Raw genomic sequence first — 430,545 nt, 5'->3', positions numbered from 1 at the left:
GAGCTCAACGCGTACCCGGATGCCTTCAAGCAGTCGTGGCTGTACACGGAGCTGTACCGCGCGCGCAACTTCAAGCAGTGGATGGCGAAGGGCCTGTACCTGGGCACGCTGATGGTCGGGCTCGAACAGAAGATGATGGGCGGCAATGTGCCGTGGACGCTGCACCACAAGCATGCGGACCACGAGATGCTGAAGCCGGCGTCGCAATGCCAACCGATCGAATACCCGAAGCCGGACGGCAAGCTGACGTTCGACCGGCTGTCGTCGGTGTTCATCTCGAACACGAACCATGAAGAGAACCAGCCGGCGCACCTGACGCTGAAGGATGCGAACGTGCCGGTGAACGTGAACCTGCGCACGTACGCGGGGCCGGAGGGGCGCTTCTGCCCGGCGGCGGTGTACGAGTTCGTGAAGAACGACGACGGCAGCGACCGGCTGGTGATCAACGCGCAGAACTGTGTGCACTGCAAGACCTGCGACATCAAGGACCCGACGCAGAACATCGTGTGGGTCACGCCGGAAGGCGGCGGCGGGCCGAACTACCCGAACATGTAATCCGCCACAGCGCGCCGCCACGAGCGGCGCGCTTTTGTGGGCCGCCACAAACGAAACGGGGCGCTGCTTGAAGCAGCGCCCCGTTTTGCATTCCCGGCACGTCTGTCAGGCGACACGAGGCTCGAAGCACCCCGCCCGCTTGCGTCAGGTCGCGCTGCCGGCAATCTTCGGCGTCGACGTCTCGACGTCGCCGCACTGTGCGCGATGGCGCAGCGCGTGGTCGATCAGCACCAGTGCCAGCATCGACTCTGCGATCGGCGTCGCACGAATGCCGACGCACGGATCGTGGCGGCCGAACGTCTCGACCGTCGCTTCGTCGCCTGCCTTCGTGATCGAGCGGCGCGGCGTGCGGATACTCGACGTCGGCTTGATCGCGATCGACACGGTGATGTCCTGCCCCGTCGAAATCCCGCCAAGCACACCGCCCGCATGGTTGCCGACGAAACCGCCCGGCGTCAACTCGTCGCCGTGCACCGAGCCGCGCTGCGCGACGCTGTCGAAGCCCGCGCCGATCTCGACGCCCTTCACCGCGTTGATGCTCATCATCGCCTTCGCGATATCGGCATCGAGACGATCGAACACGGGTTCGCCCCAGCCGACCGGCACGCCCGATGCGACGACGTCGATGCGCGCACCGATCGAATCGCCTTCCTTGCGCAGCGCATCCATGTACGCCTCGAGTTCCGGCACGACCGCCGCATTCGGCGAGAAGAACGGGTTCTCGTGCACGTGCGCCCAATCGACGAACGGCACGTCGATCTCGCCGAGGCCGCTCATGTAGCCGCGCACCTCGACGCCGAAGCGCTCGCGCAGCCACTTCTTCGCAACCGCACCTGCGCCGACGATCGGCGCGGTCAGGCGCGCGGACGAGCGACCGCCGCCGCGGTAGTCGCGGATGCCGTATTTCTGCCAGTACGTGTAATCGGCATGGCCGGGACGGAACGTCTCGACGATGTTGCCGTAGTCCTTGCTGCGCTGGTCGGTGTTGCGGATCAGCAGCGCGATCGGCGTGCCGGTCGTCACGCCTTCGAACACGCCCGACAGGATCTCGACCTCGTCGGCCTCCTGCCGTTGCGTCACGTGCCGCGACGTGCCGGGCTTGCGGCGATCGAGCTCGACCTGGATGTCAGCTTCGGTCAGCCCCATCCCCGGCGGGCAGCCGTCGATCACGCAACCGATCGCGGGACCGTGCGATTCGCCGAAGGTCGTGACAGTGAAAAGCGTGCCGAGGGTATTGCCGGACATGATGGAACCGCCCAAAGAAAATTAGACAAGCCAATACATGGCCTGTCGAAATATCGACAGACCTATATTTCGGAAGTCGTGGAATATAGACAAGCCTATATTATGCCAGCCGTCCCGACGGTTCGCGACGTGCGGCGCGCTCCGGGCCGCACTCAGCGGTCGGAGCGGCATAGACGAGCCGTCCTTCAGGCGACAAAAGCGGCACGATCATACCGCCTTGCCATCGAGATTGCGCCAGCCCGCCCGACTACTTGCGCGCGCCGCGCAGCTCCGTCACTGCGGCCTGCAGCGACTCGGGCGTCGCGACCGACGCGGGGATCGGCTCGCCGACTGCCAGCGTCAGCCGGCTCATCACGCCGCGTTTGATGGGGCGCGGCATCCGCGCATCGGAATGCCGCGAGAAATAGCTGCCCCACAGCCCGCGCAGCGCCATCGGAATCACCGGCGCCGGCGTGCGGCCCAGGATCTCGGTGATGCCGTGGTGGAACGTGTTGATGTCGCCCGTCTTCGTCAGCTTGCCCTCGGGGAAGATGCACACGAGTTCGCCGTCCTTCAGCGCGGCCTCGCACAGGTCGTACGCCCGCGCGAGCATCGCGGGATCCTCATGGCGCGGCGCGATCGGGATCGCCTTCGCATGCCGGAACACCCAGCTCGCGAAGCGCGTCTTGAAGATCCGGTGATCCATCACGAAACGGATCGGGCGCGGGCTCGCGGCGGCCAGCACGAGCGCATCGACGTAGCTGACGTGGTTGCACACGAGCACGGCCGCCCCTTCCGCCGGGATCCGCTCCGCGTGCACGAGGCGGATCCGGTAGAAGGTGTGCACGAGCACCCACGCGACGAAGCGCAGCAGGAATTCGGGCACGAGCAGGTAGATATACGTCGCGACGATCACGTTCAAGAGCGCGGTGGCGAGGAACAGCCCCGGGATGTCGACGCCTGCCTTGGTCAGCCCCATCGCCATCACGGCCGACAGGATCATGAACAGCGCGTTCAGGATGTTGTTCGCGGCGATGATCCGCGCGCGGTGCGTCGGCGCGCTGCGGCTCTGGATCAGCGCGTACAGCGGCACGCTGTAGAAGCCGCCGAACATCGCGAGCAGGAACAGGTCGGCCAGGATGCGCCAGTGGCGCGCGCCGGCCAGGAATTCGCCGACCGACAGCAGATGGCCGGGCGACGGCAGCGCGTGGCTCGCGAAATACAGCTCGATCGCGAACACGCTGATGCCGATCGAGCCGAGCGGCACGAGGCCGATCTCGACGCGACGCTGCGACAGCCGCTCGCACAGCAGCGAGCCGAGGCCGATGCCGACCGAGAAGGTCGCGAGCAGGATCGTGACGACGTCGGGGCTCGCGGACAGCACGTCCTTCGCGAAATTGAAGAACGACGTGAGGAACGTCGCGCCGACGAACCACAGCCACGAGATGCCGAGCAGGCTGAGGAAGACGGTGCGGTTCTGGCGCGCGAGCCCGAGGTTGCGCCACGTTTCGCTGAACGGATTCCAGTTGATCACGAGATCGGGCTGCGGCGCCGGCGTCGACGGCACGCGCTGCGCGACGAGCCGCCCCGCGAGCGCGATCACGACGACGCTCACCGCGAGCACGCGCTCGCCGGCGCCTTCGATGCCCGCGGCCGCGCCGCCGATGATCGTGCCGATCAGGATCGCGATGAACGTGCCCATTTCGACGAGGCCATTGCCGCCGACCAGCTCGTGCTCGCCCAGATGCTGCGGCAGGTACGAATACTTGACGGGCCCGAACAGCGTCGAGTGCATCCCCATCATGAACGTGCACAGATACAGCAGCGTCGCGCTATGCGTGACGAAGCCGGCCGCGCCGACGAGCATCAGCGCGATCTCGAAGGTCTTCACGAAGCGCGTGAGAGTCGCCTTGTCGTATTTGTCGGCGATCTGGCCGGACGTCGCCGAAAACAGCACGAACGGCAGAATGAAGATCGCGGAGATCAGGAACGCGGCCGTCTTGGCGTCGACGCCGGAGAACCGCGCGGTGTGATAGGTGACGAGCGACGTGAAGCCGATCTTGAAGACGTTGTCGTTCAGCGCACCGAGGAACTGGGTGGTGAAGAACGGGGCGAAGCGGCGCTCGCGCAGCAGGTCGAACTGCGATGCGTGGGCGCGCCGCTCGTCGCGCCGCTCCGAAGTGGCTTGCGTGTGATCGCTCATGCGGAATACGCGCGCGTCGTCTCGGCGAAGCTGCGCGGGCCTCGTGTTGTCGTTGAAAAAACGGCGGCGCAGGACAAGCCTGCGCCGCCGCATGCCGGATGGCGGCGCCCATGCATCAAGGTGCCGGGCGCGGCGTGGTTCACGGCTTGTGCGCTTCGGCTTCCGATTCCGGCCAGTCGCGGATGTACGCCTTCAGCATCCGGTTCTCGAAGCTCTGCGCCTCGACGACCGTCTTCGCGACGTCGTAGAACGAAATGACGCCCATCAGCACCTTCTTGTCGAGCACCGGCATGTAGCGCGCGTGACGCTCGAGCATCATCCGGCGCACTTCGTTGACGTCGGTTTCCGGCGTACACGTGAGCGGCTCGTCCATCACCTTGCGCACCTGGACGTCGCCGATCGCACCGCCGTTCACGTGCAGGCGCAGGATGATCTCGCGGAACGTCAGCATCCCGACGAGATCGCCGTACTCCATCACGACGAGCGAACCGATATCGTGTTCGGCCATCGTGTCGACCGCTTCGCGCAGCGGTTTATCGGGCGTCACCGTAAACAGCGTGTTGCCCTTCACTTTCAGAATATCGCTGACGCGCATCGTAGTCCCCTCATGCTTGAATGCAAAATCTCTTTCGATCCTATCGGAAAGCCTGTCAAAAGGAAAGCGCGGCCCGGCGCGGCGGCCCGCCCCCGCTTGCGGACACGGACCAGCCGCCGCACAATGACCCCATCGATGGCGGCCCGAGGAGACGGCCATGGCGCATACGCATTCGGAGCAATTCGCCAGCTTCGCGGATTTCTACCCGTATTACCTGAACGAACACCAGAACCTGACGTCGCGGCGGCTGCACTTCATCGGCTCGCTCGGCGTGATCGGCTGCGTCGCGATGGCGATCGCGACCGGCAACTGGCTGTGGCTGCCGGCGGCGATCGTCTGCGGCTACGGTTTCGCGTGGGTCGGACACTTCTTCTTCGAGAAGAACCGCCCGGCCACGTTCCGGCACCCGATCTACAGCCTGATGGGCGACTGGGTGATGTTCAAGGACATCTGCACCGGCAAGATTCCGCTGTAACCGCCGGGCTCCGCCTTCACGCAGGCCGCGGCGGCCGCGCGTGCGGGTCGGGCACGCCGTCGGGCGCCTGCCCGGGGATGTCTGCCGTCTGCGCGCCTGCGAGCCGGTGCGCGGCGATCAACGACGCGAGCGTCACGTCGAACCGGTCGCTCGACAGCACCGCGAGCAGCGCCGCGCCTTCGACGTGGCTGCGGCGGCGCTGCAGCTGGTAGGTCAGCTCCGTGCGGTCGATCACCAGCACGTCGAACAGTTGCGCGAGCGTCAGCTGCTCCGGGTTCGCGAGCAGGATGTAGCGCGGCGTGGTTTCGCCGCCGCCGTCGAGCCGCGCAATCCATTCCCGCTCCTCCATCGTCGTCAGCAAGCGCTGCGCGGTTTCCATGTCGCAGCGCAACATGGTCGCGAGCCGCATCGCCGTATGGCCGCGCTTGCCGGCCGCGCGCGCTTCGGCCAGCCGCGCGAGCAGCTCGAGCGCGTCGAGCAGGTCGCTGCCCGGATAGTGGATGCGGTGGAACTGGCCGACGCGGATCGCGGGCAGCGCCGAGGCCACCATCGCGCCGAGCAGCGCGATGAACCAGCTCAGATACACCCACAGCAGGAACACCGGCAGCGCCGCAAACGCGCCATAGACGGCCGTATAGGTCGGAATGCGCCGCACGTAGTAGCCAAAGCCGCGCTTCGCGAGCTCGAACGCGACGGCCGCGAACAGCCCGCCGATCACCGCGTCGCGCCACGCGACCGCGCAGTTCGGCAGGTACACGTACAGCAGCGTGAACGCGAGCACCGTCAGCGGCAGCGACGCGAGCGCGAGCAGCCACTCGACGATCGACGTGGACGGCCCGGCGCCGGTGAACGCGAGCGACTGCGTGAACAGGTACGACGAGATCGACAGGCTCACGCCGAACAGCAAGGGCCCAAGCGTGATCAACGCCCAGTACGCGAGCACGCGCTGCGCGAACGGCCGCGGCTTGCGCACGCGCCAGATCAGGTTGAACGCCGATTCGATCGTCATCATCGTCATCACCGACGTGACGACCAGCACGATCAGGCCTGCCGTCGTCAGCCCCTTCGCCTTCGACGCAAACTGGTTCAGGTACTTGAAGATCTGGATGTTGAACTGCGCGGGCATCAGGTGATCCGCGAGAAACCCCTGCAGCGAGATCTGGAACGACGCGAACATCGGGAACGCGGTGAACAGCGCGAACGCGACCGTCACGAGCGGCACGAGCGCCAGCATCGTCGTGAAGGTCAGGCTGCCCGCCACTTGCGGGATGCGATCCTCGGCGCTGCGCCGGGCCGCGAACTGCGCGAGGCGCTTGAGGGTGTCGAGATCGACGCTCAACTTCGGCAAACGACTTCTCCTTCTTGATGCCGCGCGCCTCACGGCGCGCCGCCGCCGCGCTGCGCGACGGCTTCAGCCCCTATAATAGCCGCTCGATTCCAGCAGGGGCCGACTGCACCGGGCACGCGCGCGGCCGCACGCGGCTCCGTAGCCCATGAAAGACATTCTCGTCCTCTATTACAGCCGTCACGGCGCCACGCGCGATCTCGCGCTCGCGATCGCGAACGGCATCGACAGCGTGCCGGGCATGCAGGCGCGCATCCGCACCGTGCCGCCCGTGTCGACCGTCTGCGAAACCACTGCCCCCGACATCCCCGCCGACGGCCCGCCGTACGCGGAACTGCGCGATCTCGAGGAATGCGCGGGCCTCGCGCTCGGCTCGCCGACCCGCTTCGGCAACATGGCCGCCTCGCTCAAGTATTTCCTCGACGGCACGACACCGCAATGGCTGTCGGGCGCGCTGACCGGCAAGCCGGCGAGCGTGTTCACGTCGACGGGCAGCCTGCATGGCGGCCAGGAATCGACGTTGCTGTCGATGATGCTGCCGCTGCTGCATCACGGGATGATGATCGTCGGAATCCCGTACACCGAATCGGCACTCAGCACGACGCGCACCGGCGGCACGCCGTACGGCGCGTCGCATGTCGCGCAGCACGATCGCACGGCGCCCGGCGGGCTGTCCGCGGACGAGAAAACGCTCGCGGCCGCGCTCGGCGTGCGGCTCGCGCGCGCGGCCGCGGCGCTGTCGGCCGCCCAAGCCGCCGAGGCCGCATGAACGCCCCCGCCCGCCCCGCCGTCGCAGCCCGGCCGCATTATGCGCTGGCCGCCGCCGCGTGCCTCGTCGCGCTGATCGCGCTGTCGCTCGCGTGGGAGCTGTGGCTCGCGCCGCTGCGCCCGGGCGGCTCGGCGCTGATGCTGAAGGCCGTGCCGCTCGCGCTCGCACTGCCCGGCGTCTGGCGGCGTAACATCTATACGATGCAGTGGGCGAGCATGCTGATTCTCGTCTATTTTGCCGAAGGCATCGTGCGCGGCATGTCCGATCGCGGGCTGTCCGCGACGCTCGGCTGGTGCGAGACCGCGCTTGCCGTCGGCTTCTTCGTGGCGGCGCTGGCGTACGTCGCGCCGTACAAGCGCGCGGCGAAAAAGTCGCGCGCTGCGTCCTGACCCTTACGCGACAAGGTGATGATGTCCTCCGAAGCTTTCGTTTCCGCGTGCCGCGACGCGCTCGGCGCCGACTACGTGCTGACCGATCCGCACGATACCGAACCGTTCCTGACCGACTGGCGCCGCCGCTACAAGGGCACCGCGTGCGCGGTGCTGAAGCCCGCGAACACGGCCGAAGTCGCCGCACTCGTGAAGCTGGCCAACACGCACGGCGTCGCACTCGTGCCGCAAGGCGGCAACACGGGCCTCGCCGGTGGCGCCACGCCCGATGCGACCGGCAGCCAGGCCGTGCTGAGCGTCGCGCGCCTGAACCGCGTGCGTGCGCTCGATCCGCACAACAACACGATCACCGTCGAAGCCGGCGTGATTCTCGCCGACGTGCAGGCGCGCGCCCGCGAAGGCGGCCGGCTGTTCGCGCTGAGCCTCGCGGCGGAAGGCAGCTGCACGATCGGCGGCAACCTGTCGACCAATGCAGGCGGCACCGCGGTGCTGCGCTACGGCAACGCGCGCGAGCTGTGCCTCGGGCTCGAGGTCGTGACGCCGCAAGGTGAAATCTGGGACGGCCTGCGCGGACTGCGCAAGGACAACACGGGCTACGACCTGCGCGACCTGTTCATCGGCGCGGAAGGCACGCTCGGGATCATCACGGCGGCCGTGATGAAGCTGCATCCGCTGCCGGCCGCGCAGGTCACGGCACTCGCCGCACTCGAATCGCCGCACGCGGCGCTCGACTTCCTGTCGCTCGCGCAGCGCGCGGCCGGGCCGCTCCTGACCGGCTTCGAGCTGATGTCGGATTTCTGCATGCAGCTGGTCGGCAAGCACTATCCGCAACTGCGCTATCCGTTCGCGCAGACGCATGCGCAGACGGTGCTGCTCGAACTGTCCGACAACGAAAGCGAAGCGCATGCGCGCGCGCTGTTCGAGAAACTGATGGAAGAAGCGTTCGAGGCCGGGCTCGTGGTCGACGCCGTGGTCGCGGAGAATCTCGCGCAGTCGCGCGCGTTCTGGGACCTGCGCGAGCACATCCCGCTCGCGCAGGCCGACGAGGGGCTCAACATCAAGCACGACATCGCGGTGCCGATCTCGTCGGTCGCGCGCTTCATCGACGAGACCGACTCAGCGATCCAGCAGGCCGCGCCGGGCGCGCGGATGGTCACGTTCGGCCACCTCGGCGACGGCAACCTCCACTACAACGTGCAGATGCCCGAAGGCGGCGATGCGAAGGCGTTCCTCACGGCGTTCCAGGCGCCGATCAACCGGATCGTCTACGACAACGTGCACCGCCATCACGGCACGATCAGCGCGGAACACGGAATCGGACAGCTGAAAATCGACGACGCACAGCGCTACAAGTCGCCGGTCGAAACGACGCTGATGCGCACGCTGAAGTCCGCGCTCGACCCGCGCGGCCTGATGAATCCCGGCAAGGTCCTGCGCTGAAGCCGCCCACTCCGGAGCCCCGCCCGTGAAAGTCCGCGTCCTGTCCGACCTGCATCTCGAAAGCAACCAGCCCGACGTGATCGCGCATGCCGATGCGGATCTCGTCGTGCTGGCCGGCGACATCCACAATCACGCGGAAGGCCTGCGCTGGGCCGCCGAAACGTTCGACCCGGCCGTACCGGTGGTCTACGTGCCGGGCAACCACGAGTACTACGACGGGGAATTCGGCGCGCTGGAGACGGCGATGCGCGACGCGGCGCATACGCTCGACAACGTGCATTACCTGAACAACGGCGTCTACGTCGATCCCGAGCAGCATTTCCGCGTGCTCGGCACGACGCTCTGGGCCGATTTTGCACTGTTCGGCAACGACGAAGCCAGCATGGCCGGCGCAATCGACGCCGCGCTGCGCGTAATGCTCGATTTCAAGGGATTGATCCAGGTGACCTGGCCGCACGACGCGGCGCTGCATGCGGCGCCGGGTACGCCCGGTGCTGCTGAACGCGATTTCTCGCCGGCCGACGCGATCGCGCTGCACCGGCAAAGCCGCAAGTGGCTGGAAACGCAACTCGCGACGCCGTTCGCGGGCAAGACGATCGTCGTCACCCATCATGCGCCGCACCGGCGCTCGCTGGCGGAACGCTATGCGGAAGATCTCGCTTCGGCGGGGTTCGTGACGGACATGGCGGAACTGGTGCAGCCGCCCGTGGATCTGTGGCTCCACGGCCACACGCATACGTCATTCGACTATGTTGCGGACGGCGGCACGCGCGTGGTGTGCAACCCGCGCGGCTACATCCACCGGCGTACCGGCGAACGGGAAAACACCGCATTCGCTTGGGACAAGGTCGTCGAGCTCGGCTGAACACCGGCCCGCCAGGCCGCATTGCGCGGCCCTGCCCGCCTCCTCGCGTGACGGCAGGATCAGCGGCCGGGGCGACGCGGCTCGCGCACGCGAACCGGAACCGGCTTCATCTGCGCCTTCGCCTTCATCGCGCGCAGCAGGTCGCGCGTCGCCGCGGCGGCAGCGGCCGCGCCCAGCAGGACGCCAAGGCCGATCATCAGGTGCGTATCCATTGCTACTCCGGGGTTGCTTATCTCGTTAATTCCCACAGTATCAAACTGTCTGACACGCGTTCGTAAAAAAATGTTGCGTGAAGGACAAATCTCGTCAGATTGCGATCAACCGCGCTCTCATGTCGCACGCGTGTACTGCTCGAGCGCGGCCTCGTCGGCCTGGAGCGTGACCGGCAGCTCGTCGCGCAGGAAATCGACCCAGGTGCGAATTTTCGCATCGAGGTACTGGCGCGACGGATACAGCGCGTAGATGTTCATCACGTGCGACCGGTACTCCGGCATCACGCGCACGATGTGTCCGCTGCGCAACCAGCCGATCGCCGAATAGAGCGGCAACCCGCCGACCCCCATCCCTTCCCGCACGGCCACCGCGAGCGCCTCGGCGACGTTCACGCGGAACGGCGGCGCCGTGATCGGGACGACCTCGTCGCCGTTTGGCCCTGCCAGCGCCCATTCGTCGAAGTGAAAACCCGGCGCGACCATCCCGAGGCACACGTGCTGGGCGAGATCGGCCGGCCGCTGCGGCACGCCATGCGCCTCGACGTAGCCGGGCGATGCACAGACGACGCTGTAGCTCTCGCCGAGCCGCTGCGACACGAGCCCCGAATCGGGCAGGTCGCGGCCGACGACGATCGCGACGTCGTACCCCTCGTCGAGCAGGTCGGGCATCCGCTGCGCGAGCGTCAGCTCGACGTGCACGTCCGGATAGCGCTCGCGGTAGCGCGCGATCGCCGGCACCAGGTAGTGCTGGCCGAGGCTCGTGAAGCAATGGACCTTCAGCTTGCCCGACGGGCGCGCATGCGCGTCGCCGGCCTCGGCTTCGGCCTGGTCGACATACGCCAGGATCTGCTCGCAGCGCTGCAGGTAGCGCTCGCCGGCTTCGGTCAGCGCGATCCGGCGCGTCGTGCGGTTCAGGAGACGCGTGCGCAGGTGCGCCTCGAGATCCGAGACCGCGCGCGACGCATAGGCGGTGGTCGAATTCATCTGCTGGGCGGCCGCGGTAAAGCTTCCCGCGTCGACCACGCGGACGAATACCCGCATGTTTTGTAACGTATCCATCCCATTACCCGTGTGAATCCGGAGGGATTGTTGCACAGGCGCCAACAAATATTATCTCAGGATTCGTAAAAATGACTTGCACCGTTGTCCATTTATTCAGGAATCACTGAAAAATATAATCGCATCCGACTCATCTATATCCGAAAGGGAGAAAATCGTGCAGTCTCCGGCGACAAAAGGGACGCTCGCACTGGCGGTTCTTGCAGTCTCATTAATAATGGCCGGATGCGCGAGCATGGGCGACAACAAGCCCCAATCGGCCCGCACCGAGGCGAACGCGCTCGACGCCGGCGCCGCGATCCGCGGGGCGGCCATCCGCGCGGCCGACCGTGACGCGGGCTGGCCCGCGGCCGACTGGTGGCGTGCCTATCGCGATCCTCAGCTCGACACGTGGATCGCCGCCGCCCAGGCCGGCAACCCGACCCTCGCGGCGGCCGAGGCCCGCGTGCGCGAAGCGCAGGCGATGGCGCGCGTGGCCCGTTCGGCCGAATTGCCGCAGATCAACGGCAACCTCTCGCTGATGCGCCAGCACTGGCCGGACAACGTGTACTACGGCCCCGGCCCGCTCGCGAACACCGACACCTGGAACAACACCGGCACGCTCGGGCTGTCGTACCACCTCGACCTGTGGGGCAAGGACAAGAACGCGACCGAACGCGCGCTCGACACCGCGCATGCGACCGCCGCCGACGCGCGTGCAGCGAAGCTCGAACTCGAAGTCAACGTCGTGCGCGCCTATATCGGCATGTCGATGAACTACGCGCTGCTCGACCTCGCGCACGAAACGTTCGAACGCCAGCGTTCGCTCGCCGATCTCGCGCGCAAGCGGCTGCAGGCCGGCCTCGGCACGCAGCTCGAAGTGAGCCAGGCGGAATCGACGCTGCCCGACTACGAACGCCAGATCGACAGCTACGAAGAAGCGATCCAGCTCGCGCGCCACCAGCTCGCCGCACTGGCCGGCAAGGGCCCGGGCGCCGGCGACGCGATCAAGCGGCCGCAGCTGTCGCTCGACGCGCCGGCCGGGTTGCCGTCGGCGCTGCCGGCCGACCTGCTCGGCCGCCGCCCCGACGTCGTCGCGGCGCGCTGGACGGTCGACGCGCAGGCGCGCGGCATCGACGTCGCGAAGGCGTCGTTCTACCCGAACATCGACCTGCTCGCGACGGTCGGCGGCTTCGGCGTGACCGCGCCGTTCACCGACTTCCTGCGCGCGATGAACGGCGGCTGGACGGCCGGCCCCGCGCTGTCGCTGCCGATCTTCGAAGGCGGCCGGCTGCGTGCGCAGCTTGGCGCGGCGAACGCCGGCTACGACCAGGCGGTCGAGCGCTACAACCAGACGATCGTCGGCGCGCTCAAGGACATCGCCGACCAGGTCGTGCGGATCCGCTCGCTCGATACGCAGAAGAAGGACGCCGCGCGCTCGGTGGCCGCCAACGACCGCAGCTACCAGCTGTCGCGCGAAGGCTTCCGTCGCGGGCTGACCGATTACGTGAACGTGCTGATCGCGCAACAGCAGCTGCTGCGCGCGCAGGAGACGGCCGCCCGCATCGATGCGGAACGCCTCGCCGTGCATGCGCAGCTGATGGCCGCGCTCGGCGGCGGTGTCGAGACGGGCACGGACGTGCGGGGCGGCCATCCGTCAAAGAACGAGACGGCGATCGGCGCCGCCGCGCCGGCCGCCGCGTCGGGCACCAAGCCCGTGGCGGCAGCCAATCGGCCCGCGCGGGTCGCGAGCACCGGCTCGTCCGGCGTGACGGCCGCACGGTAACGCGGAGCGCCTGCCATGTCCGCCTCTTCCCCCGCTTCCACACCCGCCGGCGGCCCGTTCGCGGCCTGGACCGCCGCGTTCGGCGACTGGGCCCGCACCGACGGCGCCGCGTGGCTCTACCTGTTCAAGGCGCTGCTCGCCGCGTTCATCGCGACCGGCGTGTCGATGCGGCTCGACCTGCCCGCGCCGAAAACGGCGATGACGACGGTGTTCATCGTGATGCAGCCGCAAAGCGGCGCGGTGCTCGCGAAGAGCTTCTACCGCGTCGCCGGCACGATCTTCGGGCTCATCGCGACGCTCACGTTCGTCGGGCTGTTCCCGCAGCAGCCGCAGCTTTTCCTGCTGGCCGTCGCGCTGTGGGTCGCGCTGTGCACGGCCGGCGCCGCGCGCAACCGCAACTTCCGCAGCTACGGGTTCCTGCTGGCCGGCTACACGACCGCGCTGATCGGGCTGCCCGCTTCGCAGCACCCGGACGGCGCGTTCATGAGCGCGATGACGCGCGTGGCCGAAATCATGGTCGGGATCGTGTCGGCCGGCGTGGTCAGCGCGCTCGTGTTTCCGCAGACCACCGGCGAGCAGATGCGCACGACGGTGCGCAAGCGCTTCGGCAGCTTCGTCGACTACGTCGCATCGGCGCTGTCGGGCACGCTCGACCGCGCGCATATCGAAACCATCCATACGCGCTTCGTCGCCGATGTGGTCGGGTTCGAAGCCGCGCGCAGCATGGCCGTGTTCGAGGATCCCGACACGCGGATGCGCAGCGGCCGCCTCGCGCGGCTGAACAGCGAGTTCATGAGCGCATCGAGCCGCTTCCACGCGCTGCACCAGTTGATGAACCGGCTGCATGCGGCCGGCGCGCAGGCCGCGATCGACGCGATCGAGCCGTACTTCCGCGAAATCGCGCCGCTGCTGCTGACGCACGCCGGCGAACCCGTGCGCACGTCGGCCGACGCGGGCCACGCGGCCGAGCAACTGCTCGCGTGGCGCGACGCGCTGCCGCGCCGCATCCGTGCGACGCGCGCGGCGCTCGAAACGCAGCCGGACTTTCCGCTGCTCGACTTCGATACGGCCGCCGAGCTGCTGTACCGCTTCATCACCGACCTGCACGAGTACGCGGCGACCTATGCGTCGCTGTCAACCGCGACGCACGAGCGCGAACGCTGGATCGAACGCTACGAGCCGCGCACCAACGTGACCGCGATGGTGATCGCGGCGATCCGCACCGCGACCGTGATCCTCGTGCTCGGCTGGTTCTGGATCGAGACCGCGTGGCCGAGCGGCGTGACGCTCACGCTGACGGCCGCGGCCACCTGCGCGCTCGCGTCGTCGACGCCGCGTCCGACCGCGATGTCCGCGCAGATGGGCATGGGCACGGCGCTCGCCGTCTGCACGGGCTTCCTGCTGACGTTCGGCATCTATCCGCACATCGACGGCTTCCCGCTGCTGTGCGTGGCACTCGCGCCGCTGCTCGCGATCGGCATCTACATGACGCTGAAACCGAAGCTCGCCGGCTACGGGATGGGCTACCTGATCTTCTTCTGCTTCCTCGCGGGCCCGGACAGCATCACGCACTACGACCCGACCAGCTTCATGAACGATGCGCTCGCACTCGTGCTGTCGATGCTGGTGTCGGCGATCGCGTTCGCGGTGCTGTTCCCGCCGACCGCGCCATGGCTCAAGAAGCGGCTGTTCGCCGACCTCCGCCACCAGGCCGTCGCGGCCGGCCATGCACGGCTCGCCGGCTTGCGCACGCGCTTCGAGAGCGGCGCGCGCGACCTGATGTACCAGGCGCACACGCTGTCGGCCGACCAGCCCGACGTGCAGCGCGACGCATTGCGCTGGATGTTCGCGGTGCTCGAAGCCGGCAACGCGACGATCGACCTGCGCCACGAACTGGCGACGCTGCCGCTCGACCCGCGCTATGCGCCGGCGATGCCGTGGCGTCGCGCGATCGAGACGATGCGCGCCGCGCTGGCCGCGCTGTTCACGAAACCGAACGCCGCGCGTTTCGACGCGACGCTCGCCGCGACCAATGCGGCGATCGACGCGACGCGGCAGACGCTCGACGCGTTCGAGCCGTCGCGCGAGGAGCGCCACCGGCTGCAGCGCATCCTCAGCCACCTGCATTTCGTGCGTACCGCGCTGCTCGATCCGGAATCGCCGCTCGAGCCGCTCAACCGCAACCGCCCCGTGCGTCCCCAACCAGGAGCCTCGTCATGATGCCGCGTGAAATCGCCATTCTCGATGCCTACATGCCGACGGTGGTGCTGATGTTCGTCCTGGGCGCGCTCGCGACCTGGGCCGTCGACCGCCTGCTCGCCTATACGGGCCTCTACCGTCTCGTCTGGCACCCGTCGCTGTTCCGGGCCTGCCTTCTCGTCTGCATTTGCGGCGGACTGAGTCTCGCCGTTTACCGTTGATTCCGAACCATCATGATTCTCAGAAAACTCTTCGGCTTCGTCGCGACCGCCGTCATCCTTCTCGTCGCGATCCTGATCGGGCGCTCGCTGTGGGTGCACTACATGGACGATCCATGGACGCGCGACGGGCGCGTGCGCGCCGAGATCGTCAACGTCGCGCCGGACGTGTCGGGCGCGATCGTCGAGCTGCCCGTGCATGACAACCAGCTCGTGAAGAAAGGCGACCTGATCATGCAGATCGATCCGTCGCACTACCAGATCGCGGTCGAGCAGGCTCAGGCGGCCGTCGCCGCCCGCCGCGCGGAACTGCAGATGCGCCGCGACGACGCGGCCCGCCGCGCGGATCTCGATGCGCTCGTCGTGTCGAAGGAAAACCGCGAGAACGCCGCGCACAGCGCGTCGAGCGCCGACGCGCAGTACCAGCAGGCCATCGCTGCGCTGGACGCCGCGAAGCTCAACCTCGAGCGCACGCGCGTCGTCGCGCCGGTCGACGGCTACGTCACGAACCTGCAGACGTTCAAGGGCAACTACGCGGTGGCCGGCCAGGCGAAGCTCGCGATCGTCGACAGCCACTCGTTCTGGGTGTACGGCTACTTCGAGGAAACCAAGCTGCCGCGCGTGAAGATCGGCGCGCCGGCCGAGATGCGGCTGATGAGCGGCGGCGTGATGAAGGGCCACGTCGAGAGCATCTCGCGCGGCATCTACGATCGCGACAACCCGCAAAGCCGCGACCTCGTCGCCGACGTGAACCCGACGTTCAACTGGGTACGCCTCGCGCAGCGCGTGCCGGTGCGCATCAAGATCGACGAAGTGCCGGCCGACGTGGTGCTGTCGGCGGGCACGACCTGCACGGTCATCATCGATCCGGACAAGCAGAAGAAGTCGTAACGGCCGGACGGCCCGGCACGCTCAGGCCGCGATGCGGAAACGCCCGACCAGCGACTTCAGCGCCTGAGCCTGCTCGTCGAGCGCGTTGGCGGCCGCGGCCGCCTGCTCGACGAGCGCCGCGTTCTGCTGCGTGCCGGCGTCCATCTGCGTGACCGCGCGGCCGATCTCGTCGATCCCGGCGCTCTGCTCGTCCGACGCCGCCGAAATCTCGCCGATGATATCGGTCACGCGCTTGACGGCGCGCACGACGTCGCCCATCGTGCGGCCGGCATCGTGCGCGAGCGCCGCGCCGTTCGCGACGCGCTCGACCGACGCGCCGATCAGCGCGCGGATCTCCTTCGCAGCCGTTGCCGCACGCTGCGCAAGCAGGCGCACCTCGCCCGCGACCACCGAGAAGCCGCGCCCCTGTTCGCCGGCGCGTGCAGCCTCGACCGCCGCGTTCAACGCCAGGATGTTGGTCTGGAACGCGATACCCTCGATCGTGCCGATGATGTCGCGAATGTTCTTCGCGCTGTCGTCGATCTCGCTCATCGTCGCGACCACACGCCCGACGACTTCACCGCCCGTCTCCGCCACCACCGACGCATTGGCCGCGAGCGCGCTCGCCTGCCGCGCATTCTCGGCGTTTTGCCGCACGGTCGACGTGAGCTGCTCCATGCTGGCCGCGGTGCGCTCGAGCGCGACGGCCTGCTGCTCGGTGCGCCGCGACAGGTCGAGGTTGCCGGTCGAAATCTCGCCGGACGCGGCCGCGATGGCCTCGGCGCTGACGGCGATCTCGCCGACGGTCGCCGCCAGCCCCGTCTGCATCTCGGCCAGCGCGCGCACCATGCTGTCGCGATCGTGCCGGCCGAGCGTGATCGGCCGCGTCAGGTCGCCGCGCGCGATGTCCGCGGCGATCGCCTTCGCATGGGCAGGCTCGCCGCCGAGTTGCGACGCGAGACGCCGCACGACCCGCTCGGCGATCACGATTGCGAGCACGATCAGCGCGGCCGTCATCGCCGCGATCATCGCGAACGAGGACGAGAAGATGGTGGCCGACGCATCGAGCGTCGCCTTCGACTTTTCGCCGCGCGTCTTCACGAGTTCGGCGACGAGTTTCTCGAGCTTGCCGGTCTCGACCAGCAGCGACACGTCCTGCGTGCCGACCTGCCAGTTCATCTGCGACAGGTCGAGGGGCTGCGCGCGCACGAGCGTGACGAAATCGCGCAGATGCGCGCTCCACGTGCCGACGGCCGTCGAGAATGCGCGCAGCCGCGCCGAATCGTCGGCATCGGCCGGATCCGCGTAACGCTGCAGCGTGCCGAGCGCCTGGCCGATCGACGCGAGCCCCGCGCCGACCTCGGCGCCGAGCTCGTCGCGCTCCTTGGCGGTGGTCGCGGTCAGCAGCATCTTCTGCGCGCGGCTCGCGCGCAGGACCTCGGCCCGGACCTCCTGCGCCGCACGGCTCGCGACGTGGCCCTGCTCGTAGACCGACGCGATCGACGCGTTCAGCCGGCTGATCTGCCACAGCGAAAACACGCCGATCGCGAGTGTGCCGGCCAGCAGGATCGCGAATGCGGCGCGCAACGTCGCCTTGACGGTCCACGGCCGGCGCGCTCGGCGCGCCGCGCGCGTGCGCCGTGCGGCGCGACCGCCGGCAACGTCGGGTGCGGCGGCCGCCGCACCGGGCTGTGGATGCAAAGATGCTGCTTTCATCGAACTATCCCCGTATGGATCACGCTGCCGGAAAGGTGGGTCCCGGCATTCCCGCGATGGCTGGCCATGCCGCGCGTCCTTCGCCCGCCCGGCGGGTAGCCGGTGCCGGGCGCGGCGCGCCTGTTGTCATTGGGTCGTTCTACGGCCGCCACCGCCGTTTCTTGAGTCCGGTAAAACACGCACCGGGCCCCGGCGCGGCCGCCGCTGAAGGCCGGACGCGCCGCCAGCGTTATACCCGTCCAAAAAAATACGCATCGTCCGACCTGTCCGACGAATGTCCGATTCGCGATAAAACTTGGCCTGACATTCTCGATACGCCACATTACACTTCTTTGACGCATCAACGAATCAACAACGCGCCGATCCCCATCAGAGCGCGCCCGCCACCTCAACTCGTTCAGCTCACATGGAAACCAGCCTCGACTCCGGAGCCGGCGCAGCCGCCGCCCAGCCGTCCGCGCCACCCGCGCCCCGCACCGTCTACCCGGTGCTCGGCGCAATCAGCTTCTCGCACATGCTCAACGACATGATCCAGTCGTTGATCCTCGCGATCTATCCGATGCTCAAGAGCCAGTTCGCGCTGTCGTTCGCGCAGATCGGCCTGATCACGCTCACGTACCAGATCACCGCGTCGCTGCTGCAGCCGCTCGTCGGCCTCTATACCGACAAGCGTCCGAAGCCGTATTCGCTGCCGGTCGGCATGGGCTTCACGCTCGCGGGGCTGCTGCTGATGTCGGTCGCGTCGAGTTTCCCGATGCTGCTGGGGGCCGCGGCGCTCGTCGGCTGCGGCTCGTCGGTGTTCCATCCGGAGTCGTCGCGCGTCGCGCGGATGGCATCGGGCGGCCAGCACGGGCTCGCGCAATCGGTGTTCCAGGTCGGCGGCAACGCGGGCTCCGCGCTCGGGCCGCTGCTCGCCGCGCTCGTGATCATTCCGCACGGCCAGCACAGCATCGCGTGGTTCTCGGCGGCCGCGCTCGTCGCGATGATCGTGCTCACGCAGATCGGCCACTGGTACAAGAAGCATCCGTCGATGAAGAAGAAGGCGGTGCCGGCCGGCCATCCGACGCTGTCGCGCGGCCGCGTGATGGGCGCGATCGGCGTGCTGGTGCTGCTCGTGTTCTCGAAGTACTTCTACCTCGCGAGCATCAACAGCTATTTCACGTTCTACCTGATCGACAAGTTCCACCTGTCGGTGCAGGCCGCGCAGATCCACCTGTTCGTGTTCCTCGCGGCCGTGGCGGCCGGCACGCTGATCGGCGGGCCGGTGGGCGACCGGATCGGCCGCAAGTACGTGATCTGGGTATCGATCCTCGGCGTCGCGCCGTTCACGCTGCTGCTGCCGTACGCGAACCTGTTCTGGACGAGCGTGCTGACCGTGATCATCGGCATCGTGCTGGCGTCGGCGTTCGCCGCGATCCTCGTCTATGCGACGGAACTGATGCCCGGCAAGGTCGGGATGGTCGCGGGCCTGTTCTTCGGCTTCGCGTTCGGGCTCGGCGGGGTCGGCGCGGCCGTGCTCGGCCAGCTCGCCGATGCGACGAGCATCACGTTCGTCTACAAGGTGTGCTCGTTCCTGCCGCTGATCGGCGTGCTGACGATCTTCCTGCCGAACCTCGAAAGCAGCCGGCGCAAGAAGGCGTGACGAGCCGGCCGCGGTGTGTGCGCCGCGGCCAGTCGATCGGCTCGAAGGGAGAATACGGCGGCGGCTTCAGGCCGCCGTCGTTGCATGCAGCGTCAGGAAACGCTTGAGGATGCCGGACGAGTAGCTGCTCGCGATCGCCGACAGGAAGTGCGAGAACGACTGCGTCGCGTGGTCGTCGGCCGTATCGGAAATCGTGCGCACGAGTGCGAACGGCACGTCGTGCTCCGCGCACACCTGCGCGATCGCGGCGCCTTCCATTTCGACCGCGAGCGCGTCCGGCAGCGCGTCGCGCAGCGCGACGACCTCGCGCTCGCTCGACACGAAGCGGTCGCCGCTGATGATGAGCCCCGCATGCAGCGTCGCGCCGGCAAGCCCGAAGCGTTCGGCGAACTGCGCGCCCTCTTCCGCGACGAACAGCGTGCAGGCAGCCCGCAGGCGCGCCGTCAGCGCCGCGTCGGTCGCGAAGCGCGTGATGCCGAGCAGCGGCACTTCGTAGCGCGGAAAGAGTGGCGATGCGTCGAGATCGTGCTGCAGCAGCGTATCGGCCACGACGACGTCACCGACCCGCACCGTGCGCGACACGCCGCCCGCGACACCGGTGAACACGACGCCCGACACGCCGAACACGTGGATCAGCGCGCTGACCGTCGCGGCGGCCGCGACCTTGCCGACCCGCGCGAGCGTGACGACGCAGGCCGCGCCGTGCACGGTGCCGACGTGATAATCGCGGCGGCCGAGCGTGACCGTCTTCATCGCGCCGTCGGCGCGCATCGCGGCGATCAGGTCGCCGAGCTCCTCGGGCAGCGCGGCCAGAATGCCGAGCGGACGGGCCGAAGCCGTCCCCACCATGTCGATGCCCATCATTCCACCGCCTGCAGTTTCGCGACCGCGAGCGCGAGCCACTTCTCGCCGTGCCGCTTGAATTTCACCTGCGCCTTCGCATCGGTGCCGTTGCCTTCGAGCGCGGTGACCGTGCCTTCGCCGAACTTGGTATGGAACACCTGCTGGCCGACCCGGAACCCGGTATCGGCGGCGCGCTGCTTGTTCGCGAACGCGGGCAGCGGCGCGGACACGGCCGCGTCGACGATCTGCTCGCGACTGCCGCCGCCCGGCCGCGCGAACCAGTCGCGCCCGTACCCGGCGTTGTCCGAACGCCCGCCCCACCGCGAACCGGCCTCGACCTTCGGCGTCAGCCATTTCAGCACGTGCTCGGGCAGCTCGTCGAAGAATCGCGAGCGCACGTTGTAGCGCGTCTGGCCATGCAGCATCCGGCTCTGCGCGAACGACAGGTAGAGCCGCTCCTTCGCGCGCGTGATCGCGACGTACATCAGCCGGCGCTCTTCCTCGAGGCCGTCGGATTCGAGCACGCTGTTCTCGTGCGGGAACAGCCCTTCCTCGAGGCCCGTGATGAACACAGCCGAGAATTCGAGCCCCTTCGCCGCGTGCACCGTCATCAGCTGCACGGCGTCCTGGCCGGCCTGCGCCTGGTTGTCGCCGGCCTCCAGCGACGCGTGCGACAGGAAACCGGCAAGCGGCGTCATCGTGTCGGGGTTTTGTGCCGGGTCGGCGGGTGACGCCGGATCGAGCACGTCGACCGCCGGATCGTCGGTCGCGGTGCCGAGCTCGGGCGCCGCGATCGCGCCCGCACGCAACGGGATCGAGCGGGCCGGCGTGTCGAGCCCGTAGCCTTCCTCGGCGATGAACGCGGTGGCCGCGTTCACGAGTTCCTGCAAGTTCTCGAGGCGGTCCTGGCCTTCGCGCTCGCCCTGGTAGAAATCGGAGAGACCGCTGGCGCGCACGATGTGCTCGACGGTGTCGGGCAGGTTCATGTGCTGCGTATCGGCGCGCATCTTCGCGACCAGGTTCGCGAACCCGCCGAGGCTCGTGCCGGCCTTGCCCGTCACGTACGGAATCGCGGCGGCCATCGAGCAGCCGTACAGGCGCGCGGCGTCGGCCAGCTGCTCGATCGAGCGCGCGCCGATCCCGCGGGTCGGGAAGTTCACGACGCGCACGAACGCCGTGTCGTCGTTCGGGTTGTCGATCAGGCGCAGGTACGCGAGCGCGTGCTTCACTTCCTGGCGCTCGAAGAAGCGCAGGCCGCCGTACACGCGGTACGGGATGCCCGACGACATCAGCGTGTGCTCGATCGAGCGCGACTGCGCGTTGCTGCGGTACAGGACGGCCACTTCGCTACGCGCCATCCCGGTGTTGATCAGCGAGCGGATCTCCTCGACGATCCAGCCGGCTTCCTGCGAATCGGTGCTCGCCTCGTACACGCGCACGGGCTCGCCGTGGCCGGCGTCGGTGCGCAGGTTCTTGCCGAGGCGGTGCGCGTTGTTCGAGATCAGCTGGTTGGCCGCGTCGAGGATGTTGCCGTGCGACCGGTAGTTCTGCTCGAGCTTGATCAGGTTGCGCACGCGGAATTCGTCTTCGAAGTCGCGCATGTTGCCGACGTTCGCGCCGCGGAACGCATAGATCGACTGGTCGTCGTCGCCGACCGCGAAGATCGCGTTCTCGCCGCCCGCGAGCATCTTGAGCCACGCGTACTGCAGCTTGTTGGTGTCCTGGAACTCGTCGACGAGGATGTGCCGGAAGCGCGCCTGGTAATGCGCGCGCAGCGGCGCGTTGTACGCGAGCAGCTCGTAGCAGCGCAGCAGCAGCTCGGGGAAATCGACGACGCCCTCGCGCTGGCACTGCTGGTCGTATGCCTGGTACAGCTCGACGAACTTGCGGTTGAAGTTGTCGGTCGCGTCGACCTTGTCGGGGCGCAGCCCCTGCTCCTTCGCGTTGTTGATGAAGTACTGGACGTTCTTCGGCGGGTACTTTTCATCGTCGACGTTCGCGGCCTTCATCAGCCGCTTGATCGCGGACAGCTGGTCGGCCGTGTCGAGGATCTGGAAGGTCTGCGGCAGGCCGGCGTCGCGCCAGTGCGTACGCAGCATCCGGTTGCACAGGCCGTGGAACGTGCCGATCCACATCCCGCGCGTGTCGATCGGCATCATCGCGGACAGGCGCGCCATCATCTCGCGCGCGGCCTTGTTCGTGAAGGTCACGGCGAGGACGGTGGGCGGCGATGCGTAGCCCTGCTGGATCAGCCACGCGATGCGCGTGATCAGCACGCGGGTCTTGCCGCTGCCCGCCCCTGCAAGGATCAGCGCCGGTTCGTTCGGCAACGTGACGGCGGCGAGTTGTTCGGGGTTCAGATTGGCGAGCAGATCGGGCATGGAGCGGCAGCGGACGGGCGAGAAAAATGCGGACCCGACATTATAAGTCGGCCGCGCGATGCCGTTCCCGATCCGTTCGGCCGCACGCTGCGGACGCGCTGCCGGCGCGTTGCGGCCCCGTCGCGACAAGCCCGTGGCGGCAAGGCGATGGCTGGCCGATGGGCATCCATTTATAATTGTCAGATTCGGCATCCAATTCACGCATTTTTCGGCAGATTTCCAACATGAGCGACAACACGCTTGCGAAGAGCTTCGAGCCCCACACCATCGAGTCCCAATGGGGGCCGGAGTGGGAAAAACGCGGCTATGCCGCCCCGGCATTCGATCCGTCCCGCCCCGATTTCGCGATCCAGTTGCCGCCGCCGAACGTCACGGGCACGCTGCACATGGGCCATGCGTTCAACCAGACGATCATGGACGGCCTCACCCGCTACCACCGGATGCTCGGCGAGAACACGCTGTGGGTGCCCGGCACCGACCACGCGGGGATCGCCACCCAGATCGTCGTCGAGCGCCAGCTCGACGCGCAGGGCGTGTCGCGCCACGACCTCGGCCGCGAGCAGTTCGTCGAGCGCGTGTGGGAATGGAAGGAAAAATCGGGTTCGACGATCACCGGCCAGGTGCGCCGCCTCGGCGCGTCGCCGGACTGGTCGCGCGAATACTTCACGATGGACGACAAGATGTCGGCCGCCGTGCGCGACGTGTTCGTCACGCTCTATGAACAAGGCCTGATCTACCGCGGCAAGCGCCTCGTCAACTGGGATCCGGTGCTGCTCACGGCCGTGTCGGATCTCGAAGTCGCGAGCGAAGAGGAAAACGGCCACCTGTGGCACATCCGCTACCCGCTCGTCGACGGCTCGGGCTCGCTGACCGTCGCCACCACGCGCCCCGAGACGATGCTCGGCGACGTCGCGCTGATGGTTCACCCGGAAGACGAGCGCTACGCGCACCTGATCGGCAAGCTCGTCACGCTGCCGCTGACGGGCCGCGAGATCCCGGTGATCGCCGACGACTACGTCGACCGCGAGTTCGGCACGGGCGTCGTGAAGGTCACGCCCGCGCACGATTTCAACGACTATCAGGTCGGCCTGCGCCACAACCTCGCGCCGATCGAGATCCTGACGCTCGACGCCAAGATCAACGACAACGGCCCCGAGCAGTATCGCGGCCTCGACCGCTTCGACGCGCGCAAGGCGATCGTCGCCGACCTCGACGCGCAGGGCTTCCTCGACTCCGTCAAACCGCACAAGCTGATGGTGCCGCGCGGCGACCGTACGGGCGTCGTGATCGAGCCGATGCTGACCGACCAGTGGTTCGTCGCGATGACGAAGCCCGCGCCGGAAGGCACGTTCACCCCGGGCAAGTCGATCACCGAAACGTCGCTCGACGTCGTGCGCAACGGCCAGATCAAGTTCGTGCCGGAAAACTGGACGACCACCTACTACCAGTGGCTCGAGAACATCCAGGACTGGTGCATCTCGCGCCAGCTGTGGTGGGGCCACCAGATTCCCGCGTGGTACGGCGAGAACGGCGAGGTGTTCGTCGCGCGCAACGAGGAAGAAGCGCGCGCGCAGGCCGCTGCCAAGGGTTACGCGGGTGCGCTGAAGCGCGACGAGGACGTGCTCGACACGTGGTTCTCGTCGGCGCTCGTGCCGTTCTCGTCGCTCGGCTGGCCGAACGAAACGCCTGAACTGCAGCACTTCCTGCCGTCGTCGGTGCTCGTCACGGGCTTCGACATCATCTTCTTCTGGGTCGCCCGGATGGTGATGATGACCACGCACTTCACCGGCAAGGTGCCGTTCCACACCGTCTACGTGCACGGCCTCGTGCGCGACGCGGAAGGCCAGAAGATGTCGAAGAGCAAGGGCAACACACTCGACCCGATCGACATCGTCGACGGCATCGACCTCGAGACGCTGGTCGCGAAACGCACGACGGGCCTGATGAACCCGAAGCAGGCCGCGACGATCGAGAAGAAGACGCGCAAGGAATTCCCGGACGGCATCGCCGCGTTCGGCACCGACGCGCTGCGCTTCACGATGGCGTCGATGGCGACGCTCGGCCGCAACGTGAACTTCGACCTCGCGCGCTGCGAAGGCTACCGCAACTTCTGCAACAAGCTGTGGAACGCGACGCGCTTCGTGCTGATGAACTGCGAAGGCCACGACTGCGGCAGCGACAAGCCGGAAGTGTGCGGCGCGGGCGATTGCGGCCCCGGCGGCTACCTCGACTTCTCGGCGGCCGACCGCTGGATCGTGTCGCTGCTGCAGCGCACCGAGGCCGACATCGCGAAGGGCTTCGCCGATTACCGCTTCGACAACATCGCCAGCGGCATCTACAAGTTTGTGTGGGACGAGTACTGCGACTGGTATCTCGAACTCGCGAAGGTGCAGATCCAGAACGGCACGCCGGAACAGCAGCGCGCGACGCGCCGCACGCTGCTGCGCGTGCTCGAAACGGTGCTGCGCCTCGCGCACCCGGTCATCCCTTTCATCACCGAAGCGCTCTGGCAGAAGGTCGCGCCGCTCGCCGGCCGCTATCCGCAAGGCAAGGCCGAGGGCGAAGCGTCGCTGATGACGCAGGCGTATCCGCTCGCGAACCTGCAGAAGATCGACGAGGCGTCCGAGCAGTGGGCGGCCGACCTGAAGGCGATCGTCGACGCATGCCGCAACCTGCGCGGCGAGATGAACCTGTCGCCGGCGACCAAGGTGCCGCTGCTGGCTGCCGGCGATGCCGACCGCCTGCGCTCGTTCGCGCCGTACGTCCAGGCGCTCGCGCGCCTGTCGGAAGTGCAGATCCTCGCGGATGAAGCGACGCTCGACAAGGAAGCGCACGGCGCGCCGATCGCGATCGTCGGCCCGAACAAGCTGGTGCTGAAAGTGGAAATCGACGTCGCGGCCGAACGCGAGCGCCTGTCGAAGGAAATCGCGCGCCTGACGGGCGAGATCGTGAAGTGCAACGCGAAGCTCGGCAACGAGGCCTTCGTCGCGAAAGCGCCGCCGGCCGTGGTCGAACAGGAGCAGAAACGCGTCGCGGAATTCCAGAGCACGCTCGAAAAACTGCGCGCGCAGCTCGATCGGTTGCCTGCGTAACAAAGGGTAAGGCCGTTTGCGTTCACTATAATGCGAACGTGAACATAGACTGTCTGACAAGTCGATTACAGGAATAAAGGTTCGATCATGCTGAAAGTTTCCAAGGCGGTATTTCCCGTGGCCGGTCTCGGCACGCGGTTCCTCCCGGCAACGAAGGCGAGCCCGAAGGAAATGCTGCCGGTCGTCGACAAGCCGCTGATCCAGTATGCGGTCGAGGAAGCGATCGCCGCGGGCATCACCGAGATGATCTTCGTCACCGGGCGCAGCAAGCGCGCGATCGAGGATCATTTCGACAAGTCGTACGAGGTCGAGGCCGAACTTGAGGCGCGCGGCAAGGAAAAGCTGCTCGAACTCGTGCGCAGCATCAAGCCGAGCCATGTCGACTGCTTCTACGTGCGCCAGCCGGAAGCGCTCGGCCTCGGCCATGCAGTGCTGTGCGCGGAAAAACTCGTGGCGGACAACCCGTTCGCCGTAATCCTCGCCGACGACCTGCTCGACGGCAATCCGCCCGTGATGAAGCAGATGGTCGACGTGTTCGACCACTATCACAGCTCGGTGATCGGCGTCGAAGAGATCCCGCCGTCGGACACGAAGTCGTACGGCATCGTCGACGGCAAGGAATGGGAAGAATCGATCGTCAAGATGTCGGCGATCGTCGAGAAGCCGGCGCCCGAAGTCGCACCGTCGAACCTCGGCGTGGTCGGCCGCTACATCCTGAAGCCGCGGATCTTCGAACACCTGCGCGCGCTGAAGCCCGGCGCGGGCGGCGAACTGCAGCTCACCGATGCGATCCAGGCGCTGCTCGCCGATGAACAAGTGCTGGCCTACAAGTACCAGGGCACGCGCTACGACTGCGGCAGCAAGCTCGGCTACCTGAAGGCGACGGTGGAATTCGCGCTGCGCCACCCGGAAGTCAGCGCCGATTTCGACGCGTACCTGCGTACGCGCGGCGGCACGCATCCGGCCGCCTGAAGCGGCCAAGGGCTCGCCGCGGCGAGCCCGCCCTCACCTCGCCGGCCGGCGCTCAGCGCGCTTCGGCCGGCTTCACCGAGACGACGCCCGGCATCCCGCCCGCGTCGTCTTTTTTCGTCTTGACGAGCCAGCCGCTGCCGTCGCCGAACGGCACCTTCGCCAGTGCGCTCTTCACGAGCGCGGGCGCGGCCAGCTGCGTGCCGGGGTCGCGATCGCGCAGCGCGGCCGATACGCGATACACGTCGGCACCCGATTGCGCGTCGACGAAACGCAGCGTAAGCACGTGGCGATACACGGTGCCCATGAACGGCAGCGCGAACGGCGCCGGCCCGTCGACCGTCACGCAGGCGCTGCTCGCGGCGCCGCACTGGTCGGCGATCGCCGCGACCGACGCCGGCTGCGTCGCATACGCGATCGACAAGCGGTAGCGCGCGTCCTTGAGCGGCTGCGCATCGAAGCCGCGGCGCGCGAGTTCGTCGCGCACGAGCGTCTCGATCTGCCGGTATTCGGTGTCGCCCGCCTGCGCGGCCGTTCGCACGAAGTCATAGCCGTGCGCGCCGGATGCAAACGCATTCGGCTGCCCGACCGTACTCACGCCGCTCGTCACGCCGGCGCAACCCGCCAACAGCGACGCCGCCAGCGCGGCCGCTGCCCATTCCTTTCTCATGGCTTTCCCCAGATACCTGCCGTCGTGCCCGGCCCTGTCAGGCGGACGGCTCGTCGATCGCGGGCAGCGACACCGTCACCGCGGTGCCGACACCCACTTCGCTATCGACCGACACGCTGCCCCCATGGCGCGTGACGACCGTCTTCACGAACGCCATGCCGAGCCCGGAACCCGAGATCTCGGGCCGCTCGCCGGCATGGAATCGCTTGAAACGCTCGAACAGATGCCGCTGATCTTCCGGCGCAATGCCGTACCCCTGATCGCGAATCGTACAGAACATCCGCTTCGATGCGTGCTCGACCGTCAGCGTACACGTGATCACGGTGTCGGACGGACTGTATTTGACCGCGTTGTTCAGCAGGTTCACGAACGCGCGCGTGATCAGCGAGCGGTCCGCGCGCACCCAGCACATGTCGGTGCCAACTTCGGTGTCGACGCGGATATGTTTCGCCTGCGCCTGCGGCCACACCTCGTCGCTCGCATCGATCAGCACGTCGACGAGGCTCGTGACCTCGAGCTGGTACGCCTGCGACTCGGCGCGCGCCAACTGCACGAACTCGTCGGCCAGCGACAGCGCGCGATGCGCATAGCGCTCGATCCGCGCGAGCAGCCCGCGCATCGCGTCGGTGTCGACGCGGTCGCGCTCGATCTCGACGAGCGCGAGGATCGACGCCTGCGGCGAGCGCATGTCGTGCGACAGCAGGTGCAGCGCTTCCTCGCGCTGCCGCTCGGCCGCGTGCAGCTCGGTCACGTCGACGAGGCCGGCGATCCAGCCCGTCACGCGACCCTGCGCGTTCGTACAGGCCGCGTAGCGTAACAGATGGTCGAGCCCGTCGCGATCGCGCACCTCGATGCCGCGCGCCATCGCGTCGTGTTCGGCCTCGAGGGTCGGGTCGAGCACGGCCGGCCAGTGCTCGCGGATCGCCGCGTCGTGTTCGGCATTGCCGTCGACGGTCTTCATGAAGGTCAGCTCGCCGAGCGCATTGCGTAGCGGCCGCCCTTCCGGCAGCGGCAGCGACAGCCGCGACCCGTAGCGCTTCGCCGCATGGTTCGCGATCAGCACGGTGCCGGCCAGGTCGGTCACGAAGATCGGCTCGGGCATGCTGTCGAGGCTGTCCCACACGAAGCGCTTCATGTCCTGCACGCGCTGCGCCGCTTGCGCCATCAGCGCCATCTGCCGCTCGAGCACGTCGCCGCCGACGCTGCGCGTGCGCGGCGCCTCGGGCAGCAGGTGCGGCTCGTCGGCGAGCCGCTGCAGCTCGCGGCGCAGGTACGACATCGTCATTTCCAGGCGCCGCCAGTTCCAGATCGGGTAGACGGCGATCAGCCCGAAGATCGCCGGTGCCGGCGTCAGCCAGATGCGCGCCTCGAACAGCAGCGCCAGGCTCGCGAGCACGGCGAGCACGGCGAGACTCATCGTCAGCAGCAGCGCACGCCACGGCGACAGCATCAGGAAACCGCCGAGCAGCGCGGCGAGCGGCAGCAGCGACGCGGCGAACAACCCCAGGCGCGACGCGGGCGAGATCGCGCTGCCGGTCGCCAGCATGTCGAGCACGTTCGCATGGATATACACGCCGGCCAGCGGGCCGAACTCGCCGGACACGGGCGTCGCGAAGCGGTCGTACAGCCCGGACGCCGTCACGCCGACGACGACGATCTTGCCACGCAGCGCATCGGGATTCACGCGCCCTTCGAGCACGTCGTCGAACGACAGCGTCGGATAGGCCGGCGTGTTGCGGCTGAACGGGATCAGGTAGCGGCCCTCCCCGGCCGCATCGCGCGACAGGTCGTGCGCGTTCGCGCCCGGCGCGCCGCCGACCGGATGCAGCCGGCCGGCCTGGATCGCGCGGTACACGGGCACCATCAGTTGCGGCCAGCGCACGCGGCCGTCGCTTTCGAACAGCGCGACGCTGCGCACGATGCCGTCGCGATCGACTTCGAGATTGATGTGGCCGAGCCCCGTCGCGCGCGCCGCGAGCGCGGCGACCGGCGGGTCGACGCTGCGCGTGCCGTCCGCTTGCTCCGGGCTCAGCAGCACGGGCAGGAAGGTCGGCACGTGGCTCATCGCGTCCGCGAACGCGCGATCCTCCGGCGATGGTTCGGTGAACAGCACGTCGTAGACGACGGCGGCCGGCTGAGCGCGCGCCAGCGTGTCGAGCAACCGCGCATGCACGTCGCGCGACCACGGCCAGCGGCCGAGCGCCGACACGCTCTGGTTGTCAATGTCGACGACGACGACGTCGGGCGACAGCGGCAGGCTGCGCAGCATCAGCAGCCGGTCGTAGATCAGCCCGTCGACGCTCGACGACAGGCGGCCGAGCGCGCACGCGAGGATCACCGCGATCCCGAGGCAGCCGATCGCGATCCATTCGATGAGGAAGCGGCGGCCGAGGTGCCGCCGTGGGGACGCTGAGTCGGGTTTCATGCGCCGCGGATCAGCGCGACAGCGTGAACGCGCTGACCGGACTGGTCTTCTCGTAGAACTTGCCGCCTTCGAATTCCTCGACGGTCACGGCCCAGTAGTAGTCGCCGGGCGGCAGGCGCGCGATCGTGATCTTGCGCGCCTGCAGGCCGACCTGGTCGACGACCGGCACGCTCAGGTCTTTCGAGCGCGACAGCACGAACCGGTAGCGTGCATCCTTGCCCGAACCGTTCGGCGACCAGCGGAACTCGTAGCCGTCCGCGCCGGGCGACGCGCTCGCGTCGAGCCCCATCAGGCGCCGCTCGAACGCATAGATGCGTGGCACGCCTTCGAGACCGCTCGCGTCGATCGCGGCCACCCGCACGAAATACGTGCCGTTCGGCACGTCGCGGAATACCGCACGAGACGAAACGGTGCGCGTTTCGCGGAACGGGTCGAGCATCCCCGCATCATGCGCGATCTGCAGGTGGTAAGCATGCGCCTGCGCGAGCGGCGCGACGTCGAATGCGACGTCGGGTTCGTCCTGCACCTTGTCGGGATGCGCGAGCGCCGGTGCCGGCAGCAGTTCGACGGGCGCACCGACTGCGCCGGACGATGTCGCGACGCTGCCGAAGTTCGCATGCACGAGCGTCGGGTCGGCCGGCTGCCGGTTGCCGGCGACGCCGACGGTGCCGTCGAGCACTTCGACGCGCGTCGACGCATTACCGGCCGCGTCGTAGTTCACGCGAAAGCGCGTGCCGCGCACGCCGGCGACGACCGACGGCGAGCGGATCTGGAAGCGGTCGTCGCGTTTCTTCAGATGGGTGACTTCGCTTTCGACCGAGCCGCGCGTGAGTTCGAACTCACGATCGAGCGTGCCGGTCAGCACGGTGCGGCGCAGCGACTTCAGGTCGAGCTGGCTGTCGGGCGGCAGGCTCATGTGCGTGCCGTCGGTCAGCTCGAGCGTGACGAAGCCGTTCGGGCCGGTGCGCACGCGGTCGCCCTCGGCGAGCGTCGCATCGTTCGCGAGCGGCGCGTAAGCGGCGCCGGACGCGCGTTCGGCCGTGCCCTGCACCGCGACGACGCGCGCGGTCAGCTTTTCCTTGCGCAGCCGCGCGACCGGCAGCTTCAGCGCGACGCCGGGCTGCAGGTGCTTCGGCGCAGGCACGCCATTGATCCGCTGGAGCAGTTGCCAGTCGTCCGCGCCCTGCAGGTAGCGCGCGGCGACGTCGTACAGCGTGTCGCCCGCCTGCGTGCGGTAGACCACCGTCCTGCCGGCGTCGGCAGGCGGCTGCGCAACCGCATGTTGCGCGGCGAACGCAAACGCGACCGCGCAGGCCGCGCGCAGCGCCGCCGTGCGCAGGTTCGCCGTGCGCTGCGTGATTCCCGTGGTCACTCCGGTTCTCCCTGGCCGACCCGCTCGAGCCGGTAGCCGTAGCCGTAGATCGGCGCGAGGCGATAGCCGTTCTCGGGCCGCAGGCCGAGCTTGGTGCGCAGCATCGAGATGTGCGTGTCCATCGTGCGCGACGGGATGTCGGTCGCCTGTTTCCACACGAGATCGAGAATGTGCGCGCGCGACAACGGCCGGTCGAGGTGCTGGAACAGCAGCAGCGCGAGCTCGAATTCCTTTTGCGTGAGGCTCACGGCCTTGTCGCCGACGTAGGCCTGCTTCAGGTTCACGTCGAAACGGAACTGGTCGAACTCGCGGACGGTGGCCTCGGCGTTGACCGGATACGCGCGGCGCAGCAGCGAGCCGATGCGTGCGCGCAGGATCGGGCCCGAGACGGGCTTGACCACGTAGTCGTCGGCGCCGGCGTTGAGGATCTGCGTGATCCCCGCCTCGTCGTCGCGGCTCGTCATGAAGATGATCGGCAGGCTGTGCTCGGTCTGGTTCGCACGCACCCACTTGAGCACTTCCTCGCCGGACATGTCGGGCACGTTCCAGTCGAGCACCAGCAGATCGAATGTCTCGCGCTGCAGGCGCTTCTTCAGGGCCTTGCCTTCCTTGAACGCATAGCACGTATGGCCAACGGCCGTCAGCGTTTGACTGACGAAATCCGTCTGGGCCGGATCGTCATCCAGTACAGCAATTCTCATAGCACCCCGCAAATCGAAATCGATTCGTCCATTCAACTCCCGCGCCTACCCCCGGCCGCGCAGCACGTGCGCGGCGTCCGGATATCGGCCGGTGAGCCGTCGTTCGCCGTTCGCGCCACCTGCGCAAACCGGCGACCCCGGTTAAATATCTCAAAAACGGGGCACGGACGAACCGGCGATTTCATCATAGTAGTATGAAATTCGCCAAGAAATTGCGCGGACTAGCGTCCTTTCTTCGAATAATCCTTCTTGCCGCGCAATCGGACGCCTAATCGGCGCCCGCGATGCCGGCCACCGGCTCGGCAAAATCGTCGGCCGGCGCGCGTGGCGACGGCAGCTCCGACAGCGCCGGTCGAACAAGCATCCGCTGCAGCTGGCCACGCACGCGCTCCCACGCAGTCGCCGCGTAGTCGGGCTGGCCCGCCGCCCATGCCTGCGCCAGATCGAACACACGCTCGATCGTCGCACCGCAGTAGGTCGGGCCCGAGCCGTCGTCCTGCGCGGCATCGCGCAGCCGTTCGTCAAGCCACTCGGCCAGCCACGGCATCTCGGCCGCGGCCGAATCCGCGTAGGCCTCCAGCGCGGCACGCGCATGGCGATCCTGTTGCGGATCGAGCTCGATCCGGCTCAATTCCGACGCGCGCGCGGGCGCAATGCATTCCGCTCCGGACGGACTTCGAAGGGTCCTTGGTCTGAAGGACATGTCCTCTCCCCGTTGTTACGACGGTAGCGTCAGGCATGGCCCCCGTGCCCGCCTTGCGACGTACCGTGGCCGGCGCGTCCGCTGGGAGCGGACGACCGGCCGGGTCAGTATACGCAGCCCGTCACGCAGTGAGGTTTAAGAATTGTCAGAGAGGCCCGGCCGGCGCGCAGCGCGACGCGGCAGGCGATGCGGGCCGTCAGCGGCGGCGCATCAGGAACACGAAGGTTTTGTCCTGCGTCGTCGATTCGACAATCTCGTTACCCGTCTGCTTCGCGAACGCGGCGAAATCGCGCTGCGAACCCGGATCGGTCGCAAGCACCTTGAGGATCTGCCCGCTTTCCATATCGGCGAGCGCTTTCTTGGCACGCAGGATCGGCAACGGGCAATTGAGCCCGCGCGCATCCACTTCCTTGTGAATCTGCATCGGCTTTCGACCTTCGAATGACGCGCCACATGCGGCGCGGGAGGAAGCTGCGATTTTACCGCAGCGCCGCCGCCGCTGCCCGGGCAGTCCGTGGCGCGGTGCGCGCGGGTGCCGGGCTCACGCGTCGGAGAAGCCGCCCGCGAGCCGCTCGCGCAGGTGCCGCACGAGCGCGCGCACCGCGCTCGGCACGACCGGGCTGTACGGGCGAATCGCGAATATGTGGTCGCCGAACGCGCCCGACGGCCGCCAGCCGTCGAGCAATGCGACGAGCCGGCCGGCGTCGAGATCGCGCCGCGCGCTGAAATCCGGCAGCAGCGCGATGCCGAGCCCGCCGAGCGCGGCCTCGCGCATCGCCTCGCTGTTGTTCGCCGCGAAACTGCCGCGCACGGGCACGCTCACGCGCTCGCGCCGCCGGCCGTGCGGCTCGAAGCTCCATGCGGCCGGCTCGTTGTCGCGCAGGTAGCACAGGCAGCTGTGATCGACGAGTTCATTCGGATGGCGCGGCGCGCCGCGTGCGTCGAGGTAGTCGCGGCTCGCGACCAGCAGCGAGCGCGTGTCGCACAGCTTCCATGCGACGTGGGTCTGCGGCGCGGTAGTCGTATGACGAATCGCGAGGTCGAAACCCTCCTGCGTCAGCGAATGCAGCCGGTCGGACAGGTCCAGCTCGATCTGCACGCCCGGGTGCTGCCGCAGGAAATCGGGCAGGTGCGGCACGACCTGCTGACGCCCGAGCGCGACCGGCGCCGTCAGGCGCAGCAGCCCGCGCGGCTCGCCGGCCAGATCCTTCACGCGCGCGAAGTGCTGCCCGATCGACTCGAACGCGTCGCGCGTGCTGTCGACGAGCGTCTGGCCCGCATCGGTGAGCCGCACGCTGCGCGTCGTGCGGCGCACGAGCGGCACGCCGGCCGCCTTTTCGAGATCGGCGATGCGCTGGCTCATCGCGGCCTTGCTGATGCCGAGCCGCTGCGCGGCAGCCGTGAAACTGCCGGCCGCGGCCAGCACCGTCAGCGAATGGATATGCGGCCAGAGCGCCTGGACATTTTGCTGATTCATCCATCGATTATTCAGAATTCTGAACAGTGAATCAAGTTTCGCGGTCTTCTCCCGCTTTGCCGGTGTGCATAGACTAGCCCCTGTCCACCCTCACCTCATCCCCAGGAGACACGATGAATCCGGTTCCCGCTTACACGTCCGACGCCGACGTCGGCCACTATGTCGACGGCGCGCCCGTTGCCGGCCGCAGCGGCCGCTTCCAGGACGTCCTCAATCCGGCGCTCGGCCGCGCGGTGCGCCGCGTCGCGCTCGCCGACGACAGCGAAGTGCAGCAGGCCGTCGCCTCCGCCCACGCCGCGTTCCCGGCCTGGGCCGCGACGCCGCCGATCCGCCGCGCGCGCGTGCTGCACCGCTTCCTGCAGCTGATGAACGAACACCGCGACACGCTCGCGGCGATCATCACGGCCGAGCACGGCAAGGTGTTCTCCGACGCGCAAGGCGAAGTCGCGCGCGGCATCGACATCATCGAATTCGCATGCGGCGTGCCGCAGCTCCTGAAGGGCGATTTCACCGACCAGGTCAGCACCGGCATCGACAACTGGACGATGCGCCAGCCGCTCGGCGTCGTCGCGGGCATCACGCCGTTCAACTTCCCGTGCATGGTGCCGTGCTGGATGTTCCCGGTCGCGATCGCGACGGGCAATACGTTCGTGCTGAAGCCGAGCGAGCGCGACCCGTCGGCCGCGCTGTTCATCGCCGACCTGCTCACGCAGGCCGGGCTGCCGGCCGGCGTGTTCAACGTCGTGCAGGGCGACAAGGGCGCGGTCGACGCGCTGCTCGACCACCCCGACGTGCAGGCCGTCAGCTTCGTCGGCTCGACGCCGATCGCGGCCTACGTGCAGCAGCGCGCGGTGCAGTCCGGCAAGCGCGTGCAGGCGCTCGGCGGCGCGAAGAACCATCTGGTCGTGATGCCCGATGCGAACCTCGAGCAGGCCGTCGACGCGCTGATCGGCGCCGCGTACGGCTCGGCCGGCGAGCGCTGCATGGCGATCAGCGTCGCGGTGCTGGTCGGCGACGTCGCGGACCAGATCGTGCCGCTGGTGGCCGAGCGCGCCCGCAAGCTGGTGATCGGCGACGGGATGTCGCCGGAAGTCGAGATGGGCCCGATCGTCACCGGCGAAGCGCTGAAGCGCATCGAAGGCTATATCGAGCAAGGCGTGAACGAAGGCGCACAACTGGTGGTCGACGGCCGCGGGCTGCGCGTACCGGACCGCGAGGCTGGCTTCTTCACGGGCGGCACGCTGTTCGATCACGTGACGCCCGACATGCGGATCTACCAGGAAGAAATCTTCGGGCCCGTGCTCGGCTGCGTGCGCGTGAAGGATTTCGGCGAAGCGGTCGACCTGATCAACGCACACGAGTTCGGCAACGGCGTGTCGTGTTTCACGAGCGACGGCGGCATCGCGCGCGAATTCGCGCGGCGCATCCAGGTCGGCATGGTCGGCATCAACGTGCCGATCCCGGTGCCGATGGCATGGCACGGCTTCGGCGGCTGGAAGAAGAGCCTGTTCGGCGACATGCACGCGTACGGCGAGGAAGGCGTGCGCTTCTACACGCGCCAGAAGTCGGTGATGCAGCGCTGGTCGTCGAGCATCGGCAAGGGCGCCGAATTCGCGATGCCGACCGCGAAGTAAGCCAACCGGCGTGCCGCCCGCCGATCGAGGTCGCGGGCGGCATGCCGGCGGAATACGTCAACCGGCCTTCGTGCCGTGCGCGCCGTCGGCGGTCGGCAGGTACGACAGCTCGAGCCGGTACGCGAGCGCGACGAACAGGCTCTGCGCGAGGCCCATCGTGGCCGTCAGCGCGCGAAAACCGAACGTCTCGCTGTCCTGCACCATCAGCGTCACCTCGGCCTCCCGCGCAAGCGGGCTCATCCGGCTGTCGGTGATCGCGATCACGCGCGCGCCGCGCTGCACGGCCTGCTGCGCGACCTGCACGGTTTCCTCCGCATACGGCATGAACGAGATCACGATCATCACGTCGCCTTCGCGCACCGAGCGGATCTGCCCGAGATGCATGCTGCCGAGCGCGCTGAACAGCCCGATGCGCTTGTCGGTGTGCTGCAGCGCATAGTCGAGATACACGGCGATCGGAAACGCGCGCCGCGAGCCGGCGATCCAGATCGCCTGCGTGTCGGCGAGCAGGTCGACGGCCTGCGCGAGCGCCTGCGAATCGAGCGTCTGCCGCAGCTGCTGCATGCCGGCAATGCTGCCCTTGATGAACTCGTCGGCGATCTGTTCGGGCTGCAGGCTCGACGAGCCCGCTTCGATCACGTCGCGCAGCCGCAAATTGTATGCACGCCCCGGCGCGATCTGCTGCGCGAGCCCTTCGCGGAACAGCCGCTGCATCTCGGAGAAACCGGAGAAGCCGAAGTGCTTCGCAAAGCGCACGACGGCCGACGGCTGGACGCCGCATGCCTCCGCGAGCGACTGGATGCCTTCCAGGCCAAGCTGGTCCCGATGCGTTTCCACGTGGCGCGCGATCACCTTCAGGCGATTGCTGAGGCCGTCGTATTCCTGCGTCAGATGCTGCAGGAACTGCTCGACGGTGGCGGGAGGTTTCTCGGATGAACTCATCGGATAGCGCGAAGTTGACGGCCCCGATGCGCGCGCGGTGCTGGCGGACGCGGCCCGGGACTCACCTGGATACATGCATGAAGGGCGAATTTAATCACGTTTGCGGCACGGCCCGCGCCGCACGCTCGCTCCCACGCGCTCGATCATCACTTGCACTCGCTCCACGGCAAGACTGGAAGCGATTGTCCAACGCTCTCGCGGCGTCGTAAAGATTAGGGCGTGTACCGAGGCCGGCTGTCGGTGCGCAACATGACGTTCCGCGCGCAGCCGGCCTGCCCTGCTCAGCGATAGTCGACCCAGACGCTGCCCGCGTCGGCAGAGCGCACGCAGTTCTCCACCCAGCGCACGCCCTCGACGCCCGCGTGAACGTCCGGATAACGGATCTGCTTCAATGCGCCGGCGTCGCCGCGATCGGCCGCGTCCATCGCGAGCGCGAAGCGCGCGTAGAGATTCGACCAGGCCTCGAACAACCCTTCCGGATGCCCGGCGCCGATGCGGTCCTCGCGCAGCGCCTGCGGATGCAGGTAGCCCATCCCGCGATCGAGCACCTGTGCCGGCTGCCCCTGCACTTCGTAGCGCAACTGGTTCGGATGCTCGTCCCACCATTCGATGCTCGCCTTCGAGCCGATCACGCGCACCTTCTGGCTGTGCATCGAGCCGGCGTTCACCGCGCTCGACCACACATAGCCGACCGCACCGGTGTCGTATTCCATGATCGTGAACGCGTTGTCCTCGAGCGGTGCGCGGCTCTTCACGAAGCTCTGCCGCGAACACATCAGCCGCTTGATCTTCAGCTCGGGCACCATCACCTCGGAGAGGTACAGCGGATGCGTGCCGATGTCGCCGAGCACGTAGCTCGGGCCCGCGAATTTCGGGTCGACGCGCCAGCGCGCGGCCGCGCTCGCGGCCTCGACGCCCTCGCTGTGGAAGCCGTGCGCGAACTGCATCTGCACGATGCGGATCTCGCCGAGATCGCCGCGCGCGATCATCTCGCGCGCCTGCTCGATCATCTGGTGTCCGGAATAGCCGTACGCGACGCCGACGATCCGGTTCTTCTCGACCGACAGGCGCTGCAGCGCCTCGGCCTCCTCGGTCGTGAAGCACAGCGGCTTCTCGCAGATTACGTGCAGCCCCGCGCTCAACGCGGCGCGGCAGATCTCGAAGTGCGTGTTGTTCGGCGTCGCGATCGACACCGCGCGGATCCCGTCCGGGCGGCGCGCCTCGGCGTCGAACATCGTCGAGTAGTCGGGATAGCAGCGCTCGGCCGCGACGCCGAGCTTCACGCCGAACTGGCGGCCGCGTTCGGGATCGATGTCGAATGCGCCGGCGACGAGCTGGAAGCTGCCGTCGCGCATCGCGGCCGACCGATGGCTGTAGCCGATCTGGCTGCCGAGCCCGCCGCCGACCATGCCCCAGCGAATCGAATGTCCAAGCAGAATCTGTCCGTCAATCATGATGATGGTGTTCCTGGTGCGGGTTCGGGGGTCATGCAAAGCCGGCCGACGCGAGAAACGCGCGGCTCGCGGCAACGTCGCGCAGGCTCGTGCCGGCATTGCGCGGGTCGCGCTCCTGTTCGATCGTGATGTACCCGGCGTAGCCGATGTCGTCGAGCGCGTGGCGGATCGACCGGTAGTCGAGCACGCCGGTGCCGATCGGGCACATCACGCCGCGCGCGCAGGCGGCGAAGAACGCGATGTGCTCGCCCATCACCGCGTCGTACACAGCTGCGTCGATATCCTTGAAGTGCACGTAGTCGAGACGCGCCGCATGGCGGCGCAGCCAGGTTTCCGGGTCCATGCCCGAGTAATGCAGGTGGCCGGTGTCGAGACAGAGGCCGGCCGTGTCGGCCGGCATATCGGCAACGATCCGGTCGATCTCGTCCGCGAACTCGACGTAGCCGCCCGCATGCGGATGGATCACCGCGCGCACGCCGAATTCGTCGCGTGCGATCGTCGCGATCTGCCGGATGTGATCGACCATCCGGGCCCAGCATTCATCGGACAGCCGCGGCGCGCGATCGGCATGGCCGGCCGCGTAGTCGCGCTCCTCGTGCCCCCAGTCCATCACGACCAGGTACGGCGCCGCGTAGCGCTGGCCGGGCTGCGTCGGCAGCTTCGGCAGCCGCGTGATCAGCGCGCAGATGTCGCGCGTCTGGCGCAGCAGGTTCGGCAGGTTCTCCGGCGATACGAGATCGTCGAAGATCGTGCCGGCGGTGATGCTCAGGCGCTGCCGCTCGAGTTCCGCGCTCACCACGTCGAGTTCGAGCGGGATGTAGCCGTACGGCCCGAGCTCGATGCCCGAGTAGCCGGCCTGCGCGGCCTCGGCAAGCACGTGCCGCCACGGCGGCAGGTGCGGGTTGTTCACGTCGTCGACGCCCCAGCAGCACGGGGCGCAACCAATCTTCATCGTCATGTCGGTCAGTCCGGCAAGCGGCGCGTGGCCATGGATCAGCCGCGATAGAACGCGGGACGGTCGGCCATCGCAATCGGCTCGACCGCGCCGCTCTTCTGCGCCTTCACGCAGGCGTCGGCCGCGACCGCCGCCGCGTAGCCGTCCCACGCGGACGGCCCGGTCAGCGCACCCTGCCGCACGCCGTCGATGAACGCCTGCAGCTCGACGTCGTACGATGCGATGAAACGCTCCTTCCAGTCGGTCATGATCTCGACCGACTGGCGCGCCGCATGCTTGAGCCCGACGGCCGGCGGATCGGGCAGCTTCGCGATGCCCTGCTCGCCGACGACCTCGCACTGGATGTCATAGCCGTACTGGCAGTTCACGAAGATCTCGACGTCGATGCGCACGCCGCTCGCGGTTTCCAGCAGCACGATCTGCGGATCGGCGAGATGCGTGGATGCGTGGCGCGTCTTCTTCGGATAGACGACCTGCGTGCTCGTGTAGTCCTCGCCGAGCAGCCAGCGCAGCACGTCGAGTTCGTGGATCAGCGTATCGGTGATCGCCATGTCGGTCGTGTAGCGCTCGCCGACCGACTGGTTGCGGTGCGCGCAATGCAGCATCAGCGGCGCGCCGATCTCGCCGCTGTCGATCACGCGCTTCAGCGCGCGATAACCCTCGTCGTACGGCCGCATGAAGCCGACCTGCACGAGCCGCTTGCCGTGCGCGACTTCCGCTTCGACGATCCGCATGCAGCCGTCGGCCGTCACCGCGAGCGGCTTCTCGCAGAACACGGGTTTGCCGTGCGCGATCGCGTCGAGCACGAACGCTTCGTGCGTCGGCCCCCACGACGTGACGAGCACGGCCTGCACGTCGGCGGCCGCGACCACTTCATGGCCGTCGGCGTAGATTTCCGCGTCGAGCCCGTATTTCGTCACCGCGTCACGCGCCTGCTGCGGATCGATGTCGTTGACGGCCACGACGCGTGCGCCGGACAGCGTGCGGGTCAGTCTGCGGATATGGTCCTGGCCGATCGCGCCGCAGCCGATCACGCCGATTTGCAAGGTCATCTACAAGTCTCCAGTCGTTCATCAGCGGCGCGGCCCGTGCCGCGCCGGTCAGCATTCGGTCAGCGCGCGGTGCGATCGAAATGACGATCGACGTAGCGCTGGATCGTCTCGCGCATGTAGCGCGACGACGCTTCCGCACGGTCCTCCCACGCGAACACGCACGACGACATCACACCGTCGAAGCCTGCCGCGACGAGCGCACGGAAAAACATGTCCCAGTCGATCTCGCCCTGCCCGATGTCGAGATGCTGGTGCACGCGGATCTGGGCGGAGCCGGGCGGGTTCACGATGTAGCGCAGCTGGCTGCTCTTGCGGTGGTCGAAGGTGTCGGCCACGCGCACGTGCGCGAGGATCGGCGCGGCCTGCGCGATCATCGCGGCCATGTCGTCGCCGTAGTAGAACGTGTGCGGCGCGATATACGACAGCTTCAGCGACGGCGAAGCGACGTTCGTGACGATGTCGATCGCCGGCTGCAGCTGCTCGATCCAGTCCTCCGGATGCGGCTCGACCGACAGCACGATGCGTTCGCGCTCGAGGATCGGCAGCAGCTCGTCCATCGACCGGAACCACGCGGCCTCGCACAGCTCCTTCGGGTTCGCGCCCGGCCGCTCGCCGACCGAACGCTCGGGCGACGCGCCGCGCCCGAACTCCGATACCATCAGCGCGCACTCCATCTCGAGCGCCACCTCGATCGCCTTCTTCCAGCAACGCACGGCCCATTGACGCTCGTCCTCGAACGGGCTCGCCCAGCGGTACATCGGCTGCAGCGACGCGAGACCGACGCCGCTCGCGCGCATCGCCTGCCGGAATGCGGCCATGCGCTCGCGCGTCGCGCGCGGCATCACCCACCAGTCGAGAAAATCGCTGCGCGGCGACAGCTCGATCTGGTCGTAGCCGAGTTCCGCCACCGCGTGCGGCAGCCGGTCGAGCGGCAGGTGGCGAATCATGTAGGGGTCCAGCGCGATCTTCATCAGGCTTCCTTCGCGAATGCGGTTACCGGCACGACGCGGGCGTTCAGCGACGCGTCTTCTTGTTGCGGTACTGGTCGGCGATCACGGCCGCGACGATGATCGCGCCCTTCACCATCTCCTGGTAGTACGCGTCGATGCGGATGAACGTGAAGCCCGACGTCATCACGCCGAGGATCAGCACGCCGATCACGGTGCCCGTCACGCGGCCGAGGCCGCCCGACAGCGACGTGCCGCCGATCACGACGGCCGCGATCGCATCGAGCTCGTACATCACGCCCATGCCCGACTGGCCGGAGATCGCACGCGCGGCCGTCACGGTGCCTGCGATCCCGCTCAGCAGCCCAGCGATCGCATAGACGAAGATCAGGTGGCGCGTGACGTTGATGCCCGACACGACGGCCGCGTGGCGGTTCGCACCGATCGCATAGGTGTACTTGCCGAAGCGGGTGTAGCGCAGCACGACGTGGAAGATCGCGGCGATCACGAGGAAGATGATCACCGGATTCGCGCCCGCGCCGATGGCCGCGAACGGGTCGGTCAGCATCGACACCGGCATCCCGTTGGTGAACCACTTCGCGAAGCCGCGCGCGGCGACCATCGTGCCGAGCGTCGCGATGAACGGCGGGATGCCCGTCATTGCGATCAGCGTGCCGTTCAGCAGGCCGACCAGCAGCCCGACGCACACGCCGGCCAGCACGGGCCAGATGATCGGCAGGTCGGTCAGGTGCGGAAACACCGCGCGCGGGAAGTCCGACACCTGCGCGAGACTCGCCGATACGACGGCCGCGGCCGCGACGACCGACCCCGACGACAGGTCGATCCCGCTGGTGATGATCACGAGGTTCACGCCCACCGCGATGATGCCGATCACGGCCATCTGCAGCACGATGATCTCGAGCCGCTCGGCATTGAACAGGAAGCTCTGGCCGACGACGATCCAGCCGACGATCTCGAAGAACAGGCTGATGCCGACCAGCACGAGGAAGATGCTCAGCTCGGGCGGCCACTTCGTGTGCCGCGACTTGAGGGTCATGGTCTGCGCATCCGCAGCCGGGTTCAGGTTGCCCATTTGTTTGTCTCCAATCTTGGTTCGGCTCAGCGCGACGCGAGATCCATGATGCGGACCTGGTCGGCGTCCTTGCGATCGACGATGCCGGTCATGCGCCCTTCGTGCATCACCATCACGCGATCGCTCATCCCCAGCACTTCCGGCATTTCCGACGAGATCATCAGCACCGCGACGCCCTTGCCGGCCAGCGCGCTGACGAGCCGGTGAATCTCGGCCTTCGCGCCGACGTCGATGCCGCGCGTCGGTTCGTCGAGGATCAGGATGCGCGGCTGCGTGAGGAGCCACCGGCCGATCAGCACCTTCTGCTGGTTGCCGCCCGACAGGTTCTGGATTTCCTCGTGCAGCCCCGGCGACTTCACGCGCAGCGTCCGGCTCATTTCCTCGCAGTCGCGTTTGAGCTGCGCCTGCTGCACGAAGTTGAACTTCACGTAGCGGTTGCGGAGCACCGCCGCTTCCATGTTCGCGAGCAGGTCGAGATTCAGGAAGCAGCCGGTGTCCTTGCGATCCTCGGTGAGGAAGGCCATCCCGTGCTTCATCGCCTGCGCCGGCGTCGCGATCCGCACCGGCTTGCCGTCGATGCGGATCTCGCCCGACGTGGCCGGCACGACGCCGAACAGCGCCTCCGCGACGTTCGAGCGCCCCGAGCCGACGAGGCCCGCGACACCGAGGATTTCTCCGGCGCGCAGCTCGAAACTCACGTCGCGGAACACGCCGTCGACGCCGAGGTTCTTCACCGACAGCACGACGTCGCCGATCGGCACCTCTTCCTTCGGAAACATCTGCGTGATCTCGCGCCCGACCATCATGCGGATGATGTCGTCGCGCGTGACGTCGCTCGATGCATGCGTGCCGATGTACTTGCCGTCGCGAAACACCGAGAACTCGTCGGCGATCTCGAACAGCTCGTTCATCTTGTGCGTGATGTAGACGATGCCCTTGCCCTGCTCGCGCAGCTGGCGAATGATCCGGAACAGGTGCGTGACTTCCTTGTCGGTCAGCGCGGAGGTCGGCTCGTCCATGATCAGCACGTCGGAGTCGAACGACACGGCCTTCGCGATCTCGACCATCTGGCGGCTCGCGACCGTCAGCGTGCGCACATCGGTTTCCGGATCGATGTCGATCGACAGCCGCTCGAACAGCGCGGCCGTCTGGCGGCGCAGCGCCGCGTGATCGATCAGGCCGAAGCGGTTCTTCGGTTCGCGGCGGATCCAGATGTTCTCCGCGACCGTCATGTACGGCATCAGGTTGAGTTCCTGGTGGATCATCGCGATGCCGCGGTCGAGCGCATCGAGCGGACCGTTCAGCACGACCGGTTCGCCGTTGATCAGGATTTCGCCCTGGTCGGGCGTGTAGACGCCCGCGATGATCTTCATCAGCGTCGACTTGCCGGCGCCGTTCTCGCCCATCAGCGCATGAACGGTGCCGCGGCGCACGCGGAACTGCACGCCGTCGAGCGCGACGACGCCGGGAAAGGACTTGCCGACGCCGCGCACCTCGAGCACGCAGTCGGCGGCGGGAGAAGCCGGCGCGGCGGACGATCCGCCGGATGAAGCGGCCGGTGCGTCGCCGCCGGCCATCGGGCGCGCGACCCTGGCTGTAAACATGGACGTTCCTCGACAAAGCGCGCGCGAACCCGGCGCTGCCGGGCCCGCGCAGTTCAACGGACCGCCGGTCAGTGCTTGGCGTACTGGTTCATGTTCTCGGGCGTCACGAGCTCGAACGGCACGTTCACGTAGCGGTCGACCGGCTGCTTCTTCGCGAGCTTCAGCGCGGCGGCCACCGACTGCGCACCCTGCCCGACCGCATTCTGGTAGACCGACACCTTCAGCTCGCCGGCCTTCATCGCCGCGAGACCGTCCGGCGTCGCGTCGATACCCGCGACGACGGTTTTCGGCGTCAACTTGCGGGCGGCCTTCAGCGCGTTGATCGCGCCGATCGCCATCTCGTCGTTGTTGGAGATGATCGCGTCGAACTTCGTCCCAGAGCTCAGCCAGTTCATCGTGATGTCCTGGCCCTGCGTGCGGCTCCACTTGCCTTCGCGCTTGTCGACGATCTTCATGCCCGAGCAGTCCTTCGTCGCGATCACGTCCTCGATGTCCTTGGTGCGGGCGCGCGCCGATTCGTTGGACAGCTCGCCCATCAGCACGAGGAGGTCGCCCTTGCCGCCGAGCAGCTTGCACACCTGGCGCGCCTGCAGCGTGCCCGACTGCTTTTCGTCGGACGCGACGACCGCGACGCCGGCCGGCAGCTTGTCGAAATCGACCGGCTTGCGGTTCACGTAGACGAGCGGGATCCTGGCGGCCGTCACCATCTTCGTGATCTTCGGCGTCGCGTCGGTATCGACCGCGTTCACGATGATCGCGTCGACCTTCTGCGCGATCATGTTCTGGACCTGGCTCAACTGCTTGCCGACGTCGTTGCCGCCGTCCTCGATCTGCACCGTCGCACCGTCCTTCTTCGCTGCGTCGGTGATGCTGTTGCGCAGGATGGTCAGGAACGTGTCGTCGAACGACGCCATCGTCACGCCGATCTTCTCGGCATGCGCGAGCGGCGCAGCCAGGATCGCGGCGGCCGCGACGGCCATCAGCTTGGTCTTCATGATCAATCTGTCTCCTCATCTCCGGGGGGCGGAAGACGGCGCGTTGCGCGCCGCCGGGCCGAGTCCGATACGGACTGAAGCATCCGGATGAAACTGTAGATCAGTTCCTCTACGATTTGGAAATTTATTTCTACGTGATTTCACCTAGGGAACTGGATTTCCAAAAAGTCTAGACTGCGTCCGTAGCCCGATTCCCTGCGGCAGGCAGTCTCGCGTCGTGCAGCGCACGCCGCGGCGTGCGTCCAAAGGATCGGTCCCCTAATCTGCCGGCAACGCCGACCGCCGGCCGCGAGCGTGACACGTGATATGAGCCAGCTGAACTTTCCGAGTGACCGCCCCATCGATCTCGCCTGCCTCGGCCGCGTGGCCGTGGATCTCTATGCGCAGCAGTACGGCAGCCGCCTCGAAGACGCGCGCAGCTTCCAGATGTATCTCGGCGGCTCGTCGGGCAACGTCGCGTTCGGCGTCGCGCGGCTCGGGCTGAAGACCGCGATGATTTCGCGCGTCGGCGACGAGCAGATGGGCCGCTTCCTGCGCGAGACGCTCGAACGCGAAGGCTGCGACACGAGCCAGCTGCAGACCGACAGCGAGCGCCTCACCGCGCTGGTGCTGCTCGGGCTGAAGGATCGAGACACGTTCCCGCTGCTGTTCGTGCGCGAGAACTGCGCGGACATGGCCGTGCGCGCCGACGAGATCCGCGAGGACTTCATCGCCGGCTGCCGGGCGCTCGCGATCACCGGCACGCATCTTTCGACACCGGGCACACGCGAGGCGTCGCTGACCGCGCTCGGCTATGCGCGCCGCCACGGCGTCGTGCGGATCCTCGACATCGACTACCGCCCCGTGCTGTGGGGGCTGACCGCGCGCGGCGCGGGCGAGAACCGCTACGTGCCGGACGCGCAGGTGACGCGGCAGCTGCAGCAGGCGCTCGGTGAATTCGACCTGCTGGTCGGCACCGAAGAGGAATTCCTGATCGCGGGCGGCGTGCCGCACGACCTGACCGGATCGTTGCAGGCGGTACGCAAGATCACGAACGCAACGCTGGTCGTCAAGCGCGGCGCGCTCGGCTGCTGCGTGATCGAAGGCGACCTTCCGGCCAGCATCGACGCCGCGCCGAACTTCCTCGGCGAACGCGTCGAGGTGCTCAACGTGCTCGGCGCGGGCGACGCATTCCTGTCGGGCCTGCTGTCGGGGCTGCTGCGCGGGAGCGACTGGGCCGAAGCGACGCGCATCGCGAACGCGTGCGGCGCGATCGTCGTGTCGCGCCACGCGTGCTCGGCCGCGATGCCGACGCCGGCCGAACTCGCGCACTGGTTCGACGGCAGCCGCAATCCGGCGGTCGACGCCGACCGCACGCTCGCGCACCTGCACCGCGTGACGGTGCCGCGCCGCGACTGGGACGACCTGTGCGTGATGGCGTTCGACCACCGCAGCCAGTTCTACGAACTCGCGGTGCAGGCCGGCGCGGACGAAGCGCGGATCAAGACGCTCAAGCGCCTGCTCGTGCGCGCGGTCGAACAGGTCGAGCGCGATCGTCATATCGAAGGCCACGTCGGCGTGCTGATCGACGGCGGCGCCTACGGCAGCGACGCGCTCGCGTCGGCCACCGGGCGCGGCTGGTGGGTCGGCCGCCCGGTCGAGCTGCCGGGCTCGCGGCCGCTGCGTTTCGACGAAACGCGCTCGGTCGGCTCGTCGCTCACGCACTGGCCGACCGAACAGGTCGTGAAATGCCTCGTTCACTACCACCCCGACGACGACGTCGACCTGCGCGTCGAGCAGGAGCAGCGTGTACTGGAACTGTGGGAAGCCACGCGGGCCAGCGGCAACGAGCTGCTGCTCGAAATGATTCCGCCGCGCGCGGTCACGCCGGCCGGCACCGAGGACGATGCAGTGCTGCGCACGGTCGCGCGCTTCTACAACCTCGGTGTGAAACCCGAATGGTGGAAGCTCACGCCGCTGAGCGCGGACGGCTGGACGCGGCTCGCCGCGCTGATCGCCGAGCGCGACCCGCACTGCCGCGGCGCGGTGATCCTCGGCCTGAACCAGCCGCTGCAATACCTCGTCGACAGCTTCCGCTCGGCGACCAACCCGATCGTCAAGGGCTTCATGGTCGGGCGCACGCTGTGGGCCGATGCATCGCTGAACTGGTTCGCCGGCCGCATCGACGACCAGGCGCTGATCGACGAAGTCGCCGGCAACTTCACGCAACTGGTCGACGCGTGGCTCGGCCGCCGTGCCGCCGCGCGCGCCGCCGCAGCAGCCTGATGCATGTGCCCGTGACGACCACCCGACTCCTCTCTATCGACCGACGATGACCACCACCGTGAGACTGACCGTCAGCCAGGCGCTCGTGCGCTACCTGGCCGCCCTGCGCGCCGAAGTCGTCCAGCCCGACGGCCGCACCGAAATCCTGCCGTACTGCGGCGGCGTGTTCGCGATCTTCGGCCACGGCAACGTGGCCGGGCTCGGCGAAGCGCTGCATGCCGAGAAGGACCGGCTGCCGACGTTCCGCGCGCACAACGAGCAAGGGATGGCGAATGCGGCCGTCGCGTTCGCGAAAGCGAATTTCCGCCAGCGGATGATGGCCGCGACGTCGAGCATCGGCCCCGGCGCGACCAACATGCTGACGTCGGCGGCGCTGGCGCACGTCGGCCGGCTGCCGCTGCTGCTGCTGCCCGGCGACGTGTTCGTGTCGCGGCTGCCCGACCCCGTGCTGCAGCAGGTCGAGGATTTCGAACAGGGCGACGTCAGCGCGAACGACTGCTTCCGGCCCGTGACGCGCTACTTCGACCGCATCACGTCGCCCGAGCAACTGCTCGTCGCGCTGCCGCGCGCGATCCAGGTGATGACCGACCCCGCGCAGTGCGGCCCCGTGTGTCTCGCGCTGCCGCAGGACGTGCAGACCTTCGCGTACGACTGGCCCGAGGATTTCTTCGCGCCGCCGGTGATCCGGATGCGCCGGCCGCCGGCCGACGCGCTCGAACTGGCCGATGCGCTCGACGTGCTGAAGGCCGCGAAGAAGCCGCTGATCGTCGCCGGCGGCGGCGTGCTGTACAGCCAGGCGTGGGACGCGCTGCGCGCGTTCGCCGACGCGCATGGGGTGCCGGTCGCCGAATCGCAGGCCGGCAAGGGCAGCCTCGCGTGGGATCACCCGCTGAACCTCGGATCGATCGGCGTGACGGGCTCGCCCGCCGCGAACCGCGCGGCCGCGCAGGCCGATGTCGTGTTCGCGGTCGGCACGCGGCTGCAGGATTTCACGACCGGCTCGCATGCGCTGTTCGGCAACGCGACGCTGTTGAGCCTGAACGTGCAGCCGTTCGACGCCGGCAAGAAACGCGGGCGGCAATTGATCGCCGACGCACGCACGGGCCTCGGCCAGTTGTCGGCCGCGCTGGCCGGCTGGCACGCCGATCCGGCCTGGGCGGCGGCGAACCGCGACCAGGCCGCCGCGTGGAATGCACGCGTGACCGAACTGACGACGCGCATCCCGACGGACACGCTGCCGTACGACGCGGAAGTGATCGGCGCGGTGCGCGACTCCGCGGCCGACGCGGGACGCGACAGCGCGCGCGACGACCTCGTCGTCTGCGCGGCCGGCACGCTGCCGGCCGAACTGCACAAGCTGTGGCGCAGCGGCGTGCCGGGCAACTATCACATGGACTATGCGTACTCGTGCATGGGCTATGAAGTGGCGGGCGGCCTCGGCGCGAAGCTCGCGCGCCCCGAACGCGAAGTGATCGTGATCGTCGGCGACGGCTCGTACATGATGCTCAACGCGGAGCTCGCCACCTCCGTGATGCTCGGCCGCAAGATCATCGTCGTGATCCTCGACAACCGCGGCTACGGCTGCATCGAGCGGCTGCAGCTGAACTGCGGCGGCGCAAGCTTCAACAACATGCTCGACGATTGCGTGCTCGAAGGCGGTGAACGCTCGACGATCGACTTCGCGATGCATGCGCGTGCGATGGGCGCCGAAGCCGTGCACGTGCGCGACATCGCCGAACTGCGCCGCGAAATGACGCGCGCCCGCGCGGCGAAGACGAGCCAGGTGCTCGTGATCGACACCACGCACCAGCGCACGACCGACGACGGCGGCGCGTGGTGGGAAGTCGCAGTGCCGCAGGTATCCGAACGCACCGGCGTCGAAGGCGCGCACCGCGCGTATCTCGACGCGAAAACCCGGCAGCGGCGCTGATGGCGCGCGCTGCCCACGAACCCGCCCCGCGAAAAAACACATCCGAACCAAGGAAGCCCGTCATGAGCTGGAACGTCCGCATCGGCATCAATCCCCTGTCGTGGATGAACGACGACCTGCCGTCGCTCGGCGGCGAGACGCCGCTCGAAACGGCACTGAAGGAAGGCGCCGAAATCGGCTACGCGGGCTTCGAGCTCGGCAACAAGTTTCCGAAGACGGGCCCCGAGCTGAAGGCGAAGCTCGCCGAATTCGGCCTCGTGTGCGTGTCCGGCTGGTATTCGGGCTTCCTCGCGGAAGTCGCGCCGGGCATGAGCGACGCCGATGCGGTCGCCGCGGAAATCGAGCGCTGCCGCGCGCACATGACAAAGCTGCAGTTCAACGACGTGAAGGTCGTGGTCTACGGCGAATGCGCGGGCACGATCCAGGGCAGCATCGACACGCCGGTCGCGAAACGGCCGCGCTTCGTCGACGACGACGCCTGGCAGCGCTATGCGGCGCGCCTCGACGCGTTCGGTGCGCACCTGCTCGCGACCTACGGGATCAAGCTCGCCTACCATCACCACATGGGCGCGTACGTCGAGTCGCCCGACGACGTCGACCGCCTGATGGCGCTGACCGATCCGGCGAAGGTGTTCCTGCTGTTCGACACGGGCCATGCGTATTTCGGCGGCGCGGCCGATCCGGTGACGCTGCTGACGAAGCACGTGTCACGCGTCGCGCACGTGCACTGCAAGGACGTGCGGCCGCAGGTCGTCACGCAGGCGCGCAACGACGGCTGGAGCTTCCTGAACGGCGTGATCAACGGCACGTTCACGGTGCCGGGCGACGGCGCGCTCGATTACGACGCGACGCTGCGCACGCTGAAGGACGCCGGCTACGAAGGCTGGCTCGTCGTCGAGGCCGAGCAGGATCCGGCCGTCGCGCCGAGCTATGCCTATGCGAAGAAGGGCTACGAGTCGCTGCGCACGATCGTCGACCGGTTGAGTGCGTGAGCGCTTGAGCCCTACCCTATTGCGGAGCCCCACCCCATGACGATTTCTCCCCTGCTGGTCAAAGCGTCGCCTGAGCGCGAAATCTGCAACGTCACGCCGGAATCGGCCGGCTGGAAGCATGTCGGCTTTCGCGCGCTGCGCCTGAAGGCCGGCGATACCGAAATGCTCGACACCGGCGCGCGCGAGCTGTGCGTGGTCGTGCTGACGGGCACCGTGCGTGCCGAAGTCGATGGCGCAACCTACGACGCGCTCGGCAAGCGCGACAGCGTGTTCGAGGCGTTGTCGCCGGACGCGCTGTACGTGCCGGGCGGCAAGACCGTCACGCTGGTCGCGACGCGCGACGCGGAAATCGCGCTGTGCACCGCGCCGTACGCGAGCGGCGACAAGCCCGTGCGGCGTCTCGACGGCGAACGGATGCGCCGGTCGGTGCGCGGGCAAGGCACCAATACGCGCTACGTGTGCGACATCCTGATGGGCGACAACCCGGCGGCCGAGCGCCTCCTCGTCGTCGAAGTCGTCACGCCGGCGAGCCACTCGAGCAGCTATCCGCCACACAAGCACGATCGCGACGCGGCGCCCGACGAGACGTCGCTCGAGGAAACCTACTATCACCGGATCGATCCGCCGCAGGGCTTCGCGTTCCAGCGCGTGTACACGGACGACCGCAGCCTCGACGAAGCGTGCGCGGTCGAGAACCACGACGTCGTGATGGTGCCGCGCGGCTATCACCCGGTCGTCGCGCCGCACGGCTACAACCTGTACTACCTGAACGTGATGGCCGGGCCGAGCCGCGCGTGGGCGTTCAAGAACGATCCCGCGCACGAGTGGATGATCGACGCGGCGCCGAAAAGCTGAAGAACGCCGAAGCATTGAACGGAAGACGGGCCCGCGCGCGGCCCGTGACGACGCGACGCCCGGCACGCGCACACTGAGCCGGCGACGCCACGGAGCCGCCATGGTGACGACCCATTTTCGCCTTGAACCCCACGCCTTCGACGACGACGCGTCGAATCCGGCGCTGCCGCGCTTCAATGCGGCCGTCGCCCGGCGGATGGGGGAAATCGCGGTCAACCTCGCGTCGCGGCGCGGGCTGCCGATCGCGGTGAGCATCGTCGGCGAGCAAGCGCCGCTGTTCTACTGCGCGCTCGACGGCAGCGGCGCAAACGACAGCGACGCGATCCGCCGCCGGCAGAACACCGTGTTGCGTTTCGGCCTGAGTTCGCTCGCGGTCGGCGCGCGCTTTCGCCGCGCCGGCTGGTCGCTGCAGTCGCAGGGATTGTCCGCCGACGACTATGCGCTCGACGGTGGCGGCGTGCCGTTGCGGATCGCCGGGGCCGGCATCGTCGGCGCGATGACGATCGCGGGACTCGATTCCGAAGACAATCACGCGCTCGTCGTCGAGTGCCTGCAATGGCACGTCGGCGCGAACGCGCTGGCGATGCTCGCGTAACGACGCAATCGGCGCATGCGCGCCGATTGCGCCGTCCCGCAGGATCAGTTCAACCCGCCGCTCACGACGAGGTGCTCGCCGGTCATCCAGCGGGCATCGTCCGACGCGAGGAACACGGCCACCGACGCGATGTCGTCCGGCTCGCCGAGGCGGCCGAGCGGCGTCTCGCTGCGCACCTGCTTGTCGAGATCGGAGCCGATGATGCCCGCGCTGTGCGTGCCTTCGGTCACGATCATGCCGGGGTTGATCGCGTTCACGCGGATCTTGCGCGGGCCGAGTTCGAGCGCGAGCACGCCGGTGATCGCGTCGACCGCACCCTTCGTGCCGCTGTACACGGCGCTGGCCGGCGGCGTGATGCTGGTCACCACCGAGCTGATGTTGACGATGCTCGCGCCTTCGCCGAGATGCTTGACGGCTGCCTGCGTCATCAGCAGCACGCCGAACACGTTCGTGTCGAACTGCCGGCGGTAGTGCTCCTCGGTGATCGCTTCGATCGCCCCGAATTCGTACACGCCGGAATTGTTGACGAGCACGTCGAGACGGCCGTACGTGTCGATCGCCGTATCGACGATGCGCTGCGCGTCGGCTGCCTTCGACACGTCGCCGCCGACCGCGACCGCCCGGCCGCCCGCTTCGACGATCGCGCTCACGACCGCGTCGGCGCCTGCCTTGCTGCTCGCGTAGTTGACGACGACCGCCGCGCCCTCGACGGCCAGTGCCTTCGCGATGGCCGCGCCGATGCCCTTCGATGCGCCCGTGACGATCGCTACCTTGCCTGCCAGCTTGCTCATGATTTCATTCCTCAGTCAGAAGACGTTCGATGGTTGGCGCCGTTTGCCGTGTGGATGCGTTGCTGCGGCAACCGGCATGACTGGAAATTTACTGTGCACCGCAGCGACGATAAAGCGGCTCGCAACGAATTGACTGGCGGAGTTTGCCGAACAATCGATCGCGCGCCGTCAGCCGGCGCTCAGCCATGCATTGGCGACTTCGCCGCCCAGGCCGTCGAGCGCGCCGTCGAAGACGATCTGGCCGCGCCCCATCACCGCGACGCGCCGTGCGAGCCGCGGCGCGAACTGCAGCCGCTGCTCGATCAGCAGGATCGCGACGCCGTCGGCCTGCAGCGCGGCGAGGCAGGCGCCGACCTCGTCGACCGCGAGCGGCGCGAGCCCTTCGGCCGGCTCGTCGACGATCAGCACGCGCGGGCTGCCGGCCAGCGCGCGCACCAGCGCGAGCACCTGCTGCTCGCCGCCCGACAACCGCCCGGCTTTCACGTCCGCGCGCGCGGCCAGCAGCGGAAAACGGTCGAACAGGCGGTCGAGCGCCGCGCGTTCAGCCGCACCGCCTGCACCGCGCAGCCCGAGCCGCAGGTTGTCGCGTACCGTCAGCAGCGGGAACACGTCGCGGCTTTCGGCAACGTAAGCGACACCGTGCCGCGCGATCTCGAACGTCCGCGCGCCCACGCATTCGGCGCCGGCGATGCGCACCGAGCCAGTCGTGCGCACGAGCCCCATCACGGCCTTCGCGAGCGTCGAGCGGCCCGAGCCGTTGCGGCCGAGCAGCGCGAGCGTCTCGCCCGGCGCCAGCGTGAGATCGACGCCGTCGAGCACGGGCTGCAACCCGTACCACGCGCGCAGGCCGCGAATGTCGAGCAGTGCGCTCATGCGCGCCCCTCGCCCAGATACGCGGCGCGCACGCGCGGATCGGCACGGATGGCATCGGGCGCGCCGGTCGCGACCACCGTGCCGCGCACGAGCACCGTGATGCGTTCGGCGAAACCGAACACCGCGTCCATGTCGTGCTCGATCATCAGCACCGTACGGCCCTGCGTCGTCGCGCGGATCAGCGCGATCATCCGCGCCGCCTGCGCGCGGCTCATGCCGGCCGTCGGCTCGTCGAGCAGCAGCGTGCGCGCGCCGCTCGCGAGCGCGATCCCGAGATCGAGCGCGCGCTGTTCCGCATAGCTCAGTTCCGCGGCCAGCGTGTTGCGCCGCGCATCGAGCCCGATGTCGTGCAGCACACGCTCGGCCGCGAGATCGACGGACGCCGATTCGCGCAGCCGGTTCCACCAGCGCCGCCGTTCGGCCGGCGCATGCAGCGCCGCGCAGCGCAGGTTGTCGAATACGGTCAGCCTCGCAAATGCACTCGTCTGCTGGAAACTGCGGCCGATGCCGAGGCGGCTCGCGACGACGGGCCCGCGCCCGCGCAGGTCGACGCCGTGCAGCACGACCCGCCCGCGCGTCGGCCGTGTCGCACCGGCGATCACGCCGAACAGCGTCGACTTGCCCGCGCCGTTCGGCCCGATCAGCGCATGGCGCTCGCCGGCCGCGATACTCAGTTCGACGCCGTCGAGCACGGTCTGCGCCCCGAAGCGCTGCACGACGCCATGAAGCGCAATCGCGTTGCCGTTCATCGCGCGTCCTCCCGCTTGCCGGCCTGGCTGCCCTGCACGAACCGCGCGCGCCAGCCCCACAGCAGCGTGCCGATGCCGGCCGCCGAGCACGCGACGGCCCAGCCGGCCGGCGTATCGGCATCGATGCCCCACGCGCCGAATGCGAGACCCGAGCCGTCGTCCTGCGCGAAGCGCCACGCGTAGCCGAGTTCGGCCGCGCAGACGATCGCGACACCCCAGAACAGGCACGCGCCGATTGCGCACAGCATCCGCCACCGCTCGGCCACCGGCGCATCGCGGCGCATCGCGTGCGCGAGCGCCTGCGCAAGGCCCGCGATCCCGCGCGGTGCGGCCACGACGATCGCGACGAACAGCACGCCGAGGTACAGCGCCCACGCGCGCGACACGCCCGCGACGCCGATGCTCAGCGCGGTCAGCACCGCGGCGCCGGCCGCCGGCCCGAAGAACGCGCCGGTGCCGCCGATCACCGCGGCGATCAGCACGGTTGCCGAGCGCGCCATCGACACGCTGTCGGGCGTCGCGATCTCGATGTCGATCAGCGTCAGCGTACCGGCGATACCCGCGAAGAACGACGCGCAGGTGACCATCGCGAGCCGCACGCGGCGCGGATCGGTGCCGAGCGCGGCGACGCGCGCCGGGTTGTCGCGCACCGCGTTCGCGAGCCGCGCGAGCGGCGTGCGCGTCAGCGCGTGCATGGCCCACGCCGACACGACGCACCACGCGGCGATCACCGTGTACGCGTGTGCCGGTGCGCCGAAATGCCAGTTGCCCCACGGCGTGCCGCTCGCGCGGTCGATCGGCACGCCGCCGAGACCGCCGAACCACGCCGGCACGCTCCACGCGGCGGCCGCGACGCATTCGCCGAGCCCGAGCGTGATCATCGCGAATGCGGTGCCGGAACGGCGTGTCGCGAGCAACCCGGCGACGCATCCGAATCCCGCGCCGGCCACGCCGCCGACGAGCGGCAACAGCGGCAGCGGGCCGCCCATATGGTTGAACCAGTGCGCGGCCGCGAACGCGCCGAGGCCCGCGAATGCCGCATGCCCGAACGACAGCAGCCCGGTCGTGCCGAGCTGCAGGTTGTACGACAGCGCGAGCACGACAAGCGCGGCCGTCTGCGCGAGATAACCGAGCACCGCCCCATGCGGCCACAGCCACGCGGGCAGCACGAAGCACGCGGCGAACAGCGCCCAGCGCGCGCATCCGGCGAACACGCGGCTACGCATCGGCACGTTCTCCGAACAACCCGCGCGGCCGCGCGACCAGCACCGCGACGAGCAGCAGATAGGGCACGAGCGGCGCGAGTTGCGCGATCGACACCGCGGCCACGCGGTCGGGCAGCGCGATGCCGGCCCATGACGCGAGGTCGCGCAGCGACGTGTCGCTCGCGGCCGCGAAGGTCTGCGAGAAACCGACCGCGAGCGACGCGACGAACGCGCCGCCGAGCGAGCCGAGCCCGCCGATCACGACGACCGCGAACACGACCGACCCGACGGTCTCGGCCAGCGCGGGTTCGATCACCGCGAGCGGCGCGCCGATCACGCCGGCGAGCGCCGCGAGCGCGGTGCCGGCGCCGAACAGGCCCGTCATCACGCGCGGCACGTCGTAGCCGAGCGCCTCGACCGCCGCGCGATGCGTGAGCGCCGCACGCACGACGAGCCCGATGCGCGACGCGCGCAGCAGCGCGCCGAGCGCGACCAGCATCGTCGCGGACATCGCCATCATGAACAGCCGGTAGCGCGGCAATGCGAGGCCGAAGACGCTCACGGGCGCACCGTCGAACAGCGGCGGCACGGGCGCCGGCAGCGGCGCGAGGCCCCAGACGAGTTTCGCGCCCTCGCCGATCAGGTACGCGAGACCGAAAGTCAGCAGCAGTTCGCTCGTATGGCCGCGCGCCTGCACGCGGCGCAGCAGCGTGCGTTCGCAGCCGGCACCGAGCAGCCCGACCGCAAGCGGCGCGAGCACGAGCGCCGGCCAGAAGCCCGCATGGGCCGCGATGCTGTAGCCGACATACGCGCCGAGCATGTAGAAGCTCGCATGGGCGAAGTTGAGCACGCCCTGCACGCTGAAGATCAGCGTGAGGCCGGCCGACAGCATGAACAGCAGCAAGCCGTAGCTGAGGCCGTTGAAGGCCTGGAGCGCGAACGCGTGCACCGCGAGCCGTCAGGCCGTGAGCGGCTCGAGCGCGGCGCGCAACGCGTCGGGCAGCGGCACGGGGCGGCGTGTCCCGCGATCGACGTACACGTGCACGAAATGCCCCTGTGCGGCCGGTGACGCGTCGCCCTGCGCGAACAGACCGACCTCGTAGCGCACGCTCGACGTGCCGAGCTTCACGACGCGCAGCCCCGCATCGACCGACTGCGGGAACACGAGCGGCGCGAAGTAGTTGCACTGCGTCTCGACGACCAGCCCGATCGTCTTCCCGTGCTCGACGTCGAGCACGCCCGCGCGGATCAGGTACTCGTTCACGACGGTGTCGAAGTAGCTGTAGTAGACGACGTTGTTCACGTGCCCGTAGACGTCGTTGTCCATCCAGCGGGTCGTGATCGGCAGGAAGTGGCGATAGGCGTCGCGGGGACGCGGCTGCGGCTTGTCGGACATGGCGATGGCGGTCAGGACGATGGGAACGACGAGGACGACGCGCGGCGGCCGTGCGGCACGGCACGCCGGCGAAAAGCGGAACGCCGCGTCGCGATCGCTCGCGGCGCGGCGGACGACACCCTGCGGGCAGGCCGGCCCGTCACTGCCCCGGCCGGTCGACGAACTCGAAATCGAGGCCGCGCGCGCGCATCCAGTCGGCGAGCGCGACGCCCGTGCCGGCGCGCCACGGGCGCAGCAGCGGCGGATCGACGAGTTTGTATTCGAGCAGTTCCGGCGACAGCGCGACCGTGCCCGACGCACGCACGTGGTACGCGATGATCAGTTCGTTCTTGCGGATGAATTCGTACACGCCGACGAGCGACACGTGCTCGGCCTTCAGCGCGGTTTCCTCGAACACCTCGCGCGCGATGCCGTCCTCGGGCGTCTCGCCGTTTTCGAGGAAACCGGTGATCAGCGCGAACATCCCTTCGGGCCAGGCCGCGTTGCGCGCGAGCAGGATCTTGCCGTCGAGTTCGACGATCGCGGCGACGACGGGCAGCGGGTTGTTCCAGTGCACGTAGCCGCAGGTGTCGTCGGGGCAGGCCTGGCGGATGCGGCCGCCTTCGTGGTCGGGATCGGCACGCTCGGTGAGCGGGCTGGCGCAGCGCGGGCAAAAGCGGTAATCGGCGGTGGTCATCGATGGAGATGGGGCGACCGGGGCCGCCTGCAGCGGCGGCGCCGGTCGCGTTCGGCGCGGGAAAGTCTCGATTCTAGCGAGTTTGCGCGGCGCCGAGGATTTCTGCGACGGCCGGACGAACCGGCCGGAGCCGCGCGGGCGATGCTATCCGCCGGCGCCCGGCCTGCGGTCGTGCCCGGCCGGTTTGCGCACCGGGCATGCGCGTGCATGCCCGGCGAGGTGCGCCCGGCCTGCTGGCGACGGCCCGTTCCCCTGCGCGGGCCGCTGCATGCGGCGGGGTTGCCGGCGATCCGGTCAGGTCAGGTCGGGCCGGGCCGCCGGCATGGGCGGCACCGGTCAGTCGCGGATCTGGCCGTAGTTGAGGTTGGCGAGCGGCATCCCCGCTGCAGCGCCGGTTGCGCTGCTGCCCTTGAAGAGGCCGAAGTTCAGGGCCGCGAACGCGCCGGCTTGCTGGCCGTAACCCGGCGTCTGCGCAACGCGGGTCGTCGTCGTCGAGTTGTCGAAGGTGCCGAAGTTCGCGCCGGCCAGGCCGCCGAGCCGCGCATGGTAGCCGCCGGAAACCGTGCCGGCCGCCGACGACGATGCGACCATGCCGCTGTTGAAGCCGACCAGGCCGCCGACGTAGCTGTCGTGGCTGCCGGCCGCCGAACCGGTCGCGCTCGAGTGCTCGACCGACGCGCCCATGTAGTTTTCGCCGATCAGGCCGCCGACCGAGCTGCGCCGGTCGGCCAGCACGTCGCCGCTTGCGCTCGACGACGACACGCGGCCGGCATTGAAGCCGACCAGCCCACCGGCCTTGCCCGTCCCCATCACGGCAACAGCGCCCTTCGCGCCGGCGTCGCGCACCGTACCCGTGTTGCGGCCGACGAGCCCGCCGGCGATGCTGCCGAACTCGGCCCGGACGTCGCCCGACGCGGACGATCCGTCGATCACGCCGCTGTTGGACGCCACGAGGCCACCGACGACGCTCTCGAAATCGCTGACGACCGAACCCGTCGATGCGGACGCCTGCACGGTGCCCGCATTGACGCCGACCAGACCGCCGGCCTGCGCCATCATGCCGGCCATCACGGCCCCCTTCGACGACGCACCGCGGATCGCGCCGTCGTTCACGCCGGCCAGTCCGCCGGCCGTTGCGAAGTCGCCCGCGATCACGTCACCAGCGGCCGACGACGCGAGCACTTCGCCGGTCGCCGCATTGCGGCCGACCAGCCCGCCCGCGATGCCGCTCGCTCCTGCCGTAACGTAGCTGTCGGTACTCGACGCGTCGATCCTGCCCGCGTTGTGGCCGACCAGCCCGCCCGCCACGCCTGCCATGCCGGCGTCGACGTTGACGCTGGCCGTCGAGTCGCGCACGCTCGCGAAGTTGGCGCCGACGAGGCCGCCGACGTTCGACGCGCCGCCCATTACCCTGCCGACTGCCGTCGACGCGTTCACGGCGCCACGGTTTTCGCCGACCAGGCCACCCACGCGCGCGCCGTCGGTCGCCGCCACGATGCCCTTGAACGTCGATGCGTTCACCCGGCCCGTATTGTGGCCGACGAGGCCGCCCACGGATGCGTTGCGGGCGCCGCGCACATCGCCGACGGCCGTCGACGCGTTGATCACGCCGCCATTGTTGACACCGACCAGCCCGCCGACGCGCGCGCCGCTGCCGCGCGCGTTGACGATGCCGGTCGCCGTCGAGCCGTCGACGACCCCGCGGTTGTCCCCGACGAGCCCGCCTGCGCTGCCGTTCGACGCACTGACGACCTGGACGTCGGCGCGGCTGTCGCGAATCAGCGCGTCGTCGGCACCGGGCGAGATGAACGAGATGTTTTCACCGGCGAGTCCGCCGACGTGCAGCGCATCGTTGCCGCCGTTGACGAAACCCAGCACGGTTGCACGCTCGATCGATCCGCCGTAGTTGCTGCCGACGAGCCCGCCGAAAATCGCCATGCCTTCGCCGCTCACCGCGATGTTCGTCGCCTTCACGTCCGAGATCGTGCCGAAGTTGTAGCCCGCCAGCGTGCCGACGCTGGCCGGCGCGCGGCCGTACGGCACGACCGCGCGCGTCGAGATCCGGTCGAGCCCGAGGTTCGCGATGCGCCCGCCGTTGGCCTCGAAAAGGCCGACGGCGTTGCTGCCCGGATTGGAGATCGACAGATCGCCGATGGTATTGCCGAGGCCGTCGAACACGCCTTCGAACGCGCGTCTCGCGCCGATGCTCCGGAACGCCGCGCCCTTGCCGTCGATCGCGTTGCCCAGCACGTAACGGCCCTTCAGGTCTCGGTCCACGTTGCGCAGGCCTGCCACGTCGTGAATCACCTGATACCCTTCGCCGTTCGACGAGAACGATGCATTGCGGCCCGACAGCGTCACCGATGCGTTGTCTTGCGTGAACCGGTGGCCCTTCTTCGAGTTCAGTTCCAGATGCGCCTGATCGCCCGTCAGCGCAAGCTGGTCGTCCACACGGATTTCACCTGCGGCATTTGCCTTCACGCTTGCCTTCGCGCCGCTCGCCGTCACCGCCTGCTTCAACGCCACGTCGCCCTTTTGCGACGTCAGCGCCAGCGTGTGGTCGCTCGCCCAGTTCACCGTGCCATTCACCGTCAGGTCGCCCGACGTGTTCGTCAATGCCACGTTCGTCGTGCCCAGCGCGCGTGACAGCGTTGCAGCGTCCAGTGCGGCGTCCGCGCTCGCTACGTTCGAATTCGCGCCGTCGATCGACAAGTCGCGCTGCGCGCCGTTCGTATTCTCGATGTTCGCGTTCGCCGATTCGATCGTCCACGTGCCCGTGCGGCCCGACGCGCTGCGCGTGTCAACCTGTGCGTCGCTCGACACCTTCACCTGTTCGCCGCGCGTCGTCACTTCACCGCCTGCAGCATTCAGCTTGCCCGCGACCTGCACCAGGCCGCCATCCAGCACGATCTTCCCGTTGCGCTCTTTCAAACCCTGCGCCTCGATCGTTCCGCTGTTGTTCACCACTGCGTTCAGCAGGCCGTTCGCTGCGCGCGCCGTCATCAGCACCTCGCCGCCTTCCGCTTTCAGCAGGCCGCCGTTGTTTGCCTGCGCGTCCATCGCACCGCCTTCCACCTGCAGGTTCAGCAGGCCATTGCCGTCGAAGTTCACGGTGAACGCGTCGCCCGCGCCCAGCGCCACGCGACCTGCCTTTGCACTGATCACGCCAGTGTTCGACACTCGCGCACCCAGCAGCGCTACGCTGCCGCCTTCGGCCGCCGTGATCGTCCCCGCGTTCTCCACCGACTGCCCCGAGGCACCTGAGAACCGGAAATTGCCCGCGAGGAAATCCCTGTCCGACACGTCCTTCGTCGACGCCACCAGTCCACCGACGTTCACCTGTGCACCCGCGCCGAACACCACCCCGTTCGGGTTCACCACGAACACCTTCCCGTTCGCATCGATCTGACCGTGGATCTGACTACCATTCGTGCCGATCACACGGTTCAGCGCAATCGACTTGACGTCCGGCTGCTGGAACGACACGCGCTCGCCGCCGGCCACGCTGAAGTCCTGCCAGTTCGTGATCAACTTGTCCGTGTGCTGGTTGATCGACATCGTCTTGCCGTCCGCCGACGTCGCAATGTCAGCCTTCCCGGAGGCCACCGCACCGCCCGTCGGCAACGCATACGCGCTCGTCGCCGCCAGACCCAGCAACGACACCCCAGTTGCCAGCAGACGTTTGCCGCCACCCGTCTTTCCGCGACGACGCGCGGTTTCGCTCACCGCGCACCAGCCGCCCTGCGCTTCGTTCCATACCAGCGAGTAGGCTTTATTCATTTGGAATCCTCTTTATTTGACTCTTGAATGCTCGCGTAAAGCGAGCGACCGTTCACGCCTGCCCGGAAACGCCGAACCGGCCTGAACGCATGCATGCGACCGACCAACCGCTGACCATGCGCGGCGCCGGGCAATCGTGCCCTCGAGTCGACTGGACGTTGCCGGCACCTTGCATACCGCGTGACGGAGAGGTCGCATGACGAACGGGAACGGGGGACGGCGCCGCGACGGCGCGAATGCGTCGGCGCCATACGCTGCCCCCTCCCCCGCCCCGACACGAATTACCGCTTGGTTTCGATCATGCCGAGGTTGAAGCCGACGAACCGATTACCCGCTGCGGCGCCCATCGTCTCGCTCGACACGATGCTTCCCGCATTCAGCCCGACGAAATCGCCGTAAAGCACCTGCCGTCCGGCCGGGTATTCGAACTTCGAGCTCGTGCGCGACGAGCGAATCACGCCGGTGTTACCGCCCGCGAAGCCGCCGCCCTTCGTGTCGATACCCGTCACCGTTCCCGACGATTCCGAATTGACGATCGACGCCTCGTTCCAGCCGACGAACCCGCCGACGCTCACCCCTTCGACAGCCCTGACGTTGCCGAAGGCCTTCGAGCCGCTCACCTCGGCACTGACCTTCTTGTTGTGACCGACCAGGCCGCCCACGTAGCTGACGCGCCCCGCGGAAACGTTCGACGTCGAGCTCGACGATGCGATCGAGCCGTTGTTCTCGCCGACCAACCCGCCGATCGAGTTGTTCTGCCCGCCGCGCACGGTGCCGCTCGAGCGCGAATCCTCGATCTTCCCGTCGTTGACGGCCACGAGCCCGCCGACCTTGCTCGCGTTGCCGGCGCTCACGTCGCCGGCCGCCACCGCCAGACGGATCGTTCCGGTGTTCACGCCCACGAGGCCGCCGACGAACTGGCTCGCGGCATCGGTCACGCGCCCCTTCGCCGATACGTCCGCGAGGACGCCGCCAGTGTTTTTACCCGCGAAGCCACCCACCGCGGCCGCGCCGTTTCCGCTGACGTTGTCGGACGCATGCGACCCGCTGATCGCGCCGTTGTCGTTGCTGCCGACGAACCCGCCGATCGTGCTGCCGGTTGCCGCGGTGACGGTGCCGTTTGCCGATGCATCGCGAATGGTGCCTTCGTTGCCGCCGACCAGACCGCCAATCGTGGCCCCGGACTTCGCGCTGACGTTGCCGCTCGCCGATGCGTCGCGAATGGCACCGCTGTTCCAGCCGACCAGGCCGCCAATCTTGGCCCCGGACGTCGCGCTGACGTTACCGCTCGCCGACACGTTCGACAGATCCGAACCGGCGTTCCAGCCGACCGCGCCGCCGACAAAGGCGTCTTTACCGACCGACACGGTCATCGACGACGTCGAGTGGTCGATCGCGCCGGCGGCCGAGAAACCGGCCAGGCCGCCCGCGATCGCGTTGTCGCCCATCGAAAGCTTGCCGCTGCTCGACGAATTCGACACGGTCGAATCCCAGTTCGAGCCGACGATGCCGCCCAACGTATACACGCCGAGCGCCCATGCCCCCTTGCTCGTGATCTCGGTGTCGACGCGGCTGTTCGCGATACGCGCGCCGTCCATGTTCCGACCGGCGATCCCGCCGATCGAAATCGCCTTGTCGTTGCCGTTGATACGGCCGTGGAAGCGCGCGCCGTCGATCGTGCCCCCCTCATTCAAGCCGACGAGGCCCCCAACCACGCTGTTGCCCCGGACGGAGGACGTGGACGCGACCGTCATCCCCGTCGCGCGGACGTTCGAGATCGTCCCGCGGTTGGTGCCGGCCAGACCGCCGACCTGCGAATTGACGGCGTTCGCCGGGTTGTTCACGGTCAGCGAATCGAGCGCGAGATTGGCAATGCGTCCGTTGTTCTCGGAAAACAGGCCAACGGAAGGACCGAACCCGGTCACGTTCAGCCGGGAAGCCGTGTTGCCGAGGCCGTCGAACACGCCTTCGAACGCGTAGTAGCCGCCGATGCTCTGGAATGTCGCGCCCTTGCCGTCGATCGCGTTGCCCAGCACGTAGCGGCCCTTCAGGTCACGGTCCACGTTGCGCAGGCCCGCCACGTCGTGGATCACCTGATACCCTTCGCCGTTCGACGAGAACGATGCGTTGCGGCCCGACAGCGTGGCCGTTGCCTTGTCTTGCGTGAACCGGTGGCCCTTCGTCGAGTTCAGTTCCAGATGCGCCAGATCGCCCGTCAGCGCGACCTTGTCGTCGATCCGGATTTCGCCTGCGGCGTTCGCCGTCACGCCAGCCTTCGCGCCGCTCGCCGTCACCGCCTGCTTCAGCGCGACGTTGCCTTTCTTCGACGTCAGTGTCAGATCGTGGTCGCTCGCCCAGTTCACCGCGCCGTCCACCGTCAGGTCGCTCGACGTATTCGTCAACGCGACGTTCGTCGTGCCCAGCGCGCGCGACAACGTTGCCGCGCCGATCGCTGCGTCCGTGCCATCGACGTTCGCGTTCGCCGATTCGATCGTCCACGTGCCCGTGCGGCCCGACGCACTGCGCGTATCGACCTGTGCATCGCCCGCCACCTTCACCTGTTCGCCGCGCGTCGTCACTTCACCGCCCGCCGCGTTCAGCTTGCCCGCGACCTGCACCAGACCGCCGTCCAGCACGATCTTCCCGTCGCGCTCTTTCAGGCCCTGCGCCTCGATCGTTCCGCTGTTGTTCACCACTGCGTTCAGCAGGCCGTTCGCCGCGCGCGCCGTCATCAGCACCTCGCCGCCTTCCGCTTTCAGCAGACCACCGTTGTGTGCCTGCGCGTCCATCGCGCCGCCTTCCACCTGCAGGTTCAGCAGGCCGTTACCGTCGAAGTTCACGGTGAATGCGTTACCCGCGCCCAGCGCCACGCGACCTGCCTTCGCGCTGATCACGCCCGTGTTCGACACTCGCGCACCCAGCAACGCCACACTGCCGCCTTCGGCCGCCGCGATCGTCCCCGCGTTCTCCACCGACTGGCCCGATGCGCCCGAGAACCGGTAGGTGCCTGCGAGGAAATCCTTGTCCGATATGTCCTTCGTCGACGCCACCAGTCCACCGACGTTCACCTGCGCACCCGCACCGAACACCACCCCGTTCGGGTTCACCACGAACACCTTCCCGTTCGCATCGATCTGACCGTGGATCTGGCTGCCGTTCGTGCCGATCACACGGTTCAGCGCAATCGACTTGACGTCCGGCTGCTGGAACGACACGCGCTCGCCGCCCGCCACGCTGAAGTCCTGCCAGTTCGTGATCAACTTGTCCGTGTGCTGGTTGATCGACATCGTCTTGCCGTCCGCCGACGTCGCAATGTCAGCCTTCCCGGAGGCCACCGCACCGCCCGTCGGCAACGCATACGCGCTCGTCGCCGCCAGACCCAGCAACGACACCCCGGCCGCCAGCAGGCGCTTGCCGCTACCCGTCTTGCCGCGACGACGCGCGGTTTCGCTCACCGCACACCAGCCGCCGTGCGCTTCGTTCCATACCAATGAATAGGCCTTGTTCATTTGGAATCCTCTTTATGTGGTTTTTGAATGCTCGTGAAACAACCGAGCAGCCGATCACGCCAACTCAGAAATACTGAGCAGCCTGAACCCATACGCTCGGCGCACGGGTCGGCGAATCGCCACCCCGGCCAAGCGGCAATGCGGCCGTCAGCGACACCTGGCGCTTCGCGCCGAACCAGCTCGCGCCGATACCTGCCGCCTGCATGTGTTGCGTGTTCCGTTCGCCTGTCCACGGATGCCGGTTGAGCTGCACGGCGCCCGCATCGACGAACATGCTGACCTGCCACCCCGGCGCGGCGAGATAACGCAGTTCCGCGCTGGCCTGCCAGCCCTGGTCGCCGCTACCTTCGCCGAGCGCGTACGCGCGCACGCCGTACGGGCCGCCGAGGCTGAATTTCTCGGATGAATCAAGATTGCGTGACGCGAACTGCGCGCTGACCTGCCCGTACAACTGGAAACGGCCGCCCAGCGCCTGGATCCGCTGCGCGTCCACGTTGAGCTTCTTGAAACTGCCGATCGACTGCGTCAGCGGATTCGACTCGAACGCATCGCTGCTGCGCAGCCGCCCGACGCCGAACATCACCGAGAAGCCGTTGCGGCCGCCGCCCAGCCAGCCGTCCTGGCTGTTGCCGCTGAGCCCGAAGGTCCACAGGCCGACGTTCTTGTCGTTCTGGCGCGAGAAAGTGCCGTAGGTGTCGTGCAGGTTCTTGTTCTCGTATTGCACCTGCGCGGTGACGCTCAAATCGCGTGCGCGCACGAGCGGTTGCGCGACGTAGACGGTCTGGACGCTGGCGCGCCCGCTCATCTCGAGATCGGAAAACCGCCCCGCGACGCGGTAGCGCAGCGACGAATACGCGACGCCGACCCGCGTGGATGCCGGCCCGACCGGCACCTGATAGGCGGCGCGGTAATAGCGTTGCCGTTCGTCGCTGACGAGCCCGCGCAGGCTCAGGCGATCGCCGAGCCGCAGCGGCGCATTGACGTCGACGCCGCCGCCGACGCGGTAGCGCCCCGTCGACGCCCCGCCGAAATTGTCGAATTCGAGCGACCCGGATGCGGGCGGCCCGCGTTCGGCATCGACGACGAGATCGGTGGTGCCCGGCGCTTCGCCGGGGCGCAGCGTGCCGCGCGCGCCGACGCCCGCCAGATCGTCGAGCAGCAGCAGGCTGCGCTCGAGGCTGGAACCGCGGACAACGTCGCCCGGATGCAGCGCGGCAAGCGGCTGCCGCAGCACGGCGTCGAATGCGCGGGAATGATTCTGGATCTGGATCTTGCCGTAGCGTCCTTCGGCGACTTCGATGCGCACGACACCGTCTTCGATGTCCTGCTTCGGCAAATAGGCACGCGCGAGCACGTAACCGCGCTCGCGATAGTAGGCGGTGATCCGCTCTGCCGCGCTTTGCAGGTCGGCAAACGTCAGCGAGTCGCCTGCCAGCCCGGCGACGAGCGCCTGCAGCATTGCGGTGTCGAATACGGTGTTGCCGCCGACTTCGAACACGCGCACGGCGATGCGCGGCCCGGCGTCCGGTTGCGGCTGCGCGGCGCCTTCGGAGGGAACGATCTCGAGATCGGGCGCGGCTTGCGGCGGCAGCGCGGGCCGCGACGTTTCGACGTCGCGCATCGTCGCTCCGGCGTTCGGCACCTGTGCGTGTGCCTGCCCGGACACACCCGCCACGCCCGCGCCCCACAGCAACGACAGGCACAGCATGCTGCCGGCGCCCCGAAACACGCGCGGCATACCGCCGCCGGCGACAGCCACGGGCGGCGAACCGGCTGCACGCGCCCCCGCGATGACGAAACGGCCGCTGTCGTTACGGCAGCGGACGACGATTCTTCGTTGATCTACCCACATGCGCCACTGCATCCGAAGTGCAATCGCCGGACCCCTCCGGCGATCAATTTATTCGGCGGATGCTACAGACAGGCATTCCGGATGTATGTAGATCAGGTACGAAATTTGCGCAGCTATCGTCGTTAAAATGCAGTCGCGTACTAAGCCGCTTCCGGGAAAAATAGTAATCCTATTAATTTGCCTCGATCGAAACGGCATCGTCCCTCGGCAATCGGCACGTTGCCAGCGCGCGCCGGTGCCGCCTTCTACGCGGCACGCACGCCGACAACATCGGGCGCCGGTGTCACGCGCGCCGCCGATGCGCGACGGCAACCGCCGCCATCGCCACGAACCCTGCCGCGCCGGCCAGCAGCGCTGCGGCCGCGACCCACAACGCGGGCGTAAACGACCCGTATCGCGCCACCAGCGGCGCGGCGACGAGCGGCCCCGCGATCTGGCCGACGCCGTACGACGCGGTCGCATAACCCATCAGCCCGGCCGCGCGTTCGCCATGCAGGCGCCGTGCCTCGCGCATCGCGAACAGCGTGATCGCGGTGAACGGCAGGCCAAGCAACATGCTGCCGACCGAGAAACCGGCCGCGTTCGGCCACACGATCCCGGCCGCGATGCCGAGCGCCTGCGTCGCGCAGCCGGCCGCCAGCAGCACCCGGTTGTCCCAGTGGCCGGGCAGCCGCGAAGCGGAGATCGCGCCGACGATCAGCGCCGCGCCGAACATCGGCCAGAACAGGTCGGGCCACGGCGACCCGGCCGGCAGCGCGGCGCGCGCGATCACGGGCAGGAACGTCGCGGTGATGATGTAGCCGAAGCCCGGCATGCCGTACAGCACGACGAGCCATGCGGCGTCCGCGCGATGGCGCCGGGCATCGGCCGGCGCCGTGGAAGCTGCGGCGGTGGCGACGGCCGCATGCGAGGCGGCGCCGACCGCCGGCACGACCGCGAAGGTCCGCCAGATCGCGACCGACAGCACGGCCGACAGCGCCGCGAAACCCAGCCAGCCCGTCGCCGCGCGATGGCCGGCCAGCACGCTGCCGATCAGCCCCGTCACCACGATGCCGACGCCCGGCCCCGCGTAGATCACCCCGCTCCACTCGGGCGCGTGCAGCTCAGCCAGCCGCTTCAGCCCCCATTGCGACATGAACACGAACGTCCACGCGCTGACGACACCCGCGACGAAGCGCACCGAGAGCCACACGGGCAGCAGATGGCCGACGCCCATCGCGGCGGTGAGCAGCACGGTGGCCGCGAGCCCGATGCGGACCATCCGCGCGGGCGCGACGCGCAGCGCCGCGCAACTGACCGCGCCGGCGAAGTAGCCCGCGTAGTTCGCCGACGCTAGCCAGCTGCCGGCCTTCAGGCCGATCGAGCCGTCGGCCAGCATCAGCGGCAGCAGCGGCGTGAACGCGAAGCGGCCGACGCCGAGCACGATCGCGAGGCCGATCATGCAGGCCAGCGCGGCCGCACGGGCACGGCGGTCTGCTTCGTCTGACGAAAGCGCGTGGACGGCGAGCGGTGCATCGGGACGTGACATGGCGGCAGCATGGGCCGCCGCATGCGATGCGCCGGCCCCAACGAGAATCGGGACAGCTCGATCGTAGCTTGACCAATCATTCTCGAAAAATGAATAATTGAGAATCGACTCATCCCTTGGAGAGAATCATGGATCTGGCCGCGCTGGCGATATTCCGGGCGGTCGTGCGCGAGAACGGCGTGACGCGTGCGGCGGCCAAGCTCAATCGCGTGCAGTCGAACGTCACGACGCGTATCAAGCAGCTCGAGGAAGAACTCGGCGCGGCGCTGTTCGTGCGCGACGGCCGCCGGCTGGTGCTGACGCCCGCCGGGCACACGCTGCTGCCGTATGCGGAGCGCCTGCTCGCGCTCGCCGACGAGGCGCGCGACGCCGTGCGCGAGGACACGCCGCGCGGCCGGCTGCGGCTCGGCACGATGGAAAGCACGGCCGCGAGCCGGCTGCCGACCATACTCGCGCACTATCACCACGCATGGCCCGATGTGTCGCTCGAACTGCAGACGGGCACGACGGGCTGGCTGATCGACCGGGTGCGCGACTTCGAGATCGATGCCGCGCTGTTCGCCCGCCCGCCCGAGCCGGGCACGCTGCCCGACACGTTCGAGACGGTGCCGATCTTCCGCGAGGATCTCGTGCTGCTGACGCCGCGCGGCCATCCGCCGGTACGCACGCCGCGTGACGTGATCCTGCCGACGCTGATCGCGTTCGAGCGCGGCTGCACGTATCGCAAGTACGTCGAGCGGTGGTATGCGGCGCATGGCGTGAAGCCGGCGCGCGTGCTCGAACTCGGCTCGTATCACGCGATCGTCGCGTGTGTCGCGGCCGGCGCGGGCGTCGCGGTCGCGCCGCGTTCGGTGCTCGACCTGCAGCCCGAGACCGGCAACATTGCCGCGCACACGATCCCCGAACTCGAAGGCATCGACACGCTGCTCGCGTGGCGGCAAGGTTACGCGTCGGCTGCCCTCGCCGCGCTGCGCGATGCGCTCACGCAAGCCACGCAGCAGCCCGCCAGCGACACGAAGCCAGCGGTGACCGTCACGGCTTGACCCGTGTTCACGCGTCGTCGCATCGATCGACGCACACAAACGAAACGACCCGACCGGCATCTGCCGATCGGGTCGTTTTTCGACTCATGCGATGCCGCCAGTGAAACGGCACCGCATCGATGACGTGACGATCAGAGCCGCTCTTCGACCCAGCCCTTCACGCCTGCCAGCGCGCCCGGCAGGTTGGCCGGCTCGGTGCCGCCTGCCTGCGCCATGTCCGGACGGCCGCCGCCCTTGCCGCCGACCTGCTGCGCGACGAAGTTCACGAGCTCGCCGGCCTTGACCTTCTTGCTCGCGTCCGGCGTGACGCCTGCGATCAGGCTGACCTTGCCGCCTTCGACGGCCGCCAGCACGATCGCCGCGCTCTTCAGCTTGTCCTTCAGCTTGTCGACCGTTTCGCGCAGCGTCTTCGCGTCCGCGCCGTCGAGCGTCGCCGCCAGCACATACACGCCGGCCACTTCGACAGCCTGCTGCGCAAGCTCGTCGCCCTGGCTCGAGGCGAGCTTCGACTTCAGCGCACCCAGTTCCTTCTCGAGCGACTTCACCTGGTCCTGCACCTGCGCGATACGCTGCGTGAGTTCCGACGGCTGCGCCTTCAGCGCGGCCGCCGCTTCGTTCACGCGGGCGTCGAGTTCCTGCACGTAGCGCACCGCGTTGTCGCCGGTGATGGCCTCGACACGGCGGATGCCGGCCGCGACGCCGCCTTCGACGACGATCTTGAAGAAACCGATGTCGCCGCTGCGGCTCACGTGCGTACCGCCGCACAGTTCGCGCGAGAAGCCGAGGTCGAGCACGCGCACTTCATCGCCGTACTTCTCGCCGAACAGCGCCATCGCGCCGCCCTTCACCGCTTCGTCGTACGGCATCACGCGCACGATGCCCGGCGCGTTGGCCAGGATCTCGTTGTTGACGATCTGCTCGACGCGACGGATTTCGTCGTCGGTCATCGGCGCGTTGTGCGCGAAGTCGAAGCGGGTCTTCTCCGCGTCGACCAGCGAACCCTTCTGCTGCACGTGCGCGCCGAGTACTTCGCGCAGCGCCTTGTGCATCAGGTGGGTGGCCGAGTGGTTGCGCTGCGTGCGGGCGCGGCGGTGCGCGTCGATTTCCGCGCGCAGCACGTCGCCGACCTTCAGCGTGCCTTGCTCCAGCGTGCCGTGATGGCCGATCACGTCGGCCTGCACCTTCAGCGTGTCGGCCACCGCAAAGCGCGTCGCGGCGTTCGCGAGCACGCCCTGGTCGCCGACCTGGCCGCCCGATTCCGCGTAGAACGGCGTGTGGTCGAGCACGACGACTGCGTCCTGGCCGGTCTTCACTTCGTTGACCGACGAGCCGTCGACGTACAGCGCGACGATCTTGGCGTCGTCGAACGCGATTTCCTCGTAGCCGTGGAAGGTGGTCTTCGCGCCCGTGTATTCGAGGCCCTGCGCGGCCTTGAACTTGCCGGCCGCGCGCGCCTGCTCGCGCTGGCGCGCCATCGCGTCGTCGAATGCCGGCTCGTCGACCGTCATCCCGCGCTCGCGGCACACGTCGGCCGTGAGGTCGAGCGGGAAGCCGTACGTATCGTGCAGCTTGAACGCGAGTTCGCCGTCGAGCACCTTGCCGCCCTTCGCGTCGACGTCGGCCAGCGCGGCTTCGAGGATCGACATGCCGTGCTCGATCGTCTCGAAGAAGCGCTCTTCTTCCTGGCGCAGCACGTCGGTCACGCGCTGTTCGGCTTCCTTCAGTTCCGGATACGCAACGCCCATCTCGGCGACGAGGTCGGCCACCAGCTTGTGGAAGAACGAACCCTTGCGACCGAGCTTGTAGCCGTGGCGGATCGCGCGGCGCACGATCCGGCGCAGCACGTAGCCGCGGCCTTCGTTGCCGGGAATCACGCCGTCGACGATCAGGAACGAGCACGCGCGGATGTGATCGGCGATCACCTTCAGCGAGTTGTTCGTGAGGTCGCTGATCTCGGTCACGCGCGCGGCGGCCTTGATCAGGTTCTGGAACAGGTCGATCTCGTAGTTGCTGTGCACGTGCTGCAGCACCGCGGCCAGGCGCTCGAGGCCCATGCCGGTGTCGACCGACTGCTTCGGCAGGCGCGTCATGTTGCCCTGCGCGTCGCGGTTGAACTGCATGAACACGAGGTTCCAGATCTCGATGTAGCGGTCGCCGTCTTCTTCAGGCGACCCCGGCGGGCCGCCCCACACGTCCGGGCCGTGGTCGTAGAAGATTTCGGTACACGGGCCGCACGGGCCCGTATCGCCCATCGTCCAGAAGTTGTCCGACGCGTAGCGCGCGCCCTTGTTGTCGCCGATGCGGATGATGCGCTCGGTCGGCACGCCGACTTCCTTCGCCCAGATGTCGTACGCCTCGTCGTCTTCCTGGTAGACCGTGACCCACAGCTTGTCCTTCGGCAGCTGGTAGACCGTGGTCAGCAGCTCCCACGCGAACTTGATCGCGTCGTGCTTGAAGTAATCGCCGAACGAGAAGTTGCCGAGCATCTCGAAGAACGTGTGGTGACGCGCCGTGTAGCCGACGTTCTCGAGGTCGTTGTGCTTGCCGCCCGCGCGCACGCTGCGCTGCGCCGTCGTGGCGCGCGAGTACGGGCGCGGATCCGTGCCGAGGAACACGTCCTTGAACTGGACCATGCCCGAGTTCGTGAACATCAGCGTGGGGTCGTTACCGGGCACGAGGCTCGACGACCGGACGATCGTGTGGCCCTTCGATTCGAAGAATTTGAGGAATTTCTCGCGGATTTCGGCAGCTTTCATGGCGTGCGGGGACAGTCTGGCAAAGACGGCTTCAAACGCCGGCGCCCTTGACGGGCGCGCGACGGCATGGATTCGGAAACGATCGATTATACGGGATCGGGGCCGGCTTCCGGGCAAAGCGCCGGCAAAGCGGCTCGGCCCTCCGGCCGGGCCGGGTGGGCCACCCGGACGGCCGATTCGCCTTAAGATGCTCGGCATGCCAATTCGCCTTGCCCGCCAAGGCCAGCCATGAAAGGAGACGATTCGACGATGGGTGCCCTGAGCCATATCCGCGTGCTGGACCTCACCCGCGTGCTCGCGGGCCCGTGGTGCGCGCAGACGCTCGCCGATTTCGGCGCGGACGTGATCAAGGTCGAGCGCCCGGGCGCCGGCGACGACACGCGCCACTGGGGGCCGCCGTACCTGAAGGACGCGGACGGCGCGGACACCGCCGAGGCGGCGTACTACCTCGCGGCAAACCGCAACAAGCGCTCGGTGACGATCGACATCGCGACGCCCGAAGGCCAGCAGATCGTGCGGGAACTCGCCGCGCAAAGCGACGTCGTGCTCGAGAACTACAAGGTCGGCCAGCTGAAGAAATACGGGCTCGATTACGACTCGCTGCGCGCGGTGAAGCCCGATCTCGTCTACTGCTCAGTCACCGGCTTCGGCCAGACGGGCCCGTACGCGCACCGCGCGGGCTACGACTTCATCGTGCAGGGGATCGGCGGCTTCATGAGCATCACCGGCGAGCGCGACGGCGAGCCGGGCGGCGGCCCGCAGAAGGCCGGCGTCGCGATCGCCGATCTCGCGACGGGCCTCTATTCGACGATTGCCGTGCTTGCCGCGCTCGCGCACCGCGACCGGACCGGCGAAGGCCAGTACATCGACATGGCGCTGCTCGACGTGCAGGTCGCGCTGCTCGCGAACATGAACACCAACTTCCTCGCGAGCGGCAAGCCGCCGGTGCGCTGGGGCAACGCGCATCCGAACATCGTGCCGTACCAGACGTTCCAGACGAGCGACGGCTGGATCATCGTCGCGGTCGGCAACGACGGGCAGTTCCGCAAGTTCGTCGAGGCCGGCGGCCGGCCCGAGCTGGCCGACGACGAGCGTTTCGCGACGAACCCGTCGCGCGTGCGCCATCGCGACACGCTGGTGCCGATCCTCGCGGAGATGGTGAAGGCGCGCGGCAAGGCCGACTGGATCGCCGTGCTCGAAGCGGCCGGCGTGCCGTGCGGGCCGATCAACGATCTCGACGAAGTGTTCGACAACGAGCAGGTGGTCGCGCGCGGGATGCAGGTGTCGCTGCCGCACCCGTGCGGCGCGGACGTGAAGCTCGTGCGCAACCCGATCCGGATGAGCGCGACGCCGCCCGACGCACGCACGGCCCCGCCGCTGCTCGGCGCGCAGACCGACGACGTGCTGCGCGACATGCTCGGTTACGACGATGCGCGGATTGCCGCGCTGAAGGCGAAACAGGCGATCTGACGCGTCAGGCTCGCGTGGTGGCGCTCGCCCGTCTACTGCGCGAGCGCGTCGAGCCAGCCGCGTGCGGCCGGCCAGTCGCCGAGCCCGCTGTCCGCGTTGATGTGGCCGCGCGGGCCGATCTCGCGGAGTTCACTGCCCCACGCGTGCGCGCAGCCGCGCGCGAACGCGAGCGAACCGTACGGGTCGTCGCTGCTCGCGACAACGCAAGTAGGAAATGGCAGCCGCTCACGCGGCACCGGGCCGAAGCCGTGCGCGTCGGCCGGAAACGCCGGCCCGGCCGGATCGGGCAACGCGACGAGCAGCGCACCGCGCACTTTCGCGAGCGCGGCCGGGCGCGCATAGCGCGTCGCCCACCATGCGGTGGTCAGCGTGCCGAGGCTGTGACCGGCAATCAGTACGGGCCCGCGCGCGGCTTCGACCGCACGGTCGAGCGCGAGACACCAGCCGTTGCGGAACGCGCGGTCCCAGTCGGGCATCGCGATTCGCGAAAAGCGCGCATCGGCGCGCTCCCAGCGGCTCTGCCAGTGAAGCGGGCCGGAATTGCCGTAGCCCGGCAGGACGAAAACGAAGGGGTCGCTCATGGAGGATTCGTCGACGATTGGAATCGTGATGTGGCGTCGACGAAGTGTCGCACACCCTCCTCTCCCTGATGCTGCCTGTCAAAAACCGGGGATGTGCGTGACATTCATGCGGGTCGTGACGCGTTCGGATCGGCGTCACGACCGGCCGGCGTTCAGCGGCACCCGCGTCGCGGGCGCCCGCCGGCGTCGATCAGCGTACGCCGGCGCCGACCAGGCCGCCTGCCGCCGCACCGGCGACGGTGCCGACCGGGCCACCCGTGATCAGGTAGCCGAGCGCGCCGCCTGCGGCCGCGCCGATACCGGCATTACGTTGCGTATGCGTCATCGCGCATGCGCCGAGTTGCGACAGGGCCGCGACGATCACCGCGGTGCGAACGAGAAAAGTGGTCTTCTTCATCATGGTTATTGGCTTCCTTCCGCCCGGAAAAAAATACGAATGGCGGCGTTGTATCGGTAAAGCCATCATAGGAAAACCCGAACGGCGCGGGCAATCCGATTTACGTCGTGTTACAGCCGACACACACTCGATATATTGCGGTACGCATCGCGTACGCACGGCGCCGGACCCGCAAGCCGCGCGGGACGGACCCCGGTCAGGTAGAATTACGGGATTAAACCGGCGCGACGCGCCGACACAACCTGACGCCAACCGCATGAGCACCGAACGCAACGACGCCCCCGCGGCTTCCAATTTCATCCGCAACATCATCGACGACGACAACCGCACCGGCAAATGGAGCGGCCGCGTCGAGACGCGCTTCCCGCCCGAGCCGAACGGCTATCTGCACATCGGCCATGCGAAGAGCATCTGCCTGAACTTCAGCGTCGCGCGCGACTACGGCGGCGTGTGCCACCTGCGCTTCGACGACACGAACCCGGAAAAGGAAAGCGTCGAGTACGTCGACTCGATCGTCGACGCGGTGCGCTGGCTCGGTTTCGACTGGCGCAAGGACGCGGTCGATCATCAGTATTTCGCGAGCGACTACTACGACAAGCTGTACGAGTTCGCCGAGCTGCTGATCAAGCGCGGCAAGGCGTATGTCGACAGCCAGAGCGCCGATGAAATGCGCGCGAACCGCGGCTCGCTGACGGAAGGCGGCAAGCCGTCGCCGTTCCGCGAGCGCACGCCGGAAGAAAACCTCGACCTGTTCCGCCGCATGAAGGCCGGCGAGTTCAAGGAAGGCGAGCACGTGCTGCGCGCGAAGATCGACATGGCTTCGCCGAACATGAACATGCGCGACCCGGTGATCTACCGGATCCGCTACGCGCACCACTACCGCACCGGCGACGCGTGGTGCGTGTATCCGATGTACGACTACACGCACTGCATCTCGGATGCGCTCGAAGGCATCACGCATTCGCTGTGCACGCTCGAATTCGAAGATCACCGCCCGCTGTACGACTGGGTGCTGAACGAACTCGCGGAAGCCGGCATGTTCACGCGCCCGCTGCCGCAACAGATCGAATTCTCGCGCCTGAACCTCACGTACGCGATCACCAGCAAGCGCAAGCTGCTGCAGCTCGTCACCGAAGGTCACGTCGACGGCTGGGACGACCCGCGGATGCCGACGATCGTCGGCGTGCGCCGTCGCGGCTTCACGCCGGAGAGCATCCACCTGTTCTGCGAACGGATCGGCGTAACCAAGATCGATTCGTGGATCGACATGAGCATCTTCGAAGGCGCGCTGCGCGACGACCTCGACGACAAGGCCGCGCGCACGGTCGCGGTGCTCGATCCGCTGAAGCTCGTGATCGACAACTATCCGGAAGACCTCGAGGAAGCGTGCACGGCACCCGTGCACCCGCACCACCCGGATCGCGGCGTGCGCACGTTCCCGATCTCGCGCGAGCTGTGGATCGAGCGCGAGGATTTCGTCGAGAACCCGCCGAAGGGCTATTTCCGCCTGTTCCCGGGCAACAAGGTGCGCCTGCGCTACGGCTACGTGATCGAATGCACGGGCTTCGACAAGGACGCCGACGGCAACGTGACGGCCGTGCACTGCAACTATTTCCCGGACAGCAAGTCGGGCACGGAAGGCGCGAACACGTACAAGGTCAAGGGCAACATCCACTGGGTCAGCGCGAAGCATGCGCAGCCGGCCGAAGTGCGGATCTACGACCGCCTGTTCAAGGAGCCGCACCCGGACGCCGGCGGCGCGAACTTCCTCGAAGCGCTGAATCCCGATTCGAAGAAGATCGTGCAGGCTTATCTGGAGCCGGGTAACGGCGACATCGCGCCGGAAACGCGCCTGCAGTTCGAGCGCCACGGCTACTTTGTTGCCGACCGTGTCGATTCGAAGCCGGGCAAGCCGGTGTTCAACCGGATCGTCGGCCTGCGCGACAGCTGGGGCAAGCCGGCCTGACGGCCCGCTCCGCATGCGGCGGGCGGCTTCGACAGCCGCCGTCGCATGACCATGAAAAAACCGGCCCTCGGGCCGGTTTTTTTATTGCGTGCATCGAAGCGGAACACGGCCACGCACGCGGCCACGCCTGTTCACCCGCCCGACAACCGCCGATGCAGTTCCGCCAGCGACAGCTTCGTGCGAAACAGCCGCGCGAGGCTGCGGCTCGCATACACGTCGATGTCGCCCGGCACGGTCCAGCGGTACGCGTCCATCTCGGGAATCATCGAGCCGTCGCGACGGCTCGGGAACAGCGACGTACACGTGCAGTGCGCGGGATCGATCTCGCCTTCGGCCACCCGCACCGCGAACAGGTGCAGGTCCTTGTCGTGCCGGTACGCAAAGCGGCCGAGATCGAGCAGCCTGGCCGGCGCGAATTCGATGCCGGTTTCCTCCAGCAGCTCGCGCAGCGCGGCGTCGACCGGCGTCTCGCCAGGCTCGCCCTGCCCCTTCGGGATGTCCCAGTGCGTGGTATCCGTCGCATGCGCGAGGAACACGCGGCCGGCCGCATCGAGGATCACGACGCCGCACGACACCGTGCGCGGCGCGCCGCCCCGCTTCATCACACGCGTGCTCAGCGCTTCTGCAGTTGCCACTTGCCCGCGGCCGTCTTGCAGTAGACGGGCTTGAGCGTCATCGACTGGCCCTTCGCGGTGATGTCGGTCGTGATTTCGCGGCAGGTCTTGCCGTCCGTCTCGGTCGTGGTCGGCGTGAGCTTCGCATCGATCTGCGTGCCCCGGCCGCTGCTCTGCCACGTCGTCGTCTCGCCGTCCTTGCCTTCGTCGCGCACCTTCTCGGCGGCCTTCGACAGCGACGCCGTGTCGGCCTTGCTGAAATAGCTGAGCGGCGTGTTGGTCAGGAAGTTCAGGTTGTTCTGCGCATGGGCGGGCAGCATCGCGGCTGCGCACGCGGCACCGGCCAGCACACGCGTGACGACGGAAAGGGATGCACGCATCGACATGTTGTTCTCCTTGGATGTTCGATCGAACGGCGTGGCGCATGCCGGCGAACCGGCTCGCGCCACGCCCGTCAACGAGCGAGCATAGCATGCGTGCAACCGGCGATGCCTTCTAGTGCCCGGCCGGCGCGGCCGTTTGCTGATATCCGTCAGTCAGCGTGCCGAGGAATGCGATCACGTCCTTGATCTCGGCCGCGTTCAGCGCCGGCTGCTCGCCGCGCTTGCGGTCGAACGGCGCTTCGCGGTTGATGTTCGGCCAGTAGCGCTTCGGCAGGTCGTCGTAAATCTGGACCTTGCCGTGCACGACCGGGTAGAACTTCTCCGGATGGATGTCGCGCTCGACGTAGAAGCGCATCACGTCCTCGAGCGTGTGATACACGCCGTTGTGGAAGAAGGTCTTGCGCAGCGTGACGTTGCGCAGCGACGGCGTGCGGAACAGCCCGCAGAATTCGTCGCGGCCCTTCAGGTCGGTGCGCTCGGGGCCGCATGCGCCGAGATCGTAAAAGCGCGGGTCGCGGTTGACGGGCAGCGCGCGGTTGCGCGGCACCGCGATCGCGATCAGCCCGAAATCGCTGAACTGCGGCGGCGTGCCGTCGAGCGCACGCTGGCTGATGTGGCAGCTCGCGCAATTGCCCTTCTTCTCGTCGTTGAACAATTGCAGCCCGCGCAGTTCGGCCGGCGTGAGCTGTGCACGACCCGCGAGATACGCGTCGTACTTGCTCGTGTACGGCGAGAACAGTTCGGGCGTCTGCTCGAAGGTTTCAAGCGCGCGCAGCACGGCCTTGAACGTGGCCGCATCGTCGTCGAGCACCTTCACGCCGAACACCGCGCGGAACTCGTCCGCATACGGCGCGGCCTTCACGGCCTGCGCGACCTTCGCGGGCGAGCTGTTCATCTCGAACGGCGAAGTCAGCGGAATGCGCGCCTGCTCGGCACCCGTATCGACGCGGCCGTCCCACGTGAGGCCGCCCGTCGGGCCTGCATCGACGCTCTCGTCGCCTTCGTCGTCGGAATCGTGGAAGTGCTCGGTGAACTGCGGCACGCCCTGCAGGTACTTCAGCGACGGCACCGCGCGAAAGCCCGGATGCTTCATGTCGTCGCCGCCCAACTGCACGGCCAGCGCATTGGGCGGCCCGAACGCGTGATCGGGGCTGTGACACGACGCGCACGCGAGCTTGCCGGAACCTGACAGCGTAGGGTCGAAGAAAAGTTGCTTGCCGAGCGCCGTCATCCGGCGCACGCCTTCGTAAACTTGCGCGCGCGTCTGCGGCTGGTTCGTCGCGACCACGGCACCGCTCGCGGCAACCGTTGCGGACGCAACCAGATTCGCGGCGCCCGACGCACTCGCCGCGCTCGCGGCCGGTGCGGCCGGCGTACCGGCACCGGGCTGTCCGTCACAGCCGGCAAGGGTGACGAGCGTGGCGGCCAGCGCGAATGCGCCGGTGAGATGCAGCCACGAACGCGCGAACGCGCCGGCTGTCGGTTGGCGAGGCTTCATCGATTCGTCGGAAAGTAGGTTCAGGAGCGGCCGGAGTTTATGTCAGTCGCATGACCGTTACATGACGACTCGCCGACAGCTAATCGAAAGGACGCCTACACCCGCCTGTCAAATCGCACCCTCAAAATGCGTGCAGCCGGACATGCCACGGTCACCTCGCGAACCGGCGGTACACGAATGCGCCGGTTCCCCACGCGACAAGAGAGAGATAGAGAGTACAACGGATGAAAAACCACGCCTGGATTCGCTTTACACCGATCGCCGTAGCGGCGGCGGCCGCCCTCACCGCCTGCGGCGGCGACGACGTGCAGCAGCAAGGTCTGTCGACGGTGAAGAACGTCGTCGTGATCTATGCGGAAAACCGCAGCTTCGACAACCTGTACGGCAACTTCCCGGGCGCGAACGGCCTGCAGAACGTGACCGCGGCCAGCGCACAGCAGAAGGACCGCAACGGCCAGCCGCTCGCGACGCTGCCGAAGGTCTGGGGCGGCCTGACCGCGAAGGGCGTGACGCCTGCCGTGACGGAAGCGATGACGGCGAACCTGCCGAACGCGCCCTTCGCGATCGACGACCCGAACGGTTTCAACACGCCGATGAGCGTGACGACACGCGACCTGTATCACCGCTTCTACGAGAACCAGATGCAGATCAACGGCGGCAAGAACGACATGTTCGCCGCATGGGCCGACTCCGGCGGCCTCGTGATGGGCCACTACACGCCCGACGCGACGAAGCTGCCGCTGTGGAAGATCGCGCAGCAGTTCACGCTGGCCGACAACTTCTTCATGGGCGCGTTCGGCGGCTCGTTCCTGAATCACCAGTACCTGATCTGCGCATGCGCGCCGTTCTATGCGAACGCGGACAAGAGCCCGGCCGCCGGCTCGATCTCGGCCGTCGCCGCCGACGGCAAGTCGCTGCAACTCGCGACCAACTCGCCGGCATCCGCGCTCGACGGCATTCCGAAGTTCGTGAACTCGGGCAACCTGACGCCGGACTTCTACGCGATCAACACGATGCAGCCGCCGTATCAGCCGAGCGGCAACAAGGCCGCGTCGGGCGGCGATCCGAACCTCGCCGACCCGTCGGCGGCGTCGACGATGCCGCCGCAGTCGCAGCAGAACATCGGCGACCTGATGACCAGCGCCGGCGTGTCGTGGGCGTGGTACGGCGGCGCGTGGAACCAGGCGCTGCAGGCTGCGCAGAGCGGCACGGCGAACGTGATCTACGGCCCGAACATGACGGCGCCGAACTTCCAGCCGCACCACCAGCCGTTCAACTACTACGCGAACCAGGCACCGGGCAGCACGAGCCGCGCGCAGCACTTGCTCGACGGCGGCACCGACGGCAGCGAGTTCATCAAGGCGATCGACGCGGGCACGCTGCCGCAAGTCGCGTTCTACAAGCCGCAGGGCAACCTGAACGAACATGCGGGCTACACGGACGTGTCGAGCGGCGACCAGCACATCGCGAACGTGATCGCGCACCTGCAGGCGAGCCCGCAGTGGAAGAACATGGTCGTGGTCGTCACGTACGACGAAAACGGCGGCTTCTGGGATCACGTGTCGCCGCCGAAGGGCGATCGCTGGGGCCCGGGCACGCGGATTCCGGCGCTGATCGTGTCGCCGTTCTCGAAGAAGGGTTTCGTCGACCACACGCAGTACGACACCGCGTCGATCCTGCGTTTCATCACGCGCCGCTTCTCGCTGCCGCGCCTCGCGGGCCTGCAACAGCGCGACGACGCGCTGAAGGCGAACGGCGGCCAGCCGATGGGCGACCTGACGAACGCACTCGCGCTGTCGCCGAACCTGTAACGGCATCGCGACGAGCGGGCCGGTGTCATCGCCGGCCGCGAACGCACGAAGGGCGGCCTCCTGGCCGCCCTTTTTTCATCGGTACGCGCGTGTGTTACCAGCCGTACTTCAGCTCGACGCCGACGTAATCGGCGTTGTGCCCGCCCGCCTGCCGGATCGCATCGCCGACCTGGAAATGCACGGCCTCGACCGCACCGATCAGGTTCGCGGCGATCGTCCAGTCCGCACGCAGCTGCACGTACATCCCCGTCCACAACCCGCCCTTGCCTGCCGTGCCCGGTACGACCGCGTTGCCCTGCTGGTAGACCGCGTCGCCGGTCGTCTCGCGCCACTGGAAACCGAGCGCGCCGAGCAGCGACAGGTTCGGCGACGGCTTCAGCGTCACGGACGGCTTCACGTGGATCAGGTTCGAGTAGCCCGTGAAGCCCGCCAGCGTGAAGTAATAGCCGTTCGGAAACAGCGGATTGAAGGTGCCGACGCGGCCGTCGTGCGGATGCCGGTCGCCCGACGCCGCATCGACCTGCAGTGCGACGCGCGGCGACCACGGCGCGTCGAGCCGGTAGCCGGCGATCGAGCCCACCGCCCATGCCCGGATCGAGCTGCTGCCGACCGTGCCCGTCTGCAACATCGTTTCGAGGTCCCAGTCGAAGCGGCCCTGCGTACCGGTATAACGCAGGTCCCATACGTCGCGCCGCTCGGCGCCGCTCGCATCGAGAAAGCGCGCGTTGCTGCGGTTGTAGCGCGACCAGTAGCCCGACAGGTCGCCGGGCCCGACCGACTGCCGCTCGACGCGCACGCCGCTGAACGTGAGATCGCGGTTCGACACGTCGTCGAACGCGGACACGGTGCGGTTCTGCACCGGCTGCGTCGCGTATCCGATGAAGCGCCACTTCTGGTACTCGTAGTCGGCCCACACCGCATCGAACGCCTGCCGCACGTTCGGGCCGTCGCGCGCGGCGATGAAGCGCTGCAAGTCGAATGCCATCTCCTGGCGGCCGACGCGGAACTTGAACGTGCCGCCGCCGAGCGCACCCGTGTAGGTCGCGAACGCCTGTTCGAGATCGAGCGGGTTCTTGTCGACCGGCGTGATCGTGTTCTTGCCGAATGCGCGGTCGTCCTGCAACTGCACGAAGAATTGCCAGTGCTGGCCGAGATGCGCGTCGGCATGCACTTCGACGCGCTGGATCAGGTAGGTATCCGATTGCGCGGAGCCGATGCCGAACAGCGGCGCGTCGTTGGTCTCGAGGCGCTCGCGCAGGTTCACGCCGAGCGACAGATAGGAGGCCGGATCGTTGCCGAGCGGGATGTATTTCAACCCGTCGAGCGGCGCGCGCGGCACGCATGGATTCGCGAGTACCGACCAGTCTTCCTGCCAGCGGTTGAACAGCACGGTCGGCCGCTTGGCCGTGCAGGTCGCGGCAGGCGCGCCGTCGGCGGCCGCCGGTGGCGCCGCGGTTTCCGCATATGCCGCATCGGCGCCCGCGAGCAGCAGTCCCGCGAAGACCGACACACGAGCCGCACGATCGAAGCTGCGCACGCGATGTCTTCGTTCCCGCCACTGGCTCATGCGTGCTCCTGCTTGACGGTGTCGGCCGCTTGCGACGCGCACAGCGCGAGCGCCGCCAACGCGCAGACGGGCGCGAGCAGCGCCAGGAACCCGACGTGGCGGAACCCGAGCGCACCGCCCGCCGCGCCGAGCGCGAATGCGACGATCGCCGGCAGCATCTTCGCGAAGCGCGCGCGTGCGGCCGCGCGCACGCTGTCGGCCGTGCCGGGAGACAACATGTCGACGACGTCGAGGATCGCCTGCGTGACGTTGCCGGTCATCACTGTGTTCGGCACACCGGCGCGCGGGATCACGCGCGGATGCGCGTTCTGCACGCCCATCGCGAACGTGCCGACGATGCCGGCCACGAGCGCCGGCAGGCTGTCGGGCTGCGTGACGGGCGTCGCCCACACGCCGGCCGCGCAAAAGCCGAGCAGCAGCACGGCCTGCACCGCATGCAGCGCCCGCGTACCCTGCCACGCGGGCCGCGCGGACATCGACCGCGCGATCAGGCTGCTCGCGATCACACCGCACACGAACGCGGGAAACACGCTGAGCTTCAGCACGACACCCTGGCCGAAACCCGCGATGCCCGCGCCGATCAGCACGAAGTTGCCCGTCACGTGCGCGGTGAACAGCCCGAACAGCGCGACGAAGCTCAGCGTGTCGACGAAGCCGGCCACCGCGGCTAGGATCGTGTCCTCGTGCTTCATCGCGCCGCGCCCGCGTGGATCTCGGCGACGTAGCCGCCCGGGAACTGCACGAGCGCCGCGTCGCGGCCGTCCGACGTGAACGCCGGCACGAGCACCGTCACGCCCGCGGCCTGCGCCTTCTTCAACGTCCCGGCGAGATCGGCCACTTCGTAGCCGGTCATCTCGCGGCCGAACGGGTAAGGCAGATGGCCGTCGGTGGCGAGTACCGTCATCTTGCCGAAGCCCGATTCGATTCGGATGCGGCGGTACGTGTCGTTCGGCCGGCCAATCTCGACACCCGGGGCGTTGCGCACGTCGGACACGACCTTGCCGTGCGAGAACGCGACGAAGTCGCGTACGAGCTTGTCGGCGCTTTCCGGCGACACGTACACGCGGTTCTCGGGCACCGTCTCCAGCGCGTCATAGCGCGGCGCTTCGGTATGCCAGTACAGCTGCATGTTCACGCCGCCCGACCAGCGGATGATCGCGTCGCGGCCGATCGGATCGGGGAACGTGTCGACGACCACGTCCGCACCGTGCGCGCGTGCCGACTTCATCGCGACGTCGAGATCGGTGACGAGATAACCGGTGCGCTCCGCGCAGAACGGATACGGGATCGGCGTCTTGAAGCCGAACACCGAGATCGTCCCGACCGGCGTGAGCACGAGCTGCGACATCGTCTGGCTCGGCGTGGGCGTGACCTGGAACACGCCCTGCTTCGACTTCTTGCCGCCGAACGTCGCGACGAAGCTGTCGGTGAAGCGGTCGAAATCGTCGGGCGGCACGCACACGTGCGTCGTGTCGTACTGCGGGCCGACCGCCACGGCCGGCGTCGCGACGGCCTTCGTGACCGGCGTCTTCGCGAACGCGACAGGCGCGATGGCGAGACCGCCCGCGATTATTGCGGCGAGCAACACGGAACGAATGGTTTTCATGAAGGGTTTTCCTGGTTGTTTCATCGTCATCGAGTGGTGCGGCCGTCACCGGCCGCGTGCTTCGTATCGGCGAGCAGCGTCGCGAGCACGAGTGCCGCGATCAGTCCGAGATGCTCGAAAAAGCTGTTGAGCGCCATGAAATGCTCGGCGCCCGTGCGGTTCCAGAAATCGTTCGCGACCGCCATCGCGACCAGCGTCAGCATGCCGAGGCTGCCGGCACCGAGCCACGTGAAACGGTTGAACGCCACGCACAGCGAGCCGGCGATCTCGACCACGATCGCGAGCGCCGCCCACAGCGCGGCCGGCTGCAAGCCGAAATGCGCCTGCTCCGCGACCGCGCCGCCGAAGTCCAGCGCCTTCGCGATGCCGCCGATCAGGTACGCGGACACCAGCGCCAAGCGCACGAACGGCAGGACCCACGGCTGCGCGAGCAGCGCGCGGACCCATGCCGGATTGCCGACGCCGCCGGGGTTGGTCGGGGCCGCCACGTCAGACCGCCCAGCACGAACAGCCGAACGCGCCCCAGAAGCCCTTCGCATCCGACGTCGGCAACGCACGGCTCCACGCACCCGCATGCGCATGCCCGTGCACGTTGCACGCGCTCGAACAGCCGCATGCAGCGGCGGCTGCACGCTGCAGCGGCGCGCCGTTGCGTTGCGTCGCACCCCAGCCGCCATAACCGCCGTATTCGCGCACCGGCGACCAGTCAGGCATCGCGGGCGGAATCGGCGCGTCGTGCGACGCGAACGGCCCCGCGCCCCATACGATCCTTCCACCGACCACCGTCAGCAACGCGGACGTGTCCACGATATCGTCCTCAGCGCATGTGAAGAAATCGCGATCCGGGACCATCAGGTCGGCAAGCTGCCCGACCGCGATCCGCCCTTTCTTGCCCTCCTCGTTCGAGAACCACGTCACGTACTCGGTCCACATGCGCAGCGCGGTCTCGCGATCGAGCAGGTTGCGCTGCGGATACATCCGCAAGCCGCCGACCGTCTTGCCCGTCACGAGCCACGCGAGCGACACCCATGGGTTGTACGACGCGACGCGCGTCGCGTCCGTACCAGCCGACACCTTGAGCCCCTTGTCGAGCATCTTCGCGACGGGCGGCGTCGCCTCGGCCGCCTTCGCGCCGTAACGCTCGACGAAGTACTCGCCCTGGTACGCCATCCGGTGCTGCACCGCAATGCCGCCGCCGAGTGCGGCGATCCGGTCCATCGATTGTTCGGAGACCGTTTCTGCATGATCGAAGAACCAGTTCAGCCCGTCGAGCGGAATATCGCGGTTCACCTTCTCGAACACGTCGAGCGCGCGGCTGATCGTTTCGTCGTAGGTCGCATGCATGCGCCACGGCCAGCGGTTCTGCGCGAGCACGCGCACGACACCTTCGAGATCGTCTTCCATCTGTGCGGGCAAGTCCGGCCGCGCGACGCGAAAGTCCTCGAAGTCGGCCGCCGAAAACACCAGCATCTCGCCCGCGCCGTTGTGGCGGAAGTAGTCGGTGCCGTCGTGATACGTGACGCTCTTCGTCCAGTTCACGAAGTCTTCCTTCTCCGCGTTCGGCTTCTGCGTGAACAGGTTGTATGCGATCCGCACAGTCATCTCGCCTGCATCGTGCAGCTTGCGGATCACCTCGTAGTCGTCGGGATAGTTCTGCGAGCCACCGCCCGCATCGATCACCCCGGTCACGCCGAGCCGGTTCAGCTCGCGCATGAAGTGGCGCGTCGAGTTGTACTGGTAGTCGAACGGCAGTTTCGGCCCTTTCGCGAGCGTCGCATAGAGGATCGTCGCGTTCGGATTCGCGAGCAGCAGCCCGGTCGGGTTGCCTGCCGCGTCGCGCAGGATCGTGCCGCCCGGCGGCTCGGGCGTGTCCTTCGTGTAGCCGACCACGCGCAGCGCGGCCGCGTTCAACAGCGCGCGGTCGTACAGGTGCAGGATGAACACGGGCGTGTCTGGCGCCGCCGCGTTGAGTTCGTCGATCGTCGGCAGGCGCTTCTCGGCGAACTGGTGTTCGGTGAAGCCGCCGACCACGCGCACCCATTGCGGCGCGGGCGTGATGGCGACCTGGCGTTTCAGCATCTCCATCGCGACCGCGAGCGAACGCACGCCGTCCCAGCGCAGTTCGAGGTTGTAGTTCAGGCCGCCGCGAATCACGTGCGTGTGGTTGTCGATCAGGCCCGGCAGCACGGTGCGGCCGTCGAGATCGACGACCTTCGTCGCGCGGCCCGCGAGCGGCACGATGTCCGCGTTGCCGCCGACCGCGACGAAGCGGCCGTCCTTGATCGCGACGGCGGTCGCGACCGGGTTCGCACGATCGAGCGTCGTGATGCGCCCGTTGTGCAGGATGAGATCGGGTTGAGTATCGGTTGCGCTCATGAAGTGTCCTCGATGCGGTCAGAAGCCGAGCCAGTGACGGACCGGCGCGATCGCCTGTGCGCCGATCAGCATGCCGGCCAGGCCGACGAGCGCGATCAGCGGCGGTGCCGGCGAGCGCACCTTGATCACGCTGTATACGACGCCGATCAGCACGCCGGCGCCCAACGAAAGTAGATAAGATTCCATAACGATTTTTCTCCCGGCCGGATTAGAATCACCTGCATCGCGCACGCGCCCTCGCGGCACGTCGCATCCGTTTCGCTTCCCTGCCATCCATTCCGACCATGCAACACCTTCCTGATCTCGAAGCCTGGGCCATCTTTGCGCGCGTCGCGGAGACCGGTTCGTTCGCGAAAGCCGCCGACCTGCTCGGCGTGTCGCAACCGACCGTGTCGAAAGCGATCGCGCGCCTCGAAAAACGTCTCGGTGCGATGCTGCTGTACCGCACGTCGCGCAAGCTGTCCCTCACACCGACCGGCGAACTGCTGCGCGACCGCGCGATCCGCCTGCTCGCCGACGCCGAGCTGATCGAGAACGAGGCGTCCGCACAGGCGCTCGAACCGCACGGCCTCGTGCGCGTGAATGCGCCGATGTCGTTCGGGCTGCGCCACCTTTCGCCGGTGCTGCCCGCGTTTCTCGAGCGCTATCCGCGCGTCGACATCGACCTCGTGCTCACCGATCACATCGTCGACATCGTGTCCGGCGGCTTCGACGTCGCGATCCGCATCGCCGAACTCAACGATTCGTCGCTGCGCTCGCGTCGCCTCTGCGCAGTGCGCCGGCCGCTCGTCGCGGCACCGGCTTACCTCGACCGGCGCGGCCGTCCTGCGCACCCGCGCGACATCGAACAGCACGTGTGCCTCACCTACACGAACCTGCCGACGCCTGAGCACTGGCGCTTCCGCCACCCGGCCTCGGGCGACGAAGTCGGTGTGTCCGTGCACGGACGCATCCGCACCAACAACGCGGACGTGATCCTTCCCGCGCTCGTCGCCGGTCACGGCCTTGCACTGCAGCCCGAATTCCTCGTGTGGGAAGCGATGCAACGCGGCGAGCTCGAGGAAGTGATGAACGACTGGAAGATCGCGGACATCAACGTGAACCTCGTCACGCCGCCCGGCATGCTGCGCGCCGCGCGCGTGACGGTGTTGCTCGACTTCCTCGCTGAGCACTTCGCGCACGCACCGTGGGCGCTGCCCATCACCTGACCGCGCGATGGCCGATGGCAGGCGATCGCCGCATCCCGCGCGACGATCGCAGCCGGCGGCCCGTTACTTCGCCGGGACTGCCGCGACCGACTCGTGCGGCGTCGCGGTGCGCTGCGCAGCCTTGTGGACCATCGTGTAGGCGTAGTCGACACCCATCCCGTACGCACCCGAGTGCTCGCGCACGAGCGACATCACCGCGTCGTACGTATCGCGGCGCGCCCAGTCGCGCTGCCACTCGAGCACGACCTGCTGCCACGTAACGGGCACGACACCGGCCTGCACCATCCGCTGCATCGCAAAGTCGTGCGCGGCCTGCGACGTGCCGCCCGATGCGTCGGCCACCATGTAGATCTCGTAGTCGCCCTCGAGCATCGCGCACAGCGCGAACGTCGTATTGCAAACCTCCGTCCACAGGCCCGAGACGATCACCTTCTTGCGGCCGTTCGCGGCGAGCGCATCACGTACCTTCTGGTCGTCCCACGAGTTCATCGACGTGCGTTCGAGCAGCTTCTGGTTCGGGAACACGTCGAGCAGCTCGGGGAACGTATGGCCGGAGAAGCTCTCGGTCTCGACCGTCGTGATCGTGGTCGGAATGTTGAACGCCTTCGCGGCCTTCGCGAGCCCGACGACGTTGTTCTTCAGCGTCTGGCGATCGATCGACTGCACGCCGAATGCCATCTGCGGCTGCTGGTCGATGAAGATCAGCTGGCTGTTCTGCGGCGTCAGTACTTCAAGTTTCGGATTGCTCATGGCGCAAGGTGTCCTGTGAACGAAAAAAGGGGGGCCTGCCTCGACCGTGAAAACGGGAGGAGCCGGAGGTACGTCGGTGCCGGATCGTCATCCGGCTCGAAATATTTAAGCCGCAAACGCGCGGCGCGAACATCCAAGAAATGGAATCGATCCGATTCCGGAATCGATGCCCGATCGGGGCTACCCGCCCTTTTTTTCTTCACGCAAACCCGATACGCTTTCAAGACCTTGACGACACGCACCGCGTCGCTCGTCGGCCATCACCGGATGCTCACCATGAAACCGTATTTCCTGTCGCTGCTCGCCGGCATCCTCGCCGGTGTCATCTATGGCGCGCTCGGCGTGAATTCGCCGGCGCCGCCGATCATCGCGCTCGTCGGCCTGCTCGGCATGCTGGCCGGCGAGCAGATCCTGCCGCTCGCGCGCCGGATGCTGGCCGGCTACCGGCTGAACACCGCATGGCGCGACGCGCAGTGCAGCCAGCACATGTTCGGCACGCTGCCGGGCGGTGCCGCAAACGACCGCAAGCCGTCGTGACGCAAGGCTCATGAGCAACGTCGAACTGTTTCATTACCTGCTGCTGTTGATCTGCGGCGCAGGCGCGCTCACGTGGCTCGCGGAACGCATCTCGATTCCGCCGGCCGTCGTGCTGCTGCTCGGCGGCTGCGTGGTCGCGATCGCCGGCAAGCGCGTGCCCGACATGGACCCGGCGCTGCTGCTCGCGGCCGTGCTGCCGCCGCTGCTGATGTCGAGCGGGTTCTACACCGCGTGGAAGGAATTCCGCCAGGAGCTCGCATCGATCGCGTCGCTCGCGCTCGGCGCGGTGGCGTTCACGACCGTCGCGGTCGCGGTGGCCGTGCATGCGGCCAACCCGTCGCTGCCGTGGGCCGCGTGCTTCACGCTCGGCGCGATCGTGTCGCCGCCCGACGCGGTCGCCGCGAAGGCGATCCTGCAACGCCATCCGCTGCCCGCGCGGCTCGTCGCGGTGCTCGAAGGCGAAAGCCTCGTCAACGACGCATCGGGCCTGCTGCTGTACCAGATGGCCGTGTCGGCCGCGCTCGCCGTGTCGATCACGACCGCGAGCGCCACCGGCCTGTTCTTCTCGCTCACGCTGATCGGCATCGCGGTCGGCCTCGCCTGCGGCCATGCGATGTGCTGGGTGCTGCCGCGCCTGCGCGATCCGATGCTCGGCATCGTCGTGACCTTCGCGATGGCGTGGGGCAGCTACGGGATCGCAGAAGCCGTCGACGGTTCGGGCGTGCTGTCGGTCGTCACCTGCGGCCTGGTGCTCGGCGTGCGCCAGCATCGCGTGTTCGACGCCGACATGCGGATCAAGGCGAAGGCGACGTGGGAGGCGATCGTGTTCGTGCTCGACGCGCTCGTGTTCATCCTGATCGGTCTCGCGCTGCACGCGATCCTCGCACGCGTGAACCACGAAGGCGCGGTGCTGATGGCCGGCCTGCGCGTCGCGCTGCCCGCGACGGCCGCCGCGATCGGCGCGCGCGTCGTGTGGGTGTTCGTCGCGATGTGGCTGCCGGGCCGCCTGCGCGCGCCGCGCGCGGGCCACGCGCCGTGGTCGTGGCGCGAGGCCGTCGTGCTCGGCTGGTCGGGCATGCGCGGCGTCGTGAGCCTCGCGGCCGCGATCGCGCTGCCGAGCAACTTCCCCGGCCGCGACCTGATCCTGTTCAGCACGTTCCTGCTAATCATCGCGACACTGGTCGTGCAGGGCGGCACGCTCGCGCCGCTGATCCGCGTGCTGAAGCTGCGGCCGGCCGCGCGTCACACGATGTCCGAGCACGCGGTGCGCGCGCAGACGTTCGGTGCGGCGCTCGCCGAACTCGATGCGCGCGAGCAGCGCGGATCGGATCTCGAACGCCAGTCGCTCGACCGCCTGCTCGCCGAATACCGCAACCGCGTCACGTTCAACGAACGCGCGCACCGGCAAGGCGCCGAACCGGCCCGCGTGCGTGCGCGCATGCTGCGCGTCGAGCTCGAACTCGTCGGCGTGTCGCGCCAGGCGCTGCTCGACCTGCATCGCGACGGCAAGGTCGACGACACGGTGCTGCACCGGATCGAATCGGAGCTCGATTTCGAGGAACTGCGGCTGCAGCGCCTGCTCGAACCGTAATGCCCGGCCACGCCGCCGGCCCTCCCCCTTTTTCCATGGATCTGCAATGAGCGAACTGTCCGTCGAAGCGAGCATCGGCTCGGTCGATTACCTCGTCCACTTCACCGACGGCGTCCACCAGTGGCGTGCCGACGAACCGGCGTCGCTCGGCGGCGGCGATGCGGCACCGACGCCCGTCGCACTGCTGCTGTCGAGCCTCGGCGCGTGCACCGCGATCACGCTGAAGATGTATGCGCAACGCAAGGGCTGGCCGCTCGCCGAAGTGCACGTGAAGCTCGCGCACGAATCGGGCAGCGCGGGCAGCACGATCGTGCGCCGCATCACGCTCGACGGCGACCTGACCGGCGAGCAGCGCGAGCGCCTGCTGCAGATCGCGAATGCGTGCCCGGTTCACAAGATCCTCACGCATCCGATCACGATCGACACGGCGATCGCCTGACGCTTTCCGCATCGACCACGAGAATCCCCACCATGTCCGCATCGATCAAGACCCTGCTCACGCCGCGCGAAAGCGACATCGGCAACCTCGTCGTGCGCCGCGTGCTCCCCGCGCGCGCCGCGCGCCTCGTCGGCCCGTTCATCTTCTTCGACGAGATGGGCCCGGCCGTGCTGCCGGCCGGCCGCGGTATCGACGTGCTGCCGCATCCGCACATCGGGCTCGCGACCGTCACCTACCTGTTCGACGGCTCGCTGATGCATCACGACAGCCTCGGCTTCCGGCAGAAGATCGTGCCGGGCGACGTGAACTGGATGACGGCCGGCCGCGGCATCGTGCATTCGGAACGCTCGCCCGACGAAGACCGCCCGCACGATCAGCCGGTCCACGGGATCCAGACCTGGGTCGCGCTGCCGGTCGAGCATGAAGACACCACGCCCGCGTTCGTTCACCACGCGGCCGACACGCTGCCGTCGTTCACACGCGACGGCGCGAACGTGCGCGTGATCGCAGGCACCGCGTTCGGGCTGACGTCGCCGGTCGCCGTGTTCTCGCCGACGCTCTACGCGTACGCGGAATTCACGCCGGGCGGACAACTCGCGCTCGATGCAGAACACGACGAGCGCGGCGTGTATCTCGTCGACGGCGATCTCACCGTCGACGGCACGCCACTCGCCCCCGCGACGATGGCCGTGCTTGAACCGGGCGCGACCGTGGCGCTCGCCAGCGCGAACGGCGCGCGCGTGATGCTGCTCGGCGGCGCACACCTGCCGGGCGAGCGGTTCATCGAATGGAATTTCGTGTCGAGCGCGCGCGCGAAGATCGACGCAGCGCGGGCCGCGTGGGCCGATCAGACGTTCGGCAAGGTGCCGGGCGAAGAAAACGAATGGACGCGCCAGCCGGAGCGCAAGGCGCACTAGGCAATAGGCAATAGGCAGATCGCCCGCAACGACGCGACGGCCGGCATGCATGCCGGCCGTCGTGCGTTTACGGCTTCAATCCCATCAACTTCGCGAGCGTCGGCCAGCGGTCGAGCGACTCGATGAACGCGCGGCGCGCCTGTTCGTCGACGTAACGTTCGGGATCGAGCGCGGGCAGATGCCGCGCGAGACCGCGCACGTCGTTCGGCTGCGACAGGCGATCGCCGTCGCCATCGCTCGGGAGAATTACTGTTCGTCGATCCATACGCCGTCCGGAGTTTTCACCGCGTAGCCCGCGGCCGTCTGCATCATCACCGTGCCTTCGTTCTCGCCGACCATCCGCGTGCGCGGCAGGTCCGCCGCGTATTGCGCGAGCGTCGTGCCCGGCTTGAACGGGCTGTTCGACACCAGGTTCGACATCAACTGCGACAGCGCGAGGAAGCTGGCCGGCTGGTCGATCACGGTCGTCGCGCCGTGGTTGCCCGCGAAGCCGACGAGCCGCACGCCGACCGGCCCGTGCACGACGCGCGGCGTCGGGATTTCGCGCAGGCCCGCGACCTGGTTCTTGTCGCCGCGCAGCGCGGCGCCGTGCTCGGGCACGAACACGATCACCGCGCGGCGGCCCGACTGCGCGATCAGGTCGGCGAGCCGGTCGAAATCGTTCATCAGCTTCGTCGCGCGCTGCGGATACGAGTCGATGCTCGTCAGCGAACTGCCGACGACCCGGTTGCCGTCATGCAGGCTGATCGTGTTGTAGTACAGCGCGACCGGCCCCGGCACCGACGCGCGCTGCGCGTACCAGTTCGCGAGCGTCGAATAGTCGTCCTTGATCGCCGAGCCGTCGAACGCATGCATCGCGACGGGTGCGGCCGCGTTCGAGATCATCGGCGCATCGGCCACGCCGATGTTGTCGTGGATCACCTGCAGGAAGTTGTCGAAATGGCCGTCGTGGTTCAGCAGCGACTGCACCGAGTAGCCGGCGCGCGCCAGTTGCGAGAACAGGTAGCACTGCTGCTGCGCGGGCTTGTACAGGTCGGCATGCGCCTCCTGTCCGCAGCTCGCGCGCAGCACGCGGATCGCCGCCGGGCCGCTGTAGCTCGCGGCCGTGCTGAAGTTCGTGAACAGGTAGTCGAAGTGGTTCAGCATCGGATGGTTGCGCACCTTCGCCGCATCGAGGTCGTCCCACGACAGCGAGCAGACGTGCAGCACGATCACGTCGAACTGCGCGGCCGGATCGTTGCCGAGATGGCCGAACGCGACCTGCCGCTGCGACTCCTGGGTGCGGAACGTCGCGAGCGCCGCGTTGTGGTCCTCGGGCTGGCCGGCGCGCGTGGCGTCCGTGACGTTCGCCTGCTGCTGGGCCGGCGCGACGACGCACGCCATCAACCCGCTGCCGGCCTGCCACAACGGCATCACGATCAGCACGGCCATCACGAACGTCGCGACGCGCAGCCAGCGGTTGACGATGAAATAGACGATCAGCGCGCCGACGACCGTCAATACCAGCAACGGCGGCAGCAGGCGCGGCAGCAGCTCCATCCAGTAGTCGAGGCGGAACGTGCTCACTTCGCGCGCGGCGTCGACGAGCCGCGCGAGCGGCGGCGCATGCATCTCGCGCGCGAGCAGCGGCACCGCGATCGCGATCGCCACGACCTGCCGGACGATGCGCCACGCGCGCTGCCGGACCGGCGCGCTCGCCACGAGCGCCACCGCGAACGCGAGGTTCGCGAGCCAGAACGGCTGCAGGTGCCCGGTCGCGAACAGCGCGAACTTCAGGATGAAATACAGATTCCAGAACGTCATCTAACCCACTCCATGATGAGCGCCGCGTCAGTCGCGCGCCCGATCGAGTTTCGGCGCCAGCATGGCCTGCAGGCCGCGCGCCGCACTCTTCCACATTCGGACATTGCCGTCCAGGCCGATGCGCAACACTTCCTTCAGCCCGCCGAGCGGCGTGTCGAGGCGTTCGCCCTCGTGCCAGTCGAGCCACGCATCCGCGCGGCCGAACGTGCACTGCACGAGCTGGCGCTCCTGTTCGAGCGTCAGTTCCTCGAAGCTCACGCCGACATGCATCGGCGTCACGCGGGTCACGCGCACCGGGAACGGGAACGCGCGATCGCCGCGCGTCACGCACACCGTCAGCGTGTCGCCGACGGCGAGCGGAAGCCCCGGCACCGCTTCGAGGCCGAGGCCGCCGGTCGAGTAGTCGCTCGTGAAGCATGCGGCCGTCGACCCGTCGGCCAGCAGCAGCATGGCCGGCACGCGCATCGCGATCCGGTGCGTGACGCGCACCTGCTTGGTCTCGCGCGCGACGGCCAGCGCCGCGCCGAGCATCGCGAGGTTGTACACGGTCCAGCCGAGCGTGATCAGGATCGTCGACGCCTCGTCGCCCTGGTCGGCCACCAGCCGCCACAGGCCGGCGGCGATCGCGAGCACGTTCAGCCCGAACAGCACGAGATACGGCTTCGACGTCGACCAGTCGACGTAGCCTTCGTCGATCTTGCCGCCCTTGTCGGTCACGTTGAACTTGCCGTGCTTCGGGCTGAAGAACGCGACCGTGGTCGGCAGTGCGATGTACCACGCGAGCACCGATTCGTAGACCTCGGCCCAGAACGAATGACGGTAGCGCCCCTGCATCCGCGAGTTCGCGACGTTCGCGAGCACGAGGTACGGGATCACGTAGCTCGCGAGCGCGAGCGACGACGCGTTGATGAAGTACAGGTGGAAGAACAGGTACGCGAGCGGGATCGTCAGGAACACCAGCCGTGGAATCCCGTAGAAGAAGTGCAGCATCGCGTTGCCGTAGCAGATCCGCTGGATCAAGCCGAGCCCGCGCCCGAGGAACGGATTGTCGATGCGGAAGATCTGCGCCATCCCGCGCGCCCAGCGCGTGCGCTGCTTCACGTGGCCGGCGAGGCTTTCGGTCGCGAGGCCGGCCGCCTGCACGGTCGGCAGGTACGCCGACGTATAACCGCGCCGGTGCAGCTTGAGCGCCGTGTGCGCATCCTCGGTCACGGTTTCCACCGCGACGCCGCCGACCTCTTCCAGCGCGCTGCGCTTGAGCACCGCGCACGATCCGCAGAAGAACGTCGCATTCCACAGGTCGTTGCCCGACTGCACGAGCCCGTAGAACAGGTTGCCCTCGTTCGGGATCTCGCGGAACGTGCCGAGGTTGCGCTCGAACGGATCGGGCGAGAAGAAATGGTGCGGGGTCTGCACGAGCGCGCACTTCGGATCGCGCAGGAACACGCCCATCGTCGTCTGCAGGAACGAGCGCGTCGGCACGTGATCGCAGTCGAAGATCGCGATGTATTCGCCGTGCGTCTTCGGCAGCGCGCGGTTGATGTTGCCGGCCTTCGCGTGGCGGTTGTCGTCGCGCGTCACGTAGTCGATGCCGGCCTCGCGCGCGAACGCCTCGAATTCGGGGCGCTTGCCGTCGTCGAGCAGGTACACGCGCAGCTTCGCGCTCGGCCAGTCGATGCTCTGCGCGGCGAATACCGTCGGCTTCACGACCGACAGCGGCTCGTTGTAGGTCGGGATGTAGATGTCGACGGTCGGCCAGGTGTCGGGATCGTCGGGCAGCGGCACGATCGGCCGGTCGAGCGGCCATGCGGTCTGCACGAAGCCGAGCAGCAGGATCATCCACGTATAGGCTTCGGCGCCGTACAGCAGGTAGCCGGCGATCGCCTCGACCGGGCTGCGGAAATCGAGCGTCTGCGTCGTGCGCCACCACACGTAGCGCACCGTCGCGAGCAGCGCCAGCGACGCGAGCGCGAGCGTCGGCAGATGGCCCGGCAGGCGGCGCAGCGCGAGTGCCAGCACCGCGACGATCGCGAAGAACGCGAACTGCGCGCCGGGCATCAGCGGCGACATCCCGGCCGCGGCCCAGAGCAGCGCGCCGGCCACGAGCAGCAGCGGCGCGAGCCAGCGGTGCCGGCCGACGCCATTCGCGCGTGCATCGAGCCAGCCGCCCCAGCGCACCCACGGCAGGCGTTCGAGCAGCGCGTCGATGCGCCGGCCAACCGCGCGCACGGCCACGTAAACGGGCACGACGGTCTTGTCGAACCACGCGAGCGGATCGCGCGCGGGCCGGCCATCGGCAGCGCGCGGCGCGCGCACGATTGCGCGCCACAGCCATTCGCGCGGACTGAGCGGCTGCAGCACGCCCCAGTCGTGCGCGAGCCGCAGGAACGCGACGCGCACCCAACGGCGCACGTGATCGGGCCGGCCGGGCCGCGGCGCGTGGAAGAACAGCCGCACGAGCCAGTCGACCAGCGTGCGCTCGGCCGGCAGCCCGATGCCGCGTGCGCACCAGTCGGCCACACGGCGGCCGAGCGTGCGCAGCCGCGGCGCGAACGCGGGCTTCATCGCGCCGCTCCGGTGCGGCCCGCGGCAACGGCCGTCAGCCATGCATGGACCCAGTTGGCGATGCCGTTCAGGTCGTGCGACACCTGCGAATACGGCGCGTCGTCGAAGATCCAGCTGCCGCGCGCGAGCGCTTCGGGCACCGCCGCGTCGACGTGGATCCGCTGTTCGAGCATCGATGCCGGCCCCGCGACCGCGCGCAGCATCGCGAGCGCGTCGCGCTGCATGTCGCGTGCCGGGTTCAGCCGGTTCACGACGATCTGCAGTTCGCCGGCGCCGGCCCGGAGCGCACCGAGCCGCGCGGCCGTCGTCGCGCAGGCGGTCGGCTCCGGCGGCACGACGACGAGCGTCAGGTCCGCGCGGCGAATCGCCTGCTCGGCCTGCGGCGACGGATAGCGTGCGGTGTCGACCAGCACGACGCCCTCGGCCGGCAGCGCAATCTCGTCCAGCGCGCGCGACAACCATGCGGGATCGGCCACGAGCCGCGCATCGCATGCGGCGGCATCGGCGGCATCGACTTGCCCGTACGGCACGAACAGCACGCCGTCGGCATTGCGCCACGTATGCGCATGCCACGGCTCGGCGCCGCCGAGCACGCTTTGCGCGAGACCGTGTTCGGCCAGCGTGTCGAGGCCGAGCGTCGCGCCCATCAGGTTCTGCGCATCGAATTCGACGGCGACGACCGGCCGTCCGCGGCGCGCAAGCAACACCGCGAGCGCGGCGGCAAGCGTCGTGCGGCCCGCGCCGCCGGTCGTCGACGTAATCGCGATCGTCTTCATCGCGCCGCCTTGTCGACGGCAACGGCGCCGGGCAGCAACCGGCCGCGCAACGCGACCGGCACGAGTTCGCACGGCACGGCGTCGTGCCGGTCGATCCCGCGCGGCGCATGGAAGCCGCGGCCGATGCCGAGGTGCTGCGCGATGATCCACACCGGCACCGCGATCACGATGCCGCCAAGGAAACCGATGACGAGTGCGGCAATCATGCGCGCTCCTGCTTGCGCAGCGGCATCGCGCTGCGGGTAGCGCCGCGCGCACGCGCGGCGGGAATGACGGGATGCGGCGCCGGTGCGTCGACGGCATCGGGCGCCGGCGTCGCACCGATCGCCTCGAGCGCGACGATCGCATCGATTTCATCGATCGCCTCGCTTGCTTCGGCCGGCGTCACGCCGGGATCGGCGCCCGCGGGCGGCGTGCGCACGCCGCCGGCCGGGCGCGTCGCCGCGAACAGGTCACTGTAGTCGGCGATCGGCGTGCGGCGGTTCTCGGCCTTCAGCGCGTCGAGCTCGGTGTCGATGCTGCCCTGCCCGAGGCACACGACGCGATCGGACAGCGTGTCGACCGGCACGTCGAAGATCCGCGCGAGCGCATCGTCGGCATCGACCGGTTCGCACGCGAACAGGAACACGAACAGATGTCCAGGGTCGGCCGTCACGACGTCGCCCGCGCGGCGCGGGTGGCATTGCCGCAATGCGTCGACATGCGACACGCCAGGCAGCAGCGTGATCTTCGCGAGCGTGTGCGGCAGCGCGAGCACGGCGCCGCGATCGAGCACCGCGCGAATACGCAGGCAGAACGCGCCGACCGGCAGATAGCCGAGCACCGAATCGCCGAGCGCGGCCGCGAGCGCCGCGCGATAGTCGGGCGCGACGGGCCGCGCGTAGAGCTGGCCGCGCAGCGCATGCACGGCCGCCTGCATCCGCGAGACCGGCAAATCGCGCGCGACGACACGGTTCGCGCCGACGCTCAGCACGAGCACCTCGAACTGCTGGCGCAGCACTTCGCCGCGCTCGACGACCGCGATCTTCAGCGCGCCGCCGCATTGGCGACGCAACGCATGCACGTCCGCGCACAACCCTTCGAGCTGCGCATGCGAACGGAACGCGAGCACGGCGGTCGCGGCCTGGGCATGGGCGCACGCCGCGACGACGGCCGCGTTGTCGTCGACGATTTCCCAGTCGGCAGGCACGCGATTCGTGCCGTCGAGCACCGCACGGCTGACGACGACACGATCCTCGTCGCTCGCGAGCTTCATCCGGTGCGCCGGTTCGGTCGCGCCGCCATCGACGCTCGCGGACAGCCGCCCCCCCGGCGCGAAGCGCAGCGGCCGCACTTCACCGGCCGCGAGCGTGTCGCCCGCACGCCAGAAATCGACGATCCACAGCAGTTCGCCGTGCGTGCGCTGCAACTGCGCGACGCCCGAACAGATACCGTGGAAGCCGCTGCGCGGCGTGCGGTCCGCATCGCGCACGAGCGGCGCATCGTCGGTGCGCACGTCGTCGCCCGCCCGTGCGGACTCGGGATCGAGCAGCAGCACGAGCGCGATCCGGCGCGTACGGCACCAGTCGGCCAGTGCGTGCGCTTCATCCGCGAGCGCGACCGGGTCGTCCCAGCTGAACCAGCGCTGGGCGCCTTCGACGAAATACAGCGAACGCGCGCGAAAACCGTAACGCTTCATCGCGCGCAGGCCGCCGGTCAGCCGCGCGAACGGGCCCGGCGCCGCGCGGCGCGGCGCGTCGGCGGTTGCGCGCGCGCCATCACCGTCGGCCGGCTCGGCCGCCGGCGGCATCGCCAGCACGTTCAGGTTGCGCGGCCAGCCGGCCGGCTGTGCGCCGCCTGCGAAACCGAGCGATTCCATCTGGCCGGCGACGCGTGCCGCATCGCGCGCGAGCACGACCGTCACGTCGCGCGTGCGTGCCTGTCGCGCGCTTTCCCAGACGAGCGCGTCGCACGCCGGCGTGCCGCCGGCCGCGTAGATCGCGTACAGGCCGCCCGCTTCCAGTTGCGTCCATGTGTCGGGCAGGCCGTCGATCGCGAGCCGGCTCAGCGGGCCGACGCGGCCGCCGGCCGGCCCCATGCGCAGCAGCGCGCGCAGGCGGCCCGGCAAGCCGGCGGCGCCGAGCACGGGACGGGTGGCATCGAATTCCGTATTCACGACGTTCCCCTAGGGTCTGCTTGCATATGGAACGCACATGCGTTGCCACGAGAACGGCCGCTCGCGAGGCGCGCGCCGCCGCGAATACTGAAGTATTCGCAAGGAGTGCAACGCGGCGAGCGGCCGTTCTCGTGGCAACCCCAAATTAAAAAATCCATTCCAGGGGAATGCCCGAAATCGCCCGTATGGCGGCGTCGCTCGTCGCTTGTTTGGCTCGGCCAAACGGCGCTCCTCACTTCTTGCCCTACGCCCCGAAGGAAGTCCCCTTGGGGGGCGAGCGATTTCGGGCATTCGCATGTCCGTTCCATATGCAAGCAGACCCTAGTAATCCGAATAAAGCCGTACCGGCGTCGGCGTGACGAGCCAGCTGCGCTGCGCGCGTGCATCGAACGCATAGCGCAGGTACACAAGCGCCGAACTCGGCGCATAGTCGTGCGACCGGTCGATATGCAGTTGCGCGCCGACGCTCAGGTGCGGATTCATGCGGTACTCGACGATGCCGTTGAAGCCGTACGAGAACGACACGCCGCGCGTCGAGCTGCCCGCGTACACGAATCCGGCCGCGACCTGCTCGGCCCGCTGGCCCGAGAACGTCGGGTAGTACAGCGAATCCTTCTCGTAGCTGTTCGAGATCCCGCCCGTGAAGGTCAGGTCCCACGACAGCGCGTCGCGCCGCCCCGCCCACTCGATCGGCACGCCGAGCGACAGGTAGCGCTGCGGGCTGTAGTACCCGCCCTGCCCGTACGTGTAGTAGCGCAGGTTCTGCGCGTAGTGCCATGCACTGCCGACGAGACCGGTGCTGACCTTCATCGTCGCGCGTTCGTACACGGGCACCGTGAAGCCGGTGCGCAGCGTGACTTCCGCGTTGCGTTCGACATTGCGGCCGGACAGCACGCCCGCGCCGAGTTCCGCGAACAGGTTCGTGCGGCCGACGTCGACCGACGCGCGCAGGTTCACGCCGTCGCGGCGCACGCCGCCCCAGACCGCGCCCGTCCACGGGTCGCGCATCCCCGCGTACGACAGTACGCTGCTCGTTTCCGGCCGCCGCGACGCATTCACCGTGAAGCTCGCCGGGCCCGCGTCGAAGCGGTAGCGTACGCCGCCGACCAGGTAATGCACGGGGAAGCCGAGCGGCGACGTGCCGAGATCGAAGCGCCATGCGTCCGTGCGATAGCCGGCGCCGAGCGCGACGCCCGTCGTCGACTGGTGCAGCGAGCCCGGCGGGTTCGCGATCAGTGCGGCGGCCGGCTGATTCGACTGGAACGGAGGGGGCAGCCCGTTCTGGGCCCTGAGCGCCGCGTAGGTCCCGAACGTCTGCAGCGAATAGGCGTTCGGGTCGCTCGTGTCGAGCGTGCCCGGATCCAGATGGACGGTGTCGATCTGCGCGAACACATGCCCGTCGTAGCGGATCGGCATCTGCACGTAGATCGGCACCTGCTGCGCGCGATACGACGAAATGCCTTCGTCGCCCGACTTGTACGAGGGCATCCAGCCGGTCTCGATCTCGGGGTCACGCCGCTGTTCGAGATCCGCGAACGCGGCCTGCGCGGGCGTCAGGCCGTCGCGGCCCGGGCTCACGCCCGCCGTGCGCTCCTGCGACCGCGACAGCCGGTACAGCGACGCTGCGTCGTCATAGCGGCCCTGCGCCTCGGCCACGCGCCCGGCCGCGACCGTCACGTCGGCGCGCTCCGGATACGCGGCATGCAGCCGTCCGGTCAGCTGTGCGGCCTCGTCGGAGCGGCGCAGCGCGTTCAGGCGGCGCACGGCCGACAGTTGCGTGTCGACGTCGTCGTCCGGCGTGCGCGCGAGCACGGCCTGCACACGTGCGAGCGCCGCCGCGCGGTTGCCGCTGTCCTCGTCGATGCGCGCGAGCGCGAGCTGCGTATCGGCATCGTCCGGTGTACGTGCGACGAGCGGCGCGAGCGCGTCGCGCGCCGCACCGTAATGGCCCTGCGCGCGTTCGAGATCGGCCAGTTCGAGCGCGTAGCGCTTGTCCGCGCGGCCGGCCGGGCTCGCGCGATCGAGCAGTTGGCGCGCCCGTGCATAGTCCTGCTGCGCGATCGCATCGTCCGTCTGCCGCAACACGAGCCGCAGCGACTGGTCGTTGAGCCGCGCCGTCTGTGCGGGTGTCAGCGACGGTTCGCGGCGCAACGTGTCGAGCCACGCGGCGAGCGCGTCGTCGCGCCCCGCGCTGCCGAGCAGGTCGCCATAGCGCAGCCGCACGTCGGCATCGGCTTCGCGCGGATGCGCGACGATCCAGTCGTGCAGCGGTGCGAGGCCGCGCTCGGGTTCGCCCGCATCGATCCACTGCGCGCCGATCGCGGCGAGCAGGTCGGGATCGTCCGGCGCGCTCGCCTGGGCATGCGCGAGCGACGCCGCGAACGCCGCGCGGTCGCCGCGCCCGAGCGCGCCGCGCGCGTCGGCCAGCGTGCCTTCGGCGTCGAGCTTGCGCGCCAGCGCGCGCATCCCGTCCGAACGGTGCGCGTCGTCGACGGGTGCCAGCGCAGCCTGCGCGCCCGCGATATCGTCGAGCGAATTGCGGTACAGCGCAGTCGCGTAACGCATCTCGGGCGTATCGCTTTGCGCGAGCCCGTCGTCCATCACCGTGCGGCCGAGCTGCGGCAGCCCCATGTCGCGATAGAGGCGCGCGAGCGCGAAGCGCGTCCACGGCGCGTCGGGCGCCGCGCGCACGGCCGCCTCGTAGCGCTGCGCGGCGGGCCCGCGTTCGCCCTTGTCCGCAAGCGCGCGCGCCTGGCTCGCGAGCAGGTCGGCGCGCAGGCCGTCGAGTGTGCGGCGATCGTCGCGGCCCGTCACGCGCCCTTGCAGCGCGTCGAGCAGCGGACCGATCCGGTCCGCGCGGCCGGTGTTTTCATACAGCGTCGCCGCGCCACGCACGGCCGACGGGCTCGGCGAACGCGCGGCCAGCAACTCGCGCAGCAACGGCTCCGCGCGCGCCCAGTCGCGCTGCGCGAGCAGCGCATCGGCAAGCTGCAGCTTCGCGTCCGGGCTGTTCGGCTGCATGGCAAGCGCCGCCCGCGCCGCGCGCTCGGCATCCTGCGGCCGACCCGCGGCAGCCGCCGTTCTGCCTTGCGCGAGCAGCCCCCAGAATTGCGCGGTGCGCGCCAGGCTCTGCCACTTGCCGCGCTGGTCAGTCGCGAGCGTTGCCGCCCGCGCGAACAGCGCGCGCGCTTCGTCGTGCCGCCCTTCGCGCAGGCGCAACAGGCCGAGCCCGCCGACCGCGTCGGCGTCGTCGGCCCGCGCACTCGCGGCGCGGGCAAGCAACGGATCGGCGGCGGCCAGGTCGCCGCGCGCGAGCGCCTGCAGGCCGCGCTGCTGCGCGATGTAGTCGGGATTGCGTTCGAGCCGGCGCTGCGCATCGCGCTGACTGTCCAGTTCGGCCACGCGGCCGCTGAATTCGGTGTCGTCCGGCACGAGCGCGAGATACGCCTGCAGCGCATCGAGATACGCGGGATCGTTGCCGGTCGATTGCAGCACGCGCCGCCACAGCGACATCGCCTCGGTATGGTCGGCGTCGTCCCGCTTCGCGAGCGACCAGGCGATCCGGTTGGCCTCCGGGCGCGTATCGGCATGCTGGTTCAGCAACCGCGCCAGCGCCATGGCCGCGCTGGTGTCCTGCGGATCGGCCGCGATCGCGCGGCGCAGCGCGGCGATCGCCGACTCGCGCCCGCCCGGCGCATTCGCGCGGATCTCGTAATACTCGGCGCCGAGCGCGCCCGACGGCGCGCCGTTCGGAAACAGCGCGACGATCCGCCGTGCCGCCTCGTCGGACCGGCCGCTGCGCGCGAGCAAGCGGATCTGCGCCATCTCGCCGCGCCCGCTCGTTGCGACGCGGTACTCGTCGGCCACCCGCCGCGTGGCGGGCGCATTCGGCGACTGCACCTGCAAACGCGCGAGCGACGCCTGCGCGCCTTTCGCATCGCCCAGCCGCAGCAGCACGCGGACCTGTTCCGCCAGCAGTTCGGGATCGCCCGGTGCAATCAGCAGCCCCTTGCGCACGGCATCGCGCGCGAGATCGTCGCGATGCTTGACGCCCCACATCCGCGCGGTGTCGAGCTGGCGCCGGGCATCGGCGGAAGCAGAAGTCGCCGGCGTGACGGGGCTCGCCATCGCCGTGCCGGATGCGGCGCCGGGCGCCGCCGCGCATACCGACGACGCGAGCCACGCGAATCCCGCGACGTGCGGCGCGGCGCGTTTCAGCGAGCGGCGCACGAGCGGCCTCCCCAGCGCGTGTCGAGCGTGCCGTCCGCGCCGAACGTGTAGCGCCCGTCGCGCCAGCCGAGGCCGAACAGCGTCAGCACGCTCGTGTAATAGCCGGGCGGCGACTGGCGCGCGAGCGTATCGACGCGGGCCGCCTGCGCATCCGCGAGCGCACGCTGGCCGCGCGCGTCGAGGAACGGCACGGCCGCCGCCGAAAACCCGCCGTTGCCGTCGTTCGCCCCCGCGACGCCCGTCGTCGTATCGACCTTCTCCGGCGGCGCGCCATGCGCGGCAATGTAGTCGGCGAACGGCGCGAAGCGCGCGAGCAGCGGTGCGGCGAGCGGATCGGCACGGTCGAGCATGCCGGCCCACAAATACACGCGGATCGCGTTGTACGCGCTCTCCGCGTGCGTCTCCGGGTCGGGGCCAAAGCCCGTGCCCGCGCGATACAGCGCCCAGTCCGGCGAAAAGCCTTTCGGCGCGGTGTCGAGCAGCACGCGCCCGGTGCTGGAAACCAGCGCGGCCCAGCGCCGGTCGTCGGGCAGGCGCGCGCCGAGCGCGCGGATCACCTGCGGCGGCGAATAGCTCGGATTCACGCGGAACTGGCCATTGGCGAGCTTGAACCCGGTCGGCCCCGGCAGCAGCGTGAGGCCGAGGCCCGGCACGCTCGCCGTCTCGTCGTCGAGCACGCGCTTCGCGAGCAGCGCGCCGCGTGCCGTATAGCTGCGCTCGCGCCACAGCCGCCCGGCCTCGACGAGCGCATACGCGATCCACAGATCGGCGTCCGATGCGGCGTTGGCGTCGAGCACGCGCCACGCGCCGTCGGGCGCCCGGCCCCACAGCCACGCGGGCAGATGCGCGCTCAGGTCGCCCTGCGCGAGGTTGTTCTCGGTCCATGCGAGGATCGTGTCGAACATGCGCCGGTCGTTCGCGACCAGCGCGAAGAAAAGTCCATACGCCTGCCCCTCCGAGACCGTACGCGAATCGGCCGAGCCGACGTCGATCACGCGGCCGTCGGCCGAAATGAAATCGCGCTTGAACGCGTCCCAGCGCGGCCACGCCGCGCTGCATGCCGCATCGGGCGCGGTAGCGCCCGCGGCCTGCGCGCGCGTGGCCAGTCCGGCCGCCGCGCACGTCACCGCAAGCGCCAGCGCGAGTGTCGCGCCGACACGCCGCGCCGGCCGCGCTGCCCGTCGCTTCGTCATAACCCGCGCCATCCGTTACATCCCCCGTCGACGCGCGGCGATTCTCTGCAGCACGCTGAACACGCCGAGCGCGAGCAGCAGCCCCGCGACGACGCCGACCGCGCCGAGCGCGACCGGATGGCGTGCCGCATGCGTCCACACGCGTGCATACCACGGCACGAAACCGACCACGTAGGGCTCGCCGACACGCAGGCTGTCGACCTGCCCCGGCCGCACCACGGCGAGGTCGCCCTGCAGTTGCGACACGAGGCCCGGGTTCTCGAACACGTTGAGCAGATCGCCGAGGCGCGGCTGATCGGTCGCCGTCAGCGCGACGACGCTGCGCCCGTGGCTGCCCGGCAGTTCGAATCCGGCGAGCGCCGCGAGCGGGCCCGTCTGTTCGATATGCGCGCCGCCGTCGGCGAGACCGACGCCGTTGCGCCAGCGTTCCTTCACCGTGAACGCGACGCGCGTGGCGCCGTCGCCGCCCGCGCCGCCCGGCTCGCCGAACGCGAGCGGCAGCGCCGAGCGCCAGTGCGCGAGCAGCGGCGACGCGGGCGAGCCGTCGATCACGAGCAGATCCTTGCTGCCCGCCAACGCGGCCACGTCGCCCGGTCGCGCGACCTGCACGCGCAGCGCCGGAAAGCCGGTCCATTCGCCCATGTGGCCAAGCATCGTCAGGTAAGCCTCGAGCTCCTGCGGCGACGGCCGGTCGGGCATCACGACGGCCGTCTGCGACAAATCGGCGAAGCGCGTGAACGGGAAGCCGCTGTTCGCGAAGAACGCGAGGTTCGGCAATTGCGCGTAGTGGACGAAGTGCGAGAAGTCGATCGTCGAATCGGGATCGATCGCCGCGCGCTGCGGCTCGCTCGCCGTGCTCGAACAGAGCCCCGTCTTCTGCGAATCGAGCGTGAAGCGGAACTGCAGCTGGTTGCCGCTGCCGACGCGGAACGCCGGGATGTCGACATCGCTCGTCACACGCCCTTCCGGTACCGACAGCAGCGGCAGCTGCATGCGGCCGCGCGCGTCCTCGGCGTGGGCCGGCCCGAGCCGGTACGACTTCACGAGCTGGTCGTTGATCTCGACGGCGAGCGTCGAATTGTCCTGCACGGTCGGCGCCGTATAGCGATAGCGCAGCGTGATCGGCACGCCCGCGCCGTTCCACGAATGGAGATCGGCCGGCACGCGCAGGTTCAGGCGGATCGCGTCGGGCGTCGTGCCGCGCGCTTCCAGCTGGCGCGGATCGCCGACGAGCTCGCGGAACGTGATCGGCCGGTTCACCGGCAGCCAGCGCGGCGCGTCGTAAGGCTTGCGCGGCGCGCCGAGATCGACGTGCGCGACCGTGGCCGCCGGCCCCGACAGCGCCGCGCGGCCGAGCACGAGCGTCGCGACCGCATCGTCGACCTCGGCCGCCGTGCGGCCCGTGACGACCAGCACCTTGCGTCCCGGCGCGGCCGGGTTGTCGGCAACCGCGAGCAGCGGGCCGTTGACCGACGGCAGCGCGAGGCCGGCCGGCAGCGTCGCGGCCGTCCCGACCACCACGGCCTGATCGTCGGCAGGCAGCCCGGACGACACCGGGAAGCGCGCATGCCGGTAGTCGGCCAGCGCACCGAACCACGACGCGAGCACGCCCGCGCTGCGCAGCGTCGCCGAATCGGGCGTGGCCGGCAGCACGAACGGCAGCCGCACGCGACCGTTGTCGCGCCGGTCGAAGAACGGCGCAGGCAGCAGCGCGAGGTCGTTCGGCAGGCGGACCGGCGATTCGTCGAGGATCAGCTCGCTCGTCGGGCTCACGTCGGCCCACAGCGCCGAGTTCGACGGATCCTCGCAATGGTCGAGCGTGTAGTGCGCGATCAGGCGCAGGCCGATCTGGTTGAAATCGGAGAAGTAACGCGGATCGATCGGGATGTCCTGCGTGACCGTGCGGCCCGCGCGCGCGGCGTCGAACGGGACGGTCGCGATCACCTCGCCGTTCACCGACACCTTCAGGTGCGACATCGGGAACACCAGCGACGGCGAATACGCGTAGGTCAGGCGCAACCGCGCGCCCGTCACCACGCGGTCGAGCCGCACGCCCGCATTGATCGTGCGCGCGTCGTCGGCGCCGCGCAGGCGCAGCGGATCGAACGCGCCGAGCGACGCGAACGGCAGATGCACGGTCGTCGCCGGCAGGCCGGCAGACGATGCGCCGGCCGCGCCCGGCGCAGCCGCGAGCGCCGGTGCCGACGCTTCGGCGAGCCCGGCGGCCGACGCGGCGGCCGGCACCGCCGGCATCGGCGCGGCCGACAGCGCGGCCGCGTGGAAGGCGCCAACCATGGCGGCCGACAGGACGAGCAGCGACACGGCCGGCTTCATGCGCCCCTCCGTTTCGTCTGGTTGATCCGGTCATCAAGCACGTCGGAACCGACGCGCGCTAAGCAGCTATGCCCGTGAGTGCACATCCCCACTGCTTCCCCTCATATGGCGAACTGACCTGATGCATTTATCGAAACAACGCGGCGAATTCTTTAATGGCCGTCGTCGTGCTGCGCGCGCCTGGCACGGGCGCGCACCCATTCGTCACACTATCTCAAAAACAAGACAAAACTTACGCGAATTCGTGACGGTGAGGCGAAAAAAACCTCAATCCAGTCGGAAATGCTGCACGAGAGGGACGAATGGTAAGAATTGCGCCGTTGTCGCCGGACCGACCGAACGGCATACTGCCGGCGCGGTGCGGCTGGCCGGCGGCGGTCCGTTGCGGACCGCCCGGGACGCGCTGCCGCGAGGCGGCGCGTATGCTACCGCAATCCCGCGACGCCGGATGCGCTTTCTTTCACGGAAAACTGACTTGAATCAAATCGTCGACACCGCCACCCCGTCCCCCGACACGCTGCTGCGCGTCATCGCCGTCCAGACCGAAATCGCGAAGCTCGGCCTCGACCTCGGCAGCGTGATGACCTATGTGGCCGAGCAGGTGCCGCTGCTCACCGGCGCGAGCGCGGCCGCGGTCGAATTCGCGGAGGGCGACGACATGGTGTACCGCGCCGCGTCGGGCACCGCCGCGGGGATGCTCGGGCTGCGGCTGCGCCGCTCGGGCAGCCTGTCGGGCCTGTGCGTGCAGCAAGGTGAATTGCTGCACTGCGTCGATTCGGAAACCGACCCGCGCGTCGATCGCGACGCGTGCCGCCGGGTCGGCCTGCGCTCGATGCTCGTGATGCCGCTCACGCATGCCGACACGACGGTCGGCGTGCTGAAGGTGATGTCGCCGGAGGTCGACGGTTTCTCGCCAGCCGACGCCGGCACGCTGCGGCTGACGGCCGAGCTGATCGCCGCCGCGATGTTCCACGCGGCGCGCAACGAGGCGAACGAGCTGTACCTGCGTGCGACGCACGACGCGCTCACGGGCCTGCCGAACCGCGCGCTGTTCTACGACCGCCTGCGGCAGTCGATGCACACGGCGCTGCGCGCGAACGGCCGGCTCGGCATCCTCAACATCGACATGGACGGGCTGAAGCCGATCAACGACGGGTTCGGCCACCGCGCGGGCGACGCCGCGCTGCGCGAGATCGCCACGCGCATGCAGGGCGCGGTGCGGCGCTCGGATACGGTCGCACGCGTCGGCGGCGACGAATTCGCGGTGATCCTGCCGAACATCGGCACCCGCGACGACGCGCACGCGCAATGCACGCGGCTCGCGCAACAGGTCGGCGAACCGTTCGAATTCGAGGGACGCGCGTTGCGGCTCGGCGTCAGCGTCGGGATCGCGATGATGCCCGACGACGGCACCGACATGACCGCGCTGATCGAGCATGCCGACCAGGCGATGTACGAGGCCAAGCGGACGCGATCGCAGCGTGCGATACGCGCGTAACGCGCGCCCGGAGGAAATCCACCTGGAAAGCGGGGCAAAGGCCCGCCCGTGATTGGCGTGTCGTGGCGCTAGCCGATACGTGGAACGGCGAGCGCGAGCCCGACCGCGAGCCACTGCACGATCGCGATCAGCACGCCGGCGCGGCACAGCCCGACCGCGCCGCGCACCCGCGCATCGAGCGCGCGCCCAGCCTTCGCCGCGTCGATCCAGCCGAGATCGGCGAGCGCGCGGTCGAGCGCCGCGAGCCCGTCGTCGACCGCCCCGTCGCCCGCCGACCGCGCGAGCGCGGCGAACAGCCGGCGGTCGATCTCGATGCGCACCGCGTACCACAGCGCCGCGATCCCCGAGCCCGTGCTGACGACCGCCAGCAGTACACGCGCGATCGTCGCCGGCGCCCAGCCCGATGCAATCCACCAGCCCGCGCCGGCCGCGGCCAGCGCGGCCGCGATCGCCCACGCGCCCGCATCGAGCGCGCCGCGCGCGGCGGCAATCCGGAACGGTGCGGACGGATCGCGCATCACACGCTGCCTGCCGCGCCGCGATGGCGATCGATCCAGTGCTGCAGCACGGCCACGCCATCGTCCGACCACACCGCGTGCGGCCGCACCGCGCGCACCGCGGCCAGCGCGTCGCGCGCATCGCCGAGCCCGCGCCGCGCGGCGAGCCACGCGGCCGCGCACAACACGCTGCGCCCGTAGCCGAGCGCGCAGCAGACCAGCACGTCGCGCCCTTCGCCGTGCAGGCGCTCGAGCGCCGCGACGGCCTGTGCGAGCTGCGCCGCGGTCGGTGCGACGAGGTCGAGTTGCGGCACCGCCGCATACGCAAGCGACGCATCGGCCGCCGTCCAGCGCGGCATCTCGGCGGTCAGATCGACCAGCGCCGTGAAGCCGTGGCGCCGTACTTCACGCGTGGTCGGCGTGCGGCCGATCGACACGCGTTCGTCGATCCGCACCGGGGCCGGCTGCCGGAACGTCCACAGCCGTGAATTCGCGAATGCACCGGCGATCGTCGGCGCGAGCAGCCAGCGGATGAATACCGGGAAACGCCCGTGCGCATCCTTCTGGAACGCGCCGGGTGCGCCGCGCCGGTAGACCCACGCGACGCACGCGAGCGCCAGCACGACCCACCCGGCCGCCAGCGCCCAGCCCGGTGCGCGCGGCACGCACCACAGCGCCACGAGCGCGACCAGCGCCGCACCGAACGCATAACGGCGTGCGAGCGCACGGCCGGCCGCGCCCGGCGACCCATCGGCGCCCGGCAGCCGGCCCGCGACATCGCGCAGCGGAAACAGGAACAGCGCGAGACAGCCGACGGCCGCGCCGGTCGGCACGTCGATCGCGTGATGCTGGTAGGTCGTCAGCACCGACACGCCGATCGCCGCGAACCACAGATGCAGCACGATGCGCGCGACCGTGCCGCGCACATGCTTCGCATAGACGGCCCACAGCACGACGAGCAGGCCGATGTGCAGCGACGGCGCCTGGTTGAACGGCTTGTCGAACCCCATCAGCAGCGTGAACAGCGCGCCGGCCGCGCCGCCCGCGTCGGGCCGCTCGAAACCGAAGCGCAGCGGCCACGCGATGAAGCACGCGACCGACACAAGCTGCACGGTCAGCAAGCGCTTCACGTGATCGAGCAGATCGTCGCGGCGCGTCCAGAAAAAGAACGACAGCGCGTACAGAAGATCGATCGACCAGTACGGCACGATCGTCCACGGCACGAACGGAATCGCGTGCTCCCAGCCGAACGCAAAGGTCGGCACCGCCGCACGGCGCGCGGCGAGCCAGTTCGCGAAGCCGTAGGTGGAGAAGAACACCGCGCCCATCGCCACGAGCCAGCCGAAGCGCAGCGCGAGCGACGCATCGCGTGCGCCGGCCGCCGACGCCTGCGCCGCCAGGCCGCGCGCGTCGCCGCCGAATTCGCTCATGACGCGTCGACCCGCTGCGCGAGGCTGACCGTGAAAATGCCCATCTCGTCGATCCGCTGATCGAGCTTGCGGAAGCCCGCTCGCGCGACGAGTTCGTCCATCTCGGCCTGCGAACGGCGCCGCATCACCCAGGTCGCCTCGCCGCGATGGTTGTTCAGCGCACGCGCGATGAATTCGAGCTGCGGATGCCACGGCTGCCCCGTATAGACGAGATAACCGCCCGGCGGCACGGCCTGCGCGAGCCCGCGCAGCGAGCGTTCGATCAGTGCGTTCTCGCCGAACAGCTCATACAGCCCCGACACGATCGCGAGCGTCGGGCGCGGCTCCAGCGTCGCGAGCGACGTCTCGTCGAATGCGTCGCCGCGCTCGAAGCGCGCGATCGGCTCGAGCCCGCGCTGTGCGATCAGCACGCGCCCGGCCTCCACGTTCGGCGGACTGTAATCGCGCAGCGTGATGTCGTCGGGCGCCGCGCCGTCGCGCTCGGCGGCCGTGGCGATCGCATCCAGCACGTAGCGCCCGTGGCCGGCCGCGATGTCGACGATCCGCACCGGCGTGCCGTGGCCGCGCAGGCGGCCAATCGCCGAGCCAATCAGCTCCTGCAGGTGCACCTTGCGCTGGCGGATGCCGATCCAGCCCGGCGAATCGAGATACGTGCGGTCGATCAGCGCGCCGACGCCGAGCCGCCCCTGCGCGCGGTTGCGGTACACGTAGTCGAGCGTCGAGCCCGAATCGAAGCCGAGCCGCAGCCCGAGCGCGATGCCGTCCGACAGCGCGCCGCCTGCTTTCAGGCCGGCGCGCGTGAGCGCCCAGTACGCACGCGCGAACGCGTTCGCGGGCGGGCGGCCGAGCGCCGCGTATTCGTCGTGGAACGCGCCGCGCCGGTCGGCGTCGGCGAGCGACACGCGCGGGCTCGGCGCATCGAACTCGCGCAGCACGAACGCGCGCAGCGGCGCGAGCGCCTGTGCGCGGTCGCGCTCGCCGAGCGTGTCGTGATAGAAGCCCGGCAGCACGATGCGCTCCTTGCGCGCCGAGCCGAGCCGTTCGAAGAAGCGGTCCTGCGGGCCGCGATGCACGACCCAGTCGGCGCCCGAGATCAGCAGTTGCGTCGGCACGGTGATCGCGGCCGCATCGGCGACGATCCGCTGCGCGGTGTCGTGCAGGTCGAGCAGCATGTTGACCGCGATCGGCCGCGTGATCAGCGGATCGGACGCGTAGCTCGCGATCCGCTCGGGATCGTGCGTGAGGAATTTCGGCTTCACGTAGCTGTTCACGTAGAACAGCCCGCGCAGCTTGTGCATCAGCCGCAGGCCCGGCCGCGCGAACGGTACGTAGAGCTTGATGTGGAACGCCGGCGATGCGACGACGAGCGCGCGGATCGGCGGCGCGTAGTCGTGCGCCCAGGTCGCCGCGAGCACGGCGCCGACGCTCTGGCCGACCACGGCCATGTCCTCGATCGCGATGCCGTGCGCATCGCGAATATGTTCGACGAAGGTCTGCAGGTCGCGCACCGACGCGGCCGCGCTCGGGCTGTAGCCGCGCGCGCCGGGCGAACGGCCGTGGCCGCGCGCGTCCCAGGCGAAGAATGCGAAATCGGGCAGGTCGAGCTCGTCGACGAGGTGCGCGACGCGCGCAGAATGCTCGTGGCCACGATGCAGCAGCACGATGGCGCCGCGGCAATGCGGGCCCGTCGCGGGCCAGTGACGATAGAACAGCGTTTCGCCGTCGTGCGTGATGAAGTCGGCCTCACGTGCCGCGCGTGCGCTCATGTGTTTTTCTCTCGTTTCGTTATTCGTATCTTGGTGCGCCGCCCTCCGGCGCCCGGACCCGCCACTGCCTTTGACTGCCTTGACTGCCCTTTCAACCCTTTTCCGCGATGCCGACCTGCACGCGCCGCACCACGGTCACGATCGACAGCACGATCAGCAGCCGCCACAGCCATGCGGCGACAGCGCCGACCGGAAACCCGAGCCCGATCCACAGCGCGAACGCGCCGAGCGCGAGCGCGCGGTCGCTCTTGCCGAACGGGCCGTCGTAGCGGCGGCTCACGCCGACCAGCGGGCCGATCAGCCCCGCGCATTCGACGATCACCGCCGTCAGCGCGAACAGCCAGACGTCTGCCGGAGCGAACGCCGGAATCGCGAGAAACGGCAACACGAGCGCGACATCGGACACGACGTCGCCCAGTTCGTTCAGGTACGCGCCGAGCGTGCTCTTCTGGTTGTGCTCACGCGCGAGCATCCCGTCGATCGCATTGAGCGCCATCCGCACGAACAGCCACAGCGGGATCAGCAGGAACAGCGCGCGGGCGAACACGCCGAGCCCGGCGAGCGCGCCGACGACGATCGAGCCACCGGCCGCGAACAGCGTGACCTGGTTGGCGGTGACGCCGCGCTCGGCGAGCGAATTCGCGAACGGGCGCAGACGGTCCTGGAATTTGGGTTTGAGTGCGTAGAGGCTCATCGTTTCGTATTCGTATTGTTTGTTCGCGCGGCACGGTCGGGCACGTTTCCCGCCGCCATGCCCCGGGCGGCAAGACGGCCTGGGGCGGCCCTCAATGGACGGCCCTCATCGTCGCCGAGCCGCCCCGACGCGTCAAGCATGCGCATGGCCCGCCCGCGCGGCGCCAATCTGGCGTTTTTGACGGAAACTCGCGATAATCCGCTGGCCCGATCGCAGCGACGATCCATTCGAACTGCAAACGGGCGCTCGTGCAACAGCCGATCATCACGCCGCCGACCGGCGCATTCGCCGCTACGCAACGTGGCGTGACGATGGCGAACCGTCCGATTATCGCGGACCTGCGACAGGCAGCCACGAACTTGAAAAAATTTAAACAACGACCGTCCGGCGCGCATCCTGCCGCGCCGGCATTCCGGGGTCCCGCCCGCCGCGCATGCGCAGCGGGCCATGCAGGCAGGCAGGAGGCACCGCGCCGATGAACATCGTCAACGTCTGGCAGCGCGATTTCCTGCTGTCCATCGTGCGGCTCGTCGCCGGCGCGTATCCGGTCTGGCATCAGGCGCCGCCGCCCCCGACGCAGAAGATCTATTTCTCGAACCACACGAGCCACATCGACACGCTCGCGATCCTCGCCGCGCTGCCGCGCGACGTACGCGCGGTCGTCCGGCCGGTCGCCGCGCGCGACTACTGGGACAGCAGCGACATGAAGCGGCACATCGCGCAGAAGCTGCTGAACGTCGTGCTGATCGACCGTCACCGCGAATCCGGCGGTGACCCGCTCGACCCCGTGCGCGACGCGCTGCGGCAGGGCCACTCGATCATCATCTTCCCGGAAGGCACGCGCGGCGCCGACGTGCTGCCGCAGCCGTTCAAGAGCGGGCTGTTCCATCTCGCGACCGAGTTCCCGGACGTCGCGCTCGCGCCCGTCTACCTCGAGAACCTGCAGCGCATCATGCCGAAGGGCGCGATCTGGCCCGTGCCGCTGATCTGCAAGGTGCATTTCGGCGCGAACGACGCACTCGGCGCCCAGGAAGAAAAACCGACGTTCCTCGCCCGCATGCGCGACGCCGTGGTGGCGCTCGCGCCGCCGCAGCGGCCCGCGGGCTGAGCGCGGCGCCCTCTTCTCCCTTTTCCGGATATCAACAATGCGAACAATCTTCTGGGAACTGGTCGCGGGCGTCACGGCCGTGCTCGTCGTCGCGACCGTGATCGGCACGATCCTCGGCGCGCGCAGCGGCGGCCAGAGCGCGACCATCGTCAACCTGAACCAGCGCATCCGCGCGTGGTGGGCGATGATCGCGATCATGGCCATCGCGATCGGCCTCGGCAACAATGTCACGTACCTCGTGTTCGCGCTGCTGTCGTACCTGACGCTGCGCGAGTTCATCACGCTCACGCCAACTACCGCGAGCGACCATACGACGCTGTTCATCGCGTTCTTCGTCGCGATCCCCGTGCAGTACCTGCTGCTCGGAATCAACTGGTACGGGATGTATTCGATCTTCGTGCCCGTGCACCTGTTCTTCGCGATGTCGCTCGTCTCGGCGCTCACGCAGGACACGCGCGAGTTCCTGAGCCGCAATGCAAAGATCAACTGGGCGCTGATGGTATGCGTGTACGGGCTGAGCCATGCGCCGGCCGTGCTGATCCTCGACATCCCGCACTACGCGGGGCAGAACGCGCTGCTGCTGTTCTTCTTCCTGTTCGTCGTGCAGATCAGCGACGTGCTGCAATACGTCGTCGGCAAGCTGTTCGGGAAGCGCAAGATCGCGCCGCAGCTGTCGCCGTCGAAGACGATCGAAGGCTTCGTCGGCGGCGGTTTGCTGGCCACGCTGTGCGGCGCGTCGCTGTATCGCGTGACACCGTTCGGCTTCTGGTCGGCGTTCGGCATCTCGCTCGCGATCGTGATCGCGGGCTTCGTCGGCGGCCTCGTGCTGTCGGCCGTCAAGCGCTCGCTCGGCACGAAGGACTGGGGCTCGATGATCGCCGGCCACGGCGGGATGCTCGATCGCGTCGACTCGATCTGCTTCGCCGCTCCGGTGTTCTTCCACCTCGTACGCTACCTGTACGTGTGATGCGCGGGCGGCGCAATGCCGCCCGTGCCTGCGCGACGGATCAGTACCCTTCGCGCAATGCCTTCGGCACGACGTAGCGGCCGCGGGCCGCGTCGAACGTCACCGTATGGCGCGCGTGGATGGCCTTGTCGCCGCGCGTGCCCGTTTCCGTGACCGTCAGCGGATAAACGTCGCCGGTGCCGGTCAGGTCCGGCGCAATCTCGAAACGCCGGTCCTCGCAGCGTGCCCGCGCGTTCGCACATTCGCTCGACTCCGCATTGTCGAGCGCCTCGTCGATGCGCGCCGCCGCCTGCACCAGCGCATTGCCGTACGGTAGCCAGATCGACCGGAAGGTTTGCGTATAGCCTTGCCGCATGTCCCCTTCGCCGATGACGAACCCGAACAGGTGCGGCCCGAGGCGCTCGATGCGCACCGTGCCCGGCTCGCCGCGCCTGCCCGACGCGATCTCCGTTTTCTTCACGATCGGCTCGAGCGTCTTGCCGTCCGCCGCGGGCTTCAGCACGTACAGGTCGATCGTGCCGGACGACGCGTCCGAATCCATGCCCGGCATCCCGTTCTGCACCGCGGCCTCGGTCTCGCCACACATCGCGAGCAGCGTGCGCGGGCCGTCCGCGGTCGCGACGCGCAGCGTGCCGCATGGCGCATAGATGAAATCGTCGCCGTCCGCCTGCCAGCCCTTGCGGTCGGCTCGCCACTTGCCGTAGGTGTCGTGGACGAAGGTCTTCAACGGAGGGGCAAGCTGAACCGGCTCGGCGGCATGAACAGGCGACAGCGCGGCAGGCGCCGTGAGTACCGCGAGCGCGCCAAGTGCGGCGAGCGACGCCGCGAGCGGCTTGAAACGTTGGTTCCTGGGCGGGACTGTCATGACGAGGTTCGTTCTGGTCGAGAAGAGTTGTTGCGAAGGGTTGCCGCGTGCACGATCACGGTTGCCGTGGCGCGATGCCGGTGCCCTGCTCCGGCGCGGCCGATGCGGCCGGTCCGGCACAGGTCGACACGAAGCGTGACAGCGCGCGCCGGTCGACCTTGAGCACGTCCGGCCGGTCGGGATCGCGCGTGACGTCGAGCGCGCGCATCGCCCGCGTATCGAGCGACACCCAGCCGATCGTCGCTTCGCGATTGGGCGTCCCCGAGTGGTCGGGTATCGTGAACAGCCTGATGCGGTAGATGTCGCCGTCGCGCTCGTCCACGTCGGCACGGATGTCGTGCCGGTTCATCGCGGCCTGCCGCAGCGCCGGCACGATCAGCTGCGTCAGCTGGTCGTTGCACGACGCCGGCGGCGCGGCGGTGGCCGTCTGCACGGCCATCGCGCCCACGCTTGCCAGTGCAACAGGCATGAACACAGCCGCCAACCGGCGACGGCGCATGGCCTCGCCATTCGCGCCGGCCGGCGGTACGATCTCGTTCTTCATTCCAGGATCCGTTCGATGTGCGCGGGAAGCTGCCCGCGAGCCCGTAGCGTACACGCACGGCACGGCGCCGCAAGCGCGCATCGACCGGCCCGACACGGACATACGCATGAACCTGACCTTGCAGGACGTCGCCTGGCACCGCTCGGTCGGGCGGCTCATCGACACGCTCGACCAGTCGGGCTTCTGGCTGTCGCTGATCCGGCTGATCGAGGAATACGTCGCGGTCGACAGCTGGGTCGCGCTGATGTTCGACGACGGCCGCCCGCAGGTGTTCGCCGAATGCGCGTACGAAGGCGACGGCCCCGATCCGCTGTTCCGCGACTACGTGCAGGGGCTGTACCTGCTGGACCCGTTCTACATCGCGAACCGCGACGCGCCGACGAGCGGACTGTTCCGGCTGTCCGACGTCGCGCCCGAGTGCTTTCGCGACACCGAGTACTACACGCGCTATTTCACGCACAACGTCGTCGAGGACGAAGTGCAGTTCAACGTCGTGCTCGACGATGCGCGCACGCTGTGCCTGTCGCTCGGCAGCAAGCGTCGTTTCGGCCCCGAGCAGGTCGCGTTGCTCGATCTCGTCCGGCCGTGGGTCGCCGCGCTGATGCGCCAGCGCCTCGCGTACGAGCACACGCTTACCGAACCGGCTGCGTCGCGCCGGCCCGGCGCCGAGGCAGGGAACGGCTTCGAGCACGCGATGGCGCGGCTCGGCACGCCGCTCACCGCGCGCGAGCTCGACGTGATCCGGCTGATCCTGAGCGGCCGCTCGAACAAGGAAGTCGCGAACAAGCTGGAAATCTCGGCGGAAACGGTCAAGGTGCACCGCCGCAACATCTACGGGAAGCTCGCGATCAATTCGCAATCGGAGCTGTTTTCACTGTTCCTGAAGGCGCAGACCGACGCGTGACGCGGACTGCCACCGCGAGCCGGTACGGGCACCGGACACGGGCAATCCCCGGCTGACGCCCGCATGGCGCTCGCGTATGGTCTGCGTATCGTTCATCCTCCCGGGCGCCCGTCATGCTCACCCCTCCATCCGCCCTGCCCGGCCCCGGCGGCCCCGTCATCGGCGTGCGGCCGCAGACACTCGGCAACGCGATCCGGGCGGCCGGCACCGCCGGGTTCGCCGACGCCGTCGCCGGCTTCGTCAACGAGAGCATCGTCACCGACGCGATCCACCTCGAACGCTGGCGGCCCGATCCGGGTGCTGCGTCCGGCTACCTGATCGAATGGTTCGGAAGCTGGGGCGACCGCCATCACGAGCTGTGCGTGCTGATGGACGCGTACTACCGCGATTTCTGGCAGACCGATCCGCTCGTCGCGCCGGTGCGCGGCACGAACGGCACGCTGCTGTTGCAGCGGCACGTCGGCGGCCTCCCCGACGGCGATTTTCGTCGGCGCTTCTTCGACGAACAGCGTGTCACCCAGGAATGCATGCTCGTGCACGGCAACGCGAACGTGCAGTACGCGCTGTCGGTCACGCGCTCGACCGATCACACCGCGTTCAGTCGCGACGAGCTGTTTCACCTGCGGCAGATGGCCGACCTGCTGTTCCCGCTGCTCGACGTGCATGCGCGTTCGTGCGCCGCGCGGCGCATCGCGCCGGCCGCCGGCCACGCACCGTCGCATCACGGCTTCGACACGCGCGTCGCGCGGCAGGACGTGCGGCTGTCGCGCCGCGAGCAGGAAATCTGCAAGCTGCTGCTGAGCGGCCGCTCGGTACCGGAAGCGGCCGCGCTGCTCGACATCCGCCATTCCACCGCCGAAACCTACGTGAAGCGCGCGTTCGCGAAGCTCGGCGTGCGCACGCGCGGCGAACTGTTCGACTGGGCGCTGCTCGACGGTTAGCGGCGGCGCGCACCACCGCTATCGGCTATCCGCTATCGGCCGCGCGTTCCGCGCAAACGGGGGCCCGTCACGACCCTCGCCGGACCGGATCGTCTGCGCCCGCGTGCAACACGCGCCGGTCGCGGCAGCACGGGCGATGACGGCACGATCGTCGTGGTCGGAACCTGTTCGCCTCCCTTTGCCGGTACGGCGGCTTCCTTGCGTCTTCACGGGTCACGGCAACGGATCGCGAAATCAATACCCCCGGCGGGTTAACGCATCGGCGGGATGGGAAAGCGCGGGGTTCGGCGCATACTGGAGCCTCGTTCCAACCGCTCCGCCGCACGCCGCGACGGGTCATTGCCCCCGAAACCGCCCATGAAACTGAAGCTCGACATCGTCCAGCTCGCCGGTCGCGACGGCGACACGCACTACAACCTGCAGCGCACGCTCGAAGCGATCGCAACCTGCGCGCCCGGCACCGATATCGTGATGTTTCCCGAAGCGCAGCTCACCGGCTTCCTCGATCCGTCGAATCTCGCGGCCGTCGCCGAGCCGCTCGACGGGCCGAGCATCGGCGCGGTGATCGCCGCCGCGCGCGCACGCGACGTCGCGGTCGTGATCGGGTTGATCGAGAACGATGGCGGCCGCTTCTACAACACGACCGCGTTCGTGACGCCCGACGGCATCGCGCTGCGCTATCGCAAGACGCATCTGTGGGTGAGCGAGCACGGCGTCGTGCTGCCCGGCGACCGCTACGCGACCGTCGAATGGCGCGGCGTACGGATCGGCCTGCTGATCTGCTACGACAGCGAATTTCCCGAAACCGGCCGCGCGCTCGCCACGCTCGGCGCGCAGCTGATCCTCGTGACCGACGGCAATATGGAGCCGTACCGCAACGTCCACCGCACGTCGGTGTCGGCGCGCGCGATGGAGAACCAGGTGTTCGCGGCGGTCGCGAACCGCGTCGGCGACAGCGCGCACGACGTCGTGTTCGCCGGCGGCAGCCTGGCGGTCGATCCGTACGGCAACGTGATCTTCGAAGCCGGCAACACCGAATCGCGTCATGCTGTCGAACTCGATTTCGACCAGCTCGCCGCATCGCGCGCGGTCTACGACTATCGCAACGATCAGCGGCTGCATATCGCCGGCGAGCGCATCGAGCATGCGGACGGACGTCGCGAGTTGCTGATTCCGTAACATGCATCCGCCCGCCCCGCGTTACGCCGGGTCGGGCACCTCGATCGCCAGCAACGCCGAACTGACCGACTTGCCGTGCGCATCGAGCGCGAGCGAGCGCGTCACGCCGCCGCCGAGCGCATCGCGCAGCACGAAGTTGAATGCGCCGAGCGCCGGCAATTCGTAACGCACGACGTCACCGCGCACGATGCCGGCGAGCCACGCCTTCACCGCATCCGCATCCAGATGCGTGCGCAGATGATCGTAATGACGCGGATCGCGGCAGATGACCGATACGTTCAGCGTATTGCCCTTGTCGCCGGTGCGCGCATGCGCGAGTTCACGCAGTTGCATCATGCCTCCACGAATGAAAACGACGGCGTCACGGCCGCACGCGGCAGCAGCACCGACTGCACGGCGATCACCTCGCGCGTCGACTTGAACGCGCCGCCGCCGCCGGCCGGCCCGTTCGTATAGAGCGTCTCGACTTCGTTGCCGATCCGCGCGGCTTCATCGGCGCTCGCCGCACGGCCGGCCACCCGCACGCGCACCTCGGCCGGTTCGCCGCGCACGGGCGGCGTCGCGTCGCCATACAGCGAATCGACGCCGATCAGGTCGAAGCGCCACTCGGTCGCCGCGACGCCGGTCAGCGCCAGCCGCTCGCGGACGATGTCGAGCGCAAGGCGCGCGCGTTCGAGCGCACCCGGGCCGCCGTACGAGATCTGGCCTTCGCCGATGTAGCCGTCGACATAGGCCACCGACACCTTCAGCGTATCGGGCCGCGCGGTGCCGCGCCCGCCTGTCACGCGCACGCGGTCCAGCGCCTCCTCGGCGACCGCGACGCGCGTGAAATCCGCGACGACGTCGGGCTGCAAATACCGCGCCGGATCGTGAATCTCGTAGAGCAGTTGTTCCTTGCAGGTCGCCGCGCTCACGCGGCCGCCCGCGTGCGGCACCTTCGTGATCACGACCGAGCCGTCGGCCGTGACTTCGCCGATCGGGAAGCCGAGCCGCGCCAGGTTCGGCACGTCCTTGTAGCCGGGATCCGCGAAATAGCCGCCCGTCACCTGCCCCGCGCATTCGAGCAGATGGCCGACGACGGTCGCGGCCCCAAGCGTGTCCCAGTCGTCCATCCGCCAGCCGAACGCGTGGATCAGCGGCGCAGCGAACAGCGACGGATCGGCGACGCGCCCGGTCAGCACGACGTCCGCACCGGCCGCGAGCGCGTCGACGATCGGCGCGGCGCCGAGGTACGCATTCGCGGACACGATGCGGTCGCGATAGGCGGCGACTTCGTCGCCCGATTCCTCGAAGCGGAACGCCCCGCGCAACACGACATCGAGCACGTCGTCGCCCTCGACCGCCGCGACTTTCAGCCCCGCGATGCCGAGCGACTGCGCGATCTGTGCGGTGCGCCGCGCAGCCGCGCGCGGGTTCGCGGCGCCCATGTTCGACACGATGCGCACGCGTTTCGCCGCCGCGACCGGCAGCACCGCATGCATCCGTGCGTCGAGCAGCGGATCGTAGCCGAGCGCCGGGTCCTTGCGGCGCGCCTGCTGCGCGATCGCGATCGTGCGCTCGGCCAGGCATTCGAAGACGAGATAGTCGAGCTGCCCGTGTTCGGCAAGCTCGACCGCGGGCTCGATCCGGTCGCCCGAGTAGCCGGCGCCCGCGCCGATGCGCACGCGCGGTTCAGGTTGTTTTGCTGTCATGTCCGTACCGTCGTCCGGCGGATCGCGCCGCCGGGAATGATCAAAAGATGCCCAGCACGACGCACGCGATCGTCATCACGATCGAGGCGCCGAACAGCAGCGGGAACGTGAATTTCTGGTGCTCGGCCAGCTCGATGCCGCACAGGCCGACGACGAGGAACGTCGCGGGTGTCAGCGGGCTGACCGGGAACCCCGTCGTCATCTGGCCGAGCAGTGCGGCCTGCCCGACCTGTACCGCCGGCACCCCCAACTGGCCGGCCACTTCCGCGATCACGGGCAGCACGCCGAAGTAGAACGAATCGGGATCGAACAGCATGCTGAGCGGCATCGACGCAATCCCCAGCACGACCGGAATGTGGCCGGCCATCGACGGCGGCACGAAGCCGACCGCCGCCTGCGCCATCGCCTTCAGCATCCCGCTGCCCTGCATGATCCCCGTGAACACGCCGGCCGCGAGCAGGATGCCGGCCATCATCAGCGCGGCGCGCGCATGCGCGTCGATGCGCTTGCGCTGCATGTCGACGTCGGGGTAGTTCACCATCAGCGCGATGCACAGCCCGACCATGAACATGATCGCGGGCGGGATCTTCTCGCCCATCACGACCATCGTGCCGAGCACGACGAGCGTCAGCACGAGGTTGAACCAGAACAGGTGCGGCCGGCGCAGCGCCTGCTCGTCGGGCGTCAGTTCGCGCTTCGGCAGCGGAACCGACGCATCGTCGCGCGACAGGCCGAGCCGCTTCTCCTCGCGCCGCCCGAGCCAGTACGCGACGCCGAACACGAACGCCAGGCCGATCGCCTGCACCGGGATCAGCGGATTGAACAGCGCCGACACCGGCAGGTGCAGCGAAGCGGACGCGCGGATCATCGGCCCCGTCCACGGCAGGAAGTTGATGCCCGCGGCCATCGATACGGCCGCGGCCAGCACGCGCCGGTCCATCTTCAGCCGGTCGTACAGCGGCAGCACGGCCGGAATCGTCACGAGAAAGCAGACGGCGCCCGAGCCGTCGAGATGGATCAGCAGCGCGAGCAGCGTCGTGCCCATCACGATCCGCGTCGGCCGCGTGCCGACCGCGCGCAGGATGCGATCGATGATCGGGTCGAGTGTGCCGGCATCGGTGATCGTGCCGAAATACAGGATCGCGAATACGAACATCCCGACCACGGGCGCGAGGCCCTTCAGCCCGTCGATGACGAACTTGCTGGTATGCAGCCCGAAGCCGCCGATCAGCGAGGCCGCGATCGGCACGATGATCAGCGCGACGAGCGGCGACATCCGCTTCGACAGAATCGCGGCCAGCAGCACGACGATCGTGCCAAGCCCGAGTAACGGCAGCATCCGTGTCTCCTACCTTGTCTTTTGTTGGAGACGAGCGTAAGGTCGGCGCAGCGATAGCACAATTGAAATGATTTGATCGCAGCAATCACGAACCATTATGGATCTGAATCTTCGCGACATCCGCGCGTTCGTCACCGTCGCGCACACCGGCAACTTCACGCGCGCCGCCGCGCGCCTACACCTGTCGCAGCCGGCGCTGACCGTGCAGATCCGCCGGCTCGAGGACATCGTCGGCGCGCGGCTGTTCGACCGCAACAGCCGCAGCGTCGCGCTCACGCAGACCGGGCGCGAGCTGCTGCCGCTGCTGCAGCGCTCGCTCGACGACATGGAGCGCGTGCTGCGCGATGCGCGCGCGCTCGGCGAAGGCGCGAGCGGCACGGTGCGGCTCGCGTGCCTGCCGACCTTCGCGTCCAGCGTGCTGCCGGAGCTGATCCAGTCGTTCCGGCGCGACGTGCCGCGCGCGGGCTTCGAGATCCGCGACGGCGTCGCGAGCCTCGTCACCGCGCTCGTGCGCAACGAGGAAGCCGATCTCGGATTGACGGGCGGCGACGCGTTCGATGCGTCGCTGGAAGTGCTGTATGCGGGCGCCGACCGGCTCGTCGCCGTGTGCCCGAAGGATCATCCGCTCGCGCGCAAGCGCCGCGTGAGCACGGCCGACGTCGCCGGCGTGCCGCTCGTGCTGACCGCGCAAGGTACGAGCGTGCGCAGCGTCGTCGATGCCGCGCTGGAAGCGGCCGGCTGCGCGCCCGAGATCGCGTGCGAGCCGACCTACATGATGACGGCCGTCGCGATGGTGCGCGGCGGCCTCGGCGTGACGATCCTGCCCGCGACCGCGCGCGAGGTGCGCGCCGAGCCCGAACTGGTCGCGAAGCCGATCGACGATCCCGCGTTCGTGCGGCCGATCGCGCTCGTCACGAAACGCGGGCGCACGCTGCCGCGCGTCGCGCAGGCGTTCGCCGAAGCGATGCTGGCGGAATTGAAAAAGCGCGCGTGAACCGCGCGCCCTGACGAGAAATGGCCGGTCGACAGACGCTTATTGCGCGTCCGGATCGACGTGCAGCGATTCGCCGATCGCATAGAAATTGCCGCCCGCGATGTAGTGCAGGCTGCGCAGCGCCGGATCGGCCGATTCGAAATACCAGTGACCGTCACGGAACACGCGCGTGTCGGACCACGCACCGACCACTTCGCCGATGAACAGGTCGTAGGTCTGCTGGTTGTGCGGCTCGGGAATCAGCTTGCACGCGAGCCAGCCCGAGCAGCCGGCGACGAACGGCAGGTCGTGCCCGTCGACGTCGAACAGCGTGACGCCCGCTTCGCGCAGCTTGTCCGGCCGCTCCGCGAGACTGTGGCTGCCGACCGCGTGCGTGAGCTGCAGCTGCGCGGCCGTCGGCACCTGGATCACGAACGTGCCGCTGCGCTCGACGAGCTCGCGCGTCTTCGCGGACTTGTCGAGCACGACCGTCAGCTTCGGCGGCAGGAAGTCCAGCGCGCACGCCCACGCGGCCGCCATCACGTTGTCGACGCCGTCGTGGCGGGCCGACACGAGCACGGTCGGGCCGTGGTTGAGGAGACGGTAGGCTTTCTTCAGCTCCACCGGAGCGATGTGACTGTCCATACGGGTTCCTTGGAGAACGGCGCGCACGGACGGATGCCGTGCGGCGCGGCGCCGGCCGGCGCACTGCGCGCTCATGCCGGAGGCCGCATTCTCGCACCCAAATTCAATCGGCGCTGGCGCCGCGGGTCACTTCGCGAACAGCTGCCCGATGTCGCGGAACGCCTTGAATTCGAGCGCATTGCCGCACGGGTCGAACAGGAACATCGTCGCCTGTTCGCCGACCTGCCCCTTGAACCGCACATACGGTTCGATCGCGAAGGTCACGCCGAACGATTTCAACCGCTCGGCCAGCGCCTCCCAGCTCGCCCAGTCGAGCACGATCCCGAAATGCGGCACCGGCACGTCGTGGCCGTCGACGGCATTCGTGTGCGCGCCTTCCTGCGTTGCGGTCTTCGGATGCTCGTGGATCACGAGCTGGTGCCCGTAGAAGTCGAAGTCGACCCACTGCGCGCTCGAGCGCCCCTCTTCCAGCCCGAACACGCGGCCATAGAAATCGCGCGCGGCCGGCAGGTCGTAGACCGGAATCGCCAGGTGAAACGGGGAAAGACTCATGGTTGCCTCGTGAAGGAACGCTCGCGTGGCGCGAGGATCGCATCATGGTAGACAACGCCGGGCAAAAATTAAATCAATATATAGTTTTGCGATTCACAAACGGAATTGATCAATGATCCGCGAACTGAAAACCCTCGTCGCCGTCGCCCGGGAAGGCACCTTCGCCGCCGCGGGCAACCGAATCGGACTGACGCAGGCGGCCGTCAGCGCGCAGATGCAGCGTCTCGAAGCCGAACTCGGCTTCGCGCTGTTCGACCGGCAAGGCCGCTCGGCCCGCCTCAACGAGCGGGGGCATCACGTGCTCGACCAGGCGCAGGCGCTGATCGGCCTGTACGAGAACCTGAGCTCGACCGCGCCCGGCTCGCCGGCCGCCGTGCGCGTGACGATCGGCGCGATCGCGTCGGTGCAGAGCGCGCTGCTGCCAGCCGCGCTGGCCGACTTCCATCGCCGGCAGCCCGCGTGCCGCACGCGCGTGATCCCGGGGCTGTCGATCGAGCTGGTCAACCGGGTCGATGCGGGCGAGATCGACATGGCCGCGATCATCCGTCCGCCGTTTTCGCTGCAGAGCGACCTGCACTGGACGACGCTCGCGCAGGAACCGTTCCGGCTGATCGTGCCGCGCGGCGTGAAAGGCAAGGACTGGGCCGAACTGCTCGCGAGCGAACCGTTCGTGCGCTATGACCGTGCGTCGTTCGGCGGCCGTCAGGTCGACCGCTTTCTGCGCAAGATGCACATCGCGGTGCGCGACACCTGCGAACTCGACGAGCTCGATGCGATCGTCAAGCTGGTCGAGAACGGCGTCGGCATCGCGATCGTGCCGCAGACGGCCGTATATCGCCGCTGGCCGGCCGGCGTGCGCGCGATCGACCTCGGGCATCACACGTTCCACCGCGACATCGGGCTCGTGCATCGCGCGCGGCGCACGATGTCGGAACCGGCGCAGCAACTGGCGCAACTGATCGAAGCGGCGTCGCGGCCTGCCTGACCGGCGCGTGGCCGCTCAACGCCGCCCGGCTGCCCAGTCGACGGCCGCGTCGAACAGCGCGACGCCGGCCGGCGACAGGTTCGTGAACGTGTCGTTGTCGAGGAAGAACATCACGCGGCGCGCCGGCGCGAGCGCTTCGTAGTCCATCGTCGCGCCCTTCTCGTACGCGAAGATCGCGGCCTTGTCGGGTTGCCCGTACACGGTCGCGATCGTGATCGCGCCGAGCCCCGGCTTGCCCCAGCTCATCGGCGCCTGCTTGCCGTACACGTTGGTCGCGCCGGCCGGCAAGCCAGCCGAGATCGGATGCGGCGCGTTGACGAGCCACAGGTAGCGTTCCTTGCCCGTTTCGCCGAAGTCGGCGTCGTGCCGCTTGCCCGTCATCGCGAGATCGTCGAGCAGGTCGTTTTCCCACGTCACGAGCGGCTTGTCGAGCGTGCGCCAGCCGGGCCGCACGTTCTTCGACGACACCGTCGACGAGATCATGACGAGGTCGGCGTCGTGCGCCGCATCGGGCGTGGCCGACTCGTCGATCAGGCGCACCGCGTAGCCGCGTTCGCCGAGATGCTGGCTGATCCGTTCGTCGACCTTCAGGTTCGGGCCGCGCAACTGCACGAGCATCGCGACGCGCGTGACGGCAGCCGGTGCATCGGCTGCCGCTGCGGGTGCCGATACGCCAAGGCCCAGGCCCGCGCCCAACGCGAGCACCGAGCCCGCGATCGCGCGCAATGCGCGGCGTCGGGCGCCGCCGGCAACGGCGCGCATGGCGCCGGTCTTCATCTTCGGGTTCATCGACATCTTCTCCATGATCGCGCGCCGTCACACCGGCCGCGCGGCGATTGCGTGGTCAGAACTGCAGCGTGGTCAGCAGCGACACCTGTCGCGCGTCACCGATCGCGACGAAATAGCGGTTGGCGCTCGACGGGTAGTACGTGCGGTTGAACAGGTTCTTCACGTTGAGCTGGAACGACAGCTTCTGCTTGCCGATCCGCGTGTCGTAGGTCGCGAACGCGTCGGCGAGCACGTACGACGGCAGCGTGAAGCTGTTCGCCGAATCGCCGGGCCGTGCGCCGACGTAGCGCGCGGCCGCGCCGACGCGCAGGTCGTCGCCGCCGAGCACCGTGCCGAAGTCGTAGACGGCCGCGAGCGACGCGGTATGGCGCGCGACGTTCCACAGCTGGTTGCCCGCATACAGCGGATCCTCGGTCGTCTTCGCATCGATGTACGCATAGCTCGCGATCACGTTCACGCGTTCGCCGATCGTGCCCGACACGTCGAGTTCGACCCCGCGCGAACGTGCCTTTCCCGATGTGCGCCAGTCGGTCAGCTTCGTCGTGTCGTTGTACTGCGACACGAGCACGTTCTTCTTGTCGATGTTGAACAGCGCGAGCGTGCCCGTCATCCCGCCCGGCAGGTCGAGCTTGCCGCCCACTTCCCACGCGGTCGCCTCCTCGGGCGGCGTCGAGCCGTCGATCATGTAGCCCGATGCCATCGGCGCGATCGACGACGACGGCTTCAGCGACTGCGAATAGCTGCCGTACAGCGAGAACGTATCGGTCCACTTGTAGACGACACCCGCGCGCGGCAGCCACTTCGAGCCGCTCAGGTCGGTGTTCGCCTTGAACGGCCGGCCGCGCCCCGCGACCTGGTTGTACGTGATGTAGCGAAGGCCGCCCGAGACGATCCACTTGTCGGTCAGGTGAACGGTGTCCTGGAAAAACGCGGACGCATCGTGCAGCGTGTCGGTCTGGTCGCTGTCGCTCGCGGACACGGTGCTCGACGGCGGCAGCAGGCCGTACACCGGATCGATGTAGCTGAACGGCGTCTTCACGGCCTGGCGCAGCATGTCCTTGCGATAGATACGGCGGTATTCGGTATCGAAACCGACCTGCACGTCGTGACGCATCCCGCCGAGCGTCAGCTTGCCGTTCACGTAGCCGACCCCGTAGCTGTCGGTGCTGAGCGAGCCGTGCGTCGCATCGTTGCTGCGCGTCATCGTGCCCTTCACCGGATCGACGCCGGTCGTGCGCAACTGGTTCGCGTCGTAGGTCTCGCGGTTGTAGCTGTAGCCGAAATGCGCGCTCCAGTCCGCATTGAACTGGTGATCGACGGTCAGTTGCGCGAGATGCGACTCGCCGTCCATGTTGTTGAACGGCTCGTCGATCCGCCGCCGCGCGGGGATGTCGAGCGGCGCATTGGTGCGCGGATCGAGCGCGGTGCCGCGATCGAACGGCGAATGAAACTTGCGGTACTGGTAGGACACCGCGACCTGCGTATCGCGGCCGTACCACGCGAGCGACGGTGCGACGAAGGTCTGCCGGTTCTCGCCGAAGTTGCGCCAGTACTGCTCGTTCGACTGGTCGACGATCAGCCGGTACGCGAGCCGCGAATCGCCGATCGGCCCCGTCGAATCGAACGTCGCGCCGCCGCCGTTCTTGCCGTGCCCGAACGTCGATGCGCCGAGCGAAATCGCGTTGTAACGCTTGAGCTGCGGCTGCTTGGTGACGACGTTGATCATGCCGCCCGGATCCATCAACCCGTACAGCAGCGACGTCGGCCCCTTCAGCACCTCGACGCTGTCGACCGCCGCGTTGAACGCACGGCCCTGCACGAGCGGCATGCCGTTCTGCATGATCGAGCCGTCGCGGTTGCCGCCGAAGCCGCGCTTCATGATCGTGTCCTGCGTACCCGCGAGCGTGTTGCCCTGCGTGATGCCGCTCACATTGCCGAGCGCATCGTCGAGATTGCGCGGACGCTGGTCGCGCAACACCTGCGCGGGCACGATGTTGACGGCCTGCGCGGTGTCGAGCAGCGGAATCTCCGAGCGCAGTACGCCGGCCTCTTTCGGCGCGCGATAGCTTTCGGCGCGCAGCGCGCTGGTGCGCACGTTGATCGTCGGCAGCTCGGCGGCCGGTGCGACGCCGGCCGCCACGGGCCGGGCCGCCGACCCGTCCGCGCGCATCAGCGTGTAGCCGCCGCCCGGCTGGCGCAGCGCGACGAGCCCCGTGCCGGCCAGCAGGCGGTCGAACGCGCCATCGATGTCGTAACGGCCCTGCACGCCGCCGCTCGTCAGGCCGGCCGTCATCTCGGCCGGAAACGCGAGCAGGATGCCCGCGTCGCGCCCGAACCGGTTCAGCGCGGCCTCGAGCGGGCCGGCCGGAATGTCGAACGCGCGACGCGGCGTGCGCTGTGCGGCGGGTGCCGCATCGGTGTCGGTGTCGGCCAGCGCGGGCAGCGGCAGCAGCGCCGACAGCAGGACCGCGCCGGCCAGCCGGCGTGCGAGACGGCCCGGTGCGGCCGCACGCGGCAGATGACGGGCAGGCGCCGGACGGCGCCGATACGTGAGACGGATGGAAACCATGATCGGGGAGTCGGTGGACGATGGGCTAGTGCTGCTTTCATTACCCATGTCACGCGAACATTGAAAAACAGCTCAGGTCGGCGGAATTTTTTTGCGGACTCACGACCGGGCCGGCACGACCGTCGCCCAGTAGCGCGTCAGGTAGTGGACGTCGATCGGCAGCGTCGCCTTCAGCGTGTCGAGCACGCGCGCGGGATCGTCGAGCGGATAGGTGCCCGACACGCGCAGGTCGGCCACGGCTGCATCGCAGCGCAGGCTGCCGCGCCGATAGCGGTCGAGCTCGGCGACGAGGTCGGCCAGCCGCATGCGCGACGCGACGAGCATGCCGCCCGTCCACGCGGACGCATGCGGATCGAGCGGCGCCGGCGCGCCGATCGCATCGCGCGTGAAATCCGCGCCCTCTCCCGCCGCGATCACGCGCGTGCCGGCCGTCGCCTCGGCCGGCTGCACGCGTACCGCGCCGGCGAACACCTCGACGCGCGTCGCGCCGTCGCGCTGCCGTACCGCGAAGCGCGTGCCGAGCGGCTGCAACTCGCCTTGCGCGGTCGCGACGACGAGCGGTCGCGCGGGCACGCGATCGTCATGGCCGCTCGTCACCATGATCGTGCCGCGCAGCAGGCGCAGGCGGCGCGCCGCGTCGTCGAAATGGACGTCGAGTGCGGTGTCGGTATCGAGCACGACGCTCGTGCGATCCGCGAGCGTCACCGTGCGTCGCTCGCCGACCGCCGTGCGCAGGTCGGCCGGCCAGATTGCCGCGCGCCGCGCGGGCTCCGCCATCCATGCGGCACCGCCCGCGAACAGCAGCACGGCCAGCGTCTTCACGGCCGCGCGGCGGCGGCCCGCACGCGGCGGCAACAGCGCCGCATGCGCGGCCTGCGGGTCGAGCCCGGCCGCGAGCCGGCCGAAGCGGCCCTGCATCGTTTCGATATGCCGCCATGCCGCGTCATGCGCCGGATCCTCGGCGCGCCAGCGCGCGAGCGCGGCGGCAAACGCGTCGTCGGTGCGGCCGGACTGCCGGTCGACCCACCATTCGACGGCGCGACGCGCGACGTGCGGCGGCACCGCCGGTGCGCCTGGAACGGCCATCGGTCAGGCCGCCATCGCGAAGAAGCACTGCGTGCCGGCCTTCACGAGATAGCGCTTCACCGTCGCGAGCGACACGCCGAGTTCGCGCGCGATCTCGGCCTGCGTGAGCCCGTCGAGTTGCGCGAGCAGGAACGCACGCTTCGCCGCGAGCGGCAGGCCGTCGAGCAGCTGGTCGATTTCGAGCAGCGTCTCGAGCACGACGGCCCGCTCTTCCGGCGACGGCGCATACGCTTCGGGGCGCTGCGCGAGCACGTCGAGATACGCACGCTCGATCTGCTCGCGCCGCCAGTGATTGCTCAGCACGCGCTGTGCGACCGTCGTCAGGAACGCGCGCGGCTCGTCGGCGCCGATCGGCTCGTCGCGTGCGAGCAGGCGCATGAACGTGTCGTGCGCGAGATCGGCCGCGCGATGCGCGCAACCGAGCTTCCGGCTCAGCCAGCCGCGCAGCCACGCATGGTGGCCGGCATAGAGGGCGTCGATTTCTCGATGGAGAGACAGCTTGTCAGCGGACATGGCCGGGTTCCGGGGTGCGCAGGCGTCAACGATTCTGTAAATGAGAATGATTATTATATACAAAAGTAAGCTTGCGGCCTCGGTTTCGATGCGCGCCGGTGCGCGCGGCGACGATCGGGTCGCGCCGGGGGCGAAGCCGCGATGTCGTCGCCGGCCGCGGGTGATACGTCCCTAACACACCCATTACAGTCCGGCCAATTCAATTCATTCAATAATTATTTGACGGATCAATAACAATATCCGGATCACCGCCATTCCCCGGTCGATTGCGCGGAATTGTCACGGGATATGCAAGGCGCAATGGAGAAATCGCGAAATGACAACCAATTGATACGCGATTCTCAATAATTCAAATCCCTCAATTTGGCATATCGAAGGACGTCTCTGTCTGCGTCAGGCCACAAAAGAGAATTTCATTTTTGTCGTTTTATTACGGCTCTGTAGTCTCCTGCCATTCCGGATCACGAACACGAGCGCAATGCGCAAGGAGATGAGATGAAACGCACGACCCTCTCGCTGATTTCGATCGCGTCATTCGCGGCGATACCGGCCGCCCATGCGCAGTCGAGCGTCACGCTGTACGGCGTGATCGACACGTCGATCACCTACGTGAACCATGCGCAGGGCAAGGACAACGCGTGGATGCTCGGCAACAGCAGCGCGGGCAACCTGGCCGGCAGCCGCTTTGGCGTGAAAGGCACCGAGGATCTCGGCGGCGGGCTGAAGGCGCTGTTCCAGCTCGAGAATGGCTTCGACCCGAGCAACGGCCGGCAGGGCCAGGGTGGCCGCATGTTCGGCCGTCAGGCCTTCGTCGGCCTCACGAGCGACCGCTACGGCACGCTCACGTTCGGCCGCCAGTACGATCCGCTCGTCGATCTCGTGCAGGGCATCACCGCCGACAACTATCTGGGCAGCGTGTTCGCGACGCCGGGCGACGTCGACAACTACGACAACAGCTTCCGCGTCGACAACGCGGTGAAGTACACGTCGGCCGTCTATTCGGGCCTGCAGTTCTCGACGATGTACTCGTTCGGCGGCATCGCCGGCAGCACGGGCGCCGCGCAATCGTATTCGGCCGCCGTGTCGTACAACAACGGGCCGTTCAGCGTCGCGGGCGGCTACTTCCACGCGACCAACAGCCCCGCATCGAACGGCCTGCGCAACGGCTGGACCAGTTCGTCGGACGGCACGTTCGACGGCCCGATCAACAACGGCTATGCGAGCGCCCACTCGATCGGCATCGCGCGCATCGCGGGCCAGTACGTCGCCGGCCCGTTCACGTTCGGCCTCGGCTACAGCAACGCGCAGTACCGCCGCGATGCGAGCTCGGCATTCAATTCGAACGAGCACTACAACACCGGGCAAGGCTTCGTGAACTACCAGGCGACGAATGCGCTGCTCGTCGGCCTCGGCTACAGCTATACGCGCTCGGGCGGCGATACGTCGGCGACCTATCACCAGGTATCGGCCGGCGCGGACTACAACCTGTCGAAGCGCACCGACGTCTACCTGACCGCCGCGTACCAGCATGCGAGCGGCCAGACCGGCGACGGCAACGGCGGGTCGATGGCCGCGCAGGCGTCGATCGGTTCGTACGGCTACGCGGGCACGAGCTCGCAGACGATGGTCAACCTCGGCCTGCGTCACCGCTTCTGATGTCAAACGACCGGTTGCGCGCGGCGCGGCTGGTCGAATCAGCATGGCGTACACGGCGGCTTCGGCCGCCGTTGTTTTTTGCCGCTTTCATTCGAGCCGGACAAGGATTGCCCGGTGAAATCCTTTCCCCGCAATTCAATACGGTGCTCACGCTACGACTGACGTAGTGCGTCAGGTTTCAATCGCCGCCGTCGCACCGGCATTCACCGAAAATCCGGCCATTTTTACCGATCAGGCACCGTCACACCTCGTGATCCGACGCGATAAAAATGCGTGGCGAACGCGTGGACAAATGCAAAGGAAAGTTTGACGCGAGCCATTTGTCTGCACGCTATGGCACACTTCGCGTCTCTCGTCATTTCCTTGCACCGGGCGGCCGGATTCCGCCCCATCCTGCCATGCCGCGTCATACAACCCGTTCGCTCAGCCGCGAAACGCTGAAAATCGCCTCGACGATCGCGATGTCGTGCGCGCTGCACGGCGTCGCGCGGGCCGATTGCCTCGACGACGCGGCCGCGTTCCAGCACGTGAGCGTCAGCCTGATGCGCGGCATCGCGCAGGTCGAATCGGGGATGAATCCGAACGCCGTCAACACCAACACGAACGGCACGGTCGACATCGGGCTGATGCAGATCAACAGCACATGGCTGCCGACGCTCGCGCGCGAGGGCATCACGCGGGAGAGCCTGTTCGATGCATGCACGAACGCGTATGTCGGTGCGTGGATCCTGTCGCAGAACATCCGCCAGCTCGGCCCCAACTGGAACGCAATCGGCGCGTACAACTCCGCCTCGCCAGACAAGCGCCTCGCGTATGCGCGCAAGGTCTATGATGCAATCCGGACCATGCCGGATTCGCCGGATACTCCCATGCCTATCCTGCCCCCCTCTTTTACGCCGCCGCAACAGGCACAGGCGTACAACCCGTTCGCGAGCCTGAGCGTGTCCGCGTCGCAGCCGGTCACGCGTCCGCGCACGATCTCGTCGGCCCCGCCGCCTCCGCCACCGCAGGGCGGGCCCGCGGGCCCGGCCGGCACGTACAACTTCGGCTGGACGGTCACCGGTGCCGACCAGGCGAAGCCGACCCAGGTATTCGACGACGGTTCGCGAATCTACGTGCAGTTCAGCGACATGAAGCACTTGCCGGCGATCTTCACCGAAACGTCGTCGGGCCGCGTCCTGATGTCGTGGGAGCTGCAGTTTCCGTATGCCGTCCTGACGCGTCCCGCGCAAACGTTAATCTTCCAGCTCGGGCCGTTCGAGGCGCGCGCGCAGCGCGGTGGAGCCGGGAGCGCGGGCATGACCGCGCAGGCCGGTACGACAGGCACGGCAGCGGCCGCCGCTGCGAAGAAGTCCGCCGGTACCGCACCGAATCCGGCAGCCGGTACGGCGTCAAAACGCACGGCGTCGGCCGATGCGCTGTGGTATCTGAATACGCCGTCGACGTCGGGATCGGCGGCAGCCTCGCCATCGACGGCGAATATTCCCGCCACGCTGCCGACGGCCATCACGTCGAACACGCCGCCGCCCGCGCCGGCTCAAGCACCGGCTGCGGCCCCTCAGCCTTCGCGCGTCAGTACGGATGCGCTGTGGTACATCTCGAAGTGACGCGCCTTCGCTCGCGCGTTTAGCGCGTCTAGCGCGTCACGTCGGGCTGTCGCCTCACCCGCGCCGCACCCAGATCACCTTCCCGTCGCGAATGCCGAGATTCCGGCGCTCCTCGCGGTAGTCCATCGTGCCCGGCAGCGATTGGCCGTCGCGCTCGAGCACGCGCCACAGGCAGCCGTCGAGCAGCGTGGCCGCGTCGGCCTCGGATTTGCCGACCAGCGCGTCGTCCGGCGCGGCGTCCGCCTTGCACGCGCTCACGGCGCCCGACGGCGCGGGGTTCATCACCGCGCCGCCGGCGGTGGCGTTGGGGTGCTTCGTGTTCATATCCACACATCCTGCAAAGGTTGCACTCGCAACGAGTGCAACGAGCATCGCGATCGTGTTCTTCATCGGTTTCTCCCAGTCTCGGCCCGGTGTGCCGTGTACGGCCTTCGTGCACGGCCGGGCATCGCATGAATGATCGGTGCCGCGCGACGCCGGCCGCTTCCTGACGAAGGCCGGCCAGCGAACGTCGGCGGCGACGCGACACGGTCCGGCCGTATCGGCGAACCGGGTCGCAAATCCGGTATCGCACCGGACCCGCTGCATGTTACCGCACGCAATTCGCCGCGACGGCTGCAACGTCGGCACCGACGCATCCCGTGCGGCATGCGCGCGCCGGCACCCCGCTCAGAACTTGTAGGTCACGCCCGCGATCCCGTAGTAGTTGCTGCGCGACTGAACGATCGGACTGTCGCCGTAGCGACCGAGCAACCGCGTCACGCCGCCGGTCGCGAGCACCGACCAATGCCGCGACAGCGTCCAGTTCCACGCGACCGCCATCGACGCACTGTCGATCCCGCCGCTCGTCGAATACGGCCGGAACCGGCTCGTCATCGACTGTGCATCGGTCACGCCGTAGAACGTCTGCGTGTAGCGCCCCGAGCCCGCGTGCACGGTACCCGTCACGACGATCTCGTGCTGCGCGGTCTTGAGCACCGGCACCGCGAGATCCATGTGCCCCGACACGCCGCGCGACGTGTGCGTCACCGGTGTGTCGATCGTGACGCTCAGTTCGGCCGCATTGAAGAGCGTCACGCCCGCGCGCACGCCGACCAGCACCGAACCCGGAATCCGGCCCATGCCCTTCAGGTAGTCGGAGCCCGGCAAGTCGAAGCGGTTCTCGTCCGCGCGGCCGGCGTCGTAGCTCACGGCCGCCGATACGAACGCGCCATGCGGCAGGTCCAGCCGGTAACCGGCGCCCTGCGTGCCGTCGATGAAGAAGCCGTTGCCGAACGTCGCGGAGAACGACGGCGCGACGACCCCGCGATACTGGTTGCTGCCCGGGTAGCGCGGTGCGACACCGCCGCCGAGCGACAGCGAATACTGGTTTTCCGCGTGGGCGGCGGCGGCAAGGGTCAGGCCGGCGAGCGGCATGCAATAGCGGTAGCGGCGGAGTAGTGGGCGCACAATATTGAGATAGGAGTGACGGAGCCCGCAGTCTAGGTGCCGCCCTGCGCCGAGACTGTCCTGAATCTGCGGAGAATCTGTGCTCAATTGTGTTCGATTGTTCGAGATTGTCGTCCCGCTCCCCCGCCCTCCGGTACGCCGGATAGAATTCGCGTGCCGCGCCGCCCCTCAGCCTGCCGGGTGCGAGATGGCGCGTGCATCCTGAGGAGACCATGAACGAAGACCTGCTCAAATACCGTGTGCTGCTGATCGAGGACGACGACCGTCTCGCGCAGCTCGTCCGCGAATACCTCGACGGCTACGAATTCGCGGTGACGGTCGTGCGACGCGGCGACCTCGCCGTCGCGGCCGTGCGCGAGCACCAGCCGGCCCTCGTGATCCTCGACCTGATGCTGCCGAACCTCGACGGGATGGAAGTCTGCCGGCGCATCCGTGCGTTCACCAACGTCCCCGTGCTGATCCTGACCGCGCGCGCGGACGTCTACGACCAGGTTGCCGGCCTCGAGACCGGCGCCGACGACTACGTGACGAAGCCGCTCGAGCCGCGCGTGCTCGTTGCGCGCGCCCGTGCGCTGTTGCGCCGCGCGCAGCCGGCCGCCGCCGAAGCGCCCGTTGCCGCGCCGGAGGCCCTCGTATTCGGCGAACTGACGATCTCGCCGCCGAACCGCACCGTCACGTGGCGCGGCGAGCCTGTCGACCTGAAGACGGCCGAATTCAACCTGCTGCTGATCCTCGCGCGCGCGGCCGGCACCGTACTGAGCCGCGACGACATCCTGAAGCAGTTGCGCGGGATCGAATTCGACGGACTCGACCGCTCGGTCGATTCGGGCATCTCGAAGCTGCGCCGCCGGTTCGAAGATGCGTCATCGGAACCGCACAAGATCAAGACGATCTGGGGTCGCGGCTATCTGTTCAGCCCTTCCGCGTGGGACGAATAAATGCTGCGCCCGTTGATCAGGCTGTACCTCATCGTGATCGTGTGCGTCGCCGCCTCGATCATGTTCATCCAGCTGGCGTTCGACCGGATCTTCTACGAGCGCGTCGCACAGGCGCAGCGCGACTCGCTGACGACCTATTCGTTCGTACTGAACGACTACCTCGAGCGCCATCCGGGCACGCAGCGCGAGCTTGCGCTGCGCGAACTCGCACTGCACGGCAACGAAGGGTTCAGCTTCATGTCGATGGCCGACGCACGCGCACAACTGAGCGGCGTGCCGCTGCGCGATCTCGATGCCGGCAGGATCGCGATCAGCTACAACGGCAAGGATTACTACATGCCGCTCGCGGACGGCTCCGTGCTGCACGCGCGCCCGATCGAGCCGCCCGACCTCGACATCCGGATCTATGCGTACCTGTTGCTCGCGCTCGCGACGCTGTTTGCGGTCGTGCTGTGGATTCACTATCACTGGCGCGACATTCGCAGGCTGCAGGACGCCGCACGCGCATTCGGCGCCGGCACGCTGTCGACACGCGTGAAACTGTCGGGCAAGTCGAACATCTACGATCTGTCGCAGCAGTTCAACGACATGGCCGCGCGCATCGAGGCGTCGATCAAGCAGCAGCGCGAAATGATGCACGGCATCTCGCATGAACTGAAGACGCCGCTGGCCCGGCTCGAATTCGGGCTCGCGCTGCTTGCCGAGCCCGACGAAACCGGACGGATGCGCGAACGCCGCGATGCCCTGCGACGCGACGTGCGCGAACTCGACGAACTCGTCACCGAGCTGCTGACGATCGGCCGCCTGGAACAGGGTGCGAGCGAGCTTTCGCCGATGGAGATCGTCGTCGACGCGCTGATCGACAGCGTCGCCGGCAACGTCGCGAACGACGTCGCCGATCGCGGGATCACGCTCGACGTATCGACGCTCGGTGCGCCTGCGACCCACGTGTGCGATCCGAAGCTCGTCGCCCGCGCGCTGCTGAACCTGATCCGCAACGGCGCACGCTATGCGTCGCACAAGGTCCTGCTGGCTGCTACCAGCGACGCGACCGGCGCGCTCGTGCTCAGCGTCGACGACGACGGCCCCGGCATTCCGGCCGCCGAACGCGCGCGCGTGTTCGAACCGTTCCAGCGGCTCGACTCCAGCCGCGACCGGCAGACCGGCGGTTTCGGGCTCGGGCTCGCGATCGTGCGGCGCGTCGCGCAGGTGCACGGCGGCGACGTGCAGCTCGTGGATTCGCCGCTCGGCGGCGCACGCTTCGTCGTCACGCTGCCCGCGCTGACACTGCCGGACAGCCTCTTCGACGTGCCCGGCACCGATTCACGCGCCGACACGTCCGGCGCCGGCAAGCGCACGGCCAAGCCGTCGCGATGACAGGCACGGCGAGCCGCCGCCCCACCCTTGCCTGAGCGGATCCGACCGGATTGCGCCGCTCAGCGGCGGCGCAGCAACGCGACGAAGAACAGGCTGCCGAACAGCGCGGTGACGATACCGATCGGCAAATCTTCCGGCGCGGCAAGCGTGCGCGCCGCGACATCGGCCCACACGAGCAGGATCGCGCCCGTCAGCGCGGCGACCGGCAACAGCCGGCCGTGCTCGGCGCCGACGACGCGCCGGCACAGATGCGGCGTCACGAGCCCGACGAAGCCGATCGCACCGCTCACCGCGACCATCGCGCCCGTCGCGAACGACGCGATGACGAACACCTCGCGCCGCATCCGCGCGCTCGGCACACCGAGCGACGCGGCGGCAACGTCGCCCGACATCAGCGCATTCAGTTCGCGCCGTCGCGCGTAGAGCGCGCCGCCGGCGAGCACCGCGCACACGGCCGGCACCGGCAGCAAATCCCAGCGCGCGAGCCCAACGCCACCGAGCATCCAGAACAGCACCGACGACGCGGCGCGCTGGTCGCCGAGATACAGCAACAGGTTGCCGAATGCGGCCATCATGAACGACACCGACACGCCCGCGAGCAACAGCCGGTCCGATTCGAGCCGGCCGCCGCGGTGAGCGAGCGCGACGACGCAGGCGGTTGCCGCGAGCGCGCCCGCGAACGCGGCGGCCGACAACGTGAACGGGCCGAACGCCGCGCCGACCACCACCGTGACCGCGATGGCGCCGAGCATCGCGCCCGCGCTGACGCCGAGCAGGTGCGGATCGGCCAGGCGATTTGCGGTGGCCGCCTGCAACGCGACGCCGACCGCCGCCAGCGTCGCGCCGACGATCGCGGCCAGCAGCGCGCGCGGCATCCGGATCAGCCACACGATGCTGTCATCGCCCGCGCCCGCCGCGAATGCGCCAGCCCCGCCGACCGCCGACGCGATATGCGTGGCGACGATCCGCACCGCCGCCGGCATCGCGATCGGCGCCGGACCGAACGCGGCCGACACGACGATCGACACGATCAGCAGCACGGCCAGCGCCGGCAGCACGACGCGCATGCCGGGCCGCGATGCACGCACGTGCCCGCTCATCGCGCCGGCCCGGCGAACGCGGCCGGGTACAGCGCGCGCGCCAGCGTCTCGACCGCCGCGACGTTCTCGGGGCCCGGTGTCGCCGCATCGTACGGAATCACGACGAAGCGCCGGTCGCGGATCGCGGCCACGCGCGCGAGCGCCGGCTGGCGCAGCAGGAACTGCTGCTTCTGCGCGGCCGTCACCGCCGAATAGTCGACGATCACGATCACCTGCGGATCGCGCGCGACCACGCTTTCCCAGCTCACCTGCGTCCAGCTGCGCGGCAGGTCGGCCATCACGTTGCGCGCCCCGGCCGCCGTCAGCAACGCGGTCGGCATCGCGAGCCCGCCCGCGGTCATCGGCTTGTCGGTGCCGCTGTCGTAGACGAACACGCGCAGCGGCGTCGGCTGCCCGATCGTGCGCGACACCGTCGCGAGGCGCGCGCGCATCGCGGCGACGACCTGCACGGCACGTGCGTCGACGCCGAAGATCCGGCCGAGATTGTTCAGGTCGCGAAACACGTCGTCGAACGACGCGGCCGATTGCTTCATCACATGCGAACACGATTCGGTCAGTTCATAGGTACGAATGCCGAACGGCGCGAGCGTCGCGGGCGTCACGGGGCCGCCGACATGCATCCCGTAGTTCCAGCCCGCGAGATAAAAGTCGGCACGCGCGGCGGCCAGCACCTCGAGCGACGGATACTGGCCCGCCAGTTCGGGCACGCCACGCAATGCGTCGCGCACGCGCGCGGTGCCCGTCTTCCAGCCACCGATGCCCGTATAGCCGACGAGCCGGTCCTTCAGGCCGAGCACGAGCATCATCTCGGTCAGGTTCACGTCGTTGCTCACCGCACGCGCCGGCGCACGCTCGAACGTCACGTCGCGATCGCAACTGCGCACGGTGACGGGATAAGCGCCCGCGCGAGCGGCGGCGCAGCCGAGCACGGCGGCGGCAACCAGCCGGCGTGCAACAGAGGACAAAGGCAACGGCATGGCGGTCATTCCGGATGAAGCGGCGTGATGCGCGGCCGGCCCGAGAGGGGATGCCGATCGACGAGCACGGTGACGCCGAACACGTCGCGCAGCAGCGCTTCGGTCAGCACGTCGCCCGGCGCGCCGGACGCGACGACCCGGCCGTGCGCGAGCACATGGAGCCGGTCGCAGTACGCGGCCGCAAGATTGAGGTCGTGAATCGTCGCGAGCGTCGCGATGCCGAGGCGGCGCACGCGTGCGAGCAGTTCGAGCTGGTGACGCAGGTCGAGATGGTTGGTCGGTTCGTCGAGCAGCAGCAGTTCGGGCTGCTGCGCAAGCGCGCGGGCCAGCAGCGCGCGCTGCTTCTCGCCGCCCGACAGCGACGCGAAACGTTGCGCGCGGCGCTCGACGAGACCGACGTCGTGCAGCGCGGATTCGACGATGCGGCGGTCGTCGGCCGACTCGGCATCGAACGGCCGCTTGTGCGGCGTACGCCCCATACCGACCAGTTCGTCGACCGTCAGCCCGAAATCGTCCGGCGTCTCCTGCTGCAGCACCGCGACGCGCTGCGCGACCGCACGCGGCCGCATGCGCCATACGTCCTGCGCATCGAGCGCGACGCGGCCCGCGTCGGGCCGCGCGTAACGGAATATGCAGCGCAGCAGGCTCGTCTTGCCACTGCCGTTCGGGCCGACCAGTCCGACGAACTCGCCTTCGGCGACGGTCAGCGTCACCGAATCGAGCACGTCGATCGCGCCGCCGGGAGACCAGCTCACGCGTTCGATGTCGAGCATGTGGGTGACGGGATGCACGTCGCGCCGCACTAGAAGCGCATCGTCGCGACGAGCTCCGCCGAGCGCGACGGGCCGAGCAGCCATTGCTCGCCGCCATTCGACGTCGTCACCGCGTACGTGCGGTTCGCGAGATTGCGCAGATACAGCGCGAGCTCGGTGCGCGACGTCGGCTGCCAGCGCAGCGACGCATCGAACACCGTGTACGACGGCACCTGCAGGCGGTTCGCATCGTCGCCGTAGGTCGCGCCGACGTAGCGCACGCCCGCGTTCGCCTGCCAGCGTTCGGCGAACGCCCAGCCGAGCCACAGGTTCGCGGTCTGCTGCGGCACGTTGGACGGCACGTTGCCGGCCCGCGACACCGTCGCGCCGCCGGCCGTCTGGTTGAATTCGTCGTAGCGTGCGCGCAGCAGCGCGACGTTCGCGTCGATCGCCCAGCCGTGCGGCAGCCGCGCGCCCCCCATCAACTCGATGCCGCGCGACGATTGCCGGCCGACCTGCTGGCGCAGCGCGGGATTGACCGGATCGGTACTGAGCAGATTGCGCTTCGTGATGTCGTACACCGCGAAGGTCCAGTACGCGCGGCCGTCGAGCAGCGTCTGCTTGAGCCCGGCCTCCCACTGTTCGCCGGTCGCGAGCCGGTAGTTCGCCTGCGACGCGGACAGCGTCACGAGCGAGCCCAGCCCTTCCGCGCCCGTCGTGTATTGCGCATACGCGCTGAGCGTCGGTGCGACTTCGAACACGAAACCGGTACGCCAGCCGACGTTCGCGATTCGCTTGTCGAAGCCCGCGCCGGTGGCCGCCTGCTCGCGGCTGAATGCAATGTGGTCGTAGCGCAGGCCGCTCACCCACGCGAGCCGCGGCAGCACTTCGAGCCGGTTCTCCGCGAAGACCGCGGCCTGCCGCGCCCGTGTGCTGAATTGCGGCACCGTCGGATCAGGGCTCGTGAATGCGCCTGGATCGAAGCCGTGCGCGGGCACCGTCGATTCGCCGCCGTACGGCGAGTTGTTGGTGCCGCTGAACGTGATCTGGCTGAATTCCGTGCCGACGACGAAGCGGTTCGCACGGCCGAACAGCGTGCCGTCGAAACGCGCGCTCAGCCGGTCGCCGATCTGCCGCTGGTGGTGACCGATGTCGAGATAATCGCTGCGCGTGACATGCCCCGTCGCCGGGTCGAGCGCATACGCCTCGGCATTGCGCCAGTGACGGTTCGACGTCAGGTAGTAGAGCTGATTGTCGATCGTCACGCCGGCCGTGGGCCGGTAGCTGGCGGACAGACGCGTCCACTGGTCGTAGTACGCGATCGTCGCGTCGCCGACGTTGTAGTTGAGCTTGCGCAGCGACGGGTCGAGCACGCCGTTCGGCGCCGGCACGCCGTAGTAGGTCGCCGGCATCTGGCGGCCGTAGTCGTAGTCGAGCGTCAGCGTGAGCTGCGGGCTCACGTCGAACTTCAGCGCGCCGCCGACGGCCGTCGTATGCGTATCGGCCCGCTCCGCGAGGCCGTTTGCGCGCGCATCGCTCGCATAAAAACGATAAGACAGCCGCGGGCCGAGCGCGCCCGTCGTATCGAACGCAAAGCGATTCGCGCCGTCGGCGCCGACACCGGCCTGCAGCGTCGTCTCGCGCATGCGTTGCGGCCGCTTCGGCACCACGTTCACGACGCCGCCGATCGCACCTTCGCCGTACAGCACCGATGCCGGGCCGCGCAGCACCTCGATGCGCTCGACCGACCATGTGTCGAACGGGAACGTGATCGTGCCGGCCGCCGGCATCAGCCGCACGCCGTCGAGCAGCGTCAGCACCGATTCCTGCCCGCTGAAGCCGCGCACGCTCAATGCCGTGCCGCCGGTACCGGGCGCGATCGCGCTCGAAAAACCGGCGGTGCGTGTGACCGCGTCGAGCACCGTGCGATCGCCGCGTGCTTCGATCGTGTCGGCCGTGACGATTTCGACGCTCGCGGGGGTATCGAGGCTCGCGAGCCCGAGCCGCGAACCCGTTGCGAGCGGCTGCGTCAGCGGGTCGGCCGGCGCGGATGGCGCGCTGACCTTGATCGCCGGCAGCGCGTGCCGGTCGTCCGGCGCGGGCGCGGCTGCTTCGGCGGCCAGCGCGCCAGACGTGGCCATCGCGCAGCCCAGCAGCGTCGTGCAGCTGCGCGCCGCGCGTGCGCGCCAGGCGCCCGTGTTCCGGCGCGCCGCGGCATGGCGCCGCTCCCCGCGCGCCGGGTGGTTTCCGGATTTCGTCACGTCGTATCGATCTTTGTTGGGTGTCGTCGCCGGCCCCCGGCGACGAAAACGTCAGATGATACAATATATCAACTTGATTCGTCAGGAATTTGTCAGCCTTCCTCCCCGTCCCTGCGCGTCTACAGCGGAAAACTGAACTGCACCCACAGCTTGTCGCCCTGCGGCCGGTTGCGCACCGCGAACTCGTGCTGGTACTTCACGACCACGCCCGACGCCGGCCCCCACATGTAGCGCAACTGCGGGCCGATCGCGACCGTTTGCCCGCGAAAGCCGTCCGGGCCGACCTTCACGCCGTCCTGCGTATCGTCGGTGAACTGCTTCAGGAACGTGCCCTGCACGCCGATCTGCACGCGCCGGTCGATCGAATAGCCGATCAGGTAGTCGAGCACGGCGACCGCGCCCGAGTGGTAGCGCGTCGCGTGGTTCGGCGAATTCAGCTCCAGCAGCGTGGTCGTCGAAATTTCCCAGTCGCGGCCCGGAAACCACGTCGTACTGAGATATGGCAGGAACGCATACGTGTTCAGCCCCGTGTTCGCGATCCGGTTCACCGAATACGCGCCGCTCGGCACCGCGAACGACGGCGAGAAGAACGCAAAGAAGCTCTTCGTCGCATTCGCGTAGTTGACCATGAACGGCTCGAGAATCACGTCACCGAGCGACGTGCGGTTGCCGGTGCCGCCCGGCGTCGACAGATGCAGGTGCACGATCGGCACAATCGCGCTGCTCGACAGCGAGAACGGCCCGAACGTCGCGCCCCAGGTATGGACGACGCGCGGCGTTTCCGCAACGACGCTCAGGTGAAACCCCGGCACCGCGTTGCCGCCGTCCGGCCCGGCAAAGCGGTTTGCCGAGTAGTACAGCGAATAGTTGAAGTACTGCGTGTTGCCGGGCGGCGGCAGCATCCCGTTCAGCACGGTGTTGACACCGAACGGATAGCTGATCTGCCCGCCCTCCGTGGCCGACGCCGGAACGTGAATGGCTCCGGCGATCAGGAGTGCCAACGGCACCCGTCGCAATGCATGTTTCATGTCGTCTCCAGACCGGATTGTTATCGTGTAATCGCGAACCGGGCTCTGCCGGCCCGGGGAAACGCAATGTAAAACGCACGACAGCGGCGAAAAAGACGACGATCGGGAGAACAGTTCTCCGTCACACGGAGAAATGCGCGACAGCGCCGCGCCGGCCTGCGATCAGCGGCCGACTTCCTTCCATTTGCGCGCGAGCCCGAGGCGTTCGAAACGCTCGATCAGGAACTCGGTGAAGACGCGGATCTTCGCCGGCTGGTGCCGGCGGCTCTGGTACGCGATGTTGACGGTGAGCGCCGGCAGTTGCCAGCCGGTGAGCACCGGCACCAGTTTCCCCGCGACGATATCGTCATGGATGATGTAAAGCGGCTGGATCAGGATGCCGAGCCCGGCAAGCGCCGCCGCGCGGATCACCTGCCCTTCGTTCGCATCGAGCACGCTCTTGATCGTGACCGACTGCGTCTTCGCGCCATGGCGGAAATGCAGCACGTACGGATCGTTCGCGAGGTTGTAGACCAGCAGCCGGTGGTCGCACAGCGCATCGGGCGTCGCCGGTGCGCCGTGCTTCGCCAGATACCCGGGCGACGCGGCCAGCACACGCCGTGTCTCGGCGAGCTTGCGTACGGTGATGCCCGAATCGGCTTCGTGCTCGCGCGTACGGATCGCCACGTCGATGCCGGCCTCGATGAAATCCGGGTAGCGGTTCGCCGCGATGATCTGCACGTTCAGGTTCGGGTAGCGCCGGTGAAACTCAGGCAGCGCGGGCGCGATATAGATCGATGCGAACGACACCGACGCGGTCACGCGCAGCGTGCCGGCCGGATTGACGCTCGCCTCGTTGACCGCGGCATCGGCCTCGGACAGCTCCGTCAGGATCGCGACGCAACGCCGGTGGTACTCGTGCCCCGCGTCGGTCAGCCACAGGCGGCGCGTGGTGCGCTCGACGAGCCGCGCGCCCAGGCGCTCTTCCAGCGCATTCAGGCAGCGGCTCGCCGCCGCGCTCGACATGCCGAGCCGTTCGGCGGCCTTCGACAGGCTGCCCAGCTCGGCCACCTGCACGAAAAATTCGATCTGCGTCCACTTGTCCATGCGTTCGATTCTTCCACTTGGCGGAGAACAAAACTCCTCCAAACCATCTTTTTTACGATTCAAGGAGGAATTAATGTTACGTCAACGCGCCATCGAACGACATCAGGAGACAACCCCTATGCGCAATCTCAACGAAGACACCATCACGCAGGCCGTGATCGCATCGCTCTCCGGCTGTCGCGACGAGCGGCTGCGCACGGTGATGACGAGCCTCGTCCAGCACCTGCATTCGTTCGCCCGCGAGACGAAGCTCACCGAGGCCGAATGGCAAGCCGCGATCGGTTTCCTGACGGCCGTCGGCCACATCACCGATGACAAGCGCCAGGAGTTCATCCTGCTGTCCGACGTGCTTGGGCTGTCGACGCTCGTCACCGCGCAGAATCATGCGAAACCGGCCGGCTGCACGGAGGCGACCGTATTCGGCCCGTTCTATGTCGACGGCAGCCCGGAATTCGCGATGTTCGACGACATCGCGAACGGCGCTTGCGGCGAGCCCTGCTTCGTGTCCGGCCACGTCCGCGGCATCGACGGCACGCCCGTCGCGAACGCGTCGCTGGAAGTCTGGCAGGCCGACGAAGACGGCCACTACGACGTGCAGCAGCCGGCCGACGACGGGTCCGTCACGCATCGTGCGCGCGGGCGGCTGCGCAGCGGCGCCGACGGCCGTTACGCGTTTCGCTCGATCCTCGCCGAGCCGTATCCGATTCCGCACGACGGGCCCGTCGGCGCGATGCTCGATGCGCTCGGCCGCCATCCGTGGCGCCCCGCGCACCTGCACTTCATGATCGACGCGCGCGGCTACGAAACGCTGATCACGCACGTGTTCCGCGACGGCGACCGCTATCTCGACTCCGACGCGGTCTTCGGCGTGCGCTCGACGCTCGTCGCCGACTGGGTGCGACATGCGCCGGGCCTCGCACCCGACGGAACGCGGATGGACACGCCGTTCTACACGCTCGACTACGACTTCGTGCTGAATCACGCGGAGCGTGCCGCATGGTCCGGCACGTCGTGATGTGGAACGTTGCAGGCGCAACCGACCACGAGCGCGCGGCAGCACGCGCCAGTGTCAAGACGGCCTTCGAAAGCCTGCGCGGCCGGATTCCCGGCATGACGCACCTCGAGGTCGGGGCGGATTTCAGCGCGGCCGATTACGCGTGCGACCTGATTCTCGTCGCCGAATTCGAATCGCGCGAAGCGCTCGACGGCTATGCGGCGCATCCCGAACACGCACGCGTACGCGACGCACTGACGGGCCTGCGCATCGCGCGCCATCAGGTCGACTACGCCACGGAGTGACCACGACATGGACTTCATCTATCAGGCGCGTCCGGCACGCGTCGTCTTCGGCGCAGGCAGCCTGCAACATCTCGAACGCGAGGTGCTGGAACTCGGCGCGCAGCGCGCGATCGTCCTCTGCACGCCGGAGCAACGCGGCCTCGCGCAACGCATCGTCGAGCGGCTCGGCGCACGTGCCGCCGGGCTGTACGACCGCGCGACGATGCACGTGCCGATCGAGATCGCCCGCGATGCGCAGGCGTTCGCCCGGTCGTGCGACGCGGATTGCGCGATCGCAATCGGTGGCGGCTCGACGATCGGCCTCGGCAAGGCGATCGCGCTCGAAAGCAGCCTGCCGATCCTCGCGATACCGACGACGTACGCCGGCAGCGAAATGACGCCGATCTACGGCCTGACCGAAGGCGGCCTCAAGCGCACGGGCTCCGACGCACGCGTGTTGCCGAAAACAGTGATCTACGATCCCGAGCTCACCGTGACGCTGCCGGTCGAGCTGTCGGTGACGAGCGGCCTCAATGCGATCGCGCACGCGGCCGAAGGCCTGTACGCGAACAATGCGAATCCGGTCATGAGCCTCGTCGCCGAGGAAGGCATTCGTGCGCTGGCGCGCGGCCTGCCCGGCGTGCGCCGCAACGCGGCCGATCTCGCTGCGCGCGGCGACGCGCTCTACGGTGCGTGGCTGTGCGGGATGGTCCTCGGCAACGTCGGCATGGCGCTGCACCACAAGCTCTGTCACACGCTGGGCGGCAGCTTCAATCTGCCGCACGCGCCGACCCACACGGTCGTGCTGCCGCATGCGCTCGCGTACAACGCAGCGCATGCACCCGAGGCGATGCAGCGGATCGCTCGCGCGATCGGGACGAACGACGCCGCGCGCGGCCTCTACGCACTGGCGCTCGACAACGGCGCACCGGTCTCGTTGAAGGCAATCGGCATGCAGGAGGCCGATCTCGACCGCGCCGCCGATCTCGCGGCCGCCAATCCGTACTGGAACCCGCGCCCGATCGAACGCGACGGCTTGCGCGCGCTGCTGCAGGATGCCTTCGACGGCAACCTGCCCGGCTCGACCGCGCACTGAGCCGACCACACGACAAACCAACAAACGAACCCGTCAAGGAGACACCCCGCATGAATACCGAACCGAGCGAACAGGGTCACGGCACCGTCGAACAGTGCGACGTCGCGATCGTCGGCTACGGCCCGACCGGCCTCGTCGCCGCGTCGATGCTCGGCCGCGCCGGCCATCGCGTGATCGTCCTCGAACGCTGGCCGACGCCTTACGGGCTGCCGCGCCTCACGCACATCGACGGCGAAACCGCGCGCATCGTGCAGGCCAGCGCCGACGTCGATCACGCGCTGCGCAACGCGAAGGCCGTCGACACCTACCACTACTGCGACGCGAACGGCGACCTGCTGCTCGAACTGAACTGGACCGGCCGCGCGTGCGGCTATCCCGCGCACATCTCGATCTACCAGCCCGATATCGAGGATGCGATCGACGCACGCGCAAGCACGTTCCGGAACGTGACGATCCTGCGCGGCTGGGAAGTCGACACGCTGCAGCAGGACGACGACGGCGTGACGCTGGCCGCCCATCCGTGGCGCGGCGGCCAGGACGCGCAATGGACCGGCCAGCCGCGCACCATTCGCGCGCGCTACGTGATCGGCGCGGACGGCGCGAACAGCCTCGTGCGCCGCACGCTCGGCATCGAACGCTCCGACTTCGGCTACAACGAGCGCTGGCTCAATCTCGATTCGGAGAACAAGCGCGATCTCGGCGACGGCTGCGCGCGCACGACGATCTACTGCGATCCGGCGCGTGCGTACATGCACATGCCGATCGGCACGAAGCGCACGCGCTTCGAGCTGCGCGTGCTGCCGGACGAATCGACGGCTGAATGGGAAACCGAAGCGGCCGGCTGGAAGTGGCTCGAGGATCACTACGGCTACGGCCCCGACGACCTGAAGCTGCTGCGTCACGTCGTCTACACGTTCGAGACGCGCATGGCCGAGCGCTGGCGCACCGGCCGCGTGCTGCTCGCGGGCGATGCCGCGCACACGATGATGCCGTACATGGGGCAAGGCGCGTGCTCCGGCATGCGCGACGGCATCAACCTCGCGTGGAAGCTCGATCTCGTACTGACCGGGCGCGCGTCCGCCGACCTGCTCGACACCTACGAAGCCGAGCGTCGCCCGCACGTGACCGCGATCACGCAGATGTCGCTGTTTCTCGGGCAAGTCGTCAACGAGGACGATCCGCGCAAGGTCGCCGAGCGCGACGCGGCGTTCCGCTCCGGCAACATGCCGCCGATGCCGCCGTTCCCGAAGCTCGGCCACGGTATCGTGCATGCCGATGCCGACGGGACGCTGCTGCCGACGACGGGCGCGCCGGCACCGCAAGGCCGCGCACGTCGCGGCGCGGCCGAAGGCCGCTTCGACGACGTGGTCGGCCAGGGCTTCCAGCTCGTCACGCGCGAGCACCCTGCCCGCCATCTCGACGATGCGCAACGCGCGTTCCTCGCGCAACTCGGCTGTCACGTGGCCGTGCTGGCCGACGACGTGTGCGCGCCGGATGCGGTGGTCGATCTCGATGGCGACCAGCACGCGTTCATGCATGCGCATGGCATCGCGGCGTACATCAAGCGGCCCGATTTCATCGTATTCGGTTCGGTGGCCGACCTGCGCGACCTCGGCGCGCTCGTCGATGCGCTGCGCGACAAGCTGCATTGGTCCGCCGTTTCGAGCGAGCTGTCCACGGCTTCGGCGGCCGTCACCCACGCATCGTGAAGGAGGCTGACGCATGACGACCGAACTGTCACCGTTCGCGCTGTCGCTGCAACGCGCGATGCCCGTCACGCGCCTGCTCGATTGCGGGATGGACTACGCGGACGCAACCACGCTGCACGGCCGCACGTCCGCGGGCGAACCGTGGGACGTCGCGGCCGAAGCGCTGGCCGACGCGCAGCTCGCGCGCGCCGCGCAGGCGGCGGATGCCGGCCACCTCGTCACGGCCGCCGACGCGCAGGCGATGGCTATTGCGAATCTTCTGTTTGCGCAGATGGCGTTCAACCACGACGTGCCGCGCAAGCGCGCGCTCTATGCGCGGCTCGTCGACGCGTCGCATGGCCTCGCGCGCTGGTCCGACAAGCGCATCGAGCGCGTCGAAGTGCCGTTCGACGATGCGCGCCTGATCGGCTGGCTGGTCCGCCCACCGGTGGAGCAGCTGCGCGGCACCGTGATCGTGTTCGGCGGCCAGAGCGGCTGGGGCTTCGCGTACTGGCCGATCGCACGCGCGCTCGCGGCACGCGGCGTCGCGACGCTGCTCGCCGAGGGGCCGGGCCAGGGCGAGACGCGGCTCGAACAGCGGATCTTCGTCGACGTCGACATGCGCGCCGCGTACCGGCGCTTCGTCGACCATGTCGCCGATCGCGTGCCCGGGCCGATCGGTATCTGGGGGAACAGCATCGGCGGGTTGTGGGCGGCTTCGACCGCCGCCAGCGACCCGCGGATCGCGGCCTGTTGCGTGAACGGCGCACTCGCGGCGCCGACGCTGCTGCCGTTCCGCACGTTCGTCGAACAGGCCGCGGCGATGCTCGGCAACGACGATCCCGATGCGGTCGCCGCGAACTTCGCGCGCATGAGCTTCTCGTCCGGGCGCGAGCGCATCGCGTGCCCGCTGCTGGTGCTGCACGGCGGAGCAGATCCGCTGATCCGGCTCGACGACCAGCAGCCGTTTCTCGATGCGGCGACGTCTGGCGATGCGACGCTCAAGGTCTGGCCGGACGGCGAACACACGATCTACAACCACGCGTCCGAGCGCACCGCGCTCGTGTGCGACTGGTTCGTCGAGCGGCTGGCGCGGGCGGCGGCTGCGTGACCACGCGTGCGGTGCCGGCCGTGCTGACGGTCGACACCGCGCGCGGCATCAGGCATTACGACGTCGCGCCGCCACGCTCCACCACGCCGTCGATTTCTGCGCGCGTGAAGCCGTACTTCGCCATCCGCTCACGATGATCGGCCGAGCCGAGATACGCGCGCAATTGCGCATTCACGGCCTGCACGAGGGCATCGTTGGCCTGGCTGAACGAAAAGCCGCCAACCGGCACGGCCGACCCCACGCCACGCTCGTGCGCAACGGCCTCCAGCCGCTCGTCCGTGCCGGCGAGCGCACGGTTCCCGATCGTGGTGCCCGCAAACGCGTCGACCTGCCCCGCGAGCAATGCAGCCACTGCGTCCGGCTGATCCTTGAAGATGACGATCTGGCCGCCGCTCACGCCGGCCGCCTTCGCCGAATCGATCTGCACCTGGCCGGTCACGCACCCGAGCCGCGCATCGCCGCGTGCCGCGACGTCCGCATAACTCGTCAGCTGCTTCGGATTGCCGGCCCGCAACACGAAGCCGTCGCCGATCGCCCACACCGGAACGCTGAACGCCACGTGCCGCGCGCGTTCGGCCGTCACGAAGATCGGCACGTTCATGTCCCAGCGCCCGGCCTGCACGCCAGGCAGCAGCGCATCGAACGACGTCGGGTGATATTCGATTTCCGTCACGCCGATCGCGCGCAACACCACCTCGGCCAGATCGATATCCGCGCCGGTCACGGTGCCGTCCTCTGCCGTCCAGTAGAACGGCGGTTCCTCGATGTACGCAATCCTTACCTTCATGGTGTCACTCCTGAGGTTCAATGATGTTCGCCGCGCCCGGACGCCGGGCGCCCGGTTCATGCAACCGCTGCATCCATCGCCTGCGACAGCGCCGTCAATGCGGGCGGCAGGCGCTCCAGCGGAAGATAGCCGAACCCGAGCCTGAACACGCGGCTGCTTTCGCCGAACCAGGTGCCCGCCGCGAGTTGCACGTCGTGATCCGGCAAGCGCTGCCAGAAGCGCGACACGGCATGCTCGTCGAACGCATCCTGACGCAGCCGCACGCAGCACAATGCACCCGCATCGGGCCGCACCCACTCGACCCGCGCGCGTTCACGTTCGCACCAGCCCGACACGATATCGAGCGCGCCCGCCAGCAGCCGGCGCCGGGGCGCGAGCACGTGCTCGCGGTGGCGCAGCACGGTCGCGGCCAGCGTTTCGTCGAGCACCGAACCCGAGATCACCGTATTCAGCTTCGCGACGAGCAGGCGCGCCCGCAACCCCGCGTCGGGCACCGTGAGCCAGCCGGTCCGCAGACCGGGCGCACCCAGCGCCTTCGACACCGACGATCCCGTGACGATGCGCGGATCGACCGCCGCGAAACTGGCCGCCACGGCTGCATCGCCATAGGTCGCTTCGCGATAGGTCTCGTCGATGAACAGTATCGCGTCCGGGCACCGTTGCGCCATCAACGCGAGCAACGCGTCGATCTCCGCGCGCGAGGCCTGCACGCCGCCGGGATTCTGCGGGGACGCGATGCTGACCAGCCGCGTCTTCGACGACAGGCTCGCATCGAATTGCGCGAGGTCCAGCCGATAGCCGTGCTCGAACGACAGCCGCACTTCCCGCACGGTCGCGCCAGCGCCGACCAGGGAGTCGCGACTCGGCGGAAAGCACGGCGTCGCAAGCACGGCCTCGTCGCCGGGCCGGCACACTTCGTAGGCGAGCAGGAACAACCCGAGCGCGGTGCCTTGCGTCGTCACGATCTGCTCGGCACGCACATTGCAGGCATCCGCGATCGCGTCGCGCAGCACGGCAGCGCCCGCCGACTGGCTGTAACCGAGCTTCAGGTTGCGGACCGCGTCGACGCCGGCCAGATCCAGCAGTTCGCCGACCGTCAGGTCTTGCGACGTGCTCTCCGCCAGGTTGAAGGTACGGTTCACGTCAAGCAGCGAGATGATTTCGTTGTACGGAAATCGTCCGCGCCACTCGCCGGAATGCGCTTGTGTCGTCTGCATGTGCAAGCCTCGCATTGGCCGATCGATGGATCGAAACACCGCCATCGTAGCGCCCACACAAAAACCATAACAGCCACAATTTTCCGCCACTCCGACCAACACAATTATGCGTGGCGGGATCTCGTCGAACGGTCGATAATCGGGCACTCCCCCGCCGCTGGTGCTACATGGAAACGCAGACGTCATTCCGCTACAGGCAGCTGGCCGACCTCATCGTCGGCATGATCGAGAACGGTACGCTCGCGCCCGGCACCCGGCTGCCGTCCGTGCGCACCGTCAGCGAACAGCAGCGCATCAGCGTCTCCACCGCGCTGCAGGCATACCGCCTGCTCGAAGATCGCGGCGTGCTCGAATCGCGCCCGCAGTCGGGCTTCTATGTCACGGCCGCACGCGGCGGCACGCTGGCATTGCCGACAGCATCGCGCTCGCGCGCAAAGGCCTCGACGGTGTCGATCAGCGGCGCGGTCGCCGCGATGCTCGAACATGCGGCCAATTCGGCACTCGTGCCGCTCGGGTGTGCGGTGCCCGATCCGGCGCTGCTGCAATCGAAGCGGCTCGACCTCGCCCTCGCCCGTGCGGCGCGCCAGCACGGCATGCGCTACAACGTCTATTGCGCCCCCTACGGCGAGCCGGCGCTGCGCCGCGAAATCGCGCGACGCGCCATGCGCTTCGGCCATCCGCTGTCGGCCGACGACATCCTCGTCACCAATGGCTGCACCGAGGCGTTGACGCTCGCGCTGAATGCCGTGGCAACGCGCGGCGACACGATTGCGGTGGAATCGCCGACCTACTTCGGTCTGCTTCACACGCTGGAGGCACTGGGACTGAAGGCGCTGGAATTGCCGACCGACCCGCTGCGCGGCGTCGACGTCGGCCAGCTCGCGCAGCGGCTCGAATCGGAATCGATCGCCGCCTGCGTGCTGTCGTCGAGCTTCGGCAACCCGCTCGGCTCCGCGATGACCGAGGACGACAAACGGGCGCTGCTTGCGCTGCTCGCGCGCCATCGGGTGCCGCTGATCGAAGACGACGTCTACGGCGACATCCACTTCGGGCGAGACCGGCCGAGGCCGTTCAGCGCGCTCGACAGCAGCGCCGATACGATCTACTGCAGCTCGTTCTCGAAGAGCCTCGCCCCCGGATACCGGATCGGCTGGATCGCGGCGGGCGCCCGCACCCAGCAGGTGATGGAACGCAAGCTTGCGCTCAGCCTGTGCGGCCCCGTGTTGCTGCAGGTCGCGCTGGCCGATTTCCTCGCAAGCGGCGCATACGATACGCATCTGCGCCGCATCCGCCGCGTGTTCGAGGCAAACCTGGCGCGGATGACGCGCACGATCGAGGCGAGCTTTCCGGCCGACACGAAAGTGAGCCGGCCCGCCGGCGGTTTCGTGCTCTGGCTCGAACTGCCGAAGCGATTCGATTCACGCGCGCTGTTCGACGCCGCCCTCGAACAGGGTGTCTGCTTCGCGCCGGGCGACATCTTCTCAGCCAGCCGGCGCTTTCGCCATTGCCTGCGCCTGAGCGCGGGACATGTCTGGAACGCACACATCGAGGACGGTGTCCGGCGCCTCGGCCGGCTCGCGCGGGCACAACTCGCGCGCTGAGCGCGCGGCGCCTGCCGCCGGCGATCGCCCGGCTCAGCCGCCAACCTTGAACGCCGGCAACTGCTGCCCGAGCCGCGCGCCCATTTCCGCGCCGAGCGCCTGCAGCGCATTGAACGGCCGGATCATGACTTCGAATTCCACGATCCGCCCTTCGTCGTCGAAGCGGATCATGTCGATCCCCTTCAGCGCCTTGTCGCCGACGCTCGCGCTGAATTCCAGCACCACGCTCAGGCCGTCGTCGGTGACGAACTGGCGGTGATAGGTGAAGTTCTCGAGGATCGTGATCACCGTGCGCAGCGCCATCAACAGCGCAGGCGCCGGCCCGTAGGGCTTGAACGCCATCGGCGAACGGAATACCGCATCCGGGTGAACGATCGAATCGAGCGCGCCGAAATCCTTGTTGTCGATCATCACGTGCCACGCGGCGAGCGATTTCGCGACGGCGGGATGTGCATGCAGCGGTGAGTGTGTCATCGAAGTCTCCTGTATCGTCGGACCGAAAAAACGAGCCGCCCTCAAAGCGTCGCGGCCAGCGTCGTGCCCTGGTGAATCGCGCGCTTCGCATCGAGTTCGGCGGCCTCGCATGCGCCGCCGATCAGGTGCACGCGGCATCCGGCGGCCTGCAGTTGCTCCGCCAGGTCGCGCGACGGTTCCTGCCCAGCGCAAATCACCACGTTGTCCACCGGCAGCGTCTGTTCGACGCCGTCGATCGTCACGTGCAATCCTTCGTCGTCGATGCGCCGGTACGTCACCGCCGACGACATTCCGACACCGCGCGCCTTCAGCGCCGTGCGGTGGATCCATCCGGTGGTCTTGCCGAGCCCGTCACCGATCTTCGACGCCTTGCGCTGCAGCAGATGCACCTGCCGTGCGGCCGGCTCCGGTTGCGCGCGGCCCAGGCCGCCCGCATTCGCATACGATCGATCGACGCCCCATTCGGTGAAGAACCGGTCCGCGTCGACCCGCTCACCGCCATCGCGATGCACGAGATATTCCGCGACATCGAAACCGATGCCGCCGGCGCCGACGATCGCGACGCTGCGGCCCACCGCCTTGTCGTCGCGCAGCACGTCGAGATAGCCGAGCGTCTTCGGATGCCCGACGCCGTCGATCGGCGGCGTGCGCGGCACGATGCCCGTCGCGATCACCACCTCGTCGAATTCGCCCTGCAGCAGCATCTCGGCGCTCGCACGCGTGTTGACGTGCAGCGTCACGCCGCGCAGTGCGATCTGCCGGCGGAAGTAGCGCAGCGTTTCGTTGAACTCTTCCTTGCCGGGCACCTTCTTCGCGATGTTGAACTGGCCGCCGATCTCGGCGCCGGCTTCGTACAGCGTCACCGCGTGACCGCGTTCGGCTGCCGTAACCGCGAAGCCGAGGCCCGCCGGACCGGCGCCGACCACCGCGATGCGCTTGCGCTGCTGCGCGGGGCGGATCACGAGTTCGGTTTCATGGCAGGCGCGCGGATTCACGAGACAGGACGTGATCCTGCCGCTGAACGTATGGTCGAGGCACGCCTGGTTGCAGCCGATGCACGTGTTGATTTCGTCCGCGCGCCCTTCCCGCGCCTTGCGGACGAACTCGGCATCGGCGAGGAACGGCCGCGCCATCGACACCATGTCGCAATAGCCGTCGGCGAGCAGTTGCTCGGCGACTTCCGGCGTGTTGATCCGGTTGGTCGCCACAAGCGGGATGCCGACCTTGCCCATCAATTGCCGCGTGACCCATGCATACGCGGCGCGCGGCACCTTGGTCGCGATGGTCGGAATGCGCGCCTCGTGCCAGCCGATGCCCGTATTGAGGATCGTCGCACCGGCCGCCTCGATCGCCTGCGCGAGCCGGATCACCTCGTCGAGCGTCGACCCGCCTTCGACGAGATCGAGCATCGACAGCCGGTAGATGACGATGAAGTTCGTGCCCACCCGCTCGCGCACGCGACGCACGATGTCGACCGCGAAACGGATGCGGTTCTCGTAGGCGCCGCCCCACGCGTCGTCGCGATGGTTCGTGCGCGCGGCAATGAATTCGTTGATCAGGTAGCCTTCGGACCCCATGATCTCGACGCCGTCGTAGCCCGCATGCTGCGCAAGCGCCGCGCATCGCACGAAGTCGGCGATCGTCTCGTCGACTTCGTCGCTGCTCAACGCATGCGGCGTGAACGGGTTGATCGGCGCCTTCAGTGCGCTGGGCGCGGCCAGCGCCGGGTGATACGCGTAGCGCCCGAAATGCAGGATCTGCAGCGCGATCTTGCCGCCCTCCGCATGCACCGCACGCGTCACGACACGATGGCGTTCGGCTTCCGCCTCGGTCGTCAGCATCGCGCCGCCCGGCGCCGGACGGCCGCGCTCGTTCGGCGCGAATCCCCCCGTGACGATCAGGCCGGCCTCGCCTCGCGCGCGCTCCGCATAGAACGCCGCCATCCGCTCGAAGCCGTGCGGCGCTTCCTCGAGACCGACGTGCATCGACCCCATCAGTACGCGGTTCCTGAGCGACGTGAAGCCCAGCTCGAGCGGGGTCGTCAAATGCGGATAACGGGGTGTCATCGGGGGTCTCCATTTTTATGCAACAAGTTGCACAGATGGTAGTTCACCGCCTTCGTTTATGCAACATGTTGCATAAACGTGATCCTCGGCTTGTACTGTGGCCCCGATATGGCAAGATGCGGTTCATTCCGCAGCCTCCTCCGATCCGACATGTCCCTGCCTCACGCACTCCTCACCGCGCTCGCCGAACGCCCCGGTTCGGGGTCCGAGCTCGCCGACCGCTTCGATCGCTCGATCGGCTATTTCTGGCAGGCGACGCACCAGCAGATCTATCGCGAACTGGGGCGCATCGAGGAAGCTGGCTGGATCGAATCGTTGCCCGCCGAATCGGGGCGCGGCCGCAAGCGCGCGTACCGGATCCTGCCGGCCGGTAAAAAAGAGTTGCGCCGCTGGATCGCCGAACAGGAAGATCCGACGCCGCTGCGCGAAGCGTTGATGGTGCGCCTGCGCGCGGAAGCGGTGCTCGGCCCGGCCGGGCTCGAGGAGGAAATCAGGCGGCGCATCGCGCTTCACCAGGAAAAGCTCGACCTGTACCTGCAGATCGAGGCGCGCGATTTTTCGGCGCCTGACGATTCACGTACGAAGCGCCTGCAGCATCTGGTGCTGCAGGCCGGCATCGCGAACGAGCGGTTCTGGGTCGAGTTTTCGCAGGATGCGCTCGACACGCTGCGCCTGCCGAAGGATTGAACCGGGTTCGTGCCTGCTGCGCGGGGCCGCCGACGTGCGACCGGACAGCGCGTTCGCGCTGCGCGCGATCGGTGCGCGTCGATGACGCGCACCGGCCGGCCCGGCTCACACCGCCGGGGCGATACGCAGCGCGGTGCGTGCGTTCCGCGCATCGAGGCTGAATGCGCCCGCGCCGAAGTACGCGATCTGCAGCAGGCCGCCGGCCATCATCACGTTCTTCAGGAAGTGAATCATCTGGTTCTGGTCGGCAAAGTTGTGGTGGAAGAACACGGCAGTCACGAGGCTGAACAGCGCCATCGCCAGCGCGACGGGGCGTGCCCGGTAACCCGACATCAGCAGCAACCCGCCGCCCGCCTCGACGAGCACCGCGACGATGAAGGCGAGCGATGGCGCCGGCAGGCCGACGGATGCGATGTAGCCGACGGTGGTCGCGTGCGCGGCCAGCTTGCTCAAGCCGCTCATCAGAAACGGCGCGCCGATCAGAATGCGGCCAAGAAGCGGAAGATACTTGTAACGATCCATGATGTACTCCTGAAATGAAATGATTCGGTGGACTGAAAAATAAAGGCATTCAGCCGGCGTCCACCATCACCAGCTCGGAATCTTCAACCGCGACGATGTCGAGCGCGGCTTCGTTCGTGATCGCGACGCCGTCGAGCGGCCCCACGCGTTCTCCGTTCACTTCGATGCGCCCCGAAGCCGCGACGAGATAGGCGCGGCGCGTGGCACCCAGTGCCTGCCTGACCTGCTCGCCCGCCTTCAGCGTGGCGCCGAGCACGCGCGCATCGGCACGGATCGGCAGCGCGCCGTCGTCGTCGTCGTCGGCATGGCCACTCGCCAGCACGACGAAACGCCCGGACCGCTCGCCCTTCGGAAACTGCTTCGTGCCCCACCCGGGCGCGCCGCCATTTGCGCGGGGCAGCAACCAGATCTGGTAGAGCTTGAGCGGCATGTCGCCGCGGTTGAACTCCGCATGCCGGATGCCCGTGCCTGCGCTCATGACCTGCACGTCGCCCGCGTCGATCGTGCCTTCCGACCCGAGCGTGTCGCGGTGGCCGAGCACGCCCTGCCGCACGTACGTGATGATCTCCACGTCGCGGTGCCCGTGCATCGGGAACCCGCTGCCGACGGCAATCTCGTCGTCGTTCCAGACGATCAGCGGGCCCAGCGGCCCATGCTCGGGCGTGCCGTCGGCCGTCACCGCAAAGTGGTACTTCGCGCGCAGCCAGCCGTGATTTGCGTTGTCCAGCGAGGTCCAGCGCCGATGCGTCAACATGTCCGCCTCCTTTTCCTGCGGCCCGAACGACGGGCGGTTGCCTGGCGGTGCCTTGCGGGTTTCTGCACGGCACCGAACATGGGATGAATGCTAATTTCGCAAAGATCGATCGCATATCTCCTGAACGGCAACGTATCATTGCTCCCAGTAGAACGATCTAGCCGAACGGAGCCGCCGCCATGAACCCCATCGCCGACCTGAACGATCTCCGGCTGTTCGCGGAAGTGGTTGAACACGGCAGCTTCACGGCCGCCGCCCGCAGCCTCGGCGTGCAAACGTCGAAGCTCAGCCGGCGCATCCGCGCGCTCGAGGAGGAACTCGGCGTGCGGCTGCTCAATCGCACGAGCCGCAGCCTGTCGCTGACGGAAACCGGGCGGCAGTTCCATCAGCATTGCGTCGCGCTGGTCGCCGAATCCCAAGCCGCGAAGGACATCGTCGACCGCACGCGCACCCAGCCGCAGGGCACCGTGCGCATCAGTTGCCCGGTCGGTTTGCTGAGTTCGGGTGTCGCCGCGATCGTCGCGCGCTATATCGAGCACAATCCGCAGGTTCAGGTGCGGCTCGATGCGACCAACCGGCGGGTCGACGTGGTCGAGGAAGGGCTGGATTTCGCGATCCGTGTGCGGGTGCCGCCGCTGGAGAACACCGATCTTGCGGTTCGGCAGCTCGGGCTGTCGTACCGGATTCTCGTGGCGAGCCCGGCGCTGGCCGCCCGCTTTCCGGCGCCCGGGTCGATCGACAGCCTGAAGGACTGGCCGACGGTGTCGACGGCCAGCAACGGCGACCGGTTCGTGTGGAACCTGACGGACGCCGACGGGCGCGCCATCTCGTTCTCACATCGACCGCGACTGGCGACCGACGATCTGGCAAGCCTGCGGCTTGCCGCGCTCGACGGAATCGGCGTGGCCGAATTGCCGCGAGATCTGGTCAGCGCCGACCTGCAGGCCGGCCGGCTGCTCCACCTGCTGCCCGCGCTGTCGGCACCGACGGCGCTCGTTCACGCGATCTTCCCGACGCGGCGCGGGATGGTGCCCGCGGTGCGCCATCTGCTCGACGCGCTCGTTGCGGGCTTCGAGGAGCTGAACCGCGTCGCATAGCGGCCGCTGGCGCGCCGTGCAAGCGTCGCAACGGCACACGCGGCACGCATCGCGCCGCCGTGCGCCGGGCGGCGATCACGCGCCCGGCAGGATCACCACCTTGCCCATTACCTGCCGGTTCGCCATCCGCGCGATCGCATCGGCCGCGCCGGCCAGCGACACGCGCTCGGTGATCGCCGGTCGCACCTTGCCGGCCGCGAACCATTCGGCGAGCAGCCGCATGTTCGCGACATGCTGCGCCGGGTCGCGGCGCACCGCATCGCCCCAGAACACGCCGAGGATGTCGCGCTCCTTGAGCAGCGCGAGGTTCAGCGCGATCTTCGGAATCTCGCCGGCCGCGAACCCGACGACGAGGAACCGGCCGCGCCACGCGGTCGCACGCAGCGCCGCCTCGGTGTATGCGCCGCCCACCGGATCGTAGACGACGTCGGCACCGCGCCCGCCGGTCAGTTCGTCCACGCGGCGGCGCAGGTCTTCGGTCGCATAGTCGATCGTCTCGTCCGCACCGGCTTCACGACACAGCGCGAGCTTGTCCGCGCTCGACGCCGCGGCAATCACGCGCGCGCCGAGCGCCTTCGCGATCTCGATCGCGGCGATCCCGACCCCGCCCGCCGCACCCAGCACGAGCAGCGTCTCGCCCGCCTGCAATCGCGCGCGCTGCTGCAACGCGTGCAGCGACGTACCGTAGGCGAGCACGAGCGCCGCGCCCTGCTCGAACGACATCCCCGGCGGCAGCGCGGCGATCTGGTGCACGTCGGCCACGCACTGCTCCGCGAACCCGCCGTGCCCGGTGAACGCGACCACGGCATCGCCCGGCCGCCAGGCGGTCACGCCCTCACCGACCGCGTCGATCACGCCGGCGAACTCGGCGCCCGGCGAGAACGGCAGCGCCGGCTTCACCTGATACAACCCCTGGACGATCAGCGCGTCGGGAAAATTGAGCGACGCCGCCTTCACCTGGATCCGCACCTGGCCGGCAGCCGGTTCGGGAATCGCGACGTCCTCGATACGCAAACTGTCGATCGGGCCGAATGCGGTACACAACAGGGCTTTCATGCGTTTCTCTCTCCTTGCACGGCGCGGCCGCGCATCGGTTCGGCCGGCGGGAGGCCCCCGCCCGGCAGGTTCACGACGAGTACGCGATGCCGGCAGAGCCGGCACCCGCGATATCGTCTGCATTCCGGAATGTCGGTGACATAACGTTCAGAACCACGCATCCTGCATGTCGAGCGTCGTCGTGTCGACGCTCGACAGCAGGTCGAGCTGCGCATCCACCTTCGGCAGCTCCCAGTGGTAAAAATACCGGGCCGCCGCACGCTTGCCGTCGTGGAAATCGCCGCCGCGCCCGTGCGCCGCAAGCGTCACGTCGAGCCACAGCCATGCGACGACGAGATGGCCGAACGCTTCGAGATAGACGCTCGCGTTCGCCAGCCGCGTCTGCGGATCGCCGATCGCGCTCAGCTGCTGCGTGACGTCGCACAGTCGTGCCCAGCGCCCTGCCAGCGCATCGGCCTGGTCGCGGGTGCCGGGATCCAGCGCCCGCGCCCGTTCGACCGTCGCGCCGATCCGTGCGTCGAGCGCACGCAGCAGCGCACCGTCGTCCTGCACGGCCTTGCGGCCCAGCAGGTCGAGCGCCTGGATTCCGTGCGTGCCTTCGTGAATCGGATTCAACCGGTTGTCGCGGTAGAGCCGCTCGACCGCGTAGTCGCGCGTGTAGCCGTAGCCGCCGTGCACCTGGATCGCGAGGTCGTTCGCGGCGAGACACCACTGCGACGGCCAGCTTTTCGCAATCGGCGTGAGGATGTCGAGCAGGCGCGTGGCATGCGCGCGCGCCGCTTCATCGTCATGCGCGCGGGCTTCGTCGACCAGCTTCGCGCAGTACAGGATCAGCGCGAGACCGCCTTCGACATAGGCCTTCTGCGCGAGCAGCATGCGCCGCACGTCCGGATGTTCGACGATCGGCGCCTGCGGCGCGGCCGCATCCTTGCCGGCCGGCCCGAGCGGACGCCCCTGCGGCCGGTTGCGCGCATAGTCGAGCGCGTGCAGATAACCGGTATAGCCGAGCGCCACCGCGCCCGCGCCGACCCCGATGCGCGCCTCGTTCATCATGTGGAACATGTATGCGAGGCCGTGGTTCGGCTTGCCGATCAGATAGCCGATCGCGCCCGCGCGCCCGTCGGGACGATAGCGCGTGCCTTCGCCGAAGTTCAGCAGGCAGTTGGTGGTGCCGCGATAGCCCATCTTGTGGTTCAGCCCCGCGAGCACCACGTCGTTGTGCTCGCCCCGCGCGGCGCCGCCGGCGCCCGGCAGGTACTTGGGCACGATGAACAGCGAAATGCCGCGCGTGCCGGACTGCAGCCGGCCGTGTTCGTCGGGAATCTTCGCGAGCACGAGGTGGACGATGTTCTCCGCCAGCTCGTGTTCGCCGCCGGAAATCCACATCTTGTTGCCGGTCAGCCGGTAGCGCGGGCCGAGCGGCGAGTCGCCCTCGAAATCGGCGCGCGTCGCGATGTCGGACAGCGACGAGCCGGCTTGCGGCTCGGACAGACACATCGTGCCGAGGAAGCGCCCTTCCAGTTCCGGGCGCGCGAACGCGTCGATCTGCGCGGGGCTGCCGTGCGCGACGAGCAGGTTCGCGTTGGCGACGGTCAGGAACGGATAGGCGGCCGTTGCGATGTTCGCGGCCTGGAAGAACAGGAACGACGCGGCTTCGACCAGTTTCGGCAACCGCATGCCACCGAGCGCTTCGTCATGGCCCGCGGCGATCAGCCCGGCATCCGCGAACGCGCGCACGGCCGGTTCGACTTCAGGAATCAGCGTCACGCGCTCGCCGTCGAAATGCGGCTCCTCGCGATCGCCGCGCGCCGCATGCGGCGCGAACAGATCCTCGGCAATCCGCTCGCTGGTGTCGAGCACCGCATCGAAGGTCTCGCGACTGTGCTCCGCGAAGCGCGGCAGCGCGACGAGCGCTTCGGCGTCGAGCCAGTCATACAGCAGGAACGCGAGATCGCGTCGCGACATCAACAGGCTCATCGTGCTGCCTCCCGGGGTGCCGGCTTTGTCAGCCGAATGAAGGGTTTCATGACCGCAAGTGCTGGCGGCAAATTTAGCACGACCGTTCGCAAACGACAACGACGAGCGGGTTAGTCCGCGTACCCCGGATTGCGTCGATCGAGCCGGCGCAGCAGGCCGGGCCAGACGAGCGCCCCGGCCCCCATTCCGCGCGTGACCGCGGCGATCTGCTGCCTGATGCCGTCGAGAATCGGTTGCGCGATCGGCAGCAGCGCCGAGCCGCCGGCCTGCGCGCGGACCTGGATCATGCAGGCTGCCTCGAAGAAGTACATCGCGACGAACGCGTCGGCCGGCGTCGCGCCGACCGTCAACAATCCGTGATTGCGCAGCATCAGGTTCGTGTTGCCGCCGAGGTCGCGCACGAGGCGCGCCTTCTCGCCCTCGTTGAGCGCGATGCCTTCGTAGTCGTGATACCCGAGCGACGCCAGCACACCGAGCGACTGTTGCGACAGCGGCAACAAGCCGGCTTCCTGCGCCGACACGGCGACGCCGTTGATCGAATGCGTATGCATCACGCACCGCGCGTCGTCGCGGGCCGCATGCACCGCGCTGTGAATCGTGAAGCCGGCCGGGTTGATCTCGTATGGCGATTCGGACACCTTGCGACCGTCGAGATCGATCTTGACCAGCGACGACGCCGTGATCTCGTCGAACATCATCCCGTACGGATTGATCAGGAAATGGTGTTCCGGGCCGGGCACGCGCGCCGAAATATGGGTGAACACGAGATCGTCCCAGCCGAACAGCGCGGTCAGGCGATAGGCCGCCGCCAGGTTGACTCGCGCATCCCATTCGGCGGGAGAAACCGCCTGCTGCACACTGATATCGGATGAGGCCACGTCACACTCCTTGTCGACAGGTTGGTGCGAAGCGGGCCGCATGATGCGGCCCGGTGCGGGGGTATTGTGCGTCAACTCGCCTGCGGCTTCGCAAGCTGATCGGCAACCGGCAGGCTGCGGATGCGTGTGCCGGTCGCCGCGAAGATCGCGTTGGTCAGCGCCGGCGCCACGGGCGGCAGGCCCGGCTCGCCGACGCCGCCGAGCGGCGCCGTGAAGTCGTCCGGTGCAACGAGATGCACGCGGATCTCGCGCGGCGCCTCGTTCATTCTCAGCACCTGGAAGCCGTTGAAGTTGCTCTGCTCCGGATGACCGTCCTTGAACGTGATCTCGCCATGCAGCGCGATGCCGAGCCCCATCACCACCGCGCCCTCGAGCTGCGAGCGCACGCGCTCCGGATTGACCTGCGGCCCGCAGTCGATCGCAATGTCGACGCGCGGCACCGTGATCTTGCCGTCCGCGTCGACCTGCACCTCGCAAACGGCCGCCGTGTACGACACGAAGCTGCGATGCGCGGCGATCCCGAGCCCGTGCCCCTTCGGCAGCTTGCGCCCCCAGCCGGCCTCGCGCGCGACCGTCTCGACCACGCGCCTCAGCCGCCCCGTATCGACCGGGTACAGCGCGGGATCCTCGCCGTAGTTCACGTTCTTCACCGTGATGTGCGGCTCGAAGCGCCGCGCGGGCCCGATCAGCTCGAGCAGGAAATCCTTCGGATCGCGGCCGGCCGCATGCGCGAGCTCCGACACGAAGCTCTGGATGCCGAACGCATGCGGGATGTTGTAGACCGAACGGAACCAGCCGATCCGCGTGTGCCCAACGGCCGCCGGATTTTCGATCCGGACGTTCGGAATCGCGAACGGCAGATCCGCGATCCCTTGCGCGAGTTCGCCCGGCTGCTCGTGCACGATGCCCGTCTTGAAGGTCGACTGGATCGACGGCGCGACCGTGCGATGCTGCCACGCGACCACGTTCCCCGACGCATCGATCCCGCCGTCGAACGCTTCGAGCGACACCGCGTGGAAATAATCGTGCGCGATGTCGTCCTCGCGCGTAAACGTCAGCTTCACGGGCGCGCCGATCGCCTTCGACAGCAGCGCGGCCTCCACCACGTAGTCGGGTTTCGACTTGCGGCCGAACCCGCCGCCGAGCAGCGTCACGTTGACGGTCACGCGCTCGGCCGGCAACGCGAGCGCCTTCGCGATCTCGTCGCGCGTGGTCTGCGGCGCCTGCGTACAGGTCCATACTTCGCAGCCGCCGTCGGCGACGCGCGCGACGGCAGCGGGCGGCTCCATCGTCGCGTGTGCGAGATGCGGGATGTAGTACGTCGCGCGCACGCGTTTCGCGGCGCCGGCGAGCGCCGCGGCCGCATCGCCGTCGTTGCGGATCACGTCGCCCGGCTGCGCGGCGGCCGCCTCGAGTGCCTTGCGATATTCGGCCGAGTCGTAGCCCGCGTTGGGTCCGCGCTTCCAGTCGATCTTCAACAGCGCGCGCGCCTGGATGGCCGTCCACGTGTCGCGCGCGACGACGGCCACACCGCCGAGCGGCTGGAAGCCGGAAGGCAGCGGCGCCGACGCGAGCTGCACGACCTTGACGACGCCCGGCAGCTTCCCGGCCGCCGCTGCGTCGAATGACGCGACCGTGTCGCCGTAGGCCGGCGGTCGCGCAACGACCGCATACAGCATGCCGTCGAGCCGCGTGTCGATCCCGTAATGCGCACGACCGCCGACGATGTCGCGCCCATCGATCAGCGCGGTCTTGCCCTTGCCGATATAGCGGAATTCGGCCGGCGCCTTCAACGCGAGTGTCTTCATGTCGGGCGCCGGCAACGCGGCCGCTTTCGCCGCGAGCTCGCCGAAGCCGAGCTTGCGCCCGCTCTTCGTGTCGACGACCTCGTGTACCGTCGCCTTGACCTGCCCCGCATCGACGCCCCACGCGGCCGCGGCCGCCTGCTCGAGCATCGTGCGCGCGGCCGCACCGGCCCGGCGCAGCGCGGCGAAGCTCTGGCGCAAACTGCGCGACCCGTCGGTGTTCTGGTTGCCGTAGCGCGGCTCGTCGCCGACGGCCTGCGCGACCTTCACGCGCGCCCAGTCGGCGCCCAGCTCGTCGGCGACCACGAGTGCGACGCTCGTGCGCACACCCTGCCCCATCTCCGAGCGGATGCAGGTCACGGTAACGGTGCCGTCCGGTGCGATCGCGACGAACAGGTGCGGATCGTCGCGCAACCCGTGCGGCATCCCGGCGCCGCCGTATTGCGGATTCGCGCTGACGGGCGGCTGCACCGGCGCGGCCGCGTGCGCGAGCGACGGCACGCCGAATGCGAGCAGCAGCCCGCCGGACGCGAAGCCGAGCAGCAGCGCGCGACGGCTTTCGTTGTGGACGGAGGGTTCGCGCGCGCTCATGCGGCACCTCCGCGGCGCACGGCCAGCCGGATCGCCGCGCGAATGCGCGTGTAGGTGCCGCAGCGGCAGATGTTGCCGGACATCGCATCGTCGATGTCGGCGTCGCTCGGATGGGGATTCGTCTTCAGCAGCGACGCGGCCTGCATGATCTGCCCGGACTGGCAGTAGCCGCATTGCGCGACGTTCAGTTCCTGCCACGCCTGCTGCAGCGGATGGGTCAGGTCCGTCGACAGTCCCTCGATCGTCGTCACGCGCTTTCCGGAAGCCGCCGCAACGGGCGTGATGCAGGACCGGATCGCGACGCCGTCGAGATGCACGGTACACGCGCCGCACAGCGCCATCCCGCAGCCGAACTTGGTGCCGGTATGGCCGAGGACGTCGCGCAGATACCAGAGCAACGGCATCTCGGGATTGCCGTCGAAGTGCTGCTCGCTACCGTTGACGGTCAGCGTGATCATCGTTCACCTCCTGGTCGAGGCGCCCGCGTCGCACCACGGGTGCCGTGTGGGGATTCGAACGGTGCCGACCCGGCACCGCCTGGTGGACTGCTTCGCCGGAAGAACCGGCGGTTGATGCGCTATCGGCGCCGATGACTGCCGGGCGCATGACTCCGGTCGAAAGCGGGCGCCCGCGGGTCCCGATTCTGCCCCACGCGAACCGTCGCTCAGGCAACGCGATCCTGTCGGGGCTGCCAGAAACCGCAGCCCGGATCATCGTCACCCGCGCACGACGTCCCGCCCGCGCAACTTCGACATCGCCCGGGCGGGCGGATTCGTATGGGGATTGAGCTGGGATCCAACTTTAACTGATGTGCGGCGGTTGTGCGCTGGCCCGCCGGATGCGGCGCTTCACGCGCGTGGGTCGCTTCCGTTACCCGACGAACACCACTGGCTTGCCGGAAAACTGCCGCTGCCGGAGTCCTTCCAGTTGCTCGGACAGCTGGGCTTCAAAGTGAATGCCGGTCGATGCGGGGCGGGTATCCGCCGAAGTATCCGTGCCCGGCGCTGTACCGGGAAAGAGACATTCGACGAAAGCACTTTTGAACCCGGCGGGGAAATTCGTTCCTGGTCGCACAAATGCAACGATCCGGCCGGCCTGACGACCGAACCGGATCCTTGTGTGACGGCAACGAACGATACGGAAGACGCTATCGCGCAGCCCGGCTCACGGCGACCGCAACGCCTGCAACCCCAGCGTGAGCGCGTTGAACGGCATCTCCGCGGCCCCCATCGAGAAGCTGGTCGTCTTCGTCGTCACGCCCGGCGTGCGCATCAGCGCGTGAACGATTCGCTCGCTCGCGTGACCGTCGCCGTACGGATTGCTCGCTCGCGACATTTCCTCGTAAGCGCTCTCGCTGTCGAACAGGCGCGATGCCTCCCACACGATCCGCTCCTGGTCCGTGCCGACGAGCCGCGCGGTGCCGGCCTGGATCGCCTCGGGCCGCTCGGTCGTCTCGCGCGTGACGAGCACGGGCTTGCCGAGCGCCGGTCCTTCTTCCTGAATGCCGCCCGAATCGGTGATGATGAAATGCGCGCGGGACATCAGGAATACGAACGAAAGGTATTCCTGCGGCTCGATCAGGTAGATGTTCGGCACGCCGCCGAGCCGCGCGCGCGCCGGCTCCCGCACGTTCGGATTCATGTGCAGCGGATAGACGAACTGCGCGTCGCGATAGCGGCCCGCGAGCGTACAGAGCGCCTCGCAGAAGTGCTGGAACGGTTCACCGAAACTCTCGCGGCGATGGCCGGTGATCAGCACGACGCGCCGCGACGGCTCGAGAAACGGAAAATACGCGGCGACCTTGTCCGACAGCGTGGACGTGCGGTCCAGCATGCGTTTGACCTCGTGCAACGCATCGATCACGGTATTGCCGGTCAGCGAGACGCCGCTGCCCGGCACGCCCTCGCTGAGCAGGTTGTCGCGCGCCTGCCCTGTCGGCGCGAAATGCCACGACGACACCGCATCGGTCACGCGGCGATTCAGCTCCTCCGGCCACGGCGACCAGATGTCGCCGCTGCGCAGCCCGGCCTCCACGTGCCCGACCGGCAGATAACGGTAGAACGCCGCAAGGCTGACCGCGAGCGTGGTTGTCGTATCGCCGTGCACCAGCACGACGTCCGGGCGCAGATCGTCGAAGACCATGCCGATCGCCTGAAGAATGCCGGTGGTCACGTCGGTCAGCGTCTGGCTTTGCCGCATCAGGTTGAGATCGTAGTCAGGCTTGATGTCGAACAGCGTCAGTACCTGGTCGAGCATTTCCCGATGCTGCGCGGTCACGCACACCCGGGCGTCGACATCCGCTTGCGCCTTCAACGCGCGCACCAGCGGTGCCATCTTGATGGCCTCCGGCCGAGTCCCGAACACAAGCAAGATCTTCTTCATCGTTATCCTCGTTTAGCCACTTCGCGCGGATCACCCTGCACGTGGCGCGAAGCATGTATTCAGGCGGCGCTTCCCGTACTCGCACGCGGTCAACACGTAGCGGTGTCGCGGGGCGAGCGCGCCGTCTTGTCCGCGCGGTCCCGGCCGCGCGAATCGTCGTACTACCGGCGTCCCGTTGCGCTGATCAGTCACGTCATGAGTCGTTCCTCGCTGTGTCGAGCGTCACGTCGGTTCGTCACGTTTGCTTCCACACCAGCAATATTCAAACCAGCCGCACTGCAGGCGGGTCCGGTTCGCACGGCGTGCACCGCACACGCGCGGTGCGTTACGGAATGTTTCACAACTGCTACGGGGCGTCGCATCGACGGATCGGCACGACAACGATAAACAGCCGGCCGACCGCGCGATCCGTCTGACGACGTCGTCCGACGAATCGCGCATGCATGTCGGGCGTCGATGGCCCATCGAACTGCCTTCATCTTTCGAAACGCTTTGCGTCGTCTCGATTCGGCACTTTTGTCTGTGCAGCGTGCGGCGCGCACACGGCCGGCGGCCACGATCATGCGCGCACGATTTCCCCGCCACGCGGCGTCGCTTGCGTCGCACGAATCGATGCGCGGGAAATGTTGCGAATGTGTAACGCAGCGCCGGAGCGCGCAGATACATCGGAGTCCGGTGTATTCGGCGCGGACGACGGCAATCGCCGTTTCGGCCTCCGGGGCGACGCGCGCGCAGCGAACGACGCACGGTCGCGCGTCTCGCCAGGCGCATCGGACAAGGCGGCAACGACTCGTTAGACAAACCGCCTGCCGTGCGACGCACGCGAGACAGGTCGCGGACTGTCCGGGGTCGAATGTCGTGCGCCTACGCTGATTCGTCAGTGAATCAAAACACGTCGCCGCGGCCCCGACTACGCGCGTACCTCGCGCCCGGCCCCTTGCAGCACGGGGCATCGCGGCGCATGGCTCACGCCTTGCTTAATGTCAGACAGGTGCGTCCCGAAGCACTCGCACGGCAACAGCAGACCGACGGGGACGCCAAAGCAACGAAGCCGGGAGGCGACGCGACGCGTCCGCCGGGGCGAACCACATCCGCCCTTGCGCGACGAACGAGCGGCCGCGTCCCATTGACATCCGCGCGATCCACGAGCGCCTTCAGCGCTCATCGGCCATCGTCGCGGACACCGGGGACCAGGACATGAAGAAAGCGCGGATGGCGTCACTCTGCGAGCAAGGCATCCTGCTGCTGATCGTGCTTGCCTTCTCGCTGACCGTGCGCGACACCGCTTCGCAGGCGATCGCCGAACCGGTGCGGATCGCCATGCCCGCCGCAAACGCCGCGGTCGCGGTCGAACGCACGGCCCTCGACGGCGCCCCGCTCGCGATCGCCGCACCGGCCTCGCCCGCGGCTGACGCGTCGCTCGAGCCGCCGCCGGCCAGCGCTCCGGGTATCACGTTCGACCCCGACCTGCTGCTGATGCCCTGCGTCGCGTACCTGTGGCTGTTCACGGTGTTGACGTGCGTCTACGCCGGACGGCACTACGTATTCAGCCTCGACCGCCTGTTCAAGCCGCAATGCGCGCCCTACCGGACGATTACCCACGGCGAATGGCCGCGGCTCACGGTGTTCGTCGCCGCCCACAACGAAGAAGCCGTCGTCGTCGATTGCCTGATGGCGCTGCTGGCGACGACCTACCCGCGCGACAGGCTGACGATCATTCCGGTCAACGACCGCTCGACCGACAACACCCGCGCGCTGATCGACGAGGTCCGGGCGCTCGAGCCCGACCTCATCCAGCCGTTTCACCGCGAGACCGGCAAGCCGGGCAAGGCGGCCGCGCTGAAGGATGCGCTGCGCTTCATCCGCGGCGACATCATGGTGGTGTTCGACGCCGATTACCTGCCGCGCCCGGGGCTGCTGAAGGAACTCGTCGCACCCTTCTTCGATCCGGAAGTCGGCGCGGTGATGGGCCGCGTCGTGCCGCAGAACGCCGACAGCAACCTGCTCGCGCGGCTGCTCGACCTCGAGCGCGCGGGCGGCTACCAGGTCAACCAGCAAGCCCGCAACAACCTCAACCTGGTGCCGCAGTACGGCGGCACGGTCGGCGGGATCCGCAAGGGCGCGCTCGACGCGGTGGGCGGCTGGCGCGACGACACGCTCGCCGAGGACACCGACATGACCTATCGCCTGCTGCTGAGCGACTGGCGCACGGTCTACCTGAATCACGCCGAATGTTATGAGGAAGTGCCCGAGCGCTGGGCCGTGCGCGCCCGCCAATTGACGCGCTGGGCAAAAGGCCACAACCAGACGCTGCTGCGCTATCTGGTTCCGGTGCTGCGCAATCCGCTGATCTCGCGGCGCTGCCGGATGGACGGCGCGCTGCTGCTCGGCGTGTTCGTGATGCCCGCGCTCCTCGCGGTCGCCTGGAGCGCCGCGCTCGCGCTCTACCTGTTCAACGGCGTCAACTCGACCGCGCTCGGCCTGATCGTGTCGCTGTTCGCGCTGTTTTCGTTCAGCACCTTCGGCAACTTCGGCGTGTTCTTCGAGATCGTCGTCGCGGCCCGGCTCGACGGCCGCGCGACGCGGCTGCGGCTCGTGCCGATCAACGTCGTCGGCTTCTGCGTGACGATCGCGGCCGTCGTCTCCGCGCTATGGGGACTCACGCTCGACGCCGCGTTCCGCCGCGAACTGAAATGGGACAAGACCGAGCGTTTTCGCCGGCAACTGAAACCGGAGCGATGATCGATGACGACCTTCAATGTGATGGTGCCGGTAGCCGGCGTGCTCAGCCTGCCGTTCCTGCCGATGCTGCATGAACTGATCCGGCGCAGCGACGTCGCGGCGCTGCCGATCGGCGACGGTCCGTTCGTCGATCAGGCGTTGCTCGCCACGCGCTGGCACGACGCGCTGCGGGCACATGCGGCCGGCGAACCGCCGGCCGATCCGTCCGCCGCACCGCCCTGGCAAGCACTCGGGCTGGCCGTACAGCACGCCGACACGATCCACGTCGCCCACGACGAGCATCGCGACGACGTGCTCCATGCGGATCGCGCGATCACGCTCGACGGCGGCGCCCGCGCGGCGTACGCGTTCGCCGGCGAACGCATCGACATTCAGGCCGGCGCGACGATCGGCGCGCTTGCGCACGCGCCGCGGATCGACGTCGACGGCGCGGTGCTGCGCGGCGTCGTGGTCGGCGGCACGGTGCACCTGCACGGCGCCGGCGGTTTCTCGTGCCTGTACGGCGAACCGATCGTCTTCGGTGCCGCGCCGAGTGCGCGCCCCGCCGGCGCGCCAGCCGCGCCGCGCCGCGCGATCTCGCTCACCCGCCACTTCGCATCGCTGCCGCACCGCTTTCTGCACGGCCGCTACCTGGTGCATTGCGACGTTCGCCTGCCCGCGCACACGGTCGTGCAAGGCAACCTCATCGTCGACGGCACGCTCACGCTCGGCGAAGGCTGCGTGCTGCGCGGCAGCGTCAAGGCGCATCGCGTCGAACTCGAACGCCATGCGTTGCTGCACGGCGCCGTGTTCGCGCGCGACGACGTGCTGCTCGCGAACGCGAGCTGCATCGACGGCGTCGTGTCGGCCGGCGGCCTGCTGCGGCTGACCGGTGCGCGCATCGGTGTCGCCGGCCATCCCGTCAGCGCGTGCGCGCGCGATGTCTCGGTCGTCGGTCACGCATGCGTGCATGGCGACCTCGTCGCGTGGCGCAGCGGCTGGTTCCACGCATCCCGTTAAGGAGCGCCTTCATGTCCGATCGCCCCTGCCATCGCGGCCCGCGCGTGCCGGTTGCCACCCTCGCGGTGCTGTGCGGCGTCGCCTTCGGTACGCCACCGGTACTGGCGGCACTGCCGGATGACGCCGCCGCCGCGCCGCCCGTGCAGTCGCCCGACGTTCCCACCGTCATCATGCCGCGGCCGCGCGACGAATCCACGTTCGTCCGCGTCAGCGCCGACGGCCTGCCGGACGGCGTGCCGCTCGCCGAGTTCACGCCTGACGATACGAACCGGCCGCCGCTGCCCGACGCAATCGTCACACATGTCCAGGCGCCGCAAGAAAAGCACACCGAACTGTCGCTCGGCTATTCGAGCGCACACCTGACGCACGGCTACGGCGACTGGTACGGCGTGCATCTGCGCGGCGTCTATCAGGACGGCGGGCGCACCGTGCTCGGCGAACTCGCGCAACTGCACCGCTTCGGCGAGAACACGCAGCTCGGCGCACTGACCTACGTGCAGGATTTCAACCCCGACTGGTTCGGCGGCATCGGGTTCGCCGGCACCACGTCGGGGACGATCCTGCCGAGCGCACGCGTCGACCTGTCGATCAATCGCAAGCTGTTGTCGAATCGTTCGCTCGTCGTGTCGCTGGGCGCCGGCTACGCGTGGAACCGCAGCGGCCATCGCGACCAGCTCTATCACGCCGGCCTGATCTGGTACGCGCTGCCGAAATGGATCTTCGAGGCAGGCACCAACTACACGGTCGATTCGCCCGGATCGGTGAAGGCGCCGGCCTATTACGGCGCCGTCACCTACGGCGAAGTCGGCAAGAGCGTGATCGTGCTGCGCGGCGGGTTCGGCCGCGAGGCCTACCAGGTCACCGGCTCCGGCTCGCAGATCGCCGATTTCCGCAGCCACGAGATCGACGCGAAATGGCGCTACTGGTTCACGCGCAAGTGGGGAACGCAGCTCGAGTTCGACTACTACCACAACCCGTACTACTCACGGATCGGCGGCGAGCTGAGCGTGTTCTATCGTTGGTAGCCGGGCGGGCGCCATGCAGACGCACCCCGTCCGACCTCCCGCCGACCGTTCGCTGCGGATCCACGCCTATCCGCAGCGCTGGCTGTCGTCGATCGCGCTGCTGACGCCTGCGCTGTACGCGTTGCTGTGGGCCGACCTGCCGATCGCGTGGCGCTACTGGCGCGCGGTGATGACCTGGGGCGCGCACCAGATCGACCCGGCGCTCCACGTGATCGTGATCGGCTATCCGCCCGACGCGCCGCGCGTGCCGCTGCTGTCGATCGACGTCGCCGCGCGCATGCCCGGCGGCGTGCTGCTGGCGGCCACCGCGGCGCTCTGCGCCATCGGCTTCGCCGCGTCCTTCATGCGGCATCGGAACTGGCTGCCCGTTGCATATCTGTTACGTATCGCGAGCTTCACCCAGTTGCTGATTTGCGTCTATTTCTGGCTCGCGCCCGGCACGTTTCCTTATGTACCGTTGCTGCATCTACGCGACATGTTCGTGCTGCACGGCGCGGCGATCGCGATGATCCCGCTGGTGATGGCGGCGTTGTACTACCCGCTCGATTTCTCGCTGCTGCAGAAGGCCCTCGCATCGGTGCTGGTGCTCGGCTACTTCGTCTTCGCGCTGCCGTTCGTGATGCTGCTGCACGCGATGATCATCCATCACGGCTCGCTGCTGTTTCTGCCGTTCTGCTATTTCCTGCTCGGCGGACCGCTGCTGATCGGCCTCCTGGTCACGCTCTACACCTACTGCGCGAGCTGGCCCGGCGCGCTGACGAACGGCCCGGATTCCGTCTGCTGATTTCGCACGCAAACGCACCGTATCAGCGATGAAACGAATCCATTGCGTTTGCTGCCGTGCCGCGCGACTCGCGTCACATGAAGCCAGCAGGACCGGGCCTCCGGGGCAAATGGCACGTTGTTCGCTTCACTCAATGTGTCGCATCGAGTCCGCTCGTCGACGACGGCAGCGCGGCGTACCGACATGTCCTGTTGGTCCGGCTGCCGTCGACAGGTGCCGCTCGATGTCCGACGCACCGGACAGCCGCACACACCTACGGGGCAGGATTGGTCGACCTGGCGGCACGCGTATCACGGCTGCCGCGCGCCCCCATTCCTTGAGCGAGGAGCACACCATGTTGGCAAAGTCAGGCAAGTTCTTGCGGATCCTGTTCGCGTTGTTCGCGCTCGCGTTCGCATTCAGTCCGGGCGGCGTTCAGGCGGCCACCAACCAGCTCATCCTGCTGGTGCCGAATACGCTGACGTTGCCCGATCCGCGCGTGTCCGCATGGCTCGACACCGCACAGGAGGAAGGGCTGCAGATCACGGTGATGACCGACAGCCAGTTCATGGCGGCCGGCGCGTCGCTGTCGCAGTATCCCGGCCTGATCCTGCCCGATCAGGTGCATACGACGGCCGACGACACGCTCGTCACGGCGATCCAGAACTATGCGCTGAACGGCGGCAAGGTGATGCTGGTCTACGATTTCGGCGTGCTGAATTCGGCCGGCTTCTACGTGAGCCCGAAATCTCGTTTCAGCAACATGGTCGGTGTGGACTACGTACTGTATGACCAATTGGGCGGCAACATGATCGGCCTCGGCAACGTGACCGGCATGAGCAGCTGGCTGCGCACGCTCCAGGTGCCTCCCGGCAAGTCGATGACGTGGACCACGACGGCTTCGACCACGACGACCGCCAGCGTCATGGCCGCGGCGACCACCAGCAACTCGAAGACGAACAATTCGTCGAAGCAGACGACCGGTACCGCGCTGTATCTGTCCGGCAGCCCGTCGAACCCCGGAGGCCTCGCCAACTACAACCACGGCGCATGGTTCCAGTACGACACGTCGCCCGCAGGCAGCGGCGTGCTGAACCAGACGGCCCCGAAGCTGACCGGCGTCGCGAACGGCAAGCAGGTGAAGTCCGGCACGTATAGCGCCAACTCGCTCGTCAGCACGGCGACCGGCGCGACAGCCACCACGCTCGCGTCGACCATGGCAACGACCACCGACACGCTCGAGGGTATCTCCGGCTACGTGTACGGCTTCCTCACCTATCCGAGCTTCGTCACGCAGGGGACGTACACCGGCACGACGATCCTGACCTCGCCGACGTTCGGGCTGGTGTCCGGCTACAACACGTACGGCAACGGCGGCGTGCTGTTCGTCAACCTGCCGCTCGCCTACCTCGACGGCCAGACCGACGGGATGCTGATCCACGGCTACCTGCATTATTTCGGCACACAGATGCTGAACCTGCCGTCGCTGTCGCCGCTGCCGAAGGCGATGGCCGGGCTGGTGTTCAACTGGCACTTCTGCGCGGGCGACCAGATCCAGCCGGCGCTCCAGCTGAAGAACCTCGGCGTGTGGAACAACGGACCGTTCTCGCTCGTGATCACGGCAGGCCCTGACGAAGCGGCCTTCGGCGACGGCGACGGCGTGAACCTCGCCAACAACCCTACCGCGCAGAATCTCGTGAAGTATTTCCTGAGCAAGGGCCATCACGTCGGCAGCCACGGCGGCTGGATTCACGACTACTGGGGGGCAAATGCCAGCGAAACGAACGCGAGCACGTTCACGCAGTACCTGGTGATGAACCATCAGGCCGTCCAGGCCGCGACGGGCCAGCCGGACGTCGAATATGCGGCGCCGGAAGGCAACACGCCGACCTGGTCGGTCAACTGGCTCGAAGCCAACGGCTTCAACGGGTACTACTTCACCGGCCACACCGGCTCGGCGCCGACCCGCGCATATCGCAACGGCGCGCTGCTGAACCCGGGCCTGTGGGCTTACCCGGTGATGCCGTTCGGCAAGTACGCGACGTTCGAGGAGTTCCAGCAGTATGCAGTGCCGACGAGCGACGTGAACAACTGGTACGCAGCCCTGATGAACTTCGTCGTCGCGAACCGCACGAGCCGGCTGATCTATGCGCACCCGCTTGGCGCGTCGTCCTATACGTCGACACTGTCGGCCATCTTCTCGCAGGCGAATACGCTGAAGCTGCTCGGTCAGTTCAAGTGGTACACGATGAGTGACATCACGATCTTCGATCGTGCGCGCCTGAACGTCACGTGGTCGGCTACCGACACGGGCAGCGGCTGGGCATTCGCCGCCAGCCATCCGACCAGCCTCGCGAACATGACCTGGCTGCTGCCGAAGAAGGGCTTCGCCCTGCCGGTCATCACGCAAGGCATCGGCAGTGTCGTCATTACCGATTCGACGTACTGGCTCGTGACCGCGAACAGCGGCACCAGCTTCAAGTTCACCAGCGCCAAGGTGCACTGAGCCGCAACGTCGACACCCCCGCCGGCGCGCGACGCGGCCAACGCCGCGCCCGGCGGACATTGCGCAGGACCACCGCGCAGGAGCCCCCGATCATGAACCGGCCCGCGCTTTTCCCGGCCGCACGCGCACGCGCGGCGGCCGCCGCCCGCCTATGCCGCCTGTGGTGCGTTGCCTGCTGTGTCTCGGCATTCGGCTTCGCGCTGCACGCGAGCGCCGCCGAACTCCAGCTCAACGGACTGTACCAGCGCCCCGACGGCGCGATCACCGTGCGCCTGAATGGCGCCGGTATCGATCCGTATTTCGCGGCGAAGGCGCTGCTCGCCGCCGCCGATGCCGGGCTTGACGCCCATCAGGCCGCACTCGCGTGGATCGCGTGGCTGTTGCCGCGTCAGCGCCCCGACGGCGGCTTCGATCGCTACTGCGTGAAGAGCGGCCAGTACAGCGCATGCGCGGAAGCCGACGCCGACGACTCGATGATGGCGACGTGGATCGAACTGCTCTCCCGCTTCGCGCCGCCCGACGGCATGCCCGCCGCGTGGGAACTCAGCCTGAACCGCGCGGGTGCGCATCTGGACACCCTGCTCAGCAAGCCCGCCGGCGTCTATCAGATCTCGTCGACGCTGCACGTCGCGCTGCTGATGGACAACGTCGAGGTACACAGCGCGTTCCAGGCGCTCGCCGCGTACTACGTCCGGCATGCCGACTACACGCACGCGGGCCCGTGGAGCCAGCGCGCCGACCGGCTCTCGTCCGCGATCCTGAAGGTGTTCTGGCGCGGCACGCAATCCGGCTTTCGCGCGAGCACGCAGCGCATCAGCGACACGAGCTTCTATCCGGCGAAAGTCGCGCAGATCTTCCCGCTCCTGTCGGGGATTCAGGTCCCCGACCAATCGAACGAGACGCTCTATGCGCAGTGGATGCAGAAATACGGCAAGACCTGGCTGCAACTGGCCGGCAGCGATTATCCATGGGGCTTGATTGCGCTGGTCGCATTCAAGATGAACGACTGGAGCACGGTCGCCTGCTGGCATGCGCGATCGGGCCCATACCGGCATGGCGCGCACTGGAACGTACTGGAGGAATCGCTTTATCTCGCATTCGAAAGCAGGATGGCCGACCCCGTCGCGCCCGCTCAGTGCGGTTTCACGACGGCGGAGGCAACGGAGACTGCGGCGCGCTGATACAGCGTGCATGCGGCCCAAGAAAATCCACAGGGAAGGAGACGTGTCATGTGTGGCATCGTCGGCGCGGTCGCGCAACGGGACATCGTCCCGATTCTGATTGAAGGTTTGCGTCGCCTCGAGTACCGCGGCTACGATTCATGCGGCGTGGCGACGGTCGTCGACGGCCAGGCGCGACGGGAGCGCAGCATGTCGCGCGTCGCCGATCTCGACGCGCACGTGCGCAGCGCCGGCCTGACCGGTAGCACCGGCATCGCCCACACGCGCTGGGCAACCCATGGCGCGCCCGCGACCTGCAACGCACACCCGATCTTCTCTCGCGACGAGATCGCGCTCGTGCACAACGGCATCATCGAAAACCATGAAACGTTGCGCAAGCAACTGTCCGACGAGCACTATGAGTTCGACGGCCAGACCGACACCGAAGTCGTCGCCCACCTGATCCACAGCAAGTATCGCGGCGACCTGCTCGCGGCCGTACGCGATGCGACGTCGCAGCTTCACGGCGCCTACGCGATCGCGGTGTTCAGCAAACACGAGCCGCAGCGACTGATCGGCGCGCGGGCCGGCTCGCCGCTCGTCGTCGGCGTGAAGGACGGCGAATGCTTTCTCGCGTCCGATGCGCTCGCGCTCGCCGGCATCACCGACCGCTTCATCTTTCTCGAGGAAGGCGACATCGTCGAGCTGACGCCGGGTGGCGTACGCGTGCTCGATCGCACCGGCGCACCGATCGAGCGCGCGATACAAACCGTTTCGTCCGCACAGGGTGTGGTCGAACTCGGGCCGTACCGGCACTTCATGCAGAAGGAAATATTCGAGCAACCGCAGGCCGTGGCCGCGACCATCCCGGACGCGGGGCTGTTCGATCCGGCCGTATTCGGCCCGGATGCCGCGCGGGCGTTCGAGCAGATCGACAACGTGCTGATTCTCGCGTGCGGCACGAGCCACTATTCCGGTCTGACCGCGCGCCGCTGGCTCGAAACGATCGCACGCATACCCGCGCAGGTCGAGATCGCGAGCGAGTACCGTTACAGCGATGCGCTTGCGATGCCCAACACGCTGGTGGTCAGCGTGTCGCAATCCGGCGAAACCGCCGACACGCTCGCCGCGCTCAAGTACGCGCAGGCGCTCGGCCATATCGACACGCTGGCGATCTGCAACGTGCCGACCAGCGCGATGATGCGTCAGACCGGCCTGCGGTTCCTGACGCGGGCCGGCCCGGAAATCGGCGTCGCGTCGACCAAGGCATTCACGACGCAGCTCGTCGCGCTGTTCATTCTTGCCGTCACGCTCGGACGGCTGCGCGGCTACGTCGACGACGCGCAGCTCGCGCGCTACACGACCCAGCTGCGGCGGCTGCCCGGTGCGCTCGAAGACGTGCTCGGGCTGGAGCCGCAGATCGAACGCTGGGCGGCGGAATTCTCGCAGCATGAAAACGCGCTGTTTCTCGGGCGCGGGCTGCACTACCCGATCGCGCTCGAAGGTGCGCTGAAGCTGAAGGAGATTTCGTATATCCACGCGGAAGCGTACCCGGCGGGCGAGCTGAAGCACGGGCCGCTCGCGCTCGTGACGCATACGATGCCCGTCGCGACGATCGCGCCGAACGATGCGCTGCTCGAAAAGCTCAAGTCGAACATGCAGGAAGTGCGGGCGCGAGGCGGGCAGCTTTATGTGTTTGCCGATGCGGATACGCGGATCGACAACAGCGAAGGCGTGTCGGTGCTGCGGATGCCGGATTACTACGGGCTGTTGTCGCCGATCCTGCACGTCGTGCCGTTGCAATTGCTCGCGTATCACGCGGCATGCTTGCGCGGTGCAGATATCGACAAGCCGAGGAATCTGGCGAAATCGGTGACGGTGGAGTGAGGGGTTTGCGTCTGCCCGGGCGGGCTCGCGACGATCATCAATTGATCAAACTGGCCCGCCCTACACGACTCGAACGTGTGACCTACGGCTTAGAAGGCCGTTGCTCTATCCAGCTGAGCTAAGGGCGGTCGGGGAGAAAAGACACGGCCTGACGCGGACCGCATTCGGTACCGGGCTGTCGGGCAGCAGCGACAGCACCGCCAGACTCAAAGCCCCGAAACAAAACGGGCCCGGTACGAAACCGAGCCCGAAATTATACCCGATCATCACGTCACATCACGCGAATCGGGCCGCCACAGCCTCAAACCGGCTGCGGATGCAGCATGAACCAGCCGAGACAGAACACGCCGGCGATCACGCAATACACGCCGAACGACGCGAGCCGGCCGCGCCCTTCGAAATAGCGCATCAGGAACCGCACGCTCAGGTACGCGGCAATCGCCGTCAGCACGCCGCCGAGCAGCGCATCGGCAAGCTGGTCGCGAGCATGGAACAGCTTCGGCAGCTCGAGCACGCCCGCCGCGAAGATGATCGGCGTGCCGAGCAGGAACGAGAACTCCGCCGCCTTCTCGGCCGTCAGCCCGGCCGCGTTGCCCGCGATCATCGTCAGCCCGCTGCGCGAGAAACCCGGAATCAGTGCGCCGATCTGCGCGAGACCCACGAAGAACGCCTGCTTGAACGTCATCTTCTCGGGCGCCTGGTGCACGCGGCTGCGCTGGATGCGATCGCCGAGCCACAGCAGCACGCCGTTCACGATCAGCGCGATCGCGACGATCCGCAGATCGTGGAACACGCGCTCGATGCGCTTCTCGAGCAACAGCCCGACGATGCCGGTCGGAATCGTACCGATGATGAGCGCCCACATCAGGTGGCCGTCGTCGTTCTTGCGGCCGCCGAGCTGCGCGAAGAAACCGCTGATCAGCGCGATCCAGCGCGCGCGGAAGTACCACAGCAGCGCCAGCGCGGTGCCGAGGTGCAGCGCGACGAGGAACGGCAGCAGTTGCGGCGCGTGCTTGTCGATATGCATGCCGAACAGCGCCGGCACGAGCAGCGTATGGCCGAGGCTGCTGACGGGGAAGAGTTCGGTGACGCCCTGCAGGACGCTCAGGAATACCAGAAACCAGAGACTCACGCGTCGGTCCTTTTAGTCGAGATTAAGCGGGAAGAAAGACGGACGACGCGATGCGCGTCCGAAAAAACGCGCCCCGATTATGCCGAGCCAGGATTACTGCGCCAAGGCATTTGGCAGGTTATTGCGGCAATGCACACAAACGCTTGCAATTTGTAAGCGCATAGAAAGCAAAAAGCCCGCCATTTGCATGGCGGGCCTGTCGACTTCGGCAGGAATTGCCGTCAGCGGCCGAGCTGATAGAAAAATAATACCGTGCTGCCGGTGAACATGCCGAACAGTGCGATACCCATTGCCATTGCCAGATCCATGGCCCCCTCCTCGAAGTGTCATGACCCGGCAACATCACCGGTTTAGATGCATTATCCAGACCGTTGAGAATGTTAAAAACTCGCAATTTCCCGAGAAGGGTTTTCCCCGAGCCGCTGCGGCCCGATAATGGAACGCGCGTTGCTCCGTCCACCCGCCCAATCCGATTCGCCATGCCGATCTTCCAGCAACACGACATCCACGAACTTCACGCCGGCCCGTCGCTCGTCCGGGTCGCTCCGCAATTCGGCGGCCGCCTGCTGTCCTGGCACGTCGACGGCGAACCGGTCATCTTCTGGCCGGAAACGGCCGACTGGAGCAACCTCGCCCGCGTGCGCGGCGGCAATCCGCTGCTGTTCCCGTTCCTCGGCCGCCACCGCGTCGACGGCGAACTCGGCCGCTGGCGCGATGCCGCCGGCGTGGTCCGCGACCTGCCGATGCACGGCTTCGCGCGCGACCTGCCGTTCGACGCGCATCCGTCGGCCGACGGGTGCGCGCTGTCGATGACGCTCGACGCGAACGACGCGCTGCGCGCGAGCTACCCGTTCGATTTCCGGTTCGAGACGACCTACCGGCTGGCCGACGCGCACACGCTCGACGTCGCGCTGACGACGACCAATCGCGGCGACACACCGCTGCCCTACTACGCCGGCCACCACTTCTATTTCGCGCTGCCGCATGGCGAACGCGCCGAAACCACGCTCGAACTGCCGCCGACCCGCAATTGCCGGCAGCGCCCGGACGGCTCGATCAGCCCGCTCGAACCCGGCGAAGCGCACTACCGCCTCGACGATCCGGACATCGTCGACCGCTTCCACTGCCTCGACGGCGAACCGTCCGCGCCGGTGCGCATCGTGATGCCGGGCCGCCGCCGCACGATCGAGATTGCGCTCGACGTGCCGGGCTCGATCCCGTGGTACGCGGTCACGACCTGGACCGAAAAGCCGGATTCCGACTTCTACTGCGTCGAGCCGTGGCTCGGCCTGCCCGATGCGATCCACAACGGCCTCGGGCTGCGCATGCTCGCGCCGGGCGCGACGGAAACGGCCACGCTGCGCATTCGCGTACGCCCGCTCGCAGGCTGATACGCGGCGCGCCAAACCGGCGCGCGACGGCCCCGGCAACGGCCTAAACTGCGGTGCGCGGGTCGAACCCGTTAAAATCGGACGTTTTGTGTTGCCTGCCGCGTCACCCGCGGCAGGGTTTTGCGAGGTTCAATGTTCGGAACAACAACGAAGCGACTCTTCGCAGCCGCCTGCGCCGCCCTGCTCGTCGCGTGCGGCTCCGCACCCGTCGGCCCCGGGTTCTATCGCGTCGAGCGTGGCGACACGCTCTACAAGATCGCGCGCGACAACCGCACGTCTGTGCAGAACGTCGTGCGCTGGAACCAGATGACGAACCCCGATGCGATCGAAGTCGGCCAGGTGCTGCGCGTCGCGCCGCCGCCCGGCACGACGACCGCATCGACGCCGTCGACCACCGGCACCGGCAGCGCCGGCCGCGCGCGCCCCGCCCCTTCCGCGCCGGTCGAATCGGCCGTCAAGCCGGCCACGAGCATTTCGCTGATCTGGCCGGCGGCCGGCAATGTGGTCCGCACGTTCGACGGCTCGAAATCGAAGGGGATCGACATCGCGAACGCACCGGGCACGCCGGTGGTCGCAGCCGCGCCGGGTGTCGTGGTCTATGCCGGTAACGGGCTGCGCGGCTACGGCAACCTGATCATCCTGAAGCACAACGCCGACTACCTGACCGCCTACGCGCATAACCGCGCGCTGCTGGTGAAGGAAGGTCAGTCGGTTACGCAGGGGCAGTCGATCGCGGAAATGGGCAACAGCGACAGCGATCGCGTCGCGTTGCATTTCGAGCTGCGCTACGGCGGCCGGTCGATCGACCCGTCACGCTACCTGCCGTCGCGCTGAGCGCACGACGGACGACACGCGATGCCGGCACGCATCGCGTGCCGTCGCGGCGAAACACGAAAATGATTGAGTCAGCGCTTGCGCAGACGTCCGGTGAAACGGCCGGACAGCGGATCGACGTGACGAGCAAACGCCACCAGCACACCGATTCCGATCAGGCTGAACCCCGCAGCTATCAGAAGCAAATCCATGGTCACATCACTGTTTTGACTTGATCTTATGCGTCATTGTGGAATCGTGCACTGAGCCGAGGCTATTGGACGAGTCCGAACATTCCCTATCAGCAGACACCATTGTGGATTCGTCTGCGTGAAAACCTGATGTAAGCCGCGCGCCCGACGCCACGATCGACACCCAGGAGACAATGCGATGCTGCCCGCCGCCGACCGCTACGACGACCTGCTCACCCGCTTCCGCTGGGACATTCCGGCCCGCTACAACATCGGCATGGACGTCTGCGACAAATGGGCCGACGGCAGCGGTCGCCTCGCGTTGATCTACGAAACGGCGCAGGGCGACGTGTTCCGCCTCACGTTCGACGACTTGAAGAATGCTTCTAACCGGCTCGCGAACAGCTTTGCGCGCGCCGGCCTGCGACGCGGCGACCGGATCGGCATCTTTCTCGCGCAAGGGCCCGAAACGGCCATTGCACACCTCGCCGCGTACAAGCTCGGTGCAATCGCGGTGCCGCTCTTCACGCTGTTCGGCGTCGATGCGCTCGAATACCGGCTCGCGAACAGCGAGGCGGCCGCGCTCGTCACCGACGCGGCCGGCTACGCGAAAATCGCGCCGCTGCGCGCGCAGCTGCCGGCGCTGCATACCGTCTACTGCGTCGGCGACGATGCCCCCGACGCGCCGGGCGTGCTGCGTTACGACGCGGCGCTCGCCGCGGAATCACCGGATTTCGTGGCGGCCGACACGGCCGCCGAGGATCCGGCGGTGATCATCTACACGTCCGGCACGACGGGCAAACCGAAAGGCGCGCTGCACGCCCATCGCGTGCTGCTCGGCCACCTGCCGGGCGTCGAGATGTCGCAGCAATGCTTCCCGCGCGACGCGCGCCTGTTCTGGACGCCGGCCGACTGGGCGTGGATCGGCGGCCTGCTCGACGTGCTGCTGCCGTCATGGCATCACGGCGTGCCGGTGCTCGCGCGCCGTTTCGAGAAGTTCGACGGCGATGCGGCGTTCGCGCTGATGGCCCGGCACGGCGTCACGCATGCGTTCCTGCCGCCCACCGCGTTGAAGCTGATGCGCGCCGTGGAGCGGCCGCGCGAACGCTACGCGCTGTCGCTGAAATCGGTCGCGAGCGGCGGCGAGTCGCTCGGCACCGAGCTGACGGCCTGGGGACGCGACGCGCTTGGCGTGACGATCAACGAGTTCTACGGGCAAACCGAGTGCAACATGGTGCTGTCATCGTGCGCGGCACTGTTCGACGCGCAGCCCGGTGCGATCGGCAAGGCTGTGCCCGGTCATGCGGTCGCGATCGTCGACGCGGACGGCACGCCGCTGCCGCCGGGCGTCGAAGGTCGCATCGCGGTGCGCCGTCCCGACCCGGTGATGTTCATCGAATACTGGCGCAACGCGGATGCGACGCGCGACAAGTTCGCGGGCGACTACCTGCTCACCGGCGATACGGGCACGATCGACGCCGACGGCTTCGTGCGCTTCGTCGGCCGCGACGACGACGTGATCACGAGCGCCAGCTACCGGATCGGCCCGGGCCCGATCGAGGACTGCCTGCTCACGCATCCGGCGGTGCGGATGGCGGCCGTCGTCGGCGTGCCCGACGCGACGCGCACCGAGATCGTCAAGGCGTTCGTCGTGCTGAATCCCGGCCACATCGGCGACGACGCGCTCGTGCTCGCGCTGCAGGCGCACGTGCGCACGCGGCTCGCCGCACACGAGTATCCGCGCGCGATCGCGTTCGTCGACAGCTTGCCGATGACCGCGACCGGCAAGATCGTGCGTCGCGCACTGCGCGACGCGTGACCCGCCCGCCGGCGGCTCGGCCCGTGCGGCCGGATGGTTTATAGTGGCGCCACGCAGTTTTTCCAAGAAACCGATGTCCTCTGATCACCAATCCGCCGCGGGCGCGTCGCACAGCCCGCTCTACGCCAAACTCCTCGGCGAGACCGCCAAGATCGACTGGTGCGATCTCGAACGCTTCTTCGCGCAGGGCAAGCTGCTGTCCGTCGCGCGCGACCTCGATCTCGTCAGCGTCGCGGAAGCGGTCGCCAGCGACGACGCCGAGCAGGTCACGCGCTGGCTGTCGGCCGGCCTCGTCGCACGCATGCCGGCCGAAACGGCCGCCGACTACGCGGCGCGCAACCCGGAGCTGTGGGCGGTCGTCATCTCGCCGTGGGTCTGCGTGCAGGAACGCGCCTGACGCGTCCGCCATGTCCGAATCCGCGTTACCGCACGGGGCCGGCGCCGGCTCGGCCACCGTCACGCACCGGCGCGTCCTCGCGCTCGCCTTCCCGATCGTCCTTGCGAACCTGACCCAGCCGATCCTCGGCGCCGTCGACACGGCCGTAGCCGGTCACCTCGACGGCGCGCAGTATCTGGGCGGCGTCGCGCTCGGCGGGCTGTTCTTCAATTTCGTGTTCTGGGGTTTCGGCTTCCTGCGGATGGGAACGACCGGTCTCGTCGCACAGGCGCATGGCGCCGGCGACACCGCCGGGATTCGCCTGAACCTGCTGCGCGCGCTGATCGTCGCGTTCGCGCTCGGCACAGCCGTGCTCGCGCTGCAGGTGCCGCTGCTGTCGTTCGCGCTGTCCGCGCTCGGCGGCAGCGATGCCGTCCGCGCAACGGCGCTCGCGTACAGCCATGCGCGGATCTGGAGCGCGCCCTTCGCGCTCGCGAACTACGTCGTGCTCGGCTATCTGCTCGGCATGCAGCGCGTGCGGCTCGCACTCGTCGCGCAGGTGTTCATCAACGCGGTGAACATCGGCGCCGTCCTGCTCTATGTGTACGGCTTCGACTGGGGCATCGCCGGCATCGGCGCCGCAACCGCCACCGCGGATGCCTGCGGTTTCGCGCTCGGCGCGTGGATCCTGTGGCGGCTGCGCCCGCGCGGCCTGGCGCCGATCGCGGTACGCACGCTCGCCGACCGCGTCGCGCTCAAACGGCTGATCGCGCTCAATCGCGACATCTTCCTGCGCACGCTGTGCCTGCTCGGTGCGTTCGGCTGGTTCGCGCACCTCGGCGCGAAACAGGGCGACGCAACGCTCGCGGCAAACGCGCTGCTGCTGAATTTCCAGACCTTCATGGCCTATGGCCTCGACGGCTTCGCGCATGCGGCCGAGGCGCTCGTCGGCGCGGCGGCCGGCGCGCGCGACCGCCGCGCATTTCGGCAGGCGGTACGCGTCACGCTGCTCTGGTCGGCCCTCGGCGCGCTGCTGTTCGCGCTCGTCTACTGGGCGGCGGGCGGCTGGATCGTCGCGCGCCTGACCGATCAGGCCGAGATCCGCGCCGTCGCGCTGCGCTACCTGCCGTGGGCTGCGATCTCGCCGATCGTGTCGGTCTGGGGCTTCCTGCTCGACGGCGTCTTCATCGGCGCCACGCAGACGCAATCGCTGATGCGCGCGATGGTCGTGTCGTTCTCGATCTTCATTGCGGCCACGCTCACCGCCGTCGGCACGTTCGGCAATCACGGCCTCTGGTTCGCGCTGCTGCTGTTCATGGCCGCGCGCGGCGCGACGCTCGCGCGCTACCTGCCTGGACTGCTGACGCGCATCGGCGCCGACGCGCACGTCACACCCGCCGCACGCGCGTAACGGCGGGCCCGGCTGACCGTTACTGCGTCGGCTTCGGCGGCGGCGCGTCGAGCATCGACGGCGGCGTCATGTCGGTCGGCACGCCGTGATAGTCGGCCGGATCTTCCGGCGGGTGGCCGCGGCGCGCCTGACGAGGGTCGCTGCCGCAGCCGGCGAGAAAGGACGCGGCCAGCACGGCCAGCATGAAACGGGTCATCGGGTATGGCTCCGGAAAACGGTGCGCCCATCGCGCGCCGGGACCGCGCCGAGTCTAGCTGAAATCAGGTTTCAGAGTCGCGCCGCGCATGTCCTACTATGTACGCATGGCGCTGTGCCGTGGAAAGGAGGCTGCCATGTCGTCTGAAGAAATTGCGGGCCTGATCGGCCTGTTCATTGGCCTGATGGTGCTGGTCGCGCTGTCGTACTTCGAGTCGCGCGAATACAAGCGTAGCCATGACGGCGAAGGAATGATCCACCACTGGATGGCGGAACATCACCTGCTCGACTGGCGGCGCAAGCACTGAGCAAGTCGTCCTGCAGTCCGGCCCGTACCGAACCCGGGCCGCCCGGAAACGTGCCGTGCCGCGGCACGCCGGAAACCGCGCACTCCGGAAATTATCAGGGCCGAATGCACAAACGCCGTCGCATGGCCATGGCCGTGCGACGGCGTTCGTTTGCGCGCGCCCGCAACGGGCGCGACGTGGTTCAGACGGCTCAGCCCAGGAAGTGGCGGGCGTAGCGCGCGTTGATGTCGGACAGGCGGAACAGCGTCAGGAAATCCGCGCAGTTGAAGTCGGGATCCCAGGCCGGTGCGCCGCAGATCTTCGCACCGAGGCGCAGGTAGCCCTTGATCAGCGGCGGCGGCGCGACGACGGTACCCGTTTGCAGTTCGTCGACCGGCAGTGCCGTGTGCGGGAACGCGCGATATTCGGGCGCCGTCAGCGAGCCGGCCGACAGCGACTGGTACAGGTTCGCCGCATAGTGGCCACCATCGGCCATCGACACGCTCGCGCAGCCGAGCATCGTCTCGTAGCCGTTCTGCATCATGTATGCGCCGAGGCCGCCCCACAGCGCCATGATGACGGCGCCGCTGCGGTAGTCGCTGTGCACGCACGAGCGGCCAACCTCGACCATCTTGCCGCGCAGGTGCGTGAGGCGCGACAGATCGAATTCGCCTTCGGCGTACAGGCGGCCGACGCGCGCCGCCTGGTGCGGCGGCAGCACGCGGTACGTGCCGACGACTTTCAACGTGTCGAGATCGCGAACCAGCAGGTGGTCGCAGTATGCGTCGAACGGATCGACGTCGAGACCGGACGGGCCGCTGACCTGCGCGCCCATCTCTTCGGCGAACACGCTGTAGCGCAGGCGCTGGGCTTCGCGCAATTCGTCTTCCGTGCGCGCCCATGCGGCGCGCAGGCGATACTCCGATGTGACGGTTTCACTGGCGCGCGGCAGGTGGCGCCGCGACGTGTCGAGGGGCAGCGAGGCAAAAGGGAGCGTAGGCGTCGGCAGTTCTCGCATCAGGCTTTCCTGGTCGTAAGGAATAAGGCGACATGCCCGCCAATGTAGTAATCGGCCGTGACCGTTATGTGGCACGACCGTGTCCTTTCAATGACGTGTCGCCGAATTGACTTTAGCAGAAAGCTTGCGAAACCGTATGATGAATCCCTTCAAACCCATTCAGCCGGGCTTCACACCAGTTCCGGCGTCAATACCGCGCGCAATACGGCCTGCCGGCTACCGTCACGCGTGCGGCTCGCCAACCACACGATTCCCCCCTTCTTGACGCTCCAGCTGTCGTCGCTGCCGGCGATCAATTGCGCGGCGACGCTGCCGAGCGTCGGCTGGTGTCCGACGATCACGACCGTCGGCGCGATGCCTTCCGGCCAGCCTGCCGCTTCGAGCACGTCGTCGACGCTGCCGCCCGGTGCGAGCGCATCGACGGTACGGTACTGATCGGTCAGCGCCTCGACCGTCTGCACGGTACGGGCCGCCGGGCTCGCGAGGATCACGCTATTCGTCTCGAGCCTGCTGCGCAGCCATTTGGCCATCGCCTGCGCGTCCTTGCGGCCACGAACGGTCAGCTGGCGCGCGAGATCGCTCGCCGCGTAGTCTTCGGCTTCGGCGTGACGCCACAGGATCAGGTTCATCATGATGTTCTCCTTGCTTCGGCGAGCGTCCGCGCGCACATGCACACGGGTACGGCCGATTACCGCGCAAATTGTCGCAAATCGCGGCGGTTCACCGCCGCGGCATTTACCCGCATATTGCGATTGACCTAATCTGGCACGTACCGATATAATCTTTGGCTCGTCGGAGCGTAGCGCAGCCTGGTAGCGCATCTGATTTGGGATCAGAGGGTCGTAGGTTCGAATCCTATCGCTCCGACCAAGGAATCAAGGGGTTAGCTGATGCTAACCCCTTTTTCTTTTGTCGCATCCAGCCGCATCGCTACTCCATTGCTACCATCTGGAGCGATTTCCATAAGGAATCGCACCCGATGGCACGCCGTCCTATCCCGATCCAGCGCCGCCTTTTCATCGTCCGTGCCGACTGGTACGACGTGATCGATTGTCGCGCAGAGATGCCAAAATGCCTGGTGGGTCTCGGATACCTTCCAGTTCAAATGATATGGGATTGCGTCGGGCATCTCGAGCGCCAGCAGACGCATCGAAATCGATACTTCGCCATTCTCCCGTCATAGATGGTCGACAGGCATTCTCCGCCACGCCCTTGCGCACGATCCTGTATCGGTTTCAGTCCACCTTGATATCGACGACGCTCAGCTCGTCGTTCCGTCGAGCACTTTGCACACCAGTGCCCCGTCAGAACTGATCCGGCTGTGGCTTCGAATTTGTGACGTGCGGCACAGACAAAGCGGTAGTGCGCATTTTTTCCACGATACCGCTTGCTCAGGCACTGACCTCCTGCTTGAAGGGCGATATCGTGAAGGCAAGCCAGCGTCTGCTTGACCCGGCACTGATGGCAGATTAATGACCCACCCTGCCCGCGCACCCTGAGCATAAAACTCGCACCAGACATCGTGGAAACGTGCTTGTCTACGCAGCGGAACCGGTACTGATGATGCACGCTATGCCACTTGCGCTCGAGCAACACGAAGCCCGCGTCCGTGAGGTAATCCTGAAGCATTGCGAATCGCTCGTCACGGGTTGTCACGGAAACGGGGCTTCGCTACCAATGGAGTAGAAAAGGAGAAGGCGTCTAGCACCACGATATCGGCCCAGTGCCGGGAACGGAGAGATAGGGGACGTCGTTCAATATTCCGTTCGAATCACCAACCGTTCAGACCTCGACGTACGATACCGACTGCGACGCCACTAGTTTCGGAGGTGTCGGACATGCGCAGCGACAGAGATCGTCGCTCAACGCCGACTGCCGACCATCCGGCCCGGTGCTCGAATGGCGTGGTCCGTCACACACTATCACGCCGACGATCTTGCACACCGGGCACCACACCGGATCGTGTTCATATGCCTGCTCGCGGCCGAGCAGCATGTCCTGTCCATCGCCGCCCTGTACGATGCCTCCGACTGTCGTCGTGTCACCCTTCACAATGTCATAGCGTCGCATCACACCCTCGCTCAAACCGCGCCCGGCCGCAGCCGAAGGCTGTTCAGCAGCGTATCCCATGTTTGCAGTGCACCGGCCTCGTCCACCGGCGAGCTTGCCTGGTCGGGCGACAGGTCGGGACTGGGTGCACCCAACAGCAATTGAATAGCGGTATGCGGTTTCGCCAGCGTGCTCGGATCGCCCGGCGCAAGCAGGTAGAAGCGGTAGGATGTGATCTCACCTTCCTTCAGTGCAAACAGGACTTCCTCGGCATCCATCCCGGCCACCGTGTGCTTGCCTTGCCGCAGAATCCGGTAGCTCCCGCTCGACACGCGATCCATCTGCGCACGCAGGGCGGGCAGTGTCTTGGTCAGCGGTTCTTTCTGGTCGACGTCGACTGAATCCCGCATCTGAATCACCAGCAGAGCAGGCCGTCCCGGCATCAGTGCGAACGACTGGCTGACTTCCTCGGTGTAGGTTGACGACCCCGTGGCAATTCCGCCGTCGAAGCAGAATCCCGACTCCGTCGGCACCGACCAGTTATCGCGTGCTTTGATGCGACGGTAGAGATCGGTGTAAACAGGCTCGAACTTGTCTAAACCACCTGAGCCAACTGACCCGGTCGTATGGAACAAGGTGTTGTTCTCGTAAATATAACCATCCGTATCAAAAGGCAACTTCGCAGCTTTTGCGATTCCTTCTTGATAAGCGAAAACCTTTGAAGTCTTTGTCGGAGAAAATACTTTCTCAAGCCAAACAGGCCCCGATTGATTTCTTGGATTTGCAGGATCAAAGCGTCTTTCAGTGCGATATTTCTTTTCCGCTGCGTCAACTTTAGCTTGATATTCGCCCGGAGATGCGTTGTGCTGCGTCTCTAGTTTGTCCCCCCAAAATGCATATCGTTGATTCGTGATTTTACTTGCCACTGGCCGGTCGAACACGAAGCGGCCGATGCACCACGGGCGCGACTTGGAAAACAAAGGATTCGTCATAGTCGGTTCACCCGAAAACGTTATCGAACAGGCGCACACGCCCGCCACCAAAAACAGGAGTCGCCCAAAACGCCTCAGCATGACTGTGCATCCTGCGCGATTTGCACGATGCTGTAGAGAAGCGCCCAGCGCGCCCATGGATGGTTATAGCTTTCTTGGTGCACATAGCCTCCTTGGTCAAACACCATTTGTACGCCGTGGGCCGCGCCTCCCTCCGCACTGTGTGCGGGAGCTTCAGCAGACCAGACCGGCACCGTTCCGTCACCTGGTACGATGCCATTTTTTTTGGGATCGGGGGCGTCGCTGCCAGGCGGCAGCTTCGCTACTTTCTGCACCTCAAATTCGACCGTAACGTTGCGTGAGTCCAGGTGCACGCGCAGCGTGCCGGTGTGGGAATCGTCGTGTTTCTCACCCAGGAACCGCGCGGCGCGCAGTTCTTCCTCCGTTACGCCGGGCGGTATATTCCCCTTCCAGATCACCGTGCCCCATGCCAACAAATCGTCAAGCTTCTCGCTTTTCTCGATCTTAGGTTTGTCGTGCCCATCGCTCGATGCGGTTGATGCCTTGGGCGTCAGCGCGCCATCCCCATATGCTACGTATGTTTTGTCATGGTATTTATCTTTTATTTTCTCCTGATTGCGCACAACAAAAAGCATTGTTTTTGCAAAGTTCTCAGACACGGTCGTTTTCACCGGCTGCTTGTCGAGCCGCTTTTGGACAATGCCAGCCGGATCGAGGAGCGAAATAGATTGCTCGGGTACTAATCCGTACCACTTCGGATTAATATAAATCTCGTTGTACACATCGCCCTGCTGCGGCAGCTTCATTACCGGATCACCGTTGAGCGGCGAAAAAATCCACCATGCCTCACCGTTGTGGTAATCCGGCATCGGCAACAGCTCAAGTGGCCCCGGCGCATTCGCGGCCACCGCCACAAACTCGTCTGCATTGCTCCCGAGCAAGGCGCCGTTGATAAAACCGTTCACCCCGCCCTCGCTGCCGCCACCAGTGCGGAACCGCTTCGCCGCGATTGGCGCCCCGGTCGCTGGTAGCACGTTGTGGAACACGCCGTGCATTAGGCCCGCTCCGCCGTGCATGGCGATCGCCATCCGTGCAACTAGCCCACCCATCGAGTGCGTGAGTATGATCGCCTTGCCGCTATGATTCTCGTCGATGATCTCCTTGATGCCCATCAGGCGCGTGACCTTGCCGGTCTTCTTGTCCGTGAAATTCGAACCATTAATCACCTCTTGCGCCGATTTTTCATTCGATTGCAGCCAGTTGTAGCCGATCGCGTACACTCGGTACTGGTATTTCATGAAGTGCTTGAATACTTCCGAATCTTTCGTGATCGCCTGCCCACGGTGTTGCGCGCCGGCGTCGATCGCTCCATAGTCGGAAGGCTCGGTGTCCAGCAGTGGCTTGAGCGCCCACTTCTCGCCGTCAGGGTCGCCTTGAATCCACGGCCCTTTATGCTTCCCCAGATGCATCGGCTCGTTCAGTTGCTCCTGTAGCCACGCCAACATCGGCTGATAGCTCGACCGATACACCGAGCCCCAACCCCGCCGAATGGCCTCCTTCTCGTCCACGTACTGGTTCGGGTCGTCATCCTTTTCGTGCTTGCCAGCACTGACCGGCCCGAACGGTGTCACGGCGGCCTTAGTCGGGTCGAACCGCGTTTCTCGCGTGGACGCGCCCTTGAACCACAGGCCGATCAGTGCGGGCAATGCGCCCGCCTTCCCCAATAGGCCGTCCGTCTCCGGCGCAAAGAACATCTCGTCACCGGTGTCGGTGTTCATCAACGGCGATCCCATCACGCCTGGCAGGAAGATCACCGGAATGATTGGCCGCACGTCGCACAGCAGTTCTTTGGAGCGCGTGTCACTCGCCGGAGTCAATGTAAAATGCCCGACCGACGCCCCGTCCTTGTCCGTGCGACCAGCCTGCTGGACGACTTCGTTCTCGGCATCGTCACTGAACGGCGATCCGCCGCCGGATTGTTCTGTGTTTTCACTCATCGTCGTTCTTCAGATTCGACCATCGGTTATCGGATTCATGCCGCAGGACCGGTCGGCTTCGGCCGCAATGCGCGCACCGCAAGCTTCTCGATATCCTCGCTCTTCTGCTCGGCCACGTGCCCCAGTTCGTTCGTCATCCCGGTTAGGCGTGTGCCGTCCCCGCGGATAAGTTCGTACGGATGGTTTTTCAGCACCTCGCCCGTGATGCGATCGCGCAGCACATATGGATCGTTGAATTTGGCCTGCGGCAGGTTGTTCATATGCTGCGCAATCGAACTCGGCCCCTGACGACTGAGCGACGCCGATTTGATCGTGCGCGGCCCTTGCGTACCATCCTCGATGCCAGCAGCCACCCACCTCGTGTACGAACCGCCAGCCTTGATGATGATTTCATCTGCGTCGAGCACAATGCGCTTGGCCTTTACGGTCACGTCTTTGCCTGCATTGATGTTCACGTCGTCCGTGTTGGCCGACAATTTGATCGGACCTTTCGCCGTGACAAAGAACGCGCCGAGTTTCTGAGCGAAGAAGCTGACCTTTTCCGCAGCAGCCACGACTAGCGACTTGCCCGTTGCGACGTACGTGTTTTCGTTGCTGACAACGTTGACCTCTTTCTCGGCCACGATATGCGTCGAGTTGTCCGCGACCAGTGCAATGTCTTTCGGCGTCGATACCAGAATGTTCGGCTGCGCAAATCCGTTGGCGCTGCCCGTACCGCCGCCCGCCGTCACCCCGCCTGACGTATCACCCGATACCGGGTGCTGGATGTCCTTCGACAGGGCCTTGAGCGCATCCTGCCCGGTTTGCAACGATTCCGCCTGAGCGGTCGTGCTTGCGCTGGACAGCGATTCGACCAGCATTCCGGCCTGCTGCAACTGTGATCGCGCCTCGTCGACGCTCATTTGTTCATCGTCGTAGGATTTCGAGTGCGAACTGATGGACAGCCCCTTGCTGGCGCGAACCGCACCGAACTCGTCGGCATGCAGAACGAAACCGGCCCCCAGATACTGGCCGCGTGTGTTGTCGTCATGCTTGATCAGGTAGCCCTGCGTCAGCGCCGCATAGCTCTTGCCGGTATAGCTGACCAGCCGTGTCCCGCTTTGATTCGTAGAGTCGTCGTGAACGAACGAGTTGTAGGCACCCGTCTTGCCGAACCCTTCCGACTTGAACCCGGACAGCAAAGCATTCGAATGCCATTGGGACGGCGTCGTACCGCCGTTGATTCGCCCCAGCACGAACGGCTTGTCACAGTCACCGTTCCAGTAACCGACGATGACCCATTCACGCGCCCTCGGAACGTGAACCGCTCCATAACCGTTCCCGGTATCGGATTGAAGCGACGACAGCAACGGAGAGGAGTTGAAGGCATCCGGTGGGTTCTTGCGATCCCATGCGAAATGCACCCTGATCTGGTTCCGGTCGTTCGTCCATGCCTCAGCGCCGTCCGGCGTGACGACGAGCGCATGCTCAATCGACATGACCGGCTTCGTATGATCCAGCGGGCTTCGGAATTCGACCGTCGTGGGCTGCGCTTCAACTTCGAGCACGAAAAATCCGGCCGAACCATCTGCCTCATGGTCAGGCGTCTTGAACCGTTCGCGATGAATCGCCTGCTGCTCGGCCAATGTGGCACGCAGACTTTGGGGAAATTCGGCCATCTGCTGACCGATCGGCACGTTGTTCTCAATGAACCATCGCGCCTCGACCACCAGAAATTCCCGCTTCTTGGAGTCACCGTCTCCGTGACGTGGATGGTTGTTCAACACGAACCGTAGACCGGCATCGAGCCATCGCACGCCACCTACACCGAAATATCGGCTTGCCCGCGCATCCCACACCTGCACGCGACGCTGTGCGCGCACTTCGCCGTTGTCCGAACTGGAATACCCATAGGCCGTCGACTCATACACGGTCATCGGCACATCGGGAACGTTATGCTCAGCTTTCTCGTTGCGCTCATCCGTTGAATAACTTGTCGCCGCGAGTGCGCTCTCAGCCTCAAAATTGGACGCCGGGCGCTTGTAGTCGAATGCGCGCGACATATAGCGCGTGCTCTGCATCGTCTGCACCGAGGCCCAATGGGCAAATCCATCAGACTCGTTGCTGTCGTTCGCGCGGATAAATTCAACCGACTTCGCGTCGGGAAGCGACGACACGCGATCAACGATGACGAGCGTCGTCTTGGGAGCGTCGCCTTCGCTAACGTTTTCGTGGACCCAGTAGAAATACCAACCCTCGACCTCAGCCAAGCGGTTCACAAAGTGAAGATCGGATTCGCTCTGTCTGCACCACGACCGCTTGGCAGGATCGGACGACAGCGCGAAACGATACTGCCCGCGTAATTGCGGATACCGATCGAGTATGTCGGAAATGATTTCGCGCGCGTCTTTCTCGAGCCAGCCTTCTTCGTTGTGGGTTTTGTCGAGGAAGACCAGTGCCGATGAAAATTCGATCTGGTACGTAGAAAGATCGCCATTTCCACCAAGATAGGCAACCCGATGCACGAAACCGTGGACCGGACGATAGACGGGAACCGCAAAGGGAGCCGTCATCTGTTGAATCCGCAGGGTGACAGGCTGGTGCATCAGCGACAGCAGCGCTGTATCATCGCGCGTCGATGCAACGTCGATCGTGTACGAGTAGTCACGCCCGATTCTGGCCGATCCTCGTACACGCAACGGCACCAGCGCATTCTTACCAAGCGGGGTGTCCAGCATCAACAGCCGGCCCTGCTGCAAAATGCCCTTGCCGATCGCATCATGCAAATCGCGAAACTTCAGGTCCCCGAGTGTGGACGGTCTGATTACCATTTTTCGTTATCCTTCTCTCTCAGGTTCAACCGTCAAGAAAATGACACAAAGACGGTCAGCCGTTGCGACGGTAGGTCGCTCGCGCGATTTTATCTAAAGTCTGAAAAATATGACGCAGCTTGACAAAAATTAACGCCAAGTTGTCAATTGACGCCGGGGATACATTCAGGCGCGATTGGTGACAACGAATCGTTGGACAGAAATGCGGCGAGCCGTGCTTGGCCATCCGCAATGACATAGGACGGGGAGTTCAGCAATTGCTCGTCACGGAGCACAAGCACCTCGCGGATCACGACCATGCCATCGTCTGTGACCGTGAATTTGCCCTCAGCCTTGCCGCGTACGGCGCAATCGTGAAGCACGGCTTCAACTGCGCGAAACAAGTCCAGGTCAGATCGCCCCCTCAGTCGCTTCGTGGACAAAGTACGCGTTATAGACGGTATTGAATAACTGAGCGATAACCGAACGGCTACCCTCACCAGATGCGAGGGTATGGCACGCCATATGATGTTCGATCGATTTCTTGCGGGCGGTCGCGGCCGGAAGAGGCAACAGCATCTCCTTGGACAAAGGGCGCTTACTTTTCCGCGAAGGGGACCGTTTCTTGGTCACGAGATTAATCGACGGAATTTGAGAGACGGCATCTTACGCCGATGCAGATCAGCCAATCAGCTGCATTATCCTAAGCATTATTTACGTCGGGTGCGCCACCTTCAGGATAGTCGGATGCGAGACGGCATATTCCTTCGCCAGTCCCCGTGCAGTAGCACCTTCCGCTAGTTTCTGCCGAATTTCGGTCTTTTGTTCCGCCGTCGGCGTGTCTTGGCGACCGAGTTTCCTCCCTTCGGCTTTGGCACGCGCCAACCCGGCATGCGTGCGCTCGATGAGTAGGTCTCTCTTCCGCCCGGGATTGATTACCATCACCGGGGCTTCCCTCCGCGCGGTAAGAAACTGGTCGATTGATTACCGAATCGAGGATACCGCCACGTTCCGGAATTCGTTGGTGAGTGTGTGCTACTGGGAAACATCGGTCGCAACTACGATCGCGGCCGAGAGACAACAAACAAATGGGAAAGCGGCCGTTAGCGAGACAACTTCAGGCCAGTTTGGAACAGCAGCGATTCTTGATCAGGGTCAGAGCTTGCATCCTCGCCTTACCGACCGTCAGATCAGGATAGCGCCCAATCTTGATCCGCCATTTCCTTCGATTTGCTTTCAGATAGAGAGTGAGCGTCTTGACGCCGTCCGGGCCGATGCCGATCGCAAGACCGCCCACCTTCGCGTCGTAGTAATACTTCCAACCCTTCTCTGGCATCGCCAACGCTTCGATCGCCGCTTTCGTGAAATTCAGGGCGTCCTTGCCCGCACGCTGCGCTTTCTCGCTATCGCTCATCGTTGCTACTACGTGTAGCGTTGTGGGTCGGAACACAAAATCGCAATGAGCTTGAATATTACATAAAATCAATGGCTTATGATTTTAATCGATCGCCAACGACGTTAAAAATGGCAGGAGCGCCCGATTTGGGATCAGAGGGTCGTAGGTTCGAATCCTATCGCTCCGACCAAGGAATCAAGGGGTTACGGTTAAACACCGTAGCCCCTTTTCCGTTTCCGGGCCGCTGAATCGCACGTGCGGTCACCCGGCTCGCGCACTTCAATTCATTGTAGGGATTCATTGGGGCAGCGACGCGACAACGCTCAGGCCCCTGCCCGCAACCCGCGCACGGCACTTCCGGGAACACGCGATAATGCGCGTGAACAACCCGCACCCGCGCATGAAAAACAACATTCTCAAGACCACGCTCTGCGCGTCGCTGCTCGCACTCGCGACCGCCGGCACCGCTTCGGCCAAGGCGCTCGACAATGCGCTCGACTGCCATTCGACCGGCCACAAGTTCGTCGCGCCGCTGCTCGCCGCCGGCGACATCCAGTCGGAGCCCATGCATGTCGAATCGAACTCGGTCAACGCGTTCCGCACGAGCCACCCGCTGACCGCATACGGCTTCGGCGTCTATGTCGTGCTGGGCTATCAGGCGAACGACCCGATCTTCCGTCCGGGCGACGGTACGCCGATCGGCGACTGGGCCTACGGCGTCGTGGTACGCGGCACGAAGAGTTCGGTGGAGGAAGCCGTGCGCAAGGCCGGCAGCGACGCGACCGTCAAGCAGGCGTTCCCGTTCCTGACCGCGATCGTCTGCTCGTCGGATTGAGCGAGCCGTCAGGACGATCGTGCGGCACGCCTGAGGGCGCCGCAACCACGCTCCCGTCCAACGCCTCCAGGCCCCGCTATCGGCCCGTTACGCGCCGGTGTACACCACGCGATACGGGATACCGACCTTCTCCCACTCGGCAGCCTCCTGGCTGAGGCTGTAGTCGGTCAACGGGTTCTGCTCGACCCATGCGCTCGGCAAGCGCACTTCATACCCGCCCTTCTTCATCTGCGAAACGGAAATGTCGGGCAGCCCCGCATCGGTCCGGCGCCGGCACAGCAGCGCCGCGAGCCGCAGGCAGAACAACAGCGGCCACTCGACCTCGCGCGCCTGCGACAGCTTGCCGAGCTTGCCCGCGTGACCGAGCACGAGCGCGGCGAGCCGCGCCTGGTCGGTGCGCGAAAAGCCCGGCATGTCCGCGTTGCTCGCGATATAGGCGGAATGCTTGTGATACGCGCTGTGCGAGATCGACAGGCCGATCTCGTGCAACGCAGCCGCCCAGCCGAGGAACATCCGTCCTTCCTCGCGCGCCTCTTCGTCGTCTTCCTCGAGTTCGTCGTAGAAACGCCCGGCGAGCGCACCGATCCGCTCGGCCTGCGCGCGATCGACGCCGTAGCGACGCGTGAAGCCCTCGACGGTCACCGCGCGCATGTCCTCGTGCTGCGTCCGGCCGAGCAGGTCGTACAGCACGCCGAGACGCAGCGCGCCGTCGGTCGTATCGACGTAATCGACGCCGAGCTCCTCGAACACCGCGAGCATGATCGCGAGGCCGCCCGCGAGCACGGGCACGCGATCGGGCTTCAGCGCGACCAGCTTCAGCCGGTTGACGTTCTCCGACTTGATCAGCGCGCGCTTCAGGCGCTCGAGGCCGCCACGCGAAATGCCGTGCGTGATGCCCGGATCGTTGAAGCCGTTCGCCTCGACGAGTTCCGCAAGCGCACGCGCGGTGCCGGACGAACCGATCGCCTGGTCCCAGCCGGCCTTCTTGTACTCGCTCGAAATGATCTGGATCTCGCGCTTGGCCGCGAGTTCGGCCTGCCGCATCGTGTATTCGTCGACGTTGCCGGCCGGAAAGAACGTGCGGCTGTGGCTCACGCAGCCGATATACAGACTCTCCATCACGATCGGCGTGTAGTGCGAGCCGATGATGAATTCGGTCGAGCCGCCGCCGATGTCGACGACGAGCCGCTTGCCGGCGCTCGCCGGCACCGAGTGCGCGGCGCCCGCATAGATCAGCCGCGCTTCTTCGCGGCCCGCGATCACTTCGATCGGAAAACCGAGCGCCGCTTCAGCCTCGCCGAGAAACTCGCCCGCGTTCTTCGCGACGCGCAGCGTGTTGGTCGCCACCGCCCGCACATGATCGGGATGGAAATCGCGCAGGCGCTCGCCGAACCGCTTGAGCGCCTCCCAGCCACGCTCCTGCGACGCACGATCGAGCATCTTGTCGCTCGACAGGCCCGCGGCCAGCCGAACGGGCTCGCGCAGCGCGTCGACGGGATAGATCTGGCTGCCCGCCGGCGTTTCCTCGACGCGACCGACGATCAGCCGGAAGCTGTTCGAGCCGAGATCCACGGCAGCCAGCAAGTGGGGAGTTGTAACCATCAGAAGGGGGCTCCGTGCGCGTTCACCCGCGGCAGCCGGACCGGCAGCCCTGGGCGATCAATCAAAGGCGACATTTTAAGCGTGGAACGCTTGCCATTGCCACGCTTCACGGGCATGCACACTGCTCGATCACACTGCTTGATTCCATATAGCCGAAACATTTATGAGACGAAATGGTTCCAGCGTAGAATTTGCCGATATAAATACAGTATTGTCATCAGCACGTCATCGTACCGTGAGAGTTTCCGAGCGTCCTTTCGAATCATCGCCTGAATCACCCCCTACCCTGCCGATGTCCGTCCGTTATCCGCTTCTCAATCGTGAACTCGGCATCCTCGGTTTCAACGAGCGCGTGCTGGCCCAGGCGGCCGATCCTCAAGTCCCGTTGCTCGAGCGCCTCCGTTTCATCTGCATCACCAGCAGCAACCTCGACGAATTCTTCGAAGTCCGCATGGCCGGCCTTCAGGAACAGATCCGCGACAACCCCGGCGCACTGACACCCGACGGCATGTCGTTACAGCATGCTTACGATCTCGTCGTCGAACGCGCGCAGCGGCTCGTCCATCGACAGTACACGATGCTGCACGAAACCGTGCTGCCCGCGCTCGAACAGGAAGGCATCTACTTCCACGCGAGCGACACGTGGAACGACGAGCAGCTCGAATGGGCGCGGCGTTACTTCCTCGATGAACTGCTGCCCGTGCTGACGCCGATCGGCCTCGATCCGGCGCACCCGTTCCCGCGCGTGTTGAACAAGAGCCTGAACTTCGTCGTCGAGCTCGAAGGCCGCGACGCGTTCGGCCGCCAGGCCGTGATGGGTATCGTGCAGGCGCCGCGCGCGCTGCCGCGCGTCGTGCGCATGCCGCACGCGCTATCGGGTTTCGAGCACGGCTTCGTGCTGCTGAGCTCGTTCATGCAGCGCTTCGTCGGCGAACTCTTCCCGCAGCTCGTCGTGAAGAGCTGCAACCAGTTTCGCATCACGCGCAACAGCGAGCTGTTCGTCGACGAAGACGAAATCACGAACCTGCGCGTCGCGCTGCAGGGCGAACTGCCCGCGCGCCACCTCGGCAATGCCGTACGCCTCGAAGTGTCGGCCGACACGCCGCTGCACATCGTGCGGCGCCTGCTCGAGGAAAGCGAGCTCGGCGAAAAGGACTGCTATCGCGTGGCCGGGTCCGTGAACCTCGTGCGCCTGATGCAGATTCCCGATCTCGTCGACCGCCCCGACCTGAAGTTCACGCCGTTCACCGCGTCGATTCCGGATGCGATCACGAACGCGCCGACGATGTTCGACGCGATCGACAACGGCGACATCCTGCTGCACCACCCGTACGAGAGCTTCCAGCCCGTGCTCGAACTGCTGCAGCAGGCCGCGAAGGACCCGAGCGTCGTCGCGATCAAGCAGACGATCTACCGCACCGGCACCGATTCGCCGCTGATGGATGCGCTGATGGAAGCCGCGCGCAACGGCAAGGAAGTGACCGTCGTCGTCGAGCTGCTCGCGCGCTTCGACGAGGAAACCAACATCAACTGGGCGTCGCAGCTCGAAGCCGTCGGCGCGCATGTCGTGTACGGCGTGGTCGGCCACAAGTGCCACGCGAAGATGATGCTGATCGTGCGGCGTGTCGTGCAGGCCGGCAAGGCGTCGCTGCGCCGCTACGTGCACCTCGGCACCGGCAACTACCACCCGCGCACGGCACGCCTCTACACCGACTTCGGGCTGATGACGGCCGACCAGAAGATCTGCGAGGACGTCCATCACGTGTTCCAGCAACTGACCGGGATCGGCGGCGAACTCTCGCTGCACGAGCTGTGGCAGTCGCCGTTCACGCTGCATCCGCGCATCATCGACGCGATCCGCGCGGAAATCGACAACGCGCGCGCCGGCAAGCGTGCGCGCGTCGTCGCGAAGATGAACGCGCTGCTGGAGCCGTCGGTGATCGCCGCGCTGTACGAAGCGTCGCAGGCCGGCGTCAAGGTCGACCTGATCGTGCGCGGCGTCTGCGCACTGAAGCCCGGCGTGCCGGGGCTGTCGGAAAACATCACGGTGCGCTCGATCGTCGGCCGCTTCCTCGAACACCACCGGATCTACTACTTCCACGCGGGCGGTGCGGAGGACGTCTATCTGTCGAGCGCCGACTGGATGGACCGCAACCTGTTCCGCCGCGTCGAAGTCGCGTTCCCGATCCGCGAGCGCAAGCTCAAGCGGCGCGTGATCGCCGAGGGCCTGTCGGTGTGTCTCGGCGACAACCAGTCGGCGTGGCAGATGCACAGCGACGGCCACTACCGCCGCCGCCGCTCCGGCAAGACGATCCGCAACGCGCAACTCGGGCTGCTCGCGAAGTTCTGCTCGTAAAGCGGACGCGGCGCGCCAGACGCACGCCGCCCCGCCAATAAAAAAGCGCAGCCCGCGGGCTGCGCTTTTTTATTGACCGAACAGACGACCGCTACGCGATCACGCCTCGTACGCGGCCGGCCGGATCGCGATGATGCGCGAGCCCGGGAATCGCGCGGTGAACGTGCTGCCGCGCCCTTCCTCGCTCTGCACGTACAGGTGCGCGTCGTGCCGCTGCAGCACGTGCTTGACGATCGCCAGCCCGAGCCCGGTCCCCCCCGTATCGCGCGAACGGCTGCGGTCGACGCGATAGAAGCGCTCGGTGAGCCGCGGCAGATCGGCGGCCGGAATGCCGAAGCCGCTGTCCGTGACGGAAAACACGCCCTGCGCACCCTCGCGCCGCCACGTGACGACGATCTTGCCGCCTTCCGGCGTATAGCGGATCGCGTTCGTGACGAGATTCGCGAATGCGCTGAACAGCTCCGTCTGCGCCCCCGTGACGCCCAGCGTCTCGTCGATCGTGAACGCGATGTCGTGATGCCCGTTCGACAGCGTCTGCGCGTCCTCCTTCAGATGATCGAACACCGCGCGCATGTCGATCGCGCGATCGAGCGGCGGCTTGCTCTCGCCTTCCAGCTTCGCGAGCACCAGCAGATCGGTCACGATGTGCCGCATCCGCGAGGCCTGCTGCTCCATCATCTCGAGATAGCGCCCGCGGTCTTCCTCGTTCAGCGGCAGTTCGCGCATCGTCTCGAGGAAGCCCGACAGCACGGTGAGCGGTGTCTTCAACTCGTGCGACACGTTCGCGACGAAGTCGCGCCGCATCGCGTCGGTGCGCTCGAGCTCGGTGATGTCCTGCGTGAGCAGCAGCTTGCGGTTCTCGCCGTACGGAAACACCTGCACGGCCAGCACGTTCTGCCGCGAGTCGCCCATGCCGCGCATCACGAGCGTCTCGTCGTAATGCTGCGCATTCAGATAGCGGACGAAGTCGGGATGGCGCACCAGGTTCGTGATGTGCTGGCGCAGGTCGCGCTTCGCATCGAGGCCGAAATGAACCTCGGCGATCGCGTTGCACCACTCGATCTGGTCGTGGTCGTCGAGCATCGCGACGCCGTTCGGCGACGCCTGGATCGCCTGGATGAAGCGCGAATGCTGCTGCTCGACCTGCCGCACCTGCGCATGCCATTGCTTCGCGAGCTTGTGCAGACGATAGTAGATCTCGCCCCAGATGCCCGGCGCGCTCGGCACTTCGCCGTAGACCGGCGCGTCGAGCAGGCGCCACAGACGCTGCGTATGGAAGGTGCTGAAAAAGCCCTGCGCGATCAGCATCACGACCACGAACACGAGGCCCGCGGTCGGGCCGGCGAAGACGCCGACCAATACGCCGATCAGCACGAGCAGCACGAGCGACACCAGAAAGCGCGCCCAGATGATGTTCATGATTCAGCGTCCGAAAGAATGAACGGCATGCCGCGGCACACGGCATGCCCGAATACGTTACGCGTGCTTGGCGAGCCGGTAGCCGCTGCCGCGCACGGTCTCGATCATCGCATCGCAACCGGCCGGTTTCAAGGCCGCGCGCAATCGTTTGATGTGCACGTCGACGGTACGCTCCTCGACGAACACATGGTCGCCCCACACCTGGTCGAGCAGTTGCGTTCGGCTGTGCACGCGTTCCGGATGCGTCATGAAGAAATGCAGCAGGCGGAACTCGGTCGGGCCGAGATCGAGCTTGATCTCGCTGCCGTCGCCGTGCGCGGCGACGCGATGCGTGGCCGGGTCGAGGCGCAGCCCGTTGATCGACACGACGTCCTCGGTCAGCTGCGGCGCACGGCGGCGCAGCACGGCCTTGATCCGCGCCATCAGTTCCTTCGGCGAGAACGGCTTCGTCACGTAGTCGTCCGCGCCGATTTCGAGGCCGAGCACCTTGTCCTGCTCGTCGCCGCGAGCAGTCAGCATGATGATCGGGATGTGTTTGGTCCGTTCGTTGTTGCGCAGGTCGCGCGCGAACGCGATACCGGATTTGCCCGGCAGCATCCAGTCGAGCAGCACGAGATCGGGCAGCACGTCGCTGATCAGGTTCTGCGCCTGTTCGGCGTTGTACGCACGGATCGGGCAGTGACCGGCGTGCTGGAGATTCACCGAGATCAGTTCGGAAATCGCGGGCTCATCTTCAACGACGAGAATGTTGCTGGGCATCGGCACCTCTTTTTTTCCTGTGCTGGGTCGTGTTAACTGTTGGCTTCACGGTCGAGCGTGTCGCGCGGCTGGTGCCGCACGTCCGTGCCCTTCACGATGTAGATGATGAACTCGGCGATGTTCTTCGCGTGGTCGCCGATCCGCTCGATCGCCTTCGCGATGAACAGATACTCGAGACCAACCGAGATCGTGCGCGGATCTTCCTGCATGTACGACACGAGCTTGCGCACGAACGCGCGGAATTCCAGGTCGATCTCCTTGTCGTCCTTGACGATCTGCGCGGCCGCGACCGTGTCGAGGCGTGCAAACGCGTCGAGCGCGCGGCGCAGGATCGTCACGGCCATCTCGCCCGACACCTTGATCTCGGCGATGTTGACCGTGCGCGCGGCCGGCTCGTCGACCAGGCGACGCACGCGCTTGGCGATCTTCTCGGCCTCGTCGCCGGCGCGCTCGAGGTTCGTAATCGTTTTCGAAATCGACATCAAAAGACGCAGGTCACGTGCGGCAGGCTGCCTCCGCGCGATGATGTTGCCGCACTCCTGGTCGATGTCGACTTCCATCGCGTTCAGCGTTTCCTCGGCCGCGATCACCTTCTCGGCCGTCTCGCGATCGAATTCGTTCAGCGCGTACATCGCGCCGACGATCTGCGACTCGACGAGCCCGCCCATTTCCAGCACTTTCGACGACACGGCATTCAGGTCCGCGTCGAACTGGCTCGACAGATGTTTATCCGACATGGCTGTTGTTCTCCGTCATCAGCCGAAACGGCCGGTGATGTAGTCTTCCGTTTCCTTGCGCACCGGCTTGATGAAGATCTTTTCGGTTTCGCCGAATTCGATCAGCTCGCCCAGGTACATGTAGGCCGTGTAATCCGAGCAGCGTGCGGCCTGCTGCATGTTGTGCGTGACGATCACGACCGTGTAGTCGCTCTTCAGCTCCGCGATCAGCTCTTCGATGCGGCCCGTCGAGATCGGGTCGAGCGCCGAGCACGGCTCGTCGAGCAGCAGCACTTCCGGACGGATTGCAATGCCGCGCGCGATGCACAGACGCTGCTGCTGGCCACCCGACAGGCCGTAGCCGCTCTGGCCCAGCTTGTCCTTCACTTCGTTCCACAGCGCGGCCTTCGTGAGCGCCCACTCGACGCGGTCGTCCATCTCCGAACGCGTGAGCTTCTCGAACATCTTCACGCCGAACGCGATGTTGTCGTAGATCGACATCGGGAACGGGGTCGGCTTCTGGAACACCATGCCGATCCGCGCGCGCAGCAGCGAGATGTCGCGCTTCGTCGTCAGCAGGTTCTCGCCGTCCATCAGGATTTCGCCTTCGGCGCGCTGCTCCGGATAGAGCGCGAACATCTTGTTGAACGTACGCAGCAGCGTCGACTTGCCGCAACCCGACGGGCCGATGAACGCGGTCACCTTGCCGTCCGGAATGCGCAGGTTGATGTTCTTCAGCGCATGGAACTTGTTGTAGAAGAAGTTGAGGTTGTTGACCTCGATCTTCGCGTTCAGCGGCGCGAGCGGGCGATCGTTCGCCGCGTCATGCGTGCCGGCCGGCGCAGCGGTGCGCTCGACAGGATTCAGGTGGCTCTCTGCCATATTCATCGGATTGCTCCGCCGTTACTTTTTCGAGAAGATCGAGCGCGCCAGGACATTGAGTCCGAGCACCCCGAGCGTAATCAGGAACACGCCCGCCCATGCGAGCGACTGCCATTCCGCGAACGGGCTCATCGCGAACTTGTAGATCGTGACGGGCAGGTTCGCCATCGGCTGGCTCATGTCCCACGAGAAGAACTGGTTCGACAGTGCCGTGAAGAGCAGCGGCGCCGTTTCGCCGGCAATCCGCGCGACCGCGAGCAGCACGCCCGTCACGATCCCGCCGACCGACGCACGCAGCGTGATCTTCAGCACCATGCGCCACTTCGGCGTACCCAGCGCGAAGGCCGCTTCACGCAGCGCGTTCGGCACGAGCTTCAGCATGTTCTCGGTCGTGCGGATCACGATCGGAATCTGCAGCAGGGCGAGCGCGATGACGCCGGCCCAACCCGAGAAGCGCCCCGACTTCGCCACGACGATCGCGTACACGAACAGGCCGATGACGATCGACGGCGCCGACAGCAGGATGTCGTTGATGAAGCGGATCGTGCTCGCCAGCAGGTTCTTCTGGCCGTATTCGGCGAGATAGACGCCCGCGAGGATGCCGATCGGCGTGCCCACCAGCGTGCCGAAACCGCACAGCAGCAGGCTGCCGACGATCGCGTTCGCGAGACCGCCGCCTTCCGTGTTCGGCGCCGGCGTCGATTCGGTGAACAGTTGCAGCGACAGGCCGCCGATACCGAGGTGAATCGTCGTGTAGAGAATCCACACGAGCCACAGCAGGCCGAATGCCATCGCGCCGAGCGCCGCGGCGAGCGCGATCGCGTTGATGGCCTTGCGCTTGCGCTGCAGGCGGTTGCGCATCGCTTCGAGCGCGGCACCGCTCGGCCCCGGGAAATTCATGATGGGCTCGCTCATTTCTTGCCCTCTCCCTTCTCGAGACGAAGCAGCAGCAGTTTGGAGATGGACAGCACGATGAACGTGATCACGAACAGGATCAGGCCCAGTTCCATCAGCGCGGACGTATGCAGGCCCGGCTGCGCCTCGGCGAATTCATTCGCGAGCGCCGACGTGATGCTGTTGCCCGGCGCGAACAGCGACACGCTGTCGAGCAGGTTGGTGTTGCCGATCACGAAGGTCACGGCCATCGTCTCGCCGAGCGCGCGGCCGAGGCCGAGCATCACGCCGCCGATCACGCCGGTCTTCGTATAGGGCAGCACGACCTTCCACATCACTTCCCAGGTCGTGCAGCCGATCCCGTACGCCGATTCCTTCAGCAGCACGGGCGTGACTTCGAACACGTCGCGCATCACCGATGCGATGTAAGGGATGATCATGATTGCGAGGATCACGCCGGCCGCGAGGATGCCGATGCCGATCGGCGGGCCCGCCGTCAGCGGACCGAGCACCCAGACGTCCTTGAACAGGCGGCCGATCGGCTTCTGGAAGTATTCGGCGAAGATCGGCGCGAACACGAGCAGGCCCCACATGCCGTACACGATCGACGGAATCGCGGCGAGCAGCTCGATCGCGATGCCGAGCGGGCGGCGCAGCCAGACGGGCGACAATTCGGTGAGGAACAGTGCGATGCCGAAACTGACGGGCACCGCGATGGCGAGCGCGATGATCGACGTCACGATCGTGCCGTAGATCGGCACGAGTGCGCCGTAGATGTCCGAGTTGGGATCCCACTCGGATTGAAACAGGAAGCCGAGGCCGAACTTCTGGATGGTCGGCATCGACGCAATGATCAGGGAAACGATGATCCCGCCCAGCAGCAGCAGGGTCACGATCGCGGCGAGCCGAGCGAGGCCGCCGAACAGAACATCCCCGAGACGGCTCGGCGCGTGCTGCGCACCGTCGGGCGATCGGGAGGACGTGTAGGAAATATCAGACATGGGTGCCTGCTTTTGATTGCCGGGCGCCATAACGCCCGGCTTTACCGCACACACTGCCCGGCCGGCACGGCCGGGCAGCGAACCGCTGCATTGCTTACTCGGCGGCGACTGCCTTGCCCGAAGCGTCCGTCACCTTCGCCTTCCACTGCTTGCGGATTTCCACTTCGACTGCCGACGGCAGCGAGATGTAGTCGAGGCTGTCAGCAGCCTTCTCGCCATTCTTGAACGCCCAGCTGAAGAACTTCAGCGTTTCGGCGCCCTGCTCCGGCTTGTCCTGCTTTGCGTGCAGCAGCACGAACGTCGCGCCGACGACCGGCCATGCTTCCTTGCCCGGCTGGTTCGTCAGGATCTGGTAGAACGACTTCGACCAGTTCGCGCCGGCAGCAGCGGCCTTGAACGTTTCCGTCTTCGGCTCGACCACGGTGCCCGTCGAGTTCTTCAGGGCCGTGTAGACCATGTTGTTCTTCTTCGCGTACGCCCATTCGACGTAGCCGATCGCGCCCGGCAGGCGCTGCACGAAGGCTGCGACGCCGTCGTTGCCCTTGCCGCCCGTGCCCGTCGGCCAGTTGACCGTCGTGCCTTCGCCGATCTTCGACTTCCACTCGTCGTTGACCTTCGACAGGTAGTTCGTCCAGATGAAGCTGGTGCCCGAACCGTCAGCGCGGCGAACCACGGCGATGTCCGTATCCGGCAGCTTGACCTTCGGGTTCAGCGCGGCGATCGCCGGGTCGTTCCACTTCTTGATCTTGCCGAGATAGATGTCGCCGAGCAGCGGGCCCGACAGCGTCAGTTCACCGGCCTTCACGCCCGGCACGTTGACGACCGGCACCACGCCGCCGACCACCGTCGGGAACTGGAACAGGCCTTCCTTCGCGAGCTCTTCATCCTTCAGCGGAGCGTCCGAACCGGCAAAATCGACCGTCTTCGCGACGATCTGCTTCAGGCCGCCCGACGAGCCGATACCTTGGTAGTTGACCTTCGAACCGCCGGACTGCTGGTAGTCGGCAGCCCATTTCGTATAGATCGGCATCGCGAACGTGCTGCCTGCGCCCGTGATGTCGGCAGCGTGGGCGGCGACGGCGAAAAGCGCGCCAGCCAGGCCGGCAATCGCGGTTTGCATCAATTTCATGAGACCTCCAGTGTGTGAGCGGATGACTACGGCACCGCGAAGGTTAGGGGCTCCTCATGACGGTAATGTGACAATCGATGAAACTGGCGTGACAGTAACATGACTGGTTGAAAGGGAATAGCGAGGGCGGCGCGAGTGGCGCCCGGGCGGCACCGGAACGGCGATGGCGGCAAGAATTGCCTGCCTGGCAAGGACGTGGCGGACACCCGTTTCGCGGGTGTGCGAGCGGATCGTAGCGCAGCGTCGGCGGGACGTGAAGCCCTGTCGACAGCAGGCCGAATATCCGGGGTCGGAGGATTTATTTGGCAGGAAGAATGCGTGTGCGAAAACGCGCTTCCATCGATATCGCAAACCTTTGCGTCTGACGAAATGACGGCGCCCCGAAGGCGCCGCCTGTCCATATATCGGAACGCCGGCGCGCGGGCGAAAGGACCGCGCCGCGCCGCCATCCTGCGTCAGGTTGTCGCAGCGCGCACCGCGTCGGCGATCGTCTCCGCATGGCGCACCGCATCGGCCGCCTGCTGCGCCTCGACCATCACGCGCAGCACGGGCTCGGTGCCCGATGCGCGGATCAGTACGCGGCCGCTGCCGGCGAGCGCGGCTTCCGCCGCGTCGATCGCCGCGCGAATCGATGCGCTTCCCTTCCAGTCGGCGCCGGGCTTCATCCGCACGTTGATCAGCTTCTGCGGGAACAGCGTGACGCCATCGAGCATCTGCGCGAGCGTACGGCCGCTGCGCTTCAGCGCGGCCAGCACGAGCAGCGCCGACACGATGCCGTCGCCGGTCGAATGCCGGTCGAGCGACAGGATGTGACCCGACCCTTCTGCGCCGAGCTGCCAGCCGTTTTCACGCAACTGCTCGAGCACGTAGCGGTCGCCGACTGCCGCACGGACGAACTTCACGCCCTCGCGCTGCAACGCGACTTCGACCGCGAGGTTCGTCATCAGCGTGCCGACCGCGCCGTCGACCTTGCCGTCGGTCGCGATCCGGTCCTTCACGAGCACGTAGAGGAGTTCGTCGCCGTTGTACAGGCGCCCGGTCGAATCGACGACCTGCAGGCGGTCCGCGTCGCCGTCGAGCGCAATGCCGAGATCGGCGTGGTTGGCGCGCACCGCGCGCACCAGCGCGTCCGGCGCGGTCGCACCGACGCCGTCGTTGATGTTGAAGCCGTTCGGCGCGACGCCGATCGGGATCACGTCGGCGCCGAGCTCGTGAAATACGTGCGGTGCGATCTGGTACGCGGCACCGTGCGCGCAATCGATCACGAGCTTCAGCCCGCGCAGGTCGAACGCGGCCGGGAACGTGCTCTTGCAGAACTCGATGTAGCGGCCTGCCGCGTCGTCGAGGCGGCGCGCCTTGCCGAGGCCGTCGGACGATGCGCATTCGAGCGGCTTGTCGAGCCACGCTTCGATCGCGGCTTCGGTGTCGTCGGGCAGCTTGTTGCCGTCAGCCGAGAAAAACTTGATCCCGTTGTCGTGATACGGGTTGTGCGACGCACTGATCACGACGCCGGCAGACAAGCGCAGTGCGCGCGTCAGGTACGCGACGCCCGGCGTGGGCATCGGGCCGGCCAGCATCACGTCGACGCCCGCCGCCGAGAAGCCGGCCTCGAGCGCGGCTTCGAGCATGTAGCCCGACACGCGCGTGTCCTTGCCGATCAGCACGGTCGGACGCGAGCCCGCCGCGACGTCGGCCGAACCTGCCAGCACCTTGCCGGCCGCATAGCCGAGACGCAATACGAAATCCGGTGTGATGGGCGCCTCGCCCACCGTACCGCGAATGCCGTCCGTGCCGAAATATCGACGTCCCATAGCGGATCTTCCTCCTTCGTCTTCTGACTTATCGTTGCCGTGCGGCTTCGCGCACGGCATTCCATATTTTCAGCGCATCGACCGTCGCGGCGACGTCGTGCACGCGCACGATCGCGGCACCGCGCTCGACCGCGCACAACGCGGCCGCCACGCTCGCCGCGACGCGCTCCATCGGCGGCTTGCCGCCGATCACCGCGCCGAGCATCGACTTGCGCGACATGCCCGCGAGAATCGGATACGCACGCCCGCCGGGCCGCGCAGGCGCCGTGTCCGGCAACGCGGCCAGCAGCGCGTAGTTGTCGTCGACGACCGCCTTGCCGAACCCGAAACCGGGATCGACGCAAATCCGTTCCGGCGCAATGCCCGCGTCGCGCAGCGCCTGCGCGCGCGCGGCGAGAAAGTCGCGCACGTCGGTCACGACGTCGCCGTAATCCGGCTCGCCAACCTGCATCGTCTGCGGCTCGCCGAGCATGTGCATCGCGCACAGCCCGCTGTTGCCTTCGCGCACCGCGTCGATCGCACCCGGCTGGCGGAACCCCCAGATGTCGTTGATCAGGTCCGCGCCGGCGGCCAGCGCCGCGCGCATCACGGCCGGCTTGTAGGTGTCGATCGACAGCGGCACGTTCAGCGGCCGCAGCGCCTCGACAAGCGGGATCACGCGCGCGAGTTCCTCGTCGAGCGGCACGGGCGGCGCGCCGGGACGCGTCGATTCGCCGCCGATATCGAGGAGGTCCGCGCCTTCAGCAATCATCCGTTCGGCCTGGCGCAGTGCATCGTCGCGCGCGAGGAAGCGGCCGCCATCGGAGAACGAATCGGGCGTCGCGTTGAGGATGCCCATCACGAGCGGGCGTTCGAACGTCAGCTCGAAGCGGCCGCACTGAAGTGGCGCGGGAATGGACGGGGAAACTGCGGAATCGGACACGAGCGACTGGCGTGAATGAATGCAAAACGGGCCGGTGTGAAGCCACACCAGCCCGTGAACGGTGCTAAAGCGGAGAGATTACGCCGCCGGCGAAGCCGGCGCCGGTGCGTTGCCGGGCTTGACCTCGGCGCTGCTGCCACCGCCCGACGAATCGCCGCCGACAGCCGGCGAGCTCTTCGGCGAACGCGGCGGACGACCTTCCATGATGTCGTTGATCTGATCGGCGTCGATCGTCTCCCACTCCATCAGTGCAGCCGTCATCGCTTCGACCTTGTCGCGGTTCTCGTCGAGCAGGCGGCGCGCAAGGCCGTACTGTTCGTCGAGCACGCGGCGGATTTCCGAGTCGACCTTCTGCTGCGTCGCTTCCGAAATCGTACGCGTGAAGCCACGGCCGAACGGCGATGCGTCGTTCTCGTCGTCGACGTAGACCATCGGCCCGAGTGCGTCGGTCATGCCGAACCGGGCGACCATCGCACGCGCCGTCTGCGTTGCCTTGTTGAAGTCGTCCGACGCGCCGGTGCTGACGAGGTTCATGAACAACTCTTCCGCCACCCGACCACCGAACAGGATCGCGAGGCGGTCCATCAGGTAGTCCTTCGAGTACGTCTCGTTGTCATGCTCCGGCAGCTGCCACGTGACACCCAGCGCACGGCCGCGCGGAATGATCGTGACCTTGTGCACCGGGTCGGCCTTCGGCAGCAGCTTCGCGATCACCGCGTGCCCCGACTCGTGGTAAGCGGTTGCGCGTTTCGCCTCTTCGCGGATCACGGCCGACTTGCGTTCCGGACCCATGAAGATCTTGTCCTTCGCATCCTCGAAATCCTGCATCTCGACGATACGTTTGCCACGACGTGCGGCGAACAGTGCAGCTTCGTTCACGAGGTTCGCGAGATCGGCGCCCGAGAAGCCCGGCGTGCCGCGCGCGATGACTGCCGCATCGACGTCGTTCGAGATCGGTACCTTGCGCAGGTGTACGCGCATGATCTGTTCGCGGCCGCGGATGTCCGGCAGACCGACGTAGACCTGGCGGTCGAAACGGCCCGGACGCAGCAGCGCCTTGTCGAGCACGTCGGAACGGTTGGTCGCGGCGATCACGATCACGCCCGAGTTCGCCTCGAAGCCGTCCATCTCGACGAGCATCTGGTTCAGCGTCTGTTCGCGCTCGTCGTTGCCGCCGCCCATGCCGGCGCCGCGATGACGGCCGACCGCGTCGATTTCGTCGATGAACACGATACACGGTGCGTGCTTCTTCGCCTGCTCGAACATGTCGCGCACACGGGCCGCGCCGACGCCGACGAACATTTCGACGAAGTCCGAACCCGAGATGCTGAAGAACGGCACCTTCGCTTCACCCGCGATCGCGCGGGCCAGCAGCGTCTTGCCGGTACCCGGCGGGCCGACGAGCAGCACGCCGCGCGGAATGCGACCGCCCAGCTTCTGGAATTTCTGCGGATCACGCAGGAAGTCGACGAGCTCGGACACTTCTTCCTTCGCTTCGTCGCAGCCCGCGACGTCGGAGAAGTTCACCGCGTTGTTGTTCTCGTCGATCAGCCGCGCACGCGATTTTCCGAACGAGAACGCGCCGCCTTTGCCGCCCCCCTGCATCTGCCTCATCATGTAGAACCAGAACACGATGATCAGGATCGTCGGCCCGAGGTAGTACAGCGCAGACATCAGCGCGTTCGGCTCGTCGTCGGCCTTGCCGCTGACTTGCACGCCGTACTTCATCAGATCGCCGACCATCCAGATGTCGCCGGGCGACACGATCTGGTATTTCTGGCCATCAGCCGGAGTGACGGTGAGGTTGCGCCCCTGAACGATGACGTTCTTGACCTTGCCGTTCTTGGCGTCGTCCATGAACTGCGAATAGGACACGCCTTCCTGGACGCGGGGCTTGTCGAACTGCTTGAACACCGTAAACAGCACCAGTGCGATCACCAGCCACACCGCTGCCTTCGAAAACATATTGTTGTTCAAAGCACCACTCCTTCACTCGTAGACGAGCGCCTACATTTTCCTTGCGGCGCCCCTCGGTCATTCTAATCCAGTCCGACCACCCTCGCCATAAGCATTGACAACCGCCGCGATAGCGCTTCGCTTGTCTGGCAAGGGCCGGAGCCCGTTTGCGGTATCCCGCTCCGCGTCACCGCGGATGCTTCAGATGCCGACCCAAAATGAACGTTTCGGACGATTTGTCGCGGGACGCCTTCGGCTTGCGCGGCGCGACAGTCTTAAACTGCTGCTTGAATTTCTCGACGATCTGGCTGTAGCCGCTGCCGTGAAAGCACTTCACGAGCAGCGCACCATCCGGCTTCAGATGATTCTGCGCGAATTCGAGCGCCAGATCGCACAGATGCTCGATGCGCGCCGCGTCCGCCGAGGCCACGCCGGAGAGGTTGGGGGCCATGTCGGAAATAACAAGGTCCACCGAGCGCCCTTCGAGCACTTCTTCGAGTTGGTGAAGGACGGCGTCCTCGCGGAAGTCGCCCTGGAGGAAGTGGACGTCGGCGATCGGCTCCATCGGCAGGATGTCGAGCGCCACGATCGTGCCGTCGATGCCGCCTTCGCGCTCCGCGTCACGCTTCTTGCCCAGCGCGAGCTTGTTGCGGGCATACTGGCTCCAGCTGCCCGGCGTCGCGCCGAGATCGACGATCACCTGGCCCGGACGGATCAGCTTGTCCTGCTCGTCGATTTCCTTCAGCTTGTACGCGGCACGCGCGCGATAGCCCTCCCGCTGCGCCATTTTGACGTACGGGTCGTTGATGTGGTCGTGCAGCCAGTGCTGGTTGAAGCGGTTTTTTGCCATTCGAGAGAGAGATTGCTGCCAATTGCTTCGTGAAGCCGCGCTTTTAGCGGATAATACGCGTCTTCTTCGCGCGGCTGCGGCCCCTTTTGAGGCCCAAGCCGCGATTTTACGTGGTTTCGGCGCACGACTGACGCGGTAACTTCCCGCGATCGCTATTCAGTCAGCGCGCCCTTATTAAGATTCCGACATTTCCATGCCCGCCCTTTCGCTTTCTCCCGCCGAGCGCTCCGCGCTGCGCTCCCAGGCCCATGCGCTCAAGCCCGTCGTGCTGATCGGCGCCGAAGGGCTGACCGACGCCGTGCTGAAAGAAATCAAGGTGCACCTCGACGCGCACCAGTTGATCAAGATCCGCGTGTTCGGCGACGAACGCGACGAACGCATCGCGATCTACGACAAGATCTGCGACCGCCTGAGCGCGGCGCCGATCCAGCACATCGGCAAGCTGCTGGTGATCTGGAAGCCCGAAGCCGCCGTAGCGGCCCCGGCCCGCGGCCGTCGTGCCGGCACGCTGCCGAGCGCGGCCGAAGCCGCCGACGACAAGAAAGGCCGTGCACCGCGCACCGTCAAGGTCGTCAAGGTGTCGCCGAACGCGAGCCCCGTGCGTCGCCCGAAGCCGACGAAGGTCACCGTGCGCGGCAACGAGCGCGTGACGGCAGGCGGTAACGTGAAGCGCGCCAAGAAGCGCCAGGCCAGCACGAAGCGTCCGTTCCAGGACAAGTAAGCATCGGGGCGGCACGGCCACGCCGTACCGCCTCCCTGCCCGCGGGCCCGGCATCGACCGGGCCGGCGCGGCACGCGCGTCAGGCGTCGCGGGCCGGCAGACGCCAGATCAGCATCAGCCCCAGCACGCTCTCGACGAGATAGAACACGCTCGAGACGCCGTGCAGCATCCCGAAGCGGCTTGCATACGGCGAGTTTGCGATATCGGTGCCCGCATCCATCGCGGCCACCCGCAGCGCGTTCATGAACGGCTGCAGCGCAAAATACCCGACCAGCACACACACGACCATCGCGGCGACGACCCAGCGCACGCGGCGATATTCGCTGCTGCCGCGCCGAACCTGCTGGTTCGACAACGCGAGCAGCAGCACACCGCACACGACGCCGAGGATCGCCTCGATACGGAACAGCTGGGCGGCGACCGAACCGGCCGTCATCCGCTCCAGCGTCTTGAACAATACGGGCGCGACCGCATACCCGATCGTCAGCAGGCTGCCGACCCACACGGCCGACAGCAGACGGAACACGCGATGCGGCATCACGTCGCCCCGCTTCAGACGTAGCTGACCGAGATGATTTCGTACTCGCGCACGCCGCTCGGCGCCTGCACGGCCGCGACGTCGCCTTCGGTCTTGCCGATCAGTGCGCGCGCGATCGGCGAGCTGACCGAGATCAGGCCGTGATCGATATCGGCTTCGTCGTCGCCAACGATCTGGTACTTGACGGTGTCGCCCGATTCGAGATCCTCGAGTTCGACCGTCGCGGCAAACACCACGCGGCCATCGGCGTCGAGCACCGTGGGATCGATGACTTGCGCGGCGGACAGCTTCGATTCGAGTTCCGCGATGCGACCCTCGATGAAGCCCTGCTTTTCCTTCGCGGCATCGTATTCGGCGTTTTCGGACAGATCACCCTGTGCGCGGGCCTCCGCGATCGCGTTGATCACGGCCGGCCGCTCGACGGACTTGAGGCGCTGCAATTCATCGCGCAGTTGCCCTGCGCCACGCTTTGTCAACGGAATGGTGCTCATAAACGGCTCAATCGCTAAAAACGGCTTTAAAAAAAATCACCGCGATTAAGCGCGCTTCCGATGCACTGGAAACACCGCCTAATCGCGGCACGTGTTGCTTCGACAGGTAACTGACTGCTTAGTTTAGGCGAGCGTGAAGACCTTGTAAATCATAGACTTCCAGATCCTTCAGGTAGCGCAAGCCTTCGACAGCCGCGCGCGCACCCGACATCGTCGTGTAGTACGTGACCTTGTGCGCCTGCGCGCTCATGCGGATCGAACGCGAATCGGCGATCGCCTGGCGCGTCTCGTCGACCGTCGTGAACACGAGCGCAATCTCGCCGTTCTTGATCATGTCGACGATGTGCGGACGGCCATCCTTCACCTTGTTCACGACCTTCACCGGCACGCCGGCCGCTTCGATCGCGGCAGCCGTGCCCTTCGTCGCGACGATCGGGTAACCGAGGTCGTGCAGCATGCGCGCGACTTCGACGGCCTTCGGCTTGTCGGCATCCATCACGGTCAGCAGCACCGTGCCCGACTCCGGCAGGCGCGAACCGGCCGCGAGCTGCGACTTGAACAGCGCTTCGCCGAACGTCTGGCCGACGCCCATCACTTCGCCGGTCGAACGCATTTCAGGCCCGAGGACCGGATCGACGGTCGGGAACTTGACGAACGGGAACACCGCTTCCTTCACGCTGAAGTACGGCGGCTCGACTTCCTTCGTCACGCCCTGCTGCGCGAGCTTCTGGCCGACCATCGCGCGCGCCGCGATCTTCGCGAGCGGCAGGCTGGTCGCCTTCGACACGTACGGCACCGTGCGCGACGCGCGCGGGTTCACTTCCAGCACGTAGATGATGTCCAGCTTCGAACCGTCCGCCTGCGGCACCTGCTGGATCGCGAACTGCACGTTCATCAGGCCGACCACGTTCAGCGCCTTCGCCATCGCGCCCGTCTGGCGCTTCAGCTCGGCGACGGTTTCCTTCGACAGCGAGTACGGCGGCAGCGAGCATGCCGAGTCGCCCGAGTGGACGCCCGCCTGCTCGATGTGCTCCATCACGCCGCCGATGAACACGGCTTCGCCGTCGCAGATGCAGTCGACGTCGCATTCGATCGCGTCGTTCAGGAAGCGGTCGAGCAGCACCGGCGAATCGTTCGACACCTTCACGGCCTCGCGCATGTAGCGCTCGAGGTCACGCGGCTCGTGGACGATTTCCATCGCGCGGCCGCCCAGCACGTACGACGGACGCACGACCAGCGGATAGCCGATTTCCTCGGCGAGCTTGAGCGCTTCGTCTTCGGCGCGTGCGGTGCGGTTCGGCGGCTGGCGCAGGCCGAGGTCCTGCAGCAGCTTCTGGAAGCGTTCGCGGTCTTCGGCCGCGTCGATCATGTCCGGCGACGTGCCGACGATCGGCACACCGTGCGCTTCGAGATCGAGCGCGAGCTTCAGCGGCGTCTGGCCGCCGTACTGGACGATCACGCCGACCGGCTTTTCCTTGTCGACGATTTCGAGCACGTCTTCGAGCGTCAGCGGCTCGAAGTACAGGCGGTCGGACGTGTCATAGTCGGTCGACACCGTTTCCGGGTTGCAGTTGACCATGATCGTTTCGTAACCGTCCTCGCGCATCGCGAGCGCCGCGTGCACGCAGCAGTAGTCGAACTCGATGCCCTGGCCGATCCGGTTCGGGCCGCCGCCCAGCACCATGATCTTCTTGTTCGTGGTCGGCTGCGCCTCGCACTCTTCCTCGTAGGTCGAGTACATGTACGCCGTTTTCGTCGCGAACTCGGCCGCGCAGGTGTCGACGCGCTTGTAGACCGGGCGCACGTTGAGTTCGACGCGGCGCTTGCGGACGTCTTCCGGCGTCGCGCCGAGCAGCTTCGCGAGGCGGCGGTCGGAGAAGCCGCTCTGCTTCACGTAGCGCAGCTCGTCGAACGACAGCGACGCGAGCGTGCGGCCCGACAGCGCCTTTTCCTTCAGGATGATCTGCTCGATCTGCTCGAGGAACCACGGATCGATCGCGGTTTCCGCGAAGATTTCCGCGGCCGTCATGCCGATGCGGAATGCATCGCCGACATACCAGATGCGGTCCGGGCCCGGCTCGTGGATCTCGATCGCGATTTCGTCGCGGTTGGTCGACTTCTCGTCGAGACCGTCGACGCCCACTTCGAGGCCGCGCAGCGCCTTCTGGAACGATTCCTGGAACGTGCGGCCGATCGCCATCACTTCGCCGACCGACTTCATCTGCGTCGTCAGGCGCGAATCGGCTTCACGGAATTTCTCGAACGCGAAGCGCGGGATCTTCGTGACGACGTAGTCGATCGTCGGCTCGAACGATGCCGGCGTCTGGCCGCCGGTGATTTCGTTCTTCAGCTCGTCGAGCGTGTAGCCGACCGCCAGCTTCGCGGCAACCTTCGCGATCGGGAAGCCCGTCGCCTTCGAGGCGAGCGCCGACGAACGCGACACGCGCGGGTTCATTTCGATGACGACCATGCGGCCGTCCTTCGGGTTGATCGAGAACTGCACGTTCGAGCCGCCCGTGTCGACGCCGATCTCGCGCAGCACCGCGAGCGATGCGTTACGCAGGATCTGGTATTCCTTGTCGGTGAGCGTCTGCGCCGGCGCGACCGTGATCGAGTCGCCGGTGTGCACGCCCATCGGGTCGAGGTTTTCGATCGAGCAGACGATGATGCAGTTGTCGGCGCGGTCGCGCACGACTTCCATCTCGTATTCCTTCCAGCCGAGCAGCGACTCTTCGATCAGCAGCTCGCGCGTCGGCGAGAGATCGAGGCCGCGCTTGCAGATCTCCTCGAACTCTTCACGGTTGTACGCAATGCCGCCGCCCGAGCCGCCGAGCGTGAACGACGGACGGATCACGACCGGGTAGCCGCTGCCGCCGGTGAGCGCCATGATCTCGGCGTGCACCTGGGTCGCTTCTTCCAGCGAGTGCGCGATGCCCGACTTCGCGGAACCGAGACCGATCTTGGTCATCGCTTCCTTGAACTTCTGGCGGTCTTCCGCCTTGTCGATCGCTTCCGGCGACGCGCCGATCAGCTCGACGCCGAACTTCTCGAGCACGCCGTGGTGGTGCAGGTCGAGCGCGCAGTTCAGCGCGGTCTGGCCGCCCATCGTCGGCAGGATCGCGTCCGGGCGCTCCTTCTCGATGATGCGTGCGACGACTTCCCACGTGATCGGCTCGATGTAGGTCACGTCGGCCGTGTTCGGGTCGGTCATGATCGTCGCCGGGTTGCTGTTGACGAGAACGACCTTGTAGCCCTCCTCACGCAACGCCTTGCAAGCCTGCGCGCCCGAATAGTCGAACTCGCACGCCTGGCCGATGATGATCGGGCCGGCGCCGATGATGAGGATGCTCTTGATGTCTGTGCGTTTTGGCATGGCTTGTGAATTCAATAAGTAATCGTTGTCGTGGGTCGGCCGGCAGCGCTCAGCTCATGGTCGCGAGCGCAAGCTTCACCGAGAAACCGATGAACAGGCCGCCCACGCTGCTCGCCGCGCCTGCCGCAAGCTTGCGGCGGCGGCGGAAATGCTCGGCGAGCCGCGCGCCCGCGAAGATCAGCGTGCTCAGGTACAGGAAGCTCGCGCATTGCGCGATCGCCCCGAGCACGACGAACGACAGCGCGGGATGCGGAAATGCCGGGTCGACGAACTGGATGAAGAACGAGATGAAGAACAGGATCGCCTTCGGATTCAGCAGGCTCACGATCAGCGCCTTGCGGAACGGCCGCTCGCCGTCCACCGCGGGCGTTGCCTCGGCCGGCGCATTCGCCGGCGCGCGCAGCTTCTGCCACGCGCTGCGCAGCATGCCGGTGCCGATGTAGAGCAGGTACGCGGCGCCGCCGTACTTGACGACGGAGAACAGCAGCGGGTTCGCCTTCAGCAGCGACGCGACGCCCGCGGCGGACAGCACCATCAGCACCGTATCGCCGACGAATACGCCGCAGGCCGCGCGATAGCCGGCCTTCACGCCCCGCTGCGCCGCGAGCGACAGCACGTACATCGAGTTCGGCCCCGGCAGCAGGATGATGAAGATCACGCCGAACACGTAGGTCCAGATATCCGTGATGCCGAGTGCGTGGCCGAACATGATGTGAATCTCCCGTCCTTCGGTTGCGTCAGTAACTTAAGCGTTGCGCTGCTTCGCCGCGTCCATCAGCGCGGTGAAACGGTCGAACAGATAGCCGATGTCGTGCGGGCCGGGCGACGCTTCCGGGTGACCCTGGAAGCAGAAGGCCGGCTTGTCGGTCAGCTCGAAGCCCTGCAGCGTGCCGTCGAACAGCGACACGTGCGTCACGCGCGCGTTGGCCGGCAGCGAATCGGCGTCGACCGCGAAGCCGTGGTTCTGCGACGTGATCACGACCCGACCGTCGCCCAGATCCTTCACCGGATGGTTCGCACCGTGGTGGCCCGTCTTCATCTTCAGCGTCTTCGCGCCGACCGCGAGGCCCATGATCTGGTGGCCGAGGCAGATGCCGAAGGTCGGCACGCCGCGCGCGATGAATTCCTTCGTGGCCGCGATCGCGTAATCGCACGGCTCCGGATCGCCGGGGCCGTTCGACAGGAAGATGCCGTCCGGATTCAGCGCGAGCGCATCTTCCGCGCTCGCCTGTGCCGGCAGCACCGTCACGTGGCAGCCGCGCTCCGCGAGCATGCGCAGGATGTTGTACTTGACGCCGAAATCATAGGCGACGACACGGTACTTCGGCGCTTCCTGCATGCCGTAGCCGCCCTCAAGGCGCCATTCGGTCTGCTTCCATTCGAACGGCTTCGTGGTCGACACGACCTTCGCGAGGTCCATGCCGGCGAGACCCGGGAACGAGCGCGCGAGCTCGATCGCCTTCGCTTCGTCGTCCGAGCCCGTCAGGATGCAGCCGTTCTGCGCGCCCTTGTCGCGCAGGATGCGGGTCAGCTTGCGGGTATCGATGCCGGCGATCGCAACGACGCCTTCGTCGCGCAGGTAGTCGCCGAGCGTGCGGTCCATGCGGAAATTCGATGCGAGCGTGGGCAGATCACGGATGATCAGGCCGGCGGCATGGACTTTCGTGGCTTCGACGTCTTCGGCGTTGACGCCGACGTTGCCGATATGCGGATAGGTGAGCGTGACGATCTGGCGCGAGTAGCTCGGGTCAGTCAGGATTTCCTGATAGCCGGTAATCGCGGTATTGAACACGACTTCGCCGATCGTGTGGCCTTCGGCCCCGATCGAATAACCACGAAAGACCGTGCCGTCGGCGAGTGCAAGCAAGGCGGGAGTAAAAGACGGCAACACGGGAGGCTCCTTGGGGAACACCCTGCTGCCGACCTGTTTACCCTGCCGCGCGAGCGCCGCGCTGCGTGGGCGCGCGTGGTCGCTTGCTGGACGCGGTCTGCGTTGTCGAGTCGCGAACCCGGCGCGTGGCGCACGAGGCTTCGCGGCATCGCCCGGCAGGCGGCGTGCGGCGGATGAACGGGATGAATGAGGTAGGCGCTAGGGTGCGAGGTTGATCAGCACAAACTTTCAAATTATAGCCTGAAAATGGCCCTATCTTCAATCGATACGGCCGTCCGACCATGCACGCGCCACGCGGCGCAACGTGCTGCGGCCCCGTTTCCGCAGCCGCCCTACCCGTCAGCGTACCGCCGGATCAGTGCGCTTGACCAGCACCGCGCGCGGGCCACACGTACCAGACCGCGCTCGCGAGCTGCAGCGCGAGCAGCACGCCCCATGCGGTGAAGTGCGCGGCAGCAGGATAACGTCCGTCGACCGCCGGCCAGTGCGACAGTACCGCGCCGACACCGATCTGGAACGCGAAGATCAGCAGGAAGATCACGAGCGTGAGCGTCGTGTTCGCGCGGCCGATCAGATGGGCGGGAAAGTGTCCGGCCATCACCGCGTAGGTCAGGATGCCGACGCCGCCGAATATCCCGTAAGCCGCCCACAACAAAGCCGGCGGCAGCGGCACGCCCGCGACGATCGCGACCTGCGTCGCGACGAACAGCGCCATCCCGACGCCGCAGAACGCGTAGACCGACACGCCGCGCCGCTCGAGCATGCGCGCCGCCGCGCCGAAGCCGACGCAGCCGGCCATCATGGCGAAGCCGAGCACCGACACGAGACGCGCGGCATGCGCCGCATCGAACCCCGCGACATCGCGCAGGTACGGCCCGACCCACAGCGACTGCATCGCGTAGAACACGCCCTGCGTGACGACGGAGAACGACGAGATCTTCCAGAACGCGCGACTGCTCAGGATGTGCCAGGTGCCCTTGAACTGGCTGACGATCCCGCCCTGGTGGCGCGCCTGTGTCGCTTCGGGCGCGCCGAAGCCGATCGACGCCGCGACCACCACCGTCAGCACCGCGAGGCCGAAACAAATCGCGCGCCAACTCGTCCAGCCGAGCAGCCAGGTCAGCGGCGAGCCGACCATCACGCCGCCGAGGCCGCCGACGGCCATCACGAGACCGTTGACGAGCGGCAGCCGGCCGACCGGGAAATGCTGCGCGAGCGCCTTGAACGCCGCACCGAGGCACACCGATACGCCGACACCGATCAGCAGCCGGCCGACCATCATCGTGCCGAGGCTGTGCGCGGCGCCGAACACGGCCGCGCCGGCCGCCGCGAACAACAGCATGCCGGCCGTCACGCGGCGCGGGCCGAAGTGGTCGAGCATCACACCGGCCGGGATCTGCGCGCCCGCGAAACCGAGGAAATAGAGGCTGGTCAGCAGGCCGAGATCTGCGGCCGACAGACCGAGCTCGTGCGTGACGAACGGCGCGAAGCCCAGATTGACGCCGCGGAACACATACGACACGAAATACCCGACCGAAAACAGCGCGAGCACCCTCACCTGCACCGACGACATCGCTTCCCCTTGTTCGTTGAAGACTCCCGAAGCAGCGCCCCGCGCCGCGCACAAACGAAAACGCCGTCACCTAAGTGACGGCGTTTCGTCGCATTTCGTCGGATGATAACGCAATCGCGCGGACCGGACCGGCCGCCCGCTGCGCGGAGCAGCCGCGTTACTTCTTCTTGCCCTTGTGCGTAGCGGCCTTGGCCGGCGCAGCCTTCGCGGGCGCCGCCTTCGCCGACTTGGCGGCCGGCTTCGCCGCGCCGCGCTTCGCGCCGTGCGACTTGCCGCCCACCGCGAGGCTGGCGCGCTCGATGTGCGCACCGCCAGCCGACGTCGAGATCCGTTCCGGACCGGGCTCCGCCGGCACCGAACGGCCGACCGGCACGTGCAGCACGAGCGCCTGGCCCGGCATCGCGAGATCGCGGTGCGTGCGGTTCCACGCCTTGAGCTGGCCGACCGACACGCCGTAGCGGCCGGCGATCGCCGCCATCGACTGCTTGCGGCGCACGCGGATCAGCATCTTGCGGGTGTCGGGTACATCCGGTTCCATCGCGAGCGCGCCGTTTTCGGCGACGTCGGCGCTGATGTCCTCGTCGTCGTCATCGCCGCGCGGCACGACGATCGTCGAGCCCGGCTTCAGGCGCATGCCGGCCGGAATCTTGTTGACCGACATCAGCGTATCGGCGTCGACGCCGATCTTCTCGGCGATCGCGGCCGGGCGCGCACGTTCGCTCACCGTATAGGTGGTCCACGTCGACAGCTGGCCGTTGTAGGCCTTCAGGTTCTTCTCGAACGCCGACGCGTTGTCGAACGGCAGCAGGATCTGCGGCTCGGTCGCGCCGAGGATCACCGGCTTCGAGAACGACGGGTTCAGCGAGCGGAATTCATCGAGCGGCAGGTTCGCGAGCTTTGCCGCCACCGCGACGTCGATGTCGCGCGACGTCGTGACCGTCACGAAATACGGGTGGTTCGGGATCTCCGGCAGCGTCAGGCCATACTGCTGCGGGCTCGCGATGATGTTCTTCACCGCCTGCAGCTTCGGCACGTAGTTGCGCGTCTCGTTCGGCATCCGCAGGCTCTGGTAGTCGGTCGGCAGACCGGCCGCCTGGTTGCGCGCGATCGCGCGCTGCACGTTGCCCTCGCCCCAGTTGTACGCGGCCAGCGCCAGATACCAGTCGCCGAACATGTCATGCAGGCGCGACAGGTAGTCGAGCGCGGCGCTCGTCGACGCGAGCACGTCGCGGCGCTCGTCCTGCCACATGTTGCGCTTCAGGTTGTACGTGCGGCCGGTGCCCGGCATGAACTGCCACATGCCGGCCGCCTTCGCGACCGACAGCGCCTGCGGGTTGTACGCGGACTCGATGAACGGCAGCAGCGCGAGCTCGGTCGGCATGTGACGCGCCTCGAGCTCCTCGACGATGTGATACAGGTACTTCTGCGAGCGCTCGGTCATGCGCTGCACGTAATCGGGACGCTGCGTGTACCAGGTCGTCTGCATGTCGACGAGGTCGCTCTGCAGGTCGGGCATCTGGAAGCCGCGGCGAATGCGCCCCCACAGATCGGAGTCGGCACTGGTCAGGTCGCCGACGGATTGCTTGTCGACATCGACAGTTTCTTTGGCGGTGGCTGATTTACGGAGGTAGTTGGACGTCGCCTGCGAATCGGCGGCGTTGTTGGCGACAGGGGCCTGGCTCGCACAAGCGGCGAGTAGCAGGACCACCATCGCACTCAATATAAGTCGCATGAAAATCTCGGCTTCCGACGGCTGGAAATTGCAGGCGATACTACGGAAGTGCGTGCTTCACGTCAATAAAAACACCGAAAACTCAGCGAAATCCTACATTTGGAGCAATTTTTACAGACACCGCTTGAGCTTTGGAGTCCTCCGGAAATCATCATCGGAACCGGTTTTTCCACTCGCGCATCAGCGTGAATGCCGCCAGACGATCCGGCACTGTTTCGTGCAGCTCGGCCTCGAGCGTGGCATGAATCGCCGCGCTGTCGGCCCGCATGAACGGGTTAACGGCACGCTCGTGAGCAATCGTAGTGGGCAGCGTCGGCACGCCCCGCGCGCGCAGCGCCTGCGCTTCGTCGCGCCACGCCGCGAGCGCCGCATTGCCGGGCTCGCATGCGAGCGCGAAACGAATATTGGACAGCGTGTATTCATGTGCACAATGCACGCGCGTGTCGCCCGGCAGCGCCGCGAGCGCGTCGAGCGACGCGAGCATCTGCGCGGGGGTGCCTTCGAACAGGCGGCCGCAGCCGCACGAGAACAGCGTGTCGCCACAGAACACGTGCGGCGCCGCGTTGCGCGGCCCGGCCGCCTGGAAATAGGCGATGTGGCCGCGCGTGTGACCGGGCACGTCGAGCACGTCGAATGCGACGGCCGGTGCGTCGAGCGTCACGCGATCGCCGCCCGTCAGCGGCCGCGTGACCACGCCGATCGCTTCGGCCGCGGGGCCGTAAACGGTGAGCGGCACATCGGCCGGTTGGCTATTGCGCAGCGCATCGACACCGCCGACGTGGTCGGCATGGTGGTGCGTGAGTAAAATAGCGGTCAACCGCCAGCCTCGTTCGGCAAGAACCCGGCGTACGGGCGCGGCTTCACCCGGATCGACGGCGATTGCATCGCGGCCGTCCGAGACGAGCCAGATATAGTTGTCTTCGAATGCCGGAACCGGCACGTATTCCAGCTCGTTCATGGGCGCGCAATCATCGTTATGTCTGACCGTCAAATTATAGACTGGCCCGCCTGGACCGACTCGCCTCCCGGCCGCTACGTGCTGGGCTGGGAGCAGGCGCAGCTCGACCGGATCGTGTCCGACGTCTTCGGGTTCCACGCGTTGCAGCTCGGCCTGCCCCAGCTCGACACGCTGCGCGAGAACCGCATGCCGTATCGCGGCCTCGTGCTCGACCCGGCGAGCGGCGCAAGCGCGCCGTACCAGTACCCGTGGGCACGCGAAGCGCACGCGCCGGAGCACGCGCCCGCCGATCGCAGCACGACCTGGTGCGACCTGCTCGACCTGCCGTTCGAGTCGCAGAGCGTCGACCTGATCGTGATGCCGCACACGCTCGAATTCACGTCCGACCCGCACCGCCTGCTGCGCGAGGCCGAGCGCGTGCTGATGCCGGAAGGCCAGCTCGTGATCACCGGCTTCAATTCGCTCAGCCTGTGGGGCATGCGGCAGTCGTTCGGGCGCATGGCCAACCACCCTTTCGTGCCGGCCACGCGCGACCAGATCGCGTTCATCCGGCTCAAGGACTGGATCAAGCTGCTCGGCTTCGATCTCGAACGCGGCCGCTTCGGCTGCTACCGGCCGCCGCTTGTCACCGACAAGTGGCTCGCCCGCTACGGCTTCATGGAGGCCGCCGGCGACCGCTGGTGGCCGATCTTCGGCGCCGTCTACATGGTGACGGCCGTCAAGCGCGTGCGCGGCATGCGTCTCGTCGGCCAGATCAAGATGAAGAAGCCCGTGCTCGCACCGGGCCTGACGCCGGCGGCCTCCCCGACCACCCATCAAGAACATTCATGACTACCGATACCATCGACATCTATACCGACGGCGCCTGCAAGGGCAACCCCGGCCCCGGCGGCTGGGGCGCACTGATGCGCTACGGCGACCAGGAGAAGGAACTGTTCGGCGGCGAGCCGAACACGACCAACAACCGCATGGAGCTGATGGGCGTGATCGCCGCGCTCGAAGCGCTGAAGCGGCCGTGCCAGGTGGTCGTGCATACCGACTCGCAATACGTGCAGAAAGGCATCAGCGAGTGGATCCACGGCTGGAAGAAGAAAGGCTGGATCACCGCGGCGAAGACGCCCGTGAAGAACGCCGACCTGTGGAAGCGGCTCGACGCGCTCGTCGCGCAGCATGAAGTCGAGTGGCGCTGGGTCAAGGGTCACGCGGGCCATCCCGAAAACGAGCGCGCGGACGCGCTCGCGAATCGCGGCGTCGAATCGCTCACGGCCTGAACGCCGGCCGTTCCCCTGTTTTCCTTGTTTTCCCCGACATGCGCCAGATCATTCTCGATACCGAAACCACCGGCCTGAACGCCCGCACGGGCGACCGCCTCATCGAAATCGGCTGCGTCGAGCTGCTGAACCGGCGGCTCACCGGCAACAACCTGCACTTCTACGTGAACCCCGAGCGCGACAGCGACCCGGGCGCACTGGCGGTGCACGGCCTCACGACCGAATTCCTCAGCGACAAGCCGAAATTTGCGGAAGTCGCCAACCAGATCCGCGACTTCGTGAAGGACGCGGAGCTGATCATCCACAACGCACCGTTCGACCTCGGCTTCCTCGACGCCGAATTCGCGCGGCTCGACCAGCCGCCGTTCACCGAACAATGCGGCGGCGTGATCGACACGCTCGTGCAGGCCAAGCAGATGTTCCCCGGCAAGCGCAACTCGCTCGACGCGCTGTGCGACCGCTTCGGCATCAGCAACGCACACCGGACGCTGCACGGCGCACTGCTCGACTCGGAGCTGCTCGCCGAGGTGTATCTCGCGATGACGCGCGGCCAGGACAGCCTCGTGATCGACATGCTCGACGACGGGGGCGCCGACGGCGGCGCGGCGAACGGTCAGCGCGTGTCGCTCGCCGCGCTCGATCTGGCCGTGGTAACCGCGAGCGACGACGAACTCGCCGCGCACCAGGCGCAGCTCGACGAGCTCGACAAGTCGGTCAAGGGCACCTGCGTGTGGCGCACGTCGGCCGAAGCGGGCGCCGCCGACACGAACTGACGCCCACGGCTCGCACTGCGGCCGCGCCTATCCGCGCGGCTGCAGCGCGATGACCGCCATTCCGCCGAGCGCGAGCGCCGCGCCGGCCACATCCCAGCGGGTCAGCGCGACGCCGTCGACCACCCGCAACCAGACCAGCGCCACCGCGATATAGACGCCGCCGTACGCGGCATACGTGCGCCCGGCCGCACTCGGGTGCAGCGTCAGCAGCCACGCGAACAGCGCGAGCGACAGCGCGGCCGGCACCAGCAGCCAGACCGGGCGCCCGTCCTTCAGCACGAGCCACGGCAGGTAGCAGCCGACGATTTCGGCCAGCGCGGTAGCGGCGAACAGCGCCGCGATCCTGATCAGTTCGGTCATCCGGTTCCTCGTGTATTCGCCCCCGTCGCCGGGCGCGGCACGGCCCCGCCGCGCGCCGCCGATCATACCCGAGCACGCCTTGCCGAACGCCCCGCCAGACGGGCGTCTCCCGGCAATTTGCACGATCATCCGTCATCGTGCTATCATGTCGCCTGTTTCGACATTCAATCTCTGTCTTTTCAATTTCGAAGGAAGTCTGTCCACGCGTTGCGGGCCGGCCTTTCGACCGAAATACACCCACAGGAAAGCCCGCCCGACAGGCCCGCTTTTCTCGTTTCGTTGCCCCTCCGGGGCGTTGCCGGAACGCCGGACACACCGTCCGCACCGGCATCTGCCGCCTGCATCACGCGGCCCATTCTTCATGAGCGCACTGTCGCGACGGCCCATCGGGCCCGCGTCGAAGCAGCCCCTTATCGCCTTTTACCGCCCTTTGTGCAGTAAGTGCTTAATGGTTTGCCTCGACGCGCCGCATCCGACACCGCGCTCGCCGGCAAACCGTGTCGGACGGCCCGCCCGTTCCGGCGCAGTCAAAGGAGTGCATGACCTTGACCGCAACACACGTCAGCCCGACCGCTGCTTCTTCCTCCGCTTCGCCGTCCGGCGAGGCCCCGCTCGCTGCGGACGACATTACCGTCGTCGACCAGAGCCTGCTCAAGCGCGCCGTCAGCGCAATGGCCATCGGCAATGCGATGGAATGGTTCGACTTCGGCGTCTACAGCTACATCGCCGTCACGCTCGGCAAGGTGTTCTTCCCGTCCAGCAGCCCGTCCGCGCAGTTGCTCGCGACCTTCGGCACGTTCGCGGCCGCGTTCCTCGTGCGCCCGCTCGGCGGCATGGTGTTCGGCCCGCTCGGCGATCGCATCGGCCGTCAGCGCGTGCTCGCCGCGACGATGATCATGATGGCCGTCGGCACCTTCGCGATCGGCCTGATTCCCAGCTACGCGTCGATCGGCATCATGGCGCCCGTGCTGCTGCTCGTCGCCCGCCTCGTGCAGGGCTTCTCGACCGGCGGCGAATACGGCGGCGCCGCCACCTTCATCGCCGAATTCTCGACCGACAAGCGCCGCGGCTTCATGGGCAGCTTCCTCGAATTCGGCACGCTGATCGGATACGTGATGGGCGCCGGCGTCGTCGCGCTGCTCACCGCGTCGCTGTCGCAGGAAGCGCTGCTGTCGTGGGGCTGGCGCGTGCCGTTCCTGATCGCCGGCCCGCTCGGCCTGATCGGTCTCTACATCCGGATGAAGCTCGAGGAAACGCCCGCGTTCAAGCGCCAGGCCGAAGCGCGCGAAGCGCAGGACAAGGCCGTGCCGACGACGCGTTTCCGCGAAACGCTGATGCGCAACTGGCGTGCGCTGCTGCTGTGCGTCGGCCTCGTGCTGATCTTCAACGTGACCGACTACATGGTGCTGTCGTACCTGCCGAGCTTCATGTCGTCGACGCTGCACTTCGACGAATCGCACAGCCTCGTGCTCGTGCTGATCGTGATGGTGCTGATGATGCCGATGACGCTGTATGCCGGCCGCCTGTCGGACAAGGTCGGCCGCAAGCCCGTGATGCTCGCCGGCTGTGTCGGCCTGCTGGTGTTGTCGATCCCGTCGATGATGCTGATTCACGCCGGCACCACGGCGTCGGTGTTCGGCGGCCTGCTGATCCTCGGCGTGCTGCTGTCGTGCTTCACCGGCGTGATGCCGTCGGCGCTGCCGGCGCTGTTCCCGACCGAGATCCGCTACGGCGCGCTCGCGATCGGCTTCAACGTGTCGGTATCGCTGTTCGGCGGCACGACGCCGCTGGTGACCGCGTGGCTCGTCGACGTGACGCACAACCTGATGATGCCCGCGTACTATATGATGGGCGCCGCCGTGATCGGCATCGTGTCGGTGGTCGCACTCGCCGAAACCGCGCGCCAGCCGCTGAAGGGCTCGCCGCCGGCCGTCGCGACGCGCCGCGAGGCGCACCAGCTCGCGCGCAAGCTGCGCGAAGAGGACGATGCGCCGGACCTGTACGGCGTCGCGACGCCGGCACGCGCGTGAGCGTCGCCCCATGAAAAAGGCCCCGGCCGAAGCCGGGGCCCGATCGAACCCGATCCGCCCGACCGGCTTGCGCCGGCCGGGCTTTTTTTCATCCATTCGATGCGGACGCCTTCACGCGCGCGCTTCGCAATGACGGCAGAAGATCCGCGCCCGCGAGCGCGACACGGCTGCCTGGGCGCCGCGCGTGGCCATGATCAACCCGACCTGGCCGAGATTGAAATCGCGCTCGACCATCAACTGCGTCAGCGCGGCAAGCGGCAACACGACGGACGGGTGGTACAGGCTCGATTCGATCAGGGCTCTCATCATCGGCTCCATCTGGCAATGCGTTGTTCGATGGAGTGGATTCTAGGGATCGGCGCCTCCCGGATAAACCGCGCGAATACGAAGTCACTTGTCAGCCCCCGAGAACAATCGGCAAACGCTTGCCGGGCAAGGCCCGGCGAGCAGCCGACAGCGGCTCGCGGCGGCCTGACGCCCCGCCGCCCGGCCTACGCGAGCGGCGTTTCGACGAATGCCGGCAGCGCTTCAGCCCGTGTCGAATGGGCGGCCAGCGCCGGATAACGGGCCGGATCGATCCGCGCGAGCACCGGGTAATCGGCCGCCATGAATTGCGTGAACCGCCATGCGACCGCGACCGTCACGTCCGACTGCAGCAGCCGCGCGCCGCCGAACCAGCCATTGGCTGCCGCGACGAGCGGCTCCAGTGCGCCGTACGCGCCTTCGAGCTGGCTCAGCACGCGTTCGATCCACGGCGCGTGCTGCTTGTCGGCCGGGCGCAGCGCCTGCTCGTAGACGATCTGGACGGTCTTTTCGGCCGCCGCCAGCGCGAACCCGACGGGCACGAGCACGCGCAGCCGCGCGTCGGCGGCGTCGGGCAGCAGGCGCCGCTCGGGCGCAACGCGATGATCGAGATAGTCGACGATCAGCGACGAATCGATCAGCGTCGAGCCGTCGTCGGTCACAAGCGTCGGCGCCTTGACGACCGGGTTGAACGTGCTGAACTGCTCGAAATGACGAAACACCGAGATCGACTCGTGTTCGAACGGCAGGTCGAGCAGCTTCGCCGAAATGGCGACGCGGCGTACGAACGGGGAATCCAGCATGCCGATCAGCTTCATCGCAAACGCTCCGCTTCTGGGGAATGGGACCGACGACTGTAGCAGCGTCGCGCGGCGTCGGCTAGCGTGCCCGCGCGGTTGATGCGCAGCAGACGGTCGCGCGTTCCGTCTCCCGCTGCGCGGCCACAGTGACCATAATGCAGATTCACGCCCCTTCCGCCCCAAGGTTCGCCATGTGGTATGCCCTCGTCGAGCAGCAGCGGGAATGGATGCGCGCCTGGCGCGCGGCGACGCGGCACGCGTTCGATGCGTGGCCCGCGGCCACGCTGCCGCACGCCGCGTCGTCGTGCTACGACGACCTGTTCGAACCGCTGCTCGGGCCGTCGGCCGGGCCGCCGTGCTTCGACATCGGGCGGCCGGGCGTCGTCGAGCGGATCGCCGCCCGCACGCCGTTCTGCAACCTGCGGCGCTTCGCGCGTGCCGACGCGCGGCGCACGGTGCTGCTGTGCGCGCCGCTCGCCGGGCACGCGGCCGTGATGATGCGGGAAACCGTCGAGACGCTGCTCGCCGACGGCGACGTCTGCGTGACCGACTGGTGCAATGCGCGCGACGTGCCGCTCGCAGCGGGACGCTTCGGGCTCGACGAGTACGTCGCGATGCTCGACGGCTTCGTCGACGGGCTCGCGCACGACGACCGGCCGCTGCACGTCGTCGCCGTGTGCCAGGCGACCGTACCGGCGCTCGGCGCGCTTGCGCTGCGCGCCGCTCGCGGCCTTGCGCCGCCTGCAAGCGTCACGCTGATCGGCGGCCCGCTCGACGCGCGCCTGAACCCGAGCGCACTCGGCACGGCCGCCGCCGCCCGCTCGCTCGACTGGTGCCGCCGCCACCTGATCGACATCGTGCCGCCCCGCTTCGCGGGGCACGGGCGCCACGTGTTCCCGACCTATCTGCAGCAGGGCGAAATCGCGCTGCTGTATCCACAGCGCTTCCTGACACTGATCGAGGCCTACGCGCTCGCCGCGTCGCGCTTCGACATGGCCGGGCTCGCCGGTGCGCGCCGCGCGCTGCTCGAATACACGGCGCTGCTCGACATGCCGGCCGATTATTTCCTCGACACGGTCGACATCGTGTTCCAGCGCATGAGCCTCGCGACCGGCACGTGGAACGTTGGCGGCACACGCGTCGAGCCGGCCGCGCTGCGCGGCGTCGCGCTGCTGACCGTCGAAGGCGCATGCGACGCGGTCACGGGCGCCGGCCAGACGCATGCGGCGCTGGACCTCTGTCGCGGCCTCGCGGCCGGCGAGCGCCATCGCGTCGACATCGACGATTGCGATCACTACGGGCTGTTTACGGGGCCACGCTGGCGCGGCGAGGTCCATCCGGCGCTGCAGCGCGTGTTCGCGCTGGCGGAAGCGGCCCGCCCGCGCCCGCGCCGCACCAGGCGGCCGTGAGGCGGCGTCAGGGCCGCGCGGCTTCGAGCAGCGTGCGCACCTCGTCGTCGCTCGTCTGCTCGAAGCGCGCGTAGAACTGGCTGATCCCGAAGAACCGCAGCGGCTGCGACACCGTGACGAATGCGTCGGCCAGATCGTCGAACGCGTGCCGCGCGCTCGCCGGCGCGACCGGCGCCGCCGCGACGATACGTGCGGGGCGGCGCTCGCGCAGCGCCTGCAGCGCGACGCGCATCGACGCGCCGGTCGCGACGCCGTCGTCGACGACGATCGCGGTGCGACCGTCGACCGGCAGCATGGCGCCGCGATACAGCGCTTCGCGACGATGCAGCTCGGCCGTCTCGCGCACGATCACGTCGGCAAGCTGCGCGTCCGACACGCCCATCGAACGGATCACCGAACGCTGCAGATGCATCGCGCCGCCGGTGGCGATCGCACCCATCGCGAGTTCGGGATCGAACGGCACGCCGAGCTTGCGCACGACCAGCACGTCGAGCGGCGCGCGCAGTGCGCAGGCGACCGGATACGCGACGGGCACGCCGCCGCGCGGCAACGCGAGCACGACGACATCGCTGCGCCCCGCGTAATCGCACAACGCGTCGGCCAGCTGGCGGCCGGCATCGGCGCGATCGGCAAAACACTCGGTCAAGATCGGCTCCCTGCCGTTGCGCCGGATGCGCGAACCCCGCGCTGGCGCCTGTCAACGAGCATGGTTCATCGGCCGCGCCGATGCAAGCAGGGTCACACCGGCGTACGCGACGCCGAAGGAAAGGGTCAGAGGCCGCCGGCCTGCCGGTACAGCCGCCAGAACGATTGCGCGTAGGATTGCGCGAGTTCGGGCGCGCGCTGGAACACGTTCACCGTTTCCGCGTGCGCGGCCGCACCGTCGGACAGCGTCGTCAGCGCGACGCTGTCGTCGACGATCACGAAGCGCGGTGCCGGATCGCCATGCCGCGAATCGATCGCGACGTCGATGCCTGCGGATTTCAGATAGCCGGCGCCGCTGTAGCGGCCCGCGCGCGGCGAGCGCACGAGCACGACACGGACCTCGACTCCGCGCGTGCGGGCCGCGCGCAACGCGCTCGCGACCGCCGGCGGCACATGCGTATAGCCGGCCAGCAGCACACGACGCTGTGCCTGTTCGATCAGATCGACGGTCGCGTCGGCCGCCGCATTGTCATACGAAAAGTATGTGCCGACCGATGCGGCGTCGGACGGAATCTGGCTGGCGTGGGCGCTCGTCGCGCAGCAAAGCGCGGCGAGAAGGATGGCGGCTGGTCTCATGGCGGGCGCCATTGTAGCGATGCCAAATCGCGTGGCAAGCACCGGCTGCGACGCTGCTGCGCCGGCGCAACACACAGTGTGGAACGAGGGCCCGACGACTGTGTTTCAGCCTGTTTTTTCGGCCGGTCGGTCAGCCGGCCGCGACGCGCGCGAGCCAGCTCGTCACGCCGTCGACGGAACGGAAATCCGCGAGGCTGCGCGCCGGCAACGCCGGGTATGCGCCGCCGGCCATCTCGGCCAGCGCGCGGCCGGGGCCGAGTTCGAGAAACGCCGTCGCACCGGCCTCCACGCAGGCAGCGAGACAGGCCGCCCACTCGACCGGCTCCGCCATCTGCCGCGCGAGCTTGTCGAGGCCGGCGTCGACGTCGAGCACCGATGCGCCGTCGATCCCCGAAAACAGCCGCGTGCCGGGCAGCGGCCGCCGCACATGCGTCGCGGCGAGCGCCGTGCGAAACACCGGCACGGCCGCCGCGAGCCGGCGCGTATGCGACGCGATCCGCACGCACACGGGCGCGACGCGCAGTGCACCGGCTCGGGCCGCGTCGTCGGCCACCGCATCGACATCGGCCTGCCGCCCCGCGACGACGAACGCATCGCCGGGATTCACGATCGCGATGGCCGCATCGCGACCGTCGCACAGCTGCGCAAGCTGCGCGCGCGTCAGGCCGCGCACGAACACCATCCGCTCGTCGCCGCCGCTCGCCGCATCCATCGCGCGGGCACGCGCGTCGGCCAGGTCGAGCGCGTCATGCGGCTCGATCATCCCCGCGACGCTCCACGAGCCGACTTCGCCGACGCTGTAGCCGGCGATACAGCGCCGGCGCGGCCACGCCGCGTCGAGCAGCGCGGCGGCCGCGAGCGCCTGGACCGTACAGAGGATCTGCGCGGCGCGGTTCTCGCGCAGCGCGTCCGGTCCGGCCTGCCGGACCCAGGTGCGCGGATCGTCGCCAAGAAGCCGGCCTGCGTGCGCGAACAGGGCCTCGGCCTGCGGCGTCGTGCCCGTCAGGTCGAACATGTCGGCGCGCTGCGCGCCCTGTCCCGAACAGAGGATGGCCAGCGTCATTGCGGGTTCCCGTCGGCGTCGAGCACATCGACGAATACGCTCATCGCAAGCAGGTCGGCCGCGCCGCCGGGGCTCAGCCGGCGCGCGACGAACGCGCGGTGCGCGGCGGCCGCGCGCAGCCGCCAGTCGCGCGCCCGCACGCCGCCGCGTGCGACGAACGCACGGGCGGTCGCCCGCGCGAAATCGAGGCCTCCCTGCCCGCCCCGGTGCAACAGATTCGTGTCGTCGAGCGCGGCGATCAGCGCAAAGCACGCTTCGACGCGCGCGGCTTCCGGATCGCCGGGCAGATCGCGCCGCGCGCGGCGCAGCGCAGGCAACCCGACCGCGTACACGGTCGCGAAACCGTCGGCCGCTTCGCGACGCGCACCGCCGACACCGTAGCGGCGGCTCGCACGCTCGCCGTGGCTGTCGGGCAAACGCGGGCCGCCAAGGATATCGGCGCCCCAGCGGGCGGAGACGAACGCGCCGAGCGTCGTCCCGTCCGGCACCGCGCCCGGCATCGTGCGCCGGCCCGCGGCCGCGCACAACAGCCCGAGCCCGAAGATCGCGCCGCGATGCGTATTGACGCCGCCGGTCGCGGCGAGCATCGCGTGTTCGGCACGCAGGCCGATCTTGCGCAGCACGGCCATGTCCGCATCGCGCGCGCCAGCGTCGGCCAGTTCGGCGAAGTAAGGCCGCAGCGCGGCGGCGCTGCGCGCGAACGTCGCGGCATCCATGTCGGTGTGACTGCCGGTGTCGACGTGACTGACGAGCCCCGGCTTCGGATAGGTGTCGATCTCGAGCACGAGGCTGCGCTCGGCCAGCGCGGCAATACGCTCGGCATCGGACGGCGCCGGTACGCGGCAGGCGGCCCATGCGCTCATTGCGCGCCTCCGGTGAATGCGTCGGCCGCCATCAATTCGACGGCAATCGCGGTCTTGACCGCGACTTCGGGCAACCGCGCGTGCAGTTCACGCCAGTTGACGCCCGCGCCGTCGGCGCGCAGCAATTCACCGTCGATGCGCATCGGCGCACGCGCGTCGATCGCCGCGAGGCCATCGAGCAGCGGCGCGAGCGACGCGGCTTGCGGCAACGGGAACACGATATCGAGATCGGACGATGGGCCCAGGTACGGCTCGCCCGTCAGCGCCTGCCATGCGAGGCTGCCGAACACGCGGCCCTGCACGCCGCAGCGCGCGCCGAGCGCGTCGAGCTCGCGCAACGGCGCGTGCCATGCGCCGGGTGCGGCGGCGAGCGCGTCGGCCAGCGCGGGCAGCGGGCCGACCGTCGCGAGCGCGTCGGTGGCGACGTTCAGTGCAATGCGCCGCTTGCCTGCCGCAGGTGGCAGCGGCAGGCCGAGCGGCACGCGGCCGGCATCGGCTTCATCCGGCGACGCACGGCGCACGATCAGCGGCCAGCCGCGTTCGGCCCATGCGCGCACGAGTGGATCGCCCGCGAGCGCAGGGTCGCGCGCGAAGGCCGCGCCCCACCCGGCCGCCGTCAGCGTGACGAGCGTGTGGCGGCGCAGCGGCAGCTCAGCGTGCGGCACGCGCGAGTGCCTCGACGCGCTGCGCGACGTCGGTCGCAACCGGCCGGCCGCGTGCCGCACGCCGGTCGATACGGTCGGCCGGCTTGCCGAGCCATTCGCCGACCTGCGCGTCGAGCGCGCGGGTTGGATCGAGCACGGCGTCGACGGCGCCCATCTTCACGAGATTGTCGAGCCCCGGCGCGAACACCGGCGTCGAACGCGCCATCTCCGTCAACACGTCGATCGGCAGCTTGGTCACGCGCGACATCGACGGCAGGTCCATCACCTCCGGCTCGGCGCCCGGCACCGCGAGCAGCGTGCGCGTCGCGAGCGCGGTCGCGATGAACGCGCCTGCTGCCGTGTGGCCGTACAGCACGCCGATCGTCCGGTGCCCGGCGAGATCCGCGTGCATCAGGCACTTCGCGAGATGCGACAGCCCTTCGTTCAGGCCGAGCAGTTCGTCGCGCTTGCTCATCCGCTGGCTGTCGCTGTCGACGAGCACGACGATCGGCGTGTCGCCGCCGCGCGCGATCGTGTCGAGCACGCGCGACGCGAGCGTCAGCGCTTCGTCGATGCCGAACGGCAAGCGGCCGGTGACGCCGATCACGTCGACGCGCGTACCGGCCAGTTCCGCATGGCCCGTCAACAGCCCGCCACTACGCGCGATCGCATGGCCCTTGGGAAACAGCGAATTCAGTACTTCATCGAGCGTCATGCTGCGGCTCCTGTAACTGGTCGGCGAGCTTCGCGAATTCGTCGTCGGGCATGCCCGGAATCGCTTCCGGCTTGTCGGCCCCAAGCGTGCGCCACACGTCGAGCGCATCCTTGCATTCGCCGAATCGGGCGACACGCGCTTCAAGGCGCGCCTGCTCCGCGCGCAGCATCGCCGCGTCGAACGTCGGCGCGCGGCCGATCAGCTCGAGCGCCGCCGCACGGAACGCATCGGGCGTATCGGCCACGTAACGATCCGCGCCGCCGATCAGGCGCCGGTGCTTGCCGCCCATCGTGCGCCAGATCAGCGCACGATCCTTCGAATCGAATTCCTCGACGCCGCGATTGGTCTCGATCACTTCGGGGCCCGACACGCTGATACGCCCCTGCTCCGACACGGCGAGCGCCGAGCAGCACGCGGCGAGCAACCCGCCGCCGCCGTAGCAGCCCGCGCGCCCGCCGATCAGCCCGATCACCGGCACGCCGGCCGCACGCGCGTCGACGAGCGCACGCATGATCTCGGCAATCGCGAGCTCGCCCGCGTTCGCTTCCTGCAGCCGCACGCCGCCCGTATCGAACAGGATCAGCACCGGCTTGCCGACTTCGCGCGCGGCGCGCAGCAGCCCGGCGAGCTTCGCGCCGTGCACTTCGCCGAACGCGCCGCCCATGAAGCGGCCCTCCTGCGCGGCGACGAACACCGGCCGGCCGTCGAGCCGGCCGTGGCCGACCACCATCCCGTCGTCGAACTGCTGCGGCAGGTCGAACAGCGGCAGGTGCGGGCTCGTCACGCGTTCGGCCGGCCCGAGGAATTCATCGAAGCTGCCCGTGTCGAGCAGCCCGTCGATGCGCTGCCGCGCCGATGCTTCGTACCAGCTCGCGCCGTTCGCGACGAACGCCGGTGCGTCGTGGATCACGTCGCTCATCATGCGTCCCCCTCGATCGCGCGCACGGCCTGGGCAAGCCGCAACGACACCATGTCGGGCCGAGCGCCGCCATCGTTGATCGACAGTTTCAGGCCGCCCGGCGTGCGCCGTTCGACGAAATCCGTGACGACCGCCTGCCACACCGCACCGAAACCGACCGCCGCGGTGCGGATGTCGATCTCGCATTCGTTGCCCGGCAGCACGCGCTCGACGAGCACTTCGAGATTGCCGGATGCCACCACGCCGACGAGCGCCGCGGCCAGTTCGCCCTTCGCGCGTTCGCGCGCGGTGAAGCGATAGTTCAACTGTTCCATGCCCTCTTCCTCACCAGTTGCGGAACCGGGCCGGCGGCGCATAGAGGCCGCCCGACCAGTGCACGAGATCCTTGATCGAACGCGCGGCGAGCCAGCGGCGGTCGGCGTCGAGCGGATCGATGCCGAGATCCTCCGGACGGCGGATCACGCCGCGCTCGCGCAGCCGCTCGACCATCTTCCGGTCGCGGCCGCGGCCGATCTCCGTATAGCCGGCGACGCCGCGGATCGCGTGCTCGCGTTCGTCCTTGTCGCGGCACATCAGCAGGTTCGCGATGCCTTCCTCGGTGACGATGTGCGTGACGTCGTCGCCGTAGACCATGATCGGCGCGAGGTCGAGCTGCAGCTTGTCGGCGAGCTTCAGCGCGTCGAGCTTCTCGACGAACATCGGCACGTTCTTGTCGCCGAACGTCTCGCCGATCTGCACGACAAGCTTGCGGCCGCGCCTGAGCGCCGCCGGTGTATCGGGGTCGGCTTCCGCACCGGCCTTCAGCCACGGCTCGCTCGGATGGCGCCGGCCGCGTGCGTCGCTGCCCATGTTCGGCGCGCCGCCGAAGCCGGCGATCCGCTCGGCCGTGACCGTCGACGAATGGCCGGACAGGTCGATCTGCAGCGTCGAGCCGATGAACATGTCGCATGCATAAAGGCCGGCCGTCTGGCAGAACGCGCGGTTCGAGCGCAGCGACCCGTCGGGGCCCGTGAACCACACGTCGGAACGTTCGCGGATGTAATCGTCCATCCCGACCTCGGAGCCGAAGCAGTGGATCTGCTCGACCCAGCCCGACTCGATCGCGGGAATCAGCGTCGGGTGCGGATTGAGCGCCCAGTGCGTGCAGACCTTGCCCTTCAGCCCGAGCTTCTCGCCATAGGTCGGCAGCAGCAGCTCGATCGCGGCCGTGTTGAAGCCGATCCCGTGGTTCAGGCGCTTGATGCCGTACGGCTCGTAGATGCCCTTGATCGCGAGCATCGCGGTGAGGATCTGCGTTTCGGTGATCGCGGCCGGATCGCGCGTGAACAACGGCTCGACGTAGAACGGCCGGCCGGCCTCGACGACGAAATGCACGCGGTCGCCCGGGATGTCGACGCGCGGCACCTTGTCGACGATGCGGTCGACCTGCGCGATCACGACGCCATCCTTGAACGCGGTGGCTTCGACGACGGTCGGCGTGTCTTCGGTGTTCGGGCCCGTGTACAGGTTGCCGTCGCGATCGGCGCTGACCGCGGCGATCAGCGCGACCTGCGGCGTGAGGTCGATGAAGTAGCGCGCGAACAGCTCGAGATAGGTGTGCACCGCGCCGAGCGCGATCTTGCCGCCGAACAGCAGCTTCGCGATGCGCTGCGACTGCGGGCCCGAATAGGCGAAATCGAGACGCTTCGCGATGCCGCGCTCGAACACGTCGAGATGCTCGGGCAGCACGACACCCGACTGCACCATGTGCAGGTCGTGGACCTTCGCGCTGTCGACGTCGGCGAGCGCCGTCGCGAGCAGGTCGGCCTGCTTCTGGTTGTCGCCTTCGAGGCAGACGCGGTCGCCGGGCCGCAGCACCGCTTCGAGCAACGCGACGGTGTCGCGCGCATCGACCCGCTTGCCCTGCGCGTAAGCCGCGCCGGCCGCGAGCCGTGCATCGCGCGCCTGCCGCGCGTGATTCCATCCCGTCATGAACAGTTCTCCCGCTTCGATGGTTCAGCGGCATTCTAAGCCTGGCGCCGCCGCCGATTGATGATGTTGACGAATGCGACTCAGAGGACGCCGCGATGGATGCGGCCCGTATGCGCGGGCCCCCTCGCAGCGCGCTACGCGCCGACCAGCGCGCGCGTCGCGAAGTACAGCACCGACGGCCCGAGCAGGCAGCCGACGCCCGTGTGGAAGGTCGCGACCAGCGCGCCGTACGGGACGAGCCGGCGGTCGGTCGCGGCAAGCCCCGCGCTCACGCCGCTGACGGTGCCCGCGAGGCCGCCGAAGATCATCGCGGAACGCGGCGTCTTCAGGCCCATGAAGTTCGCCGCGACGGGCGTGCCGACCATCACGATGATCGCCTTCACGAGCCCCGTCGCGATGCTCAGCGCGATCACGTCGGAGCTCGCGCCGATCGCCGCGCCGGTGACGGGCCCGACGATGTAGGTGACGGCGCCCGCGCCGATCGTCGTCATGCTGACCGCATCGGTGTAGCCGAATGCGCGCGCGATGCACGCACCGACGATGAACGGCAGCACGGTGCCGAGCAGCAGCGACACGACGCCGACGAGCCCGGCCTTGCGCGCCTCGGTCGGCTGCACTTCGAACGCGGTCGCGACGATCGCGAAATCGCGCAGCATCGCGCCGCCCATCAGGCCGACGCCCGCGAACAGCGGCACGTCGGCGATCCCCTTCTCGCCGCCGGTGAACGCGCCGCCGACGTACGCGAGCGCGAGACCGATCACGATCGCGATCGCGGAGCCGTGCACGCGGCCGAACGTGAGCTTGCGGGACGCGATCGACGACAGCCACATGATCAGGCCGACCAGGGCGAACGACGCGACGAGCCCGTTGTGGGCGACGGTTTTTTCGAGCATCTGCAGCATGGCGGCCTCCGTCACTGTTCTTCGAATTGCGGCACGCCCGCGAAGGCCGTTTCGTCGCGCCCGGTGCGCACGAGTACCGCAATGCAGCATGCGCAGATCGCAACCGCGCCGACGGCGGCCAGCAGCGCGACGGGGCCGCCCTTCAGCGCGGCGACGACGTTCTGGTTCGCGGCCATCGCGACGACGACGGGAATGTACATCGCGCCCCAGAAACCGACGCCGGCCTCGGTTTCCTTCGGCATCCAGCCGCGCCGGTGCAGCCACAGGCGCAGGCAGATCAGCAGCAGCATCGCGATGCCGACGCCGCCGACGTTGGTCTTCACGCCGATGGCGCTGCCCAGCAGGTCGCCGAGAAACAGTCCGGCCAGGTGGCAGAACGCCAGCAGCGCGGTTCCGTAGATGATCATGAGTCGTCTCCAGTCTCTTCGTGACGGGCGCCGGACGCGTGCAGGAGCCGGCCCCGCACGCCGATCCCGTGCGCGGACTTGTCTCCTGCGGCGGTGCGCCGCGGCCCGGCGGCCCGTCTGGCGGGCCTGTTCTCGGGCGGTCGATGGGATGATGCGGTTTCGGGCCGGACGCCGGATGCCGTAGACTGAACGATGCAGCCGCCGGCACGACGCGGGCTACGCGTCCGGTGCGCCCCGTTGCGGGCACGCACCGGCGCGTGATCCGATACTAGCGCCGCACCATCCGGCCATTTATGAAGTTGTCGAAACCGATTCAGTGGATTTAGCAATGCGTCCGTTACCGCCCGAGCTGCTGCGCAGCTTCGTCGCCGTCGCCCAGTCCGGCAGCTTCACCGCCGCGTCCGAGCGCGTGAACCTGTCGCAGTCGACCGTCAGCCAGCATATCCGCCGCCTCGAGGAGCTGCTCGACCGGCCGCTGTTCGAGCGCGACACGCGCAACGTGCACCTGTCGCAGCACGGCGACGCGCTGTTCCGCTACGCAGTGCGCATCCTCGAACTGATGGACGAAGCCGTCACGTCGGTGTGCGGGCCGCCGCTGTCGGGCAAGGTGCGGCTCGCGATGTCGGAGGATTTCGCGTCGGCGCACCTGACGGCCGCGCTCGCAAGCTTCGTGCAGCGCAATCCGGAGGTCGAGCTCGCGATCTCGACCGGGCTGTCGGGCGACCTGTTCGATGCGCTCGACGAAGGCCGGCACGATCTCGTGTTCGCGAAGCGCATCGCGGGCAGCCGGCGCGGCCGCGTGATCCGCAGTGAACCGCTGTACTGGTGCACCGGCCCCGAATCGCGGATCACCGGCCATGAAACCGTGCTGCCGCTCGCGATGCATCCGGAGCCGAGCGTGTCGCGCCGCCGCGTGCTCGAATCGCTCGAGGCCGTCGGGCGGCCATACCGGATCGCGGTGGTCAGCAGCAGCGTCGCGGTGTTGCGTGCGGCCGCGAGCGCGGGGCTCGGCGTCAGCGCGTTCGCCGGCTACGTGATCCCGGCAGGGCTCGCGCGGCTCGACGCGGGACTGCCCGAACTCGGCGAACTCGAATACGTGATCGACCGGCCGGCGGCCGCGTCGCGTTCGACGCTCGCGCTCGAAGCGACGCTGATCACGGCGGCGGCCGAGTTGTAACCGCACCGGGCGCGCCCGCACGCATGCACGGCCGTGCCCGCACCTGACAGCTTTGCCCGGAACGCGTCATCGTCCGCGCAGCACCCGCTCGCGACAATGGGACCCATCGGAACGCTCGGCAGATCGCCGCGCGCATCCGGTTCCCCGTCCCCTTGATCGGAGCCCGCCATGAACGTTTTGCGATTCGTCGTCGCGACCGCTGCAGCCGCCCTGCTGTCCCCCGCCTTTGCGCAGACCGATACCGCTGCGCCTGAACAGGGCCTGACGCGCGCGGAAGTCATCGCCCAGCTCAAGCAGGCCTATCTCGACGGCGAACTGCCGACGAACGACGGCAACTACCCGCCGAATGCCGCCACGCGCGCGCGCAACCGCGAACTCGTGCAGGCCGCGAGCCCCTCGTGGCTCGCGCAAACGCCGCCCGCACCGCAGGCGACGTCGCAGCAATAGCCTGCGCGCTCAGGGCAGGAAGCTGCGCCGCCGCGCGTCGATCAGCTCGACGAGCAAACGGTCGCGCTCGGCCGCCAGCTCCTGCATCGAGTGCTCGCCCTGGATTGCGCGCAATTCTTCGTTCAGCTTGCGATCGACGTCCGGATCGAACGAAGGCGTGCCGAGGTCGTCCCACCAGCTCGTGATCGGCCCCGACAGGTGTTCGAGGAAGTGCTCGATCCCGCCCGCGCCGCCGCCGAGGTGATAGGTCAGGCACTGCCCCATCAGCCCCCAGCGCAGGCCGGGCCCCCATGCGACGGCCTTGTCCGCATCGGCGACACTCACGACGCCTTCGCCGACGAGGTGATACACCTCGCGGAACAGCGCGGCCGCGAGCCGGTTCGCGACGTGGCCGGTCATCTCCTTGTTGAGGACGATCGTCTGCTTGCCGAGCGCGTCGTAGAACGCCTTCACGCGCGCGATCACGTCCTGGCCGGTCGCGTCGCCGCCAACCAGTTCGACGAGCGGAATCAGGTGCGGCGGATTGAACGGATGCGCGATCAGGCAGCGCTCCGGATGCTTCGCGCACGCGGTCTGGATGTCGGACATCTTCAGGCCCGACGAGCTCGATGCGATCGGGACGTGCGCGGGCAGCACGTCGTCCATCTGGCGGTACAGCGCACGCTTCAGGTCCAGCCGTTCGGGGCCGTTCTCCTGCACGAAGTCGACGCCGTCGAGCGCGCGCACGAGATCGGCGTCGAACGACAGTCGCGCGGTTAGTTCGGCGGCCCGCTCGCCGAGAAACGCGGCCAGCGCGTCGCGCAGTCGCGCGTCGGCTTGCGGCGCCGGATCGGTCGCGACGACGTCGAAACCCTGCGTCAGATAGAAAGCCGCCCAGCTCGCGCCGATCACGCCGGCGCCGACGATCGCGATACGTCGAATGTCCATGGTTGTCCCGTGTGGTTGGTCTGCAGATAGCTCTGCGGCGATTGTCGCATCGAATCCTGTGCGCATGCGTTGACGCAGATTGCGGATTCCCTCTTGAAATGCGTGATGACGGCCACTAATTACTCGTCGTCGGGCCGTGCTTCATCCGTTGCACTGCCCCCGTTTCGATCCCGTGGAGCCACCCGTCGCGCCCGCCGCAGGCGTCGCGCCGTCACGTCTCCCGCGTTCCCTGTTCAGGAGGACCAACATGAGCGGTATCCATTTCGGCAACGACCTGTTCGACGATTTCGCCCGCGTGCAGCGGCAAGTGGCCACTCTGCTCGGCGAACGCCCGACCGGCATCCGTGCGGTGCGGCATGGCGCGTTCCCGGCACTCAACGTCGGCGCCACCGACGAAGCCATCGAGATCGTTGCGTTCGCACCCGGCATGGCCGCGGGCGACTTCGACGTGTCGATCGACAAGGACTTGCTGACGATCAGCGGTGAGCGCAAACCGGCGCCGCGTGCCGAAGGCGAAGACGAAAACGTACGCACCTACGCGCAGGAGCGCTTTCACGGCGCATTCCGCCGCGTCGTCGAACTGCCGCGCGACGCGGATCCCGACCAGGTCAGCGCGCGCTACGAAAACGGCTGCCTGCTGATACGCGTCGGCCGGCGCGAAGCCTCGAAGCCGCGTGCGATCACCGTTCAGTAATCTTCAGGATACCGACATGAATACGAACCCGACCCTGGCCGAACGCCAAACGAATACCGTTCACCCTGCCGCCGCCGAGGCCGCGCGCCGGCCCGCGATCACGCCGAGCGTCGACATCGTCGAGAACAATCGCGGCGTCACGCTGCGGGCCGACTTGCCCGGCGTGCCGCGCGAGAGCCTCGACGTGAAGGTGCACGACAACACGCTGACGATCGAAGCCGACACGCACATCGACACGCCGTCCGACCTGCGCGTGCGGCATGCCGAAGTACGCGCGACACGCTATGCACGCACATTCGTGCTGAGTCCCGACCTCGACACGTCGCGGATCGACGCGAACCTGCGCGACGGCGTGCTGACGCTGACGATTCCGCGCCGTGAAGAAACGCGCCCGCGCCGTATCGACGTCACGGCCGGCAACGCGTAAGCGTTGGCGCGTACCGTCATTCCGCACGCATGAAAAAGCCCCGCCGGGCGTATACCCGGCGGGGCTTTTTTACGATGTGCTGCGCAATCAGTCGAAGTCGAACAGGTCGAACACCGATTTCTTGCGACGCTGGCCGTCGTGCTTGTAGCGATCGTCGTGCGAGCGGCCGTCGTGTCTGTCGCGGTCGTCGTAAGCGCGAGCGTCGCGCCCCCACCCGCCGTCGTGGCCGCGCGGCGCTTGCGCATCGTGCCGCACGGGTGTCTCATCGCGACGTACCGGCGCATCACCGGTTTCGCGGGCGATCAGCTTGTCGAGCTCGCCGCGATCGAGCCACACGCCGCGGCACGTCGGGCAGTAGTCGATCTCGATCGACTGGCGCTCGGCCATCAGCAGGTCGGGTGTCTTGCAGACAGGGCATTTCATCGCGTTTCTCCTTTCCGGGCGAATTTCGTCTGGATTCCGTATGAGGCGCGCGCGCCGGCCGCCGCGGCAGCCGGCGTCACGCGCGGTGGGTCAGTCGCCTTCCACGTGTGCCGCGCGCTTCGCCTTCGCACGCCGCGCCAGCATGTTCATGCCCTCGACGAACGCCGAGAACGCCATTGCCGCGTAGATGTAACCCTTCGGCACGTGCGAACCGAAACCTTCGGCGATCAGCGTCATGCCGATCACGACCAGGAACGACAGCGCCAGCATCACGATCGTCGGGTTGCGGTCGATGAAGCGTGCAAGCGGCTGTGCAGCGAACAGCATCACGGCCACGGCGACGATCACGGCGACGAACATGATCGGAATGTGCTCGGTCATGCCGATCGCGGTCACGATGCTGTCGATCGAGAACACGATGTCGAGCATCACGATCTGGCCGATCGCGGCCCACACCGTCAGGCCGGCCGCACCGCCCGACCCGCCCGCGCCGTCGCCGTCGTGCGACACGTGGTGATGGATCTCGGTGGTCGCCTTCCACACGAGGAACAGGCCACCGGACAGCAGGATCATGTCGCGCCACGAGAACGCATGGTCGAACAGCGTGAACACGGGTTCGGTGAGGCTCGCGATCCACGCGACGCTGCCGAGCAGCGCCAGGCGCATCACCAGCGCGAGCGCGATGCCGAGGCGCTGCGTGCGGGCGCGCTGCGCTTCGGGCAGCTTGTTGCTGAGGATCGAGATGAAGATCAGGTTGTCGATGCCGAGCACGACTTCCATCACGACGAGCGTCAGGAGCGCGGCCCAGACGGCGGGGTCGGCGGCAAGCGTCAGCAGGTAGTCCATGAAATGGGCCGATACGAAAGTGGAAAGCCAGATGATATGCCGCCCCGAACTTCGGAAAAATCAGAGAGAATCTGACTTTAGGTTCGGTTTTTACGATATATCGATCCGATGCTCAATTTCCGACATCTGTACTACTTCTGGGTCGTCGTGAAGGAAGGCGGCTTCGCGCGCGCGGCCGGCCGGCTCGACATGGCCGTGCAGACGATCAGCGCGCAGGTGCGCGAGCTCGAGAAGTCGCTCGGGCACCAATTACTGCGCCCGGCGGGACGCGGCGTCACGATGACCGACGCGGGCCAGGCCGCGTTTGCGCGGGCGGAGGTCATCTTCGAGATGGGGCGGCTGATTCCCGACGAAGTGCGCGCGGCGGCCAGCCAGCCGACCGTGAGGCTCGCGGTCGGGCTCGCCGACGGCATTTCGAAGCTCGCCGCGCACGCGATCCTTGCCCCCGTGCTCGACACGCCCACGCTGCGACTGCTGTGCCACGAGGGCGAGCACGATGCGCTGCTGGCGGAACTCGCGCTGCATCACCTCGATCTCGTGCTGGCCGGCCAGGGGGCGCCGTCGGGGTCGAACCTGCGCGTGACGAGCGAGCGGCTCGTCGCGTCGCCGGTCGACTGGTACGGGCCCGCGGCGCTCGTCACGCCGGCCGCACGGCAGCGCTTTCCGCATTGCCTGGCCGACCTGCCCGTGCTGCTGCCGACCGCGCATTCGGCGCTGCGCGCACGCCTGGATCTGTGGCTGGAGGGCGAGCGGATCGTGCCGCGCGTGGCCGGCGAATTCGAGGACAGCGCGCTGATGGCCGTGTTCGCGGCGCGCGGCCTCGGCGTGTTTCCGCTGAGCGAACTTGGCGCGAACGATGCGTCGCTGCTGCGCGGGCTGCGGCGGCTCGGGCGCGCGGGCGACGTGACCGAAGAGATCCACGCGATCCGCTCGCGGCGCGGCGAACATCATCCGCTGACGTCGCAATTGCTGGCCGCGGCGCGCGTTGCGCCGGCCGACTGAAGCGAGCGCGACATCAAACGAAACTATAATGACGCCCCGGCCTTACGAGATTGCCGCACGCCTCGTCCAGGCGCCGCCGTTGCGCGGCCTCTCGCCAAGCCTTCTGAAAGACGCCATGCACAACCGATTTCGCCTGTTTTCCGTTTCGTGCGCGCTCGCGGCCGCGACCGTGCTGGCGGCGTGCTCGTCGCCGCCCAAGCCGATCTATCAGCAGGAACAGTTCGACGCGACCAGCAGCCCGTATGCGCATACGTTCCACTCGAAATCCGACGCGGCCTGCGAGGCCGCACGGCGCGCGCTGCTGAGCCAGGGTTATGTGGTGTCGTCATCGCGCAATGACGCGGTCGACGGCAGCAAGAACTTCCAGCCGAACAACGACATGCACGTCGTGATCGAATTTCACGTCGTGTGCGCGGATGCGAATGCCGACGGCACGTCGAGCATCGCGTACGTGAACGCCGTGCAGGACCGCTACACGCTGAAGAAGTCGAATACGTCGGCCAGCGTGGGCTTGAGCGTGTTCGGCTCGCTGTCGCTGCCGATCGGATCGAGCGACGATGCGCTCGTCAAGACCGCGAGCGAGACCATTCCGGCCGGCGTGTTCTATGAACGCTTCTTCAATCTCGTCGACCATTTCCTGAAGATCGACCCGGCACGCCGCGATCGTGCGACCGTGAAGGCAGCCGAGAAGGAAGCCGTCACGCCGCTGCCCGAACCCGCGCCGACGCCGCAAGGCGAACCGATGAAGATGACGACGCCGGTCGTGCCGACGCCGCCTGCGGCACCAGTACCGCTGTCGGTGCCGGGTGTCGCGCCCGAGTCGGGTGCGAATGCCGTGCCTGGCGCGGCGTCGGCTGTCGCCGTACCGGCTGCGATGCGTGCTGCCGCGCCGGCGGCGGCGTCCGGTTCGCAGTCGGCTGCCGCACCGGCGGCGGCTTCCGGTTCCGTGCCCGCACCGGCTTCGGCTGCCGCATCGGCTTCCGCGCCTGCATCGGCTCCCAGCCCGGCGGCAACGCCTGCCGCCACGGCATCGGCCCCCGCCGTTTCGGTTCCGGCCGCTGCCAAACCGGCATCGGCCGTGCCCGCGCCTGCATCCGCCACCTCCGCACCCGCATCGGCATCCGCACCGTCGAGCGCAGCGCCCGCGCCGGCCACGGCCAACCCTGTCGCATCGTCGGCGCCGTCCGGCGCAAGCGCACCGGCCGCGAACTGACCGAACATCGGTATCGTCGCGGCCGGCCACACACGGCCCGGCGCGACGAAACGCACACCCTCCACGTCGTTCACCGCAGCAGTTTCCGCCATCCGAGGGCGTGACCGCCCTGCCCGCTGGCTCCCCCGCCTTACCGCAATGTCGCGCGCAGCGTCTGCAGATGCTCGATGGACGCCGTCACGCCGCCGCAAACGATCACCGCAATGTCCGACGCCGCCTCGAGCACCGGCACGGGCCGCTCGAGCGCTGCCAGCGCCGCACCGCACGCGGGTTCGACGACGATCCGGTGTTCATCGACAAACCGCAGTGACGCCGCCACCGCCTCCGCATCGGACACGACGACGGGATGGATCTCGTGCCGCGTCGCCCATTCGACCGCTGCATCGCAAGGCCGCTTCGCGCCGAGCGACGTCGCGATGCTCGCGATCGCGGCCAATTCCACAGGGCGCCCCTGCGCGACCGACTGCGCATAACAGTCGGCGCCTTCCGTTTCGGCCGCGACGACCGGCACGTCGTGCCAGCCGTTGCGCGTCAACCCTTCGAGCACGCCGCACAGCAGCCCGCCGCCGCCAACCGCGAGCACGACCGCCCCGGGCTTCGGGCCGGTCGCTGCCATCTCGTCGATCATCGTCGCGTGGCCCTGCCACAGCACGGGATCGTCGAACGGGTGAACGAACGCGTCGTGCTCGCCGAGCGCCGACTGTGCAAACGCGTTCGCCTCGGCCCAGCTCGCGCCGTGCACGACCACCTCGGCGCCTTCGACACGAATCAGTTCGCGCGCGCGGGCCGACGCGCTTTCCGGCACGACGACGAGCACCGGCACGCCGAGTTCGCGACCGCAATACGCGACCGCGATACCCGCGTTACCGCCCGACGACGACACGAATCGCCGCGCGCCGGCCGCGTGCCGCGCTTCGCAGACGGCGCCGATGCCGCGCAGCTTGAACGAGCCCGACGGCTGCAGCGCATCGAGCTTCAGCCGGATGGTCCTGCCGAGCCGGCGGGACGCGATTTGCGAGCGGATATAAGGGGTCGGGATATGAAGCGGCATGAGACGGGGCGCAGTGGAAACGGAGGAAACGCACGCGACTCGCGAGCAAGCGCATGCGGTAATGACGGTCATCGTACGGCAGGCAGGCCATGCTTTCCAATACCATCTGATGGCATTTGCTATGCTTTACAGGTATATCAACGACCCCGGACGAACACCGCATGCGCCAGATCGAACTGCGTCACCTGCGCTACTTCGTGGCCGTCGCGCAAGCCGGCAGCGTGATGGCCGGCGCGCGTGCGGCCGGCATCGTCCAGCCCGCATTGTCGCGGCAGATCCGCGAACTCGAGGACGCGATCGGCACGCCGCTGCTGATCCGCCGCGCGACGGGCGTCACGCTCACGGCGGCCGGCGCGAGCTTCCTGAAGGATGCGATCAGCCTGCTCGCGACGCTGCAGGACAGCCGCGAACGCGCGTTGCGCAGCGCGGCCGGCCAGCTCGGCGAACTGCGGCTCGGCGCGCTGCCGAACTGCCTGCCGCTGCCGATCGTCGCGAACGTGCTCAAGGCGTTTCGCGACGCGTGCCCGGACGTGAAGCTGTCGATCGCGCCGATGCTGTCGGCCGAACAGGCGAGCGCGCTGATGCGCGGCCAGCTCGACGCCGGGATCATGGCATGGCGTCGCGACGAGGCGCCGCACTTGTCGGGCGTGCGGCTGCTGAGCGACCGCTTCGTGCTCGCGATGCCCGCGCCGCCGGGCGGTCGCTTCAACGCGCCGCGCATGCTGGCCGACGTCGCGGACGAACCGTTCGTCTGGTTTGACGCGCAGCGCTCGGCCGCGCACCACCGGTTCCTGATGGCGCAGTGCCAGCAGGCCGGCTTCACGCCGCGCATCGCGCAGGTCGGCAGCGACATCCCGACGCTGATCGGCCTCGTCGCGGCCGGGATGGGCTGCGCGTTCGTGCCGGAAAGCGCATCGCCGACCTGCCCGCGCACGGTCAGGCTCGTCGCGCTCGACGAGCTCGCGAGCCGCTTCGACATCGAATTCGTGTTCGACGGCGCGGCAGCGGCACAGTCGCCGATCGTCGCGCAATTTCTCGCGGCGGTGCGCGATGCGGCCGGCGACGCGGGCTGATCGAGTACCGGGCGACGGGGCGTCCGGCATCCGGTCAGGCAATGCAATCCGCACCACCGGCTGATGAACGGAATCCACTCTCTGCCGACTCGTCGTTTTGGCTGTTCCAGCGCACTAAACAAGACTGACGGTCCAGCGAAAAATCTTTCAAAAGCCCGACGACTCATGCCGCGGCGCCGGAATCTTTAAATTGGCACCAAAAACGGTCGTTTAACGCCGATTCGAATTGTCGCGGGTCGAAATATACTGCGCCCGCATCCAACCCTCGTGCCAAAGAGAGGATGCGTTTCCGCCCCGGTCACGGTCCCCCTGTGGTCGGGGCTTTTTTGCGCTTGCGCCTTGCCGGAAAAGGGTTTCCAGTCGTCGCGCGATATCTGTTCACGTGATGGGAGGCGCCCGGGCAGCGGGCCCGAACCACCCGGCTGCATGTCTCCGCACGGTCGCCGGACAACGTCCGGCGTGCCATCCCGGACACGCCTCCCCATCCTCCGCAGGCCGCCACCGAATCGCGGCTCGCGGCCTGCGAATCCGGTTTCCGCATTACCAATACCTTTCGCAAAAGGCGCCGTCGGTCGCCCGCCGTGGCGGTACAACGCCCACGGGCCCCGCAGGCACACGGCCCGCGCTCCGCATTGTTGACATGAAATCAAGATAATTTCGTCCGCATGCGGCTTTTTCGGCAAAAGTAATGCAGGCACACTTCGCCCTGTCCTCAACGGTCCCGTGCCGTTGCCACTCGACTACCGGAGCCCATCGCGTGAACGCCACGACTTCTTCTCCTTCCCGCCCGGGCGGCAGCGCCGCACTGCCGCTGCTGGCGCTCGCCGCCGGTGCGTTCGGCATCGGCACGACCGAGTTCTCGCCGATGGGCCTGCTGCCCGTGATCGCCGACGGCGTGCACGTGTCGATTCCGCAGGCCGGCATGCTGATCAGCGCGTATGCGATCGGCGTGATGGTCGGCGCGCCGCTGATGACGCTGCTGCTCGCGCGCTGGTCGCGCCGCTCGGCGCTGATCGCGCTGATGTCGATCTTCACGATCGGCAACCTGCTGTCGGCTATCGCACCCGGCTACACGACGCTGCTGCTCGCCCGCCTCGTAACGAGCCTCAACCACGGCGCGTTCTTCGGGCTCGGCTCGGTGGTCGCGGCCAGCCTCGTGCCGCGCGAAAAGCAGGCGAGCGCAGTCGCGACGATGTTCATGGGCCTCACGATCGCGAACGTCGGCGGCGTGCCGGCCGCGACCTGGCTCGGCCAGATCATCGGCTGGCGGATGTCGTTCGCGGCAACCGCGGGCCTCGGCCTGATCGCGATCGCCGGCCTGTTCGCCGCGCTGCCGAAGGGCGACGCCGGCAAGATGCCCAACCTGCGCGCCGAACTCTCGGTGCTGACGCGCCCCGTCGTGCTCGGCGCACTCGGGACGACGGTGCTCGGCGCCGGCGCGATGTTCACGCTCTATACGTATGTCGCACCGACGCTCGAACACCTGACGGGCGCGACGCCCGGCTTCGTGACCGCGATGCTCGTGCTGATCGGCGTCGGCTTCTCGATCGGCAACATCGCGGGCGGCCGCCTCGCCGACCGTTCGCTCGACGGCACGCTGATCGGCTTCCTGCTGCTGTTGATCGCGACGATGGCTGCGTTCCCGCTGCTCGCCAGCACGCAGGTTGGCGCCGCCGTCACGCTGCTCGTGTGGGGTGTCGCCACGTTCGCGGTCGTGCCGCCGCTGCAAATGCGCGTGATGCGTGCCGCCCATGAAGCGCCAGGGCTCGCGTCGGCCGTCAACATCGGTGCGTTCAACCTCGGCAATGCGGTTGGCGCGGCTGCCGGCGGTGCAGCGATCTCCGCAGGCTTCGGTTACGCAGCCGTGCCACTCGTCGGCGGACTGATCGCCGCGGCCGGACTTGCGCTCGTCATGCTGCAGATCGTGCAACGCCGCCGCGCACCGGCTACCGCGAATTCGTAATCGCTGGCCACGCAACACGCAGTACCGACTCCCACGGCCGCGCCATGCGGCCGTTTTCTTTTTCAGCCGCCAATCCGGATTCGCCGATTCTTCAATCGGGAAAAATCCAGAATATCGCCCTTCTCATTCAGCATTCGAATTGAGTCCCTTAACGGATTACCGGAATCGATTCAGTCTTCCGAAATGATTCATCTTTCGTCACTCTCATTTCACCACGCGCGCTAATTATCCATTCCGTATCAGCCGATTCAATCCGTCACGCCAATCGGAAAAATCGATTCACACCCTGCATCGGGCGCGCAGCAATTTCCGCTGCGCAGGAAAATCTTTCGCCTGGCGCACACAAGACAAAATCGAAAAGCGTAATGTTTTCCGGCTTTGTTCAATCATTATTCGACCAAACTGTAACAAGATGAAACAGCCTAAACTTTAAGATTGAAAGACTCATCGATTCGTATCAGCATTTACCATGCCGCGGCAGGCGGAGCGCGGCATAAATCCAATGAAATACCGACCGATGAGGGATCAGGGTGAAAGTCGCCATCGCTTCAACGACATTGTCGCTCGCGCTGTCAATCGGCCTTTCGACGCCGGCCGCCGACGCCGCTACCTATTCGAACGGCACTGCGACCGCCACCTTCAACGTCACGCTGACGCTGCAGCCGAACTGCACGATCGGCGCGAACCCGCTGGCCTTCGGGACCAACGGCGTGCTGGCCACCGCGATCAACCAGCAGACGACCGTCAGCGTCACCTGCACCAACACGACGCCGTACAACGTCGGCCTCGATGCCGGTACGGTCACGGGGTCGAGCGTCGCGAGCCGCCTGATGGCCGGCACCTCGACCGGCAACACGACGACGACCGTCGGCTTCCAGCTGTACCAGGATGCCGGGCGCACGACGATCTGGGGCAACACGCAAGGCACCAACACCGTGGCCGGCACCGGCACGGGCGCCGCGCAGGCGCTGACCGTCTACGGCCAGGTGCCCGCGCAAGCCACGCCGAAGCCGGACACCTATCAGACGACCGTCACCGCAACCGTCTACTTCTGACCGGCGCCGCATCGCATGACCGTATTACGTCGAACGCTCGCCGCGCTGCTGTGCGCGGCCGGCGCCGCGCACGCCGCGTCGCTGCAGATTTCCCCCGTCACGATCGAATTCGGCACCGACGACACGGCCACCGGCATCACGCTGCGCAATCCGGGCGAGCGGCCCGTCTACGGACAGGTACGCGTGTTCCGGTGGGACCAGGCCGACGGCCAGGACACGCTGACGCCCACGCAGGATCTCGTCGCGAGCCCGCCGCTGATCGAGGTCGGCACGCAGTCCGAACAGCTGATCCGCGTCGTGCGCGCATCGCGCACGCCGTCCGGCGTCGAGCAGAGCTACCGGCTGCTGATCGACGAACTGCCGCAGCCCGGCGAGGCGCCGACCAACGGCGTGTCGATCCGGCTGCGCTATTCGATTCCGGTATTCGTCGAACCGCCGACCAACGGCGCGCCGCAACTCGACTGGGCGCTCGCGCGCAGCAACGGCGGCTGGGTGCTGCGCGTGCGCAACGGCGGTGCGCGGCGCGCGCAACTGGCATCGGTCGAGCTCGTGACCGGCGACGGCCATGCGTACCCGCTCACGCACGGGCTGCTCGGCTATGCGCTCGCCGGCCGCACGGGCCAGTGGAGCGTGCCGCTGCCGGCCGGCGTCACGCTCGGCGGCAAGGTCACGGTGCGAGCGGCCGTCAATTCGCAGCCGGCCAGCGCGGTCGTCGCGGTGGAGCCGCCGGGCTAGCCCGCCGGTGCGCCGCCCGGCCTCTTCCCCCTCGCCACGCGCCGGCGCGCTCCCGGCCAACGGACGCGGAACGTCGCGACGCACCCGGCGCATCGTGCTCGCGGCCGTCGTGGCTGGCCGCCTGCTCGTGCCCTGCGGTGCTCGCGCGGACGAACCGGCGGCGCTCGTGATGACCGACAGCACACACGACGTGATCCTCGAAGTCAGCGTCAACGGCGAAAACACGGCGCTGCTCGCGCATTTCCGCGAACGCGACGGCCACCTGTCCGCGAGCGGCGCCGACCTGCGCACGATCGGCTTCGCGACCGACCGGCTCGGCATCGCCGACGCGGCGACGGTCGAGCTCGACACGATTCCCGGCCTGCACTATCGCTACGACGCCGCACGCCAGAGCGTCGACCTGCAGATGACCGACACGCTGCGCCGCCCGTACGCGGTCGACAGCCGCGCATTGCCGGCCACGCAGGCGGCCACCGCGTCGCGCGGGCTCGCGATCAACTACGAGGCGTATGCCCAGACGATCGGCGACCGGCAGTTCTCGCTCTACACCGACGTGCGCTACTTCGATCCGAACGGCGTGTTCAACACCACCGGCACCGCGTATTTCTACAACGGCCAGCAGCGCTACACACGCTTCGATACGTCGTGGAGCCGCTCGGACCCGGCGCGGCCGAGCACGACGCAGATCGGCGACGCGATCTCGGGATCGCTCGCGTGGACGCGCTCGGTGCGCTTCGGCGGCTTCCAGTGGCGCAGCAACTTCGCGCTGCGGCCGGACCTCGTGACGTTCCCGATTCCGTCGCTCGCAGGCTCCGCCGCGGTGCCGTCGGCGGTCGACCTGTACATCAACAACGTGCGGCAGTACACCGGCAACGTGCCGAGCGGCCCGTTCATCATCCACGACGTGCCGGGCATCACCGGCGCCGGCCAGGCGACCGTCATCACGCGCGACGCGCTCGGGCGCACGGTCGCGACGTCGGTGCCGCTCTACGTCGATACACGCATGCTGTCGGCCGGGCTGTCGAGCTATTCGTTCGAAGCCGGCTTCCTGCGCCGCAACTATGCGCTGCAGTCGTTCGACTACGACGCGCGGCCGGCCGTCAGCGGCTCGATGCGGCGCGGCGTGAGCGACGCGCTGACCGTCGAGGGGCATGCGGAAGCGACCGGCGGCGTGCTCAATGCCGGCGTCGGCGCGTTGATGCGGCTCGGCTACGCGGGCGTCGTGAGCGGCGCGGTCGCGGGCAGCGCCGGCCGCTATCCGGGCACGCAGGTGAGCGTCGGCTACCAGCTGATCGAACCGCGCTTCTCGATCAACGCGCAGACGATCCGCGCATTCGGCCGCTACGGCGATCTGGCATCGCGCGACGGCGCGCCGGTGCCGTCGGCGACCGACCAGGCGACGCTCGCGCTGCCGTTCATGCACCGTCAGACCCTGTCGCTCAGCTATATCGGCTACCGGCTGCCGCAAGGCCCGAGTGCGCGGATCGGCACCGTGTCGTACACGCTGAGCTTCGGCGATCTCGCGTCGCTGAGCGTCAGCGCATACCGCGATTTCGCGCAGCAGGGCGCGAGTGGCGCCTTCGTGTCGCTGAACATCGGGCTCGGCCGCAACACGTCGATCAACGCGACCGTCGGCCGCCAGCGCGGCCAGTCGAACTACAGCGTCGACGCGAGCCGCCCGCCCGACTACGACGGCGGCTGGGGCTGGGGCGTGCAGACCGGCGGCACGGGCGCGGTGCCCTACCGGCAGGCGCAGTTGCGCTATCTCGGCCGTGCCGGCGAGGTCATCGCCGCCGCGCAGAACATCGACCGGCAGACCGGTGCGTCGCTCGACGTCAGCGGCGCACTCGTGTTGATGGACAGCAGCCTGCAGTTGTCGCGCCGCATCGACGACGGCTTCGCACTGGTGTCGACCGACGGCGTCGCGGGCATCCCGGTGCTGCACGAGAACCGCGTGATCGGCACGACCGATCGCGCGGGCCATCTGCTCGTGCCCGACCTGAACGCGTACCAGAACAACCAGGTCGCGATCGATTCGATGAAACTGCCGGCCGATGCGCGGATCGCCCGCACGTCGATGACGATCGTGCCGCAGGCGCAATCGGGCGTCGTCGCGCATTTCGGCGTGTCGCGCTACCGCGCTGCATCGGTGATCCTGCGCGATGCTGCCGGGAATCCGCTGCCGGCCGGCGCACGCGTGCATCACGCCGAAAGCGGCGCGGACACGATCGTCGGCTACGACGGGCTCACGTTCATCGACGGGCTGAAGGACGACAACCATCTCGTGATCGACTACGGCACGCAACGCTGCGCCGCGGAATTCGCGTTCGCCGCACCCGGCAACGGCACGCTGCCGACCATCGGCCCGCTCACCTGCCGGGCGGCGCCATGAGGGTCGTGCTGCTGCTCGTCCTGGCGCTCGCCGTGTGGTGCGGCGTGCCGCGTCACGCACAGGCCGAGTCGTGCACGGCCACCGCGTCGACGGTGAGCTTCGGCTCGGTCAGCCCGATCTCGCGCGCATCGGTCGCCGCGACCGGCACCGTCAGCATCACGTGCACGTGGTCGGCCATCACGCTGACGCCGAACGTGCTCGTGTGCCTGAATCTCGGCGGCACGAGCCCGCGCAGCCTCGTCAACGGCACCAACTCGATGCAGTACGACCTGTACCTGGACGCCGCCCATTCGGTCGCATGGGGCTCCGTGTATTCCGGCACGACGCCCGCGTCCGTCACGCTCGTCAAGCCCGCGCTCGGAACGAGCGCGAGCGCGACGGTCACGATCTACGGACAGATCACGTCGAACCAGCCGACCGTGCCGACGACGGGCAACAACACGACGACCTATTCGCAGACGTTCGGCGGCAACACGACATCGATCAACGCGGGGTTCTACCTGCTCGGTGCGCCGACCTGCCCGTCGTTGACGGCGTCGAACGGCACCTTCCCGTTCAGCGCAACGGCGAACGTGATCAACAACTGCAACATCAGTGCGACCAACGTCAGCTTCGGCACCGCGAGCGTGCTGTCCGGCGCGCTCACGGCGACCGGCTCGATCACCGCGCAGTGTACGAACGGCGACGCGTGGAAAATCGCGCTGAACGGCGGCGGCGCCGGCAGCGTGACCGCGCGCCAGATGCAGCGCAGCGGCGGGGGCGGCACGATCAATTACGGGCTTTATACGGATGCCGCACGCTCGATCGCGTGGGGCGACGGCACGAGCGGCAGCTCGACCGTCACGGGTGTCGGCACGGGTACGTCGCAGGTCGTGACCGTGTACGGCGCGGTGCCGGCGCAGACCACCCCCGCGCCCGGCAACTACAGCGACACGATCACCGCGACGATCAGTTTCTAGCGGAAATCGCGGGCCCGCGCGGGCCTGCCGTTCAGAACGTGACGGTCCATGCGGGCGGCGCACCCGCGCCGACGCTACGCGGCGCCGATCGCAGATCGGGCAGCGGCGCGTGGCTCAGCACGAACGGCGTGCCGTGCGCGCAGCTGACGCTCGGCATGTCGGCGTCGGCGGCCTGTCGAACGTCGGTACCGATCGTGCAGGTTTCCGGAATGGTGAGACTGACGCGCAGCGGAATCGAGGGTTCCGCTGCACCCGCGAGCGACCCTGCGCTCAGCATGGCGAGCGCGATCGCACCGCGTCTGATTTGGCCGGCTGTCATCGTGCGGCCCTCCTTCGTGCATCCATCCAGCATATGCACGAATTATCGGCATGCACACGGAAAACTTGAACCCGCGCACGCGCGATCCGGCCCCGCCGAATCGGTCAGCGTGCGGCGGCAAACCCGCCGAAGAACGCACGAGCGTTGGCGTCAAGGCTTTCAAGGTGATAGCCGCCCTCCTGCACGATCACCGTCGGCAACCCGAGCGCACCGATCGCCCCGCCGAGCCGCCCGAACCCGTCGGTCGTGACGGCAACCTGCGATTGCGGATCGTCCTTGTAGATGTCGAAGCCGAGCGCGAGCACGAGCGCATCGGGCTGGAATCGCGCGACAGCGCGCAGCGCGTCGTCGAGCCGCTCGAAGAATGCCGATTCCGGCGAACCGTGCGGCATCGGCAGGTTGAGGTTGAAGCCGGCGCCGGCGCCCGCGCCCGTCTCTTCCTCGTAGCCCGCGACGACCGGATAGAAGTTGGTCGGATCGCCGTGGATCGAGACGTACAACACATCGTCCCGGCCGTAGAAGATCTCCTGCACGCCCTGCCCGTGATGCATGTCGGTGTCGAGAATGGCGACGCGACGATGGCGGCCGAGCAGCGTTTGCGCGGCGATCGCCGCATTGTTCAGGTAGCAGAAGCCGCCGGCCGCATCGCGACGCGCGTGATGGCCGGGTGGCCGGCACAGCGCGTAGGCCTCGCGCGCGCCGTCGTTGACGTCGGCCGCGGCCGCGAGCGCGCCCTGCGCGGACCAGTACGCAGCGCGCCACGTGTTCGCGCCGACCGGGCAACTGCCGTCGGCGAGGTAGCGCGCGGCTTTCGCGAGCACGCCGCGCAACGGGTTCGGGTCGCGCACGAACACGTTCGACATCACTTCGTCGCCCCAGTCGTCGGGCATCTGTTTCCAGTCGCGATGCGCGTCCTCGAGAAAGCGCAGGTAGTTCATGTCGTGCACGGCCGCGATCGGCGCGGCGCCGCGGTCGGCCGGTTCGCGCACGTCGAAATCGAGCGCGCGCACGGCCGCGACGAGCCGCGCCGCGCGTTCGGGTACTTCCTGCGGTTCGCGCATCTGGCCACGCGACAGGTAGCTGCGCGGATGGTGCAGCAGTTGTTCCGGATGGAAATAGGTTCTCATCGTTCGTCCTCGTCGATTCGTCACGTCACGCATCGTGCGCGGCGGCCGCCGCTTCGACGCGCGCCGCCATGCCGGCGCGCGCCAGCACCGCATGAAGCAGCACGTTCGTGCCGTGCGTCACGTCGTCGGGCAGCGCGTCCTCGGCCTCGTTGTGCGACAGGCCGTCGACGCACGGGATGAACACCATCGCGGTCGGGAAACGGCGCGCGAGCAGGATCGCGTCGTGGCCGGCGCCGCTGACGATCCGCTCGTTCGTGTAGCCGAACGCGGCTGCCGCCTGCGCGACCAGTTCGACGCAGTCGCGGTCGAACGGCGTCGCCGGGCTGCGCCAGCAGGGTTCGATCGCGACCTGCACGCCACGCGCGGCGGCGATGCGTGCGCACGCGTCGCGCAAGTCGCGCTCCATCGCATCGACTTCGGCATCGTCGTGATGGCGCAGGTCGACCGTGAACGTCAGGTCGCCGGCAATCGTGTTGCGCGACGCATTGCGGATCCCGACCTGCCCGATCGTCGCGAGCCCGCGCGGCGCATAGCCGGCGACGATCCGTTCGAGTTCGAGCGCGATCTGCGCGCTCGCGAAATACGCGTCCTTGCGATACGGCATCGGCGTCGTGCCCGCATGCGCGGCCACGCCCGTCACCGTCACGTCGAGCCAGCGGATCGCCTGCCCGCCCGTGACGATGCCGATCGTGGTGCCGTTCGCCTCGAGTACGGGCCCCTGTTCGATATGCGCTTCGAAATACGCATCGACCGCGCCGCCCGTCGCACGCGTGCCGCGATAGCCGCACGCGTCGAGTGCGGCGCCGAGCGTGACGCCGTCGGCATCCTGCTTCGCGAGCGCATCGTCGAGCGGCAACGCGCCCGTGAACACGGCCGAACCGAGCATCGCCGGCGCGAAACGCGCGCCTTCCTCGTTGGTCCAGGACACGATCTCGAGCGGCTTGCCGGTCGCGACGCCGGCGTCGTTCAGCGTGCGCACGAGTTCGAGCGCGGCGAGCACGCCGTAGACGCCGTCGAAGCGGCCGCCTTCCGGCTGCGTGTCGAGGTGGCTGCCGATCAGCACCGGCGCGGCCTGCGCGTCGGTGCCGTCGCGCCGCGCGAACAGGTTGCCGGCCGTATCGACACTCACCGTCATCCCCGCGTCGCGGCACCACTGCGCGAACAGGTCGCGCCCGCGCCGGTCGTCATCGGTGAGCGCGAGGCGCCGCACGCCGCCGCGCGGCGTCGCGCCGACGCGCGCCATGTCGGCCAGGCTCTGCCACAGGCGGGCGCCGTTGATTTCCAGCAGGTCTTTCATGTGCACTCCGGATGAATTCGTTCGTTGAGGTTCAGTGCGAGCCGAGCGCTTCGGCGGCGGCCGGTTGCGCCGCGCGGCGCGCGTCGAGCGCGACGATGCAGAGCAGCGAAATGCCGGCAAGACACGTGTAGAACACCGCGAGCGGCCACCACTGACCGGCGAAGCGATGCGCGAGCCATGTGCCGACGAGCGGCGTCAGGCCACCTGCGATCGCGCCGCAGATCTGATACGCAAGCGAGATCGCCGAATAGCGCACGTGCGCGGGAAACACGTCGCTGACGAAGCCCGCGATCACCGAATAGAAGCCGGCCATGCAGACGACCGCGAGCGCGATGCCCGCAATCAGCGATGCGGACGTGCCGCCCTGCACGAGCATGAACATCGGATACGGCGACAGCATCGCGAGCAGCGCCGCGAGCTTCAGGAAGCGCGCGCCGCCGATCCGTTCGGCGGTCCAGGCCGCGATCGGCTGCGCGATGAACTGGATGATCGCGACCGCGAACAGGCTGTCGAGAATCAGCGAACGCGACACGCCGACGTACTGCGTCGTGTACGCGATCATGAACGTGTTCGTGAAATAGACGCCCGCGATGCCGATCGTGTTCGCGCCGATGCAAAGCGCCACGAGCCCCGATGCGGAGCGGAACACTTCCGCGACCGGCAGCTTCACCGTGCGGTTCGTCTCCTTCACCCGCGCGAACTCCGGCGATTCGTTCACGCCGAGCCGGATCAGGATCCCGACCACGAGCAGCACCGAACTCGCAAGAAACGGCAGGCGCCAGCCCCATGCGAGGAAGTCGGCCTTGTCCATCGACGTGACCGCGCGAAACGCGATCAGCGACAGGATCAGCCCGGCCGGGCTGCCGAGCTGCGCGAACGACGCGAAGAACGTGCGGCGCCCCTGCGGCGCATGCTCGCCCGCCATCAGCACCGCGCCTCCCCATTCGCCGCCGACCGCGATGCCCTGCACCACGCGCAGCGCGACGAGCAGCACCGGTGCGAGCATGCCGACCTTCGAATAATCGGGCAGCAGCCCGACGCACACGGTCGCGACACCCATCATCATCAGCGTCGTCATCAGCGCCTTCTTGCGGCCGATGCGATCGCCGAGGTGGCCGAAGATCACGCCGCCGAGCGGCCGCGCGAAGAAGCCGACCGCGAACGTCGCGAACGACGCCATCGTGCTGACGAAGCGGTCATGCGACGGGAAATAGAGTTCGCCGAACACGAGCGCGGCGGCCGTCGCGTAGATGTAGAAGTCATACCACTCGATCATCGTGCCGATGAACGCGGCCGTCGCGGCGCGTCCCGGCTGGCGGGCGGAAGGAAGGGACTGGGTCATGCGGGCTCCTGACGCGCGCCGCCGCGGAGCGACGCGCAATATCGTGACGACGGCCGTCTGTCGCGGCCTCGCGCCGCACGCTGCGGCACCCCTCCTTTATCGGCGACCGCAAATCATTAGTCAAATTTCAAGTTATTATTCGCCGTATAAATTCAGCTAATGACCACCTGACGCCTCGCCCGGAGACCCGATGCGCCCCGACCTCGCCCCGTTCCTGAACGACCGCCTCGACTGGAACCTGTTGCGCACCTACCTGGTGATCATGCAGGAGCGCAGCGTGAGCCGTGCGGCCGCGCGCCTGCACGTGACGCAGCCGGCCGTGAGCCAGGCGCTGCGTCGGCTCGAGGAGACGCTCGAACGCCGGCTGATCGAGCGGCGCGGCGCGCACTTCGCGCCGACGCCGGCCGGCGAAGCCGTGTACCGGATCGCGAGCGACATCTATGGCGGCATCTCGCGCCTCGAAACCGAAATCGACGACAGCACGGCCGACCTGACCGGCTCGATCCGGCTGCTGACGGTGAGCCGCATCGAATCGCCCGTCTACGACGAGTTCCTCGCGGAATTCCATCGCGCGTATCCGCGCATCGACCTGCAGATCGAGGTGATGCGCTCGTCGGACATCCTGTCGTCGCTGCTGCAGAAGACGGCGACGGCCGGGCTCGGCCTGTGCCGCACGCCGCACGACAAGCTGGAGATGCGCTGCTTCCTGCGTCAGCGCTATGCGATCTACTGCGGCCGCCACCACCGGCTGTTCGGGCAGACGCAACTGCGCATGGACGATCTGCTCGCGGAGAATTTCGTCTCGTTCACGAGCGACCAGATCGGCGACAGCCTGTCGCCGCTCACCGTGTTTCGCGACCAGAAGGGTTTCACGGGCCGCATCGTCGCGTCGTCGCCGAGCCTCGAGGAGGTGCGGCGGCTGATCTTCGCAGGCTACGGAATCGGCTGCCTGCCCGAGCACATCGTGCGCGACGACATCGCGCAGCAGCGGCTGTGGCGGCTGCCGCCCGACGACGGGCTCGTCGACGTCGACGTGTTCCTGCTGTGGCATCGCGACCGCAAGATGAACGCGGCCGAGCATGCGTTTCTCGACGCGATGGAGCGCTGCATGCAGCGCTATTCCCTCGCGGAGCGGCTGGGGAAGTGACGGCGCGCATGCGCCGGCGGAAGGCGCCGGGCACACGCGGCCCGGCGCGGCGCGCTCGTCAGAAGCGATGCACGATGCCGAGCTGCACGCCGCGCGCATTCGCGCCCGGATACGCGAGCGGCAGGCCGGGGTTCGCCGCGCCAGCGAGCGTGTAGCCGGCCTGGTTGCGGTTGCGCAGGTACGACAGCGCGCCGTAGAAGCTCGTGCGCTTCGACAGGTCGTACTCGTACATCAGCCCGAGCTGGTCCGCGTTGTTGCCCTGCGACGACTGGTCGTGCAGATACGCGTAGCCGAGCGCGACGTAATTCGCCGGATTGAACTGGTATTTGACCGACAGCCCGTACACGCGCGAATCGATCCCGAAGTCGGCCCACTTCACCGCGGAGAAACCGCCGTACACGGTGGCCTTGCCGATCTCGTACGATGCGCCGGCCATGATCGTGCGATCGGTCGTGGTCGCCGTCGCGTTCTTCAGCCACTGCCCCGCGACGAACGCGCCGAACGGCCCATGTTCGTAGGTCAGGTCGAACTGCTGGCTGGAACCGGCCGAGCGCACGCCGCCCGCATCGCCGAACCCGAAGTACAGCCCGCCCTGGAAACCCGCGATCTCCGGGCTCTGGTACGACAGCGTGTTGCTCGTGCGGAACGCGAACACGGTCAGGTTGTCCATGCCGGACGCCTGCGTGACGCCGCCGAACGCATCCTGCCCGCCCTGGTCGTTGAACAGCGGCGAATTCTGGCGGCCTGCACGCACCTTGCCCCACTGCCCTGCGATGCCGACCCACGCCTGCCGGTTGAACATGCTGCCCGAACTCGCGAGCGAACCGTCGTTCGGATTGAAGCCGTTTTCCAGCGCGAACTCGATCTTCTGCCCGCCGCCGATATCCTCGCCGCCCTTCAAGCCGAACCGGCTACCCCACTGGCCGCCCGAGTTGATCGCCGCCGTATAGCCGTTACCCGTATTCACGTACTGCGCGAATTCGTCGATCACGCCGTACAACGTGACGCCGTCCTGCGCGAGCACGGTGCCCGATGCGGCGAGGCACGCAACTGCGACCGTCGTGCGAAGACCGGTGTGCGCCGGCCGCGCCCGGCCATCGCCGCCGCGCGCTTTCATATATTTAGTCATACTATTCAATAGGCAGAGAATGAAACGACACCGGGCGCGGCAATCGCGCCGCACCGGTATCGCGGGAATGGGAATCGGTCGGGTCAGCCTGGCGCAGACGGCGCCCGGCTCGGCGCTCGGGCCGGCAACGAGCCGGCCCGATGCGCGAGAGGCACCGTCAGTGGTGAACTTCGCCGCGTTCGATCGGCAGGATCAGGCGTTCAGGGATGCTGCGACGCGACGCGCGTGCGCCGATGTAATACAGCACGGCCGGCACGATCAGCCCGAGGATCCACGAGATGTCGGTGCCGCCGAGCGCATCGACGAGTGGCCCCGTGTAGATGTGCGTCGACATGAAGGGCAACTGCACGAGGATGCCGACCACGTAGATCGTGATCGCCATCACGTTCCAGCGGCCGTAGCGGCCGTCCGGATCGGACAGCGCCGGCACGTCGTAGCGCGAGCGCGTGAAGCAGTAGTAGTCGACCAGGTTGATCGCGCTCCACGGCGTGAAGAACGCGAGCAGGAACAGGATGAACGCGGTGAATTCCTTCAGGAACGAATGACGGCCCGCGAGCGCGATCAGCGTCGACACGCAGATCATCCCGAAGATGTACACGAGGCGGCTCTTCGACGACACGGCGCCCTTGCCGCGGAAGCCGCTGACGATCGTCGCCATCGACATGAAGCTGCCGTACGCGTTGAGCGCCGTCACCGTCACCTTGCCGAACGCAATGCTGAAGTACAGCAGCGCAGCCACGGCACCCGTCGAGCCGAGGCCGACGATATACGACACTTCATGGTGCGCGAACTGGCTGCCGGCCAGCGCGGCCGCGAACACGCCGAACACCATCGCCGCCTGTGCGCCGATCACCGAGCCGAGGCCGACTGCGAGGAACGTCGCGACCGACGACGTCGAGCGCGGCAGGTAGCGCGAATAGTCGGCGACGTACGGACCGAACGCGATCTGCCACGACGCGGACAACGACATCGACAGCAGGAAGCTCGCGAGCGAGAAATGCCGGTTGGCGAGCAGCGCGCCGACGTCGTGGTTCGCGAACAGCTGCGTGAACATGTAGACGAACGCGGCGATGCCGACCACGCTCGCGATCCGGCCGACGGCATGGATCGCACGATAGCCGAACACGGTCAGCACGACGATCACGGCCGCGAACAGCAGGATGCCGGCTGCGTCATCGACGTGCAGCAGCTGCGCCACGGCCTGCCCGGCCAGCACCGAGCCGCTTGCGGAAAAGCCGATATACATCAGGCACACAAGCACGATCGGAATCATCGCGCCGTACACGCCGAACTGCACGCGGCTCGAGATCATCTGCGGCAGCCCGAGCTGCGGCCCCTGCGCGCCATGCAGCGCCATCACGGCGCCGCCGACGAACTGGCCGAGCAACAGCGCGACCAGCGACCAGAACACGTCGCCGCCGAGCACGACCGCGAGCGCGCCCGTGACGATGGCCGTGATCTGCATGTTCGCCGACAGCCACAGCGTGAACTGGCTCAGCAGGCCGCCGTGGCGCTCGGCGTCGGGAATGAAGTCGATCGAGCGTACCTCGATCAGTCCGCCGGCTTTTCCACTGGAATTCGTTGACACGGGTCAATCTCCAAAATACTCAGGACCACACATGGTTTGAACGGGACAGGATGCAGCGAGCCGCCCTTTCGGCTCTGCGGGTGCGGGGCGCCGTGGATCGCCGGCATGCGCCACGCACGCACGGTTTGCACGCTGGCGCGCAAGCGGCACGACGTGTGCCGACATTGCCAGCGGATGATCTTGTATATACAACTTGCGAGATATCGGTGATTACCCGGTATCGATCGATTTTCGAAATCGTCCGAATAATCGGTGCACGGCCGGGCAATTTCGCCGCAAGTCACGCGTCGGAAAAATGAAAGGTCACGCGCCGGCCGGCGGTGCCTGGTCGGGCTCGGCCGTCATGCCATCGGCGGGGAACAGGGTCAGCATGCGCCGCGCGGTCTCGATGTCGCGCGTATGCAGCCATTCGTCGTAATCGTCGCGGCGCAGGATCACGACGCCGCGCTTCTCGTCACCCGGCCGATGCATCCGCGCGAACAGCGGATGATCGTCGGCGTTCACCGTGAGCATCGCCATGCCGATGCAGACGCGCCCGTCGGTGTCTCCGTAGCGGCGCCAGATACCGGCGACGCAGTACGGCTGCCAGCCGTCGACGCCGATCCGGTGCCATACGTTGCGCCCGGTCTCGTAGCACGGCTCGCAGATCCAGCGCACCGGGATCAGGCAGCGCTGGCCGTTGCGCCAGGCGTTCGCGTAGAGACGCGACGCGCCGACCGTTTCCGTACGCGCGTTCACCGTATCGAGCTTCTTCTTTTTCCGGCCATGCTCGTCGAGCCGCTCGGGCTGCATGAATTTCGGCCAGAAGCCGAACACGGCCGCCGCGACTGCAAGGCCGTCGCCGTCGGCGCATGCGACCGGCGCCGCATAGTCCGGATACACGTCGGGCGCCCACGGGTCGCGGCGATACAGATCGCCGATGCCGATCTTCAGTTCGCTGATGCCCGGGTCTTCGCCGGGGGCGCGGTAGTGAGTGCACACGATTCGTGCCGACGATGGAAGCAATGCTTCCATCGTAGATCAGCGCGCGTGCCGCAATTGCATCGTTGTTTTGTATGACGAAACAGTTTTACGGATCGCGAAGCGTCGCGATCCGCGGCAACGCATGCGGTCACGCGTGCTGCCCGACGTGAAGCGTGAGAATTTCATCGCCCGCTTCATCCAGCTTGCCGGTCGGTATCCAGCCGAGGTGCCGGTAGAACCCATACGAGCGCGACGCGGGATCGGTCGAGCAGCCGAGAAACAGCGACGTGAAACCGTTCGCCGCGAAATCGTCGATTACGTGCCGCAGCAGCCGTTTGCCGATCCCCGCGCCTTCGTACTCGGGCAGCATCGCGAGCACGACGATCTCGCCCGAAGCCGTATCGCCGAAGCAGTAGCCGACCATGCGTCCGTTCGCGCAGCACACATGGCCCGAGAACAGGCCGTCGCGAATCCCGTCGTCCCAGCTTCCGACGGTGATGCCGAGATCGCGCAACTGCGCTTCGGTGAACGCGTTCTCGCGGGTCTTTCCGCGCAGTGCGATGCACGCGGCCGCGTCACCGGGCACGGCCTTGCGCCAGCCGAGTTCATCCATCGATCGATTTTTCCTTTGCCTGCCGCCGGCGCGATGCATGCAGGCAGATCAGTTCCAGCGCGATCGTCGCACCGGCCAGCGACGTGATTTCCGCATGATCATACGGCGGCGACACCTCCACCACGTCCATGCCGACCAGGTTGATGCCGTCCAGATGACGCAGGATCTCGAACGCCTGGTGGCTCGACAATCCGCCCGACACCGGCGTACCCGTGCCCGGCGCAAACGCCGGATCGAGACAGTCGATGTCGAACGTGAGGTACACCGGATGATCGCCGACGCGCTCGCGAATCCGTGCGGCAATCGCGGCCGGCGTCGAAGCATGCACGCGGCGCGCATCCTGGATGTCGAATCCCATCGGCTCGTCGTTGGTCGTCCGGATGCCGATCTGCGCCGACCGTTCGGGCACGACCCACCCTTCCCGCGCCGCGTGATAGAACATCGTCCCGTGATCGATGCGCTTCACGTCGCGGTCGGGCCACGTGTCGGTGTGCGCATCGAAATGCACGAGCGACAGCGGCCCGTGCACCTTCGCATGCGCCTTCAGCAGCGGATACGTGATGAAGTGATCGCCACCGAGCGTCAGCATCGCGCAGCCGCGCGCGAGGATCGCATCGGCATGCCGCTCGATCGCGCCCGGCACGGATTCGGGCTGCCCGAGATCGAACGCGCAATCGCCGTAATCGACGGCAGCCAGCACGTCGAACGGATCGAACGACCACGGCCACGGGCGCGCCCACGCGATGCCCGTCGACGCGATCCGCAATCCGCGCGGGCCGAAACGCGTGCCGGGCCGGTGCGATGCGGCGGAATCGAACGGCACGCCGGTGATCGCAAGGTCGACACCGTCGAGATCACGGCTGAAGCGCCGCCGCATGAAACTCGTCGCGCCTGCGAAGGTTGGTTCGGCCTGCGTGCCGTAGAGGCTGTCGCGCGTGAACGCGAAATCGTTCTGGCTCATCGTCGGAGTCCTGTCTGAAGGGGAACACGGCCGCGCGGGGGGCGACCTCGTGCCCGATTCTGCCGGCACGGCATCCAACGAAAAATATGAACTAACATAAGCCGACTTCACGAAACGCGATGTATCGCCATGCTGACCCGACTCCGAGACATGGATTTGCAATTGCTGCGGCTCTTTCTGACGATCGTCGAAAGCGGCGGCTTCAGCGCCGCGCAGGGCACGCTCGGGATGGCGCCGTCCACCATCAGCACGCAAATGGCCAAGCTCGAGACGCGGCTCGGGTTCCGGCTGTGCGATCGCGGCAAAAGCGGCTTCCGGCTGACGCCGAAAGGCGAACGCGTGCTGCAGTCGACGCGGCGGCTCCTGCAGGCGATGGACGTGTTCACGCGCGACACGCAGCACGTGTCGGGCACGTTGCTCGGCGAGTTGCGCATCGGCTTGTCCGAGCGGCTCGCGCCCGACGTCGTCGAATCGATCGCGGCGGCCGTCGGCCGTTTTCGCGAACAGGCGCCGGACGTGCTGATCGAGATGATCGCGATACCGCCCGACGAACTGGAGCGCAGGCTGCTGAAAGGCGAACTGCAGCTCGCGATCGGCTATTTCTCCGGTCACCAGGCCGGCCTGCACCATGCGCCGCTGTTCGTCGAACACCAGTCGCTGCATTGCGGCGCGCGACATCCGCTGTTTGCGAAGAAAAACGTGTCGGTGAACGACATCGCGCGCACGAGCAACGTCGCGCGGCTCTACAAGACGAATACGTCGGGCGCCGCGCCGCGCAACGCGCAGCCGACCGCATTCTCCGAGAACGTCGATGCCGACGTGATCTTCATCCTGTCCGGCGCGCATGTCGGCTTCCTGCCCGACCACGTCGCGGCGCCGTGGATCGCCGCCGGAAAGATGCGCCGGCTGCTCGCGAGCAAGCTGAGCCATACGGTCGAATTCCAGCTCGCGACGCCGCGGAACTGCGACGGCAGCGAAGCGCTGGATGCGTTCACCGCGGCGCTCGCCGAACAGTTCGGCGGGCTCGACGGATTGTCGGGCGGATAACCGGGTACGCGGGCAGCCCGCTGCGCGTCAGACGAGCCGGTCCGATGCGACGACGTGCACGCCCGGCCGCGCGTCGATCGCGGCATCGACCAGCGCACGCGCGATCCGCGATGCCGGATTCACGCGCCACTTCGCCGGCAGCACCGGCCCGACAGCGTTCAACGCGAACACGAACAGCCGCTCGCCGAGCCTGAATTCGTCACGGCTGCCGCCGATCAGGCCCGGCCGCACATAGGTGAGCGACGCAAACCCGACGCCGGCCAGCGCCTGCTCGACCTCGCCCTTCACGCGGTTGTAGAAGATGCGCGATGCAGCATCCGCGCCGAGTGCGGAATTCAGCGCGTAGGCCGGCGTGCCGTGCCGGTGCGCGAGCCGCGCAACCGCCAGCGGATAGTCGTGATCGACGCGCCGGAAGGCCGCCTGCGAGCCGGCGGCCCGCATCGTCGTGCCGAGCGTGCAAATGACCGCATCGGCCTGCCACCAGTCGGCCGCGTCGGGCAGTTGATCGAAATCGACCTCCAGCGCGCGCATCTTCGGATGCGGCGACAACGGCCGGCGCGCGAGGACGACCACCTGATCGACCCGCGAATCGGCGAGCGCGACTTCGAGGACGTGGCGCCCGACGAGTCCCGTCGCGCCGACGAGCAGCAGTTTCATGTCCGGTTCTTCCGTGTGAAGCCTGCGTTGGCGGGTCCGATGCGGCCCGGTTTCCGGCTTTCGACATGATCGTCGGCCGACCTCGCGCCGACAACCTTCCTGCATCTCGAAAAATTACAGACGGCGCTCATTACATATCTCGAATTTGCAGAAACCGGCTTCTGCCCGGACACGCACGCATGCAGCATTTCGCCGCACCTTTTCACGCATTTTTGTCATTTTCATCGCACCCTATCTCTCAAAATGTCGATTTTCTAGACATTTGTACGACTTTTAATGTCAAACAATGCAAGAAAGTGCATTCATTTTTCGTTGTTTTACATTACAAACACATTTCAATCTGTAAGATTCGTCTCATTCGTTATCTCTTAATTCACCCGGGAACGCCCATCCAGCTGCCTTAATTCCTCAAGTCATCGTATCGCGGTGCGGCGTCCTCTTTTTTCCGAGACAGACTATGAACCGCACTTTCCGTACGATCTGGAACGACGCACTGGGCGCCTGGGTCGCCACCTCCGAAACCACCCGCGCCAACGGCAAGAAAACGTCGAGCAAGGTATCGGCTTCCGCACGCGTTGCTGCCACCCTCTCCGCCGCCGCCGCGACCCTGATTCCCCTCGACAGCCTCGCCTACGTGTCCGTCGGCGGCGATACCGGCTACCAGTGCTCCGGCACGTGGGCCGCCTGCGCCGACTACTGGTCCGTCGCGATCGGCGATGAAGCCACGGCGACGCAAACCGGCAACCGCGCCGGTGCGACGACGGCCAGCTTCCTGACGTCGGTCGGCTCGCGCTCGAAGGCGACGGGCGGCACCTATGCGGCGGCCTTTGCAGCCGAAGCCAACGCGACCGGCGAAGGCTCGCTCGCGATGGGCGGGAAATCCACCGCAACCGGTACAAGCGGCGTGGCCGTCGGCTACCGCTCGAACGCGAGCGTCGCCAATGCAGTCGCGCTCGGCCAGGGCTCGGTCGCCGACCGCACCGGTTCGGGCACGGAGCGCTTCTCCAATGCAGCCGTCGCATCGAACGGCGTCGTGTCCGTCGGCAGCGCCGGCGCGGAACGCCAGATCACCCGCGTCGCCGGCGGCACGCAGGACACCGATGCCGTGAACGTCCGGCAGCTGGCCGCCGTCGACACCGCCGCATCGAACGGTCTCGCGTCGCTGTCGACCGCCACGTCGGCCGCGATCGATGCCGCGACCACGCGTTATTACAGCGTCAACGACGGCGGCACCGCCGGCGCGAACTACAACAACGACGGCGCCACCGGCAACAACGCACTCGCGGCAGGCGTGAACGCATCGGCGACCGGCCATGGCGACGTTGCGATCGGTGCGGGTGCGGCCAGCAGCAGCGGCTCGACCGGCGCCGGCAACGTCGCGATCGGCCAGGACGCCCGCGCGATCACCACCGGCGGCGGCTTCGGCGCGATCGCGCTCGGCGCGGGCGCGAAGGCCGGCACGGGTGGCTACACGGGCGCCGCCGCGATCGGCTACAACAGCTCGGCCACGGAAAACAGCACGGCGATCGGCGCGAACGCGTCGTCGAGCCATACCGGCACGGCGCTCGGCCGCGCGGCGGAAGCGACCGCTCGCGGCGCGCTGGGCGCAGGCTCGTCCGCCGCCGCCACTGCAACGAGCGCGATCGCACTGGGCGACCGCGCGACGAGTTCGGCCGCCACCAGCGTGTCGATCGGCGCACAGGCCAACGCCAGCGCACAGGCCGCTAGCGCGATCGGGCCGCGTGCGGTCGCGTCGGGCGCGGGTGCGGTCGCGATCGGTGCGAGCGCAACGGCTGCCGACGCGAACTCGGTCGCGCTGGGCGGCGGCGCGGTCACCGCGGCTGCCACCGGCACGAGCGGCGCGACGATCAACGGCCGCGCATACGACTTCAAAGGCACCGCGCCCGTCGGGACGGTGAGCGTCGGCAACCAGAATCGCGAACGGACGATCACCAACGTCGCGGCCGGTCAGCTCAACGCGAACAGCACCGACGCCGTCAACGGCTCGCAGCTGAACGCGACCAACGTCGAACTCGGCACGGTAGGCTCCAACCTCACGAGCCTGTCGACCTCGACGTCGACCGGCCTCTCCACGACGAACGACACGCTCACGTCATTGTCGACGTCGACCGCCGACAGCCTGCGCATCGTCGACAGCAACATGGCCTCGCTGTCGACCGGCCTGAGCACGACCGACAACGCCGTCGCATCGCTGTCGACCGCGACGTCCACCGGCCTGTCGACCACCCACAACACGCTGGTTTCGCTGTCCACGTCCACATCGACCGGCATCGATACGCTCGGCAAGAACCTGACGTCGCTGTCGACCGCCACGTCGACGACCGTCGGTTCCTTGTCCACCACGATCAGTACAACGAATGACAATCTGGTCTCGTTGTCGACCTCGACGTCGACCGGCTTCGTGTCGCTGTCGACCGGCCTGAGCACGACCAACGACACGGTCACGTCGTTGTCGACCTCCACGTCGACCGGGCTGTCGACGACCAACAGCACGCTCGCGTCGTTGTCCACGTCGGCCTCGACGGGCATCCATTCGCTGTCGACCGGCCTCAGCGCGACCGACAGCACGATGACGTCGCTGTCCACGTCGACGTCGTCGGGCCTCAGCTCGCTGTCGACGAGCATCAGCTCGGTCACCGTCAACACGACGAACCTCGGCAACAGCACGGCCGACGCGCTCGGCGGCGGCGCCACATACGATCCGGTAACCGGGAAGATCACCGCGCCGTCGTACGTGACGTACAACAACGACGGCACGACGACGACCCACGCCAACGTAGGCGACGCGATCGACAACCTCAACGCGAAGGGCGCGAAGTACTTCCACGCGAACTCGACCGAGGCCGACAGCCAGGCCACCGGCGCGAACAGCGTCGCGATCGGCCCGAACGCGGTCGCGAACCTCGACAACTCGGTGGCGATCGGCAACCGCTCGGTCACCGGCGCCGCGGTCGGCGTGTCGTCGTCGAGCATCGGCGACCTGCATTTCGGCGGATATGCGGGGGCGAACCCGTTCGGCGTGTTCAGCGTCGGCTCGCCGGGCCAGGAACGCCAGATCCAGAACGTCGCGGCTGGCCGCGTCAGTGCCGACAGCACCGATGCGATCAACGGCAGCCAGCTGCACGCGACCAACCTGAACGTCGCATCGCTGTCGACCGGGTTGAGCTCGACGAACAGCAATCTCGCCTCGCTGTCCACGTCGACGTCGACCAGCATCGGTTCGCTGTCGACCGGCCTGTCGTCGACCAACGAAGCGCTGGGCTCGCTGTCGACCTCTACGTCGACGAGCGTGACGTCGTTGTCCACCGGCCTGTCGACGACCAACGACCGCGTGTCGTCGCTGTCGACCAGCGTGACGAACATCAACACGCAGATCAACAACCTGTCGACGTCGGCGTCGCGCAACACGGGCATCACCGCGGACATGAACGGTTCGGGCACCGATGCGCCGACCGTCACGGCCGGCTCCAACTCGGTCGCGATCGGCGCGAACTCGAACGACGGCGGCCGCTCGAACGTGGTCTCGGTCGGCACCGCGGAGCAGCAGCGCCAGATCGTCAACGTCGCACCGGGCACGCAGGGCACCGACGCGGTCAACCTGAATCAGCTGACGATGGCGACCGAATCGGCGAACCGCTACACCGACCAGCGGGTCGGCGCGATTCAGCAAGGCGTGAACGATCTCGCACGCAACGCCTATTCGGGGATCGCGATCGCCGGCGCGCTCGCGGGGATGCCGCAGGTCGATCCGGGCAAGGTCGTCTCGGTCGGCGCCGGGTTCGGCAACTACGGCGGCTATACGGCAATCGCGGTCGGCGGCAGCGCGCGGATCACGCAGAACACCGTGATCAAGCTCGGTGTCGGCACGGTGAACGGCTCGCGCATGATGGTCAACGGCGGCATCGGGCATTCGTGGTGATGCCGCGCAGGCCGGCGCGGATCGTGCCGGCCCGCCCCGCTGTGGAAACGGAAAAGCCCGTGAGCGTCAGGTCGCCCACGGGCTTTTTTATCGGCGAAGTCGTGGCGGTTCACATGCTATGAAGCGGTCGCTTCCTGTCGCGACACGCTCGGCGCAACACCCGTCCAGCGCTTGTATGCCTGCGAGAACGACGACATGTCGCTGAAGCCCAGCTCCTCCGCGATCTCCTTGATCGACAAGCTTCCCTCGGCGATCAGCGCCTGCGCACGCGCCTTGCGTACCGCGTTCGAGATGTCGCGGAAGCACGCACCCTCTTCTTGCAGGCGGCGCTTCAACGTGCGCTCGCTCGTGTTGAGCAGCGTCGCGATGTCTTTCAGTTGCGGCGGCCGGTCGAACGGGCGCGTGGCGAGGTACTCGTTCAGGAACGACACGAGATCGACGCGCGTGCGCCGGCGTGTCATCAGCTCCGCACACATGCGCTCGCACATCGCCGCGGTCGCGGCATTCGCCTGCGGCAACGGCCGCTCGAGATGCGCATGTTCGAACGTGAGCGTACTGGCAGGCTGGCCATGCCGGATCTTCGCGCCGAGCACCGTCTGTTTCGCTTCGGAACCGGATCCGGCGTCGCACGCCAGGTCGAACGTCGCGAGTTCGAACGCGCTGCCGATCACGTCGCGCAGCACGCGGCACGTCGCGCCCATCGCGCGTTCGACGAAGAAACGCTGCACGTTCGCGGCAAGCTCCGGCGACGCGTCGAACTGAATCGCGTCGTGCGGCCCGATTCGGCGGAACGTCATCCCGACGAACGTGTAGGTCAGCGCCAGGTAGCGGCCGGCGAGCGCGACCGCGTCCATGCCCGTCGCGCTGCTCAGCAGCCCGTAACCGAGCAGCCCGTATGCAGACAGCTGGTACGACAGGCCGACTTTCAGGCCGATGCCGGCCTCGCCGGACGTCAGATCCAGCAGGTTCGACGCAACAGCCAGCTCCTGCGCGGCCAGCACCGTGAAATCGGGGTCGGCAAGCTGCTTCAGCGTGAGCTGCGAGCCCTTGAGCAATGCCGATGACGCGATCTTCCGGTCACGCCCGAACTCGATCATCAGCAGGACGGAAGCCGGGCTGCGGGCAAAGTTCCAGACATTCATCAGACGCCTCGCGACGTGGGGTTGGCCTAGATTCTAAAGCGGTTGGCCTGCCGCAGCATGGATCGTGCGAGCCGGGGCGCCGATGATGGACGACATCGCAACCCGCACGGCGTCGATCACCATGAAGCTCTCCTCGCTCTTTCGTCCGGCCCGCACGCTACTGCTGGCCGCCGGCCTGTCGGGCGCACCGCTCGCACCGGCGCTGGCCGACGATGCCGTTTCGCCCACCCCACCGGAGCCCGCCACCATGCCCAGGACCTACGCAGACCAGCCCGTCTGGCGCGACATGCAGAAATTCCTTCCGGCCGACTTCCAGTGGAAGAACGGCCGGCAACCGACGGAAGAATGGTGGTCCTGGCACGGCCATCGCATGCATCTCGACACGTACCGCAACCCGCAGGCGCGGGTGAAGGTGATCCTGTTCCATGGCGTGGGCACCAACGGCCGGCAGATGTCGATGATCCTCGGCGAGCAGCTGGCGCGCCGCGGCTACGAAACGATCGCGGTCGACATGCCCGAATACGGGATGACCGAGGTGGCCAACGGCGCACTGGTTCGCTACGACGACTGGGTGCGCGCCGGCAGCGACCTGATCGACGCGGAGCGCGCGAAGGACGACCGGCCGATCGTGCTGTACGGGCTGAGCGCGGGCGGCATGCTCACGTATCACGTGGCCGCGCTGAACGGCAAGGTCAAGGGCATCGTCGGCATGACCTTCCTCGACCAGCGCCTTCAGCAGGTGCGCGACGAAACCGCGCGCAACGTGTTCATGAGCCGCGTCGGCGGGCCGATGATGCATCTCACCGCGATGACCCCGCTTAAATCGATGCGCGTGCCGATGACGCTCGCCAGCAAGATGTCCGCGCTCGTCAACGACCCGGATGCGCTGAAGGTGTGGCTGTCCGATCGCACCTCCGCCGGCAACGCGATGACGATCGCGTTTCTCGATTCCTACATGTCGTACCGGCCCGCGGTCGAGCCGGAGGATTTCGCGGTATGTCCGGTCCTGCTCACGCAACCGGCCGCGGACCGCTGGACGCCGCTGCACCTGAGCGAACCGTTCCTTGCGCGCATTCGCCGCGTGCCGGTCAAGGTGACGATGCTGGAGAACGCGGGCCACTATCCGCTCGAACAGCCGGGGCTGTCGCAGATGGTCGATGCGATCGACGCGTTCTATCGCGAGGTGACGGCGGAATACGTCGACCACCGCGCGCCGTCTTGACGAGCAGCGCACGCGCCGGCACGGAAACCGGTGCCGCAAACGGAAAACCGCCGATGCGTGCGTTGCGCATCGGCGGCTCCGTGTCACAAGCGCCCGTCAGACATGCAACGCATGCCCGAGCGCACGCAACGCCGCTTCCTGCAGCGCCTCGCCGAGCGTCGGGTGCGCATGGATCGTGCCGCCGATATCCTCCAGCCGCGCGCCCATCTCCAGCGACTGCGAGAACGCGGCAGCCAGCTCCGACACGCCGCGCCCGACGGCCTGCCAGCCGACGATCAGGTGGTTGTCGCGCCGCGCGACGACCCGCACGAACCCGTCGGTCGCCTGCAGCGTCATCGCGCGCCCGTTCGCCGCGAACGGGAACGATGCGCTCAGGCAATCGACGCCGGCCGCGTGCGCGTCGTCCGGCGACCAGCCGGCCGTCACGATCTCGGGATCCGTGAAGCACACGGCCGGAATCGACGCCGGCACGAACTGGCGGCGCCGGCCGGCAATCAGCTCGGCGACCATCTCGCCTTGCGCCATCGCACGATGCGCGAGCATCGGCTCGCCGGCGACGTCGCCGATCGCCCACACGTTGCGCATCGACGTCCGGCATTCGTCGTCGATCCGCAGCGCACGGCCGTTGCGATCGAGCTGCAGCGTCTCCAGCCCGAATCCGTCGACGCGCGGCCGGCGGCCGACGGCCACCAGCACGCGATCGGCCGGCAGCGTCTGCTCGGCGCCGTCGGCGGCCTGCACGCGCACCGCGCCCTTCTCCGCCAGCCCGAGCACCTTGTGGCCGAGCCGCAGATGGACACCGAGCCGCGCGAGCGAGTCGGCCACCGGCCGCGAGAGTTCGGCATCGTACGCGGGCAGCACGCGCTCGGCCGCTTCGACGACGCTGACGTCGACACCGAGCTTGCGATAGACGATCCCGAGTTCGAGCCCGATATACCCGGCGCCGACGACGACCAGCCGCTTCGGCAACGTCGCGGGCGACAGCGCTTCGGTCGACGACACGACGTGCCCGCCGAACGGCATCGTCGGCAGCTCGACCGGCTCGGAGCCCGTCGCGAGCAACAGGTGTTCGCAACTGATCCGCACCGAGTGGCCGCCGGTGACGACATCGACGGTCTTGCCGTCGACTACGTGTGCGTCGCCATGCAGCACGCGCACGCCGTTCTTCTTGAGCAGCGCGCCGACGCCGCGCGTGAGCCGGTCGACGATGCCGTCCTTCCACGCGACGCTTTTCGCAATGTCGATCTCGGGCGTGCGCACGCGGATCCCGAGCGCGCCTTCGCCCGCGTGACCGCACGCCTGTTCGAACGCATCGGCCACGTGGATCAGCGCCTTCGACGGAATACAGCCGATATTCAGGCAGGTGCCGCCGAGCCGGTCGCGTTCGACGAGCACGGTCGGGATGCCGAGCTGGCCGGCGCGAATCGCGGCGACGTAGCCGCCCGGGCCGCCGCCGACGACGAGCAGTGTGGTGTGTTCGTTCTTCATCGTGCTCACTCCACGAACAGCATGGCCGGGCGTTCGAGCACCGCGCGCACGGCCTGGATGAATTCGGCCGCATCCGCGCCATCGACGACGCGATGGTCGAACGACGACGACAGGTTCATCATCTTGCGCGCGACGACCGCGCCGTCGCGGATCATCGGCCGCTCGACGATCCGGTTCACGCCGACGATGCCGACTTCCGGATGATTGATCACCGGTGTCGACACGATGCCGCCGAGCGCGCCGAGGCTCGAAATCGTGATCGTCGAACCGCTCAGCTCGTCGCGCTGCGCGCGGTTCGCGCGTACCGCATCGGCGAGCCGGGCGATCTCGGCGGAAATCGACCACACGTCCTTCGCTTCCGCATGACGCAGCACAGGCACCGTGAGGCCGCCGTCCGTCTGCGTCGCGACGCCCATGTGCACCGCGCCGTAGCGCGTGACGACACCCGCTTCGTCGTCGAAGCGCGCGTTGATCTGCGGAAAATCGCGCAGCGCGATCACCATCGCGCGGATCAGCAGCGGCAGCGGCGTGAGCTTTCCACGCGTGTCGCCGTAGCGGCGGTTCAGTTCCGCGCGCAACGATTCGAGTTCGGTGACGTCGATTTCCTCGACGTAGCTGAAGTGCGGAATGCGGCGCTTCGCTTCCTGCATCTTGCGCGCGATCGCACGCCGCAAGCCGATCACCGGCACTTCGGTTTCGTCGTGGCGTTCGTCGTAACCGTGCGCGTGCGACGGGCGCGCAGCACCGCCACCGGCGCCCGCATACGCATCGAGGTCCGCATGCAGGATCCGCCCCGCTTCACCGGTGCCGCGCACATAGCGCAGCTCGACGCCTATGTCCCACGCGCGCTGACGCACAGCCGGCGACGCGAGCGGCCGTTCGCCCGGCGCGAGCGCCGCACGCGGCCGGGTCGCAGGTTCCTCGCGACGCGGCTTCGCCGGCGCGTGACTCGCCGCCGGCCGTGCAGGCGGCTCGGCCGGCAGGTCGGCCGCCGGCTTCGACGGCGCCACCGCGACCGGTGCGGTTTCTACCTTAGATTCCCGCACCGGTGCGCCGGCCTTCAGATTGCCGGCGCCTTCGACCTCGAGGCGAATCAGCTCGCTGCCGACCGCCATCATCTCGCCGATGCGGCCGCCGAGCTCGATCACCTTGCCCGTCACCGGCGACGGAATCTCGACCGCCGCCTTGTCGGTCATCACGTCGGCGAGCGGCTGGTCTTCCTTGATCACCTGCCCGACTTCCACATGCCAGGCCACCAGCTCGACCTCGGCGATCCCTTCGCCGATATCCGGCATCTTGATGACATGAATCCCCATCTCAGGCCTCCATCACGCGTCGCAACGCTTCACCGACCCGGGTCGGGCCCGGAAAGTACGCCCATTCCTGCGCATGCGGATACGGCGTGTCCCAGCCCGTCGTGCGCTCGACCGGCGCTTCGAGGTGGTAGAAGCAGTGTTCCTGAACCAGCGACACGAGTTCCGCGCCATAGCCGCAGGTGCGCGTCGCCTCGTGCACCACGACGCAGCGCCCGGTCTTGCGGACCGACGCGACGATCGTGTCGAGATCGAGCGGCCACAGCGTGCGCAGGTCGATCACCTCCGCGTCGATGCCCGTCTCCTCGGCCGCGGCGAGCGACACGTGCACGGTCGTACCGTACGTCAGCACCGTCACATCGTTGCCGGGCCGCACGATGGCGGCCGTATCGAGCGGCACCGTGTAATAGCCCTCGGGTACCGCGCTCGCCGGATGCTTGAGCCACGACGTGACCGGCCGTTCGTGATGGCCGTCGAACGGCCCGTTGTACAGCCGCTTCGGCTCGAGGAAGATCACCGGGTCGTCGTTCTCGATCGATGCGATCAGCAGCCCTTTCGCGTCGTACGGATTCGACGGCATCACCGTGCGCAACCCGCACACCTGCGTGAACATCGCCTCCGGGCTCTGGCTGTGCGTCTGGCCGCCGTAGATGCCGCCGCCGCACGGCATCCGGATCGTCATCGGCGCGATGAACTGGCCGGCCGAGCGATAGCGCAGCCGCGCGCCTTCCGACACGATCTGGTCGGACGCCGGGTAGAAATAGTCGGCGAACTGGATCTCGCACACGGGGCGCAGCCCGTACGCCCCCATCCCGACCGCCGCGCCGACGATCCCGCCTTCGGAGATCGGCGCATCGAACACGCGCGACTTGCCGTATTTGTTCTGCAGTCCTTCGGTACAGCGGAACACGCCGCCGAAATAACCGACGTCCTGCCCGAACACGACCACGTCGCTGTCGCGCCCGAGCATCACGTCCATCGCGGAGCGCAACGCCTGGATCATCGTCATCGGCTGCGTCGCCGTGCCTGTCTCTTGTTGCGCCATGATCATGCTCCCAGTTCCTGGCGCTGACGGCGCAGGTGCGCAGGCAGCTCCTTGTACACGTCGTCGAACATCGATGCGGGCGACGGAATCCGGTCGTCGGCCAGCGTCCCGTATTTCTCCGCTTCCTTCTGCGCGGCGATCACCTCGGCTTCGAGTTCGGCAGTCAGCGCGTCGTGCGCGCTGTCCGACCAGATGCCCTTCGCGATCAGGTGGCGCTTGAAACGCTCGATCGGGTCGCCCAGCGGGAAATGGGACCAGTCGTCGCTCGGCCGGTACTTGGTCGGATCGTCCGACGTCGAATGCGCACCCGCGCGATAGGTCACCCACTCGATCAGCGTCGGGCCGAGATTGCGGCGCGCGCGTTCGGCCGCCCAGCTCGACGCCGCGTAGATCGCGAGGAAATCGTTGCCGTCGACGCGCAGCGACGCGATCCCGCAACCGACGCCGCGCCCGGCGAAGGTCGTGCCTTCGCCGCCCGCGATCGCCTGGAACGTCGAGATCGCCCACTGGTTGTTGACGACGTTCAGCACGACCGGTGCGCGGTATACGTGCGCGAACGTGAGCGCGGTATGGAAGTCGGCTTCGGCCGTCGCGCCGTCGCCGATCCACGCGGACGCGATCTTCGTGTCGCCCTTGATCGCCGACGCCATCGCCCAGCCGACCGCCTGGATGAACTGCGTCGCGAGGTTGCCCGAAATGGAGAAGAAGCCGGCTTCGCGATCCGAATACATCACCGGAAGCTGGCGCCCCTTCAGCGGGTCGCCTTCGTTCGACATCAGCTGGCAGATCATTCGCTCGAGCGACACGTCGCGCGCGATCAGGATGCTCTGCTGGCGGTAGGTCGGGAAGCACATGTCGCCGTCACGCAGCGCCATCGCGTGCGCGGTGCCGATCGCCTCTTCGCCGAGGCTCAACATGTAGAAGGAGATTTTCTTCTGGCGCTGCGCGATCATCATGCGCGCGTCGAAAATGCGGGTCTTGAGCATCGCGCGCAGCCCGGCGATCAGGTGCGCATCGTCGAGATCCGGCGCCCACGGGCCGACGGCCTTGCCGCTGTCGTCGAGCACGCGCACGAGGCTGCGGGCGAGATCGGCGGTGTCCGCCGCGGCTACGTCGATCGGCGGGCGGCGGACTGCGCCGGCCGGCGATAGATGCAGATAGGAAAAATCCGTCTTGCAGCCCGGACGCCCGGTGGGCTCCGGCACATGCAGACGCAATGGCTCTGACAGGCTCATCGTGTCGTCTCCACGCTCGATTGTGTCTCACGCTGTTTGGGGACGCGCGGCCGGTTGCCGGCCTGCGCGCGGGCTGACGTGCGGATAAGCACGTCAACCTTGGAAATTTATGCCTTGCGGCGACTGGCGTCGATGACCAACCCGCTCGACCACGGTGAGCAGATTTGCCATGTCTGGCGAGGAGAGAGGAAAGGTGTGTCGTGACCAGCGCGGTTCAGGCACACGCGCCGGTCCGGCGCGCGGCCGCAGTCATTTTTCGCTGATCTGCAGCGCGATATACAGCAGGAGTCGATCGTCCATCACCGACAGATCGAGACGGGTCGCGTCGCAAACCTGTTGCAGCCGATAGTCGAGCGTATTGCGGTGGATGCCGAGCAGCGCGGCGGTCGCCCCAAGGTGTCCGTCCGACGCGTACCATGCCCGCAAGGTATCGAGCAACGGGCCGGAACGCCGGCCCAACGCAAGCAGCCGCTTGAGCGGCAACTGCAATTGCTGAGCCTGCCAGCTCTGCGACATACCCGACAGCAGGACCGGCAGACTGAATTCGTAATACGAGAACGTCGTCCGCTGCGGCATGCGCTCGATGCCGACGCGGAGCGTCGTCAGTGCGCACTGGTAGGAACGCTCGAAGCCGGCGACGCCGTCCATTGCGATGCCGAGTGCCAGCTTGAACGGCTGCGTCGCCTTCTGGCCCAGGATCGTCTCGAGCGCGTCCAGCGCCTTGCGGGCGGCATCGGCCACCGCGTCGAGTTCGACCGCACGCGCGTCGATCGGATCGAAGATCACGAGTTCGCGGAACGATGTCTTCGCGGTCAGCTGGTGTGGCCGCTCGTCGGCGAGCTGCGACTGCATCCGCTCGATCTGCGCCACCCCGGCCTCGGGATTCGCATCGACATGAGTGAGACGGCAGACGATCGCGACCCGCGGGAGCCCGCAGTCGATGCCGAGCCGCTGCGCCCACGCATCCAGTTCGGCGGCCGCGCCCCGGCGCTCGATCAGCTGCAGCACGAACGCCTCGCGGTGGCGCGCGTTCTGGCGCAGCTCGTGCGTCAGTTGTTCGCGTTCGAGGAGCATTTCCGCGGTAATTCTCAGCAGCTCGCCGAACCGGCGAACCTCGGCCGGATCGCCGGTTACGCCGATCACCCCGCACAGCTGCCCGCGCACGCTGAGTGGCAGATTGACGCCCGGCCGCACGCCGTGCAGGCGTTGTGCCATGTCCGCATCGATCTCGACCGTGCGCGCGCCGGCCAGCGCGAGCTGCGCCCCCGCGTGCAGTTCGCCGACGCGCTTCGCGTCGCTGCTCGCGAGGATCGAGCCGTGCGCGTCCATGACATTGACATCGAATGGAATCACGTCGAGCGTGCGTTCCACGATCGCTGTCGCGAGGCGGGAATCGATCATCACGGCTGGCGAGTCTATCAGGAAATAACCGCCCCGACGGCAGGCCGGCGCACGGACGCGCTCAGGCCGGCGAGCCGCCCTGAACGATTTCCGTCGGCCAGACGATGCGCATCAGGTTGGTCGAGCCGGGATGGCCGAACGGCACGCCGGCCGCGACGACGACGGGCCGTTCTCCCGTCGACAATCCTTCCTCGCGCGCCGCCGCGATTGCGATCTCGACGACGTTTTCAATTCCGACCGCCTCGGCGCCGACGCGCGAATGCACGCCCCACGCCAGCGTGAGCCGTCGCGCGACGTCGACGTGTGGCGTCAGGCTCAGGATCGCGGCCCGCGGCCGAAGGCGCGACAGCCGGAGCGCCGTGGCGCCCGACGTCGTATAGGTCACCGCTGCGTCCAGCGTCAGCGTATCCGACACCGCCTCGATCGCCGCGCCGATCGCGTCGGTCGCATTCGGCGCATGCGCGGTCGCGTTCGCCTTCATGAGCTCACGCCGCAGCGGATCGGCCTCGACGGTCGACACGATCTTCCGCATGAAAGTCACCGCGTCGATCGGATATTCGCCCGACGCCGATTCGGCCGACAGCATCACCGCATCGGCGCCTTCGTAGACGGCCGCGGCGACGTCGGAAGCCTCGGCGCGCGTCGGCGTCGGGGACGACGTCATCGATTCGAGCATTTGCGTGGCGACGATGACCGGCTTGCCGGCCGCGCGAGCGAGGCGCACGAGCCGCTTCTGCACGCCCGGCACGTCTTCGATCGACATTTCCACGCCAAGATCCCCGCGCGCCACCATCAACGCATCGGCCGCGTCGATGATGCCCGCGATGTTCGCGACGGCCTGCGGTTTCTCGATCTTGGCGACGATGTTCGCCCGCGAACCGATCAGGCTGCGCGCGTCGCGCACGTCAGCTTCGGTCTGCACGAACGAGAGCGCGACCCAATCGATGCCGAGCGACAGCCCGAACGCGAGATCGTCGCGATCCTTGCGTGACATGGCCCGTATCGCGAGTGGCGCGTCCGGCACGCTCACGCCCTTGCGATCGGAGATCGCACCGTCGACGAGCGCTTCCGTTTCGATGCGTCCCGGCGTGGCACTCCGCACCTTGAAACGGAGCTTGCCGTCGTCGACCAGCAGTTGATGGCCGGGCTGTACGGCCGCGAAAATCTCCGGATGCGGCAAGTGCACACGGTGCGCATCGCCCGGCGCTTCGTCGGCGTCGAAGACGAAAGTCTGCCCCTTGACCACGCGCTCTCGCCCCTGGGCGAATTTGCCGACCCTGAGCTTGGGGCCCTGGAGGTCGATCAGAATGCCGATCGGCCGGCCCAGGCGAGCCTCGACCGTCCGGATTGCCGTATGCCGCGCCGCATGGTCGTCGTGCGTGCCATGACTGAAATTGAGGCGAAACACGTCGGCGCCGGCACGCGCCATCGCCTCGATGGCCGCTTCGCTCGAACTCGACGGCCCGAGCGTTGCGATGATCTTCGTCGAACGGCGCTGGCCGCCGTTTGCCCTGTTCTCGATGGACATGATTAACTCCGTTGCGCGATGCGATGACCGAGCCGAATGGCTGCGGCGATGTTGCGTGCGGCGAAGCGCACGTTGGATGCGGCCTCCTCGAATGCCTCGCCAAGCGAGCACGCGCGTCTGACCGACGCGAACATCGCGTCGACACCATGCTGGTAGATCGCGCCCGCGGTTCCGGACACGGCGCCGCCGATTGCGATGACCGGCACGCCGTGCTCGGCCGCGATCCGCGCGACGCCGATCGGCGCCTTGCCGTGCACGGTCTGGCCGTCGAGGCATCCCTCCCCCGTCACCACGAGTTGCGCGTCGCGAATCGCTTCATGCAAGCCCACGGCTTCCGTCACGATCTGCACGCCGGGACGCAGCGTCGCGTTCAGGCAGGCCAGCATCGCCGCCCCCATGCCGCCCGCGGCCCCGCCACCCGGCAGCGCCGCGACCGGACGGTTCAGATCGCGCGCGATCACGTCGGCGAAATGCCGCAGGTTGTCGTCGAGACAGGCAACCGTCGCCGGCGTCGCCCCCTTTTGCGGGCCGAAAACCGCGGATGCGCCGTTCGGGCCGACGAGCGGGTTGTCCACATCGCACGCGATTTCGAAGCGGCATGATGCGAGCCTCGCATCGAGCGTGGCTGTGTCGATGTGCGCGAGCGCCGCCAGTGCACCGCCGCCGCGGCCGATCTCCCGCCCGTCGGCGTCGGTCAGTTTCGCGCCGAGCGCCTGCAGCATGCCGGCGCCGCCGTCGTTGGTCGCACTCCCGCCAATGCCGACGATGAATCGCCGCGCGCCGTCGTCGAGCGCCGCACGAATCAGTTCCCCGGTACCGCGGCTCGACGTGACGAGCGGGTTGCGCTCCATCGGCGCGACGAGATGCAGGCCGCTCGCGGCCGCCATTTCGATGACGGCCGTGCCGTCGCTCAGCAAGCCGTAAGCGGCGGCGACCGGCCGGCCGAGCGGGTCCTCGACCGTGGCGCTGCGCCGGTCCCCGCCGACGGCGGCGATCAATGCGTCCACCGTGCCCTCGCCGCCATCGGCGATCGGCAGGCACAGATACGCCGCGTCGGCGAATATCTCGCGGAAGCCGGCCTCGATCTGCCGCGCAACGTCGATGGCGCTCAGGCTTTCCTTGAAGGAATCGGGTGCGATAACGATTTTCATTTAGGTATCCTCATGCCTTTGCCGGCACGTCGGGCAGTGTCGCGCGCCGTGCGCGCGACGTGGCCCTGTGTCAACGGTTGACCTGACGGGCCGGCGTTCGCATGACGAGCACGAAACCGACCACCATCGCGCTCGACAGCAGATAGAGCGCGATATCGGTACGATGCGTGGCGTCCTTGATCCAGCCGACGATGTAGGGGCTCACGAAACCCGCGATCTGCCCGAGCGAATTGATGAGTGCGACGCCACCCGCCGCGGCCGTACCGGCGAGTACCGCGGTCGGCAGCGGCCAGAACATCGCGAGCGCGGTCAGCGCGCCGGAGGTCGCGAGCGTCAGGCCGATCATCGCGGGAGCGATCTGGTTGTCGAACCGGGCCGCGATCAGCAGGCCGGCGACGCCGATTGCCATCGGCACGCTCAGATGCCAGCGGCGTTCCCGGCGCGCATCCGCCGATCGTCCCACGACGATCATCGCGATCGCCGCGAACAGGTACGGAACCGCGCTCAGCCATCCGACCATGCCGTCGTTGCCGATCCCGAGCGATTTGATGATGGTCGGCAGCCAGAAGTTGATCGCGTACACCCCCATCTGAATGCTGAAGTACACGAGGCCGAACTTCCATACCGCGAGGTTGCACACGATGTCGCGCACCGGCGTGGCGCTTTGCGGCTTGCCGGCGGCAGACCCGTGCGCCGCGGCGTCATCTGCCAGCGCCTGCGCGAGCGCGGCTTTCTCGCTTTCGTTCAGCCACGTGGCGTCGGCAATCCGGTCCTGCAGCAGAAAGAACACGGCGACACCGAGCAGGACGGTCGGCACACCCTGCAGCAGAAAGAGCCATTGCCAGGCGGCGAGCCCGCTCTGCCCGGCCGCGAAATGCGTCAGCATCCAGCCCGACAGCGGGCCGCCGAGCACGCCGGAAACCGGAATCGCCGACATGAAGAGTGCAATCGCACGGCCGCGACGCGCCGACGGATACCACTGCGTCAGAAACAGCACCATGCCGGGAAAGAACCCGGCCTCGGCGATACCCGTCAGAAATCGCAGCGCGTAGAACGATTCGGGGGTTCTCACGAGCAGCAGCGACGCGGAAAGCGCGCCCCACAGGCACATGATGATCGCGATCCAGATACGCGCGCCGACGCGCCTGAGCATCAGGTTGCTCGGCACACCGGCCAGCACGTAGCCGATGAAGAACACGCCCGCGCCCAGTCCGTAGACGGTCTCGCTCATCTTGAGATCGCTGAGCATCTGCAGCTTCGCGAACCCGACGTTGACGCGGTCGAGGTAATTGAACAGGTAACAGATAAAGATCAGCGGAATCACGCGTGACGTGACCTTCCGATAACCGCTGCTCAATGCGTCGGTCGCGAGGGGCGCGGTGGCGGGGGCGATGCCCATACTTGTCTCCGGATATTCGGTATTTTGATCTGCGCATGGTACGCAGTCCGGCCGGCCGACTCATCGTCAAGATGCACGATTTTTCACGAGATCGGCGGCTGTTTTATGGGCAAATATCCAAAACTTGGCAGACCGACGCCGAGTCCCGCGGACGGTCGACGCATCCGCTCGAACGCCACGAAAACAACAGGCCCCGCGAAATCCCGGATTTCCGCGGGGCCTGTTGCTGTCCGTTCGGGCGCGTCAGCGCCCGCTTGCCGGTTGTCCCGGCGCACGTTGAATCATGCGTCGGGGCGAAAGAGGTCGAAACGGCTGTCGGGCGTGACATGCACATAGGCCGACGGGCCGCCCGCGCGAAGAATGATGCCCGCACCGAACGTGTCGAAGATGCCGTCCTTCAGCAGATCCTTCCGGATATGAACGGCGACGACCTCGCCCAGTACGAGCGACGCCGGCGTTTCCACGCCATGGTGATCGCGCAGGCGAATCACGTCGGTCACCTTGCACTCGAAGTTGACGCCGCTTTCCGCGACACGCGGCACGTCGACCAGGCGCGACGGCACGGCGGTCAGGCCGCCGAGTTCGAACTCGTCCACGTCGTACGGCACCGCGGCACACGTCTGGTTCATCCGCTCGGCGAGCTCGCGCGTCGCGAGGTTCCAGACGAACTCGCCGGTCTCCTGCACGTTGCGCAGGCTGTCCTTGGCGGCGGTGCTCGAAAAGCCGATGATCGGCGGCCGGTAGTTGAATGCGTTGAAGAAGCTGTAGGGCGCGAGGTTGACCGTGCCGTCACTGCCGCGGGATGAGATCCAGCCGATCGGACGCGGGCCGACGATTGCATTCAAGGGATCGTGCGGCAAGCCGTGGCCTTGCGACGGTTCGTAATAGTGATAGGTCGAGTCGGTCATGACAGTGGGTCTGGCGAGAGGCAAATTGCGTTGAAGTCTATCGGCGGGAGCGCGTGTGCGGATCGCGGCGAGGCGTCCGGTACGACGTGCGCGCCAGTATCACATGGCGTTGATTTCGTCGCAGCGACGTGGCAAGGGCACGGTGGGCGCGTCATGCCCCGTCATCCGCGTTGCACGGGCGAACCCGGCATCGCGTTTCAGGTACCCGATCCGCCAAGGCGGGTCAGATAGTCGATCAGCCATTGCGTCGCGGGTCCGCAGGCACGGTCGGCTCGTCGAATCAACGACACGCCGTAGCGAAACACGTCACGATCGGACAACCGCACGACGGCCAGCCTGCCTTGCCGCAAATCATCGTCGATCAGGTGTGTCGGCATGGATCCCCACCCTAGCCCTTCGAGCAACAGACGGTGCTTCGCGCCGAGGTCCGCGGTCTTCCATGTGCGGGTCGCGTAGATGCCGTACGACTGCCCTTCGGTCAGTTTGCTTCTGTCGGTCAGCACAAGCTGCGTATATTCGCGCGCGTCGGACAGCGGCACGGTTCCCCTACGCTGCGCGAGAGGATGCGTGGGCGCGGCGACCGTGACCAGTTCGATCGAGCCCATGGACGTCGCATCGATCACGTCCGGCCAGCTTTGAGCAGGCCCGCTGATGCCGAGCGAGCACCCTCCGTCGAGCACCAGCTTCATCACGCCGCCGAGCGCTTCGATCGTCAGGTTGAGCGCGACCGTGGGGAATGCTTCGGCGAACGCGCTCAATCCCTCGACGAGCTTCGTCAACGGAAACATCACGTCCACCGCCAGCGACAGCTCCGCTTCCACTCCGCCACGCAACCCGGCGGTCTTTGCCTGAAGCTGGCCCACCAGCATGTCGAGCCGACGCGCATCCGCCAGGACGATTTCGCCCGCAGCCGTCAACGTCGGCCGCCGCTTGCCACGTTCAAACAGCGGCACGCCAAGCAACGATTCCAGATTGGCAACCGCGTAACTGACGACGGACTGGGCACGCTCGAGCCGCCGGGCCGCGCCGGAAAAGCTGCCGGCTTCGACCACCGCGATGAACGCGCGCAGTTGATCCAGATTGGGGCTTCGATCCATGAACAATCAAGAAAGTTGATTTTAACGATCAATTCTAGACGATTGTTTAGATCACGACATTCTCCTAAATTCCTGCTCAGCAGCGTTCGAAGCCTGCACTCCCGGCCTTCCGGCACGCGCTTCGACGCCCACTGAACGCAACCAGGAAGATGGAATCATGACGACTCACCACTCCCCTCCGCCGCGGCCGGAAACGACCGGCTCCGCGCTGTTCGAACCGCTCGATTTCGGTCGGATCACGCTCGACAACCGCATCGTGATGGCCCCGATGACGCGCAGCCGCGCCGGCGCCGGCGACGCGCCCGGCGCGGTCAATGCCCGCTATTACGCGCAACGAGCGTCGGCAGGTCTGATCGTCACGGAAGGCACGCAGATCTCGCCGCAGGGCAAGGGCTATCCGTTCACGCCGGGAATTTACAGCGACGCGCAAATTGCGGGCTGGAAGCAGGTAACCGACGCAGTGCATCGTGAAGGCGGCCGCATTTTCGTCCAGTTCGCGCACGTCGGCCGCATCGGCCATCCGGATCTGCAGAGCGACGGCGCGCTGCCCGTCGCACCATCGGCGATTCAGCCGGACGGGAACGCATTCACGCCGACCGGACCGAAACCGCATCCGGTACCACGTGCGCTCGACACGAATGAAATGCCCGGCATCGTCGAGCAATACGTGCATGCGGCGCACGCCGCGCTGGAGGCAGGTTTCGATGGTGTCGAGATCCACGCGGGGAACGGCTATCTGCTCGATCAGTTCCTGCGCGACGGGACGAACCGGCGCACGGACGAGTACGGCGGCACGATCGACCACCGTATTCGATTGCCGCTGGATGTCGTCCGGGCGGTCGGGCGTGTCGTGGGCCCCGATCGCCTGGGTGTTCGCATTTCTCCGGTCACCCCCCATTTCGGCGGCATCTCGGACAGCAATCCGCAGGCACTGTTCGAACGGTTCGCCGACCGGCTGACCGGTCTCGCGATCTACCTGCATGTCGTCGAAGGCATTCCGCAGGTGGCGTCCGATCAAGCAGCGCCATTCGACTACCGGGCATTGCGCCGTGCGTTCGGCGGGTTCTACGTCGCGAACAGCGGCTACACGAAAGCACGCGCGGAACAGGCACTGCACGACGGAAATGCCGATCTCGTTTCATTCGGCTACCCGTTCATCGCGAACCCCGACTTCGTGACGCGCACCCGACAAGACCGCCCGCTCGCGCATGCGGACATGTCGACGGCTTACGGCGGCGGCGAAGCCGGTTACACCGACTATCCGACGTTCGACGCGTAAGCAGGCATTCACCCGACAGATTGCAAGACACGAAACCGTATCGGCAATCCACCCAACCTTTTATTTTGGAATCCAAATGATTACGTCAATCAACCGTGCACTTTACCGAACGGCCGTCCGCGTTCCCGCCGTCAACATCGTGCTATCGGTCCTCGTACGGCTCCTCATCGCCGGCGTGTATCTCGGCGCAGGCATCAGCAAGCTATTCAACTACGCGGGAACCCAGCAATATATGGCGCACATGGGCGTATCGGGCGCGCTGCTTCCGCTCGTGATCGTCGTCGAGGTCGCCGGAGGTCTCGCGCTGATCGCCGGATTCATGACGCGTCTCGCGGCGCTCGGGCTCGCGATCTTTTCGGTCGTCGCCGCGGTGATCTTCCACAGCGGTGGCGATCAGACGCAGCAGACATTCTTCATGATGAATCTGTCGATGGCAGGCGGCCTGCTTGCGCTCGTCCTGAATGGCGCCGGCCGCGTCGCGTTCGATCGCACGCAGGCGGACTGATCCATCAGGCAGCACCCAATTGCCGCGCGGCCGATCCAGGCCCGCGCGCCATTCATTCCGGGGGCGAACACCCCGTTTCAAGCGAGATGCTTCCATGAGCACCATGCATGCCATCCAGATCGCGCGTGTCGGCGATCCTTCCGTCCTTCGTCCAGTCGTGATCGAGCGTCCGACACCTGCCGCCGACGAGGTCCTGGTGCGCGTCACGCGCGTCGGACTGAACTTCCCGGAAACGCTGCAACGGGCCGGCACCTATCCGGGCCCGGCCCTGGCGTTACCGGCGGTGCCCGGCTCCGAAGTCGTCGGCACCGTTGCCGCCGTGGGCGCGAATGTCCGCGACATTCGAATCGGCGAGCGTGTCGCGGCGCCACTGTTCGGCGCAATGCGTTCGACCGGTGGCTACGCCGAATACGTGACGCTCGGCGCAGCACTGATCACCGCGATTCCCGACGCGGTGTCCGACGACGATGCAGTCGCCGTGATGCTGCAAGGACTGGTGGCCAGGATGCTGCTTCGCGAAACGCGCGTGGCCGGAAGTACGGTCGCCATTACCGCCGCGGCCGGCGGCGTCGGCTCGATGCTGATCCAGTTGGCAAGACTCGACGGCGCTCGCGCCATCGTGGGCCTCGCAGGCGCGCCGGACAAACTGCATACCGTGACGACACTCGGCGCCGATCACGCCATCAGCTATCGCGACGAGGACTGGGCCGGTCAGTTGAGCACGGTCACGCGCGGCGCCGGCCCCGACGTCGTCTTTGATTCGATCGGCGGGACGGCGGCCCGCACGCTTGCCGCCGGCCTCGCGACATTCGGACGTTTCGTCAGCTACGGCGCGGCGAGCGGCCAACTACTCACGGTCGACGAATACCTGATGAACGCGCTCATCTTCGGCTGTCGCTCGCTGTCCGGCTTCGCACTGTACGCGTTCCTCACCGACGAGGTCGTGCGCCGGACGCTGGGCGAACTGTTCGGCCTGCTGGCGACCGGCGCACTGAAGCCGCTGATCGGCGGCAGCTATGCGTTCGATGCGATTGCGGACGCGCATCGAGCGCTCGAATCAGGTCGAACGACGGGCAAGCTGATACTGCGCGTCGAATGATCGGGCTCGGGCCAAGCGACATAGGCAACCTTCCGCACCTGCGCGGGCCCAGGCGCCGTACAAACAAAAAACCCGCGAGCGCTTTATTTCTCGCGGGTTTTCGAACCGTCGTCGCATCGCCATGAAAGCGATCGTGGTGCCGGGGACCGGACTTGAACCGGCAAGCCAGTTAAGGCGGCGGATTTTCGTCACACTGCTTCTTTCAAAGCCGGCGTCGCGTGGGCGACGCCGTTCGTGCGCTGGACTATGCCTTCACCGTCGCGCGCGGGCGTGACCGCTGCCCGTGCGCCTTAGGCGCCCCCCGTCTAGTCTCTACACCTTCCTCGCGAAAACCGCGAGGCTTGGCTCGGCGTTGCCTCGATGCGCGCATCAGGGGTTTCACCGAATTTGAAGGGTTCTGCACCGACCGTTTCCGGCCGGGCACTCAATCGTTTAAGTCCGCTATGTTTACCAATTTCATCACCCCGGCAAGAGGGCGGACCGCATTCTACCACCGGTCCGGCCCCGTACGACGGCGTCATGCGTCACGACGATACAGCGTCACGACGCAGGCGCCCCCCAGTCCGATGTTGTGCTGCAACGCCAGGCGCGCGCCCTCGACCTGTCTTGCGCCCGCCTCCCCCCGCAGTTGCCAGACCAGCTCCGCGCATTGCGCCAGCCCGGTCGCACCGAGCGGATGGCCTTTCGACAGCAGGCCGCCCGATGGATTGGTGACGACCTTGCCGCCGTACGTGTTGTCGCGATCGCGAACGAACCGCTCGGCACCGCCTTCGGGACACAGCCCGAGCGCTTCATAACTGAGCAACTCGTTGCTCGTGAAGCAGTCGTGCAATTCGACGACATCGAGATCCTCGGGCCCGATCCCGGCCTGCTCGTACACCTGGCGCGCGGCCTCGGCCGACATGTCGTAGCCGACCATCCGGATCATCGACGCCGGCTCGAAGCTGCCCGGGTAGTCGGTGGTCATCGCCTGCGCGGCGATGTGCACCCGCCGCGCCAGACCGTGACGTTTCGCGAAGTCATCCGAGCACAGCACCGCGCAACCGGCGCCGCAGGTCGGCGGACAGCACTGGAAGCGCGTGAGCGGATCGAACACCTCGCTCGACCCCATCACCTGCGCGAGGTCCAGCGGCTCGCGAAACAGCGCGTACGGATTACGCGCGGCGTGCTCGCGCGCCTTGACGGCGATCATGCCGAATGTCTCCCGCTCGGCACCGTAGCGTTCCATATACTCGCGCCCGGCGCCGCCGAACATCCGCACGGCCAGCGGCGCGTCCGTCTCGCCCTGCACGGCATCGGCGACGTCGAGATGCAGCTCGAGCGGCGATGCGCGGTCGTTGAACCAGGTCGTCAACGCGCCCTTCGCCATCTGCTCGAACCCGAGTGCCAGCACGCATTCGGCCGCGCCGCTTTCGATCGCCTGGCGCGCGAGCCACAGCGCGGTCGAACCGGTGGAGCAGTTGTTGTTCACGTTGACGACCGGCACGCCCGTCATGCCGACCTCGTAGATCGCCCGCTGCCCGCAGGTGGAATCACCGTACACATACCCGGCGTACACCTGTTCGATCGCGTCGTACGGGATGCCGGCATCCGCGAGTGCAATACGCGCGGCTTCCGCGGCCATCTCGTGGTACTGCGGGCTCGCGCCCGGCTTCATGAACGGGATCATCCCGACACCGATGACGTTGACTCGACGACTCATGCTGGTCTCCTTCGTGGATTCAGAATATCTTCATCACGCGCAACTGGACGCTGTAGCTGTTCTTGAAGCCGCCCTCGGCCGAGAGCGCCTTGCCCAGCATCCCCGATACCTGCCAGGTCGGGGTCAGCATGTGACTCGCGAACAATCGCAACTGGTTCGTGTCCGTCTTCTGGCCAGTATAGGCGTCGTCGACGTACTGCTTGCCGCCGAAGGTGCCCGCATAGCCGAATGAAACCGACGTGGCCGGCGTGAACTGATAGCGCAGGTACGTTTGCAGCTCGACGGACGGCCGCACCGAGATGTGGTGCCCCGCGTCGTCGTGCCCCGGCTGGGCTGCCACGTCCAGCGCGGCGTCGAGGAACAGGTTGCGCCCCAGCCCCTGGATCACGCCGAGTTGCGGCGTAAACACGACGGTGCCGGCACCGGCGCCGACCCGGCCGTAATCGTATTTCCCGGTCGGCACGGAGATGTACGCGGTCAACCCGACGACCGTGCCGTACTGCGGATCGGGACGGTTCACGAAAAACGCGGTCGCACCGAGCGTGAGGTCGCCGAGCCCGTTGTTGGTCGGCAGCGGGCTTCCGCCGACCTTGACGTCGGTCAGCTTCGCGAACGGCAGGAATGCCTGGAACGCCACCGGCATTCCGCCGATCTGCGTGTAGTGCAGCACCCGCGCAATGCCGACGGTCTGGTCGAGGCTCGAATCCGGCACCTTGCCCACGCCGTCGAGCCGGAAGTCGCTACTTGGCGTATAGCCGAGATAGCCGAGCGCAAGCGTCGTACCGGGGGGCACGACCGTGTAGTCCCCCGGGTAGATGTCGATCGCCGACGCCGAGGTCGAGAGTGCCAGCAAAACACCCGCCAGCGCGGCAGGCTGCAACGTCTTTGCCTTCATGTCTCCATCCTTATTGTTCAGTACACCTATTTTTAATGCGCGAGACGACCGAATCCCGGATCGCCCGGTACGTCCGCCCTACCCGGCCGACGCGCCGTCGCGCAACCTGCTCTTCACCTCCGGCTTCGACACCTTGCCGACCTTCGAGCGCGGCAGGTCGCTCCACACCTCGATCTGCTTCGGCGCCTTGACGCTGCCGATCCGCTCCTTCACGAACGCGGCAAGCGCCGCGGTATCGATGCGCTTGCCGTCGCGCGGCTGCACGACGGCTACCACCCGCTCGCCCCACTTGTCGTCGGGCAGACCGATCACGGCGCAGTCGCGCACGTCGGGGTGCGCAAGCAGCGCCTGCTCGACTTCGATCGAGTAGACGTTGAATCCGCCGGTGATGATCATGTCCTTCGCTCGATCGACGATGTACAGGAAGTTCTCGGCGTCGAGGTAGCCGATGTCGCCCGTGTGGTGCCAGCCGAATGCCGATGCCTCGGCCGTCGCTTCGGGATTCCCGTAATAGCCTTTCATGACCAGCGACCCGCGCACGACGATCTCGCCGCGCTCGCCCGTCGGCAGCAGGCGTCCCTGTTCGTCCATGATGCCGACCTCGACGAGCGGTGTCGGCCGGCCGGCGGACGACAGCCGCTCGATCGCGATGGAACCGTCCGGGCGATAGTGATCGGCCGGCGCCAGCGTCGACACCATCATCGGGGCCTCGGTCTGGCCGAACAACTGCGCCATCGGGCCGAGGCGCACGAGCGCCTCGGCAAGACGCTCGACCGAAATCGGCGCGGCGCCATACCAGAAGCACTGCAACGAATCGAGGCGGGTCGCCGGCAGCGCCGGATGGTCGAGCAGCATGTAGATCACCGTCGGCGGCAGGAACGTATGCGTGACACGCTCCCGTTCGATCGACGCGAGAAACGCGCCGACCTCGGGGTGACGCATCACGACGATCCTGCCGCCCAGCGTCATCACCGGCAGGCACAACACGCCCGCCGCATGCGTGAGCGGCGCGAACGCCAGGTACACCGGCCGACCGTCGAACGGATAGCTCATCAGCGTGAGCGCCGTCATCGTCTCCAGGTTGCGCTCCGACAGCATCACGCCCTTCGGCACGCCCGTGGTGCCGCCGGTGCCCGGCAGCATCGCGACGTCGTTCACCGGCTCGCGTTCGTACGGCGCGTCCGGCAAACCGTCCAGCCAGTCGTCGAGACTCGGCGCAAACGGCAGCGTCGCATCCAGGCACACCGCCACGCTCAACGCCGGCAGCCCGGGCAGCATCTTTTCGACCATCGCGGCATACGCGCTGTGAAACAGCAGCGCGCGGCAGTCGAAGGTCGCGAGCACGAAGCGATTCTCCGCGACTTCATTGCGCGGATTGACCGGGCACCAGACGTTGCCCGCCCGCGCGATACCGAACACGCACGCGAACGCGACCGGATCGTTGCCCGACAGGATCGCCACCTTGTCGCCGGCGGCCACGCCCGAGCGGGCCAGCCCGCGCGCGACGCGGTAGGTGAGGCGCTGCACCTGCGCGTAGGTCAGCGTCTCGTCGTCGGCGACGAGGCACGGCCGGTCGGCGCCGAGCGACGCGCCCTTGTCGAGATAGCGAGTCAAGCGCATGAAGATTCTCCTGAAAGAGTGCGACCCGTCAGTCCTGTACCGTCAGCACGGGCTTCATCACGAGGCCGAAGCTGCGCAACTGGCCGAGCAGCGCGTGATGGCCGAACGCCTGGCAGCCGGACGCGAAGCCGACCCGCTTCGGCGGTGTCTGCAGCAGCGAGAACGCGGCATACGCCTGCAGAAGGCCGGTCTGCTTGTAGTTGCAGACGCCATGGATCACGCAGTGCGCGCGGCCGAGCGGGCCCGACGCATGCACCGAGTCGATCGTCGTGTTCACGCGCGGGTTCTCGCGCGGCGGCATGCTCGCCTGCATGCTGCTCGCGATCTCGGCGAGCGCGGCCTCCTGTTCGGCCGGCGGCAGCGGGCGGATCTTCTCGTCGAACATCCGCGTCGTCTTCTGTACGCCCTCCATCACGGCGCGCGCCATCACGCCGCCGATCGCACGGCAGTTCGACACGCGCGGATCGTCCTTGAACCACACCGGGTGCGCCGTTCCGCCCCACGGCATCGCGATCGCCGTTTCATGCTGCCCCGGCACCACCACCTCCGCATGCGCGGTCGGCTCCCAGGCGACGTACTTGTTCTGTTCGAGGTAGTACCAGGTGGCTTTCAGGATCGTGAAGATCGTCTGCGTCGACGCATAGGTCGGGAAGCCTTTCCACAACACCAGGATATCGAGCGTGTCGAGCCCCGGCGTCTCGAGACACAGGTTCGCCGCGATCTCCCCCGTCGTGTACATCTGCGCGAGGTTCGGCGCGAGCAGCAACGCCTTCTTCGCGAACGCGTCGCCCCAACGCTCCTTCGCGAGCAGCACCCAGTCCTGCTCGCCCGTCGTGTCCGAGTAGTGACAGCCGGCCGCCAGACACGCCTCGACGACTTCCGGCCCGTACTTGATGAACGGCCCGACCATGTTGCTGACGAATTTCGCTCCCCTGAACAGCTCGGTCAGCGCGTCCACCGAATGCTCGACCTCGACGATTTCGTAGTCTGCGGTCTCGATGCCGGGAATGCGCTCGACGACTTCCGCAATGCGCTTGCGGTCGCGCCCCGCCGCGATGAACGGGATGTTGTACTCGCGCAGGTATTCGCATACCAGGCGGCCGGTGTACCCCGACACGCCGTAGACGACCACGGGCTTCTTGTCGCTCATGTCTCCTCCTTGATCAAAGAAAAATCCGGCTCCCGCCGCTCGTTACATGCCCATGCCGCCGTCGACCGGCATGCCGGCGCCGGTGATGAAGCGGGCATCGTCGGAACACAGGAAAACGATCGCGTCGGCGATCTCGTCGACCGTCGCGAGGCGCCCGAGCGGCGTCTGCTCGACGACGGCGGACACAGCCCCCTGGACGTCTGGCGCGAGCCCGTTGGCGACGATGTCGGTGGCGAGCTTCATCCCCATCTCGGTCGGCGTGAGGCCCGGGTACACGCAATTGACGCGGATGCCGTAGCCGAGCTTGCCGGCTTCCATCGCCGCGACGCGCGTCAGGCGATCCACCGCTGACTTGGTGGCCGAATAGCCGGCGATGGCCGGGAAGGCGATCGTGGCCGCCACCGACGACACGTTGACGACGGCACCGCCGCGCCCCGCCGCACCGCCCGGGCGCATCGCGCGAAACGCATGCTTCAGGCCGAGACCGACCCCGACGATGTTGATGTCGCACATACGGCGCAGATCGGCCGCCTGCAGATCCGCGACGAGCGACGTGATCTCGATCCCCGCGTTGTTGATCAGGATGTCGAAGCCACCCAGCTCGTCGAGCATGGCGCCGGCGGCATGCGCCCACTGCTCGTCGTTGCCGACATCGAGCACCACCGCCCCCGTGCGCCCGCCCTTCTGCGCGATGTCGCGCGCGGTCTGTGCGGCGAGGTCGGCAAGCACGTCGCCGATCATCACGTCCGCCCCCGCCTGCGCGAGCGCGTGCGCCACCGCGGCGCCGATCCCGCGGGCGCCGCCCGTTACCAATGCCTTGCGTCCTGCCAGCCTGCCGTTCTCCATGTCTCCCTCCACGCTTCAACGTTGCGCCGGGCGACAGCCGGAACGGCCGTCGGGCCCGACAGCATCTAACCAACTGGAAAGATAATTTTTTACGAATGGTTAGATATGTCTTTCCGACTGTCAAGATTTATTTTTACAACCGTCCGGTTTTTTCTTGACAGTCGTTTCGCTGCTTCGCACAATGCAATGGCCGGCTCACGACGGCGCCACGCAAGCCGCGCGGCGTCGTGCGGCGCAACCGATCGACAGGAGACGACAGCAGGATGACGAAGCAGCACGACACCGCGCCCACTGCCACGCGGCAACGTTCCGCGCGCTCGAGGCGCGATCCTGTGGACAAATACGAAGCGCGTCGCGTCGAACTCGCGGAAGCCGCGCTGAACACGCTCGCGGAGCTCGGGTACGCCAAGACGAGCCTGCGCGAAATCGCGCAGAAGTCGGAGTACACGCATGCGGTCCTGCATTACTACTTCGAGGACAAGCTCGACCTGATCCGCTGCAGCATCCGGCAATTCAAGGCGCAGTGCGCGACGCGCTACGACGTCGTGACGGCCGCCGCGCAGTCGCAGGAGGAACTGACGAACGGCTTCCTCGACAAGCTCGCGGAAACGATCCGCGACGAACCGCAGATGCACTGCCTCTGGTACGACCTGCGCGCGCAGGCGCTGTTCGAGGACGCGTTCCGCGACGTGGTGAACGAGATCGACAAGAGCCTCGAGGAAATGGTCTGGCGCGTCGTCACGCGCTATGCCGAACTCGGCGGCCGGCAGCCGTCGATCACGCCGGGCGCAGCCTATGCGCTGCTCGACGGGCTGTTCCAGAAACACCTGCTGCTGCACGTGTCGAACCAGCCCGACGCGATTGCCCACCTGCTCGACGAAGTCCGCACGCTGCTGCCTCGGCTCGTCTGACACGCCGGCGGGCGGCACACGCGCGACACGCCGCCCACCAATTTCCTCCCGCGCCGCAACATCCCCGATACAATCGAGCCCGCGTCGTCCGACGGCACCAACCGTCTGACGTTTGTATCGTGCTTTTTGCGAAACAAGCGTCGCTTGCGTCATCGCGAAGTCACAAACGTTTTCGATAATTTCCTCGCCGAAAACGTTTACATCGCGCTACTTCATGACCTCGACCATCAAGGATGTCGCTGCCCTCGCGGGCTTCTCGATCGCCACCGTCTCGCGCGCGATCAACGCCCCGCATACCGTCAGCCCCGCCACGCTGCAGACGATCCGCACCGCGATCGATACGCTGCAGTTCCGCCCGAGCCCGCTCGGCCGGCAACTGCGCGGCGAGCGCACGCGGCTCGTCGGCGTCGTCGTGCCGACGCTGTCGAACCCCGTGTTCGCCGACTGCCTGCAAGGCATCGACGAACTCGCGACCGCGGCCGGCTTCAAGCTGATCCTGATGACGACCGAGTACGACGCGGCGCGCGAGCGCCACGCGATCGAGACGCTGCGCGAGCAGCGCGTCGAAGGGCTGATCCTCACCGTCGCCGATGCGGACACGCACCCGCTGCTCGACATGCTCGACCGCGACGGCCCGCACTACGTGCTGATGCACAACGACACGCAGCGCCGCCCGTCGGTGTCGGTCGACAACCGCAGTGCCGCGTATGACGGCGTGCGGCTGCTGACCGCGCGCGGTCACCGCCGCGTGCTGATGCTGGCCGGCTCGCTCGCCGCGTCGGATCGCGCGCGTCAGCGCCACCTCGGTTATGCGCAGGCCCTCGAGGAAAACGGCGTCGCCACGTTGCCGCCCGTCGAAGTCGACTTCAACGCCCCCGAGCTGCCCGATGCCGTGCTCGCGCACCTGACCGCGCACGCGACGCGCCCGACCGCCCTCTTCTGCAGCAACGACCTGCTCGCGATGGTCGTGATGCGCGGCCTGCGCCGCGCCGGCTTCTCGATCCCGGACGACCTGTCGGTGCTCGGCTTCGACGGGATCGCGATCGGTGAACTGCTTGCGCCGCCGCTCGCGAGCGTCGCGACGCCGAACCGCGACATCGGCCGCCACGCGTGGCAGCGTCTCGTCGAATGCATCGGCGGCGCGGCGATCGAACGCACGTCGCTGATCCTGCCGCATGCGGTGCGCGAAGGGGCGACGGTCGCACCGCCGGCCACCGACCTGCAATTGCGCGAGGCCTGAACGCAGGCCGCGCCACCGCGCCCCCCGACCACCACACCATCCCAGCGCTACCCCCACTCGCCCGGAGACCCGCCGTGTCCTTTCGCCTGACCTCGCTGCTGCGCGCGCTCGCAGCTCCCGTAGCCTGCGCCGCGCTCATCGCCGGCGCGCCCGCCGCCCACGCCGACGAAACGGCGATCTGCTACAACTGCCCGCCCGAATGGGCCGACTGGGCCGCGCAGATCGCGGCGATCAAGCAGAAGACGGGCATCCGCGTGCCGTTCGACAACAAGAACTCGGGCCAGTCGATCGCGCAGCTGATCGCCGAGCAGAAGAGCCCGGTGGCCGACATCGTCTACCTCGGCGTGTCGTCGGCATTCCAGGCGAAGGACAAGGGCGTGATCGCGCCGTACAAGCCCGCGCACTGGAACGACATTCCCGCGAACCTGAAGGATCCGCAAGGCTACTGGTTCGCGATTCACTCGGGCACGCTCGGCTTCTTCGTGAACAAGGACGCGCTCGACGGCAAGCCGGTGCCGCGTTCGTGGGCCGATCTGCTGAAGCCCGAATACAAGGGCATGGTCGGTTATCTCGATCCGTCGAGCGCATTCGTCGGCTACGCCGGTGCGGTCGCCGTCAACCAGGCGCTCGGCGGCAGCCTCGACAACTTCAAGCCGGCACTCGACTGGTTCCGCAAGCTGAAGGCGAACGCGCCGATCGTGCCGAAGCAGACCGCCTATGCACGCGTGCTGTCCGGCGAGATTCCGATCCTGCTCGACTACGACTTCGATGCGTATCGCGCGAAGTACAAGGACAGCGCGAACGTCGAGTTCGTGATTCCGAAGGAAGGCACGATCGCCGTGCCGTACGTGATGAGCCTCGTGAAGGGTGCGCCGCACGATGCGAACGGCAAGAAGGTGCTCGACTTCGTGCTGTCGGACGAAGGCCAGAAGCTGTGGGCCAACGCCTACCTGCGCCCGGTGCGCGCGCAGGCGCTCGGCGCCGACATCGCCGCGAAGTTCCTGCCGGCGAGCGAGTACGCACGGGCGAAATCGGTCGACTTCGGCAAGATGGCGGCCGGCCAGCAGGCGTTCGGCCAGCAGTACCTGCAGGTGATGCAGTAAGCGGCAGGATACGACCGATGCTCGACCTGACTTTCCCGCTGCGCTGGCGCGTCGCGCTCGTCGCGCCGGCGCTCGCGGTGTTCGCCGCGTTCTGGCTGCTGCCGATGGCGGCGCTCGTGCAGGTGTCCGCCGACGGCGCGTTCTTCTCGCGGTACGCGGCGCTGCTCGGCAACGCGCGCTACATGAAGAGCCTCGGCGGGACCATCACGCTGTCCGCGGGCGTGACGCTCGCAACGCTCGCCCTGTCGACGATCTCGGGTCTCTTGCTCGCGCGCCGCGAATTCGCCGGCAAGCGCGTGCTGCTCGCGCTGCTCACGTTTCCGCTCGCGTTCCCGGGCGTCGTGGTCGGCTTCATGGTGATCATGCTCGCCGGCCGTCAGGGGCTGATCGGGATGCTGTCGGCGAAACTCACCGGCGACAAGTGGGTATTCGCGTACTCGGTTGCGGGCCTGTTTATCGGCTACCTGTATTTCTCGATTCCGCGTGTGATCGTCACCGTGATCGCGGCCGCGTCGAAGCTCGACGCGTCGCTCGAGGAAGCCGCCCGTTCGCTCGGCGCGTCGCCGTGGCGCATCTTCGTCGACATCGTGCTGCCCGCGCTCGCGCCGGGCCTGATCGCGGCCGGCGCGATCTGCTTCGCGACCGCGATGGGCGCATTCGGCACCGCGTTCACGCTCGCCACCGACCTGAACGTGCTGCCGATGACGATCTATACCGAGTTCACGCTGAACGCGAACATCGCGACGGCGGCCGGCCTGTCGATCGTGCTCGGCATCGTCACCTGGGCCGTGCTCGCGCTCGCGCGTCGTTTCACCGGCCACACTGCTGCCGCCGCGGCCTGAGGATTCCTGCATGCAATCGCTTTCCGGCTCTTCCGCGCCGTCGCCGTCTCCTTCGCCGGCACCCGCTCCCGCGCAGGCGAACGGTGTCGCGCGCCGCGCGCCGCGCGTCACCGGCGCGCGCGCGATCGCCGCGCTGCAATGGGGCGTCACGCTGTTGCTGTGCGCGTTCCTGATCGTGCCCGTCGTGATGTCCGTGCTCGCGGGCGTGACCGTCAACTATTTCCGTGGCCTGTCGAGCGGCCTCACGCTGCGCTGGCTCGAACAGGTGTGGCAGCAGTATCACGGCTCGGTCGCGCTGTCGCTCTATGTGGCATTCGCGACGCTCGCGATCGTGCTCGTCACCGGCGTGCCGGCCGGCTATGCGCTCGCGCGCAGCAAGAGCCGCGCCGCACGCGCGATCGAGGAAGCGCTCGTACTGCCGGTCGCGCTGCCCGGCCTCGCGTCGGCGCTCGCGCTGCTGATCGTGTACGGCGGCTTCACCTCGTTCCGGATGAGCCTGTGGTTCATCGTCGTCGGCCACGTCGTGTTCACGCTGCCGTTCATGGTACGTGCGGTGGCCGCCGTCGCGGCCGGCGCCGACCTGCGCACGCTCGAGGAAGGCGCGGCGAGCCTCGGTGCGCCGTTCGTCACGCGCTTCGTCACGATCGTGCTGCCGAACCTGCGCCCCGGCATCGTCGCGGGCGCGCTCGCGGTACTCACGCTGTCGATCGGCGAATTCAACCTCACGTGGATGCTGCATACGCCCGACACCAAGACACTGCCGGTCGGGCTCGCCGATACCTATGCGTCGCTGCGCCTCGAAGTCGGCAGCGCGTACACGATCCTGTTCCTGCTGATGACGCTGCCGCTGCTCGTCGCGATGCAATGGCTCGGCGTCGATCCGTCCGGCACGCGTGCGCTCAAGAAGCGTCCGCGCTGAATTTCTCGCAGACATGAAACTCGATTCCACTCCCATCACGCTGACCCGCTGCGCGAAGACGTTCCGCGGCACGCGCGTACTCGAACCGCTCGACCTGTCGATCGGCGCGGGCGAAACACTCGTGCTGCTCGGCCCGTCGGGCTGCGGCAAGACGACGACGCTGCGCCTGATCGCGGGGCTCGACACGCCGGACGCCGGCGGCACGATCGCATTCGGCAACGACGACGTCACCGCGCTGCCGATCGAGCGCCGGCAAGTCGGCATGGTGTTCCAGAACTACGCGCTGTTTCCGAACCTGACGGTGCGCGGCAACGTCGGCTACGGGCTGAAGATCCGCAAGACCGAGCCGCGCGCGCTGCATGAACGCGTCGACGAGCTGCTCGCGATGATGCGGCTCGACGCACATGCGGACAAGCCGGTCGATCAGCTGTCGGGCGGCCAGCGCCAGCGCGTCGCGCTGGCGCGTGCGCTCGCGGTGCGCCCGCGCGTGCTGCTGCTCGACGAACCGCTGACCGCGCTCGATGCGAAGCTGCGCGACGTGCTGCGCCGCGAGATGAACGCACTGCTGCGCGAGCTCGGCGTGACGACCGTCTACGTGACGCACGACCAGGCCGAAGCGATGGAACTCGGCGACCGGATCGTCGTGATGGGCGCGGGCCGCATCGAGCAGATCGGCACGCCGCGCGACATTTACTACCACCCGGCGAACCGCACGGTCGCGCAGTTCATCGGCACGCTGAACCGGCTCGCCGGGCAATGGCGCGATGGCGCGCTGGTGACGACGGGCGGCGCGATCGCGACGCCGCACGCCGCCGACGAATGGTTCTTCCGCCCCGAGGACGCGCAGCTCGCCGATCCCGCGCATGCGCCGCTGCGTGGCGCGGTCGGCGCGTGTGCGTTTCTCGGCGAACGCACGCGGCTCACGATCGAGCACGCGGCGCCCGATGCGCTCGTGATCGACGTGCCGGGCCGCATCGCGCTCGCACGCGGCACGGCGGTCGGCCTCACGATCGCCCCGGAAGGCCTGATCGCGCTCGGCGCGTAATCCGTCGTTCGGGCATCATTCATGCAGCACCCCATCGCGGCGCACGACGCCGCCCCCACAACAAACAGACGATTCCGAGAAACGACGATGCTGCTTGCTCAAATCAGCGATCTCCACATCAAGCGTCCGGGCCAGCTCGCGTACCGGCGCGTCGACACGGCTGCCGCGCTCGCGCGCTGCATCGCGAAGCTGAACGCGCTCGAGCCGCGCCCCGACGCCGTGCTCGTCACCGGCGACCTGACCGACTTCGGCCACGATGAGGAGTACGGCAACCTGCGCGCGCTGCTCGCGACGCTCGAGATTCCGTACTACCTGATGATCGGCAATCACGACGACCGCGCCGGGCTGCGCCGCGCGTTTGCGGAGCGCGCCGAGCTGCAGGACGGCGAATTCGTGCAATACGCGCTCGACGTCGGCGCGGTGCGCGTGCTGGCGCTCGATTCGCAGGTGCCCGGCGCGAGCCACGGCGACCTGTGCGACGCGCGGCTCGCGTGGCTCGCCGCGCAGCTCGACGCCGCCCGCGACCGGCCGGTGATCGTCGCGCTGCATCACCCGCCGTTCGTGGCGGGCATCGGCCACATGGACAAGCTGCGCCTCGCGCCTGCGGCTGCCGCGAAACTCGACACGTTGCTGCGCGGTCATCCGAACGTCGAGCGCGTGCTGTGCGGTCACGTGCACCGCACGATGTTCACGCGCTTCGGCGGCACGCTCGCGTCGGCGGTGCCGTCGCCCGCGCATCAGGTCGCGTTCGACCTGCGGACCGATGCGCCGTCCGCGTTCCGGCTCGAACCGCCGGCGTTCGCGGTCCATCGTTATGCGCCCGATACGGGGATGACGTCGCATCACGTGTACGTCGACGAAGGCGCCGGGCCTTATCCGTTCTACGAACCGACGGGCGAACTGGTCGACTGACGGCTTGCGGCGCGCGCGATGACGGGCGGCGGCCGGTTCGCCGCGCGCCCGGCAGGATTCACGTCGCTCCGGTATGATCGGCAGCCTCGACCGGCGCCCGGCCCGCCTGCGCACCCGACGCGTGCGCCGCTTGCCGCGCCGCCCAACTTCGTCCGCGCAGCCATGTCCACCGCCTCCACCGACCGTCCGACCGACGCCGCCTCGCCCCACTACTCGCGCAGCCTGCTGTTGCTGCTCGCGACGATCGCGGGCGTGTCGGTCGCGAACATCTACTACAACCAGCCGCTGCTCGACAGCTTCCGCTCGGCCTTCCCCGACGGCGCGTCATGGATCGGCGCGGTGCCGACCGCGACGCAGCTCGGCTATGCCGCCGGCATGTTCCTGCTCGCACCGCTCGGCGACCGGTTCGATCGCCGCGGGCTGATCCTGATGCAGATCGCCGGCCTGTCCGTCGCGCTGATCGTGGCGGCCACCGCACCGTCGCTGGCCGTACTCGCCGTCGCGAGCCTCGCGATCGGCATTCTCGCGACCATCGCGCAGCAGGCCGTGCCGTTCGCCGCCGAAATCGCGCCGCCCGCCGAACGCGGGCATGCGGTCGGCACCGTGATGAGCGGCCTGCTGCTCGGCATCCTGCTCGCGCGTACGGCGGCCGGCTTCGTCGCCGAATATTTCGGCTGGCGCGCGGTATTCGCCGCATCGGTCGCGGCGCTCGTCGCGCTCGCCGCCGTGATCGTGATGCGGCTGCCGCGCAGTTCGCCGACGTCGACGCTGTCGTACGGCAAGCTGCTCGGCTCGATGTGGCATCTGGCGGTCGAATTGCGCGGGCTGCGCGAGGCGTCGCTGACGGGCGCCGCGCTGTTCGCGGCGTTCAGCGCGTTCTGGCCCGTGCTGACGCTGCTGCTCGCCGGCGCGCCGTTCCATCTCGGCCCGCAGGCAGCCGGCCTGTTCGGGATCGTCGGGGCAGCAGGCGCACTCGCCGCACCGTACGCGGGCCGCTTCGCGGACAAGCGCGGCCCGCGCGCGATCATCTCGCTCGCGATCGCGCTGCTCGCGCTGTCGTTCGTGATCTTCGCGCTGTCGGGTTCGAGCCTCGTCGGGCTCGTGATCGGCGTGATCGTGCTGGATGTCGGCGTACAGGCCGCGCAGATCTCGAACCAGTCGCGCATCTACGCGCTGAAGCCCGAAGCGCGCAGCCGTGTGAACACGGTGTACATGGTGTGTTACTTCATCGGCGGCGCGCTCGGCTCGTCGGCCGGGGTTGCCGCGTGGCATGCATTCGGCTGGACCGGCATGTGCGCGACGGGGCTGCTGTTTGCCGCGCTCGCGGGCTGGTCCCACCATCGCGGCGGCCGGCGCGGCTGAGCGCGACCGGCCACGGCGGCGTCACGCGTCGGCGCGCGGCGCGGCCGGTTCGTCGACGGGCGGCGGCGCGAACGCCGGTGCCGGATCGATCACCGCGGCGGGATCCATCACGGCCGCCGGCATCGGCACCGCAAGCGGGACGGCGGAAGGCGCGAGGATCGGCGCCGCTTCGGGAATCGCGATCTGCTCCGGGGAGGTCGCGGCGTCCGCCATCGGCGCCTGCTCGGCCGCCACGGCCGCCGCGCGCGCCGCGGGGCGGCGGGCCGGATCGAACACGAACGACAGCCCGACACTGCCGAGGATCGCGACGGTCGCGACCACGGTCGCCATCGTCACCGGTTCGCCGAGCAGCAGCGCACCGAGCGCGACCGCGACGATCGGGTTCACGTACATGCAGCTGCTCGCGATGATCGGGCTCGTGTGCCGGATCAGGTAGCCGTACGCGACGTACGCGGCCATCGTGCAGAACACCATCAGGTACAGGAACGCGAACACCGGCCCCACCATCACGTGCTCGATGCGTTCGCCGATCAGCCAGGCGACGAGCGTCGAGATCAGGCCGCCGAGGCCGATCTGCAGCGACGTCGACAGGAACAGGTCGGACGGCAGCTTGAGCCGCGTCGCGAGGTGCGCGCCGCCTGCCCAGAACAACGCGCCGGCCAGCACGCAGATCGTGCCGAGCGCCGAATTCTGGGCGGCCGCGCCGCCCGAATTCAGCACGACGATACCGACCATGCCGAGCCCGACGGCCGCCCATTCGCCCTTCGTCACCGGCCGGCCGGCCACCGCCGCGATCACGGTCGCGAACAGCGGCACCGTGGCCACCATCACCGCGGCCGAGCCGCTGCTGACCGAGCTGATCCCGAGCGCGATCGTGCCGGACGACAGCGCGACGAGCATCGTGCCGACGATCCCCGCGTTGCGAATCTCCAGCAGCGTCGGCCACTCGGGCTTGCGCCGCAGCGCAAAGATGAACAGCCCGATCCCGCCGAGCAGGTTGCGCAACCCCGACAGCAGCAGCGGCGGGAACGACTGCAGCGCGAAATGCAGCCCGCTGTAGGTCGAACCCCAGACGAAATAGATGAACACGAGCGCCAGCGCGACGCGGCCGCCGCGGCTTTGCGGCAGGCGGATCCGGAACGAAAAGCGGGCGAAGAAATCGAGGAGGCGGTCGAGCGGCGTCATCGTGCAGCCCGCCCGCACGTCACGCCGCGTGCTCCGCTGAAAGACGCCGGCAATGCCGGCAAACGGTCCTGGCGGGACCGGGAAGGCAGAGCGAACGTGCGGAACGACATGGCAGTGCGAACGGCGACGAAAGAGAACCGGCAAGCGGCGGCAGAGGGACAAAAAAAACGTGCGCAGCCACTTCGGCTGCACACGCTCGGCATTATGGCATCAAGGATTCGAAAGCATCGTCAGACCTGTCTGAAAGGATAACGACTGACGTTTCGGCGCGACATTTTTCGGCCGGCGGGCAGGTGAAATCCGGGGCCGGATGCGCAGGACGCACGCGTGGCCGGCGCCGGTTCCTTCCGCGCACGCGCCGTCGCCATCCGCAGCAGTTGAACGCAGCATCGGCCGAACGGCCGGTTATGCACACCGGGGCGCCCCGTCACCCCTATCGCAACGGACGACGCGCCCTTCCCTTGCCGTCCGGCGCTGCGCTTCGCAACCCACACCTTGATACAAAATTTTGTATAATTCGACCGTACTTCCGCCGAAGCCCGTCGTTTTCGTCGACAGCGCACTGGGCGATCTCCGCGGCTTTCCGCTGCCTGCCCGGCGCGAAGCCGGCCACCAGATCGACCAGGTCCAGCGCGGCCTCGCGCCCGACGACTGGAAACCGATGCGCACGATCGGCGCCGGCGTTCGGGAAATCCGCGTGCGCGATGCGAGCGGCGCGTTCCGGATCGTCTACGTCGCGACGTTCGCCGAAGCGATCTACGTGCCGCATTGCTTCCGGAAGCAATCGGCGCGCACGAACAAAGCCGATATCGACCTGGCCGCCCGGCGCTATCGCGCCCTGCCGATGGAGTTGAAGAAACCATGACCGACGAACGCTACACGAGCGTCTGGGACGCAATCGAAGGCCAGCCGGCCGAAGCCGAAAACATGAAGCTGCGCTCCGAACTGATGATCGCGCTCAAGCAGCGCATCGCGCAGCTCGAACTCAGTCAGGCCCAGGCCGCGAAGCAGCTGGGCGTCACGCAGCCGCGCGTGTCCGACCTGATGCGCGGCAAGATCAACCTGTTCGGGCTCGACGCGCTCGTGAACATGGCCGCGGCAGTCGGCCTGCGCGTCGATCTCCAGGTGCGCGAATCCGCATGACGGATGAGCGCACCTCGCGCGCCGCTCACGATCCGCCGAACCAGTTGTACCCCTGATCGACCCAGTAGCCGCCCGGGAACGTATCGGTCACGAAGATTTCCATGATGTGCTTCGGGTTCTTGTAGCCGAGCTTGGTCGGCATCCGCAGCTTCATCGGGAAGCCGTATTCCGGCGGCAACTGGCGGCCGTCGTACTCGAGCGCGAGCAGCGTCTGCGGATGCAGCGCGGTCGGCATGTCGATGCTTTCGTAGTAATCGTCCGCGCATTTGAAGCCGACGTATTTCGCCCGCGTGTCGGCACCGGCACGCGCGAGGAACGCGCCGAACGGCGTACCGCCCCAGCGGCCGATCGCACTCCACCCTTCCACGCAGATGTGCCGCGTGATCTGTTCCGCGTGCGGCAGCGCGCGAAGCTCGTCGAGCGTCCACACACGCTTGCCCGTCACGCGGCCGGACAGCACGAGGCGGTACGTCGACTCGTCCACATGCCGCACTTCGTCGATCCCGTAGTACGCGTTGAACGGGAACGGTCGCGTGATGTCGGCCTCGGTGTAGGTCGGCGCGAGCCGGTCGGGGTTGAACAGCCACGCCTGCACGCGATCGTTCATGCGCGACACTTTCTCGAGAAACGTGTTGACCGACGCGTCGTCCTGCAGCGTGCAGCCGGTCAGCATCGCGAGGCCGCCGAGCGTCAGCACGCGCCGGTTGAAGAGCCGCCGCGACGGCATCTCGAGCTCGCGGCGGACGTCGAGTTCGAGCGACTTCCGGTCGAGTGTCCAGCGCGGCTCGCCACGGTTTTTTTCGGATTCCGACATGATGATTTCCTTCGCCCGCGATGAGCAGGTCAGCGGCCGCGCAACATCGCGAGCAACGAGCGCGGCACCAGCAGCGCCATCGCGACGTGGACGACAAAGAAGGCGACGAGCAGCGACATCGCCCAGAAATGCACGACGCGCGCGTTGTCGTAACCGCCGAACAGTTCGCGCAGCAGCGGAAACTGCACGGATTTCCAGATCGTGAGCCCCGACAGCACCAGCACGACGAGATCGACGATCGCGGTCAGGTACGCGGCTCGCTGCACCGCGTTGTAGACGCTCAGGTCGTTGTGCGACAGCCGCCCGCCGAGCGCGGCGCGGACGTCGCGCCATATGGACGCCGGCGTGACGGGCAACAGCTTGCGCGCGAAGCGCCCCGTCGCGATCGACATCGCGAGATAGAACAGCCCGTTGCCGACCAGCAGCCACATCGCCGCGAAATGCCATTGCAGCGCGCCGCCGAGCCAGCCGCCGAGCGTGATGCCGTGTGCGAACGTGAACGATGGATAGATCGGCGACGCGTCGTAGATACGCCATCCGGACAGCGCCATCAGGATCGCCGCGAGCGCGTTGAGCCAGTGGCTCACGCGCACCCACGGTGGATGGATCGTCGGCGCGGGCGGCGTCGAGCTCGCGCGATCCGTGACAGGAACCGTTTGCATGATGAAGACTCCCGCAATGATGCGACGGGACGCGATGCGCCCACAGCCGGCCGGCCGCGCCCCGCGCACGTCGATCAGTTCGACGGGCTCATGGTGTCCTTCTTCATCGCGTCGCCCTTGGACATCGCGTCGTGGCCCATCGCGTCCTTCGACATCGCGTCCTTTTTCATCGCATGCTTCTTCATGCCGTCCTTCTTCATCGCGCCATCCTTCGCCATCGCGTCGTGACCCATCGCGTCCTTCGACATCGACATGCCGTCCTTCGACATCGCATCGTTCTGCGCGTAGGCGCCCGTTGCGATCGTGGCAAGTGCGGCGACACAGGCAACCAGGAATACGTTTTTCATGACATCTCTCCACTACATGGGTTTAGGAGCCGAATAGACGGAGCACACCGCCGGAAATGACAGCGATGTCAAAAAAAATTCTAGGCGCCTGAAATGAAGATGCGAATGCTGCACCGCTCGGTGCTTTCCCGCGCTGCCGGAACGCCGTTCGGCAGGCGCACTTGCTGCGGCGCACCCTGCCCGGTTCGCCGGCGGAGATCAGACGATTGCCCGGCGGCATCCGATCGGTTCCCGGTTGAAACCGCCGCCAAGCCGGTGTATTGTGTGCGCTGCTAACGCGGGGGTCCTGCAATGCGTTCGGTCAAACAACCGGCATTGCGGGTGAGAAATACCCTTTGAACCTGATCTGGATAATGCCAGCGCAGGGAAGCGTACGGATTTCGCCGCCATCCTTCTGACGAAATCCGCCGCCTCACCAAGCCTCGTCTCCTGCTTAGCTCGAGCCCCACATACGTCAAGGGCTCCGGGCAAGCGCCGAAGCGCCTGTCCGGCGCTCACACAGGAGATTGCATGAACGCCAATCCGAAGTTTCTGTCCGCCGACGCTCATGTCGATGCCGCGGCCGTCGCCCCGCTGCCGAATTCCCGCAAGGTTTATGTAACCGGCTCTCAGCCCGACATCCGCGTGCCGATGCGCGAAATCACGCAGGCCGACACGCCGACCGGCTTCGGCGGCGAAAAGAACCCGCCGATCTACGTGTACGACACGTCGGGCCCCTACACCGATCCGGAAGCGAAGATCGACATCCGCGCGGGCCTGGCCGCGCTGCGCCAGGGCTGGATCGAGGCACGCGGCGACACCGAAATGCTCGGCGGCCTGTCGAGCCAGTACGGCCTCGAGCGCGCGGCCGACCCGGCCACCGCCGACCTGCGGTTCCCGGGCCTGCACCGCAACCCGCGCCGTGCCCAGGCCGGCAAGAACGTCACGCAGATGCACTACGCGCGCCAGGGCATCATCACGCCGGAAATGGAATACATCGCGATCCGCGAGAACCAGCGCCGCGCCGAGTACCTCGAGAGCCTGAAGTCGAGCGGCCCGAACGGCGCGAAGCTCGCCGCGATGATGGGCCGCCAGCACCCGGGCCAGGCGTTCGGCGCCGCGGCCTTCGGCGCGAACGCGCCGGCCGAGATCACGCCGGAGTTCGTGCGCTCGGAAGTGGCGTGCGGCCGCGCGATCATCCCCGCGAACATCAACCACCCGGAATCCGAGCCGATGATCATCGGCCGCAACTTCCTCGTGAAGATCAACGCGAACATCGGCAACTCGGCCGTCACGTCGTCGATCGGCGAGGAAGTCGACAAGATGACGTGGGCGATCCGCTGGGGCGGCGACACTGTGATGGACCTGTCGACCGGCAAGCACATCCATGAAACGCGCGAGTGGATCATCCGCAACAGCCCGGTGCCGATCGGCACGGTGCCGATCTACCAGGCACTCGAAAAGGTCAACGGCAAGGCCGAGGACCTGACCTGGGAAATCTTCCGCGACACGCTGATCGAGCAGGCCGAGCAAGGCGTCGACTACTTCACGATCCACGCGGGCGTGCGCCTGCAGTACGTGCCGCTCACCGCCAACCGGATGACGGGCATCGTGTCGCGCGGCGGCTCGATCATGGCGAAGTGGTGTCTCGCGCACCACAAGGAAAGCTTCCTGTACGAACACTTCGAAGAGATCTGCGAGATCATGAAGGCGTACGACGTGAGCTTCTCGCTCGGCGACGGCCTGCGCCCCGGCTCGATCTACGACGCGAACGACGAAGCCCAGCTCGGCGAACTGAAGACGCTCGGCGAGCTCACGCAGATCGCGTGGAAGCACGACGTGCAGGTGATGATCGAAGGCCCGGGCCACGTGCCGATGCAGTTGATCAAGGAGAACATGGATCTCCAGCTCGACTGGTGCAAGGAAGCGCCGTTCTACACGCTCGGGCCGCTCACCACCGACATCGCACCGGGCTACGACCACATCACGTCGGGCATCGGCGCCGCGATGATCGGCTGGTTCGGCACCGCGATGCTCTGCTACGTGACGCCGAAGGAACACCTTGGCCTGCCGAACAAGGACGACGTGAAGGAAGGCATCATCACGTACAAGCTCGCCGCGCACGCCGCCGATCTCGCCAAGGGCCACCCCGGCGCGCAGGTTCGCGACAACGCACTGTCGAAGGCACGCTTCGAGTTCCGCTGGGAAGACCAGTTCAACATCGGTCTCGATCCGGACAAGGCGCGCGAATTCCACGACGAGACGCTGCCGAAGGATTCGGCGAAGGTCGCGCACTTCTGCTCGATGTGCGGCCCGCACTTCTGCTCGATGAAGATCACGCAGGACGTGCGCGAGTTCGCGGCGCAGCAGGGCGTGTCGGAAACCGAAGCGCTGAAGAAAGGGATGGAAGTGAAGGCGGTCGAGTTCGTCAAGACCGGCGCCGAGATCTATCACCGTCAGTAAACGCAAGCGGCGATCCACGCCGGAATCGCATCGCGATGCACGAAGCCCGCTTTCGAGCGGGCTTTTTTGCGCATGTCGTGTACCCGCCGGCGCACGGGACACAATTGATTACGAAACCGCGCGAGCCTTAACAAGTCCTTACAGCAGCCCCGTGGAGCGGCGCGTAGATTGGGGACATGCGTGGCCGCCAGCCGGTCGCGCGTCCTCCGTTCACTACCACAAGGACAACGATCATGATTTCGATCCGACGTATTGGGGTATGCGCGCTCCTCGTCGCAACGGTGACCAGCCTGTCGGCCTGCGATTCGATGACGAGGCGGCAGCGCGACACGGCAATCGGCGCGGGTGTCGGTGGCGTCGCCGGCGCGGCGATCGGCGGCAGCGCACTGTCGACGCTCGGCGGCGCGGCAGCCGGCGGCATCATCGGTAACCAGGTCGGCAAGTAAGCAGCCGGCCGGACCCGGCGCAACATTCGTCCAGACGGCGCTTCCGCGATGCGGAAGCGCCGTTTTCGCATGCGGCGCCGCAATATGCGCGGCAGCCGCCGGAAATGATCGGTTACCGTTTTGCACACCGTGTCATCGGCGCACGGCCTAAGCTTAAGCATCTGCCGATTGCCGGCTCCGCCGGAGAGACATCATGAACAGGACCCTCGTCGCCGCGGCGCTCGCCTGCACGACGCTCGCCGGCTGCTACTACCCGTACGGCTACTATCCCGGCGGCTATTACACGGCCGCGCCGGTGCAGCCGGCGCCCGTGTACGTCGATCCCGGCCCCGCCTACTACTATCCGGCACCCGCCTATGCACCCGCATGGGGCGGCTATTGGGGACCGGCGCTGTCGCTCAATTTCGGCTTCGGCGGACGCGGCGGCTGGCGCCATCACTGACCGGGCACGGCCGCCGACGGAAGGCCGCCGCTCCCCCGCAACCGGCGACCTTCCCGTTTCTTGTCGTTTCATCCAATCGTGAAACGACGGCGCGGTAACGCGGTGTAAGATTCATCGCATCCCGTCCCCGCCCTCACGATCGATGTCGCCCAAGAACGCTTTCCTGCTGACCGTGCTCGCTGCCCTGTGGGGCGCGTCGTTCCTGTTCATCCGGATCGGCGTGGTCGATCTCGGCGTCGCGCCGCTGATGGCGTTGCGCGTGGGCATCGGCGCGCTGTTTCTCACGGGCTTCGCGCTGACGCGCTTCAAACCCGCCGACCTCGGCGCGCGGCTGCGCCATCATGCGTGGCCGCTGTTCGTCGTCGGCGCGCTGAACTCGGGCATCCCGTTCTGCCTGTTCGCGTTCGCCGAACTGACGCTGTCGGCCGGCCTGACGTCGGTGATCAATGCAACGACGCCGCTGTGGGGCGCGCTCGTCGCGTACCTGTGGCTGAAGGACAAGCTGTCGCTGCCGCGCGCGCTCGGCCTCGTGATCGGCTTTGCCGGCGTGCTCACGCTCGTGTGGAACCAGATCGCGAACGCGCACGGCGACACGGGCGCCAGCGCGACCGCGCTCGCCGCCGCTGCGGCGCTCGGCGCGACGCTGCTTTACGGCATCGCGGCCAATTACACGAAGCGCAAGCTCAGCGGCGTCGACCCGCTCGTCAACGCGGCCGGCAGCATGATCGGCTCGTCCGTGCTGCTGCTGCCGTTCGCGATCGCCACCTGGCCGGCCGCGCCGGTCAGCGCGCACGCATGGGGCTCGGTGCTTGCCCTCGGCATCGCATGCACGGGCGTCGCGTACTTCATCTTCTTCTACCTGATCGCGCATATCGGCCCCGCCCGCGCGATTACCGTCACGTTCGTGATCCCCGTGTTCGGGCTGTTGTGGGGAGCGCTGTTCCTCGGCGAACACGTGTCGGCCGTGATGATCGAAGGCTGCGCGATCGTGCTCGTCGGCACCGCGCTCGCGACCGGCGTGATCAAGCGGATTCCCGGCTTCGGGCCGCGCGGCGGCGAGGCGACCTGACGAACCGGGCGCAGGCGCCGTAGTGAGTCGCGCGGCCATCGTCAGCCGCCGGTGACGCGCAATGCCCGCCTGCCAACGCGCCGCGAATGGTGTCGCGGCACGCCCACATTCCTCTGACGGCCAATCCCGGCTGCGCCCGTGTCGGCCGCCGGGATTTCCCGTACCCCACTCCCCACCATTCGCCATGCGGCCGGGTTGTCATGTCCCGCGGTGGCGCACTTCTTTGTGTGACGGTCATGCGCGGCGCGCACTCGCCCGGCGCCTGATCCCCCTGCGCGCCAGCCACGGCCGGGCCGTGTACCGTTTGCGTCTGGAGTTACCCTGATACGCGCGCCGCTGCAATCCCGTTACACTCGAAACACTTACCCGCAGAAGGCGGCATCGATGCTCCACGTTCTTTCGCGTCCGCCTGCGCGTGCGACTGCATCGGCGTGGCGGCTCGCTCCCGCCCCATCGCTCGCCCCCGGGCACCGTTGACATGAAGCCCGCCCGCGACCTATCGCTCGACTCCCTGCTCGAACGCCTCACGCCGACGCCCGGCGGCTGGCTCGCCACTTATCGCACCACGAAGCTGCGCAGCGTGTTCCAGCCCGTGCTGTCGATCACGCACAAGCGTGTCGTCGGCTACGAAGCGCTGCTGCGCGTCGTCGACGCGAACGGCGCGCTGGTGTCGCCCACCGCGCTGTTCGACCGGACGCGCGGCGACGCCGACGCGCTGCTGCTCGACCGGCTCGCGCGCTGCCTGCACACGGCCAACTTTGTCGCACAAGGAATCGGCGACGGCTGGCTGTTCCTGAACGTGACGCCGCGCGTGCTCGATACGGGCCTCGTGCAGCGCGAGTTCGTCGAGGCGCTGTGCCGGCATTTCTCGTTGCCGCCGAATCGCATCGTGCTGGAAGTCGTCGAGCAACCGGCGCGCGACGAAGCCGCGCTCGCCCGCACGATCGACATGATCCAGCATCGCGATTTCCTGATCGCGATCGACGATTTCGGCACCGGCTTCTCGAACTTCGACCGCGTTTGGCGCGCGCGGCCCGACATCGTCAAACTCGACCGCTCGCTCGTCGAACGCTCGACCGGGTCGACCGAGGATCGACGCATCATGCATCACCTCGTGTCGATGCTGCACCAGGCCGGCGCAATGGTGCTGGCCGAAGGCGTCGAAAGCGACGACGCGCTGCAGGCGCTGATGGAAGCCGATATCGATTTCGTGCAGGGTTTCCGGTTCGGCCAGCCCGACGCCTCGATCGCCAACGCTAGCGCGGCCGCGCCCGCGATGATCGACGCCGCATGGCAACGCTTCATCGCCGGCCGGCACACGCCGGTCATCGCCGAGCAACCAGGCTTCGACGCAATCGAGCGGCTCGTGCTCACCGGCGCGGCCGCGTTTTCCGCGAGCGGCAACCTGCAGGACGCCGCGCAACGCGTGTTTGCGGTGCCGGCCGCGCGCCGCGTGTTCGTCACCGACGAGATCGGCGAGCAGTTCCTGCCGTCGATCGGCGCCCGCGCCGACGACGGCCAGGCGGGCGCCACCCGCCTCGCGCCGCTGTTCCCGGAAACCCACAGCAACTGGTCGCGACGCCCGTATTTCCAGCGCGCAATCGCCGCACCGGGACGCGTCGCGCTGATGGGCCCGCACTTCTCGCTGACGGAAGGTCGCGACTGCTATACGGCCGCCGTCGCGATCCGTGCACAGAGCCGGCTCGTCGTGTTCTGCGTCGACTTCGTGCTCGACAGCGCGGGAACGGTGATGCGCTAGCCGCGCGGGCAGCGGACGTTGGCCTGCGCGGGCCGCCGGCCGTTCATTCGTCAGTCGGTCACCTTCCCTCTTCCGGACTTCACCACGCTGCGGCGCGACTTGTGCTCGAGCCGACGTTCCTTCGACGCGCGCGTCGGCCGCGTCGCAACGCGTGCGCGCGGCGTGAACGCGACGCTGCCGATCAGCGTATCGAGCCGCGCCAGCGCGGCCTCGCGATTCTTCTCCTGCGTGCGGTATTCCTGCGACTTGATCACGACGATGCCGTCGCGCGTGATGCGCTGGTCGGACAGTGCGAGGAGCCGCTCCTTGATGACCGCCGGCAGCGACGACGCGCGGATGTCGAAGCGCAGGTGAATCGCACTCGACACCTTGTTCACGTTTTGCCCGCCCGCGCCCTGTGCGCGCACGGCCGTCCATTCCACGTCGGCCGGATCGAGCGTATAGCGGATCATCATCGCGAAGCCTCCGTGCGGCGCCGCGCAAGCGCTTCGTCGACGCGCGCCGCGAGCCCCGAATCGCGCTGCGTGCGCGTCGCGACCGCCTGCGCCAGCACGCGCCGCGGCCCGATCACCTGGACACGCGTGCGGGCACGCGTGACGGCCGTATAGACCAGCTCGCGCGTGAGCACCCGGCTGAACGATGCCGGCAGCACAAGCGCGGCTTCGTCGAATTCCGAGCCCTGCGATTTGTGAACGGTCAGCGCGAACGCCGTTTCGTGCGGCGGCAGCGCAGCCGGCGACACCGCACGCGCGGTGCCGTCCGCGCGCCTGAACCACACGCGCAGCACGCCATGCGCATCGGGCAACGCGATGCCGATGTCGCCGTTGAACAGCCCGAGCGCATAGTCGTTGCGCGTCACCATGATCGGTCGCCCGGTGAACCAGTGCGCGCCGACCGCGAGCGGCACGCGAGCGGCGTGCCGCACATGCGCGGCCACGAGCGCGTTGACGTGCTCCGCCCCGCGCGAGCCGTTGCGGGTCGCGCACAGGATCCGAAACCGGTTGAGCACGTCGAACAGCGGCAGCGGATCGGGCACGGGCGCGGTCAGTGCGTCGCGCAACGCGTCGAGGTACGCGCCGAACCGTCTTGCGAGCCGCTCGACCGTCGACGGTGCGAGCGCGTCGCCCGCATCGTCGTGGAACGACGCGGCGGCCGCGTCGTCGGCGGGCAGCGCATCGAGCGCGGCCTGCACGTCGCCGCTGCGGATCGCGAGCGACAGCCGCCCGATCGGTGAATCGAGACCGAAACGGTAATTGCGTTCGAGCCAGACGACGCAATCCGCGAGTGGTGCCGGCCCGGGCATGGCGGACGCTGCGGCGGCTTCGCCGGTCGATGGCGATGTGGTCGCCGTCATCGACGCAAGCGCCACGTCGCCGGCGTCGAACGGCGGCAGTTCGACGGCGTCGAGCCATGCAAGTTCGTCGGCTTCGATCCATGCGGGCGTGTCACCCGCTGTAACGGTGCCGCCGATCTCGGCCGGCGCCGGGACGGCGGGCGGTGGCGACACGATCCCGGCCGACGAAACTTCGTCATCCTGCGGTTCGTCGTCGAAGAGCGATGCCTGTCGCGGATCGGCCTTCGCCCGGGACGCCGGTTTGCGTGAAACGGAAGCCGATGTCGAAGGTGACGCCGGGGCTTGCGCCGAAGCGAAAGCCGGACTCGTAGCCGGAACCCCTGCGGCTGCAGCTTCGTCCGGCACCGGCAACGCCGCGACGAACGCCGCCTCGTCGATGCCGAGCGCCTGTGCGATGCGCGTGCGCGCCGCGGCCGTAAAGGCAGGCCGCGCGCTCAGCTCCGCGAACACGGCACCCGCTTCAACCGCGGCCAGTTGATCCTTGTCACCGAGCAGCACGAGCCGCGCGCCCGGCGCAAGCGCGTCGAGCAGATGCGCGGCGAGCGCGACGTCGATCATCGACGCTTCGTCGACGACGATCAGGTCGTACGGCAGCGGACTGTCGCGATGATGGCGAAAGCCGGCCGCCCCGCCGCCGCCCAGCAGCCGATGCAGCGTATACGACGTATCGGGCAAACGCGCCGCCAGCTCGGGCGGCAAGTCGCCGGCCCGTGCATGCAGCGCTTCCTGCATCCGCTGTGCGGCCTTGCCGGTCGGTGCGGCCAGCGCGATGCGCAGCCCCGGGTGCGCGTCGAGCAGACAGGCCAGCACGCCGACGACGGTCGTCGTCTTGCCCGTGCCGGGGCCGCCGCTGACGATCGTCACGCGGCCCGTCAGCGCGACGATCGCCGCCACGCGCTGCCAGTCGACTTCGCCGGTCGCCGGCCCGAAGTAACGCGCGAGACTGTCGCGCAGCCGGTCGGGCGACAGCCCTTCATCCGGTGCTGCGGCACCGGCCTGCGCGACGAGCGCATCGGCAAGCCGCCGTTCGTAATCGAAATAGCGCGACAGATACAGGTGGTCGTGCCGGTCGACGATCAGCGGCCGCTCGTCGCCACGCGCAAGCGTGCCGAACGCGACCACGCCGCTCGCGGCGAGCGCCGCGCGAACCTCGTCGAGCGGTGCTTCGTAGCGCTGCGCGAGCGCGCCGAGCGCGACGCATACGTGACCGCCGGCCGTCGCACGGCTCGTCGCGAACGCGGCGCGTGCCGCCCAGCGCGCCGCTGCGGACGGCGCGCCGGCGCGCCGCGCGAGATCGCCGATCCGACGCGCGAAGCCTTCCGCGAGCGCAATGCCGAAATCGGCCGGCTCGGGCAGCCGCGCGACGAGGCCGCCGGTAAATTCGAGCGTGTCGTCCGACGCGTTCATGCGCGGCCCCCTTCCATCATCCGGTCGAGGGCATCGACGAGCGCACGCGCGGGCCGGCGCGCATGCACGCCGGACGGCTCGCCGCCGCTGCGCCAGTCAGGCCGCACGCCGCGCACGAACAGGTACAGGTAGCCCGCGATGTGCGTGTCGTAGTCGTAGTCGCGTAGCCGCCCGCGCAGGTAGCGATGCAGCGCGACCGTGTAGAGCAGCGCCTGCAGGTGATACGCGTGATCGGCCATCGCGACGTCGAGCGCGCGCGGGCCGTAGGCATCCGGCGTCGTGCCGAGATGGTTCGACTTCCAGTCGACGATCCAGAAGCGGCCGTCGTGTTCGACGATCATGTCGATGAAACCCTTGATGAAACCGGCGAGCATGCCCGCCTCCAGTGCAACGTCCGGATAGCCGTGCGCGACCAGCAAGCGGCGCAGCGCCATCAGGTCGAGCGACGGCGCCGGGAACAGGAAACCCATTTCGTCGAGCCGCTTCGCCGGATCGAGATTGGCGAGCCGCATGCCCGGCACGAGCTCGGTGTGCACGACATCGTCGACCAGCTGGGCCATCATCGCCGGCAACCGCGTAGCGAGCCCGGGCTCCGCCTCGACCGGCCGGTCGTGCAGCGCGCCGAGCGCGGCCTTGTGCCACGACTCGCGCTCCGTGAAGCGGCTGAGTTCGAACAGGCGGTGCAGGCATTCGCCGGCTGCCGCCCCACGCGGGAACACGAGGATGTCGTCGTCCGGCGGAACGGCTGCGACCGGCTCGTCGAAGATCCATTCGCCGTCCGGCGTCACCTCGGCAAGCGCGTCGTGATCGGGCCGCAACTCTTCGTCGGGGACGGCCGCGACGCCCGCTTCCTCGCGCGCCATCGACGCAGTCAGCGAGCTGAAGCTCGCCATCCGCCACGCGTCGCGCAGCACACGCGTCGCATGACGCGCCGCGAGCGTCTGCGACGCATCGTGCCCGGCCGCGAGACGCTCGCGGCGCGCCGGCGCCGGCAGCGGCGCGACGCTCACGGGGCCGCCCGCGAGCGCCTGCCACGCCGTATCGAGCGCCGCTTCGTCGGGCGGTTCGTCGAGCCACGCATCGAACGACTGGCCGGCGCCAGCGACGAGCCAGTTGAGCACGCTGCGCCGCGCTTCACGCGTCGAGCGCGACGACAGGTACGGCCCGGCAACGACATAGCAACGATAGACCGCGCGCGTGAGCGCCACATAGACGAGCCGCGCGCGCTCCGCGGCCTGCTCGCGCAACGCCTGCCGCGCCGCGTGCGCAGCCGCCTCGTCGTCGCATCCGTAATGCAGCACGGCGTCGCCCGCTTCGTCGTGATATTCGCGCGCATCGGGCAGCGCGGACGAAGGCGGCTCGCGCAATCCGCCGTCGTTCAGGAACGGACAGAACACGATTGCGTATTCCAGCCCCTTCGACTTGTGCACGGTCACGATCTGCACGAGGTTGCGATCGGATTCGAGCCGCAACTGCGCTTCCTCGCCGCCGCCGTCAAGCCGTTGCGCGGCGAGCCAGCGCAGCGTCGGTGCGATGCCCGGCTGCGCGGATGCGCGCGCCTGCGTCAGTTCGGCCAGATGGTTGATGTCGGTCACGCGACGCTCGCCATCCGCACCGGCCATCAACCGCTCGGCGATCCGCAGCTCGCGCGTGAACGTGCGCCACATCACCGCGAAACCGCGTTCGCGCCACAGCAGCCGATAGCGCGAGAAGCGCTCGACCCAGCTCATCGCGTCGGTGCTGTCGGATGCTTCGTTTCGCGCATCGCCGTCACCCTGCTCCATCCGCCACAGCGCACCGGCATCGAGGCCGAACCAGTCGGACGCGAGCGCCGCGCGCAGACGCCGCAAGTCGCCCGGCGCATCGATCGCCGCCAGCACGCGTTCGAGCTGCTCGGCGTCGCCGGTCGAGAACACCGACGCCTGCGCCAGCTCGACGCTGCCGATGCCCCACGTGGCGAGCACGCGCTTCACGAGACTGCCCTGCCGGTGCGTCTGCACGAGCACCGCGATGTCGCCCGGCGACAGCGGCGACTTGCCGAGCCGCACGTGCCCTTCGCGCGCGCCACGCATCAGCCGCGCGATCTCGGCGGCACAGGCCTGCGCGGCCTGTGCCTGTGCATCGCGCTTGAGCAACGTGCCTTCGCCGCCCGGCAACGCCCAGACCCGGAAGTCGCCGGCCGGGCCCGGATCGGTTTCGTCGACGAACGGCGCGCGCACGCGCGTGCCGGCGCGCACCGCGTAATAGTCGAGCCCGTCGAGCACGAAGGCGCGCGGATTCGACATGAAGAAGCGGTTGCACGCATCGACGATCGCGGGCGTCGAACGCTGGTTGACCGCGAGCGTGTAGCACGCGCTCGCCCGCGCGCGCGCCGCCAGATAGGTATGCAGATCGGCCGCGCGGAAGCTGTAGATCGCCTGCTTCGGATCGCCGACGAGGAACAGCGGGCCGCCCGGCGCGAAGATCCGGTCGAAGATCGCGAACTGCAGCGGGTCGGTGTCCTGGAACTCGTCGATCAGTGCGGCCGGATAGCGCGCGCGCAGCGTCTCGGCGAGCCACGGATGCGCATGCAGCGCGTGGTACAGGTTCGCCAGCAGATCGTCGAACGACACGACGCGCCGCGTGCGCTTGCGCTCGGCCAGCTCGCCCGGCGCCACGTCGAGCCAGTCGGCGATCAGTGCGAGCCAGCGCGCGCGCTGTGCGGCCTCGGCGGCCGCCACCGCGGCTTCGAGCGCGTCGGCGACATCGAAGAACGCATGCGCGGGCGTCACGCCGCCTTTTTTGGTCGCCTTCACCAGTGCGGATTGCGTGAGCTTCAACGCGGCCTTCGGCAGCGCGGCCGTCGCGTCGCCCTGCGCGAAATGCGCAGTCCATGCGGCCAGCGCATCGGCGACCGCATCGGGCTTGTGCGAGCGCTGGTTGAGCACCGGCTGCGCCGTGCGAAGCAACGCATCGATTGCATCGCGCTCGGCCGCCCACATCCGCGACGCCTCGGCGAAACATTCGGCCGCTGCGGCTTCGGCCGACTCGTCCGGTTCGGTCACGCCGTCCCAGCGCAGCGCGGCGAGCGGCTTCTTCAGCCGGCGCGCGAGCTGCGCATCGAGCGCCGCCGGACCGGCGCCCGATTCGACGAGCCAGGTCGCAAATCCCGGCCAGCGTGCGGCCGCCGGTTCGACGCGCGTGCGCCAGAAATCCGCCGCGAGTTCGAAGCGCAGCGACGCGTCGTCGGCCTCCATGTCGAACGCGAACGGCATCGCCGCCGCGAACGGCGCTTCCTGCAGTGCGCGCTGGCAGAACGCGTGGATCGTGTGGATCGCGGCCTGGTCGAACGCACGCAGCGCGCGCCGGATCCGCTTTGCGGCCGTCTCCGGATCGAGCGCGCCGTCTTCGCCGAGCGTGGTCTCGAGCAGGCGTGCGACGAACGGATCGCCGCCGTCGTCGCCCGTGTCGAGCGCATGCGCAAGCTGCGCGAGCCGGCTGCGAATCCGCTCGTGCAGTTCGGCCGTCGCCGCCTTCGTGAAGGTCACGACGAGAATCTCGTCAGCGCCGAGATCCTTCTCGAGCAACAGGCGCACATACAGCGCGCAGATGTTCCAGGTCTTGCCGGTGCCGGCCGATGCCTCGATCTGGTTGACGCCGTCGAGCGGGCACGCGAACACGTCGAGTTCGACCGCCTGCTGCGGCTGCGACACGGCGCTCATGCGACCTCCTTCAGATGCTCGATGAGCGGCTCGAACACGAGCTTCGCGAGTGTGCCGAACGGCTCGTCGAGCGACGGGTGTGCGCCGCGCCACGCGATCGCGATGGCCGGATCGTCGGCTTCGCTCACGACGCGTTCGTTGATCCACACGCTGGCGGCCTTGGCTTCGCCGTCGGATACCCTCGCCCACGCGCTGCGCGGAAAGAACCGCAGCGGCATGCGCCGCCCCGCGCGAAACAGTGCGGCAAGCGGCGCGAGCCGCTCCAGCGGCGCTGCGACGGGCGTCAGCTCGAACGCGCCGCCGCTGCCGAACCACAGCGTGCGGCGCGGGCCGTCGGGCTCGACCGCACAGTAGACGAGATGCGCGAGCCACGCGGAAAGATAGTCGCGCGCACTCGACCGTGCGTAGCGGTAGATGATCTGGCCGGCCGGCGTCAACCGGTTCAGCGTGCCATGCAGTTCGAGCGGCGCGCTCACCGCGTCGGCCAACAGCATCGCGTCGTCGGTGCCGAACAACGCCTGCTCCGTATCGGGCCACGCCGGCACGACCGTGAGCGAGAACGGCCGCCGCTCGATGCCGTCGGCCAGCGCTCGGCGCACGCTCGACGCCAGTTGCGTCATCGAGCCGAGCGCCTGGTCGCGCCATACCGCGCCCGTCGCACCGCCCGGCAGTTCGGGGCTCGCGTCGGCAATGCGCAGCGCGTGGTCGTGCACGCCGCCCTCGTCCGATTCGATCAACAGCGGCAACACGCGCTCGGCGAGCGCATCGCTGCCGGCGAAGTCGAGCGAGAACGGTTCGGTATCGAGCAGTTCGGCTTGCGCGTCGGCAAGCACGATGCCGAGCCGGCCGCGCAGCAACGCACGCGCCGGATGACGCCAGAAGCGTTCGAATTCGCTGAACGCGACGGGCTCGACCGGTTCGGCCGGCAGCGGCTGCGCGAAGAACGGCAACTCGCGCGGGCCGTCGCGCGACACTTCCGCGGCAAGCAGCGACGCAAGCGTCGCACGCTCGGCGTCATAGGACACGAGCGTGCTGCCAGGCTGGAAATACGCGGCCGCGAACGGTTGCAGTGGATGCTCGACGATGAACGCGCGCCGCGCGGCATCGACTTCATCCGGTGCGGCGTCGGGCCCGGCCGTGACGATCGCCAGATGATCGAGCAACTCGTCGACGAGTGCCGCGGGCGGCAACGGCGCGTTGTCGCGAATGCTGCGGCCCGTGTAGGCAATCAGCAGCCGGTCGCGTGCGGCGAGCAGCAGGTCGAGAAACAGGTTGCGCTCGTCGTCGCGGCGCTGCCGGTCGCCGAGCTTCGGCAACACGGCCATCAGGTCAAACTCGTCCGCGCGAGCGAGGCTCGGCAGCACGCCGTCGTCCATCCCGAGCAGGCAGACGACGCGATACGGCAGCCCGCGCAGGCTCGTCAGCGACGAGAACGTGACACCGCCCCACGGCACCCCGCCGCGCGCCGGATCGTCGAGTGCCGCGGCCAATCCCGCGCGGACGACGGCCGCCGGCAATGCTTCGTCGGGCGCGCCCTCCGTCATCGCGGCCAGCATCGCGTCGAGCGCATCGCGCACGCCGGCCAGCGCGTCCGCATACGCGGCGCCCGAATCGAAGAAGCGTGCGAGCGTGTCGGCGAACAGTTCGCTCCAGCCGCCCGGCGTGTGCGATTCGGCCAGGCGCCGCGCGAAGCCGTCGAGATCGTCGGTGAAGCGCGCAAGCCGGCCGAGCAGTTCGGCCTCGCTGCCCGTGGCCGCCTCGATCGGCAGCCACGCTCCGATCGGCGCCGCACCCTCCGGCATCGCATAACCGAGAAAGAGCCGCGCGAGCGCGTCGGAGAACGTGTGGCGCGGTGCGGGCACGGCCGCGTCGTCGCTGGCGAGCGGCGACAACCCGCGCCGCGCGCCGGCGGCCGCGAGCCAGGTCTGCACCGTCTCGAGCGCAGCCGCGTCGATGTCGTAGCGCGCGGCCACTGCATCGACGCGCAGCCATTCGACCAGCTCCGGCGCGCCGACCTGCCGTTCCGGCAATGCGAGCCAGTCGAGCAGCACGCGGGCGACCGGGTTCGCCTGCGACGGCGGCAGGCCGGTGATCCGGTACGGCACGCGCGCGCCGCCGGCGCCGGCCGTGCCGAACACGGCATCGATCAGCGGCCCGGCCGCCGCGAGGTCGGCCACCGCGACCAGCACGTCGGACGGCTGCAGGCTCGCGTCGGCGTCGAACCACGCGAGCAGGCGGTCGTGCAGCACTTCGAGCTGGCGCGCGAGGCTGTGGCACACGTGCACCTCGATGCCGCGCTCGGCCGGCGTGTCGCCGGTTTCGGCCTCCGGCTGCAGTTCGAGGATCGCGTTCTGCACGCGCGCGAGCCACGTGGACTCGGGATTCGCGACGAAGCGCGACGCATCGCCTGACGCGGCGCTTTCGGTGAGTTCGTGCAGCATGTGCAACTGTGCCTGCGTCTGCCTGCCCCACTCGGCGAGCAGCGGATGGCCGACTTCCTGGTAGTCGAGCCGCCCGGCCGCGTCGAGCGCCTCGGCATGCGCGGCCGTGACGATGTCGAACCAGAATTCGCGGCACGGGTTCAGCGCATAGACACGCACGTCGATCCAGCGCGACAGCTCGCGCAGCAGCGCGACGTGCAGCGGCGGCATCGTCGGCAGCGCGAACACGCTGACCGATTCCGGCCAGTGCGCACGCGCGCGCGCGACCGTTTCCGGATCGAGATGGCGCGCCTCGACGAGGAAGCGATGCGCGGGCGGCGTGACGCTGTCGCTCAGCTCGGCGAGCAGCGCGCGCCACAGCGCGGCCTGCCAGTGCTCGTCGTCGCGCGCGGCGTCGCTGATCCCCCGTGGCGCGCCGTCGCCCGCGAGCACGGATTCTCCCGCCTGCCACGCGGCCAGCCATTCGGGACGGTAGGTCAGGTAATGATCGAGCACGGCCGCGACGCGGTGCGCAAGCTCGTAGCGCATCGCATCGTCGGACGCGGACAGATAGGCGGCCAGCCGCGGCGACGCGAGCCACGGCGCGCCGCCGGCCGCCTGCGCGAACAGCCGGTAGCAGCGCCACACGAGGCGGTCGGGCGCGAACGGCGAGCGCTTGGGCACGTCCATCACGCGGCCGATCTGCGCCCACAGCCATTGCGCGAGATACGTGAACTCGACGTTCGCGCACACGCCGTTGCGCGCGGCGATGTCGAGCTCGAGGCGACGGCGCAGCGCCGCACTCGGCACGATGACCTGTTGCGGCGCCCACGGGCCGTTGCGGGCCGGGAACGCGGCCAGATCCTCGAGCAGCGCGTCGGCCAGCGTTTCGTGACGGTTCGAATAGAAGAGATGGAGCATGAAGCGGGCGTCGGAACCTCGCACCGGCCGGGCCGGGCGAACAGGATCACCAAGGATAGCAAATGGACCGCCGCCGCGAACCTCGGCCGGAAAGCCAGGTTTTGCGGACCGCGAAATACGATAGACTCGTCGCCAGTCAATACGCCGCCCCCGGGCGTCTTCGTCTGCCATTCAGCCCATCGATGCGCTATTCGGTCGAAATCAGAAAGTTTTTCTACAGCCAGTACTTTTTCGGCGGCCTGCGGATCGCGGTCGGCGTTTCGCTGCCGGCCGTGCTGTGCCTGATCGTGTTTCACAACCGCGAACTCGGCTTCACGATCTCGACGGGCGCGCTCGGCGCCTGCGTCGTCGACATGCCGGGCCCGCTCAAGTACAAGCACAACGAAATGCTCGCGTGCAGCGTGATCGGCTTCCTGGCCGCGCTCGCCACCGGCCTCGCGACACCGAACATCTTCGCGCTGTGGCTCACGATCGTGCCGCTCACGTTCGTGCTGTCGCTGATCGTCGTCTACGGCAACCGCTGGCCGCAGATCAGCTTCGCGACGCTGTTCATGATGGTGATGACGCTCGAGGAGAAGTTCACGCCGCTGCAGGCGTTCATCAACGCCGGCTGGATTCTCGCGGGCGGCCTCTGGTACACGTACTGGGCCACGCTCGTGTCGCAATGGCAGGCACGCCGGATCGAGCAGCAGGCGCTCGCCGAAAGCTTGTTCGCCTGCGCCGACTACCTGCTCGCCCGCGCGCAGTTCTACGATCTCGACGCCGACCTCGACGAGTGCTACCGCAATCTGGTCGCCCGGCAGATCACCGCGGTCGAAACGCAGGAAACCGCGCGCGACATCGTGCTGCGCAACCTGCCGAAGCTGCGGCGCGGCAAGCTCGATCCCGGCCGCACGACGATGTACAACCTGTTCATCAACAGCGTCGACCTGCACGAGCTGTTCGTCGGCGCGCACACCGATTACCCGCTGGTGCGCAACACGTTCGGCGGCTCGGACCTGATCATCTTCTATCGCGACCTGATCCGCAAGGCGGCCCGCGATCTCGAGGAGATCGGCCTCGCGGTGCTCGAAAACCGCGCACCGCATTCGCGGATCAGCGTGAAGGCCGAGCTGCGCGCGATCGAGTACGAGATCGAGCTGATGCGCAAGAAGAACTTCCCGGCCACCAACGCGGAGGCGTATGCGGCCGTGCTCGCGACGTTCCGGCGCATCTGGAGCGCGACGCGCCTGATCGACCGGATGCGCCGCAACCTGTCGGGCCACGCCGATCCGCAGCAAACCGAACTGAAGATCGACAAGGCGCTCACGCGCTTCCTGCAGCGCCGCCGGATGTCGCCGCTCCTGATCTTCTCGAACCTGAACATGCGCTCGCCGAGCTTCCGCCACGCGCTGCGCGTGACGATCGCGGTCGCGGTCGGGTTCTGGCTCGGCCGGCTGCTGCCGCTCACGAACGCGTACTGGATCGTGATGACGACCATCATCATCCTGAAGCCCGGCTACTCGCTCACCAAGCAGCGCAACGCCCAGCGGATCATCGGCACGCTGATCGGCTGCGCGGCCAGCATCGCGCTGATCTACACGGTGAAGGAGCCGCACCTGCTGATCGCGATCATGTTCGGGTCGATGGTAATGAGCTACAGCCTGCTGCTGTTCAACTACGCGGCGAGCGTCGTGTTCACGTCGTCGTACGTGCTGCTGATGTTCCACCTGCTCGCGCCGGGCAGCATGCGGATCATCGGCGAACGTGCGATCGACACGGTGGTCGGCTGCATGATCGCGATCGCCGCGAGCCGGCTGTTCCCGTACTGGGAATACCGGCTGATGGGCAAGCTCGTCACCGACATGCTGACGTCCACCCGCAAGTATTTCGAGGCCGTGTGGCGCGCCGGGCGCGGCATGTCGCCGCCGCCGGTCCCGGCCGCCGACGGCGCGGCCGTCGTCCCGGGCGTGGCGGCAGTGGTCGAGTCGCCCGCCGCGAGCCTCGACGACGACTATCGCTACCGCCTTGCACGCAAGGACGTGCACATCGCATTCGCGAACCTCGGGCAGGCATTCCAGCGCATGATGATCGAGCCGAAGGCGCACCAGCGCTTCGTACCCGAGCTGAACGACCTGCTCGTGCAGACGCACGTGCTCGGCGCGCAGATAACGGCCGCCGCGCCGCTGATCCGCAGCGCATGCGCGGCCGACGGCGGCATCCTGCACGACGACGCGCTGCAGCGCGGCCTCACCGCCGTGCTGGACAATCTCGAGAAAGCCGAAGCCGGCGAGCCGCCGCCTGCCGACCAGATCGACGCCTCGAAGCAGATCACGCGGGATCTCGACGCGATGGTCGTGTCCGCGGAGAAATCCGATGCGGTCGGCGCCGAGCTCACGCACGACCTGAAAGTGCTCGCGCACCAGTGCAAGCAGATGCTCGCGTCGTCGCAGCTGATCCGCAAGGATGCGAGCGTGATCCGCCTGCCCGCCTGACCCCGAATCACTGGCCGGCAAGCCGGCCCGCGCACACCGCGGGTCGGCCACCGGCGCTCCCCGCTTCAACGATCTCCCCCAAGCATGTCGCGTCCGCCTCACGTGGCCCGCCCGCACGCCGCGCGCTCGCCCCACGCCCTATTCCGCTCATCGCGCCAGTCAGGGAATACCCGATTCCGGTCACCCGGCCCGGCTTGTTATCATTCGTTCACATTCAAGTTGTATAGACAACTTGAGCCAATCGGACCGGCCACGCTCGCCCGGTCCGTCGCATAACGATATCGGAGACTCGATGAAAAACTTGCAGCGCCACCTGAGCGCGCGGCACATCCGCTTTCTCGCGCTCGGCTCGGCGATCGGCACGGGCCTGTTCTACGGTTCGGCGTCCGCGATCCAGCTCGCGGGCCCGGCCGTGATCCTGGCGTACATCCTGGGCGGCGCGGCCGTCTACATGGTGATGCGCGCGCTCGGCGAGATGGCCGTGCGCGAACCCGTCGCCGGCTCGTTCGGCCATTACGCGACCGAGAACCTCGGCCCGTTCGCGGGATTCGTCACCGGCTGGACCTACACGCTCGAAATGGTGATCGTCGCGATCGCCGACATCACCGCGTTCGGCATCTACATGGGCTTCTGGTTTCCGGACGTCCCGCAATGGATCTGGGTGCTCGGCGTCGTCGCGATCATCTGCGGGCTGAACCTGTGCCACGTCAAGGTGTTCGGCGAACTCGAATTCTGGCTGTCGATCATCAAGGTCGGCGCGATCGTCGCGATGATCGGCGGCGGCGTCGCGATCCTGCTGACCGGCATGCACTTCGGCCATTCGGCCGACGTGCCGACGTTCGCGAACCTGTGGAACCACGGCGGCTTCTTGCCGAACGGCATGGGCGGGCTGATCGCGTCGCTGTCGGTCGTGATCTTCGCGTACGGCGGCATCGAGGTGATCGGGATGAGCGCCGGCGAAGCGAAGGACCCGGAACGCGTGATTCCGCGTGCGATCAACGCGGTGCCCGCGCGTATCCTGTTGTTCTACGTGCTGACGATGGTCGTGCTGATGTCGATCAGCCCATGGACGGGCGTCGGCGGCGACGGCAGCCCGTTCGTGCAGATCTTCTCGGCGCTCGGCGTGAAGTCGGCTGCGACGATCCTCAACCTGGTCGTGATCAGCGCGGCGATCTCGGCGATCAACAGCGATATCTTCGGCGCGGGCCGGATGATGTTCGGGATGGCGCGACAGGGCCAGGCGCCGCGCGTGCTGATGACGACGTCGCGGCACGGTGTGCCGTGGGTCACGGTGCTCGTGATGGCCGGCGCGCTGCTCGTCGGCGTGGTGCTGAACTACCTGATGCCGAAGGACGTGTTCCTGGTGGTCGCCGCGATCGCGACGTTCGCGACCGTGTGGGTCTGGCTGATGATCCTGCTGTCGCAGGTCGCGATGCGTCGCCGCCTGTCGAGCGCCGAAGTCGCCGCGCTGAAGTTCAAGGTGCCGCTGTGGCCGGTCGCGCCCGCGCTGACGATCGCGTTCATGGGTTTCGTGATCGTGATGCTCGGCTGGTTCGAGGATACGCGCGTCGCGCTGTATGTCGGCGCGGCCTGGCTCGCGCTGCTCGCGGCCGTGTTCTATGCACGGATCCGCCCGAAATTCGCCCCTGCGTCACGTTGACGCACGGCTGACCTGAATGCGCGGCGCGCCTCGTTCGGCGCCCGCTGCTGCCCCGGCTCCGCGCGACGTCAGTCGCGCCGGAAGCCGCGGATTGCTCCCCTTCGCATGCCCCGCGCACGCGGCCCGGCCGGGCCGCGCACCGGCACGTCAGTGCGATGCCGCGCTCGCGGCCTCGGCCGGATGGGCCTCGTCGTACGCACGCTTCTGCGAAATCGCGTTGTACAGGATCGTCCCGATCACGAGCAGCACGGCCACGACGATCAGGATGCTCACGTTGCGGACAGGGTTCTTCTTGCGCTGATCGTTCATGGTCGGTGCGTCTCCGTCAAATTCATCGAAGCGGGCATTCTACGCGCTTGCGCCCGAGCTGCGACGCCCCGTTTCCGATCGCCGCTCCTCCCGTCCCCACCGCTTTCCGCAAGCTTTCAGTTGATAATCGTTCCCATTTCGATCTAGAATCCGGAGTCTTTCATTTTGTAATATTCCCTTCGTCCACCTGTTCCACCGGAGTCTCCATGTCGAATCCGCGCACCCGCCTGCTGCCGCTCGCCGGCGCCCTCGCCCTGGCTGCGGCCGCTTTCGCGCCGCTTGCCCAGGCGGCGGAGGAAGTCAGCCTGTACACCACTCGCGAGCCCAAGCTGATCCAGCCGCTCATCGACGCCTTCACGAAGCAGAGCGGCGTCAAGGTCAACACGGTGTTCGTGAAGGACGGCCTGCTCGAGCGCGTGAAGGCGGAAGGCACGCAGTCGCCGGCCGACGTGCTGATGACGGTCGACGTCGGCAACCTGCTAGATCTCGTCGACGGCGGCATCACGCAGCCGGTGCGCTCGAAGGTGCTCGACGATGCGATCCCCGCGAACCTGCGCGGCGCGAACGGCGATTGGTACGCACTGTCGCTGCGCGACCGCGTGTTGTACGTCGAAAAAGACCTGAAGGTCGACGCATTCCGCTACGAGGATCTCGCCGATCCGAAATGGAAGGGCAAGGTCTGCATCCGCTCGGGCCAGCATCCGTACAACACGGCGCTCGTCGCGGCGATGATCGCGCACGACGGCGAAGCCGCGACCGAGAAGTGGCTGCGCGGCGTGAAGGCGAACCTCGCGCGCAAGGCGACGGGCGGCGACCGCGATGTCGCACGCGACATCCTTGGCGGCATCTGCGACGTCGGCCTCGCGAACGCGTACTACGTCGGCCACATGAAGAATGCGGAACCGGGCAGCGATGCGCGCAAGTGGGGCGATGCCATCAAGGTCGTGCGGCCGACGTTCGCGAACGCGAAAAGCGGCGGCACGCACGTGAACATCAGCGGCGCGACGGTCGCGAAGCACGCGCCGCACAAGGCCAACGCGGTGAAACTGCTCGAATACCTCGTGTCGCCGGAAGCGCAGGCGCTGTATGCGCAGGCGAACTACGAATACCCGGTGCGCGCGAACGTGAAGCTCGATCCGGTGATCGCGAGCTTCGGTGCGCTGAAGGTCGATCCGCTGCCGCTGGCCGACATCGCGAAGCATCGCAAGCAGGCAAGCCAGCTCGTCGACAAGGTCGGCTTTGACAACTGACGCTTCGTCGGCCGGCGCGTACCGCCGGCCATCCCGGCCGCGCCTTCGGCCGCGCGCGGGCAGCCTGTGGCTGCTCGCGGCGCTGGCGATCGCCGCGGCGGTCGCAGCGCCGCTCGCGGTGCTCGTCGCCGCCGCGTTCGACGCCGATCTCGCGCACTGGCGACATCTCGCCGAATTCGTGCTGCCGCAGGCACTCGTCAATACGTTGCTGCTGCTGGCAGGCGTCGGTGCGATCGTGTCGATCGTCGGCACCGGGTGCGCGTGGCTCGTCACCGCATACGATTTTCCCGGCCGCCGGATGCTGACGTGGGCGCTGCTGCTGCCGCTCGCGGTGCCCACCTACATCGTCGCGTTCGCGTATCTCGACCTGCTGCACCCGATCGGCCCCGTCCAGGGCGCGATCCGCTGGCTGCTCGGCTTCGACAGCCCGCGCCAGTTCCGCCTGCCCGACCTGCGCTCGCTGCCCGGTGCGATCTTCGTGCTCGGCTTCGTGCTGTATCCGTACGTGTACCTGAGCACGCGCGCGATGTTCGTCACGCAATCCGCGAGCCTGCTCGAAGCCGCGCGCACGCTCGGCGCGGGACGCATCGCGACGTTCTGGCGCGTCGTCGTGCCGCTCGCACGGCCCGCGATCGCGGTCGGCGTGAGCCTTGCGCTGCTCGAAACGCTGAACGACATCGGCGCGTCGGAATTCCTCGGCGTGCAGACGCTGACCGTCTCCGTCTATACGACCTGGATCACGCGCTCCGACCTCGCCGGCGCCGCGCAGATCGCGCTTGCGATGCTCGCGATCGTCGTCGGCATGATCGTGCTCGAACGCTACGGGCGCCGCCGCCAGCGCTACGCGCATGGCCGGCGCATGCGGCCGATCACGCCGCGTCGTCTCACCGGCGCGGCCGCGCTCGGCGCCGCCGTGTTCGGCTGGCTGCCCGTGCTGCTCGGGTTCGGCGCGCCCGCTGCGTACCTCGCGGTCGAGACCGGCAAGCGGCTGCATCTCGTCGGCGGCGTGTCCGACCAGTTGATGACGGGGCTCGCGAACACGCTGACGATCGCCACCGCCGCCACCGCCGCGACGCTCGCGTGCGGGCTCGTCGTCGCGTGGGCCGCGCGCGCGCAGCGCGACAGCGCCCGCGCGGACCCTGCCCGCCTGTGTGCGCGAATCGCGAGCCTCGGCTATGCGGTGCCGGGCACCGTGCTCGCGATCGGCCTGCTGATCCCGTTCGCGGCGGCCGACCGGCTGTTCGGCGCGGCGCTCGGACGCGACGGGCTGCTGCTGATGGGCTCGGTCACCGCGCTCGTGATCGCGTACACCGTGCGCTTCCTCGCGATCCCGGCCGGCAGCATCGAGGCCGGCCTCGCACGCATTCCGCCCTCGCTCGAACACGCGGCGCGCTCGCTCGGCGAAACAGCCGGCGGCACGCTGCGCCGCGTCCATCTGCCGCTGCTGCGGCCCGCGCTCACGACGAGCGCGCTGCTGGTGTTCGTCGACGCGATGAAGGAATTGCCGGCCACGCTGCTGCTGCGTCCGTTGAATTTCGACACACTCGCGACCTGGCTGTATGCGGAAGCCGCACGCGGCACCTACGAAGAAGGCGCGGTCGCCGCGCTCGCGATCGTGCTGGCCGGGCTCGTGCCCGTGATCCTGCTCGCGCGCACCCGCCACAAGATCGGAGCCTGAACCCGTGAACCTGCTCGAACTCGATGACCTCTGCGTCGCCTACGACACGCCGCACGGCCGCCGCACGGTGGTCGACGGGCTGAGCCTCGCGCTGCCGCGCGGCGACATCGGCTGCCTGCTCGGCGCGTCGGGCTGCGGCAAGACGACCGTACTGCGTGCGATCGCCGGCTTCGAACCCGTGCGCATGGGACGCATCATGCTGGACGGCGCGCCCGTCGCGGCGCCATCGCTCGACGTGCCGCCGGAGCGGCGGCGCATCGGCATGATGTTCCAGGACTACGCGCTGTTCCCGCACCTCAGCGCGGCCGACAACGTCGCGTTCGGCTTGCGGCGCATGCCGAAGACCGAACGGCGCATGCGTGTTGCCGAAATGCTCGATCTCGTCGGCCTCGCCGATTCCGGCGGCGCCTATCCGCACGAGTTGTCGGGCGGCCAGCAGCAACGCGTCGCGCTCGCCCGCGCGCTCGCGCCGTCACCGGAGTTGCTGCTGCTCGACGAACCGTTCTCGAATCTCGACGTCGATACGCGCGAGCGGCTCGCGTTCGAGCTGCGCGACATCCTGAAACGCACGGGCCACACCGCAATCCTCGTCACGCACAACCAGGCCGAAGCGTTCGCGATCGCCGACCGGATCGGCGTGATGAAGGACGGCCAGCTCGCGCAATGGGACACGCCGTACGCGCTGCACCATCATCCGGCAAGCGCATTCGTCGCGGATTTCGTGCGCCGCGACGCGCTGGCCGACGAACGCGCGCGCGCACTGGCGCGCGGCCGCTGAAGCGGCGCCGCGGCCTCGTCACGCGGCGCCGTCGGCACCCGTGCCGCTTCATCGGCGCGCTACGCAGGCTCCGCTAGATCGCGTACGGGCAGCGCGGTCGAATACTTGATCTGCTCCATCGCGAATGACGAACTGACGTCGAACAGCGGCACCGTGCGAATCAGCTGCTTGTAGACACGGTCGTAGTCGTCGATGCCGGCCACCACGACGCGCAGCAGGTAATCGGTCTCGCCGCTCATCCGGTAGACCTCGACCACTTCCGGCATGTCGCGCACGGCCTGCGTGAAACGCTGCGCCCACTCCTCGGTGTGCTGGTTCGTGCGGATCGCGACGAACACGGTCGTGCCGACGCCAAGCTTGCGCGGATCGCACAGCGCAACCTGTGCGCGAATCGCGCCGGTTTCCTTGAGCCGCTGCACGCGCTTCCAGCATGGCGTCTGCGACAGGTTCACGCGCTGCGCCAGCTCCGCGATCGGCAGTGTGGCATCCGCCTGCAGCAGTTCCAGCAGCTTGCGATCGATGGCGTCCATTTCTCCAGTCCCTCGTAGATAGAAATTTATTCTATTCATCTTGCACAACGGGGAACAATATGAAAACGGCAACACCGCGTCGACCGGTATAAATACCAATCCTGAACAATTCCGCCGGCTATCCCGCGTCTCCAAACGAAACAGGCGACTCCGCCCGTCGAGGTGGAATCGCCTGATGCAACTGCGCGCCGCAGCTTGCGGGCCGCGGCCGGGCCGGCGCGCATGCGCCGCCGGCCATCATGCCGCTCAATACGCGACCGTCGCGATCTCGTGCACGAAGCTGTCCTGCTCGAGCGCGTCGACGAACGCGACTGCGTAGTCTTCCGCCGAGATCTTGCTGTTGCCCTGCGCATCCACGATCAGCTTGCCGACGCCCGTGCGGAACGTGCCCGTGCGCTCGCCCGGGGCGATCATCGCGGCCGGCGCGAAGAACGTCCAGTCGAGATCGGCGACCGTCTTCAGGTAGCCGAGCGCGTCGCGGTGCGCGAGCGCCTGCCCCTTGTACGCTTCAGGAAAGCCTTCGCTGTCGACCAGTTGCTTGCCCGGCGCGATTTCGAGCGAACCGGCGCCGCCCACCACCACGAGACGCTTCAGGCCCGCCTGACGCGCGCCGGCGACCAGCGCCTTCGCGGCCGCGACGACCTTCGCCGCATCGTCCTGCTTCGGACCGTAAGCGCTCGCGACCGCGTCATGACCCGGCAGCGCGGCAGCGATGCTGGCCGCGTCGAACAGGTCGGCCGCTTGCGCGGTGATGCCGTCGCCCGATGCGCCGGGATGGCGCGACAGCGCGGTCACGCGATGGCCGCGTCGCACGGCTTCCGCTGCGATGCGCGAGCCGATCATGCCGGTGGCGCCGAACAGCGCGATATTCAAGGAACGTTGCGTCATGGCGATTCTCCAGTAAGAAAAATATGTAACTCAGTTAATTACACATAAGATCGAAAAAAACGGGGCGAAGCCCCCGTTGCACCGGACACCGCACCTGCGCGCCGTCCGGTTTCCTGCCCTGTCTGCTGCCGGCTATCCGCCGGCGCGTACTGCCTGTTGCGTGCGTCGCTCGAGATCCAGCATGTCGGCCGTCACGTCGACGAGCGTGCGCGTGGCGAGCGATGCTTCCATCGCGCGCTGCGCATCGCCGATATAGCCGGTCAGCACGCCCTGGATGTGCCGCCCGACGAGACACGCGGGATTCGGTGCCTCGCGATGCAACGCAAACAGTTGCGCATCGTCGACCGCGCGATACACGTCGAGCAGCGTGATCTCGCCGGGCTCGCGCGCCAGCAGCGCGCCGCCGCCGGCACCGAGCTGCGACGTGGTCAGCCCCGCGGCTGCCAGCATCGACAGCAACCGGCGTATCAGCGCCGGATTCGTATTCACGCTGCCCGCGATGATGTCGGACGACAGCGGCACGCCTTCCTGCATCGACAGCAAGGCGAGCACGTGGACGGCAAACGCGAACCGGCTGCTGGTATTCATTCCTCACTCACTCGGCGACGCCGGCCCGACCCGCAACCGGCGACATGTGTAACCATCATAATTACATTTTGCGGATCATGCAAGCCCGCGTCATTCACCGCTCGCGGGCTTGGCGCCCGATGCGTTCTGCTGGCTCCATTGCTGGAGCTTCTTGCCGGCTTCCGCGATCTTCGCGCCCGCTTCGGAAGCCGCATGCGCGACGACCGCGGAGGCAGCCGCGTCGATCTGCGCCTGCGCCGCCGACGCGAGACCGCTCGCGGACAGCGGCGGCACGGCCGACGCCGCGGACGCGATGCCAGCCTTCGCAGCGTTGATCTGCTGGTTGACAGTGCTCGCCACCTGGTCGAGCGCCTTGGCCGCATTGTTCGCGGCATCGGCGGCCGCGCTCGCGGCCGTATCGGGTTGGGCGACCGGCGTACCGGACTTCTCGCAGCCCGCGAGCAACAGCAGCGCACCGGCGGCCACCGCCGCCAGCACGGACCCGGGCACGCGACGCGCCCGCGATGTCTTCGTGTTCATCAGCAATCTCCGGCCGCGCGTCGCACGGCCTCAGGGTTGGAACGGTGTCGATGATACCGCCTGTGGAACAGGCCAAATAACGACCGGCCATTAAAAATGCCTTTCAATTTCGGATTCGTCTGATTCAATCGCAGGCGCTACGCCACTAAAGTGGGCACGCTTCAATCCGTTTCGTACGTGACCCCTTTTGCTTATGGCTTTCCTTGTCGACTGGCTCATCGCCCTGGCCGCGCTGCTCGCCGCCACCCTGTTCCTGTGCTTGCGCGCGCCGTCGGCGCGCCGCCTAGCCGAATCCGGACGTCCGCGCCGCGTCGCATCCGCGCGCCTGCTCACGCAGGCCGTGATCGGTTTCTGGACGGCCACGCTGATCGTCGTGGAAGGCATCCTCGGCCCCGACGGCGACGGCCAGTCGCTCACGGGCTTCGCGGCGCTCGCGTTCGCCGCGCTCGGACTGTCGACCGTCGCCGCCTACTGGTCGGCGTGCGCGCTGCGGCTGCGCCGGCCACCCGTACTGTTCGCCCGCCACTGACGCGCCAGATCGGTGCGTCACGGCGCACCAGCGCGCACCACGCCGCATCACTACACCCGCAGCACGCACCAGTTCAGTACGCATCGCACCACGTGCGTGCACCCCGTACGGGAGTCGATCGCCATCGGCCGCGCCCTCATCCCGTGCACGATTCACCGGAATGCCACACCGCGCAGTGCCCAAGCACCAACTCCACGCGCGCGTTCACCAAGTTGGCTCGATACTTGCGTTCCTTGCCCGTTTTTTGCGCAAGGAAGCCACGGCATGGATGGTCTGAAATCCGGCGTCGACACACTGTTCCTGTTGATCGGCGCCGTCATGGTGCTCGCGATGCACGCGGGCTTCGCATTTCTCGAACTCGGCACGGTCCGCAAGAAGAATCAGGTCAACGCGCTCGTGAAGATCCTGGTCGACTTCTCGGTGTCGACGCTCGCGTATTTCTTCATCGGCTACACGATCGCGTACGGGGTCGAGTTCTTCGACGACATCGGCACGCTGTCGCAGCACAACGGCTACGCGCTCGTGCGCTTCTTCTTCCTGCTGACCTTCGCGGCGGCGATTCCCGCGATCGTGTCCGGCGGCATCGCCGAGCGCGCGAAGTTCAACCCGCAGCTCGTCGCGACGCTGATCATCGTCGGTTTCATTTATCCGTTCTTCGAAGGAATGGCGTGGAACGAGCGCTTCGGCGTGCAGGCCTGGCTCACGCACGCGTTCGGCGCGCCGTTCCACGATTTCGCCGGCTCGGTCGTCGTGCATGCGTTCGGCGGCTGGGTCGCGCTGCCGGCCGTGCTGCTGCTCGGCGCGCGTCACGGCCGTTATGCGAAGGATGGCCGCATCGCCGCCCACCCGCCGTCGAACATTCCGTTCCTCGCGCTCGGCGCATGGGTGCTCGCGGTCGGCTGGTTCGGCTTCAACGTGATGAGCGCGCAGACGCTCGACAAGATCAGCGGCCTCGTCGCCGTGAACTCGCTGATGGCGATGGTCGGCGGCACGCTCGCCGCGTGGATGGCCGGCCGCAACGACCCGGGCTTCACGTACAACGGGCCGCTCGCCGGCCTCGTCGCGGTATGCGCGGGCTCCGACGTGATGCATCCGATCGGCGCACTCGTCACGGGCGCGGCCGCCGGCGCACTGTTCGTCGCGATGTTCACCTGCGTGCAGAACAAGTGGCGCATCGACGACGTGCTCGGCGTGTGGCCGCTGCACGGCATGTGCGGTGCGCTCGGCGGCCTCGCGGCCGGCGTGTTCGGCCTGCCCGCGCTCGGCGGTCTCGGCGGCGTGTCGTTCCTGTCGCAGCTCGTCGGCACGCTCGGCGGCATCGTGATCGCAAGCGCGGGCGGCACGCTCGTCTACGGCGCGCTCAAGGCGACCGTCGGGCTGCGCCTCGACCGCGAAGCCGAGTTCGACGGCGCCGACCTGTCGATCCATCGCATCTCGGCCACGCCCGAGCGCGATTGATCCGGTGACGAACACCTGACGCATCATTACGTTTTCAATTCAAAAAACTTTCATCGAGCGTCCTTACACTTCCGTCCAGTTTTCAATAAGCCTTCGTGAAGCTTGCCGATCGCCTGCTTCGCGAAGGCCATTCTTCCAACAACTGAAACTGGACTCCACATGCCCGCGTTGCCCAATGCTGCCCGTCGTCAGGCCCTGAAGATCCTTGCCGGCGCGCCGATGCTTCCCCTTTCCGGTCTCGCGCTGCCGGCCCTGCTGACGGGTTGCGGCGGTGACGACAATCCCGCATCGACGCCCGCCCCGGTTGCCGCGGCCTATACGTCGGCGGCGTTCTCGGCGATGGCCGCACCCACGCTCGACAATGCGGCCGCGATGGCCACGACGACGGTCGGCTCGACGCTGTCGGTGTCGTTCTCGGACGGCTCGTCGCGCAACTTCAAGCTCGCGTACCGGCCGTTCTTCGTGACGGGCGACATGGTGCCGGACGGCAAGGGCGGCACGACGCTCGCGGGCGGCTACTACGACATCAACAACCAGCCGATCATCGATCGCTCGGTCGCCGGCAAGGAGCGCCAGTTCTATTCCGACTGCCCGGACGGCAGCTCGCTGCTGACGCTGAAGAACGCAAACGTCCCCGGCGTGAAAGGCAACACGGTGTTCGCGGTCGTCCAGTTCGAATACACGACGCGCGACCAGGCGAGCGCATCGCAGTACGGCCAGCTGCCGTCGCCGATCGCGGTGCTCTCGCTCGACCAGGATCCGGCCACCGGCGCGCTGAAGGTCGTGAAGTACCACAACGTCGACACGTCGAAGGCGCACGGCCTGTGGATCACCTGCGGCGCGAGCCTGTCGCCGTGGGGCACGCACCTGTCGAGCGAGGAATACGAGCCGGACGCGACCAAGGTTGCGACCGACGCGCAGTTCAAGGCGTTCAGCAAGAACACGTTCGGCGACGAGACGAAGGCGAACCCCTACCATTACGGCCACCTGCCCGAGATCACGGTGAATCCGGACGGCACGGGCACCGTGAAGAAGCACTACTGCCTCGGCCGCATCTCGCACGAGCTGATCCAGGTGATGCCGGACCAGCGCACCGTGATGATGGGTGACGACGCCACCAACGGCGGCCTGTTCATGTTCGTCGCCGACAAGGCGGCCGACCTGTCGGCCGGCACGCTGTACGTCGCGAGGTGGACGCAGACGTCGTCGGCCGGCGCCGGCACCGCGACGCTCACGTGGATCAAGATCGGCCACGCGACGAGCAGCGAGATCGAAGCGCTCGCGAATACGCTGAAGGCGTCGGACATCATGGACCTGGTGACCACCGACCCGAACGATGCGAGCTACGCGAAGATCCACTTCGGCGGCAAGTTCAACTGGATGCGCGTGAAGCCGGGGATGGAAAAGGCGGCCGCGTTCCTCGAGACGCACCGCTACGCGGCACTGCTCGGCGGCAGCATGGGCTTCACGAAGCTCGAAGGCACGACCGTGAACGCGAAGGACAAGATCGTCTACACGGCGATGTCGCGGATCGAAACGTCGATGGTCAAGGGCAACGCCGTGTCGCGCGATGTCGCGGTCGACAAGAAGATCGCCGCGGGCGCCGTCTACGCGCTGAACCTGAAGGGCAGCCAGCGCGACACGACGGGCAGCGCGATCGACAGCGAATGGGTGCCGGTCGACATGGGCGCGCCGGCCGCGCTCGTCGGCGAGGATCTCGCCGCGGCCGACGGCCTCGGCAACCTCGCGAACCCGGACAAGATCGCCAACCCGGACAACCTGAAGTTCTCCGAAAAGCTGCGCACGCTGTTCATCGGCGAAGACTCGGGCATGCACGTGAACAACTTCCTGTGGGCGTACAACGTCGATACGAAGTCGCTGGTGCGCGTGCTGTCGTGCCCGGCCGGCGCGGAATCGACCGGACTGCACGCGGTCGACGAGATCAACGGCTGGACGTACATCATGAGCAACTTCCAGCACGCGGGCGACTGGGAATCGCCGCTGCACGACAAGGTCAAGCCGACGCTCGATCCGCTCGTGCGCGCGAACTTCAAGGACCGCTTCGGCGCCAGCGTCGGCTACCTGACGGCCGAGCAGACCGGCATCAAGCTCGCGAAGGCCTGACCGGGTCGCGCGAGGGGGATGCCCCTGGCCGGGCGTCCCTTCTTCATCACCGTTCATTCGTCGGCGCTCCACGCCGTTTTGTGCGCGATGCCCAGTGCGGGCGTCGCGCTTTTTTTTGCGCGCGCGAATCGCGTGAATGGCGTGCGCAAGCACGCACCGAACGGGCTCGGCCGGGCGTTTCCAGCGATCGGGGGATAATACGGGCCTGACGCGTCCGGGCGGACAGTCAAAATGACGGGCAAAAAAAAGCGCCACGGAGACCGTGGCGCTAAAAAAGTTCTAGCCATTCCGAGGGCCGTGCTAGAACCTGAGAGACTGCGCGAAACATCGTTGCCGGTTAAACTCTTGAAACGATGTTTCGAAAACGTGAGACATTCTTTCCGTTTCCGCCCGACAAGTCAAGCGGTATTTGCACCGGTTCATGCACTTTCTGGCAACGCTCAATTGAGCGTTTTCCTAATAAACCAAGGGTGAACCCGTAAAATCTCATCCAATGAACGGTTCACCTGCGGAACATGCATCTTTTGACAATAGTCCTACAATACCAACAAAATTGAAATCGAGTTTCGGAATTAGAGAGAATCCCTCGTGTCGACAACTGTAACCCCTCCCGCGCCGCGGGACCGTGAATCTTCGCCCGACGAGATCACCGCCCTCGCCCGCGGCCTCGCCGTGCTGCGCCGCATCGCAGCTGCCGACGCGCCCGTCAGCAACCGCGAACTGACCGAATTGACCGGTATCCCGAAGCCGACCGTCTCGCGCATCACCGCGACGCTCGTCAGCGCCGGCTTCCTGTTCCAGTTGCCCGACAGCGAGCGCTTCGTGCTCACCGCGTCGGTGCTCGAACTGAGTCACGGCTTCCTGCGCAACTTCGACATCCGCGCGCGCTCGCGGCCGTTCATGATCGAGCTGGCCGAACGCACGTCGCTGTCCGTGCACCTCGCGGTGCGCGACCGGCTCGACATGGTCGCGATCGACGTGATCCGCCCGCGCTCCGCCGTGCTCGTCACGCGTCTCGAGATCGGCTCGCGGATGGACATCGCACGCACGGCAGTGGGTCGCGCGTATCTCGCCGCGCTCGAGGAAGACGAGCGGCGCCTGCTGCTCGAGTCGCTGCGCACCACGGCGGGCGACGACTGGCCGCACGTCTCGTCGCGCCTGACCCCCGCGCTCGACGAAGCCATGCGCGACGGCCACGCGATCGCGATCGGCGAATGGCGCGAGGGCCTGAATGCGGTCGCAGCCGGTTTCGTCGGCCCGTCGGGCCAGCGCTATTCGGTGAATTGCGGCGGTGCTGCGCACCAGTGCTCGCCCGAATGGCTGCAGGAACACGTCGTGCCCGCGCTGCACGAATGCATCGCGAAAATCACCCGCGAGATCGGCGGCGCACCGGCCCGGCGCATCAGCGTGTAATCGTTCCGTCATCGTCCTGTCGCGTTCTGTAACGACCGTAACCCGTTGAAAGATAGACCACTGGACTGTAACGGGGACGGGACGTAGGATCATGCCCATCGTCGCGCCGCATTCGCGGTGCGCACCGCTCTTTTCCCGCGCGGGTCGGCGGGGCCCCGGACCGAGCCGGGCCCCCTTCCCGTCACCCGCTCGCCCACGCGCAGCCCAGCAGTCCGATTTCCGGCACGCCGCGCCGTCTTCCTGACAGATCACGATGGATAACGAACAAAAGCCCACGCCCCCTTCGAAAGACCCCGCGTCGCCCGCCGCACGGCGTCCGCGCCGCACGCTGATGATCGGCACGGTCGCGGTCGTCGCCATCGGCGGCCTGCTGTGGTGGCACCCGTGGAACCGCACGCCGGCCGCGGGCGGCACGGCGAACGGCGCAAGCGCAACCGCCGGCAGCAGCGCAGGCGGCCATCGCGGCCGCGGCGGCCCCGCTGCCATGGCGAACGTTCCGCAGCCCGTGCAGGTCGCGACCGCGACGCAGGGCGAGATGCCGATCGTGCTGTCCGCGCTCGGCACCGTGACGCCGCTCGCGAACGTGACGGTCAAGACGCAACTGTCGGGCTACCTGCAGTCGGTGTCGTTCCAGGAAGGCCAGATCGTCAAGAAAGGCGACGTGCTCGCGCAGATCGACCCGCGCCCGTACCAGGTGTCGCTCGAGAACGCCGAAGGCACGCATGCACGCGACTCGGCCCTGCTCGCGACGGCGCGCCTCGACCTGAAGCGCTACCAGACGCTGCTGTCGCAGGATTCGATCGCGTCGCAAACCGTCGATACGCAGGCGTCGCTCGTCAAGCAGTACGAAGGCGCGGTGAAGACCGACCAGGCCGCGATCGATTCCGCGAAACTGAACCTCACGTATGCACGCATCACGGCGCCGGTGTCGGGCCGCGTCGGCCTGCGCCAGGTCGACCCGGGCAACTACGTGACGGCCGGCGACACCAACGGCCTCGTCGTGATCACGCAGCTGCAGCCGATGAGCGTGATCTTCACGACATCGGAAGACAACCTGCCGCAGATCCTCAAGCAGGTGAACGCGGGCCAGAAGCTGTCGGTCACCGCGTACAACCGCAACAACACGGTGCCGCTCGAGACGGGCTCGCTCGCGACGCTCGACAACCAGATCGACACGAGCACCGGCACGGTCAAGCTGCGCGCGAACTTCGATAACAAGGAAGGCATGCTGTTCCCGAATCAGTTCGTGAACACGCGGCTGCTCGTCGACGTGCTGCGCAACGCGACGATCGTGCCGACGTCCGCGGTGCTGACGGGCTCGATCGGCCAGTTCGTCTATGTCGTGAAACCCGACAACACGGTGACGGTGCGCAAGGTCACGATCGGCCCGGTCGACGGCGAACGCACGAGCATCGTCAGCGGCGTCGCGCTCGGCGAGCGCGTGGTGACCGACGGCTCCGACCGCCTGCGCGAAGGCGCGAAGATCTCGATTCCGGCCGACAAGCCGAAAGGCGCGTCGGGCGCGCGCGGCGCCGGTGCGGCGTCGGGCGCATCGGGCACCGCCGGCCATCGCGGTGGACACAAGCACGGTGCGTCGCAAGCAGCGGCCCAATAACGCGCGGGCCGCTCGATGAATCCATCCCGCCTCTTCATTCTCCGGCCGGTCGGCACCGCCCTCCTGATGGCGGCGATCATGCTGGCCGGTCTCGTCGCGCTGCGCTTTCTGCCGCTTGCCGCGCTGCCCGAAGTCGACTACCCGACGATCCAGGTCCAGACCTTCTACCCGGGTGCGAGCCCGGAGGTGATGACCTCGTCGGTCACCGCGCCGCTCGAGCGGCAATTCGGGCAGATGCCGTCGCTGAACCAGATGTCGTCGCAAAGCTCGGCCGGCGCGTCGGTGATCACGCTGCAGTTCTCGCTCGACCTGCCGCTCGACATCGCCGAACAGGAAGTGCAGGCCGCGATCAACGCGGCCGGCAACCTGCTGCCGTCCGACCTCCCTGCCCCGCCGATCTACGCGAAGGTCAACCCGGCCGATGCGCCGGTGATCACGCTCGCCGTCAAGTCGAAGACGCTGCCGCTCACGCAAGTGCAGGACCTCGCCGACACGCGCCTCGCGATGAAGATCTCGCAGATCGCGGGCGTCGGCCTCGTCAGCCTGTCGGGCGGCAACCGGCCGGCCGTGCGGATCCAGGCGAACCCGACCGCGCTTGCGCAGTACGGGATGAACCTCGACGACCTGCGCACGACGATCTCGAACCTGAACGTGAATACGCCGAAGGGCAACTTCGACGGCCCGACGCGCGCGTACACGATCAACGCGAACGACCAGCTGACGAGCGCGGACCAGTACAACAGCGCGGTCGTCGCGTACAAGAACGGCCGCCCGGTGATGCTGACCGACGTCGCGACGGTCGTCGCCGGCTCGGAGAACACCAAGCTCGGCGCGTGGGTGAATTCCGATCCCGCGATCATCCTGAACGTGCAGCGGCAGCCGGGCGCGAACGTGATCCAGACGGTCGACGCAATCAAGGCGCAGTTGCCGAAGCTGCAGGAAACGCTGCCAGCCGCGCTCGACGTCGAGATCGTCACCGACCGCACGACGATGATCCGCGCGGCCGTGCGCGACGTGCAGTTCGAGCTGCTGCTCGCAGTCGGGCTCGTCGTGCTCGTGATGTACCTGTTCCTCGCGAACGTCTACGCGACGATCATCCCGAGCCTGTCGGTGCCGCTGTCGCTGATCGGCACGCTCGCGGTGATGTACATGGCCGGCTTCTCGCTGAACAACCTGTCGCTGATGGCGCTCACCATCGCGACCGGCTTCGTCGTCGACGATGCGATCGTGATGATCGAGAACATCGCGCGCTACGTCGAGGAAGGCGAAACGGGGCTCGAGGCCGCGCTGAAGGGCTCGAAGCAGATCGGCTTCACGATCATCTCGCTGACGGTGTCGCTGATCGCGGTGCTGATCCCGCTGCTGTTCATGGGCGACGTGGTCGGGCGCCTGTTCCACGAATTCGCGATCACGCTCGCCGTGACGATCGTGATCTCGGCGATCGTGTCGCTCACGCTCGTGCCGATGATGTGCGCGAAGCTGCTGCGCCATTCGCCGCCGCCGGAAAGCCACCGCTTCGAGGCACGCGTGCACCGCGCGATCGACTGGGTGATCGCGCGCTACGCGGTCGCGCTCGAATGGGTGCTGAACCGCCAGCGCTCGACGCTCGTCGTCGCGCTGCTGACGCTCGGGCTGACCGCCCTGCTCTATGTCTACGTTCCGAAGGGCTTCTTCCCCGCGCAGGACACCGGCGTGATCCAGGCGATCACGCAGGCGCCGCAGTCGATCTCGTACGGCGCGATGGCCGAACGGCAGCAGGCGCTCGCGGCCGAGATCCTGAAAGATCCGAACGTCGACAGCCTCACGTCGTTCATCGGCGTCGACGGCAGCAACATCACGCTGAACAGCGGCCGCATGCTGATCAACCTGAAGGCGCGCGACGATCGTTCCGAAACGTCCGCGCAGATCATCCGGGACCTGCAGCACCGCGTGTCGAACATCACGGGCATCTCGCTGTTCATGCAGTCGGTGCAGGATCTGACGATCGATTCGACCGTCAGCCCGACGCAGTACCAGTTCATGCTGACGAGCCCGAACCCGGACGAATTCGCGACCTGGGTACCGAAGCTCGTCGCGCGGCTGCAGCAGGAGCCGTCGCTCGCCGACGTCGCGACCGACTTGCAGAGCAACGGCCAGTCGGTGTACATCGAGATCGACCGCGCGAGCGCCGCGCGCTTCGGCATCACGCCGGCGACCGTCGACAACGCGCTGTACGACGCGTTCGGCCAGCGCATCGTGTCGACGATCTTCACGCAGTCGAACCAGTACCGCGTGATTCTCGAGTCGGAGCCGAAGGAGCAGCACTACGCGCAATCGCTGAACGACATCTACCTGCCGTCGGCGGGCGGCGGCCAGGTGCCGCTGTCGTCGATCGCATCGTTCCACGAGCGGCCGTCGCCGCTGCTGGTCGCGCACCTGTCGCAGTTCCCGTCGACGACGATCTCGTTCAACCTCGCGCAGGGCGCGTCGCTCGGCGAAGCCGTCAAGGCGATCGAGGCCGCCGAGAAGGACATCAACCTGCCCGCGTCGTTCCAGACGCGCTTCCAGGGTGCGGCGCTCGCGTTCCAGGCCTCGCTGTCGAACCAGCTGTTCCTGATCCTCGCGGCGGTCATCACGATGTACATCGTGCTCGGCGTGCTGTACGAGAGCTACATCCACCCGATCACGATCCTGTCGACGCTGCCGTCGGCCGGCGTCGGCGCGCTGCTCGCGCTGATGATCACCGGGCACGATCTCGACATCATCGGGATCATCGGCATCGTGCTGCTGATCGGCATCGTGAAGAAGAACGCGATCATGATGATCGACTTCGCGCTCGAGGCCGAACGCGTCGAAGGCAAGCCGCCGCGCGAGGCGATCTACCAGGCGTGCCTGCTGCGCTTCCGGCCGATCCTGATGACGACGCTCGCCGCGCTGCTCGGCGCGGTGCCGCTGATCGTCGGCTCCGGCGCGGGTTCCGAGCTGCGCCAGCCGCTCGGGATCGCGATCGCCGGCGGCCTGATCGTGTCGCAGGTGCTGACGCTGTTCACGACGCCCGTGATCTACCTCGGCTTCGACTCGCTCGCGCGCCGCGTGCGCGGCTGGTTCGAACGCCACGGCCCTGACGCCGGCACGCGCACGGATGCGTAAATGAAACGACCCCTACGCTCACTTCGTTCGCGTGGGGGGGCGCAGCCCCCCCATCTCCCGAAAACGCATCCGTCGGAACACGCGGCGGCCCAGCGAGTGCCGACATGAACCTGTCGCGCCCCTTCATCACCCGCCCCGTCGCGACGACGCTGCTCGCGATCGGCGTCGCGCTCGCGGGCCTGTTCGCGTTCATCAAGCTGCCGGTGTCGCCGCTGCCGCAGGTCGACTTCCCGACGATCTCGGTGCAGGCATCGCTGCCGGGCGCGAGCCCGGAAACGGTCGCGACCAGCGTGACGAGCCCGCTGGAGCGGCACCTAGGCTCGATCGCCGACGTGTCCGAAATGACGTCGACGAGCACGGTCGGCAACGCGCGGATCATCCTGCAGTTCGGCCTGAACCGCGACATCGACGGCGCCGCGCGCGACGTGCAGGCCGCGATCAACGCGGCGCGCGCCGACCTGCCCGCCGCGCTGAAGAGCAACCCGACCTACCGCAAGGTCAACCCGGCCGATTCGCCGATCATGATCGTGTCGCTGACCTCGGAAACGTCGTCGGCCGCGAAGCTGTACGACTCGGCGTCGACGGTGCTGCAGCAGTCGCTGTCGCAGATCGACGGGATCGGCCAGGTCTCGGTGAGCGGTTCCGCGAACCCGGCCGTGCGCGTCGAGCTCGAACCGCAGGCGCTGTTCCACTACGGGATCGGCCTCGAGGACGTGCGCGCGGCGCTGGCTTCCGCGAACGCCAACGCGCCGAAGGGCGCGATCGAATTCGGTCCGCAGCGCTACCAGCTCTATACGAACGACCAGGCCTCCCAGGCGTCGCAATACCGCGACCTCGTCGTCGCCTACCGCAACGGCTCCGCCGTACGGCTGTCCGACCTGTCCGACGTCGTCGATTCGGTCGAGGACCTGCGCAACCTCGGTTTGTCGAACGGCAAGCGCGCGGTGCTCGTGATCCTCTACCGCTCGCCCGGCGCGAACATCATCGACACGATCGACCGTGTGCGCGCGGCGCTGCCGCAGCTCACCGCGTCGCTGCCGGCCGACATCACGGTCACGCCGGTGCTCGACCGCTCGACCACCATCCGCGCGTCGCTGAAGGACACCGAGCACACGCTGCTGATCGCGGTCAGCCTCGTCGTGATGGTCGTGTTCCTGTTCCTGCGCAACTGGCGCGCGACGCTGATCCCGAGCGTCGCGGTGCCGATCTCGATCATCGGCACGTTCGGTGCGATGTACCTGCTCGGCTTCTCGATCGACAACCTGTCGCTGATGGCGCTGATCGTCGCGACCGGCTTCGTCGTCGACGATGCGATCGTCGTGCTCGAGAACATCTCGCGGCACATCGAGAACGGCAAGTCGCGCATGCAGGCCGCATTCGACGGCGCGCGCGAGGTCGGCTTCACGGTGCTGTCGATGAGCATCTCGCTCGTCGCGGTGTTCCTGCCGATCCTGCTGATGGGCGGCATCGTCGGGCGCCTGTTCCGCGAGTTCGCGCTGACGCTGTCGCTCGCGATCGCCGTGTCGCTCGCGGTGTCGCTCACCGTCACGCCGATGATGTGCGCGCGCCTGCTGCCCGAATCGCACGACCCGCGAAGCGAGGGCCGCTTCGGGCGCTTCCTCGAGCGCGGCTTCTCGCGCATGCAGCGCGGCTACGAGCGCTCGCTGTCGTGGGCGCTGCGCCGGCCGCTGCTGATCCTGCTGACCCTGTTCGCAACGATCGGGCTGAACGTCTACCTGTACATCGTCGTGCCGAAGGGCTTCTTCCCGCAGCAGGACACCGGGCTGATGATCGGCGGCATCCAGGCCGACCAGTCGACGTCGTTCCAGGCGATGAAGCTGAAATTCTCCGAGATGATGCGGATCGTGCAGAGCAACCCGAACGTGAAGAGCGTCGCGGGCTTCACGGGCGGCACGCAGACCAACTCGGGCTTCATGTTCGTCACGCTAAAGGACCGCACCGAACGCAAGCTGTCGGCCGACCAGGTGATCCAGCAGCTGCGCCCGCCGCTGGCGGACGTCGCGGGTGCGCGCACGTTCCTGCAGGCCGCGCAGGACATCCGCGTCGGCGGCCGGCAGAGCAACGCGCAGTACCAGTTCACGCTGCTCGGCGATTCGAGCGCCGACCTGTACAAGTGGGGGCCGATCCTGACCGAGGCGCTGCAGAAGCGCCCGGAGCTGACCGACGTGAACTCCGACCAGCAGCAAGGCGGCCTCGAGGCGATGGTGACGATCGACCGCGCGACGGCCGCGCGCTTCGGCATCAAGCCCGCGCAGATCGACAACACGCTGTACGACGCGTTCGGCCAGCGCCAGGTCTCGACGATCTACAACCCGCTGAACCAGTACCACGTCGTGATGGAAGTCGCGCCGAAATACTGGCAGAGCCCCGAGATGCTGAACCAGGTGTGGATCAGCACGTCGGGCGGCAGCGCGAACGGCTCGCAGACCACCAACGCGGCCGCCGGCACCTATGTCGCGACATCGGCCGGCACGTCGAGCGCCGGCACGGGTACGCAGAGCGCCGCGGCGATCGCGTCCGACTCCGCGCGCAACCAGGCGCTCAACGCGATCGCGGCGAGCGGCAAGTCGAGCGCGTCGTCGGGTGCCTCGGTGTCGACGTCGAAGTCGACGATGATCCCGCTGTCGGCGATCGCGACGTTCGGGCCGAGCACGACGCCGCTGTCGGTCAACCACCAGGGGCTGTTCGTCGCGACGACGATCTCGTTCAACCTGCCGCCGGGCGTGTCGCTGTCGCAGGCGACGCAGGTGATCTACCAGACGATGGCGCAGCTCGGCGTCCCGCCGACGATCGTCGGCAGCTTCCAGGGCACCGCGCAGGCGTTCCAGCAGTCGATGAACGACCAGCCGATCCTGATCCTCGCCGCGCTGCTGGCCGTCTACATCGTGCTCGGGATCCTGTACGAGAGCTACATCCACCCGATCACGATCCTGTCGACGCTGCCGTCGGCCGGCGTCGGCGCGCTGCTCGCGCTGCTGCTGTTCAAGACCGAGTTCAGCATCATCGCGCTGATCGGCGTGATCCTGCTGATCGGTATCGTGAAGAAGAACGCGATCATGATGGTCGACTTCGCGATCGACCAGACGCGCAACAACCAGAAGTCGTCGTTCGACGCGATCCACGAGGCATGCCTGCTGCGCTTCCGTCCGATCATGATGACGACGATGGCGGCGCTGCTGGGCGCATTGCCGCTCGCATTCGGCAGCGGCGACGGTGCCGAGCTGCGCGCGCCGCTCGGGATCGCGATCGCCGGCGGCCTGATCGTGTCGCAGGTGCTGACGCTCTATACGACGCCGGTCGTCTACCTGTACATGGACCGGTTCCGCGTGTGGGGAGAGAAGCGCCGCAACCGCCGCGGCAATACCGGCGGGCCGGCCGTCGCCGGGGAGTAACGGGAAACGGCCGGAAACGCAGCGGCGGGGCCTGCCGCTGCGCTCCGTGTGCCGACCGGCTCGCCGGACGAGCGCCGCGCCGTGCGCGGTACGCCATGTGCGGCCTCGGCCAGGAGCGGTCGGGATTCGATTCAGCAACGATCGGCCGCATCGGCCAGTACGTCCGACAGACGTTCTGCCGCTTCGCCGAGCAGCGCACGCACGTGCTGCCGCCTTGCATCGTCCGGCGTGTCGAGCGCCACGCCGATCGCAAGCGCATCGCACGCATCCACCGGCATCGCAACGATTCCGGGCGCGCCGCGTGCTTCATCGTCCCGGCCGAAGTGCCGGACGTCGCGCGTAACGCCATCTTCCGTATCCGCGCGTTGCACCGGCCGGCCGACGAAGCGTGCGCCGACGCGCGTCAGCACGCAGGCGGCCCCATCGGGCGCCGCCTGCGCGAGCACGACGACCTCCGCACGATCCCGCCCGAGCAACTGCGCGGCCAGTCCGCTGCGCGCGGACAACGCGTGCAGCACCGGCTGCGCACGCGCGAGTTCCGGCCGGGCTTTCAGGTACGCGGCAGCGACGCGTGCCGTCGCCGACCCGGGCCGGTAGCCACCGTGTGAGTCGACGCTCAGAAACTGCTGCCGGACCAGCGTCCTCAGCAGCCGCGCGATCGAGTTGCGCGGCACGCCGAGCCGGGCCGCGAGCGCGGCCGCGGTCGCGGGCGGCTGCCCCGCCGCGACCGCTTCGAGTATCGCGAGCCCGCGTGCGAGCGCGGGCACCCGGTTGCGCGCCGCATCGTCATCCATGTCGTGCGAGGTCATACAGATCCTGTGCGTTGCGCGCATAGCGGCGCGGTGCCATCCCCGACCATCGGTGGAATGCGCGCGCGAACGCCTTCTCCGACGTGTAGCCGACCCGCTCGGCAATCTCGATCAGCCGCAGCTTGCCATGCGCGAGTTCGCCACTCGCCAGATACATCCGGTACGCGGTCAGGTGAACGATCGGCGTTTCGCCGACCAGCTCCGCGAAACGCGCGCAAAAACGCGAGCGCGACATGCCGGCGTCGGCCGCGAGGCTCGCGAGCTGCCAGTTGCGGCGCGGATCGCGGTGCATCAGCGCCATCGCGCGGCCGATCTGCGGATCGGTCAGGCCCCGCAGCCAGCCCGTGTGATTCGCCGACGACTGCAAGTGCGCGCGCAACAGCTGCACGAACAGGACGTCGGCCAGACGCGTCGCGGCGACGGCCCAGCCGGGCTGGCACGCCATCGATTCCTCGATGAAACTTTGCAGCGTGCTCGCGAGCCACGGCGCGACGGCCGCGTCGTTCGCGCGGACGTGAATCAGCGGCGGCAGCACGGTGAACAGCGGGCTGCGCACGATGTCCCGATACACGACGATGCCCGTGTAAAGCTCGCTGGTCGCGCCGCCGCCGCCCGCGACGAACTCGAGCGGCGTGTCGAAGCGCGGCCGGATGCCCTTGTCTGCCATCAGCGTGTCGAACGGCACGGGCGGCTCGTCGAGCGACGACGCCATCACGTGCTCGTCGCCGTGCGGCAGCAGCACGAAGTCGCCCGGCTCGACGTGCACGGGCGCCGCGCCTGCGACCGACAGGAAGAACGGGCTGCCCGCACAGGTACGAAACGGCGCGCCCGCGACGGCCGGCTTGCGGATCGCCCACGGCGCGCTCAGCGTGAAGCGCCCGGTGACGACCGCATCGGCCCGCAGGTCGGTCAGCACATCGCTGAGTAGATCGGTCGTCATCGTCGAAACCTCCGGAGTGCGCGCCGCCGCGTCAGAAGCGCTGCTGGATGCCCGCCATCACACCGACCTGGTTCTGGCCGGCGCGGACGGTGCCGCCGGCCGCCACCGCCGACGTGCCGAGCGCGCTGTTCGTCATATAGCCGACAGACGTATAGATCATCGTACGCTTCGACAGGCTGTAGTTCGCGCGCGCGACGAACAGGTTCGAGTCGTAGCGGCCGCGCAGCAGATAGCGCACGGCCTGTGCGTCGAATGATAGCGCCGGCGTCGCGTAGACCGTGCCGCCCGCGAAAAAGATGTCCGACTGACCGTGCATGGCGGCCGCCGTGTTACGGCGGATCCACCCCGCGCCGAGCTTCGCGATGCCGAATTTCACGTAGGCGTCGACGATCGTGCGCGTGTCCGTATAACCGGGGCTCGACAGCGGCGCCGACGCGCCCGTGCCGCCGTGCATCACGTCATACGAAGCGGCCGCGCCGAATTGCGGCGCGTCGTACGCAACCATCATCGTGTACTGCCGGCATGCAACGGGGTCGCCCGGCACGTTGCCCGCGCAGTTCGTGGCCGACGGGCCGGCCGGGCCCGCCGAGTCGCGACCGGTGCTGTACGTACCGCCGAGCGTCATGCCGCCGAAGTGACCGAGGTAACCGATCGCGTTGTCGCTGCGCGCGTTCGGCAAATAGCTGTCGAAGCTCGCCATCGAGTGGATCGACGGGCCGATCACATCGGCATTGAGCAGCACCAGCATCGACATGTTCATCTGCCGCCCGAGCGTGAGCGTGCCGTACGGCGAATCGATGCCGACGTTCGCCTGCCGGCCGAAGATCCGGCCGCCGTAGTTCAGTGCACCGGAATTCAACGCGAAGCCGTTTTCGAGCACGAAGAACGTGCGGTAGCCGCCGCCGAGATCCTCGACGCCGCGTAACCCGAAGCGCGACGGCACTTCACCGGTCAGCGACGGCATGCCGGCGACCGCGCCGCCGCCCGCGGCGTTGTTGTAGTACTGCACGCCGGTGTCCACGATGCCGTACAGCGTCACGCTACCCTGCGCGTACGCGCCCGGCGATGCGGCGGCGGCGGCCGCCAGCGAGACGGCCGTCGCGGCCGAGCGAAAGGTTTTCATTGAAGTCTCCAGACCTGTTGTGTAGTTATGCTTGATATTGACCGGCGACGCGTGCGGCGGCGCTGGCCCGTGGGGGATACCCGGTCGTTCAGGTCGCGAGCGGCGTGACGAACGGCATCGCGCGCGGCCGCTCGCCGGTCGCACGCCAGATCGCATCGGCGACGGCCGGCGCAACGGGCGGCAACGCGACTTCGCCACAGCCTTGCGGATCGCGATCGCTGTCGACGATCACCACCTCGATCTTCGGCATCTCGGCCAGACCAAGCAGCGGGTAGTCGGCGAAATTGCGCTGTACGACCGCGCCGTGCTCGAACGTGATCTCGCTCCTGAACGTATTGGTCAGCGCGAAGCCGACGCCGCCTTCGACCATCTCGCGAATCAGCAGCGGATTGATCGCGCGCCCGCAATCGATGCCGCACACGATCCGTTCGAGCTTCACGTTGCCGCCCGTCACGCGCACCTCGGCGATCGTCGCGACATACGTGCTGAACGCACCGCCGCGCCCCGTGTACAGTGAATACGCGACGCCGCGCGACAGGCCGGCCGGCGCGTGACCGAACCAGTTCGCGCGCGCGGCCGTCGCGTCGAGCACGCGTAGCGCGAGCGGGTCGCGCTTCAGCAACGCGCGCCGATAGCGCACGGGATCGGCCCGCACCGTGTGCGCGAGCTCGTTCACGAAGCTCTCGAGGAAAAACACCGTCGACGTGCTGCCGACGCTGCGCATGAAGCTGACCGGGATCGGCTGCATCACCGTGACCGAGTCGACCAGCAGGTTCGGCACGTCGTAGCAAAGGTCGTACAGGCCGTCGAGCATCGTCTCGTCCCAGCCGCCCGCCTTCTCGTAGCGGTCGCGCTTGATCGCCGCATACAGCGAGTGACCGGCGACGCGCGCATGCAGCGCGACCGGCAGCCCGTCGCTGCCGAGCGCCGCGCGAAAGCGCGCGGACGCGCACGGTCGATAGAAGCCGTGACGGATGTCGTCCTCGCGCGAGCGGATCACCTTCACGGGTCGCCCGACCGCCTTCGACGCAACGGCCGCGTGCACGACGAAATCGGGCACGTACTTGCGGCCGAAGCTGCCGCCGAGAAACGTCGTGTTGACGATGACCTTCCCGGCCGGCACACCGAACAGCGACGACAGCGTCCAGCGCACCTTGTCCTGCCCCTGGATCGGCCCCCACACCTCGATCTCGTCCGCCCGCACGTGCACGGTCGCGTTGACGGGCTCCATCGTCGCGTGAACGATGTACGGCGTGTGGTAGTCGGCCTCGACGATCGTGCCGGCTTCGGCGAGATGGCGCATGGGCTCGCCGATCTGCGCGGCGACCACTGCGTGTTCCGCCTGCAACGCGCCCTTGCGCTGGGCGAGGATCGTTGCGCTGTCGAACGCCGGCGTCGAACCCGCATCCCACACGATGTCCGCCGCGTCGCACGCCTTCTTCGCCTGCCAATAGGTGTGCGCGACGACGATCACTGCATCCTTCGCGAGTACGACGTCCGCCACGCCCGGCATCGCGCGCAGTGCGTCGCGGTTCTTCACGGCCGTCGGTCGGCCGTTCAGCGTCGGTGCCATCGTCAGCGCGCCGACCAGCATGTCGGGCACCTGCACGTCGATCCCGTAGATCGCACTGCCGTCGACCTTCGCGGGCACGTCGAGCTTGTGCAGCGGGCGCCCGATCAGCGTGTGGGCAGACGCCGGCTTCAACCGCGGTTGCGGATCGTGCGGCAGCTTCGCGGCGGCGTCGACGAGTTCCCCGTATGACAGCGACCGGCCACTCGGCGCATGGATCACGCGGCCGTCGCGCGTCACGCACTGCGTGTCGCGCACGCCGAGCCGCGCGGCGCCGGCGCGCAGGAACGCCGAGCGCGCCTGCGCGCCGGCAATGCGCAGCCGCGTGTAGAACATCGTCGCCGACATCGACGCACCGACGAACTGCTGCGGCGCCTCGTTCGCGGCGTCGATCCGGTACGCGTCGCGCCCCGTGACGAACTCGACCGTCACACTGCGCCAGTCGGCATCCATCTCGTCGGCGAGCACCTGCGGCAGCCCCGTGTAGACACCCTGCCCGACTTCCGCCTGCGACAGGCCGATGATCGTGCTGCCGTCGGCGTCGACGCGCACCCAGTCGTTGATTTCGCGAAAGCGCGCGCCGTCGCCGGCCGCCTGCACGACGTCACCGATTGCAAGCGGCAGCAGCAGGCTTCCCGCGAGCGCGACGCCGCCCTTCAGGAACCCGCGCCGAGACGCATTCGGCACATCCGGTGCCCGCCCCGCATCAGCCGGCCGCGACATGGATCGCCTCGCGAATGCGTTGGTAGGTCGCGCAGCGGCACAGGTTCGTGACGGCCTGGTCGATCTGCGCGTCGGTCGGCTTACGGTGCCGAGCGAGCAGCGCGGCGGTGGCCATCACCATTCCCGACTGGCAGTAGCCGCACTGCGGCACGTCCTTCTCGATCCACGCGCGCTGCACCGGGTGCGAGCGATCGTGCGACAGCCCCTCGATCGTCGTGACCGAACGGCCCGCGACGCTCACGGCCGGCAGCACGCACGAACGCGCGGCCTCACCGTCGAGATGCACGGTGCATGCGCCGCATGCACCGATGCCGCAGCCGTATTTGGTACCGGTGAGCCGGGCCGAGTCGCGAATGACCCACAGCAGCGGCGTATCGGGATCGCCGTCGAAATCGAACGGCCGGCCGTTCAGCGTGAAGCGCATCGTCTGTCTCCCTGTCTGGCATCGCCGGTTCGTCATCCGGCGGATGACGGCGATGGTTGACAGAGATTCTTGGCGGCGCAAAAAGCCGCGCCAATGACCTTTGCTCCCGAAAAAGTAGCCGATCGTCCAGATCGTTTCAGCCGACGAATCGCGCTCGGTCGCCGAAGCTGACCCCACGTTGGCCTCGGAACCGGCTTGCACGCCCGGGACGATCAACTATCGTGTGTCCATGACCACCCTCGCGCCCCTTTGCCGGGAATCCGCCATGAACGTCCAGCTGAACCATACGATCGTCTGGTGCCACGACAAGCGCGCGTCGAGCCGCTTCCTCACCGAACTCCTGGAATTGCCGCCGCCGACGCCGTTCGGCGCGATGCTGGTCGTCGCGCTCGACAACGGCGTGTCGCTCGATTTCTACGAACAGGCGGGGGAAATCAGGTCGCAGCATTACGCGTTCCTACTCGACGAAGCCGGTTTCGACCGCGTGCTGGCGCGCATCCGCGAGCGCGGGCTGGCGCACTGGGCCGATCCGGCGAAGCGGCAGCCCGATGACATCTACCACCACAACGGCGGGCGCGGCGTGTACTTCGACGATCCGGACGGCCACTTCCTCGAAGTGATGACGCGGCCGTATGCGCTGAACGGCTAGCGCGGCAGGCCGGCGTCGCGCCGGCCTGCAGGGTGCGGATGCCGTTACTCGGCCGCCGCCGTCTTGCGCGGACGACGCGCGCGCGGTGCGGCCTTGCGGGCCGGCTTCTTCTTGGCAGCGACCGGCGCTTCGGCAGCGGCTTCGGCATGCGCTTCGACCGGCGCCGTGTCGTGCGACGGCTGCGCGGCAGCAGTCTCGCCACCGCGATCGTCGGCCGCCGTCCCGGCATGCGTCACGTCCACGTGCGGCGCATCGCCCCGCTCCGCGTCGCGATGCGCGTCGTCGGCATGCTTGCCGTGCGCGTGCTTGTCGCCGCCGTGCTTCGCCGCGCCGGCGCTCTTCGCGGCGGCCCCCTTCTTCGCCCCGGTCTTCTTCGCCGCGCTCTTGCGCGCACGCTTGCGGCCATCCTGCGCTTCGCCGTGCACCTCGGCCGCTTCGATCGTTTCAGCAGGCGCAACCGGCACGACGTCGGCAAACTCGGCCGTCTCCACCGCTTCCGCCTCGACCTGCACGCTTTCGTGCACGACCGCTTCCGCCCGCTGCCCGCGGCGTTGCGCATGGCGCCCGGCCCGCGCCGGCTCCGCCGCACGCGTGCCGTGGTGCGCGCCGCCGTCACCGGCCGGCGCGACATGCTCCACGGCCGCCGGCTGGCGGGCCCGCGACACGAACGCGCCCGACTTGTCGTCACGCCCCACTTCGAGCAGGCCGCGCGCCTGCGCTTCGTCGAGCAGGTTGCCGAACGCGCGGAATCCGTAATACGACTCGTTGAAATCCGGCTTGCGGCGCTTGATCGCGCTCTTGAGCACCGACGCCCAGATCTTGCCGACGTCGTCGCGCTCCGACGCGAGCGCATCGAACGTCTCGACCGCCAGCGCGATCGCCTCGGCCTTGCGCGCGTCCAGGTCGTGCTTGCGCGACGACGGCTCGTCGGGCCGCTTCGCCCCGCCGTTGCCCGCACGCTGCTGCTGTTCGCGTTTCGCGAGCGTGCGCTGCTGCTCGCGCACCAGGTCGTCGTAGAAGATGAATTCGTCGCAGTTCGCGACCAGCAGGTCCGACGTCGATTTCTTCACGCCGACGCCGATCACCTTCTTCGCGTTCTCGCGCAGCTTCGACACGAGCGGCGAAAAATCCGAGTCGCCGCTGATGATCACGAACGTGTCGACGTGCGACTTCGTGTAGCAGAGGTCGAGCGCATCGACGACGAGCCGGATGTCGGCCGAATTCTTGCCCGACTGGCGCACGTGCGGAATCTCGATCAGCTCGAAGCTCGCCTCGTGCATCGACGCCTTGAAGCCCTTGTAGCGATCCCAGTCGCAATAGGCCTTCTTCACGACGATGCTGCCCTTCAGCAGCAGGCGCTCCAGCACGGGCTTGATGTCGAATTTCTCGTACTTCGCGTCGCGCACGCCGAGCGCGACGTTCTCGAAGTCGCAGAACACGGCCATGCTGACGTTGTCCAGGGGTAATGCCATGTGTACTCCAACCGGTGGGCCGACGCGTTGTATGACGGTGCGGCGAAAAAAGCATCGCGCACATGATAGCCGGTCGGCGCGTCATTCCCGCATTCGTGTACATGAATGAACGCCCGAACGCCAGTCGAGGCGTCGCAGATCGCATGCCCGCGCCGGGATGCCTGTGCGGCAAAGCCCAATGCGGGTATGCCCGCTGCCGGTACGCCCCTTAATACGCACCCGCCGCCGGGGCAAATCGACATTACACTTGAGTTATCGGTCGTCCGTCCCTATCTGAACGGATGACGCATCGAGCAAGGAGCGGTTTCATGACAACGAAGGTACTGCTGATTGGCGCGACCGGCCGAACGGGCCAGGCCTGCGCGGATCTGCTGCTCAAGCAGCCGGAGTTCGAGGTCACGGCGCTCGTGCGCCGGCACGGCTATGCGCTGGCGGGCGCACGGGTCGTCGAGGCCGATCTGACGAACGATTTCTCGCACGCATTCCAGGGCATCACGCACGTGATCTACGCGGCCGGCTCGGCCGAATCGGAGGGCGCGGCCGAAGAGGAACAGGTCGACCGCGATGCGGTGGCCCGCGCGGCCGAATACACGCTGGCCTACAACGCGCAGAAGCTCGTGGTGATCAGTTCGCTGTCGGCCTACCGGCCCGAACAGGCGCCGGATGCGCTGCGCCACTATTCGCAGATGAAGCGCGAAGGCGACGACGGCGTGACGGCCTCGGGCGTCGACTACGTGATCCTGCGCCCGGGCCCGCTCACGGACGATCCGGGCGTCGGCAAGATCGCGCTGACCGATGCGTGGCTCGATCCCGCGCCGCCGGTATCGCGCCAGGACGTCGCGTGGGCCGCGATCGAGGCGATCAAGCTCGGCATCTCGCGCAAGATCGTCGGCTTCGTCGGCGGCAGCGTGCCGATCGAGCAGGCCTTGCGCGCGTAGCAACCGGTCGCGCGCCGCCGCCCGGCGGCGCGTGCTCCCGTGCCCGCGACCCGCACGACGGGCCGCGTCGTCGCCTCGGGTGCGCGCTTACTGCTTCGGATGCGCGTCGGCCCACGCCTTCACGGCGGCGAGCGTGTTCTCGACGTGCTTGTCGGGCGACAGGCTCGTGTACTCGTACAGGATCTTCCCTTCCGGCGAGATCACGTACGACACGCGATTCGCGCGGTCGAGCGCCGGCAGCTTCGCGTCGTATTCACGGATGATCTTCGCGTCCGGATCGGCCGCGACCGGGAACTTGCTCCGGCACTCGCTCACCGAGAACTTCGTCAGCGTGTCGATATTGTCGGCCGATACGCCGATCACCGTCGCGCCGTAAGCCTTGTAACGGTCGACCGCATCCGCGAACGCATGCGCCTCGATCGTGCAGCCCTTCGTGAACGCGGCCGGGTAGAAATACAGCACGACCGGCCCCTGCTTCAGCGCATCGGCGAGCGAGTACGTGTAAGTCTTGCCGCCCAGCGACGCCTGCGTCGTGAAGTCCGGCGCAGCAGCACCCGGCTTCAGTTCCGCCTGCGCCATCAGCGCATGGCCGGCCACCAGCGCCGCCACGGCGCCCAGCAACAGTTTTCGCTTCATCTGCGTCCTCATTTCTTATAAAGTCAGCCTCAATGTAGGCCACGCCGGCGTTCGCCTGTCGAACATCCGGTTTGCGATCCGGACCAGCGGCAGCGCCATCCGCGGCCGGCCCGTTAAAGATTCCGCACAGTCTGCCGTTATTCCTTGCGGACAACCGGTTCCAGCCCTTCACGTCAGCGAGAAACATGGAAGCCAACAGGAAACAGACGTCACGCAAGGGCTCCTGGCGCAGTGCCTTGCATACGCTGCGCCGCTTCGCCTGGTCGGGCGGCGCGCTGATGCCCGCGCGCGCCGGCGCGCCGCGCCGCGACGACTCCGTGCGCAACTGGCTGGAACAGACGGTCGGCACGGTGGACTTCCTCGCCCATGTCGACCGCGAGCTGCGCTTTCTGTACGTGTCCGACGCGAGCCTGCGCTTCATCGGCTACCACCGCGACTACCTGCATACGCTGACGCTGCGCGACCTGATCGCCGAACAGGATACCTCGGCGCTCGAAGGCCTGCTTGCGCGCGCGGCGCGCTCCGGCCAGGTCGAGAAGGCGACGATGTGCATCGTCAAGTCGCTCACCTATCCGCTGGACGTCGAGGTCCGCGCGTTCAAGAGCCGCCACCACGGTGTCGACGGTTTCGCGATCGCGGCATTCGACGTGTCGTCGTGGCGCGCGCTCGAGGCGAAGCTGACGTACGAAATGCACCATGACCCGATGACGGGGCTCGACAACCTGTCCGCGCTCGTGCCGGCGCTGATGCGCGCGCAGCAGACCGCCGACGAGGACGGCACCTGCGCGGCGCTGCTGCTGCTCGACCTCGACGACTACCAGCGGATCAACCGCGCGCTCGGCTACGACGCGGGCGACACGCTGCTGCGCGAGACCGCGCAGCGGCTGAAGGCGCTCGTCACGCCGAACGAGCGGCTCGCGCGCGTCGCGAGCGACAAGTTCGCGGTCGTGCTCGGCGCATCCGGCCGCACGCAGGCGAGCCATGCCGCCGACGCGCTCGCGCGCCGGCTGCAGGCCGCGGTGCGCGAGCCCTACGTGTACCAGGGGCAGACCGTGCACTTGTCCGCGAGCATCGGCATCGCGCTGTATCCGGACGAACGGGCCGCGCCGCATCGCGCGCAGCATCACAGCCCGCTGCTGCGCCGCGCCGACCACGCGCTCGCGCAGGCGAAGGCATCGGGCGGCAACGCGCTCGCGTTCCACGCGCCGGTCGACGATCCGGCCGACGCCGAACGGCTGAAGCTCGAAGCCGACCTGTACGACGGCGTGCGCAACGGCGAGTTCTCGCTCCATTTCCAGCCGATCACGCGCAGCCAGTCGGGCGCGGTGGTCGGCGTCGAGGCGCTGATCCGCTGGCGCCATCCGGTACACGGCCTGGTGCCGCCGGCGACCTTCATTCCGCTCGCCGAATCGACCGGCCTGATCAACTACCTCGGCAACTGGGTGCTCAAGGCCGCGTGCATGCAGCTCGTCGCGTGGGACCGCCAGGGGCTCGCGCTGCAGTACGTGGCCGTCAACGTGTCGCCGCAGCAGTTCCGCGACCCGCGCTTCACGCAGAGCGTGCGCGAGGCGATCGCGCTGACGGGCATCGACCCGCGCCGCATCGTGCTCGAAATCACCGAAAGCCTGCTGATGCACGATCCCGCCCATGCGAAAGTGCTGCTCGAGGAGCTGACCGATCTCGGCATCCGCTTCGCGATCGACGATTTCGGCACCGGCTATTCGAGCCTCGCCTACCTGCAGCGCTTCCCGCTCGCGAAACTGAAGATCGACCGCAGCTTCGTCGAGAACCTGCTGACGTCGCGCAACGACCGCGCGATCGTATCGGCGGTGGTCGGACTCGCGCAGACACTCGATCTCGAACTCGTCGCCGAAGGCGTCGAGACCGAGGCGCAGCGCGAACTGCTGACGGAGATGGGCTGCAATCACATCCAGGGCTGGCTCGTCTGCCAGGCGCTGCCGTCCGAGGAGCTCGCGCGGCGCTTCGAGGCGCAGCAGCTGCACCTGCACGCCGCCGCCTGACGCGCGCGGCGAACCGGACAGATCCGTATGTCAATCACCGAACACATGCCCCGCACGGCCTTGCTGGACAAGCTGTGGGCCCGGATGAGCGAACGGGGCGACTTCCCGCTGCTGTCGGAATCGCTGCGTGCGACGATGGCCGCGATGAAGAACGACGACCTCGACTTCACCGCGCTCGTGCGCGTCGTGCTGTCGGACTTCGCGCTCACGCAGAAAGTGCTGCGGCTCGCGAACTCCGCGATGTACATGGCATTCGGCGGCAACATCACGACCGTGACCCGAGCGCTGATGGTGCTCGGCATGGACGCCGTCGGCCATCTGGTCGTCGGGCTGAAGCTCGTCGACCATTTCCACCACAGCACACCGCGGCGCATCGACGCGAAGCTCGAACTCAACCGGGCGCTGCTGTCCGGCTGCGTCGCGCGCAAGCTCACCGAGCGCGCCGACCTGCGCGCGGGCGAGGAAGCCGTCGTCTGCACGCTGATGCGCCAGGTCGGCAAGCTGCTCGTGGTCTGCTATCTCGACAGCGAATGGGACAAGATCCGCCGCCGCGCGGCCGAGATGCACGGCGACGAATCGGCCGCCTGCGTCGAGGTGCTCGGCGTCGGCTTCGACGAGATCGGGCTCGAGGCGGCGACGCGCTGGCGGCTGCCCGACATGATCCGGGACGGCATCGCCGACGATCATCACCACGTGAACCGCGTCGACGCGTTCGGCCGCGAACTCGCCGCCGACGAGGACATGATCGAACGCGTGACCTGGCTGCGCGCGGTGAGTCGCTGCTCGACCGACGTCGCGAGTGCACTCGCGATGCCCGACGGTCCGCAGCGCGATGCGCATATCACGGCGCTCGCGCAGCACTATGCGCTGCCGCTCGATACGGAACCCGACGCGCTCGTCGAGATCGCCGACCGGCTCGCGCACGAGGAAGCCAGCGACACCGTGATGCGCGAGATCGTCGAGCTGCGCGCGAACGCCGATGCGATCGCGCGCGCGCAGGCCGAGCCCGAGGCCTGCCTCGAGGCCGGCCTCGCCGATCTGCGGGCGCTGCCGTCCGAGCACGTGCTGACGCCGGTGCTCGCACTGGCGTCGGAAAGCCTGCTCGCGAGCCTCGCGTTCACGCGCACCGTCACGTTCGTCCGGCACGACGACGGCACGTTCGCCGCGCGCCTGGGCTTCGGTCCCGGCGTCGACGCGGCGCTCTACCGGCTGCGCTTCGACGAGCGCTTCGAGCCGGACGTGTTCCATCTCGCGATCACCAATTCGGTCGGCATCTTCATCGAGCAGGCGCAGGAACCGAAGATGCTCAAGCGCCTGCCCGCGTGGTATCTCGACGTGTTCGACGATACGCGCGCGTTCGTGCTGCTGCCGGTGCGCGTCGATGCGACGACGGTCGCGCTGCTGTACGGCGACTGGGCCGGCGCGCAGCCGGCCCGCAAGATCTCGCAACAGGAAATGAGCATCCTCAACGAGCTTGCGCGCGAACTGGGGCGGTTCTTTCCCGCGCAGCACGGCTGACCGCCGGCCGGCCCCCGCCGTTCCCGAGCCGCAAAAGCAAACCGGCCGCATCAGCGGCCGGTTTTTTTGCTTCGTGCGTTCGAACGCTACGCTTACTTGAGCGTCACGGGCACGCTGAAGTACTTCTTCGCGAGGTTGTCGATCGTGCCGTCGGCCTTCAGATCCTTCAGTGCCTGATCGAGCGCGGTCTTCAGCGCCGCGTCGTTCTTGCGCAGGCCGAAACCGACGCCCGAGCCGAGGATTTCGGTGTCGCTGACGGTGCCGCCCGCGAACGCGAAGCCCTGGCCTTGCGGCTTCGTCAGGAAGCCCTTCGAGCCGGCTTCCGAATCCTGGAACGTCGCGTCGAGACGGCCCGACTTCAGGTCGGCATACGCCAGATCCTGCGTCTGGTACGGCACGACTTCAACGCCGGCCGGCGCCCACTTCTTCTTTGCGTACGCTTCCTGGATCGTGCCTTGCAGCACGCCGACGCGCTTGCCCTTCAGCGACTGCGGGGTCGGCAGCAGGCCGCTGCCCTGCTTCGCGATCAGCTGGTTCGGAATCGTGTAGATCGGGTCGGTGAACGCGATCGCGTGCTTGCGCTGGTCCGTGATCGTCATGTCCGAGTTGATCGCGTCGAACTTGCGCGCCTGCAGCGCGGGGATCAGGCCGTCGAAGTCGTTCTCGACCCACACGCACTTCGTCTTCAGCTTCGCGCACACCGCGTTGCCGATGTCGATGTCGAAGCCGGTCAGCTTGCCGTCGGGCGTCTTGTATTCGAACGGTGCGTACGAGGCCTCGACGCCGAACCGGATCTCCTTCAGATCCGCGGCAAACGCGCTGCCTGCCGCCACGGCCGATGCCGCCACCACCGCATGCGCGGCCACTTTACGCCAATCCAACTTCATCAGGTGCTCTCCTCGATACTCGAATGTTCCGGAACTACGGGCGCATGCATCATTGCAGGGTCGGATGACCACGACAATGCGGCTGCCGCGCCGTGATGCGGCGCAACAGCCGCAAGGCCGCGATTGTACCAATCCGCGCGGCCCGATATGGCAAAGCGGCCGCCGGTGCGCGATGCTGCGGTGCGCATACGACACCGGCCGGGCCTGCCATCGAACTTGCAAGACGATGTCGCAAATACGCAAGGCGGGTCGCGCGCGGGGGCGCGACCGGGCCGATCGGTCAGACGAGTGCCGCGATCGTCTCGCGCGTCGTGTCGACGACGAGCAGGCCCGCGCGCAGGCCGGGCTTCACGGTCGGGTTCGGGAACACGATCCGTTCCTCGTCGTGCGTCACCGTGTAGCGGTAGTCGCCGTCCTGCGCGAGCACCGTGCCACGTGCGAATGCGGTGAAGTTCGCGACATCGGCCGCGACGAACAGCTCGAGCGCGTCGCTCTGCTTCGTGATCTGGTCGATCACCGTGAACACGCGCGGCAACGGCGGATGGCCGCCCTGCGCCTCACCATCGGCCGACGCCCCCGACACCAGCTTGCGCACCGCGCGGTCGGCCGGCGCGAAGCGCGTCAGGTCGTTCTGGCCGAACGGCCGCACCTTGCCGAGTTCGAGCGTGCACGCGAGCGCGCCGCAGTGCTCGGCCGTGAAGTGCGAATACGTGTTGCCCTTCGCGGTGTGCAGCAGCACGGCCGCGATGCGCGCATCGCCGAGCCATTCGACCATCGCGCGCGTCGGCGGCGTACCCGTGTGCGGCAGCAGTGCGAACTGCTCGAACACCGATGCGCGGATCGCCGTGTGCATGTCGATATGCCAGCGCGCGCCGCCCGCCGGTGCGGCCGCGAAGAACGCGGCGGCGGCCGCTTCGAGCTGCCCGGCGCGCGGCGCTTCGCGGCTCGCGGGAACCTGCGTGTGACGGCCGCTGAACAGGCGGTTCAGGTCGTCGTCGAGATAACGCTCGCCCGCGCGCATCGCCGGCACGTTGCCGAGCACGACGAGCAGCCGGCACGCGAGCGGCAGCGCACCCGACGCGAGATCGCACACGAGCATCGACAGCAGCTCGATCGGCGCCGTCTCGTCGCCATGCACGCCGGCCGACACGAGCACGCTCGCGCGCGCCGCGTCATCCGCCGTGACCGGTTCGAGCACGAGCAGCCCGTCGCCCGGCCATTGCCAGCGCACCGCGCCGCCCGCGCAGGTACCGCCCTGTTCGGCCGGCGCGCCGCCGGCCAGCGTGAACGCGAGAAAGTCGTCGAGCAGCGCGGTGGCGGGCATCCGTGCCTCAGCGCTGGAAGTCATACAGCGAACCGACGCGCAGGATCTGCGTGAGTTCGTCGAGCGCCGAGCGCGATTCGTCGAGCAGCGCCGGATCGGCGAGGTCTGCCGGTGCGAGGCGATCGCGGTAGTGCTTGTCGATCCACGCGTCGAGCGACGCGAACAGCGTGTCGTTGATCCACACGTTCGACGTGACGGCCGCACGCTCCGCGTCGTTCAGCACGACGCGCAGGCGCAGGCAGGCAGGGCCGCCGCCGTTCTTCATGCTTTCGCGCAGGTCGAACACGAGCACGTCGTGAATCGGGCCGTTGCCGGCCGCGAGTTCGTCGAGATAGGCCGCGACGTTCGCGTTCTCGCGGCATTCCTGCGGCACGACGAGCACTTGCGAGCCGTCCGCGCGCGACAGCAGCTGGCTGTTGAACAGGTACGACGTCACCGCGTCGTTCACGCTCACGGCAGCTTCCGGCACCTCGATCACGTTCAGGCGCGCACCGCGTGCGTCGAGCGCGGCGGTCAGCGTGTCGTAGATCGCCTGCTTGTTGACGAACGCGCGCTCGTGCGTGAACAGCGTGTCGCGGTTGCCGACCGAGATCACGTCGTTGTGGAACACACCCGCGTCGATCACGTCCGGATCCTGCTGCGCATAGACCGTCGCTTCTTCGGCGAGACCATGGCGATGCGCGACCGCGCGGCTCGCCTCGAAGGTCTGGCGCGCCGGGAAGCGCTTCGGCTCGGGCCCGCGGCGGTATTCCGCGCGGCCGTACACGAAGAACTCGATGCCCGGCTTGCCGTATTCGGCGCAAAAGCGCGTGTGGTTCGCCGCGCCTTCGTCGCCGAGTGCCGGCGTGCCCGTCAGCGCTTCATGCACCGCGAAGTGCGCGGGATCGGCGAACAGCGTCGACAGCGTGCGGCGCGTCGCGTCGTGCTCGATCGCGCGATGCAGCTTGCTGCACAGGTTCGCCGGCGTGAAGTGCACGCGGCCGTCGCTCGTGTCGGCCGACGGGCTGACGGTGGCCGCGTTCGCGGTCCACATCGCCGACGCCGAGCTCGCCGCGGCGAGCAGCTCGGGCGCCTGCTTCGCGGCCTTCGCGATCACGTCCGCGTCCTTGCCCGAGAAGCCGAGCTCGCGCAACAGGCGCAGCGACGGCCGCTCCTGCGGCGGCAGCACACCCTGTGCGAAACCGAGATCCGCGAGCTGCTTCATCTTGCGCAGCCCTTGCTTCGCGGCGGCCTTCGGGTTCGCGGCCGACTTCTCGTTGTTGAGCGACGCCACGTTGCCGAACGACAGCCCGGCGTAGTTGTGGGTCGGGCCGACGAGCCCGTCGAAATTGGCTTCTTGTGCGTTCATCGTCGTTCCCTCGATCAGAAGTGCAGGCCCGGCGACAGGCTCGCGGGCAAAGTCAGTTGCGTGCTTTCCACCGACGCCATCGGATACGCGCAATAGTCGGCCGCGTAGTACGCGCTCGGGCGATGGTTGCCCGAGCGGCCCGTGCCGCCGAACGGCGCGGCGGACGATGCACCGTTGGTCGGCCGGTTCCAGTTGACGATCCCGGCGCGGATCGTGCGGCGGAAGTGCTCCCATGCCTTCTCGTCGTCGGCCAGCAGGCCGGCGGACAGGCCGAACGCCGTGTCGTTCGCGCGCTCGATCGCGTCGTCGAACGTCGCGTAGCGGACGATCTGCGCGAGCGGGCCGAAATGTTCCTCGTCAGGCAGGTTCGCGACGTTCGTCACGTCGACGATCGCGGCATTCACGAAGCCGAGGCGCGGATCGCGCTGCGTCATCGCGATGATCGGCTTCGCGCCTTGCTCGATCAGGCGCGACTGTGCGTCGACCAGCTTCGCGGCCGCACGGGCCGAGATCACCGCGCCCATGAACGGCTGCGGATCGGCATCGAACACGTCGGCCGTGATCTTCGACGTGACGTCGGCGAAGCGCGCGAGGAAGCGGTCGCCGAACGCGCCCTGCGGCACGAAGATGCGGCGCGCGCACGTGCAGCGCTGGCCGGCCGACAGGAACGCCGACTGGATCGTGTGATGCACGGCCGCGTCGATGTCCTCGACTTCGCCGATCACGAGCGGGTTGTTGCCGCCCATCTCGAGCGCGAGCACGATTTCCGGACGGCCGCCGAACTGCTTGTGCAGCAGCGTGCCCGTATCGGAGCTGCCCGTGAAGAACAGCCCGTCGATCTGCCGATGGTTCGCGAGCGCGATGCCCGTGTCCTTCTCGCCCTGCACGAGGTTCAGCACGCCGGCCGGCAGCCCTGCATCCTTCCACACTTCGACCGTCGCGCGCGCGACGCCCGGTGCGAGTTCCGACGGCTTGAACACGACCGCATTGCCGGCGATCAGCGCGGGCACGATATGGCCGTTCGGCAAGTGGCCGGGGAAGTTGTACGGACCGAACACCGCGACGACGCCGTGCGGGCGGTGGCGCAGCACCGCGACGCCGTCGGCCATGTCCTGGCGCTTCTCGCCGGTGCGTTCCTGGTACGCCTGGATCGAGATGCCGACCTTCGCGGCCATCGACGCGACTTCGGTGCGCGCCTCCCACAGCGGCTTGCCCGTCTCGCGGCCGATCGCGGTCGCGATGGCTTCCTTGCGTTCGTTGAGCAACGCGGCGAAACGCTTGGCGATCGCGCAGCGCGATTCGAAGTCGAGCGCCGACCAGCCGGCGAATGCGCGGCGCGCGCTCGCGACCGCGCGGTCGACGTCGGCCGCTGACGCGCTTTCGCCCTGCCACGCGATCTCGTCGGTGCCCGGGTTGCGCGAAGCGAACACGGGGCCCGAGCCTGCGACCCAGGCGCCGTCGATGAAGAGTTCCGTCATGATTCGTTTATCCCTGTTTGACTTTGAGCGGCAGCACGCGAACCGGATCGCCGGCCTTCACGTCGAGCGCGACGGCATCGTCGGCCGACAGCACGAACGAGCCGTTCGCGACCACGCCCGGCGCGACGCCGACGCGGAAATCGCCAAGCGACGTATTCGACACGAGCGACTTCGGCGGATGGCCGCCCCGCGCGCCTTCGCCCGCATCCGGCTCACCGATCGCGACCGGCACGACGACGCTCTCGCGCACCGTGCGCAGGTCGTTGACGTGGCATTCGAGCACGGGGCCCGCGTCGAAGATGTCGACGTGATTCTGGTAGCGCAGCCCTTCCGCCTCGAGCATCTTGCGGGCCGGCAGCGTGTCGCGGTGCGTGAGGCCGACCGCATCCTGGGCATCCTGCGGCAGCAGGTCGACGTACACCGGGTAGCGCGGCATCAGTTCCGCGAGGAACGACTTGCGGCCGTGCGAGCTCAGGTAATCGGCCGCGTTGAAATCGATCTGGTAGAAGTGCGAACCGACTGCACGCCAGAACGGCGACGTGCCGTCCTCGTCGAAGTGGCCGCGCAGTTCCGCGCAGATGCGTTCCGGGAAGCGCTCGCGGAACTGCGCGATGAACATGAAGCGCGAGCGCGACAGCAGGCCGCCGACGCCGCCCGTGCGATAGCGCGGGCTCAGGAACAGCGAGCACACTTCCGCGTAACCCGTCAGGTCGTGCGAGATGTTCAGCGCGGACATGCGCGTCCACACGCCGAGTTCCTGGCTCGCGTGCACGACCGTGCTCACGCGATAGTTGTAGAACGGCTGTTCGAGGCCGACTTGCGTTTCGATCCCGCACACGCCCGCGATGTCGCCCGTCTTCGATTCTTCCATCACGAAGAAGTAGCCGGCCTCGCCCGGCGCGGCCTGCCCGTCCAGCGTGCGGCGCGCGCGCTCGATGCGCGCGGCGAGCGCGTCGCGGTCGGGCTTGAACGTGGTCAGGCCCGGCCCGGTTTCCTTCGCGAGCGACACGAGCGCGTCGACATCGCCCGTTTGTACGACCCGAACGACGATCATGCTGCGTCTCCCTTCAAATCTTCATCGTCGCGACGGTGCAGCGGCACGCAGCGCACGACATCGCCTTCCTGCACATCGAGCGCCGCGCGCACGTCGCCGGCCAGCGGCGCATGGGCGCCCCGCGCGTCGGCCGCATCGCCCGGCAGGTCGGCCAGCACGCAGCGGAACGATTCGCCGCTGCCGGTCGATACCATGTATGCGACATCGCCCTGCTGGTGCGCGGCCTCGCGCACGACACGCTCCGTGCCGTGCTTCACGCACGCGGTGCGATCGACCTGCGCGGTCAGCACCGGGCCCGCGTCGAAGATGTCGACGAAGCGGTCGGGCTCGAAGCCTTCCTCGAGATGGATGTCGTACGCGAGCAAGGCCGTTTCGTTCGGCTCGCCGAGCACGCGCTGCGCGGCTTCCGGCAACAGCGGCACGTAGAGCGGATAGGCCGGCATCACTTCCGCGATGAACGTGCGGCTGCGGCCGCCCGAGGCGATGTCGACGTCGGTGAAGTTGCGGCCGAAGAACTTGCGCCCCACTGCTTCCCAGAACGGCGATGCGCCGTTGCCGTCGCTCACGCCGAGCAGCAGCGTGAACACTTCCGGCGTGAAGCGGCGGCGGTTTGCGGCGATGTACATCATCCGGGCGCGCGAGATCAGGTGCGCGGCTGCGTCGCCGCGCAGCGACGGATCGACGTAGAAGCCCGCGAGCCGGCTCTTGCCGGTCAGCTCGTGCGACATCGTGAGCGCGTGGATCTTGCGGTTCACGTGCAGCTCGCGCGACGCGTGGATCAGTGCGTCGTTGCGGAACGCGTAGAACGGTTCCGAGTAGCCGGCCGCGGCCACGATGCTCGCCGTGCCGAGCAGCTTGCCCGTCGACGAATCCTCGAGCACGAAGAGGTAGAACTCCTCGCCGGCGAAGTCGACGTCCGCGCGAAACGAATCCTCGGAGAGCGCCACGCGCGCTTCGAGCGCCGCGCGGTCGTGCGGCAGCGAGTGCAGGACCGGCTGCGCGGTGCGCGCCATGTGCGCGAGCGCATCGAGATCCGTGAGTTTGCCGGGGCGAACAAATAGCATCGTCGTTCCTGTCTGCGATGGGGGCGCCGATCAGCGCGCGGTGGCTTCCTGGGCGGCGAGCACCTGTTCGACTGCCTTCTCGAAGCGCTTCATGCCTTCATCGAGCAGGTCGAACGGGATCACCAGCGACGGGACGAAGCGCAGCACGTTCGGGCCGGCGATCAGCATGATCAGGCCGTTCTCTGCGGCGGCCGTGACGAAGTCCTTCGCGCGGCCGTCGAATGCCGCGGTGAGTTCGGCGCCGACCAGCAGGCCCTTGCCGCGCACGTCCTTGAAGATGCCGAAGCGCGCGTTGATGCGTTCGAGCGCGCCCTTCAGGCGCACGCTGCGTTCGCGCACGCCTTCGAGCAGTGCCGGGGCACCGATCAGTTCGACGACCTTGTCGGCGATCGCCGATGCGAGCGGGTTGCCGCCGTACGTCGTGCCGTGCACGCCGACCTTGAAGTGCGCGGCGAGTTCGTTGGTCGTCAGCATCGCGCCGATCGGGAAGCCGTTGCCGAGTGCCTTCGCGGTCGTCAGGATGTCCGGCGTGACGCCGGTATCCATGTATGCGTAGAACTGGCCCGTGCGGCCGACGCCCGTTTGCACTTCGTCGAAAATCAGCAGTGCGTCGTTCGCGTCACAGGCTTCGCGCAGTGCTTTCAGGAAGGCCGGATCGGCCGGGATCACGCCGCCTTCGCCTTGCACGGGTTCGACGATCACGGCGCAGGTTTGCGGGCCGATCGCGGCCTTTGCGGCTTCGATGTCGTTGTACGGCAGGTGCTTGATGCCGGCCGGCACGGGGCCGAAGCCTTCCGAGTATTTCGGCTGGCCGCCGACGCTGACCGTGAAGAACGTGCGGCCGTGGAACGACTGCACGAACGAGATGATTTCCGCTTTATCGGCGCCGTGGCGGTCGAACGCGACGCGGCGCGCGAGTTTCAGGGCGGCTTCGTTCGCTTCCGCGCCCGAGTTCGCGAAGAATGCGCGGTCGGCGAAGGTCAGCGATTCGAGGCGCTTCGCGAGGCGCAGCACCGGCTCGTTCGTGTAGCCGTTGCCGATGTGCCAGAGCTTGCGGCTTTGTTCGTCCAGGACTTTCAGCAGTTCCGGGTGGCCGTGGCCGAGGGAGGTCACGGCGATGCCGCACGCGAAATCGATGTACTCGCGGCCGGCCGTGTCCCACACGCGGGAGCCCTCTGCGCGATCCGGCACGAACGGGGCGGGAGAAAATACCGGCACCATCACTTCGTCGAATGTCTGGCGGTTCACGGTCGAGGTCGTCATGGTCGTTCCTTTCGGTTTCGTAAGAGGGTTCAACAGGATCAAGTTTAGGTAAGGGCGACGCAAGCGTCTTGCGGATTTGCGACGGGTTCTATCGGAAGGTTTTGGTTTTTGCCCTCTCGGGCGGGTTCGGTGGGTTCTTCGTTGGGTGTCGGTATTTTGAGGCTTTTTGGGTGGTTCGCCTTTGTTTGGCGTGAAGCACCTGTGATCGTGTCGGTCTATTGGCGTCGCCCCTGCGCGGGGCGGCGGTTACTTTTCTTTGTCTTGCCAAAGAAAAGTAACCAAAAGAAAGGCGCCCGGAAAACGCATGACTTCCCGGTGCCGTGGTCGTCAGAGTGGTTCGCATCTAAGCGTCCGCGCCAGTCAGGAACACGGAGTGGTTCGAGCAATGGTTCTGACACCACTCCCTACCCAACAGAGCGGTATACCGCCCGCCAGCTCCGCCCTCGCTTCGCTCGGCCGACAGGTACACCCCCTCCAGTAACGCTTGAGGTCAATCAGCTCCCGCAATCGCGGGCGAGCCCCCGGATTCGGCAAATCAAGGCGCGCCTTCATTCGCAAGGAAAAGGGGACGCAGCAAGCAGGTTCGCACGCACGAAAACATGCGGCGCGAGACGTTATCAAGCACCGTCGATGGCAAGCAGTCCGATAGGTGCGAATGATGTGAGTAAAGAGAAAGCCGCGGCAGTTGATGCAATGCAGACAGAAGCACGCGAGCGCATGCAACGCGACGTGAAGCACCTTGCAGCCGAGCGAAGCGAGGATGGAGCTGGCGGGCGGTATACCACTCTGTTGGGTAGGGAGTGGTGTCAGAACCATTGCTCGAACCACTCCGCGCTCGCAACTGGCGCGGACACTTAGATGCGAACCACTCTGACGACCATGGCACCGGGAAGTCATGCGTTCTCCGAGCGCCTTTCTTTTGGTTACTTTTCTTTGGCAAGACAAAGAAAAGTAACCGCCGCCCCGCGCAGGGGCGACGCTAATAGACCGACACGACCACAGGTGCTTCACGCCAAACGCAAGCGAACCACCCAAAACAAAATCAATCCTTCCCCCCGCGCTCAACCAACGCGCCCCCGCGAGGCTCACTACCCCCGCCGGTCTGCTTCTCGAGCCACGCTCGCCGATCCTCCCGAGGCGTGACCCCGAACCTTTCGCGGTACGCGTTAGAGAAGTGCGCAGCAGAAGAGAACCCACAGGCGAGGCTGACCTGAACGACAGACTTGCTGGTCCGCTGCAACTGCGTGCGTGCCTTGAGCAATCGGAGATTGAGGTAATACTTGGAGGGCATCGCCCCGAGATACTGTCGAAAGAGCCGCTCCAGCTGCCGGCGTGAAACGCCGACGAGTTCGGCGATCTCATCCGTCGTCAACGGATCCTCGACATTGGCTTCCATGAGCTGCAACGCATCGTTCAACCGAGGATGCCGCTCGCCCGGCGCGGTCACGAAAGGAATTCGCTGCCGCTCTTCGCCGCTGCGCAACGTCCCGACCCCGAGTGCATCGGCAATCCGCTCCGCGAGGTCCGCCCCATGTTCCCGGCCGATCATGGCCAGCATGAAATCGACAGTGGCCTGCCCACCCGCGCACGTCGCCCGATCCCGATCGATTTCGAAGATCTGCTGCGTGACGATCGACCGCTCGAACTGCTCGGCGAACTGCTGATACGTCTCCCAGTTCACGCTCACGCGATACCCGGAAAGCTGCCCGGCCATCGCGAGCCACCACACGCCGTGGTGAATGCCGGTCACGACCGGCGTGCGCTGCCCGACCCGCGCGAGACTCGCAAGAAACAGCCGGTAATCGGCAAACTGCTGGAACCGCTCCGTCACGACGATCAGCCAGTCGCACGCGATCGCATCGTTGAACGCCGCGTCGGCATGCCACTGCGCACCGCCCGCGAGCGGCACGGGCCGCCCGTCCCACGAACACACCTGCCAGCGGTACAGCAACCGCCCGTCGATCTCGTTCGCCAGATTCAATGCATCGACGATCGGACCCACACCCGACATCGACACGGGCGGCAATGCAACGATCGCCACCTGCGTCGTGCGGGTGGCGCCTGCGGGACGAGACACCGGTACCACGTTTGAAACCTGCCCTGTCGCGTTACTTGAGACTGCCCGACAGGAACTGCTTGAGCCGCTCGCTCTGCGGGCGCACCAGCACCTCCTTCGGATCGCCCTCTTCCTCGGTCCGCCCCTGATGCAGGAACATCACATGATTCGACACGTTGCGCGCGAAACCCATCTCGTGCGTCACGACGATCATCGTGCGGCCTTCCTCGGCGAGCTTCTGCATCACCTTCAGCACTTCGCCGACGAGTTCCGGGTCGAGCGCCGACGTCGGCTCGTCGAACAGCATCACGTCCGGATGCATCGCGAGCGCACGCGCAATCGCCACGCGCTGCTGCTGGCCGCCGGACAGATGCGACGGATACTGCTTCTCGACGCGCGGCGGCAGGCCAACCTTCTCCAGGTACTCGCGCGCGCGCTCCTCGGCTTCCTTCTTCGAAATGCCGAGCACGTGCACGGGCGCTTCCATCACGTTCTCGAGCACGTTCATGTGCGCCCAGAGGTTGAAGTGCTGGAACACCATCGCGAGCTTGGTGCGGATGCGCTGCAGCTGCTTGTGATCGGCGACTTCGAGCGCGCCGGCACGGTCGGCCTTCGTCCGCACGGCCTCGCCGTCGACGACGATCTGCCCCGCATTCGGCCGCTCGAGGAAATTGATGCAGCGCAGGAACGTGCTCTTGCCCGAGCCGCTCGCACCGATGATGCTGATGACGTCACCGGCCTTCGCGTTCAGCGACACGCCCTTGAGCACCTCGTTGTCGCCATAGCGCTTGTGGATGTCGAGCGCCGCAAGCTTGGTGGCACCGTTCGTTTGAGTGATCTCGGCCAACTGGCTCTCCTCGATGTGAATCAATGACGGGCGGCCGCGAGATACGCGAGCCAGTGGCGCTCCGCGCGGCGAAACGCCGCGACGAGTGCGAAAGATACCGCAAGATAGATCAGCGCGGCGATTCCGAACGACTGGAACGCCATGTAGGTCGCGGAATTCGCGTCACGCGCGACCTTGAGAATGTCCGGCACGGTCGCCGTGAACGCCACGGTCGTCGCGTGCAGCATCAGGATCACCTCGTTGCTGTACAGCGGCAACGCACGGCGCAGCGCCGACGGCAGGATCACGCGGCGGTACATCGTGAACGGCGACATCCCGTACGCGCGCGCCGCCTCGACCTCGCCATGCGGAATCGCCCGGATCGCGCCGGCGAAGATCTCGGTGGTGTACGCGCAGGTGTTCAGCGCGAACGCGAGAATCGCGCAGTTGAAGCCGCTGCGGAAGAACGCGTCGAGCAACGAGTGCGACCGCACGAATTCGAGGCTGTACATGCCCGTGTACATCAGCAGCAACTGCACGTAGAGCGGCGTGCCGCGGAACACGTACGTGTAGAACCGTACCGGCATCGACACCCACTTCTTCTTCGACACGCGTGCGACCGCGAGCGGCACCGCGCACACGAAGCCGAGCGAGATCGACGCCACGAGCAGCCACAACGTCACCGCGAGGCCGGAGATGCGCTGGCCGTCCCAGAAAAGGAACGCCTTGCCGAATTCCTGGAGGATCTCGATCATAGTTCTGCGTGCCGCACGCCCGTGGAATAACGCTTCTCGAGCTGGATCAGCACGAGGTTGGAAATGGTCGTGATCGCGAGGTAAATCAGCGCCGCGACGAGGATGAAGAAGAACATGTTGAACGTGCTCTTGCCGGCGTCCTGCGCGGCCTTCACGACGTCCGCGAGGCCGATGATCGACACCAGCGCGGTCGCCTTCACGAGCACCTGCCAGTTGTTGCCGATGCCCGGCAGCGCGAAGCGCATCATCTGCGGAAACATGATCCGCACGAACACCCGCGCACCGCTCATCCCGTAAGCCGCGCCGGCCTCGAGCTGGCCGCGCGGCACCGACAGGAACGCGCCGCGGAAGGTCTCGGTGAAGTACGCGCCGTAGATGAAGCCGAGCGTCAGCACGCCGGCCACGAACGGGTCGATGTCGATCTGGTCCCAGCCGACGAGGTCGGTGAACTGGTTCAGCCAGATCTGGATGCTGTAGAACAGCAGCAGCATCAGCACAAGATCGGGCACCGAGCGGATCAGCGTCGTATAACCGGTCGCGATCGCTCGCAATACCCGGTTGGGCGACAGCTTCGCCACCGCGCCGATCAGCCCCAGCGCCACCGCAGCGGCGAGCGACAGCACCGACAGCTCGATGGTCTGCACGGTGCCGGCCCAGAGGACGGGACCAAAGCCGTAAAGGAACACGCGCGTCTCCAGAGTTGGAATGAATGCCGACGCGTCTGCCTGTCCCGCGCCGGGCTGACGCGGATAGTCGCAAGCGAAATTGATTGCCTCAAATCACCTTGCGTGCGATTGCTGCATCGCAGCAACCCGTCCCACCATTTGCGACCGGTCCCTACGTCGCTGTTTCAAAAGGAAAAAAGCCGCTTCCTGACAGTCGGATGACACGCAGGGAAGCGGACTTTTTGCAATTTTCCGGTCGCTTTTTCGATATAGCGCCGAAGGCGGCCGCGCTTACCGCCCCTTCAGGATGTCGGAGCGCGAAGTCGTATAGACAAGGCCGTCCGGACCGAAATGGACGTTGAAGAACGCGTCGGTGTTGACGCCGTCCTCGAGCCAGCGCCAGCTCCAGACCGTCTCGGGCTTCAGCGGATACTGCGCGATGTCGCCGGGCTTGCCGAGCAGGCGCCGCACCTCGTCCTCGTTCATCCCCGGGCGCACCTTCGCGAAATTCTCGGCGGTCAGCACCTGCGTCGCGCCCGCGTAGCGCCCGTTCGCATCGAGATCGACGAACCAGGTCTGGTTGCCCATCGGGCCGCGCGGATATTCGTAGCGCTTCGAGCCGTCGGTGAACTCGCGCACGATCTCGGGCTTGCCCATCGTGCCGCGCACGTCGGCCTCGGTCGATTCGCCGACCTTCAGCCCCTTCAACAGCAGCGGCGCGGGCTTGATCGCGTTGAAGAAGTCCCTGATACGTTGCACGTCGAGGTCGCCTTGCTTGTCGTCGCAGCCGGTCAGCGCCAGCGCGGCGGCCAGCATCGTCACGGGAAGCAGCCGGAATCGGAAAATCATCGGAAGAAATGCGCGTGAAGAAAACACGCGGCAAGGATACCCGTGCGACGCCAAAAGCGCGAGACGGGCGCGCGGCCCGTCTCGTGTTCAATGCGTCGTTTCGGTTTCGGTCTCTGCTTCGGACACGCGGCTCGCCGGTTGCGGCGCATGCGGTGCGGTCGGCGGCGCGCCGACGCGGCGGCGCGTACGCACGAGCTCGGCAAGCTGCCACGAGCCGAGCGCCAGGCAGCCGAACAGCACCTCGCGGCCGCGCTTGACCACCGCGAGCGACAGCGCCGCCTCGCGGTCGACGCCGAACATCTGCGCGAGCAGCACGACGGTCGCCTCCTGCACGCCGAGGCCGCCCGGCACCATGAACGCCGCATGCCGCACGGCCTGCGTCATCGCTTCGATCGCGATCGCGCCGCCGATCGACACCGGATGGCCGAGCAGCGCGAGCGCCCAGTAGATCTCGAGTGCGCCCAGCACGTAGCCGGCCAGCTGCCAGAAGAATGCGCTGAACAGCAGCCCGGTGCGCGACATCAGCGAGTCGATGTCGGCATCGAGCCGCTTGCCGTCGACGCCCTGCAACAGCCGGTGCGAATCGCCGAGCAGGCGCCCCGCGAACCGCTCGATCGCATGGAAAATCCCGCCGCGCCGCATCAGCACGACGCCGAGCACCGGCAACGGCAGCGTCAGCAGCAGCGCGAGGCCGATCGTGCCGCCGCCCATGTTGTCCGTCGTCGCGAGCAGCAGCACGAGGCCGAGCGCCGCGAATGCATACTGGACGACGATCGTCACGAGCACCTCGACGATCACCGACGCGGTGACGCGGCTCGCGTCGGGCACCTGCCAGCGCGCCAGCCGGATGCCGACGATCTCGCCGCCGATCCCGACCACGGGCAGCAGCCGGTTCACGGCCTCGCGCACGGTCGCGATCCACCAGAGGAACGGCAGCGACGAGCGCTTGTCGAGCAGCAGGTGCCACGCGTACGCATCGAGCAGCAGCGGCAGCCCATGGAACGGCACGAGCCACAGCAGCGCGTAGCCGGCGCGCGCGAGCATCTGCGACACGTCGCCGACGCCTTCGTGCAGCCCCAGCGCGAGCAGGATGCCGATGCCGATCGGCCAGCCAAGCCATTTGATCCACTTGCTCATGACGGCTGCGCTCCCGGTGCGCGCGCCGCGTGCGCACCGCTCCGTGCCGCGGGCTGGCCGAACACGTCGGCAAAGCCGCCGGTCGCGACGCCCGCCGCCTTCAGCGCGGCCGCGACGCGCGGCGACAGCAGCGCATCGAGTTCGTCGGCCGGACGGTACGCGGCCATCGTCGGCGTGATCGGGCCGTCGCCGGCCTCGGCCGGATGGCAGTAGATCTCGCCGACGCCCGGCGGCAGCTTGGCCAGCGCGTCGAGCAGCACGGCCTCGTCCATCGCGCCCGTCTGCTCGATCCCGACCACGTAGTCGTTGTGCGCGAGCCCTGCGCGGTCGAGCCGCGCGCGCACGAGCGCGATCCACGGCTTGAGCAGCGCGGGCGCGCTCGTCTCGTACGGCAGCCGCACCGCACGCAGCCCGTAGTCGCGGCCGATCTCGATGATCATCGACAGCACGGTCGGATGCAGGTGGAAATGCTTGTGCGCGTTCACGTGGTCGAGCGGCAGGCCGCTCGCCGCGAACGCGTCGAACTGCGCACGGATCTCGCGGCGCAGTTGCGCGCGAACGTGCGGCAGGAAGAAGAAGCGACAGCCGTCCTTCGCCATCGCGTCGCCGAACCGCCCGTCGCGACCGACGAGCGCGGGAATCTCATGCGCGGGCAGCGTGGCCGGCCCGTCCGCGAGCACCAGATGCAGACCGACCGCGAGCGACGGCAGCCGCCGCGCGCGTTCGATCGCATCCTGCGCGGCGCTCGCGCCGACCATCAGGCTGGCGGCGTTCAGCACGCCGTCGCGATGCGCGCGCTCGACTGCCGCATTGACGCGCGGGTGCAGCCCGAAGTCGTCCGCGGTGAAGATCAGCGCCCGCGCCGCCCGCTGCGTCGCCACGGATTACGCCTCGTGTGCGCGCAGGAAGCGGAAGAACTCGACGCCTTCACGCAGGCGACGCTTCATCATGTCCCAGCTCGTCAGCATCTCGCGCACGATTTCCCAGATCTTCGACGGACGGAAGTAGAACTGGCGATAGAACTGCTCGAGGTGGTGATAGATCTCGTCGCGCGACAGGTGCGCGTAGCCGATCGCCGCGAGCTGCACGCCTTCCTTGCTCACCAGGTTGATGGTCTTGTTCTCTTCCATCCAGCCGTTTTCCACGGCCTGCTTGTAGAGCGTCGTGCCCGGATACGGCGCGGCGAGCGAGACCTGGATCGTGTGCGGATTGATTTCCTTCGCGTACTCGATCGTCTTCTTGATGGTCTCCTGCGTCTCGCCCGGCAGGCCGAGGATGAAGGTGCCGTGGATCTTGATGCCGAGCTTCTTGCAGTCCGCGCTGAAGCGGCGCGCGAAATCGGTGCGCACGCCCTTCTTGATGTTCACGAGGATCTGGTCGTCGCCGGATTCGAAGCCGACCAGCAGCAGGCGCAGGCCGTTTTCCTTCATGATCTTGAGCGACTTGTACGGCACGTTGGCCTTCGCGTTGCACGACCACGTGATGCCGAGCTTGCCCAGACCGATGGCGATGGCCTCGGCGCGCGGCAGGTCGTCGGTGAAGGTGTCGTCGTCGAACATCAGTTCCTTCACTTCCGGCATGTTGTCGCGGATCCACTTCGCTTCCGCGAGCACGTTCTCGACCGAGCGCGTGCGGTAGCGATGGCCGCTGACCGTCTGCGGCCACAGGCAGAACGTGCAGCGCGACTTGCAGCCGCGACCCGTGTAGATCGACACGTACGGGTAGTTCAGGTAGCCGATGAAGTAGTTGTCGATCTTCAGGTCGCGCTTGTAGACGGGCGCGACGAACGGCAGTTCGTCCATGTTCTCGAGGATCGGACGCGCTTCGTTGTGCTCGATCGAGCCGTCCTTCGCGCGCCAGCTCAGGCCCTTGATCTCGGGGAACGGCTTGCCTTCGGCGATTTCCTTGCAGGTGTAGTCGAATTCCTCGCGGCACACGAAGTCGATTGCGTCGCTCGCCGTGAGCGAGTTGTGCGGATCGACCATCACCTTCGCGCCCACCATGCCGACCAGCATCGACGGCTTCATCTTCTTCAGATCCTGCGCGAACATCGCGTCGGTCGGGAACGACGGCGTGCTCGTGTGGATGATCACGAGGTCGTAGTCGTTGGCGATCTTCAGCGTTTCGTCGACCGACAGGCCGTCGGCCGGCGCATCGAGGACGCGGCTGCCCGGCACGAGCGCGGCCGGCTGCGCGAGCCACGTCGGATACCAGAAGGAACGGATTTCGCGCTTAGCCTGATAGCGCGAGCCGGCTCCGCCGTCGAAGCCGTCATACGAAGGGGCCTGCAAGAACAGCGTTTTCATGAATGCTCCGGTAGCCTGCATAGTTCGTTTCGTTGCAACGATTCAGTCAAAAAACCGCGGGCCGCCGTGCCGGCGCCCGCCTCTCTGTCATGTCGCGCCGCGCGGCTTCGCCGTGCAGCGCGTCTCGGCCCTCGGGCCGGGTTCGATCGACGGCCCTAGCGGCCGTCCACTGCTTCCACTGCGGCTGTCGCGCGTTCACCGCCGACGACCGTCATCCTTGCGCCGCGCCACACGACGTGCGTGCCGAACGCTGCCGCGAGCCACTCGAGCGCCAGCAGCGTGTCGCGCACCGCGACGAGCGGCAGGTCGCGCCAGAACGCGCGCCAGCCGTCTTCGCCGCGCGCGTGCAGCACGAGCCGCCCGAATGCGCCGACCACGGCCGCCCCGCCCGCCAGCGTGCCGGCGAAGGTGCCGTCGAGACGCAGCGCGAGCGCCGCGCCGATCGCGAGCCACGGCACCGTAAACGTAATGAACAGGAACGCGAAGCCGGCCGGATTCAGCGAACGGATCGTGCGCAGCCAGCGCGTCTCGCGGTGCCACAGCGGCCCGAACGACGGCTCGATCACGTCGGTCGCAACCTCGACCTCCGACAGCACGGTGCGCCGCCCGAGGCGGCGCGGCAATTCGGCCAGCCAGAAATCGTCGGCCAGTTCGTCCTTCAGTGCGAAAAAGCCGCCGATCCGGTCGAGCGTGTCGCGTGTCAGCGCGAGCGTCGCACCGAAGCCGAAGCGGCTCGAGCGGCCGAGGTGCGTGATCCGCACCGACGGCGCGAACCATGCGTCGACGAATTGCGCGCCGATCCGCGTCCAGAACCCGCCGACGCTGCGCGCATGATACAGGCACGTGACGACACCGACCGACACGTCGGCGAGCGGCGCCGTCACGCGCTCCAGATAGTCGGGCTGCACCGCGATATCGCTGTCCGCGATCACGATGCGGCCGTATTTCGCGCGCGCGGCGAGATTGATCAGGTTGCTGACCTTCAGGTTCTTGCCGTGCACGCGCGCGTCGATCACCAGCGTGATGTCGCACTCGGGATAGTCGGCGCGCAGCCGCTCGACGACGGCGATCGCCGGATCGGCCGACGACGCGACGCCGAACAGCACCTCGTAGCGCGGATGGCGCTGCTCGCAGAACGTCGCGAGGTTTTCGTACAGGTGCGGCTCCGCGCCGCACAGCGGCTTGAGCACGCTGACCGGCTCGAAACCGTCGCGCGCAGCGGTGCGCGGCGTACGCGGCCGCGGCGCGAACGCAGCGACGAGCGCATAGCCGGCCGCGGCCAGCGTGAACGCGATCAGGAGCCAGTCGAGCAGCGTTGCGGTTGGCGTCATGCGCAACGCCTCCCGGCGACCTGAACGCCACGGAGAACGCTTGAGCGTGATTGAACGTGATGCGGTATTCCGACTACGACGAACGCGGGCACGACCCGACTCCTTGTTCCAGCAGCGTCTGTAATGGGGGAAAGCACGACCCGTTATTCGGGTACGGCCATGCCCGGCTTCGCGTGGCTTCGCTCCGCGCAATGCCCGGACGGGATGCGGGAAGACTCGAATGGCTACCATCGGCACAACATGGGCAGGCGCCGGATTTTAGCAGTCTGCGGCACCCCGCGCTCGGCACTACGCGAAACGGACTGGTGCAATTCCGGCAAAGCTGAGTCGTCGACGAACCTTATCGCCACAGCCACGTTCACATTAGCGTAAGCACTTTGCAGGCGTATTGCAGTCTTGAAAATCAAACGTTTCGTGCAAATTTGTATGTCGATGCGGATTCACGTCCAATCGCCGTAAAGATTGGTAATTAACCAGCGATTGGTTTGATTTTTGCAACAATCGAGGTATTCGACCCTGCACCCCTGTAAGGCGCATGGGTATCGGCGCGTCGCCAGCACGTTCCGGAACCCTTTGGCAAAATCCTTGGCATTTGTTGCGTAAGCGCATCACCGCGCTCCCCCATTCGAAGGCCACCCGATGACACCGTTTTCCGTACTCGATCTCGCCCCCATTCCGGCCGGCGCCGACGCCTCGCAAGCGTTCCGTAACACCGTCGATCTCGCGCAGCACGCGGAACGCTGGGGCTACCAGCGCTACTGGCTGGCCGAGCATCACAACATGCCAGGCATCGCGAGTGCGGCCACCGCCGTCGTGATCGGCCATGTCGCGGGCGCGACGCAGACGATCCGCGTGGGCTCGGGCGGCATCATGCTGCCGAACCACGCGCCGCTCGTGATCGCGGAGCAGTTCGGCACGCTGGCATCGCTGTATCCGGGGCGCATCGACCTCGGTCTCGGCCGCGCGCCCGGCACCGACCAGACCACGTCGCGCGCGCTGCGCCGCGACCTGATCGGCAGCGCCGACTCGTTTCCGGACGACGTCGCCGAGCTGCAGCGCTACTTCGCGGAGCCGGTGCCCGGCCAGCGCGTGCGTGCGGTGCCCGGCGCCGGGCTCGACGTGCCGGTGTGGCTGCTGGGTTCGAGTTTGTTCAGTGCGCAGCTCGCCGCGATGCTCGGGCTGCCGTTCGCCTTTGCGTCGCACTTCGCGCCGGACTACCTGATGCGCGCGCTCGAGATCTATCGCGCGCAGTACCGGCCGTCGGCCGCGTGGCCGAAGCCGCACGCGATGGTCGGCGTCAACGTGTTCGCCGCGGAGACCGACGACGAGGCACGTCGCCTGTTCACGTCGCTGCAGCAGCAGTTCATCAACCTGCGGCGCGGTACGCCGGGCAAGCTGCCGCCGCCCGTCGACGTGCTCGAGGCAAACGAGCTCGAGCTCGCGACCGTCGCGCATTCGCTGTCGTTCGCGGCGGTCGGCTCACGCGACACGGTGCGCGACAAGCTGCGCGATCGCATCGCGCAAACCGGCGCCGACGAGCTGATCGTCACCGCGCAGATCTACGATCACGCCGCCCGGCTGCGCTCGTTCGAACTGACCGCGCAGATTCGCGACGAGCTCGCGAACGAGACGCGCTGACGGCACGGCCGCGCGCCCCGGCGCACCTGCCCCGCGTTACTGCGGGTGCACGGCGTCCAGCCCGTCGAGCAGCGCCTTGTGGAACGCGTCCGGATCCTGGATCTGCGGCGCGTGCCCGAGCGCCGGGAATTCGACGAGCTGCGCACCGGGAATCGCGGCCTGCGTGCGCTTCGCGAGTTCCGGGTAGCGGCCGAGCTTCGCATGCACGTCGGGCGGCGAAACGTCCTTGCCGATCGCGGTCGTGTCCTTGTCGCCGATCATCAGCAGCGTCGGCACGCGGATCGCGCCGAGTTCGTAGACCACCGGCTGCGTGAGGATCATGTCGTAGATCAGTGCGGAGTTCCACGCGACCGCATCGCGGCCGGCGCCGCGATACATGCCGGCCAGCATCTGCACCCAGCGCTCGTACGACGGCAACCACTTGCCCGCGTAATACGTCGCCTGCTCGTAGCGGCGAATGCCGTCGGCCGTCGTCTTCTGCTCGCGCGCATACCAGTAGTCGACCGACAGCGGCGGCACGCCGAGCGCCTTCCAGTCCTCGAGGCCGATCGGGTTCACCAGCACGAGCTGGTCGGTCGCCTTCGGATACATCAGCGCATAGCGGATCGCGAGCATCCCGCCGGTCGAATGGCCGACGATCGTCGCCGACTTCACGCCGACCGATTCGAGCAGCGCGTGGGTGTTGCGCGCGAGTTGCTGGAACGTGTATTGATAGCGCTCGGGCTTCGACGATTTGCAGAAGCCGATCTGGTCCGGTGCGATCACGCGGTAGCCGGCGCGGCTCAGCACGCCGATCGTGTCCTCCCAGGTGGCCGCACAGAAGTTCTTCCCGTGCAGCAGCACGACGGTGCGGCCGTTCGGATGGGCAGGCTGCACATCGAGAAACGCCATCTCGAGCGTTTCGCGCTGCGACACGAACGTGTACAGGTGCACGGGCGCCGGATAGGTGAACCCTTCCAGGCGCGGGCCGTACGCGGGCCCGTCGTTGCCGGCGGGCGTCGCGGCAACGGCCCCGGCAGGCATGGCGCACGCGGCGGCGGCCGCGCCGAGCACGGCGGCGCGCGCAACGGACAACATCTTGCAAATCGAAAGCATGGCGATCACGGTGATTGGAGACGCACGCGGGCAAGCCGGGCCGCCTCGCGCCCCGCGATTCTACGCGGTCGCGCTGACGACGGCGCGCAACACTCCGGTGCGGCGCGACTTCCGCGCGTGCGACGAACTCGGGTATCGTGTGACGTGACCCTGAAACGCGTGCAGGCGATTCCCATGAAAAACGTCCTCAGCATTCAGTCGCACGTCATCTACGGCCATGCCGGCAACAGTGCGGCCGTGTTCCCGATGCAGCGCCTGGGCGTCAACGTCTGGCCGCTCAACACCGTCCAGTTGTCGAATCACATGCAGTACGGCCATTGGGCCGGCAGCGCGATCGATGCCGCGAAGATGGAACAGCTCGTTGACGGGATCGCCGCGATCGGCGCACTCAAGCGCTGCGACGCCGTGCTGTCCGGCTTCCTCGGTTCGCCGCCGCAGGCGCGCGCCGCCGTCGAGATCGTCCGCTCGGTGAAGGCAATGAATCCGGACGCGTGGTACTTCTGCGATCCCGCGATGGGCCAGACAGGCGGCATTCGCCCCGAGCCCGGCGTCGAGGAATTCATGGTGCAGGAAATGCCCGCGCTCGCCGACGGCATGTCGCCGAACCACACCGAACTGCAGAAGCTTGCCGGGCGGCGCATCGAGACCGTCGCCGAAGCCGTCGACGCGTGCCGCGCGCTGATCCGTCGCGGCCCGCAGATCATCCTCGTCAAGCACCTGCACGACCGCAACAGTCCGGCCGACCGTTTCAACATGCTCGCCGTCACCGAAACCGAAGCGTGGATCGGCCAGCGCCCGCTGTACGCGTTTCCGCGCCATCCGGTCGGCGTCGGCGACCTGACCAGCGCGATCTTCGTCGCCTGCCGGCTGCGCGGCGACTCCGTGCGCGCCGCGTTCGAGCACACGCTCGCGGCCGTGCATGCGGTCGTGAAGGCCACCTACGATGCGCGTCGCTACGAACTCGAACTCGTCGCCGCGCAGGACGAGATCGCCCGCCCGAGCGAATGGTTCGGCGCGTGGGTGACCGACGCCTGACGCACCGGTACCGCCGTCCGCTTCGCCGGCGTGCCGCTCGCGCCGCTGTCTCGCTTCCCCTGCTGCTCCACGACCGCAGCCGCCCTGCGCCCAGATACTGCTTCGCTGCCGCTTCGCCGCACATGCAAACGTTTCCGGACTTCACATGAATGACACCGATTCCTCGCTATGCTCGCGGCGGCACGAACCGGCGCAGCCGCATCCTGCGCCCGGAGCGCGCCCTTCCCGTAGGTCCCGCCAATCGGCTCCCCCCTTTACCGCACGATAACGACCATGACCCGATCGAACCGTCGTGACTTCCTGCGCGTCGCCGCCGGCACTGCCGGCGCTGCCGCGCTGAACCTGTTTCCGCCCGTGATCCGCGATGCGCTCGCGATTCCCGCGAACCGCCGCACCGGCACGATCCGCGACATCGAACACATCGTGATCCTGATGCAGGAGAACCGTTCGTTCGACCACTACTTCGGCACGATGCGCGGTGTCCGCGGCTTTGGTGACCCGCGCCCGCTGCGCCTCGCGAACGGCAAGTCGGTGTTCCACCAGCCCGTCGGCCCGGCCGAACTGCTGCCGTTCCATCCTGGCGCCGACAAGCTCGGCCTGCAGTTCCTGCAGGACCTGCCGCACGGCTGGCAGGACATGCACGCCGCGTGGAACAAGGGCCGCTACGACCAGTGGGTGCCGAACAAGGGCACCACGACGATGGCGTACCTGAAGCGCGACGACATCCCGTTCCACTACCAGCTCGCCGACGCGTTCACGATCTGCGACGCCTACCACTGCGCGATCCCGAGCTCGACCGACCCGAACCGCTACTACATGTGGACGGGCTACGTCGGCAACGACGGCACGGGCGGCGGCCCCGTGCTCGGCAACGAGGAAAAGGGCTACGGCTGGACGACCTATCCGGAAGTGCTCGAACAGGCCGGCGTGTCGTGGAAGATCTACCAGGACGTCGGCACGGGGCTCGACGCGAACGGCTCGTGGGGCTGGACGCAGAACCCGTACATCGGCAACTACGGCGACAACTCGCTGCTCTACTTCAACCAGTACCGCACCGCGCTGCCCGGCACGCCGCTGTACGACAAGGCGCGCACCGGCACCAACATCAGCGCCGGCGGCACGCTGTTCGACGTGCTGCAGCAGGACGTGAAGAACGGCACGCTGCCGCAGGTGTCGTGGATCTGCGCGCCGGAAGCGTATTCCGAGCACCCGAACTGGCCCGCGAACTACGGCGCGTGGTACATCGAGGAGGTGCTGAAGGCGCTCGTGTCGAATCCGGAGGTATGGAGCAAGACCGCGCTGTTCATCACGTATGACGAAAACGACGGCTTCTTCGACCACGTGCAGCCGCCGTTCGCGCCGCAGTCGCGCGACAACGGGCTGTCGACGGTCGCGACGACCAACGAGGTGTTCGCCGGCGACGCGTCGCACATGGCCGGCCCTTACGGGCTCGGGCCGCGCGTGCCGATGCTCGTCGTGTCGCCGTGGACCAAGGGCGGCTGGGTCTGCTCGCAGACCTTCGATCACACGTCGCTGTTGCAATTCATCGAGGCGCGATTCGGCGCGCAGTACCCGGTCACGGCGGCCAACGTGTCGCCGTGGCGCCGCACGGTGTGCGGCGACCTGACCGCCGCGTTCGACTTCGCGACGTCCGATGCCGCCTGGCCGACGCTGCCCGACACGAGCAGCTACGCACCGCCCGACCGCCTGCGTCACCCCGACTACATCCCGGTACCGCCGGCGCTGCAGAAGCTGCCGAAGCAGGAGGCCGGGCTGCGTCCGGCGCGCGCGCTGCCTTACGAGCTGTTCGTGCACGGCCGCGTCGAATCGGTCAACGGCCTGTTCCGGCTGACCTTCGCGAACACGGGCCGGGCGGGCGCCGCGTTCCAGGTGCAGTCACGCAACCGCCTCGACGGCCCGTGGGCATACACGGTCGAAGCCGGCAAGCGGATCGCCGACACGTGGAGCGCCGCGGCATCGCTCGGCCTGTACGACCTCGACGTGTACGGCCCGAACGGCTTCTACTGCCATTTCCGCGGCCCGTTCGCGACCGGCGTCGGCAGCGCGAACGTGAACCCCGAGGTGGTCTACGGCTATGACGTCGCAAACGGCAACATCACGCTGCGCCTGATGAACCGCGGCCACAAGGCCGTGCGGCTCAAGGTCACGAACGCGTACGGCCACGGCCGCTCGCGCACGTTCGACCTCGCGCCGGGCGCGCACGTCGACGACTACTGGGACCTGCGCGGCAGCCACGGCTGGTACGACCTGACCGTCAGCGACGGCCGGTTGCTCGGGTTCCTGCGCCGCTTCGCGGGCCACGTCGAAACGGGCCGTCCGAGCACCAGCGATCCGCTGATCCGCACGCACGCGTCGCACGACGACACCGAAGCCGCATCGGACGCGCTGTCCGACTGACGGCATCGCCTGCGCGGCGCGGGCCCGACGGGCCGCGCCGCGCCTTTTGTCTCGCCCCTCCTTCCCTCCTCTTCGTCCGTTCATTCAGCGACGGGAAACTCCCGATACCGGCCGGCCGCGCCCGCGCGGAAGCTATGCGCAAATCCGCACCGAATGCGCGGCAAATTGCCAAGACCCGGGCATATCGGCGACCTATATATCGAGGCGATCGGGGCTCTTCGCAAAGAGCCTGACGGGAGAGTGTTCCGAGGATCACGATGCCGACCTCCCCGCCCGATTCCGAGAAGCGGTCGAACCGCCCGCCCGTCGCACGCGCCCGGCCCACCCGGACGCGCGCGGTACCCACTCGCAGGTGTCGAACAAGAGGAACAACATGAAATTCCGTCATTCCCTGCTGTCGGTGTCGATTGCATCCGCGCTTGCCCTCCTCTCGCAACAGGCCGCCCAGGCTGCCGACGCAACCGATGTGAAGGTCGGCTTCGCCGCGCCGCTCACGGGCGTGAACGCCGGATACGGCAAGGATCTGCAGAACGGCGTGCAGCTCGCGCTCGACGATGCGGCCGCGCAGAAGGTGCAGATCGCCGGCAAGCCCGCGCACTTCAACCTCGTCGTGCAGGACGACCAGGCCGATCCTCGCATCGGCGTGCAGGCCGCGCAGGCGCTCGTTGACCAGAACGTGTCGGTCGTGGTCGGCCATTTCAACTCGGGGACGACGATTCCGGCCTCGGTCGTCTACGACAAGTCCGGCATCCCGGTGATCGATCCCGCGGCGACCAACCCGACGCTCACCTCACGCGGGCTCGCGAACATGTTCATGGTGATCGCGACCGATGGCCAGAACGCCGGCAACGCGGGCAAGTACGCGGTCGACGTGACGAAGGCGAAGCGCATCGCGATCATCGACGACCGCACCGCGTTCGGCCAGGGCGAGGCCGACGAGTTCGAGAAGGCCGTGAAGGCCGCCGGCGGGAACATCATCGGCCGCGAGTTCACCAGCAACCAGGCGGTCGACTTCCGTGCGCAGATCACGAGCCTGAAGGGCAAGAACCCCGACCTGATCTTCTTCGGCGGCCTCGATTCGCTCGCCGCGAACTTCATCAAGCAGATGCGCCAGCTCGGGCTGAACGCGCAGTTCGTCGGCGGCGGCGGCGTGAAGGACAACGAGTTCATCAAGATCGCGGGCCCGGCCGCCGAAGGCGCGATGGCGTGGGAGTACGGCCGGCCGCTCGACGAGCTGCCGCAGGGGAAGGATTTCGAACAGCGCTTCAAGAAGCGCTTCGGCGTCGACGTGCTGTCGTATGCGCAGTTCGGCTATGACGCGGCGTGGGCCGCGATCAAGGCAATGCAGGCGGCCGGCTCGACCGACCCGAAGGTCTATCGCCCGGCGCTGAAGAAGATCGACTTCGAAGGCGTCACCGGCCGCATCTCGTTCGCGAACGACGGTTCGCTGAAGAGCGGGATGTCGACGCTGTACCAGGTGAAGAGCGGCGCGTGGAAGACGATCACGACGAAGGGAGGCTGATCGGCGGGCTCGGCGGCCGGCGGCGGATGCGCCGCCTGGCCGTGCAGATCGATGCAGTCACATCGATCTTGTATGACGACTGATGTTAAAGCGATTCGACGCGGCCCCCGCGGTCAGCTGGCCTCGGCTTCGGCCGCTTCGTGCGCGCGACGCAGCCGCTCGCGGCTGTTCGTGAGGTGCGTGCGCATCGCGGCGCGCGCGGCTTCCGGGTCGTGGCGCGCGATCGCCTCGTAGATATCCTCGTGCTCGTGGTTCAGCCGGCCGACGTAGCGCTCGAGGTCGTCGCCGGCGAAGCGCGCCGAATTCACGCGCGTGCGCGGGATGATCGACGTGCCGAGCTGCGTCATGATGTCGACGAAATAGCGGTTGCCGGTCGATTGCGCGATCTGCAGGTGGAACTGGAAGTCGAGCTGCGCGGTGTCGCGCCCGCCGCCCGCCCCCGTCGCGATCGCGTCGAGCGCGCGTCGCAGCGCGGCGAGGTCGGTATCGTTGGCGCGCTGCGCGGCCAGGCTCGCGCACTCGCTCTCGAGGCTGATGCGCAGCTCCAGCACCGCGAGCACGTCGCGCAATGTCGTGATCGTCGCCGGATCGATGCCGAGCGTCTGCCGGCGCGACGGCTCCAGCACGAAGCTGCCGATGCCGTGGCGCGTTTCGACGAGGCCGCTCGCCTGCATCCGCGAGATCGCCTCGCGCACGACCGTGCGGCTTACGCCCTGCGCCGCCATGACTTCGGTTTCGGTCGGCAGCTTGTCGCCGGGACGCAGCGTGCCGTTTTCGATCTGCGCGGTCAGCGCGTCGACGACATCTTGTGCGAGGCTGCGTGCGCGACGGCGCGGCGCTGCGGGAAGCGTAGGCACGGACATGAGGCCGGTTCCTTTTTGAATGATCGTAATGTGAGCCGAGGGTTTACGCGGGGTTTGAGCGAAAGCCGATGATTCATTATACTGCGTCACAAGTCATCCGACGACTGATGATCGGTGCACGGATCTCCTGTTGACTCAAACCGGCATTCCAGCGCCGCCTGGTCCCATGCTTGACGATCAGCCAGCGTTCGCGTTCTGCGCTCTGCCGGTCTCGTTGTCGCTCCCGCCCTGTTCCGGGTTGCTGTCGACATGCGGGCCTTGCGCGCCGCGCACGTCGGTTGTCGAATGATCGCACCTCCCGCCGCGCGCGGCAAAGCTTTTGCCGCACGGCATTGCCCACTCTTTTGCCATCGCCGCCCATGAACGCCGTCACAGCCTCGCCTTCCCACGACACGCCGCGCATCGTCGACCTGCAAGCGATTCCCGTCGCCGGCCACGACAGCATGTTGCTCAACCTGAGCGGCGCGCACGGTCCGTTCTTCACCCGCAACCTCGTGATCCTGAAGGACAGCGCGGGCCGAACCGGCGTCGGTGAAGTGCCGGGTGGCGAAAGCATCCGCCGCACGCTCGACGATGCGCGCGCGCTCGTCGTCGGCCAGCCGGTCGGCAACTACCACGCGGTGCTCAACGAAGTGCGGCGCACCTTCGCCGATCGCGATTCAAGCGGCCGCGGGCTGCAGACCTTCGACCTGCGCACGACGATCCATGCGGTCACCGCACTCGAAGCCGCGCTGCTCGACCTGCTCGGCCAGCATCTCGGCGTGCCGGTCGCCGCCCTGCTCGGCGAAGGCCAGCAGCGCGACCGCGTCGAAATGCTCGGCTACCTGTTCTATATCGGCGACCGCACGAAAACCACGCTCGCCTATCGCGACGGCAGCGGCGCGACCGACGACTGGACGCGCGTGCGCGACGAAGCCGCACTGACGCCCGAGGCCGTCGTGCGGCTCGCCGAGGCCGCGCATGCGCGTTACGGCTTCAACGACTTCAAGCTGAAGGGCGGTGTGTTCGAAGGCGCACGCGAGATCGAGGCCGTGACGGCGCTCGCCGAACGCTTCCCCGACGCGCGCGTGACGCTCGACCCGAACGGCGCATGGTCGCTCGACGAAGCCGTGCGGCTGTGCCGCGATCAGCATCACGTGCTCGCGTATGCGGAGGATCCGTGCGGCGCGGAGAACGGCTACTCGGGCCGCGAGGTGATGGCCGAATTCCGCCGCGCGACGGGGCTGCCGACGGCGACCAACATGATCGCGACCGACTGGCGGCAGATGGGCCACGCGGTGCAGCTGCAGGCCGTCGACATCCCGCTCGCCGACCCGCACTTCTGGACAATGCAGGGTTCGGTGCGCGTCGCGCAGATGTGCCGCGACTGGGGTCTTACGTGGGGTTCGCATTCGAACAACCACTTCGACGTGTCGCTCGCGATGTTCACGCATGTCGCGGCCGCCGCGCCCGGTCAGGTCACCGCGATCGACACGCACTGGATCTGGCAGGACGGCGAACGGCTGACGCGCGAGCCGCTGAAGATCGAGAACGGGCTGGTGGAAGTGCCGAAGCGGCCGGGTCTCGGCGTCGACATCGACATGGATGCCGTCGCGGTCGCGCACGAGCTGTACAAGCAGCACGGCCTCGGCGCCCGCGACGATGCGGCGGCCATGCAGTATCTGATTCCGGGGTGGACGTTCAACAACAAACGCCCCTGCCTCGTGCGCTGAGCAAGGGACGAACCGGGCGGCTGGGTCGCCCGGTCGAGCCGCAATCGGGAGAAGCGACACGGCCCGCACCCGGCTTGCGGGTATCTGGCGGAAGATGCTGCGCGGGTCGAACGGGATGCGGATCGGGGTGGTGATGGCGGGCCTGGCCGGCCGCATCTACGCGGCCGCACGTACCCGGCCATCCCTGGCCGCAGCACCCACCCGGCCAGACCTAGCAAGCCGCACCTACCCGGCCAGCCCAATCCCCCGCGCCATCCCCGACGCGGCGAACACGATGACGATCACCAGCAGGGCCTGCCAATGGCCGATCCGCACATAGGTGCGCGCCCGGCCGAGATCGGGCATCTGCTGCCGCCGCGCGGCCGCACGCCAGCGGATCAACCCCAGCATCGGCACGACCTCGAGCAGCAGGATCAGCACGAGCGCGGTCATCTTCAGGTGAAAGAGCGGCTCGTGCAGGTAGTACGCGGCGCCCTTCTCGAAACCGCCGAACGCGCGCGTGAGGCCCGTGACGATCAGCACCAGCGCCGACAGCCCCCACGCGGCATCCGCCTTGAATACGCCGGGCAGGTCGGCCGCCTGCGCGGAAGCGATGAGCCGGCGCAATGCGCGGTTACGCCCCGCGATCGCGGCAAACGCGACGCCGAATGCACTCAGGTGAATGGCGGCCAGCAACCAGCGGACGATCATCGTGCCTCCTTGTCGCCCGCGCCCGGTGCGCGGGCCTGTCAGACGATCTGCTTGAGTGCCGCGTCGAGCGCGAGCACCGCGACGCGGTCGCCCTCGGTCGCGAGCGGCGCGCGCATCACGATCTGCCGGTTATGGCCGACAGCCGCCGGCGAATCCCACAGCAGTTCGACCTTCGGCCGATTGAACAGGCTGCCGCGACGCGGCGGCACGACGGCCGGCTGCGCGTCCGCCGCGCCCTGCCCGCTCGACGCGGCAGCCTTGCGGCCGGGCCAGCGCACCGACAGTTCACGTGCGTCGTACTGGCCGACCTTGCGGCTTTCCATCCAGACGATCGCGGTGCGCGTCATCACGTCGAGTGAAATCGCATACCGGCCGACCGCGAAGCGGCGGGCAGCCACGTTGGTACGCCACAGCGGGCGCGGACGGCAGATCCAGACGATTGCCGCGTAGAGCGCCGGCGCGGCGACGAGCCAGCCGTTGGTCGCCGTCACCGCATGTAGCGCGTGACGCCAGCCGGCTACCCACGCGTACATGCCGATCGACCAGACCGCGAACAGGAAACCGATCAGCGCGAACACGCGCAGCGCCTGACGCAGCCACTGCGGCAGCGGATGGAACGGCCGCTCGGCGCGCGCGACGGCGCCCGGCAGCGCGAGCAGCAGGAAGATCAGCACGAGGTAGACGAACGCCCATGGCGACGACACCATCGCGGACAGCGACGAGCGATAGCCCATCTGGGACATCGAGAACAGCCAGCGCGCGAGCAGCACGAGACCGATCGCGCGCAACGCGAAGATCACACCGGCGCCGGGGGCCGGCGCTGCGCGCGTGGTTTTCGTTCTCGCCAAGACTGCTCTCCTCTTGATATTCATACAGGGCCGGATTTCACGGCACGGCCATTATAGGGACATTACCGTCTGGACAGACGGCCGGATGGCGTGCCGGGCCGCTTCGGAGGCCGTTCGCGGCGCCGGGCGCGGCGAGAATACAACACATCCGCGCCGCGGATGTGACAACGCCCCGCCGGAAAACCCGGACGGGGCGTCGATGAAGGCCGCGCGCCGCAGCGCGGCAGCGGCCCGCAATCAGCTTGCGTTGACTTCGCGGAGCACCGTGCGGCGCTTCTGGCGCAGCAGTTCCTCGTAGCCCTTCACGTAGTTCTGCGCCATCACCTTCGACGAGAAACGTGCTTCGAACGCGGCGCGAACCTTCTCGCGCGGCAGCGTATCGAGGCGCTTGAGCGCCGCGACGGCCGACAGTTCGTCTTCGACGACGAAGCCCGACACGCCGTTGTCGATCACTTCCGGCACCGAGCCGCGCTTGAACGCGATCACCGGCGTGCCGCATGCCATCGCCTCGATCATCACCAGGCCGAAGGGCTCCGGCCAGTCGATCGGGAACAGCAGCGCATGCGCGTTGCCGAGGAATTCGGCCTTTTCCGACTCGCTGATTTCGCCGATGTACTCGACGTGCGGCAGCGCGAACAGCGGCTTGATCTTCTCTTCGTAGTACGCGCGATCAGCCTTGTCGAGCTTCGCGGCAATCTTGATCGGCAAGCCGGCCTGTTCGGCGATGCGGATCGCCGTGTCGACGCGCTTCTCCGGCGAGATGCGGCCGAGGAACGCCAGGTAGCTCGGCTTCACGTTCGGGATCGGCGTCAGCAGGTTTTCCGGCAGGCCGTGGTACACGGTCGACAGCCAGTTCGCCTGCGGCAGCGGGATGCGCTGGTTGTCGGAGATCGACACGACCGGCACGTCGCTGAAGGCATTGAAGATCGGCTGCAGTTCCGGCAGGTCGAGACGGCCGTGCATCGTCGTCAGATGCGGGACCGGCTGGCGCGAAAACAGCGAGAACGGGTAGTAGTCGATGTGGCAGTGCAGGACATCGAACTCTTCCGCGCGGCGGCGCACCTGCTCGAGGAGCAGCATGTGCGGCGCCATCACGTCGCGGATCGTCGGGTCGAGGCGCAGCGCCTGCGGCCAGCACGCTTCGAGCTTCGCGGAAGTTTGCGAATCGCCGCTCGCGAAGAGCGTGACGTCATGCCCCATCTCGACAAGTGCTTCGGTGAGGTAGGACACCACTCGCTCGGTACCACCGTACAGTTTCGGGGGCACCGCTTCGTGCAACGGAGCGATTTGGGCGATTCGCATGCGTAACTCCTAAAAAATCGGCTAAAAACCAGGTATGGGTCGGCAACCTGCCGGCGGTCCGGGCTGGATGCATTTCGTCCGAAGATCGGACGAATCAGCCTGCCGGGGGCGTCGAACCCGCGCTGCTCAAGGAGCGTCGGCGACGCGACAGGCATAGAACGTTTGAAACGAAGACCCGTTGACAGGGGTTCGTAAAAAACCTGGAATCGAACCCGGAGCCGATTATCTAGGGTTAATCCCGATACGGCGCACAACATTTCAAACACTTTACTTTGTTACAAAGGCGCAACACTTTGCAACCCGCGGACTTGGGTGTCCGTTCTAGAGTGGAAGGCCCTTTTGGCGATCCTTGTCACCCGTGGCTGCCGGCAGCGTGATTCCGGCACATGAGGCAGACGGGATGCCGGATTTTATCTCAAAATCGATCGCGAGCCCTGGCCAAGGCAAGATTCGCGCAGCGCGACGCACGGCCTTGTTTACAATGCCGGATTATTCAGTCCGGGCGAACGCCGGCATGCGATCCAGCCGCAACGCTCAATCACCGAATCACCGCACGCATATTTTGGAATCTCTCACCCCTGCCCAGCGCAACGCCCACAACGCGGAGCTGTCGAGCTACGCGCACCGGCCGATCGCGTTCCTGTTCCGCTACATCCGTCTCCACCCCGTCGCGCACCTCATCGTGTTCTGCAGCGTGCTGGCCGCCGTCGGCTGCGCGCTCGGCTCGCAATACGCGATCAAGCACCTGATCGACGTACTCGCGACCGGACGCCATCACCCGGGCCCGCTGTGGAGCGCGTTCGCGCTGCTCGTCGGGCTGATCGCGGCCGACAACCTGCTGTGGCGCGTCGGCGGCTGGGTCGCCGCACACACGTTCGTCGCGGTGACCGGCGACCTGCGGCGCGACCTGTTCCAGTACCTGATCGGCCATTCGCCGACGTATTACTCGGAGAAGCAGCCGGGCACGCTCGCGAGCCGCATCACGGCCACGTCGAACGCGGTCTACACGTCCGAGAACACGATGGCGTGGAACGTGCTGCCGCCGTGCATCGCGGTGATGGGCGCGATCCTGATGATCATCGTCGTCAATCCGCTGATGGCCGCCGGCCTGCTCGGCTGTTCGGCCGTGCTGTCCGTCATCCTGTTCAAGCTCGCCGGGCGCGGCTCGGCACGCCACCATGCGTTCGCGGCGAAGGCTGCGGCGGTCGACGGCGAGCTCGTCGACGTGATCGGCAACATGGGCCTCGTGCGCGCGTTCGGGATGACGCTGCGCGAACAGAAGCGCTTCGGCGCGACGGTCAAGGCCGAGATGGACGCGCGCCAGCAAAGCCTGCTCTATCTTGAAAAGCTGCGCCTGCTGCACGCGGTGATCACCGCGATGCTGTCGGCCGGCCTGCTCGGCTGGGCGCTGTGGCTGTGGGACCAGGGCCGCGCGACGTCGGGCGACATCGTGCTCGTCAGTTCGCTCGGCTTCACGATCCTGCACGGCACGCGCGACCTCGCGGTCGCGCTCGTCGACGTCACGCAGCACGTCGCACGGTTGTCCGAAGCCGTGAAGACGCTGCTCGAGCCGCACGGGATGCCGGACCGCTCCGACGCGCAGCCGCTGTCGGCCACGGGTGGCCGCGTCGACTTCGAGCGCGTGACGTTCGCGTATCCGCACCGCCGCGCGATCCTCGACCACTTCGACCTCCATATCGAACCGGGCCAGCGCGTCGGCCTGATCGGCAAATCGGGCGCCGGCAAGTCGACCGTGCTCGCGCTGCTCCAGCGCTTCTACGATACGCAGGACGGCGTCGTGAAGGTCGACGGCCAGGACGTGAAGACGATCACGCAGGACAGCCTGCGCCATGCGATCGCACTCGTGCCGCAGGACATCTCGCTGCTGCACCGGACGATCTACGACAACATCGCGTACGGCCGCCCCGAGGCGACCCGCGACGAAGTGCTCGCCGCCGCGCGCGACGCGCGCTGCGCGGAGTTCATCGAGGCGATGCCGGAAGGTTATGACACGATCGTCGGCGATCGCGGCGTCAAGCTGTCCGGCGGTCAGCGCCAGCGCATCGCGATTGCACGCGCGATCCTGAAGGATGCACCGATCCTGCTGCTCGACGAAGCGACGTCGGCGCTCGACAGCGCGTCCGAGGAAGCGATCCAGAGCGCGCTCGACCGCCTGATGGTCGGCCGCACGGTGATCGCGATCGCACACCGCCTGTCGACGCTGCGCAACTTCGACCGGATCATCGTGATGAGCAGCGGCAAGGTGATCGACGACGGCCCGCCCGACGTGCTGCGCAACCGTCCCGGCCTGTACCGCGATCTCCTCGCGAAACAGCACGGCCGCCATCACGCGGACGGCAACACGCCGACCGGCGAGCGCGTGGCCTGACGCGCCCGCGCGCAGCCGACAAAAAAGCCGCAGTGCATCACGCACTGCGGCTTTTTTTATTGCCTCGGCAGCAGCCGGTCAGGCGTGCTGCAGATCGCGCAGGAAGTTGTCACGCCATACCGACACGTTGTTCTCGCGCAGCTGCGCGATCATGTCCGTGTAGCGCGCGCGCCGCTCGGCGAGCGGCATCGTCAGCGCCTGCGACAGCGCATCGGCCATCCCGTCGATGTCGATCGGATTGACGATCAGCGCGCCGGTCAGCTCGCGCGCGGCGCCCGCGAAACGCGACAGCACGAGCACGCCCGGATCGTCCGGATTCTGCGCGGACACATACTCCTTCGCGACGAGGTTCATCCCGTCGCGCAGCGGCGTCACGAAGCCCACGCGCGCGAGCCGGTACAGCGCGGCCAGCACCTGGCGGTCGTACTGGCGGTGAATGTAGAGAATCGGCGCCCAGTCGAGCTCCGCGTAGCGCCCGTTGATGCGCCCCGACTCCGCTTCGAGCTGCAGCCGGATGTCCTGGTACGCGCGCAGGTCCGCGCGCGTCGACGGTGCGATCTGCAGGAACGACACGCGGTTGCGGATCGACGCCTGATGCTCGAGCAGCTTCTCGAATGCACGGAAGCGCTCGACGAGCCCCTTCGAATAGTCGAGCCGGTCGACGCTCATGATCAGCTGCCGCCCGCGCAGCGACGTCGCGAGCGTGCGCACGGCCTTGCCGTGCTCGCCCGCCTGCGCGAGCGACGCAATCTCGTCCGGATACACGCCGATCGGATAGGCAGCTGCGTGCAGCGTCTGGCCGAACGCGCGCACGCGCACCGTGTTGTGCCCGTCGCGCTCGACTTCGCCGCCCGCCTCGAACTCGACGTAGTCGCAGAATGCGCGCAAGTCGGGTTCGGTCTGGAAGCCGAGCAGATCGAACGCGCACAGCGACTCGACGAGCTCGCGGTGCGGCGGTACGTTGACGAGCACCTGCGCGGCCGGAAACGGGATATGCAGGAAGAAGCCGATCCGGTTCTTCACGCCGGCATCACGCAGCGCGCGCGCGAACGGGATCAGGTGATAGTCGTGCACCCAGATCACGTCGTCGTCCTGCAGCAGCGGCACGAGCTGCTGCGCGAGCCACACGTTGACGCGACGGTAGCCGTCGAATTCGTGGCGGTCGTACTGGATCAGGTCCGCGCGGTAATGGAACGCGGGCCACAGCGTCGCGTTCGAGAAACCGCGGTAGTACTGGTCGTAATCGCGACGCGTCAGGCCGACGGTCGCGAACGTCACGGGCCCGCGCTCCTCGATGCGGATCTGCGGCTGCGGCGCGCCGGACGCGACGACCTCGCCGCTCCAGCCGAACCACATGCCGCCCGTCTCCTTCAGCGCGTCGTAGACGCCGATCGCCAGGCCGCCCGCCGCCGGTTCGCCTTCCGAAATCGGTGCGACGCGGTTTGAAACGATGATGAGCCGGCTCATGCGTGCGGCTGCCCCGCGCCGAGCCAGCACGCGATCTGCTCATGCAGCGCGTCGACCGAATCGAGCCGCATGCGGGCCGATGTCTCGCCCGCGCCGACCTTGATCGACAGGCCGCCGCGCGCGTTGACCACCGAAAAGCCCTTCTCGTCGGTCAGGTCGTCGCCCGCGAACAGCGGCACGCGGCCGGCGAACGGCGGTTCGTCGAGGAACGCGGCCAGTGCGCGCCCCTTGTCGACGCCCTTCGGCTTGATCTCGAACACCATCTTGCCGGGCTGCAGCACATACGCATCGGCATAGTCGGCCACGAGACGCTCGGCCGCTTCGCGCGCGACCGCCTCACGCTCGGGCGCATTGCGGAAGTGCAGCGCGACGGCCGCGCCCTTGATTTCGAGCAGCATGCCCGGATATCGGTCGACGACACCCGCCAGCTCGCGTTCGATGCGCAGCAGGCGTTCGTCGTTGAAGCCGATGCGCTGCGTGTCGCCGTTCGCATCGCGGCGCTCCGCGCCGTGCAAGCCGGCGATCGGCAGGCCCGGCATCTTCAGGAACGTGTCGAGGTTGTCGATACCGCGCCCCGACACGATCGCGACAGCGCCGTGCGAGCGGCGGCGCAGTTCGTCGAGCAGCGTCAGCAGCGACGGCGGAACGTGAATGCTGTCGGGAGTCGGCGCGAGTTCGACGAGCGTGCCGTCGAAGTCGAAGAAGAACGCGGTATCGGTCAGGGACAGGGAAGCCGGAACGGATTGCATCGATTCGATAGTCTGAGGGTCGGCCGGCAAACGCAGGCCGCCGCTGCGCGAATGGAATTGTGCGCATCTTACCGCGCCTGCGCACCGAGATGGGCGAAACCGGTGCATCGCCGGCCTCGCGCCGCCGATTGCGTCAACTGCGACATATTGCCCCGCTCGCCCGCCCCGTACGGGTTTCGAAAGGACGCGGGCGCGCGAATTGCGCTACAGTCGCAACCGCCTGCCGCGCGACGCATGGCATCGCGCCGGCGGGCCACCTTTCCGACCGATCGAGCTCAGGGACTGTTTCCATATGGAACGCGCATGCGTTGCCACGAGAACGGCCGCTCGCGAGGCGCGTGACGCTGCGAATACTGACGTATTCGCAAGGAGCGCAACGCGGCGAGCGGCCGTTCTCGTGGCAACCCCAAATTACAAAAAAAACATCCCACGGGAATGCCCGAAATCGCCCGTATGGCGGCGTCGCGCGTCGCTTGTTTGGCTCGGCCAAACGGCGCTCCTTACTCCTTGCCCTACGAGCGATTTCGGGCATTCGCATGTGTGTTCCATATGGAAACAGTCCCTGAGATGTCGCCTGCCCGTCCCGCGCCGCACCGGCGCATCTCCCGCTTCATCCGCACGGCCGCGGCCCTCGCCGCCGCCGTGGCGCTCGCCGCGTGCACGCACGACGAGCCGCGCTGGAACCTGACCAACGTTACCGGCCACCTGCCCGACCTGTCGTTCACGCTGACGGGCGGCGACGGTCGTCCCGTCGACGCCGATGCGTTCCACGGCCGTATCGCACTCGTCTACTTCGGCTATACGCACTGTCCCGATGTCTGCCCCGAAACGATGGCGCGGCTGATGGAAGTGCTCGGCAAGCTCGGCCCGCAGGCCAATGACGTGCGCATCCTGTTCGTGTCGGTCGATCCCGCGCGCGACACGCCGCAGTTGATGCAGTCGTACGTCGCCGCGTTCGACGCCGCGCACGCGCGCGGCCTGACCGGCACCGACGGCCAGATCGAATCGCTCGCGAAACGCTATCGCGTCGCGTACCAGATGGAAAAACGCGATCCGTCCGGCGGCTACGAAGTCACGCACAGCTCGGCCGTCTACATCTTCGACGCAACCGGCCGCGCGCGCCTGCTCGCGACCGATCGCGATTCGCCCGACGCCATCGCCGCCGATGTGCGCCGGATCATCGACACCGCCTCCACGACCTGAATTCCGACATGAACACGAAGACGACTCTCAAGACGTTCGCCCTCCTCGCCGCGCTGTGCGCCGGCGCCCAAGCGTATGCCGCCGGCGCGATCACCGCCCAGGGCGCATGGGTGCGCTGGCTGCCGAACAAGCTGCCCGCCGGCGGCTACGTGACGCTCGTGAACACCAGCGACAAGCCGGTCGATCTCGTCGACGTCGACAGCCCCGACTACGGGATGGCGATGCTGCACCAGACCGTGTCGAACGGCTCGACGCAGAAGATGGAAATGGTCGACAAGCTGACGATCCCCGCACGCGGCAAGGTCGACATCGCGCCGGGCGGCTATCACTTCATGCTCGAGGAGCCGAAGCACGCGATCAAGCCGGGCGACACCGTGCACCTGCGCCTGAAATTCTCCGACGGCGAAACCGTCGATGCGCCGTTTGCCGTGAAGTCGCCGGCCCAGACGAAGTGATCCGCGCGCGATGAACCTCCTGTACTGGCTCGATCCGTGGGAACCGTCGCCGACGGTCGTCATCGCGGTGCTGACGGCTGCCGTACTGTTCGCGCGTGGCGTGAAGAAGGCGAAGGTGACGCCGCTGCGGCAGTTCTCGTTCTGGTTCGGACTGACGGCGCTCTACATCGCGCTGCATACGCGGCTCGACTATTTCTTCGAGCACGAGTTCTTCATGCACCGCGCGCAGCACCTCGTGCTGCACCACCTCGGGCCGTTCTTCATCGCGCTGTCGTATCCGGGCGCGGCGATCCGCGCGGGTATCCCGTTCAGCTGGCGGCAGCGCTTCGTGCGCCCCGCGCTCGCGTGGGCGCCCGTGCGCGCGACGCTCGATGTGGTGTTCCATCCGGTCGTCGCGGTCGTGCTGTTCGTCGGGCTGATCTATTTCTGGCTGCTGTCGCCGATCCACTTCATCGCGATGCTCGACTGGCGTCTCTATCGCGTGATGAACTGGAGCATGGTGATCGACGGGCTGCTGTTCTGGTGGCTCGTCGTCGATCCGCGGCCGGCGCCGCCCGCGCGGCTGTCGCCGGGCCGCCGGATCCTGATCGTCGTCGCGGCGATCCCGCCGCAGATCGCGCTCGGCGCGCTGATCTTCTTCACGCCGCACGAGCTGTATCCGATCTACTCGATCTGCGGCCGCGCATTCACGTGGCTGAGCCCGCTGCGCGATCAGCAGATCGGCGGGCTGCTGCTGTGGATTCCGGGCTCGATGATGAGCGTGATCGGCGCGCTGATCGCGCTGCGGCACTGGCTGCGGCTGTCCGCGCGCGGTCGCCTGATCGGCGAACGCGCGGTGCAGCACGCGGACAAGCCGCCGGTGCCGCACGCCGCGCACTGACCGCGGCGCAGCGCGGCGCGCATCACGCGCGCGCGCTGCTCATCCACACGTGCGGAATGCCGTCCTCGTCATGCACGTCCGAACTCGGCGTAAAGCCGAATGCGCCGTAGAAACGCTGCAAGTGAGCCTGCGCATGCAGGCTCACCGGCGTATCCGGCCACTGCACGCGGATATGCTCGAGCGCGCGCGACAGCAGCCCGTTGCCGAGGCCCGCGCCACGGAACGCGGCGGTCGTCAGCACGCGGCCGATCCGCACGTCGGTGTTCTGCGCATCGGGCAGCAGCACACGCAGATAGCCGGCCAGGCGGCCGGCCGGATCGAACGCGGCCAGGTGCCACGCGGTCTGGTCCGCGTCGTCGATATCGCGATACACGCAGTTCTGCTCGACGACGAACACGGCGCTGCGCGCCTCGAGGATCGAATAGACTTCGCGCGCCGTCAGCGCGTCGAAGGATTTCCAGCGCCAGTCGAGATCGGCGGCGCTCGGGGATGCGGCGGATGCGTTCATGTGCGGTCCTGATTCGGGCGCGCCGGCCGGCGCGCGGCAACCGTCGATTATGCCTCGAAGCGCACACCGCGCGCGACCGCCTGCTCGCGCGCAAAAAAAAGGCCCCGCATGGTGCGGGGCCTGTTCGTCATGCCGTCACGACCGTCATGCCGGCATCTGGCCGAAGCGGCCGCCGTTGAAGTCCTCGATCGCGGTACGGATCTCCGCTTGCGAGTTCATCACGAACGGACCGTAGCCGACGACCGGCTCGTCGATCGGCTCGCCGCTCAGGATCAGCAGCTTCGCGTCGCCGTTCGCTTCGATCTCGACGTCGCTGCCGTCACGACCGAGTTGCACGAACTGCGCTTCACGAGCGACCGTCTCGCCGTTCACCTGCACGGTACCGCTCAGCACGACCACCGCGAGCGTGCGCCCTTCGGCAACCGGGAACCGCGCATGGCCGCCTGCCACGAGCCGCACGTCCCACACGTCGATCGGCGTGTGCGTGCGAGCCGGGCCGCGCCGCCCGTCGAGTTCACCGGCGATGATCCGCGCACGCCCTGCACCGTCCGGCAGCTCGACCACGGGAATGTCCGCGTTCAGCAACGTCTGGTAGCCGGGCGCACCCATCTTGTCGGCGGCGGGCAGGTTCACCCACAGCTGCACCATTTCGAACGGGCCGCCGTGCTTCGTGAACCCTTCCGAGTGGAATTCCTCATGCAGGATCCCGCTCGCGGCCGTCATCCACTGCACGTCGCCCGGACCGATCACGCCGCCCGCGCCGGTCGAGTCGCGGTGCGCGACTTCGCCGTCATAGACGATCGTCACCGTTTCGAACCCGCGGTGCGGATGCTGGCCGACACCGCGCGGCGCCGAGACCGAGCCCGGCTCGAACGAGGTCGGGCCGGCGTAGTCGAGCAGCAGGAACGGGCTCAGGTGCGTGCCGTGAGACTGGTAGCTGAACATCGAACGCACCGGGAAACCGTCACCGACCCAATGGCCGCGCGGCGCACTGTACACACCCTGGATCTTCTTCATTGCCTTCTCCAAATTGCGGCGAAACACGTGTTTCGCATCCATGAGTAGCAATATAGTGGTGGAACGATCGATCCGGTAGACTGCCGAAATCGCACTCAGCGTTCTATTTCATGAACGATAAAGCACGGGATCTGAACGATCTCTACTACTTCGTGCAGGTCGTCGAACACGGCGGCTTCGCGCCGGCCGGGCGTGCGCTGGACATGCCGAAATCGAAGCTGAGCCGTCGCATCGCGCTGCTCGAGGCACGGCTCGGCATGCGGCTGATCCAGCGTTCGACGCGCCGTTTCACGGTCACCGACGTCGGCCAGACGTACTACGCGCATTGCCGTGCGATGCTCGTCGAGGCCGACGCGGCCGACGAAGCGATCGCGCTGCTGCACGAGGAGCCGCGCGGCATCGTGCGCGTCAGTTGTCCGATCGTGCTGCTCGATTCACTGGTCGGTACGATGATTGCCGCGTTCATGGCCGCGTGCCCGCGTGTCGAGATTCATCTGGAAGCGACCAACCGGCGTGTCGACGTGGTCGGCGAAGGGATCGACGTCGCGATCCGCGTGCGCCCGCCGCCGCTCGAAGACAGCGATCTCGCGCTGCGCGTGCTGGCCGAGCGCGGCCAGTGCCTCGTCGCGAGCCCCACGCTGCTGCGCGAGCGCGGTGCGCCGGCCGTTCCCGCCGATCTCGCGCGCCTGCCGAGCCTCGATCACGGCGTGCCGCAATCCACGCACGTGTGGCGGCTGCGCGGGCCCGACGGCGCGCACGCGGAAATCCATCACCAGCCGCGCTTCGTGACGGGCGGCATGCTCGCGCTGCGCGCGGCGGCCGTCGCGGGTGTCGGCGTCGTGCAGTTGCCGACGATGATGGTGCGCGACGAAGTCGCGCGCGGCGAACTGGTCACGGTGCTGCCGGACTGGGCGCCACGACGCGAGATCGTGCACGCGGTGTTCGCGTCGCGCCGGGGGCTGCTGCCCGCGGTGCGCGCGCTGCTCGACTTCCTGGCGGCGCGGTTTGCCGAACTCGAACCCGACTGAGCGCTGCAGACCGCGCGCGCGTACCGTAGACTGCGGTACGCGCCACGCGCATTTTCACAACCCTGATCGCTTTCCCGCCATGTTCACGCTGTCCAACGACCCCAACACCTCCAAGGCCGATCAATACGCGACGCTCGTCGAGCAGGCGCGCGCGCTCGTCGAGTCCGAACGCGACCTGACGGCAAACGCGGCGAATTTCTCGGCGCTCGTCTATCACTCGCTCGATCGTCTCAACTGGGCCGGCTTCTACTTCTTCGACGGGACCGAACTCGTCGTCGGGCCGTTCCAGGGCAAGCCTGCCTGCGTGCGCATCGCGCTCGGCAAAGGCGTGTGCGGCACAGCCGCGCAGACGCGCGAAACGCAGGTCGTGCGCGACGTGCATGAATTCCCCGGCCACATCGCGTGCGACGCGGCCTCGGAATCGGAAATCGTCGTGCCGCTGGTGGCCGGCGACGGCACGCTGATCGGCGTGTGGGACGTCGACAGCCCGGTCGCCGCGCGCTTCGACGACGACGATCGCCAAGGCATGGAAGCGCTGTGCCGCGTGTTCGTCGAGCATGCGTGGCAGAAGGCGCGCGGCTAAGCCTCGCTGCGCCGGTCGCCGCAAACGAAACGGGCCCCTTCACTTGAAGGGGCCCGTTTCATTGCAGCACCGCGCCGCCCTGCGCGGCGCACCGCTGCCGTCAGGCCGCGTGCGTGCCGGAAAGCGCCGCGAACGCCTGCGGCTTCGCGTCCTCGGTCAGCACCTCGAAGCCCGTTTCCGTCACCACGACCATGTGCTCCCATTGCGCGGACAGCGAGTGGTCCTTCGTGACGACCGTCCAGCCATCGGCCAGCACGCGCGTGTCGCGCTTGCCCGCGTTGAGCATCGGCTCGATCGTGAAGATCATCCCCGGCCGCAGCGGCACGCCGGTGCCCGGGCGGCCGTAGTGCAGCACCTGCGGCTCGTCGTGATAAACATCGCCGATGCCGTGCCCGCAATACTCGCGCACCACGCTGAACCCTTCGCGATGCGCAACCTGCTGGATCGCGTAGCCGACGTCGCCCAGCGTCGCGCCCGGACGCACCGCGCGGATGCCCGCGTGCATCGCCTCGTAGGTCGCCGCGACGAGACGCCGCGCGAGCTCGTTCGGCTCGCCGACGAAATACATGCGGCTCGTGTCGCCGAACCAGCCATCCTTGATCACCGCGATGTCGAGATTCACGATGTCGCCGTCGCGCATCGGCCGCGACGTTGGAATGCCGTGGCAGACCACGTGGTTGACCGACGTGCACAGCGTCTTCGGATAGCCGTGGTAGCCGATATTCGCGGGAATCGCGCCGAGTTCGTCGACGATGTATTCGCGGCAGCGCGCGTCCAGTTCGTCGGTGGTCACGCCCGGCTTCACGTGCTCGGTGATCATCGTCAGCACCTGCGACGCGAGCCTGGCGGCTTCGCGCGACTTGGCGATCTCTGCGCCGCCGCGAATCGGGATTTCTCGTTTCGCCATTACGCCACCTGCTCGATATGCGACGCGACCGGTTCCGCCGGCGCCACGTCGCCACCCCGCGCCTCGGCCTCGATCAACATCTTGCAGATGTCGCCGTAGGACAGCGCCGGGTTGAGTTCCGCCAGCATCCCGACGCGCAGCCAGTGTTCGGCCTGCGCGTTGATCGAACGGCTCAGTGCCGTGCTCGTCGAGCGCAGCCGTTCATGCATGTGCTCGGAAATCTTGATGATGCCCATATATCCCCAATTAAACGAAACGTAGCTGTTTCGTATATTACGCTGCGCACGACGGCCGGGCAAGCTGCTCGGCATCCGTCGAACCGTCGGCCCGCCACAACCGATGTCGTTGACATCGAATTCCAGTTTGCTGGAAAATAAATCCATCATGAAAGAATCAACGATCACCCAGGCCGACGACACCGGCATCAACGAGCGCATCGCGCGGCGCGTGCGCGACCTGCGCACCGTTCGAGGCTACACGCTCGATGCGCTGGCCGCGCGTTCCGGCGTCAGCCGTTCGATGATCTCGCTCATCGAACGCGCATCGGCCAGCCCGACGGCCGTCGTGCTCGACAAGCTCGCGGCCGGCCTCGGCGTGTCGCTGGCCGGACTGTTCGGTGGCGACCGGGACGACACGCCCGCGCAGCCGCTGGCCCGACGCGCGCAGCAGGCCGAATGGCGCGATCCGGCGTCCGGTTATGTGCGGCGCAACCTGTCACCGGCCGGGTGGCCGTCGCCGATCCAGCTCGTCGAGGTCGATTTCCCGCCCGGCGCGCGCGTCGCGTACGACAGCGGTGGACGCGAAAGCGCGCTGCATCAGCAGGTGTGGGTCATCAGCGGCCGCGTCGACGTCACGTTCGGCGATGCGCTCCACGAACTTCACGAAGGCGACTGTCTGGCCATGCGGCTCGACCAGCCGCTGATCTTCAGCAATCCGTCACCGCATCCCGCGCGCTATGTCGTCGTGATCTGCGATGCGTCCGCCGCTGCCGGCGTGCGGAGCGCGTAATGCACACGTCGTGCGTACGCGCCGTTCAACACCACCAGGAGCCCGTATGAATTCCCCGAAACAGCACGACGACGTGCGCCTGATCGATTGCAGCGAGGCCGAGCACGCAGTGGCCATCCTCGAGATCCTGAACGACGCGATCGCGAACTCGACCGCGCTGTACGACTACCGGCCGCGCCCGCCGGAAGCCATGGTCACGTGGTTCGCGACGAAGCGCGCGGGCGGTTTTCCGGTCGTCGGCGCCGTCGACAAATCGGGCGTGCTGCTCGGCTTCGCGAGCTGGGGCACGTTCCGTGCGTTTCCCGCGTACAAATATACGGTCGAACATAGCGTCTATGTACGCAGCGACCAGCGTGGCCGCGGGCTCGGCGAGCTGCTGCTGCGCGAAGTCGTCCGGCGTGCGCGCGACGCACAGGTGCACGTGCTGGTCGGCTGCATCGATGCGACCAATGCCGGGAGCATCGCACTGCATACGAAACTGGGATTCGTGCACTCGGGCACGATCACGGAGGCGGGATTCAAGTTCGGCCGCTGGCTCGATGCGGCGTTCTATCAGTTGAAGCTCGAAACGCCGGCGCAGCCGGTGGATGGCTGATCGAACGGAGGCCGTCGCAGCACCCTGCTCGACGGCCGAAAAGCGAGGCAGAAAAAAGAAAAGCCCCGCCGAAGCGGGGCTTTTTCTGGAGGCGCGAGCCGGAGTCGAACCGGCCTAAACGGCTTTGCAGGCCGCTGCATAACCGCTTTGCTATCGCGCCAAAAGCGGACTGTCCGGATGCCGTGAGGCAAGCGACAGATTTTTTATTCGAGGACCGGAAGTCCATCAAATAAAAAGGGAAGCTTGGCTTCCCCATTACTTGGAGCGGGAGACGAGTCTCGAACTCGCGACCTCAACCTTGGCAAGGTTGCGCTCTACCAACTGAGCTACTCCCGCATTGTCCTGCACCTGCAGCGCTTTGCCGACCAACACGCTGCCAGAAAAATCTGGAGCGGGAGACGAGTCTCGAACTCGCGACCTCAACCTTGGCAAGGTTGCGCTCTACCAACTGAGCTACTCCCGCATGTGTCCTGCATCTGCAGCGCTTCGCCGACCAACACGCTGCCAGATAAAATCTGGAGCGGGAGACGAGTCTCGAACTCGCGACCTCAACCTTGGCAAGGTTGCGCTCTACCAACTGAGCTACTCCCGCGTATTGCTGCGCTACTGCTTCCCCGTCACACACTTACTTCGTCGTGCAGCGGAGAAGCGAGATTATGTCGAAGGCACATTCGTGTGTCAAGGGCTTTTCCAGCCCTTTTTCCAAAAACCGTCTCGGCCGAATGCGAGACGCGCGTATCACGCACCGCCGCGCTCGCGAATCTGCGGCCATGCGAGCTTCATGTAGTACAGCATCGACCAGATCGTCAGCACCGCCGCGAGATACATCAGCCACTCGCCCCACACGCGCGTGTCGATCGTCACGACGCCGAGCGGCAGCGGCCCATAGAACAGCAGCATCGGGATCGCGACCATCTGGCATGCGGTCTTGAACTTGCCGAGCTGGTTCACCGCGACGCTCTTCGACGCACCGATCTGCGCCATCCACTCGCGCAATGCCGAAATCGCGATCTCGCGGCCGACGATCACGAGCGCGATCGCCGCGTCCACCCGCGAAATCTGCACGAGGATCAGCAGCGCGGCCGTCACCATCAGCTTGTCCGCCACCGGATCGAGAAATGCGCCGAACGACGACGTCTGGTTCCACTTGCGTGCGAGATAGCCGTCGAACCAGTCGGTCAGCGCCGCGAGGATGAAGATCGCCGCCGCCGCGAGATTGCGGTGCGCGCCGCCCATCACCGTGTCCGGCAGGTAGAACACGCCGACGACGAGCGGAATCAGCACGATCCGTACCCACGTCAGGAAAATCGGGAAATTGAACGGCATGGCATGCGGGACAGTAAAGGATTCGCAATTGTGCCGTGTCGACCGGCCTGCCACAAGAACGCGAAAAAGCGCGCGAGGCAGCCGGCCGCACGGCCGAGTCAGTGAAGCTGCTTGTAGATCTGTTCGGCGAGCGCGTGCGAGATGCCCTCGACGCTCGCGAGTTCCTCGACGCTCGCGGCCACCACGCCGCGCAATCCGCCGAATCGCGCGAGCAGCCGCTGCCGGCGCTTCGCGCCGACGCCTTCGAGCTCCTCGAGCCGCGACGTCTGGCGCGCCTTCGCCCGCTTCGCCCGCATGCCGGTGATCGCGAAGCGGTGCGCCTCGTCGCGGATCTGTGCGACGAGCATCAGCGCGGCACTCTCCTTGCCGAGTTCGAGCGGCGTGCGGCCGTCCGCGAACACGAGCGTCTCGAGGCCGACCTTGCGCCCCTCGCCTTTCGCGACGCCTACCAGCATCGACGTGTCGAGCCCCAGCTCGGTGAACACCTGGCGCGCGATTTCGACCTGACCCTTGCCGCCGTCGATCAGCACGATGTTCGGCAGCAGGCTCGACGCCTCGGCCTGGCGCGTCGACTCGCCGTCGATGCCGGCCGCTTCGTCGACGGCGGCCGCCTGCGCGGCCTGCTCGACCATCTTCTCGTAGCGGCGCGTGAGCACCTGCCGCATCGCCGCGTAATCGTCGCCCGGCGTGATGCCCGTGATGTTGTAGCGGCGATACTCGCCCGACTGCATCTTGTGATGGTGGTACACGACGCACGACGCCTGCGTGGCCTCGCCCATCGTGTGGCTGATGTCGAAGCACTCGATCCGCAGCGTCGCGAGATCATCGCAGTCGTAGCTGAGCGTGTCGGCCAGCGAGCGCGTGCGCGCCTGCTGCGAGCCCTGTTCGGACAGCAGTCGCATGAGCGCGATCTGCGCATTCTGTTCGGCCATCGACAGCCACGCGCGCCGCTGCCCTTGCGGCTGCCGCACGAGCGACACCTTGTGGCCGGCCTGCTCGGACAGCAGCTCGAGCAGGTCGCGGCTCGCCGGCGCATGGCTGACGACGAGCACCGGCGGCACGCGGTTGCCGAGATAGTGCTGCGCGATGAACGCGTCGAGCACTTCGGCCTCGACCGACGCCGCCGCGGCGGCGCGCGCGCTGCCGGCTTCTTCCGCAGGCTGGTCGGTCGCCGCGGCGGCGGTCGCGCCAGTTGTATCGGTCGCTTCGAGCGATTCGGCCTCGTCGCCAAGACCGCCTTCGGCGAGCGTCAACGCGCTTTCGACGTGCGTCGGGAAATACGCCTTGTCGCCGAGATGCCGGCCGCCGCGCACCATCGCGAGGTTCACGCACACGCGCCCGCCCTGCGCGACGACGGCGAGGATGTCGACGTCGCTGTCGCTGCCGACCTCGATCGCCTGCTGGTGCAGCACCGTCGCAAGCGAACTCATCTGGTTGCGCACGGCCGCCGCCTGCTCGAATTTCAGCTCGGCCGCAAACGCGTGCATCTTCTGCTCGAGTTCCTTCATCACTTCGGACTGCCGGCCGAGCAGGAACCGCGCGGCGTTCGACACGTCGACCGCGTAATCCTCGCCGGAGATCGCGCCGACGCACGGCGCCGTGCAGCGCCCGATCTGGTGCAGCAGGCACGGCCGCGTGCGGTTGTTGAAGACCGAATCCTCACAGGTCCGCAACTGGAACACGCGCTGCAGGATCTGGATGCTCTCGCGCACGGCCCACGCGCTCGGGAACGGCCCGAAATACTGGTTCTGCTTGTCGACCGACCCGCGGTAGTAGGCCATCCGCGGAAATCGGTGCGCGGTGAGCTTCAGGTACGGGTACGACTTGTCGTCGCGAAACAGGATGTTGTAGCGCGGCGCGAGCGCCTTGATCAAGTTGTTCTCGAGCAGCAGCGCCTCGGCTTCCGAGCGCGTGACGGTCGTCTCGATGCGCGCGATGCGCGTGACCATCATCGCGATGCGCGGCGACAGCTGGGTCTTCGTGAAATAGCTCGATACGCGCTTCTTCAGGTCGCGCGCCTTGCCGACGTAAAGCACGGCGCCCGCCGTGTCGTAATAACGATAGACACCGGGCATGTGCGGCAACTGCGCAAGGATCTTCTTCGGTTCGAACGGAGTATCGGAGGCTTCTGGGGCTGTCATGCGTGATCCGGGCGCCTTGTAACGCGGAACGGGTCTATTAGAATCGCCAGTTTAGAGCATTCACCGGCCCGCTTCGATGCCACGCACCACCGCTGCCCCACGCCCCACCGTACCGCTCGCGCCGGGCGAACCGATCGCCTGCGACCTCTTTTGCACCGTCATCGACAATTTCGGCGACATCGGCGTGTGCTGGCGCGTGGCGCGCCAGCTCGCGCACGAGCACGGCTGGCAGGTCCGGCTGTTCGTCGACGACCTGCGCACGTTCGCGCGCCTGCTGCCGGGGGTCGACGCCGACGCCGGGCGGCAGACGGTCGACACGATCGTGATCGAGCACTGGCACGCGGAAGTCGGCGATGCGCTGGAGATCGCCGATGTCGTGATCGAGGCGTTCGCGTGCGAGTTGCCCGGCGCATATCTCGCGGCGATGGCGCGCCGCGAGCGCCGCCCCGTGTGGATCAACCTCGAATACCTGAGCGCCGAGGACTGGGTCGCCGATTTCCATCTGCGGCCGTCGCCGCACCCGCGCTACCCGCTGCTGAAGACGTTCTTCTTCCCCGGCCTGTCGGCGGGCACCGGCGGCGTCCTGAAGGAGCACGACCTCGATTCGCGCCGCATGGCCTTCAAAGCCGACGCGGCGGCACGCGACGCATGGTGGCGGCGCACGACCGGCGGCGCGCCGCCGGCCGCCGGCACGACGGTCGTCAGCCTGTTCGCGTACGAGAATCCGGCCGTTGACGCGCTGCTCGCCCAGTGGCGCGACGGCCCGTCACCGATCGTCGCGCTGGTGCCGACCGGCCGCGTGTCGCCCGCCGTCGCGCGCTTTTTCGGGGTCGATTCGTTCGGCGCGGGCGCGCATGCGCACTGCGGCAACCTGGTTGCACATGGCCTCGCATTCGTCCCCCAGGCCGACTACGATTCGATGCTGTGGGTGGCGGACATCAATTTCGTGCGCGGCGAGGATTCGTTCGTCCGTGCGCAGTGGGCGCGCAAGCCGTTCGTGTGGCACATCTACCCGCAGGCCGACGACGTGCACCTGCCGAAGCTCGACGCCGCGCTCGCGCACTTGTCGGCCGGCCTCGCCGACGCGCCGCGCGCGGCGCTCGAGCGATTCTGGCACGCGTGGAACGGCGCCGGCACGCCCGACTGGGCCGATTTCTGGCAGCACCGCGCCGCACTGGACGCCAACGCAGCCCGCTGGGCCGACGCGCTTGCGGCCGTCGGCGATCTCGCCGGAAAGCTGGCGGAATACGCAAAATCTCAGTTAAAATAAGCGGTTATCCGACGGCTGACCAGGCAAGCGCTCGCTTTTGGCGTCCACCGGAACGCGCCGCTTGCGCCGTCAGCCGTTGCGCAACGCTCAGGCACCTATTTATTTGATTTGATCAGGACAGTTTTTATGAAGACCGCACAGGAACTCCGCGTAGGCAACGTCGTGCAGATCGGCAGCGATGCTTGGGTCATCGCCAAGGCGGAATACAACAAGTCGGGCCGCAATTCCGCCGTCGTCAAGATGAAGATGAAGAACCTGCTGACCAACGCAGGCCAGGAATCGGTCTACAAGGCAGACGACAAGTTCGACGTCGTCGTGCTCGACCGCAAGGAAGTGACGTATTCGTACTTCGCCGACCCGATGTACGTGTTCATGGACGCCGACTACAACCAGTACGAAGTCGAAGCCGAAATGATGGGCGAAGCGCTGAACTACCTCGAAGACGGCATGGCTTGCGAAGTCGTGTTCTACAACGAGAAGGCGATCTCGGTCGACCTGCCGACGGTCCTCGTTCGCGAGATCACCTACACGGAACCGGCCGTCAAGGGCGACACGTCGTCGGGCAAGGTGCTGAAGAACGCCAAGCTCGCAACGGGCTTCGAACTGCAAGTGCCGCTGTTCTGCAACACCGGCGACAAGATCGAAATCGATACGCGTACGAACGAATACCGCAGCCGCGCGTAATCGCCAGCGTTATACGCATCGAACAAAGCGCCCTTCGGGGCGCTTTTTGTTTGTCTGGCGCCAACAGCGGGCAAGCGCCGGAGAACATAAGAAGCACAAAATCCACCGGTAAAGATATTCAATTTGTATCATCGGTAACTGTTTTATAGCGCCGGAGAAATAATGAGCGTTACGCGTTCGGTGGGGCATAAAATCAGTTTTTAATCTGACATGCGGCTGCGGCCCCGATGGCCGACAGCCCGCCTCTCTTGACTCGACTCGCGTCCACCATGCCACACGCCCTGATTGTCGAAGACGATCCCAACAGTCTCTCCGGCCTCACCGCGCTGCTCGCCGCAGACGGCTTCTCGGTCGACACGGCCACATCACTCGCCGAAGCGCGCACGGCGCTCGGCCGCTCGATCCCCGACGTCGTCCTCGTCGACCTGAACCTGCCGGACGGCAGCGGGTTCGACCTGCTCCAGCACCTGCCGCAGCAACAGCCGAACGGATCGCTGCCCGTGATCGTGCTGACGGGCAACGCAACGGTCGAGAGCGCCATCGAGGGCCTGCGTCACGGCATCTGGGACTACCTGCTGAAGCCGATCAACATCCCGCGCCTGCGCAGCCTGCTCGCGCGGATTCCGCGCCCGTACGAACTGATCGACGAAGTGCAGTCGCTGCGTGCGTCGCTGCGTCATCTCGGCCGCTTCGGCGCGCTGGTCGGCCGCAGCGATGCGATGCAGCACGTGTACGACATGATCGAGCACAACGCGCGCACCGAAACGGCCGTGCTGTTCTCGGGCGAAGCCGGTACCGGCAAGAAACTGGCCGCGCGCACGCTGCACGACCTGAGCCGGCGCCGCAAGGGGCCGTTCGTGTCGTTCGACTGCCGGACGATCGCGCAGGCCGGCCGGCACGGCGCGTCGCTCGACAGCGTGCTGTTCGGCCATGAGCGCGGCGCGTTCGACGGTGCCGAGCGCCGCGAATCGGGCCTGTTCGAACAGGCCGGCGGCGGCACGCTGTTCCTCGACGAGATCACCGCGCTACCGCTCGTGCTGCAGGAAGCACTGCTGCATGCGCTCGATTCGCAGAACTTCATGCGGATCGGCGGCACGAGCTCGATCACGAGCGATTTCCGGTTGATCGCGACCACGCGCCGCCCGGCGCGCGAAGCGGTCGCGAACGGCACGCTGCGCGAGGATCTGTGGCTGCGCCTCGATGCGGCGTCGATCACGATGCCGCCGCTGCGCGAGCGCGACGGCGACGCGCTCGCGATCGCGGACGCGCAGATCGACGAACTGAACCGCGAAGCACGCGCCACCGGCCGCAGCACGACCGACAAGCGCGCGGCGCCGGGCTTCGTGCGCGAATGCCTGTCCTACGAATGGCCCGGCAACGTGCGCGAACTGCAGGAGCGTGTGCGCTTCGCGTACGACGCCTCGGGCGATTTCATCGAGACGCTGCGTGCGGGCGAGCCGAGCTTTTCCGCCGGCGCCGCGCTGAACGGCAGCAGCGTGCAGATCAAGGTCGGCACGCCGCTGTCCGACGTCGAGGACCTGCTGATCCGCGCGACGCTCGACGCGGTCGGCGGCACGCGTCATCGCGCGGCCACGCTGCTCGGCATCAGCCCGAAGACGCTGTACAACAAGCTGCAGCGGATGAAGGTGAACTGAGCGTGCGCCCGTGAACACGGGCGCGAGTCGGGTTTGACCGTTAGTTGCGTAAAGGCCCGCCGCCCGATTACCTGCTTCGCCGCTGTCGCAACACAGCCCATGAATGCAGCCCATGAAAAAAGCCGCGCAATTGCGCGGCTTTTTGTTTCGGCGACCGGAAGGACGCGAACCCGCGCCGTCCCCTCCCCGCTTACGCCAGCGCGCTTTTCAGCAGCGCCTGCGCCTGCAGATACTCCGGCTGCGCGATCAGCTTGTCCCACTTGAGCGCCTTGCCGCGCGCACGCATCCGCTTGATGCGCCGCACCGACTCGGCCGACGCCTGCGCCTTCAACCCGTTCAGCACGACCTCGGCCGCTTCCGGCTGGTTGCAGACGAGCACCATGTCACAACCGGCGGCGATCGCGGCGTCAGCTGCCTGCGTGAGCGTGCCGCCTTCGCGGGCGGCCTCCATCGACAGGTCGTCGCTGAAGATCGCGCCCGTGAACCCGAGCTTTCCGCGCAGGATGTCCTGCAGCCACACGCGCGAGAATCCGGCCGGCCGCTTGTCGACCTGCGTATAGATCACGTGCGCGGGAATCACGGCCGACAGCGACAGGCCGAGCCAGTCGTACGGCGCGACGTCCTGCTTGAGGATCGCGTCGAGCGTGCGATCGTCGGTCGGCAACGCGACGTGCGAATCGGCTTCAGCGAAACCATGCCCCGGGAAATGCTTGCCGCAGTTCGCCATGCCGGCCAGCGACAGCCCGTGGTTCAGGCTCTTCGCGAGCAGCGTCACGACACGCGCGTCGCGATGGAACGCGCGATCGCCGATCACCTTCGAGTGCCCGTAGTCGAGGTCGAGCACCGGCGTGAAGCTCATGTCGATCCCGCACGCGCGCAGCTCGGCGGCCAGGATGTAGCCGACGGCGGTCGCGACCTTCGACGCGAGCAGCACGTCGCGATCCCACAGTTCGCCGAGGCGGCGCATCGCGGGCAACACCGTGAAGCCGTCGGTGCGGAACCGCTGCACGCGCCCGCCTTCATGATCGACGGCGATCAGGATGTCTTCGCGCACCGCGCGGATCGAGTCGGTCAGCGCGGTCAGCTGCGCGCGATTCTGGAAATGCCGCGCGAACAGGATCACACCGCCGGTATTCGGATGCGCAAGGCGCCGCGCATCGTCGCGCGACAGGGCCGTGCCGACGATGTCGAGCATGACCGGGCCGGGAGTCGTTTTCATCGAATCGGAAATTCCGTCAGGAGGAGGTTCGGGAAACAGGTGCGGGCGCGGCGTCCGTCTCCGCGATCACGAACGACACCGCGTAGTCGCGTTCGTCGCTGACCGTCACACGCGCCGTGATGCCGCGTGCGGCCAGCCAGTCGGCCAGCTCGCCCGACGCGACCACGTATGGCTCGCCGCTCGGGTGGTTGAGCGTCTGCAGCGCACGCCACGTCATCGGCCAGTGCATGCCGAGCCCGATCGCCTTCGAGAACGCTTCCTTCGCGGAAAAGCGCGTCGCGAGAAACGCGATGCCGCGCGCCTCGGAGCGGGCGCGGCGCGCATGGAACACGCGCAGTTCATCGGGACCCAGCACCTTCTCGGCAAACCGGCCGCCCGTGCGTTCGAGCACGGCCGCGACGCGGCTCACCTGGGCGATGTCGGTACCGATGCCGTAGATCGCCATGTCAGTACGCGCGCACGCGGTGGAATTTCATCTTCAGCGCGCGCCGCCGTGCAGCGCGGCGACGCGAGCGGCGACCATGATCGCCTTCATCTCGCGCACCGCGTTGTCCCAGCCCGCGAAGATCGCGTGCGCGACGATCGCGTGGCCGATGTTCAGCTCGACGATGCCGTCGATCGCGGCGATCTGCTGCACGTTCGTGTAATGCAGCCCGTGCCCCGCATTGACCTTCAGGCCAAGCTGCGCACCGGCCTGCACGCCCGCGACGATGCGCTCGTACTCGCGCTGCTGTTCGGCTTCGTCGTGCGCTTCGGCGTAGCGGCCCGTGTGCAGTTCGATCACCGGCGCGCCGGCTTCGTGCGCGGCGCGGATCTGCGTCTCGTCAGGGTCGATGAACAGCGACACGCGCACGCCGACGTCGGCCAGCTGCTTGCACGCGGCACGCACGGCCTCGAAGTGGCCGGCGACGTCGAGACCGCCTTCGGTCGTCAGCTCTTCGCGCTTCTCGGGCACGAGGCACGCGTCGTGCGGACGCACTTCGCACGCGATGTCGAGCATCTCGGCCGTCACCGCGCATTCGAGGTTCATGCGCGTCTTCAGCAACGGGCGCAGCTTGCGCACGTCGGCGTCGACGATGTGACGGCGATCCTCGCGCAGATGCAGCGTGATCGCGTCCGCACCGGCCTCTTCGGCGGCGAGCGCCGCACGGATCGGATCGGGATAGCTCGTGCCGCGCGCATTGCGCAGCGTCGCGACGTGGTCGATGTTCACGCCGAGGTCGATGGCGGTGGGCGTTGTCAGGAAGAAGCTCATAGGTTTTGCAGGTCGATCAGGATCTGACGCGTGGCAAGCGGCGTACCGCCGAGATAGGTGTTCAGCAGGAAGCGCATCAGCGTCTTGCTTTGCGCAACCGTCTGGGCTCGATGGTAATCGTCCTGCTCCATGTCGAGCAACGTCTGTCCGGTGATGACCGGCCAGTGCGACGGCACGTCGTCGTCCGCATTGCGCACGCCGCGCTCGGGATCGAACACGTAGCGGCGGTCGGGCTCGACCGCGCGGCGCGCGACCGTGCGGTTCAGCGCCATCGCATAACCGGTCTCGCGCAGCAGCACGCGCTCGAACGAGCGCAGCACCTGCACCGCGGGTTCGCCGTGCGCGAGGCGCGTGAGCGTCAGGACATAGTGATTGAACAGCGGCGGCTGGGGATCCTCGCGCGCGCAGAATTTCACGAGCAGTTCGTTCGCGTAGAAACCGCACAGCAGCCCGTCGCCGCCGAGCGGCAACATGCCGCCGACCCACTCGGCGCCCGTCAGCGTGCGCACTTCGGATTTGCCGGACCAGGACAGCAGCAGCGGCTGGAACGTCTGCAGCACGCCGCGCAGCGCGGAGTGCGGGCGCTTGGCGCCTTTCGCGACGAGCGCGAGCCGGCCGTGATCGCGCGTCAGCACGTCGACGATCAGGCTCGTTTCGCGATACGGATAGCTGTGCAGAACGAACGCCGGCTGCTCGGCGACACGAAAATCGGACGTGCGAGACGTCGCGCGCCGCGCCTTGCGCGGCGGTTCGGGCGGAGCCGGCAGCGGCGCGTCGTTCGCGCCGGCCGTCACCGCGTCTTCAGTCGACGTCAGCGCGTCATTCGTACCCATAGGCGCGCAGTCCGGCCTCGTTGTCGGCCCAGCCGCTCCTCACCTTCACGAAGGTCTCGAGGTACACGGGGCCGTCGAACAGCTTCTCCATGTCCATCCGCGCCTCGGTGCTGATCTGCTTGAGCTTCTCGCCCTTCTTGCCGATCACCATCGCCTTGTGCGAATCGCGTTCGACGAGGATCGTCGCGAAGATGCGCTTCAGCCGCCCCTCTTCCTCGAACTTGTCGATCACGACGGTGCTCGTGTACGGCAGCTCGTCGCCGGTCCAGCGGAACACCTTCTCGCGCAGGATTTCAGCCGCGAGGAAGCGCGAGCTGCGGTCGGTCAGCTCGTCCTCGCCGTAGATCGGCGCGCCTTCCGGCAGGTACGGCTTGATCGTCTCGAGCAGGCGCTTGATGTCTTCCGGCTGCTGTGCCGACAGCGGCACGAGTTCGGCGAACTCGCGCAGCGTGTTCATTTTCTGCATGAACGGATACAGCGTGGCCTTGTCGGCCACACGGTCGATCTTGTTCGTGATCAGCAGCGTCGGCATGCCGGGCGGGATCAGGTCGAGCACCTTCTGGTCGTCGGGCCCGAAGCGGCCGGCCTCGATCACGAACAGGATCACGTCGACCGACGTCAGCGTCGACGTGACCGCGCGGTTCAGCGAACGGTTCAGCGCGGTGCTGTGACGGGTCTGGAAACCCGGCGTGTCGACGAACACGAATTGCGCGTCGTCGAACGTGTTGATGCCGGTGATGCGGTGGCGGGTCGTCTGCGCCTTGCGCGACGTGATGCTGATCTTCTGGCCGACGAGTGCGTTCATCAACGTCGACTTGCCGACGTTCGGGCGGCCCACGATCGCGATCATGCCGCAACGGAAACCGGTAGGAGCGGGAGTGTTCATATCGTTTGGGAGACAGGTTCGGAAACGGCCGCGCGGCGCGCGGCACGATCGATGGGCAATTCAGTGGTCGGCATCGGCCACGCGCGCCTGCGCGGCAGCGAGGCTCGCGCCGCCCGGCGGCGTCTCGGCGTCCGGTGCCGCGGCATCGCGTGCACGCGCGGCCGGGCGCGCCGCGGGATCGGATCCGGTGGACGACTTGTCGGCGGGCGAAGCGGCAGAAGCAGCCGGATCGGCTGCGCGCGGCGTGGCGTCCGCGGGCTTGTCCGCAGCCTTGTCGGGCCGGTCGGCGGGTTTATCGGCCACCTTGTCGGTCGCCGGCTTTGCCGCCCGTTCGCCCTTGTCGGCAGCCGTCTCGACATGCGCCGCGCGGATCGCGGCCATCGGCGCTGCGGCCGGCTCGGCGCCTGCCGCAGCGGTTGCCGCAGGCACCGCACCGGCGGCCGCCGCCCGGGCCTCGCGTGCAGCCGCGCGTTCCTTCCGTTCCGGCGAGCGCAGGTCGAGCGCTTCCTGCACGCCCTTCACGCCCGGCACGATTTCGGGTTCGACATGCTTCGACCCGCGCGCGTTTTTCGAGCGCTTCGGCTTCGTGGCCAGCATCGGCGCGGCTGCCATCACTTCGTCGAGCGCCTTCTTCGCGGCGGCCTGCTCGGCCGCGCGCCGGCTCGCGCCGGAACCCGATACCTTCACGTCAAGCTTCGGCACCGTGCATTCGACCTCGAACTGCTGATTGTGCGCCGCACCATGCGTCGCGACGACCGTGTAGGTCGGCAGCGCGATCTTGTGCCCCTGCAGGTATTCCTGCAGCAGCGTCTTCGCGTCCTTGCCGAGCGTGCGCGGATCGATGTGGTCGAGAATCGGGATGTAGAGGCGCTTGATGACCCCTTGGGCGGCTTCGAAGCCGCCATCGAGGAACACGGCCCCGATGATGGCTTCGAACGCGTCCGCGAGGATCGACGGGCGACGGAACCCGCCGCTGCGCAACTCGCCCTCGCCCAGCCGCAAGCCGTCCGAAATATTCAGGGCCTGAGCAATTTCGTACAGCGACTGCTGTTTGACGAGGTTGGCGCGTACGCGCGACAGATCACCTTCGTCCAGCTTGCTGAAACGCTGGAACAAAAGGGCGGCCACCGCGCAATTCAGAACGGAGTCGCCGAGAAACTCGAGCCGTTCGTTGTGCGTGGCACTGTGACTGCGATGGGTCAAAGCCTGGCGCAACAATTCCGCATTGCGAAATTCGTAGCGCAGCCGGCTTTCCAACTGGGATAGGGGCATGTGCAGGAGTATAACGCGGGCGCCGGTCGGGCCGAAACGGCTCGGCCGGACACGAAAAGGCGTGACGAGGCGGTGTTACCGCCGGTTCTTAAAGTAGTTCGACAATACGTGACGCGGCCCGTGCGTCACGTATTGCGTGCGAGTCGACTGCGATCAGTTGAAGGAACCGATGCGCTTCAGGTCGCTGAAGTTCATCCAGATGAAGAACGCGCGGCCGACGATGTTCTGGTCCGGCACGAAACCCCAGTAGCGGCTGTCCGCACTGTTGTCTCGGTTGTCGCCCATCATGAAGTAGTGACCGGGCGGCACCTTGCAGATCACACCGCGGCTGTTGTACGTGCAGTTGTCGCGAAACGGATAGTCGTAGGCGCCCATCACGAACGGCGGCACGGCCGGGTTGTTGAGGATCGCGTTCTTCTTGTTGCCGATCGTTTCTTCGAACTGCTTCGCGTAGTTCTGACGCTCGTCGTCGAAGAAATCGGGCAGCGGCGTTTCAGGCACCGGCTGGCCGTTGATCGTGAGCTGCTTGTCCTGATACGCAACCGTATCGCCCGGCAGGCCGATCACACGCTTGATGTAGTCGACCGACTCGTCCTTCGGATAACGGAACACGACGACGTCGCCGCGCGACAGCGGGCTGCCCTGCGTGATCTTCGTGTTCGTGACCGGCAGGCGCAGCCCGTATTCGAACTTGTTGACGAGGATGAAGTCGCCGACGAGCAGCGTCGGCACCATCGAGCCCGACGGAATCTTGAACGGCTCGACGACGAACGAACGCACGACGAACACGGCCAGGATCACCGGGAAGAAGCTTGCGGTGTACTCGAGCCACCACGGCTGGCGCAGCTTCTCGTCACGCAGCTTCGAACGCGTCTGCACCGCGTTTTCATCCGCGAAACGCTTGTCGATGCGCGACTGCTGGCGATCGAACTCCTCGATCGCCGAGTCGGCCGCCTTGCGTCGCCGCGGCAGGAACACCAGTTTGTCCAGCACCCACGCTACGCCCGTCACGACGACGAGCACAAAAAGAATCAGCGCAAAATTCATAAAAGGAACAGTCCTGTTATTTGTCTTCGACGCGCAAGATCGCAAGGAACGCTTCCTGCGGGATCTCGACCGAACCCACCTGCTTCATGCGTTTCTTGCCGGCCTTCTGCTTTTCGAGCAGCTTCTTCTTACGCGTGATGTCGCCGCCGTAACACTTCGCCAGCACGTTCTTGCGCAGCGCCTTGATGTTCTCGCGGGCGATGATGTGCGCACCGATCGTCGCCTGAATCGCCACGTCGTACATCTGGCGCGGAATGATCTCGCGCATCTTCGCCGCCACTTCGCGGCCGCGATACTGCGATTGCGACCGGTGGACGATCACCGACAGCGCGTCGACCTTGTCGCCGTTGATCAGCATGTCGACCTTCACGACGTCGGCCGACCGGTATTCCTTGAACTCGTAATCCATCGACGCATAGCCGCGCGACACCGATTTCAGGCGATCGAAGAAATCGAGCACGATTTCGGCCATCGGGATTTCGTAGGTCAGCTGCACCTGGCGGCCGTGATACTGCATGTTGATCTGTGAGCCGCGCTTCTGCTCGCACAACGTGATCACCGAGCCGACGTAGTCCTGCGGCATGTACAGGTTCACCGTGACGATCGGCTCGCGGATCTCCTCGATCTTCGGCGGCTCCGGCATCTTCGCCGGATTCTCGACCTTGACGATCGAGCCACCGTTCATCACGACCTCGTAGACAACCGTCGGTGCGGTCGTAATGAGGTCCATGTCGAATTCACGTTCGAGGCGCTCCTGCACGATCTCCATATGCAGGAGACCCAGGAAGCCGCACCGGAACCCGAAGCCGAGCGCCTGCGACACTTCCGGCTCGTACTGCAGCGACGCATCGTTGAGCTTCAGCTTCTCGAGCGATTCGCGCAGCGCGTCGTACTGGTTCGCTTCCACCGGATACAGCCCGGCGAACACCTGCGGCTTCACTTCCTTGAAGCCCGGCAGCGCTTCCAGCGCCGGCTTGGACACCAGCGTGACGGTATCGCCGACCTTCGCGGCCGTCAGCTCCTTGATGCCGGCGATGATGAAGCCCACCTGCCCTGCCGACAGCGAATCGAGATTGCGCGACTTCGGCGTGAATACGCCGATATGCTCGACCGGATACTGAGCGCCGGTCGCCATCATCTTGATCTTGTCCTTCGGGCGCAGCGTGCCGTTGACGATACGCACGAGCATCACGACGCCGACGTAGTTGTCGAACCACGAATCGATGATGAGCGCCTGCAGCGGTGCGTCGGGATCACCCTTCGGCGGCGGCACCTTCGCGATCAACGACTCGAGCACGTCCTCGACGCCGAGTCCCGTCTTCGCGCTGCAGCGCGTCGCGTCGGTCGCGTCGATGCCGATTACGTCCTCGATCTCCTCGATCGCGTTCTCGGGGTTCGCGGCCGGCAGGTCGATCTTGTTCAGCACGGGCACGACTTCGACGCCGAGCTCGATCGCCGTGTAGCAGTTTGCGACCGTCTGCGCCTCGACGCCCTGGCTCGCGTCGACGACCAGCAGCGCGCCTTCGCACGCGGACAGCGAACGGCTGACCTCGTACGAGAAGTCGACGTGCCCCGGCGTGTCGATCAGGTTCAGGTTGTAGACCTTGCCGTCGCGCGCGCGATAGGACAATGCCGCCGTCTGCGCCTTGATCGTGATGCCGCGCTCGCGCTCGATATCCATCGAGTCGAGCACCTGCGCTTCCATTTCACGGTCGGCGAGACCGCCGCATACCTGGATGATGCGATCCGCGAGCGTCGACTTGCCATGGTCGATGTGCGCGATGATCGAGAAATTGCGAATATGATCCATTCAGTGCCGATCAAGCGAAAAAGGCGCGCTCGACGACTGCGGAGCACGCCTTGTGTAAGTCGGTGAAAAAACAGCCTATTTTAGCCGAAAAGGCTTACGACGGGCGGGATTTCGGACGCCTGGCCGCGCGGCGCCCGGCCGGAGGCGCCCGCCGGGCGACGCCCCGCACGAAGCGACACCCGCCGGCGACAGGCCGGGCTCAGCGCCGGGCCGCCAGCGCGTCGCGCACCCGCGTGTCGTCGAACCGGTGGCGGCACACTTCCGCGCCGTCCAGCAGCAGCACGGGCACGTCCTCGTCGTAACGGGCAACCAGCGCCGCATCGGTATCGATGTCGACGTAATCGACCGCGACGCTGAATTCGGCCGCCACCGGCGCCAGTGCGTCGCGCATGTCGTCGCACAGGTGGCACCAGCCGCGGCCGTAGAGCGTGAACATCGGCGCGTTACTTCTGGCGCGGCCGCACGGGCACGAACTGCGTGTTGTCGCCACGCCGCACGAGCACCGCGACCGCCTTCTGCGGATCGAGCTGCGCCGTCACGTCGGCGAACTGCTTCGCGTTCGTGATGTCGGTGTCGCCGACACGCAGCACGATGTCGCCGCGCTGCAGGCCCGCACGGGCGGCCGGACCGTCGACACCGTCGATCTGCACGCCGTTCTTCAGCTTCAGCGTCTTCATCTGGTCAGCCGTCAGGTCGCTGACCGTCAGGCCGAGCGAATTGGTCTGGCGCGGCTTCTGCGGCACATTCTTGCGCTGCTCGGCCTTCGCCGTCGACTCGGCCGGCGTCTCCGCGATCGTGATCGGCAGATCGCGTGCCTGACCCTTGCGCCACACGCTGACCGTCGCTTTCGCGCCGGGCTTCGTGTCGCCGACCATGCGCGGCAGGTCCGACGCCGTATCGACCGGACGGCCGTTGAACTTCAGGATAATGTCGCCCGGCTGGATGCCCGCCTTGTCGGCCGGGCCACCCGGCTCGACGCTGCTGACGAGCGCGCCTTCGGCCTTCGGCAGCCCGATCGAGTCGGCCACATCCTTCGTCACCTCGCCGATCGCGACCGCGATCCGGCCGCGCGTGACCTTGCCGGTCGCCTTCAGCTGGTCGGCCACGCGCATCGCCTCGTCGATCGGAATCGCGAACGAGATGCCCATGAAGCCGCCGGTCCGGCTGTAGATCTGCGAGTTGATGCCGATCACCTCGCCCTGCATGTTGATCAGCGGGCCGCCCGAGTTGCCGGGATTCACGGCGACGTCGGTCTGGATGAACGGCAGGTAGTCGCCCGTATTGCGGCTCTTCGAGCTGACGATGCCGGCCGTCACCGTGTTGTCGAGGCCGAACGGCGAACCGATCGCGACGACCCACTCGCCGACGCGCACCTTGTTCGAATCGCCGATCGCGACGACCGGCAGGTTCGACGCCTGGATCTTCACGACCGCGACGTCCGTGCGATCGTCGACGCCGATCAGCTTTGCCTTGAATTCACGCTTGTCGGTCAGCGTCACGTAGATGGTGTCCGCATCGTCGACGACGTGCGCATTGGTCATCACGTAACCGTCGGCCGACACGATGAAGCCCGAGCCCACGCCACGGTTCTGCTCGGTGTCGGGCGGATTGTCCGGCGCCGGCGCGCTCTTCGGGTTGCTGCCGTTGCCGCCGCCGTTACCGCTGCCGGGCGCCTGCGGCAGCGGAATGCCGAAGAAGCGCCGGAAGAATTCCGACATGTCGCCGTTGTCGAAGCCCGGCGGGAGCATCCCGCGCGGGCCGCTGTTCGTCGGCACGTTGGCGGTGGTCCGGATGTTCACGACGGCCGGCCCGACCTTTTCGACGAGATCGGCGAAGTCGGGCAGGCTGGCAGCGGGAGCCGTCACCGCGAACGCGGTATGCGGCACGAGCGGCAGGCAGGCAGACAGCGCCGCCGCCGCGAGCCATTTGCGCAGCGTGAGTTTCATCATGTCGGAAGCCGTAGCGTTACTTGGAAGCCTTGTATTCTATGGCAGACGCGAACTGCTGCAACGTAGCCGGCGGCACTTCACCGAGCACGGTGATCCAGTAGTCGCCGCGGCGCTTCACGAGAACGTTCGTTGCACCGGTGCTGCCCGCGCCTTCCTTGCGCGTATTCTTCTCGGCCGGCTCGATGAACACCGAGATCGTCGCGAGACCGTCGGTGAAGACGGCCTGATCGACCGGAATCGGCGGCTCCCCTGCGTCGCGCGCGGCCATCGGCCGGCGCACTTCACGAATCTTCTGGAAGCCGGCGACGCTCGGTGCGAGTTGCCAGCCCTGCGCTTCCATGTCGACCGTCGCGACCGGCGGGCGCACGACCGTCCAGCCGCTCAGGTTGCGCATGCCCGCCGCAATCGCGGCCTTGTCGCCGCTCGCGCCGCCCGTCTGCAGCTGGGAGAACGCAATCTGTTCGAGCACGTGATCGTTCGCATCGAGCGTCTGCGAACGCAGCAGCAGCCCCGTGCGCGCGTCGGCCCACAGCTTGTACGTGAAGCGGTATGCATCCTTCGGCACGAGCTCGACGACCTGCGCGTCGATCCCGGCCACGCGGTCCTTGCCGAGCGACTTCGCGTCGTAGACGGACATCACGTGCTCGCCGCTCGCGCCGAGCAGCGCGGGGAACGAGTCGCGCGTCTGACGGCGCTCGACCACGCACAGCTTGCGCTCGGGCACGAACGTGTACAGCTCGTCGTTATGCCGCAGCAGCTTGCGCGGCTTGCCGTCGAGCGTCTCGATCCGCTCGAACTCGCCGTCGCGGGACGCGACGTGCGCAATGCGCGACGACTGGACATACCCGCCGCGCTGATAGACGAACGTACCTTCGTAGCTCTGCTGCTGCGCCGCCTGCTGGACGCGGTCGAGCCAGTCCGCGGCGCCCTTGCGGGTCGCGACGGGATCGTCCGGTTGCTGGGCGCTGGCAGGAAGGGATTGAACGGACAACAGGGCGGCTGCGCAAAGCAGGAGAGCCGGCAGCCGCTTCCATCCGGAGATGGCGTGATTCAACTGCAATGTCCGCATCGGGTTTATTGGCCTGGCGTGGTGGTCACGGCTGCGCGGATCAGCGGCATCGAACCCGTGACGACGGGCTGCTGCGCGAATTGCTGGTGCGCTTCAAGATATTGGTCGAGGCTCGCATCGCGAATGATGTTGACGTCCTGCAGGCCCGGCTGGGCCGATGCCTGTGCAACCGTCACGCGCTGCATATTGCCGCCTTGCTGCGCACCGGCCGACGCGACCTGGACGGCGCCCGGGGCACCGGCCGTCTGCATCTGCGGGACGACGATCCACGTCAGCGTGGCCGCCGCGGCCGCGACCGCGAGCGCGGGCACGACGCGCCGGCGCAGCGACAGCAGCTTGCGCGCGACCGGCGCGGCCGCCGGCGCGAGCAGGTGCGGCTCGCTCTCGAGCGCAGCCGACATGCGCGCGGTGAACGCGACGCTCAGCGCGGGCGACAGCGCGAGCTCGTCCGAGCGCAGCGCATCGCCGATCAGGTGGTATTGGGCCCACACAGCGCGATCCGCGCGGTCGAGCTCAGCCAGAAACTGCCCGTGGTCCGGGCCATCGAACATTTCGCCGTCGACCAGCGCGGAAAGGCGCTCGCCGCGCGAGCACGCTTGCGATTGCGTATTGACCGACCCCATGATGCTCCCCATCTTGCACACCCCGTCGTGACTTCACGACTCTATCCGTAACTAGACCCCGACCCGCGTCGTTCCGCCCTTGGCGCTTACCAGCGCTTGCCTTCGGGCGTATCGAGCAGCGGACGCAATTTGGCAGCGATTGCTTCACGCGCACGGAAGATCCGCGACCGGACCGTCCCGATCGGACAGCCCATCATTTCCGCGATCTCTTCGTAGCTCAGGCCCTCGATCTCGCGCAGCGTGATTGCCTGGCGCAGTTCCTCGGGCAGCAGAGCCATTGCAGCGTTGACCGTTTCGGCAATCTGCTTGCTCATCAACATCGACTCAGGCGTGTTGATATCCCTTAGTTGGTCTGCATCGGAGAAAGTTTCCGCTTCCTCCGCATCGGCCTCGGTCGAGGTCGGCGCCCGGCGGCCTTGCGTCGCAAGGTAGTTCTTCGCCGTGTTGACGGCAATTCGGTACAACCACGTATAGAACGCCGATTCGCCGCGAAATTGCGGCAGCGCACGATACGCCTTGATGAACGCGTCCTGGGCCACATCCTCGACCTCGGCGGGATCCCGCACGAGGCGCGAGATCAGCCGAATGATCTTGCGGTGGTATTTGGAGACCAGGAGTTCGAACGCCGCCTTGTCGCCCTTCTGTACGCGTTCGACCAGAGCCTGATCGATTTCTTTTTCACTCACCTGACAAATCCATTAACTAGGGATGCAACGCGGAGCGTCATTGTAGCGTTCCCGCGCCGGACGCTGGTTACGGTCGGTAACCATGCCGCCGTCATGCCCGCCCCGCCGTGCCCGCGGTTCTCGCCAGCACGGACAGCGCGCTGAACGATGCCGCGTCGAGCGCATCGGCCGGAATCAGCAGCGGCCGGGCCCGCCGGGCGCCCTGCCCGACCGACAGCACCAGCAGCAGGCTGCTCCAGTGCGCATGGCCCGTCACGCGGCCGCGGGCCAGCAGCCGCCCGGTGCGACCAAACGCCGCGATTTCCCCGAATGCGTCGATCCGCAGCTCGGCCGGCAACCGGCGGGCGCAGGCCCGCGCGGCACACACGGCCAGCAAGGCGGCCGTCGCGGCCGACACGCATGCGCCGCCGGCAGCGCCCGCGCGCGGCGCCCAGAACAGGTACGCCGACGCGGCAGCCGCCGCGACGAACACGGCCAGCACGACATACGACACGGCCGAGGCCCGCAGCGCAAAGCGCTGCGGACGCCCGGCCGGCGCATCGAATGGACTCGTCAAGCGATTCAGCGTCAGACGCGCTTGAACACCAGCGTGCCGTTGGTACCGCCGAAGCCGAAGTTGTTCTTCACGGCGACGTCGATCTTCATGTCACGCGCGGTGTTCGCGCAGTAATCGAGATCGCACTCGGGGTCCTGGTTGAAGATGTTGATGGTCGGCGGCGACACGTTGTTGTGCAGCGCCAGCACCGTGAACACCGATTCGAGGCCGCCCGCGCCGCCCAGCAGGTGGCCCGTCATCGACTTCGTCGAATTCACGACGAGCTTGTACGCATGCTCGCCGAAGGCTGCCTTCACCGCGTCGGACTCGTTCTTGTCGCCCAGCGGCGTCGACGTGCCGTGCGCGTTCAGGTACTGGACCTCGTCCGCGTTCACGCCGGCGTCGCGCAGTGCCGCGACCATGCAGCGGCGCGGGCCGTCCATGTTCGGTGCGGTCATGTGGTACGCGTCGCCCGTCATGCCGAAGCCCGAGACTTCCGCATAGATCTTCGCGCCGCGCGCCTTCGCCGCCTCGTACTCCTCGAGCACCATCACGCCGGCGCCCTCGCCCAGCACGAAGCCGTCGCGGTCCTTGTCCCACGGACGCGAGGCGCTCGCCGGATCGTCGTTGCGGGTCGACAGCGCACGCGCTGCCGCGAACCCGCCGATACCGAGCGGCGACACCGTCGATTCGGCACCGCCCGCGACCATCACGTCGGCGTCGCCGGCCTGGATCAGGCGCGCGGCGAGGCCGATGCTGTGCAGGCCGGTCGTGCAGGCCGTCACGGCCGCGAGGTTCGGGCCCTTCAGGCCGAACATGATGCTCAGGTGACCCGAGATCATGTTGATGATCGAACCCGGCACGAAGAACGGCGAAATCCGGCGCGGGCCGCGATCGACGTAGGTCTGGTGCGTATCTTCGATCATCGGCAGGCCGCCGATGCCGGAACCGACCAGCACGCCGATGCGTTCGGCATTGGCTTCGTTCACTTCCAGCCCGCTGTCCTTGATGGCCTGGACGCCGGCGGCGATGCCGTAATGGATGAACGTATCCATGCTGCGGGCTTCCTTCGCCGGAATGTACTCCTCGGCGTTGAAACCCTTCACCTCGCCCGCGAAATGCACGGCGAGGTTCGACGGATCGAACTTCGTGACGGTGGCGATACCGGACTTGCCGGCGACGAGATTGGCCCAGCCGTCGGCAACACTATTGCCAACAGGCGAAATAAGCCCCAGGCCTGTAACGACAACACGACGGCGGCTCACGGTAACCTCTTTTCCATTATTGGATGACAAAAACAAAAGCCACAGTGGCCACAGGAACCAGCCCTGCGAGCCCTGTGGCTGTTAGTCCGTCCGGCGCGAAGCCGGCTGGATGGCGCGTCAATCGCGAAGATCGCGGCGACGTGGCGGACAAGCGCGAAAGGCGCTTACGCCTTGACGTTTGCGCGAGCGTAGTCGATCGCTTGCTGAACGGTCGTGATCTTCTCTGCTTCTTCGTCCGGGATTTCCATGCCGAACTCGTCTTCCAGAGCCATCACCAGTTCGACCGTGTCGAGCGAGTCGGCACCCAGGTCGTTCACGAACGAAGCTTCGTTCTTGATCTCGGCTTCCGCGACGCCCAGTTGTTCAGCGACGATCTTCTTGACACGTTGTTCGATGTTGTCCATTACCCCTCCGAGGGAAAGTTCAGATTTACAAGTGCGCGCATTTTATCAGGTTTGCTGACGCCAAAACGCGCGTTGGCTTGATGGTCGATCAAGCGCCGATCCGCCTGAAAATCGGGATACGGCGCGGATGGTAAACGAAAACCGTTACGACATGTACATGCCGCCGTTCACGTGCAGCGTCGTGCCGGTGATATAACCGGCCTGCGGCGATGCGAGGAACGCGACGGCATGGGCGATGTCTTCCGGGCTGCCGAGGCGGCCGAGCGGAATCTGGGTCTTGAGCGCGGCCTGCTGTTCTTCCGGCAGCGTCTTCGTCATGTCGGTATCGATGAAGCCCGGCGCCACGCAGTTCACGGTGATGCCGCGGCTGCCGATCTCGCGCGCGAGCGCACGCGTCATGCCCGCAACGCCGGCCTTCGCGGCCGCATAGTTGACCTGACCCGGGTTGCCGGCCGAACCGACCACCGACGTGATGTTGATGATACGGCCGCCGCGCGCCTTCATCATCGGGCGCAGCACCGCGCGCGACAGGCGGAACACCGACTTCAGGTTGGTGTCGATCACCGCGTCCCAGTCCTCGTCCTTCATCCGCATCGCGAGCTGGTCCTGCGTGATGCCCGCGTTGTTGACGAGCACGTTCAGCGCGCCGAATTCCTTCACGGTCGCATCGATCAGTGCCTCGGCGGCCGCTGCGTCGTTGACGTTCAGCACCGCACCGCGGCCCGTGACGCCCGCTTCCGCGAATGCCGCGGTGATCGCGGCGGCGCCCGATTCGCTCGTCGCCGTGCCGATCACCGTCGCGCCCAGGCGCGCGAGTTCGAGCGCGATCGAACGGCCGATGCCGCGCGACGCGCCGGTCACGATCGCAACCTGTTTATCGAGAGTCTTTTCCATGAATCGAATATCCGTTTCTTGAAAAAAGGCGCCGCGTCAGGCGGTCACCAGCTTGAGGGCTTCGTCGAGCGACGCCGGATCGAACACCGACGCACCCGTCAGATTGCCGTCGATGCGCTTCGTCAGGCCGGCGAGCACCTTGCCCGGACCGCATTCGATCACGTGCGTGACGCCGGTGCCGGCGATGTGCTGCACGCACTCGACCCAACGCACCGGGCCCGCGGCCTGGCGCACCAGCGCATCCTTGATCGCGGCCGGATCGCTGATCACGGCCACGTCGATGTTGTTGACGACCGGAATCTGCGGCGCCTTCACGTCGACGTTCACGAGATAGTCGCGCAGCTGGTCCGACGCCGGCTTGAGCAGCGACGAATGGAACGGCGCCGACACCGGCAGCGGCAGCGCGCGCTTCGCGCCCTTCGCCTTCGCGATCTCGCACGCCTTCTCGACCGCGGCCTTGCTGCCTGCGATCACGACCTGCGCGGGCGCATTGAAGTTGACCGCTTCGACGACGCCCGCTTCCGCGGCTTCGGCGCACACTGCGCGCACCGCGTCGTCGTCGAGGCCCAGGATCGCGGCCATGCCGCCCTGGCCGACCGGCACGGCCGTCTGCATCGCTTGCGCACGGAAGCGCACGAGCGGCACCGCGTCCTTGAACGCGAGCGCACCCGAGGCGACGAGCGCCGTGTATTCACCGAGGCTGTGGCCGGCGACGATCGACGGCGCCGGGCCGCCTGCCTGCTGCCACGCGCGGTAGCACGCGTAGGCGGCCGTCAGCATCACGGGCTGCGTATTGGTGGTCAGGTTCAGCTCTTCGGCCGGGCCTTCGGCGATCAGCTTGCCGAGATCCTGATTGAGTGCATCGGACGCTTCCTGAAGCGTCTCGCGCACGACAGCCAGATCGGCGAATGCGTTGAGCATGCCGATCGCCTGCGAGCCCTGCCCCGGAAAAACGAATGCAAATTTCATATCGTCCCCAA

368 protein-coding genes, 6 tRNA genes and 1 riboswitch are annotated in these 430,545 nt (G+C 67.5%); of the genes, 136 read left to right on the top strand and 238 right to left on the bottom strand.

Annotated elements, in window-relative coordinates; genetic code table 11:
• Positions 1–555, top strand: a 555-nt coding sequence (locus HWX87_RS10950) for a 4Fe-4S dicluster domain-containing protein (protein ID WP_176047152.1), incomplete at its 5' end; no start/stop codon positions are given.
• Positions 556–699: 144 nt separating this feature from the next.
• Here the strand turns inward: HWX87_RS10950 and aroC are convergent.
• From aroC to HWX87_RS10935, 3 genes are all read right to left on the bottom strand, one after another.
• Positions 700–1,800, bottom strand: coding sequence for a chorismate synthase (aroC, locus tag HWX87_RS10945; RefSeq protein WP_176047151.1), 1,101 nt, complete (start codon positions 1,798–1,800; stop codon positions 700–702).
• Positions 1,801–2,047: 247 nt separating this feature from the next.
• Positions 2,048–3,982, bottom strand: a complete 1,935-nt coding sequence (locus tag HWX87_RS10940) for an MFS transporter (protein ID WP_176047150.1) — start codon at positions 3,980–3,982, stop codon at positions 2,048–2,050.
• A gap of 139 nt (positions 3,983–4,121) precedes the next feature.
• Complete coding sequence (locus HWX87_RS10935) at positions 4,122–4,577, bottom strand: CBS domain-containing protein (protein ID WP_006488504.1); 456 nt, start codon at positions 4,575–4,577, stop codon at positions 4,122–4,124.
• A gap of 157 nt (positions 4,578–4,734) precedes the next feature.
• Here HWX87_RS10935 and HWX87_RS10930 point away from each other — a divergent pair, with 157 nt between their 5' ends.
• A complete protein-coding gene (locus tag HWX87_RS10930; RefSeq protein WP_011351766.1) occupies positions 4,735–5,052 on the top strand; it encodes an Mpo1-like protein in 318 nt (105 codons plus the stop codon).
• 16 nt (positions 5,053–5,068) lie between these two features.
• Here HWX87_RS10930 and HWX87_RS10925 read toward each other — a convergent pair whose 3' ends face one another.
• The gene (locus tag HWX87_RS10925) at positions 5,069–6,400 is read right to left on the bottom strand and encodes a YihY family inner membrane protein (protein ID WP_176047149.1); all 1,332 of its coding nucleotides are present in this window, start codon (positions 6,398–6,400) and stop codon (positions 5,069–5,071) included.
• A 145-nt stretch (positions 6,401–6,545) separates the two neighbouring features.
• Here HWX87_RS10925 and wrbA point away from each other — a divergent pair, with 145 nt between their 5' ends.
• Genes wrbA through HWX87_RS10905 form a run of 4 tightly spaced genes read left to right on the top strand, consistent with a single transcriptional unit; the run spans position 6,546 to position 9,860 of the window.
• Positions 6,546–7,166, top strand: a complete 621-nt coding sequence (gene wrbA, locus HWX87_RS10920) for an NAD(P)H:quinone oxidoreductase (RefSeq protein ID WP_176047148.1) — start codon at positions 6,546–6,548, stop codon at positions 7,164–7,166.
• Complete coding sequence (locus HWX87_RS10915) at positions 7,163–7,555, top strand: DUF2069 domain-containing protein (RefSeq protein ID WP_176047147.1); 393 nt, start codon at positions 7,163–7,165, stop codon at positions 7,553–7,555. Before wrbA ends, HWX87_RS10915 begins: the two co-directional genes overlap by 4 nt.
• A gap of 18 nt (positions 7,556–7,573) precedes the next feature.
• Positions 7,574–8,995, top strand: a complete 1,422-nt coding sequence (locus HWX87_RS10910; protein ID WP_176047146.1) for an FAD-binding oxidoreductase — start codon at positions 7,574–7,576, stop codon at positions 8,993–8,995.
• Positions 8,996–9,020: 25 nt separating this feature from the next.
• On the top strand, positions 9,021–9,860 hold the full coding sequence (locus tag HWX87_RS10905; protein WP_176047145.1) for a metallophosphoesterase: 840 nt from the start codon (positions 9,021–9,023) through the stop codon (positions 9,858–9,860).
• Between the two features lie 59 nt (positions 9,861–9,919).
• On the opposite strand, the gene HWX87_RS10900 is transcribed toward HWX87_RS10905, so the two are convergent.
• Together HWX87_RS10900 and HWX87_RS10895 are read right to left on the bottom strand one after the other, a co-directional pair.
• Positions 9,920–10,072, bottom strand: a complete 153-nt coding sequence (locus HWX87_RS10900) for a hypothetical protein (protein WP_006476208.1) — start codon at positions 10,070–10,072, stop codon at positions 9,920–9,922.
• Positions 10,073–10,189: 117 nt separating this feature from the next.
• On the bottom strand, positions 10,190–11,131 hold the full coding sequence (locus tag HWX87_RS10895; protein WP_176047144.1) for a LysR family transcriptional regulator: 942 nt from the start codon (positions 11,129–11,131) through the stop codon (positions 10,190–10,192).
• 157 nt (positions 11,132–11,288) lie between these two features.
• On the opposite strand from HWX87_RS10895, the gene HWX87_RS10890 reads away from it, so the two are divergent.
• From HWX87_RS10890 to HWX87_RS10875, 4 genes are read left to right on the top strand one after another with little or no spacing between them, the layout of a single operon-like run.
• The gene (locus tag HWX87_RS10890) at positions 11,289–12,896 is read left to right on the top strand and encodes an efflux transporter outer membrane subunit (protein WP_176047143.1); all 1,608 of its coding nucleotides are present in this window, start codon (positions 11,289–11,291) and stop codon (positions 12,894–12,896) included.
• A gap of 15 nt (positions 12,897–12,911) precedes the next feature.
• Complete coding sequence (locus HWX87_RS10885) at positions 12,912–15,116, top strand: FUSC family protein (protein ID WP_176047142.1); 2,205 nt, start codon at positions 12,912–12,914, stop codon at positions 15,114–15,116.
• Entirely contained in the window at positions 15,113–15,316 is a 204-nt protein-coding gene (locus HWX87_RS10880; protein WP_011351756.1) for a DUF1656 domain-containing protein, read from the top strand. Before HWX87_RS10885 ends, HWX87_RS10880 begins: the two co-directional genes overlap by 4 nt.
• A 12-nt stretch (positions 15,317–15,328) precedes the next feature.
• On the top strand, positions 15,329–16,204 hold the full coding sequence (locus HWX87_RS10875; protein ID WP_176047141.1) for an HlyD family secretion protein: 876 nt from the start codon (positions 15,329–15,331) through the stop codon (positions 16,202–16,204).
• A gap of 21 nt (positions 16,205–16,225) precedes the next feature.
• Here HWX87_RS10875 and HWX87_RS10870 read toward each other — a convergent pair whose 3' ends face one another.
• Positions 16,226–17,899: a methyl-accepting chemotaxis protein gene (locus HWX87_RS10870; protein ID WP_176047140.1), complete on the bottom strand. Its 1,674-nt coding sequence runs from the start codon at positions 17,897–17,899 to the stop codon at positions 16,226–16,228.
• A 406-nt stretch (positions 17,900–18,305) separates the two neighbouring features.
• On the opposite strand from HWX87_RS10870, the gene HWX87_RS10865 reads away from it, so the two are divergent.
• Positions 18,306–19,541 carry an MFS transporter gene (locus tag HWX87_RS10865; RefSeq protein ID WP_176047139.1) on the top strand — a complete coding sequence of 412 codons (1,236 nt, stop codon included), beginning with the start codon at positions 18,306–18,308 and terminating at the stop codon, positions 19,539–19,541.
• A 66-nt stretch (positions 19,542–19,607) separates the two neighbouring features.
• Here HWX87_RS10865 and HWX87_RS10860 read toward each other — a convergent pair whose 3' ends face one another.
• Together HWX87_RS10860 and HWX87_RS10855 are read right to left on the bottom strand one after the other, a co-directional pair.
• Positions 19,608–20,405: a 5'-methylthioadenosine/adenosylhomocysteine nucleosidase gene (locus HWX87_RS10860; protein WP_176047138.1), complete on the bottom strand. Its 798-nt coding sequence runs from the start codon at positions 20,403–20,405 to the stop codon at positions 19,608–19,610.
• Positions 20,402–22,765, bottom strand: a complete 2,364-nt coding sequence (locus HWX87_RS10855) for a UvrD-helicase domain-containing protein (protein ID WP_176047137.1) — start codon at positions 22,763–22,765, stop codon at positions 20,402–20,404. Before HWX87_RS10855 ends, HWX87_RS10860 begins: the two co-directional genes overlap by 4 nt.
• A gap of 224 nt (positions 22,766–22,989) precedes the next feature.
• Here HWX87_RS10855 and HWX87_RS10850 point away from each other — a divergent pair, with 224 nt between their 5' ends.
• Both HWX87_RS10850 and galU read left to right on the top strand, forming a co-directional pair.
• Complete coding sequence (locus HWX87_RS10850; RefSeq protein WP_176047136.1) at positions 22,990–25,857, top strand: valine--tRNA ligase; 2,868 nt, start codon at positions 22,990–22,992, stop codon at positions 25,855–25,857.
• An 87-nt stretch (positions 25,858–25,944) separates the two neighbouring features.
• Complete coding sequence (gene galU / locus HWX87_RS10845; protein ID WP_176047135.1) at positions 25,945–26,829, top strand: UTP--glucose-1-phosphate uridylyltransferase GalU; 885 nt, start codon at positions 25,945–25,947, stop codon at positions 26,827–26,829.
• 52 nt (positions 26,830–26,881) lie between these two features.
• On the opposite strand, the gene HWX87_RS10840 is transcribed toward galU, so the two are convergent.
• The 7 genes from HWX87_RS10840 to HWX87_RS10810 form a co-directional block, all read right to left on the bottom strand.
• Positions 26,882–27,496, bottom strand: coding sequence for a DUF4136 domain-containing protein (locus HWX87_RS10840; RefSeq protein WP_176047134.1), 615 nt, complete (start codon positions 27,494–27,496; stop codon positions 26,882–26,884).
• 37 nt (positions 27,497–27,533) lie between these two features.
• On the bottom strand, positions 27,534–29,921 hold the full coding sequence (locus HWX87_RS10835) for a CHASE2 domain-containing protein (RefSeq protein WP_176047133.1): 2,388 nt from the start codon (positions 29,919–29,921) through the stop codon (positions 27,534–27,536).
• Positions 29,922–29,931: 10 nt separating this feature from the next.
• Positions 29,932–31,293, bottom strand: a complete 1,362-nt coding sequence (locus tag HWX87_RS10830) for a FecR domain-containing protein (RefSeq protein ID WP_176047132.1) — start codon at positions 31,291–31,293, stop codon at positions 29,932–29,934.
• Positions 31,290–31,994: a response regulator transcription factor gene (locus HWX87_RS10825; protein WP_006490421.1), complete on the bottom strand. Its 705-nt coding sequence runs from the start codon at positions 31,992–31,994 to the stop codon at positions 31,290–31,292. The genes HWX87_RS10830 and HWX87_RS10825 overlap by 4 nt, the downstream gene beginning before the upstream one ends.
• 268 nt (positions 31,995–32,262) lie before the next feature.
• Positions 32,263–32,697: a peptidase gene (locus HWX87_RS10820; RefSeq protein WP_176047131.1), complete on the bottom strand. Its 435-nt coding sequence runs from the start codon at positions 32,695–32,697 to the stop codon at positions 32,263–32,265.
• A 196-nt stretch (positions 32,698–32,893) separates the two neighbouring features.
• A complete protein-coding gene (locus HWX87_RS10815) occupies positions 32,894–33,121 on the bottom strand; it encodes a sulfurtransferase TusA family protein (protein ID WP_006402122.1) in 228 nt (75 codons plus the stop codon).
• Between the two features lie 117 nt (positions 33,122–33,238).
• Entirely contained in the window at positions 33,239–34,174 is a 936-nt protein-coding gene (locus tag HWX87_RS10810; protein ID WP_176047130.1) for a LysR family transcriptional regulator, read from the bottom strand.
• A gap of 113 nt (positions 34,175–34,287) precedes the next feature.
• Between HWX87_RS10810 and HWX87_RS10805 the strand changes: the two genes are divergently transcribed.
• The gene (locus HWX87_RS10805) at positions 34,288–35,808 is read left to right on the top strand and encodes a CoA-acylating methylmalonate-semialdehyde dehydrogenase (RefSeq protein ID WP_176047129.1); all 1,521 of its coding nucleotides are present in this window, start codon (positions 34,288–34,290) and stop codon (positions 35,806–35,808) included.
• Between the two features lie 57 nt (positions 35,809–35,865).
• On the opposite strand, the gene HWX87_RS10800 is transcribed toward HWX87_RS10805, so the two are convergent.
• From HWX87_RS10800 to HWX87_RS10765, 8 genes are all read right to left on the bottom strand, one after another.
• Positions 35,866–36,750, bottom strand: coding sequence for a MurR/RpiR family transcriptional regulator (locus tag HWX87_RS10800; protein ID WP_176047128.1), 885 nt, complete (start codon positions 36,748–36,750; stop codon positions 35,866–35,868).
• 281 nt (positions 36,751–37,031) lie between these two features.
• The gene (locus HWX87_RS10795) at positions 37,032–38,204 is read right to left on the bottom strand and encodes a Gfo/Idh/MocA family oxidoreductase (protein ID WP_176047127.1); all 1,173 of its coding nucleotides are present in this window, start codon (positions 38,202–38,204) and stop codon (positions 37,032–37,034) included.
• A gap of 31 nt (positions 38,205–38,235) precedes the next feature.
• Positions 38,236–39,162: a TIM barrel protein gene (locus HWX87_RS10790; protein ID WP_176047126.1), complete on the bottom strand. Its 927-nt coding sequence runs from the start codon at positions 39,160–39,162 to the stop codon at positions 38,236–38,238.
• A 35-nt stretch (positions 39,163–39,197) separates the two neighbouring features.
• Positions 39,198–40,211, bottom strand: coding sequence for a Gfo/Idh/MocA family oxidoreductase (locus tag HWX87_RS10785; RefSeq protein WP_176047125.1), 1,014 nt, complete (start codon positions 40,209–40,211; stop codon positions 39,198–39,200).
• Positions 40,212–40,270: 59 nt separating this feature from the next.
• Positions 40,271–41,182: a sugar phosphate isomerase/epimerase gene (locus HWX87_RS10780; RefSeq protein WP_176047124.1), complete on the bottom strand. Its 912-nt coding sequence runs from the start codon at positions 41,180–41,182 to the stop codon at positions 40,271–40,273.
• A gap of 43 nt (positions 41,183–41,225) precedes the next feature.
• Positions 41,226–42,251 carry an ABC transporter permease gene (locus tag HWX87_RS10775; protein ID WP_176047123.1) on the bottom strand — a complete coding sequence of 342 codons (1,026 nt, stop codon included), beginning with the start codon at positions 42,249–42,251 and terminating at the stop codon, positions 41,226–41,228.
• A 26-nt stretch (positions 42,252–42,277) separates the two neighbouring features.
• Entirely contained in the window at positions 42,278–43,855 is a 1,578-nt protein-coding gene (locus tag HWX87_RS10770; RefSeq protein WP_176047122.1) for a sugar ABC transporter ATP-binding protein, read from the bottom strand.
• Positions 43,856–43,923: 68 nt separating this feature from the next.
• A complete protein-coding gene (locus HWX87_RS10765) occupies positions 43,924–44,850 on the bottom strand; it encodes a sugar ABC transporter substrate-binding protein (protein ID WP_176047121.1) in 927 nt (308 codons plus the stop codon).
• Between the two features lie 306 nt (positions 44,851–45,156).
• On the opposite strand from HWX87_RS10765, the gene iolC reads away from it, so the two are divergent.
• The 5 genes from iolC to HWX87_RS10740 all read left to right on the top strand — a co-directional run bounded on the left by iolC (position 45,157) and on the right by HWX87_RS10740 (position 51,487).
• Positions 45,157–47,115: a 5-dehydro-2-deoxygluconokinase gene (gene iolC, locus HWX87_RS10760; RefSeq protein WP_176047120.1), complete on the top strand. Its 1,959-nt coding sequence runs from the start codon at positions 45,157–45,159 to the stop codon at positions 47,113–47,115.
• Between the two features lie 46 nt (positions 47,116–47,161).
• Entirely contained in the window at positions 47,162–49,045 is a 1,884-nt protein-coding gene (iolD, locus tag HWX87_RS10755; RefSeq protein WP_176047119.1) for a 3D-(3,5/4)-trihydroxycyclohexane-1,2-dione acylhydrolase (decyclizing), read from the top strand.
• 62 nt (positions 49,046–49,107) lie between these two features.
• Positions 49,108–50,037, top strand: coding sequence for a myo-inosose-2 dehydratase (iolE, locus tag HWX87_RS10750; protein ID WP_176047118.1), 930 nt, complete (start codon positions 49,108–49,110; stop codon positions 50,035–50,037).
• Between the two features lie 36 nt (positions 50,038–50,073).
• Positions 50,074–50,892 carry a 5-deoxy-glucuronate isomerase gene (gene iolB / locus HWX87_RS10745; protein ID WP_176047117.1) on the top strand — a complete coding sequence of 273 codons (819 nt, stop codon included), beginning with the start codon at positions 50,074–50,076 and terminating at the stop codon, positions 50,890–50,892.
• 100 nt (positions 50,893–50,992) lie between these two features.
• The gene (locus HWX87_RS10740; protein WP_176047116.1) at positions 50,993–51,487 is read left to right on the top strand and encodes a heme-degrading domain-containing protein; all 495 of its coding nucleotides are present in this window, start codon (positions 50,993–50,995) and stop codon (positions 51,485–51,487) included.
• Between the two features lie 44 nt (positions 51,488–51,531).
• Here HWX87_RS10740 and HWX87_RS10735 read toward each other — a convergent pair whose 3' ends face one another.
• The 11 genes from HWX87_RS10735 to HWX87_RS10685 form a co-directional block, all read right to left on the bottom strand.
• Positions 51,532–52,278 (bottom strand): glucose 1-dehydrogenase, encoded by a 747-nt coding sequence (locus HWX87_RS10735; RefSeq protein ID WP_176047115.1) that lies wholly within the window; start codon positions 52,276–52,278, stop codon positions 51,532–51,534.
• 168 nt (positions 52,279–52,446) lie between these two features.
• Positions 52,447–53,151, bottom strand: coding sequence for an ABC transporter ATP-binding protein (locus tag HWX87_RS10730; protein WP_176047114.1), 705 nt, complete (start codon positions 53,149–53,151; stop codon positions 52,447–52,449).
• Positions 53,148–53,900: an ABC transporter ATP-binding protein gene (locus tag HWX87_RS10725; protein WP_176047113.1), complete on the bottom strand. Its 753-nt coding sequence runs from the start codon at positions 53,898–53,900 to the stop codon at positions 53,148–53,150. The genes HWX87_RS10730 and HWX87_RS10725 overlap by 4 nt, the downstream gene beginning before the upstream one ends.
• Positions 53,897–55,126 carry a branched-chain amino acid ABC transporter permease gene (locus HWX87_RS10720; RefSeq protein ID WP_176047112.1) on the bottom strand — a complete coding sequence of 410 codons (1,230 nt, stop codon included), beginning with the start codon at positions 55,124–55,126 and terminating at the stop codon, positions 53,897–53,899. The genes HWX87_RS10725 and HWX87_RS10720 overlap by 4 nt, the downstream gene beginning before the upstream one ends.
• Positions 55,119–56,054 (bottom strand): branched-chain amino acid ABC transporter permease, encoded by a 936-nt coding sequence (locus tag HWX87_RS10715; RefSeq protein ID WP_176047111.1) that lies wholly within the window; start codon positions 56,052–56,054, stop codon positions 55,119–55,121. The genes HWX87_RS10720 and HWX87_RS10715 overlap by 8 nt, the downstream gene beginning before the upstream one ends.
• A gap of 9 nt (positions 56,055–56,063) precedes the next feature.
• Positions 56,064–56,501 carry a thioesterase family protein gene (locus HWX87_RS10710; protein ID WP_176047110.1) on the bottom strand — a complete coding sequence of 146 codons (438 nt, stop codon included), beginning with the start codon at positions 56,499–56,501 and terminating at the stop codon, positions 56,064–56,066.
• Positions 56,502–56,640: 139 nt separating this feature from the next.
• The gene (locus HWX87_RS10705; protein WP_039347430.1) at positions 56,641–57,177 is read right to left on the bottom strand and encodes an NUDIX domain-containing protein; all 537 of its coding nucleotides are present in this window, start codon (positions 57,175–57,177) and stop codon (positions 56,641–56,643) included.
• Between the two features lie 336 nt (positions 57,178–57,513).
• Positions 57,514–60,957, bottom strand: coding sequence for a GLUG motif-containing protein (locus tag HWX87_RS10700; protein ID WP_176047109.1), 3,444 nt, complete (start codon positions 60,955–60,957; stop codon positions 57,514–57,516).
• A 281-nt stretch (positions 60,958–61,238) separates the two neighbouring features.
• Positions 61,239–64,466 (bottom strand): GLUG motif-containing protein, encoded by a 3,228-nt coding sequence (locus tag HWX87_RS10695; RefSeq protein WP_176047108.1) that lies wholly within the window; start codon positions 64,464–64,466, stop codon positions 61,239–61,241.
• A 64-nt stretch (positions 64,467–64,530) separates the two neighbouring features.
• Entirely contained in the window at positions 64,531–66,318 is a 1,788-nt protein-coding gene (locus tag HWX87_RS10690; RefSeq protein ID WP_244137654.1) for a ShlB/FhaC/HecB family hemolysin secretion/activation protein, read from the bottom strand.
• Between the two features lie 283 nt (positions 66,319–66,601).
• The gene (locus tag HWX87_RS10685) at positions 66,602–67,846 is read right to left on the bottom strand and encodes a YbfB/YjiJ family MFS transporter (RefSeq protein ID WP_176047107.1); all 1,245 of its coding nucleotides are present in this window, start codon (positions 67,844–67,846) and stop codon (positions 66,602–66,604) included.
• Positions 67,847–67,974: 128 nt separating this feature from the next.
• Here HWX87_RS10685 and HWX87_RS10680 point away from each other — a divergent pair, with 128 nt between their 5' ends.
• Positions 67,975–68,889 carry a LysR family transcriptional regulator gene (locus HWX87_RS10680; RefSeq protein ID WP_176047106.1) on the top strand — a complete coding sequence of 305 codons (915 nt, stop codon included), beginning with the start codon at positions 67,975–67,977 and terminating at the stop codon, positions 68,887–68,889.
• Positions 68,890–69,020: 131 nt separating this feature from the next.
• Here HWX87_RS10680 and alaS read toward each other — a convergent pair whose 3' ends face one another.
• Positions 69,021–71,645, bottom strand: a complete 2,625-nt coding sequence (gene alaS / locus HWX87_RS10675) for an alanine--tRNA ligase (protein ID WP_176047105.1) — start codon at positions 71,643–71,645, stop codon at positions 69,021–69,023.
• Positions 71,646–71,894: 249 nt separating this feature from the next.
• Between alaS and HWX87_RS10670 the strand changes: the two genes are divergently transcribed.
• On the top strand, positions 71,895–73,115 hold the full coding sequence (locus tag HWX87_RS10670; RefSeq protein ID WP_176047104.1) for a CaiB/BaiF CoA-transferase family protein: 1,221 nt from the start codon (positions 71,895–71,897) through the stop codon (positions 73,113–73,115).
• 32 nt (positions 73,116–73,147) lie between these two features.
• Here HWX87_RS10670 and HWX87_RS10665 read toward each other — a convergent pair whose 3' ends face one another.
• Both HWX87_RS10665 and HWX87_RS10660 read right to left on the bottom strand, forming a co-directional pair.
• Positions 73,148–73,696, bottom strand: a complete 549-nt coding sequence (locus HWX87_RS10665; protein ID WP_176047103.1) for an alpha/beta hydrolase — start codon at positions 73,694–73,696, stop codon at positions 73,148–73,150.
• Between the two features lie 190 nt (positions 73,697–73,886).
• Positions 73,887–74,096, bottom strand: a complete 210-nt coding sequence (locus tag HWX87_RS10660) for an ornithine acetyltransferase (protein ID WP_006497729.1) — start codon at positions 74,094–74,096, stop codon at positions 73,887–73,889.
• A gap of 253 nt (positions 74,097–74,349) precedes the next feature.
• On the opposite strand from HWX87_RS10660, the gene HWX87_RS10655 reads away from it, so the two are divergent.
• Positions 74,350–76,059, top strand: coding sequence for a glutamine--tRNA ligase/YqeY domain fusion protein (locus HWX87_RS10655; RefSeq protein ID WP_176047102.1), 1,710 nt, complete (start codon positions 74,350–74,352; stop codon positions 76,057–76,059).
• A gap of 131 nt (positions 76,060–76,190) precedes the next feature.
• Here the strand turns inward: HWX87_RS10655 and HWX87_RS10650 are convergent, their stop codons facing one another.
• The 3 genes from HWX87_RS10650 to HWX87_RS10640 form a co-directional block, all read right to left on the bottom strand.
• Complete coding sequence (locus tag HWX87_RS10650) at positions 76,191–76,661, bottom strand: NUDIX hydrolase (RefSeq protein ID WP_176047164.1); 471 nt, start codon at positions 76,659–76,661, stop codon at positions 76,191–76,193.
• A gap of 11 nt (positions 76,662–76,672) precedes the next feature.
• Positions 76,673–77,059: a hypothetical protein gene (locus HWX87_RS10645; protein ID WP_176047101.1), complete on the bottom strand. Its 387-nt coding sequence runs from the start codon at positions 77,057–77,059 to the stop codon at positions 76,673–76,675.
• A gap of 109 nt (positions 77,060–77,168) precedes the next feature.
• Positions 77,169–78,554: a cytochrome c peroxidase gene (locus tag HWX87_RS10640; RefSeq protein ID WP_176047100.1), complete on the bottom strand. Its 1,386-nt coding sequence runs from the start codon at positions 78,552–78,554 to the stop codon at positions 77,169–77,171.
• Positions 78,555–78,778: 224 nt separating this feature from the next.
• Between HWX87_RS10640 and HWX87_RS10635 the strand changes: the two genes are divergently transcribed.
• Positions 78,779–80,365, top strand: coding sequence for an acid phosphatase (locus HWX87_RS10635; protein WP_176047099.1), 1,587 nt, complete (start codon positions 78,779–78,781; stop codon positions 80,363–80,365).
• Between the two features lie 94 nt (positions 80,366–80,459).
• Here the strand turns inward: HWX87_RS10635 and HWX87_RS10630 are convergent, their stop codons facing one another.
• Genes HWX87_RS10630 through HWX87_RS10605 form a run of 6 tightly spaced genes read right to left on the bottom strand, consistent with a single transcriptional unit; the run spans position 80,460 to position 86,100 of the window.
• A complete protein-coding gene (locus HWX87_RS10630; protein WP_176047098.1) occupies positions 80,460–81,932 on the bottom strand; it encodes an alginate export family protein in 1,473 nt (490 codons plus the stop codon).
• Positions 81,929–82,624 carry a YoaK family protein gene (locus tag HWX87_RS10625; RefSeq protein WP_176047097.1) on the bottom strand — a complete coding sequence of 232 codons (696 nt, stop codon included), beginning with the start codon at positions 82,622–82,624 and terminating at the stop codon, positions 81,929–81,931. The genes HWX87_RS10630 and HWX87_RS10625 overlap by 4 nt, the downstream gene beginning before the upstream one ends.
• Positions 82,621–83,538: a glyoxalase gene (locus HWX87_RS10620; RefSeq protein WP_176047096.1), complete on the bottom strand. Its 918-nt coding sequence runs from the start codon at positions 83,536–83,538 to the stop codon at positions 82,621–82,623. The genes HWX87_RS10625 and HWX87_RS10620 overlap by 4 nt, the downstream gene beginning before the upstream one ends.
• A 26-nt stretch (positions 83,539–83,564) precedes the next feature.
• Positions 83,565–84,026 carry a DoxX family protein gene (locus HWX87_RS10615; protein WP_244137653.1) on the bottom strand — a complete coding sequence of 154 codons (462 nt, stop codon included), beginning with the start codon at positions 84,024–84,026 and terminating at the stop codon, positions 83,565–83,567.
• Between the two features lies 1 nt (position 84,027).
• Positions 84,028–85,914 carry an amidohydrolase gene (locus HWX87_RS10610; RefSeq protein ID WP_176047094.1) on the bottom strand — a complete coding sequence of 629 codons (1,887 nt, stop codon included), beginning with the start codon at positions 85,912–85,914 and terminating at the stop codon, positions 84,028–84,030.
• 18 nt (positions 85,915–85,932) lie between these two features.
• Positions 85,933–86,100, bottom strand: a complete 168-nt coding sequence (locus tag HWX87_RS10605; protein ID WP_043182444.1) for a DUF1427 family protein — start codon at positions 86,098–86,100, stop codon at positions 85,933–85,935.
• Positions 86,101–86,198: 98 nt separating this feature from the next.
• Between HWX87_RS10605 and HWX87_RS10600 the strand changes: the two genes are divergently transcribed.
• Positions 86,199–87,122: a LysR family transcriptional regulator gene (locus HWX87_RS10600; RefSeq protein ID WP_176047093.1), complete on the top strand. Its 924-nt coding sequence runs from the start codon at positions 86,199–86,201 to the stop codon at positions 87,120–87,122.
• Between the two features lie 63 nt (positions 87,123–87,185).
• On the opposite strand, the gene HWX87_RS10595 is transcribed toward HWX87_RS10600, so the two are convergent.
• A complete protein-coding gene (locus tag HWX87_RS10595; RefSeq protein ID WP_176047092.1) occupies positions 87,186–87,872 on the bottom strand; it encodes a hydrolase in 687 nt (228 codons plus the stop codon).
• Positions 87,873–88,148: 276 nt separating this feature from the next.
• On the opposite strand from HWX87_RS10595, the gene HWX87_RS10590 reads away from it, so the two are divergent.
• Genes HWX87_RS10590 through HWX87_RS10575 form a run of 4 tightly spaced genes read left to right on the top strand, consistent with a single transcriptional unit; the run spans position 88,149 to position 91,356 of the window.
• Positions 88,149–88,409 carry a XapX domain-containing protein gene (locus HWX87_RS10590; RefSeq protein ID WP_176047163.1) on the top strand — a complete coding sequence of 87 codons (261 nt, stop codon included), beginning with the start codon at positions 88,149–88,151 and terminating at the stop codon, positions 88,407–88,409.
• A gap of 10 nt (positions 88,410–88,419) precedes the next feature.
• On the top strand, positions 88,420–90,000 hold the full coding sequence (locus HWX87_RS10585; protein ID WP_176047091.1) for a sodium:proton antiporter: 1,581 nt from the start codon (positions 88,420–88,422) through the stop codon (positions 89,998–90,000).
• Between the two features lie 46 nt (positions 90,001–90,046).
• Positions 90,047–90,439 (top strand): OsmC family protein, encoded by a 393-nt coding sequence (locus tag HWX87_RS10580; protein ID WP_176047090.1) that lies wholly within the window; start codon positions 90,047–90,049, stop codon positions 90,437–90,439.
• Between the two features lie 32 nt (positions 90,440–90,471).
• Positions 90,472–91,356: a pirin family protein gene (locus tag HWX87_RS10575; protein ID WP_176047089.1), complete on the top strand. Its 885-nt coding sequence runs from the start codon at positions 90,472–90,474 to the stop codon at positions 91,354–91,356.
• Positions 91,357–91,423: 67 nt separating this feature from the next.
• Here the strand turns inward: HWX87_RS10575 and HWX87_RS10570 are convergent, their stop codons facing one another.
• From HWX87_RS10570 to bcsB, 9 genes are all read right to left on the bottom strand, one after another.
• Entirely contained in the window at positions 91,424–91,621 is a 198-nt protein-coding gene (locus HWX87_RS10570; protein ID WP_176047088.1) for a hypothetical protein, read from the bottom strand.
• Entirely contained in the window at positions 91,603–93,159 is a 1,557-nt protein-coding gene (gene bcsG / locus HWX87_RS10565; protein WP_176047087.1) for a cellulose biosynthesis protein BcsG, read from the bottom strand. Before bcsG ends, HWX87_RS10570 begins: the two co-directional genes overlap by 19 nt.
• A 27-nt stretch (positions 93,160–93,186) precedes the next feature.
• Positions 93,187–95,724: a UDP-forming cellulose synthase catalytic subunit gene (bcsA, locus tag HWX87_RS10560; RefSeq protein WP_176047086.1), complete on the bottom strand. Its 2,538-nt coding sequence runs from the start codon at positions 95,722–95,724 to the stop codon at positions 93,187–93,189.
• Entirely contained in the window at positions 95,721–96,500 is a 780-nt protein-coding gene (bcsQ, locus tag HWX87_RS10555; protein ID WP_176047085.1) for a cellulose biosynthesis protein BcsQ, read from the bottom strand. The genes bcsA and bcsQ overlap by 4 nt, the downstream gene beginning before the upstream one ends.
• On the bottom strand, positions 96,497–96,706 hold the full coding sequence (locus tag HWX87_RS10550) for a hypothetical protein (RefSeq protein WP_176047084.1): 210 nt from the start codon (positions 96,704–96,706) through the stop codon (positions 96,497–96,499). The genes bcsQ and HWX87_RS10550 overlap by 4 nt, the downstream gene beginning before the upstream one ends.
• Positions 96,703–98,655: a cellulose biosynthesis protein BcsE gene (gene bcsE / locus HWX87_RS10545; RefSeq protein ID WP_176047083.1), complete on the bottom strand. Its 1,953-nt coding sequence runs from the start codon at positions 98,653–98,655 to the stop codon at positions 96,703–96,705. The genes HWX87_RS10550 and bcsE overlap by 4 nt, the downstream gene beginning before the upstream one ends.
• 321 nt (positions 98,656–98,976) lie before the next feature.
• Complete coding sequence (locus HWX87_RS10540; RefSeq protein ID WP_176047082.1) at positions 98,977–102,885, bottom strand: cellulose synthase subunit BcsC-related outer membrane protein; 3,909 nt, start codon at positions 102,883–102,885, stop codon at positions 98,977–98,979.
• Positions 102,870–104,090, bottom strand: a complete 1,221-nt coding sequence (gene bcsZ / locus HWX87_RS10535) for a cellulose synthase complex periplasmic endoglucanase BcsZ (protein ID WP_176047081.1) — start codon at positions 104,088–104,090, stop codon at positions 102,870–102,872. The genes HWX87_RS10540 and bcsZ overlap by 16 nt, the downstream gene beginning before the upstream one ends.
• A gap of 3 nt (positions 104,091–104,093) precedes the next feature.
• Positions 104,094–106,412 (bottom strand): cellulose biosynthesis cyclic di-GMP-binding regulatory protein BcsB, encoded by a 2,319-nt coding sequence (gene bcsB / locus HWX87_RS10530; RefSeq protein WP_176047080.1) that lies wholly within the window; start codon positions 106,410–106,412, stop codon positions 104,094–104,096.
• A gap of 475 nt (positions 106,413–106,887) precedes the next feature.
• Between bcsB and HWX87_RS10525 the strand changes: the two genes are divergently transcribed.
• Positions 106,888–107,910, top strand: coding sequence for a sensor domain-containing diguanylate cyclase (locus HWX87_RS10525; protein WP_176047079.1), 1,023 nt, complete (start codon positions 106,888–106,890; stop codon positions 107,908–107,910).
• A gap of 68 nt (positions 107,911–107,978) precedes the next feature.
• On the opposite strand, the gene HWX87_RS10520 is transcribed toward HWX87_RS10525, so the two are convergent.
• The 4 genes from HWX87_RS10520 to HWX87_RS10505 form a co-directional block, all read right to left on the bottom strand.
• Positions 107,979–108,428: a hypothetical protein gene (locus HWX87_RS10520; RefSeq protein ID WP_176047078.1), complete on the bottom strand. Its 450-nt coding sequence runs from the start codon at positions 108,426–108,428 to the stop codon at positions 107,979–107,981.
• Positions 108,428–109,837, bottom strand: coding sequence for a phosphatase PAP2/dual specificity phosphatase family protein (locus HWX87_RS10515; protein WP_176047077.1), 1,410 nt, complete (start codon positions 109,835–109,837; stop codon positions 108,428–108,430). Before HWX87_RS10515 ends, HWX87_RS10520 begins: the two co-directional genes overlap by 1 nt.
• Complete coding sequence (locus HWX87_RS10510) at positions 109,834–111,603, bottom strand: bifunctional alpha/beta hydrolase/class I SAM-dependent methyltransferase (protein WP_176047076.1); 1,770 nt, start codon at positions 111,601–111,603, stop codon at positions 109,834–109,836. Before HWX87_RS10510 ends, HWX87_RS10515 begins: the two co-directional genes overlap by 4 nt.
• A gap of 91 nt (positions 111,604–111,694) precedes the next feature.
• A complete protein-coding gene (locus HWX87_RS10505; protein ID WP_176047075.1) occupies positions 111,695–112,297 on the bottom strand; it encodes a CDP-alcohol phosphatidyltransferase family protein in 603 nt (200 codons plus the stop codon).
• A gap of 475 nt (positions 112,298–112,772) precedes the next feature.
• On the opposite strand from HWX87_RS10505, the gene HWX87_RS10500 reads away from it, so the two are divergent.
• Together HWX87_RS10500 and HWX87_RS10495 are read left to right on the top strand one after the other, a co-directional pair.
• Positions 112,773–113,405: a lysophospholipid acyltransferase family protein gene (locus HWX87_RS10500; protein WP_176047074.1), complete on the top strand. Its 633-nt coding sequence runs from the start codon at positions 112,773–112,775 to the stop codon at positions 113,403–113,405.
• A 37-nt stretch (positions 113,406–113,442) separates the two neighbouring features.
• Positions 113,443–114,372, top strand: a complete 930-nt coding sequence (locus tag HWX87_RS10495; RefSeq protein WP_176047073.1) for a phosphatidate cytidylyltransferase — start codon at positions 113,443–113,445, stop codon at positions 114,370–114,372.
• Between the two features lie 40 nt (positions 114,373–114,412).
• On the opposite strand, the gene HWX87_RS10490 is transcribed toward HWX87_RS10495, so the two are convergent.
• Positions 114,413–115,237 carry a topoisomerase IV gene (locus HWX87_RS10490; protein WP_176047072.1) on the bottom strand — a complete coding sequence of 275 codons (825 nt, stop codon included), beginning with the start codon at positions 115,235–115,237 and terminating at the stop codon, positions 114,413–114,415.
• Positions 115,238–115,292: 55 nt separating this feature from the next.
• The gene (locus HWX87_RS10485) at positions 115,293–115,781 is read right to left on the bottom strand and encodes a hypothetical protein (RefSeq protein WP_244137652.1); all 489 of its coding nucleotides are present in this window, start codon (positions 115,779–115,781) and stop codon (positions 115,293–115,295) included.
• Between the two features lie 106 nt (positions 115,782–115,887).
• Here HWX87_RS10485 and HWX87_RS10480 point away from each other — a divergent pair, with 106 nt between their 5' ends.
• The 3 genes from HWX87_RS10480 to HWX87_RS10470 all read left to right on the top strand — a co-directional run bounded on the left by HWX87_RS10480 (position 115,888) and on the right by HWX87_RS10470 (position 118,805).
• Complete coding sequence (locus tag HWX87_RS10480; protein ID WP_176047071.1) at positions 115,888–116,685, top strand: helix-turn-helix transcriptional regulator; 798 nt, start codon at positions 115,888–115,890, stop codon at positions 116,683–116,685.
• Positions 116,686–116,798: 113 nt separating this feature from the next.
• Positions 116,799–117,626 carry a helix-turn-helix transcriptional regulator gene (locus tag HWX87_RS10475; protein ID WP_176047070.1) on the top strand — a complete coding sequence of 276 codons (828 nt, stop codon included), beginning with the start codon at positions 116,799–116,801 and terminating at the stop codon, positions 117,624–117,626.
• Positions 117,627–117,983: 357 nt separating this feature from the next.
• A complete protein-coding gene (locus HWX87_RS10470; RefSeq protein ID WP_176047069.1) occupies positions 117,984–118,805 on the top strand; it encodes a carbon-nitrogen hydrolase family protein in 822 nt (273 codons plus the stop codon).
• 21 nt (positions 118,806–118,826) lie between these two features.
• Here the strand turns inward: HWX87_RS10470 and HWX87_RS10465 are convergent, their stop codons facing one another.
• From HWX87_RS10465 to HWX87_RS10455, 3 genes are read right to left on the bottom strand one after another with little or no spacing between them, the layout of a single operon-like run.
• Positions 118,827–119,138, bottom strand: coding sequence for a hypothetical protein (locus HWX87_RS10465; protein WP_175035715.1), 312 nt, complete (start codon positions 119,136–119,138; stop codon positions 118,827–118,829).
• Entirely contained in the window at positions 119,138–120,496 is a 1,359-nt protein-coding gene (locus HWX87_RS10460) for an acyclic terpene utilization AtuA family protein (protein WP_176047068.1), read from the bottom strand. Before HWX87_RS10460 ends, HWX87_RS10465 begins: the two co-directional genes overlap by 1 nt.
• 40 nt (positions 120,497–120,536) lie before the next feature.
• A complete protein-coding gene (locus HWX87_RS10455) occupies positions 120,537–121,835 on the bottom strand; it encodes a citrate:proton symporter (protein ID WP_176047067.1) in 1,299 nt (432 codons plus the stop codon).
• Between the two features lie 97 nt (positions 121,836–121,932).
• Between HWX87_RS10455 and HWX87_RS10450 the strand changes: the two genes are divergently transcribed.
• Positions 121,933–122,829 (top strand): LysR family transcriptional regulator, encoded by an 897-nt coding sequence (locus HWX87_RS10450; protein WP_176047066.1) that lies wholly within the window; start codon positions 121,933–121,935, stop codon positions 122,827–122,829.
• Positions 122,830–122,868: 39 nt separating this feature from the next.
• Here the strand turns inward: HWX87_RS10450 and HWX87_RS10445 are convergent, their stop codons facing one another.
• Positions 122,869–123,453, bottom strand: a complete 585-nt coding sequence (locus tag HWX87_RS10445; protein ID WP_047900415.1) for a flavin reductase family protein — start codon at positions 123,451–123,453, stop codon at positions 122,869–122,871.
• Between the two features lie 126 nt (positions 123,454–123,579).
• Positions 123,580–124,005: a VOC family protein gene (locus tag HWX87_RS10440; RefSeq protein WP_176047065.1), complete on the bottom strand. Its 426-nt coding sequence runs from the start codon at positions 124,003–124,005 to the stop codon at positions 123,580–123,582.
• Positions 124,006–124,117: 112 nt separating this feature from the next.
• Here HWX87_RS10440 and HWX87_RS10435 point away from each other — a divergent pair, with 112 nt between their 5' ends.
• Positions 124,118–124,990 (top strand): LysR family transcriptional regulator, encoded by an 873-nt coding sequence (locus HWX87_RS10435; RefSeq protein WP_176047064.1) that lies wholly within the window; start codon positions 124,118–124,120, stop codon positions 124,988–124,990.
• A 15-nt stretch (positions 124,991–125,005) separates the two neighbouring features.
• On the opposite strand, the gene HWX87_RS10430 is transcribed toward HWX87_RS10435, so the two are convergent.
• The 4 genes from HWX87_RS10430 to HWX87_RS10415 are packed head-to-tail and all read right to left on the bottom strand — an operon-like array spanning position 125,006 to position 129,947.
• On the bottom strand, positions 125,006–125,779 hold the full coding sequence (locus HWX87_RS10430) for a hypothetical protein (protein ID WP_176047063.1): 774 nt from the start codon (positions 125,777–125,779) through the stop codon (positions 125,006–125,008).
• Between the two features lie 55 nt (positions 125,780–125,834).
• A complete protein-coding gene (locus HWX87_RS10425) occupies positions 125,835–128,396 on the bottom strand; it encodes a TonB-dependent receptor (RefSeq protein WP_176047062.1) in 2,562 nt (853 codons plus the stop codon).
• A gap of 51 nt (positions 128,397–128,447) precedes the next feature.
• Positions 128,448–129,434: a FecR domain-containing protein gene (locus HWX87_RS10420; RefSeq protein ID WP_176047061.1), complete on the bottom strand. Its 987-nt coding sequence runs from the start codon at positions 129,432–129,434 to the stop codon at positions 128,448–128,450.
• A gap of 3 nt (positions 129,435–129,437) precedes the next feature.
• On the bottom strand, positions 129,438–129,947 hold the full coding sequence (locus HWX87_RS10415; protein WP_175844559.1) for a sigma-70 family RNA polymerase sigma factor: 510 nt from the start codon (positions 129,945–129,947) through the stop codon (positions 129,438–129,440).
• A gap of 495 nt (positions 129,948–130,442) precedes the next feature.
• On the opposite strand from HWX87_RS10415, the gene HWX87_RS10410 reads away from it, so the two are divergent.
• Entirely contained in the window at positions 130,443–131,603 is a 1,161-nt protein-coding gene (locus tag HWX87_RS10410) for a porin (protein WP_176047060.1), read from the top strand.
• A gap of 398 nt (positions 131,604–132,001) precedes the next feature.
• Complete coding sequence (locus HWX87_RS10405) at positions 132,002–133,210, top strand: transglycosylase SLT domain-containing protein (RefSeq protein ID WP_176047059.1); 1,209 nt, start codon at positions 132,002–132,004, stop codon at positions 133,208–133,210.
• 54 nt (positions 133,211–133,264) lie between these two features.
• On the opposite strand, the gene HWX87_RS10400 is transcribed toward HWX87_RS10405, so the two are convergent.
• Both HWX87_RS10400 and HWX87_RS10395 read right to left on the bottom strand, forming a co-directional pair.
• Positions 133,265–133,600, bottom strand: coding sequence for a hypothetical protein (locus HWX87_RS10400; RefSeq protein ID WP_176047058.1), 336 nt, complete (start codon positions 133,598–133,600; stop codon positions 133,265–133,267).
• A gap of 279 nt (positions 133,601–133,879) precedes the next feature.
• Entirely contained in the window at positions 133,880–134,626 is a 747-nt protein-coding gene (locus HWX87_RS10395; RefSeq protein WP_176047057.1) for a MipA/OmpV family protein, read from the bottom strand.
• 245 nt (positions 134,627–134,871) lie between these two features.
• On the opposite strand from HWX87_RS10395, the gene HWX87_RS10390 reads away from it, so the two are divergent.
• Together HWX87_RS10390 and HWX87_RS10385 are read left to right on the top strand one after the other, a co-directional pair.
• A complete protein-coding gene (locus HWX87_RS10390; protein WP_176047056.1) occupies positions 134,872–135,597 on the top strand; it encodes a response regulator in 726 nt (241 codons plus the stop codon).
• A complete protein-coding gene (locus HWX87_RS10385) occupies positions 135,598–136,974 on the top strand; it encodes an ATP-binding protein (RefSeq protein ID WP_244137651.1) in 1,377 nt (458 codons plus the stop codon). It abuts the gene before it with no gap.
• A 59-nt stretch (positions 136,975–137,033) separates the two neighbouring features.
• Here the strand turns inward: HWX87_RS10385 and HWX87_RS10380 are convergent, their stop codons facing one another.
• From HWX87_RS10380 to HWX87_RS10355, 6 genes are all read right to left on the bottom strand, one after another.
• On the bottom strand, positions 137,034–138,074 hold the full coding sequence (locus HWX87_RS10380; protein WP_176047055.1) for an iron ABC transporter permease: 1,041 nt from the start codon (positions 138,072–138,074) through the stop codon (positions 137,034–137,036).
• A complete protein-coding gene (locus HWX87_RS10375) occupies positions 138,071–139,060 on the bottom strand; it encodes an ABC transporter substrate-binding protein (RefSeq protein WP_176047054.1) in 990 nt (329 codons plus the stop codon). The genes HWX87_RS10380 and HWX87_RS10375 overlap by 4 nt, the downstream gene beginning before the upstream one ends.
• A complete protein-coding gene (locus HWX87_RS10370) occupies positions 139,057–139,824 on the bottom strand; it encodes an ABC transporter ATP-binding protein (protein WP_176047053.1) in 768 nt (255 codons plus the stop codon). Before HWX87_RS10370 ends, HWX87_RS10375 begins: the two co-directional genes overlap by 4 nt.
• Positions 139,825–139,853: 29 nt before the next feature.
• The gene (locus HWX87_RS10365) at positions 139,854–141,944 is read right to left on the bottom strand and encodes a TonB-dependent siderophore receptor (protein WP_176047162.1); all 2,091 of its coding nucleotides are present in this window, start codon (positions 141,942–141,944) and stop codon (positions 139,854–139,856) included.
• Between the two features lie 239 nt (positions 141,945–142,183).
• Entirely contained in the window at positions 142,184–143,092 is a 909-nt protein-coding gene (locus tag HWX87_RS10360; protein ID WP_176047052.1) for a transporter, read from the bottom strand.
• A 162-nt stretch (positions 143,093–143,254) separates the two neighbouring features.
• Positions 143,255–144,178, bottom strand: a complete 924-nt coding sequence (locus tag HWX87_RS10355; RefSeq protein WP_176047051.1) for a LysR family transcriptional regulator — start codon at positions 144,176–144,178, stop codon at positions 143,255–143,257.
• A 118-nt stretch (positions 144,179–144,296) separates the two neighbouring features.
• On the opposite strand from HWX87_RS10355, the gene HWX87_RS10350 reads away from it, so the two are divergent.
• Genes HWX87_RS10350 through HWX87_RS10330 form a run of 5 tightly spaced genes read left to right on the top strand, consistent with a single transcriptional unit; the run spans position 144,297 to position 149,351 of the window.
• On the top strand, positions 144,297–145,193 hold the full coding sequence (locus HWX87_RS10350) for an intradiol ring-cleavage dioxygenase (RefSeq protein ID WP_176047050.1): 897 nt from the start codon (positions 144,297–144,299) through the stop codon (positions 145,191–145,193).
• A complete protein-coding gene (locus tag HWX87_RS10345; RefSeq protein ID WP_176047049.1) occupies positions 145,175–145,477 on the top strand; it encodes a Dabb family protein in 303 nt (100 codons plus the stop codon). Before HWX87_RS10350 ends, HWX87_RS10345 begins: the two co-directional genes overlap by 19 nt.
• A gap of 7 nt (positions 145,478–145,484) precedes the next feature.
• The gene (locus HWX87_RS10340) at positions 145,485–146,552 is read left to right on the top strand and encodes a maleylacetate reductase (RefSeq protein WP_176047048.1); all 1,068 of its coding nucleotides are present in this window, start codon (positions 145,485–145,487) and stop codon (positions 146,550–146,552) included.
• Between the two features lie 50 nt (positions 146,553–146,602).
• Positions 146,603–148,261, top strand: coding sequence for a bifunctional 3-(3-hydroxy-phenyl)propionate/3-hydroxycinnamic acid hydroxylase (locus tag HWX87_RS10335; protein WP_176047047.1), 1,659 nt, complete (start codon positions 146,603–146,605; stop codon positions 148,259–148,261).
• Between the two features lie 13 nt (positions 148,262–148,274).
• Positions 148,275–149,351, top strand: coding sequence for an alpha/beta hydrolase (locus HWX87_RS10330; RefSeq protein ID WP_176047046.1), 1,077 nt, complete (start codon positions 148,275–148,277; stop codon positions 149,349–149,351).
• Between the two features lie 55 nt (positions 149,352–149,406).
• Here HWX87_RS10330 and HWX87_RS10325 read toward each other — a convergent pair whose 3' ends face one another.
• Both HWX87_RS10325 and HWX87_RS10320 read right to left on the bottom strand, forming a co-directional pair.
• A complete protein-coding gene (locus tag HWX87_RS10325; RefSeq protein ID WP_176047045.1) occupies positions 149,407–150,138 on the bottom strand; it encodes a transporter substrate-binding domain-containing protein in 732 nt (243 codons plus the stop codon).
• A gap of 56 nt (positions 150,139–150,194) precedes the next feature.
• Positions 150,195–151,355, bottom strand: coding sequence for a pyridoxal phosphate-dependent aminotransferase (locus tag HWX87_RS10320; protein WP_176047044.1), 1,161 nt, complete (start codon positions 151,353–151,355; stop codon positions 150,195–150,197).
• 167 nt (positions 151,356–151,522) lie between these two features.
• Here HWX87_RS10320 and HWX87_RS10315 point away from each other — a divergent pair, with 167 nt between their 5' ends.
• On the top strand, positions 151,523–152,956 hold the full coding sequence (locus HWX87_RS10315; protein ID WP_176047043.1) for a PLP-dependent aminotransferase family protein: 1,434 nt from the start codon (positions 151,523–151,525) through the stop codon (positions 152,954–152,956).
• A gap of 33 nt (positions 152,957–152,989) precedes the next feature.
• On the opposite strand, the gene HWX87_RS10310 is transcribed toward HWX87_RS10315, so the two are convergent.
• Positions 152,990–153,430 (bottom strand): nuclear transport factor 2 family protein, encoded by a 441-nt coding sequence (locus HWX87_RS10310; protein ID WP_176047042.1) that lies wholly within the window; start codon positions 153,428–153,430, stop codon positions 152,990–152,992.
• Positions 153,431–153,471: 41 nt separating this feature from the next.
• Positions 153,472–155,496 carry an NADPH-dependent 2,4-dienoyl-CoA reductase gene (locus HWX87_RS10305; RefSeq protein ID WP_176047041.1) on the bottom strand — a complete coding sequence of 675 codons (2,025 nt, stop codon included), beginning with the start codon at positions 155,494–155,496 and terminating at the stop codon, positions 153,472–153,474.
• Positions 155,497–155,646: 150 nt separating this feature from the next.
• Here HWX87_RS10305 and HWX87_RS10300 point away from each other — a divergent pair, with 150 nt between their 5' ends.
• Positions 155,647–156,183 (top strand): PadR family transcriptional regulator, encoded by a 537-nt coding sequence (locus HWX87_RS10300; protein WP_176047040.1) that lies wholly within the window; start codon positions 155,647–155,649, stop codon positions 156,181–156,183.
• Between the two features lie 105 nt (positions 156,184–156,288).
• Here HWX87_RS10300 and HWX87_RS10295 read toward each other — a convergent pair whose 3' ends face one another.
• Entirely contained in the window at positions 156,289–156,705 is a 417-nt protein-coding gene (locus HWX87_RS10295; protein ID WP_176047039.1) for a DoxX family protein, read from the bottom strand.
• A gap of 49 nt (positions 156,706–156,754) precedes the next feature.
• Entirely contained in the window at positions 156,755–157,459 is a 705-nt protein-coding gene (locus HWX87_RS10290) for a pirin family protein (protein WP_176047038.1), read from the bottom strand.
• A 179-nt stretch (positions 157,460–157,638) separates the two neighbouring features.
• On the opposite strand from HWX87_RS10290, the gene HWX87_RS10285 reads away from it, so the two are divergent.
• The gene (locus tag HWX87_RS10285) at positions 157,639–158,556 is read left to right on the top strand and encodes a LysR substrate-binding domain-containing protein (RefSeq protein WP_176047037.1); all 918 of its coding nucleotides are present in this window, start codon (positions 157,639–157,641) and stop codon (positions 158,554–158,556) included.
• 75 nt (positions 158,557–158,631) lie between these two features.
• On the opposite strand, the gene HWX87_RS10280 is transcribed toward HWX87_RS10285, so the two are convergent.
• From HWX87_RS10280 to wecB, 6 genes are all read right to left on the bottom strand, one after another.
• Positions 158,632–159,612 carry an NADPH:quinone oxidoreductase family protein gene (locus HWX87_RS10280; protein ID WP_176047036.1) on the bottom strand — a complete coding sequence of 327 codons (981 nt, stop codon included), beginning with the start codon at positions 159,610–159,612 and terminating at the stop codon, positions 158,632–158,634.
• A gap of 147 nt (positions 159,613–159,759) precedes the next feature.
• Entirely contained in the window at positions 159,760–161,589 is a 1,830-nt protein-coding gene (locus HWX87_RS10275; RefSeq protein ID WP_176047035.1) for an acyl-CoA dehydrogenase, read from the bottom strand.
• 110 nt (positions 161,590–161,699) lie between these two features.
• A complete protein-coding gene (locus tag HWX87_RS10270; RefSeq protein ID WP_176047034.1) occupies positions 161,700–162,467 on the bottom strand; it encodes a class II aldolase/adducin family protein in 768 nt (255 codons plus the stop codon).
• A gap of 71 nt (positions 162,468–162,538) precedes the next feature.
• Positions 162,539–164,863, bottom strand: a complete 2,325-nt coding sequence (locus HWX87_RS10265; protein WP_176047033.1) for a molybdopterin cofactor-binding domain-containing protein — start codon at positions 164,861–164,863, stop codon at positions 162,539–162,541.
• Positions 164,860–165,321 (bottom strand): (2Fe-2S)-binding protein, encoded by a 462-nt coding sequence (locus HWX87_RS10260; RefSeq protein WP_176047032.1) that lies wholly within the window; start codon positions 165,319–165,321, stop codon positions 164,860–164,862. Before HWX87_RS10260 ends, HWX87_RS10265 begins: the two co-directional genes overlap by 4 nt.
• Positions 165,322–166,027: 706 nt before the next feature.
• Entirely contained in the window at positions 166,028–167,245 is a 1,218-nt protein-coding gene (gene wecB, locus HWX87_RS10255) for a UDP-N-acetylglucosamine 2-epimerase (non-hydrolyzing) (protein WP_176047031.1), read from the bottom strand.
• Between the two features lie 1,197 nt (positions 167,246–168,442).
• Between wecB and HWX87_RS10250 the strand changes: the two genes are divergently transcribed.
• From HWX87_RS10250 to glmS, 7 genes are all read left to right on the top strand, one after another.
• On the top strand, positions 168,443–169,987 hold the full coding sequence (locus tag HWX87_RS10250) for a glycosyltransferase (protein ID WP_176047030.1): 1,545 nt from the start codon (positions 168,443–168,445) through the stop codon (positions 169,985–169,987).
• A 3-nt stretch (positions 169,988–169,990) separates the two neighbouring features.
• Complete coding sequence (locus HWX87_RS10245) at positions 169,991–170,986, top strand: polymer-forming cytoskeletal protein (protein ID WP_176047029.1); 996 nt, start codon at positions 169,991–169,993, stop codon at positions 170,984–170,986.
• Positions 170,987–170,997: 11 nt separating this feature from the next.
• On the top strand, positions 170,998–172,011 hold the full coding sequence (locus tag HWX87_RS10240; RefSeq protein ID WP_176047028.1) for a YaiO family outer membrane beta-barrel protein: 1,014 nt from the start codon (positions 170,998–171,000) through the stop codon (positions 172,009–172,011).
• Positions 172,012–172,024: 13 nt separating this feature from the next.
• Complete coding sequence (locus HWX87_RS10235) at positions 172,025–172,795, top strand: hypothetical protein (protein WP_176047027.1); 771 nt, start codon at positions 172,025–172,027, stop codon at positions 172,793–172,795.
• 334 nt (positions 172,796–173,129) lie between these two features.
• Complete coding sequence (locus HWX87_RS10230; protein ID WP_176047026.1) at positions 173,130–175,280, top strand: polysaccharide deacetylase family protein; 2,151 nt, start codon at positions 173,130–173,132, stop codon at positions 175,278–175,280.
• Positions 175,281–175,372: 92 nt separating this feature from the next.
• On the top strand, positions 175,373–176,461 hold the full coding sequence (locus HWX87_RS10225) for a hypothetical protein (protein WP_176047025.1): 1,089 nt from the start codon (positions 175,373–175,375) through the stop codon (positions 176,459–176,461).
• Between the two features lie 48 nt (positions 176,462–176,509).
• Positions 176,510–178,327 carry a glutamine--fructose-6-phosphate transaminase (isomerizing) gene (gene glmS / locus HWX87_RS10220; RefSeq protein ID WP_176047024.1) on the top strand — a complete coding sequence of 606 codons (1,818 nt, stop codon included), beginning with the start codon at positions 176,510–176,512 and terminating at the stop codon, positions 178,325–178,327.
• Between the two features lie 51 nt (positions 178,328–178,378).
• On the opposite strand, the gene HWX87_RS10215 is transcribed toward glmS, so the two are convergent.
• Both HWX87_RS10215 and HWX87_RS10210 read right to left on the bottom strand, forming a co-directional pair.
• Positions 178,379–178,455, bottom strand: a tRNA-Arg gene (locus tag HWX87_RS10215).
• 173 nt (positions 178,456–178,628) lie between these two features.
• On the bottom strand, positions 178,629–179,459 hold the full coding sequence (locus tag HWX87_RS10210) for an undecaprenyl-diphosphate phosphatase (RefSeq protein WP_176047023.1): 831 nt from the start codon (positions 179,457–179,459) through the stop codon (positions 178,629–178,631).
• A 479-nt stretch (positions 179,460–179,938) separates the two neighbouring features.
• Here HWX87_RS10210 and HWX87_RS10205 point away from each other — a divergent pair, with 479 nt between their 5' ends.
• From HWX87_RS10205 to HWX87_RS10185, 5 genes are all read left to right on the top strand, one after another.
• Positions 179,939–180,850, top strand: coding sequence for an aldose epimerase (locus HWX87_RS10205; RefSeq protein ID WP_176047022.1), 912 nt, complete (start codon positions 179,939–179,941; stop codon positions 180,848–180,850).
• Positions 180,851–180,982: 132 nt separating this feature from the next.
• Entirely contained in the window at positions 180,983–181,684 is a 702-nt protein-coding gene (locus tag HWX87_RS10200; protein WP_176047021.1) for a peptidoglycan DD-metalloendopeptidase family protein, read from the top strand.
• 369 nt (positions 181,685–182,053) lie between these two features.
• A complete protein-coding gene (locus HWX87_RS10195; RefSeq protein ID WP_176047020.1) occupies positions 182,054–183,673 on the top strand; it encodes an acyl-CoA synthetase in 1,620 nt (539 codons plus the stop codon).
• A gap of 73 nt (positions 183,674–183,746) precedes the next feature.
• Positions 183,747–184,070 carry a DUF2288 domain-containing protein gene (locus HWX87_RS10190; RefSeq protein WP_176047019.1) on the top strand — a complete coding sequence of 108 codons (324 nt, stop codon included), beginning with the start codon at positions 183,747–183,749 and terminating at the stop codon, positions 184,068–184,070.
• Positions 184,071–184,080: 10 nt separating this feature from the next.
• The gene (locus HWX87_RS10185) at positions 184,081–185,460 is read left to right on the top strand and encodes an MATE family efflux transporter (protein ID WP_176047018.1); all 1,380 of its coding nucleotides are present in this window, start codon (positions 184,081–184,083) and stop codon (positions 185,458–185,460) included.
• Positions 185,461–185,479: 19 nt separating this feature from the next.
• Here HWX87_RS10185 and HWX87_RS10180 read toward each other — a convergent pair whose 3' ends face one another.
• Complete coding sequence (locus HWX87_RS10180; protein WP_176047017.1) at positions 185,480–185,656, bottom strand: hypothetical protein; 177 nt, start codon at positions 185,654–185,656, stop codon at positions 185,480–185,482.
• Between the two features lie 136 nt (positions 185,657–185,792).
• Here HWX87_RS10180 and HWX87_RS10175 point away from each other — a divergent pair, with 136 nt between their 5' ends.
• Positions 185,793–185,963, top strand: a complete 171-nt coding sequence (locus tag HWX87_RS10175; protein ID WP_174380017.1) for a hypothetical protein — start codon at positions 185,793–185,795, stop codon at positions 185,961–185,963.
• Positions 185,964–186,153: 190 nt separating this feature from the next.
• Here the strand turns inward: HWX87_RS10175 and HWX87_RS10170 are convergent, their stop codons facing one another.
• Together HWX87_RS10170 and sixA are read right to left on the bottom strand one after the other, a co-directional pair.
• A complete protein-coding gene (locus HWX87_RS10170) occupies positions 186,154–186,960 on the bottom strand; it encodes a GNAT family N-acyltransferase (protein WP_034206968.1) in 807 nt (268 codons plus the stop codon).
• Positions 186,961–187,130: 170 nt separating this feature from the next.
• Entirely contained in the window at positions 187,131–187,592 is a 462-nt protein-coding gene (gene sixA, locus HWX87_RS10165; RefSeq protein ID WP_176047016.1) for a phosphohistidine phosphatase SixA, read from the bottom strand.
• A 161-nt stretch (positions 187,593–187,753) separates the two neighbouring features.
• On the opposite strand from sixA, the gene HWX87_RS10160 reads away from it, so the two are divergent.
• Positions 187,754–187,830 (top strand) — tRNA-Pro (locus HWX87_RS10160).
• Positions 187,831–188,742: 912 nt separating this feature from the next.
• Here the strand turns inward: HWX87_RS10160 and HWX87_RS10155 are convergent.
• From HWX87_RS10155 to HWX87_RS10130, 6 genes are all read right to left on the bottom strand, one after another.
• Positions 188,743–189,030, bottom strand: a complete 288-nt coding sequence (locus HWX87_RS10155) for a PAAR domain-containing protein (protein ID WP_176047015.1) — start codon at positions 189,028–189,030, stop codon at positions 188,743–188,745.
• An 11-nt stretch (positions 189,031–189,041) separates the two neighbouring features.
• Positions 189,042–190,001, bottom strand: a complete 960-nt coding sequence (locus HWX87_RS10150) for a T6SS immunity protein Tli4 family protein (protein ID WP_176047161.1) — start codon at positions 189,999–190,001, stop codon at positions 189,042–189,044.
• A 74-nt stretch (positions 190,002–190,075) separates the two neighbouring features.
• Positions 190,076–192,019: an alpha/beta hydrolase gene (locus HWX87_RS10145; protein WP_176047014.1), complete on the bottom strand. Its 1,944-nt coding sequence runs from the start codon at positions 192,017–192,019 to the stop codon at positions 190,076–190,078.
• Between the two features lie 35 nt (positions 192,020–192,054).
• Positions 192,055–194,829 (bottom strand): type VI secretion system tip protein TssI/VgrG, encoded by a 2,775-nt coding sequence (tssI, locus tag HWX87_RS10140; protein WP_176047013.1) that lies wholly within the window; start codon positions 194,827–194,829, stop codon positions 192,055–192,057.
• Positions 194,830–194,972: 143 nt separating this feature from the next.
• Positions 194,973–195,212, bottom strand: a complete 240-nt coding sequence (locus tag HWX87_RS10135) for a hypothetical protein (protein ID WP_176047012.1) — start codon at positions 195,210–195,212, stop codon at positions 194,973–194,975.
• Between the two features lie 713 nt (positions 195,213–195,925).
• The gene (locus HWX87_RS10130; RefSeq protein WP_244137650.1) at positions 195,926–196,222 is read right to left on the bottom strand and encodes an Arm DNA-binding domain-containing protein; all 297 of its coding nucleotides are present in this window, start codon (positions 196,220–196,222) and stop codon (positions 195,926–195,928) included.
• 382 nt (positions 196,223–196,604) lie between these two features.
• Between HWX87_RS10130 and HWX87_RS10125 the strand changes: the two genes are divergently transcribed.
• Complete coding sequence (locus HWX87_RS10125; protein WP_176047011.1) at positions 196,605–197,039, top strand: hypothetical protein; 435 nt, start codon at positions 196,605–196,607, stop codon at positions 197,037–197,039.
• Between the two features lie 87 nt (positions 197,040–197,126).
• Here the strand turns inward: HWX87_RS10125 and ppx are convergent, their stop codons facing one another.
• Entirely contained in the window at positions 197,127–198,641 is a 1,515-nt protein-coding gene (gene ppx / locus HWX87_RS10120; RefSeq protein WP_176047010.1) for an exopolyphosphatase, read from the bottom strand.
• Positions 198,642–198,933: 292 nt separating this feature from the next.
• Between ppx and ppk1 the strand changes: the two genes are divergently transcribed.
• Positions 198,934–200,997, top strand: coding sequence for a polyphosphate kinase 1 (ppk1, locus tag HWX87_RS10115; protein ID WP_176047009.1), 2,064 nt, complete (start codon positions 198,934–198,936; stop codon positions 200,995–200,997).
• A gap of 99 nt (positions 200,998–201,096) precedes the next feature.
• On the opposite strand, the gene phoR is transcribed toward ppk1, so the two are convergent.
• The 11 genes from phoR to HWX87_RS10060 all read right to left on the bottom strand — a co-directional run bounded on the left by phoR (position 201,097) and on the right by HWX87_RS10060 (position 213,336).
• Positions 201,097–202,416, bottom strand: a complete 1,320-nt coding sequence (gene phoR / locus HWX87_RS10110) for a phosphate regulon sensor histidine kinase PhoR (RefSeq protein WP_176047008.1) — start codon at positions 202,414–202,416, stop codon at positions 201,097–201,099.
• 57 nt (positions 202,417–202,473) lie between these two features.
• Positions 202,474–203,175: a phosphate regulon transcriptional regulator PhoB gene (gene phoB, locus HWX87_RS10105; protein WP_006750313.1), complete on the bottom strand. Its 702-nt coding sequence runs from the start codon at positions 203,173–203,175 to the stop codon at positions 202,474–202,476.
• Between the two features lie 32 nt (positions 203,176–203,207).
• Complete coding sequence (gene phoU, locus HWX87_RS10100) at positions 203,208–203,912, bottom strand: phosphate signaling complex protein PhoU (RefSeq protein ID WP_176047007.1); 705 nt, start codon at positions 203,910–203,912, stop codon at positions 203,208–203,210.
• An 18-nt stretch (positions 203,913–203,930) separates the two neighbouring features.
• Entirely contained in the window at positions 203,931–204,779 is an 849-nt protein-coding gene (gene pstB / locus HWX87_RS10095) for a phosphate ABC transporter ATP-binding protein PstB (protein WP_034186662.1), read from the bottom strand.
• A 15-nt stretch (positions 204,780–204,794) separates the two neighbouring features.
• Positions 204,795–205,688, bottom strand: a complete 894-nt coding sequence (pstA, locus tag HWX87_RS10090) for a phosphate ABC transporter permease PstA (protein ID WP_176047006.1) — start codon at positions 205,686–205,688, stop codon at positions 204,795–204,797.
• Positions 205,685–206,668: a phosphate ABC transporter permease PstC gene (gene pstC, locus HWX87_RS10085; protein ID WP_176047005.1), complete on the bottom strand. Its 984-nt coding sequence runs from the start codon at positions 206,666–206,668 to the stop codon at positions 205,685–205,687. The genes pstA and pstC overlap by 4 nt, the downstream gene beginning before the upstream one ends.
• A 94-nt stretch (positions 206,669–206,762) precedes the next feature.
• Positions 206,763–207,797: a phosphate ABC transporter substrate-binding protein PstS gene (gene pstS / locus HWX87_RS10080; RefSeq protein ID WP_176047004.1), complete on the bottom strand. Its 1,035-nt coding sequence runs from the start codon at positions 207,795–207,797 to the stop codon at positions 206,763–206,765.
• 455 nt (positions 207,798–208,252) lie between these two features.
• Positions 208,253–209,608: a phosphoglucosamine mutase gene (gene glmM / locus HWX87_RS10075; protein ID WP_176047003.1), complete on the bottom strand. Its 1,356-nt coding sequence runs from the start codon at positions 209,606–209,608 to the stop codon at positions 208,253–208,255.
• 28 nt (positions 209,609–209,636) lie between these two features.
• The gene (gene folP / locus HWX87_RS10070) at positions 209,637–210,578 is read right to left on the bottom strand and encodes a dihydropteroate synthase (RefSeq protein ID WP_176047002.1); all 942 of its coding nucleotides are present in this window, start codon (positions 210,576–210,578) and stop codon (positions 209,637–209,639) included.
• Positions 210,579–210,608: 30 nt separating this feature from the next.
• Positions 210,609–212,507 (bottom strand): ATP-dependent zinc metalloprotease FtsH, encoded by a 1,899-nt coding sequence (ftsH, locus tag HWX87_RS10065; protein WP_174951848.1) that lies wholly within the window; start codon positions 212,505–212,507, stop codon positions 210,609–210,611.
• A gap of 166 nt (positions 212,508–212,673) precedes the next feature.
• Entirely contained in the window at positions 212,674–213,336 is a 663-nt protein-coding gene (locus tag HWX87_RS10060; protein WP_176047001.1) for an RlmE family RNA methyltransferase, read from the bottom strand.
• 193 nt (positions 213,337–213,529) lie between these two features.
• On the opposite strand from HWX87_RS10060, the gene HWX87_RS10055 reads away from it, so the two are divergent.
• Complete coding sequence (locus HWX87_RS10055) at positions 213,530–214,057, top strand: YhbY family RNA-binding protein (protein ID WP_176047000.1); 528 nt, start codon at positions 213,530–213,532, stop codon at positions 214,055–214,057.
• Between the two features lie 79 nt (positions 214,058–214,136).
• Here HWX87_RS10055 and HWX87_RS10050 read toward each other — a convergent pair whose 3' ends face one another.
• The 8 genes from HWX87_RS10050 to gloB all read right to left on the bottom strand — a co-directional run bounded on the left by HWX87_RS10050 (position 214,137) and on the right by gloB (position 224,613).
• Complete coding sequence (locus tag HWX87_RS10050) at positions 214,137–214,595, bottom strand: DUF4149 domain-containing protein (RefSeq protein WP_021163361.1); 459 nt, start codon at positions 214,593–214,595, stop codon at positions 214,137–214,139.
• 14 nt (positions 214,596–214,609) lie between these two features.
• Positions 214,610–215,086: a transcription elongation factor GreA gene (gene greA / locus HWX87_RS10045; protein ID WP_176046999.1), complete on the bottom strand. Its 477-nt coding sequence runs from the start codon at positions 215,084–215,086 to the stop codon at positions 214,610–214,612.
• A gap of 118 nt (positions 215,087–215,204) precedes the next feature.
• On the bottom strand, positions 215,205–218,459 hold the full coding sequence (carB, locus tag HWX87_RS10040; RefSeq protein ID WP_176046998.1) for a carbamoyl-phosphate synthase large subunit: 3,255 nt from the start codon (positions 218,457–218,459) through the stop codon (positions 215,205–215,207).
• A gap of 49 nt (positions 218,460–218,508) precedes the next feature.
• Positions 218,509–219,168, bottom strand: a complete 660-nt coding sequence (gene leuE / locus HWX87_RS10035) for a leucine efflux protein LeuE (RefSeq protein ID WP_166963157.1) — start codon at positions 219,166–219,168, stop codon at positions 218,509–218,511.
• Positions 219,169–219,204: 36 nt separating this feature from the next.
• Positions 219,205–220,350 carry a glutamine-hydrolyzing carbamoyl-phosphate synthase small subunit gene (gene carA / locus HWX87_RS10030; protein ID WP_166963159.1) on the bottom strand — a complete coding sequence of 382 codons (1,146 nt, stop codon included), beginning with the start codon at positions 220,348–220,350 and terminating at the stop codon, positions 219,205–219,207.
• A 355-nt stretch (positions 220,351–220,705) separates the two neighbouring features.
• Complete coding sequence (locus tag HWX87_RS10025) at positions 220,706–221,923, bottom strand: MFS transporter (protein WP_176046997.1); 1,218 nt, start codon at positions 221,921–221,923, stop codon at positions 220,706–220,708.
• Positions 221,924–222,080: 157 nt separating this feature from the next.
• Complete coding sequence (locus tag HWX87_RS10020; RefSeq protein WP_176046996.1) at positions 222,081–223,655, bottom strand: transglycosylase SLT domain-containing protein; 1,575 nt, start codon at positions 223,653–223,655, stop codon at positions 222,081–222,083.
• A gap of 151 nt (positions 223,656–223,806) precedes the next feature.
• Positions 223,807–224,613, bottom strand: coding sequence for a hydroxyacylglutathione hydrolase (gloB, locus tag HWX87_RS10015; protein ID WP_176046995.1), 807 nt, complete (start codon positions 224,611–224,613; stop codon positions 223,807–223,809).
• Positions 224,614–224,631: 18 nt separating this feature from the next.
• On the opposite strand from gloB, the gene HWX87_RS10010 reads away from it, so the two are divergent.
• The 3 genes from HWX87_RS10010 to dnaQ are packed head-to-tail and all read left to right on the top strand — an operon-like array spanning position 224,632 to position 226,657.
• Entirely contained in the window at positions 224,632–225,444 is an 813-nt protein-coding gene (locus tag HWX87_RS10010; RefSeq protein WP_176046994.1) for a class I SAM-dependent methyltransferase, read from the top strand.
• Positions 225,441–225,884: a ribonuclease HI gene (rnhA, locus tag HWX87_RS10005; RefSeq protein ID WP_176046993.1), complete on the top strand. Its 444-nt coding sequence runs from the start codon at positions 225,441–225,443 to the stop codon at positions 225,882–225,884. Before HWX87_RS10010 ends, rnhA begins: the two co-directional genes overlap by 4 nt.
• Positions 225,885–225,922: 38 nt before the next feature.
• Positions 225,923–226,657 (top strand): DNA polymerase III subunit epsilon, encoded by a 735-nt coding sequence (gene dnaQ, locus HWX87_RS10000; RefSeq protein WP_176046992.1) that lies wholly within the window; start codon positions 225,923–225,925, stop codon positions 226,655–226,657.
• 27 nt (positions 226,658–226,684) lie between these two features.
• Here dnaQ and HWX87_RS09995 read toward each other — a convergent pair whose 3' ends face one another.
• Positions 226,685–227,017, bottom strand: coding sequence for a YnfA family protein (locus HWX87_RS09995; protein WP_176046991.1), 333 nt, complete (start codon positions 227,015–227,017; stop codon positions 226,685–226,687).
• A 539-nt stretch (positions 227,018–227,556) separates the two neighbouring features.
• Here HWX87_RS09995 and proP point away from each other — a divergent pair.
• Positions 227,557–229,047 (top strand): glycine betaine/L-proline transporter ProP, encoded by a 1,491-nt coding sequence (proP, locus tag HWX87_RS09990; RefSeq protein ID WP_176046990.1) that lies wholly within the window; start codon positions 227,557–227,559, stop codon positions 229,045–229,047.
• 111 nt (positions 229,048–229,158) lie between these two features.
• Here proP and HWX87_RS09985 read toward each other — a convergent pair whose 3' ends face one another.
• On the bottom strand, positions 229,159–229,365 hold the full coding sequence (locus HWX87_RS09985; RefSeq protein WP_176046989.1) for a hypothetical protein: 207 nt from the start codon (positions 229,363–229,365) through the stop codon (positions 229,159–229,161).
• Positions 229,366–229,538: 173 nt separating this feature from the next.
• Positions 229,539–230,168 carry a glutathione S-transferase gene (locus HWX87_RS09980; protein WP_176046988.1) on the bottom strand — a complete coding sequence of 210 codons (630 nt, stop codon included), beginning with the start codon at positions 230,166–230,168 and terminating at the stop codon, positions 229,539–229,541.
• A gap of 173 nt (positions 230,169–230,341) precedes the next feature.
• Here HWX87_RS09980 and HWX87_RS09975 point away from each other — a divergent pair, with 173 nt between their 5' ends.
• Positions 230,342–231,559: a polyhydroxyalkanoate depolymerase gene (locus HWX87_RS09975; RefSeq protein ID WP_176046987.1), complete on the top strand. Its 1,218-nt coding sequence runs from the start codon at positions 230,342–230,344 to the stop codon at positions 231,557–231,559.
• Between the two features lie 7 nt (positions 231,560–231,566).
• Here the strand turns inward: HWX87_RS09975 and HWX87_RS09970 are convergent, their stop codons facing one another.
• The 11 genes from HWX87_RS09970 to madL form a co-directional block, all read right to left on the bottom strand.
• Entirely contained in the window at positions 231,567–232,205 is a 639-nt protein-coding gene (locus HWX87_RS09970) for a phosphoribosyltransferase family protein (protein ID WP_176046986.1), read from the bottom strand.
• Between the two features lie 125 nt (positions 232,206–232,330).
• Positions 232,331–232,852: a phospholipase D-like domain-containing protein gene (locus tag HWX87_RS09965; RefSeq protein ID WP_176046985.1), complete on the bottom strand. Its 522-nt coding sequence runs from the start codon at positions 232,850–232,852 to the stop codon at positions 232,331–232,333.
• Between the two features lie 118 nt (positions 232,853–232,970).
• Positions 232,971–233,903 (bottom strand): malonate decarboxylase subunit epsilon, encoded by a 933-nt coding sequence (gene mdcH, locus HWX87_RS09960; protein WP_176046984.1) that lies wholly within the window; start codon positions 233,901–233,903, stop codon positions 232,971–232,973.
• The gene (gene mdcB, locus HWX87_RS09955) at positions 233,900–234,766 is read right to left on the bottom strand and encodes a triphosphoribosyl-dephospho-CoA synthase MdcB (RefSeq protein ID WP_176046983.1); all 867 of its coding nucleotides are present in this window, start codon (positions 234,764–234,766) and stop codon (positions 233,900–233,902) included. The genes mdcH and mdcB overlap by 4 nt, the downstream gene beginning before the upstream one ends.
• Positions 234,763–235,431 (bottom strand): malonate decarboxylase holo-[acyl-carrier-protein] synthase, encoded by a 669-nt coding sequence (mdcG, locus tag HWX87_RS09950; protein WP_176046982.1) that lies wholly within the window; start codon positions 235,429–235,431, stop codon positions 234,763–234,765. Before mdcG ends, mdcB begins: the two co-directional genes overlap by 4 nt.
• A complete protein-coding gene (gene mdcE, locus HWX87_RS09945) occupies positions 235,418–236,125 on the bottom strand; it encodes a biotin-independent malonate decarboxylase subunit gamma (protein WP_176046981.1) in 708 nt (235 codons plus the stop codon). The genes mdcG and mdcE overlap by 14 nt, the downstream gene beginning before the upstream one ends.
• Positions 236,112–237,047, bottom strand: coding sequence for a biotin-independent malonate decarboxylase subunit beta (locus HWX87_RS09940; protein ID WP_176046980.1), 936 nt, complete (start codon positions 237,045–237,047; stop codon positions 236,112–236,114). Before HWX87_RS09940 ends, mdcE begins: the two co-directional genes overlap by 14 nt.
• Positions 237,044–237,358 (bottom strand): malonate decarboxylase acyl carrier protein, encoded by a 315-nt coding sequence (gene mdcC / locus HWX87_RS09935; RefSeq protein ID WP_021162697.1) that lies wholly within the window; start codon positions 237,356–237,358, stop codon positions 237,044–237,046. The genes HWX87_RS09940 and mdcC overlap by 4 nt, the downstream gene beginning before the upstream one ends.
• Positions 237,359–237,368: 10 nt before the next feature.
• Positions 237,369–239,015: a malonate decarboxylase subunit alpha gene (gene mdcA / locus HWX87_RS09930; RefSeq protein ID WP_176046979.1), complete on the bottom strand. Its 1,647-nt coding sequence runs from the start codon at positions 239,013–239,015 to the stop codon at positions 237,369–237,371.
• Positions 239,016–239,149: 134 nt separating this feature from the next.
• Complete coding sequence (gene madM, locus HWX87_RS09925) at positions 239,150–239,917, bottom strand: malonate transporter subunit MadM (RefSeq protein ID WP_176046978.1); 768 nt, start codon at positions 239,915–239,917, stop codon at positions 239,150–239,152.
• An 11-nt stretch (positions 239,918–239,928) separates the two neighbouring features.
• On the bottom strand, positions 239,929–240,324 hold the full coding sequence (gene madL, locus HWX87_RS09920; protein ID WP_176046977.1) for a malonate transporter subunit MadL: 396 nt from the start codon (positions 240,322–240,324) through the stop codon (positions 239,929–239,931).
• Positions 240,325–240,652: 328 nt separating this feature from the next.
• On the opposite strand from madL, the gene HWX87_RS09915 reads away from it, so the two are divergent.
• Both HWX87_RS09915 and HWX87_RS09910 read left to right on the top strand, forming a co-directional pair.
• Positions 240,653–241,501 (top strand): LysR substrate-binding domain-containing protein, encoded by an 849-nt coding sequence (locus HWX87_RS09915; RefSeq protein ID WP_176046976.1) that lies wholly within the window; start codon positions 240,653–240,655, stop codon positions 241,499–241,501.
• Positions 241,502–241,669: 168 nt separating this feature from the next.
• Complete coding sequence (locus HWX87_RS09910; RefSeq protein WP_176046975.1) at positions 241,670–241,948, top strand: DUF4148 domain-containing protein; 279 nt, start codon at positions 241,670–241,672, stop codon at positions 241,946–241,948.
• Between the two features lie 9 nt (positions 241,949–241,957).
• On the opposite strand, the gene HWX87_RS09905 is transcribed toward HWX87_RS09910, so the two are convergent.
• Positions 241,958–242,875 carry a 3-hydroxyacyl-CoA dehydrogenase NAD-binding domain-containing protein gene (locus HWX87_RS09905; protein WP_176046974.1) on the bottom strand — a complete coding sequence of 306 codons (918 nt, stop codon included), beginning with the start codon at positions 242,873–242,875 and terminating at the stop codon, positions 241,958–241,960.
• Positions 242,876–243,122: 247 nt separating this feature from the next.
• On the opposite strand from HWX87_RS09905, the gene HWX87_RS09900 reads away from it, so the two are divergent.
• Together HWX87_RS09900 and HWX87_RS09895 are read left to right on the top strand one after the other, a co-directional pair.
• A complete protein-coding gene (locus HWX87_RS09900) occupies positions 243,123–243,569 on the top strand; it encodes an Hsp20/alpha crystallin family protein (protein ID WP_176046973.1) in 447 nt (148 codons plus the stop codon).
• Positions 243,570–243,585: 16 nt separating this feature from the next.
• The gene (locus HWX87_RS09895) at positions 243,586–243,996 is read left to right on the top strand and encodes an Hsp20/alpha crystallin family protein (RefSeq protein ID WP_176046972.1); all 411 of its coding nucleotides are present in this window, start codon (positions 243,586–243,588) and stop codon (positions 243,994–243,996) included.
• A gap of 87 nt (positions 243,997–244,083) precedes the next feature.
• Here the strand turns inward: HWX87_RS09895 and HWX87_RS09890 are convergent, their stop codons facing one another.
• Positions 244,084–244,419, bottom strand: coding sequence for a zf-TFIIB domain-containing protein (locus HWX87_RS09890; protein WP_176046971.1), 336 nt, complete (start codon positions 244,417–244,419; stop codon positions 244,084–244,086).
• Positions 244,420–244,509: 90 nt separating this feature from the next.
• On the bottom strand, positions 244,510–245,265 hold the full coding sequence (locus HWX87_RS09885) for a TerC family protein (protein WP_176046970.1): 756 nt from the start codon (positions 245,263–245,265) through the stop codon (positions 244,510–244,512).
• A 108-nt stretch (positions 245,266–245,373) separates the two neighbouring features.
• Between HWX87_RS09885 and HWX87_RS09880 the strand changes: the two genes are divergently transcribed.
• The gene (locus HWX87_RS09880; RefSeq protein ID WP_176046969.1) at positions 245,374–246,267 is read left to right on the top strand and encodes a LysR family transcriptional regulator; all 894 of its coding nucleotides are present in this window, start codon (positions 245,374–245,376) and stop codon (positions 246,265–246,267) included.
• Between the two features lie 115 nt (positions 246,268–246,382).
• Entirely contained in the window at positions 246,383–247,480 is a 1,098-nt protein-coding gene (locus HWX87_RS09875; protein WP_176046968.1) for a DUF2242 domain-containing protein, read from the top strand.
• Positions 247,481–247,610: 130 nt separating this feature from the next.
• Here the strand turns inward: HWX87_RS09875 and HWX87_RS09870 are convergent, their stop codons facing one another.
• Positions 247,611–248,531, bottom strand: a complete 921-nt coding sequence (locus HWX87_RS09870; protein ID WP_176046967.1) for a pyridoxal-phosphate dependent enzyme — start codon at positions 248,529–248,531, stop codon at positions 247,611–247,613.
• 161 nt (positions 248,532–248,692) lie between these two features.
• On the opposite strand from HWX87_RS09870, the gene HWX87_RS09865 reads away from it, so the two are divergent.
• The 6 genes from HWX87_RS09865 (at position 248,693) to HWX87_RS09840 (ending at position 256,708) form a co-directional block, all read left to right on the top strand.
• Positions 248,693–249,604 (top strand): LysR family transcriptional regulator, encoded by a 912-nt coding sequence (locus HWX87_RS09865; RefSeq protein WP_176046966.1) that lies wholly within the window; start codon positions 248,693–248,695, stop codon positions 249,602–249,604.
• A gap of 757 nt (positions 249,605–250,361) precedes the next feature.
• A complete protein-coding gene (locus HWX87_RS09860) occupies positions 250,362–251,567 on the top strand; it encodes an MFS transporter (protein WP_176046965.1) in 1,206 nt (401 codons plus the stop codon).
• Between the two features lie 557 nt (positions 251,568–252,124).
• On the top strand, positions 252,125–252,622 hold the full coding sequence (locus HWX87_RS09855) for a spore coat U domain-containing protein (RefSeq protein WP_176047159.1): 498 nt from the start codon (positions 252,125–252,127) through the stop codon (positions 252,620–252,622).
• Between the two features lie 15 nt (positions 252,623–252,637).
• On the top strand, positions 252,638–253,357 hold the full coding sequence (locus HWX87_RS09850; RefSeq protein WP_176046964.1) for a fimbria/pilus periplasmic chaperone: 720 nt from the start codon (positions 252,638–252,640) through the stop codon (positions 253,355–253,357).
• A gap of 7 nt (positions 253,358–253,364) precedes the next feature.
• Entirely contained in the window at positions 253,365–255,749 is a 2,385-nt protein-coding gene (locus HWX87_RS09845) for a fimbria/pilus outer membrane usher protein (protein WP_176046963.1), read from the top strand.
• On the top strand, positions 255,746–256,708 hold the full coding sequence (locus HWX87_RS09840; protein ID WP_176046962.1) for a spore coat U domain-containing protein: 963 nt from the start codon (positions 255,746–255,748) through the stop codon (positions 256,706–256,708). Before HWX87_RS09845 ends, HWX87_RS09840 begins: the two co-directional genes overlap by 4 nt.
• Positions 256,709–256,739: 31 nt before the next feature.
• Here the strand turns inward: HWX87_RS09840 and HWX87_RS09835 are convergent, their stop codons facing one another.
• The 4 genes from HWX87_RS09835 to HWX87_RS09820 form a co-directional block, all read right to left on the bottom strand.
• A complete protein-coding gene (locus HWX87_RS09835) occupies positions 256,740–257,027 on the bottom strand; it encodes a hypothetical protein (RefSeq protein ID WP_176046961.1) in 288 nt (95 codons plus the stop codon).
• A gap of 104 nt (positions 257,028–257,131) precedes the next feature.
• Entirely contained in the window at positions 257,132–258,154 is a 1,023-nt protein-coding gene (locus tag HWX87_RS09830) for a histone deacetylase family protein (RefSeq protein WP_176046960.1), read from the bottom strand.
• A 25-nt stretch (positions 258,155–258,179) separates the two neighbouring features.
• Complete coding sequence (locus HWX87_RS09825) at positions 258,180–259,451, bottom strand: Zn-dependent hydrolase (RefSeq protein WP_176046959.1); 1,272 nt, start codon at positions 259,449–259,451, stop codon at positions 258,180–258,182.
• Positions 259,452–259,482: 31 nt separating this feature from the next.
• Positions 259,483–260,793 (bottom strand): MFS transporter, encoded by a 1,311-nt coding sequence (locus tag HWX87_RS09820; RefSeq protein WP_176046958.1) that lies wholly within the window; start codon positions 260,791–260,793, stop codon positions 259,483–259,485.
• Positions 260,794–260,983: 190 nt separating this feature from the next.
• Here HWX87_RS09820 and HWX87_RS09815 point away from each other — a divergent pair, with 190 nt between their 5' ends.
• Positions 260,984–261,940, top strand: coding sequence for a LysR family transcriptional regulator (locus HWX87_RS09815; RefSeq protein WP_175842843.1), 957 nt, complete (start codon positions 260,984–260,986; stop codon positions 261,938–261,940).
• A 58-nt stretch (positions 261,941–261,998) separates the two neighbouring features.
• Here the strand turns inward: HWX87_RS09815 and HWX87_RS09810 are convergent, their stop codons facing one another.
• The 5 genes from HWX87_RS09810 to speB all read right to left on the bottom strand — a co-directional run bounded on the left by HWX87_RS09810 (position 261,999) and on the right by speB (position 267,194).
• Entirely contained in the window at positions 261,999–263,069 is a 1,071-nt protein-coding gene (locus HWX87_RS09810; RefSeq protein ID WP_176046957.1) for a porin, read from the bottom strand.
• Between the two features lie 157 nt (positions 263,070–263,226).
• Positions 263,227–264,657 carry a cytosine permease gene (locus HWX87_RS09805; protein WP_176046956.1) on the bottom strand — a complete coding sequence of 477 codons (1,431 nt, stop codon included), beginning with the start codon at positions 264,655–264,657 and terminating at the stop codon, positions 263,227–263,229.
• Positions 264,658–264,960: 303 nt separating this feature from the next.
• Positions 264,961–265,638 (bottom strand): SOS response-associated peptidase family protein, encoded by a 678-nt coding sequence (locus tag HWX87_RS09800; protein ID WP_176047158.1) that lies wholly within the window; start codon positions 265,636–265,638, stop codon positions 264,961–264,963.
• A 130-nt stretch (positions 265,639–265,768) separates the two neighbouring features.
• Positions 265,769–266,233 (bottom strand): GNAT family N-acetyltransferase, encoded by a 465-nt coding sequence (locus HWX87_RS09795; RefSeq protein ID WP_176046955.1) that lies wholly within the window; start codon positions 266,231–266,233, stop codon positions 265,769–265,771.
• Entirely contained in the window at positions 266,226–267,194 is a 969-nt protein-coding gene (gene speB / locus HWX87_RS09790; RefSeq protein ID WP_176046954.1) for an agmatinase, read from the bottom strand. Before speB ends, HWX87_RS09795 begins: the two co-directional genes overlap by 8 nt.
• Positions 267,195–267,323: 129 nt before the next feature.
• Here speB and HWX87_RS09785 point away from each other — a divergent pair, with 129 nt between their 5' ends.
• Positions 267,324–268,241 (top strand): LysR family transcriptional regulator, encoded by a 918-nt coding sequence (locus HWX87_RS09785; protein WP_176046953.1) that lies wholly within the window; start codon positions 267,324–267,326, stop codon positions 268,239–268,241.
• Positions 268,242–268,268: 27 nt separating this feature from the next.
• Here HWX87_RS09785 and HWX87_RS09780 read toward each other — a convergent pair whose 3' ends face one another.
• Positions 268,269–268,898 (bottom strand): NAD(P)H-binding protein, encoded by a 630-nt coding sequence (locus HWX87_RS09780; RefSeq protein WP_176046952.1) that lies wholly within the window; start codon positions 268,896–268,898, stop codon positions 268,269–268,271.
• 457 nt (positions 268,899–269,355) lie between these two features.
• Between HWX87_RS09780 and HWX87_RS09775 the strand changes: the two genes are divergently transcribed.
• Complete coding sequence (locus tag HWX87_RS09775; protein WP_176046951.1) at positions 269,356–272,838, top strand: ESPR-type extended signal peptide-containing protein; 3,483 nt, start codon at positions 269,356–269,358, stop codon at positions 272,836–272,838.
• Between the two features lie 116 nt (positions 272,839–272,954).
• On the opposite strand, the gene HWX87_RS09770 is transcribed toward HWX87_RS09775, so the two are convergent.
• On the bottom strand, positions 272,955–273,980 hold the full coding sequence (locus HWX87_RS09770) for an AraC family transcriptional regulator (RefSeq protein ID WP_176046950.1): 1,026 nt from the start codon (positions 273,978–273,980) through the stop codon (positions 272,955–272,957).
• Between the two features lie 121 nt (positions 273,981–274,101).
• Here HWX87_RS09770 and HWX87_RS09765 point away from each other — a divergent pair, with 121 nt between their 5' ends.
• Positions 274,102–275,202 carry an alpha/beta fold hydrolase gene (locus HWX87_RS09765; RefSeq protein WP_244137649.1) on the top strand — a complete coding sequence of 367 codons (1,101 nt, stop codon included), beginning with the start codon at positions 274,102–274,104 and terminating at the stop codon, positions 275,200–275,202.
• A 96-nt stretch (positions 275,203–275,298) separates the two neighbouring features.
• Here HWX87_RS09765 and lpdA read toward each other — a convergent pair whose 3' ends face one another.
• From lpdA to HWX87_RS09715, 10 genes are all read right to left on the bottom strand, one after another.
• Positions 275,299–276,690 (bottom strand): dihydrolipoyl dehydrogenase, encoded by a 1,392-nt coding sequence (lpdA, locus tag HWX87_RS09760; RefSeq protein ID WP_176046949.1) that lies wholly within the window; start codon positions 276,688–276,690, stop codon positions 275,299–275,301.
• Positions 276,691–276,695: 5 nt separating this feature from the next.
• Complete coding sequence (locus HWX87_RS09755; RefSeq protein ID WP_176046948.1) at positions 276,696–278,006, bottom strand: dihydrolipoamide acetyltransferase family protein; 1,311 nt, start codon at positions 278,004–278,006, stop codon at positions 276,696–276,698.
• A gap of 1 nt (position 278,007) precedes the next feature.
• Positions 278,008–279,048, bottom strand: a complete 1,041-nt coding sequence (locus HWX87_RS09750; protein WP_176046947.1) for an alpha-ketoacid dehydrogenase subunit beta — start codon at positions 279,046–279,048, stop codon at positions 278,008–278,010.
• Between the two features lie 2 nt (positions 279,049–279,050).
• A complete protein-coding gene (locus HWX87_RS09745; protein WP_176046946.1) occupies positions 279,051–280,283 on the bottom strand; it encodes a 3-methyl-2-oxobutanoate dehydrogenase (2-methylpropanoyl-transferring) subunit alpha in 1,233 nt (410 codons plus the stop codon).
• A 249-nt stretch (positions 280,284–280,532) separates the two neighbouring features.
• Complete coding sequence (locus HWX87_RS09740) at positions 280,533–281,687, bottom strand: sugar diacid recognition domain-containing protein (RefSeq protein ID WP_176046945.1); 1,155 nt, start codon at positions 281,685–281,687, stop codon at positions 280,533–280,535.
• Between the two features lie 58 nt (positions 281,688–281,745).
• Complete coding sequence (pyk, locus tag HWX87_RS09735) at positions 281,746–283,212, bottom strand: pyruvate kinase (protein ID WP_176046944.1); 1,467 nt, start codon at positions 283,210–283,212, stop codon at positions 281,746–281,748.
• Between the two features lie 2 nt (positions 283,213–283,214).
• Positions 283,215–284,363 (bottom strand): glycerate kinase, encoded by a 1,149-nt coding sequence (locus HWX87_RS09730; RefSeq protein WP_176046943.1) that lies wholly within the window; start codon positions 284,361–284,363, stop codon positions 283,215–283,217.
• Positions 284,364–284,433: 70 nt separating this feature from the next.
• Positions 284,434–285,762 (bottom strand): MFS transporter, encoded by a 1,329-nt coding sequence (locus HWX87_RS09725; protein WP_176046942.1) that lies wholly within the window; start codon positions 285,760–285,762, stop codon positions 284,434–284,436.
• A gap of 281 nt (positions 285,763–286,043) precedes the next feature.
• Complete coding sequence (locus HWX87_RS09720) at positions 286,044–286,670, bottom strand: flavin reductase family protein (RefSeq protein WP_176046941.1); 627 nt, start codon at positions 286,668–286,670, stop codon at positions 286,044–286,046.
• 197 nt (positions 286,671–286,867) lie between these two features.
• Positions 286,868–287,767 (bottom strand): LysR family transcriptional regulator, encoded by a 900-nt coding sequence (locus tag HWX87_RS09715; protein WP_176046940.1) that lies wholly within the window; start codon positions 287,765–287,767, stop codon positions 286,868–286,870.
• 157 nt (positions 287,768–287,924) lie between these two features.
• Here HWX87_RS09715 and HWX87_RS09710 point away from each other — a divergent pair, with 157 nt between their 5' ends.
• The 3 genes from HWX87_RS09710 (at position 287,925) to HWX87_RS09700 (ending at position 290,650) form a co-directional block, all read left to right on the top strand.
• Positions 287,925–289,046: an alkene reductase gene (locus tag HWX87_RS09710; protein WP_176046939.1), complete on the top strand. Its 1,122-nt coding sequence runs from the start codon at positions 287,925–287,927 to the stop codon at positions 289,044–289,046.
• 76 nt (positions 289,047–289,122) lie between these two features.
• Entirely contained in the window at positions 289,123–289,551 is a 429-nt protein-coding gene (locus HWX87_RS09705; protein ID WP_176046938.1) for a DoxX family protein, read from the top strand.
• A 94-nt stretch (positions 289,552–289,645) separates the two neighbouring features.
• On the top strand, positions 289,646–290,650 hold the full coding sequence (locus HWX87_RS09700; protein ID WP_176047156.1) for a zinc-binding dehydrogenase: 1,005 nt from the start codon (positions 289,646–289,648) through the stop codon (positions 290,648–290,650).
• A gap of 517 nt (positions 290,651–291,167) precedes the next feature.
• On the opposite strand, the gene HWX87_RS09695 is transcribed toward HWX87_RS09700, so the two are convergent.
• The 5 genes from HWX87_RS09695 to HWX87_RS09675 form a co-directional block, all read right to left on the bottom strand.
• Positions 291,168–292,352 carry a lipid-transfer protein gene (locus tag HWX87_RS09695; protein ID WP_176046937.1) on the bottom strand — a complete coding sequence of 395 codons (1,185 nt, stop codon included), beginning with the start codon at positions 292,350–292,352 and terminating at the stop codon, positions 291,168–291,170.
• 19 nt (positions 292,353–292,371) lie between these two features.
• Positions 292,372–293,247, bottom strand: a complete 876-nt coding sequence (locus HWX87_RS09690) for a transporter (protein ID WP_176046936.1) — start codon at positions 293,245–293,247, stop codon at positions 292,372–292,374.
• Between the two features lie 78 nt (positions 293,248–293,325).
• Positions 293,326–294,867 carry an AMP-binding protein gene (locus tag HWX87_RS09685; protein ID WP_176046935.1) on the bottom strand — a complete coding sequence of 514 codons (1,542 nt, stop codon included), beginning with the start codon at positions 294,865–294,867 and terminating at the stop codon, positions 293,326–293,328.
• Between the two features lie 28 nt (positions 294,868–294,895).
• Positions 294,896–296,017, bottom strand: coding sequence for a DUF5938 domain-containing protein (locus tag HWX87_RS09680; protein ID WP_176046934.1), 1,122 nt, complete (start codon positions 296,015–296,017; stop codon positions 294,896–294,898).
• Between the two features lie 42 nt (positions 296,018–296,059).
• Positions 296,060–296,863: an SDR family NAD(P)-dependent oxidoreductase gene (locus tag HWX87_RS09675; protein WP_176046933.1), complete on the bottom strand. Its 804-nt coding sequence runs from the start codon at positions 296,861–296,863 to the stop codon at positions 296,060–296,062.
• 332 nt (positions 296,864–297,195) lie between these two features.
• Between HWX87_RS09675 and HWX87_RS09670 the strand changes: the two genes are divergently transcribed.
• The 8 genes from HWX87_RS09670 (at position 297,196) to HWX87_RS09635 (ending at position 305,197) form a co-directional block, all read left to right on the top strand.
• Positions 297,196–297,774, top strand: coding sequence for a TetR/AcrR family transcriptional regulator (locus tag HWX87_RS09670; RefSeq protein WP_244137647.1), 579 nt, complete (start codon positions 297,196–297,198; stop codon positions 297,772–297,774).
• A gap of 214 nt (positions 297,775–297,988) precedes the next feature.
• Positions 297,989–299,014 carry a substrate-binding domain-containing protein gene (locus HWX87_RS09665; protein WP_176046931.1) on the top strand — a complete coding sequence of 342 codons (1,026 nt, stop codon included), beginning with the start codon at positions 297,989–297,991 and terminating at the stop codon, positions 299,012–299,014.
• A gap of 74 nt (positions 299,015–299,088) precedes the next feature.
• Entirely contained in the window at positions 299,089–300,117 is a 1,029-nt protein-coding gene (locus tag HWX87_RS09660; RefSeq protein WP_176046930.1) for an ABC transporter substrate-binding protein, read from the top strand.
• Positions 300,118–300,134: 17 nt separating this feature from the next.
• The gene (locus HWX87_RS09655; RefSeq protein ID WP_176046929.1) at positions 300,135–300,959 is read left to right on the top strand and encodes an ABC transporter permease; all 825 of its coding nucleotides are present in this window, start codon (positions 300,135–300,137) and stop codon (positions 300,957–300,959) included.
• Positions 300,960–300,969: 10 nt separating this feature from the next.
• A complete protein-coding gene (locus tag HWX87_RS09650) occupies positions 300,970–301,878 on the top strand; it encodes an ABC transporter permease subunit (RefSeq protein WP_176046928.1) in 909 nt (302 codons plus the stop codon).
• Between the two features lie 13 nt (positions 301,879–301,891).
• Entirely contained in the window at positions 301,892–302,923 is a 1,032-nt protein-coding gene (locus HWX87_RS09645) for an ABC transporter ATP-binding protein (protein ID WP_176046927.1), read from the top strand.
• Positions 302,924–303,010: 87 nt separating this feature from the next.
• Positions 303,011–303,835, top strand: coding sequence for a phosphodiesterase (locus tag HWX87_RS09640; RefSeq protein ID WP_176046926.1), 825 nt, complete (start codon positions 303,011–303,013; stop codon positions 303,833–303,835).
• Positions 303,836–303,997: 162 nt separating this feature from the next.
• Positions 303,998–305,197, top strand: a complete 1,200-nt coding sequence (locus HWX87_RS09635) for an MFS transporter (protein ID WP_176046925.1) — start codon at positions 303,998–304,000, stop codon at positions 305,195–305,197.
• 21 nt (positions 305,198–305,218) lie between these two features.
• On the opposite strand, the gene HWX87_RS09630 is transcribed toward HWX87_RS09635, so the two are convergent.
• The gene (locus HWX87_RS09630; RefSeq protein WP_176046924.1) at positions 305,219–306,382 is read right to left on the bottom strand and encodes an EamA family transporter; all 1,164 of its coding nucleotides are present in this window, start codon (positions 306,380–306,382) and stop codon (positions 305,219–305,221) included.
• A gap of 508 nt (positions 306,383–306,890) precedes the next feature.
• Here HWX87_RS09630 and HWX87_RS09625 point away from each other — a divergent pair.
• Together HWX87_RS09625 and HWX87_RS09620 are read left to right on the top strand one after the other, a co-directional pair.
• Complete coding sequence (locus tag HWX87_RS09625; protein WP_176046923.1) at positions 306,891–307,247, top strand: type II toxin-antitoxin system RelE/ParE family toxin; 357 nt, start codon at positions 306,891–306,893, stop codon at positions 307,245–307,247.
• The gene (locus tag HWX87_RS09620) at positions 307,244–307,525 is read left to right on the top strand and encodes an XRE family transcriptional regulator (protein ID WP_176046922.1); all 282 of its coding nucleotides are present in this window, start codon (positions 307,244–307,246) and stop codon (positions 307,523–307,525) included. The genes HWX87_RS09625 and HWX87_RS09620 overlap by 4 nt, the downstream gene beginning before the upstream one ends.
• Before the next feature lie 25 nt (positions 307,526–307,550).
• On the opposite strand, the gene HWX87_RS09615 is transcribed toward HWX87_RS09620, so the two are convergent.
• The 3 genes from HWX87_RS09615 to HWX87_RS09605 all read right to left on the bottom strand — a co-directional run bounded on the left by HWX87_RS09615 (position 307,551) and on the right by HWX87_RS09605 (position 309,348).
• Complete coding sequence (locus HWX87_RS09615; RefSeq protein ID WP_176046921.1) at positions 307,551–308,339, bottom strand: molybdopterin-dependent oxidoreductase; 789 nt, start codon at positions 308,337–308,339, stop codon at positions 307,551–307,553.
• A 29-nt stretch (positions 308,340–308,368) separates the two neighbouring features.
• On the bottom strand, positions 308,369–309,001 hold the full coding sequence (locus tag HWX87_RS09610; RefSeq protein ID WP_176046920.1) for a cytochrome b/b6 domain-containing protein: 633 nt from the start codon (positions 308,999–309,001) through the stop codon (positions 308,369–308,371).
• A 74-nt stretch (positions 309,002–309,075) separates the two neighbouring features.
• Positions 309,076–309,348 carry a pentapeptide MXKDX repeat protein gene (locus tag HWX87_RS09605; protein WP_176046919.1) on the bottom strand — a complete coding sequence of 91 codons (273 nt, stop codon included), beginning with the start codon at positions 309,346–309,348 and terminating at the stop codon, positions 309,076–309,078.
• 269 nt (positions 309,349–309,617) lie between these two features.
• A riboswitch (TPP riboswitch) is annotated at positions 309,618–309,734 on the top strand.
• A gap of 124 nt (positions 309,735–309,858) precedes the next feature.
• On the opposite strand from HWX87_RS09605, the gene thiC reads away from it, so the two are divergent.
• From thiC to HWX87_RS09580, 5 genes are all read left to right on the top strand, one after another.
• Positions 309,859–311,790 (top strand): phosphomethylpyrimidine synthase ThiC, encoded by a 1,932-nt coding sequence (gene thiC / locus HWX87_RS09600; RefSeq protein ID WP_176046918.1) that lies wholly within the window; start codon positions 309,859–309,861, stop codon positions 311,788–311,790.
• A 233-nt stretch (positions 311,791–312,023) separates the two neighbouring features.
• Positions 312,024–312,236, top strand: a complete 213-nt coding sequence (locus tag HWX87_RS09595; RefSeq protein WP_176046917.1) for a glycine zipper 2TM domain-containing protein — start codon at positions 312,024–312,026, stop codon at positions 312,234–312,236.
• 193 nt (positions 312,237–312,429) lie between these two features.
• Entirely contained in the window at positions 312,430–312,678 is a 249-nt protein-coding gene (locus HWX87_RS09590) for a hypothetical protein (RefSeq protein WP_034186583.1), read from the top strand.
• A 142-nt stretch (positions 312,679–312,820) separates the two neighbouring features.
• Complete coding sequence (locus tag HWX87_RS09585) at positions 312,821–313,747, top strand: DMT family transporter (RefSeq protein WP_176046916.1); 927 nt, start codon at positions 312,821–312,823, stop codon at positions 313,745–313,747.
• Between the two features lie 478 nt (positions 313,748–314,225).
• Positions 314,226–315,506 (top strand): EAL domain-containing protein, encoded by a 1,281-nt coding sequence (locus HWX87_RS09580; protein ID WP_176046915.1) that lies wholly within the window; start codon positions 314,226–314,228, stop codon positions 315,504–315,506.
• Between the two features lie 50 nt (positions 315,507–315,556).
• Here the strand turns inward: HWX87_RS09580 and arfB are convergent, their stop codons facing one another.
• Genes arfB through recC form a run of 4 tightly spaced genes read right to left on the bottom strand, consistent with a single transcriptional unit; the run spans position 315,557 to position 325,309 of the window.
• Positions 315,557–315,961 (bottom strand): alternative ribosome rescue aminoacyl-tRNA hydrolase ArfB, encoded by a 405-nt coding sequence (gene arfB, locus HWX87_RS09575; RefSeq protein WP_176046914.1) that lies wholly within the window; start codon positions 315,959–315,961, stop codon positions 315,557–315,559.
• Positions 315,958–318,267: an AAA family ATPase gene (locus HWX87_RS09570; protein WP_176046913.1), complete on the bottom strand. Its 2,310-nt coding sequence runs from the start codon at positions 318,265–318,267 to the stop codon at positions 315,958–315,960. The genes arfB and HWX87_RS09570 overlap by 4 nt, the downstream gene beginning before the upstream one ends.
• A complete protein-coding gene (recB, locus tag HWX87_RS09565) occupies positions 318,264–321,968 on the bottom strand; it encodes an exodeoxyribonuclease V subunit beta (protein ID WP_176046912.1) in 3,705 nt (1,234 codons plus the stop codon). The genes HWX87_RS09570 and recB overlap by 4 nt, the downstream gene beginning before the upstream one ends.
• Complete coding sequence (recC, locus tag HWX87_RS09560) at positions 321,965–325,309, bottom strand: exodeoxyribonuclease V subunit gamma (protein WP_176046911.1); 3,345 nt, start codon at positions 325,307–325,309, stop codon at positions 321,965–321,967. Before recC ends, recB begins: the two co-directional genes overlap by 4 nt.
• 182 nt (positions 325,310–325,491) lie before the next feature.
• On the opposite strand from recC, the gene HWX87_RS09555 reads away from it, so the two are divergent.
• Positions 325,492–327,783, top strand: a complete 2,292-nt coding sequence (locus tag HWX87_RS09555; protein ID WP_176046910.1) for an FUSC family membrane protein — start codon at positions 325,492–325,494, stop codon at positions 327,781–327,783.
• Between the two features lie 292 nt (positions 327,784–328,075).
• Entirely contained in the window at positions 328,076–329,443 is a 1,368-nt protein-coding gene (locus tag HWX87_RS09550) for an amino acid permease (RefSeq protein WP_176046909.1), read from the top strand.
• A 147-nt stretch (positions 329,444–329,590) separates the two neighbouring features.
• Here the strand turns inward: HWX87_RS09550 and HWX87_RS09545 are convergent, their stop codons facing one another.
• A complete protein-coding gene (locus HWX87_RS09545) occupies positions 329,591–329,752 on the bottom strand; it encodes a hypothetical protein (RefSeq protein ID WP_009688068.1) in 162 nt (53 codons plus the stop codon).
• A 206-nt stretch (positions 329,753–329,958) separates the two neighbouring features.
• On the opposite strand from HWX87_RS09545, the gene HWX87_RS09540 reads away from it, so the two are divergent.
• Genes HWX87_RS09540 through HWX87_RS09530 form a run of 3 tightly spaced genes read left to right on the top strand, consistent with a single transcriptional unit; the run spans position 329,959 to position 333,458 of the window.
• Complete coding sequence (locus HWX87_RS09540) at positions 329,959–331,002, top strand: Fe(3+) ABC transporter substrate-binding protein (protein ID WP_176046908.1); 1,044 nt, start codon at positions 329,959–329,961, stop codon at positions 331,000–331,002.
• Positions 330,992–332,680, top strand: a complete 1,689-nt coding sequence (locus tag HWX87_RS09535) for an iron ABC transporter permease (RefSeq protein ID WP_176046907.1) — start codon at positions 330,992–330,994, stop codon at positions 332,678–332,680. The genes HWX87_RS09540 and HWX87_RS09535 overlap by 11 nt, the downstream gene beginning before the upstream one ends.
• 4 nt (positions 332,681–332,684) lie before the next feature.
• Positions 332,685–333,458, top strand: a complete 774-nt coding sequence (locus HWX87_RS09530; RefSeq protein WP_176046906.1) for an ABC transporter ATP-binding protein — start codon at positions 332,685–332,687, stop codon at positions 333,456–333,458.
• Positions 333,459–333,517: 59 nt separating this feature from the next.
• Here HWX87_RS09530 and HWX87_RS09525 read toward each other — a convergent pair whose 3' ends face one another.
• The 4 genes from HWX87_RS09525 to HWX87_RS09510 form a co-directional block, all read right to left on the bottom strand.
• Complete coding sequence (locus HWX87_RS09525; protein ID WP_006484401.1) at positions 333,518–333,988, bottom strand: Lrp/AsnC family transcriptional regulator; 471 nt, start codon at positions 333,986–333,988, stop codon at positions 333,518–333,520.
• 246 nt (positions 333,989–334,234) lie between these two features.
• Positions 334,235–334,876 carry an NAD(P)H-binding protein gene (locus HWX87_RS09520; RefSeq protein ID WP_176046905.1) on the bottom strand — a complete coding sequence of 214 codons (642 nt, stop codon included), beginning with the start codon at positions 334,874–334,876 and terminating at the stop codon, positions 334,235–334,237.
• A gap of 132 nt (positions 334,877–335,008) precedes the next feature.
• Positions 335,009–335,464, bottom strand: a complete 456-nt coding sequence (locus HWX87_RS09515) for an Rrf2 family transcriptional regulator (protein ID WP_176046904.1) — start codon at positions 335,462–335,464, stop codon at positions 335,009–335,011.
• 90 nt (positions 335,465–335,554) lie between these two features.
• Positions 335,555–335,983 (bottom strand): hypothetical protein, encoded by a 429-nt coding sequence (locus tag HWX87_RS09510; protein WP_176046903.1) that lies wholly within the window; start codon positions 335,981–335,983, stop codon positions 335,555–335,557.
• Positions 335,984–336,176: 193 nt separating this feature from the next.
• Here HWX87_RS09510 and HWX87_RS09505 point away from each other — a divergent pair, with 193 nt between their 5' ends.
• The 7 genes from HWX87_RS09505 to HWX87_RS09475 all read left to right on the top strand — a co-directional run bounded on the left by HWX87_RS09505 (position 336,177) and on the right by HWX87_RS09475 (position 349,664).
• Complete coding sequence (locus HWX87_RS09505; RefSeq protein ID WP_176046902.1) at positions 336,177–336,512, top strand: hypothetical protein; 336 nt, start codon at positions 336,177–336,179, stop codon at positions 336,510–336,512.
• Positions 336,513–336,776: 264 nt separating this feature from the next.
• On the top strand, positions 336,777–337,970 hold the full coding sequence (locus HWX87_RS09500; protein ID WP_176046901.1) for an ammonium transporter: 1,194 nt from the start codon (positions 336,777–336,779) through the stop codon (positions 337,968–337,970).
• Between the two features lie 159 nt (positions 337,971–338,129).
• Positions 338,130–340,094: an alkaline phosphatase PhoX gene (locus HWX87_RS09495; protein ID WP_176046900.1), complete on the top strand. Its 1,965-nt coding sequence runs from the start codon at positions 338,130–338,132 to the stop codon at positions 340,092–340,094.
• Between the two features lie 588 nt (positions 340,095–340,682).
• Entirely contained in the window at positions 340,683–341,507 is an 825-nt protein-coding gene (locus tag HWX87_RS09490; protein WP_176046899.1) for an IclR family transcriptional regulator, read from the top strand.
• Between the two features lie 253 nt (positions 341,508–341,760).
• A complete protein-coding gene (locus HWX87_RS09485; RefSeq protein WP_176046898.1) occupies positions 341,761–343,122 on the top strand; it encodes an MdtA/MuxA family multidrug efflux RND transporter periplasmic adaptor subunit in 1,362 nt (453 codons plus the stop codon).
• A gap of 15 nt (positions 343,123–343,137) precedes the next feature.
• Positions 343,138–346,251, top strand: coding sequence for an MdtB/MuxB family multidrug efflux RND transporter permease subunit (locus HWX87_RS09480; protein WP_176046897.1), 3,114 nt, complete (start codon positions 343,138–343,140; stop codon positions 346,249–346,251).
• A gap of 104 nt (positions 346,252–346,355) precedes the next feature.
• On the top strand, positions 346,356–349,664 hold the full coding sequence (locus HWX87_RS09475; RefSeq protein ID WP_176046896.1) for an efflux RND transporter permease subunit: 3,309 nt from the start codon (positions 346,356–346,358) through the stop codon (positions 349,662–349,664).
• Positions 349,665–349,795: 131 nt separating this feature from the next.
• Here the strand turns inward: HWX87_RS09475 and HWX87_RS09470 are convergent, their stop codons facing one another.
• From HWX87_RS09470 to HWX87_RS09450, 5 genes are all read right to left on the bottom strand, one after another.
• Positions 349,796–350,473 (bottom strand): helix-turn-helix domain-containing protein, encoded by a 678-nt coding sequence (locus tag HWX87_RS09470; protein WP_176046895.1) that lies wholly within the window; start codon positions 350,471–350,473, stop codon positions 349,796–349,798.
• Positions 350,451–351,413 (bottom strand): AraC family transcriptional regulator, encoded by a 963-nt coding sequence (locus tag HWX87_RS09465; RefSeq protein WP_176046894.1) that lies wholly within the window; start codon positions 351,411–351,413, stop codon positions 350,451–350,453. The genes HWX87_RS09470 and HWX87_RS09465 overlap by 23 nt, the downstream gene beginning before the upstream one ends.
• A gap of 31 nt (positions 351,414–351,444) precedes the next feature.
• Positions 351,445–352,536 carry a porin gene (locus tag HWX87_RS09460; RefSeq protein ID WP_176046893.1) on the bottom strand — a complete coding sequence of 364 codons (1,092 nt, stop codon included), beginning with the start codon at positions 352,534–352,536 and terminating at the stop codon, positions 351,445–351,447.
• Between the two features lie 88 nt (positions 352,537–352,624).
• Complete coding sequence (locus HWX87_RS09455) at positions 352,625–354,829, bottom strand: molybdopterin cofactor-binding domain-containing protein (protein ID WP_176046892.1); 2,205 nt, start codon at positions 354,827–354,829, stop codon at positions 352,625–352,627.
• The gene (locus HWX87_RS09450; protein WP_176046891.1) at positions 354,813–355,253 is read right to left on the bottom strand and encodes a (2Fe-2S)-binding protein; all 441 of its coding nucleotides are present in this window, start codon (positions 355,251–355,253) and stop codon (positions 354,813–354,815) included. The genes HWX87_RS09455 and HWX87_RS09450 overlap by 17 nt, the downstream gene beginning before the upstream one ends.
• A 265-nt stretch (positions 355,254–355,518) precedes the next feature.
• Here HWX87_RS09450 and HWX87_RS09445 point away from each other — a divergent pair, with 265 nt between their 5' ends.
• Complete coding sequence (locus HWX87_RS09445; protein ID WP_176046890.1) at positions 355,519–355,902, top strand: VOC family protein; 384 nt, start codon at positions 355,519–355,521, stop codon at positions 355,900–355,902.
• A gap of 44 nt (positions 355,903–355,946) precedes the next feature.
• Here HWX87_RS09445 and HWX87_RS09440 read toward each other — a convergent pair whose 3' ends face one another.
• The gene (locus HWX87_RS09440) at positions 355,947–357,374 is read right to left on the bottom strand and encodes an NYN domain-containing protein (RefSeq protein WP_176046889.1); all 1,428 of its coding nucleotides are present in this window, start codon (positions 357,372–357,374) and stop codon (positions 355,947–355,949) included.
• A gap of 308 nt (positions 357,375–357,682) precedes the next feature.
• Between HWX87_RS09440 and HWX87_RS09435 the strand changes: the two genes are divergently transcribed.
• The gene (locus HWX87_RS09435; protein ID WP_176046888.1) at positions 357,683–358,312 is read left to right on the top strand and encodes an NAD(P)H-binding protein; all 630 of its coding nucleotides are present in this window, start codon (positions 357,683–357,685) and stop codon (positions 358,310–358,312) included.
• An 87-nt stretch (positions 358,313–358,399) separates the two neighbouring features.
• On the opposite strand, the gene HWX87_RS09430 is transcribed toward HWX87_RS09435, so the two are convergent.
• Entirely contained in the window at positions 358,400–358,948 is a 549-nt protein-coding gene (locus tag HWX87_RS09430) for a peroxiredoxin (RefSeq protein WP_176046887.1), read from the bottom strand.
• 278 nt (positions 358,949–359,226) lie between these two features.
• On the opposite strand from HWX87_RS09430, the gene cdpA reads away from it, so the two are divergent.
• Both cdpA and HWX87_RS09420 read left to right on the top strand, forming a co-directional pair.
• Complete coding sequence (gene cdpA / locus HWX87_RS09425) at positions 359,227–360,969, top strand: cyclic di-GMP phosphodiesterase CdpA (RefSeq protein WP_208456526.1); 1,743 nt, start codon at positions 359,227–359,229, stop codon at positions 360,967–360,969.
• 27 nt (positions 360,970–360,996) lie between these two features.
• Positions 360,997–362,487, top strand: a complete 1,491-nt coding sequence (locus tag HWX87_RS09420; RefSeq protein WP_176046885.1) for an HDOD domain-containing protein — start codon at positions 360,997–360,999, stop codon at positions 362,485–362,487.
• 92 nt (positions 362,488–362,579) lie between these two features.
• Here HWX87_RS09420 and HWX87_RS09415 read toward each other — a convergent pair whose 3' ends face one another.
• From HWX87_RS09415 to hpnI, 16 genes are all read right to left on the bottom strand, one after another.
• A complete protein-coding gene (locus HWX87_RS09415) occupies positions 362,580–363,374 on the bottom strand; it encodes an ABC transporter substrate-binding protein (protein WP_111017476.1) in 795 nt (264 codons plus the stop codon).
• A gap of 280 nt (positions 363,375–363,654) precedes the next feature.
• Positions 363,655–364,698 (bottom strand): succinylglutamate desuccinylase, encoded by a 1,044-nt coding sequence (gene astE, locus HWX87_RS09410; protein WP_176047155.1) that lies wholly within the window; start codon positions 364,696–364,698, stop codon positions 363,655–363,657.
• A 7-nt stretch (positions 364,699–364,705) separates the two neighbouring features.
• A complete protein-coding gene (gene astB, locus HWX87_RS09405; protein ID WP_176046884.1) occupies positions 364,706–366,046 on the bottom strand; it encodes an N-succinylarginine dihydrolase in 1,341 nt (446 codons plus the stop codon).
• A gap of 14 nt (positions 366,047–366,060) precedes the next feature.
• Positions 366,061–367,524, bottom strand: a complete 1,464-nt coding sequence (gene astD, locus HWX87_RS09400; protein WP_176046883.1) for a succinylglutamate-semialdehyde dehydrogenase — start codon at positions 367,522–367,524, stop codon at positions 366,061–366,063.
• Positions 367,525–367,531: 7 nt separating this feature from the next.
• The gene (gene astA / locus HWX87_RS09395) at positions 367,532–368,578 is read right to left on the bottom strand and encodes an arginine N-succinyltransferase (protein WP_176046882.1); all 1,047 of its coding nucleotides are present in this window, start codon (positions 368,576–368,578) and stop codon (positions 367,532–367,534) included.
• Positions 368,575–369,642: an arginine/ornithine succinyltransferase subunit alpha gene (gene aruF / locus HWX87_RS09390; RefSeq protein ID WP_176046881.1), complete on the bottom strand. Its 1,068-nt coding sequence runs from the start codon at positions 369,640–369,642 to the stop codon at positions 368,575–368,577. Before aruF ends, astA begins: the two co-directional genes overlap by 4 nt.
• A gap of 30 nt (positions 369,643–369,672) precedes the next feature.
• A complete protein-coding gene (locus tag HWX87_RS09385; protein WP_176046880.1) occupies positions 369,673–370,905 on the bottom strand; it encodes an aspartate aminotransferase family protein in 1,233 nt (410 codons plus the stop codon).
• 1,042 nt (positions 370,906–371,947) lie between these two features.
• Complete coding sequence (locus tag HWX87_RS09380) at positions 371,948–372,991, bottom strand: GlxA family transcriptional regulator (protein WP_176046879.1); 1,044 nt, start codon at positions 372,989–372,991, stop codon at positions 371,948–371,950.
• A gap of 22 nt (positions 372,992–373,013) precedes the next feature.
• Complete coding sequence (locus HWX87_RS09375) at positions 373,014–373,808, bottom strand: ABC transporter ATP-binding protein (RefSeq protein WP_176046878.1); 795 nt, start codon at positions 373,806–373,808, stop codon at positions 373,014–373,016.
• A gap of 20 nt (positions 373,809–373,828) precedes the next feature.
• Positions 373,829–374,542, bottom strand: coding sequence for an ABC transporter permease (locus HWX87_RS09370; RefSeq protein WP_176046877.1), 714 nt, complete (start codon positions 374,540–374,542; stop codon positions 373,829–373,831).
• A complete protein-coding gene (hisQ, locus tag HWX87_RS09365) occupies positions 374,539–375,228 on the bottom strand; it encodes a histidine ABC transporter permease HisQ (protein ID WP_176046876.1) in 690 nt (229 codons plus the stop codon). The genes HWX87_RS09370 and hisQ overlap by 4 nt, the downstream gene beginning before the upstream one ends.
• 270 nt (positions 375,229–375,498) lie before the next feature.
• On the bottom strand, positions 375,499–376,056 hold the full coding sequence (locus HWX87_RS09360; protein ID WP_034186545.1) for a lipoprotein: 558 nt from the start codon (positions 376,054–376,056) through the stop codon (positions 375,499–375,501).
• A gap of 87 nt (positions 376,057–376,143) precedes the next feature.
• A complete protein-coding gene (locus HWX87_RS09355) occupies positions 376,144–377,193 on the bottom strand; it encodes a lysylphosphatidylglycerol synthase domain-containing protein (RefSeq protein ID WP_176046875.1) in 1,050 nt (349 codons plus the stop codon).
• Entirely contained in the window at positions 377,190–378,074 is an 885-nt protein-coding gene (hpnK, locus tag HWX87_RS09350) for a hopanoid biosynthesis-associated protein HpnK (RefSeq protein ID WP_176046874.1), read from the bottom strand. The genes HWX87_RS09355 and hpnK overlap by 4 nt, the downstream gene beginning before the upstream one ends.
• Before the next feature lie 3 nt (positions 378,075–378,077).
• The gene (gene hpnJ / locus HWX87_RS09345) at positions 378,078–379,499 is read right to left on the bottom strand and encodes a hopanoid biosynthesis associated radical SAM protein HpnJ (protein WP_176046873.1); all 1,422 of its coding nucleotides are present in this window, start codon (positions 379,497–379,499) and stop codon (positions 378,078–378,080) included.
• A gap of 155 nt (positions 379,500–379,654) precedes the next feature.
• Positions 379,655–380,830: a bacteriohopanetetrol glucosamine biosynthesis glycosyltransferase HpnI gene (gene hpnI / locus HWX87_RS09340; RefSeq protein WP_176046872.1), complete on the bottom strand. Its 1,176-nt coding sequence runs from the start codon at positions 380,828–380,830 to the stop codon at positions 379,655–379,657.
• 639 nt (positions 380,831–381,469) lie between these two features.
• On the opposite strand from hpnI, the gene HWX87_RS09335 reads away from it, so the two are divergent.
• A complete protein-coding gene (locus tag HWX87_RS09335; RefSeq protein WP_176046871.1) occupies positions 381,470–382,468 on the top strand; it encodes an LLM class flavin-dependent oxidoreductase in 999 nt (332 codons plus the stop codon).
• 36 nt (positions 382,469–382,504) lie between these two features.
• Here the strand turns inward: HWX87_RS09335 and HWX87_RS09330 are convergent, their stop codons facing one another.
• The gene (locus tag HWX87_RS09330) at positions 382,505–383,563 is read right to left on the bottom strand and encodes an alpha/beta hydrolase (RefSeq protein ID WP_176046870.1); all 1,059 of its coding nucleotides are present in this window, start codon (positions 383,561–383,563) and stop codon (positions 382,505–382,507) included.
• Positions 383,564–383,737: 174 nt separating this feature from the next.
• Between HWX87_RS09330 and pdxY the strand changes: the two genes are divergently transcribed.
• The 3 genes from pdxY (at position 383,738) to HWX87_RS09315 (ending at position 388,538) form a co-directional block, all read left to right on the top strand.
• Positions 383,738–384,598, top strand: coding sequence for a pyridoxal kinase PdxY (gene pdxY, locus HWX87_RS09325; RefSeq protein WP_176046869.1), 861 nt, complete (start codon positions 383,738–383,740; stop codon positions 384,596–384,598).
• A gap of 273 nt (positions 384,599–384,871) precedes the next feature.
• Positions 384,872–387,016 (top strand): phospholipase C, phosphocholine-specific, encoded by a 2,145-nt coding sequence (locus tag HWX87_RS09320; RefSeq protein ID WP_176046868.1) that lies wholly within the window; start codon positions 384,872–384,874, stop codon positions 387,014–387,016.
• A gap of 373 nt (positions 387,017–387,389) precedes the next feature.
• On the top strand, positions 387,390–388,538 hold the full coding sequence (locus HWX87_RS09315; RefSeq protein ID WP_176046867.1) for a branched-chain amino acid ABC transporter substrate-binding protein: 1,149 nt from the start codon (positions 387,390–387,392) through the stop codon (positions 388,536–388,538).
• Positions 388,539–388,651: 113 nt separating this feature from the next.
• Here the strand turns inward: HWX87_RS09315 and HWX87_RS09310 are convergent, their stop codons facing one another.
• Positions 388,652–389,401, bottom strand: a complete 750-nt coding sequence (locus HWX87_RS09310; protein ID WP_126360463.1) for a FadR/GntR family transcriptional regulator — start codon at positions 389,399–389,401, stop codon at positions 388,652–388,654.
• 359 nt (positions 389,402–389,760) lie between these two features.
• On the opposite strand from HWX87_RS09310, the gene gudD reads away from it, so the two are divergent.
• Entirely contained in the window at positions 389,761–391,113 is a 1,353-nt protein-coding gene (gudD, locus tag HWX87_RS09305) for a glucarate dehydratase (RefSeq protein ID WP_176046866.1), read from the top strand.
• Positions 391,114–391,338: 225 nt separating this feature from the next.
• Here gudD and HWX87_RS09300 read toward each other — a convergent pair whose 3' ends face one another.
• The 3 genes from HWX87_RS09300 to HWX87_RS09290 form a co-directional block, all read right to left on the bottom strand.
• Complete coding sequence (locus HWX87_RS09300; protein WP_166957686.1) at positions 391,339–391,803, bottom strand: DUF2214 family protein; 465 nt, start codon at positions 391,801–391,803, stop codon at positions 391,339–391,341.
• 38 nt (positions 391,804–391,841) lie between these two features.
• On the bottom strand, positions 391,842–392,651 hold the full coding sequence (locus tag HWX87_RS09295; protein ID WP_176046865.1) for a hypothetical protein: 810 nt from the start codon (positions 392,649–392,651) through the stop codon (positions 391,842–391,844).
• Positions 392,652–392,888: 237 nt separating this feature from the next.
• Positions 392,889–393,953 (bottom strand): glycosyltransferase family 4 protein, encoded by a 1,065-nt coding sequence (locus HWX87_RS09290; RefSeq protein ID WP_027783961.1) that lies wholly within the window; start codon positions 393,951–393,953, stop codon positions 392,889–392,891.
• Between the two features lie 562 nt (positions 393,954–394,515).
• Between HWX87_RS09290 and HWX87_RS09285 the strand changes: the two genes are divergently transcribed.
• On the top strand, positions 394,516–396,342 hold the full coding sequence (locus HWX87_RS09285; RefSeq protein WP_176046864.1) for an ABC transporter ATP-binding protein: 1,827 nt from the start codon (positions 394,516–394,518) through the stop codon (positions 396,340–396,342).
• A 78-nt stretch (positions 396,343–396,420) separates the two neighbouring features.
• Here the strand turns inward: HWX87_RS09285 and otsA are convergent, their stop codons facing one another.
• Positions 396,421–397,809 carry an alpha,alpha-trehalose-phosphate synthase (UDP-forming) gene (gene otsA, locus HWX87_RS09280; RefSeq protein WP_176046863.1) on the bottom strand — a complete coding sequence of 463 codons (1,389 nt, stop codon included), beginning with the start codon at positions 397,807–397,809 and terminating at the stop codon, positions 396,421–396,423.
• The gene (otsB, locus tag HWX87_RS09275; RefSeq protein WP_176046862.1) at positions 397,806–398,558 is read right to left on the bottom strand and encodes a trehalose-phosphatase; all 753 of its coding nucleotides are present in this window, start codon (positions 398,556–398,558) and stop codon (positions 397,806–397,808) included. Before otsB ends, otsA begins: the two co-directional genes overlap by 4 nt.
• Before the next feature lie 567 nt (positions 398,559–399,125).
• Between otsB and HWX87_RS09270 the strand changes: the two genes are divergently transcribed.
• Genes HWX87_RS09270 through HWX87_RS09260 form a run of 3 tightly spaced genes read left to right on the top strand, consistent with a single transcriptional unit; the run spans position 399,126 to position 401,096 of the window.
• The gene (locus HWX87_RS09270) at positions 399,126–399,761 is read left to right on the top strand and encodes an SCO family protein (RefSeq protein WP_176046861.1); all 636 of its coding nucleotides are present in this window, start codon (positions 399,126–399,128) and stop codon (positions 399,759–399,761) included.
• Between the two features lie 8 nt (positions 399,762–399,769).
• Positions 399,770–400,216 carry a copper chaperone PCu(A)C gene (locus tag HWX87_RS09265; protein ID WP_176046860.1) on the top strand — a complete coding sequence of 149 codons (447 nt, stop codon included), beginning with the start codon at positions 399,770–399,772 and terminating at the stop codon, positions 400,214–400,216.
• Between the two features lie 10 nt (positions 400,217–400,226).
• Positions 400,227–401,096: a cytochrome c oxidase assembly protein gene (locus tag HWX87_RS09260; protein WP_176046859.1), complete on the top strand. Its 870-nt coding sequence runs from the start codon at positions 400,227–400,229 to the stop codon at positions 401,094–401,096.
• Between the two features lie 22 nt (positions 401,097–401,118).
• Here the strand turns inward: HWX87_RS09260 and HWX87_RS09255 are convergent, their stop codons facing one another.
• Both HWX87_RS09255 and HWX87_RS09250 read right to left on the bottom strand, forming a co-directional pair.
• Positions 401,119–401,604: a GNAT family N-acetyltransferase gene (locus HWX87_RS09255; protein WP_176046858.1), complete on the bottom strand. Its 486-nt coding sequence runs from the start codon at positions 401,602–401,604 to the stop codon at positions 401,119–401,121.
• A gap of 144 nt (positions 401,605–401,748) precedes the next feature.
• The gene (locus tag HWX87_RS09250) at positions 401,749–402,621 is read right to left on the bottom strand and encodes a pirin family protein (protein WP_176046857.1); all 873 of its coding nucleotides are present in this window, start codon (positions 402,619–402,621) and stop codon (positions 401,749–401,751) included.
• Positions 402,622–402,731: 110 nt separating this feature from the next.
• Here HWX87_RS09250 and HWX87_RS09245 point away from each other — a divergent pair, with 110 nt between their 5' ends.
• Both HWX87_RS09245 and HWX87_RS09240 read left to right on the top strand, forming a co-directional pair.
• Positions 402,732–403,649 carry a LysR family transcriptional regulator gene (locus tag HWX87_RS09245; protein ID WP_176046856.1) on the top strand — a complete coding sequence of 306 codons (918 nt, stop codon included), beginning with the start codon at positions 402,732–402,734 and terminating at the stop codon, positions 403,647–403,649.
• Between the two features lie 79 nt (positions 403,650–403,728).
• Positions 403,729–404,232, top strand: a complete 504-nt coding sequence (locus tag HWX87_RS09240) for a GAF domain-containing protein (RefSeq protein WP_176046855.1) — start codon at positions 403,729–403,731, stop codon at positions 404,230–404,232.
• A 100-nt stretch (positions 404,233–404,332) separates the two neighbouring features.
• Here the strand turns inward: HWX87_RS09240 and map are convergent, their stop codons facing one another.
• Together map and HWX87_RS09230 are read right to left on the bottom strand one after the other, a co-directional pair.
• A complete protein-coding gene (gene map, locus HWX87_RS09235) occupies positions 404,333–405,139 on the bottom strand; it encodes a type I methionyl aminopeptidase (protein ID WP_176046854.1) in 807 nt (268 codons plus the stop codon).
• Positions 405,139–405,375, bottom strand: coding sequence for a ParD-like family protein (locus HWX87_RS09230; protein WP_176047154.1), 237 nt, complete (start codon positions 405,373–405,375; stop codon positions 405,139–405,141). The genes map and HWX87_RS09230 overlap by 1 nt, the downstream gene beginning before the upstream one ends.
• A gap of 148 nt (positions 405,376–405,523) precedes the next feature.
• Here HWX87_RS09230 and HWX87_RS09225 point away from each other — a divergent pair, with 148 nt between their 5' ends.
• Both HWX87_RS09225 and HWX87_RS09220 read left to right on the top strand, forming a co-directional pair.
• Complete coding sequence (locus HWX87_RS09225; protein WP_176046853.1) at positions 405,524–406,147, top strand: helix-turn-helix domain-containing protein; 624 nt, start codon at positions 405,524–405,526, stop codon at positions 406,145–406,147.
• Positions 406,148–406,193: 46 nt separating this feature from the next.
• Entirely contained in the window at positions 406,194–406,742 is a 549-nt protein-coding gene (locus HWX87_RS09220; RefSeq protein WP_176046852.1) for a GNAT family N-acetyltransferase, read from the top strand.
• Positions 406,743–406,828: 86 nt separating this feature from the next.
• On the opposite strand, the gene HWX87_RS09215 is transcribed toward HWX87_RS09220, so the two are convergent.
• The 6 genes from HWX87_RS09215 to uvrC all read right to left on the bottom strand — a co-directional run bounded on the left by HWX87_RS09215 (position 406,829) and on the right by uvrC (position 410,209).
• Positions 406,829–406,902 (bottom strand) — tRNA-Cys (locus HWX87_RS09215).
• 100 nt (positions 406,903–407,002) lie between these two features.
• A tRNA-Gly gene (locus tag HWX87_RS09210) sits at positions 407,003–407,078 on the bottom strand.
• 51 nt (positions 407,079–407,129) lie between these two features.
• Positions 407,130–407,205 (bottom strand) — tRNA-Gly (locus HWX87_RS09205).
• Between the two features lie 53 nt (positions 407,206–407,258).
• A tRNA-Gly gene (locus HWX87_RS09200) sits at positions 407,259–407,334 on the bottom strand.
• 146 nt (positions 407,335–407,480) lie between these two features.
• Positions 407,481–408,068 carry a CDP-diacylglycerol--glycerol-3-phosphate 3-phosphatidyltransferase gene (pgsA, locus tag HWX87_RS09195; RefSeq protein ID WP_034186518.1) on the bottom strand — a complete coding sequence of 196 codons (588 nt, stop codon included), beginning with the start codon at positions 408,066–408,068 and terminating at the stop codon, positions 407,481–407,483.
• 98 nt (positions 408,069–408,166) lie between these two features.
• Positions 408,167–410,209 carry an excinuclease ABC subunit UvrC gene (gene uvrC, locus HWX87_RS09190; protein WP_176046851.1) on the bottom strand — a complete coding sequence of 681 codons (2,043 nt, stop codon included), beginning with the start codon at positions 410,207–410,209 and terminating at the stop codon, positions 408,167–408,169.
• Positions 410,210–410,285: 76 nt separating this feature from the next.
• Between uvrC and earP the strand changes: the two genes are divergently transcribed.
• The 3 genes from earP (at position 410,286) to HWX87_RS09175 (ending at position 413,818) form a co-directional block, all read left to right on the top strand.
• Entirely contained in the window at positions 410,286–411,479 is a 1,194-nt protein-coding gene (gene earP, locus HWX87_RS09185) for an elongation factor P maturation arginine rhamnosyltransferase EarP (protein ID WP_176046850.1), read from the top strand.
• Between the two features lie 126 nt (positions 411,480–411,605).
• Positions 411,606–412,163, top strand: a complete 558-nt coding sequence (efp, locus tag HWX87_RS09180; RefSeq protein ID WP_047900193.1) for an elongation factor P — start codon at positions 411,606–411,608, stop codon at positions 412,161–412,163.
• Positions 412,164–412,432: 269 nt separating this feature from the next.
• Positions 412,433–413,818 carry a sigma-54 dependent transcriptional regulator gene (locus HWX87_RS09175; RefSeq protein WP_124456010.1) on the top strand — a complete coding sequence of 462 codons (1,386 nt, stop codon included), beginning with the start codon at positions 412,433–412,435 and terminating at the stop codon, positions 413,816–413,818.
• Between the two features lie 190 nt (positions 413,819–414,008).
• Here HWX87_RS09175 and nagZ read toward each other — a convergent pair whose 3' ends face one another.
• The 18 genes from nagZ to fabD all read right to left on the bottom strand — a co-directional run bounded on the left by nagZ (position 414,009) and on the right by fabD (position 430,534).
• Positions 414,009–415,037, bottom strand: a complete 1,029-nt coding sequence (gene nagZ, locus HWX87_RS09170) for a beta-N-acetylhexosaminidase (protein ID WP_176046849.1) — start codon at positions 415,035–415,037, stop codon at positions 414,009–414,011.
• A gap of 16 nt (positions 415,038–415,053) precedes the next feature.
• Entirely contained in the window at positions 415,054–415,482 is a 429-nt protein-coding gene (acpS, locus tag HWX87_RS09165) for a holo-ACP synthase (protein ID WP_021159685.1), read from the bottom strand.
• 33 nt (positions 415,483–415,515) lie between these two features.
• Entirely contained in the window at positions 415,516–416,292 is a 777-nt protein-coding gene (gene pdxJ, locus HWX87_RS09160) for a pyridoxine 5'-phosphate synthase (protein WP_176046848.1), read from the bottom strand.
• Complete coding sequence (recO, locus tag HWX87_RS09155; protein WP_059574001.1) at positions 416,289–417,125, bottom strand: DNA repair protein RecO; 837 nt, start codon at positions 417,123–417,125, stop codon at positions 416,289–416,291. The genes pdxJ and recO overlap by 4 nt, the downstream gene beginning before the upstream one ends.
• Complete coding sequence (gene era / locus HWX87_RS09150) at positions 417,112–418,011, bottom strand: GTPase Era (protein ID WP_034186509.1); 900 nt, start codon at positions 418,009–418,011, stop codon at positions 417,112–417,114. The genes recO and era overlap by 14 nt, the downstream gene beginning before the upstream one ends.
• A gap of 60 nt (positions 418,012–418,071) precedes the next feature.
• A complete protein-coding gene (gene rnc, locus HWX87_RS09145; RefSeq protein WP_176046847.1) occupies positions 418,072–419,283 on the bottom strand; it encodes a ribonuclease III in 1,212 nt (403 codons plus the stop codon).
• Between the two features lie 153 nt (positions 419,284–419,436).
• Positions 419,437–420,330, bottom strand: a complete 894-nt coding sequence (lepB, locus tag HWX87_RS09140) for a signal peptidase I (protein ID WP_176046846.1) — start codon at positions 420,328–420,330, stop codon at positions 419,437–419,439.
• Between the two features lie 16 nt (positions 420,331–420,346).
• Positions 420,347–422,140: a translation elongation factor 4 gene (lepA, locus tag HWX87_RS09135; protein WP_176046845.1), complete on the bottom strand. Its 1,794-nt coding sequence runs from the start codon at positions 422,138–422,140 to the stop codon at positions 420,347–420,349.
• A gap of 199 nt (positions 422,141–422,339) precedes the next feature.
• Positions 422,340–422,576 carry a glutaredoxin family protein gene (locus tag HWX87_RS09130; RefSeq protein ID WP_176046844.1) on the bottom strand — a complete coding sequence of 79 codons (237 nt, stop codon included), beginning with the start codon at positions 422,574–422,576 and terminating at the stop codon, positions 422,340–422,342.
• A 7-nt stretch (positions 422,577–422,583) separates the two neighbouring features.
• The gene (locus tag HWX87_RS09125) at positions 422,584–424,089 is read right to left on the bottom strand and encodes a DegQ family serine endoprotease (protein ID WP_176046843.1); all 1,506 of its coding nucleotides are present in this window, start codon (positions 424,087–424,089) and stop codon (positions 422,584–422,586) included.
• A gap of 16 nt (positions 424,090–424,105) precedes the next feature.
• Positions 424,106–425,158 carry a MucB/RseB C-terminal domain-containing protein gene (locus HWX87_RS09120; protein WP_059527587.1) on the bottom strand — a complete coding sequence of 351 codons (1,053 nt, stop codon included), beginning with the start codon at positions 425,156–425,158 and terminating at the stop codon, positions 424,106–424,108.
• A 5-nt stretch (positions 425,159–425,163) separates the two neighbouring features.
• Positions 425,164–425,781 (bottom strand): sigma-E factor negative regulatory protein, encoded by a 618-nt coding sequence (locus HWX87_RS09115; RefSeq protein ID WP_176046842.1) that lies wholly within the window; start codon positions 425,779–425,781, stop codon positions 425,164–425,166.
• Between the two features lie 86 nt (positions 425,782–425,867).
• The gene (gene rpoE / locus HWX87_RS09110) at positions 425,868–426,467 is read right to left on the bottom strand and encodes an RNA polymerase sigma factor RpoE (RefSeq protein WP_006490873.1); all 600 of its coding nucleotides are present in this window, start codon (positions 426,465–426,467) and stop codon (positions 425,868–425,870) included.
• Positions 426,468–426,558: 91 nt separating this feature from the next.
• Positions 426,559–427,023: a protein YgfX gene (locus HWX87_RS09105; RefSeq protein WP_176046841.1), complete on the bottom strand. Its 465-nt coding sequence runs from the start codon at positions 427,021–427,023 to the stop codon at positions 426,559–426,561.
• Between the two features lie 11 nt (positions 427,024–427,034).
• Positions 427,035–428,267, bottom strand: a complete 1,233-nt coding sequence (gene fabF, locus HWX87_RS09100) for a beta-ketoacyl-ACP synthase II (RefSeq protein ID WP_176046840.1) — start codon at positions 428,265–428,267, stop codon at positions 427,035–427,037.
• A gap of 164 nt (positions 428,268–428,431) precedes the next feature.
• A complete protein-coding gene (gene acpP / locus HWX87_RS09095; RefSeq protein ID WP_004197638.1) occupies positions 428,432–428,671 on the bottom strand; it encodes an acyl carrier protein in 240 nt (79 codons plus the stop codon).
• Between the two features lie 144 nt (positions 428,672–428,815).
• Positions 428,816–429,565 (bottom strand): 3-oxoacyl-ACP reductase FabG, encoded by a 750-nt coding sequence (gene fabG, locus HWX87_RS09090; RefSeq protein ID WP_034183095.1) that lies wholly within the window; start codon positions 429,563–429,565, stop codon positions 428,816–428,818.
• A 36-nt stretch (positions 429,566–429,601) separates the two neighbouring features.
• On the bottom strand, positions 429,602–430,534 hold the full coding sequence (gene fabD / locus HWX87_RS09085) for an ACP S-malonyltransferase (RefSeq protein WP_176046839.1): 933 nt from the start codon (positions 430,532–430,534) through the stop codon (positions 429,602–429,604).
• Between the last annotated feature and the right edge of the window lie 11 nt (positions 430,535–430,545).

This window comes from Burkholderia sp. BCC1644, from assembly GCF_902833225.1.
Taxonomy (GTDB): domain Bacteria; phylum Pseudomonadota; class Gammaproteobacteria; order Burkholderiales; family Burkholderiaceae; genus Burkholderia.
The sequence above is the reverse complement of the archived record's forward strand: the minus strand, read 5'-3'. Positions and strand labels throughout refer to the sequence as shown.

Coding starts and splice junctions, on each gene's coding strand:
- HWX87_RS09905 (WP_176046974.1), bottom strand. CDS start 242,875: ATGGACATTCGACGTATCGCGATCGTCGGCGCCGGCGTGATCGGCGCG.
- HWX87_RS10685 (WP_176047107.1), bottom strand. CDS start 67,846: ATGTCACGTCCCGATGCACCGCTCGCCGTCCACGCGCTTTCGTCAGAC.
- HWX87_RS10930 (WP_011351766.1), top strand. CDS start 4,735: ATGGCGCATACGCATTCGGAGCAATTCGCCAGCTTCGCGGATTTCTAC.
- HWX87_RS09880 (WP_176046969.1), top strand. CDS start 245,374: ATGCTCAATTTCCGACATCTGTACTACTTCTGGGTCGTCGTGAAGGAA.
- HWX87_RS10185 (WP_176047018.1), top strand. CDS start 184,081: ATGTCCGAATCCGCGTTACCGCACGGGGCCGGCGCCGGCTCGGCCACC.
- HWX87_RS09640 (WP_176046926.1), top strand. CDS start 303,011: ATGCTGCTTGCTCAAATCAGCGATCTCCACATCAAGCGTCCGGGCCAG.
- HWX87_RS10480 (WP_176047071.1), top strand. CDS start 115,888: ATGAACCTGACCTTGCAGGACGTCGCCTGGCACCGCTCGGTCGGGCGG.
- HWX87_RS09475 (WP_176046896.1), top strand. CDS start 346,356: ATGAACCTGTCGCGCCCCTTCATCACCCGCCCCGTCGCGACGACGCTG.
- HWX87_RS10795 (WP_176047127.1), bottom strand. CDS start 38,204: ATGATTGACGGACAGATTCTGCTTGGACATTCGATTCGCTGGGGCATG.
- HWX87_RS09435 (WP_176046888.1), top strand. CDS start 357,683: ATGACAACGAAGGTACTGCTGATTGGCGCGACCGGCCGAACGGGCCAG.
- HWX87_RS09485 (WP_176046898.1), top strand. CDS start 341,761: ATGGATAACGAACAAAAGCCCACGCCCCCTTCGAAAGACCCCGCGTCG.
- fabG (WP_034183095.1), bottom strand. CDS start 429,565: ATGGAAAAGACTCTCGATAAACAGGTTGCGATCGTGACCGGCGCGTCG.
- HWX87_RS10400 (WP_176047058.1), bottom strand. CDS start 133,600: ATGAAGAACACGATCGCGATGCTCGTTGCACTCGTTGCGAGTGCAACC.
- HWX87_RS10020 (WP_176046996.1), bottom strand. CDS start 223,655: ATGCGACTTATATTGAGTGCGATGGTGGTCCTGCTACTCGCCGCTTGT.
- HWX87_RS10800 (WP_176047128.1), bottom strand. CDS start 36,750: ATGAGTTCATCCGAGAAACCTCCCGCCACCGTCGAGCAGTTCCTGCAG.
- HWX87_RS09480 (WP_176046897.1), top strand. CDS start 343,138: ATGAATCCATCCCGCCTCTTCATTCTCCGGCCGGTCGGCACCGCCCTC.
- iolE (WP_176047118.1), top strand. CDS start 49,108: ATGAGCTGGAACGTCCGCATCGGCATCAATCCCCTGTCGTGGATGAAC.
- HWX87_RS10910 (WP_176047146.1), top strand. CDS start 7,574: ATGATGTCCTCCGAAGCTTTCGTTTCCGCGTGCCGCGACGCGCTCGGC.
- HWX87_RS10865 (WP_176047139.1), top strand. CDS start 18,306: ATGGAAACCAGCCTCGACTCCGGAGCCGGCGCAGCCGCCGCCCAGCCG.
- bcsQ (WP_176047085.1), bottom strand. CDS start 96,500: ATGAAGACGATCGCGATTACGTCGACGACCGGCGGCGCGGGCCGCACG.
- HWX87_RS10885 (WP_176047142.1), top strand. CDS start 12,912: ATGTCCGCCTCTTCCCCCGCTTCCACACCCGCCGGCGGCCCGTTCGCG.
- gloB (WP_176046995.1), bottom strand. CDS start 224,613: ATGAACGAGCTGGAATACGTGCCGGTTCCGGCATTCGAAGACAACTAT.
- phoB (WP_006750313.1), bottom strand. CDS start 203,175: ATGCCCAGCAACATTCTCGTCGTTGAAGATGAGCCCGCGATTTCCGAA.
- map (WP_176046854.1), bottom strand. CDS start 405,139: ATGGCGAAACGAGAAATCCCGATTCGCGGCGGCGCAGAGATCGCCAAG.
- HWX87_RS10645 (WP_176047101.1), bottom strand. CDS start 77,059: ATGTCGATGCGTGCATCCCTTTCCGTCGTCACGCGTGTGCTGGCCGGT.
- HWX87_RS10840 (WP_176047134.1), bottom strand. CDS start 27,496: ATGAGAAAGGAATGGGCAGCGGCCGCGCTGGCGGCGTCGCTGTTGGCG.
- HWX87_RS10690 (WP_244137654.1), bottom strand. CDS start 66,318: ATGTGGGTAGATCAACGAAGAATCGTCGTCCGCTGCCGTAACGACAGC.
- HWX87_RS09225 (WP_176046853.1), top strand. CDS start 405,524: ATGAAAGAATCAACGATCACCCAGGCCGACGACACCGGCATCAACGAG.
- HWX87_RS09270 (WP_176046861.1), top strand. CDS start 399,126: ATGTCGCCTGCCCGTCCCGCGCCGCACCGGCGCATCTCCCGCTTCATC.
- HWX87_RS10440 (WP_176047065.1), bottom strand. CDS start 124,005: ATGAGTCTTTCCCCGTTTCACCTGGCGATTCCGGTCTACGACCTGCCG.
- HWX87_RS09240 (WP_176046855.1), top strand. CDS start 403,729: ATGTTCACGCTGTCCAACGACCCCAACACCTCCAAGGCCGATCAATAC.
- HWX87_RS10470 (WP_176047069.1), top strand. CDS start 117,984: ATGAAACTGAAGCTCGACATCGTCCAGCTCGCCGGTCGCGACGGCGAC.
- earP (WP_176046850.1), top strand. CDS start 410,286: ATGCCACGCACCACCGCTGCCCCACGCCCCACCGTACCGCTCGCGCCG.
- HWX87_RS09590 (WP_034186583.1), top strand. CDS start 312,430: ATGAACAGGACCCTCGTCGCCGCGGCGCTCGCCTGCACGACGCTCGCC.
- HWX87_RS10060 (WP_176047001.1), bottom strand. CDS start 213,336: ATGGCAAAAAACCGCTTCAACCAGCACTGGCTGCACGACCACATCAAC.
- HWX87_RS10740 (WP_176047116.1), top strand. CDS start 50,993: ATGGTGACGACCCATTTTCGCCTTGAACCCCACGCCTTCGACGACGAC.
- HWX87_RS09690 (WP_176046936.1), bottom strand. CDS start 293,247: ATGAAGGCAAAGACGTTGCAGCCTGCCGCGCTGGCGGGTGTTTTGCTG.
- HWX87_RS09825 (WP_176046959.1), bottom strand. CDS start 259,451: ATGAAAGACCTGCTGGAAATCAACGGCGCCCGCCTGTGGCAGAGCCTG.
- HWX87_RS09870 (WP_176046967.1), bottom strand. CDS start 248,531: ATGCCGCTTCATATCCCGACCCCTTATATCCGCTCGCAAATCGCGTCC.
- HWX87_RS09220 (WP_176046852.1), top strand. CDS start 406,194: ATGAATTCCCCGAAACAGCACGACGACGTGCGCCTGATCGATTGCAGC.
- lepB (WP_176046846.1), bottom strand. CDS start 420,330: ATGAATTTTGCGCTGATTCTTTTTGTGCTCGTCGTCGTGACGGGCGTA.
- HWX87_RS09630 (WP_176046924.1), bottom strand. CDS start 306,382: ATGACGCCGCTCGACCGCCTCCTCGATTTCTTCGCCCGCTTTTCGTTC.
- HWX87_RS10150 (WP_176047161.1), bottom strand. CDS start 190,001: ATGACGAATCCTTTGTTTTCCAAGTCGCGCCCGTGGTGCATCGGCCGC.
- HWX87_RS09420 (WP_176046885.1), top strand. CDS start 360,997: ATGTCAATCACCGAACACATGCCCCGCACGGCCTTGCTGGACAAGCTG.
- HWX87_RS10900 (WP_006476208.1), bottom strand. CDS start 10,072: ATGGATACGCACCTGATGATCGGCCTTGGCGTCCTGCTGGGCGCGGCC.
- HWX87_RS10485 (WP_244137652.1), bottom strand. CDS start 115,781: ATGAAGAACGAGATCGTACCGCCGGCCGGCGCGAATGGCGAGGCCATG.
- HWX87_RS10250 (WP_176047030.1), top strand. CDS start 168,443: ATGAAGAAAGCGCGGATGGCGTCACTCTGCGAGCAAGGCATCCTGCTG.
- HWX87_RS10300 (WP_176047040.1), top strand. CDS start 155,647: ATGTCCCTGCCTCACGCACTCCTCACCGCGCTCGCCGAACGCCCCGGT.
- HWX87_RS10325 (WP_176047045.1), bottom strand. CDS start 150,138: ATGAAGGTAAGGATTGCGTACATCGAGGAACCGCCGTTCTACTGGACG.
- HWX87_RS09865 (WP_176046966.1), top strand. CDS start 248,693: ATGCGCCAGATCGAACTGCGTCACCTGCGCTACTTCGTGGCCGTCGCG.
- HWX87_RS09290 (WP_027783961.1), bottom strand. CDS start 393,953: ATGCGAATCGCCCAAATCGCTCCGTTGCACGAAGCGGTGCCCCCGAAA.
- HWX87_RS10130 (WP_244137650.1), bottom strand. CDS start 196,222: ATGAGCGATAGCGAGAAAGCGCAGCGTGCGGGCAAGGACGCCCTGAAT.
- HWX87_RS10700 (WP_176047109.1), bottom strand. CDS start 60,957: ATGAATAAAGCCTACTCGCTGGTATGGAACGAAGCGCAGGGCGGCTGG.
- dnaQ (WP_176046992.1), top strand. CDS start 225,923: ATGCGCCAGATCATTCTCGATACCGAAACCACCGGCCTGAACGCCCGC.
- HWX87_RS09495 (WP_176046900.1), top strand. CDS start 338,130: ATGCCCGCGTTGCCCAATGCTGCCCGTCGTCAGGCCCTGAAGATCCTT.
- HWX87_RS10780 (WP_176047124.1), bottom strand. CDS start 41,182: ATGAAGATCGCGCTGGACCCCTACATGATTCGCCACCTGCCGCTCGAC.
- HWX87_RS10195 (WP_176047020.1), top strand. CDS start 182,054: ATGCTGCCCGCCGCCGACCGCTACGACGACCTGCTCACCCGCTTCCGC.
- HWX87_RS10870 (WP_176047140.1), bottom strand. CDS start 17,899: ATGAAAGCAGCATCTTTGCATCCACAGCCCGGTGCGGCGGCCGCCGCA.
- leuE (WP_166963157.1), bottom strand. CDS start 219,168: ATGTTCGGCCACGCACTCGGCATCACGGATATCTGGACCTACGTGTTC.
- HWX87_RS10630 (WP_176047098.1), bottom strand. CDS start 81,932: ATGAGCCAGTGGCGGGAACGAAGACATCGCGTGCGCAGCTTCGATCGT.
- HWX87_RS10585 (WP_176047091.1), top strand. CDS start 88,420: ATGAGCAACGTCGAACTGTTTCATTACCTGCTGCTGTTGATCTGCGGC.
- HWX87_RS09705 (WP_176046938.1), top strand. CDS start 289,123: ATGATTACGTCAATCAACCGTGCACTTTACCGAACGGCCGTCCGCGTT.
- HWX87_RS10330 (WP_176047046.1), top strand. CDS start 148,275: ATGACGACCGAACTGTCACCGTTCGCGCTGTCGCTGCAACGCGCGATG.
- HWX87_RS09680 (WP_176046934.1), bottom strand. CDS start 296,017: ATGAGCGACAAGAAGCCCGTGGTCGTCTACGGCGTGTCGGGGTACACC.
- otsA (WP_176046863.1), bottom strand. CDS start 397,809: ATGAGCCGGCTCATCATCGTTTCAAACCGCGTCGCACCGATTTCGGAA.
- HWX87_RS09745 (WP_176046946.1), bottom strand. CDS start 280,283: ATGAGCCTGTCAGAGCCATTGCGTCTGCATGTGCCGGAGCCCACCGGG.
- HWX87_RS09985 (WP_176046989.1), bottom strand. CDS start 229,365: ATGGAGCCGATGATGAGAGCCCTGATCGAATCGAGCCTGTACCACCCG.
- glmS (WP_176047024.1), top strand. CDS start 176,510: ATGTGTGGCATCGTCGGCGCGGTCGCGCAACGGGACATCGTCCCGATT.
- recC (WP_176046911.1), bottom strand. CDS start 325,309: ATGCTCCATCTCTTCTATTCGAACCGTCACGAAACGCTGGCCGACGCG.
- HWX87_RS09890 (WP_176046971.1), bottom strand. CDS start 244,419: ATGAAATGCCCTGTCTGCAAGACACCCGACCTGCTGATGGCCGAGCGC.
- HWX87_RS09310 (WP_126360463.1), bottom strand. CDS start 389,401: ATGTCCGTGCCTACGCTTCCCGCAGCGCCGCGCCGTCGCGCACGCAGC.
- bcsZ (WP_176047081.1), bottom strand. CDS start 104,090: ATGGCGCGGGTTATGACGAAGCGACGGGCAGCGCGGCCGGCGCGGCGT.
- wrbA (WP_176047148.1), top strand. CDS start 6,546: ATGAAAGACATTCTCGTCCTCTATTACAGCCGTCACGGCGCCACGCGC.
- HWX87_RS09810 (WP_176046957.1), bottom strand. CDS start 263,069: ATGACTAAATATATGAAAGCGCGCGGCGGCGATGGCCGGGCGCGGCCG.
- hpnI (WP_176046872.1), bottom strand. CDS start 380,830: ATGACGCCAACCGCAACGCTGCTCGACTGGCTCCTGATCGCGTTCACG.
- HWX87_RS09795 (WP_176046955.1), bottom strand. CDS start 266,233: ATGGATGAACTCGGCTGGCGCAAGGCCGTGCCCGGTGACGCGGCCGCG.
- mdcE (WP_176046981.1), bottom strand. CDS start 236,125: ATGACGCTCGATGAAGTACTGAATTCGCTGTTTCCCAAGGGCCATGCG.
- HWX87_RS09130 (WP_176046844.1), bottom strand. CDS start 422,576: ATGTTCACGCTCTACGGCCGCGGCTGGTGCCACCTGTGCGACGACATG.
- HWX87_RS10395 (WP_176047057.1), bottom strand. CDS start 134,626: ATGCCGCTCGCCGGCCTGACCCTTGCCGCCGCCGCCCACGCGGAAAAC.
- HWX87_RS09555 (WP_176046910.1), top strand. CDS start 325,492: ATGCGCTATTCGGTCGAAATCAGAAAGTTTTTCTACAGCCAGTACTTT.
- carB (WP_176046998.1), bottom strand. CDS start 218,459: ATGCCAAAACGCACAGACATCAAGAGCATCCTCATCATCGGCGCCGGC.
- HWX87_RS09300 (WP_166957686.1), bottom strand. CDS start 391,803: ATGATCGTCCGCTGGTTGCTGGCCGCCATTCACCTGAGTGCATTCGGC.
- HWX87_RS09415 (WP_111017476.1), bottom strand. CDS start 363,374: ATGAAGTTGGATTGGCGTAAAGTGGCCGCGCATGCGGTGGTGGCGGCA.
- HWX87_RS10770 (WP_176047122.1), bottom strand. CDS start 43,855: ATGTTTACAGCCAGGGTCGCGCGCCCGATGGCCGGCGGCGACGCACCG.
- HWX87_RS09260 (WP_176046859.1), top strand. CDS start 400,227: ATGAACCTCCTGTACTGGCTCGATCCGTGGGAACCGTCGCCGACGGTC.
- HWX87_RS09895 (WP_176046972.1), top strand. CDS start 243,586: ATGAATACGAACCCGACCCTGGCCGAACGCCAAACGAATACCGTTCAC.
- HWX87_RS09605 (WP_176046919.1), bottom strand. CDS start 309,348: ATGAAAAACGTATTCCTGGTTGCCTGTGTCGCCGCACTTGCCACGATC.
- HWX87_RS09995 (WP_176046991.1), bottom strand. CDS start 227,017: ATGACCGAACTGATCAGGATCGCGGCGCTGTTCGCCGCTACCGCGCTG.
- ppk1 (WP_176047009.1), top strand. CDS start 198,934: ATGTCCGTCCGTTATCCGCTTCTCAATCGTGAACTCGGCATCCTCGGT.
- otsB (WP_176046862.1), bottom strand. CDS start 398,558: ATGCAATCCGTTCCGGCTTCCCTGTCCCTGACCGATACCGCGTTCTTC.
- HWX87_RS10790 (WP_176047126.1), bottom strand. CDS start 39,162: ATGACGATGAAGATTGGTTGCGCCCCGTGCTGCTGGGGCGTCGACGAC.
- HWX87_RS10175 (WP_174380017.1), top strand. CDS start 185,793: ATGTCGTCTGAAGAAATTGCGGGCCTGATCGGCCTGTTCATTGGCCTG.
- HWX87_RS09610 (WP_176046920.1), bottom strand. CDS start 309,001: ATGCAAACGGTTCCTGTCACGGATCGCGCGAGCTCGACGCCGCCCGCG.
- HWX87_RS09355 (WP_176046875.1), bottom strand. CDS start 377,193: ATGAGCAAGTGGATCAAATGGCTTGGCTGGCCGATCGGCATCGGCATC.
- HWX87_RS09545 (WP_009688068.1), bottom strand. CDS start 329,752: ATGAACGATCAGCGCAAGAAGAACCCTGTCCGCAACGTGAGCATCCTG.
- HWX87_RS10620 (WP_176047096.1), bottom strand. CDS start 83,538: ATGAAAACCATTCGTTCCGTGTTGCTCGCCGCAATAATCGCGGGCGGT.
- HWX87_RS10335 (WP_176047047.1), top strand. CDS start 146,603: ATGAATACCGAACCGAGCGAACAGGGTCACGGCACCGTCGAACAGTGC.
- HWX87_RS10880 (WP_011351756.1), top strand. CDS start 15,113: ATGATGCCGCGTGAAATCGCCATTCTCGATGCCTACATGCCGACGGTG.
- HWX87_RS10405 (WP_176047059.1), top strand. CDS start 132,002: ATGCCGCGTCATACAACCCGTTCGCTCAGCCGCGAAACGCTGAAAATC.
- madL (WP_176046977.1), bottom strand. CDS start 240,324: ATGATCATCTACGGAACCGCGCTGCTGGCGTTCTGCCACCTGGCCGGA.
- HWX87_RS09255 (WP_176046858.1), bottom strand. CDS start 401,604: ATGAACGCATCCGCCGCATCCCCGAGCGCCGCCGATCTCGACTGGCGC.
- HWX87_RS10350 (WP_176047050.1), top strand. CDS start 144,297: ATGCGCAATCTCAACGAAGACACCATCACGCAGGCCGTGATCGCATCG.
- HWX87_RS09915 (WP_176046976.1), top strand. CDS start 240,653: ATGCGTCCGTTACCGCCCGAGCTGCTGCGCAGCTTCGTCGCCGTCGCC.
- speB (WP_176046954.1), bottom strand. CDS start 267,194: ATGAGCCAGAACGATTTCGCGTTCACGCGCGACAGCCTCTACGGCACG.
- HWX87_RS09470 (WP_176046895.1), bottom strand. CDS start 350,473: ATGACCTCGCACGACATGGATGACGATGCGGCGCGCAACCGGGTGCCC.
- HWX87_RS10495 (WP_176047073.1), top strand. CDS start 113,443: ATGCGAACAATCTTCTGGGAACTGGTCGCGGGCGTCACGGCCGTGCTC.
- HWX87_RS09330 (WP_176046870.1), bottom strand. CDS start 383,563: ATGCTTTCGATTTGCAAGATGTTGTCCGTTGCGCGCGCCGCCGTGCTC.
- HWX87_RS09525 (WP_006484401.1), bottom strand. CDS start 333,988: ATGGACGCCATCGATCGCAAGCTGCTGGAACTGCTGCAGGCGGATGCC.
- HWX87_RS10050 (WP_021163361.1), bottom strand. CDS start 214,595: ATGCCGCATCGCGTGTTCCGTCTGCTGTCGGCCGTGTGGGTCGGCAGC.
- pstB (WP_034186662.1), bottom strand. CDS start 204,779: ATGAATATGGCAGAGAGCCACCTGAATCCTGTCGAGCGCACCGCTGCG.
- HWX87_RS09550 (WP_176046909.1), top strand. CDS start 328,076: ATGAAAAACTTGCAGCGCCACCTGAGCGCGCGGCACATCCGCTTTCTC.
- HWX87_RS09730 (WP_176046943.1), bottom strand. CDS start 284,363: ATGAAAATCGTTATCGCACCCGATTCCTTCAAGGAAAGCCTGAGCGCC.
- HWX87_RS10295 (WP_176047039.1), bottom strand. CDS start 156,705: ATGGATCGTTACAAGTATCTTCCGCTTCTTGGCCGCATTCTGATCGGC.
- HWX87_RS10310 (WP_176047042.1), bottom strand. CDS start 153,430: ATGACACACTCACCGCTGCATGCACATCCCGCCGTCGCGAAATCGCTC.
- bcsA (WP_176047086.1), bottom strand. CDS start 95,724: ATGAAGCCCGCGTTCGCGCCGCGGCTGCGCACGCTCGGCCGCCGTGTG.
- cdpA (WP_208456526.1), top strand. CDS start 359,227: ATGCCCGCGCGCGCCGGCGCGCCGCGCCGCGACGACTCCGTGCGCAAC.
- HWX87_RS09615 (WP_176046921.1), bottom strand. CDS start 308,339: ATGTCGGAATCCGAAAAAAACCGTGGCGAGCCGCGCTGGACACTCGAC.
- wecB (WP_176047031.1), bottom strand. CDS start 167,245: ATGAAGAAGATCTTGCTTGTGTTCGGGACTCGGCCGGAGGCCATCAAG.
- phoU (WP_176047007.1), bottom strand. CDS start 203,912: ATGTCGGATAAACATCTGTCGAGCCAGTTCGACGCGGACCTGAATGCC.
- HWX87_RS10320 (WP_176047044.1), bottom strand. CDS start 151,355: ATGCAGACGACACAAGCGCATTCCGGCGAGTGGCGCGGACGATTTCCG.
- HWX87_RS09775 (WP_176046951.1), top strand. CDS start 269,356: ATGAACCGCACTTTCCGTACGATCTGGAACGACGCACTGGGCGCCTGG.
- iolD (WP_176047119.1), top strand. CDS start 47,162: ATGACCACCACCGTGAGACTGACCGTCAGCCAGGCGCTCGTGCGCTAC.
- HWX87_RS10935 (WP_006488504.1), bottom strand. CDS start 4,577: ATGCGCGTCAGCGATATTCTGAAAGTGAAGGGCAACACGCTGTTTACG.
- HWX87_RS10595 (WP_176047092.1), bottom strand. CDS start 87,872: ATGAGCAATCCGAAACTTGAAGTACTGACGCCGCAGAACAGCCAGCTG.
- HWX87_RS10025 (WP_176046997.1), bottom strand. CDS start 221,923: ATGTCGTCGGTGCAGGTGAGGGTGCTCGCGCTGTTTTCGGTCGGGTAT.
- tssI (WP_176047013.1), bottom strand. CDS start 194,829: ATGGTAATCAGACCGTCCACACTCGGGGACCTGAAGTTTCGCGATTTG.
- HWX87_RS09655 (WP_176046929.1), top strand. CDS start 300,135: ATGCTCGACCTGACTTTCCCGCTGCGCTGGCGCGTCGCGCTCGTCGCG.
- HWX87_RS10450 (WP_176047066.1), top strand. CDS start 121,933: ATGGATCTGAATCTTCGCGACATCCGCGCGTTCGTCACCGTCGCGCAC.
- HWX87_RS09830 (WP_176046960.1), bottom strand. CDS start 258,154: ATGAGAACCTATTTCCATCCGGAACAACTGCTGCACCATCCGCGCAGC.
- HWX87_RS10510 (WP_176047076.1), bottom strand. CDS start 111,603: ATGAGCGCACGCGCGGCACGTGAGGCCGACTTCATCACGCACGACGGC.
- HWX87_RS10680 (WP_176047106.1), top strand. CDS start 67,975: ATGGATCTGGCCGCGCTGGCGATATTCCGGGCGGTCGTGCGCGAGAAC.
- HWX87_RS09780 (WP_176046952.1), bottom strand. CDS start 268,898: ATGAAACTGCTGCTCGTCGGCGCGACGGGACTCGTCGGGCGCCACGTC.
- HWX87_RS10610 (WP_176047094.1), bottom strand. CDS start 85,914: ATGAGCGCAACCGATACTCAACCCGATCTCATCCTGCACAACGGGCGC.
- HWX87_RS09725 (WP_176046942.1), bottom strand. CDS start 285,762: ATGGGCATCGCCCCCGCCACCGCGCCCCTCGCGACCGACGCATTGAGC.
- HWX87_RS09315 (WP_176046867.1), top strand. CDS start 387,390: ATGAAATTCCGTCATTCCCTGCTGTCGGTGTCGATTGCATCCGCGCTT.
- HWX87_RS10500 (WP_176047074.1), top strand. CDS start 112,773: ATGAACATCGTCAACGTCTGGCAGCGCGATTTCCTGCTGTCCATCGTG.
- HWX87_RS09335 (WP_176046871.1), top strand. CDS start 381,470: ATGACACCGTTTTCCGTACTCGATCTCGCCCCCATTCCGGCCGGCGCC.
- glmM (WP_176047003.1), bottom strand. CDS start 209,608: ATGGGACGTCGATATTTCGGCACGGACGGCATTCGCGGTACGGTGGGC.
- astE (WP_176047155.1), bottom strand. CDS start 364,698: ATGCCCGCCACCGCGCTGCTCGACGACTTTCTCGCGTTCACGCTGGCC.
- HWX87_RS10915 (WP_176047147.1), top strand. CDS start 7,163: ATGAACGCCCCCGCCCGCCCCGCCGTCGCAGCCCGGCCGCATTATGCG.
- HWX87_RS10505 (WP_176047075.1), bottom strand. CDS start 112,297: ATGAGCCTCTACGCACTCAAACCCAAATTCCAGGACCGTCTGCGCCCG.
- HWX87_RS10875 (WP_176047141.1), top strand. CDS start 15,329: ATGATTCTCAGAAAACTCTTCGGCTTCGTCGCGACCGCCGTCATCCTT.
- greA (WP_176046999.1), bottom strand. CDS start 215,086: ATGAGCACCATTCCGTTGACAAAGCGTGGCGCAGGGCAACTGCGCGAT.
- HWX87_RS09885 (WP_176046970.1), bottom strand. CDS start 245,265: ATGGACTACCTGCTGACGCTTGCCGCCGACCCCGCCGTCTGGGCCGCG.
- HWX87_RS10475 (WP_176047070.1), top strand. CDS start 116,799: ATGCTCACCCCTCCATCCGCCCTGCCCGGCCCCGGCGGCCCCGTCATC.
- HWX87_RS10825 (WP_006490421.1), bottom strand. CDS start 31,994: ATGAGAATTGCTGTACTGGATGACGATCCGGCCCAGACGGATTTCGTC.
- HWX87_RS09875 (WP_176046968.1), top strand. CDS start 246,383: ATGCACAACCGATTTCGCCTGTTTTCCGTTTCGTGCGCGCTCGCGGCC.
- uvrC (WP_176046851.1), bottom strand. CDS start 410,209: ATGACAGCCCCAGAAGCCTCCGATACTCCGTTCGAACCGAAGAAGATC.
- mdcH (WP_176046984.1), bottom strand. CDS start 233,903: ATGACGCTGGCCATCCTCTGTTCGGGACAGGGCGCGCAGCGCGCCGAC.
- HWX87_RS10730 (WP_176047114.1), bottom strand. CDS start 53,151: ATGAGCGCACTGCTCGACATTCGCGGCCTGCGCGCGTGGTACGGGTTG.
- HWX87_RS10315 (WP_176047043.1), top strand. CDS start 151,523: ATGGAAACGCAGACGTCATTCCGCTACAGGCAGCTGGCCGACCTCATC.
- HWX87_RS10605 (WP_043182444.1), bottom strand. CDS start 86,100: ATGGAATCTTATCTACTTTCGTTGGGCGCCGGCGTGCTGATCGGCGTC.
- HWX87_RS09430 (WP_176046887.1), bottom strand. CDS start 358,948: ATGAAGCGAAAACTGTTGCTGGGCGCCGTGGCGGCGCTGGTGGCCGGC.
- HWX87_RS10390 (WP_176047056.1), top strand. CDS start 134,872: ATGAACGAAGACCTGCTCAAATACCGTGTGCTGCTGATCGAGGACGAC.
- HWX87_RS09360 (WP_034186545.1), bottom strand. CDS start 376,056: ATGATTTTCCGATTCCGGCTGCTTCCCGTGACGATGCTGGCCGCCGCG.
- rnc (WP_176046847.1), bottom strand. CDS start 419,283: ATGCCCCTATCCCAGTTGGAAAGCCGGCTGCGCTACGAATTTCGCAAT.
- astA (WP_176046882.1), bottom strand. CDS start 368,578: ATGATCGTCGTTCGGGTCGTACAAACGGGCGATGTCGACGCGCTCGTG.
- lpdA (WP_176046949.1), bottom strand. CDS start 276,690: ATGAAGAACGAACACACCACACTGCTCGTCGTCGGCGGCGGCCCGGGC.
- acpP (WP_004197638.1), bottom strand. CDS start 428,671: ATGGACAACATCGAACAACGTGTCAAGAAGATCGTCGCTGAACAACTG.
- HWX87_RS10200 (WP_176047021.1), top strand. CDS start 180,983: ATGTTCGGAACAACAACGAAGCGACTCTTCGCAGCCGCCTGCGCCGCC.
- HWX87_RS09580 (WP_176046915.1), top strand. CDS start 314,226: ATGAAGCCCGCCCGCGACCTATCGCTCGACTCCCTGCTCGAACGCCTC.
- HWX87_RS10305 (WP_176047041.1), bottom strand. CDS start 155,496: ATGACACCCCGTTATCCGCATTTGACGACCCCGCTCGAGCTGGGCTTC.
- HWX87_RS10205 (WP_176047022.1), top strand. CDS start 179,939: ATGCCGATCTTCCAGCAACACGACATCCACGAACTTCACGCCGGCCCG.
- iolC (WP_176047120.1), top strand. CDS start 45,157: ATGAGCCAGCTGAACTTTCCGAGTGACCGCCCCATCGATCTCGCCTGC.
- HWX87_RS10785 (WP_176047125.1), bottom strand. CDS start 40,211: ATGACCTTGCAAATCGGCGTGATCGGCTGCGGCGCGATCGGCCAGGAC.
- HWX87_RS10520 (WP_176047078.1), bottom strand. CDS start 108,428: ATGCGCGATCCGTCCGCACCGTTCCGGATTGCCGCCGCGCGCGGCGCG.
- HWX87_RS10835 (WP_176047133.1), bottom strand. CDS start 29,921: ATGAAACCCGACTCAGCGTCCCCACGGCGGCACCTCGGCCGCCGCTTC.
- HWX87_RS10550 (WP_176047084.1), bottom strand. CDS start 96,706: ATGATTGCCGCACTCGTCATCGGTTTCCTTGGCGGCATCGTGATCGCG.
- HWX87_RS09750 (WP_176046947.1), bottom strand. CDS start 279,048: ATGGCGCAACAAGAGACAGGCACGGCGACGCAGCCGATGACGATGATC.
- HWX87_RS10265 (WP_176047033.1), bottom strand. CDS start 164,863: ATGAGCGCGCGCGAACCCTCCGTCCACAACGAAAGCCGTCGCGCGCTG.
- HWX87_RS10435 (WP_176047064.1), top strand. CDS start 124,118: ATGATCCGCGAACTGAAAACCCTCGTCGCCGTCGCCCGGGAAGGCACC.
- lepA (WP_176046845.1), bottom strand. CDS start 422,140: ATGGATCATATTCGCAATTTCTCGATCATCGCGCACATCGACCATGGC.
- HWX87_RS09125 (WP_176046843.1), bottom strand. CDS start 424,089: ATGATGAAACTCACGCTGCGCAAATGGCTCGCGGCGGCGGCGCTGTCT.
- HWX87_RS09620 (WP_176046922.1), top strand. CDS start 307,244: ATGACCGACGAACGCTACACGAGCGTCTGGGACGCAATCGAAGGCCAG.
- HWX87_RS09685 (WP_176046935.1), bottom strand. CDS start 294,867: ATGCGCTTGACTCGCTATCTCGACAAGGGCGCGTCGCTCGGCGCCGAC.
- HWX87_RS10235 (WP_176047027.1), top strand. CDS start 172,025: ATGCAGACGCACCCCGTCCGACCTCCCGCCGACCGTTCGCTGCGGATC.
- HWX87_RS10490 (WP_176047072.1), bottom strand. CDS start 115,237: ATGACAGTCCCGCCCAGGAACCAACGTTTCAAGCCGCTCGCGGCGTCG.
- pgsA (WP_034186518.1), bottom strand. CDS start 408,068: ATGCCGTTCAATTTCCCGATTTTCCTGACGTGGGTACGGATCGTGCTG.
- pdxY (WP_176046869.1), top strand. CDS start 383,738: ATGAAAAACGTCCTCAGCATTCAGTCGCACGTCATCTACGGCCATGCC.
- HWX87_RS09815 (WP_175842843.1), top strand. CDS start 260,984: ATGCGCCCCGACCTCGCCCCGTTCCTGAACGACCGCCTCGACTGGAAC.
- HWX87_RS10180 (WP_176047017.1), bottom strand. CDS start 185,656: ATGACCCGTTTCATGCTGGCCGTGCTGGCCGCGTCCTTTCTCGCCGGC.
- HWX87_RS09675 (WP_176046933.1), bottom strand. CDS start 296,863: ATGGAGAACGGCAGGCTGGCAGGACGCAAGGCATTGGTAACGGGCGGC.
- HWX87_RS09635 (WP_176046925.1), top strand. CDS start 303,998: ATGTCCACCGCCTCCACCGACCGTCCGACCGACGCCGCCTCGCCCCAC.
- HWX87_RS09540 (WP_176046908.1), top strand. CDS start 329,959: ATGTCGAATCCGCGCACCCGCCTGCTGCCGCTCGCCGGCGCCCTCGCC.
- HWX87_RS10340 (WP_176047048.1), top strand. CDS start 145,485: ATGGACTTCATCTATCAGGCGCGTCCGGCACGCGTCGTCTTCGGCGCA.
- HWX87_RS09900 (WP_176046973.1), top strand. CDS start 243,123: ATGAGCGGTATCCATTTCGGCAACGACCTGTTCGACGATTTCGCCCGC.
- HWX87_RS10720 (WP_176047112.1), bottom strand. CDS start 55,126: ATGCGTAGCCGCGTGTTCGCCGGATGCGCGCGCTGGGCGCTGTTCGCC.
- pstC (WP_176047005.1), bottom strand. CDS start 206,668: ATGTCTGATATTTCCTACACGTCCTCCCGATCGCCCGACGGTGCGCAG.
- HWX87_RS10010 (WP_176046994.1), top strand. CDS start 224,632: ATGTCTGACCGTCAAATTATAGACTGGCCCGCCTGGACCGACTCGCCT.
- HWX87_RS10665 (WP_176047103.1), bottom strand. CDS start 73,696: ATGAGCGACCCCTTCGTTTTCGTCCTGCCGGGCTACGGCAATTCCGGC.
- hpnJ (WP_176046873.1), bottom strand. CDS start 379,499: ATGAAAACGCTGTTCTTGCAGGCCCCTTCGTATGACGGCTTCGACGGC.
- HWX87_RS09710 (WP_176046939.1), top strand. CDS start 287,925: ATGACGACTCACCACTCCCCTCCGCCGCGGCCGGAAACGACCGGCTCC.
- iolB (WP_176047117.1), top strand. CDS start 50,074: ATGACGATTTCTCCCCTGCTGGTCAAAGCGTCGCCTGAGCGCGAAATC.
- HWX87_RS09840 (WP_176046962.1), top strand. CDS start 255,746: ATGAGGGTCGTGCTGCTGCTCGTCCTGGCGCTCGCCGTGTGGTGCGGC.
- HWX87_RS09715 (WP_176046940.1), bottom strand. CDS start 287,767: ATGGATCGAAGCCCCAATCTGGATCAACTGCGCGCGTTCATCGCGGTG.
- HWX87_RS10660 (WP_006497729.1), bottom strand. CDS start 74,096: ATGATGAAGAAGACCACTTTTCTCGTTCGCACCGCGGTGATCGTCGCG.
- HWX87_RS10710 (WP_176047110.1), bottom strand. CDS start 56,501: ATGTCCGACAAGCCGCAGCCGCGTCCCCGCGACGCCTATCGCCACTTC.
- HWX87_RS10765 (WP_176047121.1), bottom strand. CDS start 44,850: ATGAAGACCAAGCTGATGGCCGTCGCGGCCGCCGCGATCCTGGCTGCG.
- acpS (WP_021159685.1), bottom strand. CDS start 415,482: ATGGCGATCTACGGCATCGGTACCGACATCGCCCAGGTGAGCCGCGTC.
- HWX87_RS09250 (WP_176046857.1), bottom strand. CDS start 402,621: ATGAAGAAGATCCAGGGTGTGTACAGTGCGCCGCGCGGCCATTGGGTC.
- bcsG (WP_176047087.1), bottom strand. CDS start 93,159: ATGACGTTCTGGAATCTGTATTTCATCCTGAAGTTCGCGCTGTTCGCG.
- HWX87_RS10650 (WP_176047164.1), bottom strand. CDS start 76,661: ATGAAGCGGGGCGGCGCGCCGCGCACGGTGTCGTGCGGCGTCGTGATC.
- HWX87_RS10415 (WP_175844559.1), bottom strand. CDS start 129,947: ATGTCCGCTGACAAGCTGTCTCTCCATCGAGAAATCGACGCCCTCTAT.
- HWX87_RS09910 (WP_176046975.1), top strand. CDS start 241,670: ATGAACGTTTTGCGATTCGTCGTCGCGACCGCTGCAGCCGCCCTGCTG.
- HWX87_RS10775 (WP_176047123.1), bottom strand. CDS start 42,251: ATGGGCAACCTGAACCCGGCTGCGGATGCGCAGACCATGACCCTCAAG.
- rnhA (WP_176046993.1), top strand. CDS start 225,441: ATGACTACCGATACCATCGACATCTATACCGACGGCGCCTGCAAGGGC.
- HWX87_RS10465 (WP_175035715.1), bottom strand. CDS start 119,138: ATGCAACTGCGTGAACTCGCGCATGCGCGCACCGGCGACAAGGGCAAT.
- HWX87_RS10895 (WP_176047144.1), bottom strand. CDS start 11,131: ATGGATACGTTACAAAACATGCGGGTATTCGTCCGCGTGGTCGACGCG.
- HWX87_RS09665 (WP_176046931.1), top strand. CDS start 297,989: ATGACCTCGACCATCAAGGATGTCGCTGCCCTCGCGGGCTTCTCGATC.
- HWX87_RS09115 (WP_176046842.1), bottom strand. CDS start 425,781: ATGGGGTCGGTCAATACGCAATCGCAAGCGTGCTCGCGCGGCGAGCGC.
- HWX87_RS09595 (WP_176046917.1), top strand. CDS start 312,024: ATGATTTCGATCCGACGTATTGGGGTATGCGCGCTCCTCGTCGCAACG.
- HWX87_RS09230 (WP_176047154.1), bottom strand. CDS start 405,375: ATGGGCATCATCAAGATTTCCGAGCACATGCATGAACGGCTGCGCTCG.
- HWX87_RS10230 (WP_176047026.1), top strand. CDS start 173,130: ATGTTGGCAAAGTCAGGCAAGTTCTTGCGGATCCTGTTCGCGTTGTTC.
- HWX87_RS09445 (WP_176046890.1), top strand. CDS start 355,519: ATGAACGTCCAGCTGAACCATACGATCGTCTGGTGCCACGACAAGCGC.
- HWX87_RS09650 (WP_176046928.1), top strand. CDS start 300,970: ATGCAATCGCTTTCCGGCTCTTCCGCGCCGTCGCCGTCTCCTTCGCCG.
- HWX87_RS10635 (WP_176047099.1), top strand. CDS start 78,779: ATGAAAAACCACGCCTGGATTCGCTTTACACCGATCGCCGTAGCGGCG.
- HWX87_RS10375 (WP_176047054.1), bottom strand. CDS start 139,060: ATGACCGCCATGCCGTTGCCTTTGTCCTCTGTTGCACGCCGGCTGGTT.
- thiC (WP_176046918.1), top strand. CDS start 309,859: ATGAACGCCAATCCGAAGTTTCTGTCCGCCGACGCTCATGTCGATGCC.
- HWX87_RS10225 (WP_176047025.1), top strand. CDS start 175,373: ATGAACCGGCCCGCGCTTTTCCCGGCCGCACGCGCACGCGCGGCGGCC.
- HWX87_RS10055 (WP_176047000.1), top strand. CDS start 213,530: ATGCCCGCCCTTTCGCTTTCTCCCGCCGAGCGCTCCGCGCTGCGCTCC.
- HWX87_RS10410 (WP_176047060.1), top strand. CDS start 130,443: ATGAAACGCACGACCCTCTCGCTGATTTCGATCGCGTCATTCGCGGCG.
- HWX87_RS10725 (WP_176047113.1), bottom strand. CDS start 53,900: ATGAACGGCAACGCGATTGCGCTTCATGGCGTCGTGCAGCGCTTCGGG.
- HWX87_RS09770 (WP_176046950.1), bottom strand. CDS start 273,980: ATGAATGTCTGGAACTTTGCCCGCAGCCCGGCTTCCGTCCTGCTGATG.
- HWX87_RS09835 (WP_176046961.1), bottom strand. CDS start 257,027: ATGACAGCCGGCCAAATCAGACGCGGTGCGATCGCGCTCGCCATGCTG.
- gudD (WP_176046866.1), top strand. CDS start 389,761: ATGAACGCCGTCACAGCCTCGCCTTCCCACGACACGCCGCGCATCGTC.
- HWX87_RS09370 (WP_176046877.1), bottom strand. CDS start 374,542: ATGATCGAGATCCTCCAGGAATTCGGCAAGGCGTTCCTTTTCTGGGAC.
- mdcC (WP_021162697.1), bottom strand. CDS start 237,358: ATGGAACAGTTGAACTATCGCTTCACCGCGCGCGAACGCGCGAAGGGC.
- HWX87_RS10855 (WP_176047137.1), bottom strand. CDS start 22,765: ATGCCCGATCTGCTCGCCAATCTGAACCCCGAACAACTCGCCGCCGTC.
- HWX87_RS10425 (WP_176047062.1), bottom strand. CDS start 128,396: ATGGGTAATGAAAGCAGCACTAGCCCATCGTCCACCGACTCCCCGATC.
- HWX87_RS10385 (WP_244137651.1), top strand. CDS start 135,598: ATGCTGCGCCCGTTGATCAGGCTGTACCTCATCGTGATCGTGTGCGTC.
- HWX87_RS09765 (WP_244137649.1), top strand. CDS start 274,102: ATGAAGCTCTCCTCGCTCTTTCGTCCGGCCCGCACGCTACTGCTGGCC.
- HWX87_RS10355 (WP_176047051.1), bottom strand. CDS start 144,178: ATGGACAAGTGGACGCAGATCGAATTTTTCGTGCAGGTGGCCGAGCTG.
- HWX87_RS10695 (WP_176047108.1), bottom strand. CDS start 64,466: ATGAACAAGGCCTATTCATTGGTATGGAACGAAGCGCACGGCGGCTGG.
- mdcA (WP_176046979.1), bottom strand. CDS start 239,015: ATGACGGGATGGAATCACGCGCGGCAGGCGCGCGATGCACGGCTCGCG.
- sixA (WP_176047016.1), bottom strand. CDS start 187,592: ATGATGAACCTGATCCTGTGGCGTCACGCCGAAGCCGAAGACTACGCG.
- fabD (WP_176046839.1), bottom strand. CDS start 430,534: ATGAAATTTGCATTCGTTTTTCCGGGGCAGGGCTCGCAGGCGATCGGC.
- HWX87_RS10345 (WP_176047049.1), top strand. CDS start 145,175: ATGGTCCGGCACGTCGTGATGTGGAACGTTGCAGGCGCAACCGACCAC.
- HWX87_RS10640 (WP_176047100.1), bottom strand. CDS start 78,554: ATGAAGCCTCGCCAACCGACAGCCGGCGCGTTCGCGCGTTCGTGGCTG.
- ppx (WP_176047010.1), bottom strand. CDS start 198,641: ATGGTTACAACTCCCCACTTGCTGGCTGCCGTGGATCTCGGCTCGAAC.
- HWX87_RS09645 (WP_176046927.1), top strand. CDS start 301,892: ATGAAACTCGATTCCACTCCCATCACGCTGACCCGCTGCGCGAAGACG.
- HWX87_RS10860 (WP_176047138.1), bottom strand. CDS start 20,405: ATGATGGGCATCGACATGGTGGGGACGGCTTCGGCCCGTCCGCTCGGC.
- HWX87_RS09510 (WP_176046903.1), bottom strand. CDS start 335,983: ATGAACACGAAGACATCGCGGGCGCGTCGCGTGCCCGGGTCCGTGCTG.
- HWX87_RS10245 (WP_176047029.1), top strand. CDS start 169,991: ATGACGACCTTCAATGTGATGGTGCCGGTAGCCGGCGTGCTCAGCCTG.
- arfB (WP_176046914.1), bottom strand. CDS start 315,961: ATGATGATCCGCTATACGCTCGATCCGGCCGACGTGGAATGGACGGCC.
- HWX87_RS10370 (WP_176047053.1), bottom strand. CDS start 139,824: ATGCTCGACATCGAACGCGTGAGCTGGTCTCCCGGCGGCGCGATCGAC.
- HWX87_RS09500 (WP_176046901.1), top strand. CDS start 336,777: ATGGATGGTCTGAAATCCGGCGTCGACACACTGTTCCTGTTGATCGGC.
- HWX87_RS09965 (WP_176046985.1), bottom strand. CDS start 232,852: ATGGCGCCCGCCATGAGACCAGCCGCCATCCTTCTCGCCGCGCTTTGC.
- HWX87_RS10445 (WP_047900415.1), bottom strand. CDS start 123,453: ATGGACAGTCACATCGCTCCGGTGGAGCTGAAGAAAGCCTACCGTCTC.
- HWX87_RS09455 (WP_176046892.1), bottom strand. CDS start 354,829: ATGTCGCGGCCGGCTGATGCGGGGCGGGCACCGGATGTGCCGAATGCG.
- mdcB (WP_176046983.1), bottom strand. CDS start 234,766: ATGAGCGCATGGGCCGCCTGCCGCGTACCGGCGCCGTCCGATGCCGAG.
- HWX87_RS09755 (WP_176046948.1), bottom strand. CDS start 278,006: ATGGGGATTCATGTCATCAAGATGCCGGATATCGGCGAAGGGATCGCC.
- HWX87_RS10805 (WP_176047129.1), top strand. CDS start 34,288: ATGAATCCGGTTCCCGCTTACACGTCCGACGCCGACGTCGGCCACTAT.
- HWX87_RS10570 (WP_176047088.1), bottom strand. CDS start 91,621: ATGGATCGACGAACAGTAATTCTCCCGAGCGATGGCGACGGCGATCGC.
- alaS (WP_176047105.1), bottom strand. CDS start 71,645: ATGAAAGCTGCCGAAATCCGCGAGAAATTCCTCAAATTCTTCGAATCG.
- HWX87_RS09440 (WP_176046889.1), bottom strand. CDS start 357,374: ATGGCATTACCCCTGGACAACGTCAGCATGGCCGTGTTCTGCGACTTC.
- bcsB (WP_176047080.1), bottom strand. CDS start 106,412: ATGAAGCCGGCCGTGTCGCTGCTCGTCCTGTCGGCCGCCATGGTTGGC.
- HWX87_RS10735 (WP_176047115.1), bottom strand. CDS start 52,278: ATGAGCAAGCTGGCAGGCAAGGTAGCGATCGTCACGGGCGCATCGAAG.
- HWX87_RS10575 (WP_176047089.1), top strand. CDS start 90,472: ATGTCCGCATCGATCAAGACCCTGCTCACGCCGCGCGAAAGCGACATC.
- HWX87_RS09385 (WP_176046880.1), bottom strand. CDS start 370,905: ATGACGACCTCGACCGTGAACCGCCAGACATTCGACGAAGTGATGGTG.
- nagZ (WP_176046849.1), bottom strand. CDS start 415,037: ATGAAAACGACTCCCGGCCCGGTCATGCTCGACATCGTCGGCACGGCC.
- HWX87_RS09465 (WP_176046894.1), bottom strand. CDS start 351,413: ATGACGACCGATCTACTCAGCGATGTGCTGACCGACCTGCGGGCCGAT.
- HWX87_RS09245 (WP_176046856.1), top strand. CDS start 402,732: ATGAACGATAAAGCACGGGATCTGAACGATCTCTACTACTTCGTGCAG.
- HWX87_RS10170 (WP_034206968.1), bottom strand. CDS start 186,960: ATGCGAGAACTGCCGACGCCTACGCTCCCTTTTGCCTCGCTGCCCCTC.
- pyk (WP_176046944.1), bottom strand. CDS start 283,212: ATGTCCATCGAGAACAGGGCAAACGGCGGCCAGCGCCGTTCGACGAAG.
- efp (WP_047900193.1), top strand. CDS start 411,606: ATGAAGACCGCACAGGAACTCCGCGTAGGCAACGTCGTGCAGATCGGC.
- HWX87_RS10515 (WP_176047077.1), bottom strand. CDS start 109,837: ATGAGCGAATTCGGCGGCGACGCGCGCGGCCTGGCGGCGCAGGCGTCG.
- HWX87_RS10365 (WP_176047162.1), bottom strand. CDS start 141,944: ATGGCCACGTCTGGCGCGCTGGCCGCCGAAGCAGCCGCGCCCGCGCCG.
- HWX87_RS10430 (WP_176047063.1), bottom strand. CDS start 125,779: ATGAACCCGAAGATGAAGACCGGCGCCATGCGCGCCGTTGCCGGCGGC.
- HWX87_RS09785 (WP_176046953.1), top strand. CDS start 267,324: ATGCTGACCCGACTCCGAGACATGGATTTGCAATTGCTGCGGCTCTTT.
- HWX87_RS10290 (WP_176047038.1), bottom strand. CDS start 157,459: ATGTTGACGCATCGGCGCTGGACCTCGCTGGACAACGCAAATCACGGC.
- recB (WP_176046912.1), bottom strand. CDS start 321,968: ATGAGCGCCGTGTCGCAGCCGCAGCAGGCGGTCGAACTCGACGTGTTC.
- HWX87_RS10815 (WP_006402122.1), bottom strand. CDS start 33,121: ATGCAGATTCACAAGGAAGTGGATGCGCGCGGGCTCAATTGCCCGTTG.
- HWX87_RS10810 (WP_176047130.1), bottom strand. CDS start 34,174: ATGAATCAGCAAAATGTCCAGGCGCTCTGGCCGCATATCCATTCGCTG.
- pdxJ (WP_176046848.1), bottom strand. CDS start 416,292: ATGAGCTTCTTCCTGACAACGCCCACCGCCATCGACCTCGGCGTGAAC.
- HWX87_RS10380 (WP_176047055.1), bottom strand. CDS start 138,074: ATGAGCGGGCACGTGCGTGCATCGCGGCCCGGCATGCGCGTCGTGCTG.
- recO (WP_059574001.1), bottom strand. CDS start 417,125: ATGGGTACGAATGACGCGCTGACGTCGACTGAAGACGCGGTGACGGCC.
- HWX87_RS09320 (WP_176046868.1), top strand. CDS start 384,872: ATGACCCGATCGAACCGTCGTGACTTCCTGCGCGTCGCCGCCGGCACT.
- aroC (WP_176047151.1), bottom strand. CDS start 1,800: ATGTCCGGCAATACCCTCGGCACGCTTTTCACTGTCACGACCTTCGGC.
- HWX87_RS10360 (WP_176047052.1), bottom strand. CDS start 143,092: ATGAAACATGCATTGCGACGGGTGCCGTTGGCACTCCTGATCGCCGGA.
- HWX87_RS10125 (WP_176047011.1), top strand. CDS start 196,605: ATGAAAAACAACATTCTCAAGACCACGCTCTGCGCGTCGCTGCTCGCA.
- HWX87_RS09120 (WP_059527587.1), bottom strand. CDS start 425,158: ATGCGGACATTGCAGTTGAATCACGCCATCTCCGGATGGAAGCGGCTG.
- HWX87_RS09175 (WP_124456010.1), top strand. CDS start 412,433: ATGCCACACGCCCTGATTGTCGAAGACGATCCCAACAGTCTCTCCGGC.
- aruF (WP_176046881.1), bottom strand. CDS start 369,642: ATGCTATTTGTTCGCCCCGGCAAACTCACGGATCTCGATGCGCTCGCG.
- HWX87_RS09980 (WP_176046988.1), bottom strand. CDS start 230,168: ATGAAGCTGATCGGCATGCTGGATTCCCCGTTCGTACGCCGCGTCGCC.
- HWX87_RS10655 (WP_176047102.1), top strand. CDS start 74,350: ATGAGCACCGAACGCAACGACGCCCCCGCGGCTTCCAATTTCATCCGC.
- pstA (WP_176047006.1), bottom strand. CDS start 205,688: ATGAGCGAGCCCATCATGAATTTCCCGGGGCCGAGCGGTGCCGCGCTC.
- HWX87_RS09940 (WP_176046980.1), bottom strand. CDS start 237,047: ATGATGAGCGACGTGATCCACGACGCACCGGCGTTCGTCGCGAACGGC.
- HWX87_RS10190 (WP_176047019.1), top strand. CDS start 183,747: ATGTCCTCTGATCACCAATCCGCCGCGGGCGCGTCGCACAGCCCGCTC.
- HWX87_RS10850 (WP_176047136.1), top strand. CDS start 22,990: ATGAGCGACAACACGCTTGCGAAGAGCTTCGAGCCCCACACCATCGAG.
- HWX87_RS09720 (WP_176046941.1), bottom strand. CDS start 286,670: ATGACCGACTCGACCTATCACTATTACGAACCGTCGCAAGGCCACGGC.
- HWX87_RS09520 (WP_176046905.1), bottom strand. CDS start 334,876: ATGACGCAACGTTCCTTGAATATCGCGCTGTTCGGCGCCACCGGCATG.
- HWX87_RS10275 (WP_176047035.1), bottom strand. CDS start 161,589: ATGAGCCTGTTGATGTCGCGACGCGATCTCGCGTTCCTGCTGTATGAC.
- HWX87_RS10420 (WP_176047061.1), bottom strand. CDS start 129,434: ATGGCCGTTCCAGGCGCACCGGCGGTGCCGCCGCACGTCGCGCGTCGC.
- HWX87_RS09505 (WP_176046902.1), top strand. CDS start 336,177: ATGGCTTTCCTTGTCGACTGGCTCATCGCCCTGGCCGCGCTGCTCGCC.
- HWX87_RS09570 (WP_176046913.1), bottom strand. CDS start 318,267: ATGAACGCGTCGGACGACACGCTCGAATTTACCGGCGGCCTCGTCGCG.
- HWX87_RS09700 (WP_176047156.1), top strand. CDS start 289,646: ATGAGCACCATGCATGCCATCCAGATCGCGCGTGTCGGCGATCCTTCC.
- HWX87_RS09975 (WP_176046987.1), top strand. CDS start 230,342: ATGTGGTATGCCCTCGTCGAGCAGCAGCGGGAATGGATGCGCGCCTGG.
- HWX87_RS09460 (WP_176046893.1), bottom strand. CDS start 352,536: ATGAAAACCTTTCGCTCGGCCGCGACGGCCGTCTCGCTGGCGGCCGCC.
- proP (WP_176046990.1), top strand. CDS start 227,557: ATGACCTTGACCGCAACACACGTCAGCCCGACCGCTGCTTCTTCCTCC.
- HWX87_RS10940 (WP_176047150.1), bottom strand. CDS start 3,982: ATGAGCGATCACACGCAAGCCACTTCGGAGCGGCGCGACGAGCGGCGC.
- astB (WP_176046884.1), bottom strand. CDS start 366,046: ATGAACGCACAAGAAGCCAATTTCGACGGGCTCGTCGGCCCGACCCAC.
- era (WP_034186509.1), bottom strand. CDS start 418,011: ATGAACACTCCCGCTCCTACCGGTTTCCGTTGCGGCATGATCGCGATC.
- HWX87_RS10460 (WP_176047068.1), bottom strand. CDS start 120,496: ATGACAGCAAAACAACCTGAACCGCGCGTGCGCATCGGCGCGGGCGCC.
- HWX87_RS09585 (WP_176046916.1), top strand. CDS start 312,821: ATGTCGCCCAAGAACGCTTTCCTGCTGACCGTGCTCGCTGCCCTGTGG.
- HWX87_RS10280 (WP_176047036.1), bottom strand. CDS start 159,612: ATGAAAGCCCTGTTGTGTACCGCATTCGGCCCGATCGACAGTTTGCGT.
- phoR (WP_176047008.1), bottom strand. CDS start 202,416: ATGAACATCATCTGGGCGCGCTTTCTGGTGTCGCTCGTGCTGCTCGTG.
- HWX87_RS10260 (WP_176047032.1), bottom strand. CDS start 165,321: ATGATCACGCTGACCGTCAACGGTAGCGAGCAGCACTTCGACGGCAAT.
- HWX87_RS10285 (WP_176047037.1), top strand. CDS start 157,639: ATGAACCCCATCGCCGACCTGAACGATCTCCGGCTGTTCGCGGAAGTG.
- HWX87_RS09450 (WP_176046891.1), bottom strand. CDS start 355,253: ATGCGCTTCACGCTGAACGGCCGGCCGTTCGATTTCGACGGCGATCCC.
- HWX87_RS10145 (WP_176047014.1), bottom strand. CDS start 192,019: ATGAGTGAAAACACAGAACAATCCGGCGGCGGATCGCCGTTCAGTGAC.
- madM (WP_176046978.1), bottom strand. CDS start 239,917: ATGCTGCAGATGCTCGAAAAAACCGTCGCCCACAACGGGCTCGTCGCG.
- HWX87_RS10580 (WP_176047090.1), top strand. CDS start 90,047: ATGAGCGAACTGTCCGTCGAAGCGAGCATCGGCTCGGTCGATTACCTC.
- astD (WP_176046883.1), bottom strand. CDS start 367,524: ATGACGGAACTCTTCATCGACGGCGCCTGGGTCGCAGGCTCGGGCCCC.
- HWX87_RS09515 (WP_176046904.1), bottom strand. CDS start 335,464: ATGAATACCAGCAGCCGGTTCGCGTTTGCCGTCCACGTGCTCGCCTTG.
- pstS (WP_176047004.1), bottom strand. CDS start 207,797: ATGAAATTGATGCAAACCGCGATTGCCGGCCTGGCTGGCGCGCTTTTC.
- HWX87_RS10625 (WP_176047097.1), bottom strand. CDS start 82,624: ATGAAGCACGAGGACACGATCCTAGCCGCGGTGGCCGGCTTCGTCGAC.
- HWX87_RS09850 (WP_176046964.1), top strand. CDS start 252,638: ATGACCGTATTACGTCGAACGCTCGCCGCGCTGCTGTGCGCGGCCGGC.
- HWX87_RS10455 (WP_176047067.1), bottom strand. CDS start 121,835: ATGCTGCCGTTACTCGGGCTTGGCACGATCGTCGTGCTGCTGGCCGCG.
- HWX87_RS10670 (WP_176047104.1), top strand. CDS start 71,895: ATGGGTGCCCTGAGCCATATCCGCGTGCTGGACCTCACCCGCGTGCTC.
- HWX87_RS10240 (WP_176047028.1), top strand. CDS start 170,998: ATGTCCGATCGCCCCTGCCATCGCGGCCCGCGCGTGCCGGTTGCCACC.
- HWX87_RS09695 (WP_176046937.1), bottom strand. CDS start 292,352: ATGAGTCGTCGAGTCAACGTCATCGGTGTCGGGATGATCCCGTTCATG.
- galU (WP_176047135.1), top strand. CDS start 25,945: ATGCTGAAAGTTTCCAAGGCGGTATTTCCCGTGGCCGGTCTCGGCACG.
- HWX87_RS10590 (WP_176047163.1), top strand. CDS start 88,149: ATGAAACCGTATTTCCTGTCGCTGCTCGCCGGCATCCTCGCCGGTGTC.
- HWX87_RS10705 (WP_039347430.1), bottom strand. CDS start 57,177: ATGACCACCGCCGATTACCGCTTTTGCCCGCGCTGCGCCAGCCCGCTC.
- HWX87_RS09265 (WP_176046860.1), top strand. CDS start 399,770: ATGAACACGAAGACGACTCTCAAGACGTTCGCCCTCCTCGCCGCGCTG.
- HWX87_RS10820 (WP_176047131.1), bottom strand. CDS start 32,697: ATGTCCTTCAGACCAAGGACCCTTCGAAGTCCGTCCGGAGCGGAATGC.
- HWX87_RS10600 (WP_176047093.1), top strand. CDS start 86,199: ATGCAACACCTTCCTGATCTCGAAGCCTGGGCCATCTTTGCGCGCGTC.
- HWX87_RS09820 (WP_176046958.1), bottom strand. CDS start 260,793: ATGACCCAGTCCCTTCCTTCCGCCCGCCAGCCGGGACGCGCCGCGACG.
- HWX87_RS10155 (WP_176047015.1), bottom strand. CDS start 189,030: ATGCGACGCTATGACATTGTGAAGGGTGACACGACGACAGTCGGAGGC.